At 29.1% G+C, this 461,373-nt stretch carries 421 protein-coding genes, 13 tRNA genes, 9 rRNA genes, 3 pseudogenes and 1 CRISPR repeat array (1 of these 447 cut by a window edge); of the genes and pseudogenes, 309 read left to right on the forward strand and 137 right to left on the reverse strand.

From position 1 onward, the window contains the following. The first annotated feature begins 133 nt into the window (after nucleotides 1–133). The 6 genes from CURT_RS02395 to hydF are packed head-to-tail and all read left to right on the forward strand — an operon-like array spanning nucleotide 134 to nucleotide 6,161. Nucleotides 134–1,486 (forward strand): [Fe-Fe] hydrogenase large subunit C-terminal domain-containing protein, encoded by a 1,353-nt coding sequence (locus tag CURT_RS02395; RefSeq protein WP_018712282.1) that lies wholly within the window; start codon nucleotides 134–136, stop codon nucleotides 1,484–1,486. Nucleotides 1,487–1,495: 9 nt separating this feature from the next. After that, entirely contained in the window at nucleotides 1,496–1,837 is a 342-nt protein-coding gene (locus tag CURT_RS02400) for an iron hydrogenase small subunit (RefSeq protein ID WP_018712281.1), read from the forward strand. Beyond that, on the forward strand, nucleotides 1,830–2,483 hold the full coding sequence (locus CURT_RS02405; RefSeq protein ID WP_018712280.1) for a cytochrome b/b6 domain-containing protein: 654 nt from the start codon (nucleotides 1,830–1,832) through the stop codon (nucleotides 2,481–2,483). The genes CURT_RS02400 and CURT_RS02405 overlap by 8 nt, the downstream gene beginning before the upstream one ends. Before the next feature lie 10 nt (nucleotides 2,484–2,493). Further along, the gene (gene hydG / locus CURT_RS02410; RefSeq protein WP_018712279.1) at nucleotides 2,494–3,963 is read left to right on the forward strand and encodes a [FeFe] hydrogenase H-cluster radical SAM maturase HydG; all 1,470 of its coding nucleotides are present in this window, start codon (nucleotides 2,494–2,496) and stop codon (nucleotides 3,961–3,963) included. Continuing rightward, the gene (hydE, locus tag CURT_RS02415; protein ID WP_039749947.1) at nucleotides 3,938–5,008 is read left to right on the forward strand and encodes a [FeFe] hydrogenase H-cluster radical SAM maturase HydE; all 1,071 of its coding nucleotides are present in this window, start codon (nucleotides 3,938–3,940) and stop codon (nucleotides 5,006–5,008) included. The genes hydG and hydE overlap by 26 nt, the downstream gene beginning before the upstream one ends. Next, nucleotides 4,959–6,161: a [FeFe] hydrogenase H-cluster maturation GTPase HydF gene (hydF, locus tag CURT_RS02420; RefSeq protein WP_081617936.1), complete on the forward strand. Its 1,203-nt coding sequence runs from the start codon at nucleotides 4,959–4,961 to the stop codon at nucleotides 6,159–6,161. Before hydE ends, hydF begins: the two co-directional genes overlap by 50 nt. A gap of 71 nt (nucleotides 6,162–6,232) precedes the next feature. On the opposite strand, the gene CURT_RS02425 is transcribed toward hydF, so the two are convergent. The 8 genes from CURT_RS02425 to CURT_RS02460 all read right to left on the reverse strand — a co-directional run bounded on the left by CURT_RS02425 (nucleotide 6,233) and on the right by CURT_RS02460 (nucleotide 12,719). Then, nucleotides 6,233–6,994, reverse strand: a complete 762-nt coding sequence (locus CURT_RS02425; protein ID WP_018712276.1) for an energy transducer TonB — start codon at nucleotides 6,992–6,994, stop codon at nucleotides 6,233–6,235. Beyond that, nucleotides 6,957–7,346, reverse strand: a complete 390-nt coding sequence (gene exbD, locus CURT_RS02430) for a TonB system transport protein ExbD (RefSeq protein ID WP_018712275.1) — start codon at nucleotides 7,344–7,346, stop codon at nucleotides 6,957–6,959. The genes CURT_RS02425 and exbD overlap by 38 nt, the downstream gene beginning before the upstream one ends. Further along, complete coding sequence (gene exbB / locus CURT_RS02435; protein WP_018712274.1) at nucleotides 7,333–7,758, reverse strand: TonB-system energizer ExbB; 426 nt, start codon at nucleotides 7,756–7,758, stop codon at nucleotides 7,333–7,335. The genes exbD and exbB overlap by 14 nt, the downstream gene beginning before the upstream one ends. Before the next feature lie 209 nt (nucleotides 7,759–7,967). Next, nucleotides 7,968–10,043 (reverse strand): TonB-dependent receptor domain-containing protein, encoded by a 2,076-nt coding sequence (locus CURT_RS02440; protein ID WP_018712273.1) that lies wholly within the window; start codon nucleotides 10,041–10,043, stop codon nucleotides 7,968–7,970. A 167-nt stretch (nucleotides 10,044–10,210) separates the two neighbouring features. Further along, nucleotides 10,211–10,825: a CPBP family intramembrane glutamic endopeptidase gene (locus tag CURT_RS02445; protein WP_018712272.1), complete on the reverse strand. Its 615-nt coding sequence runs from the start codon at nucleotides 10,823–10,825 to the stop codon at nucleotides 10,211–10,213. Beyond that, the gene (locus CURT_RS02450; protein ID WP_018712271.1) at nucleotides 10,825–12,024 is read right to left on the reverse strand and encodes a molybdopterin molybdotransferase MoeA; all 1,200 of its coding nucleotides are present in this window, start codon (nucleotides 12,022–12,024) and stop codon (nucleotides 10,825–10,827) included. Before CURT_RS02450 ends, CURT_RS02445 begins: the two co-directional genes overlap by 1 nt. 2 nt (nucleotides 12,025–12,026) lie before the next feature. After that, nucleotides 12,027–12,473 (reverse strand): molybdopterin synthase catalytic subunit, encoded by a 447-nt coding sequence (locus CURT_RS02455; RefSeq protein WP_018712270.1) that lies wholly within the window; start codon nucleotides 12,471–12,473, stop codon nucleotides 12,027–12,029. 24 nt (nucleotides 12,474–12,497) lie between these two features. Further along, on the reverse strand, nucleotides 12,498–12,719 hold the full coding sequence (locus tag CURT_RS02460; RefSeq protein ID WP_018712269.1) for a MoaD/ThiS family protein: 222 nt from the start codon (nucleotides 12,717–12,719) through the stop codon (nucleotides 12,498–12,500). Nucleotides 12,720–12,812: 93 nt separating this feature from the next. Between CURT_RS02460 and nspC the strand changes: the two genes are divergently transcribed. The 11 genes from nspC (at nucleotide 12,813) to CURT_RS02520 (ending at nucleotide 24,577) form a co-directional block, all read left to right on the forward strand. Then, on the forward strand, nucleotides 12,813–13,967 hold the full coding sequence (nspC, locus tag CURT_RS02465; protein WP_018712268.1) for a carboxynorspermidine decarboxylase: 1,155 nt from the start codon (nucleotides 12,813–12,815) through the stop codon (nucleotides 13,965–13,967). Nucleotides 13,968–14,290: 323 nt separating this feature from the next. Further along, a complete protein-coding gene (locus CURT_RS02470; protein ID WP_018712267.1) occupies nucleotides 14,291–14,992 on the forward strand; it encodes a TorD/DmsD family molecular chaperone in 702 nt (233 codons plus the stop codon). Beyond that, complete coding sequence (locus CURT_RS02475) at nucleotides 14,982–15,167, forward strand: twin-arginine translocation signal domain-containing protein (protein WP_018712266.1); 186 nt, start codon at nucleotides 14,982–14,984, stop codon at nucleotides 15,165–15,167. Before CURT_RS02470 ends, CURT_RS02475 begins: the two co-directional genes overlap by 11 nt. Nucleotides 15,168–15,180: 13 nt before the next feature. Next, on the forward strand, nucleotides 15,181–17,988 hold the full coding sequence (locus tag CURT_RS02485; protein ID WP_081617935.1) for a formate dehydrogenase subunit alpha: 2,808 nt from the start codon (nucleotides 15,181–15,183) through the stop codon (nucleotides 17,986–17,988). A 10-nt stretch (nucleotides 17,989–17,998) separates the two neighbouring features. Beyond that, nucleotides 17,999–18,607, forward strand: a complete 609-nt coding sequence (gene fdh3B, locus CURT_RS02490) for a formate dehydrogenase FDH3 subunit beta (RefSeq protein ID WP_018712263.1) — start codon at nucleotides 17,999–18,001, stop codon at nucleotides 18,605–18,607. A gap of 78 nt (nucleotides 18,608–18,685) precedes the next feature. Further along, the gene (locus CURT_RS02495) at nucleotides 18,686–19,648 is read left to right on the forward strand and encodes a formate dehydrogenase subunit gamma (RefSeq protein ID WP_018712262.1); all 963 of its coding nucleotides are present in this window, start codon (nucleotides 18,686–18,688) and stop codon (nucleotides 19,646–19,648) included. Next, entirely contained in the window at nucleotides 19,649–20,437 is a 789-nt protein-coding gene (fdhD, locus tag CURT_RS02500; RefSeq protein WP_018712261.1) for a formate dehydrogenase accessory sulfurtransferase FdhD, read from the forward strand. It begins immediately after the preceding gene. Nucleotides 20,438–20,443: 6 nt separating this feature from the next. Beyond that, nucleotides 20,444–21,157 (forward strand): winged helix-turn-helix domain-containing protein, encoded by a 714-nt coding sequence (locus CURT_RS02505; protein WP_018712260.1) that lies wholly within the window; start codon nucleotides 20,444–20,446, stop codon nucleotides 21,155–21,157. A 73-nt stretch (nucleotides 21,158–21,230) separates the two neighbouring features. Beyond that, on the forward strand, nucleotides 21,231–21,827 hold the full coding sequence (yedF, locus tag CURT_RS02510; protein WP_018712259.1) for a sulfurtransferase-like selenium metabolism protein YedF: 597 nt from the start codon (nucleotides 21,231–21,233) through the stop codon (nucleotides 21,825–21,827). Next, nucleotides 21,824–22,843 (forward strand): selenide, water dikinase SelD, encoded by a 1,020-nt coding sequence (selD, locus tag CURT_RS02515; RefSeq protein WP_081617934.1) that lies wholly within the window; start codon nucleotides 21,824–21,826, stop codon nucleotides 22,841–22,843. The genes yedF and selD overlap by 4 nt, the downstream gene beginning before the upstream one ends. 75 nt (nucleotides 22,844–22,918) lie before the next feature. Continuing rightward, the gene (locus CURT_RS02520; protein ID WP_018712257.1) at nucleotides 22,919–24,577 is read left to right on the forward strand and encodes a YdgA family protein; all 1,659 of its coding nucleotides are present in this window, start codon (nucleotides 22,919–22,921) and stop codon (nucleotides 24,575–24,577) included. Nucleotides 24,578–24,958: 381 nt separating this feature from the next. Here CURT_RS02520 and CURT_RS02525 read toward each other — a convergent pair whose 3' ends face one another. Further along, nucleotides 24,959–26,347: an anaerobic C4-dicarboxylate transporter gene (locus CURT_RS02525; protein ID WP_018712256.1), complete on the reverse strand. Its 1,389-nt coding sequence runs from the start codon at nucleotides 26,345–26,347 to the stop codon at nucleotides 24,959–24,961. Nucleotides 26,348–26,493: 146 nt separating this feature from the next. Between CURT_RS02525 and CURT_RS02530 the strand changes: the two genes are divergently transcribed. The 20 genes from CURT_RS02530 to cas1 all read left to right on the forward strand — a co-directional run bounded on the left by CURT_RS02530 (nucleotide 26,494) and on the right by cas1 (nucleotide 46,646). Continuing rightward, the gene (locus CURT_RS02530; RefSeq protein ID WP_018712255.1) at nucleotides 26,494–27,339 is read left to right on the forward strand and encodes a fumarate hydratase; all 846 of its coding nucleotides are present in this window, start codon (nucleotides 26,494–26,496) and stop codon (nucleotides 27,337–27,339) included. A 9-nt stretch (nucleotides 27,340–27,348) separates the two neighbouring features. Continuing rightward, nucleotides 27,349–27,906, forward strand: coding sequence for a Fe-S-containing hydro-lyase (locus CURT_RS02535; RefSeq protein WP_018712254.1), 558 nt, complete (start codon nucleotides 27,349–27,351; stop codon nucleotides 27,904–27,906). A gap of 174 nt (nucleotides 27,907–28,080) precedes the next feature. Further along, complete coding sequence (gene purB, locus CURT_RS02540; protein ID WP_018712253.1) at nucleotides 28,081–29,439, forward strand: adenylosuccinate lyase; 1,359 nt, start codon at nucleotides 28,081–28,083, stop codon at nucleotides 29,437–29,439. Nucleotides 29,440–29,469: 30 nt separating this feature from the next. Further along, nucleotides 29,470–30,870 carry an anion permease gene (locus CURT_RS02545; RefSeq protein WP_018712252.1) on the forward strand — a complete coding sequence of 467 codons (1,401 nt, stop codon included), beginning with the start codon at nucleotides 29,470–29,472 and terminating at the stop codon, nucleotides 30,868–30,870. Continuing rightward, the gene (locus CURT_RS02550) at nucleotides 30,846–31,805 is read left to right on the forward strand and encodes a WYL domain-containing protein (RefSeq protein WP_237721133.1); all 960 of its coding nucleotides are present in this window, start codon (nucleotides 30,846–30,848) and stop codon (nucleotides 31,803–31,805) included. Before CURT_RS02545 ends, CURT_RS02550 begins: the two co-directional genes overlap by 25 nt. A 361-nt stretch (nucleotides 31,806–32,166) precedes the next feature. After that, nucleotides 32,167–33,678: ribosomal RNA gene (locus tag CURT_RS02555) — 16S ribosomal RNA — on the forward strand. Between the two features lie 146 nt (nucleotides 33,679–33,824). Next, a tRNA-Ala gene (locus CURT_RS02560) sits at nucleotides 33,825–33,900 on the forward strand. A gap of 3 nt (nucleotides 33,901–33,903) precedes the next feature. Then, nucleotides 33,904–33,980: transfer RNA gene (locus CURT_RS02565), tRNA-Ile, on the forward strand. Nucleotides 33,981–34,755: 775 nt separating this feature from the next. Further along, nucleotides 34,756–37,756 (forward strand): 23S ribosomal RNA (locus CURT_RS02570). 224 nt (nucleotides 37,757–37,980) lie between these two features. Beyond that, nucleotides 37,981–38,099 (forward strand): 5S ribosomal RNA (gene rrf, locus CURT_RS02575). Together the 16S, 23S and 5S rRNA genes with 2 tRNA genes alongside form the textbook arrangement of a ribosomal RNA operon. A gap of 488 nt (nucleotides 38,100–38,587) precedes the next feature. Continuing rightward, nucleotides 38,588–39,085: a CRISPR-associated endoribonuclease Cas6 gene (locus tag CURT_RS02580; RefSeq protein ID WP_018713218.1), complete on the forward strand. Its 498-nt coding sequence runs from the start codon at nucleotides 38,588–38,590 to the stop codon at nucleotides 39,083–39,085. Between the two features lie 139 nt (nucleotides 39,086–39,224). Further along, entirely contained in the window at nucleotides 39,225–40,661 is a 1,437-nt protein-coding gene (locus tag CURT_RS02585; RefSeq protein ID WP_255199039.1) for a TM1802 family CRISPR-associated protein, read from the forward strand. Between the two features lies 1 nt (nucleotide 40,662). Next, nucleotides 40,663–41,061, forward strand: a complete 399-nt coding sequence (locus tag CURT_RS02590) for a hypothetical protein (protein WP_018713220.1) — start codon at nucleotides 40,663–40,665, stop codon at nucleotides 41,059–41,061. Then, nucleotides 41,045–41,911 carry a type I-B CRISPR-associated protein Cas7/Csh2 gene (cas7b, locus tag CURT_RS02595; protein ID WP_018713221.1) on the forward strand — a complete coding sequence of 289 codons (867 nt, stop codon included), beginning with the start codon at nucleotides 41,045–41,047 and terminating at the stop codon, nucleotides 41,909–41,911. The genes CURT_RS02590 and cas7b overlap by 17 nt, the downstream gene beginning before the upstream one ends. Then, entirely contained in the window at nucleotides 41,911–42,201 is a 291-nt protein-coding gene (gene cas5, locus CURT_RS09355; protein ID WP_018713222.1) for a CRISPR-associated protein Cas5, read from the forward strand. The genes cas7b and cas5 overlap by 1 nt, the downstream gene beginning before the upstream one ends. 152 nt (nucleotides 42,202–42,353) lie before the next feature. After that, nucleotides 42,354–42,650, forward strand: coding sequence for a hypothetical protein (locus CURT_RS09360; RefSeq protein WP_018713224.1), 297 nt, complete (start codon nucleotides 42,354–42,356; stop codon nucleotides 42,648–42,650). Beyond that, nucleotides 42,650–44,857: a CRISPR-associated helicase Cas3' gene (gene cas3, locus CURT_RS02605; RefSeq protein WP_018713225.1), complete on the forward strand. Its 2,208-nt coding sequence runs from the start codon at nucleotides 42,650–42,652 to the stop codon at nucleotides 44,855–44,857. The genes CURT_RS09360 and cas3 overlap by 1 nt, the downstream gene beginning before the upstream one ends. After that, nucleotides 44,854–45,351 (forward strand): CRISPR-associated protein Cas4, encoded by a 498-nt coding sequence (locus tag CURT_RS02610; RefSeq protein ID WP_018713226.1) that lies wholly within the window; start codon nucleotides 44,854–44,856, stop codon nucleotides 45,349–45,351. Before cas3 ends, CURT_RS02610 begins: the two co-directional genes overlap by 4 nt. 8 nt (nucleotides 45,352–45,359) lie before the next feature. Beyond that, nucleotides 45,360–45,638 carry a CRISPR-associated endonuclease Cas2 gene (cas2, locus tag CURT_RS02615; RefSeq protein ID WP_018713227.1) on the forward strand — a complete coding sequence of 93 codons (279 nt, stop codon included), beginning with the start codon at nucleotides 45,360–45,362 and terminating at the stop codon, nucleotides 45,636–45,638. A gap of 9 nt (nucleotides 45,639–45,647) precedes the next feature. Next, nucleotides 45,648–46,646, forward strand: coding sequence for a CRISPR-associated endonuclease Cas1 (gene cas1, locus CURT_RS02620; protein WP_018713228.1), 999 nt, complete (start codon nucleotides 45,648–45,650; stop codon nucleotides 46,644–46,646). 266 nt (nucleotides 46,647–46,912) lie between these two features. Beyond that, a CRISPR array of direct repeats spans nucleotides 46,913–47,529; the repeat unit is 30 nt; unit sequence GTATAAATTTGATCCTATGGATTTTGAAAC. 799 nt (nucleotides 47,530–48,328) lie between these two features. On the opposite strand, the gene CURT_RS02625 is transcribed toward cas1, so the two are convergent. Then, nucleotides 48,329–48,844, reverse strand: coding sequence for a hypothetical protein (locus CURT_RS02625; protein WP_018713230.1), 516 nt, complete (start codon nucleotides 48,842–48,844; stop codon nucleotides 48,329–48,331). Nucleotides 48,845–49,006: 162 nt separating this feature from the next. Here CURT_RS02625 and thiM point away from each other — a divergent pair, with 162 nt between their 5' ends. From thiM to fldA, 28 genes are all read left to right on the forward strand, one after another. Continuing rightward, nucleotides 49,007–49,840 carry a hydroxyethylthiazole kinase gene (thiM, locus tag CURT_RS02630; RefSeq protein WP_018713231.1) on the forward strand — a complete coding sequence of 278 codons (834 nt, stop codon included), beginning with the start codon at nucleotides 49,007–49,009 and terminating at the stop codon, nucleotides 49,838–49,840. Then, nucleotides 49,837–50,523, forward strand: a complete 687-nt coding sequence (locus CURT_RS02635) for an MlaA family lipoprotein (protein ID WP_018713232.1) — start codon at nucleotides 49,837–49,839, stop codon at nucleotides 50,521–50,523. The genes thiM and CURT_RS02635 overlap by 4 nt, the downstream gene beginning before the upstream one ends. Before the next feature lie 106 nt (nucleotides 50,524–50,629). Then, nucleotides 50,630–50,727: transfer RNA gene (locus CURT_RS02640), tRNA-Sec, on the forward strand. A 23-nt stretch (nucleotides 50,728–50,750) separates the two neighbouring features. Continuing rightward, a complete protein-coding gene (locus CURT_RS02645; protein WP_018713233.1) occupies nucleotides 50,751–52,073 on the forward strand; it encodes a diguanylate cyclase domain-containing protein in 1,323 nt (440 codons plus the stop codon). A gap of 64 nt (nucleotides 52,074–52,137) precedes the next feature. Next, the gene (locus tag CURT_RS02650) at nucleotides 52,138–52,992 is read left to right on the forward strand and encodes an ATP phosphoribosyltransferase regulatory subunit (protein WP_018713234.1); all 855 of its coding nucleotides are present in this window, start codon (nucleotides 52,138–52,140) and stop codon (nucleotides 52,990–52,992) included. Nucleotides 52,993–52,995: 3 nt separating this feature from the next. Further along, the gene (locus CURT_RS02655) at nucleotides 52,996–54,249 is read left to right on the forward strand and encodes an adenylosuccinate synthase (RefSeq protein WP_018713235.1); all 1,254 of its coding nucleotides are present in this window, start codon (nucleotides 52,996–52,998) and stop codon (nucleotides 54,247–54,249) included. 12 nt (nucleotides 54,250–54,261) lie between these two features. Then, a complete protein-coding gene (locus CURT_RS02660; RefSeq protein ID WP_018713236.1) occupies nucleotides 54,262–54,813 on the forward strand; it encodes a DUF507 family protein in 552 nt (183 codons plus the stop codon). Between the two features lie 36 nt (nucleotides 54,814–54,849). Next, entirely contained in the window at nucleotides 54,850–55,491 is a 642-nt protein-coding gene (locus CURT_RS02665; protein ID WP_244848442.1) for a sulfite exporter TauE/SafE family protein, read from the forward strand. Nucleotides 55,492–55,611: 120 nt separating this feature from the next. Further along, nucleotides 55,612–56,835 (forward strand): PAS domain-containing sensor histidine kinase, encoded by a 1,224-nt coding sequence (locus tag CURT_RS02670; RefSeq protein WP_018713238.1) that lies wholly within the window; start codon nucleotides 55,612–55,614, stop codon nucleotides 56,833–56,835. Beyond that, on the forward strand, nucleotides 56,832–57,503 hold the full coding sequence (locus CURT_RS02675) for a response regulator transcription factor (RefSeq protein ID WP_018713239.1): 672 nt from the start codon (nucleotides 56,832–56,834) through the stop codon (nucleotides 57,501–57,503). The genes CURT_RS02670 and CURT_RS02675 overlap by 4 nt, the downstream gene beginning before the upstream one ends. Before the next feature lie 122 nt (nucleotides 57,504–57,625). Further along, nucleotides 57,626–59,092, forward strand: a complete 1,467-nt coding sequence (gene ccoN, locus CURT_RS02680; RefSeq protein ID WP_018713240.1) for a cytochrome-c oxidase, cbb3-type subunit I — start codon at nucleotides 57,626–57,628, stop codon at nucleotides 59,090–59,092. 14 nt (nucleotides 59,093–59,106) lie between these two features. Continuing rightward, nucleotides 59,107–59,766 (forward strand): cytochrome-c oxidase, cbb3-type subunit II, encoded by a 660-nt coding sequence (ccoO, locus tag CURT_RS02685; RefSeq protein WP_018713241.1) that lies wholly within the window; start codon nucleotides 59,107–59,109, stop codon nucleotides 59,764–59,766. A gap of 9 nt (nucleotides 59,767–59,775) precedes the next feature. Continuing rightward, complete coding sequence (locus CURT_RS02690) at nucleotides 59,776–60,006, forward strand: cytochrome c oxidase, cbb3-type, CcoQ subunit (protein ID WP_018713242.1); 231 nt, start codon at nucleotides 59,776–59,778, stop codon at nucleotides 60,004–60,006. Continuing rightward, nucleotides 60,003–60,866, forward strand: coding sequence for a c-type cytochrome (locus tag CURT_RS02695; RefSeq protein WP_018713243.1), 864 nt, complete (start codon nucleotides 60,003–60,005; stop codon nucleotides 60,864–60,866). The genes CURT_RS02690 and CURT_RS02695 overlap by 4 nt, the downstream gene beginning before the upstream one ends. Before the next feature lie 10 nt (nucleotides 60,867–60,876). Continuing rightward, complete coding sequence (locus CURT_RS02700) at nucleotides 60,877–61,110, forward strand: DUF4006 family protein (RefSeq protein ID WP_018713244.1); 234 nt, start codon at nucleotides 60,877–60,879, stop codon at nucleotides 61,108–61,110. Continuing rightward, on the forward strand, nucleotides 61,097–61,219 hold the full coding sequence (locus CURT_RS09365) for a hypothetical protein (protein WP_018713245.1): 123 nt from the start codon (nucleotides 61,097–61,099) through the stop codon (nucleotides 61,217–61,219). The genes CURT_RS02700 and CURT_RS09365 overlap by 14 nt, the downstream gene beginning before the upstream one ends. Before the next feature lie 8 nt (nucleotides 61,220–61,227). After that, nucleotides 61,228–61,821, forward strand: coding sequence for a hypothetical protein (locus CURT_RS02705; protein WP_018713246.1), 594 nt, complete (start codon nucleotides 61,228–61,230; stop codon nucleotides 61,819–61,821). Next, entirely contained in the window at nucleotides 61,808–62,305 is a 498-nt protein-coding gene (locus CURT_RS02710; RefSeq protein ID WP_018713247.1) for a FixH family protein, read from the forward strand. The genes CURT_RS02705 and CURT_RS02710 overlap by 14 nt, the downstream gene beginning before the upstream one ends. Then, entirely contained in the window at nucleotides 62,247–64,640 is a 2,394-nt protein-coding gene (locus tag CURT_RS02715) for a PD-(D/E)XK nuclease family protein (RefSeq protein WP_244848446.1), read from the forward strand. The genes CURT_RS02710 and CURT_RS02715 overlap by 59 nt, the downstream gene beginning before the upstream one ends. Next, nucleotides 64,637–67,567, forward strand: a complete 2,931-nt coding sequence (locus tag CURT_RS02720) for a RecB-like helicase (RefSeq protein ID WP_018713249.1) — start codon at nucleotides 64,637–64,639, stop codon at nucleotides 67,565–67,567. Before CURT_RS02715 ends, CURT_RS02720 begins: the two co-directional genes overlap by 4 nt. A 76-nt stretch (nucleotides 67,568–67,643) precedes the next feature. Beyond that, nucleotides 67,644–68,078 carry a 50S ribosomal protein L13 gene (rplM, locus tag CURT_RS02725; protein WP_016647329.1) on the forward strand — a complete coding sequence of 145 codons (435 nt, stop codon included), beginning with the start codon at nucleotides 67,644–67,646 and terminating at the stop codon, nucleotides 68,076–68,078. Between the two features lie 2 nt (nucleotides 68,079–68,080). Further along, complete coding sequence (rpsI, locus tag CURT_RS02730; protein ID WP_018713250.1) at nucleotides 68,081–68,470, forward strand: 30S ribosomal protein S9; 390 nt, start codon at nucleotides 68,081–68,083, stop codon at nucleotides 68,468–68,470. Between the two features lie 74 nt (nucleotides 68,471–68,544). After that, nucleotides 68,545–69,537 (forward strand): OmpA family protein, encoded by a 993-nt coding sequence (locus CURT_RS02735; RefSeq protein WP_018713251.1) that lies wholly within the window; start codon nucleotides 68,545–68,547, stop codon nucleotides 69,535–69,537. A 52-nt stretch (nucleotides 69,538–69,589) separates the two neighbouring features. After that, nucleotides 69,590–70,234 (forward strand): HAD family hydrolase, encoded by a 645-nt coding sequence (locus tag CURT_RS02740; RefSeq protein ID WP_018713252.1) that lies wholly within the window; start codon nucleotides 69,590–69,592, stop codon nucleotides 70,232–70,234. Nucleotides 70,235–70,344: 110 nt separating this feature from the next. After that, on the forward strand, nucleotides 70,345–73,893 hold the full coding sequence (nifJ, locus tag CURT_RS02745) for a pyruvate:ferredoxin (flavodoxin) oxidoreductase (protein WP_018713253.1): 3,549 nt from the start codon (nucleotides 70,345–70,347) through the stop codon (nucleotides 73,891–73,893). 198 nt (nucleotides 73,894–74,091) lie between these two features. Further along, entirely contained in the window at nucleotides 74,092–74,409 is a 318-nt protein-coding gene (locus CURT_RS02750; RefSeq protein ID WP_018713254.1) for a DUF2325 domain-containing protein, read from the forward strand. 3 nt (nucleotides 74,410–74,412) lie between these two features. Further along, nucleotides 74,413–75,105, forward strand: coding sequence for a hypothetical protein (locus CURT_RS02755; protein ID WP_018713255.1), 693 nt, complete (start codon nucleotides 74,413–74,415; stop codon nucleotides 75,103–75,105). 1 nt (nucleotide 75,106) lies between these two features. Continuing rightward, the gene (gene fldA, locus CURT_RS02760; RefSeq protein ID WP_018713256.1) at nucleotides 75,107–75,604 is read left to right on the forward strand and encodes a flavodoxin FldA; all 498 of its coding nucleotides are present in this window, start codon (nucleotides 75,107–75,109) and stop codon (nucleotides 75,602–75,604) included. A gap of 30 nt (nucleotides 75,605–75,634) precedes the next feature. On the opposite strand, the gene CURT_RS02765 is transcribed toward fldA, so the two are convergent. The 5 genes and pseudogenes from CURT_RS02765 to trpD all read right to left on the reverse strand — a co-directional run. Beyond that, nucleotides 75,635–76,525, reverse strand: coding sequence for a hypothetical protein (locus CURT_RS02765; protein ID WP_018713257.1), 891 nt, complete (start codon nucleotides 76,523–76,525; stop codon nucleotides 75,635–75,637). Nucleotide 76,526: 1 nt separating this feature from the next. Continuing rightward, nucleotides 76,527–77,291, reverse strand: a complete 765-nt coding sequence (gene trpA / locus CURT_RS02770) for a tryptophan synthase subunit alpha (RefSeq protein ID WP_018713258.1) — start codon at nucleotides 77,289–77,291, stop codon at nucleotides 76,527–76,529. Continuing rightward, complete coding sequence (gene trpB / locus CURT_RS02775; RefSeq protein ID WP_018713259.1) at nucleotides 77,284–78,465, reverse strand: tryptophan synthase subunit beta; 1,182 nt, start codon at nucleotides 78,463–78,465, stop codon at nucleotides 77,284–77,286. The genes trpA and trpB overlap by 8 nt, the downstream gene beginning before the upstream one ends. 60 nt (nucleotides 78,466–78,525) lie before the next feature. Further along, a complete protein-coding gene (locus tag CURT_RS02780) occupies nucleotides 78,526–79,146 on the reverse strand; it encodes a phosphoribosylanthranilate isomerase (RefSeq protein ID WP_018713260.1) in 621 nt (206 codons plus the stop codon). 1 nt (nucleotide 79,147) lies between these two features. Beyond that, nucleotides 79,148–80,161 (reverse strand): annotated as a pseudogene (gene trpD / locus CURT_RS02785) (anthranilate phosphoribosyltransferase); the annotation flags it as partial. A gap of 206 nt (nucleotides 80,162–80,367) precedes the next feature. On the opposite strand from trpD, the gene CURT_RS02790 reads away from it, so the two are divergent. The 3 genes from CURT_RS02790 to CURT_RS09370 are packed head-to-tail and all read left to right on the forward strand — an operon-like array spanning nucleotide 80,368 to nucleotide 84,126. After that, nucleotides 80,368–81,117, forward strand: a complete 750-nt coding sequence (locus CURT_RS02790; protein ID WP_018713262.1) for a sulfite exporter TauE/SafE family protein — start codon at nucleotides 80,368–80,370, stop codon at nucleotides 81,115–81,117. Between the two features lie 37 nt (nucleotides 81,118–81,154). After that, nucleotides 81,155–83,977 (forward strand): excinuclease ABC subunit UvrA, encoded by a 2,823-nt coding sequence (gene uvrA / locus CURT_RS02795; RefSeq protein WP_018713263.1) that lies wholly within the window; start codon nucleotides 81,155–81,157, stop codon nucleotides 83,975–83,977. 20 nt (nucleotides 83,978–83,997) lie between these two features. Beyond that, nucleotides 83,998–84,126, forward strand: a complete 129-nt coding sequence (locus CURT_RS09370) for a hypothetical protein (RefSeq protein ID WP_255199040.1) — start codon at nucleotides 83,998–84,000, stop codon at nucleotides 84,124–84,126. 188 nt (nucleotides 84,127–84,314) lie between these two features. Here the strand turns inward: CURT_RS09370 and CURT_RS02800 are convergent, their stop codons facing one another. Next, nucleotides 84,315–84,653 carry a hypothetical protein gene (locus tag CURT_RS02800; protein WP_018713265.1) on the reverse strand — a complete coding sequence of 113 codons (339 nt, stop codon included), beginning with the start codon at nucleotides 84,651–84,653 and terminating at the stop codon, nucleotides 84,315–84,317. Nucleotides 84,654–84,721: 68 nt separating this feature from the next. Between CURT_RS02800 and polA the strand changes: the two genes are divergently transcribed. Then, nucleotides 84,722–87,403, forward strand: a complete 2,682-nt coding sequence (gene polA, locus CURT_RS02805) for a DNA polymerase I (protein WP_018713266.1) — start codon at nucleotides 84,722–84,724, stop codon at nucleotides 87,401–87,403. A 39-nt stretch (nucleotides 87,404–87,442) separates the two neighbouring features. Here polA and CURT_RS02810 read toward each other — a convergent pair whose 3' ends face one another. Further along, nucleotides 87,443–87,829 carry a hypothetical protein gene (locus CURT_RS02810; RefSeq protein ID WP_018713267.1) on the reverse strand — a complete coding sequence of 129 codons (387 nt, stop codon included), beginning with the start codon at nucleotides 87,827–87,829 and terminating at the stop codon, nucleotides 87,443–87,445. Nucleotides 87,830–88,008: 179 nt separating this feature from the next. Here CURT_RS02810 and CURT_RS02815 point away from each other — a divergent pair. The 26 genes and pseudogenes from CURT_RS02815 to CURT_RS02940 all read left to right on the forward strand — a co-directional run bounded on the left by CURT_RS02815 (nucleotide 88,009) and on the right by CURT_RS02940 (nucleotide 107,666). Beyond that, nucleotides 88,009–89,056 (forward strand): annotated as a pseudogene (locus tag CURT_RS02815) (cytochrome-c peroxidase). Between the two features lie 196 nt (nucleotides 89,057–89,252). Next, entirely contained in the window at nucleotides 89,253–89,564 is a 312-nt protein-coding gene (gene rplU / locus CURT_RS02820; RefSeq protein ID WP_018713268.1) for a 50S ribosomal protein L21, read from the forward strand. A gap of 9 nt (nucleotides 89,565–89,573) precedes the next feature. Next, entirely contained in the window at nucleotides 89,574–89,831 is a 258-nt protein-coding gene (gene rpmA / locus CURT_RS02825; RefSeq protein ID WP_018713269.1) for a 50S ribosomal protein L27, read from the forward strand. 83 nt (nucleotides 89,832–89,914) lie between these two features. Further along, entirely contained in the window at nucleotides 89,915–90,955 is a 1,041-nt protein-coding gene (gene obgE, locus CURT_RS02830) for a GTPase ObgE (RefSeq protein WP_018713270.1), read from the forward strand. 9 nt (nucleotides 90,956–90,964) lie between these two features. After that, nucleotides 90,965–91,873, forward strand: coding sequence for a methionyl-tRNA formyltransferase (fmt, locus tag CURT_RS02835; RefSeq protein ID WP_018713271.1), 909 nt, complete (start codon nucleotides 90,965–90,967; stop codon nucleotides 91,871–91,873). Beyond that, nucleotides 91,870–92,067 (forward strand): hypothetical protein, encoded by a 198-nt coding sequence (locus CURT_RS02840; protein ID WP_018713272.1) that lies wholly within the window; start codon nucleotides 91,870–91,872, stop codon nucleotides 92,065–92,067. The genes fmt and CURT_RS02840 overlap by 4 nt, the downstream gene beginning before the upstream one ends. Then, nucleotides 92,068–92,703, forward strand: a complete 636-nt coding sequence (locus tag CURT_RS02845) for a biotin--[acetyl-CoA-carboxylase] ligase (protein WP_018713273.1) — start codon at nucleotides 92,068–92,070, stop codon at nucleotides 92,701–92,703. Beyond that, a complete protein-coding gene (locus CURT_RS02850) occupies nucleotides 92,700–93,491 on the forward strand; it encodes a ParA family protein (protein WP_018713274.1) in 792 nt (263 codons plus the stop codon). The genes CURT_RS02845 and CURT_RS02850 overlap by 4 nt, the downstream gene beginning before the upstream one ends. Beyond that, on the forward strand, nucleotides 93,484–94,344 hold the full coding sequence (locus CURT_RS02855; RefSeq protein ID WP_018713275.1) for a ParB/RepB/Spo0J family partition protein: 861 nt from the start codon (nucleotides 93,484–93,486) through the stop codon (nucleotides 94,342–94,344). The genes CURT_RS02850 and CURT_RS02855 overlap by 8 nt, the downstream gene beginning before the upstream one ends. A gap of 84 nt (nucleotides 94,345–94,428) precedes the next feature. After that, nucleotides 94,429–94,851, forward strand: coding sequence for a F0F1 ATP synthase subunit B family protein (locus tag CURT_RS02860; RefSeq protein WP_018713276.1), 423 nt, complete (start codon nucleotides 94,429–94,431; stop codon nucleotides 94,849–94,851). Nucleotide 94,852: 1 nt separating this feature from the next. Beyond that, nucleotides 94,853–95,359, forward strand: coding sequence for a F0F1 ATP synthase subunit B family protein (locus CURT_RS02865; RefSeq protein ID WP_018713277.1), 507 nt, complete (start codon nucleotides 94,853–94,855; stop codon nucleotides 95,357–95,359). Continuing rightward, nucleotides 95,359–95,892 (forward strand): F0F1 ATP synthase subunit delta, encoded by a 534-nt coding sequence (locus CURT_RS02870; RefSeq protein WP_018713278.1) that lies wholly within the window; start codon nucleotides 95,359–95,361, stop codon nucleotides 95,890–95,892. Before CURT_RS02865 ends, CURT_RS02870 begins: the two co-directional genes overlap by 1 nt. A 13-nt stretch (nucleotides 95,893–95,905) precedes the next feature. Beyond that, on the forward strand, nucleotides 95,906–97,423 hold the full coding sequence (atpA, locus tag CURT_RS02875) for a F0F1 ATP synthase subunit alpha (RefSeq protein ID WP_018713279.1): 1,518 nt from the start codon (nucleotides 95,906–95,908) through the stop codon (nucleotides 97,421–97,423). A gap of 9 nt (nucleotides 97,424–97,432) precedes the next feature. Then, complete coding sequence (gene atpG / locus CURT_RS02880; RefSeq protein ID WP_018713280.1) at nucleotides 97,433–98,323, forward strand: ATP synthase F1 subunit gamma; 891 nt, start codon at nucleotides 97,433–97,435, stop codon at nucleotides 98,321–98,323. 14 nt (nucleotides 98,324–98,337) lie between these two features. Beyond that, nucleotides 98,338–99,738: a F0F1 ATP synthase subunit beta gene (gene atpD / locus CURT_RS02885; RefSeq protein WP_016647362.1), complete on the forward strand. Its 1,401-nt coding sequence runs from the start codon at nucleotides 98,338–98,340 to the stop codon at nucleotides 99,736–99,738. 9 nt (nucleotides 99,739–99,747) lie between these two features. Then, nucleotides 99,748–100,140, forward strand: a complete 393-nt coding sequence (gene atpC / locus CURT_RS02890; protein ID WP_018713281.1) for an ATP synthase F1 subunit epsilon — start codon at nucleotides 99,748–99,750, stop codon at nucleotides 100,138–100,140. A gap of 4 nt (nucleotides 100,141–100,144) precedes the next feature. Then, entirely contained in the window at nucleotides 100,145–100,720 is a 576-nt protein-coding gene (locus CURT_RS02895) for a MotA/TolQ/ExbB proton channel family protein (protein WP_018713282.1), read from the forward strand. Beyond that, on the forward strand, nucleotides 100,721–101,113 hold the full coding sequence (locus CURT_RS02900) for a biopolymer transporter ExbD (RefSeq protein ID WP_018713283.1): 393 nt from the start codon (nucleotides 100,721–100,723) through the stop codon (nucleotides 101,111–101,113). A gap of 11 nt (nucleotides 101,114–101,124) precedes the next feature. After that, nucleotides 101,125–101,937 carry a TonB C-terminal domain-containing protein gene (locus tag CURT_RS02905; RefSeq protein ID WP_018713284.1) on the forward strand — a complete coding sequence of 271 codons (813 nt, stop codon included), beginning with the start codon at nucleotides 101,125–101,127 and terminating at the stop codon, nucleotides 101,935–101,937. 48 nt (nucleotides 101,938–101,985) lie between these two features. Next, entirely contained in the window at nucleotides 101,986–103,233 is a 1,248-nt protein-coding gene (gene tolB / locus CURT_RS02910) for a Tol-Pal system protein TolB (protein WP_018713285.1), read from the forward strand. A gap of 52 nt (nucleotides 103,234–103,285) precedes the next feature. Beyond that, the gene (locus CURT_RS02915; RefSeq protein WP_018713286.1) at nucleotides 103,286–103,768 is read left to right on the forward strand and encodes an OmpA family protein; all 483 of its coding nucleotides are present in this window, start codon (nucleotides 103,286–103,288) and stop codon (nucleotides 103,766–103,768) included. A 3-nt stretch (nucleotides 103,769–103,771) separates the two neighbouring features. Further along, the gene (locus CURT_RS02920; RefSeq protein WP_018713287.1) at nucleotides 103,772–104,674 is read left to right on the forward strand and encodes a tetratricopeptide repeat protein; all 903 of its coding nucleotides are present in this window, start codon (nucleotides 103,772–103,774) and stop codon (nucleotides 104,672–104,674) included. Between the two features lie 60 nt (nucleotides 104,675–104,734). Then, the gene (locus tag CURT_RS02925) at nucleotides 104,735–105,310 is read left to right on the forward strand and encodes an FKBP-type peptidyl-prolyl cis-trans isomerase (protein ID WP_018713288.1); all 576 of its coding nucleotides are present in this window, start codon (nucleotides 104,735–104,737) and stop codon (nucleotides 105,308–105,310) included. Nucleotides 105,311–105,316: 6 nt separating this feature from the next. Continuing rightward, nucleotides 105,317–106,246 (forward strand): ACP S-malonyltransferase, encoded by a 930-nt coding sequence (gene fabD, locus CURT_RS02930; protein WP_018713289.1) that lies wholly within the window; start codon nucleotides 105,317–105,319, stop codon nucleotides 106,244–106,246. Beyond that, complete coding sequence (locus tag CURT_RS02935) at nucleotides 106,243–106,929, forward strand: 5'-methylthioadenosine/adenosylhomocysteine nucleosidase (RefSeq protein WP_018713290.1); 687 nt, start codon at nucleotides 106,243–106,245, stop codon at nucleotides 106,927–106,929. The genes fabD and CURT_RS02935 overlap by 4 nt, the downstream gene beginning before the upstream one ends. Nucleotides 106,930–106,934: 5 nt before the next feature. After that, entirely contained in the window at nucleotides 106,935–107,666 is a 732-nt protein-coding gene (locus tag CURT_RS02940; protein WP_018713291.1) for a tRNA 2-thiocytidine(32) synthetase TtcA, read from the forward strand. 10 nt (nucleotides 107,667–107,676) lie between these two features. Here the strand turns inward: CURT_RS02940 and recO are convergent, their stop codons facing one another. After that, complete coding sequence (recO, locus tag CURT_RS02945; RefSeq protein WP_018713292.1) at nucleotides 107,677–108,294, reverse strand: recombination protein RecO; 618 nt, start codon at nucleotides 108,292–108,294, stop codon at nucleotides 107,677–107,679. 108 nt (nucleotides 108,295–108,402) lie between these two features. On the opposite strand from recO, the gene accD reads away from it, so the two are divergent. Genes accD through CURT_RS02970 form a run of 5 tightly spaced genes read left to right on the forward strand, consistent with a single transcriptional unit; the run spans nucleotide 108,403 to nucleotide 112,081 of the window. After that, the gene (accD, locus tag CURT_RS02950) at nucleotides 108,403–109,329 is read left to right on the forward strand and encodes an acetyl-CoA carboxylase, carboxyltransferase subunit beta (RefSeq protein ID WP_018713293.1); all 927 of its coding nucleotides are present in this window, start codon (nucleotides 108,403–108,405) and stop codon (nucleotides 109,327–109,329) included. A gap of 3 nt (nucleotides 109,330–109,332) precedes the next feature. Continuing rightward, a complete protein-coding gene (locus CURT_RS02955; RefSeq protein ID WP_016647376.1) occupies nucleotides 109,333–109,785 on the forward strand; it encodes a 23S rRNA (pseudouridine(1915)-N(3))-methyltransferase RlmH in 453 nt (150 codons plus the stop codon). A 9-nt stretch (nucleotides 109,786–109,794) separates the two neighbouring features. After that, nucleotides 109,795–110,148, forward strand: coding sequence for an RNA polymerase-binding protein DksA (gene dksA / locus CURT_RS02960; protein ID WP_018713294.1), 354 nt, complete (start codon nucleotides 109,795–109,797; stop codon nucleotides 110,146–110,148). A 16-nt stretch (nucleotides 110,149–110,164) separates the two neighbouring features. Beyond that, nucleotides 110,165–111,160 carry a hypothetical protein gene (locus CURT_RS02965; RefSeq protein ID WP_018713295.1) on the forward strand — a complete coding sequence of 332 codons (996 nt, stop codon included), beginning with the start codon at nucleotides 110,165–110,167 and terminating at the stop codon, nucleotides 111,158–111,160. 3 nt (nucleotides 111,161–111,163) lie between these two features. Further along, nucleotides 111,164–112,081: a tRNA dihydrouridine synthase gene (locus tag CURT_RS02970; protein ID WP_018713296.1), complete on the forward strand. Its 918-nt coding sequence runs from the start codon at nucleotides 111,164–111,166 to the stop codon at nucleotides 112,079–112,081. 428 nt (nucleotides 112,082–112,509) lie between these two features. Here CURT_RS02970 and uvrB read toward each other — a convergent pair whose 3' ends face one another. Further along, a complete protein-coding gene (gene uvrB / locus CURT_RS02975; protein WP_018713297.1) occupies nucleotides 112,510–114,486 on the reverse strand; it encodes an excinuclease ABC subunit UvrB in 1,977 nt (658 codons plus the stop codon). Nucleotides 114,487–114,551: 65 nt separating this feature from the next. Between uvrB and CURT_RS02980 the strand changes: the two genes are divergently transcribed. Genes CURT_RS02980 through CURT_RS02990 form a run of 3 tightly spaced genes read left to right on the forward strand, consistent with a single transcriptional unit; the run spans nucleotide 114,552 to nucleotide 115,454 of the window. Continuing rightward, nucleotides 114,552–114,785 (forward strand): hypothetical protein, encoded by a 234-nt coding sequence (locus CURT_RS02980; RefSeq protein WP_018713298.1) that lies wholly within the window; start codon nucleotides 114,552–114,554, stop codon nucleotides 114,783–114,785. Continuing rightward, nucleotides 114,782–115,030, forward strand: a complete 249-nt coding sequence (locus tag CURT_RS02985) for a hypothetical protein (protein ID WP_018713299.1) — start codon at nucleotides 114,782–114,784, stop codon at nucleotides 115,028–115,030. The genes CURT_RS02980 and CURT_RS02985 overlap by 4 nt, the downstream gene beginning before the upstream one ends. Beyond that, the gene (locus CURT_RS02990; RefSeq protein WP_018713300.1) at nucleotides 115,014–115,454 is read left to right on the forward strand and encodes a hypothetical protein; all 441 of its coding nucleotides are present in this window, start codon (nucleotides 115,014–115,016) and stop codon (nucleotides 115,452–115,454) included. Before CURT_RS02985 ends, CURT_RS02990 begins: the two co-directional genes overlap by 17 nt. Before the next feature lie 29 nt (nucleotides 115,455–115,483). Here the strand turns inward: CURT_RS02990 and CURT_RS02995 are convergent, their stop codons facing one another. The 4 genes from CURT_RS02995 to CURT_RS03010 are packed head-to-tail and all read right to left on the reverse strand — an operon-like array spanning nucleotide 115,484 to nucleotide 119,182. Beyond that, entirely contained in the window at nucleotides 115,484–115,981 is a 498-nt protein-coding gene (locus CURT_RS02995; RefSeq protein ID WP_018713301.1) for a phosphatidylglycerophosphatase A family protein, read from the reverse strand. Between the two features lie 9 nt (nucleotides 115,982–115,990). Then, nucleotides 115,991–117,172, reverse strand: a complete 1,182-nt coding sequence (locus CURT_RS03000; RefSeq protein ID WP_018713302.1) for a hypothetical protein — start codon at nucleotides 117,170–117,172, stop codon at nucleotides 115,991–115,993. Further along, nucleotides 117,150–118,037 (reverse strand): DNA-binding transcriptional response regulator, encoded by an 888-nt coding sequence (locus CURT_RS03005; RefSeq protein ID WP_018713303.1) that lies wholly within the window; start codon nucleotides 118,035–118,037, stop codon nucleotides 117,150–117,152. Before CURT_RS03005 ends, CURT_RS03000 begins: the two co-directional genes overlap by 23 nt. After that, on the reverse strand, nucleotides 118,034–119,182 hold the full coding sequence (locus tag CURT_RS03010) for a bifunctional 2-C-methyl-D-erythritol 4-phosphate cytidylyltransferase/2-C-methyl-D-erythritol 2,4-cyclodiphosphate synthase (protein ID WP_018713304.1): 1,149 nt from the start codon (nucleotides 119,180–119,182) through the stop codon (nucleotides 118,034–118,036). Before CURT_RS03010 ends, CURT_RS03005 begins: the two co-directional genes overlap by 4 nt. Nucleotides 119,183–119,257: 75 nt before the next feature. Between CURT_RS03010 and CURT_RS03015 the strand changes: the two genes are divergently transcribed. From CURT_RS03015 to CURT_RS03050, 8 genes are all read left to right on the forward strand, one after another. Further along, nucleotides 119,258–120,346: an Mrp/NBP35 family ATP-binding protein gene (locus CURT_RS03015; RefSeq protein ID WP_018713305.1), complete on the forward strand. Its 1,089-nt coding sequence runs from the start codon at nucleotides 119,258–119,260 to the stop codon at nucleotides 120,344–120,346. 19 nt (nucleotides 120,347–120,365) lie between these two features. After that, a complete protein-coding gene (locus tag CURT_RS03020) occupies nucleotides 120,366–121,568 on the forward strand; it encodes a tetrahydrodipicolinate N-succinyltransferase N-terminal domain-containing protein (RefSeq protein ID WP_018713306.1) in 1,203 nt (400 codons plus the stop codon). Nucleotides 121,569–121,577: 9 nt separating this feature from the next. Beyond that, on the forward strand, nucleotides 121,578–123,164 hold the full coding sequence (locus CURT_RS03025; RefSeq protein WP_018713307.1) for an ABC-F family ATP-binding cassette domain-containing protein: 1,587 nt from the start codon (nucleotides 121,578–121,580) through the stop codon (nucleotides 123,162–123,164). Beyond that, complete coding sequence (gene thiS / locus CURT_RS03030) at nucleotides 123,130–123,348, forward strand: sulfur carrier protein ThiS (RefSeq protein WP_018713308.1); 219 nt, start codon at nucleotides 123,130–123,132, stop codon at nucleotides 123,346–123,348. Before CURT_RS03025 ends, thiS begins: the two co-directional genes overlap by 35 nt. Then, nucleotides 123,341–123,970 carry a sulfur carrier protein ThiS adenylyltransferase ThiF gene (thiF, locus tag CURT_RS03035; RefSeq protein WP_018713309.1) on the forward strand — a complete coding sequence of 210 codons (630 nt, stop codon included), beginning with the start codon at nucleotides 123,341–123,343 and terminating at the stop codon, nucleotides 123,968–123,970. The genes thiS and thiF overlap by 8 nt, the downstream gene beginning before the upstream one ends. A gap of 84 nt (nucleotides 123,971–124,054) precedes the next feature. Continuing rightward, complete coding sequence (locus tag CURT_RS03040; RefSeq protein ID WP_018713310.1) at nucleotides 124,055–124,822, forward strand: thiazole synthase; 768 nt, start codon at nucleotides 124,055–124,057, stop codon at nucleotides 124,820–124,822. Nucleotides 124,823–124,826: 4 nt separating this feature from the next. Then, entirely contained in the window at nucleotides 124,827–125,972 is a 1,146-nt protein-coding gene (thiH, locus tag CURT_RS03045; RefSeq protein ID WP_018713311.1) for a 2-iminoacetate synthase ThiH, read from the forward strand. Further along, on the forward strand, nucleotides 125,965–126,549 hold the full coding sequence (locus CURT_RS03050; protein ID WP_018713312.1) for a thiamine phosphate synthase: 585 nt from the start codon (nucleotides 125,965–125,967) through the stop codon (nucleotides 126,547–126,549). Before thiH ends, CURT_RS03050 begins: the two co-directional genes overlap by 8 nt. 93 nt (nucleotides 126,550–126,642) lie before the next feature. Here CURT_RS03050 and CURT_RS03055 read toward each other — a convergent pair whose 3' ends face one another. Together CURT_RS03055 and ppk2 are read right to left on the reverse strand one after the other, a co-directional pair. Beyond that, nucleotides 126,643–126,879 (reverse strand): hypothetical protein, encoded by a 237-nt coding sequence (locus CURT_RS03055; RefSeq protein ID WP_018713313.1) that lies wholly within the window; start codon nucleotides 126,877–126,879, stop codon nucleotides 126,643–126,645. A gap of 91 nt (nucleotides 126,880–126,970) precedes the next feature. Beyond that, nucleotides 126,971–127,735 carry a polyphosphate kinase 2 gene (gene ppk2, locus CURT_RS03060; protein WP_018713314.1) on the reverse strand — a complete coding sequence of 255 codons (765 nt, stop codon included), beginning with the start codon at nucleotides 127,733–127,735 and terminating at the stop codon, nucleotides 126,971–126,973. Between the two features lie 143 nt (nucleotides 127,736–127,878). Between ppk2 and dsbD the strand changes: the two genes are divergently transcribed. Together dsbD and CURT_RS03070 are read left to right on the forward strand one after the other, a co-directional pair. Continuing rightward, complete coding sequence (gene dsbD, locus CURT_RS03065) at nucleotides 127,879–129,564, forward strand: protein-disulfide reductase DsbD (RefSeq protein ID WP_039750079.1); 1,686 nt, start codon at nucleotides 127,879–127,881, stop codon at nucleotides 129,562–129,564. Nucleotides 129,565–129,602: 38 nt separating this feature from the next. After that, nucleotides 129,603–129,676: transfer RNA gene (locus CURT_RS03070), tRNA-Gln, on the forward strand. A gap of 143 nt (nucleotides 129,677–129,819) precedes the next feature. On the opposite strand, the gene tupC is transcribed toward CURT_RS03070, so the two are convergent. Both tupC and tupB read right to left on the reverse strand, forming a co-directional pair. After that, a complete protein-coding gene (gene tupC, locus CURT_RS03075) occupies nucleotides 129,820–130,740 on the reverse strand; it encodes a tungstate ABC transporter ATP-binding protein TupC (protein WP_018713316.1) in 921 nt (306 codons plus the stop codon). Further along, nucleotides 130,737–131,429 carry a tungstate ABC transporter permease TupB gene (gene tupB, locus CURT_RS03080; RefSeq protein ID WP_018713317.1) on the reverse strand — a complete coding sequence of 231 codons (693 nt, stop codon included), beginning with the start codon at nucleotides 131,427–131,429 and terminating at the stop codon, nucleotides 130,737–130,739. The genes tupC and tupB overlap by 4 nt, the downstream gene beginning before the upstream one ends. Before the next feature lie 151 nt (nucleotides 131,430–131,580). On the opposite strand from tupB, the gene tupA reads away from it, so the two are divergent. After that, the gene (gene tupA / locus CURT_RS03085) at nucleotides 131,581–132,408 is read left to right on the forward strand and encodes a tungstate ABC transporter substrate-binding protein TupA (protein WP_018713318.1); all 828 of its coding nucleotides are present in this window, start codon (nucleotides 131,581–131,583) and stop codon (nucleotides 132,406–132,408) included. Nucleotides 132,409–132,444: 36 nt separating this feature from the next. On the opposite strand, the gene CURT_RS03090 is transcribed toward tupA, so the two are convergent. From CURT_RS03090 to alaS, 4 genes are all read right to left on the reverse strand, one after another. Beyond that, entirely contained in the window at nucleotides 132,445–134,394 is a 1,950-nt protein-coding gene (locus CURT_RS03090; protein ID WP_018713319.1) for a transglycosylase domain-containing protein, read from the reverse strand. Next, nucleotides 134,391–134,933 (reverse strand): septum formation inhibitor Maf, encoded by a 543-nt coding sequence (gene maf, locus CURT_RS03095; protein WP_018713320.1) that lies wholly within the window; start codon nucleotides 134,931–134,933, stop codon nucleotides 134,391–134,393. The genes CURT_RS03090 and maf overlap by 4 nt, the downstream gene beginning before the upstream one ends. Next, nucleotides 134,930–135,247: a hypothetical protein gene (locus tag CURT_RS03100; protein ID WP_217907056.1), complete on the reverse strand. Its 318-nt coding sequence runs from the start codon at nucleotides 135,245–135,247 to the stop codon at nucleotides 134,930–134,932. Before CURT_RS03100 ends, maf begins: the two co-directional genes overlap by 4 nt. 164 nt (nucleotides 135,248–135,411) lie before the next feature. Continuing rightward, a complete protein-coding gene (gene alaS / locus CURT_RS03105; RefSeq protein ID WP_018713322.1) occupies nucleotides 135,412–137,952 on the reverse strand; it encodes an alanine--tRNA ligase in 2,541 nt (846 codons plus the stop codon). A 173-nt stretch (nucleotides 137,953–138,125) separates the two neighbouring features. Between alaS and CURT_RS03110 the strand changes: the two genes are divergently transcribed. Together CURT_RS03110 and hemH are read left to right on the forward strand one after the other, a co-directional pair. Continuing rightward, nucleotides 138,126–138,998, forward strand: a complete 873-nt coding sequence (locus CURT_RS03110; RefSeq protein WP_018713323.1) for a Gfo/Idh/MocA family protein — start codon at nucleotides 138,126–138,128, stop codon at nucleotides 138,996–138,998. Further along, nucleotides 138,995–139,936: a ferrochelatase gene (gene hemH, locus CURT_RS03115; protein WP_018713324.1), complete on the forward strand. Its 942-nt coding sequence runs from the start codon at nucleotides 138,995–138,997 to the stop codon at nucleotides 139,934–139,936. Before CURT_RS03110 ends, hemH begins: the two co-directional genes overlap by 4 nt. Nucleotides 139,937–139,956: 20 nt before the next feature. Here hemH and CURT_RS03120 read toward each other — a convergent pair whose 3' ends face one another. The 4 genes from CURT_RS03120 to CURT_RS03135 form a co-directional block, all read right to left on the reverse strand. Further along, nucleotides 139,957–141,768 carry a peptidoglycan D,D-transpeptidase FtsI family protein gene (locus CURT_RS03120; protein ID WP_018713325.1) on the reverse strand — a complete coding sequence of 604 codons (1,812 nt, stop codon included), beginning with the start codon at nucleotides 141,766–141,768 and terminating at the stop codon, nucleotides 139,957–139,959. 49 nt (nucleotides 141,769–141,817) lie between these two features. Next, complete coding sequence (aat, locus tag CURT_RS03125; protein ID WP_018713326.1) at nucleotides 141,818–142,480, reverse strand: leucyl/phenylalanyl-tRNA--protein transferase; 663 nt, start codon at nucleotides 142,478–142,480, stop codon at nucleotides 141,818–141,820. 34 nt (nucleotides 142,481–142,514) lie between these two features. Next, a complete protein-coding gene (gene ccsA / locus CURT_RS03130; protein ID WP_018713327.1) occupies nucleotides 142,515–145,637 on the reverse strand; it encodes a cytochrome c biogenesis protein in 3,123 nt (1,040 codons plus the stop codon). Between the two features lie 81 nt (nucleotides 145,638–145,718). Further along, complete coding sequence (locus CURT_RS03135) at nucleotides 145,719–146,147, reverse strand: hypothetical protein (protein WP_018713328.1); 429 nt, start codon at nucleotides 146,145–146,147, stop codon at nucleotides 145,719–145,721. Nucleotides 146,148–146,629: 482 nt separating this feature from the next. On the opposite strand from CURT_RS03135, the gene CURT_RS03140 reads away from it, so the two are divergent. The 3 genes from CURT_RS03140 (at nucleotide 146,630) to thiC (ending at nucleotide 152,342) form a co-directional block, all read left to right on the forward strand. Next, nucleotides 146,630–148,720: a multiheme c-type cytochrome gene (locus CURT_RS03140; protein WP_018713329.1), complete on the forward strand. Its 2,091-nt coding sequence runs from the start codon at nucleotides 146,630–146,632 to the stop codon at nucleotides 148,718–148,720. A gap of 63 nt (nucleotides 148,721–148,783) precedes the next feature. Continuing rightward, nucleotides 148,784–150,874, forward strand: coding sequence for a rhodanese-like domain-containing protein (locus CURT_RS03145; protein ID WP_018713330.1), 2,091 nt, complete (start codon nucleotides 148,784–148,786; stop codon nucleotides 150,872–150,874). A gap of 160 nt (nucleotides 150,875–151,034) precedes the next feature. Beyond that, complete coding sequence (thiC, locus tag CURT_RS03150; RefSeq protein ID WP_018713331.1) at nucleotides 151,035–152,342, forward strand: phosphomethylpyrimidine synthase ThiC; 1,308 nt, start codon at nucleotides 151,035–151,037, stop codon at nucleotides 152,340–152,342. Nucleotides 152,343–152,437: 95 nt separating this feature from the next. On the opposite strand, the gene CURT_RS03155 is transcribed toward thiC, so the two are convergent. From CURT_RS03155 to murA, 31 genes are all read right to left on the reverse strand, one after another. Then, entirely contained in the window at nucleotides 152,438–154,576 is a 2,139-nt protein-coding gene (locus CURT_RS03155) for an AAA family ATPase (RefSeq protein ID WP_018713332.1), read from the reverse strand. 19 nt (nucleotides 154,577–154,595) lie between these two features. Next, nucleotides 154,596–154,907: an ATP-dependent Clp protease adaptor ClpS gene (locus CURT_RS03160; protein ID WP_026320335.1), complete on the reverse strand. Its 312-nt coding sequence runs from the start codon at nucleotides 154,905–154,907 to the stop codon at nucleotides 154,596–154,598. After that, a complete protein-coding gene (locus tag CURT_RS03165) occupies nucleotides 154,888–155,514 on the reverse strand; it encodes a thioredoxin domain-containing protein (RefSeq protein ID WP_018713334.1) in 627 nt (208 codons plus the stop codon). The genes CURT_RS03160 and CURT_RS03165 overlap by 20 nt, the downstream gene beginning before the upstream one ends. Nucleotides 155,515–155,527: 13 nt before the next feature. Further along, nucleotides 155,528–155,992, reverse strand: a complete 465-nt coding sequence (gene smpB, locus CURT_RS03170) for an SsrA-binding protein SmpB (RefSeq protein WP_018713335.1) — start codon at nucleotides 155,990–155,992, stop codon at nucleotides 155,528–155,530. A 2-nt stretch (nucleotides 155,993–155,994) separates the two neighbouring features. Next, nucleotides 155,995–156,759: a 4-(cytidine 5'-diphospho)-2-C-methyl-D-erythritol kinase gene (locus tag CURT_RS03175; RefSeq protein ID WP_018713336.1), complete on the reverse strand. Its 765-nt coding sequence runs from the start codon at nucleotides 156,757–156,759 to the stop codon at nucleotides 155,995–155,997. After that, nucleotides 156,756–157,574 carry a tRNA pseudouridine(55) synthase TruB gene (truB, locus tag CURT_RS03180; protein ID WP_018713337.1) on the reverse strand — a complete coding sequence of 273 codons (819 nt, stop codon included), beginning with the start codon at nucleotides 157,572–157,574 and terminating at the stop codon, nucleotides 156,756–156,758. Before truB ends, CURT_RS03175 begins: the two co-directional genes overlap by 4 nt. Continuing rightward, the gene (locus CURT_RS03185; protein ID WP_018713338.1) at nucleotides 157,571–159,628 is read right to left on the reverse strand and encodes an ATP-dependent helicase; all 2,058 of its coding nucleotides are present in this window, start codon (nucleotides 159,626–159,628) and stop codon (nucleotides 157,571–157,573) included. Before CURT_RS03185 ends, truB begins: the two co-directional genes overlap by 4 nt. Before the next feature lie 61 nt (nucleotides 159,629–159,689). Continuing rightward, nucleotides 159,690–160,100 carry a hypothetical protein gene (locus tag CURT_RS03190; protein WP_018713339.1) on the reverse strand — a complete coding sequence of 137 codons (411 nt, stop codon included), beginning with the start codon at nucleotides 160,098–160,100 and terminating at the stop codon, nucleotides 159,690–159,692. 9 nt (nucleotides 160,101–160,109) lie between these two features. Next, on the reverse strand, nucleotides 160,110–161,804 hold the full coding sequence (locus tag CURT_RS03195) for a M3 family oligoendopeptidase (protein ID WP_018713340.1): 1,695 nt from the start codon (nucleotides 161,802–161,804) through the stop codon (nucleotides 160,110–160,112). Between the two features lie 117 nt (nucleotides 161,805–161,921). Further along, on the reverse strand, nucleotides 161,922–163,169 hold the full coding sequence (sstT, locus tag CURT_RS03200; protein ID WP_018713341.1) for a serine/threonine transporter SstT: 1,248 nt from the start codon (nucleotides 163,167–163,169) through the stop codon (nucleotides 161,922–161,924). Nucleotides 163,170–163,394: 225 nt separating this feature from the next. Further along, nucleotides 163,395–164,219 (reverse strand): methionine ABC transporter permease, encoded by an 825-nt coding sequence (locus CURT_RS03205; RefSeq protein WP_255199041.1) that lies wholly within the window; start codon nucleotides 164,217–164,219, stop codon nucleotides 163,395–163,397. Beyond that, a complete protein-coding gene (locus CURT_RS03210) occupies nucleotides 164,216–165,175 on the reverse strand; it encodes a methionine ABC transporter ATP-binding protein (RefSeq protein WP_018713343.1) in 960 nt (319 codons plus the stop codon). Before CURT_RS03210 ends, CURT_RS03205 begins: the two co-directional genes overlap by 4 nt. A gap of 4 nt (nucleotides 165,176–165,179) precedes the next feature. After that, the gene (locus tag CURT_RS03215) at nucleotides 165,180–165,323 is read right to left on the reverse strand and encodes a hypothetical protein (protein WP_018713344.1); all 144 of its coding nucleotides are present in this window, start codon (nucleotides 165,321–165,323) and stop codon (nucleotides 165,180–165,182) included. A gap of 85 nt (nucleotides 165,324–165,408) precedes the next feature. Further along, nucleotides 165,409–165,813: a tetratricopeptide repeat protein gene (locus CURT_RS03220; RefSeq protein WP_018713345.1), complete on the reverse strand. Its 405-nt coding sequence runs from the start codon at nucleotides 165,811–165,813 to the stop codon at nucleotides 165,409–165,411. 111 nt (nucleotides 165,814–165,924) lie between these two features. Beyond that, complete coding sequence (locus CURT_RS03225) at nucleotides 165,925–166,545, reverse strand: tetratricopeptide repeat protein (protein WP_115651862.1); 621 nt, start codon at nucleotides 166,543–166,545, stop codon at nucleotides 165,925–165,927. Nucleotides 166,546–166,581: 36 nt separating this feature from the next. After that, entirely contained in the window at nucleotides 166,582–166,950 is a 369-nt protein-coding gene (locus CURT_RS03230) for a DMT family protein (RefSeq protein WP_018713347.1), read from the reverse strand. Between the two features lie 3 nt (nucleotides 166,951–166,953). Continuing rightward, a complete protein-coding gene (locus tag CURT_RS03235; protein ID WP_018713348.1) occupies nucleotides 166,954–167,790 on the reverse strand; it encodes a hypothetical protein in 837 nt (278 codons plus the stop codon). Next, a complete protein-coding gene (locus CURT_RS03240; RefSeq protein WP_217907058.1) occupies nucleotides 167,783–168,166 on the reverse strand; it encodes a hypothetical protein in 384 nt (127 codons plus the stop codon). Before CURT_RS03240 ends, CURT_RS03235 begins: the two co-directional genes overlap by 8 nt. A gap of 144 nt (nucleotides 168,167–168,310) precedes the next feature. Then, nucleotides 168,311–170,926, reverse strand: coding sequence for a valine--tRNA ligase (locus CURT_RS03245; protein WP_018713350.1), 2,616 nt, complete (start codon nucleotides 170,924–170,926; stop codon nucleotides 168,311–168,313). A 61-nt stretch (nucleotides 170,927–170,987) separates the two neighbouring features. Beyond that, nucleotides 170,988–176,102, reverse strand: coding sequence for an alpha-2-macroglobulin family protein (locus CURT_RS03250; RefSeq protein ID WP_018713351.1), 5,115 nt, complete (start codon nucleotides 176,100–176,102; stop codon nucleotides 170,988–170,990). Next, the gene (pbpC, locus tag CURT_RS03255) at nucleotides 176,103–178,253 is read right to left on the reverse strand and encodes a penicillin-binding protein 1C (protein ID WP_018713352.1); all 2,151 of its coding nucleotides are present in this window, start codon (nucleotides 178,251–178,253) and stop codon (nucleotides 176,103–176,105) included. A 48-nt stretch (nucleotides 178,254–178,301) separates the two neighbouring features. Next, nucleotides 178,302–179,471, reverse strand: a complete 1,170-nt coding sequence (locus CURT_RS03260; protein WP_018713353.1) for a pyridoxal phosphate-dependent aminotransferase — start codon at nucleotides 179,469–179,471, stop codon at nucleotides 178,302–178,304. 38 nt (nucleotides 179,472–179,509) lie between these two features. Further along, nucleotides 179,510–180,205, reverse strand: a complete 696-nt coding sequence (gene cysE / locus CURT_RS03265; RefSeq protein ID WP_018713354.1) for a serine O-acetyltransferase — start codon at nucleotides 180,203–180,205, stop codon at nucleotides 179,510–179,512. Between the two features lie 10 nt (nucleotides 180,206–180,215). Next, nucleotides 180,216–182,060, reverse strand: a complete 1,845-nt coding sequence (speA, locus tag CURT_RS03270; protein ID WP_018713355.1) for a biosynthetic arginine decarboxylase — start codon at nucleotides 182,058–182,060, stop codon at nucleotides 180,216–180,218. Then, complete coding sequence (gene hisS, locus CURT_RS03275) at nucleotides 182,050–183,279, reverse strand: histidine--tRNA ligase (RefSeq protein WP_018713356.1); 1,230 nt, start codon at nucleotides 183,277–183,279, stop codon at nucleotides 182,050–182,052. The genes speA and hisS overlap by 11 nt, the downstream gene beginning before the upstream one ends. Beyond that, nucleotides 183,276–183,851 (reverse strand): dTMP kinase, encoded by a 576-nt coding sequence (gene tmk / locus CURT_RS03280; RefSeq protein WP_018713357.1) that lies wholly within the window; start codon nucleotides 183,849–183,851, stop codon nucleotides 183,276–183,278. The genes hisS and tmk overlap by 4 nt, the downstream gene beginning before the upstream one ends. Further along, nucleotides 183,835–184,323, reverse strand: a complete 489-nt coding sequence (coaD, locus tag CURT_RS03285; protein ID WP_018713358.1) for a pantetheine-phosphate adenylyltransferase — start codon at nucleotides 184,321–184,323, stop codon at nucleotides 183,835–183,837. Before coaD ends, tmk begins: the two co-directional genes overlap by 17 nt. After that, nucleotides 184,320–184,871 carry a UbiX family flavin prenyltransferase gene (locus CURT_RS03290; RefSeq protein WP_018713359.1) on the reverse strand — a complete coding sequence of 184 codons (552 nt, stop codon included), beginning with the start codon at nucleotides 184,869–184,871 and terminating at the stop codon, nucleotides 184,320–184,322. The genes coaD and CURT_RS03290 overlap by 4 nt, the downstream gene beginning before the upstream one ends. A gap of 43 nt (nucleotides 184,872–184,914) precedes the next feature. Then, a tRNA-Gly gene (locus CURT_RS03295) sits at nucleotides 184,915–184,989 on the reverse strand. A 39-nt stretch (nucleotides 184,990–185,028) separates the two neighbouring features. Beyond that, entirely contained in the window at nucleotides 185,029–186,207 is a 1,179-nt protein-coding gene (locus tag CURT_RS03300) for a molybdopterin molybdotransferase MoeA (protein ID WP_018713360.1), read from the reverse strand. 3 nt (nucleotides 186,208–186,210) lie between these two features. Then, nucleotides 186,211–187,479 carry a UDP-N-acetylglucosamine 1-carboxyvinyltransferase gene (gene murA / locus CURT_RS03305; protein ID WP_018713361.1) on the reverse strand — a complete coding sequence of 423 codons (1,269 nt, stop codon included), beginning with the start codon at nucleotides 187,477–187,479 and terminating at the stop codon, nucleotides 186,211–186,213. A gap of 160 nt (nucleotides 187,480–187,639) precedes the next feature. Here murA and CURT_RS03310 point away from each other — a divergent pair, with 160 nt between their 5' ends. From CURT_RS03310 to CURT_RS03330, 5 genes are read left to right on the forward strand one after another with little or no spacing between them, the layout of a single operon-like run. Further along, nucleotides 187,640–188,284, forward strand: coding sequence for an NlpC/P60 family protein (locus CURT_RS03310; protein ID WP_018713362.1), 645 nt, complete (start codon nucleotides 187,640–187,642; stop codon nucleotides 188,282–188,284). Between the two features lie 21 nt (nucleotides 188,285–188,305). Then, nucleotides 188,306–188,839: a rhomboid family intramembrane serine protease gene (locus tag CURT_RS03315; RefSeq protein ID WP_018713363.1), complete on the forward strand. Its 534-nt coding sequence runs from the start codon at nucleotides 188,306–188,308 to the stop codon at nucleotides 188,837–188,839. 17 nt (nucleotides 188,840–188,856) lie between these two features. Next, nucleotides 188,857–190,119, forward strand: coding sequence for a M20 family metallo-hydrolase (locus CURT_RS03320; protein ID WP_018713364.1), 1,263 nt, complete (start codon nucleotides 188,857–188,859; stop codon nucleotides 190,117–190,119). A gap of 37 nt (nucleotides 190,120–190,156) precedes the next feature. After that, nucleotides 190,157–190,645 (forward strand): SixA phosphatase family protein, encoded by a 489-nt coding sequence (locus CURT_RS03325; protein ID WP_018713365.1) that lies wholly within the window; start codon nucleotides 190,157–190,159, stop codon nucleotides 190,643–190,645. A gap of 9 nt (nucleotides 190,646–190,654) precedes the next feature. Continuing rightward, nucleotides 190,655–191,971, forward strand: coding sequence for a hypothetical protein (locus CURT_RS03330; RefSeq protein ID WP_018713366.1), 1,317 nt, complete (start codon nucleotides 190,655–190,657; stop codon nucleotides 191,969–191,971). Between the two features lie 38 nt (nucleotides 191,972–192,009). Here the strand turns inward: CURT_RS03330 and rbr are convergent, their stop codons facing one another. Continuing rightward, nucleotides 192,010–192,594, reverse strand: coding sequence for a rubrerythrin (rbr, locus tag CURT_RS03335; RefSeq protein WP_018713367.1), 585 nt, complete (start codon nucleotides 192,592–192,594; stop codon nucleotides 192,010–192,012). Nucleotides 192,595–193,140: 546 nt separating this feature from the next. Between rbr and CURT_RS03340 the strand changes: the two genes are divergently transcribed. The 11 genes and pseudogenes from CURT_RS03340 to CURT_RS03395 all read left to right on the forward strand — a co-directional run bounded on the left by CURT_RS03340 (nucleotide 193,141) and on the right by CURT_RS03395 (nucleotide 203,342). Further along, a 16S ribosomal RNA gene (locus CURT_RS03340) occupies nucleotides 193,141–194,652 on the forward strand. 146 nt (nucleotides 194,653–194,798) lie between these two features. After that, nucleotides 194,799–194,874 (forward strand) — tRNA-Ala (locus tag CURT_RS03345). A gap of 3 nt (nucleotides 194,875–194,877) precedes the next feature. Further along, a tRNA-Ile gene (locus CURT_RS03350) sits at nucleotides 194,878–194,954 on the forward strand. A 775-nt stretch (nucleotides 194,955–195,729) separates the two neighbouring features. Next, a 23S ribosomal RNA gene (locus CURT_RS03355) occupies nucleotides 195,730–198,730 on the forward strand. A 224-nt stretch (nucleotides 198,731–198,954) separates the two neighbouring features. Next, nucleotides 198,955–199,073: ribosomal RNA gene (gene rrf / locus CURT_RS03360) — 5S ribosomal RNA — on the forward strand. 408 nt (nucleotides 199,074–199,481) lie between these two features. Continuing rightward, the gene (locus CURT_RS09555) at nucleotides 199,482–199,553 is read left to right on the forward strand and encodes a hypothetical protein (RefSeq protein ID WP_332870055.1); all 72 of its coding nucleotides are present in this window, start codon (nucleotides 199,482–199,484) and stop codon (nucleotides 199,551–199,553) included. An 83-nt stretch (nucleotides 199,554–199,636) separates the two neighbouring features. Further along, complete coding sequence (locus tag CURT_RS03370; RefSeq protein ID WP_018713972.1) at nucleotides 199,637–199,768, forward strand: putative barnase/colicin E5 family endoribonuclease; 132 nt, start codon at nucleotides 199,637–199,639, stop codon at nucleotides 199,766–199,768. Between the two features lie 183 nt (nucleotides 199,769–199,951). Continuing rightward, nucleotides 199,952–200,209, forward strand: a complete 258-nt coding sequence (locus tag CURT_RS03375; protein WP_018713973.1) for a hypothetical protein — start codon at nucleotides 199,952–199,954, stop codon at nucleotides 200,207–200,209. 254 nt (nucleotides 200,210–200,463) lie between these two features. Continuing rightward, nucleotides 200,464–200,619, forward strand: a complete 156-nt coding sequence (locus CURT_RS03380) for a hypothetical protein (protein ID WP_154646929.1) — start codon at nucleotides 200,464–200,466, stop codon at nucleotides 200,617–200,619. Beyond that, nucleotides 200,616–200,939: pseudogene (locus CURT_RS09590) on the forward strand (calcium-binding protein); the annotation flags it as partial. The gene CURT_RS03380 and the pseudogene CURT_RS09590, both read left to right, overlap by 4 nt. A 120-nt stretch (nucleotides 200,940–201,059) precedes the next feature. Continuing rightward, on the forward strand, nucleotides 201,060–203,342 hold the full coding sequence (locus CURT_RS03395; protein WP_115651860.1) for a calcium-binding protein: 2,283 nt from the start codon (nucleotides 201,060–201,062) through the stop codon (nucleotides 203,340–203,342). Between the two features lie 81 nt (nucleotides 203,343–203,423). Here the strand turns inward: CURT_RS03395 and CURT_RS03400 are convergent, their stop codons facing one another. Further along, nucleotides 203,424–204,938, reverse strand: a complete 1,515-nt coding sequence (locus CURT_RS03400; protein WP_172539781.1) for a TolC family protein — start codon at nucleotides 204,936–204,938, stop codon at nucleotides 203,424–203,426. A gap of 313 nt (nucleotides 204,939–205,251) precedes the next feature. Here CURT_RS03400 and CURT_RS03405 point away from each other — a divergent pair, with 313 nt between their 5' ends. The 3 genes from CURT_RS03405 (at nucleotide 205,252) to CURT_RS09310 (ending at nucleotide 229,211) form a co-directional block, all read left to right on the forward strand. Continuing rightward, complete coding sequence (locus tag CURT_RS03405; RefSeq protein ID WP_115651859.1) at nucleotides 205,252–206,802, forward strand: ankyrin repeat domain-containing protein; 1,551 nt, start codon at nucleotides 205,252–205,254, stop codon at nucleotides 206,800–206,802. Between the two features lie 34 nt (nucleotides 206,803–206,836). Next, nucleotides 206,837–215,524, forward strand: coding sequence for a calcium-binding protein (locus CURT_RS03410; RefSeq protein WP_115651858.1), 8,688 nt, complete (start codon nucleotides 206,837–206,839; stop codon nucleotides 215,522–215,524). Between the two features lie 766 nt (nucleotides 215,525–216,290). After that, nucleotides 216,291–229,211 (forward strand): calcium-binding protein, encoded by a 12,921-nt coding sequence (locus CURT_RS09310; RefSeq protein ID WP_115651857.1) that lies wholly within the window; start codon nucleotides 216,291–216,293, stop codon nucleotides 229,209–229,211. A 154-nt stretch (nucleotides 229,212–229,365) separates the two neighbouring features. Here the strand turns inward: CURT_RS09310 and CURT_RS03500 are convergent, their stop codons facing one another. From CURT_RS03500 to CURT_RS03515, 4 genes are all read right to left on the reverse strand, one after another. Beyond that, the gene (locus CURT_RS03500) at nucleotides 229,366–229,596 is read right to left on the reverse strand and encodes a hypothetical protein (RefSeq protein WP_169478857.1); all 231 of its coding nucleotides are present in this window, start codon (nucleotides 229,594–229,596) and stop codon (nucleotides 229,366–229,368) included. Nucleotides 229,597–229,649: 53 nt separating this feature from the next. Beyond that, entirely contained in the window at nucleotides 229,650–230,612 is a 963-nt protein-coding gene (locus CURT_RS03505) for a hypothetical protein (protein ID WP_018713895.1), read from the reverse strand. A gap of 121 nt (nucleotides 230,613–230,733) precedes the next feature. Then, nucleotides 230,734–231,558: an HNH endonuclease family protein gene (locus CURT_RS03510; RefSeq protein ID WP_018713896.1), complete on the reverse strand. Its 825-nt coding sequence runs from the start codon at nucleotides 231,556–231,558 to the stop codon at nucleotides 230,734–230,736. Further along, on the reverse strand, nucleotides 231,545–233,587 hold the full coding sequence (locus tag CURT_RS03515; protein WP_018713897.1) for an AAA family ATPase: 2,043 nt from the start codon (nucleotides 233,585–233,587) through the stop codon (nucleotides 231,545–231,547). The genes CURT_RS03510 and CURT_RS03515 overlap by 14 nt, the downstream gene beginning before the upstream one ends. A 207-nt stretch (nucleotides 233,588–233,794) precedes the next feature. On the opposite strand from CURT_RS03515, the gene CURT_RS09375 reads away from it, so the two are divergent. From CURT_RS09375 to CURT_RS03545, 8 genes are all read left to right on the forward strand, one after another. Beyond that, nucleotides 233,795–234,070 (forward strand): AAA family ATPase, encoded by a 276-nt coding sequence (locus CURT_RS09375; RefSeq protein ID WP_237721128.1) that lies wholly within the window; start codon nucleotides 233,795–233,797, stop codon nucleotides 234,068–234,070. A gap of 129 nt (nucleotides 234,071–234,199) precedes the next feature. Then, nucleotides 234,200–234,430 (forward strand): hypothetical protein, encoded by a 231-nt coding sequence (locus CURT_RS09380; protein ID WP_237721127.1) that lies wholly within the window; start codon nucleotides 234,200–234,202, stop codon nucleotides 234,428–234,430. A gap of 23 nt (nucleotides 234,431–234,453) precedes the next feature. After that, nucleotides 234,454–234,855 carry an AAA family ATPase gene (locus CURT_RS09385; protein ID WP_237721126.1) on the forward strand — a complete coding sequence of 134 codons (402 nt, stop codon included), beginning with the start codon at nucleotides 234,454–234,456 and terminating at the stop codon, nucleotides 234,853–234,855. 314 nt (nucleotides 234,856–235,169) lie between these two features. After that, on the forward strand, nucleotides 235,170–235,529 hold the full coding sequence (locus tag CURT_RS03525) for a DUF4276 family protein (RefSeq protein ID WP_255199048.1): 360 nt from the start codon (nucleotides 235,170–235,172) through the stop codon (nucleotides 235,527–235,529). Between the two features lie 556 nt (nucleotides 235,530–236,085). Then, a complete protein-coding gene (locus tag CURT_RS09595) occupies nucleotides 236,086–236,427 on the forward strand; it encodes a hypothetical protein (protein WP_408609399.1) in 342 nt (113 codons plus the stop codon). Nucleotides 236,428–236,750: 323 nt separating this feature from the next. Then, on the forward strand, nucleotides 236,751–237,176 hold the full coding sequence (locus CURT_RS03535; protein WP_018713899.1) for a hypothetical protein: 426 nt from the start codon (nucleotides 236,751–236,753) through the stop codon (nucleotides 237,174–237,176). 226 nt (nucleotides 237,177–237,402) lie between these two features. After that, on the forward strand, nucleotides 237,403–237,612 hold the full coding sequence (locus CURT_RS03540; protein ID WP_143297706.1) for a hypothetical protein: 210 nt from the start codon (nucleotides 237,403–237,405) through the stop codon (nucleotides 237,610–237,612). A 13-nt stretch (nucleotides 237,613–237,625) separates the two neighbouring features. Then, the gene (locus CURT_RS03545) at nucleotides 237,626–238,345 is read left to right on the forward strand and encodes an AAA family ATPase (RefSeq protein WP_237721159.1); all 720 of its coding nucleotides are present in this window, start codon (nucleotides 237,626–237,628) and stop codon (nucleotides 238,343–238,345) included. Between the two features lie 158 nt (nucleotides 238,346–238,503). Here the strand turns inward: CURT_RS03545 and CURT_RS03550 are convergent, their stop codons facing one another. Together CURT_RS03550 and CURT_RS03555 are read right to left on the reverse strand one after the other, a co-directional pair. Continuing rightward, nucleotides 238,504–239,064: a hypothetical protein gene (locus CURT_RS03550; RefSeq protein ID WP_018713904.1), complete on the reverse strand. Its 561-nt coding sequence runs from the start codon at nucleotides 239,062–239,064 to the stop codon at nucleotides 238,504–238,506. Next, entirely contained in the window at nucleotides 239,045–240,364 is a 1,320-nt protein-coding gene (locus CURT_RS03555) for an AAA family ATPase (protein WP_018713905.1), read from the reverse strand. The genes CURT_RS03550 and CURT_RS03555 overlap by 20 nt, the downstream gene beginning before the upstream one ends. Nucleotides 240,365–241,048: 684 nt before the next feature. Between CURT_RS03555 and CURT_RS03560 the strand changes: the two genes are divergently transcribed. The 25 genes from CURT_RS03560 (at nucleotide 241,049) to CURT_RS03680 (ending at nucleotide 268,953) form a co-directional block, all read left to right on the forward strand. After that, nucleotides 241,049–242,050, forward strand: coding sequence for a type VI secretion protein IcmF/TssM N-terminal domain-containing protein (locus tag CURT_RS03560; RefSeq protein ID WP_018713908.1), 1,002 nt, complete (start codon nucleotides 241,049–241,051; stop codon nucleotides 242,048–242,050). A gap of 542 nt (nucleotides 242,051–242,592) precedes the next feature. After that, nucleotides 242,593–244,104, forward strand: a 16S ribosomal RNA gene (locus CURT_RS03565). Nucleotides 244,105–244,250: 146 nt separating this feature from the next. After that, nucleotides 244,251–244,326, forward strand: a tRNA-Ala gene (locus CURT_RS03570). 3 nt (nucleotides 244,327–244,329) lie between these two features. Then, nucleotides 244,330–244,406: transfer RNA gene (locus tag CURT_RS03575), tRNA-Ile, on the forward strand. Nucleotides 244,407–245,181: 775 nt separating this feature from the next. Continuing rightward, nucleotides 245,182–248,182, forward strand: a 23S ribosomal RNA gene (locus tag CURT_RS03580). A 224-nt stretch (nucleotides 248,183–248,406) separates the two neighbouring features. Then, a 5S ribosomal RNA gene (rrf, locus tag CURT_RS03585) occupies nucleotides 248,407–248,525 on the forward strand. Nucleotides 248,526–249,405: 880 nt separating this feature from the next. Further along, a complete protein-coding gene (locus tag CURT_RS03590) occupies nucleotides 249,406–249,726 on the forward strand; it encodes a hypothetical protein (protein ID WP_018713924.1) in 321 nt (106 codons plus the stop codon). A gap of 61 nt (nucleotides 249,727–249,787) precedes the next feature. After that, on the forward strand, nucleotides 249,788–250,429 hold the full coding sequence (locus CURT_RS03595; protein WP_018713923.1) for an HAD family hydrolase: 642 nt from the start codon (nucleotides 249,788–249,790) through the stop codon (nucleotides 250,427–250,429). 48 nt (nucleotides 250,430–250,477) lie between these two features. Then, complete coding sequence (locus tag CURT_RS03600) at nucleotides 250,478–250,711, forward strand: DUF2018 family protein (RefSeq protein ID WP_016646863.1); 234 nt, start codon at nucleotides 250,478–250,480, stop codon at nucleotides 250,709–250,711. A 2-nt stretch (nucleotides 250,712–250,713) separates the two neighbouring features. Continuing rightward, nucleotides 250,714–251,616 (forward strand): polyprenyl synthetase family protein, encoded by a 903-nt coding sequence (locus tag CURT_RS03605; RefSeq protein ID WP_018713922.1) that lies wholly within the window; start codon nucleotides 250,714–250,716, stop codon nucleotides 251,614–251,616. After that, entirely contained in the window at nucleotides 251,616–252,926 is a 1,311-nt protein-coding gene (gene hemA / locus CURT_RS03610) for a glutamyl-tRNA reductase (RefSeq protein ID WP_018713921.1), read from the forward strand. The genes CURT_RS03605 and hemA overlap by 1 nt, the downstream gene beginning before the upstream one ends. Beyond that, nucleotides 252,916–254,628 (forward strand): proline--tRNA ligase, encoded by a 1,713-nt coding sequence (locus CURT_RS03615; RefSeq protein WP_018713920.1) that lies wholly within the window; start codon nucleotides 252,916–252,918, stop codon nucleotides 254,626–254,628. The genes hemA and CURT_RS03615 overlap by 11 nt, the downstream gene beginning before the upstream one ends. Then, nucleotides 254,625–255,029 carry an FxsA family protein gene (locus tag CURT_RS03620; protein WP_018713919.1) on the forward strand — a complete coding sequence of 135 codons (405 nt, stop codon included), beginning with the start codon at nucleotides 254,625–254,627 and terminating at the stop codon, nucleotides 255,027–255,029. Before CURT_RS03615 ends, CURT_RS03620 begins: the two co-directional genes overlap by 4 nt. Before the next feature lie 11 nt (nucleotides 255,030–255,040). After that, nucleotides 255,041–255,976 (forward strand): hydroxymethylbilane synthase, encoded by a 936-nt coding sequence (hemC, locus tag CURT_RS03625; protein ID WP_018713918.1) that lies wholly within the window; start codon nucleotides 255,041–255,043, stop codon nucleotides 255,974–255,976. A gap of 34 nt (nucleotides 255,977–256,010) precedes the next feature. Then, a complete protein-coding gene (locus CURT_RS03630) occupies nucleotides 256,011–257,819 on the forward strand; it encodes a menaquinone biosynthesis decarboxylase (protein WP_018713917.1) in 1,809 nt (602 codons plus the stop codon). A gap of 157 nt (nucleotides 257,820–257,976) precedes the next feature. Further along, nucleotides 257,977–258,705 (forward strand): DUF3137 domain-containing protein, encoded by a 729-nt coding sequence (locus CURT_RS03635; RefSeq protein WP_018713916.1) that lies wholly within the window; start codon nucleotides 257,977–257,979, stop codon nucleotides 258,703–258,705. 843 nt (nucleotides 258,706–259,548) lie between these two features. Beyond that, a complete protein-coding gene (locus tag CURT_RS03640; protein ID WP_018713842.1) occupies nucleotides 259,549–260,553 on the forward strand; it encodes a Fe(3+) ABC transporter substrate-binding protein in 1,005 nt (334 codons plus the stop codon). Then, nucleotides 260,544–262,166: an ABC transporter permease gene (locus CURT_RS03645; protein WP_237721125.1), complete on the forward strand. Its 1,623-nt coding sequence runs from the start codon at nucleotides 260,544–260,546 to the stop codon at nucleotides 262,164–262,166. Before CURT_RS03640 ends, CURT_RS03645 begins: the two co-directional genes overlap by 10 nt. Beyond that, a complete protein-coding gene (locus CURT_RS03650) occupies nucleotides 262,166–262,771 on the forward strand; it encodes an ABC transporter ATP-binding protein (protein WP_018713840.1) in 606 nt (201 codons plus the stop codon). Before CURT_RS03645 ends, CURT_RS03650 begins: the two co-directional genes overlap by 1 nt. Nucleotides 262,772–262,958: 187 nt before the next feature. Continuing rightward, nucleotides 262,959–263,735 (forward strand): hypothetical protein, encoded by a 777-nt coding sequence (locus tag CURT_RS03655; protein ID WP_018713839.1) that lies wholly within the window; start codon nucleotides 262,959–262,961, stop codon nucleotides 263,733–263,735. Between the two features lie 383 nt (nucleotides 263,736–264,118). Further along, on the forward strand, nucleotides 264,119–265,669 hold the full coding sequence (gene nikA / locus CURT_RS03660; protein ID WP_018713838.1) for a nickel ABC transporter substrate-binding protein: 1,551 nt from the start codon (nucleotides 264,119–264,121) through the stop codon (nucleotides 265,667–265,669). A 4-nt stretch (nucleotides 265,670–265,673) separates the two neighbouring features. Next, nucleotides 265,674–266,618, forward strand: coding sequence for a nickel ABC transporter permease subunit NikB (nikB, locus tag CURT_RS03665; RefSeq protein WP_018713837.1), 945 nt, complete (start codon nucleotides 265,674–265,676; stop codon nucleotides 266,616–266,618). Next, a complete protein-coding gene (gene nikC / locus CURT_RS03670) occupies nucleotides 266,615–267,436 on the forward strand; it encodes a nickel ABC transporter permease subunit NikC (RefSeq protein WP_018713836.1) in 822 nt (273 codons plus the stop codon). The genes nikB and nikC overlap by 4 nt, the downstream gene beginning before the upstream one ends. Then, on the forward strand, nucleotides 267,423–268,175 hold the full coding sequence (locus tag CURT_RS03675) for an ATP-binding cassette domain-containing protein (protein WP_018713835.1): 753 nt from the start codon (nucleotides 267,423–267,425) through the stop codon (nucleotides 268,173–268,175). Before nikC ends, CURT_RS03675 begins: the two co-directional genes overlap by 14 nt. Further along, on the forward strand, nucleotides 268,165–268,953 hold the full coding sequence (locus CURT_RS03680) for an ATP-binding cassette domain-containing protein (RefSeq protein WP_018713834.1): 789 nt from the start codon (nucleotides 268,165–268,167) through the stop codon (nucleotides 268,951–268,953). The genes CURT_RS03675 and CURT_RS03680 overlap by 11 nt, the downstream gene beginning before the upstream one ends. Before the next feature lie 447 nt (nucleotides 268,954–269,400). Here the strand turns inward: CURT_RS03680 and kdsB are convergent, their stop codons facing one another. From kdsB to CURT_RS03720, 8 genes are read right to left on the reverse strand one after another with little or no spacing between them, the layout of a single operon-like run. Beyond that, nucleotides 269,401–270,123 (reverse strand): 3-deoxy-manno-octulosonate cytidylyltransferase, encoded by a 723-nt coding sequence (gene kdsB / locus CURT_RS03685; protein WP_018713833.1) that lies wholly within the window; start codon nucleotides 270,121–270,123, stop codon nucleotides 269,401–269,403. Beyond that, entirely contained in the window at nucleotides 270,120–271,553 is a 1,434-nt protein-coding gene (gene thrC / locus CURT_RS03690) for a threonine synthase (protein ID WP_018713832.1), read from the reverse strand. The genes kdsB and thrC overlap by 4 nt, the downstream gene beginning before the upstream one ends. A gap of 2 nt (nucleotides 271,554–271,555) precedes the next feature. Beyond that, entirely contained in the window at nucleotides 271,556–271,855 is a 300-nt protein-coding gene (cutA, locus tag CURT_RS03695) for a divalent-cation tolerance protein CutA (RefSeq protein ID WP_018713831.1), read from the reverse strand. Continuing rightward, a complete protein-coding gene (gene argB, locus CURT_RS03700) occupies nucleotides 271,852–272,691 on the reverse strand; it encodes an acetylglutamate kinase (RefSeq protein WP_373567021.1) in 840 nt (279 codons plus the stop codon). The genes cutA and argB overlap by 4 nt, the downstream gene beginning before the upstream one ends. A 17-nt stretch (nucleotides 272,692–272,708) precedes the next feature. Continuing rightward, nucleotides 272,709–273,014 carry a monooxygenase gene (locus tag CURT_RS03705; protein ID WP_018713829.1) on the reverse strand — a complete coding sequence of 102 codons (306 nt, stop codon included), beginning with the start codon at nucleotides 273,012–273,014 and terminating at the stop codon, nucleotides 272,709–272,711. 39 nt (nucleotides 273,015–273,053) lie between these two features. Continuing rightward, complete coding sequence (locus tag CURT_RS03710; protein WP_018713828.1) at nucleotides 273,054–273,968, reverse strand: tetraacyldisaccharide 4'-kinase; 915 nt, start codon at nucleotides 273,966–273,968, stop codon at nucleotides 273,054–273,056. Then, nucleotides 273,961–275,091, reverse strand: coding sequence for a DegT/DnrJ/EryC1/StrS family aminotransferase (locus CURT_RS03715; protein ID WP_018713827.1), 1,131 nt, complete (start codon nucleotides 275,089–275,091; stop codon nucleotides 273,961–273,963). Before CURT_RS03715 ends, CURT_RS03710 begins: the two co-directional genes overlap by 8 nt. Continuing rightward, a complete protein-coding gene (locus CURT_RS03720) occupies nucleotides 275,072–275,848 on the reverse strand; it encodes an NAD+ synthase (protein ID WP_018713826.1) in 777 nt (258 codons plus the stop codon). Before CURT_RS03720 ends, CURT_RS03715 begins: the two co-directional genes overlap by 20 nt. A gap of 131 nt (nucleotides 275,849–275,979) precedes the next feature. Here CURT_RS03720 and CURT_RS03725 point away from each other — a divergent pair, with 131 nt between their 5' ends. The 9 genes from CURT_RS03725 to CURT_RS03760 all read left to right on the forward strand — a co-directional run bounded on the left by CURT_RS03725 (nucleotide 275,980) and on the right by CURT_RS03760 (nucleotide 282,900). Further along, on the forward strand, nucleotides 275,980–276,678 hold the full coding sequence (locus CURT_RS03725) for a metallophosphoesterase (RefSeq protein WP_018713825.1): 699 nt from the start codon (nucleotides 275,980–275,982) through the stop codon (nucleotides 276,676–276,678). Between the two features lie 96 nt (nucleotides 276,679–276,774). Then, nucleotides 276,775–277,977: a methionine adenosyltransferase gene (gene metK, locus CURT_RS03730; RefSeq protein WP_018713824.1), complete on the forward strand. Its 1,203-nt coding sequence runs from the start codon at nucleotides 276,775–276,777 to the stop codon at nucleotides 277,975–277,977. A gap of 148 nt (nucleotides 277,978–278,125) precedes the next feature. Then, entirely contained in the window at nucleotides 278,126–279,292 is a 1,167-nt protein-coding gene (locus CURT_RS03735) for an ABC transporter substrate-binding protein (RefSeq protein ID WP_018713823.1), read from the forward strand. Then, complete coding sequence (locus tag CURT_RS03740; protein WP_018713822.1) at nucleotides 279,282–280,289, forward strand: FecCD family ABC transporter permease; 1,008 nt, start codon at nucleotides 279,282–279,284, stop codon at nucleotides 280,287–280,289. Before CURT_RS03735 ends, CURT_RS03740 begins: the two co-directional genes overlap by 11 nt. Further along, the gene (locus CURT_RS03745) at nucleotides 280,286–281,038 is read left to right on the forward strand and encodes an ABC transporter ATP-binding protein (RefSeq protein WP_018713821.1); all 753 of its coding nucleotides are present in this window, start codon (nucleotides 280,286–280,288) and stop codon (nucleotides 281,036–281,038) included. The genes CURT_RS03740 and CURT_RS03745 overlap by 4 nt, the downstream gene beginning before the upstream one ends. Before the next feature lie 137 nt (nucleotides 281,039–281,175). Beyond that, nucleotides 281,176–281,991: a hypothetical protein gene (locus CURT_RS09390; RefSeq protein WP_018713820.1), complete on the forward strand. Its 816-nt coding sequence runs from the start codon at nucleotides 281,176–281,178 to the stop codon at nucleotides 281,989–281,991. Between the two features lie 156 nt (nucleotides 281,992–282,147). Then, entirely contained in the window at nucleotides 282,148–282,315 is a 168-nt protein-coding gene (locus CURT_RS03755; RefSeq protein WP_018713819.1) for a hypothetical protein, read from the forward strand. Further along, nucleotides 282,312–282,737 carry a hypothetical protein gene (locus tag CURT_RS09395; protein WP_018713818.1) on the forward strand — a complete coding sequence of 142 codons (426 nt, stop codon included), beginning with the start codon at nucleotides 282,312–282,314 and terminating at the stop codon, nucleotides 282,735–282,737. The genes CURT_RS03755 and CURT_RS09395 overlap by 4 nt, the downstream gene beginning before the upstream one ends. A 19-nt stretch (nucleotides 282,738–282,756) precedes the next feature. Continuing rightward, complete coding sequence (locus CURT_RS03760; protein ID WP_154646924.1) at nucleotides 282,757–282,900, forward strand: hypothetical protein; 144 nt, start codon at nucleotides 282,757–282,759, stop codon at nucleotides 282,898–282,900. A 109-nt stretch (nucleotides 282,901–283,009) separates the two neighbouring features. Here the strand turns inward: CURT_RS03760 and dsbI are convergent, their stop codons facing one another. Both dsbI and CURT_RS09600 read right to left on the reverse strand, forming a co-directional pair. Further along, the gene (gene dsbI, locus CURT_RS03765) at nucleotides 283,010–284,533 is read right to left on the reverse strand and encodes a disulfide bond formation protein DsbI (protein WP_018713817.1); all 1,524 of its coding nucleotides are present in this window, start codon (nucleotides 284,531–284,533) and stop codon (nucleotides 283,010–283,012) included. A 9-nt stretch (nucleotides 284,534–284,542) separates the two neighbouring features. After that, on the reverse strand, nucleotides 284,543–284,710 hold the full coding sequence (locus CURT_RS09600) for a hypothetical protein (protein ID WP_018713816.1): 168 nt from the start codon (nucleotides 284,708–284,710) through the stop codon (nucleotides 284,543–284,545). Between the two features lie 292 nt (nucleotides 284,711–285,002). On the opposite strand from CURT_RS09600, the gene CURT_RS03770 reads away from it, so the two are divergent. From CURT_RS03770 to CURT_RS03850, 17 genes are all read left to right on the forward strand, one after another. Continuing rightward, nucleotides 285,003–285,263, forward strand: a complete 261-nt coding sequence (locus CURT_RS03770; RefSeq protein ID WP_018713815.1) for a hypothetical protein — start codon at nucleotides 285,003–285,005, stop codon at nucleotides 285,261–285,263. A gap of 352 nt (nucleotides 285,264–285,615) precedes the next feature. After that, entirely contained in the window at nucleotides 285,616–285,999 is a 384-nt protein-coding gene (locus CURT_RS03775) for a hypothetical protein (RefSeq protein ID WP_018713814.1), read from the forward strand. A 3-nt stretch (nucleotides 286,000–286,002) separates the two neighbouring features. Continuing rightward, entirely contained in the window at nucleotides 286,003–286,641 is a 639-nt protein-coding gene (locus CURT_RS03780; RefSeq protein WP_018713813.1) for a hypothetical protein, read from the forward strand. A gap of 12 nt (nucleotides 286,642–286,653) precedes the next feature. Next, complete coding sequence (locus tag CURT_RS03785) at nucleotides 286,654–287,430, forward strand: hypothetical protein (protein WP_018713812.1); 777 nt, start codon at nucleotides 286,654–286,656, stop codon at nucleotides 287,428–287,430. A gap of 169 nt (nucleotides 287,431–287,599) precedes the next feature. Continuing rightward, nucleotides 287,600–288,502 carry a hypothetical protein gene (locus CURT_RS09405; protein WP_018713811.1) on the forward strand — a complete coding sequence of 301 codons (903 nt, stop codon included), beginning with the start codon at nucleotides 287,600–287,602 and terminating at the stop codon, nucleotides 288,500–288,502. Between the two features lie 170 nt (nucleotides 288,503–288,672). After that, nucleotides 288,673–289,317, forward strand: coding sequence for a hypothetical protein (locus CURT_RS09410; RefSeq protein WP_018713809.1), 645 nt, complete (start codon nucleotides 288,673–288,675; stop codon nucleotides 289,315–289,317). Nucleotides 289,318–289,378: 61 nt separating this feature from the next. Continuing rightward, the gene (locus tag CURT_RS03800; protein WP_018713961.1) at nucleotides 289,379–290,401 is read left to right on the forward strand and encodes an IS1595 family transposase; all 1,023 of its coding nucleotides are present in this window, start codon (nucleotides 289,379–289,381) and stop codon (nucleotides 290,399–290,401) included. 11 nt (nucleotides 290,402–290,412) lie between these two features. Next, the gene (locus CURT_RS03805) at nucleotides 290,413–291,237 is read left to right on the forward strand and encodes a hypothetical protein (RefSeq protein ID WP_018713960.1); all 825 of its coding nucleotides are present in this window, start codon (nucleotides 290,413–290,415) and stop codon (nucleotides 291,235–291,237) included. Beyond that, on the forward strand, nucleotides 291,237–292,319 hold the full coding sequence (locus CURT_RS03810) for a site-specific DNA-methyltransferase (protein ID WP_115651837.1): 1,083 nt from the start codon (nucleotides 291,237–291,239) through the stop codon (nucleotides 292,317–292,319). Before CURT_RS03805 ends, CURT_RS03810 begins: the two co-directional genes overlap by 1 nt. A gap of 324 nt (nucleotides 292,320–292,643) precedes the next feature. Then, complete coding sequence (locus CURT_RS09415; protein ID WP_018712914.1) at nucleotides 292,644–293,564, forward strand: hypothetical protein; 921 nt, start codon at nucleotides 292,644–292,646, stop codon at nucleotides 293,562–293,564. A gap of 76 nt (nucleotides 293,565–293,640) precedes the next feature. Next, complete coding sequence (locus tag CURT_RS09420) at nucleotides 293,641–294,501, forward strand: hypothetical protein (RefSeq protein ID WP_018712915.1); 861 nt, start codon at nucleotides 293,641–293,643, stop codon at nucleotides 294,499–294,501. A 119-nt stretch (nucleotides 294,502–294,620) separates the two neighbouring features. Next, nucleotides 294,621–295,289 (forward strand): hypothetical protein, encoded by a 669-nt coding sequence (locus tag CURT_RS03825; protein WP_154646918.1) that lies wholly within the window; start codon nucleotides 294,621–294,623, stop codon nucleotides 295,287–295,289. A gap of 741 nt (nucleotides 295,290–296,030) precedes the next feature. Then, nucleotides 296,031–296,486: a hypothetical protein gene (locus CURT_RS03830; protein WP_018712918.1), complete on the forward strand. Its 456-nt coding sequence runs from the start codon at nucleotides 296,031–296,033 to the stop codon at nucleotides 296,484–296,486. A 14-nt stretch (nucleotides 296,487–296,500) separates the two neighbouring features. Next, entirely contained in the window at nucleotides 296,501–296,707 is a 207-nt protein-coding gene (locus CURT_RS03835) for a hypothetical protein (protein WP_018712919.1), read from the forward strand. Next, complete coding sequence (locus CURT_RS03840; protein ID WP_018712920.1) at nucleotides 296,704–297,123, forward strand: hypothetical protein; 420 nt, start codon at nucleotides 296,704–296,706, stop codon at nucleotides 297,121–297,123. The genes CURT_RS03835 and CURT_RS03840 overlap by 4 nt, the downstream gene beginning before the upstream one ends. 1,654 nt (nucleotides 297,124–298,777) lie before the next feature. Next, complete coding sequence (locus tag CURT_RS03845) at nucleotides 298,778–299,152, forward strand: C1 domain-containing protein (protein WP_018712922.1); 375 nt, start codon at nucleotides 298,778–298,780, stop codon at nucleotides 299,150–299,152. A 50-nt stretch (nucleotides 299,153–299,202) separates the two neighbouring features. Further along, the gene (locus tag CURT_RS03850; protein WP_018712923.1) at nucleotides 299,203–299,808 is read left to right on the forward strand and encodes an MBL fold metallo-hydrolase; all 606 of its coding nucleotides are present in this window, start codon (nucleotides 299,203–299,205) and stop codon (nucleotides 299,806–299,808) included. Here the strand turns inward: CURT_RS03850 and CURT_RS03855 are convergent. Next, on the reverse strand, nucleotides 299,805–300,896 hold the full coding sequence (locus tag CURT_RS03855; protein ID WP_018712924.1) for an FtsW/RodA/SpoVE family cell cycle protein: 1,092 nt from the start codon (nucleotides 300,894–300,896) through the stop codon (nucleotides 299,805–299,807). The genes CURT_RS03850 and CURT_RS03855 overlap by 4 nt on opposite strands. A 53-nt stretch (nucleotides 300,897–300,949) precedes the next feature. On the opposite strand from CURT_RS03855, the gene CURT_RS03860 reads away from it, so the two are divergent. The 15 genes from CURT_RS03860 (at nucleotide 300,950) to CURT_RS03930 (ending at nucleotide 316,553) form a co-directional block, all read left to right on the forward strand. Continuing rightward, nucleotides 300,950–301,912 carry an RluA family pseudouridine synthase gene (locus CURT_RS03860; RefSeq protein WP_018712925.1) on the forward strand — a complete coding sequence of 321 codons (963 nt, stop codon included), beginning with the start codon at nucleotides 300,950–300,952 and terminating at the stop codon, nucleotides 301,910–301,912. Beyond that, the gene (locus CURT_RS03865; protein ID WP_018712926.1) at nucleotides 301,842–303,044 is read left to right on the forward strand and encodes a fibronectin type III domain-containing protein; all 1,203 of its coding nucleotides are present in this window, start codon (nucleotides 301,842–301,844) and stop codon (nucleotides 303,042–303,044) included. The genes CURT_RS03860 and CURT_RS03865 overlap by 71 nt, the downstream gene beginning before the upstream one ends. Next, nucleotides 303,044–304,201, forward strand: coding sequence for a tRNA (guanosine(46)-N7)-methyltransferase TrmB (gene trmB / locus CURT_RS03870; protein ID WP_018712927.1), 1,158 nt, complete (start codon nucleotides 303,044–303,046; stop codon nucleotides 304,199–304,201). The genes CURT_RS03865 and trmB overlap by 1 nt, the downstream gene beginning before the upstream one ends. After that, the gene (locus CURT_RS03875) at nucleotides 304,198–304,869 is read left to right on the forward strand and encodes a cell division ATP-binding protein FtsE (protein WP_018712928.1); all 672 of its coding nucleotides are present in this window, start codon (nucleotides 304,198–304,200) and stop codon (nucleotides 304,867–304,869) included. Before trmB ends, CURT_RS03875 begins: the two co-directional genes overlap by 4 nt. After that, entirely contained in the window at nucleotides 304,856–305,665 is an 810-nt protein-coding gene (locus CURT_RS03880) for a cell division FtsX domain-containing protein (protein WP_018712929.1), read from the forward strand. The genes CURT_RS03875 and CURT_RS03880 overlap by 14 nt, the downstream gene beginning before the upstream one ends. Further along, complete coding sequence (locus CURT_RS03885) at nucleotides 305,662–306,909, forward strand: murein hydrolase activator EnvC family protein (protein WP_018712930.1); 1,248 nt, start codon at nucleotides 305,662–305,664, stop codon at nucleotides 306,907–306,909. The genes CURT_RS03880 and CURT_RS03885 overlap by 4 nt, the downstream gene beginning before the upstream one ends. A 61-nt stretch (nucleotides 306,910–306,970) precedes the next feature. Continuing rightward, nucleotides 306,971–307,687 (forward strand): UMP kinase, encoded by a 717-nt coding sequence (pyrH, locus tag CURT_RS03890; RefSeq protein ID WP_018712931.1) that lies wholly within the window; start codon nucleotides 306,971–306,973, stop codon nucleotides 307,685–307,687. A 10-nt stretch (nucleotides 307,688–307,697) separates the two neighbouring features. Next, nucleotides 307,698–307,922: a DNA-directed RNA polymerase subunit omega gene (locus CURT_RS03895; protein WP_018712932.1), complete on the forward strand. Its 225-nt coding sequence runs from the start codon at nucleotides 307,698–307,700 to the stop codon at nucleotides 307,920–307,922. After that, nucleotides 307,897–310,104: a RelA/SpoT family protein gene (locus tag CURT_RS03900; RefSeq protein WP_018712933.1), complete on the forward strand. Its 2,208-nt coding sequence runs from the start codon at nucleotides 307,897–307,899 to the stop codon at nucleotides 310,102–310,104. The genes CURT_RS03895 and CURT_RS03900 overlap by 26 nt, the downstream gene beginning before the upstream one ends. A gap of 14 nt (nucleotides 310,105–310,118) precedes the next feature. Next, entirely contained in the window at nucleotides 310,119–311,324 is a 1,206-nt protein-coding gene (gene tyrS, locus CURT_RS03905) for a tyrosine--tRNA ligase (protein WP_018712934.1), read from the forward strand. Next, entirely contained in the window at nucleotides 311,324–312,415 is a 1,092-nt protein-coding gene (locus CURT_RS03910) for a nitronate monooxygenase (protein ID WP_018712935.1), read from the forward strand. The genes tyrS and CURT_RS03910 overlap by 1 nt, the downstream gene beginning before the upstream one ends. After that, on the forward strand, nucleotides 312,399–314,012 hold the full coding sequence (locus CURT_RS03915; protein ID WP_018712936.1) for an N-acetylmuramoyl-L-alanine amidase family protein: 1,614 nt from the start codon (nucleotides 312,399–312,401) through the stop codon (nucleotides 314,010–314,012). Before CURT_RS03910 ends, CURT_RS03915 begins: the two co-directional genes overlap by 17 nt. Beyond that, nucleotides 314,012–315,874, forward strand: a complete 1,863-nt coding sequence (mnmC, locus tag CURT_RS03920) for a bifunctional tRNA (5-methylaminomethyl-2-thiouridine)(34)-methyltransferase MnmD/FAD-dependent 5-carboxymethylaminomethyl-2-thiouridine(34) oxidoreductase MnmC (protein ID WP_018712937.1) — start codon at nucleotides 314,012–314,014, stop codon at nucleotides 315,872–315,874. Before CURT_RS03915 ends, mnmC begins: the two co-directional genes overlap by 1 nt. Further along, nucleotides 315,871–316,230, forward strand: a complete 360-nt coding sequence (locus CURT_RS03925) for a hypothetical protein (RefSeq protein ID WP_018712938.1) — start codon at nucleotides 315,871–315,873, stop codon at nucleotides 316,228–316,230. Before mnmC ends, CURT_RS03925 begins: the two co-directional genes overlap by 4 nt. Continuing rightward, nucleotides 316,227–316,553, forward strand: a complete 327-nt coding sequence (locus CURT_RS03930) for a hypothetical protein (RefSeq protein ID WP_018712939.1) — start codon at nucleotides 316,227–316,229, stop codon at nucleotides 316,551–316,553. Before CURT_RS03925 ends, CURT_RS03930 begins: the two co-directional genes overlap by 4 nt. 50 nt (nucleotides 316,554–316,603) lie before the next feature. On the opposite strand, the gene CURT_RS03935 is transcribed toward CURT_RS03930, so the two are convergent. From CURT_RS03935 to aspS, 4 genes are read right to left on the reverse strand one after another with little or no spacing between them, the layout of a single operon-like run. Continuing rightward, nucleotides 316,604–317,701, reverse strand: coding sequence for a 5-methyltetrahydropteroyltriglutamate--homocysteine S-methyltransferase (locus tag CURT_RS03935; protein ID WP_018712940.1), 1,098 nt, complete (start codon nucleotides 317,699–317,701; stop codon nucleotides 316,604–316,606). Nucleotides 317,702–317,744: 43 nt separating this feature from the next. Beyond that, on the reverse strand, nucleotides 317,745–318,263 hold the full coding sequence (ppa, locus tag CURT_RS03940; protein ID WP_018712941.1) for an inorganic diphosphatase: 519 nt from the start codon (nucleotides 318,261–318,263) through the stop codon (nucleotides 317,745–317,747). An 11-nt stretch (nucleotides 318,264–318,274) separates the two neighbouring features. Next, complete coding sequence (locus tag CURT_RS03945) at nucleotides 318,275–318,856, reverse strand: adenylate kinase (RefSeq protein ID WP_018712942.1); 582 nt, start codon at nucleotides 318,854–318,856, stop codon at nucleotides 318,275–318,277. 11 nt (nucleotides 318,857–318,867) lie between these two features. Then, nucleotides 318,868–320,616 (reverse strand): aspartate--tRNA ligase, encoded by a 1,749-nt coding sequence (gene aspS, locus CURT_RS03950; RefSeq protein WP_018712943.1) that lies wholly within the window; start codon nucleotides 320,614–320,616, stop codon nucleotides 318,868–318,870. Between the two features lie 92 nt (nucleotides 320,617–320,708). Between aspS and CURT_RS03955 the strand changes: the two genes are divergently transcribed. The 14 genes from CURT_RS03955 to CURT_RS04020 all read left to right on the forward strand — a co-directional run bounded on the left by CURT_RS03955 (nucleotide 320,709) and on the right by CURT_RS04020 (nucleotide 334,190). Then, nucleotides 320,709–321,575, forward strand: coding sequence for an NAD(+)/NADH kinase (locus tag CURT_RS03955; protein ID WP_018712944.1), 867 nt, complete (start codon nucleotides 320,709–320,711; stop codon nucleotides 321,573–321,575). Beyond that, nucleotides 321,572–323,095, forward strand: a complete 1,524-nt coding sequence (locus tag CURT_RS03960; protein WP_018712945.1) for a DNA repair protein RecN — start codon at nucleotides 321,572–321,574, stop codon at nucleotides 323,093–323,095. Before CURT_RS03955 ends, CURT_RS03960 begins: the two co-directional genes overlap by 4 nt. A gap of 80 nt (nucleotides 323,096–323,175) precedes the next feature. Further along, complete coding sequence (locus CURT_RS03965) at nucleotides 323,176–323,958, forward strand: TatD family hydrolase (protein WP_018712946.1); 783 nt, start codon at nucleotides 323,176–323,178, stop codon at nucleotides 323,956–323,958. Nucleotides 323,959–323,967: 9 nt separating this feature from the next. Next, the gene (locus CURT_RS03970; RefSeq protein WP_018712947.1) at nucleotides 323,968–325,164 is read left to right on the forward strand and encodes a lytic transglycosylase domain-containing protein; all 1,197 of its coding nucleotides are present in this window, start codon (nucleotides 323,968–323,970) and stop codon (nucleotides 325,162–325,164) included. Next, nucleotides 325,151–325,888: a septal ring lytic transglycosylase RlpA family protein gene (locus CURT_RS03975; RefSeq protein WP_018712948.1), complete on the forward strand. Its 738-nt coding sequence runs from the start codon at nucleotides 325,151–325,153 to the stop codon at nucleotides 325,886–325,888. Before CURT_RS03970 ends, CURT_RS03975 begins: the two co-directional genes overlap by 14 nt. 9 nt (nucleotides 325,889–325,897) lie before the next feature. Further along, nucleotides 325,898–326,464 carry an imidazoleglycerol-phosphate dehydratase HisB gene (hisB, locus tag CURT_RS03980; protein ID WP_018712949.1) on the forward strand — a complete coding sequence of 189 codons (567 nt, stop codon included), beginning with the start codon at nucleotides 325,898–325,900 and terminating at the stop codon, nucleotides 326,462–326,464. 12 nt (nucleotides 326,465–326,476) lie between these two features. Next, a complete protein-coding gene (locus CURT_RS03985; RefSeq protein WP_018712950.1) occupies nucleotides 326,477–326,965 on the forward strand; it encodes a KdsC family phosphatase in 489 nt (162 codons plus the stop codon). Continuing rightward, nucleotides 326,956–327,474: an LPS export ABC transporter periplasmic protein LptC gene (gene lptC, locus CURT_RS03990; RefSeq protein ID WP_018712951.1), complete on the forward strand. Its 519-nt coding sequence runs from the start codon at nucleotides 326,956–326,958 to the stop codon at nucleotides 327,472–327,474. The genes CURT_RS03985 and lptC overlap by 10 nt, the downstream gene beginning before the upstream one ends. Beyond that, nucleotides 327,456–327,941 carry a lipopolysaccharide transport periplasmic protein LptA gene (gene lptA / locus CURT_RS03995; RefSeq protein ID WP_018712952.1) on the forward strand — a complete coding sequence of 162 codons (486 nt, stop codon included), beginning with the start codon at nucleotides 327,456–327,458 and terminating at the stop codon, nucleotides 327,939–327,941. Before lptC ends, lptA begins: the two co-directional genes overlap by 19 nt. After that, a complete protein-coding gene (gene yihA, locus CURT_RS04000; protein WP_018712953.1) occupies nucleotides 327,938–328,540 on the forward strand; it encodes a ribosome biogenesis GTP-binding protein YihA/YsxC in 603 nt (200 codons plus the stop codon). The genes lptA and yihA overlap by 4 nt, the downstream gene beginning before the upstream one ends. After that, nucleotides 328,527–328,985, forward strand: coding sequence for an N-acetyltransferase (locus tag CURT_RS04005; protein WP_018712954.1), 459 nt, complete (start codon nucleotides 328,527–328,529; stop codon nucleotides 328,983–328,985). Before yihA ends, CURT_RS04005 begins: the two co-directional genes overlap by 14 nt. Beyond that, on the forward strand, nucleotides 328,934–329,440 hold the full coding sequence (locus CURT_RS04010) for a hypothetical protein (protein ID WP_026320329.1): 507 nt from the start codon (nucleotides 328,934–328,936) through the stop codon (nucleotides 329,438–329,440). Before CURT_RS04005 ends, CURT_RS04010 begins: the two co-directional genes overlap by 52 nt. Continuing rightward, complete coding sequence (gene mrdA / locus CURT_RS04015) at nucleotides 329,437–331,209, forward strand: penicillin-binding protein 2 (protein ID WP_018712956.1); 1,773 nt, start codon at nucleotides 329,437–329,439, stop codon at nucleotides 331,207–331,209. Before CURT_RS04010 ends, mrdA begins: the two co-directional genes overlap by 4 nt. Before the next feature lie 191 nt (nucleotides 331,210–331,400). Then, nucleotides 331,401–334,190: a TonB-dependent receptor domain-containing protein gene (locus tag CURT_RS04020; RefSeq protein ID WP_018712957.1), complete on the forward strand. Its 2,790-nt coding sequence runs from the start codon at nucleotides 331,401–331,403 to the stop codon at nucleotides 334,188–334,190. Between the two features lie 35 nt (nucleotides 334,191–334,225). On the opposite strand, the gene ybeY is transcribed toward CURT_RS04020, so the two are convergent. After that, nucleotides 334,226–334,627, reverse strand: coding sequence for an rRNA maturation RNase YbeY (gene ybeY / locus CURT_RS04025; protein WP_018712958.1), 402 nt, complete (start codon nucleotides 334,625–334,627; stop codon nucleotides 334,226–334,228). Between the two features lie 67 nt (nucleotides 334,628–334,694). Here ybeY and queC point away from each other — a divergent pair, with 67 nt between their 5' ends. Beyond that, nucleotides 334,695–335,360: a 7-cyano-7-deazaguanine synthase QueC gene (queC, locus tag CURT_RS04030; RefSeq protein ID WP_018712959.1), complete on the forward strand. Its 666-nt coding sequence runs from the start codon at nucleotides 334,695–334,697 to the stop codon at nucleotides 335,358–335,360. 3 nt (nucleotides 335,361–335,363) lie between these two features. Here the strand turns inward: queC and CURT_RS04035 are convergent, their stop codons facing one another. From CURT_RS04035 to CURT_RS04050, 4 genes are all read right to left on the reverse strand, one after another. Next, a complete protein-coding gene (locus CURT_RS04035) occupies nucleotides 335,364–337,199 on the reverse strand; it encodes a primosomal protein N' (protein ID WP_018712960.1) in 1,836 nt (611 codons plus the stop codon). Further along, complete coding sequence (locus CURT_RS09535) at nucleotides 337,200–337,616, reverse strand: type II secretion system protein (RefSeq protein WP_018712961.1); 417 nt, start codon at nucleotides 337,614–337,616, stop codon at nucleotides 337,200–337,202. Between the two features lie 57 nt (nucleotides 337,617–337,673). Next, entirely contained in the window at nucleotides 337,674–338,123 is a 450-nt protein-coding gene (locus CURT_RS04045) for a type II secretion system protein (protein WP_237721157.1), read from the reverse strand. 84 nt (nucleotides 338,124–338,207) lie between these two features. After that, a complete protein-coding gene (locus tag CURT_RS04050; protein ID WP_018712963.1) occupies nucleotides 338,208–338,846 on the reverse strand; it encodes a Crp/Fnr family transcriptional regulator in 639 nt (212 codons plus the stop codon). A gap of 127 nt (nucleotides 338,847–338,973) precedes the next feature. On the opposite strand from CURT_RS04050, the gene gltX reads away from it, so the two are divergent. Genes gltX through CURT_RS04065 form a run of 3 tightly spaced genes read left to right on the forward strand, consistent with a single transcriptional unit; the run spans nucleotide 338,974 to nucleotide 342,195 of the window. Beyond that, nucleotides 338,974–340,275, forward strand: coding sequence for a glutamate--tRNA ligase (gltX, locus tag CURT_RS04055; RefSeq protein ID WP_018712964.1), 1,302 nt, complete (start codon nucleotides 338,974–338,976; stop codon nucleotides 340,273–340,275). Further along, nucleotides 340,269–340,565 (forward strand): YggT family protein, encoded by a 297-nt coding sequence (locus CURT_RS04060; RefSeq protein WP_018712965.1) that lies wholly within the window; start codon nucleotides 340,269–340,271, stop codon nucleotides 340,563–340,565. The genes gltX and CURT_RS04060 overlap by 7 nt, the downstream gene beginning before the upstream one ends. Continuing rightward, nucleotides 340,549–342,195: a lytic transglycosylase domain-containing protein gene (locus tag CURT_RS04065; protein ID WP_018712966.1), complete on the forward strand. Its 1,647-nt coding sequence runs from the start codon at nucleotides 340,549–340,551 to the stop codon at nucleotides 342,193–342,195. The genes CURT_RS04060 and CURT_RS04065 overlap by 17 nt, the downstream gene beginning before the upstream one ends. Nucleotides 342,196–342,204: 9 nt before the next feature. Here the strand turns inward: CURT_RS04065 and CURT_RS04070 are convergent, their stop codons facing one another. Then, complete coding sequence (locus tag CURT_RS04070; protein WP_018712967.1) at nucleotides 342,205–342,687, reverse strand: hypothetical protein; 483 nt, start codon at nucleotides 342,685–342,687, stop codon at nucleotides 342,205–342,207. A 95-nt stretch (nucleotides 342,688–342,782) separates the two neighbouring features. Between CURT_RS04070 and mobB the strand changes: the two genes are divergently transcribed. The 7 genes from mobB to CURT_RS04105 all read left to right on the forward strand — a co-directional run bounded on the left by mobB (nucleotide 342,783) and on the right by CURT_RS04105 (nucleotide 348,723). Next, on the forward strand, nucleotides 342,783–343,262 hold the full coding sequence (gene mobB, locus CURT_RS04075; protein ID WP_018712968.1) for a molybdopterin-guanine dinucleotide biosynthesis protein B: 480 nt from the start codon (nucleotides 342,783–342,785) through the stop codon (nucleotides 343,260–343,262). Between the two features lie 22 nt (nucleotides 343,263–343,284). Further along, a complete protein-coding gene (locus tag CURT_RS04080; RefSeq protein ID WP_018712969.1) occupies nucleotides 343,285–344,136 on the forward strand; it encodes a class 1 fructose-bisphosphatase in 852 nt (283 codons plus the stop codon). After that, on the forward strand, nucleotides 344,129–344,311 hold the full coding sequence (locus CURT_RS04085; RefSeq protein ID WP_018712970.1) for a hypothetical protein: 183 nt from the start codon (nucleotides 344,129–344,131) through the stop codon (nucleotides 344,309–344,311). Before CURT_RS04080 ends, CURT_RS04085 begins: the two co-directional genes overlap by 8 nt. Before the next feature lie 21 nt (nucleotides 344,312–344,332). Then, nucleotides 344,333–346,219: a methionine--tRNA ligase gene (metG, locus tag CURT_RS04090; RefSeq protein WP_018712971.1), complete on the forward strand. Its 1,887-nt coding sequence runs from the start codon at nucleotides 344,333–344,335 to the stop codon at nucleotides 346,217–346,219. Continuing rightward, entirely contained in the window at nucleotides 346,216–347,184 is a 969-nt protein-coding gene (locus CURT_RS04095) for a hypothetical protein (RefSeq protein WP_018712972.1), read from the forward strand. The genes metG and CURT_RS04095 overlap by 4 nt, the downstream gene beginning before the upstream one ends. Before the next feature lie 16 nt (nucleotides 347,185–347,200). Further along, nucleotides 347,201–347,797, forward strand: coding sequence for a DedA family protein (locus tag CURT_RS04100; RefSeq protein ID WP_018712973.1), 597 nt, complete (start codon nucleotides 347,201–347,203; stop codon nucleotides 347,795–347,797). Between the two features lie 116 nt (nucleotides 347,798–347,913). Then, complete coding sequence (locus CURT_RS04105; RefSeq protein ID WP_018712974.1) at nucleotides 347,914–348,723, forward strand: transporter substrate-binding domain-containing protein; 810 nt, start codon at nucleotides 347,914–347,916, stop codon at nucleotides 348,721–348,723. A 33-nt stretch (nucleotides 348,724–348,756) separates the two neighbouring features. On the opposite strand, the gene CURT_RS04110 is transcribed toward CURT_RS04105, so the two are convergent. Continuing rightward, the gene (locus CURT_RS04110) at nucleotides 348,757–349,530 is read right to left on the reverse strand and encodes a MetQ/NlpA family ABC transporter substrate-binding protein (protein ID WP_018712975.1); all 774 of its coding nucleotides are present in this window, start codon (nucleotides 349,528–349,530) and stop codon (nucleotides 348,757–348,759) included. A gap of 526 nt (nucleotides 349,531–350,056) precedes the next feature. Here CURT_RS04110 and CURT_RS04115 point away from each other — a divergent pair. Next, nucleotides 350,057–350,275: a hypothetical protein gene (locus tag CURT_RS04115; protein WP_018712976.1), complete on the forward strand. Its 219-nt coding sequence runs from the start codon at nucleotides 350,057–350,059 to the stop codon at nucleotides 350,273–350,275. Beyond that, nucleotides 350,276–350,542, forward strand: a complete 267-nt coding sequence (locus tag CURT_RS04120) for a type II toxin-antitoxin system YafQ family toxin (protein WP_018712977.1) — start codon at nucleotides 350,276–350,278, stop codon at nucleotides 350,540–350,542. A 21-nt stretch (nucleotides 350,543–350,563) separates the two neighbouring features. Here CURT_RS04120 and CURT_RS04125 read toward each other — a convergent pair whose 3' ends face one another. Both CURT_RS04125 and CURT_RS04130 read right to left on the reverse strand, forming a co-directional pair. Beyond that, entirely contained in the window at nucleotides 350,564–351,019 is a 456-nt protein-coding gene (locus CURT_RS04125) for a hypothetical protein (RefSeq protein ID WP_018712978.1), read from the reverse strand. A gap of 1 nt (nucleotide 351,020) precedes the next feature. Further along, a complete protein-coding gene (locus CURT_RS04130) occupies nucleotides 351,021–351,266 on the reverse strand; it encodes a hypothetical protein (RefSeq protein ID WP_018712979.1) in 246 nt (81 codons plus the stop codon). Nucleotides 351,267–351,580: 314 nt separating this feature from the next. Here CURT_RS04130 and CURT_RS04135 point away from each other — a divergent pair, with 314 nt between their 5' ends. From CURT_RS04135 to CURT_RS04190, 12 genes are all read left to right on the forward strand, one after another. Next, nucleotides 351,581–351,904, forward strand: coding sequence for a hypothetical protein (locus tag CURT_RS04135; protein WP_018712980.1), 324 nt, complete (start codon nucleotides 351,581–351,583; stop codon nucleotides 351,902–351,904). A 136-nt stretch (nucleotides 351,905–352,040) separates the two neighbouring features. Beyond that, nucleotides 352,041–352,262 carry a hypothetical protein gene (locus CURT_RS04140; RefSeq protein WP_018712981.1) on the forward strand — a complete coding sequence of 74 codons (222 nt, stop codon included), beginning with the start codon at nucleotides 352,041–352,043 and terminating at the stop codon, nucleotides 352,260–352,262. Nucleotides 352,263–352,299: 37 nt separating this feature from the next. Beyond that, the gene (locus CURT_RS04145; protein WP_018712982.1) at nucleotides 352,300–352,605 is read left to right on the forward strand and encodes a hypothetical protein; all 306 of its coding nucleotides are present in this window, start codon (nucleotides 352,300–352,302) and stop codon (nucleotides 352,603–352,605) included. Nucleotides 352,606–353,038: 433 nt separating this feature from the next. After that, nucleotides 353,039–354,079 (forward strand): hypothetical protein, encoded by a 1,041-nt coding sequence (locus CURT_RS04150; protein ID WP_018712985.1) that lies wholly within the window; start codon nucleotides 353,039–353,041, stop codon nucleotides 354,077–354,079. Between the two features lie 140 nt (nucleotides 354,080–354,219). Further along, nucleotides 354,220–355,149 (forward strand): hypothetical protein, encoded by a 930-nt coding sequence (locus CURT_RS04155; protein ID WP_217907060.1) that lies wholly within the window; start codon nucleotides 354,220–354,222, stop codon nucleotides 355,147–355,149. Then, nucleotides 355,149–355,592: a hypothetical protein gene (locus CURT_RS04160; RefSeq protein WP_018712987.1), complete on the forward strand. Its 444-nt coding sequence runs from the start codon at nucleotides 355,149–355,151 to the stop codon at nucleotides 355,590–355,592. The genes CURT_RS04155 and CURT_RS04160 overlap by 1 nt, the downstream gene beginning before the upstream one ends. A gap of 4 nt (nucleotides 355,593–355,596) precedes the next feature. After that, the gene (locus CURT_RS04165) at nucleotides 355,597–356,712 is read left to right on the forward strand and encodes a zonular occludens toxin domain-containing protein (RefSeq protein WP_018712988.1); all 1,116 of its coding nucleotides are present in this window, start codon (nucleotides 355,597–355,599) and stop codon (nucleotides 356,710–356,712) included. Continuing rightward, nucleotides 356,672–356,923, forward strand: coding sequence for a hypothetical protein (locus CURT_RS04170; protein WP_018712989.1), 252 nt, complete (start codon nucleotides 356,672–356,674; stop codon nucleotides 356,921–356,923). The genes CURT_RS04165 and CURT_RS04170 overlap by 41 nt, the downstream gene beginning before the upstream one ends. A 159-nt stretch (nucleotides 356,924–357,082) precedes the next feature. After that, on the forward strand, nucleotides 357,083–357,322 hold the full coding sequence (locus CURT_RS04175; protein WP_018712990.1) for a hypothetical protein: 240 nt from the start codon (nucleotides 357,083–357,085) through the stop codon (nucleotides 357,320–357,322). After that, nucleotides 357,322–357,954 (forward strand): hypothetical protein, encoded by a 633-nt coding sequence (locus CURT_RS04180; protein ID WP_169478823.1) that lies wholly within the window; start codon nucleotides 357,322–357,324, stop codon nucleotides 357,952–357,954. Before CURT_RS04175 ends, CURT_RS04180 begins: the two co-directional genes overlap by 1 nt. 26 nt (nucleotides 357,955–357,980) lie before the next feature. Next, nucleotides 357,981–359,225: a replication endonuclease gene (locus CURT_RS04185; RefSeq protein WP_018712992.1), complete on the forward strand. Its 1,245-nt coding sequence runs from the start codon at nucleotides 357,981–357,983 to the stop codon at nucleotides 359,223–359,225. 252 nt (nucleotides 359,226–359,477) lie between these two features. Next, entirely contained in the window at nucleotides 359,478–360,092 is a 615-nt protein-coding gene (locus CURT_RS04190; RefSeq protein WP_018712994.1) for a tyrosine-type recombinase/integrase, read from the forward strand. A gap of 83 nt (nucleotides 360,093–360,175) precedes the next feature. Here the strand turns inward: CURT_RS04190 and CURT_RS04195 are convergent. Together CURT_RS04195 and CURT_RS04200 are read right to left on the reverse strand one after the other, a co-directional pair. Next, nucleotides 360,176–360,250, reverse strand: a tRNA-Met gene (locus CURT_RS04195). An 11-nt stretch (nucleotides 360,251–360,261) separates the two neighbouring features. Next, nucleotides 360,262–360,336 (reverse strand) — tRNA-Gln (locus CURT_RS04200). A 158-nt stretch (nucleotides 360,337–360,494) separates the two neighbouring features. Between CURT_RS04200 and CURT_RS04205 the strand changes: the two genes are divergently transcribed. Then, nucleotides 360,495–362,531, forward strand: a complete 2,037-nt coding sequence (locus CURT_RS04205) for an ATP-dependent helicase (RefSeq protein WP_018712995.1) — start codon at nucleotides 360,495–360,497, stop codon at nucleotides 362,529–362,531. A 206-nt stretch (nucleotides 362,532–362,737) separates the two neighbouring features. Here CURT_RS04205 and truA read toward each other — a convergent pair whose 3' ends face one another. The 7 genes from truA to CURT_RS04240 all read right to left on the reverse strand — a co-directional run bounded on the left by truA (nucleotide 362,738) and on the right by CURT_RS04240 (nucleotide 369,381). Beyond that, entirely contained in the window at nucleotides 362,738–363,439 is a 702-nt protein-coding gene (gene truA / locus CURT_RS04210; RefSeq protein ID WP_026320313.1) for a tRNA pseudouridine(38-40) synthase TruA, read from the reverse strand. Beyond that, nucleotides 363,436–364,464: an LptF/LptG family permease gene (locus tag CURT_RS04215; protein ID WP_018712997.1), complete on the reverse strand. Its 1,029-nt coding sequence runs from the start codon at nucleotides 364,462–364,464 to the stop codon at nucleotides 363,436–363,438. The genes truA and CURT_RS04215 overlap by 4 nt, the downstream gene beginning before the upstream one ends. 23 nt (nucleotides 364,465–364,487) lie before the next feature. Continuing rightward, a complete protein-coding gene (locus CURT_RS04220; protein WP_018712998.1) occupies nucleotides 364,488–365,264 on the reverse strand; it encodes a prepilin peptidase in 777 nt (258 codons plus the stop codon). Next, a complete protein-coding gene (gene uppS / locus CURT_RS04225; RefSeq protein ID WP_018712999.1) occupies nucleotides 365,264–365,941 on the reverse strand; it encodes a polyprenyl diphosphate synthase in 678 nt (225 codons plus the stop codon). Before uppS ends, CURT_RS04220 begins: the two co-directional genes overlap by 1 nt. Continuing rightward, nucleotides 365,934–367,118 carry a bifunctional phosphopantothenoylcysteine decarboxylase/phosphopantothenate--cysteine ligase CoaBC gene (gene coaBC / locus CURT_RS04230; protein ID WP_018713000.1) on the reverse strand — a complete coding sequence of 395 codons (1,185 nt, stop codon included), beginning with the start codon at nucleotides 367,116–367,118 and terminating at the stop codon, nucleotides 365,934–365,936. Before coaBC ends, uppS begins: the two co-directional genes overlap by 8 nt. Continuing rightward, entirely contained in the window at nucleotides 367,115–368,416 is a 1,302-nt protein-coding gene (gene glmU, locus CURT_RS04235) for a bifunctional UDP-N-acetylglucosamine diphosphorylase/glucosamine-1-phosphate N-acetyltransferase GlmU (RefSeq protein WP_018713001.1), read from the reverse strand. Before glmU ends, coaBC begins: the two co-directional genes overlap by 4 nt. Before the next feature lie 86 nt (nucleotides 368,417–368,502). After that, nucleotides 368,503–369,381, reverse strand: coding sequence for a WYL domain-containing protein (locus tag CURT_RS04240; protein WP_018713002.1), 879 nt, complete (start codon nucleotides 369,379–369,381; stop codon nucleotides 368,503–368,505). 82 nt (nucleotides 369,382–369,463) lie between these two features. On the opposite strand from CURT_RS04240, the gene CURT_RS04245 reads away from it, so the two are divergent. From CURT_RS04245 to CURT_RS04255, 3 genes are read left to right on the forward strand one after another with little or no spacing between them, the layout of a single operon-like run. Then, nucleotides 369,464–371,431 (forward strand): AAA family ATPase, encoded by a 1,968-nt coding sequence (locus CURT_RS04245; RefSeq protein WP_018713003.1) that lies wholly within the window; start codon nucleotides 369,464–369,466, stop codon nucleotides 371,429–371,431. A gap of 33 nt (nucleotides 371,432–371,464) precedes the next feature. After that, complete coding sequence (locus CURT_RS04250; protein ID WP_018713004.1) at nucleotides 371,465–372,733, forward strand: DUF262 domain-containing protein; 1,269 nt, start codon at nucleotides 371,465–371,467, stop codon at nucleotides 372,731–372,733. A 10-nt stretch (nucleotides 372,734–372,743) separates the two neighbouring features. Continuing rightward, a complete protein-coding gene (locus CURT_RS04255; protein ID WP_018713005.1) occupies nucleotides 372,744–374,384 on the forward strand; it encodes a DUF262 domain-containing protein in 1,641 nt (546 codons plus the stop codon). A gap of 50 nt (nucleotides 374,385–374,434) precedes the next feature. Here the strand turns inward: CURT_RS04255 and CURT_RS04260 are convergent, their stop codons facing one another. Further along, complete coding sequence (locus CURT_RS04260; RefSeq protein ID WP_018713006.1) at nucleotides 374,435–375,058, reverse strand: hypothetical protein; 624 nt, start codon at nucleotides 375,056–375,058, stop codon at nucleotides 374,435–374,437. Beyond that, complete coding sequence (locus CURT_RS04265) at nucleotides 375,058–375,600, reverse strand: macro domain-containing protein (protein ID WP_018713007.1); 543 nt, start codon at nucleotides 375,598–375,600, stop codon at nucleotides 375,058–375,060. The genes CURT_RS04260 and CURT_RS04265 overlap by 1 nt, the downstream gene beginning before the upstream one ends. 113 nt (nucleotides 375,601–375,713) lie before the next feature. Between CURT_RS04265 and CURT_RS04270 the strand changes: the two genes are divergently transcribed. The 12 genes from CURT_RS04270 to CURT_RS04325 all read left to right on the forward strand — a co-directional run bounded on the left by CURT_RS04270 (nucleotide 375,714) and on the right by CURT_RS04325 (nucleotide 389,357). Beyond that, nucleotides 375,714–376,571 (forward strand): EamA family transporter, encoded by an 858-nt coding sequence (locus tag CURT_RS04270; protein WP_018713008.1) that lies wholly within the window; start codon nucleotides 375,714–375,716, stop codon nucleotides 376,569–376,571. Nucleotides 376,572–376,645: 74 nt separating this feature from the next. Further along, a complete protein-coding gene (locus tag CURT_RS04275) occupies nucleotides 376,646–377,815 on the forward strand; it encodes an efflux RND transporter periplasmic adaptor subunit (RefSeq protein WP_018713009.1) in 1,170 nt (389 codons plus the stop codon). A gap of 2 nt (nucleotides 377,816–377,817) precedes the next feature. After that, entirely contained in the window at nucleotides 377,818–379,728 is a 1,911-nt protein-coding gene (locus CURT_RS04280) for an ABC transporter permease (protein WP_018713010.1), read from the forward strand. Nucleotides 379,729–379,799: 71 nt separating this feature from the next. Further along, nucleotides 379,800–381,161, forward strand: coding sequence for a phosphomannomutase/phosphoglucomutase (locus CURT_RS04285; protein ID WP_018713011.1), 1,362 nt, complete (start codon nucleotides 379,800–379,802; stop codon nucleotides 381,159–381,161). A gap of 74 nt (nucleotides 381,162–381,235) precedes the next feature. Then, a complete protein-coding gene (locus CURT_RS04290) occupies nucleotides 381,236–382,162 on the forward strand; it encodes a Wzz/FepE/Etk N-terminal domain-containing protein (RefSeq protein WP_018713012.1) in 927 nt (308 codons plus the stop codon). 23 nt (nucleotides 382,163–382,185) lie between these two features. Beyond that, the gene (locus CURT_RS04295; protein ID WP_018713013.1) at nucleotides 382,186–383,601 is read left to right on the forward strand and encodes an oligosaccharide flippase family protein; all 1,416 of its coding nucleotides are present in this window, start codon (nucleotides 382,186–382,188) and stop codon (nucleotides 383,599–383,601) included. Nucleotides 383,602–383,665: 64 nt separating this feature from the next. Continuing rightward, nucleotides 383,666–384,463: a glycosyltransferase family 25 protein gene (locus CURT_RS04300; RefSeq protein WP_018713014.1), complete on the forward strand. Its 798-nt coding sequence runs from the start codon at nucleotides 383,666–383,668 to the stop codon at nucleotides 384,461–384,463. A gap of 248 nt (nucleotides 384,464–384,711) precedes the next feature. Next, nucleotides 384,712–384,831: a polysaccharide pyruvyl transferase family protein gene (locus CURT_RS09605; RefSeq protein ID WP_202751528.1), complete on the forward strand. Its 120-nt coding sequence runs from the start codon at nucleotides 384,712–384,714 to the stop codon at nucleotides 384,829–384,831. Between the two features lie 151 nt (nucleotides 384,832–384,982). After that, complete coding sequence (gene wecB / locus CURT_RS04310) at nucleotides 384,983–386,137, forward strand: non-hydrolyzing UDP-N-acetylglucosamine 2-epimerase (protein ID WP_018713016.1); 1,155 nt, start codon at nucleotides 384,983–384,985, stop codon at nucleotides 386,135–386,137. Nucleotides 386,138–386,159: 22 nt separating this feature from the next. After that, on the forward strand, nucleotides 386,160–387,233 hold the full coding sequence (locus CURT_RS04315) for a glycosyltransferase (protein WP_176324082.1): 1,074 nt from the start codon (nucleotides 386,160–386,162) through the stop codon (nucleotides 387,231–387,233). A gap of 10 nt (nucleotides 387,234–387,243) precedes the next feature. Next, a complete protein-coding gene (locus CURT_RS09610; RefSeq protein WP_169478821.1) occupies nucleotides 387,244–388,233 on the forward strand; it encodes an EpsG family protein in 990 nt (329 codons plus the stop codon). Further along, complete coding sequence (locus CURT_RS04325) at nucleotides 388,230–389,357, forward strand: glycosyltransferase family 4 protein (RefSeq protein ID WP_018713019.1); 1,128 nt, start codon at nucleotides 388,230–388,232, stop codon at nucleotides 389,355–389,357. Before CURT_RS09610 ends, CURT_RS04325 begins: the two co-directional genes overlap by 4 nt. A 10-nt stretch (nucleotides 389,358–389,367) precedes the next feature. On the opposite strand, the gene CURT_RS04330 is transcribed toward CURT_RS04325, so the two are convergent. Beyond that, nucleotides 389,368–390,309, reverse strand: coding sequence for a sugar transferase (locus CURT_RS04330; protein WP_018713020.1), 942 nt, complete (start codon nucleotides 390,307–390,309; stop codon nucleotides 389,368–389,370). A gap of 133 nt (nucleotides 390,310–390,442) precedes the next feature. On the opposite strand from CURT_RS04330, the gene CURT_RS04335 reads away from it, so the two are divergent. After that, nucleotides 390,443–391,048 carry a DUF2179 domain-containing protein gene (locus CURT_RS04335; RefSeq protein ID WP_018713021.1) on the forward strand — a complete coding sequence of 202 codons (606 nt, stop codon included), beginning with the start codon at nucleotides 390,443–390,445 and terminating at the stop codon, nucleotides 391,046–391,048. Between the two features lie 4 nt (nucleotides 391,049–391,052). Here CURT_RS04335 and lptB read toward each other — a convergent pair whose 3' ends face one another. Genes lptB through CURT_RS04350 form a run of 3 tightly spaced genes read right to left on the reverse strand, consistent with a single transcriptional unit; the run spans nucleotide 391,053 to nucleotide 392,422 of the window. Beyond that, the gene (lptB, locus tag CURT_RS04340; RefSeq protein WP_018713022.1) at nucleotides 391,053–391,778 is read right to left on the reverse strand and encodes an LPS export ABC transporter ATP-binding protein; all 726 of its coding nucleotides are present in this window, start codon (nucleotides 391,776–391,778) and stop codon (nucleotides 391,053–391,055) included. Then, nucleotides 391,771–392,193 (reverse strand): tRNA (adenosine(37)-N6)-threonylcarbamoyltransferase complex ATPase subunit type 1 TsaE, encoded by a 423-nt coding sequence (gene tsaE, locus CURT_RS04345; RefSeq protein ID WP_018713023.1) that lies wholly within the window; start codon nucleotides 392,191–392,193, stop codon nucleotides 391,771–391,773. The genes lptB and tsaE overlap by 8 nt, the downstream gene beginning before the upstream one ends. Next, on the reverse strand, nucleotides 392,177–392,422 hold the full coding sequence (locus CURT_RS04350; protein WP_018713024.1) for an RNA-binding S4 domain-containing protein: 246 nt from the start codon (nucleotides 392,420–392,422) through the stop codon (nucleotides 392,177–392,179). Before CURT_RS04350 ends, tsaE begins: the two co-directional genes overlap by 17 nt. Before the next feature lie 73 nt (nucleotides 392,423–392,495). Here CURT_RS04350 and CURT_RS04355 point away from each other — a divergent pair, with 73 nt between their 5' ends. From CURT_RS04355 to CURT_RS04435, 17 genes are all read left to right on the forward strand, one after another. Then, nucleotides 392,496–393,716 carry an argininosuccinate synthase gene (locus tag CURT_RS04355; protein ID WP_018713025.1) on the forward strand — a complete coding sequence of 407 codons (1,221 nt, stop codon included), beginning with the start codon at nucleotides 392,496–392,498 and terminating at the stop codon, nucleotides 393,714–393,716. A gap of 12 nt (nucleotides 393,717–393,728) precedes the next feature. Beyond that, complete coding sequence (rplI, locus tag CURT_RS04360) at nucleotides 393,729–394,172, forward strand: 50S ribosomal protein L9 (RefSeq protein ID WP_018713026.1); 444 nt, start codon at nucleotides 393,729–393,731, stop codon at nucleotides 394,170–394,172. A gap of 1 nt (nucleotide 394,173) precedes the next feature. Continuing rightward, entirely contained in the window at nucleotides 394,174–394,716 is a 543-nt protein-coding gene (gene hslV / locus CURT_RS04365; RefSeq protein WP_018713027.1) for an ATP-dependent protease subunit HslV, read from the forward strand. Next, complete coding sequence (gene hslU, locus CURT_RS04370) at nucleotides 394,713–396,035, forward strand: HslU--HslV peptidase ATPase subunit (RefSeq protein WP_026320314.1); 1,323 nt, start codon at nucleotides 394,713–394,715, stop codon at nucleotides 396,033–396,035. The genes hslV and hslU overlap by 4 nt, the downstream gene beginning before the upstream one ends. Next, on the forward strand, nucleotides 396,035–396,919 hold the full coding sequence (era, locus tag CURT_RS04375) for a GTPase Era (protein WP_018713029.1): 885 nt from the start codon (nucleotides 396,035–396,037) through the stop codon (nucleotides 396,917–396,919). The genes hslU and era overlap by 1 nt, the downstream gene beginning before the upstream one ends. A 76-nt stretch (nucleotides 396,920–396,995) precedes the next feature. Further along, nucleotides 396,996–398,564, forward strand: coding sequence for a hypothetical protein (locus tag CURT_RS04380; RefSeq protein WP_018713030.1), 1,569 nt, complete (start codon nucleotides 396,996–396,998; stop codon nucleotides 398,562–398,564). Further along, nucleotides 398,561–399,583: a type 4a pilus biogenesis protein PilO gene (locus CURT_RS09430; RefSeq protein ID WP_255199042.1), complete on the forward strand. Its 1,023-nt coding sequence runs from the start codon at nucleotides 398,561–398,563 to the stop codon at nucleotides 399,581–399,583. The genes CURT_RS04380 and CURT_RS09430 overlap by 4 nt, the downstream gene beginning before the upstream one ends. Continuing rightward, complete coding sequence (gene mshL / locus CURT_RS04390; RefSeq protein WP_018713033.1) at nucleotides 399,567–401,126, forward strand: pilus (MSHA type) biogenesis protein MshL; 1,560 nt, start codon at nucleotides 399,567–399,569, stop codon at nucleotides 401,124–401,126. The genes CURT_RS09430 and mshL overlap by 17 nt, the downstream gene beginning before the upstream one ends. Continuing rightward, nucleotides 401,119–401,931: an ATP-binding protein gene (locus CURT_RS04395; RefSeq protein WP_018713034.1), complete on the forward strand. Its 813-nt coding sequence runs from the start codon at nucleotides 401,119–401,121 to the stop codon at nucleotides 401,929–401,931. The genes mshL and CURT_RS04395 overlap by 8 nt, the downstream gene beginning before the upstream one ends. After that, nucleotides 401,924–402,766: a CDC27 family protein gene (locus CURT_RS04400; RefSeq protein WP_018713035.1), complete on the forward strand. Its 843-nt coding sequence runs from the start codon at nucleotides 401,924–401,926 to the stop codon at nucleotides 402,764–402,766. The genes CURT_RS04395 and CURT_RS04400 overlap by 8 nt, the downstream gene beginning before the upstream one ends. Then, entirely contained in the window at nucleotides 402,763–403,302 is a 540-nt protein-coding gene (locus CURT_RS04405) for a hypothetical protein (protein WP_018713036.1), read from the forward strand. Before CURT_RS04400 ends, CURT_RS04405 begins: the two co-directional genes overlap by 4 nt. 6 nt (nucleotides 403,303–403,308) lie before the next feature. After that, nucleotides 403,309–405,069, forward strand: coding sequence for a GspE/PulE family protein (locus CURT_RS04410; RefSeq protein ID WP_018713037.1), 1,761 nt, complete (start codon nucleotides 403,309–403,311; stop codon nucleotides 405,067–405,069). After that, on the forward strand, nucleotides 405,069–406,316 hold the full coding sequence (locus tag CURT_RS04415; protein WP_018713038.1) for a type II secretion system F family protein: 1,248 nt from the start codon (nucleotides 405,069–405,071) through the stop codon (nucleotides 406,314–406,316). The genes CURT_RS04410 and CURT_RS04415 overlap by 1 nt, the downstream gene beginning before the upstream one ends. Nucleotides 406,317–406,487: 171 nt before the next feature. Next, the gene (locus CURT_RS04420; RefSeq protein ID WP_018713039.1) at nucleotides 406,488–408,629 is read left to right on the forward strand and encodes an FtsK/SpoIIIE family DNA translocase; all 2,142 of its coding nucleotides are present in this window, start codon (nucleotides 406,488–406,490) and stop codon (nucleotides 408,627–408,629) included. A gap of 4 nt (nucleotides 408,630–408,633) precedes the next feature. Beyond that, nucleotides 408,634–409,803, forward strand: coding sequence for an FtsW/RodA/SpoVE family cell cycle protein (locus CURT_RS04425; protein WP_018713040.1), 1,170 nt, complete (start codon nucleotides 408,634–408,636; stop codon nucleotides 409,801–409,803). Nucleotides 409,804–409,805: 2 nt separating this feature from the next. Next, the gene (murG, locus tag CURT_RS04430) at nucleotides 409,806–410,819 is read left to right on the forward strand and encodes an undecaprenyldiphospho-muramoylpentapeptide beta-N-acetylglucosaminyltransferase (protein WP_018713041.1); all 1,014 of its coding nucleotides are present in this window, start codon (nucleotides 409,806–409,808) and stop codon (nucleotides 410,817–410,819) included. Next, nucleotides 410,816–412,150 carry an ATP-dependent DNA helicase gene (locus tag CURT_RS04435; protein ID WP_018713042.1) on the forward strand — a complete coding sequence of 445 codons (1,335 nt, stop codon included), beginning with the start codon at nucleotides 410,816–410,818 and terminating at the stop codon, nucleotides 412,148–412,150. The genes murG and CURT_RS04435 overlap by 4 nt, the downstream gene beginning before the upstream one ends. Here the strand turns inward: CURT_RS04435 and CURT_RS04440 are convergent, their stop codons facing one another. The 9 genes from CURT_RS04440 to lolA all read right to left on the reverse strand — a co-directional run bounded on the left by CURT_RS04440 (nucleotide 412,151) and on the right by lolA (nucleotide 419,753). Beyond that, nucleotides 412,151–412,471, reverse strand: coding sequence for a chaperone NapD (locus tag CURT_RS04440; RefSeq protein ID WP_018713043.1), 321 nt, complete (start codon nucleotides 412,469–412,471; stop codon nucleotides 412,151–412,153). Further along, nucleotides 412,468–413,376, reverse strand: coding sequence for a hypothetical protein (locus CURT_RS04445; protein ID WP_018713044.1), 909 nt, complete (start codon nucleotides 413,374–413,376; stop codon nucleotides 412,468–412,470). Before CURT_RS04445 ends, CURT_RS04440 begins: the two co-directional genes overlap by 4 nt. Then, complete coding sequence (locus CURT_RS04450; RefSeq protein WP_018713045.1) at nucleotides 413,373–413,810, reverse strand: 4Fe-4S dicluster domain-containing protein; 438 nt, start codon at nucleotides 413,808–413,810, stop codon at nucleotides 413,373–413,375. The genes CURT_RS04445 and CURT_RS04450 overlap by 4 nt, the downstream gene beginning before the upstream one ends. 11 nt (nucleotides 413,811–413,821) lie before the next feature. Continuing rightward, nucleotides 413,822–414,310: a nitrate reductase cytochrome c-type subunit gene (locus tag CURT_RS04455; RefSeq protein WP_018713046.1), complete on the reverse strand. Its 489-nt coding sequence runs from the start codon at nucleotides 414,308–414,310 to the stop codon at nucleotides 413,822–413,824. Then, entirely contained in the window at nucleotides 414,307–415,089 is a 783-nt protein-coding gene (napH, locus tag CURT_RS04460; protein ID WP_018713047.1) for a quinol dehydrogenase ferredoxin subunit NapH, read from the reverse strand. The genes CURT_RS04455 and napH overlap by 4 nt, the downstream gene beginning before the upstream one ends. Next, the gene (napG, locus tag CURT_RS04465) at nucleotides 415,089–415,826 is read right to left on the reverse strand and encodes a ferredoxin-type protein NapG (protein ID WP_018713048.1); all 738 of its coding nucleotides are present in this window, start codon (nucleotides 415,824–415,826) and stop codon (nucleotides 415,089–415,091) included. The genes napH and napG overlap by 1 nt, the downstream gene beginning before the upstream one ends. Before the next feature lie 4 nt (nucleotides 415,827–415,830). Beyond that, nucleotides 415,831–418,614, reverse strand: a complete 2,784-nt coding sequence (gene napA / locus CURT_RS04470) for a nitrate reductase catalytic subunit NapA (RefSeq protein ID WP_018713049.1) — start codon at nucleotides 418,612–418,614, stop codon at nucleotides 415,831–415,833. A gap of 119 nt (nucleotides 418,615–418,733) precedes the next feature. Next, the gene (gene nikR, locus CURT_RS04475; protein WP_018713050.1) at nucleotides 418,734–419,162 is read right to left on the reverse strand and encodes a nickel-responsive transcriptional regulator NikR; all 429 of its coding nucleotides are present in this window, start codon (nucleotides 419,160–419,162) and stop codon (nucleotides 418,734–418,736) included. A 69-nt stretch (nucleotides 419,163–419,231) separates the two neighbouring features. Next, the gene (gene lolA, locus CURT_RS04480) at nucleotides 419,232–419,753 is read right to left on the reverse strand and encodes a LolA-like outer membrane lipoprotein chaperone (protein ID WP_018713051.1); all 522 of its coding nucleotides are present in this window, start codon (nucleotides 419,751–419,753) and stop codon (nucleotides 419,232–419,234) included. An 87-nt stretch (nucleotides 419,754–419,840) separates the two neighbouring features. On the opposite strand from lolA, the gene secA reads away from it, so the two are divergent. Together secA and CURT_RS04490 are read left to right on the forward strand one after the other, a co-directional pair. Further along, complete coding sequence (gene secA / locus CURT_RS04485) at nucleotides 419,841–422,477, forward strand: preprotein translocase subunit SecA (RefSeq protein WP_018713052.1); 2,637 nt, start codon at nucleotides 419,841–419,843, stop codon at nucleotides 422,475–422,477. 10 nt (nucleotides 422,478–422,487) lie between these two features. After that, nucleotides 422,488–423,678, forward strand: a complete 1,191-nt coding sequence (locus CURT_RS04490; protein WP_018713053.1) for an ABC transporter permease — start codon at nucleotides 422,488–422,490, stop codon at nucleotides 423,676–423,678. An 8-nt stretch (nucleotides 423,679–423,686) separates the two neighbouring features. Here the strand turns inward: CURT_RS04490 and CURT_RS04495 are convergent, their stop codons facing one another. Beyond that, a complete protein-coding gene (locus CURT_RS04495; protein WP_018713054.1) occupies nucleotides 423,687–424,322 on the reverse strand; it encodes a Crp/Fnr family transcriptional regulator in 636 nt (211 codons plus the stop codon). Nucleotides 424,323–424,406: 84 nt separating this feature from the next. Between CURT_RS04495 and CURT_RS04500 the strand changes: the two genes are divergently transcribed. Genes CURT_RS04500 through CURT_RS04535 form a run of 8 tightly spaced genes read left to right on the forward strand, consistent with a single transcriptional unit; the run spans nucleotide 424,407 to nucleotide 431,179 of the window. Then, nucleotides 424,407–425,150, forward strand: a complete 744-nt coding sequence (locus tag CURT_RS04500; RefSeq protein WP_018713055.1) for a class I SAM-dependent methyltransferase — start codon at nucleotides 424,407–424,409, stop codon at nucleotides 425,148–425,150. A 3-nt stretch (nucleotides 425,151–425,153) separates the two neighbouring features. Beyond that, entirely contained in the window at nucleotides 425,154–425,792 is a 639-nt protein-coding gene (locus tag CURT_RS04505) for a cupin domain-containing protein (RefSeq protein WP_018713056.1), read from the forward strand. A 3-nt stretch (nucleotides 425,793–425,795) separates the two neighbouring features. Beyond that, complete coding sequence (locus CURT_RS04510) at nucleotides 425,796–426,827, forward strand: TonB-dependent receptor (RefSeq protein ID WP_051080271.1); 1,032 nt, start codon at nucleotides 425,796–425,798, stop codon at nucleotides 426,825–426,827. Nucleotides 426,828–426,844: 17 nt separating this feature from the next. Continuing rightward, nucleotides 426,845–427,672, forward strand: coding sequence for a TonB-dependent receptor domain-containing protein (locus CURT_RS04515; RefSeq protein WP_169478822.1), 828 nt, complete (start codon nucleotides 426,845–426,847; stop codon nucleotides 427,670–427,672). A 10-nt stretch (nucleotides 427,673–427,682) separates the two neighbouring features. Then, complete coding sequence (locus CURT_RS04520) at nucleotides 427,683–428,645, forward strand: ABC transporter substrate-binding protein (RefSeq protein WP_018713057.1); 963 nt, start codon at nucleotides 427,683–427,685, stop codon at nucleotides 428,643–428,645. Beyond that, nucleotides 428,642–429,448, forward strand: a complete 807-nt coding sequence (locus CURT_RS04525) for an ABC transporter permease (RefSeq protein WP_018713058.1) — start codon at nucleotides 428,642–428,644, stop codon at nucleotides 429,446–429,448. The genes CURT_RS04520 and CURT_RS04525 overlap by 4 nt, the downstream gene beginning before the upstream one ends. Beyond that, entirely contained in the window at nucleotides 429,445–430,143 is a 699-nt protein-coding gene (locus CURT_RS04530; RefSeq protein ID WP_018713059.1) for an ATP-binding cassette domain-containing protein, read from the forward strand. The genes CURT_RS04525 and CURT_RS04530 overlap by 4 nt, the downstream gene beginning before the upstream one ends. Then, nucleotides 430,136–431,179: an NnrS family protein gene (locus CURT_RS04535; protein WP_018713060.1), complete on the forward strand. Its 1,044-nt coding sequence runs from the start codon at nucleotides 430,136–430,138 to the stop codon at nucleotides 431,177–431,179. The genes CURT_RS04530 and CURT_RS04535 overlap by 8 nt, the downstream gene beginning before the upstream one ends. Before the next feature lie 85 nt (nucleotides 431,180–431,264). On the opposite strand, the gene CURT_RS04540 is transcribed toward CURT_RS04535, so the two are convergent. The 4 genes from CURT_RS04540 to CURT_RS04555 form a co-directional block, all read right to left on the reverse strand. After that, nucleotides 431,265–431,351 (reverse strand) — tRNA-Leu (locus CURT_RS04540). A 91-nt stretch (nucleotides 431,352–431,442) separates the two neighbouring features. Then, on the reverse strand, nucleotides 431,443–431,739 hold the full coding sequence (locus CURT_RS04545) for an HU family DNA-binding protein (protein WP_018713061.1): 297 nt from the start codon (nucleotides 431,737–431,739) through the stop codon (nucleotides 431,443–431,445). Nucleotides 431,740–431,908: 169 nt separating this feature from the next. Then, nucleotides 431,909–432,637 carry a YaaA family protein gene (locus CURT_RS04550; protein ID WP_018713062.1) on the reverse strand — a complete coding sequence of 243 codons (729 nt, stop codon included), beginning with the start codon at nucleotides 432,635–432,637 and terminating at the stop codon, nucleotides 431,909–431,911. Between the two features lie 80 nt (nucleotides 432,638–432,717). Further along, nucleotides 432,718–432,794, reverse strand: a tRNA-Arg gene (locus CURT_RS04555). A 134-nt stretch (nucleotides 432,795–432,928) separates the two neighbouring features. Between CURT_RS04555 and CURT_RS04560 the strand changes: the two genes are divergently transcribed. The 3 genes from CURT_RS04560 to CURT_RS04570 are packed head-to-tail and all read left to right on the forward strand — an operon-like array spanning nucleotide 432,929 to nucleotide 435,349. Further along, nucleotides 432,929–434,395 (forward strand): acetyl-CoA carboxylase subunit A, encoded by a 1,467-nt coding sequence (locus CURT_RS04560; RefSeq protein ID WP_018713063.1) that lies wholly within the window; start codon nucleotides 432,929–432,931, stop codon nucleotides 434,393–434,395. 4 nt (nucleotides 434,396–434,399) lie between these two features. Next, a complete protein-coding gene (locus CURT_RS04565; RefSeq protein WP_018713064.1) occupies nucleotides 434,400–434,615 on the forward strand; it encodes a hypothetical protein in 216 nt (71 codons plus the stop codon). Nucleotides 434,616–434,617: 2 nt separating this feature from the next. Beyond that, a complete protein-coding gene (locus tag CURT_RS04570) occupies nucleotides 434,618–435,349 on the forward strand; it encodes an arginyltransferase (RefSeq protein ID WP_018713065.1) in 732 nt (243 codons plus the stop codon). Nucleotides 435,350–435,385: 36 nt separating this feature from the next. On the opposite strand, the gene mog is transcribed toward CURT_RS04570, so the two are convergent. Genes mog through CURT_RS04600 form a run of 6 tightly spaced genes read right to left on the reverse strand, consistent with a single transcriptional unit; the run spans nucleotide 435,386 to nucleotide 442,924 of the window. Next, the gene (gene mog, locus CURT_RS04575; RefSeq protein ID WP_018713066.1) at nucleotides 435,386–435,922 is read right to left on the reverse strand and encodes a molybdopterin adenylyltransferase; all 537 of its coding nucleotides are present in this window, start codon (nucleotides 435,920–435,922) and stop codon (nucleotides 435,386–435,388) included. 8 nt (nucleotides 435,923–435,930) lie between these two features. After that, nucleotides 435,931–437,607 (reverse strand): AAA family ATPase, encoded by a 1,677-nt coding sequence (locus CURT_RS04580; protein ID WP_018713067.1) that lies wholly within the window; start codon nucleotides 437,605–437,607, stop codon nucleotides 435,931–435,933. Next, nucleotides 437,570–438,808 (reverse strand): tRNA (N(6)-L-threonylcarbamoyladenosine(37)-C(2))-methylthiotransferase MtaB, encoded by a 1,239-nt coding sequence (gene mtaB, locus CURT_RS04585; protein ID WP_018713068.1) that lies wholly within the window; start codon nucleotides 438,806–438,808, stop codon nucleotides 437,570–437,572. The genes CURT_RS04580 and mtaB overlap by 38 nt, the downstream gene beginning before the upstream one ends. 5 nt (nucleotides 438,809–438,813) lie before the next feature. Continuing rightward, a complete protein-coding gene (locus CURT_RS04590) occupies nucleotides 438,814–440,478 on the reverse strand; it encodes a mechanosensitive ion channel family protein (RefSeq protein WP_018713069.1) in 1,665 nt (554 codons plus the stop codon). Next, a complete protein-coding gene (gene aroB, locus CURT_RS04595; RefSeq protein WP_018713070.1) occupies nucleotides 440,475–441,497 on the reverse strand; it encodes a 3-dehydroquinate synthase in 1,023 nt (340 codons plus the stop codon). The genes CURT_RS04590 and aroB overlap by 4 nt, the downstream gene beginning before the upstream one ends. 11 nt (nucleotides 441,498–441,508) lie before the next feature. Then, complete coding sequence (locus CURT_RS04600) at nucleotides 441,509–442,924, reverse strand: hypothetical protein (protein WP_018713071.1); 1,416 nt, start codon at nucleotides 442,922–442,924, stop codon at nucleotides 441,509–441,511. 36 nt (nucleotides 442,925–442,960) lie between these two features. Here CURT_RS04600 and tgt point away from each other — a divergent pair, with 36 nt between their 5' ends. Continuing rightward, nucleotides 442,961–444,079 carry a tRNA guanosine(34) transglycosylase Tgt gene (tgt, locus tag CURT_RS04605; protein ID WP_018713072.1) on the forward strand — a complete coding sequence of 373 codons (1,119 nt, stop codon included), beginning with the start codon at nucleotides 442,961–442,963 and terminating at the stop codon, nucleotides 444,077–444,079. A gap of 114 nt (nucleotides 444,080–444,193) precedes the next feature. On the opposite strand, the gene CURT_RS04610 is transcribed toward tgt, so the two are convergent. Further along, the gene (locus CURT_RS04610; RefSeq protein WP_018713073.1) at nucleotides 444,194–446,779 is read right to left on the reverse strand and encodes a hypothetical protein; all 2,586 of its coding nucleotides are present in this window, start codon (nucleotides 446,777–446,779) and stop codon (nucleotides 444,194–444,196) included. 212 nt (nucleotides 446,780–446,991) lie between these two features. Between CURT_RS04610 and groES the strand changes: the two genes are divergently transcribed. From groES to CURT_RS04625, 3 genes are read left to right on the forward strand one after another with little or no spacing between them, the layout of a single operon-like run. Beyond that, nucleotides 446,992–447,261, forward strand: a complete 270-nt coding sequence (groES, locus tag CURT_RS04615; protein ID WP_016646985.1) for a co-chaperone GroES — start codon at nucleotides 446,992–446,994, stop codon at nucleotides 447,259–447,261. Nucleotides 447,262–447,275: 14 nt separating this feature from the next. Then, on the forward strand, nucleotides 447,276–448,916 hold the full coding sequence (gene groL, locus CURT_RS04620; RefSeq protein ID WP_018713074.1) for a chaperonin GroEL: 1,641 nt from the start codon (nucleotides 447,276–447,278) through the stop codon (nucleotides 448,914–448,916). Nucleotides 448,917–448,955: 39 nt separating this feature from the next. Beyond that, entirely contained in the window at nucleotides 448,956–449,663 is a 708-nt protein-coding gene (locus CURT_RS04625) for a metallophosphoesterase family protein (RefSeq protein WP_244848435.1), read from the forward strand. An 83-nt stretch (nucleotides 449,664–449,746) separates the two neighbouring features. Here the strand turns inward: CURT_RS04625 and hcp are convergent, their stop codons facing one another. Continuing rightward, complete coding sequence (gene hcp / locus CURT_RS04630) at nucleotides 449,747–451,075, reverse strand: hydroxylamine reductase (RefSeq protein WP_018713076.1); 1,329 nt, start codon at nucleotides 451,073–451,075, stop codon at nucleotides 449,747–449,749. A 141-nt stretch (nucleotides 451,076–451,216) separates the two neighbouring features. On the opposite strand from hcp, the gene CURT_RS04635 reads away from it, so the two are divergent. Both CURT_RS04635 and CURT_RS04640 read left to right on the forward strand, forming a co-directional pair. Beyond that, nucleotides 451,217–451,699, forward strand: coding sequence for a hypothetical protein (locus CURT_RS04635; protein ID WP_018713077.1), 483 nt, complete (start codon nucleotides 451,217–451,219; stop codon nucleotides 451,697–451,699). A gap of 71 nt (nucleotides 451,700–451,770) precedes the next feature. Then, on the forward strand, nucleotides 451,771–452,058 hold the full coding sequence (locus CURT_RS04640; protein ID WP_018713078.1) for a DUF3298 domain-containing protein: 288 nt from the start codon (nucleotides 451,771–451,773) through the stop codon (nucleotides 452,056–452,058). Between the two features lie 120 nt (nucleotides 452,059–452,178). On the opposite strand, the gene CURT_RS04645 is transcribed toward CURT_RS04640, so the two are convergent. Further along, the gene (locus CURT_RS04645; protein ID WP_018713079.1) at nucleotides 452,179–453,246 is read right to left on the reverse strand and encodes a tyrosine-type recombinase/integrase; all 1,068 of its coding nucleotides are present in this window, start codon (nucleotides 453,244–453,246) and stop codon (nucleotides 452,179–452,181) included. Nucleotides 453,247–453,291: 45 nt separating this feature from the next. Further along, nucleotides 453,292–455,847: a YhdP family protein gene (locus CURT_RS04650; RefSeq protein WP_018713080.1), complete on the reverse strand. Its 2,556-nt coding sequence runs from the start codon at nucleotides 455,845–455,847 to the stop codon at nucleotides 453,292–453,294. Between CURT_RS04650 and mltG the strand changes: the two genes are divergently transcribed. The 5 genes from mltG to sucD all read left to right on the forward strand — a co-directional run. After that, a complete protein-coding gene (gene mltG, locus CURT_RS04655) occupies nucleotides 455,798–456,757 on the forward strand; it encodes an endolytic transglycosylase MltG (protein ID WP_018713081.1) in 960 nt (319 codons plus the stop codon). The genes CURT_RS04650 and mltG overlap by 50 nt on opposite strands. An 88-nt stretch (nucleotides 456,758–456,845) precedes the next feature. Continuing rightward, entirely contained in the window at nucleotides 456,846–459,005 is a 2,160-nt protein-coding gene (locus CURT_RS04660) for an NADP-dependent isocitrate dehydrogenase (RefSeq protein ID WP_018713082.1), read from the forward strand. A 4-nt stretch (nucleotides 459,006–459,009) separates the two neighbouring features. After that, entirely contained in the window at nucleotides 459,010–459,855 is an 846-nt protein-coding gene (locus CURT_RS04665) for a lactate/malate family dehydrogenase (RefSeq protein ID WP_018713083.1), read from the forward strand. A 9-nt stretch (nucleotides 459,856–459,864) separates the two neighbouring features. Further along, nucleotides 459,865–461,049 (forward strand): ADP-forming succinate--CoA ligase subunit beta, encoded by a 1,185-nt coding sequence (gene sucC / locus CURT_RS04670; protein WP_018713084.1) that lies wholly within the window; start codon nucleotides 459,865–459,867, stop codon nucleotides 461,047–461,049. Continuing rightward, nucleotides 461,046–461,373 carry the start of a succinate--CoA ligase subunit alpha gene (gene sucD, locus CURT_RS04675; RefSeq protein WP_018713085.1) on the forward strand. The gene runs 548 nt beyond the window's last position, so only the first 328 of its 876 coding nucleotides appear in the window; the start codon lies at nucleotides 461,046–461,048; its stop codon lies beyond the right edge, outside the window. Before sucC ends, sucD begins: the two co-directional genes overlap by 4 nt.

Below are 461,373 nucleotides of genomic sequence, written 5' to 3' on the forward strand. Positions count from 1 at the left end.
TATCATATCATATTTATTTTATTAACTTAATTTTGTAAATTAATATATTTAGTTCAGTATATTTTTATAAAACAATTGATACAATAACACATTATAATATTTTTTTAAAATTATTATTATTAAGGAGGAAAATATGGGCTCTGTCTCGAGTATAAAAACTTTCGCACCACCTGCGGATGCTAGAGGTGGCGGTGTTGAGTTTGAGGGAACTTATAGGAAAGGTGAGCTAAGAGGCATTATTAAGATAAATCAAGACAATTGCACAGGATGTGATACCTGTAGTGCATTTTGTCCTACTGATGCAATAATGGGCACTCTTGGTGTTGCTCACGCTATTGAGAATAATAGCTGTGTCGCCTGTGGTCAATGCTTGATAAATTGTCCATTTGGCGCAATTGAACAGATGAGTTTTGTAGACGAAGTTATCAAAAAACTTGATGATCCGAAATCATTTGTTGTTGCCCATCCATCTCCAGCTGTTAGAGTTGCTTTAGCAGAAGAATTTGGAGCAGAACCTGGAAGTGTAACTATAAATAAGATGTATAATGCCTTTAAAAAAGCTGGGTTTCATATGTATGATGTGAATTTTGCAGCTGATCATACAATTCTTGAAGAAGGCACCGAGTTTATTAAAAAAGTTAAATATTGGCTTTTGGGTGAAAGAAGCAAAGACTTAGAACATGTTTCTCATCACCCTTTTCCTCATTTTACAAGCTGCTGTCCTGCATGGGTAAGAAATGCTGAAATTTTTCACCCTGAGCTTATTCCGCATATTTCAGGTGCAAAATCCCCTATACAAATGGGCGGTCCAATTGCAAAAACCTGGGGAGCAAAATTTATTTGGAAAGTTGATCCAAGAGATGTATTTATGGTACCTATTACTCCGTGTACTGCTAAAATTTTTGAAGCAAGTAGGCCAGAGTTTAATTCAGCTTGGAAATATCTTATTAAAAATAATGAAATTCCAAGTGATACTCCAAGCTTTCCTGATATCGATGTTGTTCTTACAGCAAGAGATATAGCAACTTTGCTTAAAAAGAAAGGGATAAATCCCCTTGAAATGTCAGATGAATATGAAGATGAAGTTATGAATGTTTATTCAGGAGGTGGAACAATCTTTGGAAATAGTGGTGGAGTCATGGAGGCCGCTTTAAGAACGTCTTATTTTATATTAAGTGGAATGGAGTTAAAAAATCCTGATTTAACTCCTGTTAGAGGGTATGATAAAGATCTGGTTGAGGCAACTATACCAGTTCCATTAAAAGATTATGATGGAAAAATTATTGAGATTAAGGTTGCTGTTGTAAATGGTGCTTCTAAAAATATAAATAAAATCGCTAAAGAACTTGTGAGCAATCAAAATAAATATCATTTTATAGAGGTGATGAATTGTCCAGGTGGATGTGTAAATGGTGGTGGTCAGCCAGTTAGGACGATGGGAACATCATGGCTACACCCACTTTTACCACTTCCAATAAGAGCATAAGGAGAAGATATGGCAAAGTATGTTGAAAAAAAAGTAGGCTTATTATTTAGTAGAAGAGATTTTTTAAAAGTTGCAGGAGTTGGAGTATCTGCAATAGCAATTAGTGGATATGTGCTAACAGATATAGTTAAGAAAAGAAAATCATATATTTCAATGCGTCAAGCAGGACTTTATAATGATGATAAAAGACTTCAAAAGGTCAATTTAACTGCATCTCATCAAAACCCAAGTGCTTTAAGAGCCTATAAGGACTTAAACACTGAGCCTATGGGGGAAGTTGCGGAAGAGCTTTTACACACAAACGTTTATGTAGATAGAATGAATTTGAAATTAGGAGTAAAACATGCGTGATACAGTTTTAAAATTTCCTTTTAGTGAGAGGATGTTTCATAATGTAAATTTAATCACTTGGATGATACTTGCTTTTAGTGGTATTATTATATACTTTGGATTAATAGAAGAGTCAAGTGTTAAATTTTGGATGGATTTACATATTTATGTAGCAGTTCTTTTTACTGTAAATTTTGTAGGTTTTGTTATATTAAATTTTGATAGATTTGCTTTAATGCTTAGAAATTTACTTATTTGGGATAAAGATACTTTTGCGTGGTTTAAAAATTTTGGTGGTTATCCAAAAAAGATTTTTGGTATAAATTTTGGACCTGAAGAGGTTGCGCCACAAGGCAGATTTAATGCTGGTCAAAAACCAACTTATTTGTTTTTTATCTTTATGATATTTGGACTTATTTTAACAGGTTGGGTTTTATATGCTTTAGCTCCAGTTATTGGAAAAACGGCTATGGTTTATACGTTTTATTTCCATGTTTGGGGTTCTATAATAGCTACTGTGGTTGCTTTATTTGGGCATTTGCCTATGGCTCTTTTGAATAAAGATGATTTTAAAGCAATGTTTGGAAATGGTGAAGTTCCTTTGGAAAGTGCCAAAGAGCATTCTCCAAAATGGGTAGAAAATGACCTTGTTACAGTAAAACAATAAAGGAAAAACGATGGGATGGACACAAGATAGACTAGCAAAAATAAAAGAATGGGAAAAAGAGTGCAAGTGGGAAAATTTTGTAGATGAGAACTTAATCAATGATATTATTGAAAAGACGCAAAATCCTAGTAAAGAAAAAGTTTTAGCTGTTATAAAAAAAGCAAAATCAAATGCAAATACTGGAAAAATGCTTAGTCTTGAAGATACGGCTATTCTTTTAAATAATACGGATAAAGAGTTAGATGAAGAAATTTTTAAAGCTGCTACTTATATAAAAAAAGAAATTTATGGGGATAGAATAGTTCTTTTTTCTCCATTTTATATTGCAAGTCCTTGTGTAAATGACTGTAAATATTGTGGATTTAGAGCTTCAAACAGTTCATTGTCTAAAAAAATATTAAAATTTGATGAGATAAGAAGTGAGGTAGAGGCACTTTTAGACAGTGGTCAAAAAAGATTGATCGCTGTCTATGGTGAACATCCAAAGAGTGATTATGAATTTATAGCAAAAAGTGTTAGAGAAATTTATAGTATTAAAAAAGATAAAAGTGAAATAAGGCGTGTAAATATAAATGCAGCACCAATGTTTGAAGATGAGTATAAGGTCATTAAAAATGAAGGCATTGGCACATATCAAGTTTTCCAAGAAACTTATCATAGAAAAACTTATGAAAGCGTTCATCCACAAAATACTTTAAAAGGGCAGTATAATTGGAGGCTTTTTTCGCTTCATAGGGGTTTAAATGCTGGGCTTGAAGATGTGGCTCTTGGTGTTTTAATAGGACTTTATGATCATAGATTTGAAATTTTAGCAATGCTAAGTCATGCGTATAGCTTAGAAAAATACTTTGGAATTTCAGCTCACACAATGAGTTTTCCACGTATTAAAGCAACTTCAAATTCTCAAAAATTCAACCCATATATAATAAGTGATGAAGAGTTTTTAAAAGTTATTGCTATTATTAGGCTTATGTGTCCATTTACAGGAACAATACTAACAGCAAGAGAAGAGCCTGAGTTTAGAGATATAGCACTTAAAAAATGTGGTATTTCTCAAACCGATGCTGGAACAAATATAGGCATTGGTGGATATTCTCAAACAAAAGTAAAAAATGATCTTACAAATCAGCAATTTAAAATAGGTGATAATAGAAGCATTGATGAGTATATTTTAAGTATTATAAAAGATGGTAGGCTTCCTTCATTTTGTACAAGTTGCTATAGAGAGGGTAGAACTGGCGAAAATTTTATGCCACTTGCTAAGAATGCGACAATAAAGTATCTTTGTATACCAAATGGAATTTTAACCTTTAAAGAGTACATTAGAGATTATGCAAGTGATGAGGTTAAGGATATCGGTGAAAATGTCATAATTCCAAAATATTTAGGAATTTTAAAAGAAAATTTACCAAAAGTTGCTCAAAAAGTTGAAGCTATGTTAAAAGATATAGAAAATGGTGGAAAAGACGCTCATATCTAATTTGATCAAAAAGGCTTATGAGAATCATACTCTAAGCCTTGCTGAATGCGAAAGCATCTTGGAAAGCAGTCAATGTGATGAAGAGCTTTTTTATTTTGCAAATTTGGCTAGGATAAAATTTAGCAAAAAAGAAGTTCATTTAAAAGCCTTAATTGAAATTTCAAATTATTGTAAAAATAGCTGTTTTTATTGTGGATTAAGAAAACAAAATTTGAATGTTAAAAGATACAAACTTAGTAAAGATGAAATTTTATCTACCGCAAAAAATGCAATAAATTTGGGCTATAAAACAATTGTTCTGCAATCTGGCGAAAGCAAAATTTATAACATAAAAGATATGTGTGAAATAATATCCAAAATTAGTAGTTTTGGAGCTAGAATAACACTAAGTTTGGGTGAAAAAAGCTTTGATGAGTATAAAGCATATAGGCAAGCTGGAGCAAATAGATATTTACTACGCATAGAAACAACAAATAAAGACTTGTATAAAAAGCTTCATCCAAAAATGAATCAAGAAAATCGTTTTTTAGCATTAGAAAATTTACAAAATTTAGGCTATGAAACCGGAAGTGGAATGATAGTTGGTCTTCCTGGTCAAACAGAAAAAATGATAGCAAAAGATATTTTATTTTTTAAAGAAAAAAACTTTGATATGATAGGGGTTGGTCCATTTATACCATGTCAAAATACACCACTTGAAAGTTTAAAAGCAGGTGATTTTACTCTTTCACTAAAAGCAATGGCTTTAATAAGACTCTTAATGCCATTTATAAATATACCAGCCACAACAGCAATGGAGACACTTCATAAAAATGGAAGAGCAAAAGCCTTGCAAAGTGGGGCAAATGTTGTAATGCCTGCAATTGCTGATTATAAATATAGAAAAGATTATTTAATATATCCAAATAAAGCCACTGAAAATTTGGAGTTAAAAGAGCAGCTTTTAGGCGTTTCATCTCAAATAAACAAAGCTGGATTTTGTATATCAAGCCAGAATGGCGATAGTATGTATTTTAAAAATAGACAAGGAAAACAGTGTGAATAAAACACCAAATTCTATGCGTTTTACAATAGGAATTTTTGGCTGTACAAATGTTGGCAAATCAACGCTTTTAAATAAATTAGTAAAAGAAGATATTTCTATTACTTCTCCTATAGAGGGCACAACAACAGATAGCGTAAAAAAAGCTTATGAAATTGATGATGTTGGAGCAGTTTTATTTATAGATACTGCTGGAATTGATGATGATAGTGATCTTGGCAAAGAAAGAGTAAAAAGAGCATTTTTAGAAATTAATAGTATTGATTTAGCTATTATAGTTTTAAAAAATAGAGCTTTAAATAAGTATGAAATTGCATTGATTGATAAATTTAAAAAAGAGTGTATTCAAACACTATTTGTAGTAAATAAATTTGATGATGGAATTGCAAATTTAAAACTTAAAAATGCTATAGTTTTAAATTTATTAAAAGATAATACTGATGAAATTTTTACTCAAATAAAAAAAATAGCTTATAAAAAAAATAAAGAGCTTTTTGATGGAATTTTAGGCAAAAATGAGTTTGTTGTTTTGATAACTCCGCTTGATAAAGCAGCGCCTAAAGGTAGAATGATTTTACCACAAGTTCAAGCCTTAAGAGACATCTTAGATAAAGGCTCAAATGCTTATGTTTCTCAAAATACAAATATAAATGAATTATTGTTAAATTTTAGTAAAAAACCAAATTTAATTGTAACTGACTCACAATATATTAAGGAAGTAGTTAAAAATTCTCCAATAGATATTAAAATAACTACTTTTTCGATACTAATGGCAAGACTAAAAGGTGATTTAAAGCAGTTTGTAGATGGTGCAAATGCTCTTGATAGATTAAAAAAAAGCGATAAAATATTAATCGCTGAGGCTTGCTCTCATAGATATGTTGAGGGTGATATTGCAAGAGTTAAAATACCAAAGCTACTTGAAAAATATCTTGGGTTTAAGCCAAATTTAACATATATTTGCGGAAAAGAATTTAATAATATTGATAGTTTTAGTTTAATAATACATTGTGGTGGGTGTATGTTAAATGATAAAACTATGTTTAATAGGCAAAAAATAGCCAAGGATAATAATGTAGCTATAACAAATTATGGAATTTTAATATCTAAAATTCAAGGAGTTTTAAAAAGATCAATTGAGATATTTGATTTATAATTTTTTTGATAAAAAATATGAATAAAAGTAGATTATATTTCCAAACTTGCAAAAGCAAGTTTGGAAAAAAATTAATTAAGTGTGAATTTAACAGGCACTTCAAAGCTTGTAGTTTCGCTTATTTTAGGAAATTTATTTTTAACTTTATTTATGGCATTAACTACAGTTTCATCAAGTATTTTATAGCTTGATGATTTTTTAACTATGATATTTGTCACACTTCCATCTGGACTGTATGTAAAACTAACTATTGAAACCCCTTTTTGTCTTAAGCGTTTGGCCTTTGTAGGATAGTTTTTTTTAGCCTCTTTTGCTATGATTGCTTGAATTTGTGCTGCAATATTAAGCTTTTCATTAGCATTCATACTTTGAGCTGTATTTTGGCTATTTATAGCACTTGAGGCGACATTGTTGGCATTTGGATTATAGGCGTTAAATCCACCTGTTTGTGCAGGTTTTGGCTTTGGTTTATTTTCTATTTTTTTAGGAGTAGGCTCTTTTTGAACTATTTTTTTTGGTTTTGGTTCAGGTTTTTTTTCAACTATTATGGCTTCTTCAACAGGTTCTATTACCTCAACCTCTTCAACTACTTCGCTAATTTCTTCTTCTGCTATTGGCTCAATCGTTTCAGCTGGTGCCTCATCGTTCGGTCCTCCGCCTACTTCAAAGATGTTTAAATCTATCTTTGTTATATTTACTTGCGGTTGGGTGTTTAGTTTTGGAGCATAGAAAAATATAAAATATATTAAAATGCCATGAAACAAAGCACTTACCAAAATGCCTATTATAAAACCGTTATTTTCTAGTTTCTGTTGCGATTGCAAAATTTTCATGTTTTTTTAACTTTAATATGTCTATAACTTTTACAAAGCTTTCGAATTTAGCTTCTTTATCACTTCTTAAAACTATTGGAGTTTTAGCATTAAGATCATTTATGTATTTTTCAAATTCAGCTTCTAAAATAGGTTTATCATCAAGATATATCGTACTATTGGCATCTATTATCACATTAACAACTTCTTTATTAGGGTCTCCCTCGCCACTTTTTGATTTTGGAAGATCAATATTTATATTTCCTTGAGCTATAAAAGTTGATATGCTTAAAACTATACATAAAAGCACAAGCATAATGTCGATCAAAGGTATAACATTAAGCCCATCTTTTTTTAGTCTAGATGTTCTCATGATCTTTATACCTTGTCATTAAAACATCAACTTTTCTACCAAAAGCATTGTATATCATAAGTGTAGGAATAGCTACTAAAAGTCCAAGAGCGGTAGCTTTTAAAGCTAAACTCATACCAACCATAACTGCACTTGCATCAACTCCTCCTGCTAAACCCATTTCATAAAAAGTTACCATAATTCCTGAAACTGTGCCTAAAAGCCCAATATATGGTGCATTTGAGTATATAATATAAAGCAAAGTTAAGTGTTTTGTTAAAGCTATTTCAAAATCATCAGCATTTTTATAATCACTAAATTTAACTTTTGAATAAAAATAAATTCTTTCTACTGTATAAAGCAATACTAAAAAGCTCATAAATGCGAGCAAACCCATTATCGCGTATTCAAAATAATGTTTTAAAAATTCCATTTTTTACACCTTTTATTAAATTTTATTTTTTAGTTTATTTTACCTAGTAAAATATCGTAAATTTTTTTAAAAAAATATAAAAGCAACTCAAAAATAGTAAAACTATGTTTATAGCTAAATAATAACTATTTTTCCTGCAAATTTTATATTTATTTTTAATAAAAAAGCCCAAAATTTGGGCTTAAATTTTCTATAGTTATACAATTTTATTAAAATTTATAACTTAAATTAAGTTTTATATTTCTTCCTTCTTCCCAGTCAATTGTACTTTTTGGATTTGAAAAATCAAGTGCTCTTTGAGAGTGTGAAGCATAAGCTTTATCAAATATATTATAAACACCAAAATTTACTTCAAGTCCTTCAAATTTGCCACTATTTGGAATCCAAGTAGCGTAAATATCATGGACTGCATAGCCTGGTTTATTGATTTTTCCCTTTTGACTTTCTTTTCTTATATTGGTAAATGTTATTGTATTCCAACCTATAAATGTATCAATAGCTGAAATGTAGTATTCTGCATTAAATGTAAATTTATCTCCAATATCTGAGTATGCTAGACTTGAGCCGTATCCACTTGCTTGTTTTCCTCTGCTCATAACAATTGGAACATTTTTATATTTTGTATCTTGTGTTGAATAGCTTGCTAAAAGACTTAAATTTTCATACATAAATTTTGTTGCCAATTCAACACCTTTTATCTCAGCATCGCCAGCGTTCATTCTAACTGCATATGGATTGCTTGGTGTTGAAAATTCACCTATTAAATTTTTATATTTTGTGTAAAAATATTTTGCTGAAAGATTTAAAGTTGAAGCATCACTTAAATCAGCATTGTATCTTAGACCTATCTCGTATGCATCACCTGTTTCAGGCTTTAAGTCATCATTGTGCATAGTGGCTCTTGCATTGGCATTGTTTATTCTAATTCCCTCAAACACATCAGGACCACGGAAAAGTTTAGCATAACTTGTATATCCACCTAATCCAAATTTTGTTTGATAGTCAAGCAATAGTGCAGGTGAGTACTCATTCCAGCTATAATTTGATCTACCATATATATCACCGCTTTTTCCACCTAGTGTGTTAAGTTCGTATCTATCGAATCTAACACCAGGAACAAATGTAAGACCTCCATGTCTAACTCGATCTTCTAAAAATACTGATAAACTCTTTACTTTATCATCTGCTAGACCAAAGTCATTTGCACTTTTTGTTTTAAATTTATTACCTTTTGGATTACTTTTTGTATTATTATAAGCTTTTGTTTCGTAGTATTCTATTCCATAAACTAGGGTGTGATTTATAACGCCGGTTTCAAATTTCATTTTATTTATGGCTTTTAATCCCCAAGTTTTAACGCCTGTGTTAATTCCTGCTGGATTTTTTTTAGTCATATCAAGCTCGTGATCTGTGTAGTAGGTGTTTAAAGTAAGATCAATATAATCATTTGGATTATATTCGTATCCAAGAGTAAAAGTATCTCTTTCATACTTATTGTCGCTTAAGTCCCTTTCGCCTTGTTTATTGAGTAAATTTGCCCACTCAGCCTTAAAAGGATAAATTCCTTTATATTCCATGTGTTCATAGCTTCCAGTTAGTTTTCCATAATCACCCGCTTTTACGCCAAGTTTTAATAAATAATTATAGTCATTGCCATCTCCACCCATTGGGTCGTTTTTGCCATCTTTTCCAAAGCCATAACCTCTGTGATTTATATAAGCAAGTGCGTCGAAAATTCTATTTTTATCTGAGCCATAAATAGTAAGACCTTGTGAAAACTCATCGTTATTTGAAGCATAGCCCGTATTTATTTTAGCTCCTATAGTTTCGTCGCTTTCTAGTAAGTCGCTCGAATCAACTGTTTTAAAAGCTACACTTCCGCCCATCGCACCACTTGTTCCAACAACACTATGAACACCAACGCCAACATCAACAGCTTTTAAAATAGCTGGATCAACTAGCAAGTCTGCATTGTGGTGGAAAGTATTTCCTTTTTGTCTTGCACCATCGATTGTGATATTTAAAGCTCTATCGTTCATACCACGCATATAAATTTTTTGGTTAAAGCCGTTTGTTCCACTCATATAAACGCCAGGTATATCTCTTAAAACGTCCTTTAAAAGTCCAGCATTTCTTGTATTTGCTTTATAGGCATCCACTGTTTGAGTGTTTGCAACTGCGCTATTTACTTGTATCGTATCAAGTCTAACAGTATCTTCTGCAAATACACTGCCACACAGAACAAGTGCAGCTATGCTTGATAAAACCAATCTACTTTTTCTCATCTCCTACCTTGTTTTTGAATATTTAAATATATAATGATAGTGCGTATCATCATAATTAATCTGTGTAGTTTATAAAATATTTGCTTAAAAAGTAATAAAAATAGATAAGAATTATTAATAAAATATTTTAAAATAAAAAATAGATTTTAATAAAATTATTTATATTACTAATATCCATTGTAAAAGTAGTGCCCAAGTCCTATCGTAAAGATAAAATTTCCATAAAGAGAGTGCTCTATAGAGCAAAGTAGGGTTGAGTTTGATTTTAAATAAGTTTTTATAAATAAAATTCCACCAAAAAAACTAAAAACAACAGCTATTAAATTTCCATAAAGTAGATGCACAAAAGCAAATATTAAAGCATTTATAAAAATAAATAAATTTTGATTTTTAAATAAATTAATATATCTTAATGTAAAAAATGTTCTAAATATAATCTCTTGAAAAAATGCCGATAAAATGGGGTATAAGAGCATTACTAAAATCCAAATATCTATTCTTTGTTTTGGTAGAAATAAGAAACTATTTTTTGAGAAAATAAAAGTAAAAATAGTTAAAAAAATGGATAAAATTAAAAATCTTTTAAAAATATCTTTAAACTCATCAAATTTAAAACCTTTAAAAAGATTTAAATTTGCTTTTTTTATGTGATAAAACGCATATAAGCTCCCAAGCCAAAGGACAAAAAACATATAATTTTTTGGCAAAATTTGCAGCATAAAAAGAGTTGGAGTGAGTAAAAAGATTATTAAAAACTCAATGTATAAAAAAACTTTTTTCATCAAAGCATCTTTAAGACTTTTGCAACATCGCCTTTTTTATATCCATTTAACTCTTTTGGGATAACTAAAAGTGCAGCTTTATTATTTAGGTTATTTACAATTGCACTTGAGCCATCTTTTTTGCCTTTTAAATTCACCCTCAAAACTCCGTTTTCATCAACACTCAAATTACATGCACTAAATTCTAAAAATGGTGATTTTTTTATATACTCTTCATCTAAAACCGCATTTATATAGTGGTTTTTTGATGTGTTAAAAAAACTTTCAATTAAAATTCTTACATATAAAATGCACATTACCATTGCAGAAAATGGAAATCCAGGTAATGCAAATATATATTTATCACCTGTTTTAGCTATTTTAATATGGCGTCCTGGCTTTATAGCTGCACCATTTATTAGAATTTCGCAATTTTTGCTTAAAACTTCTTTTACAAAGTCAAAATCTCCCATGCTAACGCCACCTGTTGTAATTAAAATATCACAAAAATTAAGTGAATTTAAAATTTCATTTTTTACTGTATTTTCTTCATCTTTTACAAGTGGTAAAATTATTGGCTCACACCCCATTAATTCTAGCATTGAAGCGATTGCTATGTGGTTTGAGCTTCTAATTTGAGCATCATTTTCAATCATCTCACCAAGATCTTTTATCTCGCTTCCACTAGATAAAACGCAAACTTTTGGCTTTATGAAAACACTTATATGAAATTCGCCAAGTTCTGCCAAAAGGGCGATTTCAGAATAGCTTAGTTTTGTGCCTTTTTTTATTAAAACTTCACCTTTTTTATAGCTTTCACCAATTTTTCTAACAGCAAAACCTTTTTTAACAGGTTTTAAAATCTCTATAAAACCATCATCTACTTTTACATTTTCAACAGGCACTAAAGTATCGCTATTTTCAGGCATTAATGAGCCTGTGAAAGTTTTAATGCATTCATTTTTTTTTAGGCTAGAAATTTCAAATTTTCCAGCTGGATTGCTTCCTAGAATTTTAAATTTTTTGTTATTTTCATCAAATTTAATTGCATATCCATCCATGGCTGAGGTTTTAAATTTTGGATAGTTTTCTTTTGCGATGATATCGGTTGCAATATAGCGGTTTAGGGCATTTGTTATAGCAACTTTTTCTATTCTATTCCAAGGAATTATATTTTCTTTTAAAATTTCAAGAGTTTTATCATAATCCATAAATTCCATTTTTATTCCTTTAAAAGTCCTGCACCAGCTAGTTTAAAAGAGCGATTTTTAGCATAAATTCGCTCACCATTTTTAACATCATACTTCCAAATAGGGGCATTTGCCTTAAAGTCTTCAACAAAATCATTAATAAGTTTTAGAGCAAGTTTTCTTTGTTTTGAAGCTACTGCTGTAAAATATGAGCTTTCGCCAACTTTTACATCATCAAAAGAATGAGCAAAAAAGAGTTTTACGCCATCATTTTTTAATCTTTCTTGCCAATTATTAAACCAATTTTGCAAAAGTGCTTCATAAATATCAAAGCTAAGTGCTTGGACATTATCATCATCTCTAATAATTCCATTAAAAGTTATAAAAGCACCTAGATTTTTATCTTTTATTTCATCGTACCATTTTTTATAAAGAGCGTTTGTATCAAGCCCACCTTTATAAATTTCTATTTTTTTCATAAAATTCCTTTTAGCGTTATAGTTTTATCCACCACAAACTGGTGGTAAAATCGATACTTTATCTCCATTTTTAAGCTCTTTATCTAAATTGCTTATTATCTCATCATTTATCGCAACTGCCGATATTTCAAGCCACTCTTTTAAGCTTTCATCTTTGTTTAAAATTTCTTTTAACTCAACTAAATTTGAAGCTTTAATCTCTAAATCATCCTTTTTTATAGGACCTAAAAATTCAACCTTTATCATTAAATTTCCTTTTTAAATTTTTAAACTCATTTTATCAAAAGTTAATAAATTCATATATAATAGTTTAAAATTTTAAAAATCAAAAGGCACAAAATGAACATTAACGATATCAAAACACCAGCTTATGTCTGCTATCTTCCAAAGCTCATTAGAAATTTAGAAATATTAAAAAATGTTGGCGATGAGAGTGGGGCAAAGGTGCTTTGTGCATTAAAGGGTTTTGCATTTAGCCTAGCAATGCCTTACATTGATAAGTACCTTTGGGGGGCAACTTGCAGCGGACTGCATGAGGCTAAATTTGCAAAAGAGTTTATAAAAAATGGTGAAATTCACACCTATTCGCCAGCTTTTAAAGATGAAGATTTTGATGAGATTATGCAAATTTCAAATCACATTGTCTTTAACAGCCCAAATCAAATTTCAAAATTTAAACAAATGGCACTTGATAAAGGCATAGAACTTGGACTTAGGATAAATCCAGAAAGCTCTTTTTCGCCAAAAGATATCTACAATCCTTGCGCTAAATTTAGCCGTCTTGGAACAACAAAGGCAAATTTGCTAAAAGCTCTAAAAGAGGATAAGAGTCTGCTTGATGGCATTAGTGGACTTCATTTTCATGCACTTTGTGAAGAAAGCAGCCAAAGTCTAAAAAAAGTTTTGGATAAATTTAAAGCTGAGTTTGGTGAGTTTATTCATGGGGTAAAATGGGTAAATTTCGGCGGTGGACATCACATAACTAAAAAAGGTTATGACATAAAACTTCTTATAAATTTGATAAAAGAGTTTAAAGATGAGTTTGGAGTTGATGTTTATTTAGAGCCAGGCGAGGCGGTTGGTTGGGAGTGTGGGGACTTGATAAGTTCTGTTTTAGACATAGTTGAAAATGAGAAAAATATCGCTATTTTGGATACTTCAGCCGAAGCTCACATGCCAGATACCGTGCTTATGCCTTATCGTCCAGCTGTTGTGGGCGAGAAAAAAAGCGCTAAATTTGAGTATAGATTTGGTGGAAATACCTGCCTAGCAGGAGATATTGTAGGACTTGAAGAAGGAGATGCTGATTATAAATTTGACAAGCCTTTAAAGGTTGGCGATAGGGTTGTATTTAAAGATCAAATTCATTACACCATTGTAAAAAACACAACATTTAATGGCATAAAGCTACCTGATTTAGTTTTGGTTGATGAAAATGGAGATGTTATAAAAAAAATAGAGTTTGGATATGAGGAGTATCGCCGTAGAAATTAAATTTACAAAAATAGCTAAATTTATAAAAATTTGGCTATTTTGTCTTTAAGAAAAAAATAAAATTTTACTTAAATTATAGCTTTTATAAATTTAATATAAATTTTATAAATTAATTTAAAAACTTAATAAAACAGATAAAAGAATAATTATATAACCACAAATATCTAGCTTATAAGCCATCAAAGAAAAATATTAAAAGAAATATTCAAAAATAGCATATTTAAGTTAATTTTAATTTTAAAATCTAATTTTATTTTTTATGAAACAAAAAGAATAATTTTGATAAAGTTACTTATAAATAAATATTTTTAAAGGCAATTTTTATGGAAAATGAAATTTTGGATGCAAGAATTTTTTATTATTCGTTATTTTCCAAATTTTTCGTTTTTAGTTATGAGAGCGATAGATTTGAAGGTGTAAAAGAGGCTTTAAATTTGCTTTTAAATTATGCTATTGATGAAAAAAGCGCAATTTCGCTTAAAAACTTGGCAGAAAATTTTGATGAAAAGCTTTTAATAACTGAGTATGATGATATTTTTCACTCACCTCCAAGTCCTGTGAGAACTACAGTAAGTTATTATAATGAGGGCTATGAAAGCTCACTTAGTTGTTTGGAAATAAAAAAAATATTAGCTAAAACCAAATTTAGAAAAGATAGCGTTAAATTTATTGAAAATGAGGATAATTTTGGGTTTTTATTTGTTTTAATGAGTGAGTTTATAAAATTTGGAAAATTAGAAGATAAAAATTATTTAGAGTATGCAAAAGAAATTTTTACCAAATTTTTAAATCCTTTCATTGATGAGTTTACAAGTGCTATTTATCTTCATAAAAGTTCAAATTATTATAAGGATGTTGTAAATTTGCTTATGAGTTTTGTTGAGCTTGAAAGGGTTTTTTATGGTACTTCAAAGCCAATTTTACATAAAGAGATAAAAGTTAAAAACAATCTTTCAAGATCTGAAAAAATAAGACGAGAAGTTAATAAGTTAAAAAGAAGTAGGGGTAGTAGAGATGGATTCTAAAAGAAGAGATTTTTTAAAAAAATCAGCTATTAGTACAGCTGTTGGAGTTGGCACAGTTGGCGCTTTAGAGGCTAGAGAGCCAAGTAAAAAGATAAAAAATAGCAGTGGTAAAAAACCTGAAATTTTATACCAAGAAACCAAAAGTTGGGAAATTTTTTATAAAAATTCAAAATAAATAAGGAGGTAAAATGTCGCAAGTTGATATACAAAGTCCAAAAATTGGACGAAGGTCATTTTTAAAAATGGCAGCATTATCTGGCGCTTTAGCTGGTGCTTCAACTTTAAGTTCAGCCAAAGCTACTAGAGAAGCAACAAGTGATGAGCTTTCAAATCCATATCCTGGATCTAAAAAAGTAAGAACTGTTTGTACAGCCTGTTCAGTAGGTTGTGGGATAATAGCTGAGGTTTTAGATGGTGTTTGGATTAGGCAAGAAGTTGCTGAGGATCATCCATTTAGCGTTGGTGGACACTGCTGTAAAGGTGCTGACATGGTTGATATGGCAAGATCATCAGTTAGGCTTAAATATCCAATGGTAAAAGAAAATGGAAAATGGAAAAGGATAACTTATAAAGAAGCTATTGAAAATATTGGCGCTCAACTAAAAAAATATATGGATGAAAATCCAGAGCAAACTATGTTTATTGGCTCAGCTAAAATGAGCAATGAGCAAGCTTATTATATCCGCAAATTTGCGGCAATGTATGGAACAAACAATATAGATCATCAAGCTAGAATTTGACATAGTGCAACAGTCGCCGGTGTGGCGAATACTTGGGGTTATGGCGCTATGACAAACTCACTTAATGATATAGCTTTTTCAAAAGCTATAATTATATTTGGAGCAAATCCAGCAGTTAATCATCCTGTTGGCTTTAGACATTTTTTAAAAGCAAGAGAAAATGGTGCTGTTATGATAACTATAGATCCTAGATATACTCATACAGCTGCAAAAAGTGATTATTTTGCTCAAATTAGACCAGGAACGGATATAGCTTTTATATATGGAATGCTTCACATAATATTTAAAAACGGTTGGCAAGATAAAGAGTTTATAAATAATCGTGTTTATGATATGGAAAGCATTGAAAAAGAGGCTTTAAAATGGACTCCTGAAGTTGTTGAAGATGTAACTGGGGTAAAAAAAGAAACTTTATTAAAAATTACAGAAGTTTATGCTAAAAATCGCCCAGGAACGCTTATTTGGGCTATGGGTTTAACACAGCATACAATAGGCACATCAAACACAAGACTTGCTCCTATTTTGCAACTAGCTCTTGGAAATGCAGGTAAATCAGGTGGTGGATGTAATATTTTAAGAGGACATGATAATGTTCAAGGCGCAAGCGATGTAGGTTGTTTGAGTGAAAATTTACCAGGATATTATGCATTAAATGAAACTAGTTGGAGACATTATGCAAACGTTTGGAAAGTAGATTATGAGTGGCTAGTATCACGTTTTGTAAGTAAAGAGATGATGCATAAAAGTGGTTTTACTCTTTCAAGATGGTGGGCAGGTGTATTAGATGGTAAAAATGGAAATGATAAAATTCACAATGCCAACACTAGTTTAAAAGCACTTGTTGTAATGGGTAATGGTATAACATCAACTGCCCAGCAAGTAAAAGTTCAAGAAGGACTTGATAATTTAGAGCTTTTAGTTATAACTGATCCTTTTGTAAATGAAGCTGCTGTCATAACAAATAAAAAAGATAATATTTTTATTCTTCCAGCTGCAACTCAATATGAATGTTCAGGCACCGTGGTAGCTACAAATAGAAGTGCTCAATGGAGATTTAAAGCAATTGAGCCAATGTATGAGAGTAAGCCTGATGAGTATTTTTTATTTGAACTTGCTAAAAAACTTGGTTTTTATGATGAGTATGTGAGATCTTTAGGCGATGGAAAAGGAAATTTTCAGTGGCCAGAAGATGCAACAAGAGAGCTAACTAATGGATTAAAAAGTATAGGATATACTGGTTGGACTCCTGAAAGAATTAAAAACCACACTCTTCATTGGGAGAAATTTGATAAAAAAACATTAAAGGGCTTTGATGAGTGTAAAGGTGAATATTATGGACTTCCTTGGCCATGCTGGACTACAAAACATCCAGGAACTCCAAATTTATATGACATAAGTAAACCTGTAATGGATGGTGGAATGGGCTTTAGAAACAATTTTGGTTTAGAACACAACGGCGTTAGCCAGCTTGCTATAGATGGACCTGTTGGCTCATCAATAAATAAAGGCTATCCTCAAATAACAAAAGATAATATTGAAGAGATTTTAGGCATAACATTAACTGATGAAGAAAAAGAGAAAATGGGAAAATCATGGAGTACTGATACAAGCAATATAATTGCTGAAAAATGCATGGAACAAGGTATTTCGCCTTATGGAAATGCAAGAGCAAGAGTAAGAGCTTGGAATTTTCCTGATGAGATTCCAATTCATAGAGAGCCACTTCATTCAAGAAGACATGATTTAGCTAAAAAATATCCAAGTTATGATGATAAGATAGATCATTACAGAGTTGATACTAAATATAAAAGTGTTCAACTTGCTAAAGACTATAGTAAAGAGTTTCCTATAAATTTAATTACAGGAAGACTTGTAAATTTAAACGGTGCAGGTATGGAAAATAGAGCAAGTCATTTTTTAGCAAGACTTACGCCTGAAATGTTTTGTGATATAAATCCAAATTTGGCTAAAAAATATGGTATTAAAGATGGCGATATGATGAAAATTTCTAGCCCAGAGGGAACTTGGATAAAAGTAAAAGCTAGATTTACTTATGCGGTAAATGAAGTATCTGTACATTTGCCATTCCACTTTACTGGTGTAATGCAAGGAGTTGATATGTCTAAGAATTACCCAACTGGAACAAGGCCATACGCAATAGGCGAAAGTGCTAACACAGTTACAAACTATGGATACGATATATTTTGTCAGATTCCTGAAACAAAAGGCGGATTATGCCGCATAGAAAAAGCATAAGGAGTAGTTTATGTCAAATACAAGAATGAAATTTTTATGTGACTTGGATAGGTGCATTGATTGTCATGGCTGCACGGTTGCGTGCGATAGTGGGCATGAGTTACCTCTTGATGTAAGAAGAAGAAGAGTTTATACTTTTAATGAAGGTGTTGTTGGTAAGGAGTATTCAGTTTCAATTGCTTGTATGCACTGCACTGATGCTCCTTGTGCGCAAGTTTGTCCAGTAAATTGTTTTTATATAAGAGATGATGGGATAGTTTTACACGACAAAGATACTTGCATAGCTTGTGGATATTGCTTATATGCATGTCCTTATGGAGCACCACAATTTCCTAGAAATGAAACTAAATTTTTACCAAAAGGTGTTATGGATAAATGCACTATGTGTGCTGGAGGACCTGAAAAAACCCATAGTGATGATGAGTTTCATAAATATGGTCAAAACCGTATAGCAGAGGGCAAAGTTCCACTTTGTGCTGCTATGTGCTCTACAAAAGCACTTTTGGTTGGAGATAAAAAAGTTGTTGATAAAATCTATAACGACAGAGTTGAGCTTAGAGGTTATAATACGGGATTTTTAGGAACATTGGATGAATATCCTGGAAATTCTTGGAAATAATTAGTTTTTTTACAGAAAGTAAAATTTAGATTTATATTGTATAATAGTTAAATTTAATGTTTTTTAAAAGGTATAAAGATGAGAAAAATTTTTATTTTGCTTTGCTCTTTTGCTGGGCTTTTTGCATATAATGAAGAATTTAAAAAAGCAATTCAATATGATAGTAGTGTTTGGGGAAAAGCTAGGGTTGAAAATATAGATGCTTATTACAACCATCCTTTTGCTGAATGGTTTGTTTGGCTTCAAAGTAGTGGTTTTTTTGCAAATTTAGCTTTATTTGCAATAATTGCTGTCTTAGTCGCTTTTGTTGGGCACTATGCTATCGTAGGGCCAAAGTCATTTTCACACGATCATGGTAAGGTTTATGCTTTTAATGTTATAGAAAGACTTACTCATGCAGTTGCGGCACTTTCTTGGGTTATCCTTGTTCCGACTGGTATTATTATGATGTTTGGAGAAGAATTTGGTGGAGGATTTTTTGTAAGATTATGTAAAAATTTACATGGAATAGCTACTATTTTGTTCGCTATAGTTTTACCATATATGTTCTTTAAGTGGCTTTTTAGAATGCTTCCTGCAACTTACGATGCTAGATGGGCTATTATGGTAGGTGGATATCTATCAAAGAATAAAAAACCAATTCCAGCAGGTAAATTCAATCTTGGACAAAAAGCTTGGTTTTGGGTTTGTATGGGTGGTGGATTTATCATGGTTATAACAGGGGCTTTGATGTATTTTTTAGATACACAAATTCCTGTAGCAAATGGTGCGTTTTTAGGAATGACACAAATAGATATTTTAAGATTAAGCGCTATCATCCATAATATTTTAGGTGCAGCATGTGCTGTATTTTTGCTTGTTCATATTTATATGGCAGTATTTTGTATAAAAGGCTCAATCCATGCTATTATAAATGGATATAAAGAAGAAGAAGAAGTTTATATACTTCATCATTATTGGTATCAAGAACTTCTTAGAAAAGGTAAAATTAAACCTTCTATTTTTGAAAAAGAATATACAAATTTAAAGCCAGTTAAATAAATGAACCCTATTGCTAATACTAAAATCATCAAAATTAAATCTTTTGAAAAGTTTGATTTTGATGATACCTTGGTAAGAGAAGTTAGGCTTAATATTTTTTTAAATGAGAAAAAAGTCATTTCATTAATGGCAACACCAACTGATGAAAAAGCCTTAGCCGTTGGGTATTTAATAAGTGAAAATTTAATAAATTCGCTTAATGAAATTTTAGATATTAAAATTGATAAAGATAGCGAATTTGAAGTAAATATTAAATTTAAAATTTTAAACCCAAATGATACAAATATAGAAAATTTACAAAAAAACTCATCTATAATAAGTGGTTGTGGAAGTGCAAAAACTGCAAATTCATTTTTGGATATGAAAGGTGAGGTTATAAAAAACTCTTCAGTTTTTAGTTCAAGTTTAATTTTATCAAGAATGAGTACTTTTTATACAGAGTGCGATTTATACGAAAAAACAGGTTGTGTTCATACTGCAAAACTTTTTATAAATGATAGTGAGTTTTATATAGGTGAAGATATCGCTCAGCATAACACCATAGATAAGGCCGTTGGCAAAGCTATTTTAAATAAAGCAAATTTAGAAAATTCGTTTTTAATGGTAAGTGGAAGATTAAGTTCAGAAATGGTTGCAAAGGCTATAATGCATAAAATTCCACTTCTTGTTTCTAGAACTGCTGCCACATATTTAGGAGTAGTGCTGGCTAGAAAATTTGATCTTACACTTTGTGGTTTTGCAAGAGGAAATTCTATGAATGTTTATAGTTTTGAAAAAAGGATAATTTAAAAATTTATGGAAGAGTTTATTTTAAAACTAGCAAATGAAGATAAAAAGTTAAGCTGTGCAGCTGCTTTTAAAATAGCTAAAGAGCTAGATATTGATATATCAGAAGTTGGAAAAAAAGCCGATGAAATGGGTATAAAAATTTCTAATTGTGAGCTTGGACAATTTGGTAAATTTAAACATGATATCCCAAATGATGATGTAGAAATTTTTTTAAAAATAAAACCTTTTTTAGATGAAAAAAATAGAATTAACTGCATAGATGCAAGAAATATAGCTAAACAAACAAAAGGATTTAAAGCTATAAGAGGTGTTTTAAAAAGTCATAAAATAGATGTTAAATATTGTAAATTAGGTTGTTTTAAAGAAAAGAAAGGAAAAAAAGTGGTTGTAAAAACTAAAATTTGGATAGAAAATAGTGATGGAGAACTTCTGTTTGGTAAGGGTAAAACCGAGGTTTTAGATGTTATTGATCAAACTGGTAGCATAAAAAAAGCTGCAGAATTGTTAGATATGAATTATAAAAAATGTTGGAATCATCTAAAAATTTTAGAAAAAAACTTTGACAATGAGCTTTTTGAGACAAAACCAGGTGGTGGAAAAGGAGCAGGAACTTCGCTAAAACCAAAAGCTCATGAACTTATGAAAGCTTATAAGCAACTACAAGCAGATATAGAGGAATTTTCTAATAAAAGATTTAAAGAGCTTTTTTTAAATAAATAAAACTTAACAAAGATTTGATATAATTAACCTTAGCTTTGAGTTCAAAGAAAACTTTATATAAAAAGGAAAAATTATGAAAATTGATTGTAGAAATTTAGAGTGTCCAACTCCTTTAATCAAAACAAAAGAGGCGTTAGAAAGCCTTAAAATAGGTGAAAGTTTAGAAATTTTAGTAAATAGCATTCCTCCAAGAGAAAATATCAAAAGATTTTTAAACACAAATGAGCTTAGCTGTGAAATAAGTGAAAAAAATGGCGAAACTTTGATAAAAACCATAAAAATAAAAAATCTAATCTCGCCATCAACCGATGGTTATAACTGCGAGATTTTACCTCAAAAAAGAAAAAAAGTTATATTTTTAAACGAAGATAGAACTGGAAGTGGCGAGGTTGGCAAAAATTTATTAAGCAAATTTTTGGGTGCTATTTTAAATTTAGACAATAAGCCAGTTGCTATAATTTGTGTAAATAATGCTGTTTTTATGACTACAGATAGATCACATGTTAGCTATCAAGTTCTTAAAAAACTAGAAGAAAATAAAATTAAAATTTATAGTTGTGGAAGTTGTCTTGAGGCTTATAAATTAGTTGATAAGTTAAGCATCGGCGAGATTACAAATGCCTACGAAATAATGCAAATGTTAAGCGAATTTGAAGTGATAAAGCTTTGAAATATAGAAATTTTAATTTGACAAAATTTGTAAAAGCTGCTGGTTGAGCCGCTAAAATAGACCCGGCGGGTCTTAACAAAAGTTTAGAGGGCATAGTGGAAAAAAGCAAGTTTTTACTATCAAATACGACGAATAATGAAGATGCGAGTGTTTTTAAACTAACAGATGATATAGCCATTGTACAAACGCTTGATTTTATAACGCCTGTTGTTGATGATCCATTTGTTTTTGGCGAGATTGCAGCTGCGAATTCTTTAAGTGATATTTTTGCTATGGGAGCAAAGCCACTAAATGCACTAAATATAGTAGGTTTTGATAGTTGTCATTTTTCAAGTGAAATTTTAGCTGAAATTTTAGCTGGCGGAAAGAGCAAAGTTATTGAATGCGGTGCAGAGATTGTTGGTGGACATAGTATAGAGACACCTGAGATGTATTATGGCTTAAGTGTTACTGGCAAGGTCCATCCAAATAAATTTTGGAGCAACAATACCTCTAAAATAGGAGATTTGCTAATCCTAACCAAGCCTCTTGGAATGGGAATTTTGAGCACTGCAATTAAAGGCGATATGTTAAATTTAGATGAGATAAAAGAGGGTATTTTTCACATGACTCAGCTAAATTTTTATGCTCTAAATGCCCTAAAAGGCTTAAAAGTAAATGCTTGTACCGATGTTACTGGTTTTGGGCTTTTAGGACACGCAAGTGAAATGCTTAATAATGAAATTTCCATTTCATTTTATAAAGATAAAATTCCTATTTTAAACGAAGCCATAAAGTGTGCAAATTTAGGTTTAATTCCTGGTGGAGCTTATAGAAATTTAGAATTTATTAAGAATTTTACAAATACCAAGCCTGATATAGTGTTTTGTGATCCACAAACAAGTGGCGGACTTTTGATAGCAGTTAGCCAAAAAGATGCTCGAATAGCTTTAACAAATTTAAAAAATGCAGGTTATGAAAACTCTCAAGTCATTGGTGAAGCAGTCCCTAAAAAAGAGTTTGATATATATATTTAATTGATAAAATTTTTAAATTTATATGCTTTTTATTTAAAATAAAATATAATTAAGTTACGAAAAAAAGGATATATTATGAAAAAAGTATTAGTAGCAATTTTATTTATAATTTTAGTTTTAGCAGGTGTTTTTTGGATAATAAGCTCAAAAACAACCGATAAAATGGTTGATGAATATATAAGTAGCTTTAACATGAATATGCCAAAAGAATTAGATGTTAAACACTCTTATACAAAAGAAGCTGGGGTTTTGCATATCGTAAGTGATATAAACTATACAAAAGAGTTTTTAAATAAAGAGTTTTTAAATATATTTGATGATGATTTTATCGTAAGAATTAAAGTTGATATTCAAAATTCAGTTTTAAATTTAATCAAAGGATATGAAGCTAGTGGAACAATGGAAGCACTTAGCTATCAAGATGAGGTTAAAAAGCTTTTTAATTCAACGAAGTTTTTGAAATTTACACTTAAAGGTGATAAAAACTCTTTACATAATGGAAAATTTATTTTAAATGAGATAAATTTTAAAGATGATGATGGAAGAATTCATGCAAGTGAGTTTGTTTTAAATATGAATTTTAAAAAAAATCTTTTAAAATCCTTAACTCTTACTCAAAAAGGTTCAAGTCTTAACACGGATGAAATTTTTGCAAGTTATGATGAATTGTTTTTTGAATACAACTATGATAAACCATTTGATATAGATGAAATTCTAACTCACATAGCAAATTCAAACTCAAATAGTTCTATTAAAAATTTAAAAATAAAATTTGATGATTTTGATTTTTTTGTAGCAAACATATCTCAAGAAGATAAAATAAATGATAACAATACTAAAAAATTTGAGTTTAATTCTATTTTAAATGCAAATGGAATTCAGATAAAATTTAATGATGAGCGTTTGCCAGTTGATAAATTTGGATATAGCATTACGCTTGAAAATATCGATAAAAGTTTTATAGATGAGGTTTTAAAAGCTGATTTTACTAAATTAAGCGATGATGAAATAGAAAAATTTGGGCTTGAGTTTTTAGCACAAAATCCTAAAATTTCAATAAATAATTTCGGCTTTAATGATAGCGACGGTAAAAATTTTAATTTAAATTTAAAAGCTGGACTTGAAAATTTTGATGAAAGCAAGCTTTTGAATATTTTAAATTATGCTTTTTTAAATGGCGATTTAAAAGTATCTAAGAAATATTTTGAGCTATTTTTTGATGATTTAATGACAAAAGAAGAGATGTTTAAAGATGCTATCGTGGCAAGTGGAATTTTAAAAGATGAAAAAGATAGTTTTGTAACTAACTTTGTTTATGATAAATCAAAACTCGATATTATCGTAAATGACAATGTTAGTTTAATGGGGCTTTTTTTGGGTTTTCCACTTGGCTCGCTAGAAGTAGATGAAGATGACTTTAAGCAAAGTGTTTTAAATTTAAAAACTTTAGTTTTTGATATTGCTGCCTTTTATACATCCCAGGCTAAATTTGCAGATGAAATTTCATATATGACAAATGTTAAAGTTGATGAAATTTCAAACTCTGGGGCCTTTTTAAAAGTTAAAGGTAAGAAATGTATAAAAATTTCTACAAAAGATAATAGTATTTTAGAAGTTTCAAGAGGCGATGATAAAGATGATGAAACTTGCATTGATTTTTATAAACTAGATGAAGCAAAAGAGCTTATAAAAGAGTATGATTTTACTAAAGAAATTGGATATGAATTTTATTAAACTTGCATAGAAATTTTTAAATTTTAGATAAGTTTTGAAAAGTATGTTTAAATGGTTTTAATGACTTCCATAAGTTTTTTGCCTATATGGGTAAGGTTTTAGCTTAGGATGATAAAACTAAATTATTGTTATAAAAAAGTCTGTTTTTTAATTTTGCTTATCGTTTTTTCATAATAAGCATATAAAAAATTTATAATTTGCATGGGGTTTAAAATATAAAATTATACAATATATTTTTACATATACATATAGTTGCCAATATATAGTTTTTGTGATTGGTAGCATAAATAAAATCATTATGGAAATTGAGATAAAATTTTAAACTTTAAAATAAAATAATTAAATTATATTATTTAATCCCCATTATTTTGGGGATTAAAATTATAGATATCCAAACATATGGGCAAAAATATAGCCAAAGATAGAAGATGTAATAACTCCAGTTAGACCTGGGATTATAAAGCTATGATTTATAACAAATTTGCCAATATGAGTAGTTTCGCTTCTATCAAACTGAATAGCTGCAAGATCGCTTGGATAAGTTGGAAGTATATAGTATCCATAGCAAGCTGGTGCAAAAGCTATGATAACTCCAAGTGGAACACCTATACTTATGGCAAGTGGAACAAAAGCACTAAGTGCGGCTGCTTGTGAGTTTACAAATTTAGAAATTAATAAAAGCATAACTGCATATGTCCAAGGATGCTCCATAACTACAGCTCCTAAGGTCTCTTTTAGCATAGCCATATGGCTTGCAAACATAGTATCAGCCATCCAAGATATTCCAAAAACGGCAACCATTGCTACCATACCTGATCTAAAAATGTCATTTTTGCTTATTTTACTTGCATCAACTTTACAAAATATTAAAATGATTGAACCTGCAAGAAGCATAAAAATTTGAATAGTATCAGTCATGCTCATAGGTTTCAAAACACCTTTTGCATTTGTAAAGGCAGGTCGAAGCTCGCTAAAATATCCAACTATCGCAACTATAGCTATAGCAGTTAAAAATATCCACATTGCCGCCCACTTTGTTTTTGATAGTTTTTGATCTAAAAGTGTGGCGTTGTTTCCATAAACATAATTCTTAAATTCAGGATTTTTTAGCTTTTCTTGAAAAATTGGATCTTTATCAAGATCTTTTCCTCTAAACATACTAAATATACCAACAGCCAAAACTCCTATGTAGGTTGCTGGAATTGTTATTTTAAGTAAGTCTGTATAACCGTTAAAACTTGCTAGTGGGTGAGATGAGTCAAGCATAAAAGCAGTCAAAGTTACTACAGCAACAGAAACCGGACTTGCTATGATGCCCATTTGGCATGCGATAGTGCTTGCAGCCATCGGTCTTTCTGGTCTAATGCCGTTTTTTATGGCGATGTCATAAATGATCGGCAAAACTGTATAAACAACATGTCCTGTTCCACAAAGAACAGTCAATGTGCAGGTTACAAAAGGTGCCAAAATACTTACATATTTTGGATTTTTGCGAAGAATTTTTTCAGCAATTTGAAGCATAACATCAAGACCACCACTTGCTTGAAGTGTAGCACTTGCAACAACAACTGCTAAGATAGTAAGCATTACAGAAATTGCTGGTTTTCCAGGAGCTACCCCAAAACCATAAACTAAAACTATAAGCCCTATGCCTCCTAGCATACCAAGAGCAACCCCGCCTTTTTTAGCTCCATAGAAAAGACAAATCAAAACTATTAAAAGCTGTATAAAAAACTGAGTGCTTTCATTTAGATTCATTAAAAAATCCATAAATACTCCTTTTTAGAGTGAAATAATTTGCGAAATTATACTAATTAAATTATTAAAAAAACTTTATATATTAAAAATTATTTAAACTTTTATTAAAATAAATATATGTATAATAAACAAATTTTTAATTTTAAAAAGGTGAGAATATGAAAGTAGTCAACTATAATGATATAGTGGAGAATATTTCTAAACTCTGCAAGCAGGCTTGTTGTGTTGTAGCGCCGGACCTAAAACAAGCTTTTAAAAAAGCAGAAGAAGATGAGAAATCGCCACTTGGTAAGAGTATAATAGGCACAATTCTAGAAAATGCCGATATAGCTGAAGCAACTGGCATTCCATTGTGCCAAGATACAGGAATGAGCGTTGTGTTTGTTGAGATTGGACAAGATGTAAGAATAGAAGGTGGCTATATAGAAGATGCCATAAATGAGGGCGTTGCCAAGGGATATACAGAAAATTATCTTAGAAAATCAGTTGTAAATGATCCAATTTATGAGCGAAAAAATACCAAAAACAATACTCCTGCAGTAATACACACAAGAATTGTAAAGGGCGATGTTTTTAAAGTAAGGCTTGCACCAAAAGGCTTTGGAAGTGAAAATAAAAGCATATTAAAGATGTTGGTTCCAGCTGATGGACTTGAGGGCGTTAAAAAGGTATTTTTAGAAGCTGTTGAACTTGCTGGGCCAAATGCCTGTCCTCCTATGGTAATTGGTGTTGGAATTGGTGGCACTATGGAAAAAGCAGCTTTAATGGCAAAATATGCAGCCGCAAGAGATGTGGATAGTAAAAATGAAGATTTAAGATATGCAAAGCTTGAAGATGAGCTTTTAGAATTAGCTAGCAAAACAGGCGTTGGACCGCAAGGACTTGGTGGAACTAAAACAGCTGTTAAAGTAAATGTAGAGTGGTATCCAACTCACATAGCAGGACTTCCAGTGGCTATTAATATAAATTGTCACGCTGCAAGACATGCTGATTTTGAACTTTAAGGAGATAAAATGTCAGATGCTAAAAAAATAATTTCACCTCTAACTAAAGATGTTGTAAAAACTTTAAAAGCCGGAGATATGGTTTTGATAACTGGTACTATAATAGCAGCAAGAGATGCGGCACATAAAGCTTTAACCGAGGCTTTGAAAAATGGAGAAAAATTACCTGTAAATCTTAAAAATCAAACCATTTATTATGTAGGGCCATCTCCAGCACGCCCAGGAGATGCTATAGGATCAGCTGGTCCAACAACAAGTGGTAGAATGGATAAATACACTCCAACAATACTTGATCTTGGTGTAAATGCCATGATAGGAAAGGGCTATAGGAGCAAAGAAGTAGTCGAAAGTATGAAAAAAAATTGTGTTGTTTATATGGTAGCAATCGGCGGTACTGGAGCTTTGATAAGCAAAAGTATCAAAAAATATGAAGTTTTAGCTTATGAAGATTTAGGCCCTGAAGCTATCGCAAAACTTGAAGTTGTTGATTTTCCAGCAATTGTTGCAATCGACTGTGAAGGAAATGACTTTTACAAAGTAGGTCAAGCACCATATAAAGAAATTTAAATCAATTTTGGGTCAAATTTGGCCCAAATTTTATAGTTTTATTCATAATTTTAGAAACTACGTTTATTTTTATTTTTAGAATTATCGTTAATATAAAAAAATTAAATTTAAAAAGGTCAGAACTTGACAAATTTATAGATTAGAATTACTTAAATTCTTTAAAAAGGAGAAAAGATGAGTAATTCTAGTATGATCGACAGTAAGGTTTTTGGTGTGCTTTTTTCAAGCGAGACGATGAAAAAAGTTTTTAGTGATGAAAATAGAGTTCAAAAGTGGCTTGACACAGAGGCAGCACTTGCAAGAGCTCAAGCAAAACTTGGTATAATAAAGCCACGTCGTGCCCAGCAAATCACCAAATTTGCAGATGCAAAACTTCTAAATATAGATGCAATTGGTGAAAATTATAAAAGTTCCATAACAATTGTTCCATTACTAAAAGAGTTTAAAAAAGTTTTTGATGATGACAGTGGAGAATTTGTGCATTGGGGTGCTACAAGTCAAGATATCATGGATAATGGCCTCGTATTGCAAATCAAAGAAGCTATTGAGATTTTAGAAAAACTTTTAACAAAAACTTATAAAGATGCCCTAAATTTGGCCAAAAAATACAAAAGTACAGTAATGGCAGGAAGAACGCATGTTATCCATGCACTCCCTATAACATTTGGCTTTAAAGTTGCGATGTGGGCACAAGAAATCAGGCGAAATTTAGATAGGCTTAAAGAAGTAAAACCACGAGTTTTAACAGGTCAGTTAAGTGGTGCGGTTGGTACAATGGCTAGCCAAGAGGGTAAGGGCTTAGAAATGCAAAGGCTTATGATGGAAGATCTTGGTCTTAATGTACCTGTTATTTCTTGGCATCCAAGCAGAGATAATATGGCTGAATATGTTAGTGTTTTAGCATTAATTGCAGGGACAATTGGACGAATTTCAAAAGAAATTTTAAGCCTTCAAAGAACTGAAATTTGCGAAGTTGAGGAGCCATTTTTTATGGGAAAAGTTGGAAGTTCGACAATGCCTCATAAAAGAAATCCACAAGTTTGTGAAAATATCATCGCTCTTGCAAGAATTGTTCGCTATCAAGCACCTTTAATGGTCGAGGCGATGTGGTGCGAAAATGAAAGAGATTGGGGTTGCGAATTGAACGAATGGGATGCCATTCCAAAGGCATCAATCCACCTTGCAGCCACACTTGAAAAGCAAAATGATGTGCTTGAAAACTTAATTGTCTATCCTGAAAATATGAAAGAAAATTTAAACAAACTTAAAGGTGCGATGTTAAGTGAGGCGGTTATGCTTCATTTAGGTGAGAAAATCGGCAGAATGCATGCACATGAAATCGTTTATGAGGCTTGTATGAAAGCTTTCAAGGACAAGACAGAGGTCATTGATACGCTACTTGAAAAAGAGGCTGTTAAAGAAAATTTTACTAGAAAAGAACTTGAAGACATTATGAAACCTGAGCTCTATACAGGGCTAAGTGCTGAGTTTGTGGATAGAGTTTTGGATGATAGTAAAAGCTTTTTTAAATAAGCTGTTTAAATTTAGCAAAAGGAGGAAATTTTGGTAAATTATAAAAAACTTATTACCCTCTTTGTTGTTGGGCTTGTTATTTGGTTTATTCCACATAGCGATGCGGTTAGTAAGGAAGCATGGCAACTTTTTGCTATTGTAGTTGCTACTATTTTGGGGCTTATTTTACAGCCCCTTCCTATCGGTGCAGTTGCATTTATTGGTGTTGCGGCTGCCATGCTTACAAATACACTCTCTGTAAAAGAAGCACTGACTGGCTTTGGAAGTGGAACTATTTGGTTGATAGTGAGCGCTTTTATGATTGCAAGAGGTTTCATAAAAACAGGACTTGGTAGAAGAATCGCATATAAAATAATTTCTATTTTAGGTGATAGCACTTTAAGGCTTGGATATTCTATAGTTATAAGTGATGCGATAATTTCACCTGCTATGCCAAGTAGCGGTGCTAGAGCTGGTGGTGTTCTTTTTCCAATAGTAAAAAGTATTTCAAGTGCCTTAAACTCAGAACCTGATGATAGTAGGAGAAAAGCAGGGGCGTATTTTATGCAAACTTTGTGGCAAGGCAATGCTATAACAAATGGTATGTTTTTAACATCAATGGCAGGAAACCCACTAATTGCAACTTTGGCTTTATCTAGTTTTGGAGTACAAATTTCATGGGGTCTTTGGGTAATGGGATCAATTATTCCTGCACTTTGTTCACTTGCGATAATTCCTTTGGTTTTATATATTATTTATCCACCAGAGATTAAAAAATATCCACAAGCAAAAGAAATTGCCAAAAAAGAGCTTTTAAATTTAGGTAAAATGAAATTTGAAGAAAAAGCTATGCTTTGCGTGTTTGTTGGAGCTTTGATTTTATGGGCAACTGGTGGATTTACTGGTATTGGAGCAACAACGGTTGCAATGCTTGCGGTTGTTGCTTTGCTTTTGAGTGGTGTTTTATCGTGGGATGAAATTTTATCAGAAAAAGCTGCGTGGAATACATTGATTTGGATGGGTGGGCTTATTTCGCTAGCTGGTGGATTAAACACTCTTGGATTTATCGGTTGGTTTGCGAACTCAGTATCTACTTCATTTAGTGGAATTTCGTGGATTGCAACAACTGCTGTTTTGCTTCTTATCTATGTTTTTTCTCACTATTTTTTCGCTAGTCTTACAGCTCATATAACTGCTATGTATTCAGCATTTGGAGTTGTTGCTATAGCATGTGGGGCACCAAGTATGTTAATAGCTTTAGTTTTTGCATATGCGTCAAATTTAATGATGCCAATCACGCATTATGGTGGCGCACCAGCCCCGATAATCTTTGGGAGTGGTTATGTAACGCAAAAAGAGTGGTGGAAACTTGGTTTTATCATAACTGTTATAAATTTATTAATTTGGTCAATAATTGGCTCAATTTGGTGGAAAGTTTTAGGATTATGGTAACAAAAACAACTGAAATTTTGCTATTTTTGCAAGAAATTTCATCAGGGCGTGAGATAAATTTAAACTATTACGCCCTAAGTAGAGGACTTAGTGAGCGTACTTTAAGACGTTATGTTAGTGATATAAGAGCGGTTTTTGGAGAAGAATTTATAGAAAAACTTGGAAGCGGAAATTATGTGTGTAAAAATAAAGAATTTTACAAAGCTTTTATAATTCCGTATCAAAAAGCAGATGATACTGAAAAATTAATCGAGCTTTTACATACGATAAATCCTGGTTTTTCAGACTTTTTACCGCCCGAGCATAAAAAACTTGGTGTTAAACTCGCAAGAGAACTTGGTGATATTTTTCTTATAAAAGGAAGTCCGCACGAAGAAAGCCCAAATCTAAAAATATTTTTAAGTGTTAAAAGAGCTGTTAAATTTAGAAGATATGTGAGTTTTAATTATGAAGGTGTTTGGTTTAATGATGTTAAATTTTTAAAAATTATCTATTCAAAAGGTAATTGGCAAGTTGCAATGATTGATGAAAAAGAGTCTATAAACAATGGATTTAGGGTAATTAGGCTCAATTTTATAGATGAGATAATGCTAAGTGAAAAAACTTTTCATACTGATTTTGAAGCCTTGAAATTTATACAAAACTTTGAAAGTTTTTGGGATGGATATAAAGTAAAGTCTTATTTGTGCGAGGTTTTTGTCAACGATGAGGTTTTGAAATATTTTAAGAAAAAGAAATTTTTTGGGTCGCAAAAAATTACTGAAAAAAAGGATATTAATGGCTTTACAAAAATTGAATTTATGATAACAAGCGATGACATGATTTTAATGCTTGCAAGACGTTTTTTTCCTAATTTTATTATAAGAACTCCTAAAAGTGCGAAAGTTAAATTTGATGAGATGATAAAAAAGTATTTAAATTTTTTTAAAATTTAATAAACCTTTACCGCAACTCATCACAATTTACAACCACCTATTAAAATTTATAACATTTTCCCCCACTTTAATCAAGCTTTAAGCTTTATGTTTGTATAATTTCATTTCCGTTTTACGAAAGACCTCTTAAACGAGTTGTTTAAATAAGTTCTTTTTTATAAAAAACGAGTTTTTTAAATTATTAATGTTAAACTATAAAAATCAAATTTTAAAGTTAATCTTTGAAATCTAAACAAGTGATCGATTGAGCTAGAAATTAAAAACAATATCTTTGTATTATATATAAAGGTATTAAATAATAATTTATTTTTATTTAAAGATAAATAATAAAAGTTTTTAGATTAAAAACTTCATAATATTTTTTATGGAGAGTTTGATCCTGGCTCAGAGTGAACGCTGGTGGCGTGCCTAATACATGCAAGTCGAACGATGAAGTCCTAGCTTGCTAGGATGGATTAGTGGCGCACGGGTGAGTAATATATAGTTAATCTGCCCTACACAGAGGAACAACAGTTGGAAACGACTGCTAATACCTCATACTCCTATTTAACATAAGTTAAATAGGGAAAGTCTTTTCGGTGTAGGATGAGACTATATCGTATCAGCTAGTTGGTAAGGTAATGGCTTACCAAGGCTATGACGCGTAACTGGTCTGAGAGGATGATCAGTCACATTGGAACTGAGACACGGTCCAAACTCCTACGGGAGGCAGCAGTAAGGAATATTGCGCAATGGGGGAAACCCTGACGCAGCAACGCCGCGTGGAGGATGACACTTTTCGGAGCGTAAACTCCTTTTATCAGGAAAGAATAATGACGGTACCTGATGAATAAGCACCGGCTAACTCCGTGCCAGCAGCCGCGGTAATACGGGGGGTGCAAGCGTTACTCGGAATCACTGGGCGTAAAGGACGCGTAGGCGGATTATCAAGTCTTTTGTGAAATCTAGTGGCTTAACCACTAAACTGCTTAGGAAACTGATAGTCTAGAGTAGGGGAGAGGTAGATGGAATTCTTGGTGTAGGGGTAAAATCCGTAGAGATCAAGAAGAATACCCATTGCGAAAGCGATCTGCTGGAACCTAACTGACGCTGAGGCGTGAAAGCGTGGGTAGCAAACAGGATTAGATACCCTGGTAGTCCACGCCCTAAACGATGTATACTAGTTGTTGCTTTGCTAGTCAAGGCAGTAATGCAGCTAACGCATTAAGTATACCGCCTGGGGAGTACGGTCGCAAGATTAAAACTCAAAGGAATAGACGGGGACCCGCACAAGCGGTGGAGCATGTGGTTTAATTCGAAGATACGCGAAGAACCTTACCTGGACTTGACATCCTAAAAACATCTAAGAGATTAGAAAGTGCTAGTTTACTAGAATTTAGTGACAGGTGCTGCACGGCTGTCGTCAGCTCGTGTCGTGAGATGTTGGGTTAAGTCCCGCAACGAGCGCAACCCACGTGTTTAGTTGCTAACAGCTCGGCTGAGCACTCTAAACAGACTGCCTTCGCAAGGAGGAGGAAGGTGTGGACGACGTCAAGTCATCATGGCCCTTATGTCCAGGGCGACACACGTGCTACAATGACATATACAGTAAGACGCAATATCGCAAGATGGAGCAAATCTATAAAATATGTCCCAGTTCGGATTGGGGTCTGCAACTCGACCCCATGAAGCCGGAATCGCTAGTAATCGTAGATCAGCCATGCTACGGTGAATACGTTCCCGGGTCTTGTACTCACCGCCCGTCACACCATGGAAGTTGATCTCACTCGAAGCAGGGATGCTAAAATAGCTACCTTCCACAGTGGAATCAGTAACTGGGGTGAAGTCGTAACAAGGTAACCGTAGGAGAACCTGCGGTTGGATCACCTCCTTTCTAGAGTACAAATAGATATTCTCTCACAAGATATCTATAAGAAAGATATAAGTGTTAATATTTATACTTATAGTGTAATAGACAACTAACTCAATCATCCTTGTTTAGTTTTCAGAGATTGTTTTAAAATTAGTAATAGAGCTAAAGGGGAATTAGCTCAGCTGGGAGAGCGCCTGCTTTGCACGCAGGAGGTCAGCGGTTCGATCCCGCTATTCTCCACCATAAGGGCCTGTAGCTCAGCTGGTTAGAGTGCACCCCTGATAAGGGTGAGGTCATAAGTTCAAGTCTTATCAGGCCCACCATTAAAAAAATATAAAAATTATTTTTATATAAAGCTTATATAATACATAGTTTAACAAAGAAGTATTTTATAATAAAAATAACTATATTTTAGATGATAGTTTTTTATTAAAATAAACTATTTTTAATTTTATAAAAATATAAGTATTATTAGATAAAATACCAAACTTTATTTTTTTATTATAAAGTTTAATTAGAGAGTTAAACAATAAAGTTGATAAAAATCAATTATCTCTTATATGTTAATTTTCTAATTAGGTTTTATAATCTAAATGTTATTTAAATTATCATTGTTAAAAGTCACAAAAAGTTTTAATAAAATAAAACAATTTTACAGGACTTGTTAAAGCTTTATATCTATATAAACATAAAAGCAAATCTTTTAAATTTAACTGTTATCAAATTTAAAAGTTTAAAGATTATACACGAAACAATAAAGTTTTTAAAACTTACTTTATAGTTTATAATCTCTTTCCGTCTTAATTTATATAATATAAACATTATAAAATAAATCATTATTTTATCTTTAACAAGGAAGTGATGCGAATTAGAATATCAACATAATAAATAATTCTAATAACTTCAAAGACAAGCAACTTTATTAAGTTTAAGTATTAAATAATTTTAATCAAATTTAATTTTTGTTTTTACGAGTAAAACCTTAATATTGATTTACGACAAACGAAGTTTTGGGTAAATCTTAATAGCTTTAGAGGTTTGCAAAGGGTGTAGCCCTTGCTCGTAAAGACTAGCTTTGCTAGTCTGCGAAGTCAAAAAAGGTAAGCTACTAAGAGCGAATGGTGGATGCCTTGGTTGGTAGAGGCGATGAAAGACGTGCTAGACTGCGATAAGTCTCGGGGAGTTGTCAAGGAGCTTTGATCCGGGAATTTCTGAATGGGAAAACCCAGTATATAGTGATATATACTACCTATATGGAGCAAACGTGGGGAATTGAAACATCTTAGTACCCACAGGAAAAGAAATCAAATGAGATTACGAAAGTAGCGGCGAGCGAAATCGTAAAAGGGCAAACCACTAGTTTACTAGTGGGGTTGTAGGACTGTAACATAGACTAAAAAGAGTTAATAGAATAATCTGGAAAGTTTAAGCATAGAGGGTGATACTCCCGTATATGAAAACTCTTTTTTACTTAACAGTATCCTGAGTAGGGCGAGGCACGTGAAACCTTGTCTGAATCTGGGAAGACCACTTTCCAACCCTAAATACTACTACCAAACCGATAGTGAACAAGTACCGTGAGGGAAAGGTGAAAAGAACGGGGGTGACCCGAGTGAAATAGAACCTGAAACCATTTGCTTACAATCATTCAGAGCACGATTCTTTATGACGTGTGATGGACTGCCTTTTGCATAATGAGCCTGCGAGTTGTGATATCTGGCAAGGTTAAGGAAATCCGGAGCCGTAGCGAAAGCAAGTCTTAATAGGGCGTTTAGTCAGATATTGCAGACCCGAAACGAAGTGATCTATCCATGAGCAGGTTGAAACCGGTGTAAGAGCCGGCGGAGGACCGAACCCGCTGACGTTGAAAAGTCTTGGGATGACTTGTGGATAGGGGTGAAAGGCCAATCAAACTTCGTGATAGCTGGTTCTCTCCGAAATATATTTAGGTATAGCGTTATGTAGTAATTAGAGGGGGTAGAGCACTGAATGGGCTAGGGCATACACCAATGTACCAAACCCTATCAAACTCCGAATACCTTTAATGTAATCATAGCAGTCAGGCGGCGAGTGATAAAATCCGTCGTCAAAAGGGGAACAACCCAGACTACCGACTAAGGTCCCAAAATCTTATTTAAGTGGAAAACGATGTGAAGTTACTTAAACAACCAGGAGGTTGGCTTAGAAGCAGCCATCCTTTAAAGATAGCGTAATAGCTCACTGGTCTAGTGATTTTGCGCGGAAAATATAACGGGGCTAAAATAAGTACCGAAGTCGTAGACTTGCACACAACTTAGTTCTTTATAAAACAAAGTGTATAAGTTATATTTAAAACTAGCGATAGCGTTTTTGCAAAGCAAAGAGTTTTAAAATATCTTAAGCTAAAAGAATTAAGTTGTGTGCAAGTGGTAGGAGAGCGTTGTATTTAGCGTTGAAGATGTACCGGTAAGGAGCGTTGGAGCAAATACAAGTGAGCATGCAGGCATGAGTAGCGTTAAATCAGGTGAGAATCCTGATCGCCGAAAACCCAAGGTTTCCTACGCGATGCTCGTCATCGTAGGGTTAGTCGGGTCCTAAGCAAAGTCCGAAAGGGGTATGCGATGGAAAATTGGTTAATATTCCAATACCAATTATTATGTGCGATGGAAGGACGCTTAAAGTTAGTGGAGCTAACTGATGGAATAGTTAGTCTAAGGTCGTAGGTTGAGTTATAGGCAAATCCGTAACTCTTTATCCGAAAGCTTAAAGGCTTACAAAGCTCTTCGGAGTAGCGTAAGAATTCATGATACTATAGAGCCAAGAAAAGTTTCTAAGTTTAGTAATAATTGCCCGTACCGTAAACCGACACAGGTGGGTGGGATGAGTATTCTAAGGCGCGTGGAAGAACTCTCTTTAAGGAACTCTGCAAAATAGCACCGTATCTTCGGTATAAGGTGTGCCTACCAGGGTGCAAGCCCTAGAGGTTACAACAAAGAGTCCCTCCCGACTGTTTACCAAAAACACAGCACTCTGCTAACACGTAAGTGGATGTATAGGGTGTGACGCCTGCCCGGTGCTCGAAGGTTAATTGATGGAGTTAGCATTAGCAAAGCTCTTGATCGAAGCCCGAGTAAACGGCGGCCGTAACTATAACGGTCCTAAGGTAGCGAAATTCCTTGTCGGTTAAATACCGACCTGCATGAATGGCGTAACGAGATGGGAGCTGTCTCAAAGAGGGATCCAGTGAAATTGTAGTGGAGGTGAAAATTCCTCCTACCCGCGGCAAGACGGAAAGACCCCGTGGACCTTTACTATAGCTTGACACTGCTACTTGGATAAAGATGTGCAGGATAGGTGGGAGATTATGATCTATAGATGCTAGTCTATAAGGAGTCATCCTTGAGATACCACTCTTCTTTATTCGGGTAGCTAACTAGCCTAAGTTATCCTTAGGTAGGACAATGTCTGGTGGGTAGTTTGACTGGGGCGGTCGCCTCCCAAATAATAACGGAGGCTTACAAAGGTTGGTTCAAAACGGTTGGAAATCGTTTGTAGAGTATAAAGGCAAAAACCAGCTTAACTGCGACACCGACAAGTGGAGCAGAGACGAAAGTCGGTCTTAGTGATCCGGTGGTTCTGTGTGGAAGGGCCATCGCTCAAAGGATAAAAGGTACCCCGGGGATAACAGGCTGATCTCCCCCAAGAGCTCACATCGACGGGGAGGTTTGGCACCTCGATGTCGGCTCATCGCATCCTGGGGCTGGAGCAGGTCCCAAGGGTATGGCTGTTCGCCATTTAAAGCGGTACGCGAGCTGGGTTCAGAACGTCGTGAGACAGTTCGGTCCCTATCTGCCGTGGGCGTAAGAAGATTGAGGAGAGTTGACCCTAGTACGAGAGGACCGGGTTGAACCAACCACTGGTGTATAAGTTGTCCTGCCAAGGGCACCGCTTAGTAGCTAAGTTGGGATGTGATAAGAGCTGAAAGCATCTAAGCTCGAAGCCAACTCCAAGATTAATCTTCTTTTAAGAGCTCTTATAGACTATAAGTTTGATAGGCTGGGTGTGTAAGTGATGTAAGTCATTTAGCTGACCAGTACTAATAGCTCGTTTGCTTATCTATTTTTATCTACTTTTAGCAGTCGAACAAAGTCCGACTTAAAGTAGCAAATACTAAAGATTTGTTGCACAAATGCAAGAAGTAGAGTTAAGCATCACTTCCTTGTTAAGGATAAATACTATTCTTTAAACAAGTTTTACAGTTTTAAATATTAAAACTTAGACTTTTAACAATTTAACTAACAGTGTTTAATAAGAGTATTTATTTAAATATTTTTATTTAACACTGTCCGTGGTTATACAGATGTGGAAACGCCTTGCTCCATCCCGAACCAAGAAGCTAAGCACATCGTGGCTGATGATACTCTCCCTTACTGGGATGCTGGGAAAGTAGGTCACTGCGGACTTTGTTTTTATTTATACTATCTATATATTTTTAATTATTAATTTATCCAGTATTTATTGCAATGTTTATTTTAGAAACATATCTAATGGAATTAATCTTTTAAAGACTTTTATCTGTTTGCTTTTTTATTTCTTTTATCCTATTTATGTGTTTTTATATAATGGTGGTTTAGTGGTTTATTATGCTATCTGCGTATCTAATTACAATGCTAATTTTATATACAAACATATAAAGTATTATTTTAATATGTATATTTATTTAAATTCTTAATGATATAATATTTTACTTTTTTTATTTTAAAGGGGTTAATATGTTAAAAATAGAAAGTAAAATATATTCAAAAAATCTTAAAATTTATAAAGGCTTGTCAAAATTAATTCAAGGTTTTTTTATGCAAATCTGCCAATAGCTGAGCACATTGGCTACAGGCATAGTAGTGGCAAAATATTTAAAAAAACAAATTTTTGTTTTAGTTTGTATAATGGTTTTTTGACAATTAAATTTAGTGCTTTGGAAAAAGAACTTGAAGAAATAGTAGCCGTATCGCTACTAAAAAATGACTTAAGACTCGGAGAAATTCGTCTTGTTGATACCTCTGTAAATTTAAGTGATCACAACACAAATAAAACTGAGATAAATTTTAATGGATATGTAGTTTGTAATGTAAAAAGCCTCTTAAATAAAAAAATCTATCTTGAACCGCAAGACTCCAGACATCTTGAGATAATGAAAAACAACCTACTTCAAAAATACGAAACTTTTTATGGTAAAAAATACAACGAAAAGTGTGAGATAACTCTACTTTCACAAGACTTTGAAAATTACAAAAAATTCTACTATGGAAATAATGTAAATTATATGAAAGCTTGGCTTGCAACTTGGAATATAAAAGCCAGTAACGAGCTTATAAATTTAGCACTATCTACGGGTCTTGGAGCAGGAGTAATGAGTTATGGATGTGGATTTGTAGAAGAAATTAAAGCCTAGTTTTTTATAAAATAATAAAATTTAGCAAGGCTAACAACATATTATAAATTTCAAAATCTACAAGATTTCCTTGCTAAAAGAGTGATTATAATAAAAATATATATGAATGTCAAAATATAACTACATATTATAATAAAATTTGACAAAAAATTTATTTTTATTTATAATTCTTGAAATTTTAAAAAGGCTTGAAATGAGTTTGGTTCAAAAGCTTCATAATATTGGCAATTTAGTAAGCGATGATGATTTTATAAATTTATTAAAAACTGATTTTGATGCGTCAAGTTATACGGTTTTAAGCCTTAATTTTAATATAAACAATCAAGTTCTTGTTAAAAAGCCAACTCTTACAAAAACTTCACTTGATAAACTAGATACGTTTTTTACAAAAGCGATTGGTGGAAGAGGAAGTGGATACTTCTATCTTTATCCGAATTTCACCTATCAAAAAGAGAGTGATCTTTATAAAAAGTTTAAAAATACAGCTCCAACTTTTGAAAAATCGGTGCTTGTTTTTGCAAATGAACAAAATCAAAATTTAGCAAAACCTGTTTTTGAATATATAAAAAACTATGAAAAAGATGAGCTTGAACTTAAAGCTTTTGCTAAAAACGACTATTTGCTGATATTTACAATAAATGGAAAAACCATAAGAGAGTTAATGCCTGAAATTTTAACAAATTTCATCCAAGATTGTGCTTTTCCTCACTCTGATATTAAACTGCAAAAAAGTATTGATTTTATAACTAAAAAAGAAGATATTTGCGGATACAATCCTGATGTCAAGTTTTTTACATTTGACAATTATCATGATAAATTTAAAGAACAAATTACTACCAAACTTCCACTTTCTCAAAAAAGTGCATCTACGATAAAAAAAGGTTGGATTTATGTTATTAATAATCTTAGATTTTATCATAAAGGGCTTGAGTATATCATCATCCCATCGATGATCAAATTTGATAAAAAAGCATATAAAATTATATTAGACGGTTTTAAAAAGGCACAAAAAACTTATAGCTTAGAAGATAAAGCCTCAAAAGAAGATAGTTTTATAAGAAAACTTCAAAAAGAAGTGGGTGACTTGGAGATGATAAAATCAAGCTATGTTGATTTGTATTTTACTGATATAAATATAGTAAATTTATCGGTTAAAATTCTTGGAAGTATGGAAAATCTTTTGCCAAGCAAGATAAGAGATGTGGGAGCAAAGATGATGGAACAAAGGGTTTGTGATTATTATTCCATAGAAAAGAAAAAAGATGGTTTTTTGTGCCTTAGTGATTATTTTTCTGTAGATGAGCTTTTTACGCGTTTTAAAAAGATTAAAGGCTTAGAAAACAAAGTCTTGCAAGAAAAAATATATCTTACAAAGCTGCTTTTGGGATATGAAAAGATTGAGTATTCAAAACTTTTGGATAAATTTGAGCACTTTAGAGAATTTGATTTTGAAAACAAAAAAAAGTTAAACGATAAAAATATAAAAGAGTGGATTGAATTTAGTGATAATTTTATTCAAAACGAAGATAGAACTATAAAGTTTTTAGATAATATAAATGCGATAAAAAGGGGTTAAAATGGAACTTTTCTCAGAGTATTTTAAAAATCTAAATATAGAAGATGATTTTAAATTTGCATATTTAGTAGGAGCTTATTCAAAAGCTATTATTGATAGTTCGTATTATTCTGAAATTTCAAAACAAAATGAAACATTTAAAAAATGGCTCTCAAATAGGCAACTTATAAAATCAAATTTGATTAAAATTTTTAATAAAGCAAATGAATTTGAAAGAAAACTAAAACTTGAAAGTGTAAGAAACAGCGACCTTTCAGAGCTGATTACTTCAAATTACAATGAAAATGCAAATTTAAGAAATAGCGAAGTATCGTTTTATTTTTTAAGAGGTTTTAACGATTACAAAAAATTTAAACAACAATATCCAAGCAAAGGAGTTAATGATGATAGCAAAGCATAGTGAGTTACTTTTTATCTGGGATGCAAAGATGACAAATCCAAACGGCGATATGCTAAATGACAATGCGCCAAGATTTGATGAAACTGATAGGAAGGCTATAGTTAGCGATGTTAGAGTTAAAAGAACAATTAGAGATGATTTACAAGATAGAAAAAATAAAACAATTTTTGTAAATAACCCAGAAATTGTTCAGTCTGCAGAAACAAGATTTAATGAGCTTAAAAAATCATCAAATTTAAAAGATGATAGAGAAGTGTTTTTAAGCTGTATTGACAATAGGCTTTTTGGCGGAGTTGCACCAAAAAGTAATATCCAAATAATTGGCTCAGTGCAGTTTTCTTGGGCAAAATCCTTAAACCAAACAGAAACTATTTTAAGTCAAGGAACTGGAGCGTTTGGAAGAGATGGAAGTGATAATAAGACTTTTAGAACCGATAATTACTTGCCTTATGCACTTTTTGCAATGTATGGAACTATAAACTCTATAAACGCCAAAAAATCAAATGCAAGCGAAGATGATATAAATGAGATGATTGATTCTATGTGGAATGGAACAAAACTTTTAAATACAAGAAGTAAAATTGGTCAAAAACCAAGAGCGCTTTTTAGAATAATTTATAATGATGCCTATGTTATAGGGCTTCTTGATGAATTAATCAGTATTAAAAATAAAAATTCCGATGATATTAGAAAATTTGACGAATGTGAAATTTGCTTCGATGAGCTTATAAAAGCAGTAAAAATAGCAGATGAAAAGATAGAAAAAATAGAAATTTACTACGATGAAAGCATAAAAGAAAAGCTTAGTGTTTTTAAAGATTTAGCTAAAGTTGATATGAAAGTTATGTGATGTTTGCTTTTAAAATTTGGAGTAAATTTGGAGCTTTTAAAGACCCGATGACGATTAGTCAAAATATAACTTTAAATTTCCCTCCAAAAACAGCCGTTGCAGGTATGATGGCTGCGATTTTAGGTGTAGATGAGTATTTAAAAGATGATGGTTTTAATAGCTTTAAATATAGCGTAGTTACAAACAGCAACACTTTAAAAAAGAGTTTTTCGCAAAATTACATAAATGACTATACTAAAAAAACAAACTCACATCTTGCTAACTTGCAAATACTAAATTTAAAGCGATAAAAGATGGCCTAAGAGATACAAAAGCACCACAAAAACCAATAAATAGAGAGCTTTTAATAAATCCAGCTTTTACTATTTTTATAGATGGGTTTAAATTTGAAGATGAAATTGTAAAAAGCTTAAAAAGCCGTCTTTTAAAATATAATTTATACATGGGCAATAGCGAGTTTAGTGCAAATTTTAGCTTTTTGCCGCTTGAAAGTTTTTCAATGAAGAAATTTGATTTGGTAAACTTGGACTCATTTTTAGAGCAAAGCTTGGTTGAAAGTATTGAGTTTGATGAGAATGTGTTTTATAAAAACACTCTCATTACGACAAAACTTAACCACAAACGCTCTCCTATAGAATCTATTAATTTAGTCCATTCAAATAGCAAAATAACGGCTAAAAACATAGAAGCTTATGAGATTTTGGCAAATGATAGGAAGTATTTTTGTAGGTTTGTGTGATGCTTTATTCTCATCCAAAAAAAGAGTATAAAAACCATATCAAAAATCTAGTAGATAGTTTTGATGATAAAGAGTTTGCAAAGTGTGCTTTTTATCATGATTTTGCCAAACAATCAGATAATTTTCAAAAATACATCACACTAAAAAAGGAAAATTTTAACACCAAAGAAGAATTTGAAAAAGAACGAAATAGACTAAAAACAACGCACTCTTTGGAAAGTGCTTATATATATTTTTTTATGCAAAATGATAAAAATATTGATTTTATTATAAATTTATGTGCTATTTTAAAACATCATTCAAATTTAGAAAATTTTGAAAGTATGCTAAACTACCTTACTTGTATAGAAAATAATTTAAACTCAGATGAAAATATAAGCAACATCACTTCATCTTTAAAAGTGGCAGATTTAAAAGATTTTTTAGAGATTATACAAAAAGATAAAATATACGAATTTGCCGACTTTTTTGATGATATTTTGGACGAAGTAAAAAATTTTTTTAAAATAGAAAATTTCTTTAAATTTAAAGATAGATATTCAAAGTTGATTTTGGCTGATAAATTTGAAGCTATTTTTGATGAGCCATATAAAGACTTTGATTTTATATCGTCCAAAATTTGTGAAAATATCATCCAAAACATACACGCACAAATTTCAAACAAACCACCAAATAACTACAAAAATAGCTCAAGAAAAATTATATTTAAAAATTATGAAACTAACAAAGACAAAGATAAATTTATAATAAAAGCTCCAACTGGCATTGGAAAGACATATATTGCACTTGAGCTTGCGCTAAAAATTGCCACACAAAAGCCTAAAAAACGCATAATCACAGCTATTCCATTTACTTCTATAATAGATCAGACTTTTTTAGAATATGAAAAAGTTATCCCTGAAAATTTAGGTCTTTTAAAATATCATTACCTATCAAAATATACCGATGATGAAAAAGAGCAGTTTTCTAAAAAGATATTTTTAGCAGACATTTGGCATGAGCCACTTATCATAACTACTTTTAATCAGCTTTTAAACATCTTTTTTTCAAACTCAAACAAAGATAACTTAAAACTTCAAACTCTTAAAAATAGCGTTATTATTGTTGATGAAATTCAAAACATATCTAGAGTTTTGCTGCAGGATTTAGCGTTTGTGTTTAATGAGTTTAGTAAAATTTATAATATAGATTTTATAATTATGTCAGCAACAATGCCCCATCTTAATTTAGAAAATTTCACAATTATTTCAGAAAGTGACTTTTACAAGTCGAAACAAAACAGATATAAAATTTCATTTTTTGATGAGATAAAAAATATCAAAGATTTGGTTTGTGTATTAAACTCGCAAACTAAAAGTACGATTTGTGTTGTAAATACCATAGCAAAAGCTCAAGCTATATATAAAGAACTTAAAAAAGATGAAAATCTCTATCTTCTTACAACCCATCAAACGCCAAAGCACAGAATAGAGCTGCTTAAAGAAATATATAAAAAATTAGAAGAACAAAAGCCAGTTAAGCTTATCGCAACGCAGCTTATAGAAGCTGGAGTTGATCTTGATTTTAGCGTTGGGTTTAGAGAATTTGCTCCATTTACTTCTATAGTGCAGATGGCAGGACGTGTAAATAGAAACGGTATAAAGAGTAAAATAAGTGAGTGTTTTGTTTTTGATTTTTTGGAGTTTGAAAATGTAGATAAAAAACTTCCATATCATGGTATAGACTTACAAGAGGAGTTTGTAAAAAATAGCCTAAAAAATGGCATTTATGAAAATGAGATATTTGAAATTTTAGAGGAGTATTTTAAAAGAGTAAAAGATGAAACAACTCACACTAAAATTAATGAAAAAATGCGAAAACTTGAATTTACCACAATTTATGGTGATTTTACAGCGAATTTCATGCCAAAACAGCCATGGAAAGTTTCGGTTTTTATAGAGGAAAGAAAAGATGAGTTTAAAGAGTTTATAGAAAAAAGAGATAATATTTTAAACTCGTATGATGATAAATTTGAAGCTTTGGCAAAGATAAAAGATTTGGAAAAAACTCTTTTAGGCCAAACGATAAACATAAATCACAAACTAATCGAAAATTTGCAATTAAAAGAGATATTTGGAAGATATATACTTAATTTTGGTTTTAAAAACTATACAAAAGAGTTTGGATTTACAACGGATTTAACAATAAAAGAAGAGGCGTTTTCATGAGCTTTCCAAAAGAGCAGATCTCAGGCACACTTGTAAATTACTATGCAACTTGCAAAAGAGAAGCGTGGCTTTACTCAAGAAAAATTCACGCAAGACAAGATGATGAAAATGTGTTGATTGGCAAATCCTTGTCTGAATTAAAAGAAAATTTAGATGATTTTCCATACTCAAATCTGCGATTTGACAAAGTTTCAAGGCAAAAAGGACATTATGAAATAACAGAATATAAAAAAACTTTAAAAAATAAAAATGCTGCAAAAATGCAACTTCTTTTTTATATCTATACTCTTAAAAACGCACTAGGATTAAAAAAGGTTTATGGAAAAGTTGTGAGTTCAAAAACCGTTATAACTGTAGATGATAGTGATGAAAACTTTGATTTTATGAAACGGATTTTATCTGATATGAGTGAGTTTTTAAGTCTTGATTTGCCACCAAAAGCTATAAAAACTAAATTTTGTAAAAACTGCGCTTATAATGACTACTGTTTTTAGAGTGTAAAATGTATGTGATTTTGTTTTATGATATATCAAGCAGTGATGAAAAAGCAAAAAAGAATGCAAATAAAGTAAGAAAACTTGTCGAAAAATACCTTCCAAGAGTGCAATTTAGCGTATTTGAAGGTGAGATTAGAAAAAGTGATTTAATAAAACTTAAAGGTATGCTTAAAAAATTAATCTATGATGAGTTTGACTCGGTTGTGATTTATACTTTTGAAAAGCCAAGTTACACAACAAGAGAGGTTATCGGAATCGATAAAAACGAAACGCTTTTTAGCTAAGGAGCTAATATGAAAAACGATAGAACACATTTTATACTAAACAACGGAAAACTCTACCGAAAAGACAACAACATTTATTTTGATAAATTTGATGAGCAAAACTTAGTTGTAGATACGAAAATTTTACCGATAAATGGAATCGATGAAATTTACATCTTGGGAAAAGTTGAGCTAGATACTTACACGATGTCATTTTTAAGCACAAACAATATCTTGCTTCATATCTTTAGCGCACACGGTAGTTTTCGTGGAAACTTCTACCCAAACTCGCCAAATTCCGTAAATAAAAGTGGTTTTGTCTTTTTAAACCAGCTAAGAAGTTTTGATGATGAGATAAAAAGAGTTGCAATCGCTAAAGAAATTACAAGAGCAAGGATGAAAAATGCAGCAAATAACTGCATAAAAAAAGCGGTCAAATTTGAAACGCAGAAATATTTAAATGCACTTGATAAGGCAAGCTCTATTGCAGAAATTATGGCGTGCGAGGGAGCTTTTGCAAAAGAGTATTATCAAAAGTGGAATGAAATCATTAAAGATCAAAAAAGCTTTAAATTTATAACCCGTTCAAAACGTCCACCAACAGATAAAATTAATGCTTTTATAAGTTATGTAAACACGCGGATTTATAATGTTTGTCTAAGTGAAATTTATAAAACCGAGCTTGATCCTAGGATTTCGTTCTTACATGAGCCAAACTACCGCTCACTTAGCTTACATCTTGATTTGGCTGAGATTTTTAAGCCACTTATTGGGGATAATTTGATTTTTAATATGCTAAATAAAAAAGAAATAACACCAAAAGACTTTAAAACAAATGCTGGACGGATTCGTTTTAGCAACGACGCAGTACAAAAAATAGAGTTAAATATGATAAAGTCTTTAACCTCTGTTGTAAGTCTTGGCAAACAAAACCTTACATATAGGCAAATCATAAGGCGTGAGGCAAACAGGATAAAAAAGTGTATTTGTGAAAATTATCCTTACGAGGGCTTTGTGGGTGAGATTTAAGCGATTTGGTTGATTTATATATTGAAACAGCAGCCTAAATTATAAATTTGTGAGCTAGACTCAAAGGTTTGAGCTATTTTTATATTTTGTGAAAAATTCATTTTAATGCCTCTTAGTGAAAAGTTATTTTAAAGCAAAGATTAAGTTTTCTAAAACTTAGATATAGCTTTATTTCAAGTTTTTATTTTTATAAATTCAGCGATTTTAAAGGAAAATAATTTATAATTTTACAGCAACAACCGCTTTTATATGGAGGTTTGGTTGCTGTATAAATTTGATCCTATGGATTTTGAAACAAAGAACTAGGATTAAACGACTTGCAAATCGCTGGTATAAATTTGATCCTATGGATTTTGAAACTCAATATTTAAAAAGTATTTTATCTCATTATCAAGTCGTATAAATTTGATCCTATGGATTTTGAAACAAATATGATCATTCATATTCAAATTTACATAGATTAGGTATAAATTTGATCCTATGGATTTTGAAACGAACAAAAAGGTGGGTTGTTTTCAATAAAATCTCCGTATAAATTTGATCCTATGGATTTTGAAACTCTTTGCTAGATGAAAGCTTAGAAGCTTTAGAGAAAGTATAAATTTGATCCTATGGATTTTGAAACTCGCCACTGTCGGTCTTATAAAGAGCAGCTATACTTGTATAAATTTGATCCTATGGATTTTGAAACCTCAAAAAAGTGATAAAAGAAGTGATGGAATGAAGTATAAAATTGATCCTATGGATTTTGAAACTAAATTTGGCAAAAGCATACTTTGAGGCAGGATTGTATAAATTTGATCCTATGGATTTTGAAACATGAGTGATAATATGAGTAATTCAAATTCATCATGTATAAATTTGATCCTATGGATTTTGAAATTCAACTTTCTGCCAGTTATTGTGGCAGTAAATGTCGGCAAAGCAGTCTTAATTTTGGCTAATTTTGATTAAAAAACTAAAGCATGGTATAGCCAATTAAGACTATGTCCTGCAATTTTACTTTTAATGAGTTTGTAGATTATTATGAGATGTCAAAAGAGTTATCAAAGCTTACGATTTAAAGCTTGGTGTTTAATGGTTTTTTTGTTTTTATATTTTGGTTCATCGCATGTTGGTTTCTCATATACTGGTTTCTCGTGTTCTAAGTCCTCATATTTTAGCCTACCATCAGATATAAGCAAATCCAAAAAAGTTACAAGAGGAAGAATTATAAATATGAACAAGACTGAAAGAGCACAAAACAAATTATTGTAAGAATTGCAACTAAAATTATATTTTTTAAATATAATCACTTCTTTAAAATTTGATAATACCATTTATTGCAAAAATGTAAATTATGACAAAAGCAACTTTAACCTTTGGAATGGACTTAAGCGAGTTTAATACCGCTTTTAATAAAATAAATTGAATTTTATCTCATTGTTTTCAAACTAAAAAGCAAAATACTTGTAAGGATAATTTGTATATAAATATAAAAGTATCTAATTTCTATTTATCTGATAGATTTTGTAAGCTTTTAAAATAATTTTTTAGTTTAAAAGAAAAAGCGATGATTGCAAAAATATATTTGACCAGCTTATGTTTTAGCAGCAAAACATAAGCCTAAGATCATTAAAGATGCGATTATTGAAATATAGGCAACTTTAAGCTACATATTAATTATAAATAATTATATTTTTTTATTTTTCAGGACAAACTGAGTTTGGCTGGATTCTTGTTTCATTTTGTTTTGTAATGATCATTAGAGCCTTGCCTGTTTGAAATTCGCACAATTTTCCTCCCTGAGTTGAAGTTTTTATTTTTCCATCAATACTGGTTTTATATGCGATCGTTACTCCATCAACTATTTTTTTATCTCCTACCATGCTTCCAGCTACTGCTCCACCAGCAGCACCTGCTACACCGCCAGCTGTTGTTCCAGCCACGCTTCCACCACTTCCTACATTATATCCTATAACTGCACCTGCAACCGCACCAAGAACTCCGCCAGCTGTTTGAGCCAACCTTCTATTTTCGCTATTATCAACAGCTATTTTTGCAGGCGATATATGCACGATTTGAACATTTTGAGCATTTTGTTCTTGGTTAAGCTGTGAGGCATCATAAACATTTCCACCAACTGGGTTTGATGTTGTTGAACAACCACTCACAAATATTGCACCAATTATGCTAGCTGAAATAATATATTTTTTCATAAAAAAATCCTTCCAATATATAAATTTTATTTACTATATAAAAATAGAAATAATTGTCATTTAATATTTTATAAATACTATAAAATTAGCCTATTTTAAAAAATAAAGCTAAAATTAACTGCTTTTTGATAAAATATCATAATTTTAATATAAAGAAAAAATATGGAAAATGAAGAGATAAAGACCTATTTAAGCAATTTAAAAGAAAAAAACCCTTTAATTCATTGCATAACAAATTATGTAACAGTAAATGATGTCGCAAATTCGCTCATTGCAATTGGTGCAAGTCCTGTTATGGCTGATGAACCAAGCGAAAGTGGTGAAATAACTGCTATTTCAAACGGGCTTTTAATAAATTTGGGAACTTTAAATTTAAATACTATAAAAGCCATGCAAAACTCTATAAAAATAGCAAATTTTCTAAATTTACCAGTAGTTTTGGATCCTGTTGGAGTTGGAGCAAGCACTCTTAGAAACGAAACTGCCATAAATTTTTTAAAAGAGTATAAATTTAGCATCATAAAAGGAAATATTTCAGAAATTAAGTTTTTAAATGGCGAAAAAAGTATAGCAAAAGGCGTTGATGCTAGCTTGAAAGATTTAAATGATGATATTTTAAATAGAGTAAATTTAGCAAAAGAACTTAGCATAAAAACAGATGCAGCTATTGTGATAACTGGCAAAATAGATGTTGTTGCTTTTGAAAATGAGGCTTACTTATTAAAAAATGGAAGCTCTTTAATGGGTAAATTTTCAGGAAGCGGGTGTATTTTAGGAGGAATTTGCGCAGCCTTTTTAGCTTCAAATACAAATCCTTTAAAATCCGCTATTATGGGAGTTTTAACCGAATGCATAGCAGGTGAATTAGTAAGAGGAAAAAATGTTTTAAGCGATATGGGAAGTATGAAATTTAAAAATGGCTTAATAGATGAAATTTATCTTATTGACGATAAAAAAATACAAGATTTAGCAAAAATTGAAAAGGTTATAAAATGAGAATTTTAGCTATTTTTATCCTTACTTTAAGCATTGGCTTTTCAAATGCAAATAGTGAGTTTGAAAACAAAGCCAATGATGAAATTTATGACCCACTAATTGGATATAACCGCGTTATGACATCTATAAATTCAGCATTTTATAACTATATCATGTATCCTGTAAGCTACACATACGATTATGTAATGCCAGATCCAATTCAGGGGGCTTTTAGCAATTTTTTTGATAATTTAATGTATCCAATAAGACTTGTTAATAATCTTTTACAAGCAAAATTTGAAAACTCATGGAATGAAACAAAGCGTTTTTTGATAAATACAACTGTTGGATTTGCTGGTTTTAGCGATGCTGCTACAATGCATTTTAACATGCCTAAACACAATGAAGATTTTGGGCAAACTCTTGGAGTTTGGGGTTTTTCAGATGGATTTTATATAGTTTGGCCAATACTTGGGCCATCTAGTTTAAGAGATAGTTTTGGACTTGTTGGAGATTATTTTACAAATCCTATAAGCTATGTAAATGATGATGCTAAGAGGCTTTACATAAATATAGGAAAAGAGGTAAATCAAGAGTCCTTAGATCCTGGAGCTAAAAAACGAGCAGTTGAAGGGAAAGAAGATCCATATATTTTTATAAGAGATAGCTATTTTAAAAAAAGAAGATTTGAAATTTTAGAATAATGTTTAAAATGTAATTTTAATATTTGTTTGAAATTTATTTCTAATAAGAGTTATTTCTTTAAAATTTATAAAAATTTAACTCTAAATTTTGTATAATGCACACTTTGGAGAGTAAAACGATCTGGCGGCGTTCACGGACTTCAAATCCGATGACGGAGCAGTTGACTGTTTCGTGGGAGGTTCGATTCCTTCACTCTCTCGCCAATTATAATTATCACGGATTTTATATGAACAAACAGCAAGTTACTATTTCATCATTATTATTTTTAATTTTTATTTTAGCAACATTTTTAACTTTAAATTTTGCAAAAGATAAGCTAAAGTTAGAAGCTGCGCTCTTAGAAAATGATGAAAATTTCAAAAGACAAAGCAATTTGGAATATATAATTTTTGATAATGAATATAAAATCATAGAACAATTTAGTCCAAATTTAGGTAATTTAAATGAAATTTATAAAAATATAAAATTTGAAAAGATTAATTTTAAACAAAATAAAAAAACAAAAAAATTTGAGTTTTTTTACATCACTAAAAATAATAATTTAATAATTGTCATTTATAAAAGTTTTTTTGAAATTTTTAATAAATGGATTTTTTGCATCTATTTTTTACTTTTTATTACTGCTCTTTTATTTTTAAAATTTAGTCGTAAAAAAAACGAAAATATGAAAGAAATTCTACTTAAAAATATATTTGAAAATTCCTTTGAGGCTATTTTTTTAACTGATAAAAATGGTTTTATAAAAAATGTAAATGATGTTTTTTTAAAAGCTACTGGTTATCAAAAAGACCAAATTTTAGGAAGTAAGTATATTCTTTTTAATGAAACTAGATCTTCAAGAAGTGCAGAAAAGGAGATGAATAGTGATCTTTTAAAAAAAGGTTTTTGGAGTGGAGAACTTGATATTATAAATAAATATAGAGAAAAAGTTCCAACTATTTTAAAAGTTAAGTTCTTGAAAAATCAAAATTTATATCTTGGTATGTTTTTTGAAACATCAGCTTTTAAAGAAAAGCAAGATCACTTAGAGCAAATGGCATTATATGACCAACTTACAAATTTGCCAAATAAATTTTATTTCGAGAGACTTTTGGTAAAGACTATAAAAGATACACAAAAAGCTTATAAGAAAAGTCTTGCTGTGTTATTTATAGATTTTGATGGATTTAAAAATATAAATGATACTTATGGACATAAAGTTGGTGATATATTCTTACAAAAAGCAGCTGATGAGATGAAAACAGCGATAAAAGATGGAGATGTTTTAGCAAGATTTGGTGGTGATGAGTTTGGTGTGATAGTTAAAAATTTGAAAGATGAAAAAGAGATAATTTTTGATATAAAAAGGCTTTTAAGACAAACAAGTGTAAAATTTAAAATAGGCGATCACATTATAAAAACAAGTATTAGCATTGGAGTTTCATTTTATCCACAAGATGAAGAAATAGGTTTTGTTGAACTTATCAGGCAAGCTGATAGTGCGATGTATGTTGCAAAAAAGGACAAATTTTTAAAATATCACATATATAGTTCTAATTCAGTTATATAATTTAAATTTAAATAAGGAAATTTTAGATATCCTTATGTTTTAAGTTAGTGAAAAAGGAAGTGTTATGGATAGGGCTGATTTAGACCACGAAATACCAAATGGCTCAAGGCTTTATTTTGGAGAACTTGCAAAAACAAAAAGGGAATTTGAGAGTTTTGCTGCTAGTGTTTTTATTAAATATGGATTTGATGAGATTGTAACTCCATATTTTTCGTATCATCAGCACTTAAGCGTTCCGAATGAGCAAATTTTAAAATTTCAAGATAAGATAAATCATACCATATCCCTAAGAGCTGATAGCACAGTTGATGTTGTTAGGATAATTTTAAGGAGAATAAAAGATAAAAATTTAAATAAAATTTTTTACATTCAACCAGTTTTTAAATATCCAAGTTTAGAATTTTATCAAATAGGCGCTGAAATGATAGGGAAAAGGGATTTAAAACTTGCACTTGAAATTTGCTCAATAGTTTTAGATCATTTTAAAATAAATTCAACTCTTCAAATCAGCAATATAGAAATTCCTCGTATAATTTGCAAGCTTTTAAATATTGAAATAGAGGAGTTTGAAAAAGGCAATGGAACTTTATTTTTAGGCTCAGATAAAAAATGGCTAAGAGAACTTTCTAGAATAACTTCTTTAAGTGATTTAAAAAATGTCAAAAATAATATTCCAAATGAGCTTAAAGACCCACTTGAAAAAATGGAAGATTTATCTTGTAATTCAACTCATAAAAATATAAAACTAGCACCATTATATTATTCAAAAATGCGTTATTATGATAGTTTATTTTTTAGATTTTTAGGTGGAAATTCCATTTTTTGCAGCGGTGGGGATTATGAAATAGATAGTCTTAAATCTAGTGGTTTTGCTATAATGAGCGATCAAGTAATACAAAATTTATCAAAAAAGGATTAAAAAATGAGCAAAGTTGATTTAATAGTTGGAAGTCAATGGGGTGATGAGGGAAAAGGTAAAATTGTTGACATGCTTTCAAAGGAGTATGATTATGTTTGCAGAAGTGCTGGCGGACACAATGCTGGTCATACTATTTGGGTTGATGGTGTTAAATATGCACTTCACCTTGTTCCAAGTGGAATTTTGCATAAAAATATTATAAATATTATTGGAAACGGCGTTGTTGTAAATCCTGATGTTTTGATACAAGAGCTTTCAAATTTCAAAGATTTAGAGGGTAGATTTTATATAAGCGATAAAGCACATTTAAATTTGGAATATCACGCTTTAATGGATCAAGCAAGCGAAAAACAAAAAGGCGATAAAGCTATAGGAACTACTGGAAAAGGCATTGGGCCAAGTTATGCTGATAAGATAAGCAGAAATGGTCATAGAGTAATTGAGCTTTTAGAACCTGAAAAATTATGCCAAAGTCTAATGCAAACTTTTAAAGATAAAAAATATATTTTTGAAATTTTAGATATCAAAACACCTACAAAAGATGAAATTTTAGAAAAACTAAATGAGTATAAAAGAGTTTTATCTCCATTTATTGCAAATACTACAAAAATGGTTTGGGACGCGCTTGCAAATGATAAAAAGGTTCTTTTAGAAGGTGCGCAAGGAACAATGCTTGACATTGATCATGGAACCTATCCTTATGTAACAAGCTCAAATACAATTTCAGCAGGAGCATGCACTGGAGTTGGATTAAATCCAAAAGACATAGGAAATGTTATAGGAATATTAAAAGCATATAGTACAAGAGTTGGAAACGGTCCTTTTATAAGTGAGGATTTTGGAAAAGATGGTGATACAATGTGTGAGGTAGGCAAAGAATACGGCACAACAACAGGAAGAAAAAGAAGATGTGGTTGGCTTGATTTGGTAGCTGTAAAATATGCTGTAAGGCTAAATGGCATTAATACATTTGCACTTATGAAGCTTGATGTTTTGGATGGATTTGAAAAAATTAAAATTTGTACAAAATATAAACTTCCTAATGGAGAAGAAATTGATTATTTTCCAACAGATTTAAAAGATGTAAAACCTATTTATGAAGAGTTTGATGGTTGGGATAGTGTTGTTGGAATAAACAAATTTGAAGATTTACCTAAGAATGCTAAAAAATATATTGAAAAAATAGAAAAGGTAACAGGCGTAAAAGTTGGCTTTATCTCAACAAGTCCCGAAAGAGAAGATACAATAATAAGATAATTAGGAGTAAAAATGAAAATAAAATTTCCACACATTCCTTATGTGTCACGAAAAATCGGCATTGATATGTATAATTCGGGTTTTATAAAATTTAATCAAGGCATAGAAGGCGTTGTAAAAATTGCAGAAGAAGTTATAACAAATGATGCTTTAAAAGAAAAAGCTCTTGATGAAAAAACAGAAAATATCTTAGAAGAAAACAGTGAAGATATGCATATTATGCAAGTCGATAGAAGAAGTATGTTTTGGATGGTTAAAAAAAGACTTGCAGATGAGAGTGATTTTGTTTTAAAACATGATGATAGATACAATAAGCTTTCACATGAAATTTTAGAGCTTTCTTGGAAAAAAAACTATATTGATTATAGCGTTTCTGAAAATAGAGCCAGAAATATTATTTACTCATCTATTGAGGAATATTTAAAAAATTTTGAAAAAATAGAGGATATTGTTGTTGAAAAGCTTGAAAATAGTTCCAAAAAATTGATTCCAGGAACTCCTGAATATGATTTGGCATTTGAAAAATATTATCAAGATGAGCTCAAAAAAAGAGGAATGTTCTAGTTTTTAATGGATTTATTAAGTCTAATTTTTTACATTGTGCCCACAGCTTTTTTGCTTAGCTTTGGGCATTGTGCTGGAATGTGTGGTGGATTTGTTCTAGCCTATAGTGTGAGACTTAATGATTTAAACAGGTTTAAAGCTTTTGTTTACTCTTTAAGCTACCATCTTTTTAGGACATTTGCTTATATTTTACTTGGTGTAATTGCTGGATATTTTAGCTCTATTTTTGCAATAAGTTCAAAACTTATGGGTTATATTCATTTTTTTATAGGTATTTTTTTAGTTATTTTAGGTGTTGGTTTTATAAAAAGAGGTGAAATTTTAAAATTTATAGAAAATGATAAAATATGGAAAAAACTATTTAAAAAGCCAATGCTAATTGCTAGCAACATGCACTCTTTATTTGGCTTAATGTTGCTTGGTTTTTTAAATGGATTTTTGCCATGTGGAGTTGTTTATACATTTTTATCTATGGCAATTTTATCAAAAAGTGTTTTGGTAGGAGCTTTTATAATGGGGATTTTTGGTCTATCTACAATTCCTATTATGTTAATTATTTCTTCTTTATCAAATTTAATAAGTTTAAAATTTAAAAAAATAGCTCTTAATATTTCGGCCTTTATTATAATTTTATTTGGAATATATAATTCATATATTGGTTTTTTGGCTACAAATTAGCAAAATTAATAATATATAATTTTTTTAAAAAAATAATAACATTTTAAGTTGTTATTAATAACAATATTAGTAAGATTTTAATTGCAGTTTTATAAAACATAAGGAAAATTTTTAAATATCATGGATAGAAATCAAAGTCGTTTAATACAGTATCAAAACGCAATAGATGCTAGTAACATCGTATCCAAAACTGATATTCATGGATATATAACTTTTGTAAATGACGAGTTTTGTAATATAAGTAAATACTCAAGAGATGAATTAATTGGTCAAAACCATAATATCGTTCGTCATCCAGATGTTAGCCCCGAAGTGTTTAAAAGGCTTTGGAAAACAATTTTGGCAAAAAAAGTTTATAAAGGAATTATAAAAAATTTAGCAAAAGATGGTTCTGTTTTTTATCTAAATGCAACTATTATCCCAATTTTAGATGAAAATGGAAATATTGAAGAATTTGTTGCGATTCGTCATGATGTTACAGAGGTAATTGAACTTAATGAAAGACTTATGGCAACAAGAATTGAACTAAAAGAGTTAAATTTATCATTAGAAGAAAAAGTAAAAGAACAAACAAAAGAGCTTTTAGAGCTTAATAAAAGCTTAGAAAACAGAGTAAAAGAAGAAATTTTAAAAAATGAAGAAAAAAACCGTCTTCTTTCACAACAAGCAAGACTTATAAGTATGGGTGAAATGATAGGAAACATTGCTCACCAATGGCGTCAGCCGCTAAGTGAACTTGGAATTGATTTGTTTAAGATGAAGCAAAACCTAAAAGATGAAGAGAAATTTATCCATACTTATGAACATGCGAAAACTGTTATAAAAAATATGTCAAATACAATAGATGATTTTAGAAATTTTTTTAAATCAGATAAAGAAAAAGAGGAATTTAGCATAAAAGAGGCTATTGATAAGAGCCTTGGAATGCTTGAGGGCACTTTTAAGAAAGAGGGAATTTGCGTTGAAATTTTAAAAAATGAAGATGTTAAAATCTCTGGAATTAAAGCTGAGTTTTCTCAAGTAATTATTAATATTTTAACTAATGCAAAAGATGCTATGCAAAATTTAGATCCAAAAGACAAAATAATTAAAATAAAAATTTATAAAAATGACAAATTTGCTTTTGTTAGTATTTCCAATAATGGTGAAAATATCAAAGATAGTATTATGGATAAGCTTTTTGATCCATATTTTACAACAAAACATAAAAGTGTAGGAACTGGTATAGGACTTTATATGTGCAAGATGATAGTAACAAATATGAACGGAAATATATATGTTAAAAATTTGAAAAACGGAGTTGATTTTTGTATAGAAATACCACTAAAAAAGGAGAAAAAATGAGTGATTTAGGAAAACTTAGAATTTTAATAGTTGAAGATGAAGATAGCATCAGAAAGTCTATGGCTGAGGCTTTAGATGGTCTTTTTGAAGAAATTATTTTGGCAAAAAATGGAGATGAGGGTGTTAAGAAATTTAAAAAACACAATCCTCATATTGTAATAACTGATATAGCAATGCCTATAATGAACGGTCTTGATATGGCAAAAAATATTAAAGAAATTTCAAGTAATACTCCAATTATTGCATTGAGCGCCTTTAGCGATAAAGAAAAGCTTTTAAAAGCGATAGATGTAGGAATTGATAAGTATTTAATAAAACCGATTGATATGGATGAGCTTTTAAAGGTTATTGAAGATATTGTAAGGCGAAAAATAGGACTTTTGAATGATGTTAAATTTGGTGATGGGTTGGAGTTTAACCAAACCACAAAAGCCTTATCTAAAAATGGAGTTGAAATTCCTTTAACAAAAAAAGAGCTTGCTTTTGTTTCACTTTTAGTTGAAAGGATTGGCACTTTAGTTTTACATGAAGATATTAAACAAAATATCTGGGGAAGTGAAAATGTAAGCGATGCAGCCATTAGAACTTTTGTAAAAAGAGTAAGAGATAAGGTCGGAGCAAAAGTTATAAAAAATGTTCCAGGGCTTGGATATAAAATAGATTTTTAACAAAAAATATAAAAAAGTTAGATTTTTTCTTTAAATTTAAGAATAAATCTAGCTAAATAACAATATAATTACTTAGTTATGTTTAATTTATGTTTAACATACAATTTATATAGGAGGGTGCAATGCGACCTGGTGATGTATTAAATTACGATTACACAATTTCAAAGTGTTTTTTATTTACAACCATAATCTTTGGAATTGTAGGTATGCTTGTTGGAGTAATTATCTCTTTTCAGTTAGTGTATCCAGACTTAAACTACATAGCAGGAGAGTTTTCTAACTTTGGTAGACTTAGACCGCTTCATACTAATGCAGTTGTTTATGGATTCATGCTTTCAGGTATTTTTTCAACCTGGTATTATGTAGGACAAAGAGTCTTAAAAGTATCAATGGCAGAATCAAAATTTCTTATGATGATTGGAAAACTTCATTTTATTTTATATGTTATTGTTATACTTTTAGCTGTTGTTACACTACTTGCAGGAATAACAAGTTCTAAAGAATATGCAGAGCTTCAATGGCCTATCGATATTTTGGTTGTTATCGTTTGGGTTTTATGGGGAGTTAGCATTTTTGGACTTATTGGTATAAGAAGAGAAAAAACTCTTTATATTTCATTGTGGTATTATATAGCAACATTTTTAGGAATTGCTATGCTTTATTTGTTTAATAATATGGCTATTCCTACAAGACTTTTAACAGGTATGGGTGATTGGATGCATGCAGTTTCTATGTATGCTGGATCAAATGATGCTATGGTTCAATGGTGGTGGGGACACAATGCTGTTGCGTTTGTTTTTACAGTTGGAATTTTAGCTCAAGTTTATTATTTTCTACCAAAAGAGAGCGGTCAAGCAGTTTTCTCATATAAATTATCACTATTTTCATTTTGGAGTTTAATGTTTGTTTATTTATGGGCTGGTGGTCACCACCTTATTTATTCAACTGTTCCTGATTGGATTCAAACATTAAGTTCGGTGTTTTCTGTTGTTTTAATTTTGCCTTCTTGGGGTTCAGGTATTAATATACTTTTAACTATGAAAGGTGAGTGGAATCAATTAAGAGAAAATCCATTAATAAAATTTATGATTTTGGCAACAACATTCTATATGTTCTCAACACTTGAGGGACCAATTCTTTCTATTAAATCAGTTAATGCTTTAGCTCACTTTACAGATTGGATTCCAGGACACGTTCATGATGGAACACTTGGCTGGGTTGGCTTTATGACTGTTGGAGCGCTTTATCACATGGTTCCTAGAATGTTTAAAAAAGAGCTTTATTCAAAGTCATTAATGGAAGCACAATTTTGGATTCAAACAACAGGTCTTGTAATGTTCTTCTCATCTATGTGGATAGCAGGTATTACTCAAGGTATGATGTGGAGAGCAACAAACGAGTTTGGAAGTTTAGCTTATACATTTATTGATACTGTTAATGCGCTTAAACCATATTTCTGGATTAGAGCAGTTGGTGGATTTTTATATTTGTTAGGCTTTTTCATGTTTGCATATAATATGTTTAAAACATTTAGCTCAGGTAGAGTGCTTGAAAAAGAACCACAAAGCACATCTCCAATGGCAGCTTAAAAAAGGAGGATAATATGTTTAGTTGGTTAGAAAAAAATCCATTCTTTTTTGCGGTTTTTCTATTTATAGTAATAGCCTACGCAGGTGTTGTGGAAATTTTGCCAAGTTTTGCCGATAGCGCAAGACCTTTAAAGGATACTAAGCCTTACAGTGTTTTAGAGCTTTCAGGTCGTCAAATTTACATAGCAAATAGCTGTAATGCATGTCACTCACAGCTTATAAGACCGTTTAAATCAGAAACAGATAGATACGGTGCTTATTCAAAAAGTGGTGAATATGCTTATGATAGACCATTTTTATGGGGATCAAAAAGAACAGGACCTGATCTTTGGAGGATGAATAAAACTACAAAATGGCATGAGCGTCATATGAAAGATCCTTTATCAGTGATTCCAGGCTCAATTATGCCTAATTATAAATTTATGTTTAAGAAAAATGCTGATATTGAGACAGCTTATGCTGAAGCTTTAACGGTCAAAAAAGCTTTCAATGTTCCTTATGATCAAAAGGGTATGCCAAAACTTGGTACTTGGGAAGAAGCACAAGCACTTGTTATGGAAGAGGCAAAAGTTGTAGTTGATCAAATGGAAGATGAAGAGGTTAAAAGTGCTTTTGAGCGTGGTGAAATAAAACAAATTGTAGCTCTTATAGCATATTTAAATAGCTTAAAATAAGGAAAAAAGATGAGTATAGAAACTATGAGAACACTTCAAGCTTATGGATATGTTGTTTTAATAATATCCTTGTGCATAGGGCTTTATGCTTATTTTTTCCATCTTAGAAGATCGGAAAAAACAGGTAGAAGAAACTATGAAAAATATGGAAATTTAGCCCTTAATGATAGTATTGATGATGAGATTATAGAAACTAACTCATCAAAAGATAATGAATGCAAAAAAGGAGCTAAAAAATGAAATGGTTTAACTTAGAAGATAATGTAAATCTACTCTCTATAATAGCTGCTATTGTTTTGGTTGTTGCAACTATTGCTGTTGTTGGGCTTTATGTTCGCAAGATGAAAACAGAAAAAAGTAGTGGAGAGTTGAAAGAAGGCGTTGAGTATGATGGTATAAAGGAATATAAAAATCCTTTACCAATAGGCTGGGCTGTTACTTATATCCTAATGCTAGTTTGGGCTATATGGTACTTTTTATTTGGTTATCCACTAAACTCATACTCTCAAATTGGTGCTTATAATGAAGAAGTAAAAGCATATAATCAAAAATTTGAACAAACTTTTGCAAGTCCTGATAAAGATACTTTATTTGCTATGGGAAAAGGGATATTTTTGGTTGAGTGTTCTGCTTGCCATGGAATTACAGGTGATGGTGTTAATGGCGTGGCAACAGATCTTACGATTTGGGGTTCTGAAGCAGGTATTATAGATGTTATTAAAAAAGGTTCAAAAGGACTTAACTATCCTCTTGGAGAGATGACTGCAGACAATGTTACAGGCGATGATGTGATTTCAGTAGCTGCGTTTATGGCTAAAAATATATCAGCCTTGCATGATACTAAAAATCCAAACCGCGTAAGTCAAGGCAGTGAAAGCTGGATGATTTGTGCTGCTTGTCACGGTGAAGACGGTAAAGGCATGGAAGGAATGGCGCCTGATCTTACCAAATACGGCTCAGCTGATTTCGTGGTTGATGTATTAAATAAAGGAAAGCAAGGTTTCATAGGTGAAATGCCTGCATTTAATGACGGAAGACTAACCGATGTTCAAAAAAGAGCGGTTGGTGAGTATGTAATATCATTGTCAAAAGATAATTAGGAGAAAAGTCATGGAAAACGAAAATAAAAATAGAAATGTTTTTAGCATTCACGGAGTTACAGGTATGCTTATAGCCACAGTGTTACTTATCTCTATTCTTGTGATTTTGACTATACTTGGCATTAAAACGCAGCAAAAAGTAGCAAAAGAACCTTATGTTTTAAAAGATGTAAGTAGCGTTCCAATGAAAGCAAATATGAAAATTGCAAATGATGTTATGGAGGTTGAAAATGGCACAAAGTAACAACGGTTCATCAAAAATTTTTGAAATTATAATTTTAGTTGGGCTTATCATAACAGCCATAATAAGCGCGTGGGCGGTTTTAACGCCTAATAGTCTTTTTATCGGTTAAGGATAAAAGTGAAAAAATTAATAATAGGTGCAATTTTTTGCACCTTTTTTTTGAATAATTTATTTGCAAATAATAATGTAATTATTGAAAATGATGGAATTTTAGAAAGTATCACTACTTCTCAAATGCAACTTATTGGCGATGAGCTTTTTGAAAAAACAGGAGTTTTTTTAGGCGTTGCGGCTTTTAAAGACTTAAACGGCTCAAATATACATAAAATTTCAGATGAAATTTCAAAAAGTTTAAAATCTCCTTATGCTTTTATAATTATTTCTACAAATGATAAAAAAATCGACATTGTAACTGATGTGAATTTTGACAAAGACGCGGTTTTAAGCCCGTATCCCAACAAAGGAACAATTATCCCGCTTTTAGTATCTACAAAAAAAGGAAAAGATTCTTTTAATCCAGCACTTTTAAACGGTTATGCGGATTGCGCAGAAAAAATAGCAAAAGTATATAGTGTAAAGCTTGAAAATTCTTTTGGAAATACAAATAGAATAATTTTAGATCTTATAAGACTTTTTGTCTACGGATCGATAGTTTTGGTAATTGCAAGTAGATTTTATTATAAAAGGATAAAGAAACATGAAGAAAAATGATAAAAAAACATTTTGGCCTTATGGTATATTAATTGCATTTGCTTTAATTGTGATATCTTGTATAATCACCGTAATACTGGCGCTTAAAAACCCTGTTCATATTGATAATTACTATTTTGACACGATTGAAAATGTCGATAGAAATTATAATGAAATAGAAGCTTCACAAGAGAGATTTGATGAAAAATACAGCGTAAAACTCGTAAAAGACAGCTTTGATTTGCATGAAGATATAAATTTACAAATAAGCGTTTTGCCAAAAACACAAAATAGCGATAAATTGAATTTTAAACTTCTTATAACAAGACCCGAAACTTCAAAATTTGATATCTTGCCAAATGCTAAATTTAATGGAAATATTTTAGAGCTTGATAGCTTTAAAGTTCCAAAAGTTGGCAGATGGAGAGTGGATATAAAATTAAATGATGGAAAAGATACAGGATTTTATAGAATGGAATTTATTGCTTATGAGTCAAAATCTTAAAGTTTTTAGTAGCACAAGGCGTATTAAATCTTACATAGCTTCTCTTGATGATGGTAAAATCCCAAAAACTCTTTCAACAAATGAGTTTTTTAAAAAATCTATTTTTGTAAAAGACAAATTTCAAATTTCAGATATAAATAGACTTCTTTGCATGCAAAGAGCTGTTAAAAATACAAAAAAACTTGAAAAAGAGCTAAAAATAAGCTCTTTAAATTTCTTACAAAATAGTGATTATCTTTTCTCGTTTTTTAAAGAACTTACCATTACAAAAACTTCAATAAATGATCTTAAAAATAGTGATATTTATGCTCAGTATGATGAGCATTTAGATATTTTAGAAGATTTGCTAAATAACTATAAAGCTGAATTAAACTATAAAAATGCCTATGATGATATAACAGTTTGTGATGATTATGAGATAAATTTAGAATTTATAAAAAGCTTTAATAGTATTGAGATTTATGTAGATGGAGTTTTGAGTGATTTTGAGCTTGATATTATAGATAAAATCAAAAATTTAACCTCCATAAAACTTATTTTAGAAGATAATGAGCTTGTTAGTAAAAAAATAATTAAAAAATTTATTGAAGAAATTCCTGATGATTTCAGTGATAAAATTTGTGAATTAGATTTATCAAATTTAAAGCTTAATTTAATTGAAAAAAATACAAACAAACCAGATGAAATTCTTCATCGTGGTTTTTTGACAAAAAGCTTGGAGTGTTTTTATATCTTTGAAAAAATATCATACTTTGTAAATTTGGGAATTGATCCTAAAAACATAGTTGTTATTTTGCCAGATGAAAGTTTTAGTGAGCTTTTAAAAAGTTATGATTTTAACAATATGCTAAATTTTGCAATGGGAAAGCCATTAAATAAAACTTTATTTGTTCAAATTTTAAAAACAATAATAGAAGCTATTTTAGAAGATGAAGAGCTTTGCTTAGAAGAAAACTATTTATCGCAAAAAGAATTTACAACAAAAAATCTTTTTTTAAACAAGCTAGAAATAGATAATGAGTTTTATAAAGACTTTAAGTTAAATTTTAATAAAAATATAAATTTTGAAAAATTTGAGTATTTTGTAAATAAAATTTTAAATTATTCAAAAGAGGAGATAAAAGATCAAATTTTTGAAATTTTGTTTGAAATAAAAATTTATATAGATCAAAGTTTGCCAACCTTAAAAGATGCTTGTGAGATATTCTTGCTTTATTTAAATACAAAATCAATCGATCATGTTGGTGGTGGTGAAGTCAGTGTAATGGGTCTTTTAGAAAGTAGGGGACTTGAATTTAACGCAGTTATAATACCTGAGTTTAATAAAAACTTAGTTCCAAAAGCTTCAGTTAATGAGATGTTTTTAAACTCAAATATTAGAAAAAAAGCAGGACTTATAAGCTATGAAGATAGACTAAATTTGCAAAAATTTTACTACAAAAAACTTATTTTAAATGCTAAAAAAGTCGCTATTTGTTATCTTGAAAATGATGATTTTAAACCCTCTGTTTTTTTAAAAGATTTTGAAAATTTTAATTTAAAAAAAGATGATTATTTTAGCGATGAAGAGTATTTAAGTATTTATAAAGATTTATATAAAGATACAAATGAGCCAAATTTAAAAAGAAATTTTATTTTAGAGCACGATTTTTTTAAAGAGCCTCTTTCTTTTTCAAGACTTGATCTATTTTTAAGATGTCCAAAATGCTATGCTATAAAATATATTTATAATATAAAAGAAGAAAAAGGTGTAAATTTAGAACTTGATAATAAAGATAAAGGCACGCTAATTCATAAAGTTTTGGAAGGGACCTATAAGGCAAATAAAACTTTTGATTATGAAGTTTTTAAATCAAATCTTTTAAAATATTCAAAAGATTTAAACATAAATGAGCTTGAAAAAAATATAATTTTAAAAGAGTTTAAAGAATTTGCTAAAAAGATGGAAGATCATGAAAAAAGTGGTTGGAAATTTTTAGAAGGTGAAGAGGAAAAAATTACTGATTTTAACGGTATAAAAATAAAAGGTAGAATTGATAGAATCGATGTAAGTGATAATGGTGATAAATTAGTAATTGATTATAAGACTGGAAATGCCGATGCTAAATCTTTACAACTTCCTTTCTATGAAGCTCTTTTAGGCGGTGGAGATAATATAAAATCTTGCTTTTTTTCTACAAAAAATATGGAATTTATAAATGGTGAAAAAACTCTTAGTGATTTGCAAACAGTTATTGATGAGCTAAAGCAAAAGTTTAAAAATCCTTTTGATTTTGGCAATAATGAAGGTTGTAAATATTGCGCTTATGATATACTTTGCGGATGTGAAAAATGAGTGATTTTAAAACATACGAAGCACTTAGTGCAAGCGCTGGAAGCGGAAAAACATTTGCTTTAAGTATAAGGTATTTAGTTTTGATTTTTAAAGGTGTTATGCCAAATAAAATTCTAGCCCTAACCTTTACAAGAAAAGCTGCAGCCGAGATGGAAAATAGGATAATAGAGACATTTTTAGGCTTAAAAAAATATAGTCCAAATACTCCAAGCAAAGAGCGAAAATTTGAAGCTGAAAAAGAGGAGCTTTTAAATATATTAAATCTAAGCGAAGATGAGCTTATAAAAAAAAGAGATGATTTAAAAGAAAGACTTTTAAACTCAGATATTAAAATTTCAACATTTGATTCATTTTTTTCAACTATTTTAAAATCGTTTGCTCTAAATTTTGGTATAAATCCAAACTATGAGATAGAAAACAATGATGCTAGTTTAAGGCAGATTATAGATAAAGAGTTTATAAAAAAAATCGCAAAAAACCAAATTTTTCTTGATGAAATAAGTAGTTTTATAGTAAATACAAAAAGTAGTAGTTATGATTTTTTAAACTCATTAAATGAACTTTCAAGTGAAATTGGAAAAGTAAAAATAGATGGATTAGATACAGCCAATGAAAATTTAGAAAATTTAAAGGAAAATATTAATAAAAAAATAGATGATTTTAAACATATCAAATCGCAAATAAAAAAATATTGCGATGATATCATTAATAACGCTTCGCCAAAAGGTTCGACAAAAACAGCTCTAAAAGAACATAACTCAACAATAAATCAAGCACAAAATTTAAAAAATCAAATAAATAAGCCTATTTATGAAGTTGTAAAAAATGACCTCATAAGAAGGGAAACTTTAAATTATAGAACATATTCTAAAATTTATACTGAACATTTAGGTGTTCTTTGGGATGATCTTAGAAAAAGCTTAAAAGAGTTTTTAAATGAGCTTGAAAAATATAAAATAACTGTATTTTTTAAAATTTTAAATCTTTATTTGCAAGTAAAAGATGATATAAATGTTAGATTAAACAAACTAAGTTTTAATGATTTAAGCACAAAAATTTATGAGCTAATTAGCCAAAAAGATATTTTAAATATGATTTATTTTAGGCTTGATGCAAGGGTTGAGCATATTTTAATCGATGAGTTTCAAGATACAAATGTTATGCAGTATCAAATACTTTTTCCTCTTATTGAAGAGATTGTTTCAGGGCTTGGGCAAAGTGGAATTGGAAGTTTTTTTTATGTTGGAGATATCAAACAAAGTATTTATAGGTTTCGTGGTGGCAAAAAAGAACTTTTTGAAAAACTGATGAGTGATTTTAAACAAATAAAAAAATCAGAACTCGATAGAAATTATAGAAGTGAAAAAGCTTTAGTTAAATTTGTAAATAGTATTTTTAAAAAACCTTTTGATGAAGTTTTGGGCTATAAAGATCAAATTCCATCTAAAAGCTACAATAAAGAAGAAAGAAAAAATATTAAAATTTTAAAACCTGAAAATTTTGATATTTTTGATGTGGAAAATGATGATTATGGGTATATAAAAGTTTTAAGCAGCGATGATGTCTTAGAAAGTGCAGTTAGTGAGGTTAAAAATCTACTTAATAAGGGAGTAAAAGAAGAAAATATCGCTATACTTTGCTGGAAAAATGACAACATTGATACTTTAAAATCTCTTTTAAAGCAAGAAAAAATTGAAGCAAATGGTATAGGAAATCAAAATTTATTTTCTATTCCTAAAATAAGAGCTATTTTAGAATATGCTAAGTTTTGTATAACAAATGAAGAAATTTATAAATTTAACACAGAAGAGCTTCTTGGTATAGAAGTTAAAAAACTAAACTTAAATTTACAAAAATCAACTACCCAAAATATATTATATCTGCTTAAAAAACTAGGGATAAATGCAGATAATGCAAACATTTTACACTTTATAGAAGAGTCAAAAAACTATGAAAACATTATAGAATTTGCCTTTAATAAAGATGAAAAAAATATTTCCTCTAGTGATAGCTTTGGTGTAAATTTGCTAACTGTTTTTAAATCAAAAGGTCTTCAGTTCAACCATGTTATTTTGTGTGATAAATTTCAAAAAGATAGAAATGATATATCAAATTTCATAAAAGAATATGATGTAGAAAACTCAAAATGGCAGATAAAATATAGGGTTAAAAATAGAGAATATTTAGATGAAGATTATAAAAATTTTATACAAAAATCAAAAAATCTCGACAAAGAAGAGGATTTAAACAAGCTTTATGTTGCATTCACAAGAGCAAAAAATTCATTTATTTTAATAAAGTCAAATAATTCAAATAGTTATTTTGGAGATAACAAACTTTTAGATATAAAGGATTTTGAATTTGGTGAAGTAATGGACTACGAGCTAGATAAAAATAAAGATGCTAAAAAAGAGGAAAAGAGTATAAATTTAGTAAAAATAAAACCTCAAAAAGTAGTAGCTATAAAAAAAGAAACTATACCAAATATCCACTCTGTCAAATTTGGTTTGGCTTTTCACTACGCTCTTGAAATGAGTGATTTTAATATAAAAAATTTAGATATTGCACTAACAAAATCAAAAAATAAATTTGCAAAATATCTAAAAGAAAATGACTTTGAGGATATAAAAAATAGATTAAAAAAATTATTTTTAGAAAAAAACTTTATAAATATTGTAAAAGATGCTGAAATTTTAAAAGAACAGCCTTTTAAGACAAGAGGAGAAATAAAGCAAATTGATCTTTTAGCTATAAAAAACAGTGAAATTTATATAGTTGATTACAAGAGTGCAGTTGGCTTTGAAGAAGAAAATAAAATACAAGTTTTAGAGTATAAAGAAATTGTTTCAAATTTTTATAAAAATAAAAATGTTAAAGCTTTTATATTTTATATCTTAAAAGATAAAATTTCACTCTTAGAAGTTTAAATTTTGCTTAAATTAAGCTATATTTAAGCATATTTTAAATACAATCTCGTTTTATAAAATTTATGAAGGTAAAAAAATGACAAAAATTACAAAACCTACTGAGGTTAAACGCGATTGGATTGTTATAGATGCAACAGGTAAAAGATTTGGTAGAATGCTGACAGAAGTGGCTACCTTACTTAGAGGCAAACATAAGCCAAGTTACACTCCAAATGTTGATTGTGGTGATTATGTGGTTATAATAAATGCTTCAAAAGCAGTTTATACAGGACTAAACAAGGGTGAAGATAAACTTTATCATAGGCATTCAGGATATTTTGGAAGCGTAAAAAGCGAAAAATTTGCAGAACTTTTAGAAAAAAATCCTGTTAAACTTTATAACTTAGCAGTTAGAGGAATGCTTCCAAAAACAAAACTTGGAAAAGAGATGATAAAAAAACTTAAAGTTTATGAAGGAAGTGAGCATCCTCACACAGCACAAACAAATAAAGCAAATAAAGAAGGAAAATAATTATGGCAACAGTTTATGCAACAGGCAAAAGGAAAATGGCAGTAGCAAAAGTGTGGGTTAAACCAGGAAGTGGTAAAATAACTGTTAATGATATGGATTTAAATTCATGGCTTGGTGGACTTGAAGCTACAAAACTTAAGGTTATTCAACCACTACTTATAACAAAACAAGAAAAATCAATGGATATAAGAGCTGTAGCAGCTGGCGGTGGTTATAATGCACAAGCTGAAGCTGTAAGACATGGTATTTCAAAAGCTTTAGCAGATATGGATGGTGATTTTAGAGCAGTATTAAAACCTGCCGGACTTTTAACAAGAGATAGTAGAGTTGTTGAAAGAAAGAAATTTGGTAGAAGAAAAGCTAGAAGAAGCCCACAATTTTCTAAGAGATAAAAATTATTCTTTAAAAAGTATTTATATTTTTTATGTTATAATTGTAAATATATTTTTGAAAGGAAGGAAAAAATATGAAAAAAATATTACTTGCAGTTAGTTTATGTGCATCAACTGCGCTTTTAGCAAATGATGCTGATTATCACTGGGAGCTTACTCCAACAGTTGGCGGAGTTTTACCTGAGGGAAATACAGGTCTTAAAAATTCATTCACATTTGGCGCAAGAATAGCTAAAAATCTAGGAAATGATGTTTGGTTAGATCAAATTGAGCTTGGATATGATAGAGTAAGCGATTTTAGAGTTAAAGGTGATGATTCTTATAAGCCCGATTTAAATAGTTATTTTTTAAACATCGTTAAAGATATTTATAGTTTTAATGACAATTTTAAACTATATGGCTTATTAGGTGGTGGATATATGGATTTTAGCGGTGGAAGCGATGCTGATACAGGCTTTGGTCAATATGGTTTAGGTCTAAAATATTATGTAACAGATAACTTTGCTACAAAATTAGAAGTAAGAGATGCTATAACATTTGATCACGGTAATCATTTTATGTTCTATAACCTAGGCTTTGGTGTTGATTTTGGCAAGAGAGCAGAAAATGTTGCTCCTGTAGTTGTTGCTCCAATAGGCGATGAGGATGGCGATGGCGTTCCTGACAACATAGATAAATGTCCTGGCACTCCAGCAGGTGTTGTGGTTGATGAGTTTGGTTGCGAAAAAGTTATTAGATTAAATTTAGGTGTTCATTTTGCATTTGATAGTGCAAAAGTAAATGATGCAGCTAAAAAAGAGATTGACAAGGTAACTGATTATCTAAATACTACTGATAATTACAAAGTATTGCTTGAAGGACATACCGATAGCACAGGTAATGCAAACTACAATCAAAAACTATCAGAAAGAAGAGCTAATAGTGTTAAAAACGTATTGGTTAACCAAGGCTTAGAGGCAGATAGAATTACTACTGTTGGTTATGGCGAAACTCAACCACTTGCTACAAATGCAACAAAAGAGGGTCGTGCGCAAAACAGAAGAGTTGATGCTAAATTTAGAAAATAATTTCTAAAAACCCAAAGAGTGCTTTTTATAGCGCTCTTTATTTTATTCTTATATGCAAAAAATTATATTATTTGATCTTGATGGGACACTTATTGATTCTACAAAATCCATATTAGATGGTTTTAAATATGCTTTTGATATTCATGCTAAATCTTATCCAGGTGATGATAAAGTTTTAAATTTGATTGGGCATCCACTTGAGTTTATGTTTGAAAATCTAGATGTTAACAAAGATATGGTTGATAATTTTGTTCTATCATACAAAAAACATTACAAATCAACTTATTTAAACACTACCACATTACTTCCAGTTGCAAAAAAAGCTATTTTAGAAGCCAATAAATTTGCTATTTTAGGAGTTGTAACTACTAAAACTTCTTTGTATTCTAAAATTTTACTTGATGAGCTTGGTGTTGGAGAGTATTTTAAAGTCATTATTGGAAGAGATGATGTAACTTTTCCAAAACCAAATGCAGAGCCTATAAATAAGGCATTAAGTTTTATGGATCAAAACATATCAAAAAATAATATTTTTATGATTGGTGATACTATAATGGATCTAGAAGCAGCCAAAAATGCTAATGTAAATGGCATAGGACTAACTTGTGGATATGGCAAATTTGATGATTTAAAAAACTATAGTACTAATATTTTCAAAACTCCACTAAAGGCTGTTTTATATATAAAAAATTTATAACTCTAACTTTTTTAAAACTGCTTGTTTTTTTGTTCACCTTTTTTTTAACAATTTTAGATAAAATATCATAATTATAATTAGTTGAAAAAACCAAAGGAGCAGATATAAATATGAATAATAAAATAACAAAAACAATGGATGGAAACGAAGCAGCGGCATACGCATCATACGCTTTTACTGAAGTTGCTGGAATTTATCCAATAACCCCAAGTTCTCCAATGGCTGATTACACAGATGTTTGGGCAAGTATGGGTAAAAAAAATATTTTTGGAATGCCTGTTAAAGTTGTGGAAATGCAAAGTGAAGCTGGTGCTGCTGGCTCAGTTCATGGCTCACTTCAAGTAGGAGCTTTGACAACAACTTACACAGCATCACAAGGGCTTTTACTTAAGATCCCAAATATGTATAAAATAGCAGGACAACATCTTCCTTGTGTTATACATGTTGCAGCTAGATCTTTGGCAGCTCAAGCACTTTCTATATTTGGAGATCACCAAGATATTTATGCCTGTAGACAAACAGGTTTTGCAATGTTAGCAAGTGATAGTGTGCAAGAGGTTATGGACTTAGCAGGAGTTGCACATCTTTCAGCTATTAAGGGTAAGGTTCCATTTTTGCATTTTTTTGATGGTTTTAGAACAAGCCATGAAATTCAAAAAGTTGAAGTTATTGATTATAGCGATTTTGAAAGACTTTTAGATAAAGATGCAGTAAAAGAATTTAGGGATAATGCTCTAAATCCTAACCATCCAAAAACAAGAGGAACTGCACAAAATGATGATATTTATTTTCAAACAAGAGAGCTATCAAACAGATTTTATGATGAACTTCCCGATATTGTGGCTAATTATTTAAAAGAAATTTCAAAAATTACTGGAAGAGATTATAGACCATTTAATTACTACGGGGAGCATGATGCAACTCGTATTATCATAGCTATGGGTTCAGTTAATCAAGCATTAGAAGAAGTTGTTGATTATTTAAATAAAAAAGGTGAAAAAGTAGGCCTTATAAAAGTTCATCTTTATAGACCATTTAGTTTAAAATATCTTTTTGATGTTATGCCAAAAAGTGTTCAAAAAATAGCAGTATTAGATCGCACAAAAGAGGCAGGTAGCATTGGCGAGCCACTTTATTTGGATGTTAAAGCAGCATTTTATGGCAAGGATAACTCACCATTAATAGTAGGTGGAAGATACGGGCTTAGTTCAAAAGATACTGATCCAGCACAACTTATAGCAGTATTTGATGAGTTAAAAAAAGATAATCCTAAAAATGGATTTACAATTGGAATTAACGATGATGTAACTCATACTTCTCTTAAAGTTGGAGAAAAAATATCGCTTGGAAATGATGATGACATAGAGTGCTTGTTTTATGGGCTTGGGGCTGATGGAACAGTTGGGGCAAATAAAAACTCTATTAAGATAATTGGAGATAAAACTAATCTTTATGCACAGGCATATTTTGCTTATGATAGTAAAAAATCAGGCGGATATACAAGAAGTCATTTAAGATTTGGTAAAAAGCCTATTAGATCAACATATCTTGTATCAAACCCACACTTTGTTGCCTGTTCAGTTGCTTCATATTTGGAAATTTATGATGTTATTGATGGTATTAGAGAAAATGGAACTTTTCTTTTAAATTCAATTTGGGATGCCAAAGAAACAGTTGAAAAATTACCAAATAAAGTTAAAAAAATATTAGCTTTAAAAAATGTAAATTTCTTTATTATAAATGCTACAAAATTAGCTCACGACATTGGTCTTGGAAATAGAACAAATACTATTATGCAATCAGCATTTTTTAAACTTGCAAATATCATACCTTTTGATGAAGCAAAAAACTATATGAAAGAGTATGCTAAAAAAACTTATGGTAAAAAAGGCGATAAAATAATTGAGATGAACTATAAGGCAATTGATGAAGGAGCAGATAAACTAATTCAAGTAAAAGTTGATAAAGAATGGGTAAATTTAGAAGATGAGATAAAAAAAGAAGACTTTTATAAAGGAAGTGAATTTGTAGAAAACATTGTAAAACCAATGAATTCTGCAAGAGGTGATAATTTGCCAGTATCAGCTTTTTTGGGTTATGAGGATGGAAGTTTTGAAGCAGGAACTACAAAGTATGAAAAAAGAGGTGTTGGTGTAACTGTTCCAAAATGGATAAAAGAAAATTGTATTCAGTGCAATCAATGCGTCTATGTATGTCCACATGCTGTTATAAGGGCTTTTTTGCTTGATGAAGATGAAGAAGCTAAAGCAAATTTAAGTGATGATTTGCTTGAAGCAAAAGGCAAGGAATTAAAAGGATTAAAATACAAAATTCAAGTAAGCCCACTTGATTGTACTGGCTGTGAGCTATGTGCTCAAAACTGTCCAAGTAAAGAAAAATCTTTAGTAATGGTTCCTTTAGAAGAAGAGCTTAAAAAAGGAGAGCAAGAAAAAGCAGATTTTTTATTCGAAAATGTAAAATATAAAGATGATTTAATGAATAAACAAAGCGTTAAAGGTATTGGTTTTTCAAGACCTTATTTTGAATTTCATGGAGCATGTCCAGGATGTGGCGAAACGCCGTATATTACGCTTTTAACTAGACTTTATGGAGATCATTTGATAATTGCCAATGCAACTGGTTGTAGCTCTATATATGGTGGTTCAGCTCCTTCAACCCCATATACTAAAGATGAAACTGGAAAAGGTGTAGCATGGGCAAATTCGCTTTTTGAAGACAATGCTGAGTTTGGTATGGGCATGAAAGTAGCAAATGAAACTATTAGGCATAGAATTGAAAATATAATGCTTGATAATATTGATAAAGTCCCAAATAATTTAAAAGCTTTATATAATGATTGGATTACAAATAAATTTGACTTTTTTAAATCAAATGAAATTTCAAAAACATTAGTTCCTATTTTAAAACAAAATCAAAATATTGAAAGTGTTAAAGAAATTTTAAATTTAAAAGACTATTTGCCAAATATTTCCCAATGGATTATCGGAGGTGATGGTTGGGCGTATGATATTGGTTTTGGTGGACTCGATCATGCGCTAGCAAGTGGAGAAAATATAAATATTTTAGTTCTTGATACAGAGGTCTATTCAAATACTGGCGGACAAAGTTCGAAATCTTCAAGGACTGGATCTATTGCACAATTCACAGCTTCTGGAAAAAGAATGCAAAAAAAAGATTTGGGCATTATGATGATGACTTATGGAAATATTTTTGTTGCACAAATTAACTCAAATGCCTCACAAGCAAATACAATAAAGGCAATTATTGCAGCTGAAGCTTATGATGGACCTAGCTTAATTATAGCATATAGCCCATGTATTGCTCATGGTATAAAAGGCGGACTTGGATATTCTGGAAATCAGGCAGAACTTGCCACAAAATGTGGATATTGGCCAACCTATACTTATGATCCTGCTTTGATTAAAGAGGGTAAGAACCCTTTAAAACTAACTTCAAAAGAACCAAATTTTGACCTTTATGAAGAGTTTTTACTAAACGAAACAAGATACAACGCTCTTAAAAAGATAAATCCAGATCATGCAAAAGAGCTTTTTGAAAGAAATAGGCTTGATGCCATAAGAAGATACAAACAACTAAAGCGTCTTAGCAATGCTGATTATAGCGACGAGCTAGTTTAAAACACATTTAAATTTGAAAGTCTTTACTAAAAAAGACTTTCAAAAATTTATAATAAATTCATTTAATTTACAACATCTTTTCAATATAAAATTTAAAACTCAACATTTTTTAATTAATATTTAAAAACGATAATGAGTATCAGATTTTTTTAAGTAATAATTTTATATAATATCTAAAAATAACAATAAGGAGAATAAATGTCAGTTTTAGTCATAGGAGCTGATGAAATAACACCTATTAAAGCTGTTTTAAAAGATCTTGGAGCTAGTAAGATAGAGCACTGGGATGCTAGAAATGAAAACAGAGTTAACAGAAAGTCAATTCCTCAAGATGTTGAATGTGTGGTTATGTTAACTTCATTTTTAAATCACAATACTATGAAAAAAATTAAAAGTGATGTTAAGAAAAGAAAAATTCCTTTAGTTTGCGCTAAAAGAAGTGTGAGCTGTGTATTTTGTGAGTTTTGTAAAATTTTTAATTTAAATAAAGAATTTTGTTCACAAACTGGTTGCTAAGAGATGAAATTTGGTTTTTTAGCTGGAGGTGGCGAGTTTGTGCCAAGTGTTTTTAAGGAATTTTCAAAAGAAGAAATTAGACTTTTTTTTCTAGTTTTTTATAATGCTTTTGTAGAAGATGATTTGAAAATTCCTTTAAAATATGCAAAATTAGCTAATTCTTTAGAAGAAATTTTTTTACTTTACATAGCAGAGTTTTTACCGAAAAACCCAACTTGTAAAATTTCAAATAAAATTTATGAAGAACATGCTAGTAAAAACTACTCTTTTTTGCTTAGCACGCCAAAAGATAGCGTAGCTAAGATAATAAAAATGATTTATTATAAAAATTTAAAAGGGCTAATTTTTGAAGCAGATTTTATGTTTAAAAACTATGTTTTTAATAAAATTTATAAAACCCATCTGGGAAAAAATATTTTCATAAAAGATGAGATTTTATATCTAAAAAAACCAAATAATGGATATTTGTGTGTTATGCCTTGTTTTAATAAATTTGATTTAAAGGAAAAAGATTTACAAGAAAAGATAAATTTTGCTTTTAGTTTAAGTAACCAGTTACACGAAATATACATAGTTTTGCCTAGGCAAAAAGGATTTTGCAGGCATTTACAAATACAAGGACCAATTTTAGATGGTAAAAAAAGTATAAAGTTGGTTCCTTATTCAATTACAAATAAAATAATTCAAAGGAGTTAATATGAGTTTGGCGATAGTTTATGGAAGTTCAATGGGAAATACTGAAAATGCAGCAAACCTAATATGTGAAAAACTAGGCATAAAAGCTGATGTTTTGGATGTGGCAAACACAAGTGTAGATACAATAAATGGTTATGATAAATTAATCTGTGGTACTTCTACTTGGAATAATGGCGATATGCAAGATGATTGGGATAGTTTTGATTTTGCTTCACTAAAGCTTAGCGGAAAAACTGTAGCTGTTTTTGGCGTAGGAGATAGTCAGGGTTATAGTGATGAGTTTTGCAATGGTATGGCTAAGCTTTTCAATGAACTTAAAAATGCAGGAGCTAATTTAGTTGGAGAGATAAGCACTGATGGATATAGCTTTGATGAAAGTGAGGCTTTAAATAATAATGGTAACTTTGTTGGTTTAGCTCTTGATTATGATAACGAAGAGGAAATGAACGAGCAAAGGATTGATAGTTGGATCAAAATTATAAAACCTCTGTTTTCTTAGATTAAATTTGGTGTTTTTTAAACACCAAATTTAAATCTCATTTTTACTTTTACAAATTTTTAAAAATTCTCTAAATTTATCTTTATCAACAATCATATTTTCATAGATATTTTGTGGAATTTCACTATCTAGGAGTATGAAGCTTAAATATACTTTCCCATCACTTTTTATCAGTAAAACTTCTTTTTCATCGCTAATTTTTTCTTGGTAAATTATGCTTGCATTGCTTTGATACTCGTTTTTATAAAGCTCATTGTGAGTTTTTATCTCTTTGTTAAGCATTTTTTCTTCAAAATTTTCTTCTTTATCTGGTTTATCGTCTTTAATATCATCATAATCATCTAAATCATTTGATGTTTCATTTGCTTCTTCTTTATCTTGTCTATTTTCCATAGCGTTACTAAAAGTATCAAATTCTTCGTTTTGTTTTTTTATTTTTTTATAAATTATAAAGGCTATTATAAAAATTAAAAACACAATAGCGATTAAAAACTTATAAATACCACTTGATTTTTCACTACTTTTTTTATCATCTTTTAAAACTTTACTAGTGTTATTTACTATTTTATTTGTAAATTTGACATTTAGCTCTAACCCATCTTGTAAGATAGAAGCATTTGTTTCTAAATTTGGACTACCTTTTATGCTTATTTCGGCATTATTTTTATTGTTTTGAATTACAAATTCTTTTATAATATTTGAGTTTAATTGGTTTGTAAATTTCTCATTAGTTTGAGTGTTTTCAAGTATGATAATAAGATTATCTTTATCTTTTTTTTCAAATATTCCACCTTCAAAAGCTGAGTCGAAAAAAAGTTTTAAAACTACATCATTATCGTTTTCAACAGTATCATATTTCATCAAAGTTGCTGAGTTTAAAAAACTAAATAGCACAAAAATGCTAAAAATTATTTTTTTCATTTTAATCCTTAAAAATTTCATCAATTCTTACTAAAGCTTCTTCCACACTAAATTTGTTTAAAAGTTTAACTATAGATGTTCCTACTATAACTCCATCAGCATACGTTTTAGTTAGTTTTACATCTTCATTTGTTCTTATACCAAATCCAACAGCAATTGGCAAATCGCTCGCTTTTTTAATATCAGATATCATATTTTTTAGTCTGCTTATTGGGGTTTGTTTGCCACCTGTTACGCCAATTGAGCCAATTGCATATATAAATCCACTCGATTTTTCTAAAAGTTTTTTTAATCTGTATTCTGACGTTATGCTTATAAGTGGAATTAAGCTAATTTCATATTTTTTACAAATTTCAAAAAGCTCATCGCTTTCCTCACAAGGAAGATCTGGAACTATAAGACCGCTAATGCCTACCTCTTTTGCTTTTTTTACGAAATTTTCTAACCCATAGCAAAAAATTAAATTATAATAAACTAAAAAAACTAAGCATTTATTAGTTTTACATTCTCTTAGCATTTCAAATACTTTATCAGTATTTACATCATTTTGACAAGCCTTAAAGCTTGCATCAAATATGACTTTGCCATCAGCTAAAGGATCGGTGTATGGAATACCAAGTTCAAGAATGTCAATTGAACACTTATCAAGATTATTAATAAGTTCTTTTGTATAGTTTAAATCTGGATATCCAGCAACTATATAACCAATATTTGCTTTTTTGCCATTTTTTAATTTTTTGTCAAAAGACTCTTTTATTTTATCCATAAATTTTTCCTTTTTTATAGTTCATTACAGTATCCATATCTTTATCGCCTCTACCTGAAACATTTACAACTATTGTTGATTTTTTACTTAGTTTAGGACAAAGTTTTTCTAAGTATGCTAGGGCATGAGCACTTTCAATAGCTGGTATAATTCCTTCTTTTTGCGATAAAAGTTTTAAAGCATTTATGCATTCATCATCAGTTACTGCATAATAATTTGCTCTTTTTGTTTTAAATAGATTTGAATGTTCTGGTCCAACACCAGGATAATCAAGTCCTGCAGAAATACTATGCACAGGTAAAATTCTACCAAATTTATCCTGTAAAACAATAGTTTTCATGCCATGTATTATTCCTTCTTTTCCATTTGTAAGAGTTGCTGCGTTGTATGGTGTACTTGCTCCAAGACCACCTGCTTCAACACCTATTAAGTTTATATTTTTATCATCCAAAAAAGCTGAAAATATTCCCATTGCATTGCTTCCGCCGCCAACACAAGCGATTATATAATCAGCATTTATACCTTTTTCTTTTAGTTGGAATTTTGTTTCATTTCCAATTATGCTTTGAAAATCTCTTACCATGGTAGGATATGGATGTGGTCCAACAACTGAGCCAATTACATAAAAAACACTTTCTATTTCATTAACCCATGCTTGGATTGCTGCTGTGGTAGCTTCTTTTAATGTTTTTAAACCATCTTTTATTTCGACTACATTAGCACCTAGAAGTTTCATTCGAAATTTATTAAGCTCTTGTCTTTGAGCATCGACTTCACCCATATAAACATCACACTCAAGTCCTAAAAGTGCTGCAGCTGTAGCTGTGGCTACTCCGTGCTGTCCAGCTCCTGTTTCAGCAATCACTTTCTTTTTACCCATTTTTTTTGCTAGTAAAGTTTGGCCTAGGGCGTTGTTTATTTTATGTGCTCCTGTATGATTTAAATCTTCTCTTTTTAAGTAAATTTCATGCCCATAGTATTTACTTAAATTTTTGGCATGATACAAAGGAGTTGGGCGTCCAACATACTCTTTTAAAAGATAATTAAGCTCATCTTTAAACTCTTTTGATTTTGCTATTTTTTTATATGCACTTTCAAGTTCTTCAACTGCAAACATTGCGGTTTCTGGAATAAATTGACCACCAAAATCACCAAAATATGCTTTTTTATTCATGTACTACCTTCTTTTTTGTATGATTATATATAAATTTATTTAAATTTAAGCTAATATTCACTATTTATATTCGTTTTCTTTCAAAATTTTTAAAATTTCCATTATTAATTTAGGATCTTTGATACCGTTTTTATCTTCAACAAGGCTATTTATATCTAAAATTTTTGGATTATACTTTGCAGCTTCTAAGACATTATTAGCGCATATTCCTCCAGCCATAATAAAGCTAAATGGTTCTAGGTTTTTTAAAATTTCCCAACAAAAATTGACTCCATTTCCACCAAGTTTTTTTCCTTTGTAATCAAATAATGCTAAATCGAATTTAGAATTTTTTAAATTCGGTAAAACATCTAGAACGTTAAAAACTTTCCAAACTTTTATATTGTTTTTATTCAAATTTTTATATAAGTTTAAACTATAATCCCCGTAAATTTGAGCAGCATAAAGTTTTGCTTTTAATGAGTTGTTTAAAATTTCATCTTCTTTTGAATTTGCAAAAACCCCAACACATTTTTTACCACTATTTTTTACAAAGTTTGAAATTTCAGTAGCTGTTTTAAGACTAACTTTTCTAATTGATTGGGCAAAAATAACACCTAAATAATCAATATCTAAATTTATAATGCTTTTTGCCTCCTCAAGGCTTTTAATACCACAAATTTTAACCTCTATTTTTTTCACATTAAGCCTTATTTAAATTCTTATAATTTTGATAAAATTCCCAAACTTTTCCATTTTTTATGGCATTTAAAATGATTTCTTTTGCATCATTTGGACTTTTAACTTTATCGGCACAATACATGCCAAACATTGCATTTAATATGACTATGTCAAATTTTGCTCCGCTTATTTCACCCTTTAAAGTTGCTTCTAAAATTTTAGCATTTTCATCACCTGTACCACCTTCCATATCTTTGTGAAACGCTCTTTGAAAACCAAATTGCTCAGGTGTAATTTTATATTCTAAAATTTTACCATCTTTTACTTCATGAACTAGTGTTTCATCACAAATTGTTATTTCATCCATCCCATCCATTCCATGAACTACCAAAGCATGTTTTCTTCCTAGATGCATCAAAGTTTCGGCCATTAAACCATTAACTTCTTCTAAATAATTGCCAGCTAGTTGATAAGAAAGACTTAGGTTTGGATTTAAAAGTGGTCCTAACATATTAAAAACAGTACCGATTTTTAAGCGGTTACGAACTTCTTTAACTTCGGCTGTAATTTTGTGAAAAAGTGGTGCATGAAAAAAGGCTAAATTTGTTTTTTCTATAAGTTTTTCGTTTTCTTCTATGCTTGAACTAAAGTGGATATTTAAGGCTGATAGTGCGTCACTGCTTCCGCTTTTGCTAGTTATTGCTCTATTTCCGTGTTTGGCTATTTTTACACCAAGAGCTGCTAAGATAAATGCTGAGGTTGTCGAAACATTTATTGTTTTTAACTTGTCTCCACCAGTTCCTACTATGTCAAAATAATCATTTGGATTATTGTATGTGACTGAGTATTTTAAGATATTTTTAACAAAGGCAGCCAGACTATCTGGGTAAAGACTTTTTTCACTTATTAAAACTAAAAGCCCTCCGAGTTGAACTATGTCATAATCTTTATTATGTATCGTCTCGCAAATTATCCCATAATCGCTACTATCAAGTGGGTAGCCTTTTTGTAGTTTTATCATAAACGGTGCAAAATCTTGCATATTTCATTCCTTTTTTTGCTAAATTTTGTAAAAAATTAATTAAGCCTGCAGATATAATATTTATATAATAAAATAATGGTTTTTTCTAAAAGCATAAAATTCCCAAAAGTAAATTTCACCACATTATATCAAAAAATAACTTTTGCTTATATTTAGCTACTTTTTGATACAATTTTTATAGTTTTATTTTTGGAAAATTTATGGAAAGCTTATTTGATATTTTTATATTTTTGGTCTTTGGAACTGTTGTTGGTATAATTTCAGGTTTTTTTGGCATAGGGGGTGGAAGTGTTGTTGTGCCAACTATGATTTTTATGGGATATAGTATAAAAACTGCAGTTGGAGTTTCAGTTGTTCAGATGCTTTTTAGCTCTATTTTTGGCTCATATTTTAATTATAAAGCTGGAAAACTTAGGATAAATGAGGGAATTTTTGTTAGTTTTGGAGGGTTTATAGGAGCTATTTTTAGTGGATTTATCGTATCAAATGTCAGTGAAATAGCTTTAGAAATTTTTCTATCATTTGTGCTTTTAGTTTCAATTTTAAAATTTTTCTTTTCTACTGAGCAGGCTAAAAAAGAGATTGATTCAAAACCACTTTTGTTTTTATTAGGGCTTTTTATAGGAGCTTTTGCAGTTAGCACTGGTGTTGGTGGAGCTGTTTTTTTAACACCTATTTTAGTAGGATTTATGGGATTTGATATAAAAAAAGCTATTTCGATGGGGTTATTTTTTGTAATATTTTCTTCTATATCGGGATTTGTGAGCATGTCATTAAATGGGCTTGTGAATTTTAAATACGGAATTATGCTAGGATTTGGATCGCTTTTGGGTGTTTATTTTGGTATAAAGTTAAGCCATAGGGTAAATAAAAAATTACAAAAAAACCTTCTTTTAGCCCTATATTTATTAATGCTTTTATTTATGCTTAAAAAAATTTTTGTGTTATAATACCAAATTTAAAATTTTATAAAAGAATAGGAAAATTATGAACGATTTTATAGAAATTTATGGTGCAAGAGAAAATAATCTAAAAAATTTAAATTTAAAAATTCCAAAGAATAAATTTGTAGTTTTTACAGGACTTAGTGGAAGTGGAAAAAGCACGCTTGCCTTTGATACCTTATATGCCGAAGGACAAAGGCGTTATATGGAAAGCTTAAGTTCATACGCAAGACAGTTTTTAGATAGGGCTGGAAAACCAGATGTTGATAAGATAAATGGACTTACTCCAGCCATTGCAATTGACCAAAAAACAACTTCTAAAAATCCTCGTTCAACAGTTGGAACGATAACTGAGATATATGATTATCTAAGGCTTTTATTTGCACGAGTTGGAGTTCAGCACTGTCATAAGTGTGGTAAGCCAATTTCTAAAATGAGTGCAAGTGATATAATAAATGAAATTTTAAAGCTTCCTGAAAATTCTAAAATAATTATCTCATCTCCAATTGCAAGAGAAAAAAAAGGAACTTTTGTTGATGAGCTAGAAAGCCTAAGAAGCAAAGGCTTTATAAGGGCAAAAATTGATGGAGTTATGGTAAGACTTGATGAAGATATCAAACTTTCAAAGACTAAAAAACATACGATTTTTGCTGTAATTGATAGAGTTGTAGTAAATGTTGAAAATAAAGAAAGAATTGCCTCTGATGTAGAAAAAGCTTTAAATTTAAGCTATGGAGAGCTGGAGGTTGAAGTGATGAATGCTGATGAGGTTGGAGTAAAAGAAGCAAATATTCACTATAGTGAGCATATGGCTTGTTTTGATTGTAAAATTTCTTTTACACCGCTTGAGCCACTGACTTTTAGTTTTAACTCAGTTAAAGGAGCTTGTGAAGATTGCGATGGGCTTGGAGTTAGATATACAATTGATATAAATAAGATAGTAAATGAACAAAATAGTGTCCAAAAAGGTGCTGTTAAACTATTATATGGTTTTAATAAAAGTTATTATCATAAATTTATGATTGCATTTTGTGAACAAAATAATATTCCCACAAACATACCTTATGGTGAGCTTAAAGAAAGCGATAAAAAACTTATTTTATATGGAAATAGCAAAGAGATAAAATTTGTATGGAAAAGACATGCATTAACTCGTAAATTTGAAGGTGCGTTGAAATACGTTTATGAAATGCTCAAAAATGAGAGTGATTTTGAGGATTTTATGACAGAAAGAACTTGTCCAGCTTGTAAAGGACATAGGCTAAAAGCACAAAGTTTAGCTGTTTTGGTTGCTAATAAAAATATAGCTGATATAATAGATATGAGTATAGAAAATTGTGTTGAGTTTTTTAAAAATAATAAGAATTTTAGTTATTTAAGCACTCAGCAAAAAACAATCGCAAAGCCAATACTAAAAGAAATAAGAGAAAGGCTTATGTTTTTAAACAATGTCGGTCTTGGATATCTAAGTTTGGGGCGCGATAGTAGGACTATAAGTGGTGGAGAGGCTCAAAGGATAAGGATTGCTTCACAAATAGGAAGTGGCTTAAGTGGGGTTATGTATGTCCTTGATGAGCCAAGCATCGGGCTTCATGAAAGAGATACTTTAAAGCTTATTAAAACACTTGATGATTTAAGGGATAAAGGAAATACCTTAATCGTTGTTGAACATGATAAAAAAACTATTGAAAATGCGGACTTTGTGGTAGATATCGGACCAGCTGCAGGAAAAAAAGGTGGGGAAGTTATATTTGCAGGAGATGTAAAAACACTCTTAAAAAGCGATACTCAAACTGCAAAATATCTAAATGGTATAAAAAAAATAAATCATCAAAAAAATAGACCACAAGAAAGTTGGCTTACTTTAAAAAATGTAACGATTAATAATATTTCAAATTTAAGTGCCAAATTTCCTCTTGGAAATTTAGTCTGTTTAACAGGTGTTAGTGGAAGTGGAAAAAGCTCACTTTTACTTCAAACTCTTTTACCAACGGCATTAGAAGAGTTAAATCATGCTAAAAAAGTAAAAACTTTAAAAAATGCAAAAATTGAAGGACTTCAAAATTTGGATAAAGTTATCTATCTTGATCAAAGCCCGATAGGGAGAACTCCAAGAAGCAATCCAGCAACTTACACTGGCGTAATGGATGAGATAAGAAATTTGTTTGCACAAACCAAAGAAGCAAAAGCAAGAGGTTATAAAATAGGTAGATTTAGCTTTAATGTAAAAGGTGGAAGATGTGAAAAATGTAGTGGTGATGGTGTTATAAAAATAGAAATGCACTTTTTACCAGATATTACTGTTGAGTGTGATACTTGTCATGGAACTCGCTACAACGACCAAACTTTGGAAATTTTATATAAAGGAAAAAACATAGCTGAGGTTTTGGCAATGAGCGTGGATGAGGCTTTTGAGTTTTTTAAAGCAGTCCCAAAGATAAAAGCAAAACTAAAAACTATGAAAGATGTTGGGCTTGGTTATGTAACTTTGGGGCAAAATGCAACTACGCTAAGTGGTGGCGAAGCTCAAAGAGTAAAGCTTGCAAAAGAGTTAAGTAAAGCAGATACTGGCAAAACTCTTTATATTTTAGATGAGCCAACCACTGGACTTCACTTTGCGGATGTTGATAAGCTTGTTGGAGTTTTGGGTCATTTAGTTGATCTTGGAAATTCAGTTTTTGTAATTGAACATAATATGGATATGATAAAAAATGCTGATTATATTGTAGATATGGGCCCAGAAGGTGGGAGTAAAGGTGGTAAAATTATAGCTGCTGGAACTCCAAAAGAGCTTGCCAAAAACTATAAAAAAACAGGATCTTATACAGGTGAGTTTTTAGTGCAAGAATTAAAAGATATGGATTAATTTTTTAAATGGGAAATTTGATGAGTATATATTTAATAGATATAGAAAATGTAAATTTAGAACTATTTTTAAAAAGTAAAAATTTTGAGAAAACAGATAAGTTTTATCTTGTTGGTAATTCAAATTTAAAATTTTTATATAAAAAATAAGTTATAAATTTAGGCTTTTTAAACTATTTAATTAAAGCTTAATATGATGAATAATTAGATATTAAAAATATTTAATAAAAATGATATAAAAAATTAAAAACTCATATAAATAGCGCTTTGGATAAAAATATGAAATTTTAAAAAATATATAATTTTAGAGGCAGCTTTCGCCTCTAAAATTAAAAATTTTATTTAAAAATTGGTTTTTCTTTACCGTTTATATTGAAAATTCCTTCGTTGTTTTTATAGAAAATTTCAACTTTTTCATCTTTTGTAACAAGTCTTATACCATTTGCACTAACAGCTCTTTTCAAATCATAAGTTCCAAGATCTGTCACGCTTAAAATTGCATTTTCAAAATTATCATTACTGAAAATTTTGTATAAATTTCCATTTACATCTTTAAAAACTTCTAGTGTTGTTTTTGGAGCAACTACACCGTAGTAATTTTTATAAGCACCATTGCTTCCTGCACAACCTGCCAAAAATAGCCCTACAAAAGCACAAAAAATTATTTTTTTAAACATATTTTCTCCTTAGATAATTAAATTGTGATAGAATTATACACAAAAATCACTAAATTTAAGGAAAATTTATGAAAACACTTACGATTATTGACACTTTTGGCTTTTTTTTTAGACTGTATTATGCGATGAGTTCCTTAAAAAGCAAAGATGGAAAGCCAAGTTCTATGGTTTTTGGATTTGCAAATTTTATATCAAATTTACAAAATGAATATAAAAGTGATTATTTAATTTTTGCACTTGATAGCAAGGGAAAAACTTTTAGAAGTGAAATTGACCCAAACTATAAAGCTAACCGTCAAACTCCGCCCGACGGACTTTTAACCCAGCTTCCAGTTTGTATAGAAATGATAGAAAAAATGGGACTTTGCAGTGTTTCTTATGAAGGATATGAAGCTGATGATATTATCGCAAGTGCTGTAAAAAAGCTAGAAAATGAAGATGTTTTTATAAATGTTGTAACGCATGATAAAGATCTTTATCAGCTGATAAAAGATGGAAAAGTTTCTATTTATAGTCCATCAAAAAAACTTTTTTATGATAGTGCGGCTTGCTATGAAAAATATGGCGTTTATCCAAATCAAATTAGAGATTTTTTAGCAATTACTGGCGATAGTAGTGATAATATCCCAGGAGTTAAAGGTATTGGCGATAAGGGTGCTAAGAAGCTTTTAGATGAATTTAAAAATATCGAAGAAATTTATGAAAATTTAGATAAAGTACCAAACAAAAGACATCAAAATTTACTTCTTGAAAGCAAAGAAAATGCTTTTTTAAGTAAAAAATTAGCATCTTTATATGATAATTTAGAAATTCCAAATTTAGAAAACGCTAAATTTCCAACTTCAAACCCACTTTTAAAAGTTACAGATATTTTAAAAAGCTACTCTCTAAGTAAAATTTTAGCTACTTTGGAAATTCATTTAAATTTTAGCGATAATGAGATTAAAAATGATGAAAATTTTAAAGAAAATAATGATAAATTTGAAGCCATTTTACTAAATGATGAAAAAAAACTTAAAGAAGTATTAGAAAAAATAGATAAAAACACAATCGTTGCTTTTGATACAGAAACAACAGGACTTGATAGTAAAAGTGCTAAAATTGTTGGATTTTCATTTTGTTTTGAGTGTGAGAGGGCTTACTATGTTCCACTAAATCACAACTATTTAGGTGTGGATAAGCAAATTGATTACGATGTTGCAAAAAAAGCCATTTTAAAGCTTTACGATTCAAATTTAGTTGGGCATAATTTAAAATTTGACTTTGATATTATAAAACATAATTTTGATATAGATACGCCTAAGAATTACTTTGATACTATGATTTTATCATGGCTTGAAAATCCAGAAAAAAGTGCTGGAATGGATAACTTAGCAAAAAGATTGTTTGATTATGATACGGTTAAATTTGAAAATATGGTAAAAAAAGGAGAAAATTTTTCTAATGTGTCTTTAAAAAATGCTAGTAAATATGCAGCTGAAGATGCTTGGATAACACTTAAATTTTATCAATATTTTAATAATAATCTTGATAAAAAACTTTTAAATTTGGCTCAAAATTTGGAATTTCCTTTTATAAAAGTGCTTTTGCATATGGAAAATTTAGGAATTTTAGCTGATTCTAAAAAATTAAAAGAAATGAGTGTTTTTTTAGATAAAGAGCTTAAAGATTTAACTAATGAAATTTATGAATTAAGCAAAGAAAAATTTAATATAAACTCTCCAAAACAGCTTGGTGTAGTTCTTTTTGAAAAACTAAATTTGCCTTCTAAGAAAAAAACTAAAACTGGTTATAGCACAGATGAAAGCGTTTTAAACTCACTTTTAAACGAGCATAAAGTTATAAAAAAACTACTTGATTACAGAGAACTTTATAAGCTTTCAAGTACTTATGTGGAGCCACTTTTAAAATATTCATTAGAAGATAAAAGAAATGACGGTGAGGGTAGGATTTATACTCAGTTTTTACAAACTGGAACAAGTACAGGAAGATTGTCATCTAAAAATCCAAACCTTCAAAATATCCCAGCAAGAGGAAGTTTGGCAAAAGATATTAGGGATTGTTTTGTTGCTAAAAGTGGTTTTAGCTTGATTTCGCTTGATTATTCTCAAATTGAGCTTAGGCTTTTGGCTCATTTTAGTAAAGACCCATCACTTCTAAAAGCATTTAATGATGGTGAGGATATTCACACAAGAACGGCTATTAGCATATTTGGAAGCAGTGATAAAGATAAAAGAGCTATTGCAAAAAGTATAAATTTTGGACTAATATATGGAATGGGAGCTAATAAACTTTCAAATGAGCTTGAAATTTCAAGGAATGAGGCAAAAGATTATATAGAGCGTTATTTTAAGGCTTTTGTTACAATAAAAGATTTTTTAGAGAGCATAAAAACAAGTGCTAAAAATAGTGGTTTTACAACTACTCTTTTAGGAAGAAAAAGATTTTTTGATTTTGCAAATGCTAGACCGAGGGAATTTGCTATGTATGAAAGAGAAAGTGTTAATACTAAATTTCAAGGAAGTGCAGCTGATATTATAAAAATGGCGATGGTAAAAATTTATCCTTTGTTAAACGAAAATGCTAGAATGCTTTTACAAATTCACGATGAACTTATTTTTGAGGTAAAAGATGAAATAATTGATGAGTTTGGAAAGATAGCTAAGGACATTATGCAAAGTATTTATAAGTTAAATGTCCCATTAATAAGCAGTCTCTGTGTTGCAAAAAGTTGGGGCGAGCTAAAGTAAATTAAGTAAAAAAGCCTTAAATTTAAGGCTTTTAAATTTTTAAATGCAGCTATTTACTGCCTCTTTTAGATTTTGAACATATCCATCTTTATCAGTTACTAAAGCTCTTTCACAGCAGTTTTTTTCAGGAATTGTTGAGCAGCCATCATCATCGCATACATCAACCATAGCACCTGTTGGCTTGCAGTTTTCCCAAATATAGATTTTATTTCCAGCTGAGTTTTGTCTAGTTGAGGTTGGATTTCCCCAAGTATTTATTATTGTGTCAATATGGAAGTTGTTTTTATTATTATTTACTTCTTTTGGTTTGGATATCTCTTCTTTTTTTGTATTTTGCATTGTAGTTTTGCCAATATTCCAGTTTGAAACGCTACATCCAGATATAAAAAGAGCTATCATAAAGACACTAAGATTTATTTTTTTCATAAATTATCCCTTTGTTTATTAAATTTTTAAAACTTTATTATATCTTAAATTTGATTAAATATTTTTTATAAATTATGTTTCATCAATATTCAAAAAATATTTACTATTTTAAATTCATAATAATTTAATAAATATTTTTATATAATTTAATATATTTTTTAAAAAATAAGGAGAAAATTATGAAAAAGTTATCTATCATTCTTTGTTCGGCTTTAGCTCTAAATTTTGCTTTTGCAAGCTCATTAATTGATGATGCAAAAAATTCTGGTCTTATGCCTTTACCAAAAGATGAAAAAAATTTGAAAAAGTTAATTGAGGATAGTTCGCCAGATGCACAAGCTTTTCCTACAACAAAAGAAAGAGTTGAGCTTGGAAAAATGCTATATTTTGATCCAAGACTTTCTAAAAGTGGAATTTTATTCTTGTAATACCTGTCACAATTTAGGATATGGCGGAGCTGATAATATTCCTGCTTCAACAGGACATAAATGGACTCCAAACCCACATCATGTAAATGCTCCAACAGTTTATAACTCAGTGTTTAATTCAGTTCAATTTTGGGATGGTAGAGCTGCTCACCTTGCAGAACAAGCAGCAGGTCCTATGACAGCTATGCCTGAAATGGCTTCAACTCCTGAAAGAGTAGAAAAAGTAATTAACTCTATTCCTGAATATGTCGATTTGTTTGGAAAAGCATTTGATCTTAAAAAAGACGAAGCAGTTAATTTTGATTTAATAACAACTGCAATTGGTATTTTTGAAAGAACTTTAGTTACTCCAACAAGATTTGACGATTTTCTAAATGGAGATAAAAATGCTCTTACAAAAGATGAGCAAGATGGTTTAAAACTATTTTTAGACAAAGGCTGTGTAACCTGTCATAACGGAGTAAATTTAGGTGGCAATATGCAAGCATTTGAGGTAGTTGCTAAGTACAAATTTGCAAATGTTGGAGATTTTAAAGGTGATGAAAATGGAATGGTAAAAACCCCTGTTTTAAGAAATGTTTTACTAACTCCTCCATATTTCCATAACGGTGCTATTTGGGAAATAGAAGATGCTATTAAAGAGATGGGAAGTATCCAACTTGGTATTAAAATTTCAGATGAAGAAGCTAGTTCGATTGCAACTTTCTTCAAATCTTTAAATGGTAAAATGCCAGAAATTGTTTATCCTATTTTACCATCATCAACAAAAGATACACCTAAACCAGAACTTGATTATTAAGTTCTATTTTCTTGAAAAACCAAGTTATTTGGTTTTTCAAGCCTTTTATAAAAAAACTATAAAAATTTCTAAATAAAATAAGCTTAGATTAAAATTTTTAAGGTATAATCATCAACTTATGGATCATTTTGGCTTATTAAAATCTTGCTAAAGCAAGTGCCAAATGGTTACTTACCAAAATATAAAGGATAGTTTGATGTATGCAATTATCAAACACAGCGGAAAACAGTATAAAGTTAGTGAAGGTGATTTTCTAAATTTAGATCGTTTTGAAGCTGAGAAAAAAGATACTATCGAAGTTACTGATGTTTTAGCAGTAAATAATGATGGTGATTTAAAGGTAGGCGCACCGTTTGTAGAGGGTGCAAAAGTTGTCTTAGAAGTAGTAAATCTTGGAAAAGATAAAAAAGTTATTATCTTTAAAAAAAGACGCAGAAAAGACTCAAAGTTAAAACGCGGTTTTAGAAGACAATACACTCGCGTAAAAGTAACTAAAATTTCAGCCTAAGGAGTAGATATGGCACACAAAAAAGGTCAGGGTTCAACCCAGAATAATAGAGATTCTATTGGACGCCGCTTAGGTGTTAAGAAATTTGGCGGTGAATTTGTAAGAGCGGGAAATATAATTGTACGACAAAGAGGTACCGCAACACATGCTGGAAATAACGTAGGCATAGGAAAAGACCACACTCTTTTTGCATTAACTGATGGTTTTGTTAAATTTGAGAGATTTGACAAAACTAGAAAACAAGTTTCTGTTTACCCAGCAGAGTAAATTTACGGCTTAAATGCCGTAAATTATTTATTTTATTACAAACTTATTCTTAAATTTACTTATATTTCAAAAAGGTAAAAAAATTGTTTATCGATAGTGTTAAATTTAGCGTTAAAGCTGGAAAAGGTGGCCCTGGATCAAGAAGCTTTAGAAGAGAAAAGTATGTTCCACTTGGTGGACCAGATGGTGGAGATGGTGGAGATGGTGGAGATGTCTATTTTTTAGTTGATAATAACACTCACGCACTTTTATCTTACAGAGGGAAAAAACATTTTAAAGCTAAAAACGGCGAGCCAGGCGGTGGCAAAGGAATGACCGGTAAAAATGGAGAAGATTTAGTTTTAAAAGTCCCAGCTGGAACGCAGGTTTTAGATGAAAATGGAGAAATTTTACTAGACTTAGTTGAGCCAAATAAAAAAGTTTTATTTTTAAAAGGCGGAAAAGGCGGACTTGGAAATGCAAGGTTTAAAAACTCAACCAACCAAACTCCAAACTACGCTCAGTCAGGGCTTGAAGGCGAGAGTAAAACTATTTCATTAGAACTAAAACTAATTGGCGATGTAGGACTTGTTGGCTTTCCAAATGTTGGTAAATCAACACTTATTTCAACTATATCAAATGCAAAACCTCAAATTGCAAATTATGAATTTACAACTCTTTCGCCAAAACTTGGAATGGTTAAAATAAATGATTTTAACTCTTTTATAATGGCTGATATACCTGGTATTATCGAAGGGGCAAGCGATGGCAGAGGTCTTGGAATGGACTTTCTAAGACATATCGAAAGAAATAAAATATTACTTTTTGTATTAGATGTTGCTAATTATAGAAATTTAAATGAGCAATTTCTAACACTAAAAGATGAAATTTCAAAATTTTCAAAAAATTTAGCAAACAAAGCTTTTGCCATAGCACTTACAAAAGCTGAAATTTGTGAAAATTTAGATACTGTTTATAATGATTTTTTAAAAGAATTTGATTTTGAAAAAAAGCAAAATTTGGATATTTCTAATAAATTCGATATAAAAAAACCATATTTTGTATTGCCAATTTCAAGCGTTTCAAATTTAAATCTTGATAAGCTAAAAAATTATCTATTTGAAATGCTTAGAGTTTTAAAGTAGGAGTTAAAAGTGAGAGTTATGTTTATGGGAACACCAAGTTATGCGGTTGCTATTTTAGATAAAATTGTAAAAAAAAATTATAATATTGTTGGTGTTTTTACTCAGCCTGATAAATTTGTAGGTAGAAAAAAAACTCTGACTCCACCTGATGTAAAAAATTATATTTTAAAAAACAGTTTAAATATCCCAATTTTTCAACCAAAAACCTTAAAAGATGATGGAATTTATAAAGAAATTTTATCTTTAAAGCCTGATATTATAATAGTTGCAGCATATGGACAAATACTTCCAAAAAATATACTTGAAATTTGTCCTTGTATAAATTTACACGCTTCAATTCTTCCAAAATACAGAGGCGCTAGTCCTATACAATCAGCCATTTTAAATGGCGATTTAATTAGCGGTGTAACAGCTATGAAAATGAGCCAAGGGCTTGATGATGGCGATATGCTTGGTTTTTCGTTTGTAGATATTAGTGCTTTAAAAAGCGATGAAGTTTTTGAAAAGCTTGAAGGTGTGGCTGCAAATTTAACTATTAAAATTTTAGAAAATTTTACTAAATTAGAAAAAATTCCGCAATTTAACGCTCTTTCATCAAAATGTTCAAAGATAAAAAAAGACGATGGTTTAGTTAAATTTAGTGATGATGCAAGTTTGGTTATGAAAAAATTTAGAGCATTTTATCCATGGCCTGGTATATTTTTAGAAAATGGAACTAAACTTTTAGAAATTGAGCTTATTAATAAAGATTTAAAAAGAAATTTAGGTGAAATTGTAAATTTAGACAAAACTAGCTTTGATTTACAGTTTAAAAATGGAATCATAAGAGTTTTAAAAATTCAAGAAAAATCAAAAAAACCACTTTTCGCAAATGATTTTATAAATGGAAAAAGGCTAAAAATAGGTGATATTTTATGAAAAAATTTTTAATTGCATTTGTTATTTTGGCTATTGGAACAGTTCTTTATAAATATCAAAAAGCAAAAGAAGAAGCTAAAATAAAAGACGCTAAAAATTTATCAGATGAAGAACTTGAAGATTTATGTTTAAATAAATACAATAAAGCTGCTTGTTTTATAAGAAGCGTAAGATTTTTAAAAAGTAATAAATAAATGCAAATTTTTCATATCCAAACTTGTGCTTCAACCCAAAGTGAGATTTTAGAAATTTTAAAAGACGGTGTTAAAAGTCCTCCATTTGCAATTGTTTCAAAGATGCAAACCAATGGCGTTGGAAGTAGGGGAAATAATTGGCAAAGCTGCGAGGGAAATCTATTTTTATCATTTTGTATTCATAAAAATGATTTAAATAGTGATATTAACACATCATCTTTAAGTATATATTTTTCTTATATTTTTAAAATTATTTTAAGTGAACTTGGCTCAAGCGTTTGGGTCAAGTGGCCAAATGATTTTTATATCGGCAAAGATAAGATTGGTGGAGTTATAACCACTAAATTTAGGGATATTTATATTTGTGGAATAGGGCTTAATTTAGCTTCAAATGGCGAATATACTAAACATTTAGATATAAAAGTAGATATCGATGACTTACTCATAAAATATTTTAAAAAACTAGAAGAAAAAATTTCATGGAAGCAAATTTTTAGCAAGTTTTTGATAGAATTTGAAAAGTCAAAAGATTTTTGTTCGCACATCGATGGCAGGAGTGTTTTATTAAAAAATGCTATTTTGTGCGATGATGGATCAATTTTAATAGATAATAAAAAGGTGTATAGTTTAAGATGATTGAAATTATTACTATTGCTAACCAAAAAGGTGGGGTTGGCAAAACAACAACGGCCATAAATTTGTCAGCTTCTTTAGCGGTTGCTGGAAAGAGAGTTTTACTAATTGATGTAGATCCTCAGGCAAATGCAACAACAGGGCTTGGATTTAGTAGAAGTGAGTATGAGTTTAATATTTATCATGTTTTAACAGGTAGAAAAAAACTATCTCAAGTTATACTAAAAACTGAAATTCCAACCTTGTTTTTGGCACCTTCAAACATTGGCCTTGTTGGAATAGAACAGGAATTTGCAAATGATAATGGGGATTTTAAGTTAATTTTACAAAAAAAAATTAGTGAAGTTTTAGATAGATATGATTATATAATCATTGATTCACCTCCAACTCTTGGAAGTATAACTGTAAATGCTCTTAGTGCAAGTGATAGCGTGATAATTCCTATACAGTGCGAATTTTACGCATTAGAGGGACTCGCGCTTATTTTAAATACAGTTAAAATTATCAAAAAAACGATAAACCCAAAACTTGTTATAAAAGGTTTTTTGCCTACTATGTATAGTTCGCAAAACAATCTTTCTAAAGAGACTGTCTTAAATTTGGAGCAACATTTTAAAAACAAGCTTTTTAAAACAGAAAATGAGCATGGTTTTGTTGTAATTCCTAGAAACGTTAGACTTGCTGAAAGTCCAAGTTTTGGCAAGCCTGCTATACTTTATGATGCCAAATCAATAGGTAGTATTGCTTATCAGAATTTAGCAACTTGCGTTATGGATATACAAAATGGCTAAAAGTAAAAAGCTAAGTCTTGGAAGAGGGTTAGATGCTATTTTGGGTGATGTTGAAATGGCATATACAAAAGAATTTGAAAGTGGAAAAAAAGATTTGGTTTTAGAGATAAGTGTAGATAAAATAAAACCAAATCCCTATCAACCAAGAAAATATTTTGATGAAGCTGCTATAAATGAGCTTAGTGCTTCGATTAAAAGACACGGACTTATTCAGCCAATCATTGTTTTTAAAAAAGATGACGAGTATGTTTTAATAGCTGGCGAAAGAAGATTAAGAGCTGTTAGGCTTTTAGGAAATAGCACCATAAAGGCAATTGTTGCTGATATAGAGTCTAAAAACTTAAGAGAACTTGCGTTAATAGAAAATGTTCAAAGACAAGATTTAAATCCTATGGAACTTGCAAACTCATATAAAGAGTTAATTGATGAGTATAAAATAACTCAAGATGATTTATCTGATATTATTAAAAAATCTCGCTCGCAAATTACAAACACGCTTAGACTCTTAACGCTTTTAGATAAAACAAAAGAAGCCCTAAGTGATAATAAAATTTCACAAGGTCATGCAAAAGTTTTAGTTGGTCTTGATAAAGAAAATGAAGAAGAGGTTTTAAATACAATAATTGGTCAAAAATTAAGCGTTAGACAAACTGAAGATCTAGTTAAAAAAATTAAAAATGGCAAAAAACTAGGAATAAAAAAAGAAAAATTAGATTTTAATTTTATCAGTGAGATTAAAAATCTAAAAACAAAACTTTTAAATTTTGGAAAAATAAGCATTAAAGATAGAAAAATTTCAATAGAATTTAAAGATATTAATGAAGTTAAAAAACTAATCGATAAAATTAGTTAAAAAATTTTTTAACTTTAATCAAACTTTCATAAAATTTATTGTATGATACCAGGGTTTATGTTTTTGAAATAAAAGGAGTGCAATGTGATAGAAATCAGTGTATTTGCATATATCTTCACCATAGTAGTATTTATAGGACTTGTTGGTTATCTAAACAAACGCCTTTATCAGCCTATGCTTAATTTTATGGATGCAAGAGATGCCGCTATACAAAAGGATGAGAAACTAGCTAATCAAAATTTAGCAGATGTTGGTTCTGAGGCTTTAGAAATAGAAAGTATTCTAAGTAAAGCAAGAGATGAGGCTGCAAAGATAAGAGAAGCAGGACTGAGTGAGATAGAGAATGAAAACAGTAAAAAAATAGAAGAAAAAACTACTTCTTTAGAAAATGACCTAGCTTCATATTTGCAAGATTTAACTAAACAAAAAGATGAAATTAAAAAAGCTCTTGAAAAACAAATTCCTGATTTCAGAGCAGGAATAAAAGAAAAATTGGCAAGGATATAATATGAAAAAATATCTATTTTTATTTATTATTCCAGTAGCAATTTTTGCTAGTGATGGTTCAAAAAACTATGATATAATTCCAAGATTTTTTAACTTTATTTTATTTTTTGGAATTTTGTTTTATCTTTTAAAAGATTTTGCCATAAAAGCATATCATGCTAGGATTAAGTCAATTGCGGATAGATTAGATGATATCCAAAATAAATTAAGAGATTCAAAAGAAAAAAAAGAGCAAGCAAAAAAAGACGTAGAACTTGCTAAAGTTAGAGCCAAAGATCTTTTAGAAGTTGCAAAAAATGAAGTTGAAACAACAAAGGCAAAATCAGCTGATTCATTAAAACAAACTCTACTTGATTTGGAAAAAAATTATGAAAATAAAAAAGAATTTGAAAGCAAAAAGGTAACAAAAGAGGTTGTTGCTGATGTGCTAAGTCAAACTTTTAATGATCCAAGTGTAAAGCTAGAGCAATCAAAACTTATAGATATCATAAATAAGAAGGTTAGCTAATGAGTGGTGCAATAGTAGAAAAATATGCAAAAGCTGTTATGAGTGAATTTAAAGACAAAGAGCTTGATGAGTTACTATTAGATTTAAAAACCATCTCTCTTGCCTTTAGAGAGGATAAATTCAGTTCTCTTATAAACTCTCCAATAGTTGATACAAAAACTAAAGAGCACTTGGTTATGTCTCTTTTTAGTAAAAAAACATCACAGAAATTTGAGAATTTATTAAAACTTTTATCGCAAAATAAAAGGCTTAATTTAATACCAGATCTTTTTGAAAGAGTAAGTTCTATTTTAAGAACTTCCAAAAACAAATTTAAAGGTGTTATATATTCAAATGAAGATCTTACAAAAGATCAAATTTCAAAACTCGAATCAATTTTTTCTAAAAAATTTGATGCAGATATATCTTTAGATTTTGACAAAGGAGATTATAGTGGTGTTAAGGTTGATTTAGAAGAACTTGGAGTTGAGATAAGTTTTTCTATGGATAGATTAAAACACGATATGAGTGATTATATATTAAAAGCAATATGATAAGGAGAAAAAGGTGAGTTCTAAGATTAAAGCTGATGAAATTAGCAGTATTATCAAAGAAAGAATTGAAAAATTTGATATCGGTATCGATATCGAAGAAACGGGAAAAGTAATAACAGTTGGTGATGGTGTTGCAACTGTTTATGGTCTTAAAAATGTTATGGTTAATGAGATGGTTGAGTTTGAAAACGGAACTCAAGGAATTGCACTTAACCTAGAAGAGAGCATTGTTGGTGTTATTATATTAGGTAGTATGGATGGAATCTCAGAAGGTGTTAGTGTAAAAAGATTAAATAAACTTTTACAAGTTCCAGTTGGTGATGGCTTAATAGGTAGAGTTGTAAATGCTTTAGGTGAGCCAATTGATGGCAAAGGTGCAATTGAAACAAAAGAAACAAAATTTGTTGAGGAAAAAGCTAAGGGAATTATGGCTAGGAAAAGTGTTCATGAGCCACTTCAAACAGGTCTTAAATCAATTGATGCTCTTGTTCCAATCGGTAGGGGTCAAAGAGAGCTTATTATTGGAGATAGACAAACAGGAAAAACAACAATCGCTCTTGATACTATAATAAATCAAAAAGGTCAAGATGTTGTTTGTATTTATGTAGCTATCGGCCAAAAGCAATCAACTGTTGCTCAGGCTGTTAAAAAACTTGAAGAGTATGGTGCTATGGATTATACTATAGTTGTAGCTGCTGGAGCCAGTGATCCTGCTACACTTCAATATCTTGCACCTTATTCTGGTTGTACAATGGGTGAATATTTCAGAGATAATGCAAGACATGCTTTAATAATTTATGATGATTTAAGTAAGCACGCTGTTGCCTACCGTGAAATATCTCTTATTTTAAGACGTCCACCAGGTCGTGAAGCATATCCTGGAGATGTTTTTTATCTTCATTCAAGACTACTTGAAAGAGCAAGTAAGTTAAATGATGAGTTAGGAGCCGGTAGTTTAACTGCGCTTCCTATTATTGAAACACAAGCAGGAGATGTTTCAGCTTATATCCCAACCAACGTTATTTCAATTACAGATGGTCAAATTTTCCTTGAAACAAACTTATTTAACTCAGGTGTAAGACCAGCTATTAACGTTGGTTTATCAGTTTCAAGAGTTGGTGGTTCAGCACAAATAAAAGCTATTAAGAAAGTTTCAGGTACATTAAGACTTGATCTTGCTCAATATAGAGAGCTTCAAGCATTTGCTCAGTTTGCAAGTGACTTGGATGAAAGCAGTAGAAAACAACTTGATCGTGGTCAAAGAATGGTTGAAATTTTAAAACAACCTCCATATTCACCACTTGCTGTTGAAAAACAAGTTGTTATTATTTATGCGGGAACAAAAGGCTTTTTAGATGATATTGCAGTATCAGCTATTAGCAAATTTGAAGCTGAACTTTATCCATATATAGAAGCAAGATATCCTCAAATTTTTGAAGATATAGTTAATAAAAAAACATTAGATAAAGACACTGAAGAAACTTTAGTAAAAGCATTAAATGAATTTAAAGCGACTTTTTCTGCAGAATAGGAAAAATTAATGGCAAATTTAAAAGACATTAAGGCTCAGATTAAAAGTGTTCAAAACACACAAAAAACAACAAAAGCCATGAAGCTTGTCTCTAATGTCAAATTAAAAAGAGCAAAATTTGCTGCCCTTCAATCAAGTGCTTATGCTATAAAAATCAATGAGGTTTTAAGCGAGATAGCAAATTATGCACAAGATATTGAAGAAGGAAGTAAATTAAAAAGACTTTTTGATACGAATAATGAGATAAAAGTAATGGATATTATCTTTGTTACTGCTGATAAGGGACTTTGTGGCGGCTTTAACGCTCACACTATTAATGCTGTTAAAAACCTTATCAAAGAGTATCAAGATAAAAAAATAAAAGTAAGATTAAGAGCTGTTGGTAAAAAAGGTATAGAGTATTTTAAATTTCAAGGCGTTGAAATTTATAAAAGCTTTATAGGAGTAAGTTCGTCACCTACATATGAAAAAGCTCAAGAAATTATCGAAGAGGCAATTGATGAGTTTAACAGAGGTGAGACAGATAAAGTTGTCATGGTTCATAATGGCTATAAAAATATGATAACTCAAGAAATAAGGATAAATGATATAGCTCCAGTTCTCCCACCTGTTAAGTCTGATATTTCTCAAAATAATTCTGTTATAGAATTTGAACCTGCAAAAAACAGTGAAAAAATTCTTGAAGAATTAATGGTTAAATATTTGGAATACAGCATGTATTATGCACTAGTTGATAGTTTAGCTGGTGAACACAGCGCTAGAATGAACGCTATGGAAAATGCCAGTAATAATGCAAAAGAAAGAGTGGCATCTTTAAATCTTGCTTATAATAAAGCAAGACAAGGTTCTATTACAACTGAGCTTATTGAGATTATCAGTGGCGTTGAATCAATGAAATAATTTAAGGAGAGTTTATGAAAGGTATGATTAGTCAGGTTTTAGGGCCTGTTGTAGATATAGATTTTTCTTCTGATTATCTACCGCAAATTAACGAAGCAATCGAAGTTAAATTTAGCGTTGAAGGTATTGAAAGAAGACTTATTTTAGAAGTTGCCGCACATCTTGGCGACAATAGAGTTAGAACTATTGCTATGGATGCAAGTGATGGTCTTACAAGAGGTCTTGAAGTTACAGCTCTTGGAGCTCCTATTTCTGTTCCAGTTGGCGAAAAAGTTTTGGGTAGAATTTTCAATGTTGTAGGTGAGCTTATTGACGAAGGCGAAGAGACTGAGTTTGAAACAAAATGGTCAATTCATAGAAGGCCACCTGCTTTTGAAGATCAAAGTACAAAAAGTGAAATTTTTGAAACAGGCATAAAAGTAGTTGATCTTTTGGCTCCTTATGCAAAAGGTGGAAAAGTTGGACTATTTGGTGGCGCTGGTGTTGGAAAAACAGTTATTATTATGGAGCTTATCCATAATGTTGCTTATAAGCACAGTGGTTATTCAATCTTTGCTGGTGTTGGTGAAAGAACAAGAGAGGGTAACGACCTTTATAACGAAATGAAAGAAAGTGGAGTTTTGGATAAAGTTGCCTTATGCTATGGACAGATGAACGAGCCACCAGGGGCAAGAAATAGAATAGCTTTTACCGGTCTTACAATGGCTGAGTATTTTAGAGATGAAATGGGACTTGATGTTTTAATGTTTATTGATAATATCTTTAGATTTTCACAAGCAGGATCTGAAATGTCAGCACTTCTTGGAAGAATTCCATCAGCTGTTGGTTATCAGCCAACCTTAGCGAGCGAAATGGGAAAACTTCAAGAAAGAATTACATCAACAAAAAAAGGCTCAATCACATCCGTTCAAGCTGTTTATGTTCCTGCGGATGACTTAACTGACCCAGCTCCAGCAGCTGTTTTTGCTCACCTTGATGCAACAACAGTTTTAAATAGAAGTATAGCTGAAAAAGGTATTTATCCAGCCGTTGATCCACTTGATTCAACATCAAGAATGCTTGATCCTCAAATTGTTGGAGAAGAGCATTATGAAGTTGCAAGAGGTGTTCAACAAATTTTACAAAAATATAAAGACTTGCAAGATATAATTGCCATTTTAGGTATGGATGAGTTAAGCGAAGAAGATAAACTTGTTGTTGAAAGAGCTAGAAAAATAGAAAGATATTTATCTCAGCCATTCTTTGTTGCCGAAGTATTTACAGGAAGTCCTGGTAAATATATAACCCTAGAAGAGACAATTGCAGCCTTTAAAGGAATTTTAGAGGGTAAATATGATGATCTTCCAGAAGCAGCATTTTATATGGTTGGAAATATCGATGAAGTACTAGCTAAGGCTGAAAAATTAAAAGCTTAAGGATAAATTATGAAAGATAAATTTCAGTTAGAGATAGTTACTCCAAAAGGTACAATTTTCTCAGGTGAAGTTAAATCTGCTCAATTTCCTGGAAGTGAGGGCGAATTAGGAGTTCTTCCTAATCACGCACCTTTAATAACGCTTTTAAATACAGGCCTTATTGAGCTAGTTGATGAAAATAATGAAAAAGATATGGTTGCTATAAACTGGGGATATTTAAAAGTTGATGAAGAAAAAGTTACTGTTCTTGCAGATGGTGCCGTATATGTTGGTGGAAAATCCGACAGCTCAATAGCTGAATCTTTAGATAAAGCAAAAGAGTTAATCGAATCAATGGGAAGTGAGAATGTAACTTATGCTTCAACCATAGCAAAAATGGAAAATATGGCAAGGTCAAAATAAACAAATGTTAGATATTTTTCTTAGTTATATATCAAGAAGCTCATTTATAACTTTGTTTGTTTTAATTTGGTTGTCTATTTATTTTATTACAACTTTTTCTATTTTAATTTCGAAGATGATATCTTTAAATTTATGGATATCATCTGAGATGAAAGCACTTGATTCTCTTTTGCTTGGTGGTAAAATTTCAAATTTAACTACAGTTGTTAAAAAATATGCAACAGGAGAAACTACAAAGGAAAAACTTTCTGTTTGTAAGGCAATGGCTGAGAAAAATTCTACATCAGGACTTACTTGGTTATCAATAATAGCTTCTACATCTCCTTTTATAGGACTTTTTGGAACTGTTGTTGGAATACTTGAAACTTTTGCAAAAATAGGAACTTCAAATGCAAGTTTGTCTGTAATTGCTCCTGCTATAAGTGAAGCTTTAGTTGCAACAGGTGCTGGTATATTTGTAGCAATTCCTGCATATACTTTTCATCTTTTGCTAAAAAGAAAATCATATGAACTCATGAATATTATATCTAGAATTATAGATGTTGTTTTATTAAATTCACAAGAAAGAGCAAGTAAATAAATGTTTGATTATAGTGAAAAGCCAGAGCTTAACATCACACCATTAGTTGATGTTATGCTAGTTTTACTTGCTATTTTAATGGTTACAACACCAGCTATAATATATGAAGAAAACATTTCTTTGCCAGATGGTTCAAAAAAAGAAGTTTCAAATTTAACCTCTGAAAATATTATTATAAGAATAGATGATAAAAGAAAAGTTTATATAAATAAAGAATCTATGAGTTTTAGTGAATTTAGTGATAATATAGTATTGAAATCTGCAAATTTAGATCTAAATTCGCCAGTCTATATACAAGCTGATAAAAATTTAATCTACAATGATGTTATGTATATTTTAAAAACACTCAAACAAGCAGGTTTTACGAAAATATCTCTTCAAACAGCTGGATAGTGGAGTCTTTTGTGAAAAAAGATAAAACTATAAATTTCTTATCTTTTATTTTTAGTACTTTAATTTATATTTTAATTATACTTTCTATGCTTTTTTTTGCATATAATTCTAAAGTTAAATATTTTGAAGATCAAAAATATACAAAAGACAAAGATGCCTTTATGGATATTATGATAATGGACATTGATGATTCTCTAGCTCCTGTTTCAAAAGATAGTCAAGAATTAGAGGATGAAAAAGAAGAAATTATTGAAAAAAAACCAAATTTACAAGATGAAGATGAAAGCTTAAAAACCACAAATAAAAAAGTTTCACCAAAAGAAGAAAAAAAAGAAACTCCTAAGCCTGTAGAAAAACAAAAAAATGAAGAGTTATCTGATCTTTTTAAAGACATAAATAAAACCAAACTTGAGGAAAATATAAAACAAGAAGATCTTGTCCAAAGTAGAAAAAAGAGCGATAAAACTACAAAAACAATTCAAAAAACAGCTTCTAAAAATAATACATCCAACATAAAAGGCGAAAAAGCAAAAGGCAAATCACAAAGAACTGGAGTTTATAATAAATTTATAGGTGAAGTCCAAAGTATTTTAACTAATGTTTGGAGCACATATAGGGCCTTGCCAAATCAAGATGCGACAGTTGAAATCACAATAAATAAAAATGGAAGATTAAGTTATGAAATTATTGAGTTATCATATAGTACAGAATTTAATCAAAAATTTAGAGATTATCTAAATAGGCTTGAAAATATTCAATTTCCAGCCCCACCTAATGGTGAAATTTATAAACATAAATATAAAATGAAAGATTTAATACGATAAATTTAAAAATTAGTATTAAAATTACAAAAATTTCTAAAGGAGAAATAAGTGAAGAAAATTTTTTTAATGTTTAGTTTTTGCATTTTCATGTTTGCAAGCGATGCAACAACTACTATTGTTAATGAAGGCTTGAATTTGCCAAAAATTACAATTCAAGATGCTTCAAACCTAAATGATAAAAATCTTCAAAGTCAGTTTTTTAAACTAATACTTGGAGATTTAAAAGTGGGCGCAACTTTCGATGTTGATAATGGATACTATACAAGCTCATACGAGGGTGATTATAGTTCAAATTTAACAACCAATCCATCATTAATTGTTCGTTATGAATTAAATGGTGATGTATATACAGAGCTAGCTTTAAAAATAAAAGTAATTGATGGAAAAAGCGGTAAAGTATTATACGAATCAAATTTCTCTCAAAAAAATGGTGCAAAATTTCCTTTTTTAGCACATAATGCAGTATCTGAAATAGTTAAAAATTTTGGTTATTCAGATGTTGATTGGATGAATAAAATGCTAATTTATGCAGTTTATACATCTTCAGCAAATAGCTCTATTTTCGTATCTGATTATACTTTAACCTATCAAAAAGAAGTATTAAGTGGTGGGCTTAATATTTTTCCTAAATGGGGCTCAAAAGAACAAGATGAGTTTTATTACACACATTATGTAAATGATGTTGAGCCAGTTATTTATAAGTATAATTTAAGAAATGCTAAAAAAACCAAAATTTTAGAAGGAAGTGGTATGCTTACAGTATCTGATGTAAGTAGTGATGGTACAAAACTGCTTATTACAGATGCGCCAAGCGATCAGCCAGATATTTTCTTATATGATTTAAGAAGTAGAAATAAAACTAAAATTACAAATTATCCTGGAATTGATGTAAATGGAAATTTTGTAGATGATGACACAAAAGTTGTTTTTGTAAGTGATAGACTTGGTTATCCAAATGTTTTTGCCACTGATATAAATGGTGGCGGGATAGAACAAATGGTATTTCATGGAAAGAATAACAGCTCAATAAGTACTTCAGGAAATTATGTGGTTTATTCAAGCAGGGAAGAAAATAGGGATTTTAATCTTTATTTAATATCAACAAAAACAGATTATATTCGTCAATTAACAGCTGGTGGAAAAAATTTATTCCCTAGATTTTCACACGATGGTGGAACTGTGGTGTTTATAAAAGATGCAAATTATCAAAGCGCTGTTGGAATTATAAGAATAAACGAAAATAAAAGTTTTCAATTTCCTTTAAAAATTGGAAAATTTCAATCACTTGATTGGTAAAAATTTAAATTTTGTGGTATAATTCTAACAAATCTCATTTTAAAGGAAAGTTATGAAAAAAACAGTTTTAACTTCAATCGCTATAGTTGCCATACTAATGGCTGGTTGTAGTAAAAAAAGACCAGAAGTTGCAGTTCAAGAAGCTCCTGTAATGTCAGATGCTCAAATGCTTGCACAGCTTGCATCTCAAATTCAAAATCAAGTTCAAAATGTGTATTTTGATTTTGATAAATACAATGTTAAACCTGAGATGCGCTCAGTTGTTAATAGCAACGCTGCATTATTCAATCAAGCAGGTGCAGATAGAATCAATGTAAAAGTTGAAGGAAACTGCGATGAGTGGGGAACAGATGAGTACAACTATGCACTTGGTCTAAAAAGAGCTAAATCTGTAAAAGATGCTTTAGTTGCAAATGGCGTAAGAGCAGATAGAATTTCTGTTGTAAGTTATGGCGAAAGCAACCCTGTGTGCAAAGATAAGAGTAAATCATGCGATGCTCAAAATAGACGCGATGAGTTTAGAGTATTTTATTAATAGATGAGAAAAATTTTATCAATGGTGGTTTTTTTAGGAACCACCATTTTAGCACAGGAAGTTTCTGTTTTTGGAGCGGGAAATATAGCTTCTGAAAATCCTTATGGATTAACAGAAAATGAACAAGTTTTATTATCAAATAAAAAAAGAGTTGATGAAGTTGAGAGCAAGCTAAACTCTTACAGCGAAGATATGATAGGTGTAAAGAGTGTAGTCGAAGGAGCAAATTCTCAAATAGCTAAACTTGAAAGTAGAGTTTCTGATTTAGAAATTAGAACTACTGGCAAAGTTAGCAAACTAGCAAACAAACAAACTTCTGTCGTTACAGAACAAGACATTTTAGGCTTAAGAAACGATATAGCCGATTTAAAAAGACAAGTTGAAATAATTAATCAAAAATTAGAGATCAACGTAAAAAAAAACTCTGAAGTAGTGGTTGCTACCAAAAATCAACCAAAAAAAGAATTTACAAAAAAGCAAGAGGCTTTGCCACAACTAAATAAGTTAGAAACAAAAGAAATACAAACAAAAAATACAAATAAAGTTGTTGCATTTGATGATATGAAGCCAAGTGAGATTGAAAAAATAGCACATAGGCTTTTTAATGAAAATAAGTATATTGAATCAAAAATTCATTATGAATATTTAGCAAGTAAAAAATACAATCTTGCAAAAACAAATTTCATGTTAGGTGAAATTGCTTTTAATCAAAAATCTTATGCAAACGCCATAAAAAACTATCAAGAAAGCATAAAAAATGATGATAAGGCAGACTATATGCCAAAACTTTTGCTTAATGCTGGTATTAGTTTAGAAAAAATAGGTGATAAAAATAACGCAGATAAGTTTTTTAAAGTTTTAAAATTACAATTTCCTAACAGCCCACAAGCAAAATCACTTAAATAATTATTTATTTCTTAATCTTTTTATGATAAAATTAAAAAAATATTTTAGTAGGAGAATAGTATGGAAAATAGAGTTATAACTATGTTTTATGAGTTAAAAGACAAACAAAATAATGAAATTTTGGAAACAAATTTCAATCTCGAGCCATTTAAATTTTTAACAGGCTTAGGTCATGTTCTAGAAAAACTTGAAAATGAAGTTTTAAATTTAAGAGCAAATGAAGAAAAAATTATAAATATTTCTAAAGAAGAGGGCGCTATAGAGTATAATCCTGATGGAGTAAGATCTATTCCAAAAGAAGAATTTGCTGGAATTGAGCTAAAAGAAGGAATGGAGCTTATTGGAGAGAGTGAAGATGGAAGAAGTGCTAGAGTTATAGTAAAAGAAATTGGCGATGATGAAGTTATAGTTGATTTTAACCATCCTTATGCTGGAAAAGATTTAGAATTTAGAGTTAAAATTGTGGAAAATAGACTTGCAAGTGATGATGAAGTAGCAAGTGGAAGAGTTGAGGGTGAGCATGTTTGTGGTTGTCATAGTGATGATGATTGTTGTGGTGGGCATCACCATGATGGACATGAATGCTGCGGCGGTCATCACCACGATGAACATGAGTGTTGTGGAAAACATAAGTAGGTAAATATGAAATACGCTTTTATTTTTCCAGGACAAGGATCGCAAAAAGTTGGAATGGGCAAAGATGTATATGAAAATTTTGCTCAATCAAGAGAGATTTTAGATAGAGCTTCTGATTATTGTGAAATCAATTTTAAAAATTTACTTTTTACTGAAAATGAAAATCTTAGTAAATCTGAATTTACCCAACCAGCTATTGTATTAAATTCATTTATGGCTTATTTAGCGATTGAAGAAACCCTTGCTTTAAAGCCAGCTGTTTGTTTGGGCCATTCATTAGGAGAGTTTAGCGCACTTGGCGTAAGTGATGCTTTTGATCTTTTAGATGCAATAAAACTTGTAAACAAAAGAGGCAAATTTATGCAAAAAGCTTGTGAGGGCAAAAATGCTTCTATGATGGTAGTGCTTGGATTATCTGATGAGAGCATAGAAGAAATTTGTAAAAATGCTCAAGATAGTGGCAAACAAATTTGGGCGGCAAATTACAACTGCGATGGACAAGTAGTTGTAGCCGGTAATAAAGATGATCTTGCTTTATACGAAAAAGAATTTAAAGATGCAGGTGCAAAAAGAGCTATGCTTTTAGATATGAGTGTTGCAAGCCATTGTCCTATTTTAGAGAGTGCAAGCCTAGAGCTTGTTGGTGAACTTGAACCACTTTTAAAGGATGAGTTTGGCCCTGTTGTGTCAAATGCTTCTTCGCAAATTTATTGTACAAAAAGTGATGCATTAGCTCTTTTAAAAGATCAGCTTGTAAAGCCTGTTTTATATAAACAAAGTATTGAAAATATTGATGAAATGGTTGATTGCTATGTTGAGTTTGGAGCAAGTGTTTTGAGTGGTTTAAATAAAAGAATTACAAAAAAACCTACTTTTAGTCTGTATGATGTAAAAACAATTAATGAATTTATTAAATACGCAAAGGAAAATAGTTGAAAATAGCCATTTTGGGAGCCATGCCAGAGGAAATAGAGCCTTTTTTAGAAAAATTTGAATGCAAAAAAGTAGATTATGCAAACAATAGCTTTTATTTTACAAATTTTAAAAACCATGAGTTAATCATAGCTTATTCTAAAATCGGTAAAGTAAATTCCACACTAACAGCAACTATTATGATAGAAAAATTTAAAGCTGAAATTTTACTTTTTTCAGGGGTTGCTGGAGCGTTAAAAGATGGGCTTAAAATTGGAGATATGTTAAGTGGTTCATCATTGGTTCAGCACGATCTTGATATTACGGCTTTTGGACATCCTTATGGCTATGTTCCAGGAAGTCCTATATTTATTGATAGTGATGAAAAACTTAATCTAATTGCGCAAAAAACTGCAAAAGAGCTAAATTTAAAACTTCTTTCTGGTATTATCGCAAGTGGTGATCAATTTATCTGCGATGAAGATAAAAAAGAGTGGATAAAAAACACCTTTAAAGCGGATATGACAGAGATGGAAGGTGCAAGTGTAGCTCTTGTTTGTGATGCTTTAAAAGTACCATTTTTTGTACTTAGAACAGTTAGTGATGAAGCTGGACATAAAGCTGAGTTTGACTTTGATAAATTTATGGTTGAAAGTGCCAAAATAAGTGCAAATTTCATACTAAAAATGATAGAAAAAATAAATTAATTTTTATGCAAATTAGTAAAAAACTTCTTAGAATTGTCGGTCAAACAAATGCAAAATATGAAATGTTTGAAGAAAATGACAAAATTTTACTTGGTTTAAGTGGTGGGAAAGATAGTCTTATTTTATCTCACATCTTAAATCATTTTCAAAAAGTTAGTCCTAAAAATTGGAAATTTAAAGCCGTTACTGTGGATTATGGTATAGGGCAAGATTTTTCTTATTTAATAGAACATTTTAAAAACCATTGTATTGATTATGAGATTATAAAGACAAACTCTTTTGAAGTTATGCAAGAAAAGGCTAAACAAAATGCTACGATTTGTAGTTTTTGTGCAAGGCTTAGAAGAGGGCATTTATATACTTATGCTTTAAAAAATGGTTTTAACAAAGTAGCTTTGGGGCATCATTTAGATGATGCGGTTGAGAGCTTTTTTATGAACTTTACATATAATGGAGCTTTAAGAACATTGGCTCCAAAATATACAGCTAAAAATGGACTTGTTTTGATAAGGCCATTAATTTTTGCAAGAGAAAGACAAATAAGAGATTGTGCTATAAGAAATGAGTTAAAAGTAGTTGGTGATGAGTGTTGCCCAGCCTATAGCATGGAAAACAAAATGCCTCACGCAAGGGCTAATACAAAAGAACTTCTTTTAAATTTAGAAAAAAACAACCCAAAACTTTTTATAAGTTTAAAAGCTGCATTTGAAAACATACACAAAGATACATTTTTTTAATGTTTTTAATCTAAAACCCTTCATTTAAAATTTCATAAAGTTTATCAACTTCTTCATCATTCAAATTTATTGTTGAGATGTTTTTGTAATATTCATAAATTTTATTTTTTATAAAACCGTTCTTGCCAATACACTTTTCGTGAGCTGGTAAAAAAGCTCTTGCTAATGCTATTTTTTCGCTTTCTATTTTTTTATCACAAAAAAAACAAATTTCTTCATCATGAAGTCTTCCTTCAAATTTTAAAATTTGAATATAGCTTTCTAAAAAAACTCTTTTTGGATTTTGTTTTCCAATCTTTATAGCTGATTGATCTAAAATTTCAAAGTAGAATTTATTAACCTCTTCAAGGTCTTTTAGGTGATTGTAAAAAAGCCTAATAAACCCTTGCCAATATAAAAGCCTATCTCTGTCTAAAAGCCAACTATATCCAAGGTGCATCGTATTTTTTAAAGTTGGTAAAAAATTAATTGAATTTTCTAGTTCAAAATCAAGCTTATATCCTAGTGTAATTTTAGAATGTCTTGCACCATAAAATCTATAGCAGCAAACTAATAACTCATCTGTTAAAATGTAAACTATACAGTCTTCATCTTTTACTTTTTGAACTCTTAAAATATATCCTTGCATGAGTGTATTCTAGTAAAATTTAAATTTATTTTTGTTAAAATTAAGCTATAAAAGAAAAGATAAGGTTAGTTTTGTTATAATGTTGATTATTTTTATGAAGGTGGTAGAATGAATTTTGGTGATATATTTTCAAAAATAAGAAGAAAACAAGCAGATCCAAGTGAAGCTCCTACACATTGGATTAAGTGTCCAAACTGTCATTCTTTGATGTATTACAAAGAGGTTGAAGCATCATTTAATGTCTGTCCAAAATGTGCTCATCATATGCGATTATCAGCAAGAGAAAGAATTTCTATTTTAGAAGATGAGGGAACTTTTGTAGAATTTGATAAAAATTTAGAACCAGTTGATCCATTAAAATTTGTAGATAAAAAATCTTATAAAAAAAGAATAAGTGAGGGAGAAAGCAAAACCGGAAGACAAAGCTCAGTCATTAGTGGTGAGATTGAAATTTATGGTATTGCCGCTCAAATAGTTGTATTTGATTTTGCATTTATGGGTGGATCTTTGGGGTCTGTTGAAGGTGAAAAGATAGTAAGAGCAGTTAAAAGATGCATTGCTAAAACACAACCTCTTATAATAATAAGCGCAAGTGGCGGAGCAAGAATGCAAGAAAGTACTTATTCTTTAATGCAGATGAGTAAAACATCAGCTGCGATTAAAAAACTTGGAGAGTACAAACTTCCTTATATTTCTATTTTAACAGATCCAACAATGGGTGGAGTAAGTGCTTCTTTTGCTTGGCTTGGAGATATTATTATAGCTGAACCAGGTGCTTTAATAGGCTTTGCAGGACAAAGAGTTATTAAACAAACCATTGGTGCTGATTTGCCAGAAGGTTTTCAAAGATCTGAGTTTTTATTAGAACATGGTTTAATTGATGCAATTGTTCCAAGAGGTGAGCATAAAAAATATCTAAGTGATATTTTAGAACTTTTAGGTGCTCATAGAAAAGAAAATGTTAAAATGGATACTATAGAGCTGAAAATAGAAGATAAAGAGATAGAAGAAAACAAAGAAGAGATAAAAGAGTAAAAATTGGAAATTTTAGTTTATTCAATCTCAAAAGAAAAAATTGAGTTTTATTCTGAGATTAATGAATATATTAAGATGTCTAAAAAATATGCCAACATCAAGGATAAAGTTCTTTTTAATAATCAAATAGCAAAAGCTCAATCAAGCTCAAAAGATATGGCTTTAAAAGCTTATGATGAGACTTATGAGCCTTTAATAGAAGGCTTTTGCGTTGGACTTGATGAAGGCGGAAAAATGCTTGATAGTGTTGAGTTTAGTAAACTTTTTTTAGCCAAAAATAAAGTTTCGTTTTTTATAGGTGGGGCTTATGGTTTAAGCAATAATTTTAAATCCAAAATGGATAAAATCATAAGTCTTAGCAAAATGACATTTGCACATAAGATAGCAAAACTTGTTTTATATGAACAAATTTTTAGGGGACTTTGCATAAATGCAAACCACCCATATCATAAATAAAGAGGTAATATGAAAAAAACCGAGTTAGAGCATTTCAAAAATATTCTTGAACAAAGAAAACAAGAGATTATTGATAATATTAATGATTCTACAAAACAAATTGATGAGTTAAGACAAAATGGCGCTGTAGATGAGTTTGATGTGGCGAGTATAAGCACAGATTCTGATTTGGAATATTCAATAAGCAGCAAACAAAAAATAGAGTTAAATGCAATAAATGAATCTTTAAGAAAAATAGCAAATGGAACTTATGGAATATGCGAAATGTGTGATGAAAACATATCCATTGCGAGACTTAAGGCAAAACCTAATGTAAAACTTTGCATAACTTGTCAAGAAATTTCAGAAAAAAACAACAATTAGCAAAAGGAGGTTTTTTATGAGATTAAAGCATTTTATAGTATATTCGCTGATTTATATAGGTTTAGTTGGCATTTTTGCTTTTGTACAAAATGCATCTAGTTACAAAGTTTCTTTGTTAGGTGTCGGGCTTGAACTTCCTGTAGCATTGTGGTTTGTTTTGCCAATTATCATATTTGCAATTTTGGCTATTTTCCATGTTGCTTGGAGTGGAATTGCAAATTTTAGACAAAAACAAGCTATAAAAAGTGACGAAGATATTTATGAAAATTATGCAAAAGAGATACTTTTAGGCATTGAAAGTGATAAAAAATTTAAGACTGATACTTTCAAAACATCAAATGAAATAACTAAATTTTTATCTCCTTGGCATACACATTCAGTAAATATAGAAAATGAAGATATTTCAGAAATCATCAATGTTCTTGAGAAACTAAAAAACGGAGAAGTTGTTGAACTTAAAAAGTATAAATTAAATAATGACAATCCTTTAGTTATTCAAAATGAGTTTAATAAGCTTCAAGAAAATAGCTCTTATGCAAGTGAAATTTTAAAAAATAAAAAAGCTCTTGATGATGAACTTAGTAAAAAAGCCTATGAAGTCGCTCTTAAAACATTCAGTTATTTTGATATTAAAAAATTTCCTTGTGAAATTTCAAAAGATGATGCTTTTCTTCTTTTTGAAAGATATGCAAAAGAAGAAAATTTTGAAATGACAAAAGATGATCTTTTGAATCTTTTGATTATATGTGATTTGGACAAATACGGTTATGTAAATGTTGCTAAATCTTTGAATAAAAAAATAGAACCAGATGTTTTAATAGCCTTATTTAATAAACTTAATTCTGAAAAAGAAAGTGCATCTTATGCATATTTATATCTTTTATATGAGTTTGGAATGATGGAAGAGTTAAAAGATATTTTAAATTACAGCGATGAATATCCGGAGTTTGAAATTTTAATGGATTTAAGAGATCAGGGTAAAAACATCTCTGCAAATTACTTTTTTAGATAATAAATGATTGATTTTTCTAAAAAGCCACTTTTTTTAGCTCCTTTAGCTGGATTTTCAGACATTGCTTTGAGGGGTGTTGTAAAGCGTTTTGGTTGTGATGTTACAACCAGTGAGATGATAAGTTCAAACGCACTTGCTCATAATGATAAAAAAACTATTAAAATGCTTGAAAAAAATGAAGAAGAAGTTCCTTATATTGTTCAAATAGCAGGAAATAATACTGACATTATAAAAGAGGCTGTTTTAGTTTTAAATAAATTTGATTTTATCGATGGTATAGACTTGAATTGTGGCTGCCCTGCTACAAAGATTGTCAAGAACGGTTCCGGATCTGCGCTTTTAAAAGATATAAACCTATTAAAAGAAATTCTTTTAACCATAAAAGAATATTCCAATAAAAAATATTTAAGTATTAAAATCAGACTTGGTTTCGATGAGAAAATTCCTGAAATTCTAGTTAACGAAATAGAAAAATGTGGTGTTGATTATATTGCTATTCATGGCAGAACAAAAGTTGGAGGATATAGCTCAAAAATTGATTATGAGGCTATCTTAAGAGCTAAAAATACAACTTTTATTCCAATTATTGCAAATGGAGATATAAGTTATAAAAATGCAAAAGAAGTTTTAAATTATACAAAAGCTGATGGACTTATGATAGGTAGAGCTAGTATTGGAAACCCATGGATTTTTTACGAAATAAAACATAATGAAAAAGTTAGCGATAAGATAAAAAAAGAGATTATTTTATGTCATTTTGATGAGATGATAAAACACTATAAAAATCAAGGAATTGTTATTTTTAGAAAGCATCTTCATCAGTATTCAAAAGGATACGATGGAGCTAGTGAATTTAGAAATGAGATTAATCATATAAATGATGAAAATTTAATGAGAGAAAAAATCGAACAGTTTTTTTAATAAACTAATTATTTTTTGATGTTTTTATTATCTTTTTTGGCTGTACGATGCCTAGATAATGTGTTAACTAGGATAATAAATACTTAATTTTTTTTAAGATAAATATGTGGTTTATACAAAAGAAGAGCTAAAAAAGCAGTTGATCTAAGCAAAAAACCATAATAGCTAAAAATAGTGAGATTTTAAGATATAGTCAAGATTTAAATCTTAAAAATTATAGTGGCAGTTTTTAGTTTTGCTAATTTATGGTTATTAATTATATCTTTTTTATGGATCGGACTCCTGAAAGCAATAAATAAAGTATATAATATTTAGATTTCAGGAGAACTAAATAGTGAATTTGGTGTTAAGTTGTAAGCTAAGCCATTAATACCAAATTAGATACCAGAAGTAGTTTTTTATTATTTGTGATATTTGTTAAAGTTTTTTTAAATCTCTTTCATCTTTGCTATTTCATCTCTTAAACTTGCTGCTTTTTCAAACTCTAAATTTGATGCTGCTTCAAGCATCTGTTTTCTTAGCTCTTTTATGATTTTTGCTCTTTCACTTGCTGGCATTTTTTCTAAATTTTTACTTGCTCTTAAAATTTCAGCTTCATCTTCTATTTTTAAGCTATCTTCTAAGTTTCTAGTTGCTGAATGTGGTGTTATACCATTTTTTTTGTTGTATTCATCTTGATATTTTCTTCTTTGTGTTGTAATATCAATGGCTTCTTTCATTGAATTTGTAATTTTTTTATAAAACATTACAACTTTCCCATTTACATTTCTTGCAGCTCTTCCCATTGTTTGAATTAGGCTTGTTCGAGATCTTAAAAATCCCTCTTTATCAGCATCCATTATGGCTATTAAACTAACTTCTGGCAAATCAAGTCCTTCTCTAAGTAAGTTTATGCCTATTAACATATCAAATTTTCCCTGTCTTAGACCTCTAATTAGCTCATTTCTTTGTATTGCATCAATGTCTGAATGCATATATTTTACTTTGATTCCAAGTTCAAGATAATATTTTGTTAACTCTTCTGCCATTTTTTTTGTTAGAACAGTTACTAAAACACGTTCATTTTTAGCTATCACATCTTTAGCCATATCGTATAAGATTTCAACTTGGTTATCGCTATCTTTTAAAATTATTTCAGGATCCAAAAGTCCAGTAGGGCGAAGTATTTGGTAAAATACCTTACCTTTTGAAAGCTCTATTTCAAGATCATTTGGAGTAGCTGAAACAAATAGAAATTTCCCTTTTTTATTTATAAACTCTTCAAATTTAAGTGGTCTGTTATCAAGAGCTGATGGAAGTCTAAAACCATACTCAACAAGAGTGTCTTTTCTGCTTTTATCTCCTGCATACATACCGCGAAATTGTGGCAAACTTACATGACTTTCATCTACAATTACTAAATAATCTTTGTTTTTTATCTCATAGTAATCAAACATAGAATATGGCGTTCCACCCGGCTTCATACCTGTAATATATCTAGAGTAGTTTTCAACACCTTTTGTTGAGCCAGTTGCTCTAAGCATTTCTAAGTCAAACTCAACTCTTTGTTTAAGACGCTGTGCTTCAACTAACTTTCCAGTATCTTTGAAAAATTTAAGTCTTTCATCTAGTTCTATTTCTATTCCTTTTATAGCTTCTTTTAGCCTATTTTGACCAACAATAAACTGACTTGCTGGATATAAAATAAATTTATTTATAGTTTTAGTTCTTTTGTTTTCTAAAAAATCAAAATGATAAATTTCATCTATTTCATCACCAAAAAATTCAATTCTTACTGCTTCATCGTTAAAATAAGCTGGATAAATATCAATTACATCACCATTTACTCTAAAATTTCCTCTATCAAAAAAGTTATCATTTCTTGTATAGCCCATTTCAACTAGTTTTATAAGCATATCTTTTTGTGAGATTTTAAAACCATTTTTTAAAAACATAACCATACCTTGATACTCAGCTGGATTACCTAAACCATAATTTGCTGAAACAGAGGCTACTGTTATAACATCATCAAAGCTTAATAAATTCGCAGTTGTACTAAGTCTAAGTCGCTCTAACTCATCATTTATAGAGCTGTCTTTTTCTATAAATAAATCTTGCCTTGGAATGTATGCTTCTGGCTGATAATAATCATAGTAACTTATAAAATATTCAACTTTGTTTTTTGAAAAAAAACCCTTAAATTCACTATATAATTGAGCTGCAAGACTTTTATTGTGCGTCATTATTAAAGTTGGAATATTTAAATTTTTAATAATATTTGCCATTGTGAATGTCTTACCACTTCCTGTAACGCCTAGTAATGTTTGATATTTATTTCCTTTTAAAATAGAATTTACAATGTCATCAATTGCTTTTTGCTGATCGTTGCTTGGACTAAATTTGCTAATTAATTCAAAATTTTTCAAAAAACTCCTTTATTATTAAGCACATTTTTGATACAATCGAGCATTATAACAAAAAAGGTATAACAATGTTTGAAGAACAAAAAATAGTTCCTACTTTGGGTGATAAAATTAAGGAGTTAATTGAAAAATACAAAGAGGCTACTAGTGAAAACGAGAAACTGAGAAATGAGATAGTTGCCGTTAAAGCTCAAAATGAAGCACTTACTTCAAGACTTGGAAAACTTGAAGAGGATATGGTGGTTAAAAATTTAACCGAGGATGAACTTTTCAAAGAAATTGAAAATGTTTTAGATAAATGAAAACAATAGAAGTAAATTTAACTAGTAAATCAATCTCAAGATCATACAAGATTAAAGTTGATGATGAGTTTGCTTTAGTCTTATCAAAAGAATTCGACATGATGAGTGATGGCAATAATGATCTTGATGCAAAAGATTTATTAAGTGCTTTTGTAAAAAAAAGTTATGAAAAATATATGCAAACAAAAGAATTAAATAAAATACTTGAAGAATTAAAAGGAAAAGAATATGAAAAAAGGTTTTAGTATAGCACAAATGGTTTTTTTAATAGTTGCAGCAATTGTTATTTTTAAAGTAGTTATCCCAAAATTTATGAATAAAACTGGTGGTGGAATTGCTATGTATCAAGCTGCAAGTGAGTTAAAAACAGGAATTGATGATATAAGAAGTTATTACTTTAGAAATGGAAAATTTACAAATATTGGCATTATGACAATATCTGCTGGGTTCGAAGATAAAGACACTTTATTTGATTTTGATAAGCCTGTAAGATATGGTGTAAATGAAAAAGGTGTTATGAATTACTGTGTAGAAGTAGTTGCAAAACAAGAAAATGGCGGTGAGTATATTTATGTAAATAATACTTCAAATAATAGTGAAGCTTGCAAAGAGTTTAGAAACCATTCAATTGTGCAAGACTTAAGAAAGGTAAATTTAGCATTTAACTAAAATCTTAGGCTCAAAAACTGAGCCTAAGATTAAAATATAAATTTTTCAAAGCCAAATTTCATCATAGCTCCAATACTCATTAAAGTTAAAAGCCCTGCAAAAAATCCAGCCAACACATCATCTAAAACAACGCCATACCCACCTTTTACTTCTCTGTCAATCTTACCAATTAAAGATGGTTTGTAGATATCAAAAAGTCTAAAATAAACAAATGACAAAAGCACAACTAAATAACTCATCCCGCCATTTTCTAAATTTATAGCAAGTCCCATACTTAAAGTTATCCAAATTCCTATGACTTCATCTATAACTATGCTTGAATTATCATGCTCTCCGCCATTTGCTTCATATACATTTACCTCTTTTATGGCAATTAAGCTTATTAAAATTGCAAGTAAAAAAAGAGTTGTAATTCCTAAAAAATAGGCTATTAAAACTCCTAAAATAAGACCAAAAAAACTCCCCCAAGTTCCAGGGGCAGGTCTTAAAAGTCCACTATAAAAAAATGTTAAAAAAAGTTTATTCATAAATTTCCTTTAAGTTAAAGATCCAGTTTGATAAAGTTTAGCAAGTTCTTTGTAAAAATCCTCATAAGTGTGAGTTTCTAAAATTCCTGCATTTGGAAAAATTTCATCATAAATTTGCTGCAAATTTTCAAATCTATTTGGAAATAAATCGCTTAAAATTATGGCAGAAATTTCTTTTCTCATCAAAATTGTTGGCGGCAAAACACTGTTTAATAAAAGCGTTCTAATGGTCGGGCTGTGGTATTTTATGTGATGATGCTGTCCGTGCGGGCAAGTTTTTACACTCACAATCGTTTTGCACTCATTACAATATACATACTCAGGCATTACTAAAATTTCAATATCAAAGTTTTTTCTTATTTTATCGATTATAGTATGGGCTTGATTATCATCAAAAAACATCCCAATTGAGCCGTGATTTTGTCCAATGATAATCTTATTTGCACCAAAATTATATGCAGCGATGCATTCAAGTTCTGGATTTTTATGAGCTGAAAAAAGTGTTGTGTTTTCTAAATCTATTAATAAAACCTTATCTTTTGGTAAAAAATTATCTATAAAATACATAAGAGTTTTTTTTCTTAAAGTATGATCTAATCTATTTTCTCTTGTGCTTCTTAATAGAAAAATTATCAAAAAATCAGCCTTATCAATAGTCAGTCTAATAAGCCTTTCATGGACTCTGTGAAATGGGTTTGCACAAAGCATAAGCGAAGTTACTTTTTTTAAATTTAACTCTTTTTTTAGATTTTGAATTTTGTTTTTAATTAAAGCAATTTTATCATTATAAATTTCTATGATACCACTTATACAAAAACTTTCTATAAGTTCATCATTTGGAGGGTTTATGGCATCTGCTTCGAATATAGAAAAAAACTTCCAATATCCTTTATATCTAAAATTATTTGTTACAATTATTCTACCAACAATTTTTTCATCGCATTCTAAAAACAGAGTTTGTGAAAACTCGGCATTTTCAGCGATTTTTTGATTTTCTTTTCCACTTGGTGCAAAAATATATGCATAAGGGATAAGCTCTTTGTTTAAATATCCGCTTTGTATAACTTCATCTATCTCGTTTTCATCCATTAATCTATCAAATTTAGATAAAATTTGATTTTTTATCAAGGTTAGCGTTCCAAGAGTTTCTCTTGAAATTTTTAAAGTTTTATTTTTGTTTTTGGATGCCATATTTTTTTCTTTTCTCCCATAAAGATTTCCTTGAAATTCCAAGTTTTTTTGCTAGGTCAGTATCTGAAAAAACATCTTGATTTTCTTTTATTATATATGCGAAATACTCATCGATTGTTAAAATTTCACCTTTAGAAAGATTTGGTTTTTCATCAGTTATTAAAGTTAATGTTTCAAAATTTCCTTCATTTTCGATATTTAGGCCATTTATTATAACTTGTTTGTTTTCTACTAGTTTAAAAAGCTTGGATCTGTTTTTAAAAAGATGAGCATTTAGTAGATAAATAGGCACATTAAAACTTTCATTTTCTAGTTTTTCAAGCACATCTATTTCATCTAAAAATATAGTCTTAACAGATTTTTTTACCCATTTTGAGTATTCATAAACAAATTTATCTGCCATTTTTTTTGAATTTGTTTCTATAAAAAGTGGAAATTTTAAAGATTCAAAGTTAAACTCAGGTATTTTTACAGAGGCAAAACTTTTTTCAAAATATTTCATAAAAGAGTTATTTATAATTTTTAATTTATTAAATTCTTCAAAATGATTTATTTTTCTTATTAGTTCTTCTACCATAAATGGTTTTTGGATATAATCATTTGCTCCTGCTTTTATCGGGCGAGATACTGTATCATTGCTGATATATGGGATTAGCAAAATTATAATGGAGTTTTTAAATTTTTTAATTATTTCATATATTTCTTCACCAAAAATACTTGTTGATAAAAGAATTGCATCTTTTTTTGAAGTATTTAATATATCTTTTATTTTGGTTAAAATCTCACAATTATGCCCCAAAGAAGTAAGCTTATTTGCAATACTTTGAGCTAGGTACGCCTCATTTTCTACTATTAAAATATTCAAGCTTTTGTCCAATCAAAATATTTAACCATAACACTTGCCATTACACTAACTCCCTCACTTCTTCCAATAAATCCAAGTTTTTCTGTTGTTGTAGCTTTTATATTTACTCTATTTATACCTAAAATTTCACTCACTTTTTTTTGCATATCTTTTTTAAAAGATCCAAGTTTTGGACTTTGGGCTATGATTGTGATATCTGCATTTACTACTTCATATCCATAGCTTTTTATCTTTTTAAGTATATCTTTTAGTAAAATAACTGAACTAATATCTTTAAATTTTTCATCATTATCAGGATAAAGTTCTCCGATATCTCCAAGCCCACATGTTCCAAGCAAGGCATCAGATAGCGCATGAAGTGCCACATCCCCGTCACTATGAGCGATAAAATCATACTCACAAGGCACTTTTATGCCACAAATCATTATCCCATTTCCATTTGTAAATTTATGTGTATCAAAGCCATTTCCCACAAAAAAATCTTTTGAAGGCGGTTTTAAAATTTTATACTCATTTAAAGCTTTTTTTAAATCACTTTTAAAAGTGATCTTAAAAGCCTTTTCATCGCCTTTTACAAAGCCTAGTTTTCCACCTACACTTTTAACAGCTGAACTATCATCACTGAATTTTGCATCACTAAATTTTTCATCATTTTCGCCACTCATCAAGGCTTTTTTTAATAAACTGGTTCGGCTAACTTGCGGTGTTTGGATAAGTTTTATATCGTGTCTGTTTATTAAATCATCACCCAAATAAGCCGTATCAACAACTTCTAAATAAGGGCTTACACAGTCAAATTTATCTTTGTTTAAAATAAGTCTTTCTATCATCTCAAAGCTAATCCCAGCCCTTGCTGCATCACTTACCAAAACCCACTTAGTATCAACTAAGCTTAAAGCATTTTTAAGCGAAATCTCTCTTTGGCTCCCACCAGCTACAAATTTAAAACCATCATCAAAACTTCTCATATATTCTAAGTCATTGGCATTTGATACGATGATAATATCCTTAAAATAGGGCTTAAATTTATTTGCTACGAACTGCCAAAGTGGAGTATCTCCAACTCTAATCCATTGCTTTTTAACCTCTAAGCCAAAGCGAGTTGAGTTTCCAGCTGCCAAAAGTATAAAGGTAATATCTTTCAAAATTTTGCCTTTTATTTATAAAGTTGTAGTATTATACATAAAAAAAGCTTTTAAATTTGTTACAAGGAAATTTATATGAATAAAAATGAAGTTTTAGAAAAACTTAAAAGTGTTATTTATCCAGGCTTTAAAAAAAGTATTGTTGAGTTTGGATTTGTGAAAAATATTGAGATTGGAGATAGAATTTTTATAGAAGTTGAGATAGTTTCAAGCAAACCTGAAGTTGCTCAAAAGTTAAAAAAAGATATCTCAGACATAATTCCAAATAGTGAAATTTTAATCAAACAGCCACAAATTCAAAAAGAAAAAAGCAATACAATAAGTGGTAAAAATATCGCTCCTCAAATTAAACATTTTGTTATGGTAAGTAGTGGAAAAGGCGGTGTTGGAAAAAGCACAACAACTGTAAATTTAGCTATTTCTATGGCAAAACTAGGTTTTAAGGTTGGTGTTTTAGATGCTGATATTTATGGACCAAATATTCCTAGAATGCTTGGATGTGATAAAGTAAAGCCTGTTGTTGTTGGAAATATGTTAAAGCCTATCTTAACTCATGGCGTGCAGATGATGAGTATGGGAATTTTAATTGAAAGTGGTCAAGGGCTTATGTGGAGAGGTGCGATGATAATGAAAGCAATAGAACAGCTTTTAAGAGATGTTTCTTGGGATGAGCTTGACGTGCTTTTTATCGACATGCCACCAGGAACTGGAGATGCACAAATAACTCTTGCACAAAGTGTTCCAGTAACTGCTGGAGTCTGTGTTACAACACCACAAGTTGTAGCTATGGATGATACTGCAAGAAGTCTTGATATGTTTGAAAAACTTCATATTCCAATTGCTGGAGTTATCGAAAATATGAGTGGATTTATCTGCCCTGATAATGGCAAAGAATATGATATTTTTGGTAAAAGTGGAAGTAGTGAACTTGTAAAAAAATACAATACTGAAATTTTAGGTGAAATTCCAATAGAAATTGCCATTAGAGAAGGCGGAGATAGTGGAAAGCCAGTAAGCTTTTATGAGCCAAATAGCATAAGTGCTAAAAGATATGAAAAAGCAGCTTCTAGACTTTGGGGGATAATGCAAAATATAGATAAAGAAAACTTAGCTGGAAATGAGGCAATTCAGCCACGAACTGACGGCAAGGCAAATTGTCATTAAAATTTAAAAAAGGATAAAAATGAATAAAATTAAAAATATAGATGAATTTAACAAATTTGTTGATGAAATTAAAAAAAGTAAATTTTATAAAGAGCCGATAGCTTGGGCTTTTGGAAGAGTTAATAAAGGCATTGTTGATACAAAAAAAACTTTAAGTGTTGATTATGCAGTTGTTAATTATAAAGAAAATTTAGGCTCAGCAGCAGTTGTTTTATGGGCTTTAAATGAATGTGGTGTTAAGTTAAACTTAAATGATAGTGAGGCTGTTTTTGAGATAGATGATAAAATTACAAAAAAAGTTTTAAGTATATTTGAGTTTTTAAAAGATGAGGCTGAGGGAAATAAACATAAAAATTTACAAAATTTAATGGTTATAAATGAAATTTTAACTAATAGCGAGTATGGTGATGAGAACCATTTTTGCGTTACTTTTTTATTTAGTGATGAAAAGCCAAAAAGTGTTGCAAGTGTTTATTTAAAACTTTATCTTTTATCTCTTGGTAAGGTTGAGCTTAGAAGTATAAATTTAGATGGAGCTTTTGGAGTTCTTCCAAATGTTGCCTGGGATGAGTTTGCAAAACCTGTTGAGCTTGAATGGCTAAGGGAAAATGAGATATTTTTAAAGATGAGTGGAGCTTATCCAGTGATTTCAAGTGTTGATAAATTTCCAAGGTTTTTAAATCATATTATTCCTGATGATAGTATAAGAATTTTAGATGCCGCAAAAGTTAGAATGGGTGCTCAAATAGCAAATGGAACAACAGTAATGCCAGGAGCAAGTTATATAAATTTTAACGCAGGAACTACTGGAAAAGTTATGATTGAAGGAAGAGTTTCAAGCTCAGTTATAGTTGGAGAGGGAACTGATATTGGCGGTGGAGCAAGTATTTTAGGTGTTCTTAGTGGCACAAGTGGAAATCCAATAAGTATTGGAAAAAGATGTCTTTTAGGAGCAAATTCTGTTACTGGAATTCCATTGGGAGATGATTGTATAGTTGATGGTGGAATTGCTATTTTAGAGGGCACAAAAGTTTATATTGATGAAAAAAATGGAACTTTACTTGGCAAAATAAATCCAAATTTTGATTTTAAAAACGAAATTTATAAGGCAAAAGAGTTGGCAAATTTAAATGGGCTTCATTTTAGACAAAATAGCCAAACTGGACAAATAACTGCAAGTTTAAGCAAAAAAGCAGTTAAATTAAATAAAGATTTACATTAAGGGTGAAATGTGGTTGAAGTACATGGTTTAACTATGAGATTTGGTACTCAGTTATTGTTTGAAGATATTAATTTAAGCCTTGATAAAGGAAATAGATATGGACTTATCGGTGCAAATGGAGCTGGTAAATCAACATTTTTAAAAATTTTAAGTGGAGAAATAGAAGCAAGTAGCGGGGAAGTATTAATTGATAGTGGTTTAAAAGTTGGAGTTTTAGGTCAAGATCAGTTTGCTTTTGAAAATTTCAGTTTAAAAGATGCGGTTTTGTATGGAAATAAACGACTTTATGATGCAGTTAAGGAAAAAGAAAAGCTTTATTTAAGCGAGGAATTTACAGATGAGATAAATGAGCGTTTAAGTGAGCTTGAGATGATAACAGCCGAAGAAGATCCAACTTATGAGTATGAAACAAGATGTGAAAAAATTCTCTCATCTTTGGGTCTTAATGAGTATGATAAATTAATGAGTGAGGTTGAAAACTCAGATAAATTTAAAGTTTTATTAGCTCAAGTTTTATTTCCAAAACCAGATGTGCTTTTTTTAGATGAGCCTACAAACAACCTTGATATTGAGGCAATTTCATGGCTTGAAAATGAGCTTAATCACCACGCTGGAACGTTAGTTGTAATAAGTCATGATAGGCACTTTTTAAACAGAGTTTGCACTGATATTTTAGATGTTGATTTTAAGCGTATTAGAGAGTTTGCAGGAAATTATGATGATTGGTATATTGCCTCAAATTTGATGAATAAAAAAGCCCAAATGGAAAGAGATAAAAAGCTAAAAGAAAAAGAAGAACTTGAAAAATTTATCGCTCGTTTTAGTGCAAATGCTAGTAAGGCAAAACAAGCAACAAGCAGACAAAAAAGACTTGACAAGCTTGATATTAGTGAAGTTATGACAAGCTCTAGAAGAGAGCCAAGCATTTTATTTCGTCCAAATAGAGAAATAGGAAATGAATTAATTAGTCTAAATGAAATTTCAAAAAAATTTGATAAAAAAGTAATTTTAGATAATTTTAACTTTAAGCTTGAAAAGGGTGATAAAGTTGCAATAATTGGTAAAAATGGTGTTGGAAAAAGCACACTTTGTAAAATTATAATGAATGAAATTACTCCTGATAGTGGAAATGTACATATAGGAGCAACGATCGAGCTTGGGTATTTTGCACAAGATATAAATAATAAACTAACAAGTGATTTAAAGCTTTATGAATATCTGCAAGATAATAAAAATAAAGATTTAGATGAAATTAGAAAATGTCTTGGTAGGATGCTTTTTAGTGGTGCTGAGCAAGAAAAAAGTGTAAAAGATCTAAGTGGAGGTGAAAAGCACCGTGTAATGCTTAGTAAATTAATGCTGATAAAGCCTAATTTGCTTATTTTGGATGAACCAAACAACCACCTTGATTTAGAGGCGATTATTGCTTTAGGTGAAGCACTTTATCAATTTAAAGGAAGTGCAATTTGCGTAAGTCACGATAGAGAGTTAATTGATGCTTTTGCAAATAGAATACTTCATCTAAAAGGTGATGGAGAAATAGTTGATTTTAGGGGAACTTTTGAAGAGTATAGACAAAGTTTGGGTCAAGATTAACGCTAAAGAGGTTGAGGTTAAAAATGGTACAAAATTGCTTGAAATTATAAAAGACTTTAAATTTGACATTAGCCGTATTGCTGTTGAAAAAAATGGCGAAATTTTAAGCAAAAATCTTTGGAAATACGATCTTTTAAGCAAAGATGATAATTATGAAATAGTTGAGTTTGTAGGTGGTGGATAGTATTTTATGCAAAAAAAAATATTTCGAAAGCGAAATTTACAAAAGAAATGATGAGTTAGTTACAAAAAAAGTTAAAAATTCTAAAGTTGTGATTTTAGGACTTGGCGGACTTGGTTCAAATATCGCTTCAATGCTTGCTAGAGTAGGAGTTGGAAATTTAAAACTAGTTGATTTTGATAAGGTTGAATTAAACAATCTAAATCGTCAGTTTTATAACAAAACCCATATTGGACTTTTTAAAACAGATGCCTTAAAATCCGAACTTGAGCTAATAAATCCTTACTTAAATTTTGAAATTTTAAATTTAAAAATTACAAGCCAAAATTTAAATTCCGTTTTAAAAGATGATTTTTTAATATGTGAGGCTTTTGATAATGCTGATTTAAAAGCCTTACTCATGGATTACGCCTCTAAAAATTTAGATAAATATTTTGTTTTTGGAAGTGGAATGGGCGGATATGAGAGCTCAAATTTAATGAAAGTAAAAAGATTTGGTACAAACTGCTATATTTGTGGCGATTTTAGTTCAAAAGCATCATTAATGGCCCCAAAGGTTGTGCAATGTGCCTCAATGCAGGCAAACACAATTTTAAGAATTATTATGAATGAGTTTGAAATTTAGCATTTAAATTTTTAAAAATTTATCATTTTATAAAACTAAAACAGTAGAATTTTACTTATTTTAATTATAAAAGGACAAATTTTTATGGAAAATGATAATCTAAAATTGGGCGAATATGAGTTTAAATCAAGGTTTATTCTAGGCTCTGGCAAGTTTAATCCAGAACTCATAAAAGCTTGTGTGGATGAAGCAGGAGTAGAGATTATAACATTAGCACTTAGACGAGTAAATGAAAGCCAAAATAAGAATATCCTTGATTTTATCCCCAAAAATATTACTATTTTACCAAATACAAGTGGGGCTAGAAATGCAAATGAAGCTGTGAGAATTGCAAGACTTTGCAAAGAGCTTAATGTTAGCAAATTTATAAAACTTGAAGTTATAGATGACTCAAAATATCTTTTTCCAAATAATTATGAAACTTTAAAAGCAACTGAGATTTTAGCAAAAGAGGGCTTTATAGTTATGGTTTATATGCATGCTGATTTGGGCATTGCAAGAAGTTTAGAAAGTGCAGGAGCAGCAGCTATTATGCCTCTTGCATCTCCAATTGGCAGTAATCAAGGCTTAACTCAAAAAGAAATGATTAAAATATTAATAAATGAGATTAAAACTCCAATTATTGTTGATGCGGGCATTGGTAGACCATCACAAGCTTGTGAGGCTATGGAAATTGGGTGTGACGGGGTTATGGTAAATACTGCAGTTGCAACAGCTAGAAATTTACCACAAATGGCAAGAGCTTTTAAAAACGCTGTAATTGCAGGTCGAGATGCTTATTTGGCAGGTTTTGGAAGAGTTAAAAAAACAGCTTCGCCAAGTTCGCCATTAACTGGATTTTTAAGAGATTAAAATTATGAAAAATTCAAATCCATTCGCCTATCAAAACGGCATGATTGATATAAAAAGTGATATTTTAAAAATAGTTTTAGATGAAACTTCTAAATTTGAGTATAGAAACTATACAAAAGATGATGTATTTAAGGCATTAAATTCTAAAATTAGAACGCAAAATGATTTAAAAGTGCTTTTAAGCATTGAAGCAGGGGAGTGTTTAGAAGAAATTGCAGAAGTTTGTAAAAATGAAACAAGAGCAAAATTTGGTGAGAATATAAATATTTTTACTCCACTTTATATATCAAATTTTTGTGATAGTCATTGCGTTTATTGTGGATTTAATACAAAAAATAATATTAAAAGAGCAAAGTTAAGTTTTGAAGCTATAAAAACTGAGCTTATAAATATAAAAAAAACAGGTTTAGAAGAAATTTTGATTTTAACAGGAGAAAGTAGAGTTAACTCAGATGTAGAATATATCGCTAAAGCATGCAAAATGGCAAGTGGGTATTTTAAAATAGTTGGAGTTGAAATTTACCCATTAAATGTTGATGAGTATGCGTTTTTACATGAAAATGGCGTTGATTATGTAAATGTTTATCAAGAAACATATAATCCTTTAAAATATCAAAAAATTCATCTCTCTGGCGAAAAGATGAGTTTTCCTTACCGCTTTAACGCCCAAGAAAGGGCAATTGTAGGTGGTATGCGAGGTGCTGGATTTGGAGCACTTTTAGGAATTGATGATTTTAGAAAAGATGCTTTTGCTACTGCACTTCATGCAAATTTAATATATCAAAAATATCCGTTTGTTGAAATCTCACTTTCAGTTCCAAGGCTTCGTCCTGTTATAAATAACTCTCGAATAAACCCACGCGATGTTCATGAAAAAGAGCTTTTGCAAGTAGTTATGGCATATAGGCTTTTTATGCCACATGCAACTATTACGATTTCAACTAGGGAAAGAGCTGGATTTAGAGATAATGCCATTAAGATTGCAGCCAACAAACTTTCAGCTGGAGTAAGTGTAGGAATTGGTGGTCATAGTAAAAAAATAGGCGATGAACAATTTAATATAAATGATGAAAGAAGTGTTGATGAAGTTTGTAAAAGCATTGAAAATAGTGGATTTTATCCTTTGATGAGTGAATATATTTATGTCTAATTTGGTTGTAATTACTGATTTAAAGCTTTGCAAAGATGATATTTATAAAAGAGTTTTTAAATTTTTAAATTGTGGTGCAAATGTAGTTTTAAGAGCAAAAGAGCTTAGTGAAAATGAGTATTTTAAATTTGCAAATGAGGTTTTTAAAACTTGTGCTAGTTTTAAAGAGCAAATTTTTATACATAAATTTGTAAATGTTGCATTGAATTTAGAATGTAAAAATATTTGGTTACCACTGAAAGAGCTTGAAATTTATAAAGATGATTTAGCTAAATTTGATAAAATTGTAGCTTCAACTCATAGTGTGGATGAAGTAAAAAGTGCTTTAAATTTAGGAACTAGTTCAATTTGTCTAAGTCATATTTATAAAACTGATTGTAAATTTAATCTTGCCCCAAAAGGGTTAAATTTAATTAATGATGTGAGAAAATTCTATAATGGTGAAATTTATGCACTTGGTGGAATAAATAGTTCAAATTTTAAGAATTGTTTAAATGCAGGAGCTAATAAAATTTGCATAATGAGCAAATCTATGAAATGCAAAGATGAAAGTGAGTTTGTAAAAAGTTTTTGTTAAAAGCATAACAAGTTTTGTTGCGCTTTTAAAATAGGCTTAAAATTTATAATTTTTTACTAGAAGTAAGCCGCTTTTTGGCTTACTTCTTAAAGTTTACATTTTTTTAACAGCAGTTTCTAGAACATACAAAACTTCTGATAAATCTGTATAGGCAATTCTACTTTTTCCATCTGTTCCAGTGAAATTTGTAGTTAGTTCTATACCAAGCTTGTTTGATAAAAACTCATAAAGATCAGCTCTTTGGTTATTTGCGCCATCTTTATTTGCATATTCTTTTAATGCGTCTAAAACTTTTTGAATTTTATCTATTTGGTCTGTATTTATAGCCATTTTTCATCCTTTTTATTAAAATTTAGCCAATTATACTAAAATTTTATAAATAAAAAAAGTTTATAAATTGATAATGAAAAACTATAATAATTTAAATTTCAATATTATTATTTTTGCTGATTATATTAATTGCATCATCCACGCTTAATACAATATCGCTATCTGGTTTTAAAAGCTTATTATCTTCTTTTTCATCATATTCAAAATTATAAAGTATCGATTTTATTGTATTTATACGAGCTTTTTTCTTATCATTTGCATCTACTATTGTCCATGGATTTTCCTGTGAGCTTGTTTTTGTAAGCATATTGCAAATTGCAGCTGAGTAATCGTCCCAAAGAGTTTGTGCTTTTTCATCAACAATTGAAATTTTATAAGATTTTAGGGGGTTATTTCTTCTATCCTTAAATCTTTTTATTTGAGTTTTTTTATCAATTGAAAGAAAAATTTTAAAAATTTTAATGCCTGATTTACTTAAAAGATGTTCAAACAAAGGCACATCTTCCAAAAATTCTTTTGTTTGTGAGGTAGTGCAAAATCCCATAACAGGCTCAACTACAGCTCTGTTATACCATGATCTATCAAATATCACTATTTCACCACCGCTTGGGAGATTTGCAACATATCTTTGAAAATACCACTGAGTTATTTCAACATCACTTGGTTTTGGTAGCGCAACTATGCGAGCACCTCTTGGGTTTAAATGTTCAGTTATTCTTTTTATAGTACCACCTTTTCCAGCAGCATCTCTTCCTTCCATAATAATAAGAAGTTTTAAAGAATGTTTTTTTATATGATTTTGAAGCTTTAAAAGCTCAATTTGTAGCTTTACAAGCTCTCCTTTGTATGATTTCATTTTTTAGACCTTGTGATAAATTAGTTATATTATACAGTAAAAATATAAAATTTTTATTTTATTTAGATAAATATATTAAAATGCATCTCATGATTTTTAATAAAAGGTTAAATTTGATAAGAAATATTTTTTTATTTATTCTTATGATATGTTTTTTAAACGCAGAACCAGTAAATGTAAGTGAAGCTTTTAAAATTAATGAAAAAGCCCATCCATCTGGCATTAGCTTTGATATAGCTATAGATAAAAGTGTTTATCTTTATGAAGATGAGCTTAAGGTATTTTTAGGAAGTGAAAATATCACAAAAATTTTAAATTTACCAGAGTCTAAAAAACATAAAGAGTATTTGATTTATGATAAAAATTTTACTCTTTTTATACCAACAAATTTGATTTTAAATACTTCAAATGAAAAAATTATAACGCTCAAATTTTTAGGTTGTGCTTATGATGGATACTGCTACAATCCTCAAAATTTAAAATTTAATCTTTCAAAAACTGAAAATGGCTTTAAAATATCAAAAATTAAAGATAAAAAAGTTAGCAATAATAATACAAATTATGAAAATAAAATTTCATCAGATATAAAAAATAATAACTTTTTTATCACTATAATAACATTTTTTGGATATGGACTTTTGCTAGCTTTAACGCCTTGTGTTTTTCCTATGATTCCGATTTTATCATCTATTATAGTTTCAAAATGTAAAAATAGTAAAAATGATAATAAAAAAGCTTTTTTAATAAGTTTTATTTATGTTTTTGCTATGTCGCTAGCTTACTCTATAGCTGGTATTTTGGCTACATATTTTGGTTCTAGCGTTCAAGGATTTTTACAAATTCCTTGGGTTATTATTTTATTCAGTTTAATTTTTATAGTTTTAGCTTTTAGTATGTTTGGATTTTATGAACTGCAGCTTCCTGCTTCGCTTCAAAGTAAAATTAGTAAAAAAAGTGAGAGTAAAAATGGGCTAATCGGAGTTTTTATAATGGGTTTTTTATCAGCTTTGATAGTTGGTCCTTGCGTGGCTGCACCACTTGCTGGAGCATTAGTCTACATAGCTCAAAGCGGTAATTTATTACTTGGTGGAAGTGCATTATTTATAATGAGTTTTGGTATGGGAATGCCACTTTTGCTGATAGGACTTGGAGCTAATAAGTTTTTACCAAAACCTGGATACTGGATGAATGAGATAAGTAAAATTTTTGGATTTATTATGTTATTTATGGCAGTTTGGATGCTTTCAAGACTAATAAGTTCAAATTTAAGCCTGCTTTTATACGGGGTTATTGGTATATTTTTTGGTGTGAGTTTATTTCCTGTAAAAAAAGATAGTGTCACATTTAAAAAATTCAAATTTGGATTTAGCTTAGCGATAATAATTTATTCAGTTGTCTTAATAATAGGTTTTGCAAGTGGTTCAAATAGTCTAATCAATCCACTTAATAATACTTTTAAAAGCCAACTAAAAGAAAATTTAAATTTTAAAAAAGTATCAAATTTAAATGAATTAAAAGAAGTTGTTAGAGGCAGTAAAAAACCAGTTTTAATTGACTTTTGGGCTACTTGGTGTGTTAATTGCAAAGAGTTAGATGATACTTTAAACTCAGCAGAAATTTCTGAAATTTTATCAAATTTTGAGCTTATAAAAGTTGATGTTACGAAAAATAGTAAGGATGATTTGGAGTTGATGAAAGAATTTCAAATATATGGACCACCTGCTTTAATATTTTTTAAAAATGGTAAAGAGCTTCAAAAATATAAAGTCATAGGTGATATAAAAAAAATTGAACTTACTAAAAATCTAAATGAAATTTTAAATTTATAAAAAATTTATTTTTTAAATAGTATAATCAAAGTTTTTGATGCCTTATAGTTTAGTGGTAGAACTGCTGACTCTGGATCAGCTAACACTGGTTCGAATCCAGTTAAGGCATCCATTAAGAAAACTTTAAGTTTACTTTTACTATATATCGTTATTCTACTAATCAAAATCTTTAAGAATTAGTTTTATAATATTCCCAATAATTTTTATAATAAGGAATAATTGATGACTGATAAAGATATTGAAAATTGCTAAAAATTAAATTATCTCAAAGGCATCATCTTCTATTTTGAAGTAAATCTCATCACCAGTTTTTAAGTCTAATTTTTTAGAAGTATGGCATTTTAAAAGATAATCTCCAAATTTGATTTTTACTAATAAAGTATTTTTATTTATTAATGATATGGAGTGTAAAAGTCCTTTATAAAAGCCTTGTGATGGCATTTTTTCAAGTGTAATTTTACTTGGATCTATGGCTACTTTTTTAGTTTCTTTAAACGGGCTTTTATAGTTTAAATTTTGACCAAAATCTATTTTTCCATTTTTTGTTTCAAATACATTTTTATACTCAAATTTTGCAACTTTTCCATTGTATAAATAAATATTTTCATCTGCTAAAACGCTAAGCCATTTTTCATCATGGCTTGCTATTATAAAGCCACAATTGTGTTTTAAATTTAGCTCTTTTATGACTTTACTAAAAAGTCTTGCGGTTTGTAAATCAACACTATTTGTTGGTTCATCAAATAAAATAAGCCTATTTTTTATAGCAATTATTAAAGCAAAAGCAACTCTTACAGTTTGCCCACTGCTTAATTCGTAGTATTTCTTATCTAAAAAACTTTCATTAAGTCCTGAGTAATTTAAAGATTTTTTTACTCTTTTTTCAAACTCACTCATAAGTCCATTATTTTTTAAAACAAATTCAAAATTTTTTCTAACACTTCTTTTTAAAAGCATTGGTTCAGGCAAAAGTATCGATATGTCTTTTTTAGAAATACTTAAATCAACACTTCCAGTAGTTGGTTTTTCAATGCCAGAAATTATTCTTAAAAGTGTGCTTTTTCCACTTCCATTACTGCCTGTTAGGCCTATTATTTTTGTAGTGTCAATATTTAAATTTTCTATATCTAAAATAAGATGTGAATTATATATTTTGGTTAAATTTGAAATTTTCATTTATCAAACTTTTTTAAAGCATAAATAAATAAATTTACTAAAAATGCTATTGTTATAAGAACGCTTGCAAGGGCTATTCCCATTGCAAATTCTCCTTTATTTGTCTCAAGTGAAATAGCAGTTGTGATGGTTCTTGTATGCCACTTAATGTTTCCTCCTACCATCATTGCAACTCCAACTTCTGCAACAATTCTACCGTAAGTGGTTGCCACAATCACCATTAAAGGATATCTATTTTCAAATAAAACAGTTAAAATTTGTTTATAGCCTCTTAAATGATAACTTTTTATAAGTCTTAAGTGTTTTATTTCCATATTTTCTATCACACTTGCAGTTAAGGAAATTACTATTGGCAAAGACAGGCAAATTTGACCAATTATTACAGCTTTTAAAGTAAATAAAAGAGCAAAATTGCCAAGTGGGCCTCTGTTTGAAAATAAAGCGTATAAAATAAGTCCAATTGCAACAGTTGGCATAGCTAGACCAGTATCGCTTAAAATTCTTAAAAATCTTTTTGAAAAAAAATTAAAATATCCCAAACAAAATCCAAGTGGCATACCGATAATCAAAGCTATAATGATGGAAAAAAATGATGAATAAAGTGTTGTTTTAATAGCAAAATAAGTCTCTTCATCAAAAGAAATAAGAAGTCTTAAGGCTTCATAAATTCCATCTAATATAAAATCCAAGATTTCCCTTTTCATATAATTTGAAATATTTTATTAAGTTTATTTAAAATTTCTTTTATATATGCTGAAAAAATATAATTAATATGCAAAATTTAAATATTTTCAATTTAAATATGATAGAATATTTCAAAATTTATTTAAAAGGATAAAAATGCAAAATAAATTAGCTTTATTAGCACTTAGTTTTATCACTGCTTTGTCATTAAATGCAAAAGATAGTGATTTAGTTATGGCAACAACTACAAGCACTGACAATACTGGCTTGCTAGATGCCATTGCTCCTGTGTATAAAGATAAAACTGGAGTTGAACTAAAATGGGTCGCTGTTGGAACAGGTCAAGCACTTGAAATGGGTAAAAACTGTGATGCAGATATTTTATTTGTTCATTCACCTACAGTTGAGAAAAAATTTGTAGAAGATGGTTATGGCATAGATAGAACAGCTGTTATGTATAATGACTTTATTTTAGTTGCTGATAAATCTTTAGCAGATAAATTTAAAGATAAAGATTTGCCTGAAATCTTTAAAATTATCAAAGATGAAAAGATTAAATTCTTTAGTCGTGGTGATAAGAGTGGAACGCATAATAAAGAAATTTCTGTTTGGAAAAAAGTAGCTGGGGATGTGCCTGAAAAACAGAGTTGGTACAATCAAACAGGACAAGGAATGATAGCTACCATAAATATAGCTGCCCAGCAAAAAGGTGTAACTTTAACCGATAGAGGAACCTTTATAAAATACGAAGATGGCTTAAAAGGCAACTCAAATATGGAAATTATAAGTCAAGGAGATGAAAGTTTAAAAAATTTCTATTCAATAATGGCTGTAAATACTAAAAATTGTCCAAAAGCTGATTATGAGAATGCAAAAGAATTTATAAATTGGATAGTAAGCGATGAGGCTCAAAAATTTATAGCTGATTTTAAATTAATGGGAAAACCTTTATTTACCCCAGATGCAGGAAAAAGAATAGAGTAGCTATTTATCAAAGCTCCAAAAATTTGGAGCTTTATTTTAAAACAAAAGTGAGTTTCCGCCACCAGTTCCATCTTCATATCCTAAATCAAGTGGTAATGTATCTTGATAAGGAAGTGGTGAAGTTGTGGTATAAAGCTCATCTTTTCCTTTGTAAATTTTATGATAAACACCTTCTGGAGCATTGAAATTTCTTTTTGTTTCTGGGTGAATTGTTAAGTAGTTTTCCATAAATTTTTTAAATACTGGGGCTGAACTTCTACCGCCAACTTCAACATATCGCATAGGTTTATAGTTGTCATTTCCATACCAAACCATGACTAAAAGCTCAGGTGTATATCCACAAAACCATGCATCAATATTGTTATTTGAAGTGCCTGTTTTTCCAGCTATTTCTATACCATTAACTTTTGCGTTTCTTGCAGTTCCTTCATTTACAACATCTTTCATCATATCAACCATTAAATATGCTTGTTCAGGTTTTGTAACAGTAACTTGCTCGGCTTTAAAAACAGTCTCAATACCACTAAAGCTAGTTGCTCGTTCTATAAATTTAGGTGTTGTAGCAATTCCACCACCTGCAAACATTGAGTAAAATTTAGAGTATTCTAAAGGTGAAATTCCATAACTTCCTAATGAAACTGAAAGTGCATATGGCATATTTCTAAAACCAGCTTCTTTTAGCCTGTCAATTACATTTTTAACACCAAGTGAATGCATTAAATTTACAGTTGCTAAGTTTCTTGATTTTAAAAGTGCTCTTCGCATAGTTATGTAGCCTTCATAGTTTTTGCTAAAATTTTTTGGTGTCCACTCTTTATTTGAGCCATCATTAAAGCTTCTTGGAATATCTGGTATTTCGCTAGCTGGTGAATAACCCTCATCAAGGGCAATTTGATAAATAAAAGGCTTGAAACTTGATCCAGTTTGTCTTTGACTTTGTGTTGCACGATTAAAATTACTTTTTTGATAATCAACTCCACCAACAAGAGCTAAAATATCACCATTTATTGGATTTGTTACAATGATTGCACCATTTAACACGCTCTCATTTGCATCTTTATCTCTTTTTAAAATTTCATTATATCCCCAAACAAGAGCATCTCTTGCTAAATTTTGAACTTCTAAATCAACGCTTGTGTAAATTTTATATCCAGCTGTTTTTATATCTGGTAGAAATCTTGAAGCTTCTTTCATAACCTCATCTGCAACATAAGGAGCTTTATTTTTAGTTAGGCTATCATCATAAATAATAGGTTCTTCATTCATAGCAAGCTCATACTCATTTCTTCCTATCCATCCTATTTCATACATCCTCTCAACAACCCTATTTGCTCTTGATAAAGATAGGTCTAAATGCCTTGTTGGATCATAGCTACTTGGTGCTTTTGGAAGTCCTACAAGTATCGCTGCCTCTTTTAAACTAAGTTCATCTAAATCTTTTCTAAAATATCCTAAAGCTGCAGTTTTAATTCCATAATATCCATGCCCAAAATAAACTTCATTTAAATATCGTTCTAAAATTTGTTCTTTTGTTAGCTCATTTTCAAGTTTTAGAGCTAAAATTATCTCTTTTATCTTTCTATCGATTTTTTTCTCATTGCTTAAAGCTATGTTTTTTATAAGTTGTTGAGTTAGAGTAGAGGCTCCTTGTGTAAAACTCATAGTTTTTAAGTCTTTTATAATTGCCCTAAAAATAGCCTCAACATTTATTCCTTTATGTTCAAAAAAATTTGTATCTTCTATGGCAACAAGGGCTTCTATGACGCGTCCAGGAATATCATCATATTTTACATAAACTCTATTTTCTTCATCAAATACATTTGCTATGAGGTTGTTGTTTCTATCATAAATTTCAGTTGTAAGCTTTGGATGATAGTTAATGATAGCATTCATATCATGTTTTACTTCTGTATAAAAATACATAAATATCCCGCCAGCCGCAAAAAAACACACCGCCATAAAGCCAAAAATAAATCTAACTATCATATATAAGCCTTTAAAATTTCAGCATTTAGTCCCATTGCTGTGCTTGTATTTCCTTTTTGTGATACAATATATTTTTTATTAAAACCTTCTATCATCATCGCTCCTGCTTTTCCAACATATTCTTTTTTGTCAATGTAGTTTTTTAAATCTTTTTCATCAAATTTTTTAAATCTAAAAGTTGTAATACTTAAATTTATAAGTTTGAGTTTTTTGTTTTCATAAATCATAGCCGTTATTACGCTTGCTTCGTTGCCGCTTTGTTTTTTAAGCATATAAAAAGCATCTTCATCATTTTTTGCTTTACCAAAAATTTCATTATCAACTATAACTGAGCTATCGGCAAAAAGTAAATTTTCTAAATTTGGATAAACTTTTTTAAATTGTAAATATTTAGCACAAACAACATTATAGGCATAAGTTAAAGGCTCTTTTTTTATAATATAGCTTTCATCATAATTAAATAAAATTTGTTTAAAATCAAATCCAAAATCTTTTAAAATTTTTGCTCTAGTTTTTGAGCTTGATGCTAAATTTATCATTTAAAACTCACTATAACAACTCCTAAATAAGTGCTTATAAGTAAAAGCACAATATCAAGGACTATAAAGTAATTTACAGCAATTATCAAGTGCTCGTTCATCTCATCATAGTCGGATTTTTTATAACATTCTTTTGCAAGGAAAAATCTATAAATTATATAGCTAAAATTACAAAGCAGTAAAAAAGCAATTGCATATTTTGTATTTATAACACTTTCTATCATTGGATCCGAAAATTTAAAATCTCCATTTTGAGATAGTAAAAAACCAGTTAACACTGTAACACTAAATGTTATAAAAAAGGCAATTGCCAAATTTTTGCAAGATTTAAAAATAAAACTATAATTTTTTTCTAAGTTTAAAAACCTAGTTATACAGATTATTAAACCTTGCAAAGTTATAAGTACTACGATAGAAACAATATGCAAAAACGGCAAAATATGGCCTATTCTTGCAAATGAGCTATCAATTTCGTTTGTTAAGATAGTTTTTCCTTTATATATTTTAGACCAAATTTCAAAGCTTCTTTGCTTTTTGAGATATCTTTTCCACCAGCTGTTGCAAAGTCATCTCGTCCACCACCATTTCCACCGACAATTAAAGCAGTTTGTTTTACTAAATCCCCAGCTTTTATAGGAGCATTTTTAACTCCTGCACAAAGCGTGATTTTATCATCTTTAATGTTTTCAAGTAAAACTACAACTTTTTCATATCTATTTTTAAGCTCATCAATTTTAGTTTTTATATCGCCATCAAATTCGCTAACTATTACATTCACTCCATTTATGTTATGAACTTCAAACTCTTTATTGTTTGAGGTTTTTTTAAGCTCATTTTTAAGCTCTTTTATCTCGTTTTTAAGCTTGTCAATGGCAATAAGTGGTTCGTTTGATTTAAGTTCTGAGTTTATTGTCTCTAACTCATCTCTTAAATGGTTTGTGTAATTTATTACTTCTTTACTGCAAATTGCTTCTATTCTTCTAACTCCAGCACTTACACCACTTTCTTTTGTAATTAAAAATGCTCCAATTTCAGAAGTATTTTTTACATGTGTTCCACCGCAAAGCTCTTTGCTAAAGTCACCAAAACTCAAAACTCTTACTTTATTTGCATATTTTTCTCCAAATAAAGCAATTGCACCACTTTTTTTAGCTTCACTTAGTTCCAAAATTTCAGTTTTAGCAGGAATAGCTTTTAAAATTTCAAAATTTACCAAATTTTCAACTTCTTTAATTTCTTCAAAATTCATAGCTTTTGGATGAGTAAAATCAAATCTTAATCTACTTGCTTCTACGCTACTTCCAGCTTGTGATATATGATCTCCTAAAACTTTTCTTAGTGCTGCGTGAAGTAGGTGAGTAGCACTGTGATTTCGTTTTATCATCTCTCTTTCATATCCAACAACGGCTTTTATTATTTGATTTGTTTTGAAATTCTCAGTTGCTTTAAGAAAAGATAAATTCAAATCGAAAAATTTCTCAGTTTTTAAAACCTCACTTTTTCCAATAGTGCCTTTATCGCCACATTGTCCACCACTTGTTGCATAAAATGGAGTATTGTCTAGCATTATCCAACCATTTTCACCATTTTTAAGCTCGTCTATTATTTTAAAATTTTCATCTAAAATAGCTAAAATTTTAGCTTCACATTCTAGTTTATCATAGCCAACAAAATTATTTTTACCAAATTTTTCTAAAAGATTTTTAAAGTCACCTTCTGTTTTTGCCTTATCCCCACTTCCTTTCCAGCTAGCTTTTGAGCGGAGTTTTTGCTCTTTCATAAGTTCATCAAACTTAGCCTCATCAACTTTTAAATTTGACTCTCTTAGCATATCGGCAGTTAAATCAAGCGGAAAACCATAAGTATCATAAAGTTTAAACGCAACTTCGCCACTAAAAATATCTTTTGTGTTTTTAAGCTCTTCATTAAATAGCTCAATTCCAGATGCTATTGTTGTATAAAATCTTTCTTCTTCAAGTTTTATAAGCTCTTTTACAAACTCTTTTTTATCATTTAAGTAAGAGTAGTGTGAACCCATAACTTCACACACAATATCTACTAATTTATACATAAATGGCTCTTTTAGTCCAAGTAAATATCCATGTCTTACAGCTCTTCTTAAAATCCTTCTTAAAACATATCCACGACCTTCTTTATCGAAGTTTGTACCTTGAGCTAGTAAAAACACAGTTGATCTTATATGATCTGCAATAACTCTATAACTTGCTCCTTTGTCATATTCGTATTTAATGCCTACGAGATTTTCAATTTCTTTAATTATTGGCATAAAAAGTGAGCTATCAAAGTTACTAAAAACTCCCTCTTTTATAGCAACAACCCTTTCAAGTCCCATTCCAGTATCAATACTTGGTTTTGGAAGTTTTGATACATTTCCTTTTTCATCTTTTTCAAACTGCATAAAAACTAAATTCCAAATTTCCAAAAACCTATCGCCATCACCACCCATATAATCTTCATCAGAGTGAAATTTCTCACTTCCTTGATCATAAAAAATTTCACTACATGGCCCACAAGGTCCAGTTTCTCCCATGGCCCAGAAGTTATCTTTATCTCCAAATTTATAAATTCTTTCTTTATCAATGTGGGTTTGCCAAATTTCATAAGCCTCATCATCACTTTCATGAACTGTTACATAAAGCCTATCTTTAGGAAGTTTTAAAACCTCAGTTATAAACTCCCACGCATAAGAAATAGCTTCTTTTTTAAAGTATTCTCCAAAACTAAAATTTCCAAGCATTTCAAAAAAAGTATGATGTCTAGCGGTGTATCCGACATTATCAAGGTCATTGTGCTTTCCACCAGCTCTTATACAAGTTTGGCAACTTGTTCTAATTGGTGGAGTAGGGCGAGGAACTTTTCCTGTAAAAATATCTTTAAACGGAACCATTCCCGCGTTTGTAAAAAGTAATGAGTCATCATTTGGTACTAACGCGGCACTTGGAACAACCTCATGCCCTTTGCTTTTAAAAAAATCTAAATATGCCTTTCTAACATCCATAAAATTTATCCTAACTTTATATAAAATTTTTAAAGCTCATTTTATCTAAAAATTATTAAATTTAAGCTTTTTGAGTTAAATTTGAAGTTTATTTAGTCAAATTTAGGATGTAAAAACTAAATATTTATTGAGTTAAGATATAATAGTTTTTAAACAAAAACTCAAGGATTTTGATGAAGAAAAAGATTTCGATAATTGGACTTGGAAAAATCGGTAAAAAACACTTTAGCGAGCTTAGAAGATCTGATTATTTTGAACTTGTTGGGGTCTGCGATAAGGATGAAAAGCTTGATAATTTTGCAAGATTTGAGTTTTTTAACGATATTGAAAATATGTTTGTAACTTCAAAGCCTCAAGCTGTAATAATAGCAACGCCATCAAAAACACATAAAGAAATCATTTTAAAATCTATGAAGTATGTAAAAAATATATTTGTTGAAAGCCCCTGTACTGAGAATTTAGAGCAAGTTAGAGAGATGCGCTATGCAGCAAATACAAGTCAAACAAAAATAGCTGTTGGTTTTAATGAAAGATTTAATCCTACCGTAATATCTCTTTTAAGAGAATTTAAAAAAGAAAATGAAGAAATTTATTCTATTAGCATTATTAGATCTTGTGATTGCGGTGAAGATATAGATATAATAGATGATTTGCTTTTAAAAGATTTGGATTTAGTAAGATTTATTTTAAAAACCGAAATTAGTAATATTGATGTTAAAAAATCATCTTTTAAAAATAAAAAAGTTGCTTCATCAAATTTAAAAACTAAAAATGGAATTTTGGTTAATATAATTTCTGGATCTTTATATCCAATAGATAGAGTTTTTATGGAAATTTCAGCCAAAAGTGGTGTTTATCTTGCTGATTTAGTAAATTTTACACTTCATAAGATCACAATGAATGGAAGAGTAAATTTAAGAGTTGAAAATGAGGATTTTTCCATAAGGAATGAACATAAGTATTTTTTAGATGTTTGTGAAAATAAAGAGTTTGGAAATTTAGCAAATATGGAAGATGTGATAAAAATAAGGGAGATTTTAAGATGAAAAAAGTAGTTTTACTTCTAAATATGGGAGGACCAAACAATCTTGATGAAGTTAATGTTTTTTTAAAAAATATGTTTAATGATAAATATATTTTAAATATTAAAAATGAAAAACTAAGAGATAAAATTTCATCACTAATAGCATTTTTAAGAAAAAAACCAGCAACTAAAAACTATGAATTAATCGGTGGAAAATCACCACTAGTTGATACTACAGCTTCTTTGGTTGAAAAACTATCTAAAACAAAAGAGTATGAGTTTGATTTTATTATGCGTTATACTCCTCCATTTGCAAAAGATGTGCTCAAAAAGTATAAAGGATATGATGAAATTGTGTTATTTCCTCTTTATCCACATCATTCTATTACAACTGTTGTTTCTAGTTTAGAAGATGCAAAAGACTGGATTAATGAGCTTAATATAAATGCAAATATAAAAATAATTGATGTCTTTTTTAATGATTTGGAATATAATAAAATCATAATCAACTCAATCAAAAATGAAATTTATGGTATAAACGAAAATGAAGTTTCTGATATAGCTTTGATTTTTTCGGCTCATTCTTTACCAAAAAGTATTATAAAAAATGGTGATTTATATGAAAGAAATATTAAAGCCCATATTGAAATTTTGTCAAATTTAATTAAAAAAGAGAGTATTGATTTTAAAGATATTAAGCTAGCTTATCAATCTCGTCTTGGGCCAGTAAAATGGCTTGAGCCAAATTTGAGTTTTGTTTTGCCACTTTGTGCTTCAAAGAAAGCTTTAATTTATCCACTTTCATTTTGTATTGATAACTCAGAAACTATTTGTGAACTTGATATAGAATATAGAAAAATAGCAAACAAAAGTGGGTTTAAATATTATAGGGTTTGCAAATGCCCAAATGATAGTAATGAATTTGTAAATTTTATAGTAAATAAAGTGCAAAATTTATAAGGCAAATTTCTAGATTTGCCCTAGTCTTTAATATCTTTTAAAATTTCATGGTCAATTTCTTCAAAATTTTTATCTTCAAAAGGTTTTAGATAATTATCCTTTATGAGCAAATCAATTATTTCTTTAAAAACAGGGAGTGCATTTTGTGCTGCGTAGTAACTTCCTTTTTTAGGCTCTCTTACTAAAACACCTATTGTATAACTTACATTACTATCATTTGCAAAACCAAAAAATGAGCTGTTATAAAGCCTTGTGTATTCGCCTTTTTGTGCTATTCTTGCAGTTCCTGTTTTGCCACCAACAACAAGCCCTTTTGTTATTGCTTTTCTTCCAGTGCCTTTATTTACAGTTTCTATTAATATATGTTTTATAGCATCAGCTGTTTTTTTAGAAATTACCTCTTTTTCAACAGGTTCATTTAAATTATAAATTTTTCCATCTTTTTGCAATTGTTTTACAACTCTTGGAGTTATCATAACGCCATCATTGTTATAAATAGCAAAAGCATTTAAAATTTGCATAAAAGTTGCTTGCAAGCCATATCCGTAACTAATAGTTGCTTTATTTGAAGTATTTTGTAGCATGTTTAAAGTAGGTATATTTCCAGTTTGTTCATAAGGCATATCAATACCTGTTTTATGGGATAAATTATACTTTAAAAGCCCTTCAAAAAGCTTTATATTGTCTAGTTTTGAAGTGATTTCTATCATGCCTATATTTGATGATTTTACAACAACATCTGTTGCACTTAGGCTTTTTTGTGGGCTTGTATCTTTTATAATTCTCGAGCCAAGTTTATATGAGCCATTATGTGTATTTATAATGTCATTTAAGCCAACTTTATTATTTTCATACACAATTGAAAAAATTATTGGTTTTATAACAGAGCCTGGCTCATAGGGATATTCAGTAGCAGTTAAGTTTAAAGCATCATAATCTTTTCTTGTTATATTTGATGGATTATAACGCATAGATGTTGCAAGAGTTAAAATTTCTCCAGTTTTTGAGTTCATAATGGCTACTACAATTTCAGTTGCATCGTATTTTAAAGCATTTTTGCTTAGTAAAAGTTCAATTTCTTTTTGAAGCTTTAAAGGGATATTTAAAACAGCATCATAACCATCTTCTCTAATTGATTTTATAGAGTTTTTTTCAATTATTATATTATTTCCTATATCTCTTGGACCTTTTAAAATTTGATCTTTTATGGCAAAAAGATAGTAATCATAAAATTTTTCAACACCTTTTACACCTCTTACCCTTGTTATATCACCAACTTCAACTTTTTTTATATATCCTAAAAATGGACTCATACTATCACCTGCTAGATAGCGCCTGTTTTCTCCACTTTCTATTATACTCATTCCAATTGGTGGATGAAATTTTCCATCTTTTGTCATAAAAGAAATAAAAACTTTTTTTTGATTTAGTGTATGGGCAAGTTCTTTTAAATGAGTTGCTATTTTTGGACTGATTTTATAAGATAAAACTACTCTTCCTTTAGTGTTTTGAATCAGCTTTTTAACTCTTTTTGGTTTATCATTTGTATAAATGGTATAAAGCTTTACAAAAAGATCAAGCTTGTCTTTATCTATACTTCTTGTATCAACTTCAACTTTATAAAGCTTTTGTGATCTTGCTACTTTATAGCCATCAAGTGAGATTATGCTTCCTCTTATTGCGCTAGTTTTATCGCTACTTTGAAGCTTGGGTAAATTTCTTTGTGAACTTGACCAATAAAATACAACTGTTAAAAAAATTAAAAGTATTATAGGAGTAAGTAAAAATTTAATTAACCAACTACCTAATTTATTGTCTTTTTTTCTTTGCATCAAATTTCCCTAGATTAAAACCATAATTATATAAATTTAAACTTAGTTTTTAGTTATAAAAAGGTTTAAATTTTTTAAAATCCAAATTAGTATTTTCATCTATAAGCTTATAGTAGATTGTTAAAAACTCTTTTTGAGAAATTTCTTTTGCGCCCATAAATTTAAGATGAGGATTTATAACTTGAGCATCGATTAAAAAACCATATTTTTCAAGATTTTTACCTAAATTTATTAATGCCACTTTTGAAGCTTCTTTTTTTATACTAACCATACTTTCTCCACAAAAAACTTTACCAAAAATAAGCCCATAAAGCCCTCCTATTAATTCATTTTCAAAATAAACTTCAACACTATGGGCTATGCCTAAATTTGCAAGTTTTATATATGCTTTTAACATTTCATCACTTAGCCAAGTTTCATTTTTATCTCTTGATTTATAACATAAATTTATTAAAGATGTAAAATCATGGTCAAATTTAACTTCATATTTTTTTAAAAATGGTTTTGTTGATTTATGTAGTTTTATTTCATCTGGGAAAAATATAGCTCTTTTTTGTGGAGAGTGCCAAATTATTGGATTTCCTGGCATAAACCAAGGAAAATATCCATTTTTATAAGCTGTTATTATTGTATTTGGTTCCAAATCCCCACCAATACAAAAAGATGCCTCTTTTGGAAGTATGGCAGGGTTTGGAAAAATATATTTTTTCATATTTTAATTAAAAGGACAGAAAGCCCTTTTAAATTTAAAGCTTTTGTGCATCTTTTCGCTTAAAGTACGCAAGAGTTGCTAAAATAATCATAACAAGCATACTTACCCAGATTGATTTTGGAACAGGAATTGACTCTCCACTAGCGTAGCTATGAAGTCCTGAAAGGTAGAAATTTACTCCAAAATATGTCATCATTACGCTCCAAAATGAAAACATTGAAGCTACTGCAAACCAATATTGTGAGTTTGCACCTTTTAATAATCTCATGTGAATTACTGCTGAATATATTAAAATTGTTATTAGTGACCAAGTTTCTTTACTATCCCAACCCCAATATCTTCCCCAACTCTCATTTGCCCAAACTCCACCTAAAAAGTTCCCAGCTGTAAGTAAGCAAAGTCCAAAAATCAAGCTCATTTCATTTATTCTAGTTGCTTCTAAGATATTTCTTGCAAGCTCATTATCATTGCCAGGTTTTTTAATTATAAATAAAAATAGACAAAACATTGCTAAAAGCATACTTAGTCCAAAAAATCCGTAACTTGCGGTTATAACTGAAACATGTATTGTAAGCCAATATGAATTTAGAACTGGAACCAAAGTTGTAATTTGAGGATCTATGTGGCTAAGGTGAGCTACAAAAAGCGTGATTCCTGCCATTATTGATGTTAGTGAAAGAGAAATTGCTGAGGTTCTTGAAAAAATTATGCCACTAAAAGACAGAGCCCAAGCTATATAAACTAGTGATTCGTATGTGTTTGACCAAGGAGCATGACCTGAGATATACCACCTAAGACCAAGACCTGTCGTGTGGAGTAAAAAAGCAATAATATTTACTAAATAAACCATTTTAAAGGCAAAGCTCATGTTTAAATTTGGACTCATCATTCTTAAAAATACAAAGATTAAAAGTGCAAAGCCACCAAGTAAATAAACAGACATTAGACGTTTAAAAATATCAAGTTCGTTAAATAAAACTTCAAATTTAAGCTTGTTATATGATGGAACTACCTTTGCTCCTATTTTATTTTGATATTTTTTTATAAGATCAAGTGCTTTATCAGCCTCACTCCAATTACCACTTTTTTGAGCATCAAGAACTGACATTGTGTAGTTTTGAAGAACCATTTTAGCTCTTTTTTCTTCTGCTGCACTAAAATTTGTCATAACTCCATAGGTTGCATACCAAGTGTGATTAGGATCGTTTTCTTTTGGAATTATTTTAAAGATTGATTTCATTAAAGTCGCGTAGTAGATGTTGAATCTTTCATCAACCTTTATAACTTCTTTATCAAATTTTGTTCTTGTGTTTGGAGCTTTTCTATTTGTTTGTTCAGAAAGAAGCATAAGCTTATAAGAAGATTTTCCGTTTTTATCAGTTGTAAAAAAGTCTTCAAATGAAGCATGAGTTTCATTTGGCTTTAGACCAAGAATTTTTTTAAGCTCATCATCGCCTATTTTTACAAATTTAGTATGTTGCCAACTCTCAGGATTCATAGTTATTGAAAGCATAGTTTGAACGGCATTCATTCCTTCAAAGCTTTTACCTTTATATACCTTGCGTAAAATTTCATTTGCCATTGTATCAAATGGCTCCATTCTTCCATCAAATCCTTGCACTACTAAAGTAGCAGCTTTTTTGGCGTGTTCTTTATCTATATTTGGTATATCATTTGCTTTTAAATTATTTGCTGTAAAAAAGCTAAAAAATGCAATTAAGATAAGACCTAATGCTTTTTTGCTTGTGTTACTGCTTTCTTTTTTAATAGTTTTTTTATCCCTTGAACTACTTTTATCTATGAGTCTTGCAAGCTCTAAAAATCTTGAGTTTTTATTAAAGAAATTTAAGAACATTCCAAGCATTAAAAGAAAATATCCAATGTAGGTAGGAATTTTACCTGGGTCTTTGTTAACCGATAAAATAGTTCCTTTTTCATCTAAATCATAAGAGCTTTGAAAAAACCTAAATCCACCATAATCCAAAACGTGGTTCATATAAATTTCATAATCCATTTTAAAATCTCCATCTTCTACTACAACCTCACTGCTATATCCAGAAGGCGAATTTGAACCTGGATATCTATCAAGTTTAAAATCTTTTAGATAAATACTAAAAGGAAGCTCAATCATTTTTGGAGACCAAGCAAATTTAAACTCTTTTCCTCCAACTGTATAGGTTCTTGCAAAATCTCCGAAAAAGGCAAAAACCTCTTTTGTTTCGCCATTGTATGTTAAATCACCAATTATGGCATTGTTTCCTTTTTGGGTCATTGGAACTGGTTTAACTCCAAGTTTTGCCTTTGCAAGCATTGTTGTTGGGGCAAAATTTACACCATCAATTGTGTATAGTCTGTGTTCATTAAAATCAATTTCTGTATTTTTATCAAGCTTTCCATCAGTATTATCAGACATTTGAAAGTATTTTATATCTTGATTTGTTTGCATATAAAATTTGCCATCATCTTTTAAGTAAATTTTTATAAAATTATGTTGTTTTGGCTCATTGTTAAAAGTAATATCTAAATCACCAATTGGTAAAATATCTCCACTATTTAAAGTAATTTTTCTTTTATTTCTATCATCTGAAAAAAGAATCTCTACAATAGGCTTGCCATCATCTGCTTTTATCCAACCTAAATCACCATTTAAAACTAGTTCTTTATATTTAAATACAGCATCTTTTTTTCCTAAATCAAGCTTCATATCAAAGCTATTTTTTTCATTTGTTGCTATATATCTATTTACATCTTTTGAGATTGTTTTACCTTTTTCATCTTCACTAATGAGCTGAATGTAAACTTCTCTTGTTGAGATTAAATTTGTTTTTGTGTGCTCTCTTATGTGCATTGAGCCTTCTTTACCGAAGTAGTGAGTTATTGTTGCACCTACAAAAATTACAATAAAACTAAAATGAAATAAAAAACCAGGTAGTTTTTTAAGTCCATAAATTTTATATCTAATCATATTATAAATTAAATTTATAGTAAGTAAAAGCATTATAAGGCCAAACCAATTACTTCTATATATGAATGCAAACGCAGCATCCGTTCCTTTTATACTCTCGACTATTGTAGCCACAGCACAGGCAAAGGCAAATATTAAAAGTAGAGCATTCATTGCTCTAATACTTAACAATCCTCGCAAAAATTTCCCCATATATCTTCCTTTAAGATTTTAAAATAAGCATAGATTCTATTGTAGAATTTATAACATTTAGCATATAAATTTTAAACTTTATTATTTAACCATAACAGGCATAAATAAAAAGTCATAAATTCTCCATTTCGCATCTATCATATGTAATACTATGTTTTTTTCAAAAATATGATTTTGTTTTTTGTAATTTGATGTAAGTTTTACAACTGCAATTGTAGGACTACTTTGATCTTTTAAATAATCAAATTTAAGCTCAACAACATCATCATTTCCTTTGTAATCATAATCTATATAAAAAAGATCTTTTCCACCATTTTTATCTTTAAATTTGTCCATATAATCAAGATTATTTTTTGGTGCTAAGAGTTTTTCAGCTTCATCTATCTTTCCTTCTTCGCACAGCAATATGAAGTTATATACAACATCAACAGGGTTTTCTTCATTTATTTTTTTAGAACATCCTGTTATAAATAAAAAAACAAATAGAGTTAAAATGAGTTTTTTATACATTTTCTATCCTTTTAAATTTTTAGTAAGATTTATTTTACCTTAAATTCATAAATATTTAAATAAGCATAAATTATCTCTTTTTATGGCTTATATTTTACTTAAAATTTTTATTTAAACAGATAATAAAATATTTATTGTTAAAATTTTATTAATGAATTTTAATATTTAATTAAATATATTGTATCTATAAAAAATATATATATTATATATATAAATATAATTATATAATCTTTTTGAAACAAGGTATTTTAGCATTTTGCACCTTATTATCAAAAATAATCACTTGTGGCTAGAAACAAAATAATTTATTTATATAAATTGTTTATTTTAAAGTTAAATTCAGTAAAAATTAAATAGAATACTAATACATTGTTTGAGATATTAAACAAAAGTGAATAAATTTTATATTTTTGTTTAAATATCTTTAAAATATTGTAAATTATGAAAAATGAGTAAATGAAAGTTTATCAAGGAGGATACTCATGAAAACAAAATGGTTTAAAAAGGCATCTTTAGCCTGTTTTATGGTTTTGTTTGCAGGAACAACCTGTTTGCAAGCTGAAGAAAACGCTTCGGCACAAAATGTACCTGTTCAAACAGAGAAGAAAGTTAGTGAGCCAACACTTGCTGATAAATATCAAGAAGAGATGAAGCAAAATTTAAAGCTTTATCATGATGAAGACCCACTATTTCAAGGTAAGCCAAGAACATTGGAAGACTATGTAAGAGGAGCAGATACTTTTTTTGATATTTTAATCGATCAGCACCCAATGTTTAAGTACGAAAAAGCAGGTAGACTTAAAGGTAAATACACAATGAGTGATAGGCAAGAAGAATTTGTTGAAATAAACAAAGGCCCTAAATTTGCTGAAAAGTCTGGTCTTGCTCATGCTGCTGTTACCTATAGACTTGGAATGGAATCAATTTTGGATTATCCAAATAAATTTGTAGGACCAAAAAAATGTGGTGAATGTCACCCAGCTCAATATGATCAATGGCAAAGATCAAGACATGCAAAAGTTGTAAGATTTCCCGATGAAATGTCAGAAGTTGGCGGAGCAGAAGGTCTTAAAAAACCTATGTATAATTCACCTTCTACAATATTGCCTTTAGGAATTTATCCTGATGATGTTTATGCGGTTATTGGAACCCCTAGAACAAAATATGGATTTATTGATAGATGGTTAGTTAGAGGAACCTATCATGTTCAAGATGGTAATTTAAGTGATTTAACTGGTACTATGGTAGCAGGTGGTAATCAATTCTCAAGACTTTGGTCTGAGCACATTACTCCAGATATGGCTAAAAAAATAGCTGAATTTAGTCCAGGTTTCCCAACTAAAATGGAAGATTTTGCACATTCAAGATCAACTGTTTGGGGTACAAACTCATATGGTTCAAAATATGCTGAAACTATGATGTTCCAACCAGCTAGTTCATATTGTGAAGTTTGTCATAGTTTTAAATTTGATTTTAAATCAAAAGAAGATTTTTATGATGCAATAGGTGATGCAAAAAAACTTAGAGAACATACTATTTCACAAGGTATTAGCTGTGAAGAGTGTCATGGAGCAGGTGCTCACCTTTATGGCGCAAGAGGTGCCGGTATGCCATCAAATTGTGAAAGATGTCACCAAAGATTTGCTTATCAAGACGATGAAAAAAATCCAAATCCAAGAAAACCATTTAATGTTTATTTCAAATCAAGTTGTCCTGCTTGTGGAACAGAGGGCTCTCAAATGTATAGCTCACTTCACTATGATAAAGGTATGAGATGTACAACTTGTCACGATCCGCATGAAGTTACAGCAAATGATTGGACAACAGAATATACAAGAGTTGGACTTAAAAAAACTTGTCAAGATTGTCACGAAACTCAAGCAGAATTCTTTAAAGCAATGGGTGGAATCCATGCAAAAGATAATTGTACTGGATGTCATATGCCAAATATGATGAGTTGTGAGAACTTTGCTGCTATTCAAAACCCTGATAAAGCAGGATTTGATAATGTTAGAGCAAGCCATATCTGGAAGATAGATATTCACCCAACAAGAAAGTCAATCAACCCACCTGAGGGCAAACCAAGAGATCCATTAAAAGTAAAAGGCTGGAGAATGGAAAGAGATCAGAATGGAAGATTCTTTGTTGATTTGATGTGGAGTTGTGGTAGAACAAGCTTTAGTGATCCAGATTTGATTGAAAAAGATGCAAGTGGATGCCATAGTCCTGTTCAATCAACATTGCCAAATGACTTGAAATTTACAAATCAAGAGATGATTTATGAAAAAGTTATGGCATGGCAAACTCCTGTAAAAGAGGGATATGAAAAAATTAAACAAGGCTTAAGAGAGTTAGATAAAGCTTTAGCTAATTCTCAAGGATTAGATGTTGAGAAAAGATCAAAAGCAATATTCTTAACAAATGAAGCTAATAAAATTAAGAAAAAACTTGAAGATGATGGTGCTTGGGGTGTTCATGGACCACAATATTCAAAGAAAATTGTTAATGAGGCGTTAGTATATATCGAGCAAGCTCAAAATATACTAAAATCAACTAAAACTACTAAAAAATAGAGTAGCCTTCTAAAAAGTTTGGCTTTAATTAGCCAAACTTTTATGTATATTTAAGGATAAAAGATGAATAAATTAATAAAAAATATATTTATTGCTACTTTTGTGGTTTTAGCTTCTGTAGTTATTACTCCACAAGTTCATGCTTCAGGTAATGGAAGTATGGCTTTCGTAGATGGTGTAGTGCCTATTAGTATTTCAAAAGCAAAAGAGCTTATGAATGATGGTGCTTATATCTTTGATGCAAATGAGCTTGAAGTTAGACAAGAATATGGACATGTTGAAGGTGCTGTTCATATAAACGTAGATAATTGGGAAAGATTATTACCAAAAGATAAAAGCTCTGTTATTATTGTTTATTGTTTAAATAGAATTTGTTATATAAGTAGCGAAATTGCACTTGAAATTTCAAAACTTGGATACAAAAATGTTTATGTAATGATAGAGGGAATTGAGCAGTGGATATTAAGTGGTAATCCTGTTATAAAAGATGCAGTAGATCCAGCTGATCTTAAAAATAAATATCTAGGAAATAATAACTGGGAAAAGTCATCTAAAGTAACTGATTATACTGATACAATCCATAGGCAAATTTTGTTTGGCGAAATTCCTTCATGTAGAGATTGTCACGGTATAAATGTAGGAAGCAATGCAAAAAGTATCAATGCTGATTTTGCAAGTCTAAGGCAAAATGTAAATAAAAACTGTATGTCTTGTCACGATGATGTTGGCGAAGAATTTAAATCAAGTGTTCATGGCAATGTTATGAGTACTAAAAAAGGTCTTCCATTGTGTTCTGATTGTCATAGCATACATATGGGACCAGCTGTTTCAAGTATAAACATGAAGAAATTTGCTGATAAGAAATGTGGAGATTGTCACCAAAAAGAACAAGCTATGTATCATACAACTTTCCATGGTAAAGCTATGCTTTTAGAAAATCCAGGAAATGCTATTAGTGTTGCAGCTTGTTATGATTGTCACGGAACACACAATATTTACTCTGTAGATGATGCTAGATCAACACTTTATAAAGGTGAAAAAAGGATAGAAACTTGTGCATCTTGCCACCCTGGTGGAAATCAAAACTTCTCAGAGTTTATGGCTCATGCTGATCATACGGATGGTGATAATTACCCAGTATTAAACTTTGCTTATAAATTTATGACAGCACTTATTATAGTGGTGTTTGGATTCTTTGGTATTCATACTTTGTTGTGGTTTATAAGACTTACAATGACAAGAATGAAATATTCAAAAGAATGGAAAGAAGCTAAAAACAGGGCACATTCTGATAAAGTAAAAATTAAAAGATTTACAGGATTCCATAAAGTTCAACACTTCTTATTAGCAGCAAGCTTTTTGGGATTAGGCTTTTCAGGTATGCCACAAAAATATCATACAGCTGATTGGGCTCAAAGCATGATTGATTTAATGGGTGGACCAATAGGTGCAACTAAGATTCACCACATTTCAGCATTTATAATGCTAGCTGTTGTGTTTAGTCACTTTGTAGAGATAATCGTGGTTGCTTGCAGAAATAGACAAGCTGTAATTGATCCAAATACTGGTAAATTTAGTTGGAAAATTTTCTGGAGAAAATTCTTTGGACCTGATTCATTAGTTCCAAATTTCCAAGACTTTAGGGATTTGAAAAACAATTTCTTATGGTTTATCGGTAAAAAAGATAAAATGCCTCAATTTGACAGATGGACTTATTGGGAAAAATTTGACTATATTGCAGTTTTCTGGGGTATGTTAATCATCGGTTTATCAGGGCTTATGCTTTGGTTCCCAGTTACATTTACAAAAGTTTTACCAGGACAAATGCTAAATCTTGCTACATTCTTACACTCAGATGAGGCGTTACTAGCATTAGGATTTATCTTTGCGGTGCATTTCTTCCATACGCACTTTAGGGCAAATAAATTCCCTATGGATACAGTTATTTTCTCAGGAAATTTAACTGAAGAAGAAATGAAACAAGAAAGAACTCCTTGGTATAACAGATTAAAAGAAAGTGGTAAATTTGATGAATTAATTGTTAAAGACGACAACTTTGATAAGTGGAAATGGCTTGCTTATATAGTAGGTTATGCGATGCTTATAACAGGTATTGTTTTCTTATTAATGATAATTTATTACTACATCTTCTAATTTTTAAGCCACCTTTTTTAAAGGTGGCTTTTTAAAAATATCAAATAATATAAAATCTCATTTTTTCAATTTTATTGCTAAAAAATAAATTTTTATTTCATTTATTAGAATTTATAAGGTACAATTTGTATTTTATATTTTAATATAATTAAGGATAAATATGAGTAAAACTCAGCTATATTATGCTAAGCAAGGCATTATCACAGAAGCTATGAAATTTGTAGCCAAAAAAGAAAATCTTAGTGAAGAGATTATTAGAAACGAAATTGAAAAAGGACATCTTATAATACCTGCAAATATTAATCATACAAATTTACAACCGATGGGTATAGGAAGTGCTTTAAAGTGCAAGGTTAATGCTAATATAGGCTCATCAGGTTTAAATAGTAGCATAGATGAAGAAATAGAAAAATTAAATATATCTATTAAATATGGTGCAGATACTGTTATGGATCTTTCAACTGGTGGAGATTTAAACGCAATAAGAAAAGCCATTATCAATGCCTCGAGTGTTCCTATTGGCACTGTTCCAATATATCAAATGGTTCATGATATAAAAGATATAAAAATGCTTGATAAAAATACAATACTCCAGACATTAAAAACACAAGCAGAGCAGGGCGTTAGTTATTTTACAATTCATTGTGGGTTTAAGTCAGAATTTATGCCATTAGTTGCAAAGAGAAAAATGGGTATAGTAAGTAGAGGTGGTAGTTTAACAGCTTCTTGGATGATGCATCACCATAAGCAAAATCCTTTTTATGAATTATTTGATGAGATATGCGAAATTTGTGCTAAATATGATGTGTCTTTATCGCTAGGAGATGGTTTAAGGCCAGGATGTCTTTATGACGCAACTGATGAAGCTCAAATAAGCGAGCTTAAAGTTTTAGGTGAGTTAGCAAAAAGAGCTTATGATAATGATGTTCAAGTCATGATAGAAGGACCTGGGCATATTCCTTTAAATGAAATAGAAAAAAATGTAAAATTGGAGCAAGAGTTTTGTAATAATGCACCTTTTTACGTACTTGGACCTTTGGTTACTGACATAGGTGCTGGATATGATCACATAACAAGCGCTATTGGAGGAGCTTTAGCAGCTTATCATGGTGTAAGTATGCTTTGTTACGTAACACCTAAAGAGCATCTTGGGCTCCCAAATGCTAATGATGTAAGAGAGGGGCTTATAGCTCATAAAATAGCAGCTCATGCAGCCGATATAGCAAGATCTAGAATTGAAGCTATTGATAGAGACCATGCCATGAGTGATGCAAGATATAATTTTGATTGGAATAAGCAGTTTGAATTAGCACTAGATCCTAAAAGAGCAAGGGAGTATCATGATGAGAGCTTACCAGAAGAAAGTTTCAAAAATGCTCATTTTTGTTCAATGTGTGGACCAAAATTTTGTGCTTATAAAATAAGTAAAGAAGTAGCAGCTAAAAGTTGCGAATACTTTAAAGAGTAATTTATTCTAATTTTAGTGATATAAGATTTTTAAAGATTAAATTCTATATTTTTTAAGGCTGATAAAATTTAAAATATTTATCAGCTTTTTAATATTTAGTCTAAAAATTCAAACTCAAGTTCATTATTTACTGCATCAATTTTAACAATTCCACCATTTTTAAGTTTGCCAAACAAAACCTCTTTGCTTATTTCATCGCTTATTTTAGAAGTTATTATCCTTTTTAAGTTTCTTGCACCAAATTCCGGACTATATGAGATGTTTATTAAAAACTCTTTTGCCTCTTTTGATAAATCTATCTTAACATTTTTAAGCTTTTCTTCTAGTTCTTTAACTACTTTATCTACGATTTTTAGTAAAATTTCATTATTTAAGACATTAAAATTTATAACTTCATCTATTCTATTTCTAAACTCAGGCGAAAAGAAATCTCTTATCGCGGCATTTATTTTATAACTTTCATCTTTGGTAAAGCCCATTTGAGGGGCTTCTTTTGTTCCTAAATTCGAAGTCATTATAATAATTGTATTTTTAAAATCAGTTTTTTCGCCACTATTATCACTTAAAACTGCATTATCGAAAATTTGTAAAAATATATTTAATAAACTTTGATTTGCTTTTTCTACTTCATCAATTAAAATTACACTATAAGGATGTTTTTTAATACTATTTGTAAGAAGTCCACCTTCCTCAAATCCAATATATCCAGGAGGGGAGCCAATAAGTTTTGAAACACTGTGAGATTCCATATATTCACTCATATCAAATCTTTGAAAATTTACACCTAAATTTAGAGCAAGCTCTTTTGCTAGTTCACTTTTTCCAACACCACTACTTCCTGTAAATAAAAATACTCCTATTGGGCTGTTTTCATTTTTAAGCCCAGCATAAGATCTAAAAAGAGCATTGCAAAGTGCATTTATAGCTTCATCTTGTCCAAAAATTCTAGTTTTTAGTTTTTCATTTAAGTTTTTCAAAACTTCTGTATTATCTTCGCTTTTTACGATATTGCTTATATTTGCGTTTTTAGAAAGCGTTTCTATGATATCATCTTTTGTAACTTCATAGTCTTTTTTTTCAAGTAGTGAAAATTTAGCTCCAACTTCATCTATTAAATCAATTGCGCTATCAGGTAAGAATTTATCACTTTGGTATTTTTTTACTAAATTTATAGCTGTTTTTATAGTCTCATCGCTAAATTTAACATTGTGATGAGCTTCATATTTACTTTTTAAGCCTTGCAAGATTTTAAAAGTATCATCAATTGATGGTTCGTCGATATCGATTTTTGCAAAGCGTCTAAGAAGGGCTTTATCTTTACTAAAATTTCTAAACTCACTATAAGTTGTTGCTCCAATGCATGAAATTTCACCCTTTGAAAGAAGTGGTTTTAAGATATTTGCCATATCAAGGCTGCTGTTTCCTGCATCGCCAGTTCCAATAATAGTGTGAATTTCATCTATAAATAAAATAGCATCTTTATCTTTTTTTAGCTCATCCATAATATTTTTTAGACGCTCTTCAAAATCTCCTCTATATTTTGTTCCAGCTACTAAATCAGCACTATTTAAAGCATAAATTGTTTTGTTTTTAAGCTTATTTGGAACTTCACCATTTACTATTTTTAAAGCAATCCCTTCTACAATGGCAGTTTTTCCAACTCCAGCTTCGCCGACTAATATTGGATTGTTTTTCTTTCTTCTGCAAAGAGTTTGCATAGTTTGGGTTATCTCTTTTTGGCGTCCTATTAAAGGATCGATTTTTCCATTTTTTGCAAGCTCGTTTAAGTTAGATGTATATAACGCAAGTAAATTTTCTTTTTTATCATCCTTAGTTTCATTTTCTAAATTTTCATTAAAATTAAAAATATTATGATAGTTTAAAACCTTAGCGCAATCACCTTCTTTATCCTCTAAAAGTGTTTTGAAAAACTGCATAGCATCAAAATTAATATTTGAGTTGTTTGCTTTATTTAGTATAATTTCAAGTGAGTAGCTAAGAGTTGGTGCTAGGTTTGAGCTAACTTTTGGGTTTGCTTTTGTTATAACTTCTATATGCGTTATTAAATCATTTAAATTTGTATTTTTGCACTCATTTTTAATGAAATTTCTAAGTCCTTCATCATATTTTAAAATTATATATAAAAGGTGCATTGTTGTTATGTATTCGTGCGAATTACTTTTTGCATAATCACTTGCTTTTTGCAAATAGTATGTAAAAGTATAATCTATCATTTTTCTCTCTTTTTATTTATTATCTTTTTTCTTTTACTGTGCATTTTAGTGGGAAATTTGCCACTTTTGATGCCATTAAAACCTCATTTTGTTTTGTTAGGGCGATTTCTTTTGTGTATGTTCCACAAACTGCAAGTCCTTGGTTGTGAATTTTAAGCATCAAATTCACTGCCTCATCCGTGCTTTTATTAAAAATTTGCACGACGATATCAACTACAAAATCCATTGTTGTTTTATCATCATTGTGTAAAATCACATCATATAAAGTTGGAAAAAATAACTCTTTTTTATCTTTTGTTTCTACAACTTCATTAGTTTTTACTTCTTGCATTGTTAATTCTTTCAAAATCATCTTTTAAAACACTTGTGCTTATTGCACCATTGTAGTAGTATTCACCTGCTGGATTGTTGAAATTTGATAGCTTTTCAAGCTCTCCATTTTGGTTATACATAACTTTAAATGGCACTGTTAGGCTTCTTTGATAGTTTAAATCAGATAAAATTTGATTAATTATTTCCTCATTTGGGTTTTTATCGGAATTTGCTATAAAATAATATGCATTATATTTTTTAGTAAAATTTTCCATTATATACTCATCACTTACTTCTTCAAAATGAATTAGTCCAATCATCATAAAGTCATCTTTATTATTTAGTTGAAAATCCATTAAATGTGGAGCTTCTGTTTGGCAAGGCTTACAAAATGTTCCAAATATATCTATCATCAAAAGTTTATTTTCGCCATCAAGCTTAAAACCTTTTTTAGTTCTTACAATGGTTACTTCTTTTCCTAAAGTGTTTTTTAAAGTTATTTTTTCACCAACTTTAAAATAGCTTTTATTTTGAGATATTGAGATATTTTCTTGTTTTTGCTCTTTTTCATTTGAACAACCAAATATTAAAAATGCTGTCAGTAGTGTTAATAAATACTTTTTCATAATTTTTCCTTTTTTAAATTTTACCTTTTTTAAAATTTGCCATTGCCATTTTTGCCTCTTTATCGGCAGTTTTTCTCTTTAAAGTTTCTCTTTTATCATGCAAAGTTTTTCCTTTTGCAATAGCAATTTGAGCTTTTATTATATTTTTATTATTTAAATAAAGCAATAACGCAACTATTGTAAGCCCATCTTTTGTTACCATACCAAGAAGTTTATCGATTTGATATCTATGCATCAAAAGTTTTCTAGGAGCTTTTTCATCTGGCTTATAGTATGGATTTGTTGTATTTAAATGACTAATATGTGCATTTAGTAAAAAAAGCTCACCTTTTATAATTCTTACAAAGCTATCTTTAAGGTTTGCTCTGCCAGCTCTTAAAGCTTTTACTTCGCTGCCTTTTAGTGCGACACCAGCTTCAAATTTTTCTAAAATTTCATAGTCAAAAAAAGCTTTTTTGTTTTTTGCTAATACTTTCAAATTTATCCTTTTATCCTAAAATAACTGCTCCCACTCCCGCTTAAAAACTCATTTTCTTTTAACTTAAAATTTAGATTTATAGCTTGAAATGGAGCTAAAAGATCGTTTAGTTCATAATTTTTATATTTTTTTAAAATCTCTTTTGTTGATAGATTTTTTAATTTTTTGGCTAAATTTAAATCGATCTTATTCATAAAATCAGCTCTAAATTTAGCATAAATTTCAGGCGTTGAGGCAAAAATACTTGGTGTAAATACTTCTAAATTTGGAATATCATCATTAAAATTTTCTACTATTTCGCCAACGCCACTTACATTTGCACTTTCAAACTCAGTTATAAAAAAAGCCACATCGCTTCCAGTATTTTTTGAAATTTCGATTAACTCTTTTTTTGAAAAGTTTAAATTTAGGGTTTGATTTGTTAAATTTAAAAATGCCGCAGCATTTGAGCTGCCGCCCCCAAGTCCTGCACCCATCGGAATATTTTTTTCTAAAATCACCTTATGAGTTTTAAAAAAATCAGAAATTTTATCTTTAAATTTTGTTTTTAAAAGCTCTTTAAAAGCTTTATTTATAATATTTTCTCCATCAATTTTAATATTTGATATTATATCTAAATCTTCGCCGCTGTTTTGAAACTCTGACTTTTCAAAGCAAATTTTATCAAAAAGACTTTTATATAAGATAAAGCGTGATGAAATTTCGTGGTAATTTCCTCTTGTTCCGGTTATCTTTAAAAAAATATTAAGTTTTGCGTAACTTTTCAAATTTTTATCCTATTCCAAAGATATTTTACTTGGTTATTTTCTATCTGTACAATGGAGTAGAATTCGCCTAAATTTAGCAAATACTCACCATTATCTATAAATTTAAGATTTTTAAAATTTAGCTTTTTACCTAAAATCAGATCATTTAAATCGCCTAAATAAAAGTTTTCTTTTAAATTTAAATATTCAAATGGATTTAAAAATTTTTCATTTTCATATTTAAATTTTCCTTCACTTACTCTATTTAAAGCACTTAGGGTGATATCGCATCCAAGTTTTATACTAAAAAGTTCGGCATAACTTCTTATATAAGCTCCTTCGCTGACACTTAAAAGAATGGTTAAAAAAGGGTGTGAATAATTTATTATTTTAGACTCATAAATATTCATTTTACACTCTTTAAGTTCAAACTCTTCATCATTTCTAGCCATCTCATAGGCTCTTTTTCCATTAATTTTTTTAGCTGAAAACTTAGGCGGCGTGTATGTTAACTCTCCTTGTAAATTTTTTACTATCATTTCAATAATTGATTTATCAAATAAAGAGATATTTTTAATACTTTGTATATTCTCATTATCTAAACTTTTACTTTTTGCTCCAAGCCAAAGTGTTGCTTTATAAATTTTTGGAGTCTTATTTAAAAATCTAAAAAATTTTGTATAATCACCAAACGCAATTATCAAACTTCCACTTGCAAATGGATCTAGGGTGCCTGAAAAACCTGCTTTTTTAACGCCGTATTTTCTTTTTAATTTGCTAAGAAAAAAATTTGATGAAATTCCTATTGGCTTATTTGCAACAAATAAAGCATTCATACTACTTTTTCCACAAAACTCGATATTATATCTCTGTGAATCCCACCAAAATTTATACTAAGTTTGAGTTCATTTTTATATTCACCAACATTTGTAACGCGACCAATTCCAAAAAGTTTATGTTTTACTAAATCACCTTTTTTAAAATTAGTACTTTTTTCAAACACTAATGCGCTTTCACAAAGCCCAGCTTCACTTAAAAACCTACTTTTATCAAGATTTTGTCTTTTTCCTTTATAAAACCTTGAGTTAGAATAGCTTAAAGTTAGTGTTTTTTTAGCTCTTGTTATTGCCACATAAGCAAGTCTTCTTTCTTCTTCAATATCAGTGTGATCTCCAATTAAAGGGAAAAATCCCTCCTCCATCCCTATTACAAAAAGATGGTTAAATTCTAAGCCTTTGCTTGCGTGAACGCTCATTATACTAATGCCATCTTCACTTATGTTATCTTGCTCGCTTTGAAGACTTAGTTCGTTTAAAAACTCTTCTAGGTCAAAATTTGGTTCATTTACAAGTGCATCTTTAAGCATTGCTAAAAACTCATCGATATTGGCTATTTTATCATCACCTTCTGGGAGTTCTTTGTAAAATTCTTTAAGTTTAAAAGTTTCATCAAGTTCGTTAATAATATCATAAAAATTATCTTTTTCTTTTAGCTCTAAAATATCTTCATATAATTGTGTAAGCATTAATTGTGATTTTTTACCTAGATTTGAAGTATTATTTAAAGTTTCAAATAATGGTAAATTTTGATTTTTTGCAATATTTTCAAGTTTTTCAAGAGAAGCTGCACCAACGCCTCTTTTTGGGCGATTTATAATCCTTCTTAGTGAAAAATCATCATTTGGATTTAAAATAAGTCTTATATAGCTTATCATATCTTTTATCTCAGCTCTTTCATAAAACTTCATTCCGCCAACCATTTTATATGGAATTCTTGCTTTTGTTAAGCCATCTTCCAAAGCTCTTGATAGAGCATTTACTCTATATAAAACTGCGATATTTTTAAGCTCTTCGCCGCTGTTTATAAGTTTTTTTATAGCATTTGAAATTTTATTTGTTTCGTAGTTTTCATCTTCGCTTTCCATTAAAGTTACTTCTTCGCCTTTTTCTTTTGTTCCGATTAATTTTTTACCAAGGCGGTTTTGATTGCAGTCAATTAAGTTATTTGCTGTATTTAGTATATTTTGAGTGGAGCGATAGTTATTTTCAAGTTTTATTAAAGTAACATTTTTAAACTGGTCTTTGAAATTTAAAATATTTTCAACTCTTGCGCCACGCCAGCCATAAATGCTTTGATCATCATCTCCTACAACGCATAAATTTTCATGCATTAAACAAAGTTTTTCTAAAAGTTTAAATTGCAATTCGTTTGTATCTTGATACTCATCTACCATTATATATCTATATTTTTGTGAAATTTCTTCGCAAAGTGTTCTATTTTTAGCTAAAATTTTATATGGGAGTCCAAGTAAATCATCAAAATCAACTAAATTTTCATTTTTTAATGTATCCTCATACTCTTTATAAACTTTTGCAACTTTTTGATAAAATCCACTTTCTTTTTTAGCATAATCATTTATTAATGTTGAATTATTTAAAGCATCTTCAACGCTTACAAGAGAGTTTTTCATTTTTGAAATTTCATTTGCTAAAACCGAAGTTGATAGATCACTTTGAAATTTTTTAATGATTTTTTTCTTATCATCTGTATCAATTATGACAAAGTTGTTTTTTCTTTTTAACTCACTCATGTAAAATTTCAAAAATAAAAGTCCAAATTTATGAAATGTGCAAAGCAGTGGATAAGCATCAAGTTTTGTTTTATTTATAAGATTTAAGGCTCTATTTCTCATCTCAAGAGCTGCTTTATTTGTAAAAGTAAGTGTTAAGGTTGAGTCTACAGGAATTCCTTGAGATATAAGATATGCAAGGCGAGAAGTTATAGTTTTTGTTTTTCCACTTCCAGCTCCAGCTAAAATAAGCATTGCTCCATCAATGTGTGTTGCTGCTTTTTTTTGTTCTTCGTTAAGTCCTTGTAAAATACTTTGCAATGATTCCTCCATATATAAAACTTTCATTTTATCAAAAATAACTTACAATAAGGTTTTTTATCTATTTGCTTGAAAATATTTTTTTTGATTTTGCTCTTTTATCCTCTTCATCGTCTTTTTTTTCTTGAATTGATAGGTTTATAAAAATTGGTTGATTTTTTAAATTTATTTGTATTATGTCACTCAAAGGCACACTTAGAGTTGAGGCGAAATTTTCATTTCCAAAACCAGCTTCAAATATTAAAAAATCATCCTCTAAAAATGCACTTTCTAAAGTATAATTACCAAGTTCAAACATTATTAAATTTGAAAAATTATCACTTATTTCTTTTGGTAGCTCTGGGTTAAATTTAACATTTTTTAAATTTACAACTATGTTAAATCCACGATTTCTTTCAAGTAAATACTCTAGGCATTCTTTTGCATGATTTTTCATTAAATCAAAAAAAGCACTATCTTTTAAAATATTCATTTTAGCTCCTTAAATTTTTTTTACCAATTTTTCAACTTCATTTAGTCCTATTTGCCAAAACTCTTGACTATTTATATCAAGTTTAAACATCTCAACCATTTCTTTTGGACTTTTGCTACCACCAAGAGTTAAAAATTCAGTATAAATTTCTACAAAATTTTCACATTTTTTACTTTTATAAAGTCCAAATAAAGCTAAAACTAAAAGCTGAGCGTAAGAGTAGCTGTAGCAGTAAAACGGTGTGTGAATAAAATGTGGAATATAACTCCACCAAGATTTATAATATTCATTTAATTTTAGACTTTTTCCAAACATTTTGGCTGATTCTTCTAGCCAAATTTTATCCAATTCATCTTTGCTTAACTCACCTTCAAAATTATGAACTCTTCTTTCAAAAGTTGTAAAATTAATTTGCCTATAAAGTGTGGCAAAAATATCTTCAAGTTTTGAAGCAAGAAGAGAAATTTTATTGTTACTTTTTTGATAAATATAGTCAAATACAAGCATTTCGCAAAATACTGATGCTGTTTCAGCTGTGGTAAGTGGTGTGCTTGAGTTAAAATATCCGACTTTATAGGCTAAATATTGATGAATTGCATGACCAAGCTCGTGAGCAAGAGTAAAAAGATCTCTTTTTTTGTTTGTAAAATTTAGCATTACAAAAGGATGAACGCTACTTACTGCTGAGTGAGAAAATGCCCCGCTAGTTTTATTTTCATCAGGATAGACATCTATCCAGTTTTCATCAAAAGCTTTTTTTGCAATTTCTCCAAATTTAGGGCTAAATTCATTAAATGCTTTTAAAACTATTTTTTTAGATTCTTCAAAAGTTATTTCTTCATCACTTCGAATCGGAGCATATCTATCATAATCATACAGCTCTTCAAATCCTAAAATTTCACGCTTTTTTGCGTAATAATCAATAGATAAATCAAATCTTTTTTCAACTGCTTTTATTAAACTATCAACACTTTTTTTCTCAATTTGATTGTATAAATGCATCGAGCTTTCGCTAAATTTGTAGTTTCTTAGCTCTTTTTGAATGTTTAAATCGGTTTTTATCATATTATAAATATACGTCAAAAGATGAGAATTTGCATCTAAAGTTTTGCTAAGACTAAGTGCTGCATTTTTTCTTTTATTTCTATCTTGATCGCTTAAATAGCTTAGCAAAGTTTCAATTTTTATCTTTTTATCTTCAAAATCAAAATCCAAATTTGCCATTGTTTCATCGAAAAGTCTTGCAAAAGCACTGCTTCCAACAGGTGAAGTTTTAAGCAAAATCTTTTCCTCCAAAAGAGAGAGTTGATGAACTTTTTCTTTGCTTAAAAGCTCTAAGTGATATTTGTATTTTGGTGAGGCATTTATAAATTTATCTTTTTTAGTTTTTTCTAGGTTGTTAAACTCAATTTCAAAAAATAGTAAATTTTGTGAAATTTCATTACAAATTAGCTCACTACTTGCTAGATCTTTTCCTTTTGTGGTATCCTTAGCAAATGCAAGATATCGGTAAGTTAGTGCTTTTGATATATTTTCATTTATTTTTTCAAGAGTTTGTAAGGCATTTATAAATTCACTATTATCAAGTTTTTCTAAATTATCCTTATATGTTTTATTAAAAATTATGGCTTCATTTTTTATTTTTTTTATAAATTCATTAAACTCATTTTCGCTACTAAAAAACTCTTTTAAATTCCAATTCATATATTTCCCTTTTTAAATTTTATATATTTTAATATAAATTTGTTTAAAAAAAAGTAATTGTAAAAAAGTGAGTTTAAATTTTAAAATTAGTGGTCTAAACAACCACTAATTTTTTAGTTAATTTTTGGTATTATTTGTAGCTTCTGAGGCAACAGCTGTAAATAAAACATCAGTTGAGCTGTTGATTGCTGTTTCAACTGAGTCTTGGATAACGCCTATTATAAATCCAACAGCTATTACTTGCATAGCAATATCATTTGGTATATTAAACAAAGATGTTGCAAGAGGAATAAGCATAAGTGAGCCACCAGCTACTCCACCACATCCGCAAGCTCCAAGAGCTGAAACAAAACAAAGTAAAAGTGCAGTTCCAAAACTTACTTCAATTCCTAAAGTAAACACCGCTGAAAGTGTTAAAATAGCAATTACCACCGCAGCTCCAGCCATGTTAACATTTGCTCCAAGAGGAATTGTTATAGAGTAAAGCTCTTCATCAAGATCAAGCTTTCTACAAAGGTTTAAATTTACAGGTATGTTTGCAGCTGAGCTTCTTGTAAAAAATGCATATAAACCACTTTCTTTAAGGCAAGTAAATAAAAGTGGATAAGGGTTTTTCTTTAAAACAATTCCTGCTAAAAGTGGATTTGTTACAAAAGCAACAAAAGCCATAGCAGCAACTAAAACTATAACAAGTTTTAAATATCCCATTAAAGCTTCCCCACCAGCAGTTGCAACGCTATTTGCAACAAGACCCATAATACCAAAAGGAGCGAGTTGGATAATAAATTGAACTATTTTTGTGATCGCGATTGATAGGTCTTCAAATAAGCTTTTTGTAGCAGGACTTGCAAATTTAAGTGCTAAACCAAAGCCAATGGCCCAAGTTAAAATTCCAACATAATTTCCTGTTGCAAGAGCATTTACAGGATTATCAACCATTTTAAATAAAAGTCCTGATAAAACTTCTACCATGCTAGTTGGGGCTGAGCTTGCATCCACAGCTGTGACATCTAAAACCAGAGTTGTTGGAAACATAAAGCTTGCTATTACTCCAATGGCTGAGGCTAAAACAGTGCTTATTAGATAGAGGATTAAAACAAATTTAAGTCCTTTTGTGTTGCTAAAATTTCTAGTGATAAAAGAAGCAGATATTAGGATAAAAACTAAAATTGGAGCAACTGCTTTTAAAGCTCTTACAAATAAGCTTCCTAAGGTTCCAACAGCAGCAGCTAAGTTGTTTATAAAACCAGTATCGCTATTTTGAGCTAAAAAGCCAATTACCGCACCGATAAAAACACCGGCTAAAATTTTTATAATTAAATTTTTATCTTTATAGCTTTTTACAAGCTTTTGAAATGAAGACATAATTATTCCTTAAAATTTAAAATTATAACTATGAAAATATATCTAAATTTTGATAAAATAAGAGTTAAATTTTCATTTGAATAGAAAAATATTATATTATTTTTAAATTTTTAGTAAATTTATAACTTTTTTACACCTTTTTTATAATTTTTTGTAATAATATTTTAGACAAGAAATTATTTAAATAGTGTATTATTTAAATAATTTCGCATATTAAAAAATTTGTTATTTCTTAACTTTTTTATAAATATAGTTTCCAATCATTTGAAAAATCTGAACCATAACAATCAAAATTAATACTGTATAAAGCATAATATCATCATTAAATCTTTGAAATCCATATCTTAAAGCCACATCTCCAAGACCACCACCACCAAGCGTTCCAGCCATCGCAGAAAAACCAATAACAACAATTATTGTTAGTGTAAGTACATTAATTAAAGATGGAATTGCCTCAACTAGCATAACTTTAAAAACAATTTGCATTTTACTTGCACCATAGCTTTTTGCAGCTTCTATTACGCCATTATCAACTTCTATTAGAGCATTTTCTATAAGCCTTGCGATAAATGGTGCAGTTCCTATAGTAAGTGGAACGATAGCAGCGTTTGTGCCAATACTTGTGCCTATTATGAGTTTTACAAAAGGAAACAACACGATAATTAATATAATAAATGGAAAACTTCTAACAACATTTACTATAAAATCAAGCACAGCATAAACGTATCTATTTTCAATAAGTCCATTTTTTCTAGTAATTACTAAAATTATTGCTAGAATTAATCCAAAAATAGAAGCAAAAACTGTAGCTGTTATACTCATATAAATGGTCTGCCACGAAGCATTTAGCAAAATGCTTATCCAAATTTGATAGTTTTTATTTCCTAAAAGTTCTTTTAAATTTTGGCTTAAATTTGTAAAAATTCCTTCAAAAAATGGATTTTCTTTAAAAAACATATTATCAATAGTTACAAAAATGGTATCACCTACAAAAAATGGATAGATAAAAAATAATCCTAAAAATAGTAAAAATAAAATTAATTTTTTCATTCTATTATCTCCCATAAAACACCAGTTTTTTTAATAAAGTTTATAACTTTTTCTTTATCTTTTGGCTCTATATTTATAACCAAGTGTCCAAGCACGAGTTCGCTTAATTGCTCAATTTTTCCCCAAACGATATTAAAATTTAAGTCAAGCTCACGTGCCATTTGTGTGATAACACACTCAAAAGCAACTTCTTTTGGAAAGTAAAGTGCTATGTTTATACCATCTTGTGGAAGGACCATTTCCTCGCCCAAAAATTCACGCATATTTTTATCAGGCTTTAAAAACAGTTCGTGAATTTCGCCTTGATTTGTAATTATACCATTGCTTAAAAGAACAGCTTTGTTAGCGATACTTTTTACAACTTCCATTTCGTGAGTAACTAAAACTATAGTAATGCCAAATTCTTTATTAATACGCTTTAAAAGGGCTAAAATTTGTTTTGTTATACTTGGATCAAGTGCCGAAGTAGCCTCATCTGAGAGTAAAATTTTTGGATTTAGCGCTAAAGCTCTTGCAATAGCAACTCGTTGTTTTTGTCCGCCAGAAAGTGCTGCTGGATAAAAATCTTTTTTATCGTTAAGCCCCACGATTTCTAAAAGTTCATCAACTCTTTTTTTAGTATAGTTTCTATCATAACCCCAAAAATTTAGAGGTGTTGCAACATTTTCAAAAACAGTTTTTCTACTCATTAAGGCAAAATTTTGAAAAATCATACCAATTTCTTTTCTAAGTTCTCTTAATTTTTTGCCTTTTACATCTTTTATCTCTACGCCATCAACTTTTAAGCTTCCACTTTGGTAGTCTTCAAGTCCATTTATGCAGCGAAGTAGGGTGCTTTTGCCAGCACCACTATGTCCAACAAGACCAAAAATTTCACCTTTTTTAATGTTAAAATTTATATCTTTTAGCACAAGTGTGCTGCCATAACTTTTGCTTAAATTTTTAACTTCTATCATGTTTTTATTTTGTTATAAAATAGTAAATTACATAAATCCAACTTAAAAAGCCATGTACTATCGCCCATAAAATGCTTTTATTTGCACTCCATGAAAGTGCCACTGCTATAACTGTTCCAAGGCTAAAACCACCAATAATACCTTGCATAATTTCTCCTTTATTTTTTTTAAATATAAAATAGACCGCCAATACAAGAAAAACAAAGCCTATTAAAATAACCTATAAAATATAGTTAGTAGCCATTTTTGTCGAGCTTTGCAAATGCATCGCAGCCAAGTTTATCTCCCAAGTCGCAAGCCTTGCCATAATACTCCTTTGCTGTGCTATAACTCTGTTTTGTGCCTTGACCATTGACATACAAACCTCCAAGATTGAAACAACCTCTATACTTTCCATTGTTACAAGCTAACTTATAATATTTAAAAGCTTCATTGTAATTTTGCTCCACACCTTGACCGTTATTATATAAAAGTCCAAGATTAAAACAACTTCTATACTCTCCATTATCACAAGCAGTTTTAGAGTATTTAAAAGCTTTTTGATAGTCTCCTGCTTCATAAGCTGTATCAGCAATTTCAAGTTCATAGCCAAGCAATACGGCGCAGACAAAAGATAGCAAAACTATAACTTTTTTCATCTTATACCTTTTCTTAAATTTGGTTATTTTAGCATTTTTATTTTTTAAATATAAAATATACTGCCAAAATTAAAAAATTAAAACCTATAAAACTATCTATATAAAAGATAGCTAGTAGCCTTTTTGATTTAGATCTGCAAATACATCACAACCTTCTTGAGCACCTAAGTCACAAGCCTTGCCATAATACTCTTTTGCCATGCTATAGCTCTGTCTTACACCTTTACCATTTTCGTATAAAAATCCAAGATTGCCGCAACCTAAATTCACTCCATTATCACAAGCTAACTTAAAGTGTTTAAAAGCTTCTTTGTGGTTTTGCTCCACTCCTTGACCATTTTTATATAAAACTCCAAGATTGTAACAACCAATATACTCTCCATTATCACAAGCTAACTTAAAGTGTTTAAAAGCTTCTTTGTGGTTTTGCTCCACTCCTTGACCATTTTTATATAAAACTCCAAGATTGTAACAACTCATATACTCTCCATTATCACAAGCTAATTTATTATATTTAAAAGCTTCTTTGTAGTTTTGCTCTACACCTTGACCACTCTGATATAAAAATCCAAGACCGCCACAACCTAAATACACCCCATTATCACAAGCAATTTTAAAGTGTTTAAAAGCTTTTTGATAATCTCCAGCTTTATGGGCTTTAAATGCAGTTTCAAGTTCATTACCAAGTAAAACAGCACAAACAAAAGATAGTAAAACTATAACTTTTTTCATCTTATACCTTTTCTTAAATTTGGTTATTTTAGCATTTTATTTTTTAAATATAAAATAGACCGCTAATATAAGAAAAATAAAACCTATTATGTGATTTAACCTTAAAGTTTCATTTTTGAAAACTAGCAGTGTAAATGTCGTAAATACAACTAGCGTGATAACTTCTTGCAATACTTTTAACTGCCATATATTAAACGCACCGCCATTTTCCACAAAGCCATATCTGTTTGCAGGAATTTGAAAGCAGTATTCAAAAAATGCAACTCCCCAACTAAGCAAAATTATCCAAATAAGACTAAGTGAGCTAAAAGTTGGTAATTTGCTAAGTTTTAAATGCCCATACCACGCAATTGTCATAAATATATTTGATAAAATTAGCAAAATTATCGTATAGTATGGTTTCATTTTCTATATTAATTTATATGAATTAACAAGCCTTTTTTGATTTTGGGCGACTTGTGCTGTATAAAATTTTTCAAAAATAATATCATGTAAAAATTTAATATCTTCATTATTTGCGATATTAAATTTACCATCTTTAAAATTTTTATTTTCAGGTTCATATCTTCTAGCATATATTTCATATTCAATAAAGTAACTTTGAAACATATTTAAATTATCACAAATTTGTGCAATTTTTCGCAAACTTGTTTTATTTATTTTTTTTAAATCAAATTCTTTTGCAAGATTGATATTTATATTATTTTGCAAATTTTTAAAATCTTTCTCTCCGGCTTCTCTATAGTATTTGCTAAAAGTTTTAAAAATTTTTTCTAAATTATTAAAATCTTTAAAATATACTTTTTCTCCATCAAACATAACATCGGTTTTGTCATTTAAAATTATAATTTTTTTATTTTTTTCAAGTTTGGCCAAATCTTTTTCTGTAAATAAAGAAAAGAAAGGTTTATCAATATAGTTCGATGGCAAAATGCGTTGGAAATATATTTTGTCTTCGTAAATTAAGTAAATAAATTTTATTTTTAGTATAGATTTTTTATCTATATTGTTTGCAATAGTTGTATTTTTAAAATTGCTTATCTCATCTATTTCTTTAGATGTAAGTTCAATAAAAAATATTTCGTCATTTTCTAATTGATAACTTCCACCACTCTTTAAAAAATTAATCATTTTAGTTTTTTTGATATTTTCAAAATTTTGAAAATTCCAAGATTCTTGTAAATCATCTTCTAATATTTTATATAAATTTTTATTTGCTTGTCCAAAGAGCGTAATTTTATTCATTTATATCCTTTTGTAAAAATGTAAAGTTGTTTAATCTAATCAAATTTGATATTTTATCTATATTTTTTATATCATTTTTAGAAATTATAAAAATTTTATAATTTGCTTTATTTACATTTTTTACTTCAACTTCATAAAAAGACCATTTTTGCGATATAAAAAGATTAAAATATGTAAATTTGCATCTAAAAATAAGTAAAAAAATTATACAATATATTGACCAAAAAATTATCCAGTTGTTTGCCTCTATGCTTAAAGAAACCACAAAGTATGCTATATAAACAGGTACAAATTGTGGTTCGGCTATTTCAATTAAATTACAGTTACCACTCTCTTCAAAATTTTTTTCTGTTTTTATTTTTAAATAAATATACAAATTTGAACAAATATAAGCCACAATAAAAATAAAAAATGGAAGAATATAGTAACCGCTTTTGAATAAAAATATAATTAGAATAGGCGAAATAGCCATAGAAACATATATAATCTCCAAAAGTTTTAAACATATATTTTTCATATTTTATGATTTTAGGCTTCTTATCTCATTTTCAACTTTGCTGAGTTGATTTTGAGCGTTTTCTAGTCCTTCGCGGTTAGTTTGCACAACTTCAGCTGGGGCATTAGCGATAAATTTTTCATTTTTAAGCATTCCCTCAAGCTTTAAAATCTCTTTTTCAAGCTTTGTTTTTTGTGCGTTAAGGCGTTTTAAAATCTCACTTAAATCAACTCCACTTAAAGGTACAAAAACGCTTAAATTTTGACTTACATCAGCTACTGCGTCAGTTACTTTTTCATTTACAAATTTAACATCTTCGCATTTTGCAAGAAGTTTTATAAATTTGAGTTCATTTTCTAAATTTATACTTTCATTTAGTTTGATATAAGCAAGTGGAATTTTTGAATTTCCTAAATCAATCGTAGCTTTTGCACGACGGATTGCTATAATACTTTCTATAATAAGGCTAAATTTTGCTTCGATGTCATCATTTTGCTTAGTAGATTTTGGATATGGCATTATCATAATTGAGTCTGAGTTTTGCAAACTTGTCCCACTTAACTCATGCCACAAATACTCACTCAAAAAAGGCATAAAAGGATTTAAAAGTTTCATAGCCTCTTTAAAAATCGCACCAAGTTCTTTAACTGCACTTTTTTGGGCCTTGCTTAACTCAATTCCCCAATCGCAAAATTCATCCCATAGGAATTTATAAATTTCATTTGCAGCATCGTTAAATCGGTATTCATCAAGGTTTTTTCTAGTTTCACTCACGCAGTTTTGAAAACGTGAAAACATATAAATTCCAAGCTCTGTTTTAAGCTCTAACTCACTTAAATTTGGAAATTTGCTCTCATTTAAAAGTAGGAATTTATGAGCGTTGTAGAGTTTGTTTGTGAAATTTCTAACTTGAACTAGCTTTTCTTCACTTAGCCTAATATCGCGCCCTTGAATGCATAAAAGTGCCAAAGTAAAGCGCAAAATATCGGCACTATACTCATCAATTTTAACGAGTGGATCAATGACATTGCCACTACTTTTGCTCATTTTTTCGCCTGTTGCAGTTTTAACAAGAGCGTGGAGATAGATATCCTTAAATGGCAGTTTTTTTAGTGCATTTTCACTTTGAAACATCATCCTTGCAACCCAAAAAAACAAAATATCAAAGCCAGTTATTAGCATAGTATTTGGGTAAAACTCTTTTAAGTCATTTTCAAACCATTTTTCATTTTTATAGTTTTCATCATTGCCCCAACCAAGTGTTGAAAATGGCCAAAGTCCGCTACTAAACCAAGTATCAAGGACATCTGGATCTTGATAGAAATTTTTACTTTTACATTTTGGACAACACGCTGGATTTTCATCTTCATCTGCCCACTCATGACCGCATTCATTGCAGTAAAATACAGGAATTTGATGTCCCCACCAAAGCTGTCTTGAGATACACCAATCCTTTAACTCTCTCATCCATGCGTTAAAACTATTTATCCAATGAGCTGGGAAAAACTGAGCTTCGCCATTATTTACAGCTTTTATGGCATCAGTTGCAATCTCTTTTTTTACAAACCACTGCTTTGAGATATATGGTTCAACGATATTTTTGCAGCGATAACAGTATCCAACTTGATTGGTATAGTCTTCTGTTTTTTCAACATTGCCGATTTCTTGAAGTTTTGCTACAACTTTTTGTCTTGCGTCTAGTCTTTCAAGTCCTTTAAACTCGCCGCACTCATCGTTTAATATACCTTTTTCATCAAAAATTGTAATAAACTCTAAGCCGTGGCGGTTGCCAACTTCATAGTCGTTTTGATCATGAGCTGGAGTTACCTTTACCACGCCAGTTCCAAAGCTCATATCAACATGCTCATCGGCAATTATTGGAATTTCGCGACCAATTAGTGGTAAAACTACTTTTTTGCCAATTAGGCTAGTATATCTTTCATCGTTTGGATTTACCATAACAGCGCTATCACCAAAGTAAGTTTCAGGACGAGTTGTGGCAACTACAACAAACTCATCACTATCTTTTAAAAAATATCTTAAATAATAGAGCTTTCCAACATGCTCTTTGTGTTCAACTTCCACATCACTTAGTGCTCCATCGTGTGTGCACCAATTTACCATATAATTTCCACGAATTATAAGACCTGAGTTATAAAGACTTACAAATGCCTTTCTAACGGCACTTTTAAGCCCATCGTCCATTGTAAAACGAAGTCTTGACCAAGCAGGGGTAATGCCTAGTTTTCTCATCTGTTTTAGGATGGTGCCGCCACTTTCTTCTTTCCATTTCCAAATTTCATCAACGAATTTTTCACGCCCAAGACTCTCTTTTGTGATACTTTTTGCTAAAAGCTTTTTTTCAACAACATTTTGAGTTGCTATTCCTGCGTGATCCATACCTGGTTGATAGAGTGTTTTAAAGCCGTCCATTCTTTTGTAACGCGACATTATATCTTGCAAGGTAAAAGTTAAAGAATGCCCTATGTGAAGCACTCCAGTAACATTTGGTGGTGGCATCATAATACAGAATTTTTTTCCATTTTGGATATTTTTATTACCATCAACTTCAAAATAGCCTCTGTTTTCACAAATTTGATAATATTTTTCTTCGATATCTTTTGGGTTGTAAAAATCCACTTCAAACTTCCTTTTCTTATAAAAATAGCTTAATATTAGCTAAATTTGGCTTAAAATTCATTTATTTAACCTTGATTTCATAAGCTTCAAGGCTATAATCATTTATCTTTTCATCATACATTGACTCAACATTTACTTGTGGCAACTTGCAAGTTCCACTTAAAACTACTTTAAAAGGAGTATAAAATGTTATGTTTTCACCGCTATAAACAGGTGGCAAAAAGTCTGTTATAGAGCCATCTTTTATCTCTTTGTGAACCATTGAGATATCATCTTTAAGTTTTTTATCTCTTATGTTTTGAATGATTCTCTCATTTACTATCTCAAGGCAAGATGGGACTTTTTGATAGACTAAGATGTCATTAAAGTTTTGATTGAACTTAAGTGTAATTTTGGCAAATATCAAATCATTTATTTTTAAATTTGCTAAATCAACTAAGTTTCCATTACTATCTACAAATTCCCTCTTTATGTTTAAACTCTTCATCTCTAAGCTGTTTTTAATAGGTTTTTTTCTGTAGTCATAACTAATTAGCGAATAATAAGCTTTATTGCTTGACTCAATAGTTAAATTTTTATCTTTTAGGTCTATGTTTAAATTTGCATTTTGGCTAAACATATAGAGATCATCACTATTTTTTACTATTATTTTTAAGCTCTTATCTTTATCTTGTTTTTTTTCAAACTCATTTATTGCTAAAAGAACAAAAGCCCTATCTTGTGTTGATTTAATGTTGTTTTTCAATAAAACTATCTCATTTAAAAGTTTTTGGCTTAGCTCATCATCTTTAAAATATTTTAAATTTAGATATAGTGAAAAGCTTAAATCTCTAATTTTTGAGGCGAAATTTAGCTCTTTATTTTGCATTTTATCTATCTTAAAAGCCTTTATCTGCTCCTTTATGCTCTCTAATTCTTTATTTATTCCTTGCTCTTTATTTAGTCCTTGGTTTTGCAAAATGGCAGCTGTTAAGAAAAGTTTAAGCAAGTCATCTTTGTAAAATTTATTGTCTAAAAGTAGATTTATCTTTTCATCTAAATTGTTTTTTGAATCTTGGCTTAAAATATACAAGGCGTAAATGCTACTTAAATTTGAGTTTATGCCTTTTTGTTTTAAGGATTTTAGGGCTTTATTAAGTGAGATTTGTGGCACTTCAAAGCCATTTTCTTTTAGAAGTAAAAGCGCGTGAGTTGCATAGATACTAGAAAACTCATCTACATTTGAGTTAGCCCTCCAATATCCAAAGTCGCCATTTTCATTTTGTAAACTTAAAAGATCTCTTATGCCCAAATTTATAAAATTTTCTCTATCTGTTTTGCCTGCTTTGTTTGCTGGGTTTAAAAACATAAGTGCTAGAAGTTGTGAGCTTTTTTGCTCGCTGCAACCATACGGATAGTTTATGAGTTTGTCCATCTCATCTATAAAAAGTGTTTGCAAATTTGATGAAATTTGAACTTTTACTTTATCTAATTTATCAAACATAAACTCTTTTTTGCCTTCAACTATGCCGCTTTTTACATCAGTATTTAGCGAATTTGGCTCTAAAATTTCAAAATTTAGATTGGTTGTTTTATCATCTATTGTGATATTTATATCTCCTTTTCCTAGGCTTAAAGCCTTTGTTTTTACAATAAGATCTTTAAAGCTATTTTGCGAAATACTTAAATTTTTATCATAAGAAAGCTCTAAATTGGGGCTTTGTGATAGAGTAATTTTTGGCTTTAACTCTTTATTTGTGTTGTTAAAAATTTTAAAAATTAAATTTACTTCATCGCCATTTAAAAGATAGACAATGAGCGGGACTTTGACTAAAATATCATCTTTTATCACTACAAAAGTGCTTTCTTCACCAATTTGATTTTGGCCTATAGCAATGGCATCAAGGCGGATCTTTGTGTTTAGATTTGCTGGGATAAATTTGCTAAATTTAGCTGTGCCATTTTCATCAGTAACTGCTGTTTGCATAAAGATAAAAGTATCGATTTTTTTATTTTCCAATGGATCTAGATATTTTTTCATAGCAGCACTTTTTAGCATCTCGCCACTTCCAAATTTAAGCACTTTTCCATCGTTTTTAAAGTTTGTAAGCTTGTCATAAATGTCAAAATCACTTCCTAAAACTGCTAATTTTGTCTTAAAAAACTCATAGCTTTTTGGACTTTTTTGACCAAGTAGATTTAAAATTCCCTCCTCAACTCCAAATAGGGCGATTTTGGTATTTGGCTTGGCGTGGATAGTAACTTCTAAGTTTTGATTGGATTTTACTAAATTTGGAGCCAAAATTTCTGGCTTTAGGTTAAATTTGGAGCTGTTGTTTTCTATGTAAATTTGATCCCATGCTTTAAATGGCAAGAAAGTTGAAGGAGTATCACTAAGTCTTAAAAGTTTGGCCTTTATATATCCACCTTTGAAATTTAGCGGCACTTTAAAGCTTAAATTTGTCGCTTTTCCAGATAATTTTAATATCTTATAATCGATTAATTTATCGCTTTCAAAGCTTACTAACATTAAAGGATCTTTTAGGGCTGAGCTAATAGTTAGGGATATATTTTCATCATCATTATAGATGAGTTTATCGGTTTTTATTGAGGCTTTGCTAAGTCTTTTTGTAGGTACTAGCTCGTCACTTCCAAAGCCACTTACTTCAAAACTTACCACGCTTTTATGAGAGCTGTTTAGATCCAAAACTTCAAGTTTATAGTTTCCAAAACCAGGATTTTTAACAGTTAAAAAGTTATTTTTTATATCGAAATCTTTAAGTTTATTGTCTTTTTTAAACCATGATAAAAAGCCCTTTTCATCGAGTGTGTAAATCCACTCTTCTTTGTATAGGCTGGCTTTTAAAGAGCTTTTTGTCTCATTTAAAGTCGCAGGGTCGATAGTTATAAAACTAGCTTTTAGATCTTGGTTTTGATCTAAAATATTTTTCTCTAAATTTATGCCAACAATGCTTTTAAATGGATAAAACTTACTTTGTGAGTATCCAGCTACATTTTTGCCACTATCATTTAGTAAAAAACTTGCTTTGATGTTTATAACTGAGTTTAGTGGGGCGTTAAATGTTGGTAAGATGAGAATTTTAGAGCTTGCATTTTCATCTAAGAGTATAGTTTTTTCATCAAAATATAAATCTTTTTCATTTAAAGAGCTATCATCAAAAGTATAATCTTTAAATTTATCATTTTTAAAGGTGCTATTCATAAAAGAAACGCTTAAATCACCGCTTAAATTTGAGGCATTTTGTCCAAAGAGATAATTTGCACTCAAATTTAAAAGTGGTTTTTCATCTTTTGTATAAAATTCTTTGCTAAATTTCACATTTGCTTTTAAATTTTGCGGTATAAAAGACTCGATAAAAAAATCTTTTCTTGCTAAGATTTTGTTTTCAAAGATAACTTCAAGCCTTTGTTTTCCACTTGTTTTAAAGCCATTTTCTATTTTAAAATCTAAGCTTCCAAACTCATCTAACATAAAAGATTTTTCATAGATTTTAGAATTTTGTGCGTCATAAACTCTAACTTTTATCGGCAAATTTTTAAGAGATTTAAAGTTTTCTTTTAGGATGATGATGCCTGAAATTTCGCTATTTGGTCTTACAATATCACTTGTCAGATAAACATAAGCTTTTGGTTTTTGAGTAGACTTTGGATTTTGAAACAAAACATCTGCGCCCTTTGAAGTGCTTTCTACTGGTTTTTGAGTAGACTTTGGATTTTGAAACTCATCTAATATAAGAAAATTTCTCTCACTGTTTAAATTTACCAAAATAGACTTTGGCTTTTTATCGATTATATTTTTTTGGCTAAACTTAAAGACACCTTTTTCATCGGTTATTCCTTTGGCAATAATCTTATTTTTATTTGAAAAAACGGTGATTTGGGCGTTTTTTACCACTTCATTGTTTGAAAGTCTATTTACAAAAACAAAAATTTCATCTTTAAAAACCTTTGTGTGAAGTGCTAAATCGCTATAGTAGATAAATTTATTTATACTTTTTAATCTCTCATCTTTGTCTTTGTAAAAAATCTCAAGATTATAAATCCCATCTTTATCAAAATCAAACTCTAAAAGAGTTTTTATCTCTTTGTTTGGTTCAAAATCAAGATGGAAATTTTGACTTTTTTCATCGCTAAAGGTATTTGTGTCATCATCGAAATTTAAAAAATATCTTAGATTTTCATCTTCAACTTTTGATAAAACAGTCTTTATCTCTTTTAAATTTATACTTTTTAGGGCGATTTTTTCCTTGCTTGAGATATAGGGTTTATCATCTAAAAACCAAATTTCAGGGGCAAAATCAGCTGTTTTTAGTCTAAATTTCAGATCTTTTTTTAAAACTTTATAATTTTTCTCACCAAAACCTTTTTTAAGAGTTATCTCATACTCGCTATTGTCCTTTAAATCGCTACTTACGATATCAAAATAACTTTTGGAGTTTTCATATCCACTATCTATAACTTTGAAATTTTGCGTATCATCACAACTTACTAAAACATTGTTTAGCCATAAATAATCATCCATATAGAGCCTAAAACCAAGCATTTTATCTGGATATGAGAGCGGCTTGATAAGAGTAGTATCAAGTTCTAAAGTTTTAGAGCTTTTAAGTTCATCATCACTTTGGCCAAAACTATTTAAAATAGCGTCATTTTCTAAGGAGCTATTTTTTGGATTTTTTACATTTTTAGAGATTTTTAAGGTATAAGAATCGCTACTTAAAACTTCGATTATTGCCTCAGATGAGCTTAAAATATGCAGTTTAAAAGGAACTATTTTTTCATCTAGAGTTATAACTTTTATATTTTCTTTTAAATTTATAACTTCATCATTAAAAGAGATAAAATATCTATTTTTATCCATTTTTTGAAACTTTTCTATTTGAAATTTATCGCTTTTAAAACTAATTTTTTCGTCATTGTATGAACAGTTAAAAGTAGTTGATGTAGGTAGTGTTGTTTTTGAGTAAAAGGTTATAAGCTCATTACTTTCTTGATGAAAAATACCATCAATTTTAGGCTCACAAGTTATAAAATCATCCCTAAAAACTTTACCAATTTTGGAGTTATCAAACGTTTTACTATAAAACTCAACTCTATCTTTATAAACTTTTATCTCATCTATGGCATTAGCAAAAACGACATTTAAAACCAGTAAAAAAACAGTTACAAATCTCATCTAAAATCCTTTTATCTCTATATTTGAAGTGGATAAATTTGAGTTTTCATCTAGGCAATAAATGGTATGTTTGCCACTTTTAAGCTCAATAAAATTATCACTTGCACTATCAACTTTTTTATAATCTTCATCATCAACTTTTATAAAAACACTTTTACCTAAAAAGCTCATACATTTTACACTAATTTTGCTTATATCTCCCATAATCACGGCATTGTTATAAGGAGTGGCGATGAGTGGAGGTTTGTTTGTAAAAAGCTCTTTGCAAGGACTATTTAAGATCTCTTTTTCATCTATTATTTTGTTAATTAAGAGGTGATTTAACTGCTCATTTGTAAGGAGTTGGCAGATATCTTTAAGAGCAACATTTTCTACCAAAAAGTCATCTTTATAGTTTTTGCACTCTTGAAATTTAAACTCATCAACACATCTTTTTTCTTTTATTATCCCGCTTGGCTCTTTTAAAAACTCCAGTTTTTCTCTTTTGTTTAGAAAGCTGTAAATTTCAAATAAAAGTTTAGCCGAACTTTGTGCGGCACTTATATTTTTGGTTGGCAAGCCACTAAAGTTTCCAAGCCAAATTCCAATGGTATAGTTTTTATCATAGCCAACTACTAAAAGATCAACGCCGTTTGCGCTAGTGCCAGTTTTAAAGGCTATTTTTGGCATATCCAAGGTATTTTGCCAAACTGAGTTTAAATAGCTCCTTGGCGAGTTGCTTAAAATCTCACTTACTAAATAAGCGCTTTGTTTTGAAAAAAGCTTTTCATTTTTATCTATGACAAAACCAGCAAATTTAAGTGGTTTTAGCTCACCGCCATTTGCAAAAGAGGTATAGAGATGAGTAAGATCTAAAAGACTTAAAGATAGCCCTCCAAGTGCGATTGATGAGCCATAAAAGTTTTTGTTATTTTTAACTAAATTTGCCTTTAAAAGTAGTTCATAAAGCGAGTTGCTTTCTAATTTGTCATTTAGATAGACAGATATTGTGTTGATAGAAAAATTAAGTGCCAAATCAGCAGAAACAACGCCTAAGTAATCTTCATAGAAATTTGTAGGCCTGTACTCATTTATATAAATTTCACTATCAATTAAACGCTGTTTTGGGGTGATTAATCCGCTATCAAAAGAGAGAGCATAGATAAATGGTTTAAGTGTTGAGCCGACATTTCTTTTGGCTAAAACGCCGTCATTAAAGCCGTTTTGAGCTTTTAGATCATGACTACCTACATAGGCAACTACTTCCATCAAAGTGTTGTCAATAACAACAACAGAAGCGTTGTTTATATTGTGATTTTGTAAATTTAAAATTAGATTTTTAGCACTTTGTTCTATATAATTTTGCAAACTAAGATCTAAATTTGAATTTTTTAAGTTGTTTTTAAAAGCTAAATTGCAGTAGTGAAAGGCGCTATTTTTTGCGTTAAATCTTTTGGGCGAAAAACTCTCTTTTAAAGCTCTTTCATAAGTGTTTTCATCTATAATTTTATCTTTTAAAAGATTTTTTAAAACTCTATTTTTAAGGGTTGTTAAGTTTTTATTTTTATCTAGGCGATTTTGGTTTGGATTTTTAGGAACTGTTGTTAAAAGTGCCATTTGAGATAGACTTAGCTCATCTAAGTTTTTATTAAAATAAAAATAACTTGCTGCTTTTATGCCTGTGATGTTTCCACCGTATGGAGCTAGATTAAAATAAAGTGTTAGAATTTCATCTTTTGTGTAGTTTAGCTCAATCTGCATGGCTCTAAAAATTTCTATAAATTTATTTTTATAACTTCTTTTTTTTGGCTCTATCATCCTTGCAATTTGCATTGTTATGGTTGAAGCGCCGATTTTGTTTGGGCTTGTTAGGTTGTGAGAAAATGCTCTTATGATAGAAAATGGATTTACACCAAAATGATAGTAGAAGTATCTATCTTCAAAGCTTATGATACTTTTTTTTAAAATAGGTGGAATTTCATCTGTTTTATAAAACCAAAGACCATCATCATTTACCCTTTGTGAGACTATTTTGCCATTTTTATCATATAAAATGTAAGACTCTTTTAAAAAGAGCTCTGTTTTATCAAGTGGAAATGCCAAATTTAAGATAAAAAATAAAAAAGATAAAAAAAATACGATGAGAAGTAGGGCAACGATAAATTTTTTCATAAAGTTATAAAAATTTATAATGTTTTATAAGCCCAAAATGGGCTTATATCAGTAGTTTTCAACTAATTTTTTTATTCTATCAAGTGCTGTTTTTATCTCATCCAAACTAGTTGCAAAAGAGAGTCTAAAATATCCATCCATTCCAAAACCAACACCTGGAACAACTGCAACTTTTGCTTTTTCAAGGATATCTTTGCAAAGTTTCATTGAATCTTGCTCAACTTCTTTACAATTTACAAAAAGATAAAAAGCTCCATCTGGGTTTAATGTTTTTAAACCTTTTATATTTTCATTTATAAACTTAACTGCATAATCTCTTCTTTTTTGATACTCTTTTCTCATAAACTCAATATCTTTATCACTTTGTCCCAAAAGTGATGGAATAGCTCCTGCTTGAACTATTGAGCTTATGTTTGAAACACTTTGACTTTGAAGTGCTTTACAAGCTTTTATTAGTTGTGTATTTGGTGTTGCCATATATCCAAATCTCCAGCCTGGCATTGCTCCACATTTGCTAAGTCCATTTACTGTAATTGTTCTTTGAAACATATCATCATTAATGCTTGCTACTGCATGAAATTCATGTTTGTAATTTACTTTTTCATAAATTTCATCACTAGCTACCATTATATCTGTGTCTTTAAGCACATCGGCTAATGAGTTTAGCTCATCTTTTGAATAAATTGTTCCAGTTGGATTGCTTGGAGAGTTTAAGATTAAAAGTTTTGTTTTTGGTGTTATGGCATCTTTTAGTTGCTTAGCCGAAATTTTAAAATTTGTTTTTTCACAAGTTTTTAAAAATACTGGAGTCCCACCAGCATATTTTACCATTTGTGGATAGCTTACCCAATACGGAGATGGGATTATAACTTCATCACCATCATCGATTAGGCATTGAATAATATTAAAAAGCGAATGTTTTGCTCCAACATTTGTAAGAATTTCAGAAGTTTTATAGTCTAGGTTGTTATCTTTTTTTAATTTTGTTTGAATTGCTTTTAAGACTTCTGGAGTTCCTGGGATTGCTGTGTATTTGGAACAGCCTTTTTCCATAGCTTTTATAACTGCATCTTTTATAACTTTTGGTGTGTCAAAGTCTGGCTCCCCTGCACTTAGACTTATGACATCTTCCCCATTTGCTTTCATCTCTTTGGCTAATGAGCTGATTGCAATTGTTATGGACTCTTCTAAAACGCTTACTCTTTTGGAAAGTTTCATTTTCGTTCCTTTTTATGAAATTTGGTTAATTATATCTTTTATTTTAAAGAATTCAAATACGCCTTATAAAACTCTTCAAGTTTTTTATCTTTTTTAAGCTCATTTATGTCATCTTTACACAATGCATCTTCTAAAATGCAAATTCTTTCTATTAAATATAAAAATAACTCTTTATTTATATCAGGAATTTGGTTGTGAGAAAGTGGTTTTTCTTTTTTTGAGCCTATTATTTTAGCAGGAATTCCTACTGCTGTTGAGTTAGCAGGAACATCTTTTACCACAACTGAGTTTGCACCGATTTTTGAGTTTTCGCCAATTGTAATGTTTCCAAGTATCTTTGCTCCAGCTCCTACAACTACTCCATTTTCAAGTGTTGGGTGGCGTTTTTCTTTTTCTAAACTAACTCCACCTAAAGTAACTCCTTGATACAGTAAAATTTCATTTCCAATTATTGCAGTTTCTCCTATAACAGTTCCTGTTGCATGATCTATAAAAACTCTTCTTCCTATCGTTGCACCAGGGTGGATATCAACTCCGGTTAAAAATTTTGAAATTCCAGATATTGCTCTAGCTATCCTTTTAAAATTTTTTTTATATAAAAAATGAGCAAAGCGGTGATTTACAATAGCCCAAACTCCAGGGTAGTTAAAAAAAAGATCCACAAAGCTATTATAAGCTGGATCTTGCCTTTTAGGCTCATTAAAATCTTCTTTAATAATCTTAAAAAATTCCATTACCAACCTCTTATTCAAAAGATTTTAAATATCCGTTATCGTTTAAAAATAGATAAAGCTCTCCTAAGATATGCTTTTTTTGTTTTTCATCTACTAAATTTGAACTTTCTATTCTTTGATTTAAAATTTCTTGAATTTCACTTACATCATAATCCATATCTTCTAATATATCAAGAACTGATTGGGATTCTAAAATATCTTTTACTTTAAAACTGCCATCTTCTTTTAATAAAACAGTAGCTTCTGTTGGATGGACAAAAAGATTATGATCCATACCAAGAACTTCTTGATATGCCCCAACCATAAAAAATCCTAAAAAATAATCCTCTTTTTCAACATCTACATCGTGTAAAAATAAAGGATTATTAACTGAATTAAAGCTTATTTCTCCATCGCTATCACAAGTTATATCCCAAATTGAAGCCGATCTTGTTGCACGCTCATCAAGTTTAGTAAGTGGCATAATAGGAAAATGCTGTTTCAAGCCCCAAAAATCAGGCAAAGACTGAAATAGTGAGAAATTTACTAAATATCTTTCTTGAACTTCGTCTTGAATTTTTAATAAATTTGAATAATTTAATTTATTTCCTAAAATTTCCACTGATTTTTTTATAATTAAATGAACTAAAATTTCTCCATTTGATCTATCTATTAAATCAACATATCCTAGATCAAATAGTGTTAAAATGCTTTCCATGTGGGCAATTGCATCGTTTAAATATTCAAGTGCGTTTGAGCTTTTTATGTTTTCATACAAGTAGGCAAGTTCTGTTATTAGAGGCGGATTTTCACCCTTTAAAGATAATTTTTCTTCTGTATATTCTTGTGAAAAAAGTTCCAATACAGATGCTACTAAAACAGCATGAGAAGCAGCTACATAACGACCAGATTCTATAAAAATATCAGGTTGAGCAACATTTTTAGATTCAGCAATTGTTTTAAACAAGAACACGACATCATTTGCATACTCTCTTAAAGTGTAGTTTTTTTCTGCTGTTTCTTTGGTTTGTGAATATTCAACTGATAAACCGCCACCTATATTTATAGCTCTTAGATTTTTGGCTCCCATTTTTCTAAGTTCTGCATAGATGTTTCCAGCTTCTGTTAGGGCTTTTTTAAGTGGGTTAATCTCATTTATTTGCGATCCTATATGAAAATGAATCATTGTAAATTTTTCTATAAGTCCGGCATTTTTTAATAAATTTATAGCCTCAATAAGCTCTGTTGCAGTTAGACCAAATTTTGAGTTTATGCCACCACTTTTTTCCCATATTCCGCTACCTGAACTATGAAGTCTTATCCTAAGACCAATATTTGGCTTTGGTGTAAAACGCTCTTTTGCTGTTTCTATAATAGCCTCAAGCTCACTTAACCCCTCAATTGTTAAGGTTATATCATGACCCATTTCAGCTGCGATAAAGCCAATATTTATAAGTTCTTTATCTTTAAAACCATTTACTGTAATTGGAGCTTTAAAATTATTATAAGCCATAGCTAGTAAAAGCTCAGCCTTACTTCCTGCTTCAAGCCCATAATTAAAAGGCTTTCCAATCTCAACTAAGTGCTTTACAAAGCCAGGATATTGATTTACTTTAAGTGGAAAAACAGCATTAAAAGTTCCATTGTAATCATTATCTTTTCTAGCTCTTTCAAAGTTTGAATAAATATCAACAATTTGCTTTTTGATAAGGTGTGGAAAACGAAGTAAAATAGGGCCTTTTATACCATCATTTCTAATTTCTTTTACAATATCTATTAGTGATGGCTTAAAATCAGTATTTAAACAAACCTCTCCATCTTCAACAATAAAATTTGAATTTCCCCAAATATTTAATCCATAAAGATTACTGTTCATTTAATTTTCCTTCTAAATTTGAAAGTTTTATTTTTTGATCATCACCATTTTCTAGGTTTTTATACCAAATTTCGTTATCTTTAAATTCATTGTCGCCAATGCAAAGAAATATTAATTTATTTAAGTTATCAGCTGATTTTAGATGTTTTGCAGGATTTTTAGCTTCATAACTTACTTCGACTTTATATTTTTTTCTTAAATTTAGTCCCAAAGAGTAAATTTCATTTATAAATTTATCATTTAGTGCACAAAGATAAATTCCATCTCTTTTTTCTTCTTTATTTCTTATAGATAAAATTTCCATTACCCTTTCAATTCCAAGAGCAAATCCAACACCAAAAGTAGGTTTTCCACCTAAATACTCAACTAAATTATCATATCTTCCACCACCTAAAACTGCACTTTGTGAGCCAAGTTCATCGCTTACAAATTCAAAAGCTGTTTTAGTGTAATAATCAAGCCCTCGAACTAGCTTTGGATCAACTTCAAATTCAATGTTGTTTTTAGTTAGTATTTCTTTAAGTTTGTCAAAATCACTTTTACACTCGTCGTTTAAATTTTCTGTTATTAAAGGTGCGTTTTGAAGAGCTTTTTGGCAAGCCTCATTTTTGCAGTCTAAAACTCTTATTGGGTTTGTTTTAATTCTTCTTTGGCAATCATCACAAAGAGTTTGTGAGTTTAAAAACTTAACTAGTTTTTCTTTATAAATAGGCATACAGTTTTTATCACCTAAGGAGTTTATTTTTAAAGTTGTTTTTATGCCAAGATTTTTTAAAATTAAAGAACCAATTATTATAACACTTGCATCTTCATAAACTGAATTCTCCCCAAAACACTCTATTCCAAATTGATGAAATTCTCTAAAACGACCTTTTTGTGGTCTTTCGTACCTAAACATAGAGCCATGATAAAAGTATTTTCTAACTCCACCAGCTTTATCGTATTTATGTTCTATAAAGGCTCTTACAACGCCTGCAGTTCCTTCTGGTCTAAGACAAATACTATTATCGCTTTTGTCTTTAAACTCATACATCTCTTTATTTACTATATCACTGCTTTCACCAACGCTTCTTATAAAAAGTGAAGTTTCTTCAAGTTTTGGAATTTCTACAAAGTTATACCCAAAATTTTCTGCTGTTTCTTCACAAATTTTAATAATATGTCTATATAAATTACCATTATCTATGATATCTTTCATCCCTCTAAGTGCTTTTATCATTTTATAAACTCCTTGATTTTTGCGTGAATATTTAAAATTTCATCACTTGCATTTATTTTTAAAACTTCAAATTTGAGATAATTTAAAATCATCTCCATATTTTCTTGAACTGTTAAAAGATATTTTATACCTCTTTTTTCTATATTGTCTAATTTTTTATTGAAAAGTCTGTTTTTAAGTGTATTTTCATCAGCTTTTAAAAAGATAAATTTATCGCCAAAATGACCATTTAATGCAAATTTATTAATACTTATTAGTTCATCTATATTTAAATTTTTATCATTTGTCAAAGCATAGCTAATACCAGATATAAAACTTCTATCGCTTAATATTAAATTATTTAAATTTGGTTTTATAACTTTTTCATAATGTTCATTTCTATCGGCTAAAAACAAAAATAACTCAGCTTTTTTTGAAATTTCATCACCGTTTAATAATAAATTTCTTATCTTTTTTCCAAATTCGGTTCCACCAGGCTCTTTTGTTATAATAGCATCTTTATAAATTTCTTTTAAAAGATTAATTTGTGTCGTTTTGCCGACGCAATCAATTCCTTCAAATATCACTAGCATTTTCATCCTTTAAAATATCTAAAATTTCTTTTGGAACTAAATGTGAAATATCACCTTTATGATGAAAAATAGATCTTACAACAGAACTGCTTATAAAAGCGTTTTGTAGTGTTGGCATAAGATACACAGTTTCAAATTCATTCCATAAAGATGAGTTTGCATATCCCATTTGAAGTTCATATTCAAAGTCACTAACAGCTCTTAAGCCCCTTATAACTGTAGAAATTTTTTGTTCTTTTGCAAAATCTACTAATAAATTTTCAAAACTTACTACTTCAACATTTCCTAAATTTATAGTTGCAGCTTTTACCATTTTAAGTCTTTTTTCTATATTAAAACTAGGCTTTTTTGCATCATTTAAAGCAACTGCAACAACAACTTTATCAAAAAATCTTAAAGCCCTTTTTATAACATCAATATGTCCGTTTGTAATGGGATCAAAGGTTCCAGGATATATGCAAGCTCTTCTCAAATTTCCCACCTTTTATAAATTTCGTTTTTTATATCTAATAAATCAAGCCACTTCCCAAGTATAAAATTTTCTATTTCTAAAATATTTTTAAATCCAGCATAACTTCCTAAAACTGGTGGAGATATACTGACTCCTTGACTAGAGAGCTCATACATCTGTTTTAGAGATATTGTAGAAAACGGCATTTCTCTGACACATAAAATTAATTTTTTTCTCTCTTTTAGCGCAACTGCTGCGGCTCTTGTTATTAAAGTATCACAAATTCCTGAGTGAATTTTTGCCAAAGTATTTATAGAGCAGGGTGCAATTATGGTTTTATCTATTTTAAATGAGCCAGATGCTGGACCCTCAAATATATTGTCATCATCAAAAAATTTAACATCTTTATAGTTACTTTCATTAAAAATTTGATTATTTTCTTTTTCTAAAACTATTTTTGCATTTTTACTTAAAACTACAAAAAGTTCATTTTCTTTTTTTATATGTGGTATGAGTTTTAAACCTAAATTTATAAGGCTTGCACCTGATATACAAAGTAAAATTCTCATAGATTCTTGCCTGTAAAATTTGTTAGGTCTGAGAATCTAAAAATGGAGCGGGAAACGAGATTCGAACTCGCGACCCCAACCTTGGCAAGGTTATGCTCTACCCCTGAGCTATTCCCGCATAAAGAATAAAAAGATTTTAATCTTATCATACCAATCCTTAATCCAACTTTAAAATTTCTATAATTTCACCATCTTTTAACTCTTTTTTATCCAAATCTGAGAGGTAAAGATGAGTTGCTTTTGCAAGTGGAGAAATTGTTCCTGAGCCAAATTTATTATCATCAATGACTTTAAAACAAAAATTATCATAAATTCCTAAAATTGAATTTATTCTTCCACTTTTAAGTTTTAAATTTCCACTAAATTTTGCCTTTGAAATTTCAAAAAAATCATTATTTTGATTAATTAATTTCTTAAGTGTTGGAATTACTAATAAAAATGCTAGTAAATATGCGGCTGTTGGATTTCCAGCCAAAACAAAAACTATTTTTTCATCTTTTATAAAACATTTTGTAGGACGACCAGGTTTTATGTTTACATGGTCAAAAATTTCTTTAAAACCAAAATCTTTTAAAATTCCATCCATATAGTCTTTATCTCCAGCACTTGCACCGCCACTTGTTATAATAAAATCAAATTCTTTAAAGCACTTTTCAAAACTTTCTTTTATAGTCAAGGGTTCATCTTTTATTATTCCTAGATACTTACTTTTAAAGCCATTGTTTTTTAAAAGAGCTTCTATCCCGCTTGCATTTGCGTTATATATTTCGTATTCATTTGCTTTTTGCCATGGCTCTTTTAGTTCATCTCCACTTGAAAATAGGGCAATTTTTGGTTTTTTGTAAACTTCAACTTCACTTATTCCCTGACTTGCTAATAGCATAATTTTTCTAGGAGTTAGAATCTCTCCTTTTTTAATTAATATTTTACCTTTTGTAACTTCCTCACCTTTTAGTCTATATCCATCAAATTTTTTAATCTCATTTGAAAGAAATAAAACATCATTTTTAACATTTGCATCTTCTATTCTTAGAACAGTATCAGCTCCTTTGGGCATAATCGCGCCTGTCATTATCTTATAACACTCATCATCTTTTAAGTGAAATTCTTTTTTGTCTCCTGCGTAAATTACGCCTTTTATTTTTAGAGTTTTTCCTACATTTTTGTGATTAAATGCATATCCATCAAGTGCAGAGTTATCAAAACAAGGAAGATCTTTGATAGCGACTATATCTTTTGTGCAAATTTCATTTAAAGCTTCATTTAAATGTACAATTTTTTTTAAGTTTAGGCTTTTTATCTCATTATAGATTAAATTTAAAGTTTCATTTATCATAATTTAATCCTCTTTTTTTCGTGTTATTTTTGCACCAAGACTTGATAGTTTTTTTTCTAAACCCTCATAGCCTCTATCAAGATGATAAATTCTATGAACTTTTGTTGTGCCTTTTGCTACAAGTCCTGCTATAACGAGTGCTGAACTTGCTCTTAAGTCAGTTGCCATAACATCTGCTGCACTTAAGCTTTTACCATTAATTGTGGCTGTGTGGGTGCTTAGTTTTATATCAGCTCCCATTCTAAGAAGCTCTGCAACATGCATAAAGCGGTTTTCAAAAAGTCTCTCATCTATTATACTAGTTCCATTTGCAGCGCAGCAAACGGCCATAAATTGAGCTTGCATATCTGTTGGAAAACCAGGATATTCAGTTGTTATTATTTCAGTGGAGTTTATTTTTTCAGCCGGTAAAATTGTAATTTTATCTTTTTTAATTTCAAATTTAAAACCCATATCTTCAAATTTACTTAAAATAGCGCCAAGATGATTTGGTTCACACTTTGAAATAGTTATTTTAGAATTTGTTATAGCAGCTGCACAAAGGTATGTTCCAGCTTCTATTCTATCAGGAATAACTTCAATATTTTTAATATTTAAAAGATCTTTTTTTGTACCTTTTATAGTTAGTTCATCACTTCCAATGCCTGAAATTTCAACTCCACTATTTTTTAAAGCCTGACACAAAGCGACAACTTCAGGTTCTTTTGCTGCATTTATTAATTTTGTAGTTCCATTTGCAAGAGCTGCTGCCATTATTATATTTTCAGTTCCAGTAACTGTAATTTTGTCAAAAGTAATAGTTGCACCTTTTAAGCCATATTTTGGGGCAGTTGCAACTACATATCCATCTTTTATTTCTATTTTTGCACCCATTTTTTCTAATGCTAAAAGATGTAAATCAATTGGTCTTGCACCAATTGCACATCCTCCTGGAAGTGAGACTTCACATTTTCCAAATTTTGCTAAAAGTGGTCCTAAAACTAAAATAGAAGCTCTCATTTTTCTAACTATATCGTATGTAGCTTTTGTTGAGTTAATGGAGTTTGTATTTATTTTAATACAGTGGTTGTCTAAAAACTCAGTTTTTGCGCCTAAGTTTTCTAAAAGTTTTATAAGTGTTTTTATATCAACTACATTTGGCAAATTTGAAATAACTAAATCATTTTTTGCCAAGATACTAAGAGCAATAAGCGGTAATGCTGCATTTTTTGCTCCAGAAATTACAACTTCTCCACTAAGTTTTTTTCCGCCTACTATTTCTAAATACTCCATTTAAAACCACCTTTTTAAAAAATAGCTAAAATTATACAAAATTTTTACTTACAAAAATGTAATAGTACTAAATATCGTAAAATTTACAAAAATTTGATAGAATTAAACCTAAGTTTTTTATTTTTAATTTGTATTTGAAATTTAAGTAATGGAAATTTTTATGGAAAAAAAGTTATTATTAGTTTTTTTATCGCTATTTTTTTTAACAGGATGTGTTAAAAAGCAATCCATGATAGATGTTCCTATAGCCCAACATTTAGACTTTGAAAGTGGGTTTTATGTTAATGAAGATTTTATAAAAACTTTAGAATCTCTTGAAGAAAAGAAAAAAGGCAAAGATTGCTCAGGGCTTATTTATCTTATAAATGAAAAAAATGATAATATCTATTTTTTAGAAGAAGATATTTATAAATTTACTCCAAAAAGTGGCAGAAGATCGACTGGAATTTATAATTTTTATAAATCGAACAATAATATAATTTTTAAATCTCCAAAAATAGGTGATTTAATATTTTTTTACAATACTACAAAAAACACTAAATACTCCAAAATAAAACAAATCACACATGTTGGCGTTGTAAAAGATGTTTTTAGTGATGGAAGAGTAAGTTTTTTACACAATGTTCGTGGAGTAAACAGAATTGATTATATAAATTTAAATCAAAAAAATAGTCACAAAGTAAATGATAAAGTAGTAAATAGCTATATTACAAGATGCTCTAAAAATAAAATTTCTTGTCTTGCGTCAAATCGTTTTGCGGGATATGGAAAAGTAGACCATGAAAAAATATATTTTGAAAAATAATTGAAGCAAAAGGATAAAAATTTGAAAGTTACCAATACATTAATTATTTTAAATTTAATAATATTTATTTTGAGTGAATATGTCCTAAGTACAAATTTAGTAATGAGCTATTTTGGACTTAATTATCTATTTTTTAGTGGATTTTATTGGCAGGTATTTACTACTATGTTTTTACATGCGTCATTTTTGCATATTGCTATGAATATGGCAGTACTTTACCAATTTGGCTATATTTTAGAAAGATATTTTGGAAGTTTAAAATTCGGATTTATTTATATTATTGGTGGAGTTATAACATCTATTTTAAGTCTTGCTTATACATATTACATGGCAAGACATGGTGTTGTTGTAAATTTAGTAGGAGCTAGTGGAGCGATATCTGTTTTGCTTGGAGTTTTGGCTAATTTAGATAAAAATATGAGAAATGGTTTAATAATGGCAATTTTAGTTATAAGTTTTGTTCCAATACTTGTTGGTATAAAAGTTGGTTGGTATGCACATCTTTTTGGTTTTGGTATTGGGTATTTATATGCTAAAATTTCATTAAAAAGATAAATTTAAAAGGATAAAAAATGATAAATGAAAAAAGATTTAAAGCGAAATTTGAAGAAATTTCAAAATTTGGAGCTATTAAAGGAGGTAGATATTTAGAAAATGGAGTTTTAAGTGGTGGCTTAACTCGTCTTGCATTTGGCGATGAAGAAAAAGAAGCTAGAAAATATTTAGAACGTTTAGCCTTAGATGCAGGACTTAAATACAAAACCGATGAAGTTGGAAATATTTTTATAAGATATGATGATGTAAAAGAGCCAAATTTGCCAGCTGTAAGTGCTGGTTCGCATATTGATAGTGTTCCAAATGGTGGATTTTATGATGGAGCACTTGGTATTATGGCTGGACTTGAAGCTATAAAAAGCATAAAAGACAGTGGTAAAAAAATAAAAAGACCACTTGAGTTAATAATCTTTGCCTGTGAAGAATCAAGCAGGTTTAAAATGGCAACTGTAGGAAGCAAACTAATAGCTGGAAAACTAAATCTCGATCAACTTAATTTTTTAAAAGATAAAAATGGCATTTCGCTTTTTGATGCGATGCGAAATTTCGGACTTAGTCCAAATAAATATTATAATGCTGTTTTAGAGCCATCAACATATAAAAGTTATTTAGAGCTTCACATTGAGCAAGGTCCAGTTTTAGAAAATCACAATATTTCAGTGGGAATTGTTACAGGAATAGCCGCTCCAATTCGCTATGAACTTAAAATTTATGGAAGAGCTGATCATAGTGGTGCAACTCCTATGAATATGCGAAGTGATGCACTTTTATGTGCTGCAAAAATAATTTGTGAAGTTAATAAAATCGCATTAAAAGGAAAAACAACGGTTGCTACTGTTGGATATGCAAATGCAAAACCAGGTGTTTTAAATGTAATTCCTGGAGAGTGTGTTTTAGGAATCGATATAAGGGATATAGATAAAGAGATGCTTTATAAAATAGATGGTGAAATTACTAAGATGATAGATCAAATTTGTAAAAATGATAAAATTGATTATGAGCTTACAAATTTAGTAAAAGATACGCCTGTTGTGCTTAGCAAAAATCTTATAAATATGCTTGAAAAAAATGCTAATGAGCTTGATATCAAAACTATGAAACTTCCAAGTGGAGCAGGGCATGATGCCATGAATATGGTTGGAATTGCTGATGAGGTTGGGATGATATTTATTCCTTGTAAGGATGGAGTTAGTCACAATGTAAATGAAAATATAAATTTCAAAGACGCTATTTTTGGAGCTAGTGTTTTAGCAAAAACTATGCTTGAACTTGCAATGTAGGTTATAAAATTTAGCATAATTTTTAAGAAAGAAAAAGATGAAATTTGTTTATTTTATAAGGCATGCAAAAGCAAAAAAAGAAGCAAGTAGTGATTTTTTAAGAAAATTAAATAAAAGAGGTAGGGAAAATGCCTCATCTTTAGGAAAAATTTTAAATGAACTTAGTATAATTCCACAAGCTTTTTATACAAGTAGTGCAGTTAGGGCATTAAGTACAGCAAACATTATCGCTGAAAATATGAAATTTAAAGGTGAGTTTAAAAGTTTTGATGAGCTTTATGATTTTGAGGGAAAAAATCTTTTGAAATTTGTAAAAAATTTAGATGATAAATTTGAAACAATTTTTATAGTAGGGCATAATTATGCAATTACAAATATTTGTGAAATTTTGAGTGATTCTGCTATTGGAAGTATTCCAACCTGTGGAATTTTTGGCATTGGTTTTGATATTGAAAAATTTTGTGATATTGAAGAAAAAATAGGCAAAGTCTTGCTTTATGATTATCCAAAAAAACATCTTAGTTAAGGAGATATTTTGCAAGGTCAAGTTATAAGTGATCAATTTATTATAGGTGATGATGGGCTTTATTATAGATATAACAAAAGTCTTACACAAAATGTTGCTATCGGAGATATAGTTAGTTTTGAAGAAAGTGATAATATCGCTATAAATATTACTTTTATTAGTAAAAAACCTCCAAAAGAGGAACCAAAAGAAAGCGTTTTAGAAAAAATTAAAAATGTAGATATCGAAAAACTTAAAAATCGTGATTATCAAAAGATAGGATTTAAAAAAATTTTAAATTTATTTAAATTTAGAAAAAAAGATGATAAAAAAGAAACTATTTTTGAGGAGTATGAAAGTCATTTAGATGATAATTCTAATGAGTCAATTATAAAAAGTAGCAAAATAGATGAAAATTTAGAAAATAAAATTGAAAAAGTAAAAATAAGTAAAAATGGTAACAAAGGTGACAATAGATTTGTTTTTTCATTTAATACCAGAAATGATAAAAATGAGAATAAAAATACCAAATTCCCAAATTATGAAAATTTTGATAAAAAAACTTCTTCAAAAAATTCAATTTTCGGAAAAATCAAAGATCATAAAAATAACAAAAAAGAAAAAGATTTTACTATTAAAGATGATATGATTAAAAAACCAAGTAAAAACCAAAAAGAGATTTTTGCAGCTAAAATTATTGCTATTTTTTCGCTTTTAATTCCTGTTTTAGTAGTTGCTATAATTTTTTATCTCAATCATGGATTATTAGATACTTCTTATAAAAATATGCCTTTAAATATAGCTGTTTTAGTGCTTGGTTCTTTATTGATAACGCCTATTGGAACTTATATTGCACTTAAAATAATTTCAAATTTAAGTGGCTCTGCAATTCATATAAATTATCTTAAGGCGATATTTTATCCATTGATTTTGATCTTTTTATTTATGTTTATTTTTGGATTATCAAATGCGTTTTTAGTAGATTTGCAATCCAAGGAAATATTAATTATTGGAAATATAGCTCTTTTTGTTATTTTAATATTATTAATTATATATTGTATTAAATTGCAGCTCAAAGTATTTTTCGAGCTTGCTAGACTTACAAATGTTGAGCTTTTTAAACTTTATGCTGTATTAATTGTCGTTTCTGTGTTTTTAAACTCACTTCCATATTTATTTGGAATATTTATGGTTTTGTTAATTATGTTTGGAAATTTTTTCATAAATATTTTACCAATTTTAAATCTAATAAGCTTTGCCTCTTATTTTGTTGGTCTTTTAAGTTTTTTTATTTATTTAATTGCATGGATAAAAGTAAAGAATATAAAAAAAGCTATGTTTGCTTAACTTTATAAAGCTCAAATTTAAAATTTGAGCTTATTTTTTTAATATGTTTCTTCAAAAACTTCAAAATGTGCTTGTGGATGATCACAGGCTGGACAAACTTCAGGAGCTTCCTTTCCTTCGTGCAAATATCCACAATTATTACATTTCCAAATGCAAACTCCATCTTTTTTAAACACCTTACCACTTTCTATGTTAGAGATAAGTTTTTTATATCTTGTATCGTGAGCTTTTTCAGCTATTGCAATATGTTCAAATACACTTGCAATTTCATCAAAGCCTTCTTCTTTTGCTATTTTTGCAAATTCTGGATACATGTGTGAGTGCTCTTCATGTTCACCCTCAGCAGCAGCTTTTAAATTTGCTAAAGTATCTGCTAATACAACAGGAAAATCATTTGAAATTTCTATTTTTTTGCCTTGCAAATCTTGCATTAGAAATTTATAAAGCCTTTTTGCGTGAGCTTTTTCATTTCTTGCTGTTTCTAAAAATATATTTTGAATTTGAACATAGCCATCTTTTTTTGCTTGAGCACCATAATACTCATATCTTATTGCAGCTTGTGTCTCGCTGATAAATGATTTCATTAAATTTACAGCAGTTTTTGTTCCTTTTATGCTTTTCATATTCTTTCCTCCTAAATAAAAGTTTTATCATATTATCATATTGTTGATAAATAAAAAATAAAAATTTTGATATCGCAACAATATAATTAAAAAATATAATTTTATCGTGTGGATATTACGACTTTTAAACAATAAGTTTCATGTATTAAAATATATAAGAAATTTTTCTTTATTATATATGATTAAAAAAATACAAGTGTATTCTCCGTATTTTCCCCCTTCCCCAAATTTCTTCCAACATTTTCCCCCACTTTAATCAAGCTTTAAGCTTTATGTTTGTATAATTTCATTTCCGTTTTACGAAAGACCTCTTAAACGAGTTGTTTAAATAAGTTCTTTTTTATAAAAAACGAGTTTTTTAAATTATTAATGTTAAACTATAAAAATCAAATTTTAAAGTTAATCTTTGAAATCTAAACAAGTGATCGATTGAGCTAGAAATTAAAAACAATATCTTTGTATTATATATAAAGGTATTAAATAATAATTTATTTTTATTTAAAGATAAATAATAAAAGTTTTTAGATTAAAAACTTCATAATATTTTTTATGGAGAGTTTGATCCTGGCTCAGAGTGAACGCTGGTGGCGTGCCTAATACATGCAAGTCGAACGATGAAGTCCTAGCTTGCTAGGATGGATTAGTGGCGCACGGGTGAGTAATATATAGTTAATCTGCCCTACACAGAGGAACAACAGTTGGAAACGACTGCTAATACCTCATACTCCTATTTAACATAAGTTAAATAGGGAAAGTCTTTTCGGTGTAGGATGAGACTATATCGTATCAGCTAGTTGGTAAGGTAATGGCTTACCAAGGCTATGACGCGTAACTGGTCTGAGAGGATGATCAGTCACATTGGAACTGAGACACGGTCCAAACTCCTACGGGAGGCAGCAGTAAGGAATATTGCGCAATGGGGGAAACCCTGACGCAGCAACGCCGCGTGGAGGATGACACTTTTCGGAGCGTAAACTCCTTTTATCAGGAAAGAATAATGACGGTACCTGATGAATAAGCACCGGCTAACTCCGTGCCAGCAGCCGCGGTAATACGGGGGGTGCAAGCGTTACTCGGAATCACTGGGCGTAAAGGACGCGTAGGCGGATTATCAAGTCTTTTGTGAAATCTAGTGGCTTAACCACTAAACTGCTTAGGAAACTGATAGTCTAGAGTAGGGGAGAGGTAGATGGAATTCTTGGTGTAGGGGTAAAATCCGTAGAGATCAAGAAGAATACCCATTGCGAAAGCGATCTGCTGGAACCTAACTGACGCTGAGGCGTGAAAGCGTGGGTAGCAAACAGGATTAGATACCCTGGTAGTCCACGCCCTAAACGATGTATACTAGTTGTTGCTTTGCTAGTCAAGGCAGTAATGCAGCTAACGCATTAAGTATACCGCCTGGGGAGTACGGTCGCAAGATTAAAACTCAAAGGAATAGACGGGGACCCGCACAAGCGGTGGAGCATGTGGTTTAATTCGAAGATACGCGAAGAACCTTACCTGGACTTGACATCCTAAAAACATCTAAGAGATTAGAAAGTGCTAGTTTACTAGAATTTAGTGACAGGTGCTGCACGGCTGTCGTCAGCTCGTGTCGTGAGATGTTGGGTTAAGTCCCGCAACGAGCGCAACCCACGTGTTTAGTTGCTAACAGCTCGGCTGAGCACTCTAAACAGACTGCCTTCGCAAGGAGGAGGAAGGTGTGGACGACGTCAAGTCATCATGGCCCTTATGTCCAGGGCGACACACGTGCTACAATGACATATACAGTAAGACGCAATATCGCAAGATGGAGCAAATCTATAAAATATGTCCCAGTTCGGATTGGGGTCTGCAACTCGACCCCATGAAGCCGGAATCGCTAGTAATCGTAGATCAGCCATGCTACGGTGAATACGTTCCCGGGTCTTGTACTCACCGCCCGTCACACCATGGAAGTTGATCTCACTCGAAGCAGGGATGCTAAAATAGCTACCTTCCACAGTGGAATCAGTAACTGGGGTGAAGTCGTAACAAGGTAACCGTAGGAGAACCTGCGGTTGGATCACCTCCTTTCTAGAGTACAAATAGATATTCTCTCACAAGATATCTATAAGAAAGATATAAGTGTTAATATTTATACTTATAGTGTAATAGACAACTAACTCAATCATCCTTGTTTAGTTTTCAGAGATTGTTTTAAAATTAGTAATAGAGCTAAAGGGGAATTAGCTCAGCTGGGAGAGCGCCTGCTTTGCACGCAGGAGGTCAGCGGTTCGATCCCGCTATTCTCCACCATAAGGGCCTGTAGCTCAGCTGGTTAGAGTGCACCCCTGATAAGGGTGAGGTCATAAGTTCAAGTCTTATCAGGCCCACCATTAAAAAAATATAAAAATTATTTTTATATAAAGCTTATATAATACATAGTTTAACAAAGAAGTATTTTATAATAAAAATAACTATATTTTAGATGATAGTTTTTTATTAAAATAAACTATTTTTAATTTTATAAAAATATAAGTATTATTAGATAAAATACCAAACTTTATTTTTTTATTATAAAGTTTAATTAGAGAGTTAAACAATAAAGTTGATAAAAATCAATTATCTCTTATATGTTAATTTTCTAATTAGGTTTTATAATCTAAATGTTATTTAAATTATCATTGTTAAAAGTCACAAAAAGTTTTAATAAAATAAAACAATTTTACAGGACTTGTTAAAGCTTTATATCTATATAAACATAAAAGCAAATCTTTTAAATTTAACTGTTATCAAATTTAAAAGTTTAAAGATTATACACGAAACAATAAAGTTTTTAAAACTTACTTTATAGTTTATAATCTCTTTCCGTCTTAATTTATATAATATAAACATTATAAAATAAATCATTATTTTATCTTTAACAAGGAAGTGATGCGAATTAGAATATCAACATAATAAATAATTCTAATAACTTCAAAGACAAGCAACTTTATTAAGTTTAAGTATTAAATAATTTTAATCAAATTTAATTTTTGTTTTTACGAGTAAAACCTTAATATTGATTTACGACAAACGAAGTTTTGGGTAAATCTTAATAGCTTTAGAGGTTTGCAAAGGGTGTAGCCCTTGCTCGTAAAGACTAGCTTTGCTAGTCTGCGAAGTCAAAAAAGGTAAGCTACTAAGAGCGAATGGTGGATGCCTTGGTTGGTAGAGGCGATGAAAGACGTGCTAGACTGCGATAAGTCTCGGGGAGTTGTCAAGGAGCTTTGATCCGGGAATTTCTGAATGGGAAAACCCAGTATATAGTGATATATACTACCTATATGGAGCAAACGTGGGGAATTGAAACATCTTAGTACCCACAGGAAAAGAAATCAAATGAGATTACGAAAGTAGCGGCGAGCGAAATCGTAAAAGGGCAAACCACTAGTTTACTAGTGGGGTTGTAGGACTGTAACATAGACTAAAAAGAGTTAATAGAATAATCTGGAAAGTTTAAGCATAGAGGGTGATACTCCCGTATATGAAAACTCTTTTTTACTTAACAGTATCCTGAGTAGGGCGAGGCACGTGAAACCTTGTCTGAATCTGGGAAGACCACTTTCCAACCCTAAATACTACTACCAAACCGATAGTGAACAAGTACCGTGAGGGAAAGGTGAAAAGAACGGGGGTGACCCGAGTGAAATAGAACCTGAAACCATTTGCTTACAATCATTCAGAGCACGATTCTTTATGACGTGTGATGGACTGCCTTTTGCATAATGAGCCTGCGAGTTGTGATATCTGGCAAGGTTAAGGAAATCCGGAGCCGTAGCGAAAGCAAGTCTTAATAGGGCGTTTAGTCAGATATTGCAGACCCGAAACGAAGTGATCTATCCATGAGCAGGTTGAAACCGGTGTAAGAGCCGGCGGAGGACCGAACCCGCTGACGTTGAAAAGTCTTGGGATGACTTGTGGATAGGGGTGAAAGGCCAATCAAACTTCGTGATAGCTGGTTCTCTCCGAAATATATTTAGGTATAGCGTTATGTAGTAATTAGAGGGGGTAGAGCACTGAATGGGCTAGGGCATACACCAATGTACCAAACCCTATCAAACTCCGAATACCTTTAATGTAATCATAGCAGTCAGGCGGCGAGTGATAAAATCCGTCGTCAAAAGGGGAACAACCCAGACTACCGACTAAGGTCCCAAAATCTTATTTAAGTGGAAAACGATGTGAAGTTACTTAAACAACCAGGAGGTTGGCTTAGAAGCAGCCATCCTTTAAAGATAGCGTAATAGCTCACTGGTCTAGTGATTTTGCGCGGAAAATATAACGGGGCTAAAATAAGTACCGAAGTCGTAGACTTGCACACAACTTAGTTCTTTATAAAACAAAGTGTATAAGTTATATTTAAAACTAGCGATAGCGTTTTTGCAAAGCAAAGAGTTTTAAAATATCTTAAGCTAAAAGAATTAAGTTGTGTGCAAGTGGTAGGAGAGCGTTGTATTTAGCGTTGAAGATGTACCGGTAAGGAGCGTTGGAGCAAATACAAGTGAGCATGCAGGCATGAGTAGCGTTAAATCAGGTGAGAATCCTGATCGCCGAAAACCCAAGGTTTCCTACGCGATGCTCGTCATCGTAGGGTTAGTCGGGTCCTAAGCAAAGTCCGAAAGGGGTATGCGATGGAAAATTGGTTAATATTCCAATACCAATTATTATGTGCGATGGAAGGACGCTTAAAGTTAGTGGAGCTAACTGATGGAATAGTTAGTCTAAGGTCGTAGGTTGAGTTATAGGCAAATCCGTAACTCTTTATCCGAAAGCTTAAAGGCTTACAAAGCTCTTCGGAGTAGCGTAAGAATTCATGATACTATAGAGCCAAGAAAAGTTTCTAAGTTTAGTAATAATTGCCCGTACCGTAAACCGACACAGGTGGGTGGGATGAGTATTCTAAGGCGCGTGGAAGAACTCTCTTTAAGGAACTCTGCAAAATAGCACCGTATCTTCGGTATAAGGTGTGCCTACCAGGGTGCAAGCCCTAGAGGTTACAACAAAGAGTCCCTCCCGACTGTTTACCAAAAACACAGCACTCTGCTAACACGTAAGTGGATGTATAGGGTGTGACGCCTGCCCGGTGCTCGAAGGTTAATTGATGGAGTTAGCATTAGCAAAGCTCTTGATCGAAGCCCGAGTAAACGGCGGCCGTAACTATAACGGTCCTAAGGTAGCGAAATTCCTTGTCGGTTAAATACCGACCTGCATGAATGGCGTAACGAGATGGGAGCTGTCTCAAAGAGGGATCCAGTGAAATTGTAGTGGAGGTGAAAATTCCTCCTACCCGCGGCAAGACGGAAAGACCCCGTGGACCTTTACTATAGCTTGACACTGCTACTTGGATAAAGATGTGCAGGATAGGTGGGAGATTATGATCTATAGATGCTAGTCTATAAGGAGTCATCCTTGAGATACCACTCTTCTTTATTCGGGTAGCTAACTAGCCTAAGTTATCCTTAGGTAGGACAATGTCTGGTGGGTAGTTTGACTGGGGCGGTCGCCTCCCAAATAATAACGGAGGCTTACAAAGGTTGGTTCAAAACGGTTGGAAATCGTTTGTAGAGTATAAAGGCAAAAACCAGCTTAACTGCGACACCGACAAGTGGAGCAGAGACGAAAGTCGGTCTTAGTGATCCGGTGGTTCTGTGTGGAAGGGCCATCGCTCAAAGGATAAAAGGTACCCCGGGGATAACAGGCTGATCTCCCCCAAGAGCTCACATCGACGGGGAGGTTTGGCACCTCGATGTCGGCTCATCGCATCCTGGGGCTGGAGCAGGTCCCAAGGGTATGGCTGTTCGCCATTTAAAGCGGTACGCGAGCTGGGTTCAGAACGTCGTGAGACAGTTCGGTCCCTATCTGCCGTGGGCGTAAGAAGATTGAGGAGAGTTGACCCTAGTACGAGAGGACCGGGTTGAACCAACCACTGGTGTATAAGTTGTCCTGCCAAGGGCACCGCTTAGTAGCTAAGTTGGGATGTGATAAGAGCTGAAAGCATCTAAGCTCGAAGCCAACTCCAAGATTAATCTTCTTTTAAGAGCTCTTATAGACTATAAGTTTGATAGGCTGGGTGTGTAAGTGATGTAAGTCATTTAGCTGACCAGTACTAATAGCTCGTTTGCTTATCTATTTTTATCTACTTTTAGCAGTCGAACAAAGTCCGACTTAAAGTAGCAAATACTAAAGATTTGTTGCACAAATGCAAGAAGTAGAGTTAAGCATCACTTCCTTGTTAAGGATAAATACTATTCTTTAAACAAGTTTTACAGTTTTAAATATTAAAACTTAGACTTTTAACAATTTAACTAACAGTGTTTAATAAGAGTATTTATTTAAATATTTTTATTTAACACTGTCCGTGGTTATACAGATGTGGAAACGCCTTGCTCCATCCCGAACCAAGAAGCTAAGCACATCGTGGCTGATGATACTCTCCCTTACTGGGATGCTGGGAAAGTAGGTCACTGCGGACTTTGTTTTTATACTAACTATTACTTACTACAATATTTATTTTTAAACAACCTATCTAGTAAAATTGAATTTTAAATGCTTTTTATTTGCTTGTTTACTTTATTTTTTTATTTTCTCTATGTGTTTATTTGGATGATGGTGGTTTGGGGTTTAAATTTTATTACAATAAAAATTTATGATGTAAATATAACTTTTATTAGTTATGTAATGTTTTTATAGAAACTCTAAAAGGCAAAGAAAAAGACCTAGCAAGAATAAATTTAGAAAAAGAGCTAAATATTAATCCCATAAAAGAGTTTGGCAAAAACTATGCTGAGTTTTATCATGACCCACAAGGAGCAATTAATAAGCTTTTAACTGAGAAAAAGGTACAAGTTGCAGGGGCGTTTTATAGAAAAGATTTAGGCGATATTGACTTAGTTTGGGGTGATATAAAAATAGGGCTTAGAAAAATACTAGATAAACACATTGATGATTTTTAAAAATTTTAATGGAAATACTTCTTTAGAAAAGATATCCAATGCATTAGATGAAATAGTCAAAAATGGCAAAATATTAAATAAAAATGGTTGTAATTACTGTATGGCACAAAAAAGGTGATGAATATTATAAATTAAGAATTAGTCAAGATTTTAATAATGATGGTGAAAATAAATGGATAACAATATCTTATGAAGCAACTAGAGAAAAAAGATAAGACTTTCGGCGATGCCCTTTTTGTGGATAAGCGACCTTTAGCCAACTCTAGCAGTAATACTATACAAAAAATACAGATAACTAAAATAGGAAAGATGCTCCTATTTCAGCATATCCACACCAAAATAGGCTTACGGATGAGGCTTCAAGCACATCGCCTCAAACAGCATCTTTTAATGGTAGTATGCCAAAGCAAGACTTAAATAATAATAAAATAAAAGGTGGTTTTACTATTCAAAGTATGGTTAAAAACATAGTATCTAGTGGTATAGGTGGAAGCATTGGAACATATTCAGCGCCTAACGATAAAAAATTAGAGGGATTTATCATGGGAGCTTTAAGTGGAGTGGGCGCATCAAATTTTGGTGGGATTTCTCATTCAGCTGTTAATTTAGTAAAAAATATGATAAATGCTCCAAAAGTAATAGATAAGACAATCTAAAAAGGAGTAAGTATATGAAAGTTAATGCTGAAATAGGCAAAATACCAAGCAAGGCAACTAAAAACTAGGTGTTAAAAAAACCAATAATAATCAGTTTGGCGACAACTATCATAGAAATAATTTTTTTTAACAAATAAAGATGTAAAAACAAATATTTATCATAATAGTTCTTTTTATATCTTGAATTAATCAAATTTATAAAAGTAAATTTAGTTAAATTTGATGAAATTTCATCAAATGAAGTCTTTTATAAAATGTCGGGCAGCAATCTTTTAATCGGTATAGCAGAAGAAAATAAAAAATTTGAAGACTTAAATACCGTAGTAACTATCAAAAACTGGACTACTAAACATAATAGAATTGAAAATTTTGCATTTAGTGATAAAACACTTTCTCAAAAGATATTATAAACGCAAATGCAGGTAATGACACTGTTTATGGCAATGGTGGGGATGACATTATTTACGGAGGAAGTGGCGATGATATTTTATATGGAAATGATGGTAATGATACAATATATGACACAAATGGAAACAATACGATAAATGGTGGAAGCGGTAATGATATAATCAAGGGCTTTGGTAGCATATATGGAAACAGCGGAAATGACACCATAGAAACTTCAGTTAATTATTATGAAGAAAATACCTCTATAAATACTATTAATGGTGGAAGTGGAAATGATACTTTAAAAGGTGGAAAAGGCGATGATACCTATGTTTTTAACTTAGGCGATGATATAGACACTGTTACTGATCAAGGCGGAAATAATGCTGTAAAATTTGGAGATGGAATAAACACAGATAACATCATAGTTAAAAGAGGCAGTAATTTAAACGATTTAGTAATCATGACAAGTAAAAACGATAAAATAACCATAAAAGATTTTTATATAGGATCATCCTATGAAGATGGTACTTTACTAAATACGCAAGATAATAAACATAAGATTATAAATAAATTTATCTTTGCAGATCAAACAGAGCTTAATTACGAAGAATTTCATAAGCTTTCATACAATGGAAAAGACAGTGATGATTTAATATATGGTCTAAACTCAAATGATTTCATAAATGGTGGAAAAGGTAATGACACAGTATATGCTAGAGATGGTGATGACACTTTATATGGTAATGACGGAGATGACATTTTAAATGGAGATTTGGGAAACGATACTTTAATCGGTGGCACAGGAAATGACACTTTACAAGGTGGAGACGGAGATGATACATATATCTTTAATCTCGGTGATGGTAAAGATGAAATTTATGAAAGTAGCGGAAACGACACTATAGAGTTTGGAAAAGGAATTTCAAAAGATAGCCTTATAGTTATAAGAGATGGTGAAAATAATCTTAAAATTTATGTAAAAGATAATCCAAACATTCCAAATAAAGATATAAATTTAGATGAAATTAACGATGTTATAACTTTAAAAGATGTATTTCATTACAATGAAACATATAATTCAAATGTAGTAGAAACAGTAAGATTTAATGACGGTTCAACTTTAAGCTTTGATGAGCTTAAAAAAATGTCTATGCTTGGAACAAAAAATAATCAAACTACAATCATAGGCTATGACGATATGGAAAATCTAATTAAAGCTTCCAACAACGATACTGTTATACAAGGTGGAAATCTAAAAGATACTATTTACGGCGGAAATGGAAATGATGTTTTAAACGCAAATGCAGGTGATGACACAGTTTATGGCGGTAACGGAGATGATGAAATCTACGGCGGCGATGGTGATGATACTTTATATGGAAATAGTGGTAATGACACTGTAAATGGCGGATTGGGCGATGATATCATCTATGCAGGTGAGGGAGATGATGAAATTTACGGTGAAGATGGTGATGATTATTTAAGCGGTGGAAATGGAATAGAAAAAAACACAGGAAATGATAAGCTATATGGAGGAGCCGGAAACGATCAACTTAGAGGTGAAGATGGAAATGATTATCTAAACGGCGGAAGCGGCGATGATAGATATTATTATTCTTATGGAGATGGGTTTGACACTATAGAAAATGAAGGCGGTGGAAGTGATTCTTTGATATTTTTTGACATTACAAGAGATAGATTAAGCTTTTCAAAAGAAGAAAACGACCTTATCATAAATATAGACAACGATGCAAATCAAGGAGTAAGAGTTAAAAACTACTTTTTAAATGATGAGTATGCTCTTGATATGATCCAACCAAGTGACGGATATGCTTATACCAAAAACGACATAGACAATATCGTAAATGCCTTTGATAAGCCAACTCTTACAGAAGATAAAAATGCAAATATTATTGATACTAAAAACGATGAAATTTTACAAGGAAGCGACAAAAACAACACTTATTATTATCATGGTGGAAAAGATCTTATAGTTGATAGTGGTGGAATTGATACTTTGAAATTTATGATTAATGGATATCGTCTTAATTTTTCATCAAACGGAACTGATTTGTCATTAAGCCTTGGTAATATACAAGATGAAAATAACAATAATATTGTAACTATAAAAGACTTTTTTGCAAATGAAAATTCAATTGTAGAAACAATACAGCTTAAAAACGGTTATAAATTCAGTGCAAAAGATATTTATCAAAGCTTTGGAAAAGAGTATCCAAAAGATGACTCTTCAAATATCACAGAGCCCGAAACACCTGAAATTCCACAACCAAGCGAAGATAATTTAGTTGGTGGCGATGAAGATAATAAATACATATTTAGCGGAGGAAATAAAACAGTAATAGATAGTGGCGGAAACGATACTATAAAATTTACGCAAGATGGAAATGGTTTAAATTTTGCAACAAACGGAACGGATTTAACTTTAAATGTTTACAATCATGAAAACGATACTATAACAGTTAAAAATTTCTTTACAAATCCAAGCAATATAATTGAAAAGTTTGAACTTAAAAACGGTTACACAATTACTTCAGAACAAATTTATCAAAGCTTTGGAAAAGAGTATCCAAGCAGCAATCTTGAAGCATTTGGATTATCTAACACAACTATAAATAAGATAGTTGAAAATCTAAACTCTTATTCTGACGATTTAGGAGCAAATTTAAACTATGTAGGCAATGCTAAAAATAATTTTGATATTATGCAAATTTATTCTAACTAGCCTTCTTTATATAAAATACAAAATTAACCATGCTATTTTTTTAGATATGGTTAATTTGTAAAATTTTATAATTATAATATTTCACCAACTTTTACACTCATTAATCCCACTCATTATATTTGCTTTATTTATAAAATATCCTGCTTTTAGTAGATGTTCTTTATAACTCATCTCTTTTTTAAGTAAAACAACATATGAGTTTAATACCTCTATTTTTGAACTTTCTTTTGCTTTATTTAAAGCTTCTTGCATATTATATGAGTTTTTTGAAATTTCTTTTAACTCTTTTAGTATTTTATTAAAACTATCTTCTTTACTTAAAAATAGTTCTAAATCAGCTATATCTTTTTCATACTTTAATCTTGCTTCTTCTTTTCTAAGTAAAATCTTTTCTTTATTTATCTCTTTATCTTTTATTCTAGCTTTTTTCTTTCCACCATCAAATAAACTTAAATAAAGTGATAATCCAACTCTATATCCATGTCTTTTTAAATCTTTTGTAGAATCAAAATAATCATCTCTGTCATTTCCGTATAAATCATACTTTGCATATAAAGAAATAGTTGGATAGTAAGATCTTTGTTCAGACTTTAACTCATACTCATTTGTTTTTAACTCATAATCAAATTCTTTTGCTATAAAAGTATCTTCAAATTTAATAAATCTAAACTCTTTATTAAAAACATTGAAATCTTCTAATTTAGAGATATCATCTATTTTAGATCCAACTATTTGATTAATTGTATTTAGTGAATTATTTGCATTTAATCTAATACTAGATAATTCATAATCTGTATCTGCTAAAATAATTGCACTTTCTCCAAGAGCTAATTTATCAATCTCTCCAACACTAGATAATCTTTTTTGATAAGTATAAAGCTTTTGATAAATAAGCTTTAATATCTCATAATATCTTATTTGATTTTTATATCTTAAAGCTTCATAGTAATTATCTAATAATTTTAATGAAACCTCATAGTTACTCATACACCTTTTATATTTACTTGCATAAATATTTTCTTTTGCTGCTTTTACTTTAAAACTATCTTTTTTAAAAGTATATAAATCATAATTTATCACAAATGAGACAGAGTTAGAATAAGATGTGTTTGAGACAAGATTATCTTTACCAACATATAAAGAGCTATATCCATCATTAAATCTTTTTGAATACTCACTATTTGCACTTATTCCAATTTCAGGGTAATAACTAGCTTTTGAGTAATCATACTCATTAATAGCACTCATAATATCTTGCTTGGCTAAATTTAAAGTAGGAGAGTTAATTAAAGTATAGTTTAATAGCTCATTAAAGCTATAACTACTTTTAAATTTGTTTGATGAGCTATATTTATTGTCATCTATAAATTTATCAAATTTTGTATTGTTGATAAATTTATTATTTAAGATAAATGAGTTTTTGTAATTAAGATTATTGATTGTAGTATTTATATCAGTTTTATTTAAAATGTTTTTATTGTTTGATATTTCTTTATTTACATATAAATTATCAATTCCCAAATAGCTATTAAATAACTTATCTTTTTTTATTTCTTCTTTGCTAAAGACAAATACAGCAAATAAAAAAATACACATCAATAAACGCATTACAAACCTTTTTAAAAATAAAGAATTTATTTTATATAAGTTCATATTAAATATAGATAAAAAATAAATTATATTATTAAAATAAAAGATATTTATTTGGGTTTAATATTTAAAAGAGAATTATAGGTTAAATAAGGGGGGAGTAAATTGCAGATAAAATTATTAATTTAAAGATGATTCTCTGATAATTTTAAGTAAACAAAAAACATATAATTGAAAACTATTATAAATATAACTAAAATATCATTCAAATTTAAGAAATAAAGTTATATAATTTCTTCATTACATTAAAAGGCTAAATTTGAAAAATAAATTTTTAAATTCATTTATAATTATAACTTTAATTTTAGTTGCTTTTATAGTTTATAATAAATTTAAACTCTCTGGAAATTCTCATTTTACAGTCACAGCTGATACAGTTATAAAACCAGGTTCTGAAATTTCAAAGTATGTTACGCAAGAAGAAGTTGATAGTTTTAGTTTTAGATATTGGGATATAGATAATAACTATACAAAATTTGTTAATCCCATAGCTATTCCTTTAAGAGACTTTCTAAAACAAAAAGATACAAACAAAGTATTAAATTATATAAAAGATAATAATCTTAGTGCTGATATAGAAATAGAAGATGGAACAACACCTTTAATGTATTCAAGCTTTTACAATGATACAAACACTACAAAAGAACTCATAAAATTAGGCGCTGATGTTCATAAAAAGGATAAATATAAACTTAATTCTATGGCTTATGCAATTTCTATGGGAAATATAGATATTGTAAAAATTCTTTTTAACAGTGGTGTTAAATTTGAAGAAGCACCGCTTACTCAAGGCTATATTTTAGCACCAAGTTATCAAAATATCGACAAACTTATAATAGACGGCGATAATATAAAGATTATTTACAAATATAACTGGATACAAAAAGATTATGATACGCCAAAAGGCGGCGGATATATGTTTGAAAATATAATTTATGAAAACTGGACTAGGTTGGCTAAATTTATTTTAGAAAGCGGATATAAACCGTATCCTTATGTTTTTACAGGAGGTGATCATATGGATTATGGAAATTCAATATATGATTTTCTATCTAAAGAAAGCATAGAATCACAAATAGAATATCAAAAACAAAACAATAAAGATAACTTTGACTTAAATCTTTTTATGGATAAACTTTCATATGATTATACTTTATACAAAGGATTGGAAGATATCCCAAACTTTGAACCAATGCTAGATTTACTACTTGAACACAATGTCTCAGGACAACCTTCAAAAGAACTTTTAAAAGAAAAATGCTTAAATGATTGTTCAAGCAGATATAGAGACTATATAGAAGATAAATTTAATTTAGTAAAACACAATATTCTTTTTGATTATCGTGATGAAAATAAATTAATAAAATTAGATTTTTACTATAAAGACTACAATGAAACAGTTAAACTTATAAATGATAATAAAATAGAAACTACAACTCCAAATAATGAAATTTTAGAAGAATTTAATTTTTTAACTGATGAAATAAAGTGGTATGCAAAGTATTGTGCAGAAAACTATATGGAAGAACTTAAAGATTTTACAGGTGCTGGGGATTTGCGTCGCTGGACTTGGAAAGAAGGTAATAAATACTCAGGCAATTCAAATGTAATAAAGGGATATAAAAACAGCAAAGCCACTTTTAAAGACACAAAAGAATTTGTTACTTTTTATAATGAGAGAAATAAAAGACTAGAAATAATTGGATTATTATATTCATATGAAAACTGTGATGATAAAAATAGCTCAAATTATAAAGGCGAAGAAGAGTGTAAATACTATGAGAAACGAGTTTATATAAAAAATAAATAAAGTAAAACTAACTAAATATAAAAGGATAAAACAAATGGCAAAATTTAATAAAGGAAAATGGAGAGATATAAAAAAGGCTGAGTTTAGAAAAAGTCTAAAGAATAGTATGCTAGGCAAACATGATAAAATAGTAGATAAAATTTGCGATTGGCACTCTTCTATACTTGACGAAGTTTTGAGCACAAAAGATATTGACACAATAGAAAAAGCAGAAAAAGAATTAAAAAATATAAAATATGCAAAAGCTTTTTTTATCTTTAGTGGAGCTACTCTTTTTATTTTTGATTCGGTTAATAATATTGTTGAATATAAAAACCTACCAGTTGATACAACTGGTTCAAGTATAGATGATGGAAATAAAAATTTATATATTGATATTCCTAACAAAAACGATTTGCTATTTATTGCTAAATCTATAGGTGGAGATATTTTATCTTTAGTTAGTAGGCTTAAAATTTTAAAATTTTTAGACAAAATAGGAGATTATGCTATGGGTGTAAAAGATGCGATTGAAGAAGTCGCAGATATTAACCTTAATAGATTTGATATTAGCCAAATCTTTTTAGAAAACCATAGAATAACGATAGATTATAAAGACATAAACTCAAACACAACTCAAGAAAGAAAGTATATACTTTATAAAGCTAATCCTATTTTTGATAAAGCTTTAGGCAGTGCTTGGGATAAAATAAGTGCAGATATGCGAACTCTTGATAGAGTTATATTTACTAGAGATGAGGCACCTGTTGAACTTATTTACCATAAATTTTATGATTGGAGAGCTAAAAAAATTCCTAATACTTTCGAATTTAGAGCTGGTGCAGATGACAATAAAATAATATCAGTATTAAGAAGAATAAGCTATCCAAGTAAAAATAAAGAGGCTTACTTAAAATTGGATAGTAGTCCGCAAAAATTACTAGTCAATTACTATGCCAATGATGGAGCTAATACTAGTAGTATAAAAAATGATTTAGAAAATAAAAAAATAAAAGAAGCTGCTAAATACTGCCTAAAAGAACTAAAAGGATATGCTTTAGATAAGGGATTTTCTAGCGTTAGTGAATATGATGACCTTAATATATATTCAAACAAACATAAAGATAGTAGATTAGAGTTTTTTAAAGCTGTTATAAGGGATAAAATAGCTGAAATTTCACATACAAAAAAAGACAAAAGATATAATACTTATACTGATACAAAAACGAATACTTTCTTATGGAATACAAATGGAACTTTTGCACCAGCTAAAAAGATAGTATTTGTAGATGGTAAATATTCTAGCAGTGCTTCTGGCAAATTCGATATATTCGGATACTCAAACCCAGATACTATAAATTTAACAAAAAATGCCGGCGATGTCTATGCTGAGCTAGGTGAAGGTTCTGACACCATAACCACAGGAAGTGGCAATGACACAATATACACCAATGCAGATATTGATGATGAGTTTGACACCGAAGATAAAAACACTACTAATACAGTAAACTCAGGTGCAGGTGATGATACTATCTATGGCTCTAAAGGAAAAGATATTATAACTACTAAAAAAGGCACAAATCATATCTACACTAAAAGTGGAGATGATGAAGTAAATGTAGAAGATGGTAAAAACTATATTTATTTAGGTAGTGGCAGTGATAAAGTAAATACAAACAATGGAACAAACTATATCTATACAGGGATAAATAATACAAATGAAAATGATCAAGACACTAAAGATGATATAAATACTATAAATTTAACTTATGGAAAAAATGAAGTGTATGGTTCTAAAGGAATGGATTTAATAACTTCAAAAAATGCTACTAAAAACTATATAGTCACAAAAGAAGGTGATGATGCAATAGATATCTATGGTGGAGAGTTTAATGAAATATATACAGGCAAAGGCAGTGATACCATCACAATAAACAGTGCAAAAGGACCAAATTATATCTATACAAGCACAGATTCAAAAAACTCAGAAGATCAAGATACTAAAGATGATATAAATACAGTTGTAATAACCACAGGACAAAACTATATATACGGCGGAAAAGGAGTTGAGAATTTACATATACTTGAAGGAGTTAATAATGCAAATTTAGGTAATGGTAAAAACACAGTAGATATACAAGGTGGAACAAATTCTATAGTTCTTGGAGAAGATGAAGATATAGTAAATATAAGTGGTGGCACAAATTTTATAGAAGCTGGTGATGGAGATGACACTATAACTGCAACATCAGGCGCAAACACCATACACGCTGGAAAAGGTAGTGATACAATAACCACAGGAGATGGTGATGATATAATATATGCAAATGATGGCGATAAAGAAGACAGTGATATTTTAAAAGGTGGAGATGGGTATGATGAATATCATGTTGGTAATGGCGATACCATAGAAGATAGTGATGGAAACGGAAATATTTGGTTTAAGCACTCATATCCTTTAAGTGGCGGAAAAGAAACAAAGCCTGGTTCTAAAATATATAAAGGCTATGGATATACATATCATCTAAACGGAAGTGAGCTTAAAGTTACTCACGATGAATCGAAAGAAAGTATAACTATAAATAACTTTAGTCAAGAAGAAAAATATTTAGGCATAACTCTTGAAAATAAAGTTGGTCTAAGAATAAAAGATGTTACAAAAAACGAATCGGATAAAACAGCTGAGATAACAATAGAGCTTGTTGGGGAAATAACAGGTGATGGCTCTTTGGATGTATTTATGAGAAATAGTAGCGATAAAGCAATAACCTTTAAAAAAGGCGATACTATTAAAACTTATAAATATGATATATCTGATTATGATGATTTTATAGTAAATACTCAAAAAATAAGAAGCGCTACGAATCTTCATCCCTACTGGATAATTCCACATAAAAGCATAAGTTATGATCCATCTAGTAGTAAATTTGGCGATTTAAAAATAAAAGATGATGATTCACCACTAAAATTGTTTGTAAGCAGTGCCGGTACCAGTGAAGCCGCTGAAAAACTATACACAAATGTTACAGCTACAGGTGAGTGGCAAAAAGGTATGCGATTTGATGTAAAAATAGGTGGTAAAATTATAACTCTTGATTATAATAACCAAAGTAAGAGAGTAAAATTAACTACTTGGACTGACGATAAGCTTCCCGAGGAGGATTGTAAATTTTATGTAAGAGCCAGATTTTGGTCCGGAAATGCTACAGTATATGATTCCGGAAAAATGTTATGCATAGTACGAGACGACGATAAAAGAAAAGATCCAAACGATCCTAAATATTATGATCCTATAGTTATAGACATGGACGGGGATGGTATAGAGCTTTTGCCTATGGATGGTACTATAAATTTTGATCATGATAACAATGGTTTTAAAGAAGCAACAGGTTGGGTTAGTGGTGATGACGCGCTTCTTGCTTTAGATAAAAATAAAAACGGCATTATAGATAACGGCAGTGAGCTTTTCGGCGATCATTCTTCATCCAACGGCTTTGAAGAACTTAAAAAATACGATTTAAACAGTGACGGTTTTATAAATAAAGACGATGAAATTTGGTATGAACTTGTTTTATGGCAAGATAAAAACGCTAATGGAATTTCAGATGAAGGCGAACTTACAAAATTAAGCGAGTCCAAAATAAAAGCAATAGATTTAAGATACACCAATGTCAGCAAAGAATTTTTAGAAAATCACATCAAGCAAACAACCAAAGTAATATTTAGCGATGAGAAAACGGCTGAGGCTGTAGATGTAAATTTTAAGGTTGATTTAAGTGATACAATTATGCCTGAAACAAAAATAAGCAAGGATATATTGGTACTGCCAAATGTCGACGGCAAAGGAAATTTATATGATTTGCACTCTGCTATGATGATGAATATTAATTTGAAAGATGAATTGAAAAAATATATAAATGCAAACTCCATAGAAAGAAAAAAATTAATAAAATCTTTAATATATAAATGGACCGGTGTGGAAAATAATCCGACAAGCGGAAGAGGCGCTATGAAAGATACCAGAGAGTTAAATGTGTATGAAATTTTAACTGGCGAAGTATTTATCCATAGAAGTCAAGGTAAAAATCCAAATTCAACAGTTGCTAATTATTTACACGAGTTATATCAAAATTTTGAAGATTATGTATATGCTGAGCTTGAGCTGCAAACTACTTATAAAGGTATAATCGATACCAAATATATGATTTTGGATGAGGACACTGGCATTTTAAAATATGACTTTAAATATTTCAAAGAAAAAATGCTTGAATTATTTAACAATAAAAAATATGACGAAATGGTAATTTTAAAAGATCTTGTAAGAGACGCCAGCGTGTATAAGCCAAGGTTTGCTTCCGAATTAAATCATGTTTTAGCGGAACTTTCTTTGTTAGATGAAGATATGTCTAAAATGCTAGGCAATAAGCATATTTTTGGCGACAACGAAAATAATACCATAAACGGAACATCATATAATGATTATATGAACGGTAACGAAGGCGATGACACTCTTTACGGTGATGGCGGAAACGATATCTTAGTAGGCGGACAAGGAAACGATAATCTTAACGGCGGAGCGGGTGATGATACATATATCTTTGCTAAAGGTGACGGAAAAGACATTATAAATGACGGAAGCGGAAACGATACGATTGAATTTAAAGAAGGTATCACAAAAGACGATCTTATAATTAAACACTCAAGCAGTGACAGAGATGATCTTGAAATATCCATAAAAGGAACAAATGATTCAATTACTATAAATGAGTTTTTTATAAATTCAGGAAGAGACTTTAATAGATCTTATATGATTGAAAATTTCAAATTTTCCGATGGAACCGTATTAAGTTATGAAGATATTCAAAAACTATCATATGAGGGTGATGATGAAAACAATACGATTTACGGTGTAAACTCACTTGATAATATAATACATGCTAACGGCGGAAACGATACAGTATATTCTGGAAGTAAAAACGATACCGTTTACGCAGGAACAGGTGATGATACTTTATACGGTGAAAACGGAGACGACACTCTTTACGGTGAAGAAGGAAAAGATACACTATATGGTGGAAATGGAGATGACAAACTTTACGGTAACGAAGGCGATGACACTCTTTACGGTGATGGCGGAAACGATATCTTAGTAGGCGGACAAGGAAACGATAATCTTAACGGCGGAGCGGGTGATGATACATATATCTTTGCTAAAGGTGACGGAAAAGACATTATAAATGACGGAAGCGGAAACGATACGATTGAATTTAAAGAAGGTATCACAAAAGACGATCTTATAATTAAACACTCAAGCAGTGACAGAGATGATCTTGAAATATCCATAAAAGGAACAAATGATTCAATTACTATAAATGAGTTTTTTATAAATTCAGGAAGAGACTTTAATAGATCTTATATGATTGAAAATTTCAAATTTTCCGATGGAACCGTATTAAGTTATGAAGATATTCAAAAACTATCATATGAGGGTGATGATGAAAACAATACGATTTACGGTGTAAACTCACTTGATAATATAATACATGCTAACGGCGGAAACGATACAGTATATTCTGGAAGTAAAAACGATACCGTTTACGCAGGAACAGGTGATGATACTTTATACGGTGAAAACGGAGACGACACTCTTTACGGTGAAGAAGGAAAAGATACACTATATGGTGGAAATGGAGATGACAAACTTTACGGTAACGAAGGCGATGACACTCTTTACGGTGATGGCGGAAACGATATCTTAGTAGGCGGACAAGGAAACGATAATCTTAACGGCGGAGCGGGTGATGATACATATATCTTTGCTAAAGGTGACGGAAAAGACATTATAAATGACGGAAGCGGAAACGATACGATTGAATTTAAAGAAGGTATCACAAAAGACGATCTTATAATTAAACACTCAAGCAGTGACAGAGATGATCTTGAAATATCCATAAAAGGAACAAATGATTCAATTACTATAAATGAGTTTTTTATAAATTCAGGAAGAGACTTTAATAGATCTTATATGATTGAAAATTTCAAATTTTCCGATGGAACCGTATTAAGTTATGAAGATATTCAAAAACTATCATATGAGGGTGATGATGAAAACAATACGATTTACGGTGTAAACTCACTTGATAATATAATACATGCTAACGGCGGAAACGATACAGTATATTCTGGAAGTAAAAACGATACCGTTTACGCAGGAACAGGTGATGATACTTTATACGGTGAAAACGGAGACGACACTCTTTACGGTGAAGAAGGAAAAGATACACTATATGGTGGAAATGGAGATGACAAACTTTACGGTAACGAAGGCGATGACACTCTTTACGGTGATGGCGGAAACGATATCTTAGTAGGCGGACAAGGAAACGATAATCTTAACGGCGGAGCGGGTGATGATACATATATCTTTGCTAAAGGTGACGGAAAAGACATTATAAATGACGGAAGCGGAAACGATACGATTGAATTTAAAGAAGGTATCACAAAAGACGATCTTATAATTAAACACTCAAGCAGTGACAGAGATGATCTTGAAATATCCATAAAAGGAACAAATGATTCAATTACTATAAATGAGTTTTTTATAAATTCAGGAAGAGACTTTAATAGATCTTATATGATTGAAAATTTCAAATTTTCCGATGGAACCGTATTAAGTTATGAAGATATTCAAAAACTATCATATGAGGGTGATGATGAAAACAATACGATTTACGGTGTAAACTCACTTGATAATATAATACATGCTAACGGCGGAAACGATACAGTATATTCTGGAAGTAAAAACGATACCGTTTACGCAGGAACAGGTGATGATACTTTATACGGTGAAAACGGAGACGACACTCTTTACGGTGAAGAAGGAAAAGATACACTATATGGTGGAAATGGAGATGACAAACTTTACGGTAACGAAGGCGATGACACTCTTTACGGTGATGGCGGAAACGATATCTTAGTAGGCGGACAAGGAAACGATAATCTTAACGGCGGAGCGGGTGATGATACATATATCTTTGCTAAAGGTGACGGAAAAGACATTATAAATGACGGAAGCGGAAACGATACGATTGAATTTAAAGAAGGTATCACAAAAGACGATCTTATAATTAAACACTCAAGCAGTGACAGAGATGATCTTGAAATATCCATAAAAGGAACAAATGATTCAATTACTATAAATGAGTTTTTTATAAATTCAGGAAGAGACTTTAATAGATCTTATATGATTGAAAATTTCAAATTTTCCGATGGAACCGTATTAAGTTATGAAGATATTCAAAAACTATCATATGAGGGTGATGATGAAAACAATACGATTTACGGTGTAAACTCACTTGATAATATAATACATGCTAACGGCGGAAACGATACAGTATATTCTGGAAGTAAAAACGATACCGTTTACGCAGGAACAGGTGATGATACTTTATACGGTGAAAACGGAGACGACACTCTTTACGGTGAAGAAGGAAAAGATACACTATATGGTGGAAATGGAGATGACAAACTTTACGGTAACGAAGGCGATGACACTCTTTACGGTGATGGCGGAAACGATATCTTAGTAGGCGGACAAGGAAACGATAATCTTAACGGCGGAGCGGGTGATGATACATATATCTTTGCTAAAGGTGACGGAAAAGACATTATAAATGACGGAAGCGGAAACGATACGATTGAATTTAAAGAAGGTATCACAAAAGACGATCTTATAATTAAACACTCAAGCAGTGACAGAGATGATCTTGAAATATCCATAAAAGGAACAAATGATTCAATTACTATAAATGAGTTTTTTATAAATTCAGGAAGAGACTTTAATAGATCTTATATGATTGAAAATTTCAAATTTTCCGATGGAACCGTATTAAGTTATGAAGATATTCAAAAACTATCATATGAGGGTGATGATGAAAACAATACGATTTACGGTGTAAACTCACTTGATAATATAATACATGCTAACGGCGGAAACGATACAGTATATTCTGGAAGTAAAAACGATACCGTTTACGCAGGAACAGGTGATGATACTTTATACGGTGAAAACGGAGACGACACTCTTTACGGTGAAGAAGGAAAAGATACACTATATGGTGGAAATGGAGATGACAAACTTTACGGTAACGAAGGCGATGACACTCTTTACGGTGATGGCGGAAACGATATCTTAGTAGGCGGACAAGGAAACGATAATCTTAACGGCGGAGCGGGTGATGATACATATATCTTTGCTAAAGGTGACGGAAAAGACATTATAAATGACGGAAGCGGAAACGATACGATTGAATTTAAAGAAGGTATCACAAAAGACGATCTTATAATTAAACACTCAAGCAGTGACAGAGATGATCTTGAAATATCCATAAAAGGAACAAATGATTCAATTACTATAAATGAGTTTTTTATAAATTCAGGAAGAGACTTTAATAGATCTTATATGATTGAAAATTTCAAATTTTCCGATGGAACCGTATTAAGTTATGAAGATATTCAAAAACTATCATATGAGGGTGATGAAATGAAATTATTAGCTCAAAATCAAAACTATGATTTTCAAAAAGCTGAGTATTCCAGTCTTGATGATAATAGTTTTATCACAAATGATCAGATAAATAAAGTTATTCAGGATCTTAACTCGTATGGCGATAGCGACAGTGTAGATATAAATTTTTCAGGTGATTTTAAAAATCATGATATTATGCAACTTTATAATGCATAATGAAATATAATATAGTTTGAGTATTTTCAGCTATAAATAAAAATATATGATATGAAGTCTCAAATTGGATATAGGCTTAAATCGGCTTATATCCATACAATATTTGTTTATACATTTACTATTAGCATATGCCTATGTGGTAAATAACCTAAATATCCAATAATAAAATATAAAAAAATGGCTATAAAAATATAAAATAAATAAATATCGAAACATTATAAATTTTTTATAAATTTATTTTGCAAATTTATAATTTATTTAAGCTTTAAGGTAGTAGAATACCAAAATTAATATAAATTAAATTAAGGATTAAATTTTGAAAAACAGTATAAAATTTAAAGACCGTAGTTTTAGATGTAAAATTTTAATATTTACAACTAATTTTATACTTTTCTTTCCTTCTTTTATTATAATTTTTATACATGTTTATATATTGTATAGATATGAGATTTGTTTTGGTTTTACAAATTTTATAAAAGAGTATTTTGTAATTATAACTATCTTTGAAAACTCAAGTCTCATTCTGTAAGCTACAGCATTTTATGCATTTTTTATGGCAGCAGCTTGGGGGTTGATTTTAGGTATTATTATGCTGATATTGGCAATAGCAAAAAAGGATCGGGAGTTAAAAATGTATCTTTAATTGTAGTAATAATATTTGTATGGGTTTTTGTATTTATTATGGTGGCGACTTAGCAAATTATATTACTGTAATTGATAAAAGAATTGTTTTTTATGATGTTGGATAAAATTAAAGGAGTAAAAAGTGAGAAGTGATATTTGTTTAAAACCAAGTGAAGTCGAAGCTTATAATGAACTGTTAAATAGGTTGGATAAAGTTTTTTCCGATAAGAACAGTGCTTTTGCAGATGGACTTACAGCGATATCAAAAGATATAGAAAAAGGAAATATAAGCTCACCCGAAGAGTTGGTTCCAAGAATGAAAAAATTATTATTAAAAGCACCGGCTGCATTTAGTGCTGCGGCTAATGCTTATAATCTATCAAAAGCAATGTTCTCAGATGATCCGGTTTTAAATACAACAAAAGAGTTATGTAAAATGGGAGGTAGTGCAGTAGGAACAGCATTAGGAGCAGGATTAGCAACAGCATTAGGAACAACAATGACTACTCCTTTAGGGGCTATAGCTATAGTAGGGCTTGTTGCATTAGGTTCTTTTTTTGGTTCGGAAGGTGCTGAAAAGATAATAGATAGCATATTAGATAATTTATGCGTAGATCCGAATGTTCCTAGAATATCAATCTCTAGCCCAACAGTTTTAGAGTCTGATAATTATGCAGTGTTTAATATAAGTCTTGCGATTCCATTAGAAATTGATTTGGAGCTTGATGTAAAAACAGGCAATGGTACTGCTAAGGCAGGTAAAGATTTTGAAGCTGTTAATGATAAGATAGTCATAAAGGCTGGAGAAACAAGTTATCAATATAAAGTTAAAATAATTGACGATGATATTAGAGAAAACACAGAATATTTTACTCTTAAGGTTCAAAGTACAAATGTGCTTGATCCAAACGATTTTGGGTACTATGGAATAGGCATAGCTAACATAAAAGATGATGATGAAGATGTCCTTGAGGTTCAAGTTCAGGATGCTACCTGTATAGAAACAGACGGTAAAATAGAATTTACCATAACATTAAATAAGGCATTGGAAAAAGAGTTAAAATTAAAGGTACATACAGTAGGAGAGACTGCAACTGCGGATGAAGACTTTGAAGATAAAAGTGGCACTACTATAACTATACCGCCGAATACTACAACTTATAAATACACAATACCTGTTGCAAGCGATGGTATATATGAAGGTAAAGAACAATTTGGACTATTTTTAGTAAATGATGGCAAGTATGAGGGAAAAGATGTTAAAAAATCTGATGTGTTTGCTATGGCTACAGGCACCATTATAGATTTCCCTAAAGAAGAATGCCCTAAAAATAGTGTTCCAAATTTCGGCTTTAGTTTTGATGAGCCGAGAAATTATTTTCCTTCATATAGCGGCGGAGGTAATAGCGGCGGAGGCTGGGGAGGAGGAGTCGGCGGAGGCTGGAGTGGCTCATCTATAACTTATGTTCCTACTGCACCAACCAAACCGTCTTTACCTCATATACCCGAGTATGAATGTCGCTATGAGCCTGATTTAAACTCGGTTTTAAAAGTAAAATTGTCTTCAAAAGCCCAATCTTCAAATAGTAAAACAATTTTAGCAAGTTCTATGAGCGTTATAAACTCATTGAATTTAATAAGTTCTAAAGATTTAAAATCAAATAATAGCGATAAGCAAACTACTCTTTCTAGACCGAATGATACTTGCAGCGATGATACATGTTATGCAAATAAAAAAGATAAAATTTACTTTGATATGAATGGTGACGGTTTTAAAGAAAGAATGCTTGAATGGCTAAAAGATGATGAAGCCATACTTGTAAATGATATAAATAACAACGGCTTAGTTGATAACGGCCTTGAGATAGTAGGAAACCACTACAACCACACAAATTCACCTGATAGCTTTAGTCTGCTTAAAGAATTTGACACAAATAAAGACGGAGTGATAGATGATAAAGATGATCATAATCTTGCTTTATGGATAGATGCCAACCAAAACGGTATTACAGATGAGGGCGAGCTGATTTATATAAAAGATGCAAATTCTCCTATAAGGCAGATTGAGCTAAATCCTCTTGATACACTTTTAAGCGGATATGATAAGAATCATGATTTTAAAATAGATAAAAATGACGGAATTTATAATTATATCTACTATGAAGAAAATAGTGATAATTCTGTAAATTTATATATTTACGGCGACGAGAATATAAAAGAGTATCTAAACGGATATGATAAAAATCTTACTGTAAATACTGATAAAGGCATAAAACAAGTTAGAAACATTAAATTTTATAAAGATATAGATGAGCTTGATCTAAACGATACAGTAAATGGAACATCATTAAATGACCATATTATTGGAAATAATACATCTAATAAACTGTATGGAAATGCAGGAAATGATATCATAGAGGGATATGACGGAGATGATATATTAGATGGCGGAGAAGGCAGTGATAAACTTATCGGTGGAAAAGGTAATGATATCTTAATAGGCGGTAGAGGTAATGATTATCTTGAAGGCGGCGCCAATAACGATACTTATATATTTAAAAAAGGCGATGAAGTAGATGTCATATATGATGAAAGTGGATATGACGTTGTAGTGTTTGAAGAAGGTATAACAAAAGAAGATCTAGTTATAAATTCAAACGGAGTTGACTTAAACATAGCTGTCAAGTCAAACTCAAAAGGATATTTGAGTAATCAAATTATTATTAAAAATTTCTATAGTCCTTCAAATATGATAGAGCTTGTAAAATTCAGTGACGGATCGTTTTTATCACCAAATGATCTCATTTCTATGATATCTACAAATTCAAATGATCAAATTTATGGAACTTACCTTGATGAAACTATAGACGCTTTAAATGGAGATGATAAAGTATATGCAGGCGGCGGCAATGACATCATAATAGGCAATAAAGGTGATGATATGCTTTATGGTGGAAGCGGTAATGATACATATATTTATACTAAAGGTGATGGAAGAGATACTATATTTGATTCAAGTGGAAACGATACTTTAATTCTTAAAAACATAAGTAAAAATGATGTTAAATTTATAAAAAATAAAGACTCTTTAACTCTTTATATAGATGAGAAGAACAGTATTACTATAGAAAATTATTTTCATTCTTCCAATAAAATAGAAACTATTAAATTTGATGATTCAAATCTTGTTTTAGAAGAAAATAATATTATAAATGAGTTCATAACAGACGGTGATGATATTATAATCGGCACAAGTAAAAATGATATTTTAAACGGTCTTGGTGGAAATGATACCATAAACGGTCTTGGTGGAAATGATACATTAATAGGTGAAAACGGAAATGATAAATTATATGGTGGGAGCGGAAATGATATTTTAATAGGCGGAAGCGGTGATGACTATCTAAGTGGCGGAAGCGGTGATGATATTTATGAATATAATTTAAATGATGGAAATGACACTATATATGATTCTAACGGCAATGATACTTTAAAATTCGGTAGCGGTATAAATAGAGAAAATATCAGTTTTAAAAAATACAGAAATGATTTAAGTATTACGATAAAAGACACAAATGAGACGATAAAAATCACAAATTTCTTTACTAAAGAAAATACCATAGAAACTTTTAAATTCAGCGATGAAACTGTTTTAACAAATGATGAAATAGCTGCAATGTTTTCCATCGGTATGTCAGAAAAAGATACGATATATTCCTCAAAAAATGCAACATTAAAAGGTGAAAAAGGTGACGATATATATGTATATCAAAGAGGTGACGGTAAAGTCATAGTAGATGACAGTTTTATAGAAAATAACATAGTTATAAATTCTGGAAACGATACATTAAGACTTGTTGATATAAGACAAAATGATGTGAAATTTACATCTTACGGAAATGATTTGATTATATTTATAAAAGATAATTCAGGCGAAATAAATAATGAAAATGCCGTTATTATAAAAGATTGGAAAGATCCTTTAAAAGGCATAGAAAATATTGAATTTAGCGACGGAACTATAAGTGTAGATAAAACAAAGTCTTATCCTTACGCTTCAGGTTTTAAATATCCAAGCAGCACTCATTTTATCTATGGAAGCGAGGATAATATAATAACAGGTCAATCTTACAATCCAAATATTATAGATGCAGGAGCAGGCAATGATATTATAAATGCAGGATATAAAAATGATATTTTAATAGGTGGAAAAGGAGCAGATATCCTTAATGGTGGAGACGGTGATGATATATATGTTTATAATCTTGGAGATGGACAAGATACCATATATGATACAGGCGGCAATGACGCTATTAAATTTGGAGATGGTATAAGTCAAAACGATATTTTAATAAGAGTTGTGGATTTTAATTTATATATCGGAATAAAAGAAGATGGAGTAAAATTCAGCGATCTTGAAGATAGAATAACAATAAGAGATTGGATGAAAAATCCTAACAGAATTGAAAAATTTATTTTTCAAGATGGAAGTATGCTTTCATATAATGAAATAATTGCCAAAGCAGGGACTGACGAAAATGACATTATTAATACATTTCCAGGAAATGATGATGTTATAAATGCTCTTGGCGGCAATGATATAATAAATAGCAACGACGGCGATGACATTATAGACGGCGGAGCCGGAGATGATATCATAAATGGTGGAGATGGAAATGATACATATATCTTTAAACCGAATATGGGCAGGGATCAAATCACAGATACTAGTGGAATAGATAGAATAAAAGTTGTTGGAGCTTTAACTATAAATGATGTTTCGTATGCCAAAGTTGATGATGATTTGGTTTTATATATAAAAGAACCTGGACAAAATGAGTTAAATTTTAATAATGGAATGGTTTTAAAAGATTGGTTTAAATCTTTGTCTAATAGGATAGAATTTATAGAGTTTGAAGACGGCAGAGTTATAAAACCCGAAGATATTATACCTTTTACTAATCAAGATGACAACCTTACTTTCGGAGATGAAGACAATATCATAAACGCTCTTGGCGGAAACGACATAATCTATGCAGGCGGAGGAAACGACATAATAGACGGCGGAAGCGGCAATGATATTCTTTATGGTGGAAGTGGAAACGACATAATAGACGGCGGAAGCGGCAATGATATTCTTTATGGTGGAAGTGGAGACGATACATATCTGTTTGGTAGAGGATCAGGAATAGATATTATAAATGAGTATGATAACAGCGACTGTGGCGGTAATGACACTTTAGAATTTAAAGAAGGAATCACACCTGATGATTTAGTTATTATGTATGATATAAAAAATAATTCCAATAGTTATGATTTAATAGTAGGCATAAAAGAAAAAGGAAAATCATCAATTTACGATTTAAAAGATAGGGTAACTTTAATAGACTGGAGATACGGTCCAAGAAGTGATCTTTTCATAGAAAACTTTAAATTTTCAGATGGAACGGTATGGAATTATAAAGATATCCAGTCTCATATCTTTACCGATGGAGATGATATCATCAAAAGATTTTATTATGGTAATAAAGATAATATCTTAACGGGTGGAAAAGGTAATGACAGATTAGAGGGCGGACAATATAGTGATATTTATATCTTTAACAGAGGTGATGAAAAAGACACTATCTATGATATAGGCGGAAATGATACTTTAAAATTCGGTGAAGGTATAAGTAGGGAAGATCTTATCATTAAAAAAGATAAAAATGATATAAAAATTTATGTTAAAAACAACCCTGACCAAAACATCGATGATATCACCGATATAGTTACCATAAAAGACTGGTATAACTCAAGTAATAAAATAGAAAACATAATCTTAAATGATGGAACAAAGATAGATTACAACTTTTTATTTAACCCTACAGAAGGTGATGACAACCTTACTTTCGGAGATGAAGACAATATCATAAACGCTCTTGGCGGAAACGACATAATCTATGCAGGCGGAGGAAACGACATAATAGACGGCGGAAGCGGCAATGATATTCTTTATGGTGGAAGTGGAAACGACATAATAGACGGCGGAAGCGGCAATGATATTCTTTATGGTGGAAGTGGAGACGATACATATCTGTTTGGTAGAGGATCAGGAATAGATATTATAAATGAGTATGATAACAGCGACTGTGGCGGTAATGACACTTTAGAATTTAAAGAAGGAATCACACCTGATGATTTAGTTATTATGTATGATATAAAAAATAATTCCAATAGTTATGATTTAATAGTAGGCATAAAAGAAAAAGGAAAATCATCAATTTACGATTTAAAAGATAGGGTAACTTTAATAGACTGGAGATACGGTCCAAGAAGTGATCTTTTCATAGAAAACTTTAAATTTTCAGATGGAACGGTATGGAATTATAAAGATATCCAGTCTCATATCTTTACCGATGGAGATGATATCATCAAAAGATTTTATTATGGTAATAAAGATAATATCTTAACGGGTGGAAAAGGTAATGACAGATTAGAGGGCGGACAATATAGTGATATTTATATCTTTAACAGAGGTGATGAAAAAGACACTATCTATGATATAGGCGGAAATGATACTTTAAAATTCGGTGAAGGTATAAGTAGGGAAGATCTTATCATTAAAAAAGATAAAAATGATATAAAAATTTATGTTAAAAACAACCCTGACCAAAACATCGATGATATCACCGATATAGTTACCATAAAAGACTGGTATAACTCAAGTAATAAAATAGAAAACATAATCTTAAATGATGGAACAAAGATAGATTACAACTTTTTATTTAACCCTACAGAAGGTGATGACAACCTTACTTTCGGAGATGAAGACAATATCATAAACGCTCTTGGCGGAAACGACATAATCTATGCAGGCGGAGGAAACGACATAATAGACGGCGGAAGCGGCAATGATATTCTTTATGGTGGAAGTGGAAACGACATAATAGACGGCGGAAGCGGCAATGATATTCTTTATGGTGGAAGTGGAGACGATACATATCTGTTTGGTAGAGGATCAGGAATAGATATTATAAATGAGTATGATAACAGCGACTGTGGCGGTAATGACACTTTAGAATTTAAAGAAGGAATCACACCTGATGATTTAGTTATTATGTATGATATAAAAAATAATTCCAATAGTTATGATTTAATAGTAGGCATAAAAGAAAAAGGAAAATCATCAATTTACGATTTAAAAGATAGGGTAACTTTAATAGACTGGAGATACGGTCCAAGAAGTGATCTTTTCATAGAAAACTTTAAATTTTCAGATGGAACGGTATGGAATTATAAAGATATCCAGTCTCATATCTTTACCGATGGAGATGATATCATCAAAAGATTTTATTATGGTAATAAAGATAATATCTTAACGGGTGGAAAAGGTAATGACAGATTAGAGGGCGGACAATATAGTGATATTTATATCTTTAACAGAGGTGATGAAAAAGACACTATCTATGATATAGGCGGAAATGATACTTTAAAATTCGGTGAAGGTATAAGTAGGGAAGATCTTATCATTAAAAAAGATAAAAATGATATAAAAATTTATGTTAAAAACAACCCTGACCAAAACATCGATGATATCACCGATATAGTTACCATAAAAGACTGGTATAACTCAAGTAATAAAATAGAAAACATAATCTTAAATGATGGAACAAAGATAGATTACAACTTTTTATTTAACCCTACAGAAGGTGATGACAACCTTACTTTCGGAGATGAAGACAATATCATAAACGCTCTTGGCGGAAACGACATAATCTATGCAGGCGGAGGAAACGACATAATAGACGGCGGAAGCGGCAATGATATTCTTTATGGTGGAAGTGGAAACGACATAATAGACGGCGGAAGCGGCAATGATATTCTTTATGGTGGAAGTGGAGACGATACATATCTGTTTGGTAGAGGATCAGGAATAGATATTATAAATGAGTATGATAACAGCGACTGTGGCGGTAATGACACTTTAGAATTTAAAGAAGGAATCACACCTGATGATTTAGTTATTATGTATGATATAAAAAATAATTCCAATAGTTATGATTTAATAGTAGGCATAAAAGAAAAAGGAAAATCATCAATTTACGATTTAAAAGATAGGGTAACTTTAATAGACTGGAGATACGGTCCAAGAAGTGATCTTTTCATAGAAAACTTTAAATTTTCAGATGGAACGGTATGGAATTATAAAGATATCCAGTCTCATATCTTTACCGATGGAGATGATATCATCAAAAGATTTTATTATGGTAATAAAGATAATATCTTAACGGGTGGAAAAGGTAATGACAGATTAGAGGGCGGACAATATAGTGATATTTATATCTTTAACAGAGGTGATGAAAAAGACACTATCTATGATATAGGCGGAAATGATACTTTAAAATTCGGTGAAGGTATAAGTAGGGAAGATGTGGTATTTTGGAGTGAGGGAAATAATCTCATTTTTGACTTAGGAAATGGAGATATGGTAACTGTTATAAATCACTCTAATACAGCTTCTAACTCCATAGAGAAAATAGAGCTTAATAATGGATATTATATAGATAAAAACAGTTTAGATGTTGCTATATCTGAAATGAAGTTAAAATCTTTTGATAACGGTATAGTTTTGAATAGAGAAAATATCTTAAAAAACGGTGCTTTAAAAGATATCATAAGTTCATCTTGGAAAAAAGATAATGATTTTACTCCTCCTTTAGTTTTAGATCTAAACTCAAACAATACAACTTCTATAAATTTAAATAACTCATATGCTTATTTTGATTATGATAATGACGGTGTTAGAGAAAAAACGGCTTGGATAGAAAAAGGCGATGCTTTGCTTGCTGTAGATTTGAATAATAACGGTCTTATAGATAACGGTAGTGAAATATTTGGTAATTACTTTAAGCTTCAAAATGGCAAGTTTGCAAAAGACGGATATGAAGCTCTTGCCGAATTTGACAGTAATAAAGATGGAAAAATAGATAAGCATGATGATCACTTTAGTGATTTATTAGTATGGAAAGATAGTAATCAAAACGGAATTTCCGAAGATGGCGAACTTGTTTCTTTAAAATCATTAGGTATTACAGAAATAAAATTACCGAAAAATAAAAATAAATCTGTTCTTGAAAACGGCAATGTGATATCAAATAGTTCTACTTTTATACAAAACGGTAAAGAAAAAACTATGAATGATGTTTGGTTTAAAATAGATCTTAATGAAGCAAAAAGCGATATTTCAAATGATATTTTATATGATAATGACTTTGAAGATTCTAAGATAGATAATACATTACATGTAGATAAAATTAAAATTTTATCTCAAGCCGGTATTAAAGAGATAATTTTAAGAAGCGGTTATACAGGTATAAGTATAAACGGAACAAGTGCTATAACTTCAGCAAACAATGGCGAAATGAGCTTTGAAAATGTATGGTATAGGTCTGATAACACAGATACGATATATGATGAAGAGTCGAACTCCTACATATCAGGAAGCGGCACTGTTAGAGGGCTTGATGATGCGATGAAAGACAACGACACCTTAAAAAACAGTGTTGATGAGTATAAAAATTCACTTGATTTAGCTTTTGATGATTTAAACTCAAATATGGATAATATCCTTAAAAATTGGGCTTTAAATGATGATTTTATGTCAAATATATCCTCAACTCCGCCTATTGTTTTAGATCTTAATCAAAACGGTATAACTTCAACAAAGCTTGAAAACTCAGATGCCTACTTTGACTATCAAAATAACGGAAGAAGATATAAAACTTCATGGATAGAAAAAGAAGACTCACTTTTAGGAATTGATATAAACGGTGATGGTGTTATAAATAATGCTTATGAGCTTTTTGGAACATTTTCAAAACTTAAAAATGGCTCTTATGCAAAAGATGGCTATGAAGCTCTAAAGGAATTTGATACAAACGGTGACGGAGTTATAGATCAAAATGATGAAAATTTTGAAAAACTTGTTGCCTGGCAAGATAAAAACGGCGATGGAAAAAGTGAAAAGGATGAAGTAAAATCTCTGAAAGATCTTGGAATTTCATCTATATCTTTAAATATTTCAGATGATATAAAAGAAGAAAACGGCAATAAAATAACCGCTTCAAGCACATTTATAAAAGATGACAAAGAGTATGTTATGCGCGATATTTGGTTTAATGTAAGCAGTAAACAAAGTATAGCCGTAAGTGATTTAAGTGATAGCGATGAAAAGAAAATAAGCGTTGTAGAAGCTTTTCGCGGTGCAAAGCTTACAGCGTTTCAAAGGAGTAATCCATACGAAATTTTGAAGGCATTAAAAGAGTATGAAAATATCAAATACTCTACAATTTCTAAAATAATCTCTAAAGAGCTTTTTGGAAAAGAGATGCCGACATGTCATATTATGTATCAAGCTCTAAATCAAAAATTAAACAGAATAATAGCTAATGAGTCAAATCCGAACGAAATAGCTCTAAGTATAAATTTACTTGCAGCATCTTTAAAAAGAGATTATAACTTTGCTATTCATAAAGTAGGTAAAAATACTCTTTCTAATCCTATTATTAAAAAGCTTCTTGAAAAAACAGGAATAAAATTTAGCTTTAATGAAAATGGCGAAATAGAAGGAGTTATAGGAAAAAACTACTTTGGAACAAAAGATAGTGATAACTTCAATTTTTCTAAAAACAGTGAAGGAGTTATAGTAAATTCTAAATCAGGAAATGATTTAATCATCGGCTCAAGTTACAATGATGAATTAAACGGCGGTCTTGGAAATGACATAATATATGCAGGAGACGGTATAGATGTGCTAAGAGGCGCACAAGGCGATGACTTACTTATCGGCGGAGATAAAAGCACTATTTATGAGTATTATTTAGGAGATGGGCACGACACTATCGTAGATGAAGGAGGAAGAGACATCTTGGCTTTTTCTTATTTGGATATAGAAAATTTAAGTATAGAAAAAGACGGTAATAATATGAAAATTTTAGTTGAAAATCCATATAAAAAGGATAAAATAATCGGCTCTATAACTATTATAGATGGTTTTACTTCAGGTAAAATAGAAGAGTATTATTTCAAAGATAGGGCTTATAGTTTTGACGAGATGTTTAAAACAGTATCTGCAAACTCAACTTACTATTTTAATAGTGGTGATGGAATTGTAAGCATAGATGATAAAGGCGGCGTTGATAAACTCATCTTTGGAAAAGGTGTAAATTTTAAAAATATAATAGTTATTAAAAAAGAAAATGATCTTGAAATAGCTCTAAATTTACCAAATAGAAACTACGATGAACTTTTGGATAAATTAAGAATTAAAAATTTCTTTACTCAAGCAGGACGAATAGAAAGTTTTATATTTGATAATGGTGTTATTCTAAATCATGAGGAAATTTTAAGTAATCTTAAAGAGATAAAAGATGATAAATTTATAATGGGTGATGATAATGATAATGTTTTAAACGGAACCGATAATGCAAATATTATAAACGGCAAAAAAGGAAATGATATTTTAAATGGTGGTTTTGGCGATGATAACTACATCTATGAAAAAGATAGCGGAAAAGACATTATAAACGATACCGGCGGAAATGATAAATTAGTCTTTGGTCTTGGAATAACAAGAAAAGATCTTATAAGTAAAGAAGTAGGTGGTGATCTAGTAATCGCTTTAAAAGAAGAAGGTGTTTCCTTTGATGAGCTTAAAAACAGCATAACGATAAAAAACTGGAAAAACAAAGATAATAAAATAGAAAGCGTTATGTATGATAACGGAATTGTTTATAATATAGATACTTTACTAAATACAGCTCCAACCCTCCTATCCAAATCATCAACCTATACTCTTAAAAACACCGATACCGTTACAGGAAATATAGGAGCCGGTGATATAGACGGCGATACTTTAAGCTATAAAGTAATCTCAAATCTGAATAACTCAACTATAAATATAGATAAAGAGGGAAACTTTATCTATAAAACAGGTAAAACCGTAAAAGATACAATTTTAGTTGAAGTAAGTGATGGGGCATTAAGCATAACAAAAGAACTGAATTTCAATAATCTTGGATATGTAATAGATACAAACGATAATATTACTATAGAAGATAATAAATTAATAAGTAATTCTTTGGAGTTTAACGCAGATATAAAAGATGTTGATTTCTTAAAAGATAAAGATAATTTAGTTATAAAATCTCCAAGCTCAAGTCTTACTTTAAAAGACTATTTTATAAACGATAAACATCAAATCCCCGTTATAAACTTTAAAGATACTTCGCTTGATATAAACTCTCCTTTATATCCTACAAAGAAATGGTGGCAGATAAATCCAAGTATAAAACTTGATAATAAAGGAGTTATCATCTCATATGAAGACAATGCGGTTCTAAAAGCAAGCAGCAAAGACGATACTATAATATCTTTAAACAGTAATGCCGATATAAAATCATTTGATAAAGATGACTTTATCTATGCAGGCGGTAAAAACACCATCATTAACTCAGGAGATGGAAATGATACTTTATTAATGCTGGGAAGTAACTCAAAAGCCTATCTTGAAGACGGAAATGATAAAGCCTTTATAAACTCATCAAACTCATTTATAGATGCAGGAAATGGAGATGATGCATTAATAACAAAAGGAGATAACAATACCTTAATAGGATCAAACGGAAATGATACATATATCATAGGAAAAGATGCTAATAATACCATCATAAGAGATAAAGAGTATGTAAATTTAATAGATGGAGGAAATGATACTTTAATCATTAAAGATACCAAAAAAGAAAACATCACCTTTAGTTACAACGGAGCATTTAATAAAGATCTTATCATAAACTATATAACAAATGACGGAGTTAAAAAAACAGCTTCCATACTTAATCAGTCAAATAAATTCTCAGCCGTAGAAACCATAAAACTGGATGATGAAAGCTTTATCACAAACGATCAGATAAATAAAATCATACAAAATCTTAACTCATACGGTAATGATAAAGGAATGAACATAAGCTTTGCAGATGGATTTCAAAAGAATCCAGATATTATGCAACTCTATAATGTGTGAGAAGGATCAAGTGAGATAATTTATAAATTTGTATATTTTTAAAGATATATATAAATTCATAATTAACTTGGAACAGTTTTTAAAAACAGTTCCAAGTTATAAATAAAGCATTCTTATATCGCTAAAAACAGTATTTTTTTATAAAATAAATATTCTATATTTTTTTAAATTTATCTTCTGCTTCTTGTTTTATTAACAATGAAAGGGCGTATAAATTTTTCTCTTTATGGTAAGATTTGTTATTTTTATGTTCTTTTAAAATACTATTGAATTCTTCATTCGGTATTGGTATTGTTTTAATAATAGTTTCTTTATTTTTTTTAATTATAGCTATACCTTTGTATTTTAAAATGTTTCTATATTGCATAGTAAATTTACGATCCATTGTGGCAAAGTATGGAAATTCAAAATCACAATTTATATATTTTGCGCTAACATTTATTTGTGTAAGATGATAAAAAATATATCCCATGACATATTTAATATTTTTTCTTTTGCATTATTTGGATCTGTAGCATTAAAAAATTCATTATTGCCGTTTTTAAAATATTGAAAAATAAATTGCAATAAACTAAAATTTTTACATCCGTATTTATGCATTATATTATATAAGTTACAAATAGATTTTTCAATATTAAATTTGGAACCATTTTTTTCCATAAAAGGAAGTAGTAATAATGAATAAATTTGATTAAACATTGCAATTAAATAGCAAAAATAATCACCAAATTTAAATTTTAAGATGCAATTGCTTAGCTTAATATTTGTTTGTTCATCAAAAGCGTACATAAATTTATTATACATTTGTTCTGCATAGCTTTTATTGTATGTAAATTTTATTGTATTTTTGTAAATCTCGTAGTTTTTGCCAATGTTATTAAATTTACACAAATTTTCAAGAATATTTTTTGATTTTTCATTAATCATATTTTTGTATGGATTGTAAAGATTCTCAAAAGCATAAAAAATAAATGAAATATTAAAAATTCCTTCCCTAAAATAATCCATAATAAAATTATCAACTATTTCACCTTCATTTTCTATAAATTTAGAAATAATACCTGTTGAGTTTGTATCTAAAAATATGTTGGAGACAGCATTAAACTTTTCTTTTAGATCACTATTTAAAAATAAAAAATAGTTAAAATTTATTATGCTATTATATAAATATAATTTATTTTTTAATTGATATACTTTATCGTTAATAGATGTTAATATGCGACTAGAATTTACAGTAGTGCTGTCATTTATGCCAATTATAAAATCTATATTTTTAAATTCTTCACTACTTTTCAAATACTTTTTGTAAATTCTAAAAATTTCTTTATTATCTGTTAAATATATTATATCTCTTACAAAGCTCTCTAAATCTTTTGACACAGATGTTAATCCCCTTTTCATCAAAACATTTACCTTCTTTTTAAAATTATATCTAAAAAATTTTATGGATGCTTTTGATGTTAAAAAAACATGAAAGGAATATTTTAATTATTTTTGATTTTTACTTGTTTTATAATTTTGCTTAACTGTCTATTAATTGCTTATATAAATCTTGTTTGAGTTTAAAAAGCGGTTCATTTGTTTCTTTCATTATGTCATATTCGGCAAAGACAATATTATAAATTTCTTCTTTAGGTAGTCCTATATTTTTTGCAATTTCACAGATTCTTGAACTTTTGTATTTATCAGCTTTAGATAATAAATTTTCTAAAATTTCCGTATGATTGCTATAGTTTTCTTCTATCATCATCTGTTTTAGCCATTTTTTTTCATTATTACTTAAATTTTTAAAACTGTAAATATTAATATATATAATTTGTTCTATGACATTGGCTTCGAATTCTAATTTATTAAAAATTTCTTGAGTGTCATCGAAATCTATCAAAGGTTCATTGTCTCTTTTTAGTCTTTGATTACAAAAAGAACAACTCGGTATTAAATTTGAAATAGTAACGGCAAAATATGGATATTTACTTTTTGGATAGTAGTGATCTAAATCAGGTTTAACCATTTTTTTATCATTTTCGAAAAAACGTATATAGTTAGCCCTACAATAAGGACAAAGCATATAATTTTTCTCTTGTACTATTTGTGTTCCAATTTCATCTCTTAACTTATTATATGCTTTGTCATATTTATCTTTAATTTTTGCATATTCATTTTTTGTTTGGTAATCTTTACCAAAGCATGCCTCAAGCTCTTTTTTTATCTCTTGTGATTTTTCTTTTAATTTATCTATAGGTAAAAAGATAATATTTCCTAAATCTTGTTCAAACTTTAAGTTTGGATTTATATTATTTTGTAAATATTTATAAAATTTAGCTTTTTCAATATCATTTTTTGTCATTACTACACCTTTTAACATAATCTAAAGTTTTTAAAAGATAATTTCTTATTATATCTTCTCCGATATTATTTATTTTATTCTCTAGTTCATCAAATAATTCATTATTTTTTTCTCTAAATCTGTATAAATAGTTCCATAAAAGTGGATGTTTGTTTTTTGGATATTTATCACAATCTTTTGTTTTGTATATTATTTTTTCTGCTGAAGCTATATAATCTTTATCATATTTAAACTCTACATTTTTTTCTATAAATCTTCTTTTTAATAAAAACATATCACCATTTTTAGCATAATAATATTCTTTTAAAATATTTAAGAATAAAGCCAATTCTTCAATAAATTTTTTACTAAATTCGCCTATGGTATCATCTAGAAAAAAGTTGTTTTTGTATATATCAAATATATTTCCACCAAAAGTATTGTTATTCGTTTTGGTATCCCCACTTAAATATATAGTGTTTTTTTTAAGTATATCACTAAGTATAATTGGAGAGTGAGTGGCGATTATAAATTGCAATTTAACATCACTCATTAAGTTAAAGAATTTATTAATTCCACTGATAAATTTTCTTTGCCATTCAGGATGTAGGTGCAGCTCAACTTCATCAATTAATATTATAAAATACAACTTTTTATATTTATCTATTAAATAATATTTTTTATCTCTTAGATCATGTATTTTTCCAAAAATGTTAAAAAAATATGAAAGAATAGTTTTTTCACCGGAACTCAACCTTAAAAAGTCAACTTCCAAATTATTGCTTTCATTGGATTTGTCATCAATGTTATGCTTTTCTAAAATAATTTGTAAATCTATAATATTATGGCTTTCTAAAAATTTCATATCTTCCAATGCTTCGAAAAGTTCTACAAAATTGTCTTTTTTGCTTTTTGTGTCATTATTTTTAAAAATATCTTTTAGTTTTAAAAGATAATCATAGCTGTCAGAAAATTGTTTTTGCTTTGCAACAAGCTCTTTTAAGAGATAATAATTGGTTTTAATAAAAATCTGTTTTGTGGATAATACCTTCTCATTGTCTATATTCTCCAATAGATTTTTTATACTGTCTAATATATTGTTTTGATGATATAATTCAATTGCTAATTTTACAAATCTTTTTAAATTTTGCATTTTACTTAAATCCAAATTATACAATAAAACACCTTTTATAGTATTTTTTTTATTTGTTATAATTTCGTCTACCATCGTTTTAATATCATTATAGACGTCTTCAGAAAAATCTTTAATGCCAAAATTTTGTAAATTTATATCTTCAAAGTCTACAAATTCGATATTTTTATTAAAAAATTTTTCATTTATTTTAATTGAAAGCTCTTTAAATTCATAACCTATATTAGATAGCATTTTTCTAAAATCTTCTGAGGTGTATGAGTAATAAAGCAAATTTTTTATAGTCATAAATTCATAACTTGGTTCATCATCCTTTATTTTTCTTGTTCCTATGTAGCCAAAGTCATTTATATGTTTTTCTTTGTCTCCTTTTTCTAAATATATATTTTTAATAAGTTCATAAATTCTATCAAAAGGAGAAAGGCTGTGAAATATAAAAGAAATTGGTTCCGGAAGCACACTATATCTTTCCTTATCTATATTAGAAATTTCAACTTTTTTGGATCCTTTAGATATTATGTATTTATTAATTTTTTTATAGTCTTCATTTACTTTCCAGCCCGTTGCGTTATCTAAATAAGATTGAATATAGAATTTTTTTTCCTCATCGCAATATAGAGCAATGATTTTACCTGCATGTTCTTTACCGTCGATTCTCCACAGTTTTAAACCAATTAATATCTCAAAAAATGTAGTTTTTCCCATGCCGTTTTTGCCAACGATACAGCTTATGTTTTCTATATTATCATTAAATTGATGATAATATTTATCATTTTTCTTAATATTTATTTTTTTGTTATCATAGTCAAAATTTATCTCAAATTCATCGTCAAATTTATACAATCCTTGTTTAATAGCTTTATAATCTTCTTTTAAATAAATACATAATATTTTCATTTGTTACCTTTTAAATTTTAATTATAATTATATAATAAAAATGCTATAAAATTAATTTATGAGAGTTTTTATTAAAATTTTATTTATTAATTATCATAATTTGGAGTTATTTTATCGCAAAACTTAATAGTTGATTTTATTGAGATATTTATTATATACATCGTTATTTGGTATAAAAAATAATTTAATTACAGTGATATATTAAATATGAAAATAGATGAGATTACGGTAGAGGGGTATAAATCCATAAAATCTCTTAAAAATTTTAAATTAAATAATATAAATATTTTAATAGGTGCTAATGGGGCCGGCAAAAGTAATTTTATATCCATATTTAAAATGTTAAATTATATGTTTTTAGAAACCTTACAAAGGCACACACAAGATAAAGGTCCTGATAGTTTTTTATATTATGGAAGAAAAATAACTGAAAAAATTTATTTGGAGTTTAAATTTGGAAGCAATGAGTATGATGCACATTGATTCCAACTCAAGAAAACAAACTTATGATTAGCTTAGAAAAAATAAAATTTTTAGAGCATAGTTATTCAATAGGAAAAGATATATTAGAAAGTCATATATCAAAAGCTGATGAATATGCTGCTTCCGAATATGAAGTACTCATTAGAAGGAATCAAATCTTGGAAGCTATATCATTTTCACAATACAGGCGAAACTTCAAAAATAAAAGGAATTTGCGCTGAAAATGATAATTTGATATTAAAATCAGATGCGAGAAATATATCTGCCTATTTAAAAAGATTAAAAAATAATCATAAAGAATATTATGAATATATAGTTTATAATATTTCGCGAATTGCACCATTTTTGGTGGTTTTATAATAAGAGATAGCGAAAATTTACAATTGGAATGGTTTGATAAATCAGATCCTGATACTCCTTTAAAAGCTCATATTTTATCCGATGGAACACTTAGATTTATCTGTCTTGCAGTATTATTGTTACAACCATTTGAGCTTATGCCTGATACTATTATAATAGATGAGCCTGAACTTGGTTTGCATCCTGCTGCTTTAAAATTATTAAGTGAGTTTATAAAAAGAGTTTCTACTCAAAAACAGCTTATTCTATCATCTCAATCGGTTGAATTAATTAACTATTTTAAACCTGAAGATATTATTGTGGTAGATAGAATAAACAATGAGTCTGTTTTTAAAAGATTAAGCAGTAAAGAGCTTAGTGTATGGCTAGATGAGTATTCTATAGGAGACATTTGGAAAGGCAATATAATAGGTGGCAGACCATGATTATAGTATATGTAGTCTGCGAAGGGCAAACGGAAGAAGAATTTATAAAAACTATTTTTGCAAAGTCGTTTGATACTCAAAAATTTTATATACAACCTTTAATAATACCGACATCTAAAAATAGTAAGGGTGGCGCATTAAGTTATGATAGAGTCAAAATTTTATATGCAAACAATTAAAATCTAAGAAAAAAGCTTATTTAACAACCATGTTTGATTATTATGGATTAGATGATAAATTCCAAGGCTTTAATGCAAAATTAACTGATATTTATAAAAAAGTTACTTACATAGAAAAATAATTTCTATAATGATATAAAATCAATCACAGGAGTATATGATAGATTTATGCCATATATACAAATTCACGAGTTCGAAAGTCTTCTTTTTAGTGATATTAATAAAATAGTTTTAGATGATCCGGCATGGAATAGCAGTAAAAATAATTATTTGAATAAACTTAACAATATAATAAATCAATATAAAAATCCTGAACTTATCAACAACTCACCAAAAACAAGCCCATCGCATAGATTAGAAGATATTTTTATAAATCCCAAATATCGTAAAGTATCTCACGAAAATAGCATTGCTAAGAAAATAGGTATAGACAATATGCTGAAATCTTGCCCGCATTTTAATGAGTGGTATGATAAAATAAGTAAGTTAAAATGAATGTTTTATTTGATTATCCGGAAAAATTTGAAAAATATCCATTAAAATTTTTAAAATATACAAAAAGTAAAATAAAAATATTGTAGTATTAGAAAATTATCTAATTTGGGAAAATTTAAAAAATTTATCAGATAAATTTTATATTTTTATTATAAATAAAGAACTATATTACTTACCTTTTAAGGTGCTTGGCTTTAAAGAAATAGAAAATTGTGATATGGATGAAAATTATGACTATTTGAAAAATATAAACCAAATAATTAACTTAAGAAAATAAATATAGAACAAATAAAATATTTTATATTAAGCAACAAAAAAATCTTGCTTTATTGGACATAGAAGTTATCAAAACAAATATTTTAAAACATAATTTTAATTTAAAGAATTGTAAAGTGAAATTTTAATTAGTTTTTAATTCTTTTAAATTATTTAAAAATACTGTATAATAGCAATAAAAATTTATTGCAAAGCCGAATTTTAAAAGGATTTAAAATGTCAATTAAAATTAATAAAATAGAAAAAAATTTCTTCTTTTTGTGGAATTGATGATATATTTATTGATGAAAATTTTGGTGATTATAATGTAATTTTTGCAAATAACGGCGTTGGAAAGACTACACTCACAAGAGCATTTTCGCTTTTAAAAAATGATAATCGTACAAACATCATCTTTTCGCATAAAACAATTGGCCCAAGTAAATTACCTGAAATTATATTTAAAACAGATGAAGGTAACTTTGAGATAAAATATGGCAAAATTTCAAATAAAGAAGTAAATTTTAATGTAGAAATTTATAATAGTGATTTTATAAGAGAAAATGCTCCATTTGATGATAACTTTAGTTTGAAAAAAATAGAAAATGACGGGATTGTCTTAGAAGATACTTTCCTTGGTTAAGAATCACAAACTATCAAAAAGCTCAAAAATGAAGTTGATGAAAAATATGAAAAAATTGATAGTATTCAAAACGAAATCTCAATTAATGAAGACACAATAAAATTATATAAAAAAATCTAGAAGACAAAAGATCAAGTATTAGCAATGAGTATATGAGAATAAAAATTGAAGATATTAAAATATCAGATATTGAATTGGCCAATATTCCATTATTAAAAGGAGAATAAGAAAACTTAGAGCGGCTACAAATTAGCGTTCCAAATTTAAAAGAAGCTTTAAATAAATTTGATACACTTAAAAAAATTGATTTTCCTAAAATAGAGTTGATTGAAAAATCAGAAAAATTAGGAAATGATCTTTTTCAGTTCGACAAAGAAAAGTTAGCAGGTGACGTAAGTGAAAATATAAAAAAGCATTTAAATAAAGTTGGAACGGATTTTATAGAACATGGTAAAAAATTTATTGATGAGGATAAATTATGTCCATTTTGTATGCAAAAAATAAATCACGGAATTTTAGATGAATATGCTAAATACTTTAATAAAGAATTGCAAAATTTTAGCCAAAACAGCGAGAAATTCAGCAAAGATATCGATAATGAAATAAATAAAACTAATAATAATAAAGCTATTATTTTACTTAGTTTTGAAAAATTCTGTCCATTTATAGAAGATTTTGATAAGAAAAAAGATTCTTTAAATGAGAATTTAGAGTTGCTAATACATACCCTGCAAGATATAAAAAACTAGTTGACGAAAGACTTGGAATTAAAAATTTGGATAATTTTAAGCAATACATTAAAACTTTAAAAGAAAAGTATGATGAATGTCATAAAATTATAGGTATAACAGATCAAATCTTGGCTAATAAAAAAACTCAGGAGAAAGAATTCAATAATAGCAAAAAACATTGAGAGAATTAACTATAAAACAGGCAAAATTTAAAACCTATGAAGACCAAAAAAAGCAAAAGAATATGGAAAATAAAAAAAACAAATTTGAAAAAGAACTTAAAAATTTAAATAGCGAAATAAATAAGCTTGAAAACAATATAAAAATAGATCAAGAAAAAGCAAAACCTGACATAAAAGTTATTAATGCCTACCTAAAATCGCTAAATTTATCAAAATATTCCATAAATTCAAATTATCAGTTAGTCTTAAATAAAAACCGATATAAAAAATGAAAGTGCAAGTATCATTCTTAGTGACGGTGAAAAAACAACGCTTGCATTTGCTTATTTTCTAGCTAAATTAAAAATGAACTATAATGAAAACTCTCTTAAAAATTTAGTTATTATTATAGATGATCCTATTTCCAGTCTTGATGAAAGCAGAATTTATGCAACATCTTATTTGGTTGCAAAGATTAATAAAGAGATAATTAATAGAGATTTGGATGCTAATTCAGAAGATAAAGCACAAATTTTTGTTTTAACTCATAACAATATTTTTATGTCCAATTTGATAAGAATTCTTGGTAAATGTAAATACTATGTTTTAAATAGAAACAACTCTACATTAAAGTTTGAATATAAAAATAATGCAGCAGGATATTTCGATACATTTTATATGAATTTATTTAAAGAGATATATAGCTTTGCTATGGAAGAAATTTTAAATGATGATGAAGATAAAGCTTTAAATTATGGTAATAAAATAAGAATGCTTTTTGAAAGCTTTATGAAAGTTAATTTTATAAGCAAATTTATAAGAGATGAATATAGAAATCAAGTAACTTTTAGCAGTAATATAATTAAGGAAATTATAAATGAGATAAAACATTATAATAAAAATTACATTTTTTGTGGCGATGTATTTAGTGATGAAGATAACAATGACAATTTCTGTGTTATACAAGATGAAGATGACTTATATAAAAAACTGGATAGTGTAGTAAAGGGATTTGCATATGGATAGTCATGGTAGCATTGCCAATTTTTATTACAATCATAAAATATCTCTAAAAGAAGTTCAAATTTTTGCAAAAAAGATAATAAATATAATGTTTTCTTTGAATCCGAATCAAACATATTCTTATCTTGAAGCTTGTGAGCATTCTAGGCCTTAAAAATATTTTATGCATTTATAAATTTTTCAAAGTCATTTGGTGTAAACAACAATGTATCTTTGAAAAATATACTATTGAATATTTTAAATTTATGTTTATCTCGGGTATCGTTTGTCATTAAATAGCTTAATGACAAATCACTATTTTCTTCTATGCCATCATTAAAAACTAAAATAAAAATTAATTCTTTTTTAAAATCATTTATTTTTTTATTAAGAATCATAGATAAGATAGATACGCTATGCCAAATCTTTATGCCTATATCGTGCCTTTCATTTTGACCTTTTTTATCACATAATACTCCATTTTTAAATTCAACAAAGTATAAGATACAATCTTTTTCAAAAATACCATCTATAGACTTAGGAACAGCTCCTTTTAGTTTATTGCCGCTTTTTTCGGCAAGTTTATTTATTACACAAAAATTTTCTTTAACTTTATCAAAATTATATGCTTTAAAATCAAAATCTACCATAGATATTTTTTGTGACTTATCAAAAGAAATATTCTTTATGGGCTCGTATGTATTTTTAAAATCATCATATAAGTTAAAATTTATTTTCGTCATTATAAAAATCTTTTTTATGTAAGTATTGATATGGTTCAGCCAGCAACTTATAAATTTTATAAGTTTCATCTGTGACATCTATTATTTCTGCTATTGGTCTGTCTTTCATATTTCTGGCAAGATAATATTTGCATTTGTCACTATTTTTGTTTTCTTTAGAGTAAACTTCTATGGCTTTTAGAAAATATGGACTATGCGTGCTTATAAGCATATGTAGATTAAATTCTTTTTGCAGGAGAACTAAAATTTCAGCTAGTCTAAGTTGAAATTTAGGATGTAAATAAACTTCAGGCTCGTCAAATATTATTGTGCCGTTATCTTCAATATATTCTTTTTCAATTAGGGTCTTTAGAATTATAAAAATTTTAAGACCTGCTGAAGTATTTTGTAGCCTAAATTTAACACCGTCTTTTTCGTAGGCGTACCACGCATATTCTCTAGTTCTAATAAGTTTACCCGGTGCTACATCATTGAGTTTGTTTAAAATTTTATCAAGCCTTTTTTCGGTTATTATTTCTTTGATTGCACTGGCTGACTTGTTGTTTCTTAGCATTAACCTAAGGTTTTCTGAGTGTTTGTTGTTTATAAATATATCATGGTATCCCAAATTTTCTAAAACTAAACTATTATCGATATAAGGAACTTTTGTATTTATGTCAATATTGTAGTGTTTGTCAATTTGCATTTTGTTTTTAACGCTTCTTAAGTCTATATATTGGTTTTTTATACATAGTGAAATTTTTCCTTGACTATCCAAATAAAGATTATTGACTTGCCTGTAAAATTCATTATCAAATTGACGCTGTATTATTCTTTGCATATGCTCGTATTCATCTATATTTATCAGTTGTATAATTGAATCTACTAAAGAGTCTTGTTCATCAGCATTTTGGTTTTTGTGTGAAATAATTTTTAATCCATTTTCAGAAAGTATGTGTAGTATTGTTTCATGTGATATTTGCTGATTATTCTTTCTAAACTCGTCGTAAATTTGTTTAGTTATCTTTTGTACTTGGACCTCTCCTGCTATATGTCTATTTCTAGCAAGATAACCATCTACAAAACCATTGGATATATCATTTTCAAGTAATCTTTTCAGTCTAAAAATTTGATGGCGAATTTCTTCTTTTTTTTCTTCATTCATTTTTGCATCTATTTTATAAAATGCATTGAAGATAGAATATAAAGATTTTGAAATTGTACTTTTACCAGTATCGTTTTCACCAGCAATTATAGTTATGCCATTTATTTCAATTTCAGCATTTTTTAATTTTCCAATATTTTTTAATGATAATTTCATAATTTTTTATCCCTTAGCTTTTATATCTTAAAATTAGTTGCCATTTTATCATAAAATATTAATTGAAATTTTATGATTTTCAAAAATATTATTTAATATATCTTTTATAGCTAAAATATGTCTTAAATTTTTGAAATAAAAGTCATATGATATTAAATGTATTTAAAATATATGCTCTTATAAGCACATTAAAGTATCTTATATAATATTTTAATTTTATAACAATTTGATTGTGATATTATCTGTTTTCACATATAATTTTTATATTTACTTAATAAAATAAAAATTTAACTTAAATATTAGATATTTTTATATAATAAAGTTTTAAATTTATAACAGGTGGTTGCTTTAGGATATATAATGAAATTTTATAGCTTTTTAAAAAATAAAAAAAGTTAATTTATTTTTGCTTTGTTTAGTTTTCAGTTTTTTATTTTGGAGATATTCTTCAAGTATAGCTTTTAATGACAAATATATTTTTATAGATATAAAATTAAAAATTATTTTTCTTATTTTGTTTTGGCTTATAGTATTTGTTTTATTTTTTGCAAAATATATTTTATAACCTCTTTAGTAAAGATAAAGAAAAATTAAACATTAAAAGTGATATAGTAGAAGAATCAAAAGATATTATAAACCGCTTAAAAAGAAATTTTTTATTTCCATAAATGATGCTAAAAAAACTTGGAAAAAAATATAAATTTTAAAAAAACTCCGCTTGCTATTATGCTTGGGCATGAAGGAGCCGGTAAAAGTGCTTTTATAAATTATGCAGGTGTAGAATATCCCATTAGTGAACTTTTTGAAAGTTATAAAAAATCACATCCAAGCACTACAAATTTTAATCTTTATATTTCAAAAGACGGTGCTATTATAGATACCGAAGGGATCAGTTTTTCAAGGGAAAATCTCTATACTCCAACAGCTACCGATGAAATTGCAGAAGATGATATGGAAAAAAATAGGGAATTTTTAGTGAAAAAAAGAGTTTGGAGTAAGTTTTTATCCTTTCTTAAGAATCTTAAGAAAAATATTTTTAGATCCAAACTAGATGCCGTTATTTTAGTCATAGATACACAAAAATTTATAGAAAGCGATAAATACTATCAAGATGAAACGATTAAATTTTTAGTAAGAAGAATTAGCGAATGTGAAAATTCATTAAAGATCTGTTTTCCAATTTATGTAGTTTTTAGTAAAATTGACCTGATAGATGGGATGGGTGATTATTTCAAAATTTTTAAAGAAGATTCTTTTAATAAAGCTTTTGGAGTCACTTTTAAAGAAAAAGATGAAATTAACAATTTAAATGAAAATTTTAAATCTCTAAGTGAGTCTATGAACTATGCTTTTATGAGTAATAATTTACTTTTTTACTCCATAGAAGAGAAGAAAAAAGCATATCTGTTTTATAAACAAATGGACAGTCTTTTTAGTTTGGCTGAAAAATTTATTTTAAACTTAAATCGCCAAAACGGTTTAAAAAACAGTTCCGCTATAAAAGGAGTGTATTTTGCAAGTCCATATCAAGAAAATATTCCAAAAAATTATATTTTAGATGCAATATGTGATCATTACGATATCAAAAGACCTCTTGTAAGACCTTATTTTAATCATATTAAAAAAAATTATTTTACAAGTTCATTTTCCCGTCTTATATATTTTCTTTCTCCCACTTTTTGCTAACTATTTTCCTTTACTGTTTAATTATCTAATTATTCCATTATTTCATTTACTATCTAACTGTTTCATTGTTTTATTTACTATCTAATTATCTAATTATTTCATTATCTGACTGTTTTCCTCTAAATAACTATATAAATAATATAAATATCATCCTTTCCTCTCCAATTTCTCCTAAATTTTATTTATTTCTACATCTTTTATAAACTTTTTCTCATCTTTTTACAATTTTTTTAATTTTTTTTATTAGTTTAATCAAGCTTTAAGCTTTATGTTTGTATAATTTCATTTCCGTTTTACGAAAGACCTCTTAAACGAGTTGTTTAAATAAGTTCTTTTTTATAAAAAACGAGTTTTTTAAATTATTAATGTTAAACTATAAAAATCAAATTTTAAAGTTAATCTTTGAAATCTAAACAAGTGATCGATTGAGCTAGAAATTAAAAACAATATCTTTGTATTATATATAAAGGTATTAAATAATAATTTATTTTTATTTAAAGATAAATAATAAAAGTTTTTAGATTAAAAACTTCATAATATTTTTTATGGAGAGTTTGATCCTGGCTCAGAGTGAACGCTGGTGGCGTGCCTAATACATGCAAGTCGAACGATGAAGTCCTAGCTTGCTAGGATGGATTAGTGGCGCACGGGTGAGTAATATATAGTTAATCTGCCCTACACAGAGGAACAACAGTTGGAAACGACTGCTAATACCTCATACTCCTATTTAACATAAGTTAAATAGGGAAAGTCTTTTCGGTGTAGGATGAGACTATATCGTATCAGCTAGTTGGTAAGGTAATGGCTTACCAAGGCTATGACGCGTAACTGGTCTGAGAGGATGATCAGTCACATTGGAACTGAGACACGGTCCAAACTCCTACGGGAGGCAGCAGTAAGGAATATTGCGCAATGGGGGAAACCCTGACGCAGCAACGCCGCGTGGAGGATGACACTTTTCGGAGCGTAAACTCCTTTTATCAGGAAAGAATAATGACGGTACCTGATGAATAAGCACCGGCTAACTCCGTGCCAGCAGCCGCGGTAATACGGGGGGTGCAAGCGTTACTCGGAATCACTGGGCGTAAAGGACGCGTAGGCGGATTATCAAGTCTTTTGTGAAATCTAGTGGCTTAACCACTAAACTGCTTAGGAAACTGATAGTCTAGAGTAGGGGAGAGGTAGATGGAATTCTTGGTGTAGGGGTAAAATCCGTAGAGATCAAGAAGAATACCCATTGCGAAAGCGATCTGCTGGAACCTAACTGACGCTGAGGCGTGAAAGCGTGGGTAGCAAACAGGATTAGATACCCTGGTAGTCCACGCCCTAAACGATGTATACTAGTTGTTGCTTTGCTAGTCAAGGCAGTAATGCAGCTAACGCATTAAGTATACCGCCTGGGGAGTACGGTCGCAAGATTAAAACTCAAAGGAATAGACGGGGACCCGCACAAGCGGTGGAGCATGTGGTTTAATTCGAAGATACGCGAAGAACCTTACCTGGACTTGACATCCTAAAAACATCTAAGAGATTAGAAAGTGCTAGTTTACTAGAATTTAGTGACAGGTGCTGCACGGCTGTCGTCAGCTCGTGTCGTGAGATGTTGGGTTAAGTCCCGCAACGAGCGCAACCCACGTGTTTAGTTGCTAACAGCTCGGCTGAGCACTCTAAACAGACTGCCTTCGCAAGGAGGAGGAAGGTGTGGACGACGTCAAGTCATCATGGCCCTTATGTCCAGGGCGACACACGTGCTACAATGACATATACAGTAAGACGCAATATCGCAAGATGGAGCAAATCTATAAAATATGTCCCAGTTCGGATTGGGGTCTGCAACTCGACCCCATGAAGCCGGAATCGCTAGTAATCGTAGATCAGCCATGCTACGGTGAATACGTTCCCGGGTCTTGTACTCACCGCCCGTCACACCATGGAAGTTGATCTCACTCGAAGCAGGGATGCTAAAATAGCTACCTTCCACAGTGGAATCAGTAACTGGGGTGAAGTCGTAACAAGGTAACCGTAGGAGAACCTGCGGTTGGATCACCTCCTTTCTAGAGTACAAATAGATATTCTCTCACAAGATATCTATAAGAAAGATATAAGTGTTAATATTTATACTTATAGTGTAATAGACAACTAACTCAATCATCCTTGTTTAGTTTTCAGAGATTGTTTTAAAATTAGTAATAGAGCTAAAGGGGAATTAGCTCAGCTGGGAGAGCGCCTGCTTTGCACGCAGGAGGTCAGCGGTTCGATCCCGCTATTCTCCACCATAAGGGCCTGTAGCTCAGCTGGTTAGAGTGCACCCCTGATAAGGGTGAGGTCATAAGTTCAAGTCTTATCAGGCCCACCATTAAAAAAATATAAAAATTATTTTTATATAAAGCTTATATAATACATAGTTTAACAAAGAAGTATTTTATAATAAAAATAACTATATTTTAGATGATAGTTTTTTATTAAAATAAACTATTTTTAATTTTATAAAAATATAAGTATTATTAGATAAAATACCAAACTTTATTTTTTTATTATAAAGTTTAATTAGAGAGTTAAACAATAAAGTTGATAAAAATCAATTATCTCTTATATGTTAATTTTCTAATTAGGTTTTATAATCTAAATGTTATTTAAATTATCATTGTTAAAAGTCACAAAAAGTTTTAATAAAATAAAACAATTTTACAGGACTTGTTAAAGCTTTATATCTATATAAACATAAAAGCAAATCTTTTAAATTTAACTGTTATCAAATTTAAAAGTTTAAAGATTATACACGAAACAATAAAGTTTTTAAAACTTACTTTATAGTTTATAATCTCTTTCCGTCTTAATTTATATAATATAAACATTATAAAATAAATCATTATTTTATCTTTAACAAGGAAGTGATGCGAATTAGAATATCAACATAATAAATAATTCTAATAACTTCAAAGACAAGCAACTTTATTAAGTTTAAGTATTAAATAATTTTAATCAAATTTAATTTTTGTTTTTACGAGTAAAACCTTAATATTGATTTACGACAAACGAAGTTTTGGGTAAATCTTAATAGCTTTAGAGGTTTGCAAAGGGTGTAGCCCTTGCTCGTAAAGACTAGCTTTGCTAGTCTGCGAAGTCAAAAAAGGTAAGCTACTAAGAGCGAATGGTGGATGCCTTGGTTGGTAGAGGCGATGAAAGACGTGCTAGACTGCGATAAGTCTCGGGGAGTTGTCAAGGAGCTTTGATCCGGGAATTTCTGAATGGGAAAACCCAGTATATAGTGATATATACTACCTATATGGAGCAAACGTGGGGAATTGAAACATCTTAGTACCCACAGGAAAAGAAATCAAATGAGATTACGAAAGTAGCGGCGAGCGAAATCGTAAAAGGGCAAACCACTAGTTTACTAGTGGGGTTGTAGGACTGTAACATAGACTAAAAAGAGTTAATAGAATAATCTGGAAAGTTTAAGCATAGAGGGTGATACTCCCGTATATGAAAACTCTTTTTTACTTAACAGTATCCTGAGTAGGGCGAGGCACGTGAAACCTTGTCTGAATCTGGGAAGACCACTTTCCAACCCTAAATACTACTACCAAACCGATAGTGAACAAGTACCGTGAGGGAAAGGTGAAAAGAACGGGGGTGACCCGAGTGAAATAGAACCTGAAACCATTTGCTTACAATCATTCAGAGCACGATTCTTTATGACGTGTGATGGACTGCCTTTTGCATAATGAGCCTGCGAGTTGTGATATCTGGCAAGGTTAAGGAAATCCGGAGCCGTAGCGAAAGCAAGTCTTAATAGGGCGTTTAGTCAGATATTGCAGACCCGAAACGAAGTGATCTATCCATGAGCAGGTTGAAACCGGTGTAAGAGCCGGCGGAGGACCGAACCCGCTGACGTTGAAAAGTCTTGGGATGACTTGTGGATAGGGGTGAAAGGCCAATCAAACTTCGTGATAGCTGGTTCTCTCCGAAATATATTTAGGTATAGCGTTATGTAGTAATTAGAGGGGGTAGAGCACTGAATGGGCTAGGGCATACACCAATGTACCAAACCCTATCAAACTCCGAATACCTTTAATGTAATCATAGCAGTCAGGCGGCGAGTGATAAAATCCGTCGTCAAAAGGGGAACAACCCAGACTACCGACTAAGGTCCCAAAATCTTATTTAAGTGGAAAACGATGTGAAGTTACTTAAACAACCAGGAGGTTGGCTTAGAAGCAGCCATCCTTTAAAGATAGCGTAATAGCTCACTGGTCTAGTGATTTTGCGCGGAAAATATAACGGGGCTAAAATAAGTACCGAAGTCGTAGACTTGCACACAACTTAGTTCTTTATAAAACAAAGTGTATAAGTTATATTTAAAACTAGCGATAGCGTTTTTGCAAAGCAAAGAGTTTTAAAATATCTTAAGCTAAAAGAATTAAGTTGTGTGCAAGTGGTAGGAGAGCGTTGTATTTAGCGTTGAAGATGTACCGGTAAGGAGCGTTGGAGCAAATACAAGTGAGCATGCAGGCATGAGTAGCGTTAAATCAGGTGAGAATCCTGATCGCCGAAAACCCAAGGTTTCCTACGCGATGCTCGTCATCGTAGGGTTAGTCGGGTCCTAAGCAAAGTCCGAAAGGGGTATGCGATGGAAAATTGGTTAATATTCCAATACCAATTATTATGTGCGATGGAAGGACGCTTAAAGTTAGTGGAGCTAACTGATGGAATAGTTAGTCTAAGGTCGTAGGTTGAGTTATAGGCAAATCCGTAACTCTTTATCCGAAAGCTTAAAGGCTTACAAAGCTCTTCGGAGTAGCGTAAGAATTCATGATACTATAGAGCCAAGAAAAGTTTCTAAGTTTAGTAATAATTGCCCGTACCGTAAACCGACACAGGTGGGTGGGATGAGTATTCTAAGGCGCGTGGAAGAACTCTCTTTAAGGAACTCTGCAAAATAGCACCGTATCTTCGGTATAAGGTGTGCCTACCAGGGTGCAAGCCCTAGAGGTTACAACAAAGAGTCCCTCCCGACTGTTTACCAAAAACACAGCACTCTGCTAACACGTAAGTGGATGTATAGGGTGTGACGCCTGCCCGGTGCTCGAAGGTTAATTGATGGAGTTAGCATTAGCAAAGCTCTTGATCGAAGCCCGAGTAAACGGCGGCCGTAACTATAACGGTCCTAAGGTAGCGAAATTCCTTGTCGGTTAAATACCGACCTGCATGAATGGCGTAACGAGATGGGAGCTGTCTCAAAGAGGGATCCAGTGAAATTGTAGTGGAGGTGAAAATTCCTCCTACCCGCGGCAAGACGGAAAGACCCCGTGGACCTTTACTATAGCTTGACACTGCTACTTGGATAAAGATGTGCAGGATAGGTGGGAGATTATGATCTATAGATGCTAGTCTATAAGGAGTCATCCTTGAGATACCACTCTTCTTTATTCGGGTAGCTAACTAGCCTAAGTTATCCTTAGGTAGGACAATGTCTGGTGGGTAGTTTGACTGGGGCGGTCGCCTCCCAAATAATAACGGAGGCTTACAAAGGTTGGTTCAAAACGGTTGGAAATCGTTTGTAGAGTATAAAGGCAAAAACCAGCTTAACTGCGACACCGACAAGTGGAGCAGAGACGAAAGTCGGTCTTAGTGATCCGGTGGTTCTGTGTGGAAGGGCCATCGCTCAAAGGATAAAAGGTACCCCGGGGATAACAGGCTGATCTCCCCCAAGAGCTCACATCGACGGGGAGGTTTGGCACCTCGATGTCGGCTCATCGCATCCTGGGGCTGGAGCAGGTCCCAAGGGTATGGCTGTTCGCCATTTAAAGCGGTACGCGAGCTGGGTTCAGAACGTCGTGAGACAGTTCGGTCCCTATCTGCCGTGGGCGTAAGAAGATTGAGGAGAGTTGACCCTAGTACGAGAGGACCGGGTTGAACCAACCACTGGTGTATAAGTTGTCCTGCCAAGGGCACCGCTTAGTAGCTAAGTTGGGATGTGATAAGAGCTGAAAGCATCTAAGCTCGAAGCCAACTCCAAGATTAATCTTCTTTTAAGAGCTCTTATAGACTATAAGTTTGATAGGCTGGGTGTGTAAGTGATGTAAGTCATTTAGCTGACCAGTACTAATAGCTCGTTTGCTTATCTATTTTTATCTACTTTTAGCAGTCGAACAAAGTCCGACTTAAAGTAGCAAATACTAAAGATTTGTTGCACAAATGCAAGAAGTAGAGTTAAGCATCACTTCCTTGTTAAGGATAAATACTATTCTTTAAACAAGTTTTACAGTTTTAAATATTAAAACTTAGACTTTTAACAATTTAACTAACAGTGTTTAATAAGAGTATTTATTTAAATATTTTTATTTAACACTGTCCGTGGTTATACAGATGTGGAAACGCCTTGCTCCATCCCGAACCAAGAAGCTAAGCACATCGTGGCTGATGATACTCTCCCTTACTGGGATGCTGGGAAAGTAGGTCACTGCGGACTTTGTTTTTATTTATACTATCTATATATTTTTAATTATTAATTTATCCAGTATTTATTGCAATGTTTATTTTAGAAACATATCTAATGGAATTAATCTTTTAAAGACTTTATTTATCTTATTTATCTTAAAAAAGCATGCAATAATGCTGGGGAAAATAAATGGGTAATAAATTTTTAAAAATAAAAATAAATTTTAGATAGATTGATAATGATTTTTATATAGCTGATGGCTTATAAAGTTTTATAATTAGCAAATTATTAAAAAAATAGTCTTAAAAAGCATTTAAATAAAAGGAACTTTAATTTAGTGCAGTTTAATTTTTTTATTAAATTATTTATTTTTTTAGTGATGTGCCTAATGGCTAAAATTCTTTAATTGTTTATAATGGTTAGAAGCTAACCGATGAAAGTTACAGATTTCAAAGAGTTTAATGAAGTAAATAATGAGTTATTATCTATATTTAAATAGTTTAAATCCTTAACTTATAAAAGGGTTGGTACTTAGTAGATGAATTATAAAACACCATTAGCAAATAAGACAAAAAGCATGTTGCTTGATTAATATGGGACTTATGTGTTTATTGCAATATTGCATTTAATAGTTAAAAGAACTAATACTACAAATTGGAGAGTTTAAAAAATCAATTTTGCTTCTGATAAAATGTTAGTAAATTTATGTTTTATAGTATATTTTTTTACTGATATGTTTTTAGCAATAAAGAGTATAAATTTTATATACAAAAAAATATTGTAATAATTTATATAAAACTTTATTTAATTTTAAATTTGCTTAAATATAACTAATATTTATTTTAAGCAGATATAAAAGAAAAATAGTATATAATGAAAATCATTTATGCAAAATTTTTAAGGATTTTATATGAAAAAAATACTTTTTGTTTGGTTGGCCTGTCTTATTTCGTTCGCCTTTGCTGATATTTCTGATGAGTGTAGAAATAAAACTAAAGATGAGTGTTTAAGCTATTTATTACAAAAGTGTGATGAAAACAATTGTGAGTATTGTCAAAAGCTTATAGCCTCTCTAAACGTAAGTTTTGTTGCAACTAAAAATTTAACTGTAAATTTTGATACTAAGCAAGAAAAAGAGATAAAGCTTGAAGAGTTGAAATCCAAAGTTCAAACTATTTACAGTGGAAAGAAAGAAATTTGTCCACATTTGATAAATTTTATTGACTTTTAAAATATTTATTTAACCATATCAAAAGCAAAATTTGTATACTATACTCAAAAAAAGGAGATGTATGAATTTAGTTATTTTTGATATGGATGGAACTTTAGTTGATAGTGGCAAAGCGATAACTAGCACTATAAATACTACTAGAAAAGAGCTAGATTTAAAACCGAATTTAGAAAGTGATTTTATAGTAAAAATTATAAATGATCCAACTAAAAATTATATAAAAGAATTTTACCCAGGCATCACACCATCGCAAAAGCTCATGGATAGATTTGAGGTTTTGTTTAGGCAAAATTATGAAAAGTATGCTACGATTTATGGTGGCATAAAACATCTTTTAGAGAAATTAAAAAAAGAAAATATTTCCATAGCTCTTGCTTCAAATGCACCTAGTAAATCGCTTGAAAAAATACTAAAAAAACTTGAAATTTTTGAATATTTTGACTACACAATTGGTTTTGATGAAGAAAATCCTAAAAAACCAGATCCAACAATGCTTATAAAAATAATAAATCATCACTCTAAAAACAATAAATCTTTTAAAACTATTTTTATTGGCGATAGCTTAAAAGATAAAGCTGCATCTTCAAACGCTAAAATACAATATCTGCATGCTAATTGGGGTTTTGGCAAAGGACTTATGCAAGGAGTTGATACGCCAAATGAAGCGTTAAATTCTATTTTAAATTATTTTTATCAAAATTAAAACTTTCTTTTGATATAATGAGATGATTATTTTTTAAGGATATAAAATTTGGATATTTTTGAAAGCTCACCTAGGCAGAAGTTTTTCGATATTATTTTTAACGCAAATCAAAATATAGTTGAAACTGAGATTGAAAATTTGCTTATTGAATTTGTGCATTTAAAAAAAACTTTAAAAGATAAAGAATTAACTATTTCAAACCTAGACAATGAAGCAATACAAGATGAATTAAATGATATCTTTATACAGCTAAGTTCAAACATATTATCAAATAGCGAGTAAAAATGGAAAATTTAAATAAAATCGATGAAGTTATGAAAAGTTTTGTAGAGGAATTTTGCTATGAGAAAGCTAATTCAATGTTTTCAAGCATTAGTTCTGGAAAAAAACTTCGTTCAAAACTTATCTTAAAAATAGCTGGAATAAGTGATGAAAGCTTAAAGCTTTGTGCAGTTATTGAGATGATTCATGCAGCAAGTTTGCTTCATGATGATGTTATTGATGAGAGTGATACAAGACGTGGAAAAAGCTCAATAAATGCAACATATGGCTCTAAGAATGCTATTATGCTTGGAGATATTTTATATTCAAAAGGGTATTTTGAGCTTAGTTTATTTGATAAATTTATTGCTCGTAATGTATCAGCAGCTGTTTCATTGCTAAGTATTGGCGAGTTAATGGACGTTGAGCTTAGTAAAAAATTTAATAGTAATAAATCTCTTTATTTTGAGATGATCTATAAAAAAACAGCAGTTTTAATAGAGGCAAGTGCAAAATGTGCAGCTTTTTTAAAAAGCTATAACGCTGATAAATTTGCAAAATATGGTAGAAATTTAGGTATTGCTTTTCAAATAGTTGATGATATTTTAGATATTGTAAGCGATGATGAAACTCTTGGAAAGCCAGCTTTAAGTGATTATAAAGATGGAAAAACAACTCTTCCATATATTTATCTTTATGAAAATTTAAATGATAAAGATAAAAAAACATTACTAAGTTATTTTAAAAAAGAACTTAGTAGTGATGAAATTTTATGGGTAAAAGATAAATTTAACGAGTTTAAAATAATTGAAAAATGCGTAAATGAGGCAAAATTTATAGCAAATGAGGGCATAGAAGCTATAGAAAAATATAAAAATAACGAACTTATAGATATAATGAAAAATATGGTTGATAGGAAGTTTTAGTGAATTTTTTAAGTATAAGTTTTACGCATAAAAACACAGATATTGATATAAGAGAAAAACTATCTTTTTCTAGTAATGAGAAAAAAGAAGAGGTTTTAAGGCTTATTTTATCAAATCAAAGTATATCGGAGTGCATGTTGCTTAGCACTTGTAATAGAGTTGAAGTTATGGCTTTTGTAAATGATTTAGAAATTTCTCAAAGTTATATTTTAAAAGTTATGTCTATAACAAGTGGTGTGGCTTTAAATGAGCTTGAAAATAGAGCCGATATTTATTATGCTAGTGGAGCACTTCATCATCTTTTTTTAGTAGCAAGTTCTTTAGATAGTTTAGTTATTGGAGAAACTCAGATAGTAGGACAGTTAAAAGATGCTTTAAAATTTGCAATTGATGGCAAATATGCTGATCTAAACTTAAAAAGGGCAGTTGAATATTCTTTTAAGTGTGCTGCTGAAGTTAGAAATAAAACTGAAATTTCTAAAAATCCGGTATCTGTTTCAAGTGTAGCTGTATCAAAAGCAAAAGAAATTTTTAAGAGTTTAGAGGGCATAACAGCAGTTGTTGTTGGTGCTGGAAAGATGAGTGAGTTAGCTTGTAAACATTTATTAAGTAGTGGTGCTAAAATAATTTTAGTAAATAGAAGCAAAGAAAGAGCTTTAAATTTGATAAATGAGTTAAATGCAGATATTAAATATGAGCCTTTTTCAAATTTAAAAGATGTTATTAACTCTCATCAGCTTATTTTTAGTGCTACATCTTCACCAAAAATTGTCATTGATGATACTTTTATCGAAGAGTGTGAGTTTGATAGATATTTTTTTGATATCGCTGTTCCAAGAGATATTGAAATTACAGAATCATTAAATTTAAAGGTTTATAGCGTTGATGATTTACAAGAAATTGTAAAATTAAATTTAGCGATGCGTGAAGAACAGGCTCAAATAGCTTTTGCTATTGTTGGCAGATATACAAATGAGTTTTTCAAATGGCTTCAAACTTTAGCAACAACTCCAATTATTAAAGCTTTAAGATTAAATGCCAAAAAAATAGCTGAAAATGAAATACAAAAAGCTATTCAAAAAGGTTATTTAAAGCATTCTGATCAAGAGGAAGCAAGAAAATTAATTCATCAAGTTTTTAAAGCATATCTTCACAAGCCTACCATAAATTTAAAAAATTTAGAAAGTGATGATGCTTGTGCTGTGGATTTAATTTTAGATATTTTTGATATAAAAGATGAATTTGAAAAATACACTTCACAATACTCAGATGTAAATTTATTAGCAAAAGGTAACACCGATGAAATTTAGCAAATTTTTCATACCAACAACAAAAGAAGCACCAAAAGATGCAGTTTTACAAAGTCACATCTATCTAATAAGAGCTGGTTTTATAAATCAAAATGGAAGTGGACTTTATGATCTATTGCCATTAGGAAAAATGGTTTATGATAATATTTATAATGTTATAAAAGAAGAAATGGATAAAAGCGGAGCAATACAAGTAAATTTTAGCGTTGTAACTCCGGCTGATTTTTGGAAGGAAAGTGGAAGGTTTAATGTTTATGGAAAAGAACTTTTAAGATTTAAGGATAGAAAAGAAAATGATTTTGTAATAAGTCCTACAAATGAGGAAAGTGCTGTAAATATGGTAAAAAATAAAATTACCAGCTATAAACAACTACCACTAAACATTTATCAGATAAATACTAAATTTAGAGATGAGGCAAGACCTAGATTTGGGCTTTTGAGAGGGCGTGAGTTTGTTATGAAAGATGGATATAGTTTTCATGCAAGCACAGATGACTTAGATAAAGAATTTGATAATATGTATAAAACTTACACTTCCATTTTTACAAAATTAGGACTTAATTTTAGAGCTGTTGAGGCAGATAGCGGAGCAATTGGCGGAAGTGGAAGTAAGGAATTTATGGTTTTGGCTGATAGTGGCGAAGATGATATTTTGGTTTGTGAAAGCTGCAAATATGCTGCTAATATAGAAGCGGCTAAAAGAAAGCCTAAGACTTGCAATAGCTTGCCACCGCAAAGTAGTATGATGAGCAAATTTCATACACCAAATTTAAAAACAATTGATGAAATTGCCAATTTATTTAAGGTTGATAAATTTTATACCATAAAAGCAATTATTAAAAAAGCAAAATTTGAAGATGATAGTTTTAAAATAGTGGTATTTTTCATAAGAGGTTGCGATGAGCTTCAAGAAGTAAAAGCTTTAAATGCTTGTTGCGGGCTTGAACTTATGGATGCAAGCCAAGAAGAGATAGAAGAAGCTGGGCTTGTAGCTGGATTTTGTGGACCAGCTAAACTTCCAAAAGATATTTTATTTTTTATAGATAATGAATTAAAAGATCAAAAAGAGATGATAGTTGGAGCAAATGAAAAAGATTATCATATAATTGGCTTTAGTGTTTCAAGCTTTAAAGATGAGAGATTCAAAGATTTAGTAGCTGTAAATGAGGGTGATTGTTGTCCAAAATGTGGTGCTATTTTGAAAAAAACAAAAGGCATTGAGGCAGGGCACATATTTAAACTAGGACAAAAATACTCAAAACCTATGAATGCTACTTTTTTAGATAAAAATGGCAAAACGGTACCGTTTTTTATGGGTTGTTATGGTATCGGAGTTACAAGACTTATTGCAATTGCCGCTCAAAGTAGCCACGATGAAAAAGGAATAATTTGGAATGAAAAAATAGCTCCTTTTAAACTTCAAATAATAATTTCAAATATAAAAGATGAAAATCAAGTTGATTTTGCAAATGAAATTTATGAAAAATGTGAAAATTTAGGAATAAAAACTATTCTTGATGATAGAGATGAAAGATTTGGCGTTAAGATGAATGACTATGAATTAATTGGATTTCCATACGCTTTAATTGTAGGTAAAAATTTAGCAAACGGTGAAGTTGAGTTTATAAAAAGAGATGGCCTAATAAAAGAGAAAATTTCAAAAGATGAAGCATTAAATAAGATAAAAGAGATTTTATTATGAGAAAATATTTACTTCCATACGCCATTTTAGAGACTTTATTTGTAATGATGTTTATTTACAAGTATGGTTTTTTTGCTCTTTTATTAGAGGTTATTTTAAGTATTGGCGTTGGATTTATTTTAATATCAAAATTTGGAATGTTGGATTTATTAAGGGATTTTAGAACCATTTCGCTAAAAGATGTTTCAGGAAATTTTGGCATTGCATTAGGAGGATTTTTTTTACTTATTCCTGGTATTTTATCAGATACAATAGGTTTTTTAATAATTATTTCAAGTATTGTAATGCGTTTTTTATCAAAAGACTATATCGATTTAAAATCTAAAAATAAAAAACATTCAAAAACAAGCCATGATGATGATATTATAGATGTTGAAATTATAGATGAAAGAGATAAATAAAAAGGAAAAATATGAAAAAATTGATAATTGCTTCAAGAAAAAGTGCTTTAGCTATGTGGCAAAGTGAGTTTATAAAAAGCGAGATTGAAAAAGAACATAAATTTGAAGTAGAAATAAAAAGTATGAAAACAAAAGGTGATGTAATTCTTGATAGTCCATTATCAAAAATAGGCGGAAAAGGACTTTTTACAAAAGAGCTTGAAGTTAGTATGTTAAATGGTGAGAGTCATTTAGCTGTTCATAGCTTAAAAGATGTTCCTATGGAGTTTCCAGATGGATTAATTTTGGGTGCAGTAAGCAAACGAGAAGATGAAAGAGATGCATTAGTAAGTGAAAAATTTGCTTCAATAAAAGATCTTCCAAATGGTGCAAGAGTTGGAACTACTAGCCTTAGAAGACAGATGCAAATTAAAATGCTTAGACCAGACATTAAAATTTTACCACTTCGTGGAAATGTAAATACTAGGATTAAAAAACTAAAAGATGGTGAGTTTGATGCAATTATTTTAGCTATTGCGGGAATTAGCAGAATAGGGCTTGATAAAGAAGTTAAATATATTTATAAATTCAGTAAAGATGAAATGATTCCTGCAATGGGACAAGGTGTTTTAGGAATTGAATGTCCTAATAATAGTGAAATTTTAAGTCTTATTTCTTTTATAAATGATAAAAAAGCCTTTATGGAAATAACAATAGAAAGAGCATTTGTTGGAGCATTAGAGGGTGGATGTCAAGTGCCAATTGGTGTAAATGCTGAAGTTATAGATGATAATATAAAAATAAATGCTGTCGTTGGACTTCCTGATGGAAGTAAATTTATTAAAAAAAGCATTATTATAAATAAAGATGAGTTTAAAACAGCTGGTAAAAATTTAGCTGATGAGTTTATAAAAGAAGGTGCAAAAGAGCTTTTAAAAGAAGCTGAAAAAATGGCAAATAATAGTTAGTTGATTTTAAATAAAACTTTAAAAAGGATAAATTATGCAAGAGTGGGTAGAAAAATTTAAAGAAGCTGGACTTTTAAAGATCATTGATGAACCAGTTGATATGGATAGAGAAATTGGACATATCAGCTACATTGAGGTTAAAAAAAAGGATTCTAAGGCATTGCTTTTTACTCGCCCTATTAGTAAGGACGGGCGAATTTATCCTCCTGTTTTAACAAATACATTTGGAAGCTTTGAAGCTTTAAATTTAATTTTAGGAAAAACTCCAGATGAAATAGCAGATGAGATAACTTCCATTTTAAAACCAAAAAAACATACAAATTTAGCTGATAAATTTGATTTTTTAAAATATCTTTATTCGCTTAAAAATATTTTTATTAAAAAATTAAAAGGCGAAGGTGTTTGTCAGGAAAATAAAATCTTAGGTGAAAATGTTGATTTGTATGACATGCCACATCTTACAACATGGGAAAAAGATGGCGGACCTTTTATAACTATGGGGCAAGTTTACACCAAAGATTTAAATGGAGAAACTCAAAATTTGGGAATGTATCGCTTGCAGGTTTATTCTAAAAACAGACTTGGGATGCATTGGCAAATTCATAAAGATGGAGCAAATTTCTTTAACGAATATAAAAAAGCCGGTATTAAAATGCCAGTTTCTGTAGCAATTGGTGGAGATCCGCTTTATATTTGGTGTGGTCAAGCACCTCTTCCACATGGTATTTTTGAATTGCTTCTTTATGGTTTTATTAGAAAAAGTCCTGCAAAACTTGTAAAAAGCCTGACAAATGATATCTATATTCCACATGATAGTGATTTTGTTATTGAGGGGTTTGTAGATCCAGATGAGCTTGAAGATGAGGGTCCATTTGGTGATCATACAGGTTTTTATACACCTATTTTACCATTTCCTGTTATGAATGTAACTGCTATAACTCATAAAAATGCTCCTATTTATCATGCAACAGTTGTTGGAAAACCACCTTTGGAAGATAAATATATGGGATATGCAACAGAGAGAGTATTTTTACCTCTTTTTAAAGTTACAGCTCCAGATTTAGTTGATTATAATATGCCTGAAAATGGTGTTTTTCACAATCTAATACTTGCTAAAATAAATGCATGGTATCCAGCTCATGCAAAACAAATGATGCACGCTTTTTGGGGAGTTGGTCAGATGAGTTTTGTAAAACATGCTATTTTCGTTGATAGTGACGCTCCAAATTTAAATGATTTTAATGAACTTGGAAAATATGTTTTAAACCGTATAACTTCAAAAAGTTTATTTTTTAGTGAAGGTGTTTGTGATCAGCTTGATCACGCAAGCCCAAATTCTTGTTTTGGCGGAAAACTTGGCATTGATGCAACTATAGATTTAGAGCCAAAAGAGGCTGAAATTTTAAGTGATGAAGGGCTTTTAAAAGAATTTAAAAAAATAGATAAAAATATTATAAATTTAAAACAATATTTTTGCGATACAAAAAATCCAGTAGTTTTGATAAATTACAATAAAAAAGATCTTGTTAGAAAATGTTTTAATGAGCTTTTAAAACTTAGAAAATATTTTAAAATTTTAATATTCCTAGATGCAAAAAATGATGTAAATAACCCATATATGAGTGTTTGGAGAATTACAAATAATATTGATGCACTTCGCGATATTTATACAAATAGAGATCAAATTTGTATAGATGCAACAGAAAAAAGCCAAATTGATGGATATGAAAGAGAGTGGCCAAAAGAGGTTAATTGCTCAAAAGATGTTATTAAAAGTTTAATAAAAAGAGGATTAGTAAAAAAAGATGAGGAGTTTTTTAAGAAATTTGAGATAATGGGCTAAAGCTTTGAATCTTTTGGAGTTGGAAAGACACAGAAAAAATACTCTTAAAAAATTAAAACCACGATACTAAAGTGTTTTTTCATGTGCTATTATAGCTCATTTTATAGTTTGCATTTTAATGGGTTATGGGTCATATTTAGAGTTTGGTTTAGGAGCCATGGCAATAATTATATTAGCTTTTATCATATATTATTACGCTTGTTATTATCAAAACAGAGAGGTTTATATTTTTGAAGAAATAAAAAAATATAAAATCTCTTTCAAAACTATTTATATTAAAAATTTCATTGAAAAACAAGGATTTAAATATCTAGGTCATAAAACGCCAAATAAATTTGATAGAATTTTGTTACAAAGTAGTGGTTTTTTTAACTCATCACAAATAAATTATTTAGATGATGTCATAGAGGGTGAAAAATTTGGTACTAAATTTAAGTTTTTTGAAATTTTTATTAATTCTAGTGATTCTAATTTTGGTGGAGTCTTTTTTGTGGCTGATTTTTCAAAAGAGATAAACTCACAAACTACTATAATCTCTAAAAAAATTATCAATTTTAAATCATATAATATTTTGATGGATAATGCTCTTTTTAACGATAAATTTAAGGTTTTTAGTGATAATCCTATAAATGCAATGTATATTTTAACGCCTTTATTTTTAGAAAAAATAGCAAATTTAACTAAAATTTTTGGTGATAGTATTAAAATAAATTTTAAAAATTCTAAAATTTACATTCACATTGAGGGAAAATACAACCATTTCGAACCAGATATTTATAAAAGTGCAATTACAAATAATCCGGCTAAAAATATCTTAGATGAGATTAACGCTTTGCTTGATATTGTTGAAATTTTAGTTTTAAATTCTAAAATTTATAAAGTATAAAATAAGGATTTTGTTTTGCTAAGAACAGTATTTAATGCCTTTTTTACCGAAATATATTCTAATAAGAAATAATTTACTTGTTTAAAATTTTCACAAATTTTAAAGCATAATATATTTACTTATATTTTATTATTGGCCTATTTTATTTTATTTTTTAATATAGATATTTTTAAATTTCCTTATGTTTTTAGTAGCAATGAGGCTTTTTTACTATTTGGTCTTTGGATTTTATTACTTATTATGCTTTTTTCCCAATTTTGATTTTTTGGACCTTCGTTGATAAAAGTAAAATCGAACTTGATATATCAATGTTATCAAGTAATATAAAAATTAATCACCATTTATTTTATATGCTATTTGGTTGTTTTATTGTATTTATTAAGCTTAAATTTATTGATTTTTCATATATAAATGTTTTGCTTTTCATCGTTGCTATGATGGCTTTTTTCATATTTTTATTTTTAAAAATTTCTAGTATAAATTATTTTTTATTCATAATACCTTGGGTCTTTTATTTTTATGCAAATTTTATATGTTTTGAATATGATTTTTTTATATTTGGTAATATATTTTTTATGTTTTAATTCTATTTTTATTTATAATAAAATTTTAATTTACATAAAAGTGGATAAAGCTAAAATTAAAAAAATCCAAACTTAAAGTGTAAATAAAAATAAAAACCTTTATTAAATATCAAAACTATTTTTAATAGTAAATTTCTTGCAGATATTTATTATCTTTATGGTAAAAAAGAAAAAATAAACCACCAAATTCTATTTATAAATTATTTTTTATTTACCATTATAAATTATAATAATAAATATCATTACATAAAGGAAAAAGATGAGAAAGATTATTTTTTCGGCTTTAATTGTTGCAAGCTCTTTGTTTGCAGACTCTGTTGTAAATGTATATTCTTCAAGACATTATGACTCAGATAAGATGGTTTTTGATGCTTTTACTAAAGAGACAGGCATCAAAGTAAATGTCATACAAGACAAGATAGAGGCGATTACTCAAAAACTTGAGCTTGAGGGCAAAGATACAATAGCTGATGTTTTTATGACAGTTGGTGTTGGTGATCTTTACAATGTAAAGCAAAAAGGACTTTTACAGCCAATAAACTCAAAAATTGTAGATGAAAATATACCGTTAGATTTGATGGACAAAGATAAAGACTGGGTAGGTGTCACATATCGTGCTAGAGTTTTGGTTTATGATCCAAAGAAGATAGACAAAAAAGAGCTCTCAACCTATGAAGCACTTAGAGATGCTAAATTTAAAGGTAAAATTTTAACTCGCTCATCAACATCATCATACAACAAACACCTAATAGCCTTTTTGATAGCAAAAGATGGCGAGGCAAAGACAAAAGAGTGGGCAAAGGGTTTGGTTGCAAATTTTGCAAGAGCTCCAAAAGGAAATGACAGAGATCAGGCAAAAGCCATAGTTTCAGGTGTTGGAAGTGTCGCCATAATGAATAGTTACTATATGGGTAGAATGTCTGTTTCAAAAGATCCAGTAGAGCAAGAGGTTGCTAGAGATTTAAAGGTATTTTTTCCAAACCAAAACGATGGAGGAACTCACATCAATTTAAGCGGCGCTGGTGTTACAAAATATGCTAAAAACAAAGATAATGCAGTTAAGTTTATAGAGTTTTTAACAACTCCAAAAGCACAAGAAATTTTTGCCAAGACAAATTTTGAGTTTCCAGCCAACCCAAAAGCAGAGCCTGCTGATATCGTAAAATCATGGGGAGAGTTTAAGAGAAGCAAGATTGATTTTGATGAAATAGGCAAAAACCTCACAAAAGCTCAAATGATAGCTGATGAGGTAATGTGGAAATAGTGCGTATGATGAAGCGCTTTAAGAGGTGTGATACACCTCTTATTTTTACTTTTGTCTGTTTGGCTCTTATAATATTTCCAATTATCTATATACTTTTTGGGATCTTTAACCAAACAAACGAATCGACTGAATTTTTGTTTAAAACACAGCTTAAGTTTTACATAAAAAACAGCTTTATAATACTTTTTTTTACAGGAATTTTTACAGGCATTATAGGAACTTTTTTAGCCTATTTTGAGACATTTTATGAGTATAAATTTAAAAATTTCTTCAAATTTACCCTTATTTTGCCATTTGCAATCCCTAGCTATCTTTTTGGGTATATTTATGTTGATTTTTTCAGCTATTCTGGCTGGTTAGTAACTTTTTTAAGGCAAAATTTTGATATAAGAGTCCATTTTGACATTATGAATATTTATGGTGCTATTTTTGTGCTAACACTGGCTTTTTATCCATATGTCTATATCATCTTAAGAGGATTTTTAAAAAGGTTTCCGCAAAACTATATAGAAGCATCGCAAAATTTAGGTTGCACTCAAGTAAAAACCTTTTTTAAAGTCATCTTGCCTCTTAGCAAACCTGCAATTATAAGCGGCATGACGCTTTGTTTGATGGAGTGTTTGAATGCTTATGGAGTGCCAAACTATTTTGGGCTTCATGTATTTAGCACAGGAATTTATAAGGCTTGGGTTGGGTATGGCGACTTAAATGCAGCTATAAAACTTGCTTCGATTTTGCTTTTTTTAGTCTTTTTTATCATAATAGTTCAAAAGTTACTGCAAAAACCATATTCCATAACTGTTACAAAAAGACAAAAGATAAGAGCTAAAAAACTAAGTAAAAAGAGCGAAATTGCTGTTGTTTGTCTAATTTTTTTATTTTTATTTGTAACTTTGTTTTTGCCACTTCTTCACATTTTTATCTGGCTTTATCGAAGCTATAGCGATATAAATTTAATTTCGCTTTTTAATCTAAGCAAAAATACAATTTTACTTACAACATTTTCAGCCATGCTAATAGTAGTTTTTTCTCTGTTTATCAACGAGTCTTTGAGGCTAAAAGAGGGCAAGATTAAGGAAATAGCAACTTCATTTGCAAATATTGGCTATAGCATTCCAGGCTCAGTTGTAGGTATCTCGATGCTTGCGATATTTATAAATATCGACAAGTCAATGCAGTGGTTATATCGGCTTTTAGAGGTGAAAGCGACTCTTTTTTTAACGTTAAGTCCTTTGGTTTTGGTCTTTGCTTATATGATTAGGTTTTTGTCTTTAGGATATATGGGGATTCAAAATAGCCTAAATCAACAAGGAAAAAAATACTATGAAGCCTCTTTAAGTCTTGGAAAAGGAAAACTAAAAACATTTTTTTTGGTAGATCTGCCAATGATAAAACCAGCTATTTTAAGCTCATTTATACTTGTTTTTATTGAGATAATCAAAGAGCTTCCATTAAGTTCGCTTTTGACTCCACCAAATTTAAAAACTCTAGCTTTTGAAATGGATAGATATGCCAGTGATGAACAGCTAGCTTTAAGTGCGGCTCCTGCTATTGTGGTTGTTGGCATAAGTTTAGCTTTGCTGGTAATTTTAAATAAAATAAAGGATAAATAGTGTTTTTAGAGCTAAAAAATATCTCTTTTTCATATAAAAAAGATCAAAACCTAATCTCAAATTTAAACTTTTCTTTGCAAAAAGGAAAACGTCTAGCAATACTTGGCGAAAGTGGAAGTGGCAAAAGCACGATTTTAAGACTAATTAGTGGCTTTGAGAATTTAGATAGTGGAGAGATTTGGCTAAATGGTCAAAATATCACTTTTTTACCACCAAACAAAAGAAATATAGGCTATCTTTTTCAAGACTATGCGCTTTTTCCACATCTTAAGGTTTGGCAAAATATAGGCTTTGGCATAAAAAATGATAAAAAAAGAGTTGATGAGATGCTTGAATTAATTAGAATGAGTGAATATAGAGATCTTTATCCCCATGCTTTAAGTGGTGGTCAACAACAAAGAGTAGCACTTGCAAGGGCGTTAGCAATAAAACCTAAACTTTTACTTCTTGATGAGCCATTTAGTGCTCTTGATGCAGACCTAAGAACAAAAATAAGAACCGATATAAAAGAAATTTTAGATAGCCTTGAGATAACTTCGATTTTAGTTACTCACGACCTAGATGATGTTAAAAACTTTTCAGATGAGAGTTTTATACTTAAATAAGGGCAGTGCTTTTTAAAATTTACATTCACATTGATGGAAAATACAGCCATTTAAAACCAGATATTTATAAAAGTACAAGTTACAAATAATTCAGCCAAAAATATCTTAGATGAGATTAAGGCTTTGTTTGATATTATCGAAGTTTTAAATTCTAAAATTTATAAAGCATAAAAATAAGGATTTTGTTTTGTTAAAAACGGCATTTAAAACTTTTTCAAATAAACGAGATTACGATAAAGAACCGATAGTTATTAAAGATTATAGTTATTTTTTTGGTGTTTCGTTAGAATATTTTTCAGTAATAATTGGTACAACTATTATGTTTTACTTCTATATAATAATAAATATAACAATGAATTTAACGAAAGAAAAAATTGAAATTTGGTTATTGATTGGTCCAGTGATAGTGCCTATAATATTTGTTTTTTACGATTATTATGCCCATGTTATAAGAGATAATTACAGGCTTTATTTTACAAATAATTCTATTAATTATATGCTAAATGGCAAATTAAAACGAAAAATTGATATAAATGAAATACCAAATTACTTATTAAAACCTTTTTGGAAAAACAGGTTTGATACTGAAGTTGCTATATTTATTTTAGTTATTGTAGTTTTTATAGTTAGTCTTTGGCTAATTTATGCAACCAAGCCTTTTCCAAAGGAAATTTATTATTTTATTGTTTTATGGCTTGCGTCTAAATTATTTGCAAATATAGTATTTAAAGCATCTTTATATTTATGGATAAATAAAACTTTAAGTGGATTTAGAATTTTTCCTATTTTAATTATAGCCGAACCTATTATAGATCCAAAATCAGGAACTGGTATATGGCTATCCAAACAAAAATATTATTTTATATATTTTTATAACGAGCAAATTTATGACGAAGTTAGAGAGTATTTTTTGCAAAATTTGGGTATTGATATCGATAAAACTAGAAAACTAATTACATTTTAAGTATTTACTTTATCAAAAGATATAATAATTATAAAAATTTTTAATGAAATTCAACCTAGACATAACATATTATAAAATTAAACTTAAAAGTAGTTTAAAATAAAGTGTTTATAATGGTATTATAAACAATATAAGCAATAAAATCTTTCAAATTTCAGTCAAATTGTAGCTTAAATTTAACTAAAATTTGATACAAAGTAACTTTTATAAAACATTAATATAATTTATAAAGAAGCGTCTATTAAAAAATAAAAACTAAAATATGTGTAACTTGTTTTTAAAACTTAAAAAACAAGTTAAATAAAAATATTAACAGATTTCATTAATAATATTTTTATATATTAAATGTTATACTCTCACAATTTTTTATTAAGGATATTAAAATGAGGTGCTTTTTAAGATTTACTTTGATTTTTATCTCTGTTTTTGGTTTGAGTGTTGCAAAAGATACTTTAAATTTTGCAGTTTCAAAAAATGTTGGTCCTTTAAATCCTCATCTTTACTCACCAAATGAGATGTTTGCACAAAATATGGTTTATGAGGGTCTTGTTGATTATAGCGAAAGTGGAGTTATTCCAAAACTAGCCTTGAGCTGGGAAATTTCTAAAGATGGAACTAGCTACATTTTTCATTTAAGAAAGGACGCTGTTTTTTCAAATGGTGAAAAATTTAATGCAAGTGCTGTAAAATCAAATTTTGATGCGATCATGGATAATAAAAAAAGACATTCTTGGCTTGAATTGACTAATATCATAAAAAGTTATGAAGTTAAAGATGAATATACTTTTGTTTTAAATATAGATCATCCTTATGAACCTACTTTAAGAGAGCTTGCACTTGTTAGACCATTTAGATTTATAGCACCAACTGCCATGATTAATGGTGGCACAAAAGATGGTATAAAAGAAGCAATTGGAACTGGAGCGTATATTTTAAAAGAATCAAAACTTGGAGTTTATGATAAATTTGTAGCAAATAAAAAACACTATGAATTTAATCCAAAATATGATGAAATTTTAGCAAAAGTAATTCCAGATCCAAATACAAAAGTAATAGCTTTAAAAACCGGTGAAGTTGATTTAATCTATGGAAATGGTCAAATCACACTTGATAGTTTTAATGAGCTTAAAAAAGATTATCCTACTATCATTTCAAAGCCAATGCTTACAACGACTTTAGCATTAAACTCGTCTAAATTTCCAACATCAGATTTAAGTGTAAGAACTGCTTTAAATATGATTTTAGATAAAGATATGATTAACGAAAAACTTTTTTATAAAACTCAAAAAAAGGCTGATTTTTTATTTAATCCAAATTTAGAAGGTGCAAATTTATACGTTAAACCTTATGAATTTAATATAAATAAAGCAAATGAAATTCTGGAAAATGATGGTTGGATTTTAAAAGGTGATATTCGCTATAAAGACAACAAACCTTTAAATTTAGAATTAGTATATATAGGAAGTGACACAGCACAAAAAGGAATTGCAGAAATACTACAAGCAAATGCTAAAAAAATTGGTGCAAATGTTGAGCTTATAGCACAAGAAAGCACTATTTTTTATAAAAGACAAAAAAATGGAACTTTTAATTTAATTTTTAATAACACTTGGGGAGCCCCGTATGATCCAGTTGCTTTTTTAGCTTCCATGAGAGCACCATCTCATGCTGATTTTATGGCTCAAAGTGGGCTTGAAAACAAGGCTTTAATTGATAAAAAGATTACAGAAATTTTATCAACACTTGATGTGGATAAAAGAAATTCCTTAATAAAAGAAGTTCTTACTATTTTGCATAATGAGGCTATTTATATCCCAATCACTTATATGACAGATCAAGTAGTTTATAGAAAAAATGTTGATGGGGTAAGTTCTGATATCGTTAAATATAATATTAAATTTTGGGAATTTTATCCTGTAAAAAATAAAAGGTAAAATTTTGTTTAAATTTATATTAAAAAGAGTTTTTCTCATAGTTCCACTTCTTTTTGGTGTTTCTATATTTGTTTTTTTTATTTTAAGACTTAATGGAACAGATGCCGTTTTAAGTTATTTAACAGTTTCAGGTATAGTTCCAACTGATGAAGCAATAAATGAGGCTAGAGTTCATCTTGGGCTTGATAAGCCGATTTTAATGCAATATATTTTATGGCTTAAAGATGCTTTGATGCTTGATTTTGGAACTTCGTATTTAACTAATAGAGATGTAATGGGCGATATGATTTATTATTTGCCTGCTACTTTAAAACTTGCTGGTTTTGCACTTTTTATAACTTTGGTTGTTTCTATTCCTGTTGGGATAATTTGTTCCATATATAAAGATAGTTTTTTTGATTATATCATAAGGTTTTTTTGCTTTTTAGGGGTTTGTACTCCAAATTTTTGGCTTGGTCTTTTACTTGTTGTATTTTTTTCCATAAAGCTTGGTATTTTACCCCCTTTTGGAATTGGCGGCATAAGTCATTTGATAATGCCTGCATTTTCAATAGCTTTTATGTCAATGGCTATAAATATAAGATTTATAAGATCAAATATGCTTAATATAAAAAATGAAAGATTTGTATATTACGCAAAACTTCGTGGCGTTAAAATGAGAAAAATCCAAACAAATCATATATTTTTAAATGCTTTGATTCCAGTTGTTACAGCTATAGGAATGCACATTGGAGAGCTAGTAGGTGGAGCTTTGATAGTTGAAAATATTTTTGCTTATCCAGGAGTTGGAAGATATGCGGTAAGTGCTATTTCAAATAATGATTATCCTGTAGTTCAATGTTTTGTCTTAATGATGAGTTTTGTTTTTATAGTGATAAATTTAATAATAGATATAGTTTATGCTTTAATTGATCCTAGAATTCGTTTGGGATTAGAGAGTTCAAAATGAAAAAAATTGAAGTCATTGTCATATTTTTATCTTTGGTTATCGTTTGTTTAGCATTTTTTGGTGAGTTTTTTGCCACACATGATCCAAATTTAATTGATTTATCAAATAAATTTGCTCCAATTTCAAAAGAGCATTTTTTAGGAACAGACCATCTTGGAAGAGATGAGTTTTCTAGGCTAATGTATGGTGCAAGTTTGTCTTTAAAGTCAGTTTTTATAACGCTTTTATTGATTTTAATTATAGGTGTTGGCGTTGGGTCATTTTCAGGATTTATTGGCGGGCGAACCGATATGATAATCATGCGATTTTGCGATGTTTTTTTGAGTTTTCCCACTGTTGTTTTGGCTCTATTTTTAGTAGGAATTTTAGGAATTGGTTTAGTGAATGTAATAATTGCCATAGCTTTAACTCACTGGGCTTGGTATGCTAGGATAGTAAGATCAATCGTAATAAGTTTAAAAAATAAAGAGTATGTTTTAATAAGTAAAGTAAGTGGAGCAAGTCCATTTGTAAATTTTAAAAAAAATATGTTAAAGCCTATTTTTTCTCAAATCATAGTCTTAGCAACTCTTGATATCGGTCATATCATGCTTCACATTTCAGGACTTAGCTTTTTAGGGCTTGGTGTAAAAGCTCCAACACCTGAATGGGGGATAATGATAAGTGATGCAAAAGAATTTATTTTTACAAACTCACAACTTATTCTATATCCAGGACTTGCTATATTTTTTGTTGTTTGTGTTTTTAATATTTTAGGAGATATTTTAAGAGATAGATTTGATTTAAATACGGAGTTTAAAAGCCATGAGTGTCATTGAAATACAAAATTTAAACATAACTTATAAAGAAAAAACTCTTTTAAACAATATTAATTTATCTATAAAAAGTGGAAAGATAACTGCATTGATTGGCAAGAGCGGAAGTGGTAAAACATTAACTGCAACTGCATTAAACGGCTTTTTGGCTTCAAATTTATCTCTAAATTTTGATCTATTTTTAGATTATAAAAAAATCTCATCTCTGTCAAAAGGTTTTTTTGCAAATATTATGCAAAATCCAGCTTCTGCATTTGATCCACTCCACACTATGGGCCATACAGCAAAAGAAAGTTTAAGCGCCTTAAATTTAAAATTTGATAAAAATGAAGTTTTAGAAGCTTTTAAAGATGTTGGGCTTGAAAAAAGAGTTTATGATCTTTATCCTTTTGAAATGAGTGGAGGAATGTTGCAAAGAGCAATGATAGCTATAGCATTGCTTCAAAAATCTCCTTTTTTAATAGCAGATGAACCAACAACTGATCTTGATTTGATAGTTCAAGGTAAAATTTTAGATATATTAAAAGAAATTTGTACTAATAAAAATGTTGGAATTTTACTTATAACACATGATTTTGGTGTAGTTGCCAAGATTGCGGATGATGTTTTTGTAATAGATGATGGCAAAATTATAGAAAAAGGTGGGATTAGGGAAATTTTTAATTTTCCAAATCATGAAATCACAAAAGCTCTTATAAATGCACATTTAAGCCTATATGGAATGAATAAAGATGAAAAATAAAATAGAAGTTTTAAAAGTAGAAAATTTAAATTTTGAATATGAAAATTACTCGCTCTTTAAGAAAAAGACGAGCAGAAGTGTTTTAAGCTGTATAAATTTATCTTTAAAAAATGGTGAAATTTTAGGACTTTTAGGGCAGAGCGGAAGTGGAAAAAGCACTTTAGCTAAGATAATTATAGGAATTTTAAAAGCAAAAGAGGGAAATATTTTTTTAAATGAAAATAAAATATCACTAAATTCTTTATCAAAAAGAAGAGAATTTTATAAAAAAGTTCAAATAGTTTTTCAAGATAGTGTAAGTTCTACAAATAAAAGTTTAAAAATTTATTCCATTATAGAAGAGCCACTTTTATATCTTAGTTCTTTAGATAAAAATGAAAGAGAAAAAAGAATTTATGAGGTTATTGATTTTGTTGGATTAAATAAAAATATTTTGGACAAAAAAGCTGCTTTTATAAGTGGTGGTGAACTTCAAAGAGTTTGTATCGCAAGAAGTTTGGCTATAAAACCTGAAATTTTAATATTTGATGAGGCAACTTCTTCTGTTGATTTAATAAAGCAAATTCAAATTTTGAATCTAATTAAAAATTTAAAATCCAAATTTAGTATGATTTTTATAACACATGATATAAGACTTGTTAATTTACTTTGTGATAGGGTTGTTCTTCTAGATGATGGAAAAATCATAGAAGAGGTTTTGGTTGGTGGTGGGCTTAAATTTAAAAGTCAGATTGGTAAAAATTTATTAAATGAGGTTTTACCAGCAATGCCAAAATAGCGTTTTAAAATCACACTAAATTTGACTATATTTTGCTAATTCGTAAAATGTGTTTCTTAGAATTTGATACAAAACTTGTCAAAATTTATGATTTAAATATAAAAGATGAGATATATAATGTAAAAAATAAACCATGAAGTAAATAAATATCAAAATAGTTATACTTATACAAATTTTAAAAGAAATAATGAGTTTATTTTTTATGTTAATAGTGTTTTAGAATAGTTGTTATGTGTACTTTAATAAAAAAATTATTATAAACAGAAACTACTTTGCTTGTTTTTTAAAAAAGTAGTGGATATAAAATTTTACAATTTAGGTAAAATTTATAGTTTTAGTATGGATAGAAATTTAATTGATAAACAAATCTATGAAATCATAACTTGACTTGCATCTTAACTAAATTTATAAAAAATAAACCATAATTTTATGGTTTATTAAAAATTATTATAGCTTATTTTTAAATTTTTTAAGTGCCAGCTCCAAATCTTCTTTTGTATCAATTCCAATGCTTTTGGTATCAAGCTCACACATTGCGATTTTTTTACCATTTGATAAGGCGCGAAGTTGCTCAAGTTTTTCTGTGTTTTCTAAAATGCTTTCATCAAAATCACAAAACTCATTTAGGCTTTTTACACTATAAGCATAAATTCCAATATGTCCTTTATAATCATCAAAACTTTCTCTTGGATATGGAATTTTTGCCCTTGAAAAATAGATTGCGTTATTTAGATTATCGCAAACAACTTTTACCAAATTTGGATTGTCCGCATCACTTTGACTTATTTTTTTATACGCGCTTGCCATGAAATAACCTTTTTTTGTTATGGCAATATTTGCAAATTCTTTAAATTTAGCTAAATTTTTAGTTTCAAAAAATGGTTCATCGCCTTGTAGGTTGATAATAATCTCATCATCTTTTAGGGCCATTTTTGAAACAGCTTCATTAATTCTATCTGTTCCGCTATTGTGTGATGTGGAGGTTAAGACTGTTTTAAAACCATATTTTAAAGATATATTTAGGATATCTTCATTATCAACTGCTATTAAAACATCATCAACTTTTTTAGCATTTTGTGCAGTTTTTATAAACATTGGAACACCACCAATATCAGCTAAAATCTTATCTTTAAAACGAGTTGATTTAAGTCTTGCAGGGATTACTATCATTTTTTTATCCACTCTATTATTGTATTTTTAATCTCTTCTTTTTCGACTATTTTTTTATGCTTTTCTTCATTGCTAAAAAGAGATAAAATTTCATTTGGAACTTTATCATTAAACTCTTTTGCTAAATTTAGCATATCATTTTTTTCATCTTTTATTTCACCGTTTTTAATAGCTTTTATCATTGATGGTGTAAATTTCACCCAATGAGCAGTTGATGTTATAACGGTTGGTTTTTTAACTGGTGTAAATTTAAAACAAGTTGCAGTGTGTGGATCTATTAATTTTCCTTTTTTGCTAATTTCTTTTATGAAATTTATACACTCCTTATCAGTACAAAATTTCGCCTCAAAACCATTTATTTTAGGTATTTTATAGCTTTTATTATCTTTTAAATTTTGCATTAATTCTTTTGTTTTAATATCTCCAAATTTATCAAATAAAAGTCTTTCAACATTTGATGAGACTAAAATATCCATTGCAGGACTTATTGTTTTAATTAAGCTTTTATTTTTTATATCATAAATTCCATCATTAAAAAGATTTGTCAAAACATTGTTTTCATTGGAAGCTATTTTTATAACATCAATTTTTGCCCCCATTTTTTTAGCATAATACGCTCCTAAGGCGTTTCCAAAATTCCCACTTGGAACTATAATGTCAAATGTTTCGTTACCTTTTAAAATACCGTTTTTAAGGAAATTTACATAAGCATAAAAATGATAAATAATTTGAAATAAAATACGGCCAAAATTTACAGAATTTGCAGCACTTAAAAATAAATTTTCTTTTTTTAATGTGTTTTTAAAATCCTCATCGCCAAGTAAAGTTTTAAGAGCTTTTTGTGCATCATCAAAATTTCCTTTTATTCCAATGACTTTTAAATTTCTATCATTTGAAGTTACCATTTGTAGTCTTTGAACTTCGCTTGTTCCCTCATATGGATAAAGGCAAACCACCTTTACATTTTTTGAGTTTTCAAAAGCTTTTAATGTGGCTGGTCCAGTGTCACCACTTGTTGCACAAATTATTAAATAATTTTTATCATCTTTTTTTGCAAGTTCATCTATAATTACGCCAAAAGGTTGTAAAGCCATATCTTTAAATGCTCTTGTAGGTCCATGATATAACTCGTTGATATATAGATTTTCGCTAATTTTTTCTATTTTTAATGGAATGTTTTTATCATCAAATTTATCATACGAACTTAAAGCAAGTTTAAAAATTTCTTCATCTATATCAAAATCAAAACTATTAATTATCTCAAGTGCAAGCTCTTTGTAGTTTAAATGAATTGCTTTTTTAAAAAATTCATCATCAAATTTAGGAAAATTTTTGGGAACAAAAAGTCCACCAAAATTTGCACTTGGGTTTAAAAGCGCATAACTTAAAGCAACACTTTGGGTTTTATCTCTTGTGGATGTTAAATTCATTTTTATCCTTTTATGCTATTTTTAATCCATTTTTTATATTTTTTATATACTTTATTAAATTTTAAAGATATTATCTCAGGTGTATCGTAAGAATGGTGTTTTAAAAGAATTTTTTTTACTTTTTTATAGTTATTTGTTTTTATGATAAGTTGAAATTCTTTTTCTTTATGAAGTTTTTCTTTCCAAAAATAAAGGCTTTTTATCTTATAAAAATTAACGCAAGCCGCTGCTTTTTTATCAAGAAGTTTTTTTGATATGAAAATGGCTTCTTTTTTAGATGAAACTGTTGTTAAAACTATCATTTTACCAAAGTTCCTATGCCAGTATCTGTAAAAATTTCAAGTAAAATTGAGTGAGAAATTCTACCATCTATGATGTGAGCTCCATTTACACCATTTTTTACACACTCCAAACAAGCATCTATTTTTGGTATCATGCCTCCACTTATCGTGCCATCATTTTTAAGATTTTGAATTTCATCGCTATTTAAAGTGCTTATTAATTCACCATTTTTATCTAAAACGCCTTTTGTATCTGTTAGAAAAATAACCTTATCAGCTTTTATACATTTTGCGATGCTACTTGCACAAAGATCAGCATTTACATTATAACTTTGTGAATTTTCACCAACTGAAATTGGCGCGATAACAGGTATATATCCACCATCTAAAATATAATCAAGCATATTTTTATTTACACTATTTATTTCCCCAACAAAGCCATAAGCTCCATTTTTAAGTGGTTTTGAGCTAAGTAAGTGCGAATCTTTTCCACTAAGCCCAATTGCTTTTGCACCATTTTCATTTAAAAGTGCAGTTATTTCTTTATTTATTAGACCACTTAGTACCATTTCAACAACATCGATAGATTCTTTTGTTGTAACTCTAAGACCGTCTTTAAACTCGCTTTTTATTCCAAGTCTATCGAGATAATGATTTATTCTTTTTCCACCGCCATGAACCACTATAACCCTTATGCCAACCATACTCATTAGCACTATATCTTTTGCAAAATCATTTTTAAGCTCCTCGTCTATTTGAGCTGAGCCTCCGTATTTTACAACAAAGATTTTATCTTTAAATTTTCTTATGTATGGTAAAGCTGAGAGGATTATCTCAGCTGTTCTTGACTTCGCCATTTTTAATTTTTTTTGCATTATTTTGTTTTAAAATTTGTAATTTTACTTAGTTCATCGTTTGTATTTAAAATTTCGTAAGTGAAATTTGATGCTACACCAAAATCAGAAAGTCTTTTTTTATGCATTGTGATATAGTTTTTAGCATTTTCTTCATTATCAAATGCATATATTCCGCCAGCTTTTTTATCGTCTTTGTTTTCTGTCCAAATTTTCCATAAAAAGCCTTTTTCTTGATTTATAGAATTTGCTAAATCCTTACACTCTTTATACATCTCATCGCCAAAACCGCCTTTATAGTCAAATAATACTTGCAAAATTACCATTTTTTCCCCTTTAAAAATTTATCTTATTTTAGCATATTCTTACTTTATGTAATTTGAAATAGCTTTTATAAGAGTTTGACTAAGTGAAATTTCAAGTTTTATAATTGAAATTGGCAAACCAAAATCCTTGATTTTAACATAATCTTTCATTGTAATTAGAAGTGAAGTTGCATTGTATTTTTCTATAATTTGAGAAAGTTCATCTTTTGTAAAAGCATGATGATCTGGGAAAAATTCTTTCCCGACACATTTATTAAAATGCTCTTCTAAGCGGTTTGGATTTGCAATTGCAGTTACTAAAACCATATTCTTAGTTTCATTTTCTATAAGAGAGCACTTTTTGTTTTCACTATTTTCTACTATAAAGTCTCCAAATTTATAAAAAAACAGTGGATATCTATAAGCTCCACTTGGTAAAGTAAAGTTAAAATATGGTCTAATCGGTGGTTTTAGTAAAATATTAAATTTCTTAATATTAAATTTAGAAAACCCATCATCTAAAATAATTAAATTTGCTCCTAAACTTTTAGCTTTTTGTATTGCATTTATCCTATTTTCGCTAACTATTACATTTGCGTTATTTAGTGCATATTCCATAGCTTCATCGCCACTTTGTTTTACATCAACTAAAATTTTATTATCGATGCAAACTTCAACTAAGCCTTTAGAAGATCTTTTATATCCTCTTAAAATTATAAATATTTTATAGTTTTTACTAAAATATCTATAAAGTGCAAGCGTTAATGGGGTTTTTCCACTCCCTCCAACTATTAAATTTCCAACACTTATTATTTTTATATCAAGATCTTTTTCTTTGCTTAAAATTTTTTTAATAATTACTATAAAAGCGTAAATATAGCTTAGCGGAAGCAGTATTTTTGCAATGAATTTTTGCCAAAAATTTGGTGAGTAAAAGTATTTGTTTACCCAGTTGTGAAAATTTTTTTTATACATGTTTACTTGCTACAAATTTTACTTTTTCGCAGACATAATGTGCCTCTTCATCACTTAAATCAGCATAAATTGGTAAAGATAAAATTTGTTGATAAGTTTTTAGAGCTATTGGAAAGTCATTTACTTTATGTCCGTATTTTTGTTTATAGTATGAAAGTAAATAAAGCGGGATATAATGAAGTGAGACATTTACTCCGGCTTCTTTTAGTTTTCTTGCAAAATCATCTCTATTTCTATCTATTTTTATGATGTATTGAGTATAAATGTGATCTTTTTTTGCTACTGGAGTAGTTATATGAGGGCAGTTTTTAAGTTCATCATTATAAATTTGAGCTATTTCTTTTCGCCTTTTAATGAAATTTGGTATTTTCTTAAACCAAGATGAGGCAAAAGCTGCACAAACTCCATTTAAATCATACTTTTCACCAATATCAACAACATCATAAATATAATCCAAACTTCCATCCTTTTGAGTATTTGTAACTATTGCATGATTTCTTATAAGTTTTGCTTTTGAAGCAATTTTTTCATCATTTGTTGTGAAAAATCCAGCTGTTGCAACTGCTTTTTTAAATTGTGGATTTAGCTGAAAAGTTGAGATAAATGAGTCATTTATAGAGCCTATTTTTGTATTATTATACATAGCTCCTACGCCATTACTTGCATCATCTATGACTTTTAAATCAAATTTCTTAGCAAGTTCATAAATGCTGTTTAAATCAGCACTTTGACCTGCGATATGAGATACAAAAATAGCTTTTAATTTTTTATGATTGTGTTTTTGCAAAAGAGCTTCTAAACTCTCAATATTTATATTAAAATCAGACTCATTAATATCTGTAAAAATCGGCTCTGCATCAAAATGTCTTATAACTTCAGCTGTTCCTGGGAATGAATTTACAGAGCAAATTATTTTATCTGCTCTTTTTATATCCATAGCTCTTAAAGCAAGGTGTTGAGCAGTTGTGCCGTTGTTTGTAGAAATAGCGTATTTGGAGTTAAAAAAATTTGTAACTTCATTTTCAAAAACTAGTGCCGCATCAAGTGTTGGATCATCTAAAATTTGATTTATACTACTTTTTTCATCGTCTGTAATTTGTGGTCTAAAAAATGGTATTTGCACTACTTTTCCTTATATTTGCAATTTTTGGCATACGCCTTTTAAAGCTATTTTGTTCTATTTTAGAAGTTATAAATTTAACTAAATTCTCATCAAAAATCTCACAAAGTTCTTTAAAGCTTAATCCATCATCATAAATTTTTTTAAGTACCTTATCCAAGGTTTCATAATCATACCCAAGATCTTGTTCATCACTTTGACCTTCAAAAAGATCAGCTGATGGTTTTTTAGAAATGATTTTTTCATCTATTTTTAAAAATTTGGCAAATTCAAAAATTTCAGTTTTAAAAATTTCTCCAATAGGGTTAAATGCACACGCCAAATCACCAAAAATAGTTCCATATCCAAGCATTAACTCACTTAAATTTGAAGTTCCTACAACAACAGCATCAAGTTCTTCGCTAAGATCATATAAAACCATCATTCTAATTCTAGCAGATAAATTTCCAATTCTATGAGTAGAGATTTTTTTATTTAAAAAGATTTTTTCATAGGTTTTTATTAGATTGTCAATCGAGCAAATTTCATAATTTATATCAAATTTTTTGCAGTGATTTATCGCATCATCTAAATTTGCTTGATTTGATGAGTTTGTGGGCATTATTTTTGCATAAGTTGGAGCTACTTTTTTACAAAGCACAGAAACAACAGCTGAATCAAGCCCGCCACTAACTCCTAAAATAAAATTTTTCCTACCTGTGGTTTTTAGGTTTTTGTCTAAAAAAATCAATAAATCTTTTTCTAATTTTTTAAAATCCATAGTTTTTCCAAAATAAATAATGTTGTATTTTATCATAGTTTTGTTAAAATATGACTTTAAAGCATAACGACAATTGCATTTAAAATTTTTAATAAAACATAAAAAATAATAAAAATTATAAAGGAAAAAATGTGATAAAAATAGAAAATTTCGATGAGGATATATTTGATAAAATTTATGTTTTTGGAGATCTTCATGGAAATTATGATCTATTTATTAAAATGCTTGAAAAGATAAAATTTACAAAAGATGATTTAATTGTGATTTTAGGCGATAGTTGTGATAGAGGCAATAAAACTGCTGATTTATACTATAAATATAAAGAGCTTATGGAAAATAGATATACAATAAAACATATCCTTGGAAATCATGAAATTATGATGTATAAAGGTGGTTTTTGTAATGATATAGCAGTAAAAAGAATTTGGAGATTAAGCGGTGGTAAAAATACAGAGTTATCTTTTAGAAAATATCCTAAATTTAAAAGTGTTTGGCATGGATTGAATGGCGAAGAAAGTTTAAAATGGCTAAAAGAGTGGCTTGAGAAAATGCCTCATATTTTAATCTCACAAAGTTATATTTTTGTTCATGCTGGATATGATGGGCGAGTTGTTGAACAAAATGAGGATTTTGTGCTTTGGAGTAGGGAAAATTTTTGGGATTATAATACTACCGGTAAGGAAATCTATCATGGACATACGCCAAGTGTAATAAATCAAATTCACAAACGACCTAATAATGTTTATAGTATGGATGTTAGAGCTAACTTTTGTAAAAATTTAAAAATACTTGAAATTAAAAGCAAGACCGAGTTTGAGGTTGAAATTTAAGTTTTAAAATAAAACAAAACTAGATAAATTTACCAAATTTACCATAATTTAAAAAATAAAAGCTAGAATTTGAAATTATTTCTTTTAAGGAGATTTATGTATTTATTTACATCAGAAGTTGTAAGTCCTGGTCATCCTGATAAATGCGCTGATATTATAGCTGATAGCATTGTAGATGAGGTTTTAGGAAAAGATAAAGATGCAAGACTTGCAAGTGAGGTTTTCGTTGCAGGAAACCATATAGTAATAGGCGGTGAAGTTAAATCAAAAGTAAAATTTAGTCAAAGTGATTATGAAAATATTGTAAAAAATGCACTTTTAAACATAGGTTATAGTGCAAATCCACACTTTACAAAAGAGCAGTGTCTTCACCTAGATGATATTGAAGTTCATGTATTTTTAAACGAACAAAGTCCTGATATAAGTACTGGAGTTGATCAAAGCTCAGGCGAAATAGGAGCTGGAGACCAAGGTATAATGTTTGGTTTTGCAAGCAATGAAACAAAAGAATTTATGCCAGCGGCTATCACTTACGCAAGACTTTTATGCGATAAAGTTTATGAATATGCAAAAGCTCACCCTCATGAGCTTGGAGTTGATATAAAAACTCAAGTAACGCTTGATTACGGTTCAAAAGATAATTTTGAAAACTGCAAACCTTTAAAGATACATACTATTGTGGTTTCAGCTCCGTGTGTTGAGAGTATGAGTATTGAAAAAGTTAGAGAGCTAATAGGTGGCTTGATCGATGAAGCAGGGCTTCCAAAAGAGCTTTTTAATAAAGATGAAACTATAATTTATATAAATCCAACAGGTAGATATGTAAATCATTCAAGCCTTCATGATAGCGGACTAACTGGTAGAAAACTTATAGTTGATAGTTTTGGTGGATATTCGCCAATCGGTGGTGGAGCACAATCTAGTAAAGATTACACAAAGGTTGATAGAAGTGGACTTTATGCTGCAAGATGGATTGCAAAGCATATAGTTGCTGCAAATTTGGCAAAAAAATGTATCGTTCAACTGAGCTATGCTATTGGTGTGGCCAGACCAGTTTCAGTTAGTGTTGATTGTATGGGAACACATATAAAAGGCGTTGATGATGAAATTTTATCAAATTTTGTATTGGAAAATTTCCCTCTAACCCCAAAGTGGATAACTGATAAATTTGAACTTGATAGACCTAGTAAAGATACTTTTTTATACGCAAATGTTGCAGCTCATGGACAAGTTGGAAACCCAGACTATCCATGGGAAAAACTTGATAGCTTAGAGTTTTTTAAAAATATATTAAAATAAAACTTTATCTTTAAAATTCATAATTTAAATCCAGACTTTTTAGTTTGGATTTAAATTTTACGCTTTAATTAAGCTCTTTTATTATAAAATAACACTTCATTAAAAATTATGTTAAAATTTAAGAAAATATTTTAAAAAGGTGGCTTCTATGAATAAAATTTTTAGATTATTGTTTGTATTTTCATTTTTCTTGCTTAGTGTTTTATCAGGTAAAGAAATAATTGATATGAGAGGAAAAAAGGTTACTATAAAAGAACCTTTACAAAGCGTTGCAACTATTAGCGATGGTTTTGTAGAAGGTGTTATGACACACTTAGGCGTTATTGATAAAGTTAAAGTTATTGGGTCTTGGAGTTTAAAAAGAGACTATAAATATGACTTTACAACCACAAAAGGCGAAAAATATAGTTTAAGTGGCTTAAATACTATGAAATATTTGCATCCTTGGCTTGATGAGTTGCCTTGTGTAAACTCACCTCAAGGAAACATTATAAACTATGAGGAGTTAGCTAAGGCAAATCCTGATTTGATAATTTTAAGAGTTGGGGATTGTACTTTAAGAGGTGGAAATGAAGAAAATATCCAAAAAACTATAAAAACTATAGAAAATTTAGGGCTAAATTTAGCCGTGATTTTCTCACCATCGTATTATAAAAAAGCTGATTTATCAACCATGAAAGATGAGATTAAAGTTATTGGAGAAATTTTTGATGAGAGCGATAAGGCTTTAAAATTATATGATTATTTGAGCTTTACTCAAAATTTAATAAAAGAAAGAACCAAAGATATAAAAGATAAAAAAACAGTTCTTTATCTTGGACTTTCACCTGCAGCTAGAAAAAAAGGCGGTATGGGTTTGGTTCATGGTATAAATACACCTGAGTCATTTATTATAGAAAATATAATAAACGCAAAAAACGCCTTTGCTCATAATGGTGAAAATGTTATGTTAAATGCAGAGCAAATTTATGCACTTGATCCAGATGTGATTTTACTTCCTACTATGAATGGTTATCATCCAGCAAGTGAGCTTTTAGATTCACCTGATTTTACTGTTTTAAATGAGCTTAGAGCGGTAAAAGAAAAAAATGTCTATGCACTTCCTTGGTCTCCTATGAACTGTTCAAGAAGAGTTGAATATCCTTTGGATATGATAATAATGGCTAAGGCTATTTATCCAGATAAATTTAGTGATATTAAAGTTCATGAGTTTATTTTAAAATTTTATAAGGATGTTTATCATGTGGAAGATAGTGTCGCAAAAGCTTTAAGAAGTGAGCAAATCCTAGACTGGACAAAAGAGAGTGACTTTTAATAAAATAGCTTTTTTAGTTTTAGCTATATTTTTACTTTTTTTAGCCATAATTTATGCTTTGATGGCTGGAAATTATGATATTAACTTTACAACTATAAAAAATGTCTTTTTAAACGAGCTTTTTAATATTCAAACACAAGAGTTCAAAAAAATGGATAAGGTTATCATTTATGATATAAGATTTCCTAGAATTATAATGGCTATTTTGGTTGGTTTTAGCCTAGGCATTGCAGGAAGTATTTATCAAGGATGTTTTAAAAACCCCTTAGTTGAACCATTTATTTTAGGAGCTTCTTCAGGAGCTGCTTTTGGAGCATCTTTGGCTATAATATTTGCTTTAAAATTTATAAGTTTTTGGGCATTTATTTTCTCAATTTTTGCTGTATTTGTGTCATATTTTTTGGCAAAAGATAAAGAAAATATTTCCATAGTTTCACTTATTTTAAGTGGAGTTATAGTTGGATCTATTTTTTCTGCTTTGGTTAGTATTTTAAAATACATTAGCGATGATGCAGGTCTTAGAGAGATTACATTTTGGATAATGGGTGGGCTTTATTACTCAAATTTAAAAGATGGCTTGATTTTTGCAGCAGTGATTTTTATAGTTTTTATGATAGTTTTAAAGTTTAGCTATAGATTAAATTTACTAGCACTTGGGGATGATGAGGCAAAATCTTTAGGAATTGACCTAAATAAAAATAAACTGTTTTTTATACTTTTAGCTACTTTGGTGTCTTCTTTATCTGTTGCAAATGTTGGGATAATCGCATGGATTGGACTTATGATGCCACATGCTACAAGGCTTATTGTAGGAGCAGATAATAGATGGGTTTTGCCACTTAGTGGGCTTTTAGGAGCGATTTATCTTTTATTTTGTGATACGATTGCTAGAACGCTTACTCACACAGAAATTCCAGTTGGCATAATAACTTCTATTTTAGGTGCACCATTTTTAATCTACCTTTTAAAAACTAAAAAATCAAGGCTTTTAAAATGAGTTTAGAAATTAAAAATTTAAGCTTTTCATATCATAAAAAAGAGGTTTTAAATAATATTAATTTAAACTTTACAAAAAACGGACTTTACTCACTTTTAGGTAAAAACGGAAGTGGAAAAAGCACGCTTTTTAAATGTATTATGAACTTTTTAAAAGTAAAAAATGGTGAAATTTTCATAAACAGCAAACTTTCGCTAAATAAACATCCAAGCTGGATGGCTAAAAATATCTCTTATGTTCCTCAGCAAAGTAGCGATACTTTTGGGTTTAGTGTTTTAGAAATAGTTTTGATGGGTAAGGCGCTAGAGTTAAAAGGTGGATTTATACATAAAAAAGATGATATAAAAAAAGTGCATTCTATACTTGAAAAATTAAATATTCTTAAATTTAAAGATGCAAGAGTTATGGATTTAAGTGGTGGTGAAAGGCAGCTTGTCTATATCGCAAGAGCTATTTTACAAAATGCATCTATAATGCTTTTGGATGAGCCAACTTCTGCACTTGATTTTAAAAACCAGATACTTTTTTGGCAAATAGTAAAAGAAATTTCAAAAGAAAAAATAGTTATAGTTTGCACTCACGAACCAAATCATGCTTATTGGTTTAGCGATGTTATGCTTGGCTTAAAAGATACAAAACTTAAATTTATGATAGATTCAAATTTGATAAACGATGAGCTAATAAGCGAACTTTATGATAAAAAATGTCAAATTTATAAAGATGAGAAATTTATAAAACCTTTGATTTAAGACTGTAAAATGAAATAAATTTTTAAAGTATAAATTTAAAAATTAAAATGTTTTAATCTAAATAATGTTTTAAATCCAAATTTGATACAATATCCCAAAAATTAAGATTTAGGTTTTACTTGCAAAAAAGGTCAAATTTGAGTGATGATAAAAGAGAAAAACTTAGAGAGTATTTAAGAAATAATAGACCTAGAAATAATATAAATTTAGGCAATAACTCTAATAATAAAGAAAAGAAAAATTTGGAAAATGAATTAAATTTGGATAATTCTCAAATTTCAAATAATAAAACAAATTTAGATAAACGAAATTACGATAAAGATCCGCTTATTATAAAAAATTATAACTCAGCAAATTTATTATCATATATTCTTATATCGCTTATTATATATTCTATTTTTATAAAATTTTTATATAACTTTGGATTGATAGACTTATCTTATTATGGTAGGACATATTTAACATATCATGAAAATTTGACTTTTATTGTGTATATTTTTTTGGAATTTCTTGCTGCAATCTATTTTTATCACATAAAAGAAAAAGATATTATTATAAATAATTCATATATTACATATTTTGGAAATAATAATTCCAAAGGATTAGATATTGAAATTTTAAATGAAAAAAATTTTATAAACGAGAAGTATAATTTAAAGATAAATTTTATATTTTTTATTTTTTTAGTTATAGCATTTATTGGTGGAATAAATTTTAGTAATTTTATTTTTGCATTTGGCATATTTTTTGTAAGATATATGCCGATTATACTTTTTTCTTTTCATAAAAATAAAAATTTTACATTTTTTAATCCTGGATATCTATGTATTAAAACCAAATACTACAAAAAAATAATACCATTGGTTTTCAAAGACAATACAAGCAAAGTAAAGAAATATTTTTTAGAAAAATTAGATATAGATATTACAAATAAAATTAATCGTTTTATCTAATATTAATAAAAAAAGAGCAAACCATGAGTAGAGAAAGCATTATAAAAAACAGCTTGAAATTTAATTATAAAAACAACAAATTTTTTGAAAACATTTAAACTAAGATATAAAATATTAAAATAAAATAGTTTTTATAAAAACAGCAAAGGCTAAGATTTGAGTGATGACAAAAGAGAAAAACTTAGAGAGTATCTTAGAAATAATAAACCTAAAAGTAAAATAAATTTAGGCAATAACTCTAATAATAAAGAAAATTCTAATAAGAATTTAGAAAATGATTTAAACTCAGATAATTTAAATTTAAATAGTAACTCTCAAATTTGAATAATTCTCAAATTTCAAATAATAAAATAAATTCAAATAAACGCGATTATGATAAAGAACCAATTGTTATAGAAAACAATGTTATCTTGGTAAATTTTATAGCACTCATTATTGGAATATTTTTTATAATAGCTATATTTTTATTTTTTAAATTGCATGAAACTACCAACTCGTCATTTGGTTCATTTTCTGGTTTGGTAGCTATTTTAGTAGCATTTTTAAATAGACAAAGTAGTAAAATTATTTATATTCACGGCGCAAAAAGTGGAAGTAAAAAAGGGATTTTTAAAGACGCAAATGATGTTACGATAGTATGCGTTTCATACACAAATGTATCAAATTTAAGTAGCGACGAATTCTGCAAAAATTTGGAAATAATGTCTTTACGACCGAGTATAAAAGTGCGATTTTACAAACGATAATTAAAAAATTAAGGCGCTAATGCTACTATGTGAAAAATACATACCAAATTATATGAATGCCTTTGAAATAGCTGTAAATTTGGGTCTAAAACTCACAAATATCTATAAATTGAGATTATTTCACTCAGTAGCAAGGCGAAAAATTTTAGAGCCTCGCAAATAAAGCAATAAATTTAGTTGCGTTTTTATTAAATTTAATCCACAAATTGGCTAAATTTACAAACGCAACAGGTTAATAATATGAAAGACTTTCGCCTTTTACAAATTTGTTTTTAAAGCTGTTCGCCGCTTACATTAAACAAAATATTCTTTCCTTCTTGATATGAAAGTATCTGAATTTCGCTATCTTTTACAAAAATACTTCTTGCATTTTTTATCTCACTTGGATAAGAGACCGCTTTTTCGATACTTTGTGTTTGTGGATTTATGACCGCGATGACATTGTGGTTTTTACTAAGTGCATAAATTTTATTGTTATAATATGTCATAGAAGTGATATAAAGATCACCCAAACTTGCGCCGTCTTTTAAATTTGCACTTGGCGTAAATTCAGCGCTTAAAGTCATATCGCTCATCAAAATTTTTGAAATGACAAATTTCTTTTTATCTTTGTTGTTTGGAACACTCGCCAAATAGAGATATTTTCCGTCATTTGTCATGCTTGCGATGTGATGAAATTTAGCTCTTACGGTGTCGATTCTGCCACGACCCAAGCCCTTGCCTTGACCCTCAAATTTATCATTCCCTTCGATAAAATCAGCGTATTGAAGCGCCTCGTTAGCGTTTTCATTTTTAGCAAATTTTAAAAATGTTTTGTTTGAGCCCATTAAAACAAAGCGCCTTTCATCCATTTTATTAATCGAAATAATCGGATCAATCGTTGCTGAAAAAAGCGGATCGAGCTCAAAATGGCTATTTACCTTGAAATTTTCATCCATAAAATACACGTCCCATTTCGAACTTGCCACAAATTCGCCGTCAATAAAATCAAGCGTGTTTATCGGTTTATCAAATTCGATGACTTGCTGCGATTTTATGCTTAAACTCTCATCAGCTGCAATTGGTGAGTTTTGTGGATCGTTGTCAAAATTTATGCCAAGTTTTGTAGCCGGTGCAAAGGCGTAATCAGGGGCTTTAACGTCTCTTTTTCCCAAAAATGATATGGTTTTAAAGTGATTTTTGTATCCGCTATCGTCCCAAATGATGTATTTTTTATCAAGCGTAAATCTCACCGGATCGCCTTGTCCATAATATGGCGCAATTCCAGTGCTTACAAAGGCTTGAAATACATTTGAGGCTATCACAAACGCAGATATTACAAACACCACAAACACAGGTTTGCTTAAATTTCTGTAAGTTTTGCCCTCCATTTCTTTGTCAAACGAACTAAATTTTGGTGCAAAAAATAGCATAATTCCAAGCAGTAAAATGACCGCCCAAAATACAACTTCTGCCCAAAAATATGTATGTATTCCAAATACAGCCAAGCCAAAACCTTGATCCAAGTCCCTGTGAGCGTGATTTCCGTAGTGCGCTAAGCTTTGCCACAAACCAAATGCTGTAACGATTAAAAGCATCGCTAAATATTTGGCTTTCATTCCATATCTTACGATAAAAAGCGCTATTACTCCTATAAATATCATCGCTTCTCTTTGTCCCCAGCAAAGCGTGCAAGGGCTGTCTTTTAGCACGTATCCAAAGTAGAAATTCGCAATTCCGACCGGCAAAAGGATTATTAAAAACCCAGCCAAACACATAAGAGCGTAAAATAGTTTTGTTTTTTTTATTTCGTCCATTTCAAACTCCTATAAATTCATCATCGTAAGCAAGCCAGCTGACTTGTGTCCTACATAAAAATACATCATAAAAAGCCACGAAAATACCACTATGCCAAAGGCAAGATTTTCGAATTTTGGCTTATACATAATGAGTATAACCGCCACCAATACGAGTAAAAGTTGCAAAAATTCCACTGCAATCTCCTTTAAAAATTTTTAGTTATACTATAACAATATCGCTAAATTTTTACTAAAATATGAAAATAAAATTCAAAGAAGTATAAACCTATTGAGCCGAAATTTAAAGAAAATGAGATTAAAGTTACTTATACATTTTAATTTTTATCGGCAATTTGCTTGAAATACTGCGACTATCTTGCGAATTTAAAATAACGGCTTGTGCGTTTTTATCGCTTAGTTTTGATAAGATATATTTTGCTTCGTCAAGGTCGATAAATCGTTTGTGTTTGCCCTTTTCGTCTAAAATTTGGCTGATAAAACTGATATGATTTATACTATTTTATTTTTGCCTAGTTTAATTTTTCAAACATTAAAAAACAAAAGTATAAAAAATCTAAAATTTTACGGAAATATCCTAGTTTGGAGTTTTAAATATGGAAATAAAGATGAATATATTAATATGCTTCCAAATTATGCTCAAAGAATAGAAATAAGAGAGTATTTTTTAGAAAAAATAGGAATAGATATTGATAAAACATTAAAAATAAGAAATATTTTTAAAATTTAAAAGGAGATTTAAAAAGAATATTTTAAAACAAGATAAAGATAATTCTAGAAGTTATTTTTTGAAAGTTATGGCATTGACATGTAAAAAAAATTAATTATTTAATCATAAAAATAACAAATTTTTTAAAAACATTTAAACTAAGATAAAATTTGAATAATATTTAAGATTTAAAATATTAAAATAAAATAGTTTTTATTAAAACAACAAAAGGCTAAAATTTTAGTGCTGACAAAAGAGAAAAACTTAGAGAGTATTTAATAAATAATAAAATTAATCAAAGTCTTGATTTAAAATTTTATATATAAATTTGCTAAATTTTAAAAAATAAATTAAAAAAATGGTGATGGATATTATGAAAAAAAGTGATTTTAATAAATTTTATAGAAAAGATAAAAAAAGTAACTCAAATTTGCCTTTCAATAAAATTTTAATAAATTCACCACTTTATGGAAAAAAACTGCCAGAAAATATAAACCGAATAAAAGGATATATCGCTGTTTTGCTTATATTGATATTTTCTATTTTTTTACTTTTTGATAGCAAAATGGAAGAAAAAAATCCTGAAATTTGGTTAAAAAAGCGTTGCGATATGGGTTATGGTAACTCTTGTGCTAAACTTGGTATTTATTATATAGAAAACGAAAATATTAAACTCGGCAGAGAGTATATAAAAAAAGCTTGCGAGGTAAAACATAAATGGAGGACTTGTAAGCATACAAACAAACAATGGGATTAGGCTATGGAAACGATAAAAATAAAAAATTACTTAGCTACTTTATATCTCATAAATGCCACCATTTGGACAGTTGTTACAATAGTTGTCTTTTTTGATGGCGATGTTTCTTTTATTTTGAAATTTGGACTTTTGACAATGTGGATGAGCTTTGGATTAAATACTTTTATATGGGCGAAAAATAGTAAAGATAATTATATGGAATTTAATAGTTTTGGCATAAAATTTATTAATAATAAAGGTGAAAACCTTATAAAATTTAGTGAAATTTTAGATATTAAAAGAACATTTGGATTTACAAATTTCCAAACTTCAAAAAATATTAAAATAATTATTTTAGTTTGTATTATGCTTTATTTTTTGGTAATTATTTTAAATAGCAAAAGTTTAAATGATAGACTTGAAATTTTATATATTTTATTTGCTATGATTTTTATGCTTTTTATTTTTCCAGCTATTTTACTAAGAATTATAAACAAATCAAGGATTGATATTTTTTATGATAGTCTCATAATTTATTCAAAAAGTGGTGAAATTTTAGAAATTATAATCTTAAATAAAGCCCAGTATCAAAAAATTAGGCGGTTTTTTATGAAATATACTCATAAAAACCTTAATAAAATAAAAAAAGAATTGATTATATAAGAAGGAATTTTTATGTCAAGAGAACAAGTTGCAAATAGAAAATTAGATGAAGTTGAAAAATATGTTGTGGATAAAATCAAAAATGTAAATTTAAATAATTCTCAAATTTCAGATAATAAAATAAATTCAATTAAACGAGATTATAATAAAGAGCCAATATTAATTCCAAATAAAGCTTTGGGTATTAACTTTTTATTTCTTATTTGCTCTTTGGCATTTATGTTTTTATTTGCTTTTATTTTCGGAGTGGAAATTAATTTTAAAAATTGGTCTGGTCAAGGTGCTTTGGCTGGTGCTCTCTTTTCAATAAAAGAATTTTTTACTGCAAGATATCAAAATATCAAATTTACAAACTCAAAAATTGAAATTATAGAAAATGAAATTATTGTTCAAAGTATAGAAAATAATAGTATTTATAAACTATTTTTGAATTATAGCAATGCTTATAGCTTTGAAAATAAAATTCCTATCTCGAAAGAGTTAATTATTTTTTCATTATTATTACTTGGAATATCTATTTTATATTTTAAGGGCTTTGGGGTATTTGCAATGCTTATAGTTGCTCCAATTTTAGGATATTTTATTCCTAGAATTTATATATTTGGTAAAAATAGATTTAAAATGTCAAAATCTTTAGCTATATGCTATGAGAAAGATAATAAAAAAGAATTTATAAATATACTAATTAAACCCGATTGGTATTTTGAGATAAAAGAATATTTTAAAAATGCAAAAAATATAAATATAAATAAAAACAAAGTTGTTTTTTCGGTATTTGATAATATTTAAAGGAGTAAATATGAGTAGAGAAATCGTTGCTAAAAAAACAGCTTGAAATTTAACTATAAAAATAACAAATTTTTTTAAAAACATTTAAACTAAGATAAAATTTGAATAATATTTAAGATTTAAAATATTAAAATAAAATAGTTTTTATTAAAACAGCAAAGGCTAAAATTTGAGTGATGATAAAAGAGAAAAACTTAGAGAATATTTGAGAAATAATAGACCTAAAAATAGTGTAAATTTAGGTAATAGCTCTGATAATAAAGAAAAATCTAATAAAAATTTGGAAAATAATTTAAATTTGGATAACTCAATTTTAGACAATTCTCAAATTTCAAACAATAAAATAAATTCAAATAAAAGAGATTACGATAAAGAACCGATTATTTTAAAAGACTATACGGCATATATGAAATTTCACTATTTTTTATATATTTCTTTTTGGGTTGCGGCTTCTTTTTTGCTATTTTTATATACTGCTTCAATTTATGAAAAATATGATATTGGCTTAAATATATTTCATTTTTTAATAGTTTTTATGATTTTTATATTGTTTGATATTTCTATATTTCATAACTTAACTTCCACAAATTCAGTGACAAAAATTTATAATAATAGAGTTGAAATTTTTGAGAATGGATTTCTTAAAACTAAATTTTATATAAATAGTAAAGACAAAATAGAATTTTATACGTTTAAATCTTTTTTTAGAAATTATTTTATAATGTTTTTATTGATATTTTTATTGATATTTTTTGATAATAAATTTGAAGCATTAATAGTGCTATTATTTGTTATATTATCAATTATTATCGGACTTTTTTATAATATTTTAATCACTTCATATATTTATAAAAAATCAAACAAAACACTTAAACATTTCTTTAAACATTATGGTAAATTTCATATAGATGTTGGTTGGGATAGATACTCAAAATTTTCATATTATATAGTAGAGCATAAAGGAATTTCAATGTTTTATTTTAATGAAAATGACTATTTAGAGTTAAAAAAATATTTTCAAACAGTTCATAATAAAAATTTGGATAAAGATATAAAATTATTTAAATTTTAAGGAGTAAAAATGAGTGATTTCACAAGAATTAATAAAGTAAATAGCGAGCTAGATAAAGTAGAAAAAAGATACTTAAACGACAATAAAAATGTAGATGATTTAAGAAACTAATCCAGAATTATTTCAGCTGCATTATGATGGTTTTACTAAAACAACAAAAAGGTTAAAATTTGAGTGATGATAAAAGAGAAAAACTTAGAGAATATTTAAGAAATAATAGACCTAGAAATAATATAAATTTAGACAATAACTCTAATAATAAAGAAAAATCTAATAAAAATTTGGAAAATAATTTAAATTTGGATAACTCAATTTTAGACAATTCTCAAATTTCAAACAATAAGATAAATTCAAATAAAAGAGATTACGATAAAGAACCATTAATTATAAAAAATTATGATAAATTTATGGAATGGGGTAATTTTGCTTTTTCCAAAATGTTTGCAAGTTCAAACATAGTGTTATTTTGGTTTTTGCTGGTTAAAGAAGATCTTTTAATGGTATTTTTTATGTTATTTTTAATTGTTTCGATTTGCATTATTTTTTTATATATGCCTTACAGATATTATGTTATTAATAATGAATATAAAACCGTATTTTATAATAATAAAATATGCTATTATCAAAATAATAAACTTTTAAAAGAGACAATATTTATAGACAAGAACAGTGTTGAGATTGTTAGATTATTTTGGAATGATTTTGTTGATAACAAAATACCAATATTTCTGTTATATGGATTGGTTATATTTTTTTCATTTAAAGAGCCACTATGTTTGATTTATTTTTTAGGCTCTGTTAAAATATTTTATTGATTTTTAAGCTAATTTATATTATAATTTCCTATATAAAATAACGATAGTAAGGAGGTTTGCGATGAAAAATAAGACAACAGAGTTAGATATAATTTTACAGCTTTTTAACTCTCTTTCAAATGATGATAAAAAATCATTCATAAAAGAGATAAAAAATAAAGAAACTTCTAACAAAGTATCTATCAAAAAAGAGATTAAATATTGTCCTCATTGTAAATCTACTAAATTTGTTAAAAATGGAAAAAGTAGCAATACTCAAAGATTTTTATGTAGAGATTGTAATAAAACATTTACTACTACAAATAATACGATATTTTTTAGTGTTAAAAAAGATATAAAAACCTGGAAATTATATATTCATTGTATGATAGAAAAATATTCACTTAGAAAAACAGCTAAGATTTGTAATATTTCACTACCTACTGCATTTGCTTGGAGACATAAAATTTTAGATGCTTTGCAAATTATGATGAGTGAAGTTGAATTAAATGGAATAGTTGAAGCTGATGAAACTTTTATACCGCTATCTTTTAAAGGTAATCATAAAAATTTTAAATTGCCACGCTTAGCAAAGAAAAGAGGAACACCTGCTACTAAGCGTGGATTAAGTAGAGAGCAGGTCTGTGTAAGTTGTGGAATAAATTTAAATTGTTTATCTATTGCAAAAGTATCAAATCTTGGCAAACCTAAATTAAAAGATTTAGAAAAGGTTTTAAATGGTAAAATTATAAAAGATAGTATGTTTGTAACTGATAGTTTTAGAGCTTATTTAAAACTTGCAAAAGATATGGAGTTAAGTCATATTAGAATACCAAGAAACAAATATAAAGCTGGAACATTTAATATTCAAACTATAAATAGTTATCATAGTAGATTGAAAGCAATGATAACTTATAATTTTAAAGGTGTTTCAACTAAATATCTTAATAACTATCTTGTTTATCATAATTTTGTAAATTTTGCAAAAGACAATAAAAATGACAAAGAGATAATTCTATTTGATTTTATACAAGAGAATGATTGTATAAGTAAATCTATTAACATCGCTAATAGACCAAATATACCATTGCCAGATGTGGCTTAGAAAGGGAAACAATGACACTATGGACACAAAACAGCTTAGAGCTTGCAAATAATTATGATTATTTAGACAGATTATATTCTGTTTATCCTGTAATATCTAATATAAGAAGAAATTTAGATCAAGAAACTATTAATGAATTATCATCCATGCTTACAAGTCCGCCAAATTTTGAACGAGGTAATTTATTAAGATTATTATTAAATTTAGATATTTTTCCTATTAAAGATTCTTATGTTGCATATCTTAGACGAGATAGAAGTGCAATTGATCGCAATCCAAATACTGTATGTAGAATTGAAAATATAATTGTAAATATGGGGCTTACAAATGTTTTGAATGAGATTACTAGACCTATTGAAGCAAATAGACAAATGGGTCAACATTTTAAAAATTGGGTAAATTCTACTAATTTTAATTTTGATAAAACAGATAATATAGATGTCTTTTTAAATACAGATACGCTAATGGTTTTTATTGGCAATGATAATATTATGTTAAATTTAGCAAAAGATATTTTTGGATACACAGGGAATAAAGGAATTGATTTTATTGCAAAAAGAGGTGAAAATGTAGCAATAGGAGAAGCTAAATTTCTTACAGATTTTGGTGGTCATCAAAATGCACAACTAAACGATGCTAAAAATATTTTACTAGATGGTTCTTTTACGCCTTGCGATTATCAAATTTTTCCTATTGCAATATTAGATGGTGTATTATATATTCAAAATACAGCCACTAGAATGACTAAAAATCATATGTCTGAGTTTGTTAATAATTCAACTAATGAACTTATAATGTCTGCATTATTGCTAAGTAGTTTTGTGGTTACGTTATAATGTCTATATCTTTAAATTATGATATAAAAAAGACTGAAATTGAAATTTTAGAAAAAATAAATAGATGTTCATCAGATAAATTAAATGTTATATATTCAGATCAAAAAACTAAACTTATATATCAAGATAATTTTCAAGCAATGTCTATTTTATTAAAAACATATAATAATAAAATAGATTTAGTTTATATAGATCCCCCTTTTAATACAGGTCAGGATTTTTTTTATTCAAATTCTAGAACATCTTCAATATCTAATTCAGAAACAGATAAATTAGCATATAGTGATATTTTTGAATTAGATGATTATCTAGAATTTATTAGAGAAAGACTTTTTTTGATTCATAAATTATTAAGCGATAAAGGAACTTTATATTTACATATTGATATAAAAATGGGACATTATATTAAAATTATATTAGATGAAATATTTGGAAAAGATAATTTTTTGAATGAAATTACTCGTATAAAATCAAATCCTAAAAACTTTAAAAGAAAAGCATATGGAAATATAAAAGATACAATTTATGTCTATGCTAAAAAAAAATGTATGCAAATTTTTAATGACATATCTATAAAACTTAGCGATGAAGAGCTTTTAAAAAAATTTCCTAAAATAGACAAAAATGGCGAAAGATATACTACTGTTCCTTGCCATGCACCAGGTGAAACACTAAATGGAAACACTGGAAAAAAATGGCGTGGCTTATTACCGCCAAAAGGAAGACACTGGAGAAGCTCTCCTGATGAATTAGAAATGTTAGATAAAACAGGTTTAATAGAATGGTCAAAAACAAACAACCCTCGCATTAAAAAATATGCAAAAGATCACAAAGGAAAAAAAATACAAGATATTTGGGGTAATTTTAAAGATCCACAATATCCAAAATACCCAACTGAAAAAAATTTAGAAATGTTAGAGCTTATTGTAAAGCAATCGTCTAATGAGAATTCTATTATAATGGATTGTTTTTGTGGTAGTGGCTCCTTTTTAATTGCAGGTTTAAAAAATAATCGTAATGTTATCGGAATAGATATAAGTGAGCAAAGTATGAAAATTTCAAAGCAAAATATTATAAAATAAAAATTTAATTTTTTAATAAAATCAATAAAATATTTTAACAGAGCCATTTTTTATATTTAATAATGGTAGCTGGTTCATATGTATTAGTTAAATTATTTTTGCATTATAATATAAATAATAGTTTTATATGTTTTACAAATTTTTCATCAGTATATTTGGTCGATAGTATAAATAAAAAAAATGATTTTTATTTATACTTTACTGCCAAAAATGATTATAAAAAACTGAGAAAGTATTTTTTATATAAATTTAATATAGACTTAAATAATACAAAAAAAGATTTTTTTAGTATGTATAATTAATAAAAACAAAAAAGGCTAAAATTTGAGCGATGATAAAAGAGAAAAACTTAGAGAATATTTAAGAAATAATAGACCTAAAAATAGAGCAAATTTAGATAATAACTCTAACAATAAAGAAAAATCTAACAAAAATTTAGAAAATGATTTAAATTTGGATAATTCAAATTTAAATAATAACTTAAATTTGGACAATTCTCAAATTTCAGATAATAAAATAAATTCGAATAAAAGAGATTACGATAAAGAGCCATTAATCTTAAAAGATTACACAGAGCATATGTCTATGCACTTAGGATTATGTTTGATAGTTAGCTTTTTTATTTTTTTAAATTTTTCTAGTTTTTTTGAAGAATATGACTACGGAAATATAAATTTAATTTTTTTATTTGTTAATATGCTATTATTTATTGTATTTTTATTCATTGATATTTATTTGTTTATTTTTTTTAATTCAGTTAATCGTATTGTAGTTCTTTATAATTCATATGCCATATTTTATGAAGAAAATAAAATCACAAAAGAGTTTTTTCTTAAAGGTAAAAATATTGGAGTTAATTCTTTTTTTCATATGGTAAAAAGTATTATTTTTTTTATTATTCCAGTTCTTATTGTTTTAGTGATTTTGGAATCAATGGAAAAAGGTTTTTTATTTGGCTTTTGTTCATTATTTATCTTCATAGTTTCATTTATTACAATTATTTGCTACGATTTTTTATTTAGAAAAATTATTTATAAAAATATAAATGGTAATTTAAATGGATTCTATGACAACTGGCTAAAACTTCACATAGAAATTGGTTGGGAAAGGATGAGTGACCTTGTTACCAGAAGAGGAATTTCGCTATTTTTCTTTAACGAAAAAGACTATAAAGACCTAAAAGAATATATTCAAATAGTTTTTGATAAAAATTTAGATAAAGATATCAAATCAATTTCGGAATAAGAAGGAAATTATAAATAGAGAAAACATTATAAAAAACAGCTTGAAATTTAATTATAAAACAACAAAAGGGTCCAATTTGAGTGATGATAAAAGAGAAAAACTTAGAGAGTATTTAAGAAATAATCGACCTAAAAGTAAAATAAATTTAGGCAATAGCTCTAATAATAAAGAGAATTCTAATAAAAATTTGGAAAATGAATTAAATTTGTGTAATTCGAATTTAAACAATGACTCAAATTCAAAAACCTTAAAAAATAGTTTAGATAATTCTCAAATTTCAAATAATAAAACAAATTCAAATAAAAGAGATTATGATAAAGAACCGTTGATTATAAGAGATTACAATATGCACGAAACAGCCTTTTTTGCAGTTATTCTTTTGCTATTCTTTTTGTTTGATTTTATTTTTAATGACACAAGTGAGTTTTTCACTCCAAAAAGAGTTGTTTTTATATTTATTCTTTTGGAAATTATTTTAGAATTATTTAAGTGTTTTTATAAAACTATTATTTTTTATGATTCAAAAATTGTCTATAAAAAAGGAAGCGATACAGCACTTGAAATAAATTTAAGCGACATAGTTGGAGTTTATAAAACTGCTATGTGTAATGAAAATTTTCAAACCCAAAAATTTATTTCTAAAAAACTTTTTATTTTTGCTGCAGTTTTGGTCGGACTTGTTATGATTATTTTTGATTTTAATACATTTATATTCTTTTTTGGATGGATTTTTGCTATATTTTTTGGTGGCAAATTTATATTTTTTGTTCTTTTAAATAAAAAAATTGGTTTTAAAATTTATACTAGTTATTTAATAAAAACAGAGAAAAACATCATAAATTTTTTGCCAAAAGAAAGTGATAATATGGAAATAAAAAGATATTTCTTTGATAAATTAAAATATATAAAATTTGATAAACAATTACTTATTAGCTAAACAAGGAGAAAACAATGTCAAATACAAATACAAGAATTAATACTGCTCTTAAAGAGCTATCTAAGGCACAACAAGAATTAGGCTACTATTGATATTTTAATGCTGGATTTGTTAAAATGATGAGAAATAAATTTAAAGAGAATATGTTTATGAAAGATAAACTTATAGAGCATCTTAGAAAAAAAGAGAATCATTATAAAGACCGTGCTTATTTCAAAAATCTGTATATGTATTGGGCTATGTATTTATTAGTTTTTATTATTCCTAATTCTATTTTTGAAATTTTGCCATTTACAAAAGATTTTTTTATCTGTTTATTTAGCGATATTCCACTTTTAAAAAATTTATTAAATAACCCCAAATATCCAGACTATGTAGTTTTTTATGTCTGTTTAATAAGTGTAATAACTATTATTTTTGCATTTAAATTAATATATGATTATTTTTATTTTAGAATATATGAATTTGGAATGTTTGATATATATAAAATAAAAAATACAAATTATAAAAAAGCCAAAGACGGTAATAAAATTAAGACTTTTTTGATTGTTTTTATAATTGAACCAATTATTATAGGAGTAATGATATGGTCTTTTTATTTTTATAACGGCTTTTTAGAAAGCGATTTATTTGCTAACGAGGGAAATATATCAAATCTTTTTCAAACTAGATTTGGTGCATTTTTTATGATGGTTATTTGGCAAGGATTTATGAGCATGTTTGTTGCTGGATATCCAGTTTACTTTGTTGATTGCGTGCATGATATTTTAAAAAAGGAGAAAAAATGAATAATTTTAGTAAATTTAAAGAGAATATTTTTATGAGATATAAACTTATAGAGTAAAAAAGAAAAATGACTAAAAATAACATTTACCTACTCTATATTGTAAATGGAGAATGACTGTGAATATTTTTAAACAAATACTTATATTTTTATCTTACTTATCAACTGTTTTTACTATATTTTTTGTTTGGTGGGGTGGGGCAATTTTTGGAACAATGTCTATTTTTACAATTTCTTTTTTATTTATTTTTTTAATTTTATTTGTGTTAGTGTTTTTAATCTCAAAACTAGTGGAAAAATTTTTTAAAAAAGATTCTATTAAAAATAAAACTCAAAAAATTTTTTCTAAAAAATTTAAAAAAATTATTTTAATTACAAGTATCATATTGTTACCTTTTTTAATATTTTTTTACACATAAATTTGTATATAAAAAACCACCTTTTTTAATAGACTTCATTGTAAATAATAAAGAGAGTAAAGTTGTTGATTATTTAAATAAGAATGTCTCAAATGATACAAATATGCAAAATTATTTGATTAAACAGGGTTTTGATTGCGAATTTGAAAATTCAAAAATGAGATGTGTTTTTGAAGATTTTTTCTATAGAGATTATAGAAGAATTGTTGTCTTGAAAGATAAAAAAATAAAGATATTACGATAAAAGAAGTTATTTGATTTAATGCTTTAAATATAAATATTTAGTTTTGATTTATTTAAAAGGCTAAATTTATAAAGGATAGAAAATGCAAGTAGAACAAGAAAAACTTATTTTTATAATGAAGCAAAAAAAAGGAATAATAATTGTTTTATACTATATATTTGCTACTCTTTGGGATTTAGCTACAGCATTTATCTGCATAATCTTTATGACTTTAGATAATGTCATTCCAAATATAATGGGATTTTTGATTTTAGTTTTTATACCATACCAGTTTTTTTGTATGTTTGATATAAAAGAAGTTGTTTGTTATGAAGATTATTTACTAATTAAAAGAAAATTTTTTACTAAAAAAATTTTTTATAACCATCTAAAATATTATTGCTTTATGAGAGCAGTTAGAACTAAAATATTAGGACTTAGATTCAAAAAATATAGACTTACAGTAGCCATTAATGAATATATGTTTAAACCAAGTGATATCCAAGAATTTATAAAAATCCTAGAAAGTAAAAAAATATCAAAGTATTCGCTATTTTGAAAAAGGAGGTTTAAATGCAAGGTTATGTATATACAAAAGATAATAACAGAACAAAGGAAGCAGTAGTAGTTGATAAAAATAGTGGAAAAACTATAGCATTATCAAGTTTTAGTGATGGCACCATTAGTGAAGGAATGAAAACTGTTGCAGAAACTGCTAAAGGTGTGGCACGAGAACTATTGCTGGTAAAGTATTTTAATAACTTAAAGGTCTCTTTATGAAATTAAATGCTGCTAAGAATAAAATAATAGTTCTTTTAGCAATATGTTTATCCGCTGTGTTTTTATTTGTAGGTTGTGATAGTCGTAAGTGCAGAACCAAAGAAAATGATAATGCAAATAAAATAATATTTCAAAGAATACGTAATTTTGAACACTTAGGTGGTGCATGGACTTGTTGTGTTGATGCACGAAGAGATTGTAGTATGATTTATGGGGCTAATGATTCTGATATGAAGATTTTACTGGAAGATTTATCAAAAGCCATCCATTTACCAAACATAAATTTAGAATTGTACGTGTATGAAGATACAAACCCAAAAGATAAAAATTTAAAACCAAAAGCTGGGCCAATAATGGTTATAAAAATAGATAAAACAAAAGGAGAACAAGATGCCAAAGGTTGCAATTTATACTGATATTTTTGGTAAAGATGAGAGACCTCATACTTTTTAGGGATAGCAGATGGTGCTGGTAATGCGATATATAAAGGGTTTGGACCAAGTGAGCATGGCTTAATTAAAGTTGGAAATGGAATTGTTAGTGATGAATAAAAATGAGATGCATGAATAGCAACACAAAATAGAATTTAATATATCGCAAAAACAATATGATGATTTAATAAGCAATATAGAAAAAAGTTCAAAAAATTCACCAAAATATCATTTGCCATCTGGTGCTCAATGTACTGTTTGGGCTATGGATATGTTGTATTAGTCAAATATTATAGATTCTTTTGGCATTTTTGAGCATTATACCGACATGAGAGAGAAATCCACTTGCTGGTTTTGCTCAAACTTTATTAATAAATCCATATATTCAGTTTTTTGGAAGTATTATAGATAATTTTTTTTAGAATCAATGAGGCATTAGATTATTGAAAAAATAAGTTTACCTCTCTAACCATCTACGACCCTTTAATCCTTGATTTAAATGGTGATGGTATAAAAACTATGTAATAGAAATTTATCCAGATGAGTATATTGGCAAACAAGAAACAACTGGAGATGAAATTCTAAATCTAATAAAAAATTAAAATTTTTATTAAGAAAAATTATAGCTTTTTGGTAGATAAAATAGCTTATTACTTCATATTTTTTAAAATATTAGATATTAGTTCATCTATATCATTTATTATTAGTTTCTCATTGTTAGTTTTTTTAGTATTAGATTTAGCCTTTTCTACTTGATTAATGACTTCATATAGTGTTTTACCAATTGATATTGCTATCTCTAAATATTTTAGAATTTTTTTGTGTCCATGTTGTCTCCTTATTTATTTTGAAATTATGATAATAGTCTTTTATATTTGCTCATGTTTAAGTATTATTTGAAGTTTTTTATTGTCTTTGCTATTTTGTAAGCTGCAGAAACTCCTGTAATTATTAGATTTAGAATTTTAAATATCGCAATTTGGTTCATAATTTACTCCTTGATTATTTTTTAGAAATTATAGCTCTATAAAAAAACATCTGTTGTCCTATTCGTATCATATGATTGCTTTTTTAAAAAAATTATAATTTCAATATCATTAAAAACTTAAATTTTTTATCAACATCTTTACTAATTGATTTGCGAACTTTTTGCTTGAAATTTAGATGATATAGGGATTTAGAAAGCTAAATTTAGTATAATTTTGATCGTTTTTTATATAAGAGATACAAGAGTTTAGGCCGTTAAAAGACATTGACCCGATTTAATGGGATTGAAAAATTCATCTAATTAAGTAGTAATACATAAAATTAAAATTAAGCTAAAAGTAATTTTATATGATATTTTAATATTATATTAGGCAAGATGTTATAATTTAAATTAATAAAGTAATTAGGATTAAATTTTTATAGTGAAATTTTAAAGATATTAATAATCTTGCTTTAAAGATATCTTTAATAATGCATTTTAGTAAGTGTTGTAACAAATCATCATTATATAGTTAGTGGTGATTACGGTGCAACAAAAAGATACAAATTTATAAAAAATTTTAAAAAGTAAAATAAGAAATAATCAAATAATAACTAAAAAGATTTATAATTTTAAAAGTTGTAGATTTGCTGCATAAAAAGGGAAGAATAAATGGTATTTTTTTATAAAAAATGTGAAGTTTGTGGAAATAAAATGAGTATATTAAAAATATCTTTAAAAAATTCTACTGCATTAGAATGCAAAAATTGCAAAACTAAATATCAGGCAAAAGAGACTGTATTATATAGGGCAATTAATTTTTTGCTTATAGATTTATTTGGTGGTGCTTTTATAATACTTTTTTTATCCGCTTATACTGCTGTTTATATTGATAATAAAATTTATAAACTTGATGCTGGGTTGTTTTTTGGATTAATGGTATTTTTATGGTTAATTTTTTGTTTTATATTTTTGTTTTTTTATCTTTTAATTATATCAAATTTAATAAAATTTGAGATAATAGAAGAAAACAATAAAAAAGATTAAATATAAAAATAAATTTTAGAATTTGTTTAATTGTTTTAAAAAGGAAAAATATGAAAATTCTTAAAAAAAGCTTTGGGATTGCTGTAACAAATTGTTATATTTTAAAAGGCTCAAGTGGTGATATTGTAATAGATCCTGGCGAAAATGCATATGAGTGGGTTAAAATAAATTCATATAATATTTTAGCTGTTTTTAATACTCATGGTCATTTTGATCATGTATATGATGATTATAAATTTAAAGAAGATGGTGTTAGAATTTATATCCATAAAAATGATGCGTTTATGCTTGAAAATGATAATTTTAGTATGCTTAAAAAAACTTGCAAGGCAGATGTTTTAACTGCGGATAAAGATGAGTTTAAAGTAGGGGATTTTAAAGTTATTTTTCACCATTTTCCAGGGCATACTCCAGGGTGTTGTATGCTTGAAGTTTGTCAAAATGATGAAAAACCAGTACTATTTAGTGGGGATTTTTTATTTAAAAATAGCATTGGAAGATATGACTTTCCTTTTTCAAATGCCTTTGATATGAAGGAAAGTATTTTAAAAGTTTTAAGTTTTAAAGATGATTTTGAGCTTTTTCCAGGTCATGGAAATAGTAGTTTTTTAAGTGCTGAAAAACCAAATTTAGAGCATTTTTTAAACTATTTTTAAAGTTTATAACTATCTTTAAATTTAAAAGTAAGTAGATTTTGAAGCATTCCAAACAAACACATAAAAGTTATAAAGCTGCTTCCACCATAACTGAAAAATGGCAATGGAACGCCTACAACTGGTGCTAGCCCGATTGTCATTGAGATATTAACCCCTGCATAGATAAAAATTAAAACCCCAATGCTTGTCGCCACAACTCTTGTAAAGTAGTCTTCTTTTAGTTGGTAATTTAATGTAATTAAGTGTATTATTAAGCATAAATAAAGCCCCATTAAAAGCAAATTTCCCATAAAACCAAATCGCTCGCTATTATACGCAAAGATAAAATCACTTGTTGCAATTGGTAAAAATTTAAAGTGTGTTTGAGTGGCTTCATCTTTTGGTTTTCCACTCATTCCACCATTTGAGATAGCGATGATTGACTGCTTTACATGGTAGCTTGACTCTTCTGATAAAAACTCAGTTATTCTTTTTTTTTGATAATCATGCAAGCTTTGATACATCACAGGCGAAGCCACAGACATGGCTAAAAACAAGCTTATCCAAATTTTTTTATTAACATGAATTATAAATAGTGTCCCAAATCCGCCAAGTAAAAGTATCATAGCTGTTCCAAGGTCTGGCTCTTTAAGTATTAAAATAAATGGCAAAAGTATGATAAAGCTAAATTTTAAAAAACTTTTTAAGTCATATCCATCACTTGGTGGAGGATTTTTTTTAACCATATAAGCAAGCATTAGTATAAATGCTGGTTTTATGATTTCACTTGGTTGGATTGTAAAATTTATAAGAGGTATTTCAAGCCACCTTTTTGCGCCAAGCTTGCTTACGCCAAACAGATCAACGCTTATTAATAACACTATCCCAAACCAGTAAAAAAATGGAATTATCCATTCAAGTTTTCTAAAAGGAATTATAAAAAAAAATAAAAACACTCCAAAGCCAAGTGCGTAGTAGATGTATTGTTTAAAAGCTAAAATTTCATTTGCTTCAGATATTAAAATATGCGATAGCACTAAAATAGGAATTATAAAAATTAGCTGAACAAAGTCAAAATGTGCTAAAATACGCTTATCAAAAATTATCAATTATATCTCCATTTAAAATTTCTAAGTGGATTATAACAAAAAAAGGTATCAAATTGAGTGATTTTTTAGTAGATGAAAATTTAAGATTGGATGTTTTTGTAAGTAAAATGTTGCAAATATCAAGAAATAAAGCCTCAAATTTAGTAAAAAACGGTTTGGTTACTTTGGATAAAACACCTATTTTAAAGCCATCTTTTATAGTCGAAGTAGGAAAAAAAATTTCTATAAATTTGGATGAAAAAGAAGATAAAAAAGAAAATTTTAAAACTGATTTTAAAATACCAATAATTTATGAAGATAGTGATATTTTAGTTATAAATAAACCTGCAAATTTAGTAACTCATCCAGCACCAAGTGTAAAAGAACCAACTCTTTTAGACTGGCTTTTAGATAAAAACTATGCTCTTTCAAATTTAAACAATGCAAGAAAAGGTATTGTTCATAGACTTGATAAAGGTACAAGTGGTGCACTTGTTATAGCAAAAACAAATAAGGCACATTTAAATTTAGCTACCCAGCTAAAAGATAGAACAATGGGAAGAATTTACCTAGCTTTAATAAATTTAAGCTTAAAAGAAAACTTAGTAATTAATAGACCAATTGGTAGAAATCCCAAGAATCGTCTTAAAAAAGCGATTGTTCAAGGAGCAAGAGAGTCAAAAAGTGCTTTTTTAAATTTATATAGTGATGATGAGGTAAATTTAATTGCAGCAAAGCTTTTTAGTGGAAGAACTCATCAAATAAGAGTTCATCTTTCAAGTATAAATCGCTACATAATAGGTGATAATTTATATGGATTTAAGAGCCAAAATGATAAAATTGTTCGTTTAATGCTACACGCTTATATTTTATATTTCAAACATCCAATAACTGGGGAAAATATGAAATTTGTAGCAAATTTAGATAATGAATTTTTAAACTATAAAAATATTAAGGAGAAAGCGTATGAAAAATTTTCACCAAATTTTATTATTGGTAGTTTTGATGATTTTCATAGCTGGTTGTGCCTCACATAAAGTTCCTATGGTAAAAGATAGTTCTTTACCTGTAATAAATGATATTAGAACAGTTAGTTCTTCAAAATCAATTGGACTTGAGTGGAGCAATCCAAAAGATTTAGATGTGATGGGATACTACATTTATAGGGCCAATTTAAACGAGTCTTTAAAATTAGTGGGTACTATAAAAGATCGTTTTGCAACTCATTATTTAGATGATGGCTTAAGCCCTGCTACAACTTATAGATATGCTATTAAAACATTTGGTCAAAATGGCATTTCAGCAGATGGCATAGTAGTAAGTGCTAGCACTTCCAAAGGAATTGAAACAGTTTCATTTGCTCAAGCGATATACGGACTTCCTGAAAGAGTTAAACTTGTTTGGAGACCACATGCAAATTTAAAAGTTGGCTCATACATAATCGAGCGAAGAAAAGATGAAAAAAGTAGTTGGTCTAAAAAAGCCGAAGTTAAAGGGAGATTGAGTGCTGAATATATAGATAATAGCGTAAAAAGTGGAGAGATGTATCAATATAGAATTAGAGTAAAAACTCTTGATGGTGATATTTCAGAACCATCAAAGGTATTAACTGCTCAAACAAAAGAGCTTCCACTTGGTGTTATAAATCTTCAGGCTACAATTGATCAACCAAAAAAAATAATTTTAACTTGGGATAGTCCATTAAATGATGCTTTTTCGCATTATCAAATTTATACTTCAAGAGGATCTATTTTGCCACTTGTTCCACTTGCTAAAACAGATAAAAATAGCTATGAAGATTTGATTAATGCAAATGGGGCCAAGAGGTATTATAAAGTAACTTTAGTTGATAAAGACGGGCTTGAGAGCTTGGCTCAAGATGAGGCTATTATGGGGCAAACACTAGTTGCTGCAAAAGCACCTGTTTTAGGTGAGCCAATAATTGAAAAAAACTCTATATCACTTAACTGGCATACTGGGGCAAATTATGATAAATTTGTTCTTATAAGAGATGGTGGTGGTAGTACAAAAACAGTTGATAATATAAAAACAATGTCTTATGTAGATAGAGAAGTTGTAAAAGGAACAAAATATAGCTATAGAGTTTATAGTGTAGATGAATATAGCATAAACTCAAATGTATCAAATAAAATGAGTGTAGAGTTTTAATGCCAAATTTTAGAGTAAAAAAACTTAAAAATTTAACTCTTCCTTTTGAAAAAAATGGAGTGAAGTTTTTAAAACTTGCAAAAGGAAGAGTTGTAGATTTGCTTTTAACTGAAGTTTTTGGTGAAAAATTTTTTATAACCATAAAGCCTAGCAGGGATAAATTTATCATAAAATCTGAAAAAATTACCCGTCCAGCAAGGCTTGAAAACTTGCAAATTGCTCTAGAAATTTTTAGAGATGAATTTACTCAAGAGCTTATTACAAATTCAATTAATGCTAAAAAAAGCAAATTTAAAAAAAGTGAAATTGTAAAAGATGAATTAGAAGCAATAAATTTTTTAAACAGTTCTAGTAAAAAAGCAATTGAAATAGGCTTTGGTTCTGGAAGGCACCTCTTGTATAGAGCAAAAGAAAATCCTAAAATTTCGTATTTAGGTATTGAGATTTATAAACCATCAATTGATCAAGTCGAAAATTTAGCTATAAAAGATAAGCTTTTAAATTTGGCTTTACTAAACTGTGATGCAAGAAGTTTTTTAAGTTTAGTTAAGTCAAATTCTGTTGATTTTATCTATTTGCACTTTCCAGTTCCATGGGATGATTCGCCACATAGAAGAGTAATTTCAAAAAGCTTTTTAGAAGAGGCTAAAAGAGTTTTAAAAGTTAATGCTAGATTTGAATTAAGAAGTGATAGTAGAAATTATAGTGAGTTTAGCATAAATGAAATGCTTGATTTAAACGGTGTTAGCTTAGAAATTTATAAGAATAAAAATTTAGAAATTTCAAGTAAATATGAAGATAGATGGAAAAAACAAGATAAAGATATTTATGATATTATTATGATAAACAATGACTTATCAGATGATATTTCAAATTTCAAAGAGTTAGAGTTTCCAAAATTTGATCCTTTAAAAATAGCTTTAAATTTTAAACACGAAAAGTTTAAATTTGATGATTTTTTTATAAATTTTGAAGAAATTTATAAATTTAGTGATGATGAAATTTTATTAAAACTCTCTTTTGGAGATTTTAGTGTTAATGAAAATAGATTTATTTACATTTCAAGCGAAGTTAGTAAGTACTATATAAACTCACCGCTTCCAACTAAAACAAATCAAAAAGCGCATGAAAAAATAAAGGAAATTTTACTAAAATGACAGATATTATCAAAGCTTCAAATTTAACTCTTGGATATCACGGCTCAAGTCCTGTTATAAATGGTGCAAATTTTAGTATTAAAACAAAGGACTTTATAGTAATTACGGGAGAAAGTGGAAGTGGAAAATCAACACTCTTAAAATCATTTTATGGCGGAATTAATATAAAAGGTGGCGATTTAGAAGTTTGCTTTTATGATTTAAAAAACAGATCCGCTAGAAATTTAAGGCATCTTAGACAAAAAATAGGAATTGTTTTTCAAGATTATAGACTAATTGCTGAATGGACTATTGAAAAAAATATCAGACTTCCTTTAGTTATCGCAGGATACGGTGAAAAAGAGTGCGATGCTCAGGTTGAAAATCTTTTAAAAAGAGTTAAGCTTTTTCATAAAGTTGGCAAATATCCACTTGAAATAAGTGGTGGTGAGCAACAAAGAGTTGCTGTGGCAAGGGCATTGGCACAAAATCCTCAATTGATTTTATGTGATGAACCAACAGGAAATTTAGATGATGTGTCAAGTGAGATGATTTGGAGACTTTTAAGGCTTGCAAATGATAAATGGAATGCAACAGTTGTTGTAGTAACTCATAGAGCACCATCAAGTTTAAAATTTAATTTTAGACATTTTAGAATATCAGAAGGAGCAGTATTTGAAGAGCGTTAGGACACATTTTGGCGTTATTATTTCTCTTATTGGACTTTTGTTTTCTATACAGTTTAGCTTTTTTGTAAATACTTTAGTAAATGAGTATGAAAAAATAATAAAAGATGAATATAGCATAATCTTAGTTTCAAAAAAAGCACTTGATTTAAATAGCCTAAAATTAGATGAAATTCAAAATTTAAATGAAATAAGTTCTAAAAATATGCTTGAGAGTTTACAAAACAAAGTTTCAAAAGAGGCAATTGTAAAAGTTAGCCAAAACCTTCCTAAATTTTATAGCGTAAATTTGAAATTTTTTCCAAGCAATGAACAGCTTGAATTTATTAATCAAAAATTACAAAAAATAGATGGTGTAAGTAGAGTTGAAATTTTTTCAAAATCGCATAGTAGCACATATAAGCTTCTTTTATTTATTAAAGTTTTAGTTTTTTCTTTTTCTGTTTTAGTTGCTATTTTAGGAGTTATGCTTATGCTAAAACAGATGAAAATTTGGACTTTTGAGCATAAAAACAGAATAGAAGTTATGAACTTATTTGGTGCTCAATACCTTACAAAAAGTATTTTTTTATATAAACTAGCTTTTTGGGATAGTTTAATAGCTGCACTTTTAGTGTGTGGATTTTTCTTTATATTACCTAATTTTGCTATTTATAAAAGTTTTATTTCAACTATTGCATTACCTTTAACATATACTTTAACAATAGATCAAATTTTACTCATTTTTGCCATGTCTTTAAGTATTGCTTTTGTATCTGCAACTTTTGTTATGCTTGGTATTAAAGAAGAGATTTTATGAAAAAAATAGCTCTTTTTTTACTTGTTTTTAGCTATATTTTTGCAGAGCAAAGCACAAAAGACAAGATAGAATTAACAAATAAAAACATAGCTGTAAAAAAAAGTGAAGAAAAAAATCTATCTAAAAAAATTGATGAACTTGGAGTTTTGATAGTAAAAGAAAGTGCTGAGTTAAAAAAAACAAATGCTCAAATCGATGAAATAACTGGCTTAGTTGTAAATTTGTCACAAAAATATAAAGATGAAGCTTTAGAGCTAGATGAGTTAAATAAACAAACTGATGAGTTAGTAAAAATTAAATTAGAACTTGAGAAAAAAATCACTGAATTAATAGTAGAAGATTTTTCTTTTAATCTAATACAAGATAGTGATATAAAAACCCATGAAGCACTTATCTCAAATGAAGTTTTTGCATCTTTAAGTGATGTTTTTAGAAAAGATATTGCAAATTTAGTTATAACCCACGATGAAGCAAGTAAAACAATTGATAAAAAAAACAAAGAAATTTTAGATTTGGAAAAAAATTTAAAAGAGTATAGTGCAAAAAAAGAAGAACTTTCAAATGCTCAAAAAAAGCAAAAAAAATTGGTTGAAAATTTAAATAAAAACAAAGAGGATTATATTCAAAAATTAATTAATACCCAAAAACAAAGTGAAGCTCTAGCTTCTACTTTAGAAGAACTTAAAATTATTGATGATAAAGAAGAAAAAGCCAAAGCTAAAAAAATAGCTCAAAAAAATGCACAAAAACAAGAAGCTCAGCCAGAAATTCTACAAAGAGATAAAAGAGTTGAAGATATTGATAAAAAAGTCAAACTTTATGGCTCAAGCTACAAAGAAAGTAGAGTTAAAAAATATGTTGGCTCTAAAACTATTTCTCCGTTAAAAAATGCCTTTGTAAAGAGAAAATTTGGAAATTTTATAGATCCAGTTTATGATATAAAAATATTTAATGAATCAGTTATTTTAAGCTCAAACACACAAAATGCACAAGTTTATAATGTTCTTGATGGAAAAGTTATATTTGCTAAAAGTACACCGGTTTTAGACAATGTTATAATTGTTGAAAACAAAAATGGCATTCATACAATATACGCAAATTTAAGCCAAATCGCTCCAACTATAAAAAATGGAAGTGTTATAAAAAAAGGCTATTCTATCGGAAGAGTAAAAAGCGATTTAACATTTGAAGTTACGCAAAAAAACTTTCACATAGATCCGCTTGAATTAATTTCATTAAAATAAACTCACATTATGCTAATTTAAAGAGATTTTTGATAAAATAACAGGTTTAAAGGAGAATATTATGGATGATAAAAGAAGGATTTTAGTTAAATTTTCAGGTGAGGCATTAGCTGGTGAGAATGGCTTTGGTATAGATAGTAAAGTTTTGAAATTTATAGCAGGCGAGATTAAAGAGCTAGTTAGTTATGGTGTTGAAGTAGGCATTGTAATTGGTGGTGGAAACATTATAAGAGGCGTAAGTGCAGCAGCTGGTGGTATTATAAAAAGAACAAGTGGCGATCATATGGGTATGCTTGCAACTGTTATAAATGCGATTGCTATGAGAGAAGCACTTGAAAATGTAGGTGTTAATGTTAGAGTTCAAAGTGCTATTAAAATGGAAGCTATTTGTGAAACTTTTATAATAAATAGAGCAAAAAGACATCTTGAAAAAGGAAGAGTTGTTATTTTTGCAGCAGGAACTGGAAATCCATTTTTTACAACCGATACAGCTGCTACATTAAGAGCTGTTGAAATAGAAGCAGATATGATTATAAAAGCCACTAAGGTTGATGGTGTTTATGATAAAGATCCTAATAAATTTAGCGATGCAAGACTTTTAAATAAATTAAACTATGAAGAAGCATTAAAAGATGAAATAAAGGTTATGGATGATACGGCAGTGGCTCTTGCAAAAAGCAATTCTTTGCCGATTGTAGTTTGTAATATGTTCAAAAGTGGAAATTTATTTAAAATTGTAAATGATGATTTATCATTTTGTTCAATAGTAAAAAATTAAAAGGAAAATTATGACAAGATCAGAAGAAATAACAGCTAAGGCTTTAAAATTTGTTGATGGTGATAGATATAAGCTCTCTTTAGTTGTTGCAAAAAGAGCAAATCAGCTTCACAACGGTGAAAAACCCTTGGTAGATTTACCAAATATAAAAAATTATAAATTTGCAGATATTGCTTTAATGGAAATCGCAGAAGGTAAAGTATCGCTATATGGAATCGTTAAAGCAGAGGAGTGATATAAACATTGAAGACTTTTTAGAAAAAGTTGTAAATGCAAATACTATAGAATCAGCAAAAGAGCTTTTTTTCTTTTTTAAAGAACAAGCCGATAGACTTCAAAAAGGTGTTGAACTTTGTATAAAGCAGCACGATGGTCAGTTTAGAAAAAGTGGTGAGCCTTATGCTGTTCATCCTATTTTAGTAGCTTCAATAGTTGCTTTTATGGGTGGTGATGATGATATGGTTATATCAGCACTTCTTCACGATGTGGTTGAAGATACTGACTATACTCTTGAAAGTGTGAAAGAAAATTTTGGAGATGGTGTTTCAAAGCTTGTTGAGGGACTTACTAAAATAGTAAGTATTAGAGAAGATAAACTAGCTCCTTCTACTGATAAAGACACAAAACTAAGATCTTCTGCATTAACTTTTAGAAGAATGCTTTTAATATCTATTGAAGATGTTAGAGTTTTAGTAGTTAAGCTTTGCGATAGGCTTCATAATATGCTTACGCTAGATGCTTTAAGAGAGGATAAGCAAAAAAGAATAGCAGAAGAAACACTTGTAGTTTATGCGCCAATTGCTCATAGACTTGGAATTTCATCTATTAAAAATTTGCTTGAAGATTTAAGTTTTAAATATGTTTTGCCAGAAGAATATGATAAGATTGATTCATACATCAATGAGCATAAGCAACAACTTCAAATGAGTTTAAATAAATTTAGTCTTAAAATAACTGAGCTTTTGCTAACTAATGGTTTTAGTGAAGATAGCTTTGATGTTCAAAAAAGAGTAAAACACTACTACTCAACATATCTTAAAATGCAAAGAAAAGGAATTTCCATACAAGAAGTTTTAGATCTTTTAGCCGTTAGAGTTATCGTTAGAGATATTAGAGATTGTTATATCGTTCTAGGAATTATTCATAATAAATTTAACCCTTTAATTTCAAGATTTAAAGACTATATTGCACTTCCAAAACAAAATGGCTATCAAACCATTCATACAACTGTTTTTAACGATAGTATGATAATAGAAGCTCAAATTAGAACTTTTGATATGCACAATACTGCTGAATACGGCGTTGCAGCACATTGGAAATATAAATATAGTGGCTCTCTTAACCCTAAGCTCGATTGGTTGAGTGATATAAGCGCAAAAGACACTAATACAAATGATGAAGAAGATCCTGAAGAGCTTTATGAATATGCAAAAGATAGTCTTTATGCGGAAGATATAGCTGTCTATTCGCCAAAAGGTGGAATTTTCACTTTGCCTCGTGGTGCTACTGCTTTGGATTATGCTTATGAAATTCACTCACAAGTTGGTCTAAAGGCAATTGAAGCTTATGTTAACCGCGTAAAAGTTCCACTTCTAACAGAACTTAAAAATGGAGATATTGTTCATATTATAACAGGAAATGAAGCTCATTATAGATGCAGCTGGCTAACTTCAGTAAAAACAGGAAAAGCAAGAGCAACTATAAGAAATTTTTGTAAGCAAAAACTAAAAGAGCTTAATACTCAAATTGGTATCAAAATTTTATCAGCTATTTTTGACACAAAAGATATCAATGTTTTATCATGGCTTGAAAAAGAAAATTTACATAATAAAATAGGAAGAGCCGCATACGATTCTATCTACCTTCAAAATGTTGTTAATGCACTTAAAAAATATCCTAAAAAAGATAAATTATTTACTTTAAATTTGGGTGATAAATATATAGTTAGAAAGCAAAAATTTGATAATATTGTTGTTTATTCAAACTATAAAGTAAATAGTGTAGAGTTTGATTATTGTTGTAATCCAAAAAGAGATGATAATATTTTAGGCTTTAGAAGCGGTACAAATGTTGCAGTTCATCATAAATTTTGTGAAAGAGCTGCAAATTTAATAAAAGAGGGTAATGAGCTAATTTTTGTAAAATGGACAAGAAATGCTCCACATAGATATAAAGTTATCTTAAATTTGGAAAACAAAAGAGGATCTTTGGCTGGATTTTTAAATTACTTAACAAGGCTTCAAGTTGATTTATCAGCTATAAATTTAAATGAAAATGATGAGACAAAGTCAGATTTTTTCGAGCTTGTTATTGAGTTTGGTGAAAATGTAAAGGCAAAAGATATCAAAACAAGACTTAAAGATAGATATAAAATAGTGGAATTTACTTCCCTTGATGATGTTTATAAAAATAGTTAAATTAGGAGAAAAAAGTGGTAAATTTAGATGAAATTTATAAAGAACTAAAAAGAGGCGTAAGCGAAATAATTGATGAAGAAAAAGTAAAGGATTTAATAAAAAATTATTATGAAAAAGGTGAAAATTTTTATGTAAAAATAGGTATGGATCCAACTGCTCCAGATCTTCATTTAGGACACTCTGTAACTCTTCAAAAAATGGCTTTTTTACAAGCCCATGGCGCTATTATTATGTTTTTAATAGGTGATTTTACAGCTCAAATAGGTGATCCATCTGGAAAAAGTGAAACTAGAAAAAAACTAAGTAAAGATGTTGTTTTAGAAAATGCAAAAACTTATGAAAAACAAGTTTTTAAGGTTTTAGATAAAAATAAAACAAAAATTATGTTTAATTCAGATTGGTTAAACAAAATGAATGCTGCAGATATGATAGAACTTGCTTCAACATATAGCGTTGCACGAATGCTAGAAAGAGACGATTTTGAAAAAAGATATAAAAATCAAACTCCGATTTCAATAAGTGAGTTTTTATATCCACTATTACAAGGTCATGATAGTGTTGTTATGAAGTGTGATATAGAAATGGGTGGAACTGATCAAAAATTTAATCTTTTAATGGGTAGACACTTGCAAAGAATTTACAATACCGGAAAAGAACAAGCTGTTATTACTATGCCTCTTTTAGTTGGACTTGATGGGGTCAATAAAATGAGTAAATCCCTAAATAATTATATTGGTGTAACAGATGAGCCAAATCAAATGTATGCAAAAACTTTAAGTATAAGTGATGAGCTTATGTGGGAATGGTATAAACTTTTAAGTACAAAAAGTTTAAAAGAAATTGATGAGCTTAAAAAAGGCGTTGAAAATGGTACCATTCATCCAAAAGAAGTCAAGGAAGCTTTGGCTTTAGAAATTACTGCAAGATTTCATGATGAAAATTTAGCAAAAAAAGCAAAAGAGGAATTTGATAAAATTCACACATTAAATAAGCTTCCAAGCTCTATGGAGGAATTTGAGATAAAAGATGAAATTTGGGTGGTTGAAGCTATTGTAAAATGTGGCTTAGCTAGTTCAAACTCACAAGCTAGAAGGCATATAAAAGCAAATGCTTTTAGTATAGATCAAAAAAAGATAGATGATGAAAATTTGGTATTAAAAAAAGGTAAATATGTTCTTCAAATAGGAAAGAAAAACTTTGCAAGATTAAAGGTCGTTTGATGAAAAGTATAAAAATAGGCAAGTATGAACTAAAACATCCGATTATTCAAGGTGGCATGGGCTTAGGAATAAGTTGGAGCAATTTAGCTGGAAATGTAAGTTTAAATGGCTGTTTGGGTGTTGTCAGTTCTGTTGGGACTGGATATTATAAAAACAGATTATATTCTAAAAAAGAGATTAATTCAAAGCCACTAGGAAGCGAAAATTTTTATTCTAAAGAGGGCTTAAAAGCTTTAGCTGATGATGCAAGAAAAATTTGTGGTGATTCTCCACTTGGTGTAAATATAATGTGTGCTTGTAATGATTATGAAAAGATAGTTAAAGATGCATGTCAGGCTGGGTTTAATATAATCATAAGCGGTGCAGGACTTCCTACAAATTTACCTGAGTTCACACAAGAATTCAGTGATGTTGCTTTAATACCAATAGTTTCATCTGCCAAAGCATTAAAGATAATTTGTAAAAGATGGAAACAAAGATATAATCGCTTGCCAGATGGAGTTGTTTTAGAAGGTCCTTTAAGTGGTGGTCATCAAGGTTTTACTTATGAACAGTGTTTAGATCCAGAATATAGCATTTGGAATTTAATTCCTCAAGTTAAAGAAGAAATTTCAAAATGGGGAGATTTCCCACTTTTTGCAGCAGGTGGAATTTGGGATCATAATGATATCATGAAAGCAATTTCACTTGGAGCAAATGGCGTTCAAATGGGAACTAGATTTATAGGTACAAATGAATGTGATGCAGCATCTGAGTTTAAAGATGTGATAATTAATGCAAAAGAAGAAGATATTATGCTTATAAAATCTCCAGTTGGTTATCCTGCAAGAGGAGTAAAAACAAACTTATTAAAACTTGTTGAAAAAAAAGAAGGTCCAAAAATTCAGTGTATTAGCAACTGTGTAAGTCCATGTCAGCGTGGAAAAGGTGCCAAAATGGTTGGATACTGTATAGCTGATAGACTTTTTGATGCATACGACGGAAATAAAGAATTTGGATTATTTTTTACAGGTGCAAATGGATATAAGCTTGATAAAATAATTAGCGTAAAAGAGCTGGTTGAAAAGTTAGTAAATGGCGAAGACAGTTAGAGTTGTTCTATTTTTTTTCTTAGCCGTTTTTTTATGGGGTGGGGACTTTGATAGGAATTTTTCAAATTTTGATAAAAATTTTGATAATTCAAGCAAGGCGGTAAAAGAAAAATTTCATAAAGAGTTAAAAGATATTTATTTGCAAACTTCCATTGATAAAAATAAAATTGATAGAATAAATGTTTTAAAAAGGCTAGTTCATTCATCAAAGGCCTTAAAACTAAATCATAAGGGCTATGAATCAGAGCTTAATTTACTAGGAGATAATTATGAAAGCTATATAAATCAAAAAATAAATTTATCTAAATTTATACCAAAAAATAGCAAAGTAGTTGATGAAAAAGTAGCATTAGAACAAGATGAAAAAACAAAAACTATAATTGAAAAATCTCAAAATTCAAACAAGCAAAATGATAAAAATTTAAACCAAAAAAATGACAATATTAAAGAAAAAAATACAAACAATAAAAAAATAATTATTACAAAAGAGTCTAAAAATTACGAAGTCAATAAAAATATTAGATTAAGACTTAAAAGTGTTGATAAAACAGATGCTGGAATTAAGCTAACATTTAATAGAAACGTAAGCGAAGATGAAATTAAAAAATTTGCTTTAAAAAGTAAAGAGTATAGAAATGTAATTGATATAAAAGCAGTAAACGATGCAAAAATTTCAAAAATATTGCGTCATTTAAGCGATGAAATAAGAATTGCTCAGTATAATCCAAAAACTACAAGAGTTGTTTTTACACAAAAAAATAGTTTTAATATAAATTTAAAATTTGATGAAAAATCCATATTAATAGATATCAAAAACCCTTCAAATTCTGTAAATTTAACCATTCCTCCAGTTGCAAAAACATCTAGTAGTGGCAAAAAAACAACTCAAAATAAAAAAGGACCTTTAGAAATTGCTAGAAAACAAAGAACTATTGTAATTGATCCAGGTCATGGCGGAAAAGATTCAGGAGCTATTGGAAATGGACTTAAAGAAAAAGATTTGGTATTAAAAATTTCACAATTTTTAGGTGATGAGTTAAAAAATATGGGTTATAAAGTTTTATTTACACGAAATAAAGATGTATTCATAAATTTAAAAGATAGAACTGCTTTTGCAAATAAAAAAAATGCCGATATGTTTATTTCAATACATATAAATGCAGGACCAAAAACAAAATCAGGAAGTTCTCTTTCAGGTGTTGAGACATTTTTCTTAAGTCCAGCAAGAAGTGAGCGTAGTAAAAACGCAGCTGCTCTTGAAAATAAAGGCGACATTGAAGATATGAATCATTTTTCTCAAGAGACTTATTTAAATTTTTTAAATAGAGAAAAAATAATAGCTTCAAACAAAGTTGCTATAGATATACAAAAACATATGCTTAATAAAGTTCAAGGCAAATATAATGTAAAAGATGGCGGAGTTAGAGAGGCTCCATTTTGGGTTTTAGTGGGTGCTACTATGCCAGCAATTTTAGTTGAATGCGGTTATATTTCAAATAAAAATGATAGTAAAAATTTAGCCAATAGAGTGTATCAAAAACTTATTGCAGAGGGTATTGCAAATGGAGTGGATGCATATTTTTTAAAGAATGAGTAATGAAGACTTTTTTTAAAGATGGAGTTTTTTATAGTAAAGAATTTGATGATGGTTATTATAGTAAAAACTCAGCTATTGGTGAAAGTAAATTTGTTTTCGAAAGCGCTTTGAATGAAATTTGGGATAAAAAAGATAGTTTAATAGTTGCAGAAGCTGGCTTTGGTGTTGGCATTAATTTTTTAAATTTATGTAAAAAATTTAAAAATAGTAATAAATTTTTGCATTTTGTAAGCATAGAAAAATTTCCTCTCTCAAAGAAAAAACTTAAAAAATTTTATAATAAATTTGATGAATTTGATGATGAGTTTAAAAAACTATCAAAAAAACTTATTAAAAAATATCCACCCAAAAAAACTGGTCTTTACAGAATCTTTTTTTCAAAAAATATTATTTTAGATCTTTATTTTGATGATATAAAAATAGTTCTTAAAAATCTTAATTTTAAAGCTGATGCTTGGTTTATGGATGGTTTTTCTCCAGCTAAAAATCCTGATATGTGGGATTTAGAAGTTATGAAAGGTGTTGCTAGTTTAAGTAAGGCAGGAACTATTTTAGCAACTTATTCAAGCTCTGGATTTGTAAAAAGAAATTTAATAGAAGCTGGATTTGAAGTAAGCCTAATAAAAGGTCACGCTCAAAAAAGACAGATGATTAGAGCTGTTTTAAAAGAAAATTTAAATCCCATTAATGATGAAATTTGGTTTAGGAGAGTTTTAAAAACTTACAATAAAAATTCAAAAGTTTTAATTATTGGAGCTGGGATTTCAGGTTTGGCAACTGCAAAAGTTTTTAAAAACGCTGGCTTTGATGTTGTAATTACTGAAAAAGAAAGTGAAGTTGCTACTAATGGGAGTGGAAATTTAATCGGAGCTTTAATACCATTAATTACTCAAAAAGATGTTGTTTTGGGTAAAATGCATTATGCAGCTTTTTTAATGGCTGTGAATTTTTATAAAAAATATGGTAAAAATTTTGTTAAATTCAACGGGGCAAAGGAATTTGCTTTTGATGAGACACTAATAAAAAGATATAACAACTCAAATTTTAAGCTTGATAAAAAAGATTTTCCTTATCCAAGCATTTATATAAAAAATGCAGCAAGCATTCGACCCAAAAAGCTTTGTGAGGCTCTTTCAAGTGAGTTTAATATTTTATTTAATTATGAATTTAAAAACCTTGAAAAATTAGGTAATAAATATAAAGTGCATTTTAAAAATGGCGATATTATAGAAACTGATATAGTTATTTTTACCATGGGAAGCCATAGCGAAGAGCTTTTTAATAAAGGAGAAAACCCAAAAACAAATTTTGATGATAAGGTACAAATTAGTTCAGTAAGAGGGCAAGTTACTTGGATAAAAAAAAGGCTTAATAATAAATTTCCACTTAGTGCAAGAGGGTATATTTGCCCGCCAGTTGGCAAAATCCAGCTAATTGGAGCTACTTATGACAGGCTTGATTATGAGAAGAAAAAAAGATATATTGATGATGTTAAAAATTTAGAAAATATTTGTGAATTTATAGGTTCTAAAAAAACTAAGATTCTAGATTCAAATGTTGGTTTTAGATCTTATAGCGGTGATAGGTTTCCAATAATTGGTGCTTTGCACGATAAAGAGTTTTTTATTAAAAACTATAAATCTATAAATTTTACAAAACATTCAGATATTTATCCAAAACATTTAGATGGAGTTTTTATAAATGCAGCTCATGGCGCAAGAGGGCTTGGAACTTCTATAATGGGAGCTTATATTTTGCTAGATCTTGTTTTAAATAGACCACTTTGTGTGAGTAAAGAGATATTTAACTCTTTAAATCCAGCTAGATTTTTAATCAGAAAACTTAAAAAAGGGCTTATATGAAAAAATACTTAATTTTTGCATCAATAATATTTTTAATATTTATGGGAATTTGGGCGATGCTTGGTAAATCAAGTAGTGAATTTTTAAGAGATATAAAAATAATTGTTGTATTTATCACCTTGATTGTTTATATAATTTCTTTAGTAGTGATTGCAATAGGAGAAAAAAATGTTGTTAATCATCCTCTTGCCTATTCCGTTGGGATAGCCTTTATAGCAGGATTTGTGAGTGGGTTTTTGATGTTTAAAAACTTCTTTTTAATATCTTTTGTTATAGGTATTTATGTTGGTATTGTCGTGTTTTTGCAGTATAGATATCAAACTTTTACAAATAAAATTTACAAAGATAAAAAATGAGAAATTTTAAAGTTGCAACTATTATTTTATGGATTATCTGTTTGGTTTTAAACACACTTTCTTTGCTTGGATTTGCAAATTTTAGTGGTAAAGAGACAGCTATTATTTGGTTTTTTATCTCAATTTTAACTTGTGTTTTTATATATGATAAAATTTATAATAAGATTTTATCAAGAGCTTTAATAAGTTTGGTTGCATTTTTTGGTGGATTTTTTACATATTTTTTATATTACGGATTTTATGATTTAAATTCCATCTATATGGGAGTGATATCACTTATAATAACTTTGAGTTTAAGTCTTGGAGTTGGAGTTTTAATTTAGTTTTAAATAGTTCAAATTTACTAAAAAGCATTTTTGAAAAGTTTGGATTTTTATTTCCAAACTTCAAGTGCTATTTCTTTTACTAAATTTATTTTTGCCCACTGTTCATCAATGCTGAGATTATTTCCTTCCTCTGTTGATGAAAATCCACATTGCGTGCTAAGTAGAAGTTGATTTAGTGGTATAAATTTTGTCGCTTCAAAAATTCTTTTTTTAACTATTTCTTTATCTTCAAGCTCTGGAAATTTTGTAGTAATTAAACCTAAAACTACTTTTTGATTTTTTATAAACTTAAGTGGTTCAAATCCACCAGAGCGGTCATTATCATATTCTAAGAAAAACATATCGATATTGCACTTACCGAATAAAACTTCTGCAACACTTTCATATCCACCACTTGTAAACCAAGTTGAGCGGAAATTTCCTCTGCAAATATGCATACTAAGTATCAAATCTTTTGGTTTTGCTTTTGCTATTTCATTTATTACCCAAACATATTTTTCTTGAATGAGATCTAAATTTATACCTCTTTTTGCATAAGCTTCTCTTTTATCTTTATCGCAAAACTCACCCCAAGAAGTATCATCGAGTTGCAAATGTCTGCAACCAAGTTTATAAAACTCATTCATAAAATCTATATAGGTTTGTGCAATATCTTTATAAATTTCATCATTGTTTTTATAAATTTCAATTGGAGTGTAATTTTGTGCTCTTACACAAGGTATTAAATGAAGCATTGATGGGGATGGGATAGTCATCTTGGCATTTTTTGTTTCTATTAAACTTGTTAAAAATTTAAAGTCTTGTAAAAAAGGATGATTTTTATTAAAACAAATTTTATCATTTATAATTATTGTATTTGCTTTTGGAGAGCTATCTTTAAATTTAACAGACCACTCTTTTGAGGTTACTTTTTTTACTCCACCAATGCTGGCTAAAAAATCCAAATGCCAATACTCTCTTCTAAATTCACCATCAGTTATAAAAGGTAAATTTAACTTTTTTTCTTTTTCAACTAGTTCTTTTATACATTTATCTTCTATTTTTCTTAATTTATCTTTATTTATTTCACCATTTTCAAAGCCAGCTCTTGCTTGTTTTAATTCAGCTGGTCTTAAAAAACTTCCCACTATATCGTAACAATACATTAATTTCCTTGTTGAGTATTTAAGGGAAAAATTTCCCTTATTTTTATTTGTAGTTTTTAATAGCTTTATCTAAAATTTCAGTAGCTGTTTTTAAGTCTTTAAATCCTTTTACTTTTACCCATTTATTTGGCTCAAGAAGTTTATAAGTCTCAAAAAAGTTTTTAATTCTATTTAGGGTTGCTTTTGGTAAATCATCGATTGATTCTATATTATCAAATCTTGGATCAATTTTACTAATCGGAACTGCTAAAAGTTTTTCATCCATTCCAGCTTCATCCTCCATTACTAAAACACCTATTAATCTACAAGGTATTACAGAGCCAGCTTGCAAAGGATACTCATTAATTACTAAAATATCAGCTGGATCACCATCATCAGCTAAAGTATTTGGTACAAATCCATAATTTGCAGGGTAAAATACAGCTGAATATAAAACTCTATCAACCACTACAGCACCGCTAGTTTTATCTATTTCATATTTTACATTTGATCCGTAAGGTATTTCTATAACAGCACTTATCTTATCAGGGTTTGAGCCTATTTTTATTTTTGAAATATCCATTTTTACTCCTATTAATTCATTGATTTCATAATAGCTTGAACTATTATCTCATTCATATCGGCAACGATTTCATCAATTGTTCTTTCGCCATTTACAACTTTATAACAACCTTTATTTTTATAAAATTTTCTAATTTTTTCAATTGGATCTGTAAAAATTTTCATTCTATTATTGAAAATTTCTTCATTATCATCGTTTCTGTTTCTTCCTAAAATTCTCTCTTTTGCAACTTCTTCACTAACATCTACTTCGATAACGCAGTTTAGATTTATATCAGAATTATCTTTTAAAACTTCATCAAATTTTTCCATTTGCTCAACGCTTCTTGGAAAGCCATCTATTATAATAAAGTCCAAATCAGAGCTTTTTATAGCTGAAGTTATGGTGTTTATAACTATTTCAAGTGGAACCAAATTTCCTTTTGAGATAAAGCTATTTATCTCTTTTCCAAGTTCGCTTCCTTTTGCAACTTCTGCTCTTAACATATCTCCTGTTGAGTAGTGTTCCACGCTTTGATTCATTTCTTTTATCATGCTTGCATCAGTTGTTTTTCCGCTTCCTGGAGCTCCTATGATTAAAAATACATTTTTCATTTTTATCCTTTCTAATTTTGTTTTTTTACTACTTTAAGACCAAGCTCTTTTAATTGCTCGTCACTTGCATGACTTGGAGCTTTTGTAAGAGGGCATTGAGCTCTTTGTGTTTTTGGAAATGCTATAATATCTCTAATGCTAGATGATTTTGTTAAAAGCATTATAAGTCTGTCAAACCCAATTGCAATTCCTCCATGTGGTGGCGCTCCAAAGGTTAAAGCATCTAGTAAGAATCCAAATTTATCTCTTTGTTCTTTTTCATCTATTCCAAGCTTTTCAAATACTTTTTGCTGAATATCATTCTTATGAATTCTTATACTTCCGCCGCCAAGTTCAATTCCATTTAATACAACATCATAAGCAACTGAAGTAATATCTTCTATGTCATCATCAATATTATTTGGCATTGTGAAAGGGTGATGCATTGCTGAGTAGGTGCCATCATCGTTTTCTTCAAACATAGGGAAATTTAATACCCATAAAAACTCTAATTTATCTTTATCGATTAGATTCATCTCATTTGCTAAAAATAGTCTAAATCTTCCCATATAATCAAGTACGACTTTTTTCTTACCAGCTCCAAAAAATACAACATCTCCAACTTCAAGGTTGCATCTTTTTATGATCTCATCTATATCTTCTTTTTCAAAGAATCTAAGCAAAGGTCCTTTTAATCCATTTTCTTTTACTTGGAAAAATGCTAATCCTTTTGCTCCAAATTTTTTAACATACTCTTCAAAGCCTTGCATTTGGCGTTTACTAAAGATATTATCTCCATTTTTGACGGCTATAGCTTTTACTCTATTTTTTCTTTTGTCTTGTGCTATTTTGCTAAAAATTTCATTGCTTGATTTTTCAAAAATATCTGCTACATCAACAAGTGGCATATCAAATCTTAAATCCGGTTTGTCACTTCCATATTTTTCAGTAGCCTCTTTATAATCCATTCTTCTAAATGGGATTTTTATATCATGCCCACACTCTTTAAAAATATCTTTTAATACTTCTTCAGCGACTTTTATAACGTCTTCTTGCTCAACAAAGCTCATCTCTATATCTATTTGTGTAAATTCAGGCTGTCTATCAGCTCTTAAATCCTCATCTCTAAAGCATTTTGCTATTTGGAAGTATTTATCAAAACCTGAGCACATTAAAAGCTGTTTAAAAAGTTGAGGGCTTTGAGGAAGTGCATAAAACTCACCTGGATAAACTCTACTTGGAACTAAATAATCTCTTGCTCCTTCTGGAGTTGCTCTTGTTAAAACCGGAGTTTCTACTTCAACAAATCCAAGGCGATTAAGTGTGTTTCTAGTTGCAATTGCTGCTTTTGAACGAGTTTTAAATTTAGCAAAATTCTCAGGAGTTCTAAGATCTAAAAATCTATATTTAAGTCTTGTTTCTTCTCCTACGTTTTTATCACCAATTACAAATGGTAATGGTGCACTTGGATTTTCTATAACTAATTCATTAACAACTACTTCTATTTCGCCTGTTTTTAACTTTTCATTTGTAAGGCCTTCGCCTCTAAGTCTTACTTTTCCACTTGCTTTTATAACAAATTCATTTCTTATAGTATTTGCTAAATCGTAAGCTTTTTTATTATCAGCTGGATCACAAACTAGTTGTAAAATACCACTTCTATCTCTTAAATCTATAAAAATAACGCCACCATGATCTCTATAAGAGTTCACCCAGCCACATACTTTTACCTCTTTTCCGACATCTTCTTTTGATAAATCGGTGCAATAATGACTTCTCAAAGTTATTCCTTTTTATATTATTTTTGAAATATTAACTCTCATTGTATCGAAATTTTGCTTTTGTAAAGCTAATTTTTACTAAAATAACAACTATGAATAAAATAATTTTAGAAAAAAACTTAAAATATATTGGAATAGTTGCTAAAAATCCTAAAAAATGTTTGAAATTTGTAAAATATTTTGAAAGTTTAGGCTATGAAATTTTATTTTTAGAAAAGACTATAAATAAATTTGAAAATCTGCATAAGATAGATGAGGAAAAAACTTTAATTTTAAGTATTGGAGGAGATGGAACTTTAATCTCAACTTGCAGAGAAGTAGCTAAAAATGGTTTTAAAAATTTAAATGTTTTAGGTGTTTATGATGGAACTCTTGGTTTTTTAACTGATATTAAAATTGATAAGTTAAATGAGTTTTTTGCCGATTTTTTAAAAGGCAAATATGAAATAAAAAAACCTTTAATGTTAGAAATTTCACTTAAAAATTCAAAAAATGAGATAAAGCTCATTGCATTTAACGATCTTGTTTTATCAAGAAGTGCAGTTTTGTCAATGAGTAAAGTTGATGCGTATTTAGATGATGAATATTTTAATACATATTATGGTGATGGCGTTATAGTAAGCTCACCTGTTGGCTCAACTGCCTATAATATGAGTGCAAATGGACCAATAATTTATCCAATGAGCAAGGTTTTTTGTATTACGCCAATTTGTGCTCATAGCCTAACACAAAGACCGCTTGTTTTGCCAGCTGAATATAAATTAAAATTTAAAAATGCAGGAAATAGCAAGGTAAGCATTATAATAGATGGGCAAAATGCTTTTGATATGAGTAAATTTGATGAAGTTGTGGTTAGGCTTGGAGGCACTCACGCAAATTTAATAAGACATTTAAACGCAAATTATTTTGAAGTTTTAAAAAATAAACTTCATTGGGGACATAATGGAGGCAAGGTTTGATAGATAGACTTTATATGAGAAATAATTTAACTTTCAAAGAATCAGAGCTTTTTTTTGATAAAGGATTAAGTGTTTTTACAGGAGTTAGTGGAGCTGGAAAATCAGTTTTGATGAACGCCATTTTGTCTGTATTTGGACTTAGCGAAACAGATGCTGGTTTAATAGAAGCAGATGTGGAGTTTGATTTTGATTTAAGTGAATTTGGCATAGAAAACGAAAGTGTTAATAATTTTAGAATGCTAAAAGATAGATCAACAAGATATTTTATAAACTCTCAATTTATCTCTAAAAAAAATTTATTTTCAATTGCTTCAACCCATATTAAATATCTTAGCATTAGAAATGCTGATGAGTTTAATAATAAAAATTTATTAAATTTGCTAGATTTATTGGCCATTAAAAAAGATAAAGCTCATAAAACTAATTTAGAGAGTTTAGGTGAGATTTTTAAAGAATTTAGTGATGTAAAAAAAGAGCTTGAAAAAATTGAAAATGAAGAGAAAAATATTGAAGAGTTAAAGGATTTTGCTAAATTTGAAATAAATAAAATAGAAAGTATAAATCCTAAAATAGGCGAATTTGAAGAGTTGATGGAGTTAAAAAAACGCCTTAGTAAAATAGATAGGATAAATGAAGCTTGGATGAAAGCTGAAATGATATTTGATATAGAAAGCAGTGTAATTGAAGCTTTAAGGGTAAGTGATTTAGAAAGTGATTTTTTTGAAGAAGCCATAAATGAGTTAAGAGCTAAAAAAGAGAGTTTAAATTTAGAAGATTTAGAAAATATTGATATAGAAAAAACTTTAAATAGAATCGAAGATTTAAACTATTTAGAAAAACGCTATGGTGGCGTAAAAGAAGCACTTGAAACCTTACAAACTAGAAAAAAAGAGTTAAACGAATATGAAAATATAGAGTTTAAAAAAAATGATTTAAAAAACTCTTTTAAAACTCTAGAAGAAAAACTTCTTAAAATTTCAAATTTAGTAAGTAGTAGTAGAAAAAATGTAAAAAAAGAGCTTGAAAATATTTTAAATGGATATTTAAAAGAGTTTTATATGAGTGATGCAAAAGTTATATTCAAAGAAAAAGAGATTGATAGTTTAGGAATGGATGAAATAAACTTTGAAATTTCAAATACACTTTTAAAAAATTTAAGCTCTGGTGAGTTTAATAGACTAAGGCTTGCATTTATTGGTACAAATATTGATATAACAGGTTTTGCAAATGGTGTTTTAATCCTTGATGAAATAGATGCAAATTTAAGTGGAAAAGAGGCTATGAGTATTGCCAATGTTCTTTTAAAAATTTCAAAATTTTATCAAATTTTTGCTATTTCACATCTTCCGCAACTTAGTTCAAAAGCTGATTCTCATTTTTTAGTTAGTAAAATAAATGATATTTCAAATGTAAAAAAACTAAACGAAGATGAGAAAATAACAGAGCTTGCAAGAATGATAAGTGGGGAAAAAATCACAAAAGAAGCCTTAGAATTTGCAAAAAAACTTAGAAATAGTTGAAAATTTATACTGCTTTAAGCTTTCATTTGTCATTTTTTGCTAAAATCGAAAATTGATTAAAATAATTAATAGGTTAGCAGATGATAATAGACACACATTGTCATTTAGATGATGATAGTTTTAATGACGATTTGGATTTTGTGATAAAAAGAGCGAAAGAAAGCGGAATTAATAAAATAATAATTCCTGGGGCTGATATAAAAACCCTAAAAAAAGCTAGAGATATCGCTTATGCTTATGATAATGTTTATTTTGCAGCTGGAGTTCATCCATATCACGCTGATGAGTTTGAAATAAATTATCTAAGAGATTTTTTAGATGATAGAAAGTGTGTAGCTGTTGGAGAGTGCGGACTTGATTATTTTAAGATAAAAGAGCATTTTAATAGTGATGAAGAGGTTTTGGCTAATAAAAATTTACAAAAAAAGATTTTTTTAGATCAAATAAATTTAGCAATTCAGTTTAAAAAACCTCTTATAATTCATGCAAGAGATGCAAATGAGGATATTTATAATATTTTAAAAGAGCATTCTAAAAAACTTTTTGGTGTGGTTTTGCACTGTTATAATGCAAGCAAATTATTGCTTTCATTAAAAGATGAAGGGTTTTATTTTGGAATTGGTGGAGTTTTAACTTTTAAAAATGCTAAGAATTTAGTTGAGATTTTAGATCAAATTCCATTATCAAATATAGTCATTGAAACAGATGCACCGTATTTAGCGCCAACACCAAATAGAGGAAAAAGAAATGAGCCTGCTTTTACTACATTTGTAGTACAAAAAATGGCTGAAATTTTAAATTTAGAGGTAAGTAAAATAGAAGAAATTACAACAAAAAACGCAGAAAAACTTTTTAAAATTTAAGGAGAAAATTTGAATAAATTGTTTAGTATTTTTACAATTTTTATATTTACTATTACTTTACAAGCAAATACACTTATAGATGAGATTTTAAACGAGTTTGCTATCCCAAATAATGAAAAAAATAAAGAAATAGTGTTAAATATAGAAAAAAGTATAGATCAAAGAGATGTAAGTGAGTTTATAAAAATTATAAAAAGCTCTCCCGATAATGTTTATATGGTAAAAAAAGAGCTTGAAAAAATTGATGCTCCTGAGTTTTTGCTCTATCTTGCTATGGTTGAGTCAAAATTTTTAAACAGAGCAACTTCGTCAAAAAAAGCTAGTGGAATGTGGCAGTTCATGCCTATAACTGCTAAATCTTTTGGTCTTAATGTTAATGCTCAAATCGATGAAAGAAGAGATCCTTTCCTCTCAACAGATACAGCTTTTAAATATTTAGATTTTTTAAATGAGAGTTTTGAAGATAAGTGGTATATCTCTTTAATGGCTTATAATTGTGGCGATGGCTGTATGAAAAAAGTTATAAGAAATAATAAAAATGATGATTTTTCAACTCTTTTAACAAGTAGTAAAACCCCAAGAGAAACTAAAAATTTCATTAAAAGAATTATTAAAAACACAATAATTTCAAAAAATATTGATGCAAGAATCGCGCTTGTTGATATAAAGCCAGAAAATTCAGTAGAAAAAATAAAAGTTCAAGGTGGAACAAGTCTAGCAAGCGTTGGAAATAGCATAGGTCTAAGCGTGGATGAGATGAAGAAGTATAATCCTCACATTAAAACTTCTGTTGCTCCAAAAGATCAAAATGCATATCATTTTTATATCCCTGAGGAAAAACTTAATCTTTATGCATTAAACTATATAGGACAGATAATAAGAGGAGAGAATACATTTGCTCCATCATATAATATCCATGTAGTTGCAAAAGATGAAACCATAGAAAGCATAGCTAAAAAATGGGACACTACAACTGATGAATTAATAAAAGAAAACGATCTTAGTGATGAGTTAGAGATTGGGAAAAAGCTTAAAATTCCAATTCCTATAATTGCTTTTAATGACAATAAAGAATATACCATAAAAAAAGGTGATACACTAATAACAATATCCAATAAGTTTGATGTTGATGTAGCTACTTTAGTTGCTGCAAATGATATAAAAAATTTAAACATTAAAGCAGGAGATACAATTGTTATACCATAAAAAAATTTTAACATTTTTTTTTATAGCTTTTTTTATAGTAGGGTGTTCAACTAAAACATCTCATCCTGTGGTTACTCCTAAGCCAAGCACTCATGCTACTATGAGGCCTTATAAGATAAATGGAAAAACATATTATCCGCAAAAAGTTGAAGTAGGAGAAACTCAAAAAGGACTCGCTAGTTGGTATGGACCAAATTTTCATGGTAAAAGCACTGCAAATGGCGAAAGATACAATATGTATGCTCAAACAGCTGCACATAAAACTTTTCCTATGAACACAATGGTAAAAGTTACAAATTTAAATAATTCAAAATCAACAGTTGTAAGGATAAATGATAGAGGTCCATTCGTAAGTGGAAGAATTATTGATTTATCTAAAAAAGCAGCTTCTGATATTGGAGTGATTGCCAGCGGAACCGCTCCTGTTGTTATAGAGGTTGTTGGATTCGATGGTCATAGTATTAGTAAAACAGCTCCACAAAGTGAAAGAATTTATATAGGTGGAACCTTTATGGTTCAAGTAGGAGCGTTTAGAAATTTGAATGGAGCAAAAATTTATCAAAGAGAATATGATGGAAAAGGTGGATATAGGGCTATAATTAAAGAATTTGATAAAGATGGACTCCATAGGGTATTTTTAACAGGTTTTAGAAGTGAGGATGAAGCAAGAGATTTTGCTCATAGTTCATATCATTTAGATGGCGCTTTTATAGTTAGACAATAGGGGTTTAGTATGATAGAACGAAATACAAAAGAGACAAAAATAAAGCTTAGATTAGAAATTTATGGAACTGGAAAAAGCAAAATAAATACTAAAATAGGTTTTTTAAACCATATGCTTGAAGCTTTTGCAAAACACTCTTTAATGGATTTAGAAGTAGAGTGTGATGGTGATATAGAGGTCGATTTTCATCATAGTGTTGAAGATATCGGTATAGTTTTAGGAATGGCTTTAAAAAAACAAATTTATCCAGTTCAAAATATTGAAAGATATTCAAATTCAGTTGTTGTAATGGATGAAAGTTCAGTAAGCTGTGATTTAGATATATCAAATAGAGCTTTTTTAGTTTATGATAGCATAAAAGAGGGTTTAATAGGCGAATTTGATGCTGAGTTGATAGAAGAGTTTTTTAGAGCTGTTGCTTTTAATGCAGGTATTACACTTCATCTTATAAAATTAAGAGGAAGTAATAAACATCACATAGCAGAAGCAACTTTTAAAGCCTTTGCAGTTGCACTAAGAAGAGCTTTAACTAAAAATGAAAAGATGGGAATTCCTAGTACGAAAGGCGTTTTATAAAAGGGCGTTTTTATGATAGAAATTATTTTTTTAGATGTTGATGGCTGTTTAACTGATGGTGGGCTTTACTATACAAATTTGGGTGATGAGCTAAAGAAATTTAATGTAAATGATGGTTTTGGTATAGAACAGTGGAATAAAATGGGCAAAATTTCGGCCATAATTACAGGAAAATCATCAAAAATAGTTGAAAAAAGAGCAAAAGATTTAAAAATAAAATATATTTTTCAAGGCGTTAAAGATAAATTTAGTGTAGCAGAAGAAATACTAAAAAAAGAGGGGCTAGGTTTTGAAAATGCTGCTGCCATAGGTGATGACTACAACGATATAAAGCTTTTAAATAATGTTAAAATGAGCTTTAAGCCATTAAATGCCATGAGTGAAGTAAAGGCTGATATAATGCTTTCAAAAAAAGGTGGCGATGGTGCAGTTAGAGAGATGATAGAAACAATTATAAAAAAAGAAAACCTAAGAGATGTTTGGCTTAAAAAATGGCTATAAGAATTTTTTATTTTGGTATTGCTATTTTTAGTGTTATGATGGTTATTTTATCAGTTCAAACACCTTATTTTAGTGATTTTTTTAAAAATGAGATAGATTTAGCCCAAACTGAAATGTTTGATATAACTGATTATGAGGTAACAGAAGAAAAAATTATTGCAAAATATGAAGCTGATAAAGGTGTAAAATATAAAGATAAAGATGAGTTTGAAAATTTCAAAAGTTTTATTTTAAATAAAGATACAAATCATACATTAAGTTCAAAAAAAGCTATTCATAAAGATGATACAATAGAGTTTTTAGGCGATGCGAAGTATAAAAATAGTGATGACATGAACTATATTTCAGATGAAATTTTTTATAATACAAAAACTAAAATTGCTACAAGCAACAAGCCTTTTATTTTATGGCAAAATGAAAATAATGTAACTGGTCTTACTTTAAAGTATGATTTAAATACAAAACAGACTTTTGCAACAGGAGTTAATGGATGGTTTATAAGAAAATAATAGTGTTTTTACTTGCGTCTTTGCCTTTATTTGCTGAGCAAGTTGAGGTTACGGCCGATAATTTTTTTGCTGATGAGATAAAGCTTCAAAGTGTTTTAACTGGAAATGTAAAAGTTAAAAAAGGCTCATTTGATACTCTGAATAGTGATAAAATTACAATTTATTTTGATAAAAATAAGCAACCTACAAAATATATTGCAACAGGTAATGCCAAATTTAAAATTTTGATTAATGAAAGCCACTATAACGGCAAAGGAGATATTTTAACCTATGAGCCAAAAACTGAAATTTATACTTTAAAAGGCAACGCTTGGATTGAAGAGGTTGAAACAAAAAGAGAGGTCTTTGGAGATATCATAACAATAAATCAACTTAATGGAAAATATGAAGTAAATAGTGATAGATCAAGCAAAAAAATAGATAAAAAACCCGCAAAATTAATTTTTAAAATTGAGGATAAAAAGTGATAAAGGTTTTAAATGCTAGGTTTTTAACATCATCTCCTAGTTTAGAAAAAAGTGATTTTTACTCAGGAAGTGAAATAGCTTTTTTAGGTAGATCAAATGTTGGAAAAAGTAGCTTTATAAACTCTTTATTAAATCAAAAAAACTTAGCAAAAAGTAGTAGTACCCCAGGAAAAACTAAACTTATAAATTTTTTCGAAGCAAATTTTAAAGATGATGATGAAAATTTATATAATTTAATCTTAGTAGATTTGCCTGGTTTTGGTTATGCAAAAGTTGCAAAAAGCACACACAAAATTTGGCAAAGTGCTTTGGATGAGTTTATCAAAAAAAGAAACTCAATAAGACTTTTTATCCATCTTAGAGATAGTAGGCAGTTTGATATGGAAATTGATAAAAATGTTGATTTGTATATAAAAAGTTTTTTAAGAAGTGATCAAAAGCTTATAAATTTTTATACAAAATCAGATAAATTAAATCAAAGTCAAAAAGCAAAAGTTTTAAATTTTTATAAAGATGCTAAATTTATATCAACATTAAGAAATGAAGGTATTGATGAAGCAAGAGAACTTATTATAAAGGGTGTTTTTGGTAGAGTATAAAACTGCAAAGTTAAAAGACATTAAAGCTATGCAAGAAATGGTTGCTGATGAAGTAAAAAAAGGCATTATACTGCCAAGAAGTGATAGTGAAATTGCTCAAAATATAAGATCTTATACTTTAGCTTTAAAAGATAGTAAAATTGTAGGATATGCATCTTTACATATTTATTCTATAGAATTAGCTGAAATTAGAAGTCTTGTTGTAAGTAAAAATTTAAGAGCAAATGGCATTGGAAGCAATCTTGTAAAAATCTTATTAAAAGAGGCAAAATTTCAAGATATTAAAAAAGTTTTTGCTTTAACTTATGCAGATAAGTTTTTTAAAAAGTTAGGTTTTGTGGAAATTTCAAAAGAGGAGTTGCCTGATCAAAAAATTTGGGCAGATTGTATTAAATGCAAACAATTTCCAGTATGCAACGAAATAGCCGTGATAAATACGCTTTAAAAAACTTAGTTTTTTGGGTTTTTTTATTCTTTTATGAGATTTTAACATCTATTTATACTTCATTGCCACCTTTTATAGGTCTATTTTTTGCGTATGCAGTTATTTTAAAGTATGAAAAAGATAAAAATTATGAAGATTTTACAAGCAAATGGTATCAAACGATAATTTTTCTTTTTTTTGCTGAACAGCTTCATGGGTTTGAACTTTTTTCTATAGCAATTTCATTTTGTGTTTTTTACTATTTTATGTTTAAATTTAGTTTTGAAGGTTTTAAGCTTAGAAATATATTTTTAACATTTTTAGTTTTTTATGGCTATATTAGCACCTTTTTAGTAAGCAACTTAATTTCATATTTTAATTCAAATCAGGTCTTAAATTTAACTTATGAATATTTAATGTATGCAGTTTTTGAGTCTGCAGTTTGTGTCCTTTTGTTTAAGGATAGGATTATATGAGACTTAAATTTAGCATTTTATTTATCGTTTTATTTTGGCTTATGCTAATTTTAAGAGTTTATTATTTAAGCTCAAATGAGTATTATGCTGGAATTGCTTCAAAAAATGTTGTAAAAACTACTGAGTTGCCACCAGTTAGAGGTCAAATTTTTGATGCAAATAACAACCCATTAGCAATAAATCGCCTTGGATACTCACTATTTTTAAAACCTCACTTAAAAAATGAAATTATAGAAGAAGAAACTATATATTTAGAAAAATTATTTATAGATTTAAATTCTACAAAAATGCAAAAAGAGTATAAAAAACAAAACTCACCATATAATCAAGATTTTATAAAAATAGTTGATTTTTTAGAGTATGAGGATATTTCCCCTCTGTTTTCAAAACTAAATTTAAGAAAAAATTTACGCATAGAGCCAGCTTCACTTCGCTTTTATCCATATAATTCTACGGCATCTCATGTTATTGGATATGTGGCAAAGGCAAATTCAAAAGATCTAGAAACTAATCCTTTATCAAAACTTACAAATATAGCTGGAAAGAGTGGCGTTGAGAGATATTATAACGATATCTTACAAGGAAAAGAGGGAAAACGCCTAACAAAAGTTACTGCTTTAAATAAAGTAGTTGAGGAAATATCATACACAAAACCACAAAGCAGTGATATAACTCTAAGCATAGATATGAAACTACAAGAGTATTTAGAAGATCTTTTTAGTGATAAATCAGGAGCTGTTATTATAATGAATGTGGATAATGGCGAAATAGTTGCAGCAGGAAGCTTTCCAGAGTATGATTTAAATCCATTTGTCACAGGTATTAACCAAAAAGATTGGATAGATTTAATTGAAAATTTAGATCATCCATTTACAAATAAGCTTATAAATGGGCTTTATCCACCAGGTTCAGTTGTGAAAATGTCAGTTGCAATGGCATTTTTAAATAGTGGTAAAATTGACAAAGATAAAAGCTATTTTTGTGGTGGAGCAATGGAACTTGGAAATCATAAATTTAGGTGTTGGAGCAGATGGGGTCATGGCAAAATGAACTTAAACGATGCCATAAGACAAAGTTGCGATATTTATTTTTACGAGGGAAGTTTAGAAGTTGGAATTGACTTTTTATCTTCAAATTTAGAAAAACATGGTTTTGGCAAAAGAACAGGAGTTGATCTTCCAAATGAGTTTATAGGAACAGTTCCAAGCAGGGTTTGGAAAATGGAAAAATACGCAAAACCTTGGTATATGGGTGAAACTGTCATAACATCAATTGGGCAAGGAAGTTTTTTAGTAACTCCAATGCAAATAGTTAAAAACACAGCTGAAATAGCTAGTGGAAAAGGCCTAACACCTCATTTTTTAAAAAAAATTGATGATGATGAAGTAAGCTTTAATACTTATGAGGTTTTTACACCTTTTGAAAAACAAAATTTACCATATATAAGAAAAGCTATGTATGAGGTGGCAAATCATCCAAAAGGCACAGCCTATAAATATTTAAAAGATAGCATTGTGAAAATAGCTGCAAAAACCGGAACTGCACAAGTTGTAAGCATCCCACAAAGTGAAATTGTAAGAATGAAAGAAAAAGATATGGAGTATTATCACCGTTCACACGCTTGGATAACAGGCTATGCACCGTTTGATAATCCAAAATACGCGGTTACAATTTTAGTTGAACATGGCGGTGGTGGAAGTAGTACAGGCGGACCTCTTTTAAAAAATATTTTTGAAAAACTTGTAGATATGGGATATATAAGTAATTAAATATTTATTTTACAAACACATACAAAATCTTTTCTATTTTATTTTTTATATTTATTTTAAAAATTTCATTTAATATGTTTTATTCAAAAACTCAGTTATTAAATATATTTAATTAATATTATTTTTACATTAAATAAAGTATAATGCTTGTTTTTATTTTAATACTTATATTCAATATTAAAAGGAGAGAGATGAAAAGTTTAACAAGGCTAAGTTTAATAGCTGTTTGTTTTGGTTGTTTAAATGCTGCTGAGACTATAACTTTGGATACTATAGATGTCGAAGATAAAGAACTTAAAGCAGATAAGGAGGTTTATCAAAAGGCTAAGGCAGTAAGCGCTAGGGAAGATATCGCAACTTCTACGCAAAACTTAGATACAATTTTAAGAAGTATTCCAGGAACTTTTACTAATCAAGATAAATCTACAGGAACAATAGCCCCAAATATTCGTGGCTCACAAGGTTTTGGCAGGGTAAATACCATGATCGATGGTGTTACTCAGACATTTTATTCATCAGGAGCTGATGATGGTAGAAGTGGTTCAACTTCACAATTTGGTGCCACGATAGATCCAAGTTTTATAGCAGGAGTTGATGTAGAAAGAGGAACCTTTGGTGGTAAAAGCGGAGTAAATTCTTTAATGGGATCTGCAAATTTCAGAACTCTTGGAGTAAATGACATCATAAAAGGTGATAAAAATTTTGGCTTTTTAGGAAAGTATCAAGTAGGTGATAATGCTTATAAGAGTAATTATATGGGAACTTTTGCCGGAAGAGCGTATTATGATGATGGCTTTTATGTAGGAGCTTTGATTGGACATAGTCATAGAGATATTTCTCAAGATTATAAGGTAGGTGGTGGTATAAAAATAAATGATATTAATAAAATAGAATTTGAAAATCTTCATAAAAAATTTATAGATTATGGTCTTAAATATTTTTATACACCAAGTGCAAAAAAAGGTGATATTGTAGGATATAAAGAGAGTTGGGAAAAAGATCCTTTATGTATGCCTTGGGATGATCCTTGCCCACTAGTTAAAGTGAGAGTTCCTATTCGTGGTGATGGTCCAAAAGATGAATATTTAAAAGACAGAGAAAAGCAGTGGAAAGAAACATCAGAACAATATGACCAAACCCCTTATGATCCAAATAAATTAAAGCAAGAGATAAATAGTTATATAACAAAATTTGAATTTGGAGATGAACGCAATCTTTTAACACTTTCATTTAGAAATTTAGAAAATAAAATTTGGTCAAGAAAAATAGAGGCAAACAACTATCAACTTAATTATAATCTTAATAATGATAAAAATATAGACTTAAATGTTTTGTTTGCTTACAATGAAACTAAACAAAAATACAATGACATGGCACAAATTTCAGGCAAACAACTAATAGCTGATCTTGAGACTAAAAACAAATCAACCACTTTTGATATAAGCAATACTTTTAAAAGTGATTTTAGCGATACTACATTTTTAACTACCACAATAGGCTTAAATAACCTTAAAAACTCATATTCAAAAAATCGTCATCCTTATGAGCTTGTTTGGTTTAATGACTATAGGCAAATTTTAGATGGAAAAGCTGATAATTATCCTAATATGACACCTGAAAAAAGACAAAAATTACTTAAAGAAATGTTAAATGGTGGATTCTTTACAGCTCCAAGCAATATGGGAGCATATGGTGGAGTTTATGACTTTTCAAGCTTAGATACCCCAAGCATTCATGGTTATAGAGCAAATACATTTCAACCTTCAGGAAAACAAGAATTTTTTACCATTTACGCAGACAATAGCTTAGATTTTGGAATTTTTAACTTAAATGTTGGCACAAATTTGGTTAAATACGATTATAATGGTAAATATTTTGATTTAGTTGATAAAAAAGGTGGATATGGAGAATATAATGGTAAGCCAAATGAGATAATGTTTGATGATTATGGTCAAAGAAAAGCTTTTAATTATTCAGCTACATTATCAGCTTTTGTAGATGAGCTTTTTACACCTTTTGTATCTTACTCAAAAAGTTCAAGATTTCCTACTTTGCAAGAGATGTATTTTACGCAACGAACATCAAATGGATTTGCTAATGATTTAGAAAATGAGTATGCAAAAACTTGGCAAATAGGTTTAAATAGTTTTAAAGAAAATTTGATATTTGATAAGGATATATTTGGCTTTAAAGCTCTATATTATCATACAAAAATAGATAATTATATTCATAATGTTTTAATACCTAGATATAGTATTCAAGGATATAATAAGCATTCTAATAAGTCAGATCCAAAATATAAATTATATAATAATGATGATCCATATATTAAGTTTATAAATTATGACAAAGATGTTGTAAAAAAAGGTTTTGAAATGGAAATAAGCTATGATATGGGGTTGTTTTATATAAATTTAGCTTATGCAAGACAAAAAACAAACCAGCCAACTTCAGCATCTGATGCAAGCCCTGCTATATATCCAGCACCTACAAGAAATGATTTTTACTCTTTAGGGCATGGTATAAGCAAAGTTACAATGCTTCCAAAAGATTATGGTAGCTTAGATACTGGTGTTAGACTTATGAATGAAAAACTTACATTAGGAACAAGAGTAAAATATTTTGGAGAAAGCAAAAGAGCCATTTATGAAAGCAATACTTTTGAAAACAAACCTCTTCATAGACCAGAATGTACTGATTCAACAAAATGTGGAAATGAGCAAAAATATATAAGATGGACTGAAGTTATAGAAAAACAACCATTTATATTTGATTTTTATGTAAGTTATGAGCCAATTGAAAATTTAGTTATAAAAGCTGAGGTTCAAAATGCATTTGATAAACAATATATTGATCCACTTGATACTAATAACGATGCAGCTTCCATGAGAAGTTACAGCTTTTTAAATGGTGAAAATAACTCATTAAGCAATTATGCAAAAGGTAGAACTACGGTTTTAAGTTTTGAATATAGATATTAAAATTTAGCTTTGGTTAACAACCAAAGTTTTTAAATCTATGAATTTCTTACAATCAAGCTTTTTGGAAGATTAAATTTATTTATAATTTTTTCTTCCATTTTTCTCATTTCTCCATTATCTATTTCGTGATCATATCCTAAAATATGAAGCAATCCATGTGTAAAAAGTAGGGCGATTTCATCATCTAAGTTGTGTTTAAGCTCCTTTGATTTTTCATCTGCAAGATCTAAATTTATAACAACTGAACCAAGTGGAAAATTTGGTATTTTAGCATAAGGAAAGCTCAAAACATCAGTTGTTTTATCTATGTTTCTTTCCTTTTTATTAAGTTCATGCATTTCACTAGAGTTTAAAAAAATAAGCTCAATCTCAGCATCTGTTAATTCACTAGCTATTAAATCTAAAATTTTAGGATATTTCTCATCGCAACTTATCAAATTAAATCCTTTTTTTAGTTAAATTTGGCTAAGATTATACCAAAATTTATAATATAAAAGGGTGAAAATGAAAAAAGCACTTTGTATAATAAGTGGTGGAATGGATAGCGTAACATCAGCATATATTGCAAAAAACGAAGGCTATGAGATAGTTGCGCTTCATTTTGATTATAATCAAAGGACAATGAATAAAGAAAAAGAGTGTTTTAATAAAATTTGTGATGAGTTAAAGGTTGTAAAAAAAGAGATTTTAAATGTTAGTTTTATTTCTCAAATTGGGGCTAATGCTTTAACTGATAGTAGCTTAGAAATTCCAAAAGATGGGTTAAGTGATGAGGTGCCAATAACTTATGTTCCTTTTAGAAATGGTATATTTTTAAGCATTGCAGCAGCTTTAGCTGAGCGTGAAAAGTGTGAGGCAATATTTATAGGAGTGGTTGAAGAAGATAGTAGTGGATATCCTGATTGTTCCCAAGAGTTTATAAAAAGCATGGAAAAATCGATTAATCTAGGACGAGAAACAGGCATTAAAACAAAAATCTTAACTCCATTAGTTCATTTAAGTAAAGCTCAGATTGTTCAAAAAGCATTTAGTTTAAAAGTTCCTTTACAATATACTTGGAGTTGCTATGAAAGGGAGGATTTGGCGTGTGGAGTTTGTGATAGCTGTAGACTTAGACTAAAAGGTTTTAAAGAAGCAGGTAAAAAAGATCTAATAAAATACGCTAATTAAAGTTTAGCTAAAAAATATCGCATCCATATCAACTTCAACATTTGGAATTTTTTCAAGCACATGAGAAAGCATTACTAAATTTTTGTAAGTGTGTGAGCGAAGCAGTATTTCATATCTAAATTTTGAAGCAATATATTCAATTACGGCTTTTCCGTGTCCAATAACCTCAATATCTTTAAATTTAGGTATGATTTCTAGGCATTTTTGTGTGATTTCATTTGCTATTTTTTCATCTTTATGTGATATTAAAACTCTTAAAATTTTAGTAAAAGGTGGATATAAATCTTCTCTAAACTCAGTTTCATCTTCTAAAAACTCATCATATTTGTCTAAATAACTTTTAAAAAAATCAGCTTGTTTTGTTTGTATTAATACTTTTGCATTGCCTACTCTCCCAGCTCTTCCAGCTATTTGCATACATAAAGCCAAGGTTTTTTCTCTAGCTCTAAAATCAGCATACGCTAATCCTGTATCAATACCCATTATCACAGCTAGTTTTACATTGTGATAATCATGCCCTTTACTAAGCATTTGAGTGCCTACTAAAATATCTATTTTTCTATCATTAAAGTCTTTTAATAAATTTGTAAGTTTTCTTTGCGTTGTTATCTCATCTTTGTCAAATTTAGCGATATTTGCCTCTTTAAAGGCTTTTTGTAAGGCGTTTAAAACTTCACTTGTTCCCATTCTTTTTGCTTCAAATGTATCACCACCACATTTATCACAACTTGCATTTTGATAAGTTGTATAGCCACAATAATGGCAAATCAAAGCATTTTTATCCTTGTGAACGCTCATGCCAACGCTACAAAATGGGCATTTTATTATCTCACCACATTTTTTGCATTGTTTGTATTTAAAATTTGCTCTTGTGGGTAAAAAAACAATTGCTTGGTTTTTATTTTCAAGACAAGCTTTTATCTCTTTTAGAATTTTTGATGAAATCTGAGTTTCATTTTCATCATAAATTACTTCTTTACTACTTTTAAAAAAAGTTCCTTTTAGCCTAAAATAGGGCTGCTTTTTATAAGTTGTAAGTGAAGGCGTAGCTGAGCCAAGCACTACTTTTATATCAAATTTACTAGCTAAAAAAATAGCTAAATCTCTTGCGTTATATCGCGGTTTTGTGGCTGATTTATAACTATCATCATGCTCTTCATCAACAACTATAAGACTTAAATTTGTAAATGGTAAAAAAAGAGCCGACCTAGCTCCTGCAATTAATTTTATCTTTCCATCTTCAAAATCTTTTAATAAATTTTGCTTTTTTTTAGGCGTGATTTTTGAGTGCCAAACACCTACAAAATCACCAAAATACTCTTTTAGTCTTTTTTCCATTTGTGGGGTAAGTGAGATTTCAGGCATTAAAAAAAGCACTTGTTTGCCCAAATTTAGCTCTTTTACTATTAGTGAAATATAAATTTCACTTTTCCCGCTTCCAGTATCGCCAAATACAAGGCTTGTTTTATGCTCTGTTACAAAATTTAAAGCCTTATTTTGAAGTGGGCTTAATGTTGGAGTTTTATCAAAATTATGATTTATAAAATTTGAACTTTTAAATGGAGTAAAAATTTTAAAAACCATACCCAAATTACAAGCATAGTAGTAGCTTATAAACTTAGCTAGAGTTTTTTGAATGTTACTAAATTTTTCATCACAAATACTTAAAATTTCTAAAGTTTGAAATTTTGGCTTTTTGACTTCTTTTAAAATTATAGCTTGTTTTGTATTTTTTGAAAGAGGGGCTAAAACTAAGCTATAAATTTCAAGCTTAGTTTTAGAATGATATGTGAGAGGTCTTAAATTTAGACCTAAAATAAAGACTTCGTAGTAAAACATTTATTCAAAAAGATTACAGTTGTCGCCTTTACAATTAAAGTCTCCTGCATTGTTTCCTGTTGTTACAAGTTCAAACTCAGCACATTTTTTAGCAATGCAAGCCTTTGCAGTTGTTTTATTAAAAGTCCAACCATTTCTTTCATTTCCAGGTTTAATACCACCTTGAACAACGCTTGAAAAATTATTATTAGCAAGATCTGCTACATTTGTTTTCCAATCAGACAGTCTTCCTTCCATCATTGCCTTGCTTTTATCAAGCGCTATACCACTTCTTATAGAAGCTAAATCAGCTCTCATTTTAGCCATCGTAGCATCATCTCTTGTAACCGAAAGTCTTGGTATAGCAACTCCTGCCAAAATTCCCAAAATAACAATAACGAAAACTAGCTCAATCATAGTAAAAGCTTTTTTATTCATATTTTCTCCTTTTTTCATACATATATGAAATTCTAGTAATTATATCAAAAAAACCTGTTAAAGACTAGGTTTTTCACCTAAAAATATTTTGCTTCCACTTTGCAAATATGATTTTACAGCAGGCAATTCAAGTGCTCTTTTGCAGAGCTTTTCATTGTTATTTACTGTTTTTATCTCAAACATTCCAGCTCTTACATTGTTTGCACTATCATCATCGTTATAAGCAATTATTTCAATACAGGACTTTTTTCTTATATTAAGCGTTGCTTTATAATCTTGTTCGTCTTTAACATCTACATAGGTCATATTAGATATTTTTTTATCATAATTTCCCTTAGATGTTTGATAAGCTGCAATATCAGTTATCAAAGTCGATAAATTTTGAGCAAATTTCGCAACTTCTGCATCATCTCTTGTAGCAACCAGTCTTGGCAGTGCAAAAGCAGCTAAGATTCCTAAAATAACAATGATAAAAATTAGCTCTACCATTGTAAAACCTTTTTTCATATTACTTTTTCTCATAAAATGGCTTTCTCCTTTCTTAAAATTTGATATTATTTTATTAAAAAATATCTTTAAAGATAGTTAAATTTAGAATTTAAAATATTTTAAAAGCTCTTTTTTGTTAAAATCTACAACTTTTCCATTTTCATCTGTTTTTAAAAGATCAAGTTTTTTAAATTTTGTAATTATTCTTGAAAATGTTTCAGCAGATATGTTTAAAATTTTAGCTATATTTGAATATTTTAGTGTTTGAAAAGCTTCGAAATTATCGCATATGAAATTTGCAACTTTTCCCTCACTATCCCAAATAATTTCTTTCATTATGACTTTATTCATAGCTTTTATTTTGCCAGAAAATGACTTTAATAAAGCAAATGCAACTTGTGATTTTTTTAAAAACATCTCTTCAAATTTAAAATAATCTATCTTTAAAATCGTGCTATCTTCACTAAAAGATGAGCTTGCTGGATAAGTTATGTTTTCAAAATTTGCTAGCTCAGCTACAAAATTTATAGGTAGTATTTCATGAATAAATATTTCTTTTCCTTTTGGAGAAGTTTTATAAATTTTTAATTTTCCATCTAAAAGTATGCTTAGAAAAAGTGGTTTTTCTCCCTCTAAAAAAAATATTTCACCTTTTTTATAGTGTTTTATAATGCTTATATTTTCTATTTTCTCAAGCTCTTCATCGGATAAATCTTTAAAAATGGGAATTTCTCTTAACATTTTTTCTTCTTTTCTTAAATTAAATTTATAAATATTATATCAAGGTTAAATTAACAAGCTCTTTTAAACTGAAATTTTAAAAATTATTATATAATCTTAGAAAATATTTTTTAAAAAGGAAGAATTTATGTATCGTTTCGCACCATCGCCAACTGGTGATATGCATATAGGAAATTTAAGAGCTGCAATATTTAATTATATTGTTTCCAAACAAAAAAATGAAGGTTATATTTTACGTATTGAAGATACGGATAAAGAGAGAAACATAGATGGAAAAGATGAAGATATAAAAGAAATTTTAACAAAATTTGGTATAAAGTGGGATAAGCTTTATTATCAAAGTAAGAATTTAAAATTTCATAGAGAATTTGCAAATAAACTTTTGATTGATAAAAAAGCATTTTGTTGTTTTTGCAGTGAAGAAGAACTTGCAGCAAAAAAACAAAAAGCTAAAGATGAGGGCGTAGCTTATAGGTATGATGGAACTTGTGAAAAGCTTAGTGATGTTGAAGTTTTAGATATAACAAAACCTTTTGTTATAAGGATGAAAAAGCCATCTCATGCTATGAAATTTACAGATGATATCAAAGGCGAGCTTAGTTTTGAACCAGAAAATATCGATAATTTTGTCATAATGAGAAGAGATAAAACCCCAACTTATAACTTTGCTTGTAGTATTGATGACATGCTTATGGATGTAAGCTATGTAATAAGAGGCGAGGATCATGTAAGTAATACTCCAAAACAGGACTTAATAAGACAAGCGCTTGGATATGATAAAAAAATAGGCTACGCACATCTTCCAATTATTTTAAATCAAGAGGGTAAAAAGATGAGTAAAAGAGAAAAAGACTCATCGGTTAAATTTTTACTTGATAGTGGATATTTACCTGAAGCAATACTTAATTACCTAGTTCTTTTAGGAAATAAAACTCCGTATGAAATTTTTACTTTAGATGATGCAATTAAGTGGTTTGATATAAAAAATATCTCCAAAAGTCCTGCTAAATTTGATATAGAAAAGCTAACTCAAATAAACAGAGAGCATATCAAAATAGCAAATAATAAGCGACTTAGCGAGCTTTTTGAAATGGATATTAAATTTGGTGATTTGATACGATTTTACACTCAAGAAGGAAGTTTAATCCCTGAAATAAAAGAAAAAATTCTTCAAATTTATTCTAAAAAAACTATCCCAGATGAGTATAAAGAAAATGTAAATTTGATAAAAAATGCAATTTCAAAAGTGGAAATTTCTAAAGATTTTAATGAATTTAAACAAAATTTAATGAAATTAACTAATCTTAAAGGAAAGAACTTTTTTATGAGCTTAAGGATACTGCTTACAAATCAAACTCACGGACCAGAACTTAGTGAGCTTTATCCACTTATAAAAGATGATATAAAGGAGATAGTAAGTAAATGTTAATTTTAAAAACTTTTTTGCTAGCACTTGTTAATATTTTGCATATTTTGATTTTTGCCTACACGCTTGTTATCATAGTTGCTGCCGTTATAAGCTTTACAAACCCAGATCCATACAACAAGCTTGTTCAAGTTGTCTTTAGACTAACTGAGCCAGTTTATGAATATATAAGAAAGATTATCCCAACTTCATTTGGGGGGCTTGATTTTGCACCGATGATAGTTTTGTTGGCCCTTACTTTTATAGATAAATTCTTTATAAAATTGGTTGAAATTTATGCCTATAAGATGTAAGTTTATACTACTTTTGTTTTTAAGCTTTACTTTTTTAAACGCAAATGTAAAAAGCTACGATGAAATTAAGAACGAGCCTAAATCTTTAGCAAAAGATTATTATATTTATCGTTATATTACAGAGGGAAATTATAAAAAAGATGAGGTGAAAACTTTAAGTAAGCAAATTTATAGAAATAGAGGAAAACTTAATAAAGAAATTTATAAAATTATCCCAAAGCCAAAACCTTACGATGAGTGTAAAAATTTTTGGGTTAAAAATATAAATGATGCAAACTTAACTTGCAAGCTTAAAAGATCAACTCCAGCTTTTTTAAAAAAATTAAACAAGCAAACATTAAAGTCTTTGGAAAAAGACTTTGCAAATTTCCCATATAAATTAAGACTTTTAAAAGGTATGAGTTCTGAGAATCCAGCTGTTTATTTTGCTAATAATTTAGATATAAAAAATTTTTTTAATTATTATAATTCACTTTCTCAAAACCAAAAAAATAGTGATTTTAACATAGTTTTAAGTAAAGAATTTGCAAACGAGCTAGGCAAAGAAAAAGCTTTTAACTCTTTTATAGCAGATGTTATTATAAATAAAAGATATGCAAATTTAAGAAAGTCTTTTTTAGATGTAAATGCTTCAAAATTTAACTCTTTGGGTGCATTTTACTTAGGGATTAATGCAGTTTTATATGATGATTTAAATAAAGCTTATGAGTTTTTTAAAGTTGCAAACTCAACTTTTAAATCTAGTATTGATAAAGACAAAGCAAATTTATGGGCATATTTAGTAAGTAGCAATGAAGATGATCTTTTAAATACAGCAAAAAGTGATAATATAAATATATATTCTTTGTATGCAAAAGAGCTTGCTGGACTTAATAAAACATTAAATTTAGTTATTCCAAATCCAACTAAAAATGAAGCCCCAAAAGGCTATGATCCAACTGATCCATTTAGCTGGGTAAGACTTAAAAATAAAATTTCTAAAATGGATAAAGCAAGTCTAAAAAATGAAGCCAATAAATTTGACACTAAGCAAACTCTTGGTGAGTATATTTATATCTCAAATATTTTATCAGGCTATAAAGATAACTTTTATCCACTTCCTTTTTTGGATTATTTAAACGGTCAAAATTTGCATAGAAAAGCTATGATTTTATCTCTTGCAAGACAAGAAAGCAGATTCATTCAAAGTGCCATTTCTATTTCTTACGCACTTGGAATGATGCAATTTATGCCTTTTGTAGCAAATGACTGGGCTAAAAAAGGTGGCTTAAAAGACTTTGACCAAGATGATATGTTTAACCCAAAAATGGCTTATGATATGGCAAATGTTCATCTAGACTGGCTTGAAAAACTTGTTTATAGTCCTGTTTTTGTAGCTTATGCTTATAATGGCGGCATTGGTTTTACTAAAAAAGTGCTAACAAGAGGAGATTTATTTAACGCTGGTAAATTTGAGCCATTTTTATCAATGGAATTGGTTTATTATGAGGAAAGCAGAGAATATGCAAAAAGAGTTTTATCAAATTATTTTATCTATTCTCAAATTTTAGAACCTAAGAAAAATATCTCTATTATTGAGCTTTTGAGTGATTTGCTAGTTCCAGCTAAAAGTGACAGCTTCCGAAACTAGGGAAGCTGTTTAGTTATCAAGTTTAATTTGTGGATTCCAATACATTGATTTTGAAACTTTTAGAAATTTCAAATTTGCATTTATCCCACTTTGAGTTTTATAATTTAGTGTTAAATAATCACTATTTTTAACTTTTGAAGTTATTTTATAATGGTTACTCCAAGGAAGATTTATATTTAGTATTTTTAAAAGCTCATCATCTAAATCAAGTTTTGTGATATTTAAGTCAAAATCACTATTTATATTTACTGAATTTAGTAAAATAATCTCTTCTTTTGGGTAAGATGAGAGGATAAAAATTTCTTTATCACTATTTTTTAAAACAGGATTTAAATATGTTGAAACTGCCAAATAGCGTTTTTTACCATTAATGCTTTCAAATTTTTGCGTATAGGCTAAAAGCTCATTTTTCACTGGATCTAAATCACTTTTTTTTTCAGCACAGCCAGTTAAAAAAATAAGTACTAAAATAAATAAATTTAGTTTTTTCATGCAATGCCTTTAATAAATTTTTAGATATTTTATCAAATTTAGCCTTTTTATAGCCTAAAATAGATATAATTAAAAACTTTTTTTAAGGAAAATTAATGAAAAGATTAGGCATTGCATTTTCAGGGCCTTCAAATTCTGGAAAAACAACTTTGATTCTAAAGGTTGCTAAGCGCTTTTTAGAAAGTAATTTAAAAGTAGCTATTGTAAAGCACGATCCAAGTGATAAGGCTAAATTTGATGTCGAGGGAAAAGATAGTTATAAATTTTCAAGTCTTGGTGTGGATGTGGTTGTTACAAGTCCTACAAGAACGACTTATTTTAATAAATCACAAAAAGATTTAAATGATATTATAAAAATGATAGATAATTTTGATATTTTGATAGTTGAGGGTTTGAAAACACTCCCACTTCCTAGAATTTCTATTTTTAGAGATAGTATTGAAGAGAGTTATTTGAAATTTTCAAACGCTATTGCAACAAATAATCTCAAATATAGTGGAGAGTTAAAACATTTTGATATAAATGATGATTTAAATATTTCAAAATGGATTTTAGAAAATGCTAAAAAACTGTAAAATAAACCTATAAAGGAACAATATGGAAATTTTAATAAATTCAATAAAAGAAGCTGTTTTAGAAATCAGTAAAGCTTTAAAATACGCTGATTTATCATATAGCAATCATCAAAATAAAACCGGTGATACTCAGCTAAAATTAGATGTTTTAAGCGATGAAATCATAACAAAAAAATTATCAAAATTAAGCTGTGTTAAAGCTTTAGTTAGTGAAGAAAAAGATGAGGCTTTAAATTTAAATGAAAATGGTGAATTTATCGTAGCTTATGATCCGCTCGATGGATCAAGCTTGGTTGATGTGAATTTTGCTGTTGGAAGTATTTTTGGAATTTATAAAAATGAAATAAAACCTAAAAATTTAATACTTTCACTTTATAGTCTTTATGGTCCAAGACTTGAAATGGTGATTTGTGATAAAACACCTATTTTATATAGACTTGATGAAAATAATGAGTTTAAAAAAGTTAGAGAATTAAAATTAAAAGAAAAAGGAAATCTAAATGCCACAGGTGCTAGTCAATGGGCATGGAGTAAGACTCACGCAAAATTTGTAAAAAGCCTTTTTGATGAAAAATATAGGCTTAGATATAGTGGTGCCATGGTTGCTGATTTACATCAAATTTTATTAAAAGGTGGTGGTCTTTTTAGCTATCCTGCGACAAGTGATCATATAAATGGCAAATTAAGAGTTGTTTTTGAAGTGCTTCCTTTTGCTAAAATTTATGAAAGTGCGGGTGGAAAAACAAGTGATGGATTTTCAAAGTCTCTTTTTGAAATAAAGATAGATAAAATTCATCAAACAACACCTTGTTTTTTTGGATCATCTTATGAGATAGAAAAAATGCACACATTTTATGGAAAAAATAATGAATAACTACGAAGAAATTCAACAAGAAATGCTTAAAAAAGTGCAAACTTGCCAAAAAGATCATGATTTAAAAACTTGTTTTGATTGTGATAAATTGTTAGATTGCAAGCTTAGAGATGAATATGTAAAAGCTACATATGAGTATTTAAGCGAAGGCAAGCAGGGCGATTTTGATTTTTAAAATTTAAGATTAAGGACAACAATGAAAAGATTTATAACAACACCAATTTATTATGTAAATGATATTCCACATATTGGACATGCTTATACGACAATTATAGCTGATACAATTGCTAGATTTTATAGATTAAAAGGCGATGAAGTATTTTTTATGACTGGGACTGATGAACATGGTCAAAAGATAGAAGAAGCAGCTAAAAAAAGAGGTTTTAAACCACAAGAATACGCCGATGAAGTTAGCATGAAATTTAAAAATCTTTGGGATGATTTTGAAATAAGTTATGATAAATATTTTAGAACTACTGATAAAGATCACATTAAAACTGTTCAAAGTGCGTTTTCAAAAATGCTTGAAAAAGGTGATATTTATAAAGGCAAATATGAAGGGCATTACTGCGTAAGTTGTGAGAGTTTTTTTCCTGAAAATCAGCTTGTTGATGGTGAGTGCTGTCCAGATTGTGGGAAGCAAACTAGTATTTTAGAAGAAGAAAGTTATTTTTTCAAGCTCTCAAAATACGAAGATAAGCTTTTAAAATGGTATGAACAAGACTGCATTTTGCCAAAATATAGAAAAAACGAAGTTATAAATTTCGTAAAAAGTGGCTTAAAAGATCTTTCCATTACAAGAACAAGTTTTGATTGGGGTATTAAATTACCTGCAAATTTAAATGAAGCAAAACATGTTATTTATGTTTGGCTTGATGCGCTTTTGATATATCCATCAGCTCTTGGATATTTAAGAGATGAGAAAAATATGGATTTTTGGCAAAACACTTTGCATTTGGTTGGTAAAGATATTTTAAGATTTCATGCGATTTATTGGCCTGCTTTTTTAATGAGTCTTGATATGCCTTTGACAAAAACTATCGCAGCTCACGGCTGGTGGACAAGAGATGGTAAAAAAATGAGCAAATCTCTTGGAAATGTAATAAACCCAAAAGAAGTAGCAGATGCATACGGGCTAGAGCAATTTAGATATTTTTTACTTAGAGAGGTTCCTTTTGGACAAGATGGCGATTTTTCTCAAAAGGCATTAATTACAAGAATAAATAGTGAGCTTTGTAATGATTTAGGAAATTTATTAAATAGAATTATTGGAATGAGTAAGAAATATTCAAATTTTATTATTGATAGTAGCGATGTTTTAAAGTATTTTAAAGATGAAATTAATGAAAGTGAAATCTATATAAAAAATGCTTTAAAAGAAATTAGCGAAATTTCAACAAGTAGATATTTAGATGAAATTTGGAAAATTTTAAATTTAGCAAATTTAAGTATTGCAAAATATGAGCCATGGAATCTAATAAAAAATGGTGAAGATAAAAAAGCTTTTGCTTTAGTTTCAATGGTTGCAAATTTGCTTGCAAGAGCAACTATTTTACTAAGTCCAGTTATGCCAAAAACAGCTTTAAAAATTGCTTCAAATTTAAATTTTGAAATTTCAACAAAAACATATAATGAAGTAATTAATGAAAATAAGCTTTTGGATTTTAAAGCAAGTGAGTGTGAGCCGTTATTTACTAAGATTGAAGAGCCTTTGATGCAAACTCCTGTTGGTGTTGAGACAAAAGAAGATAAGACGATAAACTTAATAACTCTTGATGATTTTAAAAATATAGTTATAAAAGTTGGTGAAGTTTTAGAGTGCGAAAACATAGAGGGTAGTGATAAGTTATTAAAATTTAAGATTGATTTAGGAGAAGAAAATCCTCGTCAAATAATTTCAGGCATAGCTAAATACTATAATCCTAAAGATTTAATAGGAAAACAAGTTTGTGTTTTGGCAAATTTAAAGCCTGCTAAAATTTTTAAACATCTAAGTGAGGGTATGATTTTAAGTGCCGAAGATGGTAAATTAACTTTGCTTTCAACTCTTGCCAAGGTTAAAAATGGAGCAATAGTTGGATGAGAATAGAAAATCTTGTAAGGTTAATAAATGCAAAGTTAGTTACAAAACCACAAATTTCAAGTGTTGATAACTTTGCTATAAGCCTTAAAGATGTGAGTTTGGGAAGTGCATTTTTAAGCAATGATGAAAAAGAAATTAATGAGGCGATAGAAAATGGTGCTTATGCTGTTATTTTCGATAAAAAGTGTGAAGTTAAAAATAGTGAAATCGCATATATAAAAGTTGATAACTTAGACAAAGCAAAACTTAGAATAGCACAGTTTTTTGCTGTCTCAAACTCCGTTAAAAATCTATTTTTAAGACCAGCTGAAAAAGAGATTTTAAAAAATTCAACTCTTAGTAGAAATGCAAAATTTTTAAGTAAAAATTTAGATGAAGTTTTTATTAATTTTATAAATTCAAAAAAAGGCGATGTTTTTTTATATGATGATTTGGAATTTTTAAAAGAAATTTCACCTATTTATGAGACTTTGAATTTAAAAAACGATGCTAAAATTTTAATCGATGGGTCTTTATTTTTTCTAAATTTTGAATATAAGGATAGAATTTTTAATTTAAATTTGCCACAAATTTTTTTGCCTGAAGCTTACTCTATTTTGAATTTTATGGATAAAAATAATGTTTTTATCAAATTTAAAGATTTAAGAAATATTGGGCATTTTGAAAGTATTTTTGTTGATAAATTTTATAATATAAAAGCTTTTGGGGAAAGCTATAGAGCTTTTATAGTTGAGAATGATATCAAGCTTTTTTTAAGAGAAGTTAAGTTTTTAAAAGATAAATTTGGTAAAGAGATAATTTCAATGTCACCAAAAAAACTAAATTTAAAAAGTGACATTGAATATGACAGCTTAGAAGAGATAAAAACAAGTTATGATTTTAAGTATGCAGTTGTTTTGGCAAATAAACAAGATGTCGTGGATATGCTAAATAGCAAGAAAAAAGAGCTATCGCTTTTTGATTAAAAAACAAGGGTAAAATTTGAGTGAAATAATCACATTTATAGTAAATTTGGTTGAAAGTTGGGGATATTTAGGTATATTTTGTATGATGTTTTTAGAAAGCTCATTTTTCCCATTTCCAAGTGAAGTTGCGATGATACCAGCTGGATATCTTGTTTTTCAAGGCAAGATGAATATTTTTTTAGCTTTTTTTGCTGGAACATTTGGATCACTTATGGGCGCTATTTTTAATTACTATTTATGCTATTTTTTTGGTAGAAGTTTAATTGAAAAATATGGCAAATATGTGGGTATTGATGATGAAAAAATGCAAAAATTTGAAAGTTTTTTTAAACGCCATGGCGAAATTTCAACTTTTAATTGTCGCTTAATTCCAGGAATTAGGCAATATATAAGTCTTCCAGCAGGCTTAGCAAGGATGAATATTTTTAGATTTTCTTTATTTACAACTTTGGGTGCTGGAATTTGGGTAGCTATTTTGCTTGGGCTTGGATATTTTTTAGGCCAAAATGAAACTATTTTAAAAGAAAAACTTCATATCATAACAATTCTACTTCTATTTTTTGTAATTTTAACTTTTATTATATATTTTTATTTTTATAAAAAACAAAAATAATAAATTTATTTTATGAATAGCATTTATAAACTATATAAATAAATATTTGAAAAATAAAGCTTTTATTAAGATATTTTAAATATAATGGTTACTAATTTTTCTAAAGGAGAAAAAAAATGATAAAAAAAGTTTTATTATTTACTACTATTTTTTTAAGTAGCTTATTTTCAAATTCTTTATCTGAAATAAAAGATAAAGGTGTTTTAAGAGTTGGTGTGTTTACAGAACAGCCCCCATTTGGTCAGTTAGTTGATGGTGCCTTTACAGGTTTTGAAGTTGATTTTGCTAATGCTATAGCCCAAAACCTTTTTAAAGATAGAGGTGGTAAAGTTGAATTTGTTGCTACAAGAGCCGATCAAAGACTTGATTTTGTAGAAAAAAACAAAGTCGATCTCTTACTTGCTACTTTTACAATTACTGATGATAGGTCAAAAAAAATAGATTTTTCTTTACCTTATTTTTCAGTTAATATTGGTGTTTTAAGCAAAAAAGGGGATGGTATTAAAAAAGAATCTGATCTTAGAGGTAAAAAAGTTTTAGTTGAGAGCGGAACGACAGCTCAAGCTTATTTTAATTTAAAAGGTTATAATACTGTAAGTTGCCCTAACTCCAATGAGTGCTATAAGATGCTAAAAAATGGTGTAGGTGATGCTTATGCAAACGATAACTTGATAGTTTTAGCTTATCCAGTTGTAGATAGAAGCATGGAAGTAAATATTAAAAACTTAGGTGCGTCTGATTTCTTAGGTGTTGGTGTTGCAAAAGGAAATAAAGAGTTATTAAATTTTGTTAATGATACTTTGGTTAAATTAAGCAAAGATGGTTTCTTTAGAAAAATATTTAAAGATACAATAGATCCATTTTACAAAGGAACTGCTGAACAAAAATACTTCTTATTAGAAGATATCTATAAAATCTTTGGTTAGAATATAAAGACGGATTTTCCGTCTTTATATTAATTAAAATGCTGGTAAAATTGCCCCGTTATATTTCTTTTCAATAAAATCTTTCACTGTTTGACTTGTAATGACTTCATCTAAAGCTTTTATTTTTTCACTATTTTCATTGCCTTTTTTTACAGCTATGATATTTGCATAAGGGCTATCTTTGCTTTCTAGTTGTAAAGCGTCTTTTAAAGGGTTAAATCCTGCATTCAAAGCAAAATTAGTATTAATAACAGCAATATCAACATCATCTAAAGTTCTTGGAACGCTTGCTGCATCAATTTCAATAAAGTTTAAATTTTTAGGATTTTTTGTTATATCAAGCGGAGTTTTAAGTTCTACTTTACTATCAAGTTCTATAAGGCCAGCATCAGCTAAAACATCCAAGGCTCTACTTTCATTTGTTGGATCATTTGGAATGGAGACTTTGGCTTTATCTTTAAGCTCATTTAGATTTTTTATTTTTTTACTATAAATACCCATTGGTTCCAAGTGAACAGCTACTGTTTTTACTAAATTTGTACCTTTGTTTTTATTGAATTCTTCAAGGTATGGAATGTGTTGGAAGAAATTTGCATCAATTTCACCATCATTTGTAGCTAAATTTGGAATGACATAATCATTAAATTCTTTTATCTCAAGATCAAATCCAGATTTTTTAAGTTCAGGTTTTATGGCTTCTAGAATTTCAGCATGCGGAACAGGTGTAGCGCCAACTATAATTTTCTCAGCAAATAAAGATGTAGCTAAGCTTACAGCCACCAAAGAACTAATTAAACTTTTTTTCATATTTTCTCCTTAGTTTTAAAATATCTTAAGATAATACAATAATTTTTATAAATATAAATATAATAAAGTAAAATCTATATTGTCGGGTTTAAGTTTGCTTAAAAGTCACAAAGCTAAAAAAAGATTTTTAAAATCAGACATTAAAATAGCAACTATTGTTATATATATTTTATAAATTATTTAAGCTTACCATTAGAGCAGGTTAGTTTTACCTTAGGTCATACAAATATAAGAACAATTTAAGATATACAACAACTGATAAAAAATTCTAAAAAAACAATCAAAAGTTTAATAAATTTAGTATAAACTTAAACAAATATAATAGTAGTTAAAATCTAAATATTAAGAATAATTTAAGTATGCTTTAAAATATCTGTAAAATGGTGATTTGGTTGCAGAGGAAGGACTTGAACCTCCGACCTTCGGGTTATAAGGAATTCGTGCTATAAAAATCATCTTTCAAATACAGTTTTATAGTGCTTTAAGTCTAAATTTGCTACTATTTTTGAAATTTAAAGGAGCTACAATGACTTATGATGTGAAGTTATCAAATATTGATAGTAACTTTTTAGAAGTTTTAAAATCACTTATTAAAATTTATCCAAATTCAAATATTGATATTAAAAATAGTGATTATACATTTGATGATTTAAATGATGAAACTAAAAAATCGATTTTAGATGATAAAAATGTTTCTAAATCTTTTAATTCTATTGATGAACTTATGAAAGATTTAAGAAGTTAAATGTTTGAAATAAGATATAAAAATCTTTTTAAAAAGGACTATAAAAGACTTTTAAAACAAGGTTTTGATGATAGATTGCTAATTGAAACTTTAAACTATTTAGCTTTTGGCAAAGAACTTCCACGTAAATATAAAAATCACCCACTAAAAGGTATTTATACTGGTTATTTTGATTGTCATATTAAGCCTGATGTTGTGTTGATATATAGTTTTGATGAAACCACTTTATATTTACATAGAATTGGCTCTCATTCTGATCTATTTTAAAAAATAGGCACATTTAAAAATTTAGTAATTTTCTATTTTTATGATTTTTTTCATATTGTTTAAAATTTTACCTTCTGTTTTGCAAAATTTTATCTTTGATGAATTGTTTAAAATCCCATCAAAACACTTATTGCCGGCATAATTTGTTAGTTTTATTTCATCTCCCCTATAAGTTGAAAAGCTTTTTTTATGATAAATTACTATGTATTCATTTTCAAATTTCCAGTATAATTTTCTATTTTCTCCGTCTAAATATACAAAATCATCACTTTTTTTAAACTCCAAATCCCAGTTTTGACCAATAGTCATTATAAAATGAGTGTAATTTGTACTTTTTAAATTCCATTTTCCATAAATATTTAAATCATTAATATATTCTTTTGTTTTATTATTTTCTTTAAAATTTAGTGTAATTGTTTCAGCGTTTAAATTCAAATATAAAAACAAATTTATAATAATTAAATTTAAAATTTTCATTTTATTCCTTGTTTTCAATTTTTCTTTTTAAAATTCTTGTATTAATTTCTGAAATATAAAAATCTTGTTCTAAATTTTCTAATTGTCTAAATAATTTTAACAATACTTGTTCTTTTTTGTCTAAATTATTATCGTTATTTTCTTTAAAATCCATAACTATTTTATAAAGATTTGGTTTATCTTTTTTCCAGTTATACAGTGTAGGAGTTGTTATATTTAGATAACTGCATAATTCTCTTATTGTCAAAATTATTATCCTTTTATTGACAATGTCTAAAATATTTGTTATAATTTTGTCTAAATAATTTAAACATTGATACTTTTTGTTTTAGTTATTTTATAAATGTCTAGAATATTTTAGCTTTTATAAGCTTAAATATCAAACTTTAACTTTTACCACTCCGCCATAAAGTAAAGATATGTAAGGAGAGATAACAGGAAAAGCTATTACTCATCTTAATTGATGACAACCTAAGCAAGTTATAAAACTGTTCTGGGGTGGCTGTAGCTCCGCCCCTTAAATTTTTAACTACATATTTATTTTTTTAAAGGAGCTACACTATGTACACTTATTTAATCGGATATTGCGACGAGGTTCGCCCACTAACAAGAGTTGATAAAAAGTCTGGTGAAACAATTAGCACAATTGACGTAACTATTACTTTTGAAAGTAGAGACCAAGACGGCTATTTAATAAAATCAACTGAAACTATTTCTTTTGACGCAAATTTGAAGCCAAAATTTGACGCTGTTAAGGGTAAGTATGTTGCTATTCCATACCGTTTTTTAAATACCAGATCGGGTGCTTATATGTTCCCTGATGATAGTTTGGATTTTCAAGTATTTGTTAAAAATCCTTTTATTTCAAAAGAAGTAACTAAATAGAAATTCGCGGGGGCTTATGCCTTAATGTGAGTTGCAAACCCTCTACCGCAAATAAATTTTAAAAAGCTTATTATTTTTTCTTTATTGGTAAGCTTTTTAGAGTTTAAAAACTCAATTTCTCAAAAAGGGGTGTGAAATGAAAAAGACTAAATCATTTCTACAATCTACAAAGGCTAAAGTTGCAGCAACTGGTGCTGCCTTATTAACAGCAAGTCTTTTAACAGCTGCCGATGCTCCTGTTATTCCAACTGAACCATTAAAAGCAGATTATGCAATGTTTGATTATGTTTTCGCTGGAATTATTGGCGTTTGCTTCATTTTTATGGTTGCTGGTAGAGTTAAAAGATTTATCTTTTAGTTTAAGGGAGCTTTTTTGCTCCCTTAAAGGCTATATTATGAAAGAAAACGCTATTTATATACCAGATTTAAATATTTGTATAAAAGATTTTTACGTTAAAAATGGAAAAGTTTACTTTATTGGTTTTGGTAATAATACCTCTGTTTCTAGTGTTTCATTACAAAATATTTACTCAAATTATATATACGAATCAAATAATAATATCTGCTATATAAATAAAAATAATTATATTCCAAATTTAGGTATTTATGACTATCAATTTAATTTTTTAATGGATTTAACTGCTATATTAATAGCTTTTTCTTTTTTAATAGGTTTAGTAATCGTAGGAGCTACAAGATGATTTATGATGTTTTAAATAATGATGTATTTAACTATTTTATGAGTGTTTTTGCTTTATTTTTTGTTCCTATTTTTATGTATATAGTAGTTCTTTCGTTTGTTAAGTAAATGTTTTAGTTTTAAAAATAAAGTTCATTTTTTTGGGTTTTCGTATACTGAATTTATCCAAGTTATAAATGCTTAATTTAGAAAACTCTATAAAAAAATGAACCGAACAAGAAAAGCGATAGCTCACCTTACTTCGTCGCTTTTCGTAGTTCTTAAAAAAATATGAAAGGCTGAAAAATGATTTTACTTTTGATGATTTTAATTATTTTAAAAATAGTTTTAATTTGTCTTTTGATAAATCTCATTTTGTTTTTAAAAAATAAAGATATTAGGTCTTGTTTTTCAAATTTTCATATTTTAAAAGAATTTAAAGAGAAGTTTTACAAATGAAACCTATATTTAAATTTATATCTATATTTTTCATATTATTAAATTTTAATCTTTTTGCAGATTGCACAAGGTTTTCAAATGTTGGTCTTAAAGAAGAAATTTTAAAAGTTGATTATCCAGAATTATATAAAAAATATAATTTATCAGGTAAAGATTTTATCTTTATTAAAGATAATGAATGGTTTAAGGCTACTTATTATTTCTCTAGTCAAGGATTTGATGGTAGTGATACTCATCTTTGTGGTGAAAATGATAGATCTTTTGATGAGGATTCTTTTTATATATCAGGTTCATCAATGTATTATATTGTTTCTTTTTTAGGAAATTTAGATTCTGGCGGAAAACCTAACCCTAGATACAATGCTTATTCTTATGAATTTTATAAGATTGAATCTATTTCTAATCCTTGTCAAGAAAATGAAGTTTATAACCCTGAAAATAAAAAGTGTGAATCTTGCCCTGAGGGTTTTTTTCTTGATCCATATTCTAAAACTTGTGAAAGTAAGCAAGAACGTCCTAAATGGTGCCCCGAACCTATGATTTATAAAGAAAGGCAAGGAAATTGGAAAACCGAGGGTCATAGAACAATTAAAGAATGCTTACCAGATCCTAATATTAATGAAGATGAATGTAAACAAAGGGGTATGAAATATCACGGACCTTGTGCTGATTTATACGGTGTTGAGTTAAATGCTTGTTTGAAATATCCAACTGGGTGTTATGCTAATGAAACATCTAAACATTTTGGAGCACAAGAGCAATTAGATAACGACTTGTTTTCTTGGAGTGGTTTTATGTTTCCACTTCCTATTGACGCTATAAAAAATGGCTGGAATTCTTTATCTAATTTTATGAAAAGTCTTTTTAAATCTCCAAATCCTAAAACTCCAAATCCAAATTTATTAGAGTATCGCCCTCAAATAGTTGATATGAAAGCTACAAAAAATGGACCTGAGCCGATTTTTGATTTAAGAGCTGTTAAAAACAATGATATTTTTACAAATCATATTTTTAAAATACTGGTAAAACTGATATAAATAAAATTAAAGATATTCCTACATCAGTTGATAAAACCCCTCAAAAAAATATAGATATTTCGCCAAATTTAAAGAAATTTGATTTTCCTAATGACGGTTCTGTTTCAAAAATGCAAAATAATCAACTTGTTGCCGCAAAAATGAAAGATTTAAATAAGCCTATTCCTACAAAAGAAATAACTATGCCAAATGTCAATAAAGAAATAAGTTTAAATTATGATCTAAATTCTATGTTGAAAGATAATCCTACTAAAAATTTACCTATGGTAATAAAACAAACCTCTAAAAATGGAAATAAAACTAATTATAAAGGCGTTATTACAACTCCTGATAATAGTATTGTAAATGTTGAAATAATAGAAACAGATACTAGTAATGGTTCAAAAGTTCAAGATATAGATTTAAGTTTTGATTATGATACGCCAAGCGGAAAAAAGAAATTTAATACTGGCTATGTTATAACTATTGATAACAGTGGAAAAGTTGTTAATAATATTTATAAGTCAAGCACGGTTACAGACCCATCAACTGGTAAAACTAATTTAAACAATAATAATCAAACTCCAGCACCTTCAAATAATCCAGATTTAAGCTCTTTAGAAAACGCAATAAATCGCACTAATTCTAAGCTTGATGATATAAATAAAAATGTATCTGATATAAAAGCCGAGCAAAAAGCACAATGGGAGTATAAGCCTAATATTGATACTGCTACATCTTTTTCATCTTTTAAAACTGCTATGTCTAATTTTGATGTTTCAATAAATGATGCTTTTAATTTTGCAAATGGTGTAAAAGATGATATTGATGATCTAATGAATGATTTTGATAATGCTTTAGATATTTTTAAGGGTGGTATTGATGAGCCTAAAATTCCTAATGGTAAATGTCCTTTTAAAATTAGCGGTCCAGCTCCAGGAAGTGGAAAAACTAATATTTTTGAAATAGATCCTTGTAGGTTAGTTAGTCCTTATAAATCAATTCTTACTATATTTTTTACATTTTGGTTCAGCTTTGAAATTATTATGTTTTCTTTAAAATATCTTTTTAAAGTAGGGGGTAATTCTTAATGAAGTGGTTAATAAATACTATAGGTGGTTTTATAGTTTTAGCTATTGAATGGCTTGTTAAAAAAATTGGCGTTAAGGTTACAGTTGGTGCTTTTATTATTCCTATTTATGTTTCTTTTATTGCTTTTATGTTTGCATTTTATGGTTATACAATTTTATTTATGATGAAAATTTGGAATTTGATAAAAGAATATTTCCCTAAGGCTTTTGATTATAGTTCTGCTAGTGGTAGTTTTGCTGGTCTTTCAAGCCATACTATTACAAGTTCTACAATGGCTTTTTTACATGAAAGTGGTTTAGCTGACGCTTTTTCTAATGCTATGAATTTATTTTTGTCAATTCTTAGTTTATATTTTGCTTTGCAACTTTATAAAGTGATTATGTATATTAGAAAAAATATGAATGAAATAATCACTAGTTTATTTACTTTATTAGTTAGGTAGTAAAATGTTAACTTTACTTTTAGGACCGCCAAGAAGTGGAAAAACTTATAAAGCTGTAAATGATATTTATGAGGAATATTTAAAATTTAAGAAAAATGAAAATAAATATAGATTTATTTATACAAATATTGTAGGTTTAAAATTTGATGAATTTGAGGGGTTTGTTAAGCCTTTTAATAAAACTGATTTTTTAAATGCAACTATTGAGGAAAGTGTTTTAAATTCTCAACATGAAAGCGGTTTTTTAGGCGATATAGCTGATTATGATAAATATGCCTATGAAAAAGGGATTTATAAAAACTATCATCACACTTTAATTGTTTTAGATGAAGCTTATAATACTTTTACAAAAGAATTTAATAATTCTTTAGGTAGATTTTTAAGTTATCACGGTCATTTTGGTATTGATGTAGTTTTTCTTTTGCAATCTCGCCGTCAAACAAATAGGGAGTATTTAGTTCATACAGAATTAATGTATATGGCTCAACCAAGCGGTAAAAGAATACTTTCAAGGCTTTTTAGATATAAAGTTTATTTAACTTATTTAGATTATCAAAAAAACTATATAAAATCAGAAAATTTAAGATTTAATCCTAAAATTTCAAATCTTTATAATAGTGGTTCAACTAAGATTTATAAAAGTTATGCAACTGGTAAAATTATATTTTTACTTTTAATTATTTTTATTTCATATTTTGGTTATAAGTTTTTAAAACCTAAACCAGCTAAACAAGAAACTATTATTACTGATGAAAGATTTAAAGATATTAATCGAACTAATCAAGATATAAAAGAACCGCAATTAATTCAAAACAGTGATCTAAATTTAGATCTTAATACAACAATTTTTAACGATAAAAGAACTTATTTAAAGATAACTTGTTATTCGCATTTTTGTAAATTTAGAAATTATAGTTTAGATTTGTCTTTAAATAGTTTTTTAGAATTAATTTCTAGTTTTGACTGTTATATTTTTTTAAAAGATGAGAAATCAGCAAATTATGCTGATTATTACTTATCTTGCCCTTTAGATTTTTCTAAAGTTGTTTCTAATATTAATGATTTGCAGGAGATTTGCGATGAGAATAAAGGTAGTTTTAATACTTTTAGTTTTAAATAGTTTTTTATATTCTTTAGAATTTAGAACTATTAAATTCAGTGATTTTTTAGGTGAGATTAGCGGAATTACTGGTAAAAATATCGTTATTAGTGGTGAAATTAATACTAATTTTGATGTATTTTTACCTACTCTTGATCTTACAAAAATTGAAGTAATGGATGGATTATTAAAAGACATTTTAAAGGTTAATGGTCTTGATTATATGCTTTAAGATAGCGTTATTTTAATTTATAATCCAACTATTGATGAAAATCCTATTTTAAATGATTACATTATTAAATTTAAGCATATTTCTAAAGATGATGTTATAAGTGCTTTAAATTTATTTAATGAAAATATTAAATTTAGTGTTTATTCTGATCGTGTTTTATTGATTACTACGGAAAGTCAATTTAAAACCATTGAAAGTCTTATAAAAGGACTTGATACAAGTTATCAGTTAAGACAACTTAGTTTTACAATTATAAGCACAGATAATTCAAAATTAAAAGAAATTGGACCTAAAATAGAGGCTGTTTTAAATTCACTAGATCATTTTTATTTTAAGATAATTACAAATATTTTAACAGTTGATAGCACGAGTATAAAAAAGATAGTGTTACAAGCTTAATAAATCTTTTAAAAGAAAATGGCGTTTCTGATTTACTTTATAATCCTAGAGTTACACTTATTGACAATAAAGATAGTGTTATAGAAAGTGTAATTAAAACTCCTATTAAAAAATCACGTGTTGAAGTGCAAAATAATCAAACTGTAACAAGTGATGAAGTAGAGTATAAAGATGTAGGACTTAGGCTTAATATAAGCAGTGTATTAATTACAAATGATAGTGTTAGTTTTAGTCTTGATCTTTATATTGAAAATTTACTAGATGATACAGATACACCTAGAATTTCAAGCAGACATTTAAAGACAAATGTTTTTTTAACTGATAGTAATTCTTTTCTTATTGGTGGTATAAATTCAAAAGAAGTTATAACAAATGTAAAATCAATCCCTTTTATTGAAAATATACCTATTTTAGGAGATATAACAACTTATAAAAGCACAAAAATAAATGATTATAGTTTTAGTATTTTTATCACGATGTTACCAACTACAAATGAAGTAATGGTTTTTCCTTGCTATTTAGAAAATACACCTTTAAACAGTTGTCCTAATGGTTATTTTAAAAGCACGCACGAACCGCGAAAGGGGTCCCCGCTTGCGGGGAATGGCGGGCGTGCTCTTGGCTATATATAATAGAAGTGTGTATAGGTAGTAAAAAAATGTATGGTATTACCGATTTTGATAGAAATCTCTTAAAATTAAAGTTAAAAAATCAAAAAAAGTTTTTAGACGAGAACTTTTTATTTATTAATGGCGAGTATAAACCTTATAGTGATTTCTATTTTTCATCTTGGCATAATTCTAATCGTTACATTGCAGAACTTAACAACCGTGTATCAAGTCTTAATAAATACGCTAATAAAAAAGGTTTAAAGCCTATTTTTGCTGTTTTAACTCTACCTACGGAGTATCATCAAAAAAAGCAAATTACTTTAAAAAGTGGTAGAAAAAAGCTAGTTTATAATAATAAATTTATTGATGATGAAAATCATACTGTAAAAGCTGGAGCTAATAAACTTCAAAGTGTAGTTAGAAGTATAATGAATTCTAATACTATTCGTTCTATACCTAAAGAAAATCGTTGTTATATAACTACTAAAGAGCCACATTTAGACGGAACTTGTCATTTAAATTTACTTTTATTTGTTCCTGAAAATTTTGTTTTAAGATCTGTAAATGTTATAAAAAATAGATTTTTAGATACTCATTCAAAGATTACAATAGATATTAATAACCCAACTGCTTATGTTATGAAATATATTTTTAAAACACTTGATGATTTAAGAAAAAATCCAAGTGTTGATAATTTAACTGATATTACATTTTGGTATTTAAAACATAGAATTAGGCGTTTTACAATGTCTTTAACTTTTATTTCCCTTGAAATTTATAGGAAATTAAGCGGTAGAATTGATTTAATAAGTTTAACTAAAAATTATAATAAAGGCTTAATTACTGTTTTAATTGATGAAAATAATAAACCTATTGTAATATTTGATGAATTCGGTGAAATATGGCAAAAAAAGAGATTAAAAGAGCCTATTTTATTAAGACAAAGACCTAAACCAACTAAACCAAGCAAAAAAGATAAGATTTATCATAAAGCTATAAATAGATATATGGCAATGAGTCAAAAAGAATTACAACATTATCACAGATATGATAATGTAAAAGATAAAAATTACTATACTATGAGTGATTTTGAATTAACACAAGAGTATTTTTATGCTACAAATCCACAAAGTGATTTTAACAATCCTTTAAGATTAGCTATTTTAGAAAATGAGATGTTAGATCGTGGCTTAGATAATTTTACAAAAAATCAAGAAATTCATAATCTTAATAATTTTGATGAGCTTTATTATGATTTTATAGATCAGGAAAAAATGTTTTTGGATTTTTAATATGATTTTAAATGAACTTTTTAAAAATTACTTAGAATTTTATGAACTTTTATTAAGTCCTACAACCCTAAGAAGTGATATAGCAACTTATAATAAGCATTTTAAAAAAGCTTAGGTTTAGAAAATGTAAAAGATATAAATTTTATTGAAATTCAAAGATTTTGTAATGATCTTATTAAGCAAAATTATAAGATAAAAACTGTTAAAAATATTCTTGCTAAACTTCGTGTAATTTTTAAATTTGCTATAAAAATGGAGCTTATAGATAAAAATCCTTGTGAGCTTGTAGAACTTCCTAAATTTGATAATAAAAGATATTTTGATTATTCTGTGAATTTACAAAAAAGATTTATAAAAGCAATTGTAACAAATCAAGGTTATAATGCTGATATATTTTTCTTTTTACTTCACGGAAGAAGAAAAAACGAGGTCCTAAGTCTTAAATGGCAAGATATAAATTTAAAAACTAAAACTTATGAAATACCAGCTTTAATAAATAAAGCCAAAAGAAATATGATCTATTCTATGAGTGATGATCTTTATGCTAGACTTTATAAAAGATATATCAAAGCTAAAAACAATAACGATCTAAACAATTATATTTTTATAAATCCAAATACTAATACTAAATTTAAAGATTTAAGGAAAAGTTGGAATTCTCTTTTAAAAAGAAATAATTTACCAAAAATAAGGCTTCACGATATAAGGCATTTGGTTGCTACATATTCTATAAATTATCTAAATTTACCAGTAGAACAAGTTAGTTTCACCTTAGGTCATACAAATATAACAACAACTCAAAGATATATAACAACTGATATTAAAAACTCTAAAAAAACAATTGAAAGTTTAATAAATTCAGTATAAACTTAAACAAATATAAGAGTAGTTAAAATTTAAATATTAAGAATAATTTAAGTATGCTTTAAAATATCGGTAAAATGGTGATTTGGTTGCAGAGGAAGGACTTGAACCTCCGACCTTCGGGTTATGAGCCCGACGAGCTACCACTGCTCCACTCTGCGATAAAAGTAAGTGGATGGGGTAGGAGGATTCGAACCTCCGAATGATTGGACCAAAACCAATTGCCTTGCCGCTTGGCGATACCCCATTACTTAAAAATGAAATCAAATTATAGTATAAAATAAGCTTATTGTCAAGCTTTTTATAAAAAATATTTTAATTTATATTTTTTTCTCAAAAATAAAGACAAATTTACCCCTCTTTTATTCTTTATAAGTATAATTTACAGTTTTTAAGGAGATAAATTTGCCACTTTCAAAACTTAATAACGATCAATTAGCAGCTGCTACTGCACCACTTGGAAGAAATTTAGTGATTGCAAGTGCAGGAACTGGAAAGACATCTACAATTGTAGCAAGAATTGCACATCTTTTAAATAATGGTGTAAATCCAAAAAAAATACTTCTTCTAACTTTTACAAATAAAGCCTCAAAAGAGATGATTGCAAGACTAGAGCGGTACTTTGATAAAAAAATAACCGCAGATATTATAGCTGGTACATTTCACTCAGTTTCTTACACACTTTTAAGAAGTCTTGGAAAAAATGTTGTTTTAAAGCAACCAAGTGAGCTTAAAATTTTACTTAAATCATTGGTTGATAAACGTAAATTTAGCAATATTAGTGATATTAAGCCTTATTCTGGAGCTTATCTATACGATATATATTCGCTTTTTCAAAATAAAATAATAGATGGAAATTTTTATAATTGGTTTGTTGAAAATTATGGTGAACAAAGTGTTTATGCTGAAATTTATGAAGATGTTTTAAATGAATTTGAAGAAGAAAAAGAAAAATTTGGATATGTTGATTTTAATGATTTGCTTTTAAAAATGAAACGCGAGCTTAAAAAAGGAGCTCCTTTAAATTTTAGCGAAATATTAGTTGATGAATATCAAGACACAAACTCACTTCAGGGAAGCTTAATTGATTCTTTTAATACAAAAAGTTTATTTTGTGTTGGAGATTACGATCAAAGTATTTATGCATTTAATGGGGCAAATATTGATATAATTGCTTCATTTAAGACTCGTTATGAAAATGCTAAAATTTATGCTTTAAATGTTAATTATCGCTCTACAAAAGGCATTTTAGCACTTGCAAATAAGGTAATTGAAAACAATCCAAGACTTTACGAAAAACATTTAAGCGTAAATAGAGATGGTGAGTTTAAGAATCCTAGACTTTTAGTATTTGATGAAATTTATACTCAATACTCAAAAATTGCCGATATGATAAAATCTTCTAAATTTGAAAAAACAAATATTGCTGTTATTTTTAGAAATAACTCAAGTGCCGATGGTATTGAGGCTAGCTTAAGAGAAAGAGGCATTGCTTCAAAAAGAAAAGGAGGTATTAGTTTTTTTGAGAACAGAGAAATAAAATCTTTGATAAATTTTATAGGAATTTTAATTAATCCAAAAGATATTATGGCTTTTATGCAGATTTTTGAGTATGCAAAAGGTGTTGGTACAGCTGTTTCAAAAGAGGTTTATGATGCACTAAATTCTCTTGGAAAAGGAAATATAATAAGAGGATTTTTAAATCCAGATAAAGAAGCAAAAATTTATGAAGCAAAAAAGAAAAACTATCAACTTGGACTTTTTGATGATTTAGATATTTTTGATGAAGTTTCAAGGTTTGATGAAGTAAAAATAAATCAAAATTTTATAAAAAATCCAGTGCTTAAATATGCAAAATTAAGCAATAGTGCAGCTTATATGCTAAGTGAAATTTATAATCTTTTATTAAAAACAACAAATATAAACTCATCAAGAGAAATTCTAAAAGACATAGTTTATTCTAATGCTTTTGCCATAATTGTAGATGATATTGCTACAAAAAGAGCAACCTTAAAAAGTGGTAAGGTTGATGAAGAGTTAAAAAAAGAAAATATTCAAAAAATTTATCAAAAATGTGAAATTTTAGTAAGTTTAACTAAAAATTATAAAGATATAGAGAGTTTTTATAGTTTCTTAACACTTGGGGCTGGAGAAATGAGTGAAGGTGAGGGTGTAAATTTGCTAAGTATTCACGCAAGTAAGGGCTTGGAATTTGCTCAAGTTTTTGTAGTAGATCTTGCGCAAAACCGTTTTCCAAATTTAAAGCTTATGGCAAGTGGCGGTAGCTTAGAAGAAGAAAGAAGGCTTTTTTATGTAGCTGTTACAAGGGCTAGGGATGAGCTTATTTTAAGCTATGCAAAATATGATAAAATAAGAAAAATTGAGTATAAACCAAGCCAGTTCTTAATAGAGGCTGGAATGATAAAAGAACAAATTATATAAAATAAAAAAATGAGCAAAAATTAAAATAAATAATAGAGTCAAGAAAATTTAAAATTTAAAAAGATTATATTGAAAAAGAAGTCAAAGATAATTATTTGTAAAAATAATAATAAAATTAAAAATTATATTACTTAATTATGGTTTAAAAGTGGATATTTATCTAAATTTGTAAAATATCAATAATGAAAGTAGCAAAGATATAAATTTTAATAAAAAATTCTTTCTAAATAAAGAGCATTTGGAGAGGCTGGAATTCGTGTAATTGGCTTTTCTAAGCTAAATTTTTGGTTTGAAATTTGCTCTTTTAGGGCATTTGCTACCATTAAGCGAACTTGCGATCTTAAAAAGCCATTTGCTTGAAATTTAATAATCGTAAAATTTTTATATGAAAACGCATAAGCTTTATAAATTTCTCTAACGCTATCTTTTATATCGCTTCCTGTTTTCATAAACTCTTTAAAATCGTGTTTTCCAATAAATTTACTAAGACTTAAATTAAGTTTTTCTATATCAATTTCATTATAAAAAAGGCATAAATTTTCTAAAAAAGGACTAAAATTTGAGTGATTTAAAATATACCTATAACTTCTTTTTTTAGCATTAAATCTTGGGTGAAACTCACTAGATACTTTTTCAATTTTTTTTATATTTATAAGTGGTCTTGCGTGGCGATTTAACTGTTCTTTTAATTTGTCTAAATCCCAAAATTCCCCACAATTTGTAGTGCTTACTTGATTTAGTGCGTGAACTCCTTTATCTGTTCTTGAGGCAGTTGTAAGTTTTTCAAATATTCCTACCCTAAAAAGTGCCATTTTTAATCTATCCTCAACTGAATTTTTATGTGGTTGAGACTGCGAGCCACTAAAATTTGAACCATTATAAGAGTATATTAATTTTATTTTCATCAGTATTTTTTAGATATTTTTTGATAAAAAGCAAATAATGAGGTTATGAAAAATAGACTAAAAACAACAGGAATTGCAATAAATGGCTTTTTTGCTAAAAGCATAATACTTGCAAAATAGACAAACAAAACCCCGAAAACTCCAACATATACAAACCCTTTTTCATATCTATAAGTAACAATTCCAAGGCTTATCGCAAATAAAACACTAGCTAATGGAAATAGTGAAACCAGTGTGTAAATACTCAAATCTTTTGCTCTTTTTTTATCGGTTTTTGCACTCATCCAATAATTAATTATTGAGTTTGCATCTCTTATCTGGCCTGTTGGATTTGAGCGAATTATCATATTTTTAAATGAAGTTATGTGAATATTTTTATCAACTGTATAGATAAGTCCGTTGCTTAAAATCATTTTAAAAACACTATCTTCGCTTTTAAACTCGCCTTTTTTTGCTAAGATAATTTTTTCTTTTTCACTGCCTTTTTTTGGAGCATACATTATTAAATCATTATAAATTGTATTTTTATCAAGTTTTTCATCGCTTTGTATAAAAATAAGCCATTCGCCAAATTTCTGTCCAAGTTCGCTTGATTTAAGGTTTAAAGTTGCTTGTGTTTTTTTATAATCAACAAAATTATCTTTTAAATTTTCTGCATAAGGCATCATTATAAGCGAAGTAAAAAGTAAAATTATGGATAAAATAGTTGAAAGAAACAAAAAAAATCTAGCTATTTTTTTAGATGGATAGCCAAAAGTAAATATAACAATACTTTCATTTTCTCTTGAAAGCCTAAAAAGAGAAACCGCTAGAGCAACAAAAAAGGCAATTGGTGTTGTAAAAATTAAAATTCTAGGTAGCATAAACAGATATAATTTAAAAAGCTCAGAGCTATTTATTTCTATAAAAGAAGTAATTTTTGCAATTTGTATAAAAAAAACAATCGACATTATTAAAAATAAAACACTAAAAAGTGAGGCAAAACTACTTATAAAACTTGATAGTAAATATCTATTTATTTTATTCATACTGGACTCGTTTTATCTATTATTTATGCATACATTACAAAATTTAAAAACTTTAAAGAGTAAGCATCAAAGCAATAAACCACAAAAAGTCCTATTGATAAAAATGGAAAAAATGGCATTTCATAGTCTTTTTGCCTTACTGCTGCATAAAATGGCAAAGTTAAAATTGCACCTATAAATATAGCAAAAAATCCTAAATTTAGACCCAAAACTGCACCCATACAAGCAAACAGATAAATATCAGCTAGCCCCATAGCTTCCATTTTTTTAAGTTTGCTTAAAATAAATCTTATTGCGTAAAATATCGCTGCAAAAATTAAAGCGTTTTTAACTCCATCAAAACTAAATGCATAAAGTAAGGAAATAACTACAGATGAGTTTAAAAGAGCATCAGGAACGGCAGTATAACGGAAATCAACTACACTTGAAGCAAGTAAAATTATAAATAATAATCCTATCATTAAGGCTTTAAAAAGCATAAGATATTCATTTTGTGAAAAATTAAAGCCACTAAATTCAAACTCTTTATATAGAACAATTATCATAAAAACTCCACCCATAAGCTCTATTAATGGATATTGAGGACTTATTTTACTTTTGCAAAATGCACATTTTCCACCTAAAAAAATCCAAGAAAAAAGTGGAATATTGTGGTACCACTTTAAAGGAGTTTTACAACTTTGGCAGTGCGATGCTGGAAAATTTATACTTTCATTTTTTGGAAGTCTATAAATTAATACATTGCTAAAAGATGCTACACAAATGCCAATTATAAAATAAAAAATTGATAAAATTATCATTAAAGTCCTCCAAATTTTCTATGAATTTTTGTGTATTTTTCTACTATTTTTTCAAGTTCATTATATGAAAAATCAGGCCATAAAGTAGGGGTAAAAAATAGCTCAGCATAGCTTGCTTGCCATAGTAAAAAATTTGATAGCCTTTGCTCTCCGCCTGTTCGAATTAGCAAATCAACATCGCCTATTTTTGCTGTATCAAGGTTTTGGCTAATTGTTGCTTCATTTATTTCATTACCTTTTGATATTAGCTTTTTAACCGCTCTTACTATCTCATCTTTTGATCCATAATTTACAGCTAAGGTTAAAGTTAATTTATTAAAAATGGCAGTTTTTTCTTTTATGTTTGCGATTAAATTTAAAAGCTCATCATCAAATTTGCTTAAATTTCCAATTGTTTCAAATTTAATCTCATTTTTTATAAAAATTTCCTCTTTTTTTATTAAAAATTCTTTAAAAAGTTTAATTAAATACTCAACTTCGCTTTTTGGTCTAGCCCAGTTTTCAGTGCTAAAAGCATACAAAGTTAGATTTTTTATATCTTTATCTATGCAAAATTTAGCCACATTTTCAACTACATTTGCACCACTATCATGACCTTTTGTTCGAATAAATCCTCTTTTTTTTGCCCATCTACCATTTCCATCCATTATAATGGCAAGGTGATTTAGTTTATTCATTAAAAAGTCTTTTTATAAGTTCGGCTAATTTAAATGCAACACTTTGTTTTGAGCCTTCAATAGTTTCAATGTTTTCATCTTTTGTTATATATCTTATCTTTGTATTTTCGCTACCAAAAGTTAAAACATCATTTAGTATATTTAGACAAATTGCATCAAGTCCTTTATCTTTTAATGCTTTTTTTGCCAAATCAACTGATGAGTTTTGTTTTACCTCAAGTTTAAACCCTATTTTTTTAACTCCTGGAGTTGTGATTTTAGAGATAATATCTTCGTTTTTTCTAAAATTTAGAGTTAAAACACCATCGACATCATCTTTGCTTATTTTACCTTTTACTTTATTTGGGATAAAATCACTCACAGCAGCTGTCATTAGCACGATATCGCCAGCATTCATTTTCTGTGTTAGAAGAGCACTTTGAAGCCCAAAAGAACTATCAAATTTAAGTAATTTGTATGGCACATTATAGTCATAGCTACTTATAAAAACAACATTTGCTCCAAGCAAGTAAAAAGCATCAGCTAAAGCTTTGCTAGTTTTTCCACTTGATAGATTTGTTATTACTCTTACATCATCTATTTTTTCACTTGTTGATCCACCTGTAATAATAACTGTTTTTCCAGTATAAAATTCATCTTTTAAAAACTCTTTTTTTACTGCGTTTATAATGCTTTCAATTTCTGCAAGAGCTCCTTTTCCAACATCTCCACAAGCTAAAGTTTTGGTGACTGGTTCAATAAATTTAACACCTTTTTCTTTTAATGTTTTTATAGAATCTTTTGTTATTTCATTTTCAAGCATATTTGTATTTGCAGCTGGAGCTATGATAATAGGAGCTTTTGAGGCTATTAGTGTTTCTATGAAAATATTATCACAAAAGCCATGAGCTAGTTTATTTATAGAATTTACACTAGCTGGCGCTAAAACTATAAGGTCCATTTTAGAATACTCAATGTGGTTAATTCCTTCTTGCCAATTTTCAGTTTTAGTGCATAATACTTTATGATTGCTTAATGCTTCAAAAGCTTCGTAATTTACAAATTTTAAAGCCCCATCGCTTAGCATTACATAAACATCAGCGCCAAGTTTCTTTAAACTTGATAAAATTTCAAAAGCCTTATAAAAACTTATGCTTCCGCAAACTCCAAGAAGTATTTTTTTATCTTTTAATATCATTTTTTATCTCCAAAAAATTTATAGTAAAATCCACTTTTATTAGTTTGTTTTACTCGATTTATTACTAAATCCCCACTTTTGGCATCTTTTGTAACAGTTGAGCCAGCAGCGATTATCACATCATCAGCGATATTTACAGGTGCAACTAATTGTGTATCGCTTCCTACAAACACATTTTTTCCAATTATAGTTTTGAATTTATTTTTTCCATCATAATTGCAAGTTATAGTTCCACAACCGATATTTGTGCCACTATCAATTTCACAATCACCTAAATAACTTAAATGCCCAGCTTTTATATCATTTACTTTTGCATTTTTAAGCTCTACGAAATTTCCAATATGAGAGTTTTTTATATTGCATTTTGGACGAATATGTGCAAGTGGTCCAATATCAGAGCTATCAATTTTAGAGTTTTCTATAACGCTTCCACTTTTTATAATGCTGTCTTTTATCTCGCATTTTCCTATTATGCTTACATTTTCTTCAAGCTCACATTCTCCTTGAAATTTTGCCTCACAATCTATATAAATAGTTTTTGGAAGTCTCATCTTAACGCCACTTTTCATCAAATTTTCTTTTATATTATCTTGCATTATCTCTTCTGCAATACTTAAAGCAAATTTATCATTTATTCCCATAAAATTTTTCTCATCAACCTCAATAGCTTGGCAAGTTAAATTTATGCTTTTAGCTATTTCTATGCTGTCTGTTAGATAGTATTCATTTTGAGCGTTATTATTTTTTATAAGTGGTAAAATTTTGGCTAAAACTTCACTTTTAAAAGCATAACATCCTGCATTTACTAAATTTATGCTTTTTTCATCTTCATTTGCATCTTTTTCTTCAACTATTTTTAAAATTTCATTATTAGAATTTGTTATAACTCGTCCATAGCCTTTTGGATTTTTTGCCCTAAACACGCTTAGTGCAGCATCACTTTTAAAACTAGCAAGTTTTTTTATATCATCAAGTTTTATTAAAGGCATATCGCCACATAAAATAATAGTTTTTTTTGAGCTTAGCTTAACATCTTTTAGTGCTCCAGCAGTTCCAGGGAAATTTTCAACATCTTGTTTGTAAATTTTTGTATTTGCAAAGCTATTTAAAACTACTTTTTTAACTTCATCAAATTGATAATTTAATATAACACTTACATCATCACTTAATTCATAAGCTTTTTGCAATATGTGGCAAATCATAGGCTTTCCGGATAGTTCAAAAAGCACTTTTGCTTTGTTTGATTTCATTCTAGTTCCAAAACCAGCAGCTAAAATCACAACTGAAATCTCACTCATTTATTAACCTTTTAAAATCATATATTTTGGCTATTTTACCTTAATTTATATAAAAGATTAATTTAATAAGTTTTATTTTTAGATTTTTAAATTGATTTTAAATACTCACTTAGCATTTTTTTTAAATACTCATTTAGGTCATTTGGGGCAATGACTTTAATAAATGGGATAAATTGTAAGATAAATGGCACGATTTCATAGTAGTTTGAAACTTTTAAATGCACTTCGCTCTGATCTTGTTTGCGGATGATTGCTTGCGTTTTTAGTGGGATTCTTTCTAAAAATTTCAAAATAGAGTTATCAACCAAAAGCTCAACTATAAAGCCTTGATTATCTATATCAAACCAGATAGAGTTGGCATTTTTAAGTTTTGCCTCAATATCTTTTGTATTTGTAAATTTTTCGTTTAAAATAGTTAAGTTTTTTATACTTTTTAGGTGAAACTTTTTAAATTTATCATCTTTATTTGTATCCAAACAAAGCAGATACCAAAAACCATCAAAATTTGCAATCTTAAGCGGTTTGACTCTAAATTTATAGTCATCGTAAGTAAAGTTTATGATCTCTTTGTTCTCAATGCTAGAAGCCAAGCTTTTAAAAAACTCCAGGTCGTTACTATCTAAATTTTCGTTTTTTAGCTGTATGAAAAAAGCATTTTTATACTCTCTATTGATCTCTTTAAATAGACCTTTTGATTTTTGATAAATTTCATATCCTTGATTTTGGGTGAAGTTTTTTACAAGGCTAAAAACAACATCATTTTCATCTTTTTTTAGATCTGTTATGCTGTAAATTTTACTGTTTAGCCTTATATCTATCCCATCATCTTTTAAAATTTTTATATATCTTGCGATAGTTCTTTTATCTTTATTAAATATTTTGCATAGATGATCCTCGCTAACTGGGGATTTTGTAAGTAGCTCATAAATTTTTGCCACTTTTTCTAAAGTTGCTTGAGTTGCCATTTTTATCCTTTTTTAGATGATGACAAAAAAATGTCTTTGAAAAGCTCTATAATTTTATCATAAATTTATCAAGGAGGGCTTTATGAGTTATTATGAAAAGATCATAAGATTAATGGAACTTAGAGTAGCTGTTCATTTGGATACTATTTTAAAACTCATGGATGGTAGAGTGGCTGTTTTATATGAGTATCTGGATAAAAATATAAAGCTTGAAAAAGATCAAATTCCTCTGATTTTAAACAAACTAAAAGAAAAGCTTGAAATTTATGAAAAAGAGTTTAAGATAGATGAAGATGATATTTTGGAAAAAAATCTAAATTTCTTGCAAAATACCTTAAGTCTTACAAACACGCAGGTAAATATCATTAGAATGGGTGCTGTTGTGTTAAATTATAACTCTTATATATTAGATCAAATAACATCATCTTATAAAAGCGAGTTAGAAATTTATACCTTTTTTTCTAGGATATTAAACGAGCCAATAGAAAATATAAAAGAGGCATTTGAGTTAAAAAATTCTTTTAGATATATGGTAAAACTTTATGGTGGTTCTGGATACCGTGCAAATATAATCGATACAAAGGATGATTTTTTAAAATATCTGCTTGTTGAAAATGGCATATATAAGTTTATCAAATACTACACTTATGAGTTATCTTCCAGCAATCTTAAATTTAGTGATTTTGACCATATAAAGCAAGATTTAGCTGTTTTAATCCCATATTTAAAATACTCCATTGAAAATGAGCTTAAAGGGGTAAATATTTTGTTTTATGGAAAGTCAGGTGTTGGGAAAAGTGAAATTTGCTCACTAATAGCAAATAGATGCAATGTTTTGGGGCTTGGTATAAAATCATATTTTGATGATTATAACATTGTTCATTCTATGGCAAGGATAGCAAGTATAGATTTTATATCAAATTTCGTTAGCAAAGAGACAATTTTTATCTACGATGAGGCTGAGGATATTTTCAGTCTTAACTCCCGCGATAAACAAGACAATAAAGCTTTTGTAAATTACGCTCTTGAAAACAATAAAAGAGTTGTTATTTACATTACAAATGATGTTGGATGTATTGATGAGGCGATTTTGAGAAGATTTGACTTCATAATGGAGTTTAAAGATATCCCTCAAAATCAAAAACTCAAAATCATCAATAAATACTCCAAAAACTTAGTAGATGATAAAACAAAAGAGCTTTTTAGCGGCTCACCCGATCTACAACCAGCTACTATTGCTAAGGTTAGCAAAGTCATAGAAACTCTAAATTTAAAAGATGCTTCAAATGAGTTTAAGCTTCTTGCAAACAATACTCTCAATGCTTTTGGATATGGTAAAATGGAGTTTAGAAAAGAGATAAAATACACTCCAAAAGAGTATGATATTACACTTTTAAACTCTGATTATGATCTTGAAAACTTAGCTAATAAAGTAAAAAATGATGTAAGAATTTGTCTTTATGGACCAAGTGGAAGTGGCAAAAGTGCCTATGCTTTTTATCTGGCTGACAGGCTTAAAAAAGAGCTTATTATAAAGACTGGAAGCGATCTATTATCGCCTTATATCGGCGAGAGTGAAAAAAATATAAAAAATGCCTTTTTGCTAGCCAAGCAAAAAGATGCGATTTTACTAATCGATGAGATAGAGGGCTTTTTATTTAGTAGAAACAAAGCTACTAAAAGCTGGGAACTAACTATGGTAAATGAGTTTATAACCTCAATGCAAAGTTTTGATGGCATTTTTATATCAACTTCAAACTTATTTGAGCTAATAGACAGCGCGGTTTTAAGAAGATTTGATTTTATGGTGGAGTTAAAGCCTTTAAATTTCATGCAAGCTAAAGATATATTTCAAAATAGATGTGAAAATTTAGGCTTTAAGCCAAAAGAGGAGCTTTTAAACTCATTTTTAGAGCTAAGCAATATAACAATTGGTGATTTTGAATCAGTAAAAAGAAGTATGAAATTTTTAGATGTAAATAGCGCAGATGAGTATTTTGACCTTTTAAAACAGAGATGTTTGTTAAAAGCTAACTTTCAAAATGTATAATAACAGATAAATTTTAAATTTAAGGAGAGTGGGATGGAGAGTATCTTAAATAACATAGGCGAAATAAATATGAAAGATATTTATAGCAAAAATATAAAAATTCCATTTTATCAAAGACCATATAAATGGAAACTTGAGAATGTAAGATATCTTTGTGAAGATATAAAAAATAGCTTTACAAAAAGTAATAATAAATATCTTTTAGGAAATATAATTTTACATGAGGAAAATGATGAATTAAATATTGTTGATGGGCAACAACGCCTTACTACAGTAGCTTTGATACTAAAAAGTTTGGGCGAAGAGATAAATTTTCTAGAAAATAAGATAAACATAAACTCAAAAGAGGCTTTAAAAAGAAACTATAATTTTATAAAAAGCTATTTTTCAAATTTTGAAAGAGCAGATGATCTCATAGAATTTATCTTAAATAACCTAGTGGTAACCTATATAAAAACTAAAGACCTAGATGAGGCTTTTAAGTTTTTTGATACACAAAATTCTCGCGGTAAAAAGCTCGATGATGTTGATTTGCTAAAAAATCACCATTTTATGCATTTGGGCGATGTGGATATTTCCATACAAAAGCAGATTGCAAAGGAGTGGAAAAAGTATGAAAATATGAGTGTAGATTCATATCATTGGAATATGAGAGAATTATTAAAATGTGTTATAAATGATCTTTATATTTTAAGATTAATGTTCGATGATAGGAATTTTTATTTTGGTGTTTGGATAAATTATGACAACTCGGTTTTGAATGAATTTAAAACCCAGATAAAAGGTGAAAATTTAAATTTACGGGATTTTAAATTTAGCTCAAACATAGTTGGCGGAATGATGTTTTTTGACTATACTTTTAAATATGCTCGTATTTATGAAATCTTAAAGCAAAAAGCTGATTTTTCCACTAAATGGCTTTTAAATCAAGCAATGATGATGCTTTTACTAGTTTATGTGGATAAATTTAGCTTTGATGAAAATTTTGAAAAATTCTATGAAAATGTTTTTGTTAGATTGTTTGTAGTGCTTGCTTCGCATGACAGAATTTATTCCGATTCTAAATGGTTAAAGGATATAATAAAAGATGTTTTCAATAAAATCTTAAGTAGTGATTATAGTTTCTATCTAATAGAAAGATTAGAGTATGACTTGAAATTTGATTTTTTCAAATCTTATGAGATAAACCCATATAAAGAAAATATAGATAATTTACTAAAAAATAAAACCTTTTTAAAAGATAAAGATTTTGCAATAAAAAATATTGAAAGAATTTCTTTTAATAACATAAAAATTAAATAAAGGATAAAAAATGAGTGAATTAATAAAAAAATATAATTTAGACAATTTAGCAGAAAAAAATTTTAACTTTAAAATACCATTTTTTCAAAGAGAGTATTCTTGGGATGAGGAAGATGTTGAAAATTTGATAAATGATGCTTTGGGAGACTCTTTAGATGAAAATGATGTTTTAAATTTAGACGATGAAAGTTCTTACTATATAGGAAATATCGTTGTTAAAAAACAAAAAGATGGCACACTTATGCTAATTGACGGACAGCAACGCCTTATGACTCTGTATTTGCTAGCTAAATTTACTGACTCTGACTTGGAGTTTTATAAAATTGGATATTTGGTAGATGATGAGGATAATGAAAATTTACAAAATATTGATTTTAAAAATCCAAATTTTAAAATGCAAAGTTTAAACGAAATTTGCAAATTTATATATAGACAAGATAGTGATAAAATACAAAAAATGCTTAAAAAAGTTTATTTTACAATGACTACATTAGATGAAAATATGGATGAAAAGCACTATTTTGAAGCTATAAATTTAAATAAAATGCAACTTAGAAAAAGTGATATTTTAAAAGCTCTGTTTTTAAGTAAAGCTAACGAGCAAGAGATTTTAGCAAAAATTTGGGAAAAATGCGAAGATATGGAGCATTATTATGATGAAAATTTAAATAATATTGACTCAATTAAGCAAGACTCAATAAATAATATTTTAGCCTCTGCTGATTCAGATGAAAAAGAAAATCAAAAAAATAGTCCAGATAATAATGAGGTTTTAGAAGTAAAAAGCATAGTTGATTTTGAGGAGTTTTTGGCAATTGTAGCTAAAATTTTAAATAAAGAAATGCCACTTGACCCTAAAAATCTTATAAAAAATTTCAAACAACATATTTTTGATACAAATTTAAATGAGAATTTTATTACCAAACTTGAGCAATATAGAAAGCTTTTTGATAAATATGTTTTTAAAAGAGACTTAGAAGATTTATATCTTATTGATAAAAAAGAGGTATTGAACAAACCTTATCTTATGATACAACTTTTATTTGAAGTTCAAAGCAGCAATGAGTGGCTAGTAAAATATTTAAAAGAGTGCAAAACTTTGGGTGATGTAAACGAACATATTGGTAAATTGGAAGAAATAGACAAAGAAAGAATGCAAGCTTTAATAAAAGATAAAAACTTAGAAGATTTATTAGACCAAGGAACTGGCACTCCTCACTATTTTTTCTACAAGCTTGATTATCTTTTGTGGAAAAAATTAGGCGAAGAGATAGAAAATAAAAGCAAATCTAATTTTTGGGAAGGTGTTAAAAACAGACAAGACATTTATAATAATTTTTATATAATAAGAACTGGTTCGGTTGAACATATACAGCCACAAAGTAAATGTAACGAAAATGGTTTTGATAAAAATACAATACATAATTTTGGAAATTTAGCCTTAATTTCTGGTGGCAGAAATTCATCTTTGGGAGATTTAGAAGTAAATGAAAAAAAGGCTAAAATTGACAACTGGATAAAAGGCAAACAAAGCATCCAAAGTCTTAAAATGCTTTTAGCTTTAGAAAAATATCATGAATGGAATTATGAAATTTCATTTGAACATCATAGAAAAGAAATGATTAAATTGCTAAAAGATAGCCTAAATTAACTACAATTCATAAAATAATCTATCCTAGTTTTTCTAGGATAGACTGAATTTCACCTTTCCAAATACTTTAAAAAATCGGACTCCAACCTTCTTTGTAAAATTTGTAAAGTTATATTAGAACTCATTTGGCAGACTTGTGAGACTGAGTATCTACTTTCTTTTAGCATTTCATCAAGTAGTCCTATCTCTTTTTGGCAAAGAGAGTGCAACCCATTTTGATATGCTCTATGTTTTGCTACAATATTTCCATTTCTAAAATCCTTTGGATTTTTAGGAACTCTAGGAGTTAAATTTGTAAATTTATAAGACTCTTTTGAAATCAAATAACCATCATATAGATCATTTGTATTGAAAGATTTTTTAAGATTTTCATCATTCATCTCCTCTCTCCAGTTTTCATTATGTGCATATTCTATCCTTAGATGAGCAAGTGTTATTGGTATTGAAATAGATAAAAACAAGATCATTTTAGGATTTATAAACTCCATCAACTTTTCATCATCAAAAAGCCCATCAAGACTTACTAAATTACTTACATCATTTTTTACAATCTCATCATAAATTTTTATTTTTAACTCATAAATTTCTTTATAAGTTCTGAAATTTAGAGCATTATTTGCTTTTGCCCACTCATGCATATCTGAAATAGAACGAAATTTAGCTAAATTTTGCATTATATATCCTTTTTAAAAATTTCATTTATTAGATTAAAATCCTCTTTTGTGTATCCATATATCACAACTTTACACTTTATATTTGCACTACTTTTTTTAATAAAGTGTTTTTTATACAAATTTATCACCTCTTTTTTATTAAGCCCGCCAATACCGCACCCAATGAGAGGAATTCCAAGCCTAATGTCAAATTTGCCATATCTTAAAATTTCATTATCGATATTTTTTAGAATATTTTTAATAACATCTAAATTTGGATATTTTGGCATATTTTTAAATGTATAGTTTAAAACAGCCGCATGAAAAATATGAGTGAAATTTTCATTATTTGATATGGTTTTTATAACTTCACCTGGCTTTAAAAGGCTATTTTTAAGCCTTTCTTGCATCAAATATTCAAGCTTTTCTCCACCACATCTACAAAAAAATGCCCTTGAAACACCACTTCCAAGTAGCATTAGAGTATTTGATGGATTTACTAAAATATCAGCTTTTTCATCAAGTAAATCACCACGCTTTATACTAACTTCATAAGAGATCATCTAACCCTCCTTTTTGGTCTATGATAGATGATTTTTAAGACATTTTTATATCTTTTGTTTTTATTTAATTTAACTTTTTATAATTATGTGAAAATTTTAAATTTGGGAAAAATATGAATAAACTCATCTTTGTTACCATTATGTGGGCTTTTAGTTTTAGTTTGATTGGTGTTTGTTTAAAAGGTGTTGATAGCACATTTTTAGCACTTTTAAGAGTTGGTGTTGCATTAATTTGCTTTTTACCATTTATGAGGTTTAATAATCCTAAATTAGCTTTTACAACAGCATTTATAGGGGCTTTTCAAATTGGTGTGATGTATCTGTTTTATTATGCAAGTTTTTCATATTTAAGCGTTGTTGAAGTTGCATTATTTACTATTTTTACTCCTTTTTATGTTACTATTTTTTATGATTTATTTAGTTTTAAATTTAGAAAACTTTATCTTTTAAGCGTTGGGCTTGCAGTATTTGGAGCTTTTATAATTAAATTTGGAAATATAAATGAGGGATTTTTAAAAGGTTTTTTACTTATTCAAGGAGCAAATATTTGCTTTGGTTTTGGTCAAAGCGCTTATAAATTTATACTTGAAAAAAAGGGGCTTAAAGATCAAATGCATAATTTTGGATTTTTCTTTTTAGGAGCCATAATACCTTGCTTTATAGCATTTTTGATTTTTGGAGATAGTTCAAAAACAACTCTTAATTTAACTCAAATTTTAGTTATTTTATGGCTTGGCATAGGAGCTAGTGCGGTTGGATATTTCTTATGGAACAAAGGAGCTTGCGAAGTTGATAGTGGAATTTTGGCTATTATGAATAACGCTTTAATCCCAACTGCTATTTTGGTAAATTTAATATTTTTTGGAGCAAAAGCTGATATTTTAAAACTTATAATTGGTGGTGGTATAATCTATCTTTCGCTACTTATTCATAAAAAAATAATGAAATATTATGGTCTAAAAAACAGTTAATTTTATATATTATTTACATTTTAGTAGTATCATCTTTTTATAATAATGATAAAATAAAATATGAAAAGAGAGTTATGAAAAAAAAGTGGATATTTTTTATAGTAATTTTGCTTATTGTTTTAGCCTGTTTTAAGTTTTTTAATAAAAAAGAAGAGGTTGATTATTTTACTATTAAGCCAACAAAAGGGGATTTTGCAAATGTTGTAGTTGCAACTGGTGAAGTTGGCGCACAAAATTTAATAGATGTTGGAGCTCAAGTTAGTGGGCAAATTCAAAAACTTTTTGTAAAAACAGGTGATATGGTAAAAAAAGGTGAAATTATTGCCAAGATTGATTCTGTTAAGCAAAGCAACGAAGTTGGAAAGCTAAAAGCAGAAAATGAAATTTTGCTAGCCGATCTAAACGCAAGTGAAATTTCATTAAAAATCCTAAACTCAAAATACAAAAGACAAAAAACTCTTTATAAAAAAAATGCAACTTCAAAAGAAGCTTTGGATGATGCGTATGATTTGGTTGCTTTAAAAATAGCTCAAATTTCTCAAATAAAAGCTAGAGTTCTACAAAATCAAATCGCTCTTGATACAGCTATGACAAATTTAGGCTATACACAAATTCTATCTCCGCTTGATGGTGTTGTGATCTCAACAATTGTAAAAGAGGGACAAACTGTAAATGCAAATCAAACAACCCCTTTAATAGTTCAAATAGCCGATCTTTCAAAGCTTGAGATAAATATGCAAATAGCTGAGGGTGATCTGCCTAGAGTAAAAACTGGAATGAAAGTAAGATATTCGATTTTAGCTGATCCAAATAAAAAATTTGATGGAATTATTTCAAGCATCGATCCTGCAATGACAACTTTAAGTGATGGTGTAAAAAATACACAAAACTCACAAAAAAATGAAGCTGTTTATTACTATGCAAAAATTTTAGTTGATAATAGCAATAATTTTTTAAAAATAGGCATGACTACTGAAAATGAAATAGTTATAGAAGAGGTAAAAGATGCAATTTACTTACAAAAAAATGCAATTATAAAAGAGGGCGATAAGTTTTTTGTAAAAATCTTAAAAGATGAAAAGCCAATTAAAAAAGAGGTAAAAGTTGGAATTAGCGATGGGTTTTATAGTGAAATTAAAAGTGGTATTAGTCAAAACGATAATATTATTTTAAATAGCCAAGCTCATCAAACTGGAAAAAACCATAAAGTTTCACACCCTGGCGGAAAAAATACTAGGATATAGTTTTGCTAAAACTTGAAAATATTAATAAAAATTTTAATCTTGGTAAAGTCCAAGTTCTAAATGATATAAATTTAGAGATTAAAAAGGGTGAATTTGTAGCTATAATTGGACAAAGTGGAAGTGGAAAATCAACTTTAATGAATATAATTGGCTGCTTAGATACGCAAAGCAGTGGAAAATACTATGTTGATAATAAAGACATAAGCAAGTTTTCAAGCGATGAAAAAGCAAGTCTTAGAAGAAAAAAATTTGGTTTTGTGTTTCAAAGATATAATTTAATTTCAAATTTAACAGCACTTGAAAATGTTTGTTTGCCAGGTATTTATGAAGGTTTAGATGATAGAAAAACAAAAGGCTTAAACTTGCTTGATAAGCTTGATATAAAAGAAAAAGCCTATAGCAAACCAAACCAATTAAGTGGAGGGCAACAACAAAGAGTTAGTATAGCAAGAGCTTTAATAAATGGTGGAGAAGTTATTTTAGCTGATGAGCCAACTGGAGCCTTGGATAGTAAAAGTGGCATCATGGTTATGGAAATTTTGTCAAATTTGCATAAAAATGGACATACAATAATTTTAGTAACACATGATAAAAATGTTGCAAATTACGCAAATAGGATAATTGAGATAAAAGATGGAAAAATTATAAATGACGAAATTAAGAAAAATGAAAATTTTACTATACAAAATTTAGATAAAAATAAAAATAAATCATCTTTTGGATATAAATTTTTAGAAGCTTTAAAAATGGCTATAAGTTCAATTTTTTCTCATAAATTAAGATCTTTTTTAACAATGCTTGGAATTATTATAGGAATTGCATCTGTTATTTGTGTTGTGGCTCTTGGCGAGGGTTCACAAGAAAAAATTTTATCATCAATTAGAGCAATTGGAACAAATACGATAAATATCTATCCTGGAAAAAATTTTGGTGATTTAAGAGCTGGAAAGGTAAAAAGCTTAAGTGTAGATGACTCAAGAATTTTAGGAATGCAAAATTATTTAGATTATTCTACGCCAAATACTTCAACAAGTGGTGTGATAACTTATAAAAATTTAAGTTTAAATGCAAATTTAAGAGGTGGTGGGGTAAATTCTCTAGCAGTTAATGGTATAGAAATTCAAACCGGAAGAAGCTTTGAAGTAAGTGATATAGCAAATTTAAACTCAGTTGTTATTATAGATCAAAATACAAAAAATTCATTTTTTAAAGATGAAGATCCGCTTGGAAAAAATATATTTTTTAATCAAAAACCACTTAAAATAATAGGCATTGCAAAAGAAGATGAAAATGCATTTGGCGGAAGTGATAACTTAAGACTTTACGCACCTTTTTCAACTGTTATTAACAAAATTACAGGCGATAGGCATATTCATAGCATCACGGTCAAAGTAAAAGATGATACAAATGCCCAACTTGCAGAAGAGGCTATAGTTTCTATCTTAACTCAAAAGCATGGAAAAAAAGATTTTTTTACAAGAAATTCAGATACTATCAAAAAAACAGTTGAAAGCACAATGGCTACGATGAGGCTTTTAATTTCATCAATTGCTTTGATTTCATTGATAGTTGGTGGAATTGGCGTTATGAATATAATGCTAGTAAGCGTGAGTGAAAGAACAAAAGAAATTGGCATAAGAATGGCAATTGGAGCAAAAGAAGGCGATATTTTAATACAGTTTTTAATAGAGGCTATAATTTTATGCATTATTGGAGGAATTATAGGGTTATTTACAGCTTACTCTTTTGGTTATTTATTTAACTCAATAAGCGGAAATTTTTATATGAAATTTAGCACAATGCCAGCAATTATTGCTTTAATGTCATCATGCTTAGTAGGAACTATTTTTGGATATTTGCCTGCAAAAAATGCTAGTAAATTAAATCCTATTGATGCGCTTTTACAAGAGTAGAAATTAAAACTTTACCAAGTTTTAATTAATTTTATATATAATTTTCATTCCAAAAATAAAAAAGGAAATTTATGATAGAAAATATTTTTAGAGAATACGATATAAGAGGTATTTTTGAAACTGAGTTAAATGAAATTTCGGTTAAGGCTATTGGTTATGAACTCGGGCTTGAAATGAAAAATAGGGGGGTTAAAACTCTAAGTGTAGGATATGATGCAAGACTTAGTGCAGATAGCCTTTTTAATTGGCTAGTAAGCGGTCTAAATAAAGCTGAAATTAAAATTTTTGATATAGGAATGCTTCCAACTCCAGTTGGATATTTTAGTGTTTTTAAAGATTTTTTTGATGCAAATATTATGATAACAGGCTCACATAATCCTAAAAATTATAATGGATTTAAAGTGACAATTTTTAAGGATAGTTATTTTGGAAGAGATCTTCAAATTTTAAAAACAAAAGTTAAAAATGCAATAGATAATGATATTAAAATAGAGGATAATTTTAAAACCAATAAATTTGATGTTTTAACTCCATATATTGAATATTTAACAAAAAGTTTTGAGCATTTAAAAAACTTAAATTTAAAAATAGTAAGTGATGCAGGCAATGGAACAGCGGGAATTGTTTTAGAAAAATTAAAAGAAAACCTAAGTTTAAATATGAAAATTTTATATCCTAAACCTGATGGAAATTTTCCAAACCACCATCCAGATCCAAGCGTTGAAGAAAATTTAAAAGATTTAAAAGAAAAATTAAATAATGGTTTTGAGATAGGCTTTGGATTTGACGGTGATAGTGACAGAATAGCAGTTTTAACAAAAAATAAAAATATAAAAGGTGATGAATTAGCGTATCTTTTTGCTCTTAATTTGAAAGATCCTAAAATCGTTGGAGAGGTTAAGTTTTCACAAAGTATTTATGAAGAGATTAATAAATTTGGCACAACTTTTATGAGTAAAACCGGTCATAGTAATATTAAAAAAATATTAAAAGATGGTGATTTTGATCTTGGAGCTGAAGTTAGTGGGCATATTTTCTTTAAAAATAGATATTTTGGATTTGATGATGCTATTTATGCGATGATGAGAGTTTTAGAACTTATTAAAGATGGTATAAATTTAGAGGCTGAGCTTAATAAACTTCCTAAAATTTATAGCACTGATGAGATAAAAATAGAAGTAAATGAAGAAAATAAATTTAAAATAATTGAAGTTTTTAAAGAGCATTTAAACGAACTTGGCTTGCCTGAAATTTTAGAAGTCATAGAAATAGATGGCGTTAGAGTGCATTTTAAAAATGCTTGGGCGTTACTTAGAGCTAGTAATACAACGCCAGTTTTAGTAGCAAGATTTGAAAGCACAGATGAGAGTTTAAAAAACGAGATAGAGGATAAATTTATCAAATTCGTAAATGAAATAAAAGACAATTTGTAATTTTTAAATATGTTTTAAATATATTTTAAGAGTAGATATTATAAACTATTTAAATTTAATTTTAGGAAAATATTTTGAATAAAGAAGAAATTTTAATTAAAGATGATGAGATTGATTTAGTAGAGCTTTTCAAAACGCTTTGTGGCTATAAAATTATCATATTTTTAGTAACATTTTTATTTGTAGTATTAGGTGCAATCTATGCTTTTGTTATTGCAACGCCGAAGTATGAAGTAAGTGCTATATTTGAAAATGGATATTATAAAGATTTACCAACTTCAAATGAAAAAAAATCTTTTGTAGATATTATCTCAAGAATAGAAAGTTTAAATGTAAAATGGATAAAAAGTTTAGAAAGAATTCCTAGTTTAGATTTTAAATTTAATAAAATAGAGCTAATAAAAGATGATAAAAGCAGATTTAATGTGAGCATTTTTGCTAAAAATAATGAAATTGGTATTTCTAAAATAAAGGAAATATTGACCAATTTAAAAAATGAAGATAAAATAGATCTTGGAATTTATAAAAAAAACATAGAAAATAAAATTGACGACGCTATAAAAATGATAAACATACTAAAACAAAAAGAGTTGTCTTTACAAAATTCTTTGAAAATGGTAGATAAAGAAAGTAGTGATACACTACAAAAAATTATTGAGTTTAATAAAAAGCTTTCAAGCCAAAACAATGCAAATTTGGAAATTGCACTAGCGAGTTTACTTGATTTACAAACCAGAATAGAAAATAAAAGACTATCTTTAAATAATTCTATAGCGGAAAATAAAACAAGTATAGTAAATCTTGAGGCTTCTATAAAAAATTTGAGGATTAAAATTCTGCCAATAAGCTATAGTGAAACTAAAATTTTATCAAACATAGTAACTTATGAAAAACCAGTAAAGCCCAAAAAAGCTTTAATTTTATTCATATCTTGCTTTGTTGGGTTTTTTGTAAGTATTTTTGGCGTTTTGATTTACAATAGCGTAAAAAATAAAAAATAACATAATAGTAAAAAGTCTAAATTTTGAGTGATTTAAAAAAATTTGTAAAATCAAGCGGAATATATTTTCTGGGAAGCATATTAAGCAAACTTATAGCATTTTTTATGCTTCCAATTTATACAAAGTATTTAAGTCCGGCTGAGTTTGGAGAGTATGACTTAAATATAGCCTATATGCAGTTTTTTATCTCATTTTTCTTTTTGGATATTTATATTGGCATTATGAAATTTTTGCTTGATCCAAATTTGAAAGAAATTGAAAATTATAAAGAAAAAGTTCTTTTTTCAGGTTTTTTTATCTTTTTTATATCTACTTTAGTTTATTTTTTATTTTTTTATCTTTTTATGCAAATTTATGATATTAAATTTAAATCTATACTCATCTTGCTTGGATTATTTATAAATTTACAAATCGTTTATGGTTATATATGTAGAGCTTACTCTAAAAATCAGATTTTTGTTATAAGTGGTGTTGTAAATAGTATTTTGTATGCCGTAGTTTCATTTATACTACTTTATAAATTTAATTTTGGATATGAAGCTTTATTTTTAGGTGCATTGATAGGAAATTTAGTAGATATTTTTATTATGGAGTGCAGTGTAAAAGTTATAAAAAAGATTAAATTTGCTCTGTTTGACTTTACATTTTTTAAAAGACTTTTGTATTACTCGCTTCCACTTTGTTTAAACTCGCTTTCATTCTGGTTTGCAGCCGTTTATGGCAGATCTGTTATAGCAAATAAGTTAAGTTATGCTGATAATGGGTATTATACAATAGCACTTAAATTTGCGATGATTATTTCTCTTGTTGCTATGTGTTTTAAACTCGGTTGGCAAGAAGTGAGCTTTTCAAAAGATCTTAAAAAACAGAATAACTCTATTTTTTACTCAAGAGCTTGCAATGAATATCTTAAATTTATGCTTTTATCGGTAGCTGTTTTATTGCCGGTAATTAAGATTATTTTTCCATTTTTTATAAACAGTGCTTTTAATGAAGCTTTGATTTATATCCCACTTACTCTTTTAGGAGCTATAGTTTTTGGATTTAGTGAGTTTTTGATGAGTATCATAAACACCATAAATAAAAACAGATATCTTTTTATCGCAACAGCTTGCGGTGCTATTTTAAACATAATTTTACTATATCTGTTTATCTATAAATTTAGAGTTTTTGCAGTGGCTTTTTCTTATGTTGTATGTTACTCATTGGTATGTTTTATAATGGTGCTTGTGATAAACAAAACTTTTAAACTGAACATAAAAGTGCTAAATATCATGCTTTATCTGTTTATTTTGCTAATTCAAAGCTTCATTATGATAAAATGCGACGACTATACAAACATAATATCTTTTATTGTTGTTTGTTTGTTGTTTTTATTTTTTTACAAAAATGAAATTAATATAATAATTTTAAAATTAAGACAAAGGTTTTTTATATGAATATTGTTTTTATCAACGTCTTTTATATTGGTAAAAAATATAAATTTCCAATAAAGGAGGATTTATGAATTTTAATCCTAAACAAAATATACAGATTCCAATATATTTAATTTCTTTATGTAAAGACAAAGTTAGACGCGATACATTAAAGCAAATTTTTCCAAAATCATATGAAAAATTTACACTAATTGATGCTGTAGATGGTAGGATACTTAGTGCAAAAGAATATTACGATAAAGCAATGATGTCATACAAACTACTTCATAAAACTAGAGGCTTTATTATATCACCAAGCGAACTTGGCTGTACGCTTAGTCATATTAAAGCACTCGAAAATTTTATAAAATCGAATGAAAAATTTGCAATTATATTAGAAGATGATATTATAGGAAATGATATCGATTTGTTAAAAATACAAAATATAGCCTATAGCTTAGATGAAAATTCTATTTTTATTTGCGGTGGACAAGAAGGTTTAAAACAGTATCTATACGGTAAAAAAATAGATGATAATTTTTATGAAGTTTCAAAATTTTCATATAAATTTATTTATAGGACTTGTTGTTATGTAGTAACAAGAACATCAGCTAAACACATACTTAAATATCAAAACAAAAATTATGGTATAGCAGATTATTGGAATGAGATTTTTAAAAAAAGTAGTATTAAGATATATTATGCAAATATTTTAAAACATCCAGAAAATTTATTAGATAGCAATATAGAAGAAGATAGGATTAAATTTAAAAAATCATTATTTCATAAATTATTTTCGCTGAATGCACCATATAAGATAATAAGAAAATTTTATTACAAATTTATGTCTGTTTGGTTAAGAATAATAGGATATAAAAAGTTGTAATTTTCAATTTTAGCTATGAAGAAATATTTTTAATACGACTAATAAAATATTTGTGTTTGTCAGTTCAAAATTAAAAATTTAGAAGGTAAATATGAAATATTATATGTGTAGTTGCTCTTTGATTTTAGTAATATTTTTAATTTATGATACCAAAAAATATGTAAGTATTCTACACGAACTTAAGAAAATTTAAAATTTTATGAGATAGATAGTGATGGAAATTGTAAAAATACCCTATCAGTAGGCGAGTGTTAAAAAATATCTATGAAGCAGATACCATAATAACAGATTCTTTTCATGGATGTGTTTTTTCGATTTTATTTAATAAACCCTTTTATGCTTTTATAAATAAAAAAAAGAGGGGCTGATAGATTTTATTCTTTATTTGAAATGTTTAATTTATTTGATATAATTAGATTTAGTCAAAAAAATATAAATTATAAAAAAGTTAATGAAATCATTAAAGAGCAAAAAGAGCTTTCTAAAAAGTTTTTGATATTAAATTTAAAGGGTTGATTTATGACTAAAATCTTAATTATTTTTGGTACCCGTCCAGAAGCCATCAAAATGGCGCCGTTGGTAAAAGAGTTTAAAAAACATAATAAATTTGATACAAAAATTTGTGTCACAGCTCAACATAGAGAGATGTTAGATCAAGTATTGGAAATTTTTGATTTAAAGCCAGATTATGACCTAAATATAATGAAGCAAAATCAAGACTTATACGATATAACCTCCAATATTTTGCTACAAATAAAAAAAGTTTTTGATGATTTTAAACCAGACTTTGTCTTTGTTCATGGTGATACTACAACTACATTTGCCTCTAGTTTGGCTGCATTTTACAAACGGATTAAGATTTGTCATGTTGAAGCAGGACTTAGGACATATGATCTCTATAACCCTTTTCCAGAGGAGGCAAACAGAGTTTTAACTAGCAGGCTTACTAAATTTCATTTTCCCCCTACAAACAAAGCGATGCAAAATTTACTAAAAGAAAATATTGATAAAAATAGCATTTTAGTAACAGGCAATACAGTTATAGATGCGCTTTTTTGGGTGCTTAATAAAATAAAAAGTGACTTAAACTTAGAAAAAGAGATTTATGAGAAAATAAGGCATTTCTTAGATGATAAAATCGATATTAAAAAAGATAAATTTATCCTAGTAACTGCCCATCGAAGAGAGAATTTTGGCAATGGTATAGAAAACATATGCTACGCCATCAAAACTTTGGCACAAAACAATCAAAATATTAAATTTATCTATCCTGTGCATCTAAATCCCAATATCCAAGAGCCCGTCTTTAAAATACTTAGCAAAATTTCAAATATCTATCTCATAAAACCTTTGGATTATTTGGAATTTTCATATTTGATGAATCTATCTTATTTGGTGCTAACTGACAGCGGTGGAGTGCAAGAGGAGGCGCCAAGTTTAGGAAAGCCTGTGTTGGTTTTGAGAAATACAACTGAAAGACCAGAAGCAGTAGAAGCAGGAACTGTAAGGCTAGTTGGAACATGCATAAAAGAAATTGTAAAAACTATACAATTGTTGATTGATGATAAAAATGAGTATGGGAAAATGAGCAAAGCCTCTAACCCTTATGGCGATGGCAAGGCTTGTGAAAAGATAGTTGGTTTTTTGAAAGAGATGGCCCAGGATAATGTATAAAACTGTTTTTCTTAGAAGTCAATTGCCAGATACAGATTCAAGATTGCAACGATATATCAACATATTAAAAAAGTCAAATAACAGCTATTTGGTTGTTGGTTGGGATAGGGAAAACAACATTTCCAAATTTAAAGACAGTGAGATAATTTATAATAAGCCTGCTCCAATAGGTGGGGGAGTAAAAAATATTTTCCAATTAATCTTGTGGAATATTTTTATCTTTAGAGTTTTATTTAAATATAAAAAAGAGTATAAAAATATACATTCAGTTGATTTTGATACTGTTTTGCCAGCTCTGTTTTTCAAATTGTTTTTTAGAAAAAATCTGATATTTGATATATATGACAAATACACAGATGCAAGAAAAATGCCAAAATTTATATCTTTTTTTATAGATAAATTAGAATATTTTTCTTGTTTGATGGCTGATAAATTAATACTACCTGATATTTGCAGAGTAAAACAGTTAGGATTGAAAAACATCTCACCTTTAATAATTGAAAATGTTCCATACAGTGATAATATTGTCTATAAAGAGATGAAAGATGGCATGCCTATTGTTGTTAGTTATGTTGGAATTTTGGAGAGAAACAATAGAGGTTTGGAAAATTTAATAAATGCAGTAAAAAAATACCCAGAAAAAATAGTCTTGCATATTGCCGGTGATGGAGAATTAAGAAAAGTTATAGAGAGCGCCTCTTTGAAATTTAAAAATATAATATACTTTGGTCCTGTTGGTTATGACAAAGCTTTGGATATAATGTCGAATTCTAATCTAATAGTTGGGATGTATTATAAAACAATAAAAAATCATCTATATGCTTCGCCAAATAAATACTATGAACATTTATTTTTGGGAAGAGCGCTTTTGACAACTATTGGAACGCCACCAGGAGATAGGGTTTTGGAATTTAATACAGGTTTTGTTGTTGGTGAAAATGTTAAAGATCTGACTGTATTTTTGGAAAATTTATCGTTAAAAGAATGCAAAATTATTGGAAAAAATGCAAAAATTATTTGGGATAAATTTTACGCAAACTATTGGAGAAGTTATGCAACGAATGCCTACACGGAGATTTTAAAAATTGAGGATTAAAAAGCTTGATTTGTTCTCATTATTAGTTATACTACTTGTATCCTATATCATTAGCACCATATGGGATATAGGTATAACTAAATTAGGGCCAGATATGCCAGCATATATTAATATGTATATTTCCAATAACACTTATGGTAGAGAAGTCGGTTTTGAATTTTTAATAAACTTTTTTAATTTTTTTAACTTTAGTGTTGGATTCTTTTTTGGTTTTATATGTTTTTTCATAACAACAATATATTATATAAATTCAAAAAAAATACTTTTTGATAAAAATAACATATCTTATACTTTGCTATTTTTTGCTTTAATATTTTATTCAAGCTGGTACATAAATGCTATTGTAAATGGAGTTAGACAAGGAATTTCTCTCAGCATATTGCATTTTGCTTGTCTGTATTTTTTAACCGAAAAAAAATACTTAAAATTTATATTATTTTTTATCATTGCAATTTTGTTTCACTATAGTACTATTTTGATACTACCTTTTTTATTTTTATATTTATTTTCTTTTAAAAAGCTTGTTTTTTTATGGATCGTAATATCTATATTTTATATTTTAGGTTTTAATGAAATCATTTTTATGAAAATAACTTCACTACTAAATCTTGAGAGTGTGTATTTTAAAATCAAGGATTATTCTAGTTATCAAATTCAATACTATGGGTTTAATTGGGATTTATTTTTATATACGGTTTTTCCAATTATTTTTTTTCTGCCTTTTTATTTTTTGAAAAAAAATTTATTTGATAATTTTACAATTAATGTATTTAAACTATATATGGTTTTATGTTTTCCATATTTTATTTTTGGTTTTTCAAACTATTCAAATAGATATGCAGTTATTGCTTGGTTTTTATACCCACTTTTAATTTTGTTAACTATTAGGAAAATAAATTTTAAATTAAATTTTCTGAGCTTTTTAATAGTTCTATTTCTTTTTATTTCGAGTATTTTTTATTTTTGTATAATAAGGTTAAATTTGCAGGAAATGTTATGAAAATTTTTTTAATTGGCAATGTTGCGTCAATGATGATAAATTTTAGAAAAGAGCTCATTACAGAGCTTTCAAAAGATCATGAGGTTTTTTGTTTAGTGAGTGACTATACCCAAAAGGACAAAGATATTATTGATAGTTTTGGTGCAATTCCGCTTGACTATAGCCTAAACTCAAAAGGACTAAATCCTCTTAAAGATATTATTGCAACTATCAATCTCTATAAAATTATTAAAAAACACAATCCTGATATTGTCTTTTCATTTTTTGTTAAGCCTGTGATATTTTCATCTATTGCGGCTAAATTTGCAAAAACAAAAAGAGTTGTTGGCATGATAGAGGGACTTGGTAACGCCTTTACTATCAATCCAAAAGGAAGCAGTTTAAAGAGTAAAATTATTAAATTTATTCAAATTTTACTTTATAAAATTTCACTTCCATTGCTAGACAATCTTATTTTTTTACAAAATGATGATAAAAAAGATTTGGTTGATAAGTATAAAATCAAAGTTAAAAATATAGATATTTTGGGTGGCATAGGTGTTGATTTGGATAAATTTAGCTATAGCACTCCAAAGATAAAACCAATAAAATTTATTTTTATAGCTAGACTTTTGGCACAAAAAGGTATCTTTGAATACCTTGAAGCTGCAAAAACTATAAAAGAAAAATATAAAGAAAATGTGGAGTTTATTATTTTGGGCTCTTTTGATGAAAAAAACCCTTTCAGCTTGAGTAAAAAAGTTTTGGACGATTATATAAAAAGTGGCATCATCACATATCCAGGTTTTGTCAATAACCCAAATGAGTGGATAAAAAATAGTTCAGTTTTTGTTCTTCCGTCCTATAGAGAGGGAGTTCCAAGAAGCACTCAAGAGGCTATGGCTATCGGTAGAGCCATAATAACAACCAATAGTGTTGGCTGCAAAGAAACAGTTGTTGATGGCATAAATGGTTATTTAGTTCCCATTTGCGATATTAAGAGTCTAGTAAGTAAAATGGAACTATTTATAAAAAATCCAAATTTAATAGATAAAATGGGCAAAGAGAGCAGGAAAATAGCTGAGCAAAAGTATAATGTAAAAGATGTAAATAAAACACTTATAAGCTTTATCTTTAAAGAATAAGTTTGATTTTTTATATCCCTTTTTTTTCTAAAACTATCCAAATAGTTTTAAAAACTACTTTTATCTCAAGCCAAATTGACCAATGTTTTATGTAGTATAGATCATACATTAATTTTTGTTTTGCATCATAAACACCATCACCATATGGATAGCATACTTGTGCCCAGCCAGTAATTCCTGGACGAACTAAATGGCGTTCATTGTAATATGGTATCTCTTTTTCAAATTTATCCACCCAATATTTTCTCTCAGGTCTTGGACCTATTAAGTGCATATCTCCCTTTAAGACATTTATACATTGTGGTAGTTCATCGATTCTTGTTTTTCGCATAAATTTCCCAAAAGCAAAAACTCTATCATCATCTTTGCTTGCGAATTTTACTCCATCTTTTTCTGCATCAACTCTCATTGAGCGGTATTTTATACAGCCAAACTCATGCATATTTATCCCAACTCTTTTTTGGATAAAATAAATCTTTCCTGGACTTTGCTCTTTTATTTTTTTTCTAATATATGGTTTTATGGCTAAATTTATAACCCATAGTATTAAAGCACCAACTATATCAATAACTCTTTTTATTAGAAATTCAAATTTATTATATGATCTTATTTCGCTTAAAAAGTTAAGATTTTTTGAATCATCTGGTATGTAGATTTTACAAAGATTTTTTTCAAGAAATTTTTGAATAGAAACAATTTTTAAAGATCTTTTATGATATTTAAATTGCAAAAGTGTTAAAAACCTTATTATTTTTGAATCAAGTGTAAAATCAGTATTTAAAACAAGATATTTATAATAATCTTTTTTTAAAAGCTCTTTTATTTTTTTTCTAATTAGCACTGAGCTTTTTCTACTTCCATCATACTCTAAAAACTCTATATTTTTAAACTTTTTTCTAAGTTTTTTAAGTTCGATTTCATTAAATTTATATTTGTTACCAAGAACTATCAAGTCTTACTCCAAAGAAGTTAATAATTTTATATTTTATCTTAAATTATCTTTATAAGAGTTAAAATTCTGTATTTAAAATAGATTATTAATGAAATATTGTTAAAATATGATAATAAATTTTTGAAGAGGACAAATGACTATTTTTGCAAGTGAGTGGTTTGTAACTTTTGGTATGCCAGTTTTAATTTGCTTAGCTAGGATTATTGATGTTACGATGAGCACAGTTAGAATTATTTTTGTTTCAAAAGGGCAAAAATTTCTAGCTCCGGTTTTAGGCTTTTTTGAAACTTTAATCTGGCTTTTGGCAATTACATCTATTATGCAGCACCTTGATCAGTGGCAAAACTATGTTGCCTATGCACTTGGCTTTTCTCTTGGAACTTTTTCAGGAATAATTATAGAAAATAAAATAGCCCTTGGTCATGTTATGGTAACTCTTGTTACTAAAACTGATGCTCATAGACTTATAAAAGCTTTAAGAGATCAAGGATACTGGGTTACTGAAACTTCTGCTATAGGAAATGATGGTTTTGTCAGTATGATGGTAACTATTATTAAAAGAAAAGAGATTAAAAACATTATGCCACTTATTAAAAGGCACAACCCATGGGCAGCTTACACAATAAGTGATATGAGATATGCAAATCCTGGCATTGTAAATGTACCTGTAACTTATGATGTTAAAAGAAAAATAAGAAGAATAAGAAGAGATGAAAATCTACTTGAAGATAACAGCTAAGAGTTTAAAAAAATTTAAACTCTTCTCCAAGGTAGTACTTTCGTACATTTTCATCATTTGCCACTTCATCACTACTTCCACCAGCTAGAATTTCACCATCTTTCATTACATACGCTCTATCGCAAATTGCCAATGTTTCGCGGACATTGTGATCGGTTATTAAAATTCCAATATTTAGTTTTTTTAAATTTTTAACTATATTTTGAATGTCTGCCACAGCTATAGGATCAACTCCAGCAAAAGGCTCATCTAATAGCAAGAATTTAGGTGTTATAACTAAACTTCTTGCTATCTCGCAACGCCTTCTTTCTCCACCGCTTAAGCTTACTCCAAGTCTGTCTTTTATAGCAGTTATATTTAAAAGTTCTAGCATTTCATCTACTTTTTGATTGGCTTTGATTTTATCTTTTATACTAACTTCTGCGGCTAAAAGTAGGTTTTCTTCAACGCTTAACTCTTTAAAGACACTACTTTCTTGTGCTAAATATCCAATTCCTTGTAAAGCTCTTTTGTGAAGTGGAACTTTTGTAATTATTTTATCATCAAGCTTTATATCTCCACTAGTTGGTTTTATAAGCCCACATATCATATAAAAGCTTGTTGTTTTTCCAGCACCATTTGGTCCTAAAAGTCCAACAATTTCACCACTTTCTACACTTAGTGAGACATCTTTTATTATATTTGTTTTTTTTATAGTTTTTTTAAGATTTATAGCTTCAAGCCTATGCATAACTTACCTTATATTCTCTTTTATTTTCTAAATTTTTTATTTCAATAGTGCAATAATTAAGTTCAAATTTTTGAAAATATTTTTCCAAATTTTCATCTCCCCATTCAACTAGATGAAGCCCATCTTCAAAAAAATTTTCAAAAAGTCCATTTTGGGTTAAACTTTTAACTCCGTTTTGGTAGATATCATAGTGAAAAATTTCTAAATTTTGACATTTATAATTTTGCATAATGCTAAAAGTTGGAGAATTTACAATTCCATCAAATCCATGAAATTTAGCTATCTCTTTGACTAAGGTTGTTTTGCCACTTGCTAAATTACCTTTTAAGATTATAATGCCATTTTTGGGGAGTTTTTTAACTAAATTTACAAGTTCATTAATTCCAAAAATAAAATTTTCACACTTCTTTAACATATTTTGTTTGATCGCTTTTTGGTGTATTTTTTGTAGTTGGAAAGCCTAAAACCTCATATTTTTTCTCACCATTTAGGAATTTCAATGTGATAATATCGCCAATTTTCAGCTCTTTTGCTGGTTTGCATACTGCTTCATTTATGCTTACGACACCACTTTTACACATATCTTCACTAACCGCTCTTCGTTTTGTTAAATTTACTGCATTTAAAAATTTATCTATTCTCATAAGCCGTATTTTACCTTTTTTTAATGAAATTTAGGTAAAATTATTCTTAAAATTTTATAAAAAGGTTAAATTTATGAAAAAAGATGTTAAAAAGGTAGTTTTAGCCTATTCAGGTGGTCTTGATACAAGTGTTGTTTTAAAATGGCTCGAAGATGAGTATAAGTGTGAAGTGGTGACTTTTACCGCAGACATCGGTCAAAATGAGGATTTAAAGCCAATCAAAGAAAAAGCACTAAAGCTTGGCATTAAGGAAGAAAACATTTTTACGCTTGATTTAAAAGAGGAATTTGTAAAAGAGTTTGTTTTTCCTATGTTTAGAGCAAATGCTGTTTATGAGGGCGAATATCTACTTGGAACATCAATTGCTAGACCTTTGATAGCAAAACATCTTGTTGAAATTGCAGCAAAAACAGGAGCAGATGCTATAAGTCACGGAGCTACAGGCAAAGGAAATGATCAAGTTAGATTTGAGCTTGGAGCATACGCGCTCAATCCTGATATTAAAGTAATTGCACCTTGGAGAGAGTGGGATTTAAATAGTCGTGAAAAACTGCTTGATTTTGCGCATAAAAATGGCATAAAAATAGAACAAAAAAAGGGAAAATCACCTTATTCTATGGATGCAAATTTGCTTCACATCTCTTATGAGGGACTAATACTAGAAGATCCAAACAACTCTCCAGAGCCTGATATGTGGCGATGGACAACATATCCAAAAGATGCTCCAAATGAGAGTGAAATAATAGAAATAGAGTATAAGCATGGCGATCCAGTTGCATTAAATGGCAAGAGCCTAACTCCTGCAAATATGCTAAATGAGTTAAACAAACTTGGTGCAAAACACGGCATTGGACGACTTGATTTAGTAGAGAACCGCTATGTTGGCATGAAAAGTAGAGGTTGTTATGAAACTCCAGGCGGAACAATTATGCTTAAGGCTCACAGAGCGATTGAGAGTTTAACACTTGATAGAGGTGCGGCTCATCTAAAAGATGAGATTATGCCAAAATATGCAGAGCTAATTTATAATGGTTTTTGGTTTAGCCCAGAAAGAGTTATGCTTCAAGCTTTGATTGATGAGAGCCAAAAGCATGTAAATGGCAAGGTTAGACTTGAGCTTTATAAAGGAAATGTTACTGTGCTTGGAAGAAGTAGCAAAAAAGATAGTCTGTTTAACGCTAGTTTTAGTACATTTGAAGCTGATAATGTCTATAACCAAAAAGATGCCGAGGGCTTTATAAAACTAAATGCGTTAAGATTTATAATTGCTGGAAAAAATGAAAGAAAAATATAATAAAGGATAGATATGAAAGTATTACTTATAAAAGATGTAAAAAGCTTAGGAAAAGCTGGTGAGATAAAAGAGGTAAAAGATGGATATGGGCATAATTTTTTAGTTGCAAGAGGTTATGCCAAAATAGCAACAAACGAAGTTTTAAGACAGTATGAAGCTGCTAAAAAAAGAGAAGCACAAGAATTAGAAGATCAAATTTCTAATTTTAAAGATTTAAAAAAAAAGTTAGCCAAGATTAGAGTTAGCATAAAAAAACCTGTTGGAGAGGGTGGAGCTTTGTTTGGTTCAGTTACAAAAGATGAAGTTGCAAATGCCTTGAAAGAGCAAAAAAATATTGAAATAGATAGAAAAATTTTGGAATTTGATACCATAAAACATATTGGAGTGTTTGACGCAGAAGCTAAATTTAAGCATGGTATAACAGCTAAATTTGAAATAGAAGTAGTTGGCGAATAAAATGTTTGAAGCAACTACTATACTAGCCTATAAGGGCAAAAACGCCTCAGTTATTGGTGGCGATGGACAAGTTACCTTTGGAAATACAGTTTTAAAAGGCAGTGCTGTAAAAATTAGAAAAATTGGAAAAGATGGTTCAGTATTGGCTGGCTTCGCAGGAAGCACAGCTGATGCTTTTAATCTTTTTGATATGTTTGAAAAGTGTCTTGATTCTGTAAAAGGTGATCTTTTAAGAGCGGCTATTGATTTTAGTAAAGAGTGGAGAAAAGATAAATACTTAAGAAAACTTGAAGCAATGATGCTGGTTTTGGATAGGAAACATCTTTTTTTACTAAGTGGAATGGGTGATGTAGTTGAGCCAGATGACGGTAAAATTGCCGCTATTGGAAGTGGTGGAAATTATGCACTATCAGCTGCTAGAGCTTTGGATAAATTTTCAAATTTAAATGAGATTGAACTTGTAAAAGAGAGTTTGAAAATTGCAGGCGAAATTTGTATCTATACAAATCTAAACATAAAAACTTACTCTATAGAGGATAAATAATGCTTACACCAAGACAAATAGTAACAAAACTTGATGAGTATATAATCGGACAAAAAGAGGCCAAAAAGGTAATTGCCGTAGCACTTAGAAATAGATATAGAAGAATGCAACTAGAAGATGAGATGAGAAATGAAATCATTCCTAAAAATATCTTAATGATAGGATCAACTGGTGTTGGAAAAACAGAGATTGCTAGACGACTCTCAAAGCTTTTTGGACTTCCTTTTATAAAAGTTGAAGCTAGTAAATACACTGAAGTTGGCTTTGTGGGACGCGATGTTGAAAGCATGGTAAGAGATCTTGCAAATGCAGCTGTAAATTTAGTAAAAAGTGAAGAGATAGAAAAAAATAGTGATAAAATAGATGAATATGTCCAAAAAGAAATACTTAAAAAACTTCTTCCTCCACTTCCAAAAGGTGCAAGTGATGAAAAGTTAAGTGATTATGAAAAAAGCTATGAAAAAATGAAAGAAAAACTTTTAAGTGGCTCTTTAGATGAACTTAATATAGAAATAGAAGTTATGGAAAATTCACTTGAATCAAATCCAAATTTACCACCAGAAATGCAAAATATGCAAGATAGTTTTATTAAGATTATTGGAGTTGCTAGTAAAAAAGTCAAGAAAAATTTAAAAATCAAAGACGCAAAATCAGTTTTAAAAAATGAAGCTAGTAGCAAGGTTTTAGATATGGAAGCTATAAAAACAGAAGCTATGAATAGAGCTTCAAATAACGGCATAATTTTTATAGACGAGATTGATAAAGTTACAATTTCGGCTAAAAATAGCTCAAGACAAGATCCTAGCAAAGAGGGCGTTCAAAGAGATTTGCTTCCTATAGTTGAGGGCTCAAGTGTTAGTACAAAATATGGTGTTTTAAACACTGATCATATTTTATTTATAGCTGCTGGTGCATTTCATATGAGTATGCCAAGTGATTTAATACCGGAACTTCAAGGAAGGTTTCCATTAAGAGTTGAATTAGATAGCTTGGATGAAAATGCCTTGTATGAGATATTAACTAAACCTAAAAATTCACTTTTAAAGCAATACATTGCTCTTTTAAAAACAGAAAAAGTTGATCTTAAATTTAGTGACGATGGCATAAAGGAAATTGCTAAAATTGCGGCGCAAACGAATGAAAAAATAGAAGATATTGGTGCTAGAAGACTTCATACTATCATAGAAAAAGTGCTTGAAGATATAAGTTTTGAATCTGATAGTTACGCTGGTAAAAGCGTTGAAGTAGGGGCTGATTTAGTAAAAGATAAATTAGGCGAAATATCTCAAAGCGAGGATTTAGCAAGGTATATTTTATAATGCCAGATAATATAAAAAAAAGTGGTTTTGTTACACTCATTGGCAGAACAAATGCTGGAAAAAGTAGTCTTTTGAATTTTTTACTTGGTGAAAAACTTTCTTTAGTGTCGCATAAGCAAAATGCAACAAGAAGAAAAATCAACGCAATTGTTATGAATGATGACAATCAAATTATTTTTATTGACACGCCAGGACTTCATAAAAGTTCAAAAGCTATGAATAAAACTATGATTGAAATAGCACTAAATTCAGTAGGGGATGCTGATTTAGTGCTATTTTTAGCTAGCGTGCATGATGATATATCAAATTATGAAGAGTTTTTACTTAAATTTGATAATGTTAAGCATATATTAGTTTTAACAAAAATAGATGAAACAAGCGATGAAAAATTAGCTAAAAAAATAACTCAGTATTCTAAATTTGATGATAAATTTTTAGCTTTAGTTCCAACATCCATTAAAAAGTCAATTTGTAGAAAACCTCTTTTAGATGAAATTTGCAAATACTTACCATTTCATGAGTATTATTATGACCCTGAACTTTTAAGTCCAACTATATCAAAGGATATTTATAGAGATTTAATACTAGAGTCTATTTTTGAAAGTGTTAGCAGTGAAGTGCCTTATTGCAGTGATGTGTTAGTTGAAAAAGTTATGGAAAAAGACAATTTAATTTCAGTTTATGCTCAAATTATTACAGATAATAATTCTCATAAAAAGATATTAATTGGAAAAGATGGACTTACGATAAAAAGAATAGGAATAAAAGCAAAAAAGTTGATTTCAGATTTTTCTAAGTTAAAAATTTATTTAAATTTAGAAGTTGTTGTAAAAAAAGGTTGGAATTCAAATGAAATGTTAATTAGAAAGCATTTTATATATTGACTTTTAAAGCAAATTTGTCTAAACTATAGGAGTCTAAAGTGTTAGTAAATAAAATTTTATTAAAGAAAGTTGTGTTATGCTAAAGTTAAAAAGTAAAGAGACGAAAGTCAAAAAGAAAAAGCAAAAAGCTGAAAAAGGTTCAACAACTATCGTTACAATTGATAGAATAAATGAACAAACTTTCGGTTTTGCTGGCAACGAAGTTTTTCACTATGAGCGCATCAAAAAAGGTGCTAAAAATGAGTTTTATATAACTTATTTACCATACAAAGATATTTTAACAACTACTGTAGAAGTTAGTAGATCTACACCAGATGATGAAGTAATTGATGCAATCACCATCAAAACTTATGAGGATTTGTCATTAAATCCAGATGATGATTTTAAGATAACCTATCTTGAATCGGATATGAGTGATAATGACAATAGAATATATAATGTTTTTGTTGTAAATAACTCTATTTTAAGAAGCGATCTTTCATATATAGCTGAGAATACAAAGTATATTGACTATGTTGCAAAAGCACCATTTTTGATGTATTCACTATATAAAAGAAATATACTTCCATCCAACACAGTGGATTGTTTTATTTACTTCCAAGAGGAAGATGCATTTTTAGTTATCTATCAAAATGGAAAATATTTGGATTCAAGATCTCTTAGATATAACTTGAAATTTATTTGGGATAAATTTGTAGAGTTAAGCGGTGATAGGATTGACATAAATGATTTTTATTCAATGCTTTCAAAAGATGGTCTAATTAGTGAAAATGCAATAGATAGTGATAATCTAATACAAGTTTTTGATGAGATATTTTTATATATAAGTGATATACTAACAAGTATTACAAAGGTAAATAAAATATCTCTTGATAATGTTTTTTTCAGTACTGACATAGGAAACATTAAAGGAAGTGAAGAATTTATTACTGAAAGACTTGGAGTAGAACCAAAACCTTTTGATTTTAATATAGCAATAAATCAAAAAGATTTTGAAGATTTAACTCAACTTGATATTTTAATGATGCTTACAGCAAAAGAGTATCTTATAAATAAAGATGATGAATATAACTATTCTACATTTTTAAGACCACCACCACTAGCTCAAAGACCTGTTGGAAAGCTAATTGGTGTTGGAGTTGCCGCATTAATAGCAATTCTTGCATATCCTGCATATCAATATGCACATGGTTTTTACAATCAAAAGCTAACTGAGAAAAAGGAAATTGAATATGCTCAAAAAGATAAAGAGAAAGAAAGAATTGAGTCTGCTTTAGCAAACTTGCAAGATCAAATAAACCAAAAAAGAGAAGAAATTACAGCTGAGCAGAAAATTTTAAAAGAAAGATCTGATCTTTTAACAGCCATGTATAATAAAAAAGTTGAATACCCTATGAAAAGTAAAGCTATATTTGATATGACAAATATGATAAATAAACAAAGTGGTGAGCTAGTAGCTATTCACAATATAGATGAGAACTTAACATTTGAGGTAAGAACTGAAACTGAGAAAAAAATGACTGAACTTTTAAAAGCTATAAGTAATACAAAGGGTTATAATGTTGACACTAAACTTATACTTTTAGATGAAAATAATCAAACAATTGCTTATGAAAGTAATGTCAGTGTGGAGATGAAAAAATGAAAGAAAATTATTTAGATAAAATTGATAACGCACTGTTATCCAAGCAGCAAAATGAAGTTCAAATGATAAATTTGGGATTAGCTGTTGTTGTCTTATTATTTGGATATTTGCTTGCTTTTGGGCCTGCTCAAGATTATTTTGATGCAAAACAAAGTGCTTTGGATAATGTTGAAAAAAAGCTAGATGAAGTAAATAAATATCTTAAGAATAATAATGATACTACAATAGCTCAATATGAAAATACATTAAGACAAGAAGATGATAATCTTAAATATGTTCGAGCTCAAAACGATTATTTTGATAACAAATTGAGAGAGCTTTCTTATATTACATATAATGAAAAAAATTGGGCTAAATTTCTAGATTTTTTAACAACTGCTGCTAAAGAAAATAATATAAAGGTTTTTTCATTAGAAAGCAAGAATCTAAAAGTTGTTGAAAAAGAAGTTCAGCCTATGCTTGATGTCTCTTTAAATATGGAAGGTGGCTTTCATAATGTTTTAAAATATATAAATTCCATAGAAGAGTCGGAAATGGTTGTTGATTTAAATGGAATGGATATAAACTCAACATTACCAAATTTAATCGGTGGTAATATCAAGATTTCTGTATGGGGGGATGAAATATCAATGAAAAAAATATTAATATTAGCTGTTTTGGCAGCTGGAGTTTATGCGGCTCCTGATATGTCAGCATATGAAGATAAATTTAATGCTCTAAGTCAAAAAAGAGTTGGGCTTAGTGATAAGGATATTTTATCTTTAAAGAGTCCTTTTCCAGTAGAAGATCTTAAAAGTACCATATCGGATGATATAAAAGATACTGACTTGGTCGGAAAAGAACTAAATGCAATTGTTGCTGATAGGGTTAGAATAAATAAAGATTGGTATAAAATAGGCGATAGTATAGGTACTTTTGAAATAAAGAAAATTAATGAAAAAAGTGTTATTATTGAAAATGAAAAGAAAAGCTTAGAATTAAAACTAAAACAAGGAAATAAAAATGTCAAAATTAACTAAAAAATTAGCTTTATCACTGATTTTAGCTTTGGGTTTATCAACAGGGTTAAATGCTTCTACTTGCGATAAGAGAGCTTTTAATATCTCCATTACAGATACTGTAACTTTAAATGATATATTAACTCAACTTTCCGATACATGTAATTTTAGTATAGTTGCTAAAGATGCTATTGCAGCAGAAGCATTAAAGAAAGAGTTAGCTGGTGTTAGTATTAAAAATTTATCTCTAAGAGAGGTTTTTAATATTTTAATAAACGAAAACAATTTAGGATATGAGTTTAATAATCAAGCTCTTATGGTTTCAGCTTTACAAACTAAAACTTTTAAAATTGATTATATAACAAGTATTAGAGAGGGTAGTGCTATAGTAAGGGCTTCTACAGATTCATCTCCAAAAGAGTTTGATGCTGAAAGAAATGCGGAAATAATAGATGACAATGTTATAAGAGCTACTGAAAAATTTGATTTCTGGGCAAATGTATCAGATGAGATTACTTATATTTTAAATAATGGAACTGAAAAATATGAGGCAATTCCTCCAATTATAAATCAAAATGCAGGCTTAGTAACAGTAACAGCTACAAAAGCACAGCTAAAAAGGGTTGATGAGTATATAAAAGAGCTTCAAAGAAGACTTAAAAGACAAGTAATGCTAGATGTAACTATAATTGAAGTTCAGTTAAACAATAGCTATACAAAGGGAATTGATTGGTCTAAATTTGAACTTGGTTTTAATACATATGTAGATAATAAAAAAACACCTTCTGTGTTTAATTTTGGCAACCCAGCAAATGGTCAACGCACATTAAATATAATACCAGATGGGGATGCTAATTCAAAATATGGAACATTAACTTCTCAAGGTTGGAGTGGAAAAGCAAGCACTAGTAATGGTGTCTGGGCAATTGGTGCAAATTTAAACTTTAACATAAACGGTGCTATAAATTTCCTTGAAACAAAAGGAAAAACAAAAGTTATTTCTAATCCTAAGGTTATGACTTTAAATAATCAGCAAGCTATTATTACAGTTGGTGATATTTTTAATTATATCTTAATAGAATCAAAAAATTCTTCTGATTCATCTACTACAGTTTCTGAAAATAGAAAAATGTATTCTACATTTATTGGAATTTTATTAAATATTACACCTGAAATTTCAGATCAAAATAAAATAATGTTAAGAATAAATCCAAGTTTAAGTGAACTAAAATACAAAGAAGATGATAAAAAGCAAGATACTCCAAGAAGTATAGCACCAGATACAAGAGAGAAAAAAGTTTCTACTGTTATAACTGTAAATGACGGTGACACTGTTATTTTAGGTGGTATGATAGCACAAAGTAAAGATAAGAAAAATACTAATGTTCCAGTTTTAAGTGAAATTCCACTACTTGGAAATTTATTTAAAAGCACAGGTGATATTTTATCTACAACAGAGCTTGTATTTATTATAACTCCAAGATTGATGGATAATGCAGGTAAAAATATAGCTGATTCTTTAAAAGACCTAGGTTATTCAAAATCACTTTATACATATGAATAATTTTAGTCTAATTAAGGATATTTTTGTCGAGAATGATAATACTAAAGATTTTGTCAATCTCGACAAATCAAATCTTGCATATCATAAGATTTTAAGTGCTTTACAAAAGCCTTTAAAACTTATTCTTTTTTATGGTAAGCCGGGAACTGGAAAAACTTTTTTACTTTATAAAATTAAAGAAGATTTAGAAGAAAGAGTAAAAGTAGTTTTTTTTCCACAACCTTTTTTTGATGAAAAAGAATTTTTTCATGAAATGTATTTACAAATTTTTAATAAAGAGCCAAAAGAGCTTGTAGATAGCTATGAGAGCTTTATGCGTATTTATAAAAACAGTGATTTAAATACTGGCGAGCAGGTAGTAATACTGTTAGATGAGGCTCAGTTATATCCACCAGTTTTAATAGAAAAAATTCGTCTTATGGCTGACAGCAGACTTTTTAAATTTCTTTTTACAGTACATAAAACAGACGAGGAAGATGCTTTAGCAAAAGACTATTTTAAAACTAGAATTTGGTCAAGTATAGAGCTTCCTAACTCAACCTTAAGTGAATTAAAGCTTTATATTGAAAAAAAACTTTTATTTCATAACTTTCATGCTTATTATTATCAGTATAATGATGATAATTTTAATTTAATCTATCATTTAACTGATGGAAATTTAAGGAATTTAAATAAACTTTTATTTAAAATTTATGAAATTTGTGAATATTATGAAGTAAATAAACCAACAGAAGTTAATGCATCAGGATTTAGTAATAAAATTATTGAAATGGCTGCTATTAGTGTAGGACTTATAAATGCTTGAACATTTTGAAATTATAGAATTAGAAGAAAAGTGGAATGAATATAATAAAAATAAAGGAAATTTATCTAAAAATTTAGGTTTTAAAAAATCAGTTATTATAGCTTTTTTGACTGCATCAGTTTTTTTAGGCTTAATATTTTGGCTTGTATTTTCTAATAAAAAAGAAAATATTGAAGTAAAAACTGCACAAACTTCAGTAAAATCCGAAACTTTACCTAGTGTAAAAAGCACAGAAGTTGAAAAAAATAATACCTTAGACAAAAAAAAATCTAGCGATAAAAGAGGTGAATTAAATTTTAACAATATAGGAATAAACTCTAGTGTTGATGCTGGTGGTTTTATACTAAATAATGCCTATGAGCAAGAAAAACCAACTGTTTTTAAAGAAGAAAAAACCTTTTCTTCGATACCAAAAGATGAAATAATTGATTTTGGTAATCCTCCAGTGCCTCCACAAACAGTTTCTAATAGAAATTATACTAAAGTTGAAAACACTCAAAAAAAAGGAAAAGTTATTATAAAAACTGCTCCTTTGAAAGTAGATAAAAACTCTCTTGAAGAGAAATTTTATGCGAGCAATGACATACTGTATTCTTTAAAGCTTGCTCAAAATGCTTATGATAATAGAAGATACGATGAAGCTATCAAATGGGCATTAATATCAAATGAAATAGATAAAGATAGTGCAAAAAGTTGGATAATCTTTGCAAAAGCAAATTATAAAAAAGGCAATAAACAAGATGCTTTAATAGCTCTTGAAAATTTTAACTCAAGAGTTTCAAATCCAGAGGTTATAGCTACAATTAAACAGATGAAAAATGGTGATTTAAGATGAGAGCTTTAATCTTTTTACATGTTTTTTTAAGCTTTATTTTTGCTGTTGATATCTATGATATAAAGAATTGGAATGATGCTGGTAGTTATAATAGAATTTGTTCACAAAGTGTTAGGGATTTTTTTACAAAAACTCAAGACGAGTCAATTGCCAATATTTATGCAAATGCATGTTTAAAAATGGACAAAATAAATGAGTTAATAATTCCTATGGTTATGCTTTATAAAACTAAAGAATCAAGAGAAAATGCATCTTTATACTCAACTATACTTTTTCAAAAAAAAATGTTATACTTAGCCTTAGTGGATGGGGTAGATATAAGCTATATTAGAACCCCTAAAGTTAACTATATATTATCAATAGTGTTTGATAAATATGTAGTTGGTGATTATAAAAAAAATGGTGAAGCCTATAGGATGGCTTTAAATGATAAGAGCTATTGTGATCTTTTAATAAATGATGAAAACGGTGTTAAGCAACTTGTTGTAGCTATTTATAAAAATGATAAACTAAGCTCAATTAAAAAATATTGGTGAGTTACTATGAGTACGGCAGAACAGCTTGAAAATCATATTATAAATGTGTTAATTCAGCAACAAATTATATCGCCCGATGCAAAAGAAGAAATTGCTGAAAAAATGGATATTGGTCTTACTTTAGGTGAGGTTTTAATAGGTGATAATTATGTAAGTGATACGGATTTATCTTTACTTCTTGCTGATGTTTATAGAAAAGGCAAGATAGCTCTTGAAGAAATCGAAGAAAAATTTTTTATCGGCAAGCAAACTTTTTTAGAAAATTTTGCCAAAAAATATAAAATGGTTTATATTAATTTAAATGAAATTGATATAGATTACAGAATTTCTGAAAGAGTTTCATTAAATCAGCTTAAAAGGTTTAAGGCTTTACCTGTTAAAGAAGATGATTTAAATATCTATGTAGCCTTAAAAGAACCATTTGATATAAACGCTCAAGATAGAGTTCAAGCACTTTTTAATAGAAAGCTTTTAAAAGTAGTTATAAGCGATCCTGAACAAATAGACAGGTATCTATCAAAAGTTGAACTTGCTGAAAGTATCAAGGGTATTGTTGCTGATATTAGAAAAGAACTTAATAGTGTTGGTGAGGAAGCTGTAGATAGTAGCAATAGCTCTGGTATTTTAAATTTGATTGAAACTATTGTAAAACAATCAATTAAATTAAAAGGTAGCGATATTCACATTGAACCAACTGAGACAAACTGTATCGTAAGAACTAGAATTGATGGAATGCTTAATGAAATTTTTATATTTGATAGAGATATTTATCCACCGCTTGTTTCAAGATTAAAACTTTTATCTAATATGGATATAGCAGAAAAAAGAAAACCACAAGATGGTAGATTTTCTTTAAAAGTTGGCGATAAAGAGTATGATTTTCGTATCTCGACTTTGCCTATTGTAAATGGGGAATCTACAGTTATGAGAATTTTGGATAAATCAAAAGTTCTAATAAGTCTTGATAAACTTGGTATGCATCCTGAAAATTTGAAAAAATTTAACGCTGCGATGCATGCACCTTATGGTATTATTTTGGTTACTGGTCCTACAGGTAGTGGTAAAACAACTACTTTGTATGCTGCACTTAATGATATGAAGAATGTTACAACTAAAATTATTACAGTTGAAGATCCGGTTGAGTATCAGCTAAATATGATTCAACAAGTTCATGTTAATGAAAAAGCAGGACTTACATTTGCTAGTGCTCTTAGATCTATTTTACGACAAGACCCTGATGTCATAATGATAGGTGAGATTAGAGATCAAGAAACACTTAGAATTGCTATTCAATCAGCCTTAACTGGTCACTTGGTTTTTTCTACACTTCATACCAATGATGCTGTTAGTTCAATACCAAGAATGGTTGATATGGGCATTGAACCATATTTAATAAGTGGTGCTATTACAGCTATTGAGGCTCAAAGACTTATTAGAAAACTTTGCCCTAAATGTAAACAACCTATTACTTTACCAAAAAGCATGATGGATAAAATAGAAAAGTATTTACCAGAAAATTATTCTTTTTATAAAGCGGTTGGATGTGAAGAGTGTGCAGGTAGTGGATATGTTGGAAGAGAAATGATAAGTGAGGTTTTGCCTATTAGTGAAAAGTTACAAAGCTTGATAGCATCGGGTTCTACAAAAGAGGAAATGAGTAAAGTTGCCTATGATGAAGGCTTTATTGATATGTTCCATGACGCCATTATAAGAGCAGCAAAAGGAACTACAAGTATAGAAGAAGTTTATAGGGTGGCTAAAGAGTAATGAAAAATTTTGAAGTTGAATATGTAAAAGATGGTAAAAGACAAAAAATGTTTGTTAAGGCTGACAATAAAGCATCAGCCCAAAATATAGCAAAAAGACAAAGAAGTGGAACTATCTTAAAAGTTGGAGAGACAAAAAATGCTCCTGCTAATATTGGTTTAAACGACTTAGCTGCAAATGTCACTAGGCTTTTAGGGGTTGGTGGAAAGATAAAGATTCCACTTATGGTTGCTTCTGTTAGACAACTTGCAGTTATGACAACCGCTGGAATTTCTATTCATGATAGCATTAAAGAAGTTGCTAATTCAACAGAAGATGCAAGATTAAAAGAAATTTTTACTTCTATGAGTGATGACTTAAACTCAGGTCTTAGTTTAACTGAAGCATCTAATAAATTTAAACATGAGCTTGGTGATGTTTTTATAGCCATGGTAAGTCTTGGGGAAAATACGGGTAATATGGCTGAAGCATTGACAAAATTATCAGAAATGATGCAAGAATTGTGGGACAATAAACAAAAATTTAAAAAAGCTATGCGTTATCCTATCACTATTTTAATAGCATTAGCTGTTGCATTTGTTGTTTTAATGCTTTTTGTTGTTCCTAAATTTAAAGAAATTTTTGATGAGCTTGGTGCAAATCTTCCACTTCCTACGCGAATTCTTTTTTCTATTGAAAGTGTTTTAAGCAATTATGGCTTATATGTTTTAGGTGGATTGATAGCTACAATATTTGGTATAAGATATATGCTTAGAAACAATGACGAGTTTAAAAAAGGTTGGGATAAATATATTTTAAAAGTTTATCTGTTTGGAAAAATCATATTTTTCTCAACAATGTCAAGATTTACTCTTATTTTTACAGAACTCGTAAGAGCTGGTATCCCAATAGCAGATTCACTCGATACAGCAAATAAAATGGTTGATAATCAAACTTTAAAAGTAAAGCTTGGAACTGTTAAAGTCGCAGTTCAGCAAGGTGTTAGCCTAACTGATGCTTTTAGAAATACTGAAGTTTTTGAGAGTATGCTTATACAGATGATTAGTGCAGGTGAGCAAAGTGGTAGTTTGGACACTATGCTTAAAAATGTTGCTGATTATTATAAAATGAAATTCAATGATATTATAGATAATATTTCAAGCTATATAGAACCACTTTTACTATTTTTTATGGCTTGTATGGTATTGCTTCTTGCTCTTGGTATATTTATGCCTATGTGGGATTTGGGAAGCGCTGTTAAAAACTAAAATAATTTGGGTAACATTTTACCCAAATTCAACCATTTTAAAAGATTATTTCGTTAAAATAGTATTTCATTTTTTTAAAAGGATTTTACTATTTTAAGAGAGATTATTTTTATTATTCTAGCGGCTTTATCAGTTTTTTTAGAAATTTCAACTATTTCTTTAAATCATCACATGGTAGGTAGTTTAGGGGCTTTTTTAGGAAAGTATAATATCTATATTTTTGGATATTTTGCCTATATTTATCCAATTGTATTAATTATTCTCATTTATTTTTCTTTTAAAAACATTAAAAATTTTACGGCAAGATTAGTTGAGCTAGTTAGTGGTTTAATTTTGCTATTTTTTACTGTTTTAATAGCTCAAGCAACTATTTTTTCTACAAATAAAGGATTCATTGGTGAAACAATAGTTATCTCTTTAAAAGATATGATTGGAAGTGCTGGAATGTGGGTTTTTATAGTAATGATGTTTGTTTTATCACTTGTTTTAATATTTGAAGAAAAAATAACAATTATTATTAAAAAATCGTTCATAACTCCAAAAAAACATCTAGGAATTATGATAAACTCAAAACAAGAAAATGATGAAACTATAGATGATATAGACAGACCAAAAGAAAATGAATTTTCAGAAAAAGACAATCAAGAAATAGATTTAACTTTAGAAAAAGAAGATGGCAAAATAACAAAAGAAAATTCTGCTTCAGACAAGATGAAACAAGCAAATGAAAAAGAAAAGACTTTAAATTTAGAGCCTATAAATTTAAAAACCACTATCTTAGAATCAGAAATTTCAAGTGAAAATAAAAATATTGCAAAAAAACCTAAAAATTTAAACAAGGTTGAACACTTAAAAGAAGTTGCTGAAAATAAAAAATTATTAGATCAATTAGACAAAGGCGAAAGTGTTAAAGTAGTTGATTTCAAACTTCCAAGTTTGGATTTTTTAAACGATCCTCCAAAAATATCAAAAAATGTAGATGAAGAAGAAATCGATCAAAAAATTTATGATCTTCTTGATAAACTTAGAAGATTTAAAATAGATGGTGATGTTGTCAGAACATACTCAGGTCCAGTTGTTACAACTTTTGAGTTTAGACCAGCTGCAAATGTAAAAGTTAGTAAAATTTTAAATTTAGAAGATGATTTGGCAATGGCCTTAAAGGCAAAAACTATAAGAATTCAAGCTCCAATTCCAGGAAAAGATGTAGTTGGCATTGAAATTCCAAATAAAAATATTGAAACTATTTATTTAAAAGAAATTTTACAAAGTGAAATTTTTAAAAAAGCTTCAAGCCCTCTTACTATTGCACTTGGTAAAGATATAGTTGGGCAGCCTTTTATAACAGATCTTAAAAAACTTCCTCATTTACTAATTGCAGGAACTACTGGAAGTGGAAAAAGTGTAGGTATAAATTCAATGCTTTTAAGTTTGCTTTATAAAAACTCACCAAAAACTTTAAGGCTAATTATGATAGATCCAAAAATGCTAGAATTTAGCATCTATAATGATATACCACATCTTTTAACTCCTGTTATAACAGATTCAAAAAAAGCATTAATTGCTTTATCAAATTTAGTAAGTGAAATGGAAAGACGATATAAAATTATGGCACAAACTAGTACTAAAAATATAGAAAACTACAACCAAAAAGCCATTAAAAATAATTTTGAAACTTTTCCTTATATAGTTGTTATAATAGATGAGTTAGCGGATTTGATGATGACAAGTGGCAAGGATGTTGAGTTTTACATTGCTAGGCTGGCTCAAATGGCAAGAGCAAGTGGAATTCACCTAATAGTTGCAACACAACGTCCAAGCGTGAATGTTGTAACAGGTTTAATTAAAGCAAATCTTCCTTCAAGAATTAGCTTTAGAGTAGGGCAAAAAATAGATAGTAAAGTTATTTTAGATCAAATGGGAGCTGATAGTTTATTAGGGCGAGGGGATATGCTTTTTACTCCTCCATCAAACACTGGACTTATTAGACTTCATGCACCTTTTGCAACTGAAGAAGAAATTTTAAAAGTAGTAGAGTTTTTGAAATCCCAAGGTCCAGCTATTTATGATGATAAGTTTTTAGAAGAAACCAGTAGTGAAGAAGACAAACAAAATATTGATGATATTGAACTTGATGAACTCTATGAAGAAGCAAAAGAGATAATTCTAACAGATGAAAAAACTTCTATTAGCTATCTTCAAAGAAGACTTAAAATAGGCTATAACAGAGCAGCGACTATTATTGAACAGCTCGAAGCCATGGGAGTTTTAAGTGAAGTAAATGCTAAGGGTCAAAGAGATATTATAAGGTGAGATTTTGAAATCTGATAAAATTTTATTTTTTATAGCATCTTTTTTAATTGCAATAGGCATTATATTTTCACTTTCTCTTGGTGTTTTTAGTGTTTTACTTTATGATTATGACAATACACATTTTTTTATCAGACAGCTTAGTATAGGAGTCATAAGTATTTTTTTAATGTGGGCTTTATCTAGACTTAATCCTGAAAAAATTTTAACCTTTGTTTGTATTTATATATTTTTTTTAGCGATGTTTCTTTTAATGCTTGCTATGCCTTTTATGCCTTCATCGTTAGTTAAAGAAATAAATGGAGCAGCTAGATGGATAAAACTACCTGGTTTTTCCTTTGCTCCAATTGAGTTTTTTAAGATAGGATTTATATATTTTTTAGCTTGGAGCTTTACTAGAAAAATAGATGGAGTTAAAAAACCTTTTTGGGATGAATTTTGGATATTAGTTCCATATGCTATTGTTTTTTTCTTTATTATTATGCTTGTTGCTATATATCAAAATGACCTTGGGCAAATTGTTGTTTTAGGTTTAGTTTTATTTCTAATGATTGTATTAGCTGGAATTAGTAAAAAAATGTTTTTTTCATCTTTTAGTTTTTTTATTATTATTATTATATGTATTATAAAATTTAGTGGCCATAGAATAAATAGGATATACTCATGGTTAGCTGGAATAAAAGATATACTTGCTCCAATTTTGCCTGATAAAATTGCAAATAGTATTTTTTCTGATGATGCTCAAGCCCCATACCAAATTTCACACTCGTTAAATGCTATAAATAATGGTGGATTTTTTGGTGAGGGAATCGGTCTTGGAACTTTTAAGTTGGGATTTTTAAGCGAGGTTCATACTGATTTTGTTTTAGCAGGAATTTCAGAAGAGGTTGGTTTTTTTGGCATTTTAATCATAGTAATTTTTTTTTATGCGCTTTTATTTAGAGTTTTTCAAATAGCTTCTAAGACAACAAATCAGGTTTATTATCTGTTTGCTTCAGGGGTAGGATTAATGTTTTTATTTTCATTTATGATAAACTCATATGGCATTACATCAATAACACCTGTAAAAGGTATTGCAGTTCCATTTTTGAGCTATGGTGGAAGCCAGCTTTTAGGAAGTTCAGTAGCTATTGGGTTTATTTTAATGATATCAAAAAAAGTAAAATTTAAAGGCTAAAAATGTGCATAGTTATAACAGGTGGTGGAACTGGAGGGCATTTAATAATTGCTAAAGTCATAGCTTGTGAACTAAAAAATCACGGTATTAAAACTATTTTTATAGGCTCAAGTAATGGTCAAGATAAAAGTTGGTTTGAAAATAGTGATATTTTTCATGAAAAATATTTTCTAAAAAGTAGCGGAGTTGTAAATAAAAAAGGTTTTAGAAAAATATTTTCTTTATTTAATATAATAGCTCAAATTTTTGAAGTTAGAAAAATTTTAAAAAATAAAAATATAAAAGCCGTATTCAGTGTAGGTGGATATAGTGCTGCACCGGCTTCTTTTTGGGCAGTTTTATTTAAAATTCCTCTTTTTATCCATGAGCAAAATGCCTTTACAGGAAAGCTAAACAAACTTTTAAAACCTTTTTCAAAAGCTTTTTACTCATCATATGAAAAACCAAATTTTAATTATCCTATAAATTTAGAGTTTTTTAAAGCGTCTAGAATTAGAAAAAATTTAAAAACAATTTTATTTATGGGTGGCTCACAAGGAGCAAGTTTTATAAACAGTTTAGCTTTAAATTTAGCCAAAGATTTACATAATAAAAATATAAAAATCATTCATCAATGCGGAAAAAAAGAATTTAATAAAATAAAAGCGTTTTATGATGAAAATAGAATTGATGCTTTGGTAGTTGATTTTAGTAACGATATGCCAAATTTGATGAGCAAAGCAGATCTTTGTATTAGCCGAAGTGGGGCAAGTTCTTTGTGGGAGCTTTGTGCTAATAATCTACCAGCTATTTTTATACCTTTTCCATATGCTGCAAATGACCATCAGTTTTATAATGCTAAATTTTTAGGTAATAATACAAAAATAATTAGGCAAGATAGAGTTTTAAAAGAAGAAATTTTAACTGAAATTTTCAATTATGATTTAGAAAAAACAAGTTTAAAATTAAAAGAATTAACTAAAGAAAATGGTTGTAAAGAGATAGTTGATGATATGATTAATAAGATAAAAAAATGATAGATGAGTTAATAAATTTTTTAAAAACTGAAAATATTTTTTTGACAGGCGGTGCTGGTGTTGGCAAAAGTTATACAGTTTCTAAAATAATAAAGCACTATAGGGATGAGAATTTAGGTGTGGTTTCCTTGGGAAGCACTGGAATTAGCGCTGTAAATATTGGTGGTCTTACACTTCATTCGTTTTTTGGATTCGGGATTTGTAAAAACAAAAACGAGTTAAGCGAGTATGACAAAGGCTCAAAAGCCAAGGAAAAGCTTAAAAATTTAAAAAATATTTTAGATAAAACAGAGCTTATTATTATTGATGAAATTTCGATGGTTTCGGCTGATTTGTTCGAGATGATCTACCTAAGGCTTGTAAATTTGTCCTACAAAGGCAGGGTTTTGGTGGTCGGTGACTTTTATCAACTACCTCCAATCATAAAAGAGCAAAACTTAGATCTTTTTCAAAGAAGCATCTATGCCTTTGGATCTTATGCATGGGAGATGATGAAATTTAAAAATATAGAGCTAATTAAGCCAAAAAGAACTAAAAATTTAGAATTTTTTAAAGTTTTATCAAAGATAAGAGTTGGCAAGATTGGCCTTGAAGATGCCAGATATCTATATGGTTTTTTAGCGGCCAAATTTACTCCAAACAGCGATGAGACAGTGCTTTTTGGAAGAAATAAAGAGGCAAATGAATTAAATGTCTTCATGCTTGAAAAAATAAACTCTCCACTTCTAAAACACATTGGTAAGACTATAATAAATGATAACTTAGTACATAAAGATAGGATTGATAAATGGCTAAACAATCTAAATGTTGCAACTGTTTTCGAGTTTAAAATTGGTGCAAAGGTGATTTTTACTATCAATAAATATAAAAATATTCTTGATGATAGTGAGTTTTATAATGGTGAGCAAGGTGTTATAAAAGATGTTTTTTTAAATGATGGTGAAATTTCAGAAATTTTAGTAGAGAAAAATAATGGCGAATTAGTCGAAGTAAAGCAAAATAACTATGATTTTGGAGAGTATATAAATGAAAATGATGAGCTTAAATACAATATAATAGCTAGTTTTTTTCAGTTTCCACTTCGTCTAGCTTACGCCATAACTATCCACAAATCCCAAGGTATGAGTATTGAGCGGCTAACTTGTGATTTAACGCATATTTTTGCCGAAGGACAGCTTTATGTGGCGCTTTCAAGAGCAATTGAGCCTAACAATTTAAAGATAGTTTACAAAAAAAGCGAGAATTTCAACTCATATTTAAACAGAGTTATCAAAAGTCATAAAGATGTTGATGAGTTTTATAAAAAAACTGACTTTTTAAAATACGAGTGATCAGACTTTGACATTTCCGCTGTATTTTATCACTCCAGCTTTTAACTCCTTATTTAAGACTTCATCTATAAAATTTTGTTTTAAAGAAACATCGCTATCTTCGTAGTTGTATACCATACAAGCCTCTTTTACATTTTCTAAGCATTCAATTTCTTTAAATGTTTTGATCTGCTCATCAAAGCTTTCACACTCTAAAACAACAACAATTTGGTTGTTTTGGTGAGCTATAACTTCGCAATTTTTGATTTTATTTAAATTTTCTATGGCTAAATTTAAGCCATTTTTGTCTATTAAATTTACAACTAAACTTGAAATATTCATTCTATCCTCCAAATTTTAATATTTTTCTCATATGCTGATGAAAAAATAAGGCCTTTATAGATAATAATTGCATTTAGTGTGCTTTGTTCTGTTTTTATAAAATCAACTCTATTAAAACTCTTATCCAATACCAATATATCACTATTTTCATCGCTCATAAAAGCTAAATATTTATCACTTAGCCCAACAGCATAGACCAAAAAATTGGCTTGAAAGCTTTTTAAATTTCCATCTTTATAAAAAACAGCATTTTTATCAGCCGAACCGCTTATAAACTCATCTTTACAATTCATATAAAGATCGTAAATATTATCTTTATGAGCTAAAATAGTATCCAAAACTCTACTTTCATTTAATGAGAATTTGTAAATTTCTCCACTTTCGCATCCAACTATTAAAATATCATCTACAATTTCAATATCGCCAAGCGATGAAGTAGAAAATTTATATTCGAAAATTACCTTTTTTTTGTTTAGGTCAAAAAATGAAATTTCACTACTCAAACTTGCATAAACTATCAAATTTTCATTTATAAAAAGAGCTTTTTTAACACTTTCATTATCTAATTTTATTTTGTTTAGAGTTCCATTTTCATAGATATATATGGCTCTTTTATAATAATCATCCTCACTTAAAATCAAAATTTTATCATTAAATGCATCTGTACTAAAAACTTTTGGCAATTTTATCTCAAAATATGATGAAATTTGAGGTAAATTTATGGTTTTTATAGTCTGGTTTTGCTCCACATCATAGACCAAAACTTCGCCATTATCGGTTGAAATATATAAATTTTTATCCTTTAGAATTAAATTTGTAACAGGATAATCAGTTTTAATCTCACCTAGAAACTCTGCTGCAAAAACAAATTTCAACAAAAGTAAAATAGCTATAAAAACTCTCAAAAAGCAACTCCTTTTAAACTAAGTGCTTCCTTAAAACAAGCACCTACACACTCACCGCATCCAATGCAATTTTTATTTATTGTTGGCTTAAAGACTCCAAAATATTCAATTGCCTTAAATTTGCAAACTTCATAGCAGTTATAACACATCGTATTGTTCCAAGCAAGGCAAGATGTTATCTCTATCTTTGCAACTGCATTTATTTTGGCACCAAAGTCTAAATTTAGAGTATTTTTTTGATTTTCTTGACAGGCAATTGCACAATTTTTGCAAAAATCGCATCCAGACTCATTTACCTCAAAATAGACAAAATTCTCTTTAAATTTAATTAGATTTTTATCACATGAAGTAACACAAGGTGCCTTGCATTCCAAACATTCAAATTTACCGCTAAAATATGGCGGATAAATAGTCTTTTGAAATCTTTTTAGCACCTTTTGTCCTTTTACTCAATGCCTTGATTTAGCACATCAAGTAGGTTTGAGCCATGTTTTAAAACTTTGTCTCTAAAAACTGCTTCAAATTTGTTATTTACCACAGTTTTTGCATTTGATTGTGGCACATGACATTGAACGCAGTTGTATCTAGTCATATCAAGTTCGCCGTGCAAATCCTTACCAGTTCTTAAATCCACAAGGTGAGATTTTGGTATGGCAGTTGAGCCGATATCTTTTGAAAACTCAGGCATATGGCAGGTTGTACACATATTAAGCTCTAATGTAATTGGTAAAAGTCCGTCTAGATCATGCGGTATAAGTGGCGGTGAGTTTTCAAAAGATCTATCAAATCTAGTTGAAGTTCCAGGTGCGTCACTGCTGTAGGTAAAATCTTTTAAAACCAAACTCTCCTCGCTTGTTAAACTAGCCTTTCTTAGACCATCTTGTTGACTAAAAGCAAAAACAACACAGATGAAAAATAGTATAATTTTTTTCATTTTTTATCCTTTTTTATAATACTGAAATTTAATGCATCGTGCGTGCAAACATCTACGCAACGACCGCAGCTTATACAGCTACTACTAATAAAAAAATCTTTTTTTGAAATATCTTTTAAAATGCCATCTTCTGGGCAAACCTTAATGCAGTCCATGCATTTTGTGCAGTTTTTAAAACTATGTTTTACTCTTATTAGTGAGAGTTTTGAAAGTAGTGCGTAAAATGCACCAAGTGGGCAAATTTTAGAGCAAACTCCTCTTTTTGCTACAAAAGTGTCAAAAACAAAAAGCAAAAAAGCAACAATTAAAAAGGTTGAATTTAAATAGATTAATCCCCTTTGAACGACTCCTATAAAGCTTATATTTTCAAAAGCAGGTACACCCAAAATAAAGCTAGCTATCAAACTCAAAGCTAAAAAATAGTATCTAAAATTTGCATTTAAATTTAAATAAACACCTCTAATTTTAAGCTTTGTCCTTACAAAGTAAGCAAAATCTGTTATGATGTTAACAGGGCAAACCCACGAACAAAAGAGTCTTGGAGCTATTAAACTATAAAATAAACCAATTATTAAAGCGCCACTTATTGCAACAAATGAAACATTGAAAGTTGCTAGGTAAATTTGAAGCACTGCAAATGGATCACTTAGTGAAATTTTACCAAGTAAAATAGAGCTACTTAAATTTCCCTTTAAAATATTTAAAATTTCTAAATTTCCAAACATAAAGAGAGCTAAAACCAAAAATTGAACAACTCTTCTAAGATTGTTTATTTTCATTAAAACTCCTCGCTATTTAGATAATCAAGCGCTTTTGTTTTATCAAGCTTTATCTTTGTGTCCGCATCTTTTAGTTTTTTATCGCCATCTTTTTCCCAGCCAATTACATAATTATCATTCATTTTGCCAAGCACAAACTCTCTTCTAACTACGCTAATAGCAGGTTTTTTAGTGATACAAACTTTCTCGCACATCCCACATCCCGTGCAAATATCACCATCAACAACTGGAAGTAAAAATGCATGTTTTGCAGTTCTATCATTTCTTTTGTATTCCAAGTATAAAGCCCTATCTATAAGTGGACAGGCTCTATAACAGGCATCGCACTGAATTCCAAAGTAGGCAACACAACTTTTCATATCCACAACCGCAACACCAGATCTCATCAAATTTACATCTAACAAATCATTTTTTTGCAAAGACTTTATATCAAGTGCAGATGTTGGACAAATAGTAGCACAAGGAATATCTTCACACATATAACATGGAATTTTTCTTGGTGTAAAATAGGGCGTTGAAATAGAGGTGTTGTCAAAAATAGTGCTAAGCTTAAGTGTGTCATATGGACAAGCCTCTACGCAAAGTCCGCACTTTATACAACTTGCCACAAAACTTTTTTCATCTTTTGCACCAGGTGGTCTTAAAAAAAATTTAGCTTCCGTATTTTGAGGAATGCTCCATAAGACTCCACCGGCACTAAACAGGCAAGCTATTTTTAACACCTCTCTTCTTGTCATAAATCTACGCCTTATAAATTTTTACTGCACATTTTTTATAATCAGTTTCGTTTGATAAAGGGCAGGTTGCATCAAGACAAACTTTATTTATAAAGACATTTTCATCAAACCAAGGAACATAGACTAGCCCAACAGGTGGTTTATTTCGTCCTCTTAAATCAACTCTTGCCTTAACTTTTCCACGCCTACTTTCTATCCATACGATATCGTTTTGCATCAAATTTAGCTTTCCAGCATCTAACTCGCTCATATAACACATTGCTTCAGGAACTGCTTTGTAAAGCTCAGGAACTCTCATTGTCATCGTTCCGCTATGCCAATGCTCTAAAACTCTTCCAGTGCATAACCAAAATGGATATTCTTTATTTGGAATCTCAGGCGGATCCATATAAGGGCGGAAGAAAATTTTACCTTTGTTGTTTATATCAACCTTTTCATCATCTTTTGCCTTTGCTAAATCTCCAGCACTTAGTTTTGCGCCTTTGTTTCCATAAAATGCAAAATCACTTTGTGGTGCTTCTTTTTTAGCATAAGGATCATAAAGTGTATTAAATCTCCATTGGGTTTCTTTGCCATCAACAACTGGCCATCTCAATCCCCTAACTTTGTGGTATGTATCAAAATCAGCTAAATCATGTCCATGACCTAGTCCAAATTTGCGGTATTCTTCCCAAATTGCTTTTTGGACGAAAAAGCCATATCCTTTAAACTCTTTTCCATCGCTTCCAACTACATTTCTGCTATCGCCATTTACTTCGCTGTTATCAAACCCACCTATGATTTTGTCATCTTTGCTAAATTTTTTCCACTCATCATTTGCAAAAAGTATATCAAATAGTGTATCACTTTCTTTGTAGCCCATTTTTTTAGCTTCTTCTAAAACATTTGGAAGAGTGAGTTTTTCATCTATCTTTTTTTCACCCCAAACATCTTTTAATGTAAATCGTTTTGAAAACTCAAGCATTTGCCAAGTATCACTCATAGCATTGCCTACTGGAATAACTTGCTGGCGCCAATGTTGAGTTCTTCTTTCAGCATTGCCATAAGAACCCCATTTTTCATAAATCATTGCTGTTGGAAGTATTAGATCGGCTACTTTTGCTGAAATTCCAGGATAAACTTCACTTACTACGATAAAATTATCCATTTCTCTTGCTGCTTTTATCCAGTGGTTTGCATTTGCGGTATTTTGCCAAGGGTTATTTACTTGAACCCAAGCAAATTTGATCTTACCATCTTCTAAATCTCTCATAATTTTTACAAAATGTGAGCCATTTTTTGGATTAATCGTGCCATTTGGTAGTTTCCAAATTTTTTCAGTAATAGCTCTGTGTTTTGGATTGGCAACAACCATGTCAGCAGGAAGTCTATGACAAAATGTTCCAACCTCTCTTGCTGTTCCACAGGCACTTGGCTGACCTGTTAAAGAGAATGCTCCACTTCCAGGTTTTGCCTGTTTGCCAAGCAAAAAGTGCACCATATAGCTTTGTTCATTTACCCAAGTTCCTCTTGTGTGTTGGTTAAAGCCCATAGTCCAAAAGCTAACAACTTTTCTTTGCTTTTCTATGTATAGATCAGCTAGTGATTTAAGTTTTGCTTTAAACTCTTCGATATCTTCATTTTCATCGCCTTTTGCAATTTTTGCAGTATATTCAAGAGTATATGGAGCAAGCGCTTTTTTAAACTCCTCAAAACTTATCGCCCAGTGCTTTCCGGATGATTTTGTATTTTTCATCTCTAAAGTATCGCCTGATTTATATCCAAGATAGGCTAAACTCTCACCCTCAAAGTCACTTACAACCTTGCTTTTTTGTTTTGCAGCGGTATCAAGCTCACTTTTTTTGTATTTTGGGTGATTTATATCTTCTCTTAAGCCATAACCAATATCTACAGGTCCTGTTGCAAATGTGCAGTGATTTTTAACAAAATCCATATCTACTAAATCAGGATGATTATAAACAAGTTCTCTTGCGATGTAGTTCCAAATAGCAAGATCAGTTGATGGTCTAAAAATAATCTCAATATCTGCTAAATTTGAAGTTCTAGTTGAATAGGTGCTTAAATTTACAACTCTAACATTTTCTGGATCACTTAACTTTCTATCGCTTACTCTTGCCCACAAAATTGGATGCATTTCAGCCATATTTGCGCCCCAGCAAACAATAGTATCAGTTAGCTCGATATCATCAAAACAGCCTGATGGCTCATCAATTCCAAAAGTTTGCATAAAGCCAACAACAGCACTTGCCATACAGTGTCTTGCGTTTGGATCGAGGTTGTTACTTCTAAATCCACCTTTTATAAGTTTTGAAGCAACGTATCCCTCTTGGATTGTGTATTGACCACTTCCAAAAACACCAATTCCTGTAGGTCCAAGCTCATTATATGTTTTTTTAAACTGCTTTTCCATCTCATCAAAGGCTCTTTGCCAACTAACAGGGGCAAATTTACCTTTTTTATCAAACTCACCTTTTTCATTCATTCTTAAAAGTGGTTTTGTCAAGCGGTCTTCGCCATACATAATTTTAGCGTTAAAATAACCTTTTATACAGTTTAAGCCTCTATTTACTGGAGCTTTAGGATCACCTTTTACAGCTACTATTTTTCCATCTTTTGTAGCTACCATGATCCCGCATCCAGTTCCACAAAACCGACAAACTGCCTTATCCCATCTCCATGATTTTTCAGCTTCGTTTGATTTAGCTGATAAAGAAGATGGAACACTTATGCCAATAGCAGAACAGGCCGAGGCTGCTGCGGCACTTTTGATAAAATCTCTTCTATTCATTGATTAATCCTCCTTGCATTGATTAATTATGATTCTAGTATTTTATCAAAAAAATGTTATTTTACAATTGATTTAGCTCAATTAATATTTTAATTCTTATATTATTACTTTATTTATTGTTAGCTTTGAGGAACTCCAGCTTTTATTAAATTTGCAAATTTAACACCTTTTAGACCTGAAATTTTGTTTTTAAAATCTTCTATTTTTTTTATATTTCCTCTTAAAACAGAAGTTTCTAAACAATTGCTATGATCTAAGTGTATGTGGTTTGTGCATATTATATTGACATTTGCATCATGTTCTATTGATATTTTTTTTGTTACTAAATCGGTTTGATGATGATCATAAATTATTGCTAAAACTGCTATTAGTTCAGCATTTTCATCATCTATATTTTTATCCTCCCAAGAATCTTTTACGATTTTTTCTCTTATTAGGTCTCTTACAAATTCACTTCTTGAAGCATATCCTTGAGAATTTATTTTTTCATCAAGACTATTTAGTAAATTTTCAGGTAATGACACACTAAATCTTATTATATTTTCCATAACTATCCTTTTTATAATATTTTTAATGTAAAATATAATATAATAATTTCTTTTAAAGTTTTATTAATATTATTTAGTTATAAGATCAAAATTTGCAGGAATTATAGGTGTAAGTAAATTTTCATCAACAAATTCATCTTTTTTAAGATTTTTAAATTTTATTTTTATATGATTATCAAGTTTATCAGTGTAAGAAATTTCATCTAAAAGATCATTTTTAAAATTTAATCTGTACTTAACTCCATCAAATTTTGCCTCATACACATTGCTATCTATTTTATTAGCATCTTTTATAATATTCATTAAATTTGGAACATCTTTTAAATTTGTAACTATTGCTTGCTCTAAATCAGGCTCTATAATAACAACTTTTTCGTAATTAAAATATATATCTTTTAAATTTGGAGTTTTGTAAGACCATAAAGCGTTGTTTGTTGTTGAAATAAAATTTCCACTATATTCAATTTTATTTTCATTATTTTGTATAGTTTGTACAAAATCACTTTGTAAAGTTTTAAATTCCAATGGGTTTGCAAAAGCAAAATTTGTTAAAAAAAGCAAAAATGCTGTTAAAAAATAGATTTTTTTCATATTTTGTCCTTAAATTTTTAAAAATTCTAGCTAGTTTAAATTAATATATGTTAAAATGTAAAGTTAAATTATTTGTAAGGTTTATAAATGTCAAGAAATATATTTAGTAAAATTTTTGGAACAAAAAATGATCGTATAGTTAAAACTTATGCAAAAAGAGCAAAAGAGATAAACGCTCTTGAAGAAAAATATGAAAAATTAAGCGATGATGAGTTAAAAGCAAGCTTTAATGCTTTAAAAGATGAAGTTGCAAATGGAAAAAGTTTGGATGAAGTTTTAAACGATACATTTGCAATTACAAGAGAAGCAAGCAAAAGAGTTTTAAATATGCGTCATTTTGATGTGCAGTTAATTGGTGGAATGGTTCTTCATGATGGAAATATTGCTGAGATGAAGACAGGTGAAGGAAAGACTTTAGTTGCAACTTTACCAGTAGTTTTAAATGCAATGACAAAAAAAGGCGTTCATGTAGTAACTGTAAATGACTATTTGGCAAAAAGAGATGCCAGAGATATGGGAGTTTTATACGAGTTTTTAGGTTTTAGCGTAGGAGTTATAGTAAGTGGCGAGTATGATGATGAAAAAAGAAAAGCTGCTTATAATTGTGATATAACTTATGGAACAAATAATGAGTTTGGTTTTGACTATCTTAGAGATAATATGAAATTTAGATTTGAAGATAAAGTCCAAAGAGAACATAATTTTGTAATTGTGGATGAAGTGGATAGTATTTTAATAGATGAGGCAAGAACACCTTTGATTATTTCAGGTCCTACAAATAAAACTCTTGATGGGTACATAAAAGCAAACGAAGTTGCTCTAAAATTAACTAAAGGAAAACCAGCCCAAACTCCACAAGATAAACCAACAGGGGATTTTATAGTTGATGAGAAAAATAGAACTATTTTGCCAACAGAAGAAGGAATTTCAAAAGCTGAAAAGCTTTTTGGGGTTGACAACTTATATAGTCTTGAAAATGCGGTTTTGAGCCATTATTTAGACCAAGCTTTAAAAGCAAATTATCTTTTTGAAAAAGATGTTCATTATGTAGTTAGAGATAACCAAGTTGTTATTGTTGATGAATTTACAGGAAGATTAAGTGAGGGAAGGCGTTTTAGCGAGGGACTTCACCAAGCTTTAGAAGCAAAAGAGGGTGTTAAAATTCAAGAAGAAAGCCAAACTTTAGCAGATATTACTTTTCAAAACTATTTTAGACTTTATAAAAAAATCGCAGGTATGACAGGAACTGCTCAAACAGAAGCAACCGAATTTAGTCAAATTTATGGACTTGATGTTATATCAATCCCAACTAATGTTCCAGTTATTAGAATAGATCAAAATGATCTTATATATAAAAGTGAAAGAGAAAAATTTAATGCAGTTATTGAAGAGATAAAAAGGGCAAATGCAAAAGGTCAGCCTGTTTTAGTTGGAACTGCCTCAATTGAAAAAAGTGAAGTTTTACATAAACTTTTACAAAATGCAAAAATTCCTCATTCAGTATTAAATGCAAAAAATCACGAAAAAGAAGCTGAAATTATAGCAGATGCTGGAGCAAAAGGAGCTGTAACAGTTGCTACAAATATGGCAGGCCGTGGTGTGGATATCAAAATAAATGATGAAGTAAAAGCTCTTGGAGGACTATATATAATAGGAACTGAAAGACACGAAAGTAGAAGAATTGATAATCAGCTTCGTGGTAGAGCAGGAAGACAAGGAGATCCAGGAGAGAGTAGATTTTTCTTAAGTCTAGAAGATAATTTACTAAGAATTTTTGGAAGCGATAAGATAAAAAATATAATGGAACGCCTTGGTATAAAAGAGGGTGAAAGTATAGAAAGTAGAATGGTTACAAGAGCTGTTGAAAACGCACAAAAAAAGGTTGAAAATCTTCATTTTGAAAGTAGAAAATATGTTCTTGAATATGATGATGTGGCAAATGAACAGAGAAAAACGATTTATGTTTACAGAAATGAGCTTTTAGATCCAAATTATGATTTAAATGAAAAAATTAACTCAAATAGAGTTGAATATGTTAATTATCTCTTTGAAAATGCTGAAATTTTTGATGGAATGGATAAAGATGATATAAACTACGAGCCTTTAATAGCTACTTTAAAAAATGAAATTGGTGAAAACTTTACTAGTGAAGAATTAAAAGAATTTCCAAGCGTAAACGAGGCAAAAGATCATATTGTTAAAAAATTAAAAGATGCGTATGATGAGAGAATGAAAGTTATAGATGATGAACAAAAAAAGGCAATTGAAAAACAAATTTATCTTCAAGTTGTAGATAGGGATTGGAGAGAGCATCTTTATCAAATGGATATTTTAAAAACAGGAATTGGACTTCGTGGATATAATCAAAAAGATCCATTAACTGAATATAAAAAAGAAAGTTACAATCTTTTCTTAGAGCTTGTTTTAAGGCTAAAAACCGATAGCATAAGAGCTTTGCAAGGCATTAGATTTAAAACAAAAGAAGAAATTGAAGCAGAAGAAAGAGCAAGAGAGTTAGCTCAGCAAAGAGCTATGGCTGAGCTTCAAAGAGCTATGAAAACAAACAAAGAAGCCGAAAATACCAATGATCAACCTTTGCCAAATACCCCAATAAGAGTTCCTAAAAAACCAAGGAGAAACGAGCCTTGTCCTTGCGGAAGTGGTAAAAAATATAAGGATTGTTGCGGAAAAAGCGGTCCTAAAAAAGGTGAGTTTGCAAAATAGGGCTTTTTAAGTGGTAAAATATCTTATTTTTAAATATCTTAGATTTGATAAAAGCCAACCATTTATCACGCTTTGTGCTATTTTAGCTTTTTTAGGTGTTGGAATTGGGCTAATGGTTTTAATAGTTGCTATGGCTATAATGAATGGTTTTGATAAGGAGTTTGAGAGAAAACTCTTTACCATGAATTATCCATTGACTATATTTAGTCATTTTAAAGGTGGCATTACAAACAGTGATGTAAATAATTTAAAAAAGACTTTTCCAGATATTAAATTTAGCCCTTATATTTCATCGCAAGTTATCGTAAAATCTGACAATAAACTAGAAGGCGCAATGATATTTGGCGTTAATATAGATGATGAAAAAGAGATAAACTCTGTTGTAAAAGATGGAATTAAAGATGCAAATTTAAGTGGCTTTGGTATTATGATAGGAAGTGGATTAAAAGATGAGTTTTATCTAAAAAATGGTGATAAAACAACTATTATTTTCACAAAAACAGATCCAGGTGGATTTAGTATGATACCAAAGATGAAACGTTTTGAGGTTAGGGCTGATTTTACTTCTGGACTTATTTCTTATGATAAAGCTTATATATATTCTGATATTTATGATTTAGCTAAAATTTTAGGAGATCAAAATAGCGGGTTTGATGGAATTCATATATATTCAAAAGAGCCTTTTAAAGATAAAGATCGCATTAAAGAAGTTCTTCCAGACACTATGCATATAGTTGGATGGTGGGAGCAAAATGGAAACTTCTTTTCAGCTTTAGCCTTAGAAAAAAGAGCTTTATTTATAGTCTTAATGCTTATTATTTTAGTTGCTAGCTTAAATATCGTAAGCTCACTTTTAATGACTGTTATGAATCGCCGTCAAGAAATTGCACTTTTATTAAGTCTTGGCACAACCAAAAAAGAGATTAAAAATACATTTTTTGGACTTGGGATGGTGATTGGCGGTGGAGGGATTATCTTTGGGCTTATCTTAGGCTTGCTTGGTATTTGGCTACTTGGAAGTTTTGATATAGTAAATTTGCCAGCAGATGTCTATGGAAGCTCAAAATTACCACTTGAGCTATCAAGTTTAGATCTTTTTATGATAGTAGTTGGAGCTATTTTTATAGTGGTTTTTTCATCATATTATCCAGCTAAAAAAGCAACAAAAATAGATGTGCTTGACACTTTAAGAAATGAATAGTTTTAAATTTAACTCTCATTAAACCAAATTTCTCTATTTTTTATCTTTATAATACCCTCTTTTTCCATGAGATACAACTCTCTTGAAAGTGCAGATCTATTGCAAGATAGGTATTTTGCCAGGTCTTCTTGATTGAAAATTGGCTTTATTAAATTTGAGCCAGTTTTCTCCCTTTCGCTGTTTAAAAAGAGTAAAATCCTATCTCTAAGATGTGTTTTTGAGTAGATATTTAGTTTAAATGAGAGATGACTCATAAATTTATTTAGATCTTTTATTAGGTTTTGCATAAAGATAGTTTTGTGTTGGCAATTTCTTTTATTTTCATCAAAAATTCTTCCAATATCCATCGAGATCAAAGTAGATTTTCTCTTTGTCCTTAAAAATCGCTCATCACTTTTGCCAAAGTCATAGACCAAGCTATCCCCAGCCACAAGTCTATCGTCAATTATCTCCCTTTTTTCCAAAGAGATAATATCAACAATGCCATCTTTTAGAAGCATTGCCTTAAAGCCTTGACTTAGCTCATACAAATAGAGATTTTTATCAAAAACAAAAACTCTATACTCTATGCAATTTAGGATTTTTTTGATCTCATTTTCATCAATTCCAGCAAACAAAGAGGAATTTTTAAAAAATTCTATCATCTTTTAGCCTTTTGTTGCTATAGCAACTAATAATTGTTATCAAATTTATTATAATTATACCAAATTTAATTTGAAAGGATAGAGATGAGTAGTAGAATTTTGGGTCATACTTTTATGAAAAATTTAGGTAGAACCAAACTTAGACCAGGTGGCGGAGTTACTACAAAGTGGCTTTTAAATGAGGCAAACATTCAGCCAAACAGCAAAATTTTAGAGGTAGCTTGCAACCACGCAGACAATATAATTGGCATATATAATGAGTATAAATGCGATGTAAAGGCCATCGATTTGGATGATGAAGCGTTGCAAGAGTGCAGACAAAACTTAAATTTACTAGGCTTTGAAAAAGAGATTGAAGTTTTTAATATGGACGCTAAAGATCTAAAGTTTCCATATGCGACCTTTGATATCGTCATCAATGAGGCAATGCTTACTATGCTAAATCCAAACGACAAAAAAAGAGCTGTTTTGGAATATCACAGAGTTTTAAAGCAGGGCGGACTTTTGCTAACTCACGACATCGCAATAGTAGATAGCTCTATAAAAAAAGAGCTCTCGCAATCTGTCAATATGAACACTTACCCACTTACAAAAGAGGATTGGTTTTTGTTGTTTGAGTCAAATGGTTTTAAGGTGCAAAGTTTTAAAATGGGCAGGTTTCTTTTGCTAGATAAAGAGACAATTATCAAAGATGAGGGCGCCATAAATGCTGCTAAGTTTTATAAAAATGCGCAAAAAGAGGAGAACAAAGAGCAATTTGCTAAAATGCTAAAAGCAACAAGTAACGAAAACATAAATTACATAGCAATTGTTTCAAAAAAGATATAAAATATGAGAAATTTAGCTATTGGCAAAAAGTTTTGCCTAACAAAAGAGCTGCCTCATGTAAGGCACCAAACTATCTCTAAAAGGCTTAGCTCCAAATTTGACCTCTCTCTTTTTTATATGGATGAAAAGACAGATATTAGCACAGAGCTTTATTTTGAATATAAATTTTATCTCATCTTAGAGGGCGAGGTTTTGATAGCAAAAAATCGCCTTAAAGTTGGCGATAGTTTGGTCTGTCTTCCTATGGAGCCATTTTGTATAGAGGCTATCAAAGAGACTATTTTTTTAGAAATTTCGATAAATTTAACGGAGGAGAAGATGAAAAATTTAGAAAAAGGTAGAGTTATTGAACTTAAAAATATGATTGATTATGTAGATGGAGCCATCTCAAATTTAGATATTGCTAGCACAAAAAATATGAAAATGATGCTTATGTCTTTTGACGCAAATGAGGGATTGAAGCCTCACTCTGCGCCAGGAGATGCATTGGTTGTGCCTTTGGAGGGCAGAGCCAAAGTTATGGTTGGGGATGAGGAGTTTGAGATAGGAGAGCAAGAGCAAATCGTGTTTCCTAAAAACATCAAGCACAATGTAACAGCCATAACGAAATTTAAGATGATGTTAGTTTTGGTTATAGACTAAATTATGAGTTTAGTTATGAAAAGAGCAGTTATACTATCACTAACGCTTAGTTCTATTTTGATGGCTGAGAATTTAGCCAGCACAACTCAAGTTGGCCCGTTAAAGAGCTTTTCGCCGCCAAAGCCCATAGCGCCAAATATAGCGCAAGGTTATATGGTGGAAAATCAATTTGATCGTCCAAATCGCCAAGACTATTTTTCCGCTTCAAGTTTGGTTTATAGAAATTTAGATAAGTTTCATATAAGTTCGGGAGTTTATGGAAAAAGTTTTTACAATTCAGCGCTTTTTAAATACCGCGGTGGCAACTTCTATACAAATTTAAACATCAACCATACAAAGGCAAATAGCTACAAAGATGGCGGCGGCAACAGAGTTTGGTTTGGATATGAAAGATTTAATCAAGCTGTTGTTTTAGGCTATCTACCAAATGAGTTTTTGGAGCATAGGTTGGTTTTTATACATGATAATATCGATGATGACAAACAGCCGCACAACCCAGCAGACGCCATCAAAACAGAAAGATATATCACCAAATTTAAGACGAGAGTTGGCGAGCAGGATTTAAGCAATACAGTGCTTTTTGACTTAAGCCATATTCACCTAAAAAGAGAGTCCAACAACTTTTCCTTAAGAAAGGCAGCTAAAAATAAAGTTTTTGTTGATGTAGGGCGCGATATTTATGAATTTTTACTTAGCTATGAGAGAGATTTAGATAGTTTTCACAACAGCTTTGGAGGCAGCTTTGCTTATGATAAACACATTGCAAAAAGATATCTAAAGACTCCGAATAGGGATGTTTTAAATGGATATCGCTTTCCAGATGTTGTGCAAAAAACATATAAAATTTATAACTCTACAAGCTATGAGCCAAGCCAAAATCATAAGTTTTCTTTAGGTTTTGAATATATCCACAACGACGCTAAGGCAAAGAAATTTGACGCAATGATACCAAATCCCAAAGTTAGTGGCACTTTTTTCCAAGCCCAAAGGCTTTATGGAGACAAACTTATGGAGTTGATTTTGATGGTAGCATAAAACAAAATCTCTTTAACGTGAAATTTAAATATGATTTTAGGCCTTTGAATTTGGAAAGCTATAGTATTGAGTTAGCTAGGATTTCAAGACTTCCTAGTAATCCAGAGAGATTTTCAGCGCTTTTTGCTCCAGCAATGCCACAAAACTCCAAGATTAGCAATCCGCACTTAGAGCCTGAGATTCACAACTTCATCAAATTTAGCTTCGATGTCAAAAGTAAATTTTACAAAAGTTATTTAGACTCATTAAATAGAGTTGGACTAAACTTTGGCGGATACGTTATGGCAGACAAGGTAAAGGACTTGATTATTTTTGATAGAGCAAGAGGTCAGAGCGGAGTTGTTGCCAAAAATGGCGGTATCGTTACTAGAAATGTTGATGCGACCATATATAGTACAAACTTATATACAAAGTTAAATTTCACTCCAAATTTTGCCACTTCACTAAATCTTTCCTACAAATATGGACAAAACGATGATGACAAAAGAGCGCTCTATCAAATCCGCCCCTTTGAAGCGCTTTTAAATTTGGATTATATGGATTATGCAACTTTTGGTAGCTACAATATAGGCTCTGCTATTAGATATGTTGCAAAGCAAAATAGAGGCGATTTTGACAAAAAAACAGGGCTTAGGATTGATAGCAAAAATAGCGATTTTACCACTCTTGATCTCTATGCTGGTGTTAATGTCAGAGATAAATTTGGCCTTAGGCTTGGCGTAAATAATCTTTTTGATAGAGAGTATGCTGAGTTTATTACAGGTGAGCATGTTGAGGCTTTGGATAGTGCAACTATAAATGCTCCAGGAAGAGTCTTTTATATGAGTTTTCACGCAAGTTTTTAAAGGATATTTTATGAAAAGAAGAGAGTTTTTAACCACTAGTTCGGCTTTGATGGCAACTATGTTTGCACCAAATTTATTTGCCAAAGAGAATTTTACTATTTATGGTGCACCTGCACTTCCAAGCATAGTTATAGCGGTTGCACTTTTGCAAGGTAAGATAAATAGGGAAGTTAGCACAAATTTAGAAATTTGGAAAAACCCAGATCAGCTTAGAGCAGGCGTTGCAAGCGGTAAATTTAAAGTGATGATGAGCCCTTCAAATGTAGCTGTAAATTTAAGAAATCAAGGGCAAAATATCGCGATGTTTAACAACCTAACAAATGGCATAAATAGGCTTATGGTAAAGGACAAGAGCATAAAAGCTCCAGAGGATCTAATTGGCAAAAAGCTCATAATGCCCTTTAAAAACGATATGCCAGATATTGTCTTTAGGGCGCTTTTTAGAAAGCTAAATATTGATATCTCCAAGATAGATATCTCCTATGCAGCGACGCCACCAGAGGCTGTTACGCACTTTTTGACAAAAGATTATGATGCGACTTTTTTGCCAGAACCAATGGCAAGTGTAACTATTCTTAGAGGCAAGCAAAGAGGTCTTTCTATCTACAAAGCATTTGATTTTTCGGATTTTTGGGTTGAAGCCTTTAAGACAAAGCCGCTAATTCCGCAAGCAGGCATTATTGTAGATGTGGATTATTATGATAAAAACAGAGCTCTATTTGATATCTTGCAAAGCGATTTGGAAGATGCGCTAAAGTGGATTATGAATAACAAACAAAGCGCTGCAAACATTGGCTCAAGTTACCTACCAGCGCCTATTCCAGCGATTGCTCAAAGCTTAGAAAGTGCAAATTTAAGCGTAACTAGAGCAAGAGATATCAAAGATGAGGCGATGAAATTTTTTGAAATCATTATGGAGTTCAATCCAAAGCTAATCGGCTCAAAACTGCCAGATAAGAGCTTTTTTATATGATAAAAATAGATGGCATAGCAAAAGATCGCCATCCAATTATAAGGGTATTTGACTATCTTTATAGCGGATTTTTAAGTATCGGAGTTATTTTTGTCTTGATAGGGGTTTGGAAGTTTGTTAGCTTAAATTTAAATGAATTTTTGCTTCCAAGTCCCGAAAAGGCATTTAAAAGAGCCTATTATCTTATCTTAAATTTCAAAGAAAATGAGATAGATGTGACATTTCATCGTTTTTTCTTTGGATTTTTTATCTCATTGATAATTGGCATAACTCTTGGTTTAATTGCAGGTTGCTTTAAAACTATGAGAGTCTTTTTAAGACCAATAATCTCTATTTTACTATCAATGCCGCCGATTGTTTGGATAGTAATGGCACTTTTTTGGTTTGGGTTTGGCGATGTTAGCACGCTTTTTACCACTATTTTGGTAACAACGCCGCTAACATTTGCAAACACACTTTTGGGCGTTGTTAGCATAAGCAAAGAGAGCGCTGAAGTCTTTAAGGCTTATAAATTGGGTTTTTTAAAAAAGCTTAAGTTTCTCTATGTGCCACATCTTTTGCCATATATTTTATCTAGTTTAAGCCTTGCTGTTGCTGTTGCTGTTAAGATAACAATTATGGCAGAACTTTTGGGCTCAAATAGCGGCATAGGGGCGAAGATAGCCGATGCAAGAGTTATGCTAGATAGTGTAGATACAATGGCATTTGTCCTAATAATCCTACTCTTTAGCGCCTTTATCGAGTATCTAGTTATTAAGCCACTCTCAATAATCCTAATACCGTGGCAAAAAGAGCTAAAATGAAAATGATTGAAGTTAGAAATTTAAGATATGATATTTTAAATGAAATAATTATAAAAGATTTTAATTTTCAAATGAAAAGTGGAGAAATTTATACTCTTTTTGGAGCCTCAGGTTGTGGAAAGACGACGCTTTTAAGGCTAATTAGCCAGTTAGAAAAGCCTAAAAAAGGTGAGATAATAAACCAATTTGAAAAAACTACCTATCTTTTTCAAGAAAATCGCCTCTTAAACAACTTAAATGTTTTAGAAAATATTAGATTGTGTGCAAGCGATGTTGGTGATGATGAGATATATTATCACCTAAAAATGGTCGGTTTTCAAAAAAGAGATCTTTACAAATATCCAAATGAGTTAAGTGGCGGCATGGCAAAAAGAGTTGCTTTTATGAGAGCATATCTATCAAAGCCCGATTTAATGCTTCTTGATGAGCCATTTAGCGGACTTGATATGGACTTAAAAAATTTGCTAGTAAATTTAATAATCCAAAAAGTAGAGAAAAAAGAGCTATCTTGTATTTTGGTAACTCATGATAGATTTGAAGCTGTTTTGCTTAGCCATAAAATCAACTTTTTGACCAAAAAAGGAATGAAAGTTTATAAAATTTTAGAGATTGAGCAAAGTCTTAAAAACAGAGATATGGCTTTTATACAAAACGTTATAAATAACGAATTTAAGGAAACAATCTATTATGACTAGATATTTTGATAACTCAATGAAACTATTTTATATCTCATCTTGCGTTGCTATGATAGCGGGAGTCTGTTTTGCCTTGGCAAAGATGGATATCTATAAATTTATCTTTTTGCATATTGCACCAGCTTTTGCATATAGCGGCTTTTTGCTAACTGCCCTAAAGTCGTGGCATAACTACACAAAATCCCTATTTTTAGTGAAAATAACCTTTTATTTTGCCATTTTGTTAGCTTTGTTTTTATCTTTTTTTGCACTCAATTTATCATATTTGTTACTTGGAGTCTTTTGGCTTAGTTTTGTTATTGTTGCACTATTTTTGATGATAAGAGAGGGCAATTTAGCAAACATTAGCATAACTTTTAGCCTTTTTAGCTTTTTTTTGGTTGAAGTTTTGCTCTTTTTAAACTATGATGAGAAGTTTAGTGAGCTTTTTTTACATTTAAACTTAATTTTACTTTTGATTGTTGGCTTTAAAATTAGCTTAGTCATCGCAAACAAGGCATTAAAAGAGATAAAAGATGCAGTTTTTATACCAAACTTTATCGATAAAAACCTAGCTATCTTTTTTATCTTTTTATATATGATAGCTTTTTTATATGACAAAAGTGTTTCAGGCTATTTTGCCATAGCTGTTGGACTGGTTGTTTTTGCCAAATTGCGTGAGCTTTTTTATCTCATTTTACTTAAAAAGGCATATGTTTTTATCTATTTTTTAATAACACTTTTTATGGCGATAGGTTACTTTGGGCTTGGAGTTTGTGAGCTATTTTTAGCTAACTTTAGAGTGCGGATGATAGATTTTTTATATCTCTCATCAGTTGTGGCTATGCTTCTTTTTATCTTTAATGTCACCTCTCTTTTGCATAGTAAAGAAGAGTTAAGTTTTACAAACTCAACTAAATTTAGCTTTTTAGCTCTCTTTTTGAGTGCTATCTTGGGAAACTTTTTATACCTACAAGCTCTCTTGCTTATCACAAGCCTACTTATCTGCATAACAAACCTTAAAAATATCAAACGAAAGCAGAAGTTGGATTGGTAAGAGCAGTTTTATTAAATCAAAATTGTATAACTAACTGTATAGCTAAAAATCAGATAGCTAAATTTAAGTGAATATCATTAAAAAGTGGTGCCCGAAGCCGGAATCGAACCGGCACGGAGTTGCCTCCGCCAGATTTTGAGTCTGGTGCGTCTACCAATTTCACCACTCGGGCATTTAAAAAAGTGTTATTGTATCAAAAAATATTTTAAAAATTATTTAAAATGTAGAAAAAAGGATGCCAAATTTGAGGCATCCCAAAAAAATTATTTTTTCTTTGCTTTTTTAGAAGCAGCAACTGCATCTTTAAGTTGTTTACCAACTTTAAATTTAACAACATTTGTAGCTGGTGATTTGTAAGTTTTATCAGTTCCAGGAACTTTACCTTCTCTTGCAGCTCTTGTAACAACATCAAAAGATCCAAAACCTATAAAGCTTATTGAATCACCTTTTACTAAGCACTCTTCAATGCTTTCAAGTATTGCATCAAGTGCAACTGAAGTATCTTTTTTTGTCATATCTGCTTTTTTAGCAACTAAATCAATAAATTCTGCTTTTTTCATAGAATTATCCTTTTATTAAGATGTCTGTAGAAACCATTTTACAATACTTTTATAAAAAAAACAATATTCTTTTATCTAAATTTGCACTTTATAAGCAAATTTAAGTGAATTTAAGGCGGTATTTGTGTAGTTTTTATTAAAATACAATTTTTATAAGCTTAAGTGTAGCTTAGCTTATAATTTCAAAAATAAATTCTTGTTTGTTTTTAGTCTCTTGAATTTCTAATAATCTTAAATTATCTATATTTATATTTTTAAACTCATTAATATTGTTAATGTTATTTTTTGCCATTTGTTTTAATATTAAACCTCGGTAATGCTTTGCATAATGGCTTACAACTTTGCCATCTTTTATAAATTTAAGTGTAAAAAAAGGTTTTTTTATAGTGTAAAATTTCTCATAAAATGAAGCTCTTAAATCTAAAATTTCATCATCTTTTAAATATTTGTCTAAACTACTCGAAAAGTTATCTTTATAAAATTTTTCAATATTTAAATTTGGTAATTTCGCACCTTGTTTTAGCTTATAATCAGGTAAAATATCACTAGCTTTTATAATGCCAAATAAATTTGAAAAAATTAACACATTTTCATCAATATAATGTTTATTTTCTAAATTTTCATAATCAAGTGATTTATATGCAACTCCGCTATATCTTAAAATAGCTTTTATTCCATTTTTTTCTTTAAATGAGCTTTTATAATGCTTTATCAAATTTTCATCTTTTAAGCCAAAAAATTGAGATAATTCATTGATATTTAAAGAATTTATATAATTTTCATATTTTTCTAAGACAAATTTTCTTTTATCATTTAAATTTGGAAAAATAAAATTTCCAACACTCTGGCTTCCTTTTATTTGGTTTTTTGACTCACTTGGTGAAAATAAAATTTTCATTATCTTTCCTTAATATAGTGATTTAATTTTGACATTGATAAGTCTTTAAAAGTGCATTTAATGGGCTTTTGCTAATAAAATGGTACGCCCTAGAAGATTCGAACCTCTGACCTTTTGAACCGCAATCAAATGCTCTATCCAGCTGAGCTAAGGGCGCACAAATAATTAAAAGAGTTTGTATTTTACACAATCTTAACTTAAAATAAGCAAAATTCAGAAAAATCACTAAATTTATCATATTTTTAATCTTTTTTTACTAATATATAGTGTTAAATTTAAAAAGGTTGGATTATGATACATAAAATTCTTATTGCAAACCGTGGAGAGATAGCTGTTAGAGTTATTAGAGCATGTAGAGATTTACATATTAAAAGTGTTGCTATTTATACAAAGCCTGATTTTTCATCATTACACGTAAGGATAGCCTCAGAGGCTTATGAAGTTGGCGAGCATCCACTTGAGGGCTATTTAGATCCTCAAAGGATAGTTGAAGTTGCAAAACACTGTGGTGCAGATGCGATACATCCAGGATATGGTTTTTTAAGTGAAAACTATGAATTTGCAAAAGCTGTTGAAGATGCAGGACTTATTTTTATTGGACCAAAGCCAGATATTATTAGAAAAATGGGTAATAAAAATATAGCTAGATATTTAATGAAGAAAAATGGTATTCCGGTTGTGCCAGGTACTGAAAAGTTAAATCATGAAAATATTGAAACCATAAAAAGATATGCTCAACAAATAGGCTATCCAGTTATTTTAAAAGCAAGTGGCGGCGGCGGTGGAAGAGGTATTAGAGAGGTCCATAAAGAAGAGGATTTAGAAAGACTTTTAGAAGACTGTAAAAGGGAAGCAAAAGCATTTTTTAATAGTGATGAAGTTTTTATGGAAAAACTTATAATAAACCCTCGCCATATAGAATTTCAAATTTTAGGTGATAATTATGGAAATATAATTCATCTAATGGAAAGAGATTGTTCTATTCAACGTCGTCATCAAAAAATAATAGAAGTTGCACCAAGTCCAACAGTAAGTGAAAATTTAAGAAAAACTATGGGTGTTACAGCAGTTGCTGCTGCAAAAGCTGTAAATTATACAAATGTTGGAACTGTTGAGTTTTTATTAGATGATTATAATAATTTCTATTTTATGGAGATGAATACTAGAATTCAAGTAGAGCATGGTATAACAGAAGAAATTACTGGAGTTGATCTTATAGTAAGACAGATAAGGGCTGCAGCTGGTGAGATACTTGATCTTGAACAAAGTGATATAAAAGCTCAAGGATTTTGTATAGAGGCTAGAATTGTAGCAGAGGATGCCTCAAAAAACTTTACTCCGGCTCTTGGAAAAGTAACTGGATATTATCCTGCCTTGGGACCTTCTGTTAGGGTTGATAGTCATTTATATAGAGATTACAATATTCCTCCGTACTATGATTCACTTTTGGCAAAACTTATGGTAAGTGGTACAAGTTTCGATTTGGTTGTTAATAAATTTGAAAGAGCTTTGGATGAATTTAGTATAGAGGGCGTTACGACAACACTACCTTTACTTCTTGCAATTAGTCAAAGTAGGGAGTTTAGAAGAGGATTTTTTGATACATCATACACTGATAAAAATCTTCCAATGCTTTTGGAAAAAATGCAAATTTATAAAAATAAAAAGAACAAGTTTAAAAAAGAAGATGATTTAAGTATGGTCATAGTTGAAGCTGTTAAGCGTTTTGAAGAGGATTTAAAAGAAGAGGAAAAATAAAAATATGAATGATTTTTTTAATGATTTAAAAAATATAAAAAAAGATATGCTTAAAAATGAAGCTTTGAAACAAAATACAAAAGAAACAGCAGAAAAAGCAAAATTAGAAGATGATGAATTTAAAGTTGAGTTTGATAAAGAAAGCATTAAGCAAAGAGTAAAAAGACTTCAAGACGAGTTTTTAGAATATGCAAAAGATGAAAATATAAAAAAGATCTGAATTTGATAAATATCACTCCTTTTTGTTCTTTAGAAAGCTTATGTCCTTATTTAGGAGATAGACCTAGCAGGACTGAGTATTTGTACATTAAAGGATGTAATAAATCTCTTAACTCGATTTTAGTAAAGCGTGGGTATAGACGATTTGGAAGATATTTTCAAAAGCCAATTTGCGCAAATTGTAATGAGTGCATAAGTGTTAGAGTGGATGCTTTTAAATTTAAGCCAAGCAAAAGCCAAAGAAGGGTAATAAGAAAAAATCAACATATAAGATTTGCTTATCACACGCCTTTTGCGGATGAGGAAAGAGTAGAGCTTTTTAAAAAATTTCACAAATTTAAAAGCTTTCAAAGAGAGTGGAAATATTATGATATAGATGTTTATAAATATTATGATTTATACATTTTAGGATATTTGGATTTTGGCAAGGAAATATCATATTATGATGAAAATGGCAAGCTCATCTGTGTTGATTTAGTTGATATAGCAGATGATGGATTAAGCTCAGTTTATTGTTATTACGATCCAGAATATTTAAATTTAAGTCTTGGTAAATTTTCACTCTTAAATGAGATAGAAATAGCTAAAAAACTAAATTTAAGGTGGATTTATCTAGGATATTATGTAAAAAATTGTCAAAGTTTAGAGTATAAAAAGGACTTTTTACCGCAAGAAAAATTAAAAGAGTATGTAGATTTTGATAAAGAGCCGATTTGGGAAGAGTTTGAAATTTAAAAAGAAATAGTAAGTTTTTAAGCTTACTATTTAATATTATTTTTTAATTGCACTTTTTGGTCGAAAAACTTTCATTTTCGACTCATCTGTTTTTATATAATTTCCACCTATTAAATCAACGCAGTATGGAATAGCAGGAAAAACAGGCTCTAAGCACTCTTTTATTGCTTTTGGCTGACCCGGAAGATTTAAAATAAAACTTCTGTTTCTTACTCCTGCTGTTTGTCTTGAAAGTATTGCTGTTGGGACAAATTTTAAACTTTCTATTCTCATCAATTCTCCAAAACCAGGCAGTATTTTATCACAAATCGCTTCTGTTACCTCAGGTGTAACATCTCTTAAAGCTGGACCAGTGCCACCTGTTGTAAAAACTAAATCACAATTTAACTCATCGCAAAATTTAATCAAATTTGATTTTATTAACTCAAAATCATCAGGTATAACTTCATAAAAAAACTCAATCTCATTAGTTATCCACTCTTGTAAAATTTCTTTTATAGCGTTTCCTGAAATGTCTTTATACTCACCTTTGCTAGCTCTATCACTAAGAGTTAAAATTCCTACTCTTATCATTATTTTCCTTAATTGTTATTTTCTTTTAAAATATCTCTTATTATCTCTTTTGAGATGGTCTCAAATGCAAAAAGATGTTTAGTTATCTCAAATAAAGGCTTTTGCATAGTGCTTAAAAACTCTTTAATCTCTTTTTCATTTTTATTTAAAATATTTAAAATTTCATTTTGATTTGGCACAATAAATTCACCCATAGAATATTCAAAAATCATCTTATGAGAAAGTTCAAGTGCTTTTTTAATGTCAGATTTTGAGTTATTAAAACTATCATTTTTATAAATTTTAAGAGCATTTAGGCCACTTAAATAAACTTTTAGTCTATTTTCTAAGATACTTTTTGAAACTATCTCTTCATCATCTTTTAAAAAATCATCTTCTAAAAGGTTTATTTTTTCAAACTCTACGCCAAACCAATATGCACTAATTGCCTTTGCTGCTTGATAAAGGGCTTGAATTTCTTTTTCTTTTTCACTTAAAATTAGCTCTTTTTTCTTTCCAAATAAAACTTTATTTTTTGTTTTTACAAAGTCATCAAATTCTAAAATTTCACTTTTTCTTTTTAGTGCGTTAATCATAGCCTCATTTACAAAAGTAGCAAGTCCAGCACCGCTAAAACCTACACTTATCCTTGATAATTTACTTAAATCAAGATCAAATTTCTTACCTCTTAAATAAATTTTTAAAATTTCAATCCTATCTTTATAGTTTGGCAGTGAAATAAAAACTCTTCTATCAAATCGCCCAGGTCTTAAAAGTGCATCATCAATCATTTCTATTTTATTGGTTGCACCTATTACAATAACGCCAGAGTTTTCAATAAAGCCATCCATTTCGGTTAAAAGCTGATTTAAAGTAGCTTCTCTTTCATCATTTCTACCTTCGCCTCTACTTTTTCCGATAGCATCAATTTCATCTATAAAAATAATTGATGGAGCATTGCTTTTGGCATTTGCAAAAAGTTCTCTTACTTTTTTTGCACCAACTCCAACATACATTTGAGAGAAATTTGCTCCACTTTCATAATAAAATGGCACTCCAGCTTCACCAGCGATTGCTTTTGCTATTAGCGTTTTTCCAACTCCTGGAGGACCTGCCATTAAAAGTCCTTTTGGTAAATTTATGCCAAGATTTTTATAAATTTTAGGATTTTTTAAAAAATCAACTATTTCAACGATTTCATCTTTTACTTCGCTAATACCAGCAACATCATCTAAAGTTACATTTGAAATAGCAGGTTTAAAGCTATTAGAAAAGTCTATATTATCAGCTGCTTGGGCTTTTTTAAGTTGAGTTTTTAAAGATTTTTTTTGTCTAAGATAAAAGTCTAGAATGATAATAAATAAAAAAGATATTAAAAATAAAACTATCATTTGTGATAAAAATGAAGTTTCATCTTTTTGATAAATTCTTGTTTTTTCATAAAGTTCTTTTAAATTTACAGCCTCTTTTAATACTACATATTCTTTGCCATCAAATTTTAAATATATTTTATTGCCATCAATGTTTGCTTTTTGAATTTTGTTACTATTTAAAATTTGGTTGTATTCGTTAAAATTTAAATAAACAGGTCCATTTCTAAAATAGACAAAACTTAAAAGTCCTATTAAAATAAACAAAAATATTAATGTAATATTTAGTTTATTTAACTTAAAAATTCGTAAAATTTCCTCTTTTTTCAATCTCATATTTTTTTACCTTTATCCAGTTATGAGTAAGATCTTTATCGCTTTTTATGTAAATTTTATTGTAGTATTCATCAAAGCCAGTGAAAAAATCTCCATTTTTTTGTTCAACTAAAACATTTAATTCATTATAGTGTTTTTTTCTAAACTCAAAGTTATTTTGCTCTACGATATCTTGTAAAGTTTTTAATCTTTCTTTTGCTGTTTTTCCATCAACATCTATTTTTAAAGTTGCTGAGTGTGTATCATCTCTTGGTGAGTAGACAAAAGCATGAATATGTGTTAATGGAAAGTTTTTAAAGTTATTTAAAGCTTCAAGCCAAATTTTATCACTTTCTCCTGGATGACCTACGATAAAATCAGTTCCTAGGGCATATCCTTTGCTAGCAAGTTCATTAAAAAGCTCTATATCTTTAAAAGCTTTGTTTCTTCTTCTCATAATTTTTAGCATAGTTTCTGATGTGTGCTGAAGTGCGATGTGAAGGTGTTTTTCAAGCCAAGGCTCATCTAAAAGTTCTTTAAACTCATCATCTATTTGAGATGGTTCTAAACTTCCAAGACGAACTCTTTTAATGCCATTTATTAAGCTTAGTTTTTTTAGGAGTTTTGCAAGGCTAGTTTTTGTATCTTTTCCATAACTTCCAATATTTGTCCCAGTTAAAACTATCTCATTAAAGCCATTATTTGCTAGATTTAAAACTTCGCTTAAAATTTTAGCTTCGTCTTTGCTTCTTGAACTTCCTCTAACGCTTGGAATTATGCAATAACTACAGTTAAAATCACAACCTTCTTGTATTTTAACAAAAGCTTTTGTATATTTTTTAAAATTTTTTACTATACTATTTTGACTTTTATTTATATCTCCAAGATCTATAAATTTGATATTTTTTTCTATGATTTCAGTGATATTTTCTTTTTTTGAAGATCCAAAAACACCAAAAACCTTTCCATTATCAAAAAGCTCTTTTCCTCTACTTATCGCACCGCAACCTGTTAGAAAAACTTTTTTACCATTTTTATTTGCTCTATTTATATAGTTTCTTACATCGCTATCAGCTCCATTTGTAACCGTGCAAGAATTTACTACTATTATGTCAGCCAAGTTTTCATCATCGCAAATTTCATGGTCTTTAAGTGAGTTTTTCATAACTTCACTATCATATATGTTTGTTCTGCAACCAAAAGTTTTAAAGTAAATTTTCAAATTGATTATCCTTTGTTATTAAGCTCTTTATTTTTAAGTTCTTCATTTAAAGCTTTTTTTATCATCTCTTTTTTACTTTCTAAAAGATCTTCTTTTCTAAAAAGTAATGTTTGAGTTGGGTATGCTATTTTAATATCGTCTTCTTTTTCGAAAGCTTCTAAAATTTCACCAGAAATTGTGCTTCTAAGTCCCAAAGTAGCGTAAGAATCGGTCATATACCAAATGCTTATTAAAATACCATATGGTTCAAAAAAATGAAATATTCTTGGTTCAACACTTGGACTTTTTATACTATATTGAGTTCTTAATTTATTCATCTGTTTTTTTGCTATATCTGTATAGCCTTTTGAGTATTGTCTAGCTATATTTTTAACTATGTAAGTTGCTTTTTTATAATTACTATCAAAAGTAAGAAGTATATCAATGCCATCCCAAACTGTTTTCATACCACTGTGAGTGTAGTTTGAGATGAGTTCAGTAAAAATATAATTATTTGGTACAAAAATAATTCTTCCAGCTCTTCTAGTTTCTCTTGTAGTCATTGTAACATCTTCATAAATTGTCATTCTAAGAAGTGAAATATCTATAATATCTCCAACATAAATTTCACCATTTGCCTTTCTTGCTTTTATCCTATCACCAACTCTAAAAGTTCCACCTATCATTATAACGCCCCAGCCAAGCATGCTCATAAACATATCTTTCATAGCAATCGCAAGACCAGCTGATGCAAAACCTAAAACTGTTACTAAGTAAGAAACATTGTCAATATATGCAAAAATTAAAATTAAAATAATTAGTGTAAAATTTAAAAAATTTATAAATTTATTTGCCATATATGATCGTTCGTTATCTTTTATTGATTTTTTAACTATAAATTTAAATATAAAAGATAAAAGAAGTATAAAAATAATCCAACCTGCAATACTAAAAGCTCTTTTAAGTTGAATTTTAATATCAGATCTTACTAAATTTATTCTATCATCAATCCTTTTTCCATAAACATCATATGTTGTTTTTCCAAGACTTTTTGCTGATTTAAACTCAGTTATTGTAAAATTTAATTCACTTAAACTTTTAGTTGTATTTTCATCATTTGGAATATATGAATTTATTGTCATTAAAATATCATTTTTTTCTTTTAGTTTCTCTACTAAAGTTATAATTTGATTAAGTTTAGATTTATACTCGTCTTTTTCTGAGTTTAACTGTTTTATATATGAAAGTCCTGATAATATGGCAAAAGGAGTTGATATTTTTTTGTACTCAGGTATATCTTTTGTTTCAAGAAGCCTAGAAAAAGGCATGCTTTCAAATTCGCTTAATAATAAAATTTGCTCATCATAAATTTTAATATCATCAAGTATAGTTTCTCGTTTATCTTTATTTTTTATATTTTTAAGCTGTTTTTCAAGCTCATTTCTCTCTTTTATTAGTTTTTGATAACTTAGATGATTTTGATACTGAGTAAGCCAAATATTATCTTTTATAGTTTCATTGATATTTTTTAAATCGTTTTGCAAATTTTCAATGATATTTTTAGTAATATTGGCTTCTTTTGTTTGAGTCAAGTCTAAATTTGTCAAATTTTGATCCAGGCTATTTTCAGTTTTATTCACATCGGCAAAAATAGCTACAAAACTTATGAATAATAAAAATAAAACTCTCATTTAAACTCTTTTAAAACTTCTAAAACAATATCTTTTTTTATATCGTCTTTTATAATAAAATTTCCGATACTTTTTGGAAATATAAATTTTATCTTTCCAAGATTAGTCTTTTTATCTAAGAAAAATAAATTATAAAAAAGATTTTCATCTTCTATTTTATAACTAATAGGAAGGTTAAATTTCATCAAAGTTTTTTTAATCAAATTTAACTCATCTATGCTAATTAAACCAAGTTTATAGGCTAAATGATTTGCCATATTCATACCAATTGCCACAGCTTCACCATGAAGATATTTTTTATAATTTGTTTCGTTTTCTATAGCGTGAGCAAATGTGTGACCATAATTTAAAACTGCTCTTATGCCACTTTCTTTTTCATCAAGGCTTACAACTTTTGCTTTTATTTCGTTACATTTTTTAATTATGTAGCTTAAGTCTAGCTCATCTTTTGTAAAATAATCAAATAAATTTTTATCAAATGTAATAGCCATTTTTATAGCTTCACTAATTCCAGCATTAAATTCCTTTTTTGGAAGTGTTGATAAATATCTTTCTTCGCAATAAACTGCAATCGGCTGATGAAATGAACCGATTAAATTCTTACCAAATTTATTATTTATACCTGTTTTTCCACCAACGCTTGCATCAATTTGGGCTAAAAGTGTAGTTGGGATATTTATAAAATTTATTCCTCTTTCATAAATACTTGCTGCAAAACCAGTTATATCACTTACTACACCTCCACCAAATGATATAAGTGTGCTTTTTCTATCAAGTTTTGCTATAAAGAGTTGTTCTAAAATATCATTTAAAGTTTTAAAATTTTTATATTCTTCACCATCAGGAATTGAAATTATATGCAAGTTGTCGCATTTTATCTTTGGAAGCAGATCTTTTAGCCAAAGCCCAGCAACTGTTTGATTTGTAATGATTGCTACTTTGCCTTTTAAATTTATTTCATCTAGTTCATTTATAAAAATTTTATAACTTTTTTCTTTTAAATCTATATTGATTGCCACTTTTTTACCTTTTAAATTTCATAAAAATCCGGGATGAAAAGCTGATAATTTTGACTTATTGCAAAATATAATTCATCTAAATCCTTACTAAAAACAGAGGTTGGTTTCCTATGTAAAACTTTATCATTAAATGGGACAAAATGCAAGAAATTTTCTTCATTTTTTAATTTTAAAAATGGATTTTGCGCATCATCTTCTATTATAAAAAGTTCTTTTTTAAAAAGTTCTGCTAGGTCTTTATATCTAGCTATTAACTCTTGATTTTTTTCTTGTGCATAATAGTGCAAATAAACATCAAGTCCAAGTTGTCCACAAAGATCAAAAACAACACTTGCTTCACTTGCATTGCTTTTATCGCTCATTAAAACAACACCTTTTTTAAGATCTTTCACGTCCCCTTTTCCAAGTGTTAAAACAGGAACTTTTAGCTCATACAAGCTTTTTTTATGTTTTTCGAAAAATGCATTATCTGAAATAACCATACCAACTTTATGTTTTACAATATCACTTTTCATAACTTCTGGACTATTTTTTGAATACTCTATTAAAATTTCACAACTTTCATCATCATCAAGTTTTTTTATCTCTTCAAACATTTTCGTTAAAGTAGGGTTTATAACCCTTATATAAAGTTTGTGATTTGTGACAGATTCGTTTAGATATTTTACATTTTTAATTATTTTTTCAAAATCATCTTGGCATAAGTTTATCATATCTACTATCAAGTAGAAATTTATTCCAAAAGGAGATGGAAACTGACCTTTTGACTCTTTTATGGCTTTGTAAACATCTTGCAATACATTTGGCTCACCTACAACAAGTAGCGTGTCATTTGGAAAAATCATAGTACCAAATTGCGCTGTAATAGCTTTATTATGTCTATAAATCATCGGTATTTTAAACTCTTTTTGAGTGCTAAAAAGTCCAATTTTTTTATACGAAAAAGAGCTTCCTATTGGAACTTTAACTTCCATTATTTCGCCTTTTCCAAGTCCTATACTATCAGCTAAAATAGGGTGATCTGGAAGATAGCCAATAAGTCTTGAAGTAAGAATTGATAAAGCATCTATTATTTTAGTGTGATTATCATCATCTATTTCGTCTAAAAGCCCCCATTTATCTAAAAGATAAATTTCTTTATTCTTATCTATTTTTCTTAAATTCTGATATACACTAAAAGTATCAATTTTTTCATCCATTATAACCATAAAAATATCAAATTTTTCATGTATGCCAAGTCTTAATTTTTCAAAGCTTGTTGGATCAAATCTTTGAATTGTTATATTTTCGCCTTTTAGCTTTTGGCTTATTGTAATGTCTTTATAGCTTATTATTGTATATTTGTGCTTTAATGTTTTAAGCTCTATTATAGTTTCTAAGAAATATTTAGCTAAAATGCCATCAGCAATGATTAAAATATTTTTCATTCTTTACTCCAAAATTTAAAAGGATATTATAGCAAAATGGAATTTAATATAGATAAAATAGACGGCAATGCTAGGGCTTGCACGATAAAAACAACTCATAGCACTATACAAACTCCTATTTTTATGCCAGTTGGCACTGTTGGAGCAGTAAAAAGCTTAGATGCATTTGATTTAATGCAAACTTTAGATGCTAAAATAATTTTAGCAAATACCTATCACATGTATCTTCGCCCAGGTTCAAAAATAGTAAAAAATTTTGGCGGACTTCATGGTTTTACTAAATTTAATAGAAGCTTTCTAACAGATAGTGGTGGATTTCAAGCTTTTAGTTTAAGTGATATTTCAAAACCAGATGAAAATGGGATCAAGTTTAGATCTCACATTGATGGAAGTAAGCACTATTTTACTCCTAAATCAGTTCTTGATATTCAATATGATTTAGGAAGTGATATTATGATGATTTTAGATGATTTAGTAGGACTTCCAGCAACTAAAAAAAGAGTTGATGAAAGCATTAAAAGGACTATTAAATGGGCAAAAGAGGCCATTGATTATCATAAATTAAACCAAAACAAAGGAATTGGTATAAATCAAAATCTTTTTGGAATCATTCAAGGAGGAACTGATTACGAAGCAAGAAAATTTTGTGCTCAAAAATTATGTGAAATGGAATTTGATGGACTTGCTATTGGCGGACTTAGCGTTGGAGAAAGCAATGAGGAGATGTATGATACGGTTGAAGGAGTAATGCCATTTGTTGATAAAAATAGACCAAGATATTTAATGGGAGTAGGAACGCCTGAGGATTTAGTAGAAAACATAGAAAGAGGCGTTGATATGTTTGATTGTGTTATGCCATCAAGGAATGCAAGAAATGGTACTTTATTTACCAGTTTTGGAAAAATTAATATAAAAGGTGCTAAATTTATAAATGACCATGAACCAGTTGATAAAACATGCAATTGTCATACTTGCAAAAATTATAGTCGTGCATATTTAAACCATCTTTATCGCTCAAAAGAACTTACTTTTTACCGTCTTGCCACGCTTCATAATTTACATTATTATTTAAATTTGGTAAAAGATGCTAGAGAAGCAATTTTAAAAGGAAAATTTAGCGAGTTTAAAAAAGAGTTTTATAGTTTAAGAAGTTAGATTTTTGCATCTAAAGAAATGACTTTGTAAGTTTTATAAATTCTTAAAATTCAAAAATAAAAAATTTAAAATTAGAGTTTTGAAAGGCAGAGTTTTTTCTCTGCCTTTTTTGTTTTAGAAAAAGCCTTTTAAAAGATTTTTAACACCATCTTTTAATGAGTCTTCTTCGCTATTTTCATCATTATCTAAAGAGCTATTATCATCTTTAACATTATTTTTTTTGCCACCCAAAAGCTTATCAAGCCCCTTATCTATAACTTTATCAAGTTTTTGTTCTAAATATTTTGAGCTAACATTTACTTTTGGATCTTTTGTAGTTCCTGTAACATCAGCAGAAATATCTGTTTTTTCAATATTCATTAAAACAGGAATATTTATTTTTGATGTTTTTGTATCAAGAGTTCCTTTTGTTACATTTAAATCCATTTTAGGAGCTTTCATTTGGGATTTAAACTCAATGAATCCTTGATTTATAACACCTTTTACATAAGAGTTATTAAAAATTTCTTTTGTTATATCTTTTTGGGTTGCTATGCTTATAGCTGTTGTTAACTTACTTGGAGTTAAACGACCCTCGTTTATGTCAACATTAAAATCTCCTTTTTGAGCTAATGTGTTGTAGTTAAATACCAAATCTCCAATTCCTTCATAAAATTCACCAAAATTAAGCATGTGAGTTAGTTTTGAGATTTTAAATTTATCAAAAGTTGCTTTTAAATTTTCATTTGTTAAATTTGCTTTAAAATTTCCATCAAAAAGATTAGAGTTTGCAGTTGCAACTAGATTTTTAGCATCTTTTTTGATTTCACCATTTAAACTAACACTTCCTATCATCTTTTTTCCGCTGATAAAAGCTAGTTTTGATAAGTCATTTACAAAAGCTTCATAATTTGCATTTAAAGAGTTTTTATTTATATCAAAACTTCCATTTAGCTTTTTTAAGTTTGCTAAGTCTGAGTTGATAACTGCGTTAAAATTTGCTATGGAATTTGCTATGTTTATATCAGAGTTTGCATTTAGTTTTATATTTTTTGGAAACTCTTTATTTAGCATTTTGCTTAGTTCTTTATCATTTAATATACTATTTGATAAATTTATATTAGCAGTTCCGTTTAAATTTTTTATATCAATACTTGAAAGGTTAATTTTAGCTTTTAAATCTCCACTTGCAAGAGGATTTTGACCGATTAGAGCAAATATATCATTTAGCTTTAAGTTATTAACATCAGCGTTTAAATTTGAACCGTTTGAACTGGCTTTGATTTCTCCACCTAAGGTATTAACATTTAAATTTAGACCTTTTAGGGCATTGTTTTTCATGTTAACATCACCACTAGCTTTTAAATTTCCTTTTAAAGTTTGCTTTGTAAATTCCTTTAATTTGCTTAAATCATCAACACTAGCCTTAAAATCAGCCTTTAAGTCTTTTTCCTTTAAATTATAAATAGCTTTTAAATTATCAATTTTAAATAAATTTGATGCTAAATTTGAAACTGAGTTTACAATTCCATTTTCTATTAAAGTTTTTGATGCAATTTCAAAATTATTATTTTGTGGAAAATCTAAATTAGCCATTTTTTTAAGCTCTACTGGATTTATTTTACCATCTATTACATTTAAAATTGCACTTCCTTGAATATTGTTAAAATCATAAACATCATTTATTTTTATTTCACCATTTATTAAGCCGCTTATAGCTTTTGGCATTGAGGCAACCCCCATTAATTCAGCGATTTTAATTGAGTTTATTTTTGCATCTAAAATTTTATCTTGTAAGTTTGCATTAACTTCTCCACCAAATCCAACTAAATTAAACTTTACAAACTCAGGCTTGTTATCAACAACTTTTGTAAAACCATCAACTTTTAAATTTCCATTAAGTTTTTGCTTTGTGAATGGTTCTAAATTTGCCAAATCCAAAATATCAAGGCTAAAATCACTTTCTAAATTTTTGTTATCTAGATTAAATTTAGTCTCTTTTGCTTCTATATTTGCTAATTTTGAGTTTAAATTTGAACTTGCTGTAATGATATTATCTTTTAAAGTAATATCTGAGTTTAGATATAGTGCGATATTGTTTGGAATTGTGATGTTTTTATCTTTTAAGCCATCTTTATTAATAGCTAAATCATTTGATGTGATATTTGCTTCACCAAAACCATTTTGTATATTTGCAACTGCGTTTATCTTTCCAGTTATAAAAGCTGGTTGGTTTGCTAATTTCATAGCTTTTTGTACATTTAGCCCTTTTGCATCCAAATCAACATCAAAAGGCTTAAGGTCTTTTAAAACAGCTAAAAATCTAACATCGCTATCAAGCATTTTGCCAACACCATTTGCGCTAAAATCTTTTATTTTTCCTCTAATTTTACCATTTAAGCCCATAGGTTCATCAAGCTTAATTTTAAAGCTATTTAAATTTTGAACATCAACACTGTAGTCTAGGTCAAAACTTTGTGAAAAAAGCGAATATTTACCTTTAACATCAGCACTTATTTCACCATTTACAATAGCACTTATATCAAGACTTTTAAAATTTAGATCAAATTTTGTAAGTTTTAAATCAAATCCTGATTTATCTTTTACAGTTTTTTCAATATAAGGCTTTACTAAGTTATTACCAAAACCTGTAAATAATAAGCCGTATAAAACAACTACGATAAGTATTAAAAAAATACCCAAATATTTGAGTAACTTCATACTTTACTCCTTTTTAAAATTAAATATTAAAAATTATATCTTATTTTGGTAAAGAATTAGTTAAGTTGTTTTTATATAAAAAGCTGAGTGTTAAAGACTAAAATATTATGATAAAAATATAGATAAGTATTGACATGTTTTAAAAAATTGATTATAATTTCATCACTTTAAAACTTAGAGTGCTAAAAAATATAACACAAGAAAGGAAAAAAATGAATTTTCAACCATTAGGAAAACGTGTTTTAGTTAAACGCGAAGAGGAGACAAAAACAACTGCTACAGGTATTATTATACCAGATAATGCAAGCAAAGAAAAGCCATCAAGTGGCGAAGTAATCGCTGTTGGATGCGATGAAGAGTGTAAAGCTATAAAAGTTGGTGATAAAGTTGTTTTTTCTAAATATTCAGGAAGCGAAATTGCTCTTAATGATGAAAAATATTTAGTTTTAAATTTAGAAGATGTTCTTGGAATAATTAAATAGATAAAGGATAAATAATGGCAAAAGATATAATTTACTCAGATGACGCAAGAAATAAACTTTATGAAGGTGTAAAAAAATTAAATGACGCTGTTAAAGTTACAATGGGACCAAGAGGAAGAAATGTTTTAATTCAAAAATCTTTTGGTGCTCCAGCTATTACAAAAGATGGCGTAAGTGTTGCAAAAGAAGTTGAATTAAGCGATACATTGGAAAATATGGGTGCAAGCTTAGTTAAAGAAGTTGCAAACAAAACAAATGATGAAGCAGGTGATGGTACAACAACAGCTACTGTTTTAGCCCATGCAATCTTTAAAGAAGGTTTAAGAAACATAACAGCTGGTGCTAATCCAATTGAAGTAAAAAGAGGAATGGATAAAGAAGCTAATGCTATTATAGATGAGCTTAAAAAAATCTCAATACCTGTAAAAGGCAAAAAAGAAATTACTCAAGTTGCGACTATTTCAGCAAATTCAGATGAAAAAATCGGAAATTTAATAGCTGATGCGATGGAAAAAGTTGGAAAAGATGGTGTTATAACCGTTGAAGAGGCAAAATCAATAGATGATGAACTAAGCGTAGTTGAGGGAATGCAATTTGATAGAGGATACTTAAGTCCTTATTTTGTTACAAATGCTGAAAAAATGACAGTTGAGTTAAGTAGTCCTTATATTTTATTATTTGATAAGAAAATTACAAATTTAAAAGATTTATTACCAGTTCTTGAAAAAGTTCAACAAAGTGGAAAACCTCTTTTAATTATTGCTGAGGATATTGAAGGTGAAGCTTTAGCTACTTTGGTTGTTAATAAACTAAGAGGTGTGTTAAATATATCAGCTGTTAAAGCTCCTGGATTTGGTGATAGAAGAAAAGCAATGCTTGAAGATATTGCTATTTTAACAGGTGGAAATGTAGTAAGTGAAGAACTTGGAAGAACACTTGATAGTGTAACTTTAGAAGATTTAGGTGAAGCAGAAAGCATAAATATAGATAAAGATAACACAACTATTGTAAATGGAAAAGGTGATAAAGCTGCAATTGATGCAAGAATCGCTCAAATAAAAGCACAAATAATAGAAACAACAAGCGATTATGATAAAGAAAAGCTTGAAGAAAGGCTTGCTAAATTAAGTGGTGGTGTAGCTGTTATAAAAGTAGGTGCTGCAACTGAAACTGAAATGAAAGAGAAAAAAGATAGGGTTGATGATGCACTAAATGCTACAAAAGCTGCTGCTGAAGAAGGTATAGTAATAGGCGGTGGAGCAGCACTTGTTTGTGCAAGTAAAAAAGTAAATTTAAATCTTTGTGGTGATGAAAAAATCGGAGCTGATATAGTAAGAAGAGCTTTAGTAGCTCCACTTAGACAAATAGCTTCAAATGCTGGATTTGATGCTGGTGTGGTATCACATGAGATTATGAATTCAAAAGACGATGAATCAGGCTTTGATGCAGTTAGCGGAAAATATGTAAATATGTTCGAAGAAGGAATTATTGATCCTGTTAAGGTATCAAGAGTTGCACTTCAAAATGCAGTAAGTGTTGCAAGTATGCTTCTAACAACAGAGGCTACAATTAGTGATATAAAAGAAGATAAACCAGCAATGCCAGATATGAGCGGCATGGGTGGTGGAATGGGAGGAATGGGTGGAATGATGTAGTTTTAACTACTATCAACCAACCTATTTTTCTTATTTGGTGTGAGAGTTTTACTCTTGCACCGCTCTTCTTTTATTTTTGATGGTTTTATTTTGATTTATTTTACTTCTGATTTACATTTTGGGCATAAAAATATATTAAAGTATTGTCCAAATTTTAGGAATTTTCAAAGCGTTGATGAGATGGATGAGTATCTCGTATATTTATGGAATAAAACTGTAACGCCTGATGATGAAATTTATAATTTAGGTGATTTTTCATTTTACAATAGTGTTGAAAAAATAAAGCAAATTTTAACAAGACTCAATGGCAAACACAGTTTAATCCTTGGAAATCACGATAATTTAATAAATGAAAATAAAGACTTATTTAAAAACAGATATAAAAATGATGGAAATTTGCTTTTAGAAGAAATTTTAAATTATAAAAAATTAAGCATTAAAATTAATGATATTAAAGAAAATTTTATTTTATTTCATTATCCAATTTTAGAATGGGATAAAAAAGATCATGGAAGTGTTTTGCTTTATGGGCATTTACATAATAATTTGGCAAGCATAAAGGGTAGGGCATTAAATGTTGGATATGATTTACACGGCAAAATTTTAAGTGTTTATGATGTAATTGAGTTTGTAAAAGATATAAAAAATTTAGAAAATTATCACTTATCAGAAATATTTTTAGAAAATCAAAATTTAGATGATAGAAAAAATTTAATTAAAACAATTATAAAAAAGATAAATAAGTAAAACAAAATTACAAATTCACAAAGATATAATGCGTATAAATTTACGCATTATATTATGTATTATTCTAAATTTAAGCTATACTGTTAGTTTTTCAAAAATTTAACTAGGTCTGCTTTGGCATCACCACTTATTAAAGATAGATTGAAATTTTTCACCAAAAAATCAAGTATTTCGTCATTTATAAACTCAGGTAAACTTGGTCCTATATGGATATTTTTAATGCCTAAATACAATAACGCAATTAAAATAATAACTGCTTTTTGTTCCATCCACATCAAAACTATGGAAATTGGAAGATCGTTTATAGCTATTCCTGTCGCCTCGCTTAGTGTTGTTGCGATTTTAACGGCACCGTTGCTGTCGTTGCACTGCCCTAAATCAATATATCTTGGAATTTTTGTGCCTTCTATTAAGCCAAAATCAACATCATTAAATCTAAATTTGCCACAACTTGATGTTAAAATTACGCAGTCTTTTGGCAGACTTAGAGCCAAATCTCTATAGTAATTTCTATCATTTCCAGGTGCATCACATCCTGCAATTACAAAAAATCTTCTAATCTTACCAGAAGTTACAGCTTTTAAAATTTCATCGGACATATTTAAAATGCTCTTATAATGCCCACCAGTTACCAAAGTAGCATCGCTTTGAAAGCCACTTATATCATCACATTCTAAAGCTTTATTAATTAGTGGTGTAAAATCATCATTTTCAATATGCCTAATTCCATCTGTTCCAGCGATACTATAACCAAAAAGTCTATCTTTATACTCGCAACTTTTTCTAAGTGGAACTATGCAATTTGTTGTCATCAAAATCGCACCTTTAAACTCATTAAAAAGTTTTGTTTGATCAAACCACGCCTTGCCAATATTCCCCTTTAAATGTGGATATTTTTTAAGTTCTGGATAAGCGTGAGCTGGCAGCATTTCAGAGTGGGTGTAGATATTTATACCTTTATTTTTAGTAGCATCAAGCAATTTTTTTAAGGCAAAAAGGTTGTGTCCGCTTACTAAAATAGCTTTTCCACAAGCTTTGTTTTGTGTGATTTTAACAGGTGATGGAATGCCAAAAGCATTGGTATGAGCTTGACTTAATATATCCATTATTTTAACTCCTGCCTCACCAACTTTTAAAAGTTGTTTGATATGCTCATCAAAATTAAAATTTGAATTTGTCAAGGTAAAATAAAGCGTATCGGCTATGACTTTATCAACTTCGCTTGTATTTGCACCAAGTTCGTTTGCGTGGTGACGATACGCACTCATTCCTTTTAATCCAAAAATCATCATATCTTGTAAATTTGCTAATGTGCTATTTTTACCACAGGTACCTTTGCTTTGACCTTTTGAGCCACAGCCATTTGGAGCGCTCATTTCACATTGATGACAAAACATTTCTAAACCGCTCATCTTTTCTCCTTCTAAATAAAATTAAACAATAATATAGTAAAATTTTTGTTAAGTCATTGACTGAAATCAAAAATTTAGTTACAAATAATTTATTTTTTAAAAAGGAGAATTTATGAGAGCTTTTATATATGGCTGTTTTGTTTGGTTGCGATTTTATTTAGTTTGGAGATAAAAGATGAAGTGAGTTTTGTTTATAAAAATGATAAAGTTCAAATTTATCTAAATTTAGATAAAAATTCTACAAAAGGTCATATTTTCTACGATAATAAAGAGCATTTTTTTAATGCTGAAAATTTTAAGGGCTCGGAAGTAAATTTGATATATTACGATGATGAAAAAGTAAATATAAATTTTGTTTATAATGGATTGATTTTTGAAAAAAGAGGCGTTTTACAATCTTTAAAATTATATAAAAAGTTTAATTTTTTAGCCTTAAATTCCATTTTTGACAATGGTAGTAATGTAAAATTTAAATACGGCAAAAATTTATTATTTCAATGTGATAAAAAAACTATTGAAAATGAGTTAAAAAGCAGTTATAAAAAAGAACTTGATTATTTTTTAAATGAATTTGGTAGCGATTTATCAGATGATTTTCCTTTTACCTATGAAATATTATACTAATGATAATTTTAGTGTTTTTAAAAACTTTTTTATATTTATAGTGGTTGCTCATGGTATGTATTGGCTTAATTATGAGACATTTTGCAGAGGTAAAAAAAATCACGCTTAACGAAAATTTAGTAAAAAATAAAAAACTTAGACTTAAAATTTGGGATAAAGTTAAAGAAAACGCTTACATAGAAGAAAATAAATTTAAAATAACTGAAAATTTTAAGCTAAATCCTTATGGTATAACTTTTGTCTATGGATTTTATGAAATCGTTTCATACTCTTTTGGAAGCCTTGAGGCATTTTTTACATTTGGTGAGATAAGTGAGTTTTTAAAAGATAAGTTTAAATACACAAATTTATTTTTATAAATTTATATATTAAAACTTTAAATCTAGCTATAAAATTTGGGTTAAATTTTACTTAGTTTAACCCAAAACAGCTTTTATGCTTCATTTTAATTTCTGCCCAGCTTAAATTTTACTAAAATTTCATTCTATTTTAGATAAATCATCAGCTACTTTTGCAGCAAGTCTTAGTTTATCACTACTAAAATGTGTGTAAATTCTAGAAGTATTTAAACTAGCATGTCCTAAAGCCTCTTGGACTAAAACTAAATCTTTTTGTTTTTTGTAAAGCATAGTTGCAAAAGTATGGCGAAGCATATGAGCGCCATTTTTAGCTTTTCTAATCCCAGCTTTAAATAAAATTTGTTCCACGATACGACTGATATATGCCTGAGTTAGCGGTTTTCCTTTGCCATTTACAAACAAATATCCATCTTTATTTAGGTAATTTATTTTTAAGTTTATTAAGTGTTCTTCAATTAGATGTTTTTTTATCATGACAATTCTATATTTATTTCCTTTGCCTCGTATTCGTATCACATATAAATCCCCATCTTCACTAAAATCTTTTTCTTTTAAATTTATTGCTTCACTTACTCTAATTCCTGTAAAAATTATTATTTTTATAATTAATTTATTTCTATGATCATTTGCCTTAAAATCACTTTTTTCAATTGCCTCTAAAAACTCTTTAACTTCTTCTTCGCTCATATATTCAGGAAGTTTTTGCCCAGCACTTCCACTTACTCCACCCCAGTTTTTTAACTCAATTCCGTAGTTGTGAGAAGTCCCGTTTTCTTCATTTTGTTTGTCTAAATATGTAAAAAAATTAATTACTGCAATCCTATAATTTTTCTTAGTTGCATCACTAAGTCCGCCTGTAACGCTAGCTAAAATTTCGCTTAAAAACTCCTCATTTATCTCTTTTAAACTAGTAATTTCATAATATATTATAGCTTTAGCAACTTTTTTTAACGGGTTAAAATATGTATTTATTCCTGTGATTCCAGCATTTCTTGCTTCTTTTACAAGACCATCAAGCTCTTTAAAATTTTCAGCTCCTTTTATAAGGCGTAAATTTACGCTATTTAAAGCTTTTGGATCTTTTAATTCTTTATTTGAAAGAGAGCTTAATTTATATCTTACAAATTTACAAAGCCAAAAAATTAGTGAGTTTTCAACACTATCTTTATAATCAAGCTTGTATTTCAAATTTGGTCCTTTTAAAAAAATTTATATTGAAAATTATACCATTTTTTATTCAAATAAAGTAAAAGGAAGCTCGAGTGTATTTTTAATAATATTAAGTGGCGAAAGTAGAGCATCTTGTAAAACTTTATTTGAGTAAGTAGGACTATCAAGAGTTCCTCTTATCTTAACAACTGTTGAAATAGAACGATCTTTTCCAAGAATTATTTGATTTACTAAAGGAATGCTTGCAATAATTGAACTTGCATCTTTTAAGTATTTTACCTCAATATCTAAATCAATTTCTTTTGTTTTTAAATTTATTGTTCCAACTCCGCCTATATCGGCAGTTGAACCTTTAAAATCCATAGCTTGCACATAAATAATACTATCTTTTTTTACAAAAATAACTCTGCCTTTTTTTACATTAAAACCTTTGCTATTAAAATCTGGTGTTTTTAACTTTAACAGTGATGGAATGCTATCTAAAAAAGATAAAAGTCGCTGATATAAAACTAAATCTGTTAAATATGTATCATTCATTAAAATTTCACCTCTAAACTCATCAATGCTTTTTCCAAAAACTTTTATATTAAATTCCCCGCCTTCAAAGCTTTTTGATTTCAAAAAATTATTTAAACTTTGAGAACTTAGATTAAGACCAGTTGCAGATAAAATTTCAGGTGTTATTTGAAGAGTTAGATTTCCTTGTGGAACTAAATTTGCATCAAATTTTATATTTTTATTGTCCAAATTTCCTTTGAAGCTACTTAAATTTAAAGTTTTATTTATATCTTTTAAAATAATATCAGAATTTTTTCCGCTTATATTTATTTTTGGAAAGCTAGTTTGCGATGAAGCATTTTTGTCATATTTTAACTCAAAATCAAGCCCGTTTATATCTAAATACATATCTTTTTTGCTTTGTTTAAAGTTTAAATAACTTGTATTTGCATAAATTTCACCATTTTTATAATTGATATAAATTTCATCATTATCATATTTACTTCCATCTTTTTTGTATAAAGGTAGATCAAAAATAGTATCTTTTATATTTATTTTATAGTTTTTAAAATCTTTTGTATTTACTGCTAAATTGCCATTTTTAAAACCTAAATCAGTAAGGATTTTAGAATATTGAATCAAGTCTTTTAAGTTGCTAACTTCAATTTCATTTGTTTTGTCGAATTTAATTTTTGTATTTAGCTTTGGAATTTCAAGTAAAACTGTTGGTTTTGAAAAATCTAATTTTAAATCAGAATTAAAATTTTTTCTTTTAAAAATATCATTTATAAATACCTCTTCAAAATTTGCAGTAAGGTTAGCTTTTGAGACTTTTGTGTCAATTTTACCTTTTAAATTTGAAGCTTTAAAAAGCTCTTTATTAGAAATATTTGAAGCATTTAGGTCAATTTGAGAATTTTTTATTAAAACTTCTAAATTTTTTATATTAAATTTAGCCCCCGATATTAAAATATCACTGTTTTTTAAAACCGAATTTGCCAAAACATCAAGTTTGTGAGGATGAGCTTGAATATGAAGTAAAACTTCTGTTTTGCTATTGCCATTTTGCTGTAAAATTGGCAGATTAATATTATAAGCTTTTAATAAATTTAAAACTTCATTATCAACCAAACTATCTGTTTTTATATCAACTATAATTTTTGTTGTTCCATCCATTATGTTTAAAATATCAACTTTTGAGCCATTTAAATCTTTGTTTTGGTAAGCAGGCTCAAATAAATCAAAATATAGATTTCCATTTTCAAGTGCTATATCAGCGCTTTTTACAACAGCACTTGGAAGTTTATCATTAAATGTTACATTTAGATCATAAGCCTTTGCAAAACCATTCATTTTATTTAGTTTATAGTCCAAATTTATTATATCAATCATCCCATTTAGATATTTAATATCGTAATACTTCGCTATTACTTTTCCATAAATCCACTCTTTTAAATGTTGATCCATCCCAGTTTTAAAACCAAGCTCATCCATAAAATTTTTAATACTAGTTGCGGTTGCACTTTTTATTTCATATTTTAAAAGTCCATTTTTTATACTAAAATCAAGCTTTCCATTTATTTCATGTGTTAAAAAAAATCCATCAAAACTATATAGTTTATTTATTAAATTTATATATCCGCTTCCTGCTATAACCAAATCAAAATCTTTAAAAGAAAGCTCGCTTATTGCGATATCATAACTATTTTCTTTAGGTATTATTTTTGTATCTATTTTTAAAAATTCAGTATCAAAATAAAAAATATTGTCTTTAAAAAGTGCAGTTATATTGTTTTTTCCAATCTCAACATTTTCTAAATTAATCTCTTCAAAAAATCTATTTAAATATACAATATAACTAAAAATTTTATCTAAATCTAAAGCGCTAAACTCTTTTTTTTCATCGTTTGTGTTTAAATTTTTTTTAATTTTTAAGTTTTTTGCATTTATTATAAGCTTTTTATCAAATTTTATATATAATCTTTCGATATGTATATTATCGCGGTCGATATTTCCTATATTTATCCCGTTTTTTAATATGACAAAAAACACTGAAAGGATTATTGCTAAAATGACTACGATCGTTAGAGTAATTTTTGCTATTTTTGATATAATTTTCATCTTTATCCTTGCTATTTTGACAGATTTAACAGCCAAAACCTCCTTTAAAGGTGAAATTTTTATCCCAAAAGGAAGTGCTACCAAAATTATATCAAATCTATCACATCAAAATTTAAATGTAACTAAATTTGATCCTAAAATTTTAGAATTTATTGGAACTGTAAAAAGCGGATATTTAGACCTTGGAGATAAAAATTTAACCAAAATCGATCTTTTTTATAAGTTAACTACCGCAAAGCCTGTTATGAGTGATATCATAATAATACCAGGCGAAACAACTGTAGTTTTTTTAGAAGAAATCGCAAAAAAAGAAAATCTTGATTTTAATAAATTAGAACTTGAATATAATAAAACTACCCCGTTTTATGAGGGTTTTTTAATTCCTGAAACATATCATCTAGCAAAAGGTTATGATGAAAAAGAGTTAATTTCAGTTTTAGTTAAAAACTCACTTAAAATACACAAAAATTTAATTAATAATTATGAAAAAGAGCATTATAAAACCATAGAATCCGATGAATGGAAAAATATATTGGCAAAAGCTTCGGTTATACAAAAAGAAGCAGCAAATAAAGATGAGATGAAAATAGTTAGTTCAGTTATTGATAACCGCCTTGATAAAGGTATGAGGCTTCAAATGGACGGAACTCTTAATTATGGTAAATTTTCACATATAAAAATCACGCCTGATAGGATAAGAAATGATGAGAGTAAATTTAATACTTACTTGAATGACGGGCTTCCACCAATTGTTTGCATGGTTAGCATTGAAGCAATTGATGCAGCTATAAATCCGGTAAAAACTGAATATTTATATTTTATGCGTGATAAAAGAACTAATAAACATATTTTTACAAAAACACATAGCCAGCATTTAAAACAAGTTAATATACAAAGAAATCTAAAGTAATGTTTAAGATAAAATTTATTACAAATTTATTATTTTAACTTTATGATAAATTTGATAAAATGATAATAGAAATAAAAAAGGAGTAAGAATGAGTGATATTGTTTATACCTATACTGATGAAGCACCAGCTTTAGCAACTTTTTCACTATACCCAATAATTAAAAATTTTTTAAGTAAAGCAGGTGTTAGCATAGAAATGGTTGACATTTCTCTTGCAGGGCGAGTTCTAGCAGCTTTTAGCAATGAGTTAAATTTAAATATTAGTGATGATTTAAATTTTTTAGGAAAATTAACAGAAGATAAAAACGCAAATATTATAAAACTTCCAAATATTTCAGCCTCTATTCCACAACTTAATGCTTGTATAAAAGAGCTTCAAGAAAAAGGTTTTAATGTTCCAAATTTTGTAAATGAGCCAAAAAACGATGGAGAAAAAACTATAAAAGAAAAATATTTAAAAGTTTTAGGAAGCGCTGTAAATCCTGTTTTAAGACAAGGAAATAGCATAAGAACAGCTGCAAAAGCAGTAAAAAACTATGCTAAAACTCATCCGCATAATAATGGCATTTGGAATAAAAATGTAAAAACTGAAATTTTTTATATGGATAAAGGAGATTTTTACTCAAATGAAAAATCTACTGTATTTAAAAATAATACAACTTTAACCATTAAATTTACAGCCGATAACAAAAAAGAAAAAATTTTAAAAAATGATTTAAGAATTTCAAAAAATGAAGTAGTTGATGCAACTTTTATGAGTGCAAAAGAACTTGATAAATTTATTGAAAAAAGTTTAGATTATGCTCTACAAAACGATCTTTTATATTCAGTTCATTTAAAAGCTACAATGATGAAAGTAAGTGATCCAGTGATTTTTGGACATTTTGTAAAGGAGTTTTTTAAAGTAGTTTTTAATGAGTATGGATTTGAGTTTGAAAGACTTGGAATAAATGAAAACAACGGACTAAAAGATCTATTTGAAAAACTTGAAAACTCCAAACTAAAAGATGAAATTTTATCTAAATTTGATGAAATTTGTAAAACTAGACCAAATTTGGCAATGGTTGATAGCGATAAAGGAGTTACAAATTTACATATTCCAAGCGATGTTATAATTGATGCATCAATTCCTGCAATGTTGCGAAATAGCGGTAAAATGTGGGATAAAAATGGTGAGTTAAAAGAGTGCTTGGCTGTAATTCCTGATAAAACTTATGCTGTGGTTTATGAAAGCATGCTAAATGACTTAAAGAAAAATGGTTCACTTAATCCAAGCATTATAGGAAGTGTTACAAATGTTGGTTTAATGGCTAAAAAAGCTGAAGAGTATGGAAGTCATGATAAAACTTTTATTATAGAAGAAGATGGAAAAATAGAAGTTTTTGATGAAAACAAGAAATATTTTGAGTTTAAAGTTCAAAAAGGTGATATTTTTAGAATGACTTCGGTTAAAGATGAAGCGATAAAAAACTGGATAAAAATAGCACTTGATTTAGCAAAAGAAAAAGGTGTTGTGCCGATTTTTTGGCTTGATGAAAACAGAGCCCACGATAAAAATTTAATAAAAACCGTAAAGCATGAGCTTAAAAACGATGAAGTTTATGAAATTCTAGCCCCAAAAGATGCACTTTTGAAAACAAATGAGATTATTAGAAGTAGCAAAGATGCAGTAGCTGTAACTGGAAATGTTTTAAGGGATTATTTAACCGATTTATATCCGATCTTAGAACTTGGAACTAGTGCGAAAATGCTCTCAATCGTGCCTCTTTTAAACGGGGGTGGTATGTTTGAAACAGGAGCTGGTGGCTCAGCGCCAAAACACGCAGAGCAACTCATAAACGAAAATCACCTTAGATGGGATAGCTTAGGGGAATTTATGGCTTTGGCGCAGAGTTTAAAATATTTAGATAAACCAACAGCCAAAATACTTGGTGCTGCACTTGATGATGCAATTTGTAAATTTTTAGAAAATGATAAATCTCCAAAAAGAAAAGTAGGAGAGCCTGATACTAGAAATAGTCATTTTTATTTAGCTTTATATTTTGCAGATGAGCTTTTAAAAACTGATTTGAAAAAAGAATTTGAAAATTTAGCAAAAGAGTTAAAAGAAAATGAAAAAATAATAAATAATGAGCTTTTAAGAGTTCAAGGAAAATGTGTTGACTTAGGAGGATATTATAAATTTGACCCTAAAAAAGCTGAAGAAATTTTAAGACCAAGTAAAACTTTAAATAAAATAATAGGATAATTGTATGAAAGTAGGAATAATCGGAGCTGGGAATATCGGCTCAAATATAGCTTCTTTATTAATTTCTCAAGATTTAGCAAGTGAAATTTTGCTAATTGATATAAATGAAAAACTTGCCCTTGGCAAAATGCTTGATTTAAGTACTTTAAATGTGATTTTAGATAAAAATATCAAAATAAACTCTACACTTGATTATAGTAAATTAAAAGATTTTGATATCGTTGTTATAACAGCTGGAATTACTAGAAAAGAAGGACAAAGCAGGGAAGAGTTGGCTAAAATAAACGCCTCAATAGTAGGGGAAACTTCAAAAAAGATAGCCGAGTTTTCTCCAAATGCCATTATTATAATTGTTACAAATCCACTTGATTTAATGGTTTATGCATGTTATAAAAATAGCTGCTTTAATAAAAATAAAATCATAGGAATGGCAGGAGAGCTAGATAGTGCAAGAGCAAAATTAAATTTAGCAAAGCTTAAAAATATTTCTCCAATCAGTGCAAAAATAAATGTTTTTGGAATGCATAATGATGAGATGATAATTCAAACTAGCCAAGATTTGACAAAAGATGAATTTCAAACCATAAAAGATGAAACGATAAATGCTGGAGCAAATATAACAAAACTATTAGGCACATCTGCATATTATGCACCAGCAGCAGCTGTTGTTAAGATGGTCAAAGCTATTAAAAATGGAGGGAATATTATTGCCTCTGTTTTGGATGATAATGAGATAAGCTTTGGAAAAGAGATAAAACTCAGTAAAAAAGGTATTGAGAAAATAGTCGAAAATGAAGTTTATAAAAGTGTTGATACTTCAAATTTTATAAAATTAAAAAAGAATTTATAAGGGAATTTAATGAATATCCATGAGTATCAAGCAAAAGCACTTTGCAAAGAATTTGGTATAAAAACAGCCGATGGATTACTTGCATTAACAAGTTTAGAAGCGGTTAATAATGCTAAAAAACTAGGTGGTGAAATTTGGGCTATAAAAGCTCAAATTCATGCAGGTGGAAGAGGGCTTGGAGGCGGAGTTAAAATAGCTAAAAGCTTAGATGAAGTTGAGAAATTTTCAAAAGATATGATTAAAATGACACTAATCACTCCACAAACTGGAAAAAATGGCAAAGTTGTAAATAAAATATATATTGAAAAGGGCTGTAAAATAAAAAAAGAGTTTTATTTAAGCCTTTCGTTTAATCGTGATTCTCAAAAACTTTGTTTAATAGCAAGTTCAAGTGGTGGAATGAGTATAGAAGAGATATCAAGCTCAAACCCAGAGCTTATCAAGGCTATTTTTATTGATCCACAAATTGGTCTTATGGATTTTCATATTTTAGAGATTTCATCATTTTTAGGTTTCGATAAGGATAAATATACCAAATTTCATGATATTTTAACTAAAATTTATGATCTTTATATGCAAAAAGATGCTGTTTTGATAGAAACAAATCCATTAATCCTAGATGAAGATGATGAATTTCTAGTGCTTGATGCAAAAATGAGCTTTGATGATAGTGCACTTTTTAGACATCCTGAAATTTTAGCTTTAAGGGATTTAGATGAAGAGGATAATGCTGAGATAGAAGCTAAAAAACACTCTTTAAGTTATGTAAAACTAGATGGCAATATAGGATGTATGGTAAATGGTGCAGGTTTAGCTATGGGGACAATGGATGCTATTAATTTTGCTGGCGGAAAACCTGCAAATTTTTTAGATGTTGGAGGACTTGCAAGCTCTCATACTGTGGCAAAAGCATTTGAAATCATTCTAAAAGATGAGTTTGTAAAGGTGATTTTTATAAATATTTTTGGAGGCATTGTAAGGTGTGATAGGATTGCAAATGGCATAATAGAAGCAATAAATTTAATAAATCCTAAAATTCCAATTGTTATAAGACTTGATGGAACAAATGCAAAAGAAGCAGAGGATATTTTAAAAAAAGCAAATATTTTAAATTTAATTCCTGTAAAAAATTTAGAAGATGGTGCTATTTTGTCTGTAAAACTTTCAAAAGAGTTTAACAAGGATATCAAATGAGTATTTTAATTGACAAATCTACAAAAGTTATTGTTCAAGGTTTTACAGGTAAAGAGGCAACATTTCACTCACAAAAATGCCTTGAATATGGCACTTTAATAGTTGGTGGAGTAACTCCATTTAAAGGTGGAATTACTCACCTTGGACTTCCTGTTTTTAACACTGTCAAAGAAGCTGTTGAAAAAACAAATGCTAGTGTTTCGCTTATATTTGTTCCTGCTATGTTTGTGGCTAATGCTATTATAGAAGCTGCAAATGCTGGCATTAAACTATGTATTGTTATCACAGAGCATGCCCCACTAAATGATATAATAAAGGCAAAAA

The organism is Campylobacter ureolyticus, assembly GCF_013372225.1.
Lineage (GTDB): Bacteria > Campylobacterota > Campylobacteria > Campylobacterales > Campylobacteraceae > Campylobacter_B > Campylobacter_B ureolyticus.

Excerpts from the sequence above, each read along its gene's own strand:
- aat (WP_018713326.1), bottom strand. The coding sequence starts at position 142,480 with ATGAAAAAATATATTTTTCCAAACCCTGCCATACTTCCAAAAGAGGCA.
- gltX (WP_018712964.1), top strand. The coding sequence starts at position 338,974 with ATGTATCGTTTCGCACCATCGCCAACTGGTGATATGCATATAGGAAAT.
- CURT_RS02405 (WP_018712280.1), top strand. The coding sequence starts at position 1,830 with ATGCGTGATACAGTTTTAAAATTTCCTTTTAGTGAGAGGATGTTTCAT.
- CURT_RS04495 (WP_018713054.1), bottom strand. The coding sequence starts at position 424,322 with ATGATAGAATTTTTTAAAAATTCCTCTTTGTTTGCTGGAATTGATGAA.
- CURT_RS03785 (WP_018713812.1), top strand. The coding sequence starts at position 286,654 with ATGTCAAGAGAACAAGTTGCAAATAGAAAATTAGATGAAGTTGAAAAA.
- exbD (WP_018712275.1), bottom strand. The coding sequence starts at position 7,346 with ATGAGAACATCTAGACTAAAAAAAGATGGGCTTAATGTTATACCTTTG.
- CURT_RS03540 (WP_143297706.1), top strand. The coding sequence starts at position 237,403 with ATGGAAAATAAAAAAAACAAATTTGAAAAAGAACTTAAAAATTTAAAT.
- CURT_RS03780 (WP_018713813.1), top strand. The coding sequence starts at position 286,003 with ATGGAAACGATAAAAATAAAAAATTACTTAGCTACTTTATATCTCATA.
- CURT_RS04650 (WP_018713080.1), bottom strand. The coding sequence starts at position 455,847 with ATGAAAATTATATCAAAAATAGCAAAAATTACTCTAACGATCGTAGTC.
- CURT_RS03505 (WP_018713895.1), bottom strand. The coding sequence starts at position 230,612 with ATGAAAAGGGGATTAACATCTGTGTCAAAAGATTTAGAGAGCTTTGTA.
- polA (WP_018713266.1), top strand. The coding sequence starts at position 84,722 with ATGAAAACACTTACGATTATTGACACTTTTGGCTTTTTTTTTAGACTG.
- CURT_RS02995 (WP_018713301.1), bottom strand. The coding sequence starts at position 115,981 with ATGAATAAACTTTTTTTAACATTTTTTTATAGTGGACTTTTAAGACCT.
- CURT_RS04250 (WP_018713004.1), top strand. The coding sequence starts at position 371,465 with ATGGAGAGTATCTTAAATAACATAGGCGAAATAAATATGAAAGATATT.
- CURT_RS03885 (WP_018712930.1), top strand. The coding sequence starts at position 305,662 with ATGAAAAAAATAGCTCTTTTTTTACTTGTTTTTAGCTATATTTTTGCA.
- lptC (WP_018712951.1), top strand. The coding sequence starts at position 326,956 with ATGGCTATAAGAATTTTTTATTTTGGTATTGCTATTTTTAGTGTTATG.
- ppa (WP_018712941.1), bottom strand. The coding sequence starts at position 318,263 with ATGGATATTTCAAAAATAAAAATAGGCTCAAACCCTGATAAGATAAGT.
- metG (WP_018712971.1), top strand. The coding sequence starts at position 344,333 with ATGAAAAGATTTATAACAACACCAATTTATTATGTAAATGATATTCCA.
- CURT_RS03320 (WP_018713364.1), top strand. The coding sequence starts at position 188,857 with ATGATAAATGAAAAAAGATTTAAAGCGAAATTTGAAGAAATTTCAAAA.
- CURT_RS02855 (WP_018713275.1), top strand. The coding sequence starts at position 93,484 with ATGGCTAAAAGTAAAAAGCTAAGTCTTGGAAGAGGGTTAGATGCTATT.
- mrdA (WP_018712956.1), top strand. The coding sequence starts at position 329,437 with ATGAGACTTAAATTTAGCATTTTATTTATCGTTTTATTTTGGCTTATG.
- CURT_RS04020 (WP_018712957.1), top strand. The coding sequence starts at position 331,401 with ATGAAAAGTTTAACAAGGCTAAGTTTAATAGCTGTTTGTTTTGGTTGT.
- CURT_RS03705 (WP_018713829.1), bottom strand. The coding sequence starts at position 273,014 with ATGGTAATTTTGCAAGTATTATTTGACTATAAAGGCGGTTTTGGCGAT.
- CURT_RS02655 (WP_018713235.1), top strand. The coding sequence starts at position 52,996 with ATGAGCAAAGTTGATTTAATAGTTGGAAGTCAATGGGGTGATGAGGGA.
- CURT_RS04520 (WP_018713057.1), top strand. The coding sequence starts at position 427,683 with ATGAAAAGAAGAGAGTTTTTAACCACTAGTTCGGCTTTGATGGCAACT.
- CURT_RS04590 (WP_018713069.1), bottom strand. The coding sequence starts at position 440,478 with ATGAGAGTTTTATTTTTATTATTCATAAGTTTTGTAGCTATTTTTGCC.
- CURT_RS02610 (WP_018713226.1), top strand. The coding sequence starts at position 44,854 with ATGAGCTTTCCAAAAGAGCAGATCTCAGGCACACTTGTAAATTACTAT.
- truB (WP_018713337.1), bottom strand. The coding sequence starts at position 157,574 with ATGAATGCTTTATTTGTTGCAAATAAGCCAATAGGAATTTCATCAAAT.
- ccsA (WP_018713327.1), bottom strand. The coding sequence starts at position 145,637 with ATGGGGAAATTTTTGCGAGGATTGTTAAGTATTAGAGCAATGAATGCT.
- trpA (WP_018713258.1), bottom strand. The coding sequence starts at position 77,291 with ATGGATAAAATAAAAGAGTCTTTTGACAAAAAATTAAAAAATGGCAAA.
- hydF (WP_081617936.1), top strand. The coding sequence starts at position 4,959 with ATGGCGATAGTATGTATTTTAAAAATAGACAAGGAAAACAGTGTGAAT.
- CURT_RS03015 (WP_018713305.1), top strand. The coding sequence starts at position 119,258 with ATGAATAAAAATGAAGTTTTAGAAAAACTTAAAAGTGTTATTTATCCA.
- CURT_RS03985 (WP_018712950.1), top strand. The coding sequence starts at position 326,477 with ATGATAGAAATTATTTTTTTAGATGTTGATGGCTGTTTAACTGATGGT.
- CURT_RS03850 (WP_018712923.1), top strand. The coding sequence starts at position 299,203 with ATGAAAATTCTTAAAAAAAGCTTTGGGATTGCTGTAACAAATTGTTAT.
- thrC (WP_018713832.1), bottom strand. The coding sequence starts at position 271,553 with ATGAATTTAACATCCACAAGAGATAAAACCCAAAGTGTTGCTTTAAGT.
- CURT_RS04285 (WP_018713011.1), top strand. The coding sequence starts at position 379,800 with ATGATAGAAAATATTTTTAGAGAATACGATATAAGAGGTATTTTTGAA.
- lolA (WP_018713051.1), bottom strand. The coding sequence starts at position 419,753 with ATGAAAAAAATCTATTTTTTAACAGCATTTTTGCTTTTTTTAACAAAT.
- CURT_RS03050 (WP_018713312.1), top strand. The coding sequence starts at position 125,965 with ATGTCTAATTTGGTTGTAATTACTGATTTAAAGCTTTGCAAAGATGAT.
- CURT_RS03680 (WP_018713834.1), top strand. The coding sequence starts at position 268,165 with ATGAAAAATAAAATAGAAGTTTTAAAAGTAGAAAATTTAAATTTTGAA.
- CURT_RS04155 (WP_217907060.1), top strand. The coding sequence starts at position 354,220 with ATGAAAGATTTAAATAAGCCTATTCCTACAAAAGAAATAACTATGCCA.
- nikA (WP_018713838.1), top strand. The coding sequence starts at position 264,119 with ATGAGGTGCTTTTTAAGATTTACTTTGATTTTTATCTCTGTTTTTGGT.
- CURT_RS04010 (WP_026320329.1), top strand. The coding sequence starts at position 328,934 with ATGCAAACAATTTCCAGTATGCAACGAAATAGCCGTGATAAATACGCT.
- CURT_RS02970 (WP_018713296.1), top strand. The coding sequence starts at position 111,164 with ATGATTGATTTTTCTAAAAAGCCACTTTTTTTAGCTCCTTTAGCTGGA.
- CURT_RS02735 (WP_018713251.1), top strand. The coding sequence starts at position 68,545 with ATGAAAAAAATATTACTTGCAGTTAGTTTATGTGCATCAACTGCGCTT.
- murG (WP_018713041.1), top strand. The coding sequence starts at position 409,806 with ATGTGCATAGTTATAACAGGTGGTGGAACTGGAGGGCATTTAATAATT.
- CURT_RS04255 (WP_018713005.1), top strand. The coding sequence starts at position 372,744 with ATGAGTGAATTAATAAAAAAATATAATTTAGACAATTTAGCAGAAAAA.
- kdsB (WP_018713833.1), bottom strand. The coding sequence starts at position 270,123 with ATGATAGTAATCCCTGCAAGACTTAAATCAACTCGTTTTAAAGATAAG.
- fabD (WP_018713289.1), top strand. The coding sequence starts at position 105,317 with ATGAAATACGCTTTTATTTTTCCAGGACAAGGATCGCAAAAAGTTGGA.
- CURT_RS03935 (WP_018712940.1), bottom strand. The coding sequence starts at position 317,701 with ATGTATTGTTACGATATAGTGGGAAGTTTTTTAAGACCAGCTGAATTA.
- fdh3B (WP_018712263.1), top strand. The coding sequence starts at position 17,999 with ATGTCAAATACAAGAATGAAATTTTTATGTGACTTGGATAGGTGCATT.
- CURT_RS04335 (WP_018713021.1), top strand. The coding sequence starts at position 390,443 with ATGACTATTTTTGCAAGTGAGTGGTTTGTAACTTTTGGTATGCCAGTT.
- CURT_RS04600 (WP_018713071.1), bottom strand. The coding sequence starts at position 442,924 with ATGAAAAATATTTTAATCATTGCTGATGGCATTTTAGCTAAATATTTC.
- CURT_RS03225 (WP_115651862.1), bottom strand. The coding sequence starts at position 166,545 with ATGAAAAAAGTTATAGTTTTACTATCTTTTGTTTGTGCTGTTTTACTT.
- CURT_RS03915 (WP_018712936.1), top strand. The coding sequence starts at position 312,399 with ATGGCGAAGACAGTTAGAGTTGTTCTATTTTTTTTCTTAGCCGTTTTT.
- CURT_RS02475 (WP_018712266.1), top strand. The coding sequence starts at position 14,982 with ATGGATTCTAAAAGAAGAGATTTTTTAAAAAAATCAGCTATTAGTACA.
- CURT_RS04035 (WP_018712960.1), bottom strand. The coding sequence starts at position 337,199 with ATGTTTTACTACGAAGTCTTTATTTTAGGTCTAAATTTAAGACCTCTC.
- CURT_RS03230 (WP_018713347.1), bottom strand. The coding sequence starts at position 166,950 with ATGAAACCATACTATACGATAATTTTGCTAATTTTATCAAATATATTT.
- CURT_RS03250 (WP_018713351.1), bottom strand. The coding sequence starts at position 176,102 with ATGAGATTTGTAACTGTTTTTTTACTGGTTTTAAATGTCGTTTTTGCT.
- CURT_RS03210 (WP_018713343.1), bottom strand. The coding sequence starts at position 165,175 with ATGATAGAAGTTAAAAATTTAAGCAAAAGTTATGGCAGCACACTTGTG.
- CURT_RS02870 (WP_018713278.1), top strand. The coding sequence starts at position 95,359 with ATGAGTGGTGCAATAGTAGAAAAATATGCAAAAGCTGTTATGAGTGAA.
- CURT_RS02590 (WP_018713220.1), top strand. The coding sequence starts at position 40,663 with ATGGAACTTTTCTCAGAGTATTTTAAAAATCTAAATATAGAAGATGAT.
- CURT_RS03190 (WP_018713339.1), bottom strand. The coding sequence starts at position 160,100 with ATGAATATTTTAAAAGATAGTGCTTTTTTTGATTTAATGAAAAATCAT.
- CURT_RS02915 (WP_018713286.1), top strand. The coding sequence starts at position 103,286 with ATGAAAAAAACAGTTTTAACTTCAATCGCTATAGTTGCCATACTAATG.
- CURT_RS03300 (WP_018713360.1), bottom strand. The coding sequence starts at position 186,207 with ATGATAAATGAAACTTTAAATTTAATCTATAATGAGATAAAAAGCCTA.
- CURT_RS02645 (WP_018713233.1), top strand. The coding sequence starts at position 50,751 with ATGAACAAACAGCAAGTTACTATTTCATCATTATTATTTTTAATTTTT.
- CURT_RS04525 (WP_018713058.1), top strand. The coding sequence starts at position 428,642 with ATGATAAAAATAGATGGCATAGCAAAAGATCGCCATCCAATTATAAGG.
- cysE (WP_018713354.1), bottom strand. The coding sequence starts at position 180,205 with ATGGAATTTTTTAAGATTATTAAAGAAGATTTTAATGAGCCTAAAAGG.
- CURT_RS09380 (WP_237721127.1), top strand. The coding sequence starts at position 234,200 with ATGAAGTACTCATTAGAAGGAATCAAATCTTGGAAGCTATATCATTTT.
- CURT_RS03260 (WP_018713353.1), bottom strand. The coding sequence starts at position 179,471 with ATGAAACTTTCCAAAAGAGTAAGCGTTTTAGAAGAGTCCATAACAATT.
- CURT_RS04115 (WP_018712976.1), top strand. The coding sequence starts at position 350,057 with ATGACTTATGATGTGAAGTTATCAAATATTGATAGTAACTTTTTAGAA.
- CURT_RS02850 (WP_018713274.1), top strand. The coding sequence starts at position 92,700 with ATGATTGAAATTATTACTATTGCTAACCAAAAAGGTGGGGTTGGCAAA.
- rplM (WP_016647329.1), top strand. The coding sequence starts at position 67,644 with ATGACAAAAATTACAAAACCTACTGAGGTTAAACGCGATTGGATTGTT.
- speA (WP_018713355.1), bottom strand. The coding sequence starts at position 182,060 with ATGAACAGTAATCTTTATGGATTAAATATTTGGGGAAATTCAAATTTT.
- CURT_RS04095 (WP_018712972.1), top strand. The coding sequence starts at position 346,216 with ATGAGAATAGAAAATCTTGTAAGGTTAATAAATGCAAAGTTAGTTACA.
- CURT_RS02865 (WP_018713277.1), top strand. The coding sequence starts at position 94,853 with ATGAAAAAATATCTATTTTTATTTATTATTCCAGTAGCAATTTTTGCT.
- CURT_RS04610 (WP_018713073.1), bottom strand. The coding sequence starts at position 446,779 with ATGAAGTTACTCAAATATTTGGGTATTTTTTTAATACTTATCGTAGTT.
- hemC (WP_018713918.1), top strand. The coding sequence starts at position 255,041 with ATGAAAAAATTGATAATTGCTTCAAGAAAAAGTGCTTTAGCTATGTGG.
- CURT_RS04435 (WP_018713042.1), top strand. The coding sequence starts at position 410,816 with ATGATAGATGAGTTAATAAATTTTTTAAAAACTGAAAATATTTTTTTG.
- napA (WP_018713049.1), bottom strand. The coding sequence starts at position 418,614 with ATGAATAGAAGAGATTTTATCAAAAGTGCCGCAGCAGCCTCGGCCTGT.
- CURT_RS03640 (WP_018713842.1), top strand. The coding sequence starts at position 259,549 with ATGAGAAAGATTATTTTTTCGGCTTTAATTGTTGCAAGCTCTTTGTTT.
- CURT_RS04505 (WP_018713056.1), top strand. The coding sequence starts at position 425,154 with ATGAGAAATTTAGCTATTGGCAAAAAGTTTTGCCTAACAAAAGAGCTG.
- CURT_RS03800 (WP_018713961.1), top strand. The coding sequence starts at position 289,379 with ATGAAAAATAAGACAACAGAGTTAGATATAATTTTACAGCTTTTTAAC.
- atpG (WP_018713280.1), top strand. The coding sequence starts at position 97,433 with ATGGCAAATTTAAAAGACATTAAGGCTCAGATTAAAAGTGTTCAAAAC.
- thiH (WP_018713311.1), top strand. The coding sequence starts at position 124,827 with ATGAAAAATTCAAATCCATTCGCCTATCAAAACGGCATGATTGATATA.
- CURT_RS04275 (WP_018713009.1), top strand. The coding sequence starts at position 376,646 with ATGAAAAAAAAGTGGATATTTTTTATAGTAATTTTGCTTATTGTTTTA.
- hydG (WP_018712279.1), top strand. The coding sequence starts at position 2,494 with ATGGGATGGACACAAGATAGACTAGCAAAAATAAAAGAATGGGAAAAA.
- tupC (WP_018713316.1), bottom strand. The coding sequence starts at position 130,740 with ATGAAAATTTCAAATTTAACCAAAATATATAATTCACATCTTATTTTA.
- CURT_RS02990 (WP_018713300.1), top strand. The coding sequence starts at position 115,014 with ATGAAAAAAGGTTTTAGTATAGCACAAATGGTTTTTTTAATAGTTGCA.
- CURT_RS04455 (WP_018713046.1), bottom strand. The coding sequence starts at position 414,310 with ATGAAAAAAATTATACTATTTTTCATCTGTGTTGTTTTTGCTTTTAGT.
- CURT_RS02790 (WP_018713262.1), top strand. The coding sequence starts at position 80,368 with ATGGAAAGCTTATTTGATATTTTTATATTTTTGGTCTTTGGAACTGTT.
- CURT_RS04640 (WP_018713078.1), top strand. The coding sequence starts at position 451,771 with ATGAGACATTTTGCAGAGGTAAAAAAAATCACGCTTAACGAAAATTTA.
- CURT_RS03400 (WP_172539781.1), bottom strand. The coding sequence starts at position 204,938 with ATGTGTATTTTTTTATTTGCTGTATTTGTCTTTAGCAAAGAAGAAATA.
- CURT_RS02460 (WP_018712269.1), bottom strand. The coding sequence starts at position 12,719 with ATGATAAAGGTTGAATTTTTAGGTCCTATAAAAAAGGATGATTTAGAG.
- CURT_RS03635 (WP_018713916.1), top strand. The coding sequence starts at position 257,977 with ATGGCAATAATTATATTAGCTTTTATCATATATTATTACGCTTGTTAT.
- CURT_RS03135 (WP_018713328.1), bottom strand. The coding sequence starts at position 146,147 with ATGTATAAAAAACTCATTTTAACTCTATTTGTTTTTTTATTTATAACA.
- CURT_RS04135 (WP_018712980.1), top strand. The coding sequence starts at position 351,581 with ATGTACACTTATTTAATCGGATATTGCGACGAGGTTCGCCCACTAACA.
- cutA (WP_018713831.1), bottom strand. The coding sequence starts at position 271,855 with ATGATAGTTTTAACAACAGTTTCATCTAAAAAAGAAGCCATTTTCATA.
- CURT_RS04045 (WP_237721157.1), bottom strand. The coding sequence starts at position 338,123 with ATGAAAAAAGGTTTTACAATGGTAGAGCTAATTTTTATCATTGTTATT.
- CURT_RS03620 (WP_018713919.1), top strand. The coding sequence starts at position 254,625 with ATGAGAAAATATTTACTTCCATACGCCATTTTAGAGACTTTATTTGTA.
- CURT_RS02625 (WP_018713230.1), bottom strand. The coding sequence starts at position 48,844 with ATGAAAAAATATATTATTTCAGCTAGCATAATTGGTGCAATATTTGTG.
- CURT_RS03215 (WP_018713344.1), bottom strand. The coding sequence starts at position 165,323 with ATGCAAGGTATTATTGGTGGTTTTAGCCTTGGAACAGTTATAGCAGTG.
- cas5 (WP_018713222.1), top strand. The coding sequence starts at position 41,911 with ATGTTTGCTTTTAAAATTTGGAGTAAATTTGGAGCTTTTAAAGACCCG.
- CURT_RS02900 (WP_018713283.1), top strand. The coding sequence starts at position 100,721 with ATGTTTGATTATAGTGAAAAGCCAGAGCTTAACATCACACCATTAGTT.
- CURT_RS03395 (WP_115651860.1), top strand. The coding sequence starts at position 201,060 with ATGACAAGTAAAAACGATAAAATAACCATAAAAGATTTTTATATAGGA.
- CURT_RS03945 (WP_018712942.1), bottom strand. The coding sequence starts at position 318,856 with ATGAAAAATGTATTTTTAATCATAGGAGCTCCAGGAAGCGGAAAAACA.
- trmB (WP_018712927.1), top strand. The coding sequence starts at position 303,044 with ATGCCAAATTTTAGAGTAAAAAAACTTAAAAATTTAACTCTTCCTTTT.
- CURT_RS02700 (WP_018713244.1), top strand. The coding sequence starts at position 60,877 with ATGGAAAACGAAAATAAAAATAGAAATGTTTTTAGCATTCACGGAGTT.
- CURT_RS04660 (WP_018713082.1), top strand. The coding sequence starts at position 456,846 with ATGAGTGATATTGTTTATACCTATACTGATGAAGCACCAGCTTTAGCA.
- rpmA (WP_018713269.1), top strand. The coding sequence starts at position 89,574 with ATGGCACACAAAAAAGGTCAGGGTTCAACCCAGAATAATAGAGATTCT.
- CURT_RS02395 (WP_018712282.1), top strand. The coding sequence starts at position 134 with ATGGGCTCTGTCTCGAGTATAAAAACTTTCGCACCACCTGCGGATGCT.
- cas2 (WP_018713227.1), top strand. The coding sequence starts at position 45,360 with ATGTATGTGATTTTGTTTTATGATATATCAAGCAGTGATGAAAAAGCA.
- CURT_RS03735 (WP_018713823.1), top strand. The coding sequence starts at position 278,126 with ATGAATAAAATTTTTAGATTATTGTTTGTATTTTCATTTTTCTTGCTT.
- CURT_RS04105 (WP_018712974.1), top strand. The coding sequence starts at position 347,914 with ATGATAAAAAAAGTTTTATTATTTACTACTATTTTTTTAAGTAGCTTA.
- groL (WP_018713074.1), top strand. The coding sequence starts at position 447,276 with ATGGCAAAAGATATAATTTACTCAGATGACGCAAGAAATAAACTTTAT.
- CURT_RS02675 (WP_018713239.1), top strand. The coding sequence starts at position 56,832 with ATGAGTGATTTAGGAAAACTTAGAATTTTAATAGTTGAAGATGAAGAT.
- rpsI (WP_018713250.1), top strand. The coding sequence starts at position 68,081 with ATGGCAACAGTTTATGCAACAGGCAAAAGGAAAATGGCAGTAGCAAAA.
- CURT_RS04395 (WP_018713034.1), top strand. The coding sequence starts at position 401,119 with ATGAATAATTTTAGTCTAATTAAGGATATTTTTGTCGAGAATGATAAT.
- CURT_RS04165 (WP_018712988.1), top strand. The coding sequence starts at position 355,597 with ATGTTAACTTTACTTTTAGGACCGCCAAGAAGTGGAAAAACTTATAAA.
- CURT_RS02535 (WP_018712254.1), top strand. The coding sequence starts at position 27,349 with ATGTCAGATGCTAAAAAAATAATTTCACCTCTAACTAAAGATGTTGTA.
- CURT_RS02440 (WP_018712273.1), bottom strand. The coding sequence starts at position 10,043 with ATGAGAAAAAGTAGATTGGTTTTATCAAGCATAGCTGCACTTGTTCTG.
- CURT_RS04415 (WP_018713038.1), top strand. The coding sequence starts at position 405,069 with ATGAAAAATTTTGAAGTTGAATATGTAAAAGATGGTAAAAGACAAAAA.
- CURT_RS02715 (WP_244848446.1), top strand. The coding sequence starts at position 62,247 with ATGGAAAAGATACAGGATTTTATAGAATGGAATTTATTGCTTATGAGT.
- CURT_RS04535 (WP_018713060.1), top strand. The coding sequence starts at position 430,136 with ATGACTAGATATTTTGATAACTCAATGAAACTATTTTATATCTCATCT.
- nikR (WP_018713050.1), bottom strand. The coding sequence starts at position 419,162 with ATGGAAAATATAATAAGATTTAGTGTGTCATTACCTGAAAATTTACTA.
- CURT_RS03840 (WP_018712920.1), top strand. The coding sequence starts at position 296,704 with ATGAAATTAAATGCTGCTAAGAATAAAATAATAGTTCTTTTAGCAATA.
- CURT_RS04215 (WP_018712997.1), bottom strand. The coding sequence starts at position 364,464 with ATGAATAAAATAAATAGATATTTACTATCAAGTTTTATAAGTAGTTTT.
- yedF (WP_018712259.1), top strand. The coding sequence starts at position 21,231 with ATGAAAATTGATTGTAGAAATTTAGAGTGTCCAACTCCTTTAATCAAA.
- CURT_RS02695 (WP_018713243.1), top strand. The coding sequence starts at position 60,003 with ATGAAATGGTTTAACTTAGAAGATAATGTAAATCTACTCTCTATAATA.
- ccoO (WP_018713241.1), top strand. The coding sequence starts at position 59,107 with ATGTTTAGTTGGTTAGAAAAAAATCCATTCTTTTTTGCGGTTTTTCTA.
- CURT_RS03875 (WP_018712928.1), top strand. The coding sequence starts at position 304,198 with ATGACAGATATTATCAAAGCTTCAAATTTAACTCTTGGATATCACGGC.
- CURT_RS03375 (WP_018713973.1), top strand. The coding sequence starts at position 199,952 with ATGCCAAAGCAAGACTTAAATAATAATAAAATAAAAGGTGGTTTTACT.
- CURT_RS03515 (WP_018713897.1), bottom strand. The coding sequence starts at position 233,587 with ATGAAAATATTATGTATTTATTTAAAAGAAGATTATAAAGCTATTAAA.
- CURT_RS03550 (WP_018713904.1), bottom strand. The coding sequence starts at position 239,064 with ATGACGAAAATAAATTTTAACTTATATGATGATTTTAAAAATACATAC.
- CURT_RS04270 (WP_018713008.1), top strand. The coding sequence starts at position 375,714 with ATGAATAAACTCATCTTTGTTACCATTATGTGGGCTTTTAGTTTTAGT.
- CURT_RS03235 (WP_018713348.1), bottom strand. The coding sequence starts at position 167,790 with ATGAATAAAATTACGCTCTTTGGACAAGCAAATAAAAATTTATATAAA.
- CURT_RS02425 (WP_018712276.1), bottom strand. The coding sequence starts at position 6,994 with ATGAAAATTTTGCAATCGCAACAGAAACTAGAAAATAACGGTTTTATA.
- CURT_RS04125 (WP_018712978.1), bottom strand. The coding sequence starts at position 351,019 with ATGAAAATTTTAAATTTAATTATTATAAATTTGTTTTTATATTTGAAT.
- CURT_RS03810 (WP_115651837.1), top strand. The coding sequence starts at position 291,237 with ATGTCTATATCTTTAAATTATGATATAAAAAAGACTGAAATTGAAATT.
- CURT_RS04530 (WP_018713059.1), top strand. The coding sequence starts at position 429,445 with ATGAAAATGATTGAAGTTAGAAATTTAAGATATGATATTTTAAATGAA.
- hisS (WP_018713356.1), bottom strand. The coding sequence starts at position 183,279 with ATGATAAAAGCACTTAGAGGGATGAAAGATATCATAGATAATGGTAAT.
- hcp (WP_018713076.1), bottom strand. The coding sequence starts at position 451,075 with ATGAGCGGTTTAGAAATGTTTTGTCATCAATGTGAAATGAGCGCTCCA.
- thiC (WP_018713331.1), top strand. The coding sequence starts at position 151,035 with ATGAGTAAAACTCAGCTATATTATGCTAAGCAAGGCATTATCACAGAA.
- CURT_RS04350 (WP_018713024.1), bottom strand. The coding sequence starts at position 392,422 with ATGAGAATAGATAAATTTTTAAATGCAGTAAATTTAACAAAACGAAGA.
- CURT_RS04380 (WP_018713030.1), top strand. The coding sequence starts at position 396,996 with ATGCTAAAGTTAAAAAGTAAAGAGACGAAAGTCAAAAAGAAAAAGCAA.
- CURT_RS04500 (WP_018713055.1), top strand. The coding sequence starts at position 424,407 with ATGAGTAGTAGAATTTTGGGTCATACTTTTATGAAAAATTTAGGTAGA.
- metK (WP_018713824.1), top strand. The coding sequence starts at position 276,775 with ATGTATTTATTTACATCAGAAGTTGTAAGTCCTGGTCATCCTGATAAA.
- CURT_RS02765 (WP_018713257.1), bottom strand. The coding sequence starts at position 76,525 with ATGAAAAAAATAATTTTTAGCATTTTTGTGCTATTTAGTTTTTTAAAC.
- CURT_RS09360 (WP_018713224.1), top strand. The coding sequence starts at position 42,354 with ATGGGCAATAGCGAGTTTAGTGCAAATTTTAGCTTTTTGCCGCTTGAA.
- nikC (WP_018713836.1), top strand. The coding sequence starts at position 266,615 with ATGAAAAAAATTGAAGTCATTGTCATATTTTTATCTTTGGTTATCGTT.
- secA (WP_018713052.1), top strand. The coding sequence starts at position 419,841 with ATGTCAAGAAATATATTTAGTAAAATTTTTGGAACAAAAAATGATCGT.
- CURT_RS04080 (WP_018712969.1), top strand. The coding sequence starts at position 343,285 with ATGGAAATTTTAATAAATTCAATAAAAGAAGCTGTTTTAGAAATCAGT.
- pbpC (WP_018713352.1), bottom strand. The coding sequence starts at position 178,253 with ATGAAAAAATTTATCGTTGCCCTACTTCTCATCGTATTTTTTTTATCT.
- CURT_RS04300 (WP_018713014.1), top strand. The coding sequence starts at position 383,666 with ATGAATTTTAATCCTAAACAAAATATACAGATTCCAATATATTTAATT.
- CURT_RS03145 (WP_018713330.1), top strand. The coding sequence starts at position 148,784 with ATGAATAAATTAATAAAAAATATATTTATTGCTACTTTTGTGGTTTTA.
- CURT_RS03925 (WP_018712938.1), top strand. The coding sequence starts at position 315,871 with ATGAAAAAATACTTAATTTTTGCATCAATAATATTTTTAATATTTATG.
- tmk (WP_018713357.1), bottom strand. The coding sequence starts at position 183,851 with ATGCTAGTGATATTTGAAGGAATTGATTGCGTCGGCAAAACGACACAA.
- CURT_RS03040 (WP_018713310.1), top strand. The coding sequence starts at position 124,055 with ATGGAAAATGATAATCTAAAATTGGGCGAATATGAGTTTAAATCAAGG.
- CURT_RS04220 (WP_018712998.1), bottom strand. The coding sequence starts at position 365,264 with ATGATAATTTTATCAATTTTTTATTTTATAATTGGCATTTGTGTAGCA.
- CURT_RS04190 (WP_018712994.1), top strand. The coding sequence starts at position 359,478 with ATGGAGCTTATAGATAAAAATCCTTGTGAGCTTGTAGAACTTCCTAAA.
- CURT_RS04065 (WP_018712966.1), top strand. The coding sequence starts at position 340,549 with ATGCCTATAAGATGTAAGTTTATACTACTTTTGTTTTTAAGCTTTACT.
- CURT_RS04665 (WP_018713083.1), top strand. The coding sequence starts at position 459,010 with ATGAAAGTAGGAATAATCGGAGCTGGGAATATCGGCTCAAATATAGCT.
- CURT_RS03380 (WP_154646929.1), top strand. The coding sequence starts at position 200,464 with ATGTCGGGCAGCAATCTTTTAATCGGTATAGCAGAAGAAAATAAAAAA.
- nspC (WP_018712268.1), top strand. The coding sequence starts at position 12,813 with ATGAACATTAACGATATCAAAACACCAGCTTATGTCTGCTATCTTCCA.
- CURT_RS02670 (WP_018713238.1), top strand. The coding sequence starts at position 55,612 with ATGGATAGAAATCAAAGTCGTTTAATACAGTATCAAAACGCAATAGAT.
- alaS (WP_018713322.1), bottom strand. The coding sequence starts at position 137,952 with ATGGATGTTAGAAAGGCATATTTAGATTTTTTTAAAAGCAAAGGGCAT.
- groES (WP_016646985.1), top strand. The coding sequence starts at position 446,992 with ATGAATTTTCAACCATTAGGAAAACGTGTTTTAGTTAAACGCGAAGAG.
- CURT_RS09535 (WP_018712961.1), bottom strand. The coding sequence starts at position 337,616 with ATGAATAAAAAAGCTTTTACTATGATTGAGCTAGTTTTCGTTATTGTT.
- CURT_RS02690 (WP_018713242.1), top strand. The coding sequence starts at position 59,776 with ATGAGTATAGAAACTATGAGAACACTTCAAGCTTATGGATATGTTGTT.
- CURT_RS03830 (WP_018712918.1), top strand. The coding sequence starts at position 296,031 with ATGCAAGTAGAACAAGAAAAACTTATTTTTATAATGAAGCAAAAAAAA.
- CURT_RS02650 (WP_018713234.1), top strand. The coding sequence starts at position 52,138 with ATGGATAGGGCTGATTTAGACCACGAAATACCAAATGGCTCAAGGCTT.
- CURT_RS02710 (WP_018713247.1), top strand. The coding sequence starts at position 61,808 with ATGAAGAAAAATGATAAAAAAACATTTTGGCCTTATGGTATATTAATT.
- CURT_RS03500 (WP_169478857.1), bottom strand. The coding sequence starts at position 229,596 with ATGGATCGTAAATTTACTATGCAATATAGAAACATTTTAAAATACAAA.
- lptA (WP_018712952.1), top strand. The coding sequence starts at position 327,456 with ATGGTTTATAAGAAAATAATAGTGTTTTTACTTGCGTCTTTGCCTTTA.
- CURT_RS04580 (WP_018713067.1), bottom strand. The coding sequence starts at position 437,607 with ATGAGATTGAAAAAAGAGGAAATTTTACGAATTTTTAAGTTAAATAAA.
- CURT_RS03000 (WP_018713302.1), bottom strand. The coding sequence starts at position 117,172 with ATGGCATCCAAAAACAAAAATAAAACTTTAAAAATTTCAAGAGAAACT.
- hisB (WP_018712949.1), top strand. The coding sequence starts at position 325,898 with ATGATAGAACGAAATACAAAAGAGACAAAAATAAAGCTTAGATTAGAA.
- tsaE (WP_018713023.1), bottom strand. The coding sequence starts at position 392,193 with ATGTTAAAGAAGTGTGAAAATTTTATTTTTGGAATTAATGAACTTGTA.
- CURT_RS03195 (WP_018713340.1), bottom strand. The coding sequence starts at position 161,804 with ATGAATTGGAATTTAAAAGAGTTTTTTAGTAGCGAAAATGAGTTTAAT.
- CURT_RS04240 (WP_018713002.1), bottom strand. The coding sequence starts at position 369,381 with ATGGCAACTCAAGCAACTTTAGAAAAAGTGGCAAAAATTTATGAGCTA.
- fldA (WP_018713256.1), top strand. The coding sequence starts at position 75,107 with ATGAGTTTGGCGATAGTTTATGGAAGTTCAATGGGAAATACTGAAAAT.
- hslV (WP_018713027.1), top strand. The coding sequence starts at position 394,174 with ATGTTTGAAGCAACTACTATACTAGCCTATAAGGGCAAAAACGCCTCA.
- CURT_RS04150 (WP_018712985.1), top strand. The coding sequence starts at position 353,039 with ATGAAACCTATATTTAAATTTATATCTATATTTTTCATATTATTAAAT.
- CURT_RS02985 (WP_018713299.1), top strand. The coding sequence starts at position 114,782 with ATGAAAACAATAGAAGTAAATTTAACTAGTAAATCAATCTCAAGATCA.
- nifJ (WP_018713253.1), top strand. The coding sequence starts at position 70,345 with ATGAATAATAAAATAACAAAAACAATGGATGGAAACGAAGCAGCGGCA.
- CURT_RS03845 (WP_018712922.1), top strand. The coding sequence starts at position 298,778 with ATGGTATTTTTTTATAAAAAATGTGAAGTTTGTGGAAATAAAATGAGT.
- atpD (WP_016647362.1), top strand. The coding sequence starts at position 98,338 with ATGAAAGGTATGATTAGTCAGGTTTTAGGGCCTGTTGTAGATATAGAT.
- CURT_RS03745 (WP_018713821.1), top strand. The coding sequence starts at position 280,286 with ATGAGTTTAGAAATTAAAAATTTAAGCTTTTCATATCATAAAAAAGAG.
- CURT_RS04185 (WP_018712992.1), top strand. The coding sequence starts at position 357,981 with ATGTATGGTATTACCGATTTTGATAGAAATCTCTTAAAATTAAAGTTA.
- CURT_RS03410 (WP_115651858.1), top strand. The coding sequence starts at position 206,837 with ATGGCAAAATTTAATAAAGGAAAATGGAGAGATATAAAAAAGGCTGAG.
- CURT_RS03090 (WP_018713319.1), bottom strand. The coding sequence starts at position 134,394 with ATGATAGTTAGATTTATTTTTGGCTTTATGGCGGTGTGTTTTTTTGCG.
- CURT_RS04550 (WP_018713062.1), bottom strand. The coding sequence starts at position 432,637 with ATGAAAATTTTATTTTCACCAAGTGAGTCAAAAAACCAAATAAAAGGA.
- uppS (WP_018712999.1), bottom strand. The coding sequence starts at position 365,941 with ATGAATAAACTAAATCACCTTGCCATTATAATGGATGGAAATGGTAGA.
- CURT_RS04160 (WP_018712987.1), top strand. The coding sequence starts at position 355,149 with ATGAAGTGGTTAATAAATACTATAGGTGGTTTTATAGTTTTAGCTATT.
- CURT_RS04140 (WP_018712981.1), top strand. The coding sequence starts at position 352,041 with ATGAAAAAGACTAAATCATTTCTACAATCTACAAAGGCTAAAGTTGCA.
- CURT_RS03220 (WP_018713345.1), bottom strand. The coding sequence starts at position 165,813 with ATGAAAAAAGTTATAGTTTTGCTATCTTTTGTCTGCGCCGTATTGCTT.
- dsbI (WP_018713817.1), bottom strand. The coding sequence starts at position 284,533 with ATGGACGAAATAAAAAAAACAAAACTATTTTACGCTCTTATGTGTTTG.
- CURT_RS03825 (WP_154646918.1), top strand. The coding sequence starts at position 294,621 with ATGAGAAATAAATTTAAAGAGAATATGTTTATGAAAGATAAACTTATA.
- CURT_RS02455 (WP_018712270.1), bottom strand. The coding sequence starts at position 12,473 with ATGAAAAAAATAGAAATTTATAAAGGTGGGCTTGATACAAACGCTCTT.
- CURT_RS03615 (WP_018713920.1), top strand. The coding sequence starts at position 252,916 with ATGAAATTTAGCAAATTTTTCATACCAACAACAAAAGAAGCACCAAAA.
- CURT_RS04325 (WP_018713019.1), top strand. The coding sequence starts at position 388,230 with ATGAAAATTTTTTTAATTGGCAATGTTGCGTCAATGATGATAAATTTT.
- CURT_RS03140 (WP_018713329.1), top strand. The coding sequence starts at position 146,630 with ATGAAAACAAAATGGTTTAAAAAGGCATCTTTAGCCTGTTTTATGGTT.
- CURT_RS03110 (WP_018713323.1), top strand. The coding sequence starts at position 138,126 with ATGAAGAAAAAGATTTCGATAATTGGACTTGGAAAAATCGGTAAAAAA.
- maf (WP_018713320.1), bottom strand. The coding sequence starts at position 134,933 with ATGATAAATTTAGCATCAAGCTCAAAAACTAGAGCAAAAATTTTAAAA.
- lptB (WP_018713022.1), bottom strand. The coding sequence starts at position 391,778 with ATGCATAGGCTTGAAGCTATAAATCTTAAAAAAACTATAAAAAAAACA.
- CURT_RS03205 (WP_255199041.1), bottom strand. The coding sequence starts at position 164,219 with ATGAAAAAATTAATTTTATTTTTACTATTTTTAGGATTATTTTTTATC.
- CURT_RS04400 (WP_018713035.1), top strand. The coding sequence starts at position 401,924 with ATGCTTGAACATTTTGAAATTATAGAATTAGAAGAAAAGTGGAATGAA.
- CURT_RS02980 (WP_018713298.1), top strand. The coding sequence starts at position 114,552 with ATGTTTGAAGAACAAAAAATAGTTCCTACTTTGGGTGATAAAATTAAG.
- murA (WP_018713361.1), bottom strand. The coding sequence starts at position 187,479 with ATGGAGTATTTAGAAATAGTAGGCGGAAAAAAACTTAGTGGAGAAGTT.
- CURT_RS04070 (WP_018712967.1), bottom strand. The coding sequence starts at position 342,687 with ATGAAAAAACTAAATTTATTTATTTTAGTACTTATTTTTTTAACTGGC.
- CURT_RS03630 (WP_018713917.1), top strand. The coding sequence starts at position 256,011 with ATGCAAGAGTGGGTAGAAAAATTTAAAGAAGCTGGACTTTTAAAGATC.
- CURT_RS09365 (WP_018713245.1), top strand. The coding sequence starts at position 61,097 with ATGGCACAAAGTAACAACGGTTCATCAAAAATTTTTGAAATTATAATT.
- rplU (WP_018713268.1), top strand. The coding sequence starts at position 89,253 with ATGTATGCAATTATCAAACACAGCGGAAAACAGTATAAAGTTAGTGAA.
- CURT_RS03020 (WP_018713306.1), top strand. The coding sequence starts at position 120,366 with ATGAATAAAATTAAAAATATAGATGAATTTAACAAATTTGTTGATGAA.
- CURT_RS04110 (WP_018712975.1), bottom strand. The coding sequence starts at position 349,530 with ATGAAAAAAAGTTTAATTAGTTCTTTGGTGGCTGTAAGCTTAGCTACA.
- CURT_RS03965 (WP_018712946.1), top strand. The coding sequence starts at position 323,176 with ATGATAATAGACACACATTGTCATTTAGATGATGATAGTTTTAATGAC.
- mshL (WP_018713033.1), top strand. The coding sequence starts at position 399,567 with ATGTCAAAATTAACTAAAAAATTAGCTTTATCACTGATTTTAGCTTTG.
- CURT_RS03865 (WP_018712926.1), top strand. The coding sequence starts at position 301,842 with ATGAAAAATTTTCACCAAATTTTATTATTGGTAGTTTTGATGATTTTC.
- CURT_RS02660 (WP_018713236.1), top strand. The coding sequence starts at position 54,262 with ATGAAAATAAAATTTCCACACATTCCTTATGTGTCACGAAAAATCGGC.
- CURT_RS03155 (WP_018713332.1), bottom strand. The coding sequence starts at position 154,576 with ATGATAGATTATACTTTTACATACTATTTGCAAAAAGCAAGTGATTAT.
- CURT_RS04145 (WP_018712982.1), top strand. The coding sequence starts at position 352,300 with ATGAAAGAAAACGCTATTTATATACCAGATTTAAATATTTGTATAAAA.
- purB (WP_018712253.1), top strand. The coding sequence starts at position 28,081 with ATGAGTAATTCTAGTATGATCGACAGTAAGGTTTTTGGTGTGCTTTTT.
- CURT_RS04440 (WP_018713043.1), bottom strand. The coding sequence starts at position 412,471 with ATGAATATTTCAAGTTTAGTTGTAAATTTAATAGACAAAAATGGCTTA.
- CURT_RS03835 (WP_018712919.1), top strand. The coding sequence starts at position 296,501 with ATGCAAGGTTATGTATATACAAAAGATAATAACAGAACAAAGGAAGCA.
- trpB (WP_018713259.1), bottom strand. The coding sequence starts at position 78,465 with ATGAATAAAAAAGCATATTTTGGTGATTTTGGTGGTCAATTTATTCCA.
- CURT_RS03555 (WP_018713905.1), bottom strand. The coding sequence starts at position 240,364 with ATGAAATTATCATTAAAAAATATTGGAAAATTAAAAAATGCTGAAATT.
- sucC (WP_018713084.1), top strand. The coding sequence starts at position 459,865 with ATGAATATCCATGAGTATCAAGCAAAAGCACTTTGCAAAGAATTTGGT.
- napH (WP_018713047.1), bottom strand. The coding sequence starts at position 415,089 with ATGAAAATAAACAATCTTAGAAGAGTTGTTCAATTTTTGGTTTTAGCT.
- CURT_RS04170 (WP_018712989.1), top strand. The coding sequence starts at position 356,672 with ATGAGAATAAAGGTAGTTTTAATACTTTTAGTTTTAAATAGTTTTTTA.
- CURT_RS02895 (WP_018713282.1), top strand. The coding sequence starts at position 100,145 with ATGTTAGATATTTTTCTTAGTTATATATCAAGAAGCTCATTTATAACT.
- CURT_RS02450 (WP_018712271.1), bottom strand. The coding sequence starts at position 12,024 with ATGGAATTTATGGATTATGATAAAACTCTTGAAATTTTAAAAGAAAAT.
- CURT_RS02470 (WP_018712267.1), top strand. The coding sequence starts at position 14,291 with ATGGAAAATGAAATTTTGGATGCAAGAATTTTTTATTATTCGTTATTT.
- CURT_RS02925 (WP_018713288.1), top strand. The coding sequence starts at position 104,735 with ATGGAAAATAGAGTTATAACTATGTTTTATGAGTTAAAAGACAAACAA.
- CURT_RS03900 (WP_018712933.1), top strand. The coding sequence starts at position 307,897 with ATGGAATCGTTAAAGCAGAGGAGTGATATAAACATTGAAGACTTTTTA.
- CURT_RS03325 (WP_018713365.1), top strand. The coding sequence starts at position 190,157 with ATGAAATTTGTTTATTTTATAAGGCATGCAAAAGCAAAAAAAGAAGCA.
- rplI (WP_018713026.1), top strand. The coding sequence starts at position 393,729 with ATGAAAGTATTACTTATAAAAGATGTAAAAAGCTTAGGAAAAGCTGGT.
- CURT_RS03760 (WP_154646924.1), top strand. The coding sequence starts at position 282,757 with ATGCTACTATGTGAAAAATACATACCAAATTATATGAATGCCTTTGAA.
- exbB (WP_018712274.1), bottom strand. The coding sequence starts at position 7,758 with ATGGAATTTTTAAAACATTATTTTGAATACGCGATAATGGGTTTGCTC.
- recO (WP_018713292.1), bottom strand. The coding sequence starts at position 108,294 with ATGCAAGGATATATTTTAAGAGTTCAAAAAGTAAAAGATGAAGACTGT.
- CURT_RS02530 (WP_018712255.1), top strand. The coding sequence starts at position 26,494 with ATGAAAGTAGTCAACTATAATGATATAGTGGAGAATATTTCTAAACTC.
- CURT_RS03605 (WP_018713922.1), top strand. The coding sequence starts at position 250,714 with ATGGAAAATTTAAATAAAATCGATGAAGTTATGAAAAGTTTTGTAGAG.
- CURT_RS03590 (WP_018713924.1), top strand. The coding sequence starts at position 249,406 with ATGAAAAAAATACTTTTTGTTTGGTTGGCCTGTCTTATTTCGTTCGCC.
- CURT_RS03775 (WP_018713814.1), top strand. The coding sequence starts at position 285,616 with ATGAAAAAAAGTGATTTTAATAAATTTTATAGAAAAGATAAAAAAAGT.
- CURT_RS03595 (WP_018713923.1), top strand. The coding sequence starts at position 249,788 with ATGAATTTAGTTATTTTTGATATGGATGGAACTTTAGTTGATAGTGGC.
- CURT_RS02940 (WP_018713291.1), top strand. The coding sequence starts at position 106,935 with ATGCAAATTAGTAAAAAACTTCTTAGAATTGTCGGTCAAACAAATGCA.
- CURT_RS04355 (WP_018713025.1), top strand. The coding sequence starts at position 392,496 with ATGAAAAAAGATGTTAAAAAGGTAGTTTTAGCCTATTCAGGTGGTCTT.
- CURT_RS03675 (WP_018713835.1), top strand. The coding sequence starts at position 267,423 with ATGAGTGTCATTGAAATACAAAATTTAAACATAACTTATAAAGAAAAA.
- CURT_RS02965 (WP_018713295.1), top strand. The coding sequence starts at position 110,165 with ATGAGATTAAAGCATTTTATAGTATATTCGCTGATTTATATAGGTTTA.
- accD (WP_018713293.1), top strand. The coding sequence starts at position 108,403 with ATGAATTTTGGTGATATATTTTCAAAAATAAGAAGAAAACAAGCAGAT.
- CURT_RS03930 (WP_018712939.1), top strand. The coding sequence starts at position 316,227 with ATGAGAAATTTTAAAGTTGCAACTATTATTTTATGGATTATCTGTTTG.
- CURT_RS02840 (WP_018713272.1), top strand. The coding sequence starts at position 91,870 with ATGAAAAAATTTTTAATTGCATTTGTTATTTTGGCTATTGGAACAGTT.
- CURT_RS02495 (WP_018712262.1), top strand. The coding sequence starts at position 18,686 with ATGAGAAAAATTTTTATTTTGCTTTGCTCTTTTGCTGGGCTTTTTGCA.
- hydE (WP_039749947.1), top strand. The coding sequence starts at position 3,938 with ATGGTGGAAAAGACGCTCATATCTAATTTGATCAAAAAGGCTTATGAG.
- CURT_RS03895 (WP_018712932.1), top strand. The coding sequence starts at position 307,698 with ATGACAAGATCAGAAGAAATAACAGCTAAGGCTTTAAAATTTGTTGAT.
- CURT_RS09370 (WP_255199040.1), top strand. The coding sequence starts at position 83,998 with ATGAGTATATATTTAATAGATATAGAAAATGTAAATTTAGAACTATTT.
- CURT_RS04260 (WP_018713006.1), bottom strand. The coding sequence starts at position 375,058 with ATGCAAAATTTAGCTAAATTTCGTTCTATTTCAGATATGCATGAGTGG.
- atpC (WP_018713281.1), top strand. The coding sequence starts at position 99,748 with ATGAAAGATAAATTTCAGTTAGAGATAGTTACTCCAAAAGGTACAATT.
- CURT_RS04405 (WP_018713036.1), top strand. The coding sequence starts at position 402,763 with ATGAGAGCTTTAATCTTTTTACATGTTTTTTTAAGCTTTATTTTTGCT.
- cas3 (WP_018713225.1), top strand. The coding sequence starts at position 42,650 with ATGCTTTATTCTCATCCAAAAAAAGAGTATAAAAACCATATCAAAAAT.
- CURT_RS03720 (WP_018713826.1), bottom strand. The coding sequence starts at position 275,848 with ATGGATTTTAAAAAATTAGAAAAAGATTTATTGATTTTTTTAGACAAA.
- CURT_RS02750 (WP_018713254.1), top strand. The coding sequence starts at position 74,092 with ATGTCAGTTTTAGTCATAGGAGCTGATGAAATAACACCTATTAAAGCT.
- CURT_RS04085 (WP_018712970.1), top strand. The coding sequence starts at position 344,129 with ATGAATAACTACGAAGAAATTCAACAAGAAATGCTTAAAAAAGTGCAA.
- CURT_RS02505 (WP_018712260.1), top strand. The coding sequence starts at position 20,444 with ATGGAAGAGTTTATTTTAAAACTAGCAAATGAAGATAAAAAGTTAAGC.
- CURT_RS02400 (WP_018712281.1), top strand. The coding sequence starts at position 1,496 with ATGGCAAAGTATGTTGAAAAAAAAGTAGGCTTATTATTTAGTAGAAGA.
- CURT_RS03910 (WP_018712935.1), top strand. The coding sequence starts at position 311,324 with ATGAAAAGTATAAAAATAGGCAAGTATGAACTAAAACATCCGATTATT.
- CURT_RS04265 (WP_018713007.1), bottom strand. The coding sequence starts at position 375,600 with ATGATCTCTTATGAAGTTAGTATAAAGCGTGGTGATTTACTTGATGAA.
- era (WP_018713029.1), top strand. The coding sequence starts at position 396,035 with ATGCCAGATAATATAAAAAAAAGTGGTTTTGTTACACTCATTGGCAGA.
- CURT_RS04050 (WP_018712963.1), bottom strand. The coding sequence starts at position 338,846 with ATGTTAAGAGAAATTCCCATTTTTAAAGATTTATCCGATGAAGAGCTT.
- CURT_RS03290 (WP_018713359.1), bottom strand. The coding sequence starts at position 184,871 with ATGAGAATTTTACTTTGTATATCAGGTGCAAGCCTTATAAATTTAGGT.
- CURT_RS04545 (WP_018713061.1), bottom strand. The coding sequence starts at position 431,739 with ATGAAAAAAGCAGAATTTATTGATTTAGTTGCTAAAAAAGCAGATATG.
- coaBC (WP_018713000.1), bottom strand. The coding sequence starts at position 367,118 with ATGATATTAAAAGATAAAAAAATACTTCTTGGAGTTTGCGGAAGCATA.
- CURT_RS03055 (WP_018713313.1), bottom strand. The coding sequence starts at position 126,879 with ATGGCTATAAATACAGACCAAATAGATAAAATTCAAAAAGTTTTAGAC.
- CURT_RS02635 (WP_018713232.1), top strand. The coding sequence starts at position 49,837 with ATGAGAATTTTAGCTATTTTTATCCTTACTTTAAGCATTGGCTTTTCA.
- CURT_RS02445 (WP_018712272.1), bottom strand. The coding sequence starts at position 10,825 with ATGAAAAAAGTTTTTTTATACATTGAGTTTTTAATAATCTTTTTACTC.
- CURT_RS03370 (WP_018713972.1), top strand. The coding sequence starts at position 199,637 with ATGGTTGTAATTACTGTATGGCACAAAAAAGGTGATGAATATTATAAA.
- CURT_RS04565 (WP_018713064.1), top strand. The coding sequence starts at position 434,400 with ATGAATGATTTTTTTAATGATTTAAAAAATATAAAAAAAGATATGCTT.
- uvrA (WP_018713263.1), top strand. The coding sequence starts at position 81,155 with ATGAACGATTTTATAGAAATTTATGGTGCAAGAGAAAATAATCTAAAA.
- fdhD (WP_018712261.1), top strand. The coding sequence starts at position 19,649 with ATGAACCCTATTGCTAATACTAAAATCATCAAAATTAAATCTTTTGAA.
- CURT_RS02755 (WP_018713255.1), top strand. The coding sequence starts at position 74,413 with ATGAAATTTGGTTTTTTAGCTGGAGGTGGCGAGTTTGTGCCAAGTGTT.
- cas1 (WP_018713228.1), top strand. The coding sequence starts at position 45,648 with ATGAAAAACGATAGAACACATTTTATACTAAACAACGGAAAACTCTAC.
- CURT_RS03165 (WP_018713334.1), bottom strand. The coding sequence starts at position 155,514 with ATGAAAAAGTATTTATTAACACTACTGACAGCATTTTTAATATTTGGT.
- cas7b (WP_018713221.1), top strand. The coding sequence starts at position 41,045 with ATGATAGCAAAGCATAGTGAGTTACTTTTTATCTGGGATGCAAAGATG.
- dksA (WP_018713294.1), top strand. The coding sequence starts at position 109,795 with ATGAAAAAAACCGAGTTAGAGCATTTCAAAAATATTCTTGAACAAAGA.
- CURT_RS03955 (WP_018712944.1), top strand. The coding sequence starts at position 320,709 with ATGAATAAAATAATTTTAGAAAAAAACTTAAAATATATTGGAATAGTT.
- CURT_RS09430 (WP_255199042.1), top strand. The coding sequence starts at position 398,561 with ATGAAAGAAAATTATTTAGATAAAATTGATAACGCACTGTTATCCAAG.
- thiM (WP_018713231.1), top strand. The coding sequence starts at position 49,007 with ATGGAAAATGAAGAGATAAAGACCTATTTAAGCAATTTAAAAGAAAAA.
- CURT_RS03310 (WP_018713362.1), top strand. The coding sequence starts at position 187,640 with ATGGAAAAAAAGTTATTATTAGTTTTTTTATCGCTATTTTTTTTAACA.
- dsbD (WP_039750079.1), top strand. The coding sequence starts at position 127,879 with ATGATATGTTTTTTAAACGCAGAACCAGTAAATGTAAGTGAAGCTTTT.
- CURT_RS04410 (WP_018713037.1), top strand. The coding sequence starts at position 403,309 with ATGAGTACGGCAGAACAGCTTGAAAATCATATTATAAATGTGTTAATT.
- CURT_RS02800 (WP_018713265.1), bottom strand. The coding sequence starts at position 84,653 with ATGTTTAAAAAAATAATTTTTTGTGCTTTTGTAGGGCTATTTTTGGCA.
- tupA (WP_018713318.1), top strand. The coding sequence starts at position 131,581 with ATGCAAAATAAATTAGCTTTATTAGCACTTAGTTTTATCACTGCTTTG.
- mog (WP_018713066.1), bottom strand. The coding sequence starts at position 435,922 with ATGATAAGAGTAGGAATTTTAACTCTTAGTGATAGAGCTAGCAAAGGT.
- pyrH (WP_018712931.1), top strand. The coding sequence starts at position 306,971 with ATGGATGATAAAAGAAGGATTTTAGTTAAATTTTCAGGTGAGGCATTA.
- CURT_RS02525 (WP_018712256.1), bottom strand. The coding sequence starts at position 26,347 with ATGGATTTTTTAATGAATCTAAATGAAAGCACTCAGTTTTTTATACAG.
- CURT_RS02740 (WP_018713252.1), top strand. The coding sequence starts at position 69,590 with ATGCAAAAAATTATATTATTTGATCTTGATGGGACACTTATTGATTCT.
- mobB (WP_018712968.1), top strand. The coding sequence starts at position 342,783 with ATGAAAAGATTAGGCATTGCATTTTCAGGGCCTTCAAATTCTGGAAAA.
- CURT_RS02520 (WP_018712257.1), top strand. The coding sequence starts at position 22,919 with ATGAAAAAAGTATTAGTAGCAATTTTATTTATAATTTTAGTTTTAGCA.
- CURT_RS04245 (WP_018713003.1), top strand. The coding sequence starts at position 369,464 with ATGAGTTATTATGAAAAGATCATAAGATTAATGGAACTTAGAGTAGCT.
- mltG (WP_018713081.1), top strand. The coding sequence starts at position 455,798 with ATGACTACGATCGTTAGAGTAATTTTTGCTATTTTTGATATAATTTTC.
- CURT_RS03120 (WP_018713325.1), bottom strand. The coding sequence starts at position 141,768 with ATGCAAAGAAAAAAAGACAATAAATTAGGTAGTTGGTTAATTAAATTT.
- CURT_RS02845 (WP_018713273.1), top strand. The coding sequence starts at position 92,068 with ATGCAAATTTTTCATATCCAAACTTGTGCTTCAACCCAAAGTGAGATT.
- hemH (WP_018713324.1), top strand. The coding sequence starts at position 138,995 with ATGAAAAAAGTAGTTTTACTTCTAAATATGGGAGGACCAAACAATCTT.
- mnmC (WP_018712937.1), top strand. The coding sequence starts at position 314,012 with ATGAAGACTTTTTTTAAAGATGGAGTTTTTTATAGTAAAGAATTTGAT.
- CURT_RS03805 (WP_018713960.1), top strand. The coding sequence starts at position 290,413 with ATGACACTATGGACACAAAACAGCTTAGAGCTTGCAAATAATTATGAT.
- sstT (WP_018713341.1), bottom strand. The coding sequence starts at position 163,169 with ATGTCTTCATTTCAAAAGCTTGTAAAAAGCTATAAAGATAAAAATTTA.
- CURT_RS03160 (WP_026320335.1), bottom strand. The coding sequence starts at position 154,907 with ATGCAAGAAGTAAAAACTAATGAAGTTGTAGAAACAAAAGATAAAAAA.
- wecB (WP_018713016.1), top strand. The coding sequence starts at position 384,983 with ATGACTAAAATCTTAATTATTTTTGGTACCCGTCCAGAAGCCATCAAA.
- CURT_RS04560 (WP_018713063.1), top strand. The coding sequence starts at position 432,929 with ATGATACATAAAATTCTTATTGCAAACCGTGGAGAGATAGCTGTTAGA.
- glmU (WP_018713001.1), bottom strand. The coding sequence starts at position 368,416 with ATGAGTGAGATTTCAGTTGTGATTTTAGCTGCTGGTTTTGGAACTAGA.
- queC (WP_018712959.1), top strand. The coding sequence starts at position 334,695 with ATGAAAAAAGCACTTTGTATAATAAGTGGTGGAATGGATAGCGTAACA.
- ppk2 (WP_018713314.1), bottom strand. The coding sequence starts at position 127,735 with ATGAAATCATACAAAGGAGAGCTTGTAAAGCTACAAATTGAGCTTTTA.
- CURT_RS04420 (WP_018713039.1), top strand. The coding sequence starts at position 406,488 with ATGGTAGGTAGTTTAGGGGCTTTTTTAGGAAAGTATAATATCTATATT.
- tgt (WP_018713072.1), top strand. The coding sequence starts at position 442,961 with ATGGAATTTAATATAGATAAAATAGACGGCAATGCTAGGGCTTGCACG.
- CURT_RS03710 (WP_018713828.1), bottom strand. The coding sequence starts at position 273,968 with ATGTATAAAAAAAATTTTCACAACTGGGTAAACAAATACTTTTACTCA.
- napG (WP_018713048.1), bottom strand. The coding sequence starts at position 415,826 with ATGACAAGAAGAGAGGTGTTAAAAATAGCTTGCCTGTTTAGTGCCGGT.
- CURT_RS09375 (WP_237721128.1), top strand. The coding sequence starts at position 233,795 with ATGAAAATAGATGAGATTACGGTAGAGGGGTATAAATCCATAAAATCT.
- ccoN (WP_018713240.1), top strand. The coding sequence starts at position 57,626 with ATGCGACCTGGTGATGTATTAAATTACGATTACACAATTTCAAAGTGT.
- rbr (WP_018713367.1), bottom strand. The coding sequence starts at position 192,594 with ATGAAAAGCATAAAAGGAACAAAAACTGCTGTAAATTTAATGAAATCA.
- CURT_RS02810 (WP_018713267.1), bottom strand. The coding sequence starts at position 87,829 with ATGAAAAAAATAAATCTTAGTGTCTTTATGATAGCTCTTTTTATATCT.
- CURT_RS04060 (WP_018712965.1), top strand. The coding sequence starts at position 340,269 with ATGTTAATTTTAAAAACTTTTTTGCTAGCACTTGTTAATATTTTGCAT.
- CURT_RS04510 (WP_051080271.1), top strand. The coding sequence starts at position 425,796 with ATGAGTTTAGTTATGAAAAGAGCAGTTATACTATCACTAACGCTTAGT.
- CURT_RS03510 (WP_018713896.1), bottom strand. The coding sequence starts at position 231,558 with ATGACAAAAAATGATATTGAAAAAGCTAAATTTTATAAATATTTACAA.
- CURT_RS04120 (WP_018712977.1), top strand. The coding sequence starts at position 350,276 with ATGTTTGAAATAAGATATAAAAATCTTTTTAAAAAGGACTATAAAAGA.
- CURT_RS02920 (WP_018713287.1), top strand. The coding sequence starts at position 103,772 with ATGAGAAAAATTTTATCAATGGTGGTTTTTTTAGGAACCACCATTTTA.
- argB (WP_373567021.1), bottom strand. The coding sequence starts at position 272,691 with ATGGCGAAGTCAAGAACAGCTGAGATAATCCTCTCAGCTTTACCATAC.
- CURT_RS02720 (WP_018713249.1), top strand. The coding sequence starts at position 64,637 with ATGAGTGATTTTAAAACATACGAAGCACTTAGTGCAAGCGCTGGAAGC.